We start from the raw sequence: 461,373 nt of genomic DNA, 5'->3' as shown, positions 1-461,373 counted from the left end.
GATTCCATAATACATGGATTGGCGTATCAAAAAAAGCGGAAAGTATTTGATCAGTAAGCATTTCCTTTATTTCTCCGGATTCAAAGACCTCTCCCTGTTTTAATAAAAGGGCTTTATCAAAGACAGGCAAAATTTCTTCAGCATGATGAGTCACATAAAGGATAGATGGTGCATTTTCTTTGTTTGCAATGTATGTAATCGTATCTAACAGCTTTTCCCGGGCAATAAAATCCAGTCCTGTGACTGGTTCATCCAGTATCAGCAACTCCGGATCGGCCATTAGTGCTCTAGCAATCAATGCTCTTTGTTTTTCCCCTTGAGAAAGGGTTTCATAGCGGCGATCGGCATATTCAATTGCTCCCAAGTCCTCTAACAAACCTATCGCTTTTTCCCTTGTTTCCTTACTTGGCGTTTCATATAACCCAATCGAAGCGTAAGCTCCGCTCAAAGCAATTTCAAAGGCTGAATCTGCCGGATACAATTTTTGCTGAAGAGCTGCTGAGACGAGGCCAATTTTACGTCTGAGCTTTTCCCCAAGCTCTGTTTTGCCAAATTCATGGCCAAGCACCTGCATCTCGCCTGATGTTGGAAAATAATATGAGCAAAGCATATTTAACAGCGCTGTCTTCCCGGCGCCATTTAGGCCGTAAAGCACCCAATTTTCCTTTTCTTCCACCTTCCAATGAATATCTCTCAGTATCCATTTCCCATTCCGTTTTAGTGAGACATTGTCAAGCTGCAAAATCATCGTGGTCCTCCTCTTTATTGCCTTTTATAATTGTTTTAATTTTCATAAAACTTTGTACGAACTAGGATACCTTACTTTTTCCAAAACGTAAACCATCCATAATCAATAGAAAAGCCTTTAAAACAACATCGTTTTAAAGGCTTTTCATTATTGATGAATATTTTTATTCATTTGTTTGATAGCCGCTTTTTCAAGTCTGGACACCTGCGCTTGAGAAATTCCGATTTCCTCGGCGACTTCCATTTGGGTTTTCCCTTGGAAGAATCGCTTTCTCAAAATCATTTTTTCCCTATCATTCAGCCTTCTCATGCCCTCTTTTAAAGCCAGCTCTTCAATCCATTGTGAATCTGTATTACGCTCATCACTGATTTGGTCCATCACATAGATCGGGTCTCCGCCGTCGTTATAGATCGGTTCAAATAGAGAAACCGGATCCTGAATGGCATCAAGCGCAAATACAATTTCCTCATGCGGTACTTCAAGAACTTTTGCGATGTCTTCTGCAGTCGGCTCCTTGCTTGTCTCACTGATTAACCGCTCTCTTACCTGAAGCGCCTTGTAAGCGATGTCCCGGAGTGATCTTGAGACACGGATCGGGTTATTATCACGTAAATACCTGCGGATCTCTCCGATAATCATAGGTACAGCGTATGTTGAAAACTTAACATTGTGGCTTAGGTCAAAATTATCAATGGATTTCATTAGTCCGATGCAGCCGACTTGAAATAAGTCATCAACATACTCCCCTCTGTTATTAAATCGTTGAATGACACTTAAGACAAGACGCAAGTTCCCGTTTACAAGCTTTTCTCTTGCTGAATCATCGCCTTCATCCTGCAGCTGCCTAAACAGCCTTCTCATCTCTTCATTCTTGAGTACTGGTAATTTGGAGGTATCCACCCCGCAGATTTCGACTTTATTTCTCGACACTTTTTTCCCTCCCTACAGGAGCTGCTGTACAACGTTAAGTATCTCCTTGGGTGGGAAAAATATGCACTGCACTCAGACCGAAAAACTGTCGAAATCAGGAAATCCCTGTAAAATCAAGGGGTTCTAACCATAAAATTTTTTACACCATTTTGTTGAACTCTTTTCTCAACCTTTTTATAATTCTTTTCTCAAGCCGCGAAATATAAGACTGAGAAATCCCCATCATATCCGCTACATCCTTTTGGGTTTTTTCTTCTTCACCGACAAGCCCAAACCGCAGCTCCATGATTTGCTTTTCTCTCTCATTAAGCTGTTCAAGCGCTTTTTTCAAAAGCTTTTTATCGACGTTAGCTTCTATGTCTTTAGTGATGATGTCATCGTCAGTGCCGAGCACATCAGAAAGCAAAAGCTCATTGCCGTCCCAATCAATATTAAGCGGTTCATCAAAGGAAACCTCTGAACGGATTTTGTTATTTCTTCTTAAATACATCAGGATTTCATTTTCTATACACCGGGAGGCATAGGTAGCAAGCTTGATTTTCTTTTCTGGATTGAATGTATTCACAGCTTTGATTAGACCGATGGTACCGATGCTGATTAAATCCTCTATATTAATTCCCGTATTTTCAAATTTACGGGCGATATATACGACCAGACGCAAATTGCGTTCAATTAGAATGGCGCGCGCCGCCTGATCGCCGTTTGGGAGCTTCATTAACAAAACCTGCTCCTCATCTTTAGATAATGGAGGCGGCAGGGCTTCACTCCCGCCTATGTAATAGACTTCATCACTTTTCAGCCCAAGTTTCATCAGCAGCTTATACCAGAGGTGCGTCAACCGTAATTTCAGTTTTTTCATCTTCCTCTCCCTTCTAAATGTCACGCCGTTTGAGTATGATAAGTAACGGACATTTGCGAACATTATGAAACGTGTTTGACAGCCTTGCCCGAAAGCATTTTCGGATGAATAATCGCGTCAAACTCTCCATCTGCCGACAGCTTTGTTGTGCTGATGCCGATTAAACATTTATCTGCAGAAATCATTTCTTCTTTTGTCATAATCGTTACGTGATCCGGTTTAACGCATAATAAAAATTGATTTTGCTGACCAACTCCCCTGTATGGAATCAATCTCATTTTATCTAAAAAGCGAAAGGAATCATCGAGCTGTTCGATGGCTTCCAATGGGTCTGTATTTCGAATGATCATCGTTTCGGCTGTTCCGAAAATCGGCTCCAGTTTATCAATGTAAATGATCATTACCGGTGTTTTTGTAAGAGGATCGTACAGCTGATTACCGGAATCAATCAGGCCTCTGACATGAAGTGTTTGGCTGCCCAAATCTGCCTGCACGCTGACTCGTTCCTCATATTGAATGTTTTTTGTTTCAATATCTTCAATTCTTCTTTTAGAAAAAAACCATAATGCTGGAAAGCCACCAACAATAAACAACCAGCTGATCGGGTCTCCAAACCCTGTTTGATTGGTAATCATGACACCGTTTTGAACAATAGAATTTGACTGCAGCAAAGAATGGGCTCCGATAATTCCTCCCCCCATTAAAAAAGTGGCAAAATAAAAGGAAAACAAATTTTGAAAGAAAAACCGAAATCTTTTAAAGCCAAATGTCACCACCACAATCACAACTGAAAAAGCTAGCTTCCCAGCCGGATGTTCAACAATCGGCGAAAAAGGAGTAAACATCAAAAGGACAATACTGGAACCGATGAACGCTCCGCCTACCAGTCTTCTTTTTTTTACATGCCGTTTTAAAATAAATGCCGTGAGCAAAAGCAAAAGTGCATCAAAACAAAAGTTTAACAGCCAAATGACATCTAAATAGATTTTCACATCTGACTCCTTTCTTTCTTGCCTCACGCTGTTCCCCTTCTTGCTTCATAAGTATAAAGCAAGCTCTGTGGGAAAGTCTGTCAATTAATGTTGAGAGGAAAATACAATTTTTCAGGGAAATCTGCTTAATTTGTCGAGGAAGTATAATGAGAGGATATAAAAAAAGCTGCCAATGACGGCAGCTTTTTTCCACTTAATTTTCTGTGTTGATATTAAGTTTTCCATTTGCAGTTTTTCTTGTTTCATTTCCATAATCATCTCGTACGATCACTTCTACTTTTGCTCCTTTTGCTTTAATAGAAGAAGTGGCTGTCCAATAGCCTTCATATCTTCCCGGAGAAATTTCTCTTAACGGGAGTTCGGTGGCGTTTTGCACACTCGCTCTTGCATTTGTCAGCGGCATACGAATGATAAACGTTGCATCTAAATCCTCAGCGCTTGAGAAAGCGATTTTCACAGATTCACCGGCTTTTAAGTTTTTATCCTCTCCCGGAATTAAGCCGGAAATGACAGGCTTATCAAAATTGACATCAATGACAGCCTTTTTCGTCGTTTTGTTGCCTGCTAAGTCTGTAGCAATCACCTTGATTTCATTGCTTCCATTCTCCAAAAGAATCCGGGCTGAGTATGAACCATCGGTTATTGTTGCTTTTTTGCCATTCACCTTGACGTCTTTCAGATTGTCATCGGATACAGCCCCTTTGACAGTCAGCGTTTCTTTATTTGTTTTCCCGCCATCCTTTGGAGTGTCCAGCGTTAACTCAGGCTTTTCTTGATCAAGCGTGACCGTGATTGGGCTGGAGGCATCTGTTGTTCCGTTGTCAGTTGATGCAGTTGCCGTCAGCTCATTTTCACCCTTGTTGAGTGTGATGCCTGTCTGGAACGTGCCGTCCGCGGCAGTTTTTGTTTCTCCCGCTTCTTTCTCATCATTATAAATGTGTACCGTTGTACCAGGAGAAGCGTTTCCTTTTACAGTGACGTTCTCCTTATTTGTGTATGATTTGTCTGTCGGTGAAGTAATCTCAGGTACAGCAGCTTCGTAATCAACTAATGCGCGAATCATATAGTTGCCGTCTGCTTCGTCACCCGGCTCCCATTGTCCACCTATATACTGCCAGTTGCGGCCGGAATTCTTGCCGGTTTCATCCATTGCCAGTCCAGGTGAATACGGGTCAGGTTTCGACTGGATATATACGAGATAAAAATCTTTATCGACCATAATCCCTTTTGAACTGAGATCTACCTTAGTCCACTCGCCATTGCGAAGAGCTTCCGCGTTAAATGGCCCTGCAATTTTCTTGCCCGGTGCTCCGTCTTTTCCTGTGGCATCGTATACCTCAACCTTAAACTCTGTGCCGCCGGGATCAGGGAACTCTGTATCCCAGAATCTGAACAGCCCTCCTGTAAGCATGCCTTTGTCCTTGCCGTCAGCGAGCGTCATTTTTACCGCCCATCCGTTACCGGCAGCAAAATAGGAATTGGCATTCTCCGCTGTTCCGTCATCATATGCAATTTCACCCGGATAACCGACGAAAGGCTTCAATGCAGTTTCTTTTGTAACATCACCTTTTAACTCAACGGAAAATTCATCACTGTAATAACCCGGTGCAGCGACTTTAATCGTATAAGCGCCTTCATAGGCCTCCAGCGTATATTCACCTTTATCGTTTGTCATAGCTGGTTCCACCGCAGCATCCTCTACAACATAAACGGAAGCGCCTGTTACCGGCTCTCCTGTCGTTTTATTGATGACCGTGCCTTTTAATGTGCCCTTCTTCATCTCTTCTAACGTAAAATTAGCTTGTGTCGTCTGATCCGTCTTTAAAGATACTTTTTGTGTTTTCGACTGATAACCATATGCTTCTGCCATAAGCGTATAGTCTCCCGCTTTGTGCTTCAGCGTGTACTGCCCTGTGGATTGATCTGAATATGTTGATTTTCCTGTTTCCACTACACTGACTTGTGCCCTGAGCGGCAAAACTTGAGGCTGTATAGCCTTATTCTGATGTTTTACCGCTGTGTTTGCAGATGGCTTAGCCTTTTTCGGATTTACTGGCTTTTTCTTTTGCTTTCCAGACGGCTTTTCGACGCCCAGCTTATTCTTTTTGACTGTTTTTCCGGCTGATTTGTCAGAAAGCACTACATCATCAATATACCAGCCCTCTTTTGCAATGCTTTCATCAGATTGAAGGTTAAACATCACTTGAATGTTTTGGCCTTTATAAGCCGATAAATCAATTTCTTCGTCCGTCCAGCTTGATGTCTTTCCGTTATAGACACCAGCCTGCTCCCAATTCTTTTCACCTTCCGGAAGAACAAAAACGTAGCCGTAATCAAAATCATCCTCTAAATTGTGCCAGCTTTTAAATTGAAGGAACAGACTTCCTGAATCAGGTGCTTTAATAGGAGGCATAACAAGGTTCATGTTTGCTGAGTTGGCATAATTTCCTGTCAAATTCGTTCCATATACTTTTTCTCCGGATGCTGCTGTATTTGGGCCAGTTGACGGAACTCCCCATTCCCAGTTATTATTTGTTCCGCTCGCAACCCAGCCGCCGGGTGCAGTTTCAAAGTCCTGTTTATATCCCACCGTGATGCTTGGTTTCACTGTTACATCGTATATGTCAGATGAAACGACATGACCGCCAAAATCTTGAATCATCCACTTATAGCTTAGTTTAGTTCCTTTTATATCTGGGATCTCTGCCTGATACGTTCCTTTTAGATGATCACCGCTGATTCGTTTAGCCGTTATTTCTGTCCATTCACCTTGATCAAGCTTGTAGGACAGCTTTACAGATGTCACACTCACATTGTCTTCAGCTGTCAAAGTCAGTGGTAGGCTGCCACCTTCATAAGCTTCAGTTACTTTCTCATGCTGATAGACAGGAGGCTCTTGGTCATCCCCCTCTACAGAAACTTGTCCTTCCGCTTTCCCTAAACCATCTGTAACAGCGGATACAGCATCAAAAGCATTCACCAGACCATGGCCATATCCGTTATTCGGTGAATCAGGAAATGTTGAATCCGTGAGCGGTTCAGCCGTGCTGGTTAATATATCCTCCATCTCATCAACAGAAAGTGAGGCATTCGCCTGTTTTAGCAGTGCAGCAACAGCGGATACATGCGGCCCTGCCATTGATGTGCCGTCCCAACCATCCTCATATGTCTGACCGGGAACGGATGAACGAATATTAACGCCCGGTGCAGATATTTCCGGCTTTATTTCATCATATGGAGATGGCCCTTGAAGAGAAAAGTCAGCGAGCTTTTTATTGATATCAGTCGCACCAGTTGCAAACGATTCTGGATAGTTTGCCGGATTTGCGATAGAACCAGGCCCGCCGGGAATAAAGAGATCCGTATTCCCCGCTGAAAACTCAGGGAAAATATCGGCCGCACGCCAGGCATTGACCATGTCTCTGTACCATTCATCAAGTCCAGAGCCCCCTCCCCATGAGTTATTGACAACATCAGGAGCCATTTCCGGGTGGGGATTTCCTTCCGCGTCCTTTGGTGCTAAAACCCATTCACCAGCTTCCAAAATGTCAGCATCAGTGCCGCCATCTTCAGAGAACGCTTTAACAGCAATCCATTTTGCGCCAGGCGCTACACCGATTTGATTTGTTCCATCAGGTTCAGAGCCCACCATCGTGCCTGTCACATGGGTTCCATGAGCCAAATCATCATAAGGGCTTGCCTCGCCTGCTACGGCATCATACCAGTTCATTTCATTTTCAGGCTCATTAGGATTTTCCGGATTATATCCGCGATATTTCTCTTTTAATGCCGGATGATTCCATTCCACCCCGGTATCAATGGACGCAACAACCGTGCCAGTTCCATCATATCCAAGTGCCCAAGCTTTTTGGGCATCGATTTGGTCTACATTCCATTCCACACCGTCAGTTGCTTTAATAGCTTTCTGTGCTTTTTTCATATTAAATGGTGAGGATGACTTAAAAAGCTGCCGTTTCTCATTAGGAAGCACCTTCTCCACTTCGGGAAACTGCGCCACTTTTTCCATAACCTCTTTTGAGGCATGAACAGCAATCCCGTTCACCACATAATAAGAATGAATTTGGTCTGCATTTCCTTTATCTTTCTGGGCGTTCAAATATTTTAGGACATCTTGCTGGGATTCATCGGCTGTGACTTTTAAAGATGACACAACAGCAGAACGCTTTTGATATTCCGTCTTAGCAGCAGACAGCTTCTTCGATTTCGCTTTTTTAACAGCCGCTTTTGCCGCTTTTTCTGTGTTAGCCTGATCTTTAAATTTAATCAGAAAAGTCGTTTTTTCTTTCTTTTTAAAGTTTTTCTTTAATGAACTCGAAATCTTGTTTTGAATGGATTCCGCAGATTGAAGCTCCTTTTTAACAGAAGGTGAGGTGACTTTACTGCTTGCCCCGGCTGCTCCCGGAAACAGCAGTGAACTGATGACAACTGTACTTAAAACAGAGCTGATGAGTCTGTTTTTCGTTTTTTTCTTCATTTTCATCCCCCTTTTTCAACATGCTTTTTAAAAAAAGTGTCGTCCCTCCTTTTAATAATGAATGGTTTGTCAGAACATCGCTGTATATTAACTGTAGACAATCTGAATTACAGATATTGTCGTTTCATGTCATTCAATTTCCATATATATGAAAATGATAAAAATGTCACAAAAATAAATAGGTCTAATTATCTGTTTTGTTACTAAGCGAAGGAAGCAATAGGGAAAAAGACTTTATAAGAAGGAAAGTGTGAAGAGAAAAACAAAAAAGGACAAAATCGAAAACGATTTTGTCCTTTACATTAGCCGCGTTTATTACGGTTTCTTAAGAATGTCGGGATGTCAAGCGTATCATCAGCCGGCTGTGAAGTATGACGGCTTACTGTATTCTGCTGCTGAGGCTCCTCACGTTTTGGCTCACGCTTCGGAACACTTTGGTTGTGTGTTTTGATGCTTTGATTTAAGCTTGGACGCTGAGGCTTCGTCACGTCCTTCTCTTGTTCGATAAAGCCGGTTGCAATCACTGTCACCACAATCTCATCTTTTAGATTTTCATTAATAACAGAACCGAAAATCATGTTTACGTCTTGATCAGATGCCGAAGCGACAATGTCTGCTGCTTCCTGAACCTCATATAGGCTGAGGTTAGTTCCCCCAGTGATGTTCATGAGGACACCTTGCGCACCGTCAATGGCCGCTTCAAGAAGCGGGCTGGAAATTGCTTTTTTTGCTGCCTCTGCCGCGCGATTTTCCCCAGTAGCAATACCGATACCCATCAAAGCAGATCCTTTGTTTGACATGATTGTTTTCACATCAGCAAAGTCAAGGTTGATAAGACCAGGTGTAGCAATCAAGTCAGAAATACCTTGAACCCCTTGGCGAAGTACGTTATCCGCTTCACGGAATGCTTCAAGCATCGGTGTGTTTTTATCAACAATTTCAAGGATACGGTCGTTCGGGATGACGATCAGTGTATCCACCGCTTCTTTCATTGCCGAGATTCCGCCTGCAGCCTGAAGCTGTCTTTTGCGTCCTTCGAAGGTAAACGGTCTTGTCACAACGCCGACAGTTAATGCGCCTAAGTCTTTCGCGATTTGTGCGATAACCGGTGCGGCACCTGTTCCTGTTCCGCCGCCCATACCAGCTGTCACGAATACCATGTCAGCACCTTTAAGTGCTTCTTCAATCTGCTCTTTGCTTTCTTCAGCGGCTTTTTTCCCAACTTCCGGATTCGCACCTGCTCCCAATCCTCTAGTCAGCTTTGCGCCGATTTGCATTTTCACTTCTGCTTTTGACAGGTTAAGAGCTTGAGCGTCCGTGTTTACCGCGATATACTCTACTCCTTGCACTTCATTTTCAATCATTCGGTTAACGGCGTTGTTACCACCGCCTCCTACTCCGATTACTTTAATTGATGCTAAGCCGTCTATGTTTGTTTCGAACTCCAACATGCTAAATCCTCCTAATCTGCCGAATGACTATCTATCTATTCCCAAAACATGCTTAATAGTTTTTTCATTTTGCTCTGTTTATTATGTTCGGCTTGTGTTTTTTGTTTTCCTTTTGGCCGCTGCTGCACCTCATTTTGGTGATGATGCTGCTCTTGTTCCTCAGATGATGAGACTGCGATTTCCTGTATCGCTTCTTCAGGCATCTTAAAGCCTATTTTTCTGCCTTGGATTCTTGCATTCCGGCAGGCGAATTGGATCAGGCCCACTCCCGTCATATATTGAGGATCTCTTACACCGATATAATTCGGGCTTGCCACTCTGACATTGTTTTGCAGCACATCCTGCGCCAAAGACATGACACCCGGCATAGCTGCTTGTCCTCCTGTCAGCACGAAGCCTCCCGGCAGATCGGTAATACCCATACTGCGAAGCTCTTCTGAAACAATTTCAAGAATTTCTTCTACTCTCGCTTCAATGATATTCGCTGCTTCTTGCTGTGTAAATGTTTGTTTTTGATTGGTGCCTATAACGGTTACCTCAAATATTTCATCTTCCGAGGCTTCGTCATAGTAGGCATGTCCAAATTGCTTTTTCACGCGTTCTGCTTCTTCTGTTGACGTTCTCAATCCGATGGAGATATCTTTGGTGATATTTTCGCCTCCGAGAGGAATGACACGGGTAGAAGTGAGATGTCCGTTCTGGAATACGGCAATGGTTGTTGACCCTCCCCCTATATCAATGAGAGCCACACCAAGGTTTTTCTCGTCCTTTGATAATGCAGCAGAACCGGCTGCCAGCGGCTGAAGGCAAATATCAGTTATTTCAATACCAGCTCTTTCAACGCAGCGGAGTAAGTTATGTAAGATTGTTTTTGAACCGGTGATCAAGGTGCCCTCTACTTCTAAACGCACACCCAGCATTTTTTTCGGGTCGGTGATTTCATCTCTTCCATCTACGATAAACTGTTTAGGAATGACGTCAACAATCAGCTGTTCGTGCGGTACTGAAACAACCTGTGCCGCCTCCATAACACGGCGTACATCTTCAACCTGAATTTCTTTATTTTCACTGGAAACTGCTACAACACCGTTTGTATCTTGAATATTGATATAATTTCCATTAACGCCGACAATAGCTTTTCTAAGCGGAAAACCTACCATTCTTTCAGCTTGGTCAAACGCTTTTCTTATAGAATGAACGGTCTCATCTATATCAACGATTGAGCCTTTTTTCAACCCTTCAGACGGTACATTTCCCACACCGATAATATTAAGGGAATCATCTGTCATTTCTCCGACGATCACTTTTGTATTGGACGTACCGATGTCAAGACTGACGTAAAGTTCATTGTTGTTCATTCTATGGCACCTCCTCACATTTCGATCATTTCTATTCTATTATTTGCGGAACAACAATACAATGAATGTGGCTTTACAAGTGTGTAACAAAAAATAACAACAGAATATTTTTATGTGCTATTCACATTTTATGTTTATTGAAAATATTCGTTATATCCTATGTATATCCTCTTTTATATCACATTTTTTTTATTTTTTTTAGAAAGAGTCCACTTTGTTAGTAGATTTCTTCTGATAACGGCTATATTCTGAAATAATCTGACTCCAAATGCGAATATACCTGCTAAATACAAGTCTACACCAAGATGGACTCCCAGAAAAGCTAAACTTATTGCCAATATAATATTAAAAAAGAAACCGGAAACAAATACCATTTCATCATATGTACCTTGTAAATGCGCTCTGATTCCGCCGATTAATGTATCAAGTGCGGCAAGCACCGCAAGCGATAAATAGTTTGAGTATTCACTCGGTATCGTTAAGTTTGTCATTAGTCCAATCGCTATTCCGAGCACCAGTCCCAACACGGGCAGCCACATGACAATTCTCCTCCTTTTCAGTCTTTAAGCAGTTTCAGCTGTTGTACGTCCAGTGGTCTGTCATATGCTTTTAATGTTAGTTTGCTTTCAGATTTACCGGCTTTTAATGCTAAATTTTCAGATGCAAAAAGATCCTCAAGGCCTGACCCCTTCACTCTGCTGTGTAACATGTCCGGATCTTTGGCAAGCACTTTTACTGTTAAAGGATAATCGTCAAGGGCGTATCCGTCTATTTTTGTAGTGCCGTTTATATCTCTGATGACTGTATGATTCACAACTCTTCGCTCGTTAATCGAGATATGCTCTGCACCGTAGGAGTTGAGTTCATTAATCAGCTTTTTCAGCAAATCCGGAGGCGGATTTTCGATCGGCTCTCCTGTTAAGCTTTCAGAAAAAAGCGGGGAAATCGTAATGACAATTCCGCTACCTGTTATATCGGTCATGCCGGCTGTTTTTTTTAAGGATTGCAAGGTATTATTTAGCGCGGTTTCTTTTGTCATTTCTTTCGTTTGCGAATAGCTATTCAGCAGTTTGTCATATTTGTTTATTTCAGCCAGCAGCTTTTCCTGCTTCTTCTGCTCTGATGTCAGCTCTTCCCTAATATCCCACATATCTCTTGTATCCCGGACTTTGGGGTGCTTTAACGAATTAAACTGAACAGATATCATCAGGCCGAAGATGACCATAAGCACACTGATGCTTATGAAGGAACGCTTTATTTTCAATCTATTTCACCCGCTTTTTCAGTCATTCCTTCGTTTTCAGAATCGGTTTCATTTGTACGTTTTTCTCTTTTTCTGCCGACACAGAAATATGATCCATTGACAGCTGATCAATTAGGCCTCCTACGATATTTAACGAGGGCAGCAGGACATCTGGATCTCCAATAGCGGATACCGTAAACGGAGCAGGATGCTGCACCCCGTCTACCGTTACCACAGGACCATTGCATTTGATATACGAATCATGCGTCAAACGCTGTCCATTAACGGCGACAGCTGCCGCTCCTGAGATATACAGTTCGTTTACTACTTGGAAGATATGGCTTTCGTGAACGATGTAACTATTCACATTCTCCCCTTCCGGTATGTATGACGCATCTTCCAATGTCACCTCAACGCCTTCTCCCTGCACACCGACTTCCCCAATATACATCCTGTATTTTTCTGTATCTTCGAGGACATTATAGTATTCCGACTTCTCTTTCTTCAGCTTATTTTCCGCCTGGCGGACTTTGTTTTGCTTTTGATATAATTCTTTTTCAAGCTTCTTATTTTCTTTCTCTTGTTTCAGAAGTTCATCTCTCAGCGCATATTCTTTTTTCCACTCTTCCGTCTCAGCCGCGCTTTTGTTGTTTTCTTTTGTCATTTGAAAAGAAAATGAAATCAAAAAGCCTGCGATAAGCATAATCAAGGAAAGAAGGACTGCTGATTTGCCCCTCAATTTTCATCTTCCTTTTTAGCAGCTTTATCGTTTTTCCCAAACTCTTCAAAATAGGTGGCAACTTCTAAATGAATGATTCCTTTTTTATTGCTGCTTAGCTGAGAAATGATAGAAGGATACGTCTTCATTCGGTCTGCAAACGTTTTAATAGATGCAGTGACAACATAACCGTCGTTCATGTACAACTTAATACGGTTTTCATCCATTTTTACAGGCGTATAATAAATCTCTGAAATCGACTGTTTTAACGAATTTGACAACGCATCGAGCTGCTTGGCCATTTGAGACCGCTTCTTCGCGTTTGTCCAATTCACTAAAATCGGTCCGGCATCATCCGGCGTTACTTCGTTTGGCAGAACTGAGCCGTTTTCAAGCACTTCATAGTACACATCGTCTTTTTCTAAATAAGCAATCGCTTTATATTCTTCGATTGCAATGTTGATTTTATTAGGAAGCGATTTGCTGATCTCCGCTTTTTTCACTAATTTATTTTGCTGAATCTTCTTTTCTGTTTTTTGCTTGTCCAAACTCCAAAACTCAGTATCTCCGCTGTTAATATCGGAAAGGTCGATAATTTCCTTTTTTGATACATTTTCATTCCCTGTAACAGAGATTGTTGATACTTTACTGATTGGTGTTTGCAGGTACACAATGATCAGCACCATAATAAAAAAGAGCATAATAAATGAAATGAGACGGCGGTTTGCCTTTTGTTTCCTCTGCTCTTTAATTTTAGGGATCCGCTCTTCAATGTTAACGATTTTTTCTCGGTCTTGACCCGGGTTCATTGCCTGTTCACCTCATTCAAATGAAACAGCTGTTAAAAGTCTGTCTATTCCAAAACAAACGGCATACTATGATGCCGTTTGTCGTTTGCTTACAGTATATCATATGAACAGCTTCAGTCAGAACTTGAATCAGCGATTTCCGCCGATGATTTCAACCTCTGTGTGCATATCAATCTCGTATTTTTCACGGATTGTCTTTTTCACATGGTCAATGAGATCAAGCACATCTTTTGCTGATGCTCCCCCCGCATTGACGATGAAGTTTCCGTGCATCTCCGATATCTTTGCACCGCCGATTTGATATCCTTTCAAGCCTGCTTTTTCTACAAGGTTCCCGGCATGATTCGGAAGCGGATTTCTGAATATGCTTCCCGCACAAGGGCTTGAATACGGCTGTGTATTTTTTCTATAGTCTTTATTGCTTTGCATTTGCTGAACGATTGATTCCTTATCCTTCTGCTCCAGCTGCAAAACAGCTTCAAGGCAAACGCCCGGGCGTTTCTTTTGCAGTACAGATGTCCTGTAGCTGAAATCCATCTGCTCATTTGTCAGCCACTCAATCGTTCCGTCTTCAAACAAAATATGCGCTTTGACGAGGATCTCGCTCATATCAGAACCGTGAGCGCCGGCATTCATATAAACCGCTCCGCCGACTGATCCTGGAATGCCGGCAGCAAATTCCAAACCGGACAGGCCTTTTTTGCTCAGTGATGTAGCCAGGCGGACCACTGAATAACCGCCTCCGACTGTTACTTGTTCCCCTTCAAGCTCCAAATGGTCAAGACCCGCACCCAACTTGATTACTACGCCTCTAATTCCTTCATCTAAAACAAGAAGATTTGATCCGCGGCCGATGACTGTCCACTTCACATCATATTTTTTAATCACGTCCATGATGTCTTTAACAGCATCCACACTGCTTGGAATGACCAATACATCCGCAGGTCCGCCGATTTTCATCGTTGTATGATTCGCGAGCGGTTCATTTGCAAGAACCTTGCCGACTTCGCGTTCTTTTAATTCCTGTATCACTTTCTCCATCGTAAACCTCCGCATTCCATTTGCTTTTCTACTATTTTTTTAATTCCTCGAGTACGCTGTATAAACGGGCAGCCGCGTCAGGAACACCGAGTGACTTTGTTCGTTCGCTCATTTCCTTTAACGTTTGCTCATTCAGTACAATCCGGTCTAGCGCTTCAATCAGCTTCTCCCCGCTGAGCTCTGTTTCTTTCAGTACAATCGCCGCATCATGCTGGCCAAGAGACCTCGCATTGACCTCCTGGTGATTCGCTGTCACATATGGACTCGGGATCAGAACACTTGGGATTCCGAGAGCAGTAATTTCGGCAATCGTTGTCGCACCGGCTCTAGCCACAATGACATCAATGGCCTTTAAATACTCAGGCATTTGATGAAGAAACGGCTTTGTGACCATATTATCAGCGGCACCCTTGCTTTTCAGCTCATTCATTACTTTTTCATAGTGAACTTCACCGGTGATATACAGCACTTGATAGTCTCTTGTTTTCAGCGCATCCTGCATGTCAATGACAGCGCGGTTAATCGGTGCAGCGCCTCGGCTTCCGCCGAAAATTAAGACCGTTTTTTTGTCTTCAGAAAGCCCAAATTCAGCCATTGATCGTCCCGTCTTTATTGAGACGACTTCAGAGGCTCTCGGGTTTCCCGTAAATACAACTTTCTCGCTAGGAAAATGTGATTTCGCTTCTTCAAAACAAATCGCTACTTTATTAACATATTTTGAAAGAAACTTATTCGTGATGCCCGGCAGGCTGTTTTGTTCATGGACAATAGTCGGAATTCCCATTTTCGCAGCGGCATAGACAACCGGCCCGCATACATAACCGCCCGTTCCAATTACGGCATCGGGCTTAAATTCCGCTAAATACGATTTACTCTTTTTGACGCCCTTCAGAAAACGCATCACAGTCTTGACATTTTCAAATGACAATTTTCTTTTAAATCCTGTAATTTCAATTGAACGAAACGGTATATTCTCCCGCTCAACAATTTTTTTCTCCAGCCCGTTTTCTGTTCCGATATATAAAAATTCCACATTAGGATGACGTCTTTGCACTTCTTTAATAAAAGCAAGCGCAGGATAAATATGTCCCCCTGTACCGCCTCCGCTTATTGCAATTCGCATTTCTTTTCCCCCAGTCTAAGTTTCTCTATAACATAACGATAACCCTGTTTTGTTGGACAGGGTTATCGCATCAATTGTTTCCAAGCTTCATGTTAGACAGGAGGCTTGGAAATACATTCGTTAATACCTCGAGTAGCGGCTTACATTCAGCAGCACACCAACTGCCATCAGCATTAGAGTCAATGAAGAGCCTCCGTAGCTCAGAAACGGGAGCGTGATGCCTGTTACAGGAATCAGGCCCGTGACTACGCCGATATTGATCATGACTTGAATGGCAATCATTGAAATAATGCCGACTGCGACAAAGCTTCCGTACAGATCAGGCGCACCAAGCGCAATTCTGATTCCTCTCCACAGCAGGACGCTGAAGAGGAGCAAAATAAGTGTTCCCCCGATAAAGCCCAGCTCCTCTGACAAGATGGCGAAAATAAAGTCTGTTTGCGGCTCAGGCAGATAAAAGAACTTCTGTCTGCTTTGTCCGAGCCCCATTCCGAACAACCCGCCGGGCCCCACTGCATAAAGCGATTGAATGATCTGAAATCCGCTTCCGAGCGGGTCTTCCCATGGATTTAAGTATGAGGTAATCCGCTTTATCCGATATGGAGCCGATAGTACGAGCCCGACAAATCCGCTGAGGCCGATCAGCCCGAGAAAGACGAAATGGGCGATCCGTGCGCCGGCTACAAAAATCATGACAATACAAGTTCCGACCATTACTGTCCCCGTTCCGAGGTCAGGCTGGCACATGATAATCAAAAATGCTGAAAACACGATGCCAAGTGCAGGGACGAACCCCCGTCTGAACGATGTGATGTTTTTTTGTTTTTCAGAGAGAAATTTAGCAAGGAATGCAATCATCGCAAGCTTCATAAACTCTGAAGGCTGTATGCTGAATGCTCCGACTCCGATCCAGCTTCTTGAACCGTTCCGCACCATTCCGACGCCCGGTATCAAAACAAGCACCAGAAGGAAAAAGCAGATAACCATCAGCAATTTTGACCATGTCCTCCAAGTCCAATAATCAACATTCATGATAAAAAACATAGCAATGACGCCGATTCCCGCAAACAAAAGCTGCCGTTTCGCGAAAAAGAATGAGTCGTCAAATTTATAATCCGCCCATACCGCACTCGCACTGTACACCATAATTAATCCGATTGTTAATAATAATAACGTAATGATGACCAATAACAAATCAGGCGATGTTTTTTTAGTAGTCAAAGCAATCGACACCCCAAGCTTAAAGTCATTAGGGCTGCCGATTTACTTCAAGACAAGCCCTTACTTAAGCATATGCACGGCATCTATAAACATGTCACCGCGTTCTTCAAATGTTTTGAATTGATCCCAGCTCGCACACGCGGGTGACAGCAGGATGACATCTCCTTCATTTGAGAGCGCAAACGCCGCAGATACTGCTTGTTCAACATTATCGACACGTTTGACATGTTGTATTCCCAGTTCATTGCCGAGTTTCTCGAGTTTTGGCGCCGTCTGGCCAAATGTAAGCACTGCTTTGACATGCTTCATATAAGGTTTCAAGTCATCAAAACCATTTCCGCGATCCAGTCCGCCCGCAAGCAGAATGACCGGCTTATCAAAAGCTGAAAGCGCCTTGCTTGTCGCCAGAATGTTTGTTGCTTTACTGTCGTTATAAAATTTGCGGCCATTCACAGTTGTGACATATTGGAGGCGGTGCTTCACACCAGTAAAGCTTGTCAGCACCTTTTTAACCGCCTCATTGGATGCTCCTGCCGTTTTCACAACTGCAATAGCTGCTAAAATGTTCTCCAGGTTATGAGCACCGGGCAGTACAACCTCTTCCAGAGGAAGAATGGCTTCGCCGTTAAACATAATCATACTGTCTTTTACATATGCGCCCTGTTCAAGCATTTTGCTGACTGAAAATGGGACGATTTCGGCTTTTCCGGCTTCAGCAAGACGCACGACGGTTTCATCATCCTGGTTGACAATAGCTTTATCTGAAGCAGTCTGATGAAGGTACACTTTCTGTTTCGCTTTTTCATAGTTTTCGCGCGTATGGTGATAATCCAGATGGGCGTCAAATACATTTAAAATCAGGCTGATTTCCGGTCTGAAAGCGTGTGTTCCCATCAGCTGAAACGAAGACAGTTCAGTAACGATCCATTCATCTCCATCAGCATGATAGGCAACCTCACTTGCGACTGTGCCGATGTTTCCGGCAATCAGTGCTTTTTGCGAGCCAGCTTTGAGCATTTCGTAAATTAGCGTTGTCGTGGTCGTTTTACCGTTCGATCCGGTAATCCCAATAAACTTGGCGCTGGTCAGGTAGTAAGCGAGCTCAATTTCCGTCCAAACCGGAATGCCTCGTTTCTTCGCTTCCTGAACCATAATATTTTCATAAGGAATTCCCGGGTTTTTGATCAGAATCGTGATTTGATGCTGATCGAACAGAGAAACTGGATGCTCTCCGCAAACAACTTCGATTCCTTTTTCAGAAAGCTTTTGTGCCGGTTCATTTTCTTCAAAAGGCTTTTGGTCATTGACTGCAACATAAATGCCTTTTTCATGAAGAATGGAGGCCGCCGCATATCCGCTTTTCGCAAGCCCAAGGATTAAAAAATGCTGTTTCTGTAAAAATTGATCATTTTCCACTTATAACCACACCTCGATGTAAATTCCTAAAACGGCAAGCAAAAGTCCCGCAGCCCAAAACGTCACGACTACTCTCCATTCAGACCAGCCGACAAGCTCATAATGGTGATGAAGCGGACTCATTTTAAAGATTCGTTTACCTGTCGTTTTAAAGCTGATGACCTGCAAAATAACAGATAATGTCTCGATAACGAATACACCGCCGATGATAACCAGCAGGATCTCTAATTTCGTTAAAATGGCAATGGTAACGATTGCTCCTCCCAATGCAAGCGATCCCGTATCTCCCATAAAAACTTTGGCCGGATGAGCATTAAATACAAGGAAGCCCAGAACTGCACCGACAACGGCAACTGAGAAAATCGCTACGTCATATTGAGACTGATTCCATGCCAGAATGGCAAAGGCGCCAAAGGCAATCGCCGCAGTACCGGATAATAACCCGTCAAGGCCGTCAGTCAGGTTAACTGCGTTTGATCCGCCGACAAGCATAAAGAGCACAAGGATAAAGTAAGCCCAGCCTAGATCAAATGATAAGTCAGTTCCAGGAATGCGAATATCCGTCGCAAAATTGTAGTAATGATACACGGCGTAAAATACAACCGCAATAATAATTTGTCCGATCAGCTTTTGCTTTGATGTCAATCCAAGATTGCGCTTCATGACAACCTTGATGTAATCATCTAAAAAGCCAAGCAAACCGTAGCCTAGCGTAACAAACAGAAGCAGCACCATTTCGGGGCTTATTTCTGAAAACTTCTGTGTCATAACAATTGTTGTCACTATGATAGAAAGTATGATCATGACCCCGCCCATTGTCGGTGTCCCTGATTTTTTCTGATGTGATTTCGGTCCTTCTTCTCTAATACTCTGGCCGAATTTTAATCTTCTTAAAAACGGAATAAGAATCGGAGAGAGCAGAACACTAATTAAAAACCCCATTAAAATTGTAAACAGAATGACTTGCTCAAGCATTGTCCTTTTCTCCTCCTGTTTCTTTCAAACGACATACGTAGTTATCATATTCATGATTTTTTTCCATATGAAAAATCTTTTCAAGCTCCATTATTCAGTAACATCTCTTTCCTATGAATTCGTCTTATTCTTATTGAGTTCAACAATGGCTCTCGCCGCTACTTCAGCATCATCAAAATCGAAAGTTTCATTTCCGATCTGCTGATAGGTTTCATGTCCTTTTCCGGCAATGAGGACAACGTCGCCTTTTTTGGCATTGGCAATTGCGAAAAAGATCGCCTGCTCGCGGTTTGCAATACTGTGATAGTATGCGTTCTCTACTCCGGCTTCCATATCTCTTAAAATCGCGCGAGGATCTTCGCTTCTCGGGTTATCTGACGTGAAAATCGGCTCGTCAGCCAGCTCCACAGCAATTTTAGCCATTTTCGGGCGCTTCGTCTTATCTCTGTCTCCTCCGCAGCCGACAACGACAAATAGCTTTCCTTCCGTCATGTCTCTGCATGTCTCCAGCACATTTTCAAGGCTGTCCGGTGTGTGCGCGTAGTCTACAATGACAGGAAACTCCTGCTGCTGATTGACCAATTCAAAACGGCCTCTTACACCATGCAATTCTTCAACAGCCTCAGTGATGATTTCAAACGGTATGCCTGCTGCAATACATGTCGCAACAGCGGCCAGCACGTTATACACATTAAATTGTCCGACGAGAGACATCGTGATGTGCTTCGTGCCTTTGTTTGTCACGAGATCAAAGCTTGTGCCCTGTGCAGTGATACTGATGTTCTTCGCCATCACATCAGCATCGTTTTTAATTCCGTATGTAGAGATATGCGCAGCTGTTACCTTTTCAAAATAAGCGCTCGCCTCATCGTCAGCATTCAGGACGGCACGCTTTGGATGTTCATGGTTGAAAGCCCCGCCAAGTTGGGAAAAGAGCAAGCTTTTTGCATGCCGGTACTCATCCATCGTTTTATGATAGTCCAGATGGTCCTGTGTTAAATTCGTAAACACGGCAATATCATAATCACAGCCATGGACGCGTCCTAAAGACAAAGCGTGGGAAGAAACCTCCATGATTGCAGTGTCAACGTGCTTGTCATTCATTTTCTTAAACGTTTTCTGCAGCGTGACGCTTTCCGGAGTCGTGTTTTTAACAGGAAGTGTTTCGTCTCCGATTTTCATATACATTGTACCGATCAAGCCTGTGCGTTTTCCCGCTTTTTTCAGAATCTCATCGACCATGTGGGTCGTTGATGTTTTGCCGTTTGTCCCTGTTATCCCAATCAGCTGAAGCTTCTTCGTCGGCTGTCCGTAAAACGCATCAGACAAAACGCTGAGCGCGCGAAGTGACTGCCGGACAATAATAACAGGAACATTCACATCGACCTCTCTTTCTGCCACAATAGCCGCTGCACCGTTTTCTACTGCTTTTTGCGCAAAATCGTGGCCATCCACCGTATACCCTTTTACACATACAAAAAGACTCCCTTTCTTTACTTCCCTGGAGTCCATCTCAATTGAAGTTATTTCAGGGTCTTGTGAGTCGTTTACAGAAGGTTCGGTTGTTAAGTATGTAAGCAGCTTTGTAAGTTTCATCGTATCAAACCTCTCAACATTCTAATTCGTTCTTTTTATCATTGAAGTCACATCAAATGATGTGGTAATGATTTTAAGCATACAGTTCATATTTTAGCGTAAATAAAAGGATACATCCAGCTAATCTTGAAAGATATCAGCATTTTTTCTGCAATAAAAGAATAGGCAGCCCGAATCAATCGGCTGCCTCCTTTTCATCTTCTTCAGTCAAATACACGCGTATCTTTGAGCCTTCTTTTACTTTCGTTCCGGCAGCTGGCGATTGTTTAACGATTTTGCTCCCTTTCCCGGAAGCATCCACATTGAGATTCACCAATAGTGACTCAAGATCTGAGACAGACATCCCTACAACATTCGGAACTTCTATTGTTTTTGTGTCGTTCCATTGGTATTTTTTCTCGATTTGATTTTTCCGGGGCTTCACACCAAGTTCCGGCAGACTGTCTCTCATAATATTTCCGACAATAGGCGCTGCCACCGTTCCGCCAAACTGAATCGTGCCTTTCGGGTTATCCACCGCAACGTAGACGACTAGACTCGGATCATCAGCTGGCGCGAAACCGATAAATGATACAATATGGTTGTTTTCAAGATATTTTCCATCTTTAACCTTTTGTGCAGTTCCCGTTTTTCCTCCGACACGATATCCTTCTACAAATGCATTGCGGCCGGTTCCTTCTGCGACGACGCTTTCTAGAGCATAGCGGATTTGTTTGGATGTTTCCTCAGAAATGACTTGTTTCTTTGCGATTGGTGATTGTTTTTTGACCGTTTTCTTCGTAACAGGATCGATCCATTCCTTTGCAATATAAGGTGTATAGAGCGTTCCTCCGTTTACAGCAGCGGATACTGCTGCAACCTGCTGAATCGGCGTGACGGATACTCCCTGTCCGAAAGCCGTAGTTGCTTGCTCCACCGGGCCCACTCTCTCAAGCGGGAATAAGATGCCTGTTCCCTCGCCTTGGAGATCAATCCCCGTTTTTTGTCCAAAACCAAAGTCTTTGATATATTTGAAAAGCTTTTCCTTTCCTAAGCGCTCGCCTAATTCAACAAACCCCGGGTTGCAGGAGTTCTGCACAACTTCCAGATACGTCTGCAGCCCGTGCCCGCCTCTTTTCCAGCACCGCAGTCTCGCTCCGTCCACTTCAGCATGCCCTTTATCATAAAATTGATCCCGTTTCAAATTTACTTTTTGCTCTTCAAGGGCTGCTGCAAGTGTAATAATTTTAAAGGTAGATCCCGGTTCATACGTGCTCCATACTGGCAGGTTTCGATTGTAGACGGACGGATCAACAGATTGGTAATCAGCAGGGTCGAAGTCAGGCCTGCTAGACATCCCCAAAATTTCTCCGTTTTTCGGATTCATGGCTACGGCAATCATGCCGTCCGGATGATATTTGGCCTCAGCGTTATCAAGCTCTCTTTCCATTATCGTCTGGACCTTTGAATCAACCGTCAGCTTCATATCAAGCCCATCCTTAGGCGGCGTATAGTCATCCGCTTCATCAGGCATTTTTTTACCCTTGGCATCTGTATAAAACTTAACAGAACCTTTTTCCCCTTTTAAATCATCGTCGTAATAGGCTTCCAATCCAAGGAGTCCTTGGTTGTCAATTCCTGCAAATCCAAGCACATGAGATAAAAAGCTGCCGAACGGGTAATGACGGATACTGTCCTCCGCAACATACACACCTTTTAAATCAAGCGCTTTAATTTCCTTCGCCTTCTCATTTGAAATTTTTCTCCCTTCAGGAGTGATCTTTTCGATTGACGCTTTTTTTGTCACATGTTTATATACTTTTTCTTCTGACATATTGAGCACCGCCGCAAGCTGCTTGCTCGTTTTCATCGGATTCTGAACTTGGCGCGGCACGACGAATACGGTCGGCGCACTTTTATTTGTTGCGAGCTTCACACCGTTCCGATCCAGAATCTCGCCTCTCTCCGGCTCAAACGGCAAGTTACGGCTCCAGGAATCTTTCGCCAGCGAAGTCAGTTTTTCGCCCATCACAAACTGAACATACCCCAGCCTTGTATCAATGATCAGAAACACGATCACGCCAAAAAGCAAAACAAATAATAAACGTTTTCTAACCGTTACATTCGAAACGCGCAAGAGACCGTTCACTCCTTATTTAGGCTTGTTTCATTTTATGCCTGAAATTGGACAGGTAGAACGATGCTCCTCTGAAGGCATAAAAAAAGAAAGCCTGCATAACGCAGGCTTTCTTTTTAATCAGGATTTTTAAACTTAACCTTGATTACGGTTTTGTCTTTGATCTCTTTGTCTTTCTTAACACTTTGGCTGACAGCGTAGCCTTGCCCGTTTACTTCAATATGAATTCCCGCGAGCTCGCCGTATTGCAGAACCTCTCTTCTCGACCAGCCTGTCATATCAGGCATTTTGATTTTACCGCCCGTTTTCAGGAAGACCTTTTGATTGGTAAGAACTTCCTCATCCGCTTTCGGATACTGTTCTTTTACAGCGACATCACTGCCGATGACAATTGGTGTGAGATTCTCCTCTTTTGCTTTCTTTTGAGCAGCAGCTACCGTTTGATCTGTTAAATCAGGCATTGTCTGCGCTTTTGTTTCTTCCTTATCTGAGTCAGATTTTTCAGTTGGTTCAATGTTCAGGTAGTGCAGGCTATTTTTCATTGTTGGATTGAAGATTTCTGATACTGGATCTGAACTGCTTTGTCCTGCTTTTAGTTGCGGCTGCTGTACAGCCACATAAATTAAAAGCTCAGGATCATCTTTTGGCGCCATACCCATAAACGAAAAGATATAGTTATCTGTGCCGTCTAAATATCCGCCTTTACCGGCTATTTGCGCAGTACCTGTTTTCCCGGCAACATCAAAACCTTCGATTTTATATGCTTGCCCTGTTCCGATTTTCGACGTAACAACTTCTCCCAATATATCCCGCACCTTTTTCGCTGTGCTTGCAGAAATTGGGGTTCCGGCTGATTCCGGCTTATTTTGATAAATAGTTTTATCTTTATCGGGATCAACGATATGGTCAATCACATAAGGTTTCATCATTTTGCCGTCATTTGCAATTGCCGTTGCGGCCTGAATCTGCTGAATTGGTGTGACCGCAGACGCTTGGCCATATGCAGTTGACGCCTTATCAAATTCATATTTAAAGTTGATTTTGCTGGAGACTTCTCCTGGCAAATCAATACCTGTTTTCTGGTAAAAATTGAATTTGTGCAAATATTGATTGAGGCGGTCATATCCCAGCTTTTCTTTCGCCAGTTTCGCAAAAGCGACATTCGACGACCTTAGGACGCCGTCATGATATGTTGTCGGACCCCAGCCTACACCGTTATTGTGATCCTTAACAGGTGCTCCGCCAACTTCAAATGTCCCTGATTTATATTTTTCGTTCGCATTAAACACGTTTTCCTGCATCGCAGCAGCAAGTGTAAAGATCTTCATCGTGGATCCGGGCTCATACGCATATGAAATCAAATCATTATAGTAGTTTGTCACATCGCGCTTGTTCGGATCAAAGCTTGGGCGCTGTCCCATGGCAAGGACTTTGCCCGTTTTCGGATCGACAACTGCGGCCATGATTTTTTTCGGATTATACTTTTGCGCCACTTTTGTCATGCTGTCTTCCAAAAAGGTTTGAATTTTCTGGTCAATGGTTAAATATACATTGTCACCATTTTTTGGCGCTGTAATTTTATTTTTGCTGTTCGGGAGCTCCCAGCCGGATTTGTCGCTTTCATATGTCACATATCCGTCCCGCTCCTTCAAATACTTATCCAGCACTTTTTCTAACCCCATCGCGCCGGAAATTTCATTTGTGTCTTGATCAACCTCGGCATAGCCGATTAAATTGGATGCGAAAATACCATTTGGATAGTAGCGTTTTGTATCCCGCAAAAATGAAATGCCCGGGAGTTTCATTTTTTCAATTTTTTGCTTTTGTGAATACGTAATATCCCGGCCAGCTGAGCCAAACTCGACTTGTTTTGCATTCTCCTTATTTAAGATATCAAGGATGTCGGCCTTGTCCAAGTTTATCACTTTAGACAATGCTTCTGCCGTTTTTTCTTTGTTTACAACATGCTGAGGATGCTTGACATCAGTGGTCATTTTTTTATCGAGAATCGCAATCAGTTTATACGTCGCTGTGTCCTCTGCAATGACTTTTCCTTTTCGGTCTAAAATCGAGCCGCGGCTCGCTTCGATGGTCCGTTTCTTTTCATGCTGCTCTGTCGCTTTTGTCGCAAGCACTTCGCCATTCGCTTTTCCGGTTATTTGAATATATGCCATTCTCCCCAGGATGACAAAGAAAAAGAGAGCGAAACAAATACTTAGAATCGCTGCTCCTCTATTCATAAATTTATTCTTTTTTGGCATTTGAATCATTCCTGTATGTTTTTCACTTTTTTATCTTTTAAATTCAAGCCGTTCTTTTTCGCAATGTCCATAATGCGCTGCGGTTTGCTTAAATCAGCAACGCTTTTTTCGAGGTCACCAATTTGCTTATTTTCGGATGAAATTTGCTCCTCAAGCTTTTGCACCTCAATATTGGTTTGATATGCCGCATACGCCTTCGATACGATCAAAAGCGATACGCTGAGCACCGCCGCAGCAAAGAGGACAAGAAGCACTTTTTCTCCGAGAGTAATGGAAGCCCTTTTCTTGACAATCACTTTTTTCTCAGGACTGATCGCATGCCGCTGCTGTTTCTCTGGTTGGTAAGCTAAATTGCTCATAGGCTGATGACCTCCTTTTAATTTTGCATTCGCGTTTCGTTATTTTCTTTTTTCAGCAATCCGAAGCTTGGCAGAACGAGCCCGGTTGTTCTCTTCAAGCTCTTCTTGAGATGCCGTAATCGGTTTTCGTGTGATGAGCTTCAGCTCCGGTTCAAACTCTTCCGGTATAACAGGAAGCCCCGGAGGAAGTTCCGGAAGCGACGACTTTTCTTTAAAAGTGGTTTTGCAAATTCTGTCTTCTAGCGAGTGGAAGGTAATGACTGATACCCTGCCCCCTGGCTTCAGAACCTCAATTGCCTGCTCCAAAGCTTCTTCAAACACCCTAAGTTCATCGTTTACGGCAATTCTGATTGCCTGAAACACGCGTTTAGCGGGATGTCCGCCGCTCCTTCTCGCTGGAGCGGGAATCGCGTCTTTTATTAGATCGACCAGTTGGCCCGTAGTTTGAATAGGAGACTTCATTCTTGCCTCCTCAATTTTTCTGGCGATCTGTTTACTGAACTTCTCTTCTCCGTATTTAAAGAAAATACGGACGAGATCCTCATAGCGCCACTCATTAACGACTTCTTTCGCCGAAAGCGTAGCCGACTGGTCCATCCTCATGTCCAACGGTGCGTCATGATGGTAACTGAATCCGCGCTCCGGTGTATCCAGCTGCGGAGAGGACACCCCTAAATCAAATAAAATGCCGTCTACTTCTGTAATGCCTTGTTCATTCAAACATTCTTTTAAATACCTGAAATTGCTTTTAATCAGAATGAGCTGTCCTTTATAATCGGACAACACTTCTTTAGCATGCTGTAATGCCGTATCATCTTGGTCAAAAGCGATTAAACGCCCCTTCTCGGATAACTGCTGCAATAAGTATGTACTATGCCCAGCTCCGCCGAGTGTGCAGTCTACATATGTACCGTCTGGTTTAATATTGAGTCCGTCTACGGTTTCACGAAGAAGTACTGTCTTGTGTTGAAACATATTGTGTTGGTCCCACCTTTTATCAGGATGAATTGAAATTGTTTTTAGAGTGTTATACACGAAGAATCATTATATATCAAACCCAATCATGTTTTCAGCAATTTCAGCAAATGAATCTTCTTGCTCTTCTGTGTATTGTTCCCAAATTACTTTACTCCACAATTCAATTCGATTAGAAACCCCGATAACAACACATTCTTTTTCCAGTTTGGCGTAATTCAATAGAGATGATGCAATATTTACCCTGCCTTGCTTGTCCAGTTCGCATTCAGTCGCCCCTGAAAAGAAGAAACGGGTAAACGCGCGGGCATCTTTCTTTGTGAGAGGAAGAGCTTTTAGTTTTTCTTCAATTTGTTTCCATTCGTGCATAGGGTAGCCGAAGAGACATTGGTCAAGTCCTCTAGTCAGCACAAATTGCTCACCTAGGCCTTCTCTGAATTTAGCGGGTACGATCATGCGGCCTTTCGCATCGATGGTATGCTGATATTCACCCATAAACATGATCTCTTGCCCCACTTTCTCTCCTTAACTCACCACTATTCACCACTTCGCTCCACAACTTCATTTTACACTGTTTACCCATAAAAAAAAACCCTGAACTAGTCAGGGTTCTTTAAAACTTTATTTCAAAGTTTGACAACTTGATGTTGATTTTGAAAAGAAAATGGCAGATTCTTGAATGTCGTGAAGAATTTTGGACCGTACCTGTTCAAATAATACATGATATTCCAAATCCGTTCCTGCGGCGCAAGAAGCGGCTTAATGCTATTTTGAATTCTTTCATAATCCTTCAAGACGTAGCCTTCTTTTTCTTCAATTCGCTTCATCACCGTGCGCTCTAAGAATTGAAGCTGATCCTGAATAAAAGCGGCATTTTTCAGGAGTAAAGGTTCCATGCTTTGATCAACCTTTAACGCCTCCTGCCTGACCGTTTTGTGTATCGCTTCAATTTGGCTTTTCGCCTGATCCATCACCGCTGTAAACTCTTCCGGAATTTGGCGCTCGAAGTATGACTCTCTTTGATTCTCCGTTCCGCGCTCAATCGCGTCTTGTAATGAGATATTCCGTTCAGCCAGTTTTTTCTCAATATGCCGCTCAAGTATCGTAATGTTCAGCCTTGGCATGACAGGAGGCATTTTGAAGCCCATCACCGCAAAAGCCTGTTTGAGTTCGCCCCAATAATTGATTTCTCCAGGCCCTGCAATAAATGCTAAAGTCGGAATGAGAAATTCCTGCATTAAAGGTCTCGTTACAACATTGTTGCTGAAACGCTCTGGATGTTCTTCCATATGTGTATGAAGTTCATCCATCGTCCATCCTAGATCAAGCTCTTTGATGACAAATCGGTCGTTATCTTTTTCAATTAAAAAACGCTCTTCTTCGTATTCATAAAACAGATTCGCCTGCTCTTTTCCGGACTCGATAATCGGTTTGTAGCCTGCTTGACGCATGAAGGCCTGCTGATCTGATACAGCGCGGGCGAGTTCATCATTTTCTCGAAGAATCTTTTGGAACATGGCCGTTTCCAGCTTTTTAATCCCCGGATCTCCAGAATTTAATAAAACTAAGCCCTCTTCTTGGAACAAATCCGCGATCAACAGCTCAAAGAAGTCAGTAAACGTAACAGATTCCCTTAAACATCGTTTCACATTGTCGAGAAGTGTATTCGTATGGTCTGTTTCTTCAAAAGCGGCAAAAACATCATCTATCCACGCGGCACACTTTTCCTGATCAAGCGATGTACTCGCTGCTGATGATTTCTTCCAATAAGACTGAGGCAGCTTTTTTTTCACAGGCCCATTCTCTTCAGATGTGTGAACAAAATTAATCTCATCCAAATCGTGGTCTTCTCCAGCCACCCAGAAGATTGGTATGACAGGCACTTGCAGTTCCTTTTCTTGTTGCTTTGCTAAAACAATGATTGAAATGATTTTATGTATGGTGTAAAGCGGTCCTGTTAAAAGTCCTGCCTGCTGTCCGCCGACTACAGCGGCACTTGACGGGTCCTTCAGCTTCTCAATAGCAGACTGCATCGCACTTGAACCGAATTTATTATGGTAAGAGGTTAAGTACGCCGCCAATTCCTCTCTTGCGAAAAACCGAGAAGATAAGTCTTCCAGTCTTTCTCGCCACATGTCCTTATGATGAATACTGTAATCAAAAAAAGAAGACATTTCTTCTTTGCCATCTATATAGTGCTGTACAAACACATTCTGATTTTTGATGGAAAGTTCAGTTAGCTGCATCTTCTAGAACTTCCTTTCTCCAATAAATAGTTAGTGATCCGAAATGAGTATAGCATGTTACCGAAAAAGCTCAAAAGACTTTGTTTGTATTTCGCTCCAATGCTTTGATGCTGCCATATAAAAACTCTAGGTGGACTGCATCAAGACCTTGAAGACTTGCTTCCTTCAATAAGTATCCGATAATGGCGTCAGCTTCCGTCTGCCGGCCTCCAATGACGTCAACCAGCATGGATGAACGATTCTCTTTCGTTTGTCCACAAACGGCCTGAACCTGCTCCCAAGCCTTTTCTTCATTTTCAAGTTTTAAAATGCGGCATGCCTCCTGAAATACCAGCTTCATAAAAGCCAGGTAGGCTGGCGTTGTCAGCAGTTCTCCATTTTTCACCTGCAATAACGCAGTTAAAGGATTAATACACGCATTTACAATCAGCTTGCCCGTCAGCAGACGGTACCAATCCGTCTCATAATAAATCGGAAAATCCGAATGGTTATGCTGAAACAAGATGTTCAGCCAGTCTGGTTCAGCATCGTCGAACGCGCTCCATTTTATCGCACCTAGGCCTGTATGATCAACAGCTGTATCCGATTTTCTTACAGCTCCGTGCTCAACGATTCCAACATAAATGGAATGGCCAACGTGCCAGTCTTTTAGGTCGTGGATATGCCCCATGCCGTTTTGCAAAAATAATATATGCGTTTTCCCGATCCGTTCAAGCGACGAAAAAACAGATTGAAGCTGATGCTGCTTCACTGTCACGACAAGCAGGTCAAAGTCCGAATTGATACTCGTGTCCGCACTGCAATCAGCCCTGAATTCCTCCCCGCCTTTATAAAGCCGGATTCCTTCAGACTGAATGGCCGCAGCCTGTTCTTGCCGCCTCGTCACAACAGTCACGTCGTGATAAAGTGACAAATAATAGGCGCATAAAAGACCGACGGAGCCTCCGCCGATAATTCCAATTTTCATGATGTCACACCCAATTTAGCATTTACGTATTATCATAGCAGAAGTAAGAAGAAATTACTTCTCAAAGATCCCATGTGCTTAAAATTAAAGTTTAAATATTTGGATTTTTTAAATAAAGCGTTTACAATATATGTAGAAACAACAAAGGGGGAGATTTGTTTGACAAAGGTAGAACGTCTGCTTATCAACTATAAAACGCTGGAAGAATTCAAGAAATTCAAAGAATACGGCATTCAGGAGCTTTCAATGCTTGAAGAACTACAGGATAATATTATTGAAAATGACAGCACCTCGCCTTTTTACGGGATTTATTTTGGCGATAAACTTGTAGCACGAATGAGTCTGTATCAAGTTAACGGCAAATCGAATCCCTATTTTGACAACCGCCAGGATTATTTGGAGCTGTGGAAGCTTGAGGTTCTTCCGGGCTACCAGAACAGGGGATACGGGAGAGCCTTGGTTGAATTTGCAAAATCATTCAAAATGCCGATCCGGACAAATCCGAGAATGAAATCAGCGGAATTTTGGAACAAAATGAACTTTAAAACTGTTAAGTATGATATGGCGAGGGACAAAGGGGAAAACCCGCTCATCTGGCATCCTGATATGGATCACGAAATGACACCAGGAGAGTCTGCATAGAAATCAAAACAACCGGCCTATTCTTACTATAGGGCCGGTTCATTTCAGGCGTTTCTTTACGTTTCTTGAGCCGCTTTTTTCATTCTTCCGTCTTCCTTCGAAACAACCATTTTTCTGGCCCGATCCATGATATCGATCAGTGCCTTGTAATCCTCTTCTGTCATCTCTAGCTGATTCCGCAATGTCTGATTTTCACTCCGCAAATCCTCAAGCTCTTTTTGCAGCGATTGGATTTGCTCCTTCAATTTTTCCCTTTCAAGCTGAAATTCTTGTGCAGACGGCGCTTCTTTGAATTGTTCGAGAAATTGGATGACATCCTGAATGGACAAATCTCGTTTTCCTTCCGACGATGCCGAGGCAGTCTGCTTCATGGAATTCGGCATATTGACCGAATGAACGCCGATTTGCTTTCTCAGTTCTTTCCTTTGCTTTTTTGCAAGCTCTATACCTGACTGGTATTGTTTTCTCACATACGAGTTCCACCTGAAACCACAGGCTGCCGCGGTTCTGGTCAGCGCCCTTCCAACCTCCTCAAAGGCTGAAAGCTGTGTTCCTCCCTCTCGAATATGACGAAGCACCACTTCTGCCAGCAGCAAATCCTCATCCTGAGTCCAAGCATCTTGTCTTGTAATGGTCAAATTCAATCTCCCTCCATGTCAGCTTATTTATCTCATACATATGCCGGTAATAGATTAGATAGACTATTTGCACTCACAAATTTTCCGCAAGCTGACAGGAAGAGAAAAAGAAAAAGCGCAGGGCTTTCACCCCGCGCTTTTCTTATTAGTTACTTTTTACATTTATGTCTTTGCCGTTGTATGATCCGCATGCTTTGCATACACGGTGAGACAACTTCATCTCTCCGCATGACGGACATTCTGTCATACCAGGTACATTAAGTTTGAAATGTGTACGGCGCAATCTTTTCTTCATTTTAGAAGTTCTTCTAAAAGGTACAGCCATTATTCCCACCTCCTTAAAGAGTTAAGATTCATCATCTTGTTTTAAGAGCTTTTCGAGGGCTGCAAGTCTCGGATCAACTTGATTCTTCTTGTCTTCTTCCGAAATGACTTGCCAATCCTTTCCTTCTTGAGGAGCAGCTCCTTTTTCTTGTTCAGATTCACAAAAGATTTGCATAGGGATTTCTAAAAGAATTTCTTCTTTCACGATCGGAGTTAAGTCGATAGTATCGTCCTCAACAATGTGAACGTCATCATCTTCTATATCATCCGTGTGATGAAATATAAACAGTTCTTTTGTTGAAATTTCAAATGGATACGGGACATCAACGAGTGTTCTTGAGCATGGCAAAATCATTTCGCCTGAAATTGTAAAATCAAACGAAACCTGTTTGGATTTGATATCCGCTCTGCCCTTCACCCGGACGGGAGAAATGCGGCGAATGTCAGAATTCAGCTTTGTCAGCTCATTTAACTCAACTGTTTCATCAAACTCAAAACTTTGTTTTGGCATTTGATGCAGCTGATAAATCGTCCATTTCATTTGTATCACCTCAGGAAAGCAACAAACATGATTATAGCTTTTAAGATTGTTTTTGTCAATATTTTTTCTTTACAGCATAATGCTGCCATTGAAGTATCGTTGACAGCGGAATATGCTATGCATACACTTAAAACAAAAATAAGGCGTAAGAGTTTTCATTTGCAAATGTACCATACGTTTTTAAACATAGCAAGAAAGGCGGAAAAAATATGAAAGCTGTCGGATTGGTGGTTGAATATAATCCCTTTCATAACGGTCACCTTTATCATGCCCAAACAGCAAAGCTGCAAACCGGATGTGACACGGCTGTCGCGGTCATGAGCGGACATTTTTTACAGCGCGGGGAACCCGCTGTTGTATCAAAATGGGCCCGAACAAAAATGGCGCTGCAAAGCGGAGTTGATCTTGTCATTGAGCTGCCTTATCTTTATGCCGTGCAAAAAGCAGACATTTTTGCACGCGGCAGTGTTTCCATCCTGAACGAACTTGAATGTGAGGCGCTGTTTTTCGGGAGTGAAAATGGGGATATCAAGCCTTTTTTAGAAACAGCACAGCTTATTGATGAGCATAAACATATATTGAATGACCGAATTAAAGAAGAACTTAAAAAGGGGGCCAGTTACCCAGCAGCGGCGGCTATCGCCTTCAGCTCCATTTTGCATACTGAAAGTGCACTTGACTTGTCAAAACCAAATAACATTTTGGGATACCAGTATGTGACCTCGATTCTAACCGGGGGATATCCTATGAAACCTTATACTACGGCACGAATCTCTTCGGACTATCATGATGCCGATCTCCCTGAAGGCGAAAACCATATAGCAAGTGCCACAAGCATTAGAAAAGCGATGATTGGCCAGAATCTCGAAGCCTGCCTTCGTTTTCTCCCTGCTGCATCTGCACGTGAATTAGCAGCTTACCGCAAATCTTTCGGATTGTGGCATACACCTGAAAGCTACTTTTCTTACTTAAAATACAGCCTTTCAACTGTAACGGCACGGGAATTACAGCAAGTATACGAGGTGGAGGAAGGTTTAGAGCACAGAATTATTCGTTCGATCAGAAAATCCAGCTCCTATCAGGAATTTATGGAACTGCTGAAAACAAAACGCTATACGTGGACAAGGCTCCAGCGGATGAATACACACATTTTAACCAGAACAAAAAAACAGGATATGCAAAAGCTGCTTGACAACGATAAGGCGCCGTATATCAGGCTTCTCGGCATGACGAAAAAAGGACAGGCTTATTTATCCGAAAAGAAAAAAGCACTGTCTGTTCCGCTTGTCAGCAAACTGTCCTCTTTCTCCCATCCAGCTCTCGATCTGGACGTAAAAGCAAGCAGGATTTACAGCCTGCCGATAGAAGAGCCGCTGAGAACTGAGTTTGACCTACAGGAATACGGACATGCACCGATTCGATATGACGAAGATGAACAACACTTTTTAAATGTATAGAAAAAGCACCTGAGAATCAGGTGCTTTTCGCTTTCAGCTTATTCAAATAATCAATCGCATCCTGCATGGTATCAACAGGCACAATCTTCATATTTGAATCAATATCTTTTGCTGTTTTTACTGCGTTCTTATAATCGGAATTGCTGGCGCCGTTTTGATTTGGCGCGAAGAAAATGTCTTTTCCGGCTTTGTCTGCGGCGACGACTTTTTGATCAATGCCGCCGATCGGGCCTACTTTCCCATCAACATCAATGGTACCTGTTCCCGCAATATCGTAGCCTTTTGTTTCGTCTGGTTTTGTCAGCTGATTATAGATTTCAAGGGACATCATTAACCCTGCTGATGGGCCGCCAATATTTTCAATTTCAAAATCAATATCAGGCTCTACCTTCACGTTTCTGTCTGTATAAAGCGAAACTCCGATTCCTGCCCGATCCGGCTCATCAGGAAATTGTTTTAACGTAAGGGTGACACGCTTTTCTTTTTCTTCTCTTTCGATCTTTAACGTGACTTTATCTCCCGCTTTTTTGCTGCTGATAAAATCAATCAGCTTTTCAGCAGACTGATAGTTTTTGCCGTCTGCGCTGATGATTTTATCACCGACTTCTATTTTCCCTTTTGCCGGCATGTTTTCTACAACAGAGCTTGCGTATATGCCGTTAAAGGAATAGCTGACTTTTTTTCCTGCCTTTTGATAGGCGGCTATAACCGCATTTTCTTGCGAGCTTTTCATCATTTGGAGCTGTCTTTTCATATACTCCTTATCTGACTCGCCTTCCTCCTTAATGCTCTCATCAGGAACAATTTCATAATAAGGGTGCATCTTTGCCCACACATATGTAAACGGATTAGCCGGTCCCACTTTAACAGTCATTAAGGACAGGCTTCCTTTTTCCGGGTAGCCTCCCTCCACTTTTATCAATGAAGCAAGCTCTGTCGCTTCTCCCGGTTTTGTAATATAGTATGGAAGTTTTATAAATGATAAAACGGCGATCAGTATGAGGATGACGAGCATCCAGCTAAAATGTTTTTTACGTAGCAAATTATGAGCCCTCCCAATTCTCTATTTCTTTTCTTATCTTGCTGATCATTCGGTTTGTCGCCTCTTCGCCTGCCGATATCATTTCTTCAATATTGGCAAACGAGCTTGAGCTGTATGTTTCAAGGGAAGGGCGAATCATGATATCTGCGGCAATTGTTTGATGCCGCACTAATTCATTTTGCAGTATATCCATACTTTGCATAATCACATCAAAAATATGCACTGCTGTTTCAGTTTTTCGAACCCTGGAAACATCCGAAGCGATGATAATATCAGCTCCCATGTCTTTCACAACAGAAACCGGAATTCGATCGACGACCGCGCCGTCTACAAGAAGGCGTCCGTCCAGCCGCTGCGGAATAAAGATACCCGGGATGCTGATGCTGGCCCTCACTGCATCTGACACTGATCCTTTTCGGAACACAACCTTTTCTCCCGTCTGTAAATCACACGCAACAATGCCCAGCGGGATTTGGAGCTCTTCAATCGGTTTTCCGAATGTATAAGCATGCACAAGCTGTCTGACGCGGTCACCTTTTAAAAAACCGAGCTTCGGCACCGTATAATCAGCATAAAGCCTTCGTTTAAAGGCTTTGGCTACTTTTTTCATCGTTGCCACGTCATGTCCGGCGGCATAAAAACTGCCCACCAAAGCGCCCATGCTGCTTCCTGCAATCATATCCACTTCAATTTGGTGCTTATGTAAACTGGAAAGCACACCGAGATGAGCGAGCCCTCTGGCCCCTCCCGATCCTAACGCTAACCCGATTTTAGGTTTGGCCAAAGCGTTAACCTCCTGCCTGAATTCCCTGTATACCGAATTCTATGGTCTAAACTGAACCCCTATGCTCGTATATTAGTACAAAGAATCAAGAGGACAGGTACTGCTTGGCCGTTTTACATCATACATTATTTTATCATGATATACATGTCATTGGGCATTTTTAGCATCGGGGAGGTAAGAATGAACTTGTCGAAGATTAATACACTTTTGATTGCCTCGTTTTTTCTTTTTTTAACAGCGACTGTCATCTCACATCCACAGGCCTCATTCGAAGCCTCTAAAACCGGGCTGTCTATGTGGTGGGAGGTTGTGTTTCCGTCATTGCTGCCATTTTTTATTCTGTCCGAACTCTTAATCGGCTTTGGCATTGTGCGGTTTGTCGGTGTTTTGCTTGAGCCTTTTATGCGGCCGATCTTTCGCGTCCCGGGTGTCGGCGGCTTCGTTCTCGCTATGGGAATGGCATCAGGAAACCCAGCGGGCGCAAAACTCACTGCCCGTCTGCGGCAGGAAAATCAGATTTCAAGAGTAGAAGCAGAACGGCTCGCGTCGTTTACCAATTCTTCAAACCCGCTCTTTATTTTCGGCGCTGTTGCCGTCGGTTTCTTTCAAAACGCGTCACTAGGCATTTTATTAGCTTCTGCACACTATTTGGGGAATCTGGCTGTCGGTTTAACAATGCGTTCCTATGGCCGCAAGGAAGAGCAGCATCTCAGAAGAAAGAAAACGATACCTTTCCCTTCAGTCAAAGATGCTTTACACGCTCTTCATACCGCCAGACTTGCAGAAAAACGGCCCTTGGGTAAAATTTTAGGCGACGCCGTGACGTCTTCTGTTCAAACGCTTCTTATGGTAGGCGGCTTTATTATTTTATTTTCTGTCTTCAATCGGCTGTTGTCAGTGGTCCAGCTGACTGATGTTTTGTCTGTTTTCACAAAAGGAGCACTGACTTTGTTTCAGCTTCCGACTCAATTGGACATTCCGCTTTTATCAGGGATGTTTGAAATTACATTAGGCAGCAAGCTTGTCAGCGAGACAGATGTTTCTCTTCTGCAAAAAGCCATTATCGTCAGCTTTATTCTCGGGTTTAGCGGCTTTTCCGTACAAGCTCAGGTGGCAGGTATTTTATCGGAAACCGACATTAGATTTAAACCATTCTTTATCGCACGTTTGCTGCAGGGCGTTTATGCAGCTGTCTTCGTCATGTTTTTATGGAAACCTCTTTACACGGCATGGCATGATCCGTATCAGTATGTATTTAAATCTCTTAACAGCAGTGACATGTCAACTGCCTTTATAAACGGCTGGAATCTGCTTGTGCAGATCGGACCTGCTGTCACACTATGCGCGCTGTTTACGTACATTATCATTTTTTCTTACAGACTGACAAACGGAACAAAAAAAGGATGAGTCAAAACCCTCATCCTTGTCTGAATTTTTGCTGAAGCGCCAACTCTACTTCCGGCGGTACAAACTCTGATACCGAGCCGTTGTATCTTGCCACTTCTTTTACGATGCTTGAACTTAGAAACGAATATTGATTGTTTGTCATCATAAAAAACGTCTCAATAGATTCATCAAGCACCCGGTTTACTGATGTCCCCTGCATCTCGTATTCAAAATCAGATACAGCTCTCAAGCCTCTTAAAATCGCTTTCGCATTTTTTCTTTTTGCATAATCAATTAACAGGCCTTGCGATGTTTCAACTGTTATGTTCGGAATGTCTTTTGTCACTTCTCTCAGAAGCTCACACCGTTCTTCCACACTGAACAAAGGCTTTTTTGAAGAATTATTCAGCACACATACATACACTTGTTCAAAAATATGCGCCCCGCGTTTGATGATGTCCAGATGCCCGTAGGTCACCGGATCAAAACTGCCGGGACAGACAGCTATACTCGCCACCTCACTACCCCCTCTTTTTATAAATCGCCACACCTGTTAACCCATAGGTTTCTTTTCTTGTCATCACAAGATCTCCTACGGTTTCGGGAAGCTCGACCTCTCTGTCATGCTCAGCGACGATAAAGCCGTCTTCTTCCAGCATTTGATATTCGTCAATCAGCGTTAAAAGTGCTTTCAGCTTTTGTTCCTTATACGGCGGATCGAGAAAAATTCCGCGAAAGCCGCTTTCTCTTTTAGCAGCAGCGTGCAAAGCACGTTCCGCATCATTGCGGTATACCTGTGCATGTTTTGTAAGCTCCAGCGTTTTCAAATTAGATTTTACCGTTTGAATCGCTTTAAAATCACGGTCAACGAATATACAATGCTCAAACCCGCGTGAAAGCGCTTCGATTCCAAGACCTCCGCTCCCTGCGAATAAGTCAAGTCCCCTGCCCCCGTCAAAATAAGGGCCGATCATATTAAAAATGGATTCCTTCACTTTGTCGGTTGTCGGTCTTGTTGATGTTCCGGGTACAGCCTTTAGTGAACGGCCTTTTTTTGATCCAGAAATTACTCTCATGTTCCACACCACTTTTTCTAAAAGCTATTTTGTTTCTTTATTCGGCCGGACGCCGCTATGTACATAGAAAAAAATCAATCCTATCTTAACATAAAGCATTCTTCCAAACAATGAACGCTAATCTTGATAAACAGGTGTATAGGCAGCATGATCCTTGTCCATACTATAAGCAACAGCATCTAGAGGATGTTGTTGCCAACCGCGGAGAAGACTTACGTTTCCCCATAAGTTCTTCCTCCGGTTTCTCCTCTCCCTTTGCCTTCTCCTTAACATATTAAGGAATAGAAGGACCCCGCAGATGCCTGCGGGGATTTTTTTATAGCTATATGCCGATTTTATAATCGTATTCTTTTGCCTTATCAAGCTTTGACTCGAATTCCAATTTTAAAAACGGTTTATAAGAAGGCTCCACTTTTTTCACAAATGAGTAAGACGCAATCTTGTCCATTGTTTTTTCAATTTGGTTCATATCACAGTACAGTACGACATATTTTAATCGTTTTGATACATAGTGCACATTCCCGAACTTCCTCAGCATTTTGCTCTGCTTTAGGGAGTGCAGATACACAACCATGCCCTGGCGCCTATTCTCCAATACAATCACCTGCCTGTTTTCTCTTATATGTAAAAGACGAGACGGCCAGTCTCGTCAGGACACTTTACATCCGCAGCTTCCGCCTGAACCGCAACCGCCTCCGCATGAAGACAAACCGTCAAAATAAGGGTTCCCAGTCGGAACTTTCACATGCTCCGAAACAGCTGTCCCAATCTCAACGCTGACCTCATCAAGAATGGACTGGAGCTCATTTTCAGCTCTCTTGAAGTCAGCCACCTTATCGTTCAGGTCCAGCTCACGTTTGATCTCCCTCATTTTCCGGGATATTTCTCTATAGTCAGGATGATATTTGCCAAAACGCTGTACATCCTCATACTGCTCTTTTATTTTGATAAAAGAACGAATAATCCGACCTGCCTCTTCATCTTCCTGGAGACGCTTGTAACAATTGCGGTAGTTCTCAGCCGTCTCCGACTGCAGAATCATCTCGGCAAGCTGCTGAGCTTCACTTTGAAGCCGCACGGATTCCATCGTCGCATACATAACATGCACCTCCAGTTGTTAGTTTACCATGAAACCAGCCAATTGGAAAATGCTTAACCGCAGCCGTATACAAAACCTTATGTCCGCATGAAAAAAGACCCTTTTTCGGGGCCTTTTAATCTTTTGTCCGCATCGCTTGAAACATTTGCATCATCATTTGCGCCATTTGAATCCCGTTCGTAAACTGATTCACCCGATGCGGAATGGTTTTTTCATAAAAATTCATCATTTCAAGCTGAAAGGAGGACAGATCATCCGGTTTTCTTGAAAGCCTGCGGTACCATATCGGCTGTTCTCTGATGAATCGTTTCCGTTCTTCGTTTGCTAAAATATATTCCTGAACCTCTTTGCGCATATGAGCTCCCCTTTTTTAATCCTTTCGAAAAGAAAAAGGATGCTGTCCAGAGCCTGGCTGAGAATGCTTCTGTCCGCTTCCGGAAAATGTATTAAGAAGGCTTTGCAACGATGAGATCGACTGGCTCATTTTATTGATTTGTTCGTTCATTTGATTGACATCCATCTTTTTCACCGCTGTCACCATTTTCGAGACAAAATCATTTTTTTGCGGTGTTTCAGGCACAGCTTCAGAAGCTTCTTCCGGTTCCCGATATGGATCCCAAATCGGGTCGCTCTCCCCGAAGAGGACCCAATTTTCATATACGTCCTGCCAGCTTCTTTGTTCTTTGCGCACTTCTTTTATCAGCTTGGGATGCTTTTTGACGAATTGTTTAAAGTCATTGATTGAATGATTGGCATGTTGATTCGCCACAATCCTCACCCCCTCCGAAAATCGTTACCTACTACAATGTATCGTTTTGTCGGGCATTGTGTTCGCCTATATTCATTCCCAAATGAATTTTTAGCGATATCCCTATACACTGGTGAAAAAGCCTGACTGAAGGGATGGGAAACGGCCTTATCTGTAAGCTATCAGCACATTCATTCAGACCGGCTTGTATGGAAATAGAAAAAGCCGGGAACCATTCGTCCGCGGCTTTCATTACCATCGCTTAATAAAGTTTTGGGTGTAATATTTCCGGTCTACTCCGACACCAAGATGCGTATAATCTGAATTCAGAAGCGCTTTTCGATGGCCTTCGCTATTCAGCCAGCCTTCTACAGCAGCCGGACCGTCCACATAATTGTATGCGATATTTTCTCCCGCTTGCTGAAAATCAACATGCCCTTCTTCTAAGCGGTCTTTCAGCGAGCCGTATTTTTTAGAGACATGGGAGAAATAATTATTTTCCTTCATATCCTCACTATGCCCAAATGCCACTTCCGCCGTTGGCTGATCCCACTCAAGCTTCGCAAGTCCATGTTTAACGCGTATGACATTCGTCAAATCAAGGATTTGCTTTTCGCTCGTTGTTTGGATCTTTTTCCATTTCTCATCTGAAACGGCTTTCGGTTTAATTAATTCCCCGCGGTACACTACCTCATAAGGTCTTTGCTTTACAAAGGTCTGCGCATCAAACGCCCTGATGCTGGATAGCTTCCCCTCAAATTTGTCCATATACAGCTGGACATACATCTTTCCTACCTTTACAGTCGGTCTTGTATTGATATCTTCTTCAGAAAATTCAAACCGATAGGAATTTCCTTTATACTCTACATTCACAAATGGTGCCACCTGGGTGGTCTTAAATACTTCGCCAGTTGATTCTCCAATTTTGAAAGGCTTGGCGTTAATATCATTACCCGACGCGAATAATGTGACCACTTTATTGTTTAATACCCCGATTTGGATATATTGATCCTTACCTTGATTGTATACCCACCAATCGTAATCATAAGCCGAAGGGTCAATACGTTCAGGTTCCCCAAGCTTTTTCGTTACTTCATCGGCGGGCTTGCCCATGAAGGACAATAACCCTGAAGTCGGCATATGTATTCGTTTGCCGCTTTGCGCTTCCTCATTCGACACCTGAGGCTCGCTGTCATTTGATTTCTTTTCAGGAACAGATCCATATTGAATAAACAGAACATAGGTTCCGCAGATAATCAAAAGGATAACCATTGCTCTCAATATATTTTTCAATCTATCACCCCCGTGGCGATTCACAATCTCTTGTTTACATCCCATTACAATACAGCCTATTTAACATGTCAAAGATTTATGTGTTAATGAAAAAAGCCTTCTTCTCTATTATCCCCTTCGGAAATATCCGATAAGGCGCTGCCGGCACGTTCATTCGTTTGCTCAGATAAAGAAAGATCACCAAGCGTGACAATTCCAGTCAGTTTTTTATTTTTTGTAACTGGTATCCTTCTGAGCTGATGCGATGCCATCAAATGAAGAACCTCATCGACTGAAGCATCTTCCTCCACACTGACAGGTTTTTCAGTCATCGCGTCAGTGATTTTTTGCGAGTTCGGTTTTTTGATGGCGATTCCTCTTAATACGAGATCGCGGTCGGTTACGATGCCGACCAATGTTTCCCCGTCCTCATCAACTACCGGTATCGCTCCTACATTTGCGTCCTTCATCTTTACTGCAGCTTCATATACATTATCTAATACCGTGCAATATTGCAAGTCGGCTGTCATCAGATCTTTTATTTTTGTCATCCGTTTAACCTCCTTTAGTCTAGTGCTATTGTCGTCAAAATTTAATTTTTGCATACTTTCAAAAGAAGAAGATTCATTGAAAGTTTAACGCTTTCATACTATGATTGTCAGGAAAGGTTATTTTTATAAGGAGGGGTCAGTGTTGAAGTTTACTGAAAGCGGACTTGAAGGGGTTAAGGCTGAGCTCAGCTGGCTAGACGACTTAATGGAAAGCAAAGGTCTTATCAGAGCGGGTCAATGGGATTACGAGAGAGTCACCTATGACAAGAAGTTTTCGACGATTGAGGGTACGTTTTACCTGCGGATACAAGGTATTGCGGCAGAAGGCGATGTCGGAAGCGGGCGCGCCGTGATTCAATTAATGTCCCCTCTCCTAGGAAAGCATTACTACCCTCATGGAGTAGAATATGGAGAAACGGAAGAGTTTCCCGTACAGGTTGTGACAAAAAGCAAGGCACTGATTCAGGACATAGCCAACATGTTAAAAACAGTTCAAATGTAACGAAAAGGTACAGCATATTTCGCTGTACCTTTTATGATATCGTCTGCTGAATATACGGCGGCTCCTCCTGCCCGTCCTTTTCCCTTTCTTTCTTCACCCATTGGAAAAAAATAATGGCCAAAAAAGTACCGTACACAATTTCCTGAATGATTTTCATCATGACTGCTCCGAGCTGCTGATCCTCTAACAAAGGCAGTGTATTCAACATCTCTGGCCCTGTTAATGGGACCTGCCCCATCATATCCGCTGGCACACAAAGCCTCATTGCCTCAGCCCATACAGCCGGATCTGTATAGGTGGCATATAACGGTGCACCGCTGAACATGATCAAGGCGCAAGCAGGTGTGAGCAGCATACCGTCCGCCATAATATAACCCAGCTTCATCAAGCCGCTGAGCTGCCGTAGACGCTCAACCTTATGAACAAGCGGCCACCACATGAAGAACGCAAGCACAAAGATAAGCCAAGTGATTAATGTATGGTAAAACGGATCCGTTTTGACAGTATCAAATATAAGCGGTACATGATATAAAGAAAAAATGCCGTTAAACAAAAGCAAAGCAATTAAAGGCGTCGTAAAAAAGGAAAAAACCGGTTTGATTGAAGGCCTGAAAATGATTTTTTCCCAGAGCCATGCAGGAATTCCCGCGATTAACAGCGGCGGGACAACCAAATACAGGACGGCCATCTGCACCATATGTGCGCTGAACATAATATGTCCGAGCAGATCAACCGGGCTTCCCTCGGCTGCATATAAAAACAGCATCGCCGACAGAAAGCACACCATCTCTTTACCAGTTATTCGATTTGGCTTTGAAGACATTCGCCTGTAAAAATAGAGATAAAGCGCCGTAATGCCTAACAGGATACAAAAAAGATAAGGGCTCCACATCGCGCGAAACCCGAATATCTCCAACTGATTCATTTCTTCACCTCCGGCGGCTGTTTCAAATTACCACCATATAATTGTCACAAACGCAAGCACAGTGATAAACGCGACAAACACTCCTGAATACAAAAACAGTGCAGGCGCCTCATGCCCTTTCTGATTCATATGCATGAAATAATACAGCTGAAAAATGACTTGAATTGCAGCTAGCAAAATAATGAAAGGAATCGTAAACCAGCTGCCGACACCGTCCGTGGCCACAGTCAGAAATGCAACAATCGTAAGACCGATCATTAAACCAAAAGACAGGACTTGATATTTCATCTCCCGGGCATGCTTTTTTTTCTTAAATTCAAGGTCGCTATTGATATGCCCTCTGCTTTTTTTATCGACCATGTTTATCCCACCATCCCCATTAAATATACAACGGTAAAGATGAAGACCCACACGACATCAATAAAGTGCCAATAAAGGCTGGCAACGTAAAACTTAGGCGCCGTATACAGATTCAGCCCTCTCTTGGCATTGCGGATCATAAGCGTGCTGATCCACATAAGCCCAAATGCCACGTGGGCGCCGTGTGTACCGACAAGCGTGTAAAACGCAGAACCAAGGGCAGAGCTTGTGATGGTAAAGCCAAATTCATGGGTGTAATGCTTGAACTCATAGATTTCCAGTCCTAAAAAGCCCGCCCCCAATAAAATCGTAATTCCCAGCCAAAGCTGCATCTTGCCGAAGGAAAAGTTCTTCATGTGGTACATCGCGTACACACTCGTTAAACTGCTCGTTAATAGAAGCATTGTGGCAATGAATACAAGTGTCACATCGAACATTTCCGTCGTAGGCGGATCACCGGCATTTGAATTCCGAAGCGCAAGAAACGTGGCGAAGAGAGACGCAAACAGAACAGTCTCTCCGCCAAGAAAAAGCCAAAAGCCTAAAAATTTATTTTTCCCTTCCAGGGTTACTTTTTCAGGAGAAGCTGGAAAGGTTTCTGCGGTGAATTTTTCTTGAACTTGCATTATGCCTTCACCCCTTTATCATCGTTCGGCAGTTCCTCTTTATGAATATGATAGCCGTGATCATCAATTACTGAACGAAGCAGCATCGTAATAAATGTGATGCCGAGCCCGATAAAGATCACCGGCAGGCCCCAAGCGTAATCACTTCTGTACAGCAGCCCGAACGCTGCGACAAAAAGGCCGAAGGAAATGACGAGCGGCAGGATCGAGCCGTTTGGCATATGAATATCATCAACCGGTTCCGCCGGCGTCATTGATTTGTGCCCTGCCTGCTTCTCAATCCAAAACGGATCAAGTCCTCTGACAAAAGGAAGCTGTTTAAAGTTATACTCCGGCGGCGGTGAAGAAACGGTCCATTCCAGCGTACGTCCGTCATGCCATGGATCAGCACCTACATATTCACCTTTTACCGATGTCCATATGACATTGACCAGCAGAAGAATAACAGCTGCCGCCATAAAAAACGCCCCGATTGTACTGATCAAGTTGCCGGTTTCCAGACCCTGTCCTGGCAAAAACGTATAAACCCGGCGCGGCATCCCCATTAAGCCGACAAAATGCTGAATGAAAAACGTGAGGTGAAAGCCAATAAAAAACAATACAAATGAAATTTTCCCCATCGTTTCATGCAGAATTTTACCGAACATTTTCGGCCACCAGAAATGAACACCGGCTAAAAGGCCGAATACAACGCCGCCAATAATGACGTAGTGGAAGTGCGCAACCACAAAATACGTATCATGGAACTGATAATCAGCCGCAGCAGCTGCCAGCATGACTCCCGTCACACCGCCGAGCACAAAGGATGGAATAAATGAGACAGCATACAGCATAGCGGTTGTATACTTCACATTTCCTCCCCAAATCGTCAACAGCCAGTTAAAAATCTTAATCCCGGTCGGAATCGCGATAGCCATTGTTGCAACCGCAAAAATCGCATTTGCAATCGGGCCGAGACCAGTCGTGAACATGTGGTGCACCCAAACCATAAAGCCCAGAAAGCCGATGAGCACGATTGCAAAAACCATTGAAGAATAGCCAAACAAACGCTTTCTGGCGAACACAGGGATGACCTCAGAAAAAATACCGAATGCAGGCAAAATTAGGATATAAACCTCCGGGTGGCCGAAGATCCAAAATAAATGTTCCCAAATGACCGTATTTCCGCCAAGCTCCGGATTAAAGAAATTGGTTCCGAACAGCCGATCCAGCATCATGAGAGCCAATCCAACCGTAAGCGGCGGAAACGCGAACAAAATCAATGCCGAGGCCACAAATGTCGTCCATGTAAACAAAGGCAGCCTCATATACGTCATGCCCGGAGCCCTCATGTTGATAATCGTAGCCAAAAAGTTAATCCCGGCTATCAGCGTCCCGAGCCCCGATATTTGGAGTCCGAGGACGAAAAAGTCTATGCCGTGTCCTTTAGAATGAAGCGAAAGTGAGGCATATGACGTCCAGCCCGCATCTGGCGCTCCGCCCAAAAACCAGCTTAGATTTAAGAAAATGCCCCCGAAAAAGAAGAGCCAAAAACCAAGCGCGTTTAAAAATGGAAACGAAACGTCCCGAGCCCCGATCTGCAAAGGCACAACCGCATTCATCAAGGCAAATAAGAGCGGCATCGCAGCCAGAAAGATCATCGTCGTTCCGTGCATAGTCATTACTTCATTGTACGCTTGAGCACTGAGAAACGCATTTTCCGGCTTTGCAAGCTGAATTCTGATAAACATCGCTTCAATTCCCCCGACAAGAAAGAAGAATCCCCCTGCCACTAAATAAAGAATCGCGATTTTTTTATGGTCCACCGTCGTCAAATAATCCCAAAGCATAGATCCGCGCGTCCGCTTTTCTGTAAGCGCATTCAACATATGTGACCTCCCCCAATATCTCCCTTTCTTCCCTACTTGCTTTCCGCTTTTAAGCCTTTTAAGTATTCATAAAGCGCATCTGTTTCGCTGTCTGAGAGCTTTGGATATGTGCCTGTCATTTTGTTCCCCGGCTTTATGCTGTCAGGGTCCTTCAGCCAAGCCTTCACATTTTCTTTGTTGGCCTCTTTCACCCCTGCCACTTTTGTCCTTTCACCGAAGGTCGCCAGGTTGGGTGCCGTTCTAGCGGCTTCTGCACGCTTATCATTCGGCTCTACCGCATGGCAGCTCAGGCAGTTTTTCTCTTTAAACAGTTCTTCACCCTGCTTAGCCAAATCGCTCTCTGCTGTAGATTTATAGTTTTTCATTTCTTTTGTCCAGCCCTGAAATTCCTTTGCAGACATTGTCTTCACCTTAAAATCCATCAGCGCATGTGAAGGGCCGCAAAGCTCTGCACACTTCCCAAAAAACATATCTCCTGCCTCTTTGCTTCGTTTTGAATCAAATGTCAGGAAGAACTTATTTTCATTATCCGTATTCGTATCAAGTTTTCCTCCAACTGAAGGAATCCAGAAGGAATGTTTTACATCAGAGGCTTTTAAATTAAAATATACACGCTGATCTGTCGGTACAATCAGCTCCTGGCTTGTGATAATGCCGTAATCAGGGTACTCAAACTCCCACCAGTATAAATTTGCCCTAACATTGACTACAAGAGCATCCTCAGCTTTGCGGCCTTTTTTATCCATTGGTGATGTGTCCGCTAGCTCCAGCGTATATAATACAACAGGAATCACAAGAATAATGAGCAGCAAAATCGGGATCACGGTCCATGTGATTTCTAAAAATTTATTCCCCTCTACCTGTTTCGGTATCGTGTTCTCACCGACCCGTGATCTTCTGAATCTCACAATCACATAAAAGAAGATAACAGATACTACTGCAACAACAACCACCATAATCAATGTGCTGAGCACTGTCAGGTCATACTGTTTATCAGCCACCTCGCCAGCAGGCTTGAGCGTGGATAAAAAAGGTTTTCCACATCCGCTTAATAGAAGCGGCACTAAGGCTAATAATAAAATAAGACGCCAATGCTTTACCATTTCACCCAACCCCTTTTCTGGTCAATACAAAGGCGGAAAGCGGATCGAAATCTATCGCCATCCAACCTATCACCAATAAAGCACTTACATTTCCTCTTCTCTTAAATTATGAGTTTTTTTACTCAAAATGCCATCTATGTATAAAAGTAAAGCCGCCTGATTAAACAAGAGGTCAAGGCGGCATTTACTAGTTGTCATCGTTTATTTTGAAGCGATAAAACAAGCATCATATCTATTTTTTAGAAAAGCGTCAAGACAACCATGGCAACGAAATAGATTGTCATGTAGTTAAGCGAGTAAACGAACATCTGCGTTGCCCACTTCATGATATTCTTGGAGCGGAATCCCATTAAGCCAAGAATCAGCCAGCCGATATTTAACAGCAAGCCGAGAATCACAATCGGAAGACCCAGGCTACCAAGGAAAAACGGAAGCGGCATCAGGCACGCAACCCACACAATAATTTGTCTTTTTGTCACTTCAAAACCATATACGACAGGAAGCATCGGAATATTTGCAGCTCTGTAATCCTCAGTTTTCTTGATAGCCAATGCTAAGAAGTGAGGAATCTGCCAAATAAATAAAATCATGAATAACACCCATGCTACGACACCGATATTCCCTTCCACTGCCGTCCATCCAATAAGCGGCGGCACTGCACCGGAAACGCTCCCTACTACTGTGTTAATCGTATAGCGGCGTTTCGTCCACATTGTGTACAATACAACATACGTAAAGACTCCGATAAAACCGATAACAGCAGCCATGACAGTTGTCATCAGCAGCATGATCAATCCTAAAGCAACCAGCAAAATTCCAGACCATAACGCCTGACTCGGCTGAATTTTACCCGTAACCGTCGGTCTTACTTTCGTACGCTCCATAAGATGGTCAATGTCCCGGTCATACCAGTTATTGATCGCGCAGGAGCCCGCAATAATCAGTGAAGACCCGATTAACGTAAGAAGAACGGTGTTTATATTGCCTAAAAAACTTAAACCGGAAATATGCAGTGCAAGCCACATTCCAGTGAAAGTCGTGATGAGGTTAGAATTGACGATCCCTATTTTAATAAGGGACAGAAAATCTTTCCATGCCGTTGTTTCTTCAATTTGTCCGTCTATAGCTGTATCATTTAAGATTCTGGAGTTAGCCATAACGTAAACCTCCCTTACAAACCTAACGCAGGAGAATAAAATAACCTGCAACTCTATCATACAAGATAACCTCTTGTAAAAAAACATCCTATTAAATATTAAACGACAAACAGGAATTTATTTGTGAACTTTTTATGAATTTTACCAAAGATGAAGGCAATCTCCAAATCGGCATTGCGTTTACCTTATTTCTATCAGACCCGGCATGAATAATCAAGTGTACATTTCCAGAAGCCGTCATTCTATTATATTTTTGTGAACAAAAGGCTCTGGGAATTGCCACAAAACACATATTCGCTTACACTTGGAACGTATATAAAATTGCAGCAGTATGTTGAGAAGGTGAATATTGTATGAATAAAGCATTAAAAGCTCTCGGTGTTCTGACGACATTTGTCATGCTAATTGTTTTAATCGGGGGTGCCCTCGTTACAAAAACAGGTTCCGGCCAAGGATGCGGCAGACAGTGGCCGCTGTGTCACGGCCGTTTTTTCCCTGAACTGAATGCGGCTTCAATTATTGAATGGAGCCACCGATTCGCAAGCGGAATCTCTATTATCCTTGTGCTAAGCCTTGCGTTTTGGTCATGGAGAAAAATCACGCCGATTTTTCGTGAAACAACGTTTCTCGCGATCATGTCAATTATCTTTTTATTTCTTCAGGCATTGCTTGGCGCATTGGCTGTCGTATTCGGTTCGAACGCGCTGATTATGGCGCTTCACTTCGGCATCTCATTAATTTCTTTTGCTTCAGTGCTTATTTTAACATTGCTCATATTTGAAGCTGATAAATCAGTCAGAACACTGGTTAAGCCGCTTCAAATCGGCAAAAAGATGCAATTTCACATGATAGGAATTTTAATATATTCCTATATCGTTGTGTATACAGGCGCATATGTAAGACACACTGAATCAAGTCTGGCATGTCCTGATGTGCCGCTGTGCAGCCCGCTGAACAATGGGCTTCCGACCCAATTCCATGAATGGGTGCAAATGGGCCACAGAGCAGCAGCCTTACTGTTATTTGTATGGATTATTGTTGCCGCTGTTCATGCTATTATCTCCTATAAAGATCAAAAACAGATCTTTTGGGGATGGATCTCATGTCTTATTTTCATTACATTACAGGCACTGTCCGGGATTATGATCGTATACTCTGAACTGGCTCTGGGCTTTGCACTTGCCCACTCGTTCTTTATTGCCTGTCTGTTTGGCGTTCTATGCTACTTCTTATTATTGATTGCTCGTTTCCGTTATGAATCTAGGCAATCATAAAGACTCAAGACCAAAGCCTTAGGCGGCTTTGGTCTTTTTTATGTCTTGTTTTTTGGCGCTTTATGCGTTTCAATCGCCAGCCTTCGCCGAACTTGATGATCAGTGAGCGGCTCACTTCGGTCTGTCCCCTTTCTCATCGTGATTATAGAATGGATCTATAGCCCGCGAACATAAGTATTAAAGCCTTTTAAATCAGATAGTGCTTAAAGAAATATGCACGGCATACTACAAAGCATCTAAAATATTGGCTGTATAAGCCTCTATTTATTTTGGGCTTGTGACAGTATTGTATAATCTCTGAAGTCCCCTTATATCTCTTCTAACCATCTGTTTCACTCCACATTTTCTATATAAAAAAACAAGAGTGTATATCAAATGATATACACTCTTTGTTTATTATGCTTTTTCAATTTCAAGGAGCAGATCTCCCGTCTGGATCGGCTCGCCATTTTTCACATGAACCTGCTTGATTGTTCCTGAGAAAGGCGCCTGAACCGTTGTTTCCATTTTCATCGCTTCATTAATCATCAAATGATCACCTTTATTGACTTTTGTGCCTGCTTCAGCCAATACCTTAATAACTGTTCCAGGCATGGAAGCTGCGATGTGGCTTGGATTTGTCCGGTCTGCTTTCAGCCTTTCCTGAACGGAAGACTTAATGCTTTCATCTTTAATGACTACTTCACGCGGCTGCCCGTTGAGTTCGAAATAAACGACGCGGGTGGCATCAGGCTGAGGCTCACCGATTGAAATCAGCTTAACGATCAGCGTTTTGCCGCGCTCAATTTCAACTTCTATCTCTTCACCCAATGTCATGCCGTAGAAGAATGTCGGTGTATCTAATACCGAGATGTCTCCATAGCTTTCTGTCGTTTTCACATAATCAGTGAAGACTTTAGGATAAAGGGCATATGCCACAGCATCCTGATCTGAAATTTCCAAGTTATGCTGCTCTTTAAATTCCTGTTTGATCGCTTCAAATGACACCGGCTCAAGCAGTTCGCCCGGTCTGACTGTAATCGGCTCCTGCCCTTTTAAGATCAGCTTTTGCAGTTTTTCCGGGAATCCGCCATGAGGCTGGCCGATATTTCCTTTGAAAAGCTCCACGACAGAATCAGGGAAATCTAAAGATTCGCCTTTTTCGTAAACGTCTTTTTCAGTCAGATTGTTTTGCACCATGTAAAGTGCCATATCTCCGACAACTTTTGAGGAAGGCGTTACCTTGACGATGTCACCGAACATATCGTTCACGCGTCTGTACATTTCCTTGACTTCGTTCCATCGGTCGCCAAGGCCTACTCCCTTGGCCTGCTGCTGCAGGTTGCTGTATTGGCCCCCTGGCATTTCGTGCTCATAAATTTCAGTATGCGGAGACTTCATTCCGCTTTCAAATTCACTATAATATTTACGCACCGACTCCCAATATTGGGACAGCAATTCAACGCCTTGGACATTCATTTCCGGACGGCGGTCGTTGCCTTCCATCGCATGATAAAATCCGCTCGCGCTAGGCTGTGACGTTAATCCCGCCATTGAGCTGACCGCCACGTCTATGATATCAACGCCGGCTTCAACAGCTTTCGCATACATATAAATACCGTTTCCGCTCGTATCATGCGTATGAAGGTGAACCGGAATGTCGATCGTTTCTTTCAACGCAGAAACGAGTTCATATGCAGCCTGCGGTTTTAACAGCCCTGCCATATCTTTAATCCCGAGAATATGGGCTCCGGCCGCCTCAAGCTCCTTCGCCATCGATGTATAATAAGCAAGATCGTACTTCGTCCGGTTCTTGTCAAGGATATCTCCCGTATAACAAATCGCAGCTTCTGCCACTTTGCCGGTATCCCTAACGGCATCAATGGCTAACGTCATCCCTTTTACCCAGTTTAAGCTGTCGAAAATACGAAACACATCAATACCGGATTGAGCTGATTGCTTCACAAATTCTTTAATCACATTGTCCGGATAATTCGTATAGCCGACCGCATTTGATGAGCGAAGCAGCATCTGGAATAAGGTATTCGGCACTTCTTTGCGAAGATCTTCCAAACGCTTCCACGGATCTTCTTTCAGGAATCGGTAGGCTACATCGAAGGTCGCGCCTCCCCACATTTCCATACTGAATAGTTCAGGCCATAACGCAGCCGTCGGATTTGCGATTTTTTTCAAATCATGCGATCTGATTCTAGTTGCCAATAACGATTGGTGGGCATCCCTGAATGTCGTATCAGTTAAAAGGACAGATTTCTGCTCCTTAACCCAATTTGCAAGCCCTTCTGCACCTTTTTCATCGAGAATTTGCTTTGTTCCTTTGGCAGGCTGCTGATCAACGTCTACCTTTACGCTTAACGGTTTGTCAAACGCCGGTTTTTCTTTTTTCCCGATTCCGGGGAAGCCGTTTACTGTCACATTGCCGATGTAAGTGAGCATTTTCGTTCCGCGGTCTTTTTGTTTAGGGAATTTAAATAATTCAGGCGTTGTATCAATGAAAGACGTATCATATTGCCCTGTCAGGAACTTCTCATGTTTTGCAACGTTCTCAAGGAACGGAATGTTCGTTTTTATGCCTCTGATTCTAAACTCCTGAAGGTTTCGTACCATTTTGGCAGCTGCCTGTTCAAACGTTAAAGCCCAAGTTGAAAGCTTAACGAGAAGTGAATCATAGTATGGTGTGATCACGGCGCCCTGGAAGCTGTTTCCGGTATCAAGACGGACACCAAAACCGCCGCCTGAGCGGTAAGCCATGATTTTTCCTGTATCAGGCATGAAATCATTTTGCGGATCCTCAGTCGTAACCCGTGACTGAATGGCATAGCCGATTGTAAAAATGTCCTTTTGCTCAGGAATATTTACTTTTTTGCTGTGAAGGCTGTGCCCTTGGGCAACAAGGATCTGAGTTTGAACAATATCGACACCAGTAATCATTTCTGTTATCGTGTGTTCAACTTGTACGCGAGGATTTACTTCAATAAAGTAGAACTCGTTGTTTGCAACAAGGAATTCTACCGTCCCCGCATTTATATAGTTTACATTTTTAGCAAGCGCAACTGCCGCCTCACAAATTTGATCCCTTAATTCAGGTGACAGCGAGACACTCGGCGCCACTTCAATGACCTTTTGATGGCGTCTTTGAACGGAACAATCCCTCTCAAAAAGATGGACGACATTTCCCTGCTTGTCTCCAATGACCTGAACCTCAATATGTTTCGGATTCTCAATTAATTTTTCTACATAAACTTCATCATTGCCAAAGGCTGCTTTCGCCTCTGATTTAGCACGCTCATATGCTTCTTTGACTTCACTTTCAGATCTGACAATCCGCATACCGCGGCCGCCGCCGCCAAGCGAGGCTTTAATGATGATCGGATAACCGTTAGCTTGTCCAAATTGTTCGACGGCTTCAAGCGTTTCGGCAGGACCGTCGCTTCCCGGAATCACGGGGATTCCCGCTTTTTCTGCCTGCTCACGCGCTTTTACCTTGTCACCAAACATATCGAGATGCTCGGATTTTGGCCCTATGAATACGATGCCTTCTTCTTCACATCGTCTCGCAAAATGAATATTTTCAGATAAGAAACCGTATCCCGGATGAATTGCATCGACTTTGTTTCTTTTCGCAATATCAATGATACCTTCAATATCCAGGTAAGCATCAATCGGTTTTTTCCCTTCACCGACCAAGTATGCTTCATCCGCTTTGTACCGATGGTAGGAACCGGAATCTTCTTTTGAATAAACCGCAACTGTACGAATATTCAACTCGGTACACGCCCGGAATATTCGGATTGCAATTTCTCCCCTGTTTGCTACTAATACTTTTTGTATCGATTGCTGAGACAAACTTTTCTCCCCCTTACCCGAATGGAATATAATCTATCATAGCGGAATATCCTTTCCCTGTACACACTTGTTTTTTACTGATAAACAGTTTTTTTGAGCTGTTTCTTTTTCATTCCCTTCGGCGCCAAGGGCTCTTTCTTTTTCTTATTCTCTGAATATTTCACAAACATGCTGATATTCGCTAATATCCCCATACTCCCCAGCAGCAGCACCAAAGAAGAGCCCCCGTAACTGATAAATGGTAGCGTAACCCCTGTAATCGGAATTAATCCGCTGACACCGCCAAGGTTAATAAACGACTGGATGGCAATCATGCTTGAAATGCCGATCGCCAGAAGACTTCCAAACGGGTCCTCGCATTTTCTGGCAATATAAAAACCTTTTATGACGACAAAACCCAATAAGAAAATCACAAACAATACCCCAAAAATGCCGAGCTCTTCAGCAATGACAGCCATAATAAAGTCAGTGTGTGATTCAGGCAGATATCCGTATTTTTGGATACTTTCACCGAGCCCCAGGCCGAAAATGCCGCCTGAGCTGATCGCATAATAAGAATTGATCACTTGCAAACCTGATGAATTTGCATACTTAAATGGGTCTTCAAGACTCTCAAAACGCGCTAAACGGCCTTCAGTTAAAATTTTGTCCTGATTCAAATAGATAATAGGGCTGACTAAAATGAAAACAATTCCGCCCAGTATCACAAGCCTCACCAGCGTCTTTCCGCTGAAGCCGGAGCACAAGATCATGCACGTCGCAATTAACCCTATAATCATGGCTGTACCGAAATCTGGCTGCATGGCAATTAACCCACAAATTATAAGCGTCATGACTACCGGAGGGGCTACTCCCGTTAACAGATGGTCGATATAACTTTGTTTTTTTGCATATACGGCTGCAAGGTATAAAATCACGACCAGTTTCACAAACTCCCCCGGCTGAATACTCATTCCGCCGATTTTAAACCAGCTCTGCGCGTTTCCGGCAACATGCCCGAAAACAAACAGTGAGATAAGCGCAAGAACAGATACAAGCAGTATCCCCTTCTGAAACTTTTGATGGGCCAGTGCTTTATAAGGAAACAACGCCATGAGAATAAATAGAGCGCCACCCGCAATTAAAGCAAACAGCTGCCGCATGAAGAAAAAATTACTGCTTACTCCATACCGGGAGACAGCCGTAATCATGCTTGAGCTGTATACCATCACTAAACCGAATCCGCATAATAAAACGATTGCGAATATCAGTGAGTAATCATAAGATTTTAGCATTTTTTTTAACATAACATCCTCTTCCCTGCTTCTAACTTCCATTATCTATGGTTTTTATGTATTTATCTTTTTTATTTTACTACAATTTATCAAACGAGACGAAGAATCTCTATACGATTCGGAAGGAATGTGTAAAAAAAGACCGTCTTTTATGAGATGAGAGAAAAATAGCGGTTATAAAAAAACCCAAACTGTTAATAAGTTTGAGTTTTATCATTTATTTAGCTGTAAACGCGTCATGCAAAGCAGACAATTCGCGCTCCAATGTGTATAAAAGGTCTTTACCGTCTTTTTCATCAACCAATCCCAGGCGGACAGCAAAATCGATTTCCCTCGAAAGCCCGAACATTTGAGTATCTAAAACCTCTTCATATAGAGGACATTGAGGCATCGTTAAGTTATCCATTTGTACTCGGATCAGCTTCAAAATCTTCTCAGCGTCCACTTTTAAGAGTTCAAAAGCTTTTTGCCGATGGTCAACTATCATCTCTGAAGTCAAAAGTATCCCTCCGTTCCCCAGGCGAGTACCTAATTCTTCTATTTATCATAAAGGGTATCAACAGAAAATGCAAGAGGATTTAAGCATATGACATAAATTAAAAAATACTCAGCCTGTACATCTCAGACATTATTTCCAAAAGCTTTACACCTGCAATGCTGTTCCCTTTTTCGTCTAATGCGGGGCCGAATATGCCGATCCCGAAATCGTAAGGCGAAATGCCCATAATCCCGCCGGATACGCCGCTTTTCGCAGGAATTCCGACCTTAATTGCGAATTCCCCGCTTGCATTGTACATTCCGCACGTCACCATAAATGTTTTGCAAATTCTAGCGACATCTTTTGAGATGACTTGCTCCCTAGTCTCTGGATGTCTGCCGTTCAATGCAAATACAGATCCGATTTTCGCTAAATCCAAGCTGTTCATTTCAATCGCGCATTGCTTCGTGTATAAATCCATTACTGCCTCTACATCATCTTCAAAAATGCCGTACTGCTTCATATAATAACACATCGCCCGATTAATCATTGAAGTGCTGTATTCAGATTCAGCCACTTCCCGGCAGTATGTAATCTCTTGGTTGTTTGTCAGCCTTCTGATAAAAGAAAGCAAATAATCAAGTCTCTCTTTCACCGTTCTTCCTCTTATCAGACTTGTCACTACCAATGCCCCGGCATTAATCATAGGGTTTAACGGCTTGCTCGGATTCACTGTTTCGAGCTTGATAATTGAATTAAACGGATCACCGGTCGGCTCCTGTCCAACATAACTGAAGACCTTATCCTTGCCGTATTCCATTAACACCAAAGCAAGGGAAAGGACTTTCGATATACTTTGAAGCGTAAATGTTTTTTCTACGTCACCTGCTGACAGACAAACATTATTGGAATAATAAATCGCCACTGACAGGTCGTGTTTATCAGCTTTTGCCAAGGCGGGAATATAGCTGGCTACCTCCCCCTTGTCCGTTACTTTTTTCGCCTTTTTCACTAAGGCTTCAAGCTCATCATTATGCCGGCATACCATGCAAACACCCTCGTTCCCTCAGCATTTCAATACACATAATTTGTACACAAAGTGACAATTCATGCGAAAACTTTTATAATTTTGAGAGAAGGGGGTCATATCATGAGCGTTATCCAAGTAAAAGGCAATGTTACATATCCAATTACCATTGATCCAAGCGTATGGATTTTTGATGATCGCAAATTTTCGTTTGACCGCAAAGGGGACAGTCAAGACACATATTTACAATCAGCCGGGGATGAATCAGACCTTGATCCGGAACGCGTCATCAGAGAGGGGCGAATCGCGCCGCCTACATTAAAGACGGAAAAGCAATATGAGAAGCAAAAACTGATGAACGGCAGTTTCGCAATGAGACTTGGGACTGTCCTGAAAAATGCTGAGCCGAACAGCTCTGCGACACAATGTGTATTTGTCACAAGTTCGGGAAAGGCCGCCGTTTCTCTGGAAACCGCTCTGAACAGTATTGTCCATTTCAGCGAGGCAGGCAAGCCGATTCAAGAAGGCGGCCCCGTGCATATTTACTTTGAAGACCCGGTTCATCACAAACAGCCGATTACCGATGTAAAAGAGATCGAAATCATTTAAATGTTACAGCAAATCAGCTGCGAGCTGAGCGAGACCTGATCTCTCACCTTTTAACAGCTTCACGCTGCCTGAGATGGGTTGTCCTTTAAACCGCTCAACCACATAGGCCAAACCATTGTTCAGACTGTCTAAATATGGGTGATCAATTTGTTCAGGGTCACCCATTAAGACAATTTTACTGCCTTCACCGACTCTCGTCAGCAAAGTTTTCACCTCATGCCTGGTCAAATTTTGCGCTTCATCAATGATAATAAATTGATCTGGAATGCTTCTCCCTCTGATATAAGTCAGCGCCTCTACCTGAATTGAGCCAATTCCCGCCAAAATAGCATCAAGCTCCCCTGGTTTTTTCGCATTAAACAGAAACTCTAAGTTGTCAAAAATCGGCTGCATCCAAGGCTTTAGCTTTTCCTCTTTTTCGCCTGGCAAATACCCGATGTCCTTGCCAACAGGAACAATCGGCCTTGCGACGACCAGCTTTTTATATATTCCCAAGTCTTCTGTCTGTAATAGCCCTGCCGCCAAAGCTAAGAGCGTTTTGCCGGTTCCCGCTTTGCCGATCAGGGTGACAAGCGGAATATCTTCCCGCAGCAAAAGCTCTAATGCCATTGTCTGCTGTACATTTTTCGGCCTGATTCCCCATATATGTTCATCATCAAATACGAGTCTTTTTAATACCGTTCCGGTTTTATCTGCAATTCCGACTGCCGAGGAGGATCCTCCTAGCTCATCCTTCATTAAAGCAAACTGATTCGGATAAAACGCATGCTGTTTCACATCGTTTACTGAAATTTGATTTTTTCCGTAAAAAGAGCTGAACAGCTGCTGACTGATATATAAATCTTTATAGCCGCTGTACATTTCATCATTGTCCACAACCCGGTCATTCAAGAAATCTTCAGCAAGCAGTCCGATTGCGTCGGCTTTAACCCTGACCAGTACATCCTTACTGACGAGGATAACCGGCCTGCCATTTTCCTTGGTTTCTTCCTCGAGGCTTAAGTTTTTCGCAACGGCTAATATGCGATTATCGTTCGTCTTTTCAATAAAGATCTCTTGCAGCTGGTGAAACGAACGATGATTCAGTTCAATTCTCAGTGTGCCGCCGGTGTCAAGCGGTACATGCTCATGCAGCCTGCCCTTTTGTCTTAGCGCATCGATTAGCTTAGATACGTGCCTTGCATTCCTCCCAACTTCGTCCATATACCGTTTTTTTGAATCAACCTCTTCTAAAACGACAGCAGGGATGACAACCTCATTTTCTTCAAAAGAAAATATCGCGTTAGGATCCTGTAATAACACATTCGTATCTAACACATAAATTTTACTCAAGTCTCAGCCTCCTGATATAAGGGTCAAAGTTCTTCCTGCTTCTCTTTTGATGAAAAAGGTGAATGCCTGCTAAAATATATGTTTTTGTGCATAAAGATAGAAGGTTAATTCAACAATAAAATTAATGAAAGCATTTTAAGGAGGGAACCCGCAAGTGCGAATTCTTTTCATTATCATACAGCTGACACTTATCCTGTCCGCTTGTGCCTATCAACAAGGAAAACAGGGCCAGAATGTTGAAAAAGAATCAACAAGACAGCAGGAGACTAAACCGATTCACGTAAAGGACACAACTCAAGAAACAAAAGACAATGGAACAAGAACGGATATTGCCAAGCATCTTGTCAGCGTTGCTGAAAAAAACCCCGACGTCAAGGATGCAACAGCCGTTGTGCTGGGAGGTTATGCTGTTGTTGGGATTGATGTCGATGATACTTTGGACAGAAGCAAAGTGGAAACCATTAAATATTCTGTAGCTCAGGCGCTAAAGAATGATCGATATGGCGCCAACGCAGTAGTCATTGCTGATCCCGATACGGTCAGCCGCCTTCGCGAAATGAGCAGAGAAATCAGCGAGGGCCGTCCGGTAACAGGCATACTGGATGAATTAGCTGCAATTGTCGGCCGAGTGCTTCCCGAAGTGCCTAACGATGTGATTGACAATGAAGACGAACCGCAAACAAAGCAGCAAAATGACCAATTAAATAGAAAACAGCAGCAGGAAATGGAGAAGGAGCAAAACGATCAATCTGATCATCATATGAAAAAGAACAACAATGACTAAGCTATAGCCTTGCGCTTTAGCTTTTTCTTATTTTGGACAGCTTCTGATCCGTGCTATAATACATGTTAGTGAAAGAGGTGATATGATGAGGGTCAAATGTTCTATTTGCGATAAAATTGAAACAATTGATGATGATACCCTGATCGCGAAACGGCTTCGAAACCGCCCGATCCATACATATATGTGCCAGGAATGCCACGATCGGATTGCCAAAAAAACAGAGGAACGGCTGAAAACGGGAAAATTTACTTTTCACCCGGGACAGCAGAAAAAAGAAAAAGTCAAAAAATAAAGCGGCCGCTTAACCATACAGAACACAAAAAAGACTCAGCTTTCAGCTGAGTCTTTTATGATTTTGCAGACTGTCCTTTTTTCGACTGATACAGCCGGATTTTGTAAATGATTAAAATCAGCGCAGCGACGACCAATCCTTCTGCCACGGGCAAAAACACCCCTAAAAAAGTCAAAACAGTGCAGCCCAACGCCAAAAATACATACACCACTGCAGATTTTAATACAGGAAGCCGTTTAGCAAATCCAAGCTTAAATACAATAACGGCCAACACAAAAATCGTGCCGTACAGCAGCCACATGCCTGCCGCAGGCTGCCGGTCTACTTGATATAGAGCGGCGAAGAACGACAGGCGTTCGCTTACGTCATTCAAAAAGATTCCCTCCCCTGTAAACGTACGGGTTCTATCTTTTCAAATTCTGCACGAGATTAAGACAATCCTGCTGTTTTTTTCTTTTTAGCTGCTTTTTCACGTTCGTTCTTATTGAGGATCTTCTTTCTTAAACGGATGGATTCAGGTGTTACTTCACAATATTCATCTTCGTTTAAGTACTCTAGAGACTCCTCAAGAGACATGATGCGCGCTTTTTTAATTGTAGTTGTCTGATCCTTTGTCGCGGAACGGACGTTTGTTTGCTGTTTCATTTTGCTGACGTTAACAACAAGGTCATTGTCACGGTTATGCTCTCCAACGATCATTCCTTCGTATACTTCAGTACCCGGCTCAACGAAGATGACACCGCGGTCTTCAATTCCTTGAATACCGTATGATGTTGCTTTTCCGTTTTCCATTGACACAAGTACACCTTGACGGCGTCCGCCGACTTGGCCCGCCTGCATCGGCTGGTAGCTGTCAAACGTATGGTTCAAAATACCGAATCCGCGTGTTAATGATAGGAATTCTGTAGAGTAACCGATCAATCCGCGGGAAGGAACTGTAAAGATGAGACGGACTTGGCCGTTTCCGTTGTTGATCATATCAACCATTTCGCCTTTGCGGGCACCCATTGATTCCATGACAGAGCCAGTATGCTCTTCAGGAACATCAATTTGCACACGTTCAACAGGCTCACAGCGTACGCCGTCGATTTCTTTGATAATAACTTCAGGTTTTGACACTTGAAGCTCATAGCCCTCACGACGCATATTTTCAATTAAAATTGACAAGTGCAGCTCACCGCGTCCTGAAACAACCCAAGCATCAGGAGAAGCTGTTGGCTCAACACGCAAGCTCACATCCGTCTGAAGCTGTGATTGAAGACGCTCTTCGATTTTGCGGGCCGTTACATATTTGCCTTCACGGCCTGCAAACGGACTGTTATTCACGACAAATGTCATTTGAAGTGTCGGCTCATCAATTCGAAGCACTGGAAGCGGATCTTGATGGTCTACAGGACATACCGTTTCACCAACGTTGATATCTTCCATCCCGGAAACCGCAACGAGGTCTCCCGCTTTTGCTTCTTCAATTTCCACACGCTTTAAGCCTTGGAAACCAAAAATCTTTGTAACACGGAATGACTTTGCCGTTCCGTCAAGCTTCATAAGAGAAACCTGCTGTCCGACTTTCATTGTGCCGCGGAATACGCGTCCGATTCCGATACGGCCTACATAGTCGTTGTAGTCAAGAAGGGCAACTTGGAATTGAAGCGGCTCCTCTGCATTATCAACAGGTGCCGGAACATGCTTAATAATGGTTTCATATAAAGCTTCCATGTTTTCATCCTGTTGTTTCGGATCAAGACTCGCTGTTCCATTAATCGCGGAAGCATATACCACTGGGAACTCAAGCTGCTCTTCATTAGCATCAAGCTCAATGAACAGATCCAGAACTTCATCGATAACTTCCTCTGGACGAGCAAAGTCACGGTCAATTTTGTTTACAACAACAACAGGGTTCAGGTTTTGCTCAAGAGCTTTTTTCAGAACAAAACGAGTTTGAGGCATACAGCCTTCATATGCGTCAACGACAAGCACTACGCCGTCAACCATTTTCATAATCCGTTCTACTTCTCCCCCAAAGTCTGCGTGTCCAGGGGTGTCCAAAATATTGATACGTGTATCTTTATAGTTAATCGCAGTATTTTTCGCCAATATTGTAATGCCGCGTTCGCGTTCAAGATCATTAGAGTCCATTGCGCGTTCAGCAACCTGTTCGTTGGCACGGAACGTACCAGCCTGATGTAAAAGCTGATCGACTAGAGTCGTTTTCCCATGGTCAACGTGGGCAATAATCGCGATGTTGCGAAGATCATTTCGAAGTTTCACTTTTTCATCTCCTAAAAAAATTAGATAACTTTCATATTATATCACACATCCTCTTTAAAAGCGTCACGTTTTTCTGTAAACTTAATATAAGACGTAAAAGGGGATGGAATTTATGAAAAAAATGAATTGGCTTTTACTATTATTTGCATTTGCAGCGGTTTTCAGCATTATGCTGATCGGCGTCTTTATCGCTGAAAAAAGCCCTGCAGGCATTATCGCCAGCATTGTACTTGTTTGCGCTGTCATGGGCGGCGGATTTACATTAAAAAAGAAAATGCGCGAACAAGGCTTGCTTGATTAAAAGCATTGCCCCGCCGGCGACATTGTAATCAAAAAACACCGCAAAGAAAGCGGTGTTTTTCATTTCTTTAAGCCTTATCTCCCCTGTTTCTTAGTCAGGAAGATGCAAAACAGCCTTCATACATAGACAATCGTTCTAACGATCACACGTGCAGCCTTCAAAAAGTAGTTCGGCAACGATACACATAAAATACCATAGCGCCTATTCCTCCACCGGAAACTACTCCCTATAATGGAATTTGTAGCACAATTCATAAAAGGGAGAGAAGAAACATGAAGAAAACATTTGTAAAAAAAGCTATGTTAACGACTGCCGCAATGACCTCAGCTGCTCTATTAACGTTCGGTCCTGATGCAGCCAGCGCAAAAACACCGGTTGATAACACTGCTGTTCAACTCCAGCATCAGGCGAGCACTAACGAAGATCTCAATACATTCATTGATATATTAAATCAATGTATATACGAACAAGACGGTGTATATTATTTTGACAGCGACAAAGCTGTCGAGTTAGGAATGACAAAAGAAGAGGCTCAGGTAATTGCTACACTCTGGGAATCGACATCAGAATTTTTCAGCATTGTTTCACAATGTGTGTATCTCGAGGATGGAAATTACAAATTTGATACAGAAAAAGCAGTTGAACTTGGCTTCACAGAAAAAGAAGCACTTGCACTTGAACAATTTTTCTCCGCTGTTTCTCTCAAGATTCACATTCTTCAAGCAGCCATTGTGCTACAAGATGATGTGTACAGCTATGATAAAGACGCAGCGCTACAAGCAGGTGCAACGCCACTGCAAGCTGACGTTTATGAAAAACTCTTCAGTGCCCTGTCACAAGAACAGCTTGCCGCTATTTACGATATGATTCATCCCCAGGCTTAATGTAAAAAAGCGCTTGCCGGAATCGGACAAGCGCTTTTTTTATATCAGCAGTTTGATGATCAGCATCATGGCAACCACCGCTCCAAACCAGCAGGCAGCTTTCATGATCAGTAATCCATAGTACCTCTGTTTAAAACGCAGTTCTTCTTCCGGCAGATAAGCCTCCTCAACGGCCTGCTCGCTTTCCAATTCAAATGGCTCAGCCATCGTGTCATACATGTCTTTGCAGCTGCTGCACATTTTTAAATGCTCTTCTATAACGTGTTCCGTTTCTCTTTTACAATCACCTTCAAGATACAGAGGAAGCAGGTCTCTTACTAGAAAGCAGGTCATATCCGCTCCTCCTCTCTACTTTTCGTCATGTGTTTCTTAAGTTCTAATCTAGCCCGGTGCAATGTGGTTTTCACCTTAGAAAGACTCCATCCCAATATCTCAGCGATTTCTTCATAAGAAAGCTCTTGGAATTCTCTTAAAATCAAAACGGATTGATGCTGATCTTTTAACTTCAGGAGCTCCTGCCGCAGTGTTTCGCTTTTCACCGTTCGTGACAGATACTGTTCAGGCTGCTCATAAGTTGTTTGCGTTAACCCTTCATTTTTGCTGATTTCAGTAAATTGGTATTTGACATCCCTTCGGTACCAATTGATAAAGGTATGATGCGCAATGGTGTAGAGCCATGTTCTGATGGAAGAATGCCCCCTAAACGAAGCCAGACCGTTAAGAGCTTTTACAAACGTGTCCTGCGCTAAGTCCTTGGCTGTTTCAAGATGATGAGTCCTTCTGAATAAATAATTTAAAATTTCTTGATAATACTGCCGATACAAGTCCTCAATGGAATCCCTATGCTTCATTAAAAGTAAAACCACACCGTCATCCAAATGGCCAATAAAATGAAACAGATATACATGGAAGACAGGTATACTTTCATATATCTGATTTGGCTTTCTTCTTCAGCACCGGGACTTCTCTTTAAACAAGTTTTACTCTTTAAGTCTTCCGCATTCTTTTGAAATAGGGATTCATGCTGTTTCATCCATTCCATTGATTCATCCTCTAGCTCTCCTTCTTTATACAGGTCGTATAAGTCTACAAAAACAGACTCTTTTTCTTTATGATTCATAAAGACTTTTCACCTCTTGTGTTTCTCCATCCACTACATAGGCATCATGGCGATTTGAACCAAACGGCTGAATAATGATCAGCCATGCATAATGCCGTTCATCCCCTCTTTGAACGATAATCGGACGCATACGCTTTTTGTAAATAACATCCTGATATAGAGAAGCTACCTTTTCGTAAGCCAATGTTCCATTACGATACGTATAAGGGAATGACTGATCAGGTGTATCGCTGTATACATAAACGTTTAGCTGACCTTGATCTTCAAAAAACTCATATGTTTTAGAAGAATCAGTATACATCACCATGTCACCCTGACTGCTTTTTTTCTTCTTTTCTGATCCACGAGCATCGAAGATCGATAATATCTGATGCTGCATCCGGCTGTTAGCCATTGAGATATTCTTTTTCATCGGAAGCGAAAGACTATGTAAACAACCTGATTCGCCCTCAAATTCCAAAACAATTCCACCTTTTGTTTCCACTCTCACCATGCTTCCGAGCAGGCTATTGCTTTCAATATCAGTGATCTGATAAGGCTGTTTTGAGATGTTCAGCGCTGTAAACATTTGTTCCACTTTGTCTTGAATGTCTTGTTCCGTTATATGAACATGCAGAAGAGAGTCAAGCTGGTAAATCGATGGATCTTCACTAAAACCCATTAAGGTTTCCTTTTCCCAATAAAATACCGCGCCATCATCAGCATGATCTTTTTTATGAAGCTGGTTTTTCAGGTATATACGTACGACTGTCTGGCCGTCCTCATTTGATACCTTTGTTTCGATATGATCCTTATGTAACACACGTCCGTGTCGCTCAAGGAAAGCGATGGACTTCCGCTTGTACTCCTGATTCGTTAGCTTTTTCCCATGTGCTTTTTGTAAGTATTCATAATTACGAATCAGCTGCGATACTTCATCTACCTCAGCTTTGTAACCTTTGCTTTCAAATGAGTAGAAATAATGCACATCCATGTTTGTATCATGCAAATAAAGTGTTTCATCCGTAGGAAAAAATGACTTTAGTATCTGTTCCGCTTTTTCTGATGAAATGTGCTCCCCGACAAAATTGAATGAATCATGGACATTTGCTGGCTTTGATACAGCGAAAGCAGCCGTTCCTATGTTATATATCGGATTTAACAGCAGGACAAAAAACACCAGGACAGCCATCGTCACCCACTTATTCACACGCACATAAACCTTTCCTGACTTTTGGAACAGATGATAGCTCATCAAAAATCCCGCCATTGCCAAATAAATCGTATATGGCATTACTGCACCATAATCTTTTGAGATTTGATTGGGATATGGCGCAAGCAGCAAGACAAGCAGTCCGATAATCAGCGTATAAAATAAGCCTAGTAAGATCTTATCCGTTCTCCAATACAGCTTGAAAAACACTACATTCAACGCAATGGGAAGAGTGATGATGAAAAACAGAAACACGAATGCAATCGGCTCCATCCCATCCGGGTATTCCTTCCAATACGAAAAGAAACTAAAAATCATTTGTACGATCGGCAAACTGACAACGGCAAGGTCGAACGTATAAAACTTACCCTTTCCGCCATGATCACGCGGCATCAGCATATAGTGAAAAGCCGTCAGCAGCACATATCCGTATAACAAAAAATGCAGCAGCGGCAGCAGTTCTTTTCCGTCCTCTCTTAAGTAAGCGCTGGTGAAGTTTGTTGATTGCACCTGGTGAATAAGTTCAACAGACACTCCCGCCAGCAGCACAATCCGCAATATAACACCCGCCAAGAACATTGTGCGCTGCCGGTTTATTTTGGGATGATGCACCAAAAGATATAAGCCCGCCAGAACAACAATTGACCATTGAATCAGCAGGGTGCTTTGTCTGCTTAATATTAAATAACGTTCGAAATGCAATACATAATGACTGAATAACTCCAACACGAACAACAATCCTTTACTTCTTATTAAGGCCTCATTCGGTTAGACAGCGGACTTTTCAAAAAGTTTCAAGATGAAACAAAAATATCTCATCTTCCCCTTGATATGTAAAAAACATAACTCTTGAGTGAACCATCACATGACACTTGACTCATCTTGATATTATTCAACAAAAACAAACACAGGACAATACTATCAATTTTGTCTAGTTATGTTAGTTTTTGTTGAGTATTCCAGAATGCTAGTTTAATATAACAATATAAATTTTTCAGTATTTTCAAAAAGGGGGATTTATTGTGGGTTTAGGTAAGAAATTGTCTGTTGCTGTCGCTGCTTCGTTTATGAGTTTATCAATCAGCCTGCCAGGTGTTCAGGCTGCTGAAGGTCATCAGCTTAAAGAGAATCAAACAAATTTCCTCTCCAAAAATGCAATTGCGCAATCAGAACTCTCCGCACCAAATGACAAGGCTGTCAAGCAGTTTTTGAAAAAGAACAGCAACATTTTTAAAGGTGACCCTTCCAAAAGGCTGAAGCTTGTTGAAAGCACGACTGATGCCCTTGGATACAAGCACTTTCGATATGCGCCTGTCGTTAACGGAGTGCCAATTAAAGATTCGCAAGTGATCGTTCACGTCGATAAATCCGATAATGTCTATGCGGTCAATGGTGAATTACACAATCAATCTGCTGCAAAAACAGATAACAGCCAAAAAGTCTCTTCTGAAAAAGCGCTGGCACTCGCTTTCAAAGCTATCGGCAAATCACCAGACGCTGTTTCTAACGGAGCGGCCAAAAACAGCAATAAAGCCGAATTAAAAGCGATAGAAACAAAAGACGGCAGCTATCGTCTTGCTTACGACGTGACGATTCGCTATGTCGAGCCTGAACCTGCAAACTGGGAAGTCTTAGTTGACGCCGAAACAGGCAGCATTTTAAAACAGCAAAATAAAGTAGAACATGCCGCCGCCACTGGAAGCGGAACAACTCTAAAGGGCGCAACTGTTCCTTTGAACATCTCTTATGAAGGCGGAAAATATGTTCTAAGAGATCTTTCAAAACCAACAGGCACCCAAATCATCACATATGATTTGCAAAACAGACAAAGCCGCCTTCCGGGCACGCTTGTCTCAAGCACAACGAAAACATTTACATCTTCATCACAGCGGGCAGCCGTTGACGCACACTATAACCTCGGTAAAGTGTACGATTATTTTTATTCAAACTTTAAACGAAACAGCTATGATAACAAAGGCAGTAAAATCGTTTCTTCCGTTCACTACGGCACTCAATACAATAACGCTGCATGGACAGGAGACCAGATGATTTACGGTGATGGCGACGGTTCATTCTTCTCTCCGCTTTCCGGCTCATTAGATGTGACAGCGCATGAAATGACACATGGCGTCACCCAAGAAACAGCCAACTTGATTTATGAAAATCAGCCAGGTGCATTAAACGAGTCTTTCTCTGACGTATTCGGGTATTTTAACGATACAGAAGACTGGGACATCGGTGAAGACATTACGGTCAGCCAGCCTGCTCTTCGCAGCCTGTCCAACCCTACAAAATACAACCAGCCTGACAATTACGCCAATTACCGAAACCTTCCAAACACAGATGAAGGCGATTATGGCGGTGTACACACAAACAGCGGAATTCCAAACAAAGCCGCTTACAACACCATCACAAAACTTGGTGTATCTAAATCACAGCAAATCTATTACCGTGCGTTAACAACGTACCTCACGCCTTCTTCCACGTTCAAAGATGCCAAGGCAGCTCTCATTCAGTCTGCCCGTGACCTCTACGGCTCAACTGATGCCGCTAAAGTTGAAGCAGCCTGGAATGCTGTTGGATTGTAATATTAGAAAAAGCCTGAGAAATCTCAGGCTTTTTTTTCGTTACATATCTTGATTACTCTCTTCAGCAGCAATGACGAAAAGATGCTGCCATGAGACAGAAACGGCTTCTGATTTGCAAAAAGAGGGATGCAGCCGCAAGTGCGCATTTTATAAAAGCTAATGATTCAGTCCACATAATTGATAGACGAATTCTGCTACAGGTCACGTGGCTATGTGAAGGATCGCGCGTCCAGTTAAGAGCAAAAACATTGACAAAAAAAATTATTTATGCTAAAATTTACTATTAATATATTTGTATGTATAATAAGATTCTCCTGGCCAGGAGAATCTTATTTTTTGTGGAGGATCATTTCATGAGGAAAAATGAGTCCAGCTTAACGTCTTTGATTTCAGCTTTTGCCCGTGCTTATCACAGCAAATATGACACACCTCTTATTTTTGATGATTTTATCGCAAAAGATCTCATTAACGAAAAAGAGTTTATCGACATCAGTAAAAATATGATTCAAGGAATATCGTTTTTCAACAAAGAGATCGCCGAACGTCTTCAAAATGATCCTGAAAAAATATTAAAATGGGTTGCACAAATCCAGCTGTCTCCCACGCCCCTAGCACGTGCTTCTTATTGTGAAAAAGTCTTGCACAACGAATTAATCCTGGGGGCAAAACAGTATGTCATTCTTGGAGCGGGGCTGGATACTTTCTGCTTTCGGCATCCAGAATTAGAAAACAGCTTACAGGTTTTCGAGGTTGACCATCCGGCTACACAGCAATTCAAAAAAAATAAGCTGAAGGATGCAAATCTGACAATTCCGGGTCATCTTCATTTTGTTCCTATGGATTTCACCAAAACGTTTTCGTATGATCCTCTCTTAGATGAAGGATTTAAGAACACAAAAACATTCTTCAGCCTTCTCGGAGTGTCTTATTATGTAACACGGGAAGAAAATGCAAGCTTGATCAGCAATTTATTTTCTCATGTCCCGCCTGGAAGCTCTATTGTTTTTGATTATGCGGACGAAACACTTTTTACAGCAAAAGGGACGTCAAATCGAGTTGAACATATGGTGAAGATGGCTGCCGCAAGCGGGGAACCGATGAAATCATGTTTCACTTATCAAGAGATTGAACATCTGTTAGAGTCATCTGGTTTACTGATCTATGAACATCTATCACCAGACGACATTAATGACCTTTTCTTTAGTAATCGAAAAGACAATTTGTCAGCGTTTGAAACGATTCATTATATTCATGCGGTAAAAAAATAATTTTCAAATTATCAGAAGCCTCTCAATGTTTGAGAGGCTTTTTATTGAACCCGCATGCAGCAAATAAGCTGCCATTATCATATGGCAGCTTCTGCTAAAGGCTTCACCAGGATCATAAATGATTTGCCTTTCTCATCTTTTTCCGTTTTCAGCTGTTCAAAGCCGCATTGGCTTAAAAACAGTATCCATTCCCTGCGCTCAATGGGAACTCCCGCAAACATCGCTTTATGTTTCGCTCTAAGCAATTTGCTGATCTGTTCAATGATCATCTTCGCATGCCCCTTTTTTTCTTCAGCCGGGTCAATCAGGACCGTTCCGAGCCACGGCTTACCGTTTGAAGGAGACCACTCGAGATGGTAGCTGACGGCAACAGGCATACCGTCTTTTTCCCATACAAGCCATGAACCGTTGTACATGGAGTAGGAAATGATATAGTCTTCTGCATCTTTATCTCCAAACTCCTCCTCTTTCCATACAGGTTGAGCCTCTGCGAGCTTTTCTAACAAGCTGAGATCATCCTGCTCAAATGGCCTACTTCCGAGCATGAAGATACTCTTCAAATATCGTTTTATGTATAGATGGGTTTCCGGCTAGCACACTGTGGTTTTCTAAAAAGGTAAACGGCTCTCCTTCAATGGTCGTATAGGTGCCTCCTACTTCATTTAGCAGCACACAGCCGGCTGCGTAGTCCCATGGCGCAAGCCGCATCGTGATGTAAGCATCTATTCTTCCTGCCGCGACATTTGCCAGCTCTAAAGCGGCAGAACCGTAGGAGCGTGTGCCTCTGACTCTTTTCACGAGTGGCGCTAACACACTTTGATCAATTCTTCTGTTTTCCGTTACCCATGTTGCATTAATGGCAAGTATCGCTTCTTCAATGACGGTTTCTTTTAATGGAGCCAGCTTCGTTTCATTCATATAAGCTCCTCTGCCGCTAAATGCGTGATACAACTCATCGTGCACCACATCATAAATTAAACCGATTTTCCCTTCACCGTTTTCAAAAATCCCAATGGAAATCGCAAAATTTCTTTGCTGGTGCACAAAATTCATCGTCCCATCAATCGGATCAATAATCCATACGACTCCCTCAAGTGAGTGGATTTTGTCTCCTTGCCCCTCTTCACCGAGTATCCGATGTCCCGGAAATGTTTCTTGAATTCGATCAATGAAAAACTTTTCGGTTTCTTTGTCAATATTGGTGACTAAATCATTCGGATTTGATTTCGTTTCAATTGTCAGGCTTTCATGCATGGATTGTTTAATTCTCGCGCCTGCTTCTCTTATCCACTTCTTTGCAATCTCATCAATTTCCGTCCAATTTGTCATTCGTTCGTACCTCTCTTCTATGTAGACCTTTTATTTTATAGGATACTGATAACGGCAATGAAAAAGCAAGGAAAATGAAAAATATCCCTTCTCACGTAAAAACGAACCATTCATGCGGTTCGTTTTCACTATCGCTTTTTTACCCGTTAAGACGAATCCATTCTTTTCTAAGTCGCTCAAGTTTGTTTTTGCTTTGTTCAATCTGCTCTTCATTTTCTTTCTGCATTGCTTCATATAGGGTTGCCAATTCATAATCAACCTCTAGTCTCCAGACAGCAACACGATTGTTTTTCTCTTCCTTAAATCCCTCTTTTACAACTTGCCTCATTGTCTTTCGCCCCTTCCAGAGATCATTTGTTTGTAAAAAAGCATCCCATTTTGCCATTCAACAATGATTACTTCTTATATCGTATGATTGTTCTATTTACGCGCAACATGATTCTGAAAATTGTGTGTTTACCTACTCGTTTATTACCACATTTCCCCTTACTTCAAACGCGCTCAATCTTTTTGAAGCTCGTATGAACTGTGATAAAATATGTATACTTAGCATGAAGGAGGAAAATCATGACACAAATGCGTTTCACTGAAGAGGACTTTAACACTTTTACAATAGAAGGCTTAGACGCGCGCATGGAAGTATTAAAAGAGACGGTCCGTCCGAAGCTTACAGCTCTAGGCGAACATTTTGCCCCAACTTTATCAGCTTTAACCGGAGATGAAATGTTTCCGCATGTGGCAAAGCACGCAAGAAGATCCGTCAATCCCCCGGCTGACAGCTGGGTGGCGTTCGCAAACAGCAAAAGAGGCTATAAAAAACTGCCGCATTTCCAAATTGGTTTATGGGAAAGCCACGTCTTTGTGTGGTTCGCGATTATTTATGAATCCCCTATCAAAGAAGAATACGGCAAATTGCTTGAAGTGAACCAAGAAACCATTACGAAAAATATCCCTGACAGCTTCGTTTGGTCTGCAGATCACACAAAACCGGGAGTACATAAACAGTCTGAAATGGACAAGGAACAGCTGAAGACACTGTTTGAGCGTTTGCAGACTGTAAAGAAAGCTGAGCTGTTATGCGGCATCCAGCTCCAAAAAGAAGAAGTGCTGAATATGAATAACCAGGAATTCCTTCAGCGTATCGACGATGCCTTTAAGCAGCTTGCTTTTCTGTACCGTCTCACCCAAAAAGTATCACAAGCATAAAAAAGAGCCGGGATATCCCCCGGCTCTTTTTCTTACATCTTAATCTTCGCGTGATCAGATTCTCTCGCCTGTTTGACCGTGCGATAAGGAGAATATGTACTTTGTTCCTCAAACTCGCCGCATATCTTTTTTTCTTCGGCCTTCCCCGGTACAATTTCCTTGAAACGGCGGTAAGCTTTAAGCAGTTCTTCACGATCCGCCCCTTTTTCATATGCAAGCTCAACCTGCTGGAAAAATGCAATCACATCCACTGCTTCTTCGGTTGTCCAATCTTCATTCATCGGATATTGATACTCCATTTTCTTCACTCCTTGTAGATTTACTTCCCTTAAGAGAAAGCATCTTCATTTGATCATAAATTGTTCTTTACATTCTTTCAAGTTCATAATATAATTCATTTGTTTTACGTCTAAAAAACGGTTGAGAAACTGATTTTAATACACACTATTATGCATAGGTATGATTACAAAGGTGGGAAAACAATTGTCGCAACATGAAACACCCTTATACACAGGACTGAAAAAGCATGCAAGCAGACAGCCTGTTCAATTCCACATTCCCGGCCATAAAAAAGGGGCAGGAATGGACCCAGAATTCAGACAATTTATCGGTGAAAACGCGTTAAGCATAGATTTGATTAATATTGAACCATTAGACGATCTGCACGCGCCAAAAGGCATTATTAAACAAGCACAAGACCTGGCTGCTGAAGCATTTGGAGCGGATCATACATTTTTTTCTGTTCAAGGAACAAGCGGCGCCATTATGACAATGGTAATGGCTGTTTGCGGACCTGGCGATAAAATTATTATTCCAAGAAATGTTCATAAATCAATTATGACAGCTATTGTATTTTCCGGAGCGATTCCAATTTTTATTCATCCTGAAATTGACAATGAATTGGGCATCTCCCACGGCATTACACTTGAATCTGCTAAACGGGCGCTTACCGAACATCCGGATGCAAAAGGGCTTCTCGTCATCAACCCGACATATTTCGGTGTTGCAGCCGACTTAAAAAGCATCGTAGAACTCGCTCATTCGTTTGATGTGCCAGTGCTTGTGGATGAAGCACACGGCGTTCACATTCATTTTCACGATGAATTGCCGCTTTCAGCTATGCAGGCAGGAGCGGACATAGCAGCGACAAGTGTACACAAGCTGGGCGGATCACTCACGCAAAGTTCGATTTTGAACATGAGAGAGGGCCTTGTATCAAAAGACAGAGTGCAATCCATACTGAGCATGCTGACAACTACGTCAACTTCTTACTTGCTTCTCGCTTCTTTGGATGTTGCCAGAAAACGCCTTGCAACAGAAGGCCGCCAGCTTGCTGAGGAAACACTCAAGCTTGCCAATCAGACGAGAGATCGCCTCAATCAGATTGAAGGCATTTATTGTGTCGGTTCTGAGATTCTAGGGTCGAAAGCAGCTTACAGCTATGATCCGACAAAATTGATTATCTCTGTGAAAAGTCTTGGCCTGACAGGACATGACGTGGAAAAATGGCTTCGTGAATCCTTTAATATTGAGGTTGAGCTTTCTGATCTGTACAATATTTTGTGTATTTTCACTCCTGGTGACAGCCAAAATGATGCAGACCGGCTTGTAGAGGCTTTAACTGAGATCGCACAGCAAATGTCAGAACAAGATGTAACACATCAGCAAACTGAGGTTCTGCTTCCAGAAATACCTTTATTGGCAATGACTCCTCGTGATGCTTTTTATGCAAATACGGAAGTCATCCCATTAAAAGAAGCATCCGGACGGATTATTGCTGAATTTGTCATGGTATATCCGCCTGGTATTCCAATCTTCATTCCAGGAGAAATTATTACAGAAGAAAACATCAGCTACATTTTTAAAAACCTTGACGCAGGCCTCCCTGTTCAAGGACCTGAGGACTCGACTTTACATATGATCCGGGTCATCAAAGAACAAAAAGCAATTCAATAAAAAATAAAAAGCATGCGGCTTTAAGCCGCATGCTTTTTTTACTCTTCATCAACAGGACATTGACATTGTCCGCAGCAAGTTCCATATAATGTTGTCACTTTCTCATCTTCAAAGTAATGAATGGCTTCGTTGCAATCTTGGCAAACAATCGTACCCATCTCTTATTCCCCATTTCTTTGAAATTTGAAAACGCTTAATTTCTTTTGTTGTTATTATATTAATATGTCACATTTAAAATGTCAACAACAAACTGTATAACACATTTGATTTTATCTCATCATATACACCTTGTTTTTCCATTTTCCATCATACAATATCTTCTTCATACAGAAGCTTTACTCGATTATATGCCACAGCACATAATGTAATTTCACGTTTTCTTGAACTTTCATCCAAGAATGCAGCAAAAAATTCAATATACCCCAGGTTGCTATTTTAAACGATTGATATAATATGTAATCTCACTTTAAAAACGGTTTCAATTATATAACAATTAGGTAACAAGAAGCAGATTAAGCCGCCTCTCGTGATAAACTAAAGCTAGTTAACTACTGTTTATACAGAGGAGAAGATAGATGCGATATCGCGCGGTATTCCCCATGCTGATAATAGTATTTGCTTTATCGGGCTGTACGCTTTCCACCATCAATCCGATGAAAAAAAGCCGGATTGACAACATTCACCATACACAAATCCTGTTTTTTTCTGATGAGAACCAAATAGATCAGGAAGCGCCTTATTACGATGCACTGCTTGATTTAGAAAAAGATTATCCCGAGCAAATAGATAAAATGAAGGTCTATGATAAAAAAGAAGGCTGGGAAGATGAGATTGAAACTGTCCCTACCCTTATGGTTGTTGATCAGCGCCATGTCGTGGTGAAAATCGAGGGATGTGTGAAAAAGAAAGAAGACATCATTAAACCATTACAGCATGTGCTGTCAAAATAAAAAAACAGCCCCGCTTTGAGCGAGGGCTGTTTTTGATATGAAAATTATTTTACGATGTGAATCGGACTTCCGATTGCCACTTCAGCAGCTTCCATTGTGATTTCGCCCAATGTTGGGTGAGCGTGAATTGTCATCGCGATATCTTCAGCAGTCATGCCGCCTTCAATCGCTAAGCTTAATTCAGAAATCATATCAGAAGCACTTGCTCCGGCGATTTGTGCACCGATCACAAGACCGTCCTCTTTACGAGTGATCAGCTTCATGAAGCCGTCTGTTTCGTTAAGAGAAAGCGCGCGGCCGTTTGCGGCAAATGGGAATTTAGCAGCAACAATGTCAAGACCTTCTTCTTTCGCCTGTGCTTCAGTGTAACCAACTGATGCAAGTTCAGGCTCAGAGAAAACAACCGCAGGAATACCAAGGTAATCGATTTCTGCAGGCTCTCCAGCGATAGCTTCTGCTGCGATTTTACCTTCGTAAGATGCTTTATGAGCAAGCGGCGGTCCTTCGATGATATCACCGATTGCATAAATGTTAGGTACGTTTGTGCGGCACTGTTTGTCAGTTTTCACGATACCGCGGTCCGTCATTTCGATACCGACTTGCTCAAGACCAAGCTCATCAGTGTTTGGACGGCGTCCTACTGTAATCAATACGTAATCAGCATCAACAGTTTTTTCTTCGCCTTTTACTTCGAAAGTAACTGTTACGCCGTCTGGTCTTTCTTCAACGCCTTTAGCCATCGCGTTTGTATGGATTTCAACGTTGCCTTTTTTCTTCAGTCTGCGTGTAACGAGAGAACTCATTTGTTTTTCGAAGCCAGGAAGAATTTCATCTCCGCCTTCTAGAATAACAAGTTCAGTACCGAAGTTAGCATACGCAGTTCCAAGTTCAGTTCCGATGTATCCGCCGCCGATAACAACGAGCTTTTTAGGAATTTCTTTAAGAGCCAAAGCGCCAGTTGAATTCAGGACACGCTCACTATATTTGAAGTTTGGCAATTCGATAGGACGAGAACCAGTAGCAATGATTGCGTTTTTGAACGTGTATGTTTGAGCAGAGTTCTCATCCATAACACGAACTGAATTGCTGTCTACAAAGTAAGCTTCACCTTTTACAACATCTACTTTGTTGCCTTTAAGAAGACCTGCTACACCGCCAGTAAGCTTGTTGACAACAGAAGCTTTCCATTCTTGAACTTTTGTGAAATCAACTGTTACATTCTCAGCAGTGATTCCCATGTCATCAGAATGTTTTGCATTCTCATAACGGTGACCTGCATTGATCAGCGCTTTTGAAGGGATACATCCAACGTTCAGACAAACGCCTCCAAGAGTTGCTTTTTCAACGACTGTTACTTTTTGTCCAAGCTGTGCAGCGCGGATGGCAGCTACATAGCCGCCAGGTCCCGCACCAATTACAAGAGTATCTGTTTCAATAGGGAAATCTCCTACTACCATAACATTACGCCTCCATTAAAATTAATTGTGGATCGTTCAGTAAACGCTTGATGTGATTTAATGCATTTTGCGCAGTTGCTCCGTCGATCATACGGTGGTCGAAGCTGAGAGAAAGAGCTAAGACTGGAGCTGCTACGATTTCGCCATCACGAACAATCGCTTTTTCTGCAATGCGTCCGATACCAAGAATCGCAACTTCTGGATGGTTGATAACCGGAGTGAACCATTGTCCGCCGGCAGAACCGATGTTTGTAATTGTGCAAGATGCGCCTTTCATTTCAGCTGGAGCAAGCTTGCCTTCACGAGCTTTTGTTGCAAGGCCATTGATCTCATCAGAAATTTCAAAGACAGATTTACGATCTGCATTTTTCACAACCGGTACAAGCAAGCCTTTTTCAGTGTCAGCAGCGATACCGATGTTGAAGTAATGTTTTTGGATGACTTCATCTGTTTTATCGTCAATTGACGTGTTTAAAACAGGGAATTTTTTCAGTGCAGATGTAAGAGCTTTTACAACATAAGGCAAGTAAGTCAGCTTGATTCCTTGATCAGCAGCAACCTGTTTGAACTGTTTACGATGTGCAACAAGGTTTGTTACGTCCACTTCGTCCATTAACGTTACGTGAGGAGCAGTGTGTTTAGAGTTAACCATCGCTTTTGCAATTGCTTTACGGATACCGCTCATTTTTTCGCGTGTTTCTGGGAATTCGCCCTCTGGAGCTGGTGCAGCAGCCGGTTTAGCAGCTGTTTCTTGTGGTGCAGCTGTTTCTTGCGGTGCAGCTTCTTGCGCTCCTCCGTTTACAAAGCTGTCGATATCTTCTTTTACAACACGTCCGTTGTTGCCTGAACCAGTAACCTTACGGATGTCTACGCCTTTTTCACGAGCATATTTACGTACGGAAGGCATAGCGATCACGCGTTTGTTCGGGTCAACTTCAGCTTGATCCTGCTGTCCTGCGCCAGTAGCTTTTGCAGGCTCTTGAGCTTGCTCTTCTTTCGCAACGTCTTGTCCAGCTTCTGCAGTTGACTGAACTTGTGCTTCAGTTTTCGCATCGTCAGACTCGTCGCTGCCTTTAAATTGAAGATCTTCGTAACCAGGTGCATCAAACGTAATAATCGTTTGTCCAACAGTTGCAACCGTTCCCTCTTCAACTTTTAATTCTAATACTTTTCCTTTAACAGGTGAAGGAATTTCTACTACTGCTTTATCATTTTGGACTTCAGCCAGTACATCATCTTCGTCTACCTCGTCGTTAGGCTTGACAAACCATTTTACGATTTCGCCTTCGTGGATACCTTCCCCGATATCTGGAAGTTTAAATTCAAATGCCACAGTTCTCGACCTCCTAGTTTGATTAAGCAATTTTAAAATTTACATCGTAAGCATTGAAAACAGGTATATAATAGAGGGAAAACGTTCATCTTCCCTCTCGATTATGCAGTTTGATTAAAATTCAAGCACTTTTCTTGCTGTTTCAAGAACGTCTTTATGGTTTGGAAGCCATACGCTCTCCGCTTGAGAGAAAGGAAATACTGTATCTGGCGCTGCAACGCGAAGTACAGGTGCTTCCAAGCTCAGGATCGCACGGTCATTAATTTCTGCTACTACGTTTGCAGCAATACCGGCTTGTTTTTGTGCCTCTTGAACAACAATCGCGCGTCCTGTTTTTTCTACAGAAGCGATAATTGTATCGATATCAAGTGGGCTTACTGTACGAAGGTCGACAACTTCAGCAGAAATGCCGTCTTTTTCAAGCTCCTCAGCAGCTTTTAATGATTCATGAACCATTGCGCCGTAAGTGATGATTGAAAGATCAGTACCTTCACGTTTCACGTCAGCTTTTCCAAGCTCAATTGTGTATTCTTCTTCAGGAACTTCCTGACGGAAAGAACGGTAAAGCTTCATATGCTCTAAGAAGACAACAGGATCATTGTCTCTGATCGCAGAAATTAAAAGTCCTTTGGCATCGTAAGGAGTTGATGGAATAACAACTTTGATACCAGGCTGTTGTGCAACAAGACCTTCCAAGCTGTCAGCGTGAAGTTCAGGAGTATGAACACCGCCGCCGAATGGAGAACGAATTGTTACAGGTGAAGTCCAGCGTCCGCCAGAACGGTAGCGCATACGAGCCATTTGGCCAGAAACTGAATCCATTACTTCATAAACAAATCCGAAGAATTGGATTTCCATTACCGGACGGAAGCCGTTTAAGCCTAAACCAAGGGCAAGACCGCCGATACCAGATTCAGCAAGTGGCGTGTCAAACACACGGTCTTCACCGAATTCTTTTTGCAATCCTTCTGTCGCACGGAATACGCCGCCGTTTACACCAACGTCTTCTCCGAAAACTAAGACATTTTCGTCATTTTTCAGTTCTGTGCGTAACGCATCCGTGATTGCTTGAATCATTGTCATTTGCGCCATGGCTTACTTCGACTCCTTCTGTGTATAAATTTCAAATTGCTCCTCAAGGTTGTGAGGCATTTTTTCGTACATGATTTTCATTAAATCAGTTACTTTTTGCTTCGGTTCAGCATCAGCTTTTTTGATCGCTTGCTTAATTTCTTCTTTCGCATCCTCAATCACTTTTGCTTCTTCTTCTTCAGACCATAAGCCTTTGTTTTCAAGGAACGCACGGAAACGTACAAGCGGATCTTTTTGTTCCCACTCATTTTCGATTTCTTTTGTACGATATTTAGTAGGATCGTCACCAGCCATTGTGTGCGGGCCATAACGGAATGTAAGTGTTTCAATTAGTGTTGGACCTTCGCCGTTGATTGCGCGCTCGCGTGCTTCAGCAGTTGCTGCGTATACAGCAAGCGGATCCATTCCGTCTACTTGTACGCCGACAATACCGGCAGCTACAGCTTTTTGTGCAATTGTTTCAGCTGCAGATTGTTTTTCAACAGGAGTTGAAATCGCGTAACGGTTGTTTTGCACCACGAATATTGCAGGTGCTTTATAAGCTCCGGCAAAGTTAATTCCTTCGTAGAAGTCCCCTTGAGAAGCTCCGCCGTCACCAGTGTAAGTGATTGCGACAGCTTTCTTACCGCGTTTTTTAAGACCTAGCGCAACACCGGCAGTTTGAATGTATTGAGCACCGATAATGATTTGTGGAGAAAGGGCATTCACATCATCAGGCATTTGGTTTCCTCTGAAATGTCCGCGAGAGAAAAGAAACGCTTGATATAATGGAAGGCCGTGCCAAATTAACTGAGGCACATCACGGTATCCAGGAAGAACAAAGTCTTCTTTTTCAAGCGCGAAATGCGTTGCAATCTGAGAAGCTTCTTGACCCGCAGTAGGAGCGTAAAATCCGAGACGTCCTTGACGGTTTAATGAGATAGAGCGTTGGTCAAGCACACGCGTAAATACCATGCGGCGCATTAGCTCTTTTAATTGATCATCAGTTAAATCAGGCATCGCCGCTTCATTCACGACTTCTCCCTTTTCATTTAAAATTTGGAACGTTTCGAACTGCTTTTTAATGGCATCAAATTGCTTCTTACTGTCAACGATAGCTTTTTTCGTTTTTGCAGCCATACTAAGTCACCTCTTCCTTTCTTTTAAACAGTCATTAGACGTGCATTCCTTTTATACATACAAACTTAGGGTACCCTAAAGTATCAGCAGTAAGTCGTATTATATTTTAGCCGATCCCCAGTTTGCCAAAACCTTTTATGTAGGATAGTTACACTCTGCTTTGAACTGTATTATTTCGAAGTTGTAAAAAACTAATACAACACCGCTTAACATGGATTAGTTTACACCAAATAAAGAAGAACCGTCAATCGTTTTCATCGCTGATTTTCAATAAATGTATTCGCTTTACATTTTCATCAAAAAAACAGATGCCAACCGCACCCAAAACTGTACTAGTATACCTTACTATGCTGTACTACAATAGAAATGAAAATTTTGAACGAAATCCGAATCGCATTTCATTCAAAAAAAGAGCTGATCGAGTCAGCTCTTTTTCACACGATAGCCTGCAGCATCATATAAATCTTCCCGGGCTTTATTATATTTTTCGGTTTGTTCATTAAATTCTCCGCTATATTTAAGGATCTTTTCATAAGAAGCATTGACTTTATCGATCTGCTGATCCAGATCATCTCTTGTCAAATCTTTGTCTTTCAGCTGCATATACAGTTTTTTATTAAGCTCAAGCGCTTTTTTATACTCTTTATACATAGTGCCATATGATGTATATCTTTTCTCCATATGGTTTGCTGCGGCATCGGCCTTTTCTTTTATGTCTTTTTCCTTAATATGTTCCGCTGACGTTTTTGCTTCCTCAAATTCTGTTTCCGATTTTTTCATGCTGTCATTTTCAAGCTTTAGGTGTTCTTCGCGCTTGCTGACATTTTCAAGCGCCTTATTAGATAAAGCAACAATTTTTTTATAATCATCCATATTGAGCTTCATAACACTATCGTAAAGCTGATTTTCTTTGGCCTCTAATTCTTTGAGTGTGTTTTGTTCTTCTTGAAACGGCTTTTCCGATTCCGCGGCTTTTTCTAATGAATGATGAAGTGAATCAACCGGGTCCTGTCCCATGCATCCTGTTAATATCAGTGCCATGGCACAAAAAGCTCCGATCTTGATTCCAGGCCGCCGTTTTATAGCGTCTTTCACGTTAAATCCCCCAATCTTGACAATTTCTACTATAGAATCCATGGGGACATTTGGCAATAGCCGTGCTGTATAAATGCAATACTGAAATTAAATCAAAAAAGTGAAAAATCAGGACAGATGACCATACAACTTTTTTGTTTTTACATAGGTTATATTAGACGCTATGCCTACTTATAAAGGCTCTGGCGTAATTAAAAGAGGAGGTTATGTAATATGTATGGATATGGTTACGGCGGAGGCTGCTGCAGTTATGGTGGTTACGGATATGGTGGCTGCGGATATGGCTACGGCCGCACCTTTGCGCTAATCGTTGTTTTATTCATTCTGTTAATCATTGTCGGAGCTGCTTATTTAGGTGGAGGCTGTTGCTAACCACACAGCATGAAATTGACCAGCCATATACGGCTGGTCATTCGTTTCGTTGCACCTTTGTGAAGAAATCCGATATAATTTACATATTAAGCTTTAGGAGTGAAGTTTCTTGATTACTATGGAAAACATCGTACGTGACGGCCATCCAGCCCTCAGAGAGACTGCCGAACCTGTTGAGCTGCCTCCAACTGATGCAGAAAAACAGCAGCTGGCCGACATGATCGAATTTGTTAAAAACAGCCAAAATCCAGAATTAGCCGAAAAATACAAGCTGCGCCCTGGCGTAGGACTCGCAGCTCCTCAAATTAATATCAAAAAACGAATGATCGCCGTTCATGCGGAAGATGCTTCCGGTAAATTATACAGCTATGCTCTGTTTAATCCTAAGATCGTCAGCCATTCAGTTGAAAAAAGCTACTTAACAAGCGGCGAGGGCTGCCTCTCTGTAGATGAAGCGATTCCCGGTTATGTTCCCCGCTATGCTCGCATCAGAGTAAAAGGAACAACACTAGAAGGCGAAAATATTGATATTCGTTTAAAAGGATTTCCGGCTATTGTGTTTCAGCATGAGATCGATCATTTGAACGGCGTTATGTTCTATGATCATATTGACAAGGAAAATCCTTTCAAAGAACCTGAAAATGCAATCGCAATTGAGCGCTAAAAGAAAAAACGGCTGGCACAATGCCAGCCATTTCTTTATTTTAAAAGGCCCAATTCTTTGACAGCGTATGCAATTCCATCCTCGTCCACCGGTTTTGTTACAAAGTCCGCGATTTCTTTCAGTTCGGGAACTGCATTTCCCATAGCAACGCCTGTCCCAACATATTCAATCATTTGCAGATCATTTAATCCGTCGCCGAAAGCATATGTATCGCCGATATTAAACGGAAGACGCTCAATCACTTTTTTGATTCCTTCTGCCTTCGAACCTCCGTGCGGCAGAACATCAGTCGATAGCTCATGCCAGCGAACTAGATCAAACTCAGGAAAAGCGGCATAAGCTTTTTCTTCTTCATCCTGACAAAATAAAAGAAGCTGAAAAATTTCTTTTCCTTCATAAAAAAGGTCATCGGTCTCTGGGTAATCGGTTTTAAGGCTGCCGATTCCCTCGAGAACATGAGGGTGATCCGCAACAGTCGCTTTCATCGTGTCCTCAGCCATAAACACAACAGGATGCTTGCCTTCATCCGCCTGCTTTAATAATCGCCTGATTGCATCTTCAGGCAGCGGATTTTTATAAATCACTTGATTTTCAAAGACAACAAACTGTCCATTGTAGGAAATAAATGAGTGGATGCCCAGCTCCTCCAAAATCGGCTTAACCAAAAATGGAGACCGGCCGCTGGCAATAAACACATGATGCCCTTGGCGCTGCAGCTCCGCCACGGTTTTTCTCGTACTTTCCGGTATATTCTTATCATGATCATATATTGTGCCGTCAATATCAAAAAAGATTAATTTAGAATCCATCGCAACTTCCCCTTTATCGTCTTGGTCTGCAATTCCCACCCTCATCATACAAAAAGATTGTCATTCAGCAAACAATTTCGTTCAAAAATCATATTAAATTCCATTAATAACCACGAAAAGTCTTCCTCAATCTCCGTATACTATTTGTATAAAAAAACTCTGGGACAAATATTTTAATAAAGGAGGAACTGGCTAATGCTGCGTAAATTAAGAAAGAAACTCAGAAGACAATGGAACGGAATGCTCCGTAAGAAAGCAATTGCCTGACAAGGGATCTTTCACTTTTTGAGAGATCCTTATTTTGCTCAAGGCTTTCCTTATATTCCGTTTTCGAATATAATAGAATGAGCGAGTCTAACATACGGCATTTAAGGAGAGATTTGGAATGATTTATAAGGTATTTTATCAAGAGAAGGCTGACGAAGTACCTGTTCGGGAAAAGACAGATTCACTTTATATTGAAGGCGTATCTGAGCGTGACGTCAGAACAAAGCTGAAAGAAAAGAAATTTAATATTGAGTTTATTACACCTGTTGATGGTGCATTCTTAGAATATGAACAACAGAGCGAAAATTTTAAAGTATTGGAGTTATGAGCGGTATGAAATTTGTAAAAAATGATCAGACTGCTGTTTTCGCCCTCGGAGGTTTGGGCGAAATCGGTAAAAATACGTACGCGGTGCAATTCCAGGATGAAATTGTACTGATTGATGCGGGGATCAAGTTTCCCGAGGACGAACTGCTCGGAATTGACTACGTCATCCCTGATTATACGTATTTAGTCAAAAACGAAGATAAAATTAAAGGGCTTTTTATCACCCACGGGCACGAAGACCACATCGGTGGTATTCCATACCTGCTCAGACAAGTGAATATTCCTGTATACGGCGGAAAACTCGCGATCGGCTTACTTCGGAATAAACTTGAAGAGCATGGATTATTGAGACAGACGAAACTGAACATTATCGGCGAGGATGATATTGTAAAGTTCCGCAAAACGGCTGTGTCATTCTTCAGAACAACACACAGTATTCCGGATTCCTACGGCATTGTTGTAAAAACGCCGCCCGGAAACATCGTACATACTGGGGATTTCAAATTCGACTTTACTCCAGTCGGCGAGCCGGCAAACTTAACGAAAATGGCCGAAATCGGTAAGGAAGGCGTTTTGTGCCTTCTTTCAGACAGCACAAACAGTGAAAATCCGGAGTTTACCATGTCTGAACGCCGTGTAGGAGAAAGCATTCATGACATTTTCCGCAAGGTGGACGGCCGAATTATCTTCGCTACATTTGCGTCGAATATTCACCGCTTGCAGCAGGTAATTGAAGCTGCTGTACAAAATGGAAGAAAAGTTGCCGTATTTGGACGCAGTATGGAATCGGCTATCGAAATTGGACAGACACTCGGTTATATTAACTGTCCTAAAAATACGTTTATTGAGCATAACGAAATCAATCGTATGCCTGCTAATAAAGTAACAATTTTATGTACAGGAAGCCAAGGGGAACCAATGGCGGCGTTATCAAGAATTGCAAACGGCACACACCGCCAAATTTCAATCAATCCTGGGGATACGGTCGTATTTTCTTCATCCCCTATCCCAGGCAACACAATCAGCGTGAGTCGAACAATCAACCAGCTGTATCGTGCGGGTGCTGAGGTTATTCACGGCCCTCTTAACGATATCCATACATCCGGTCACGGCGGACAAGAAGAACAGAAGCTGATGCTTCGTTTAATCAAGCCTAAATTCTTCATGCCGATTCACGGTGAGTACAGAATGCAAAAGATGCATGTCAAGCTTGCAACAGATTGTGGCATCCCAGAGGAAAACTGCTTTATCATGGATAATGGTGAAGTATTAGCACTTAAAGGCGATGAGGCTTCAGTTGCAGGAAAAATCCCGTCCGGTTCAGTGTACATTGACGGAAGCGGTATCGGTGATATTGGCAATATCGTACTTCGTGATCGCAGAATTCTCTCTGAAGAAGGACTTGTCATCGTTGTTGTCAGCATTGACATGGACGACTTCAAGATTTCAGCGGGTCCAGATTTGATTTCCAGAGGATTTGTGTACATGAGAGAATCTGGCGACTTGATCAACGACGCTCAAGAGCTCATTTCAAATCACTTACAAAAAGTAATGGAACGAAAAACGACTCAATGGTCTGAAATCAAAAACGAGATTACAGACACTCTTGCGCCTTTCTTGTACGAAAAAACAAAGCGCCGTCCAATGATCCTGCCGATCATTATGGAGGTTTAAAAAAAGAGGCATTCCCTAAGGGAGTGCCTCTTTTTATTGCAGTGATATGTGTTGAAATGATTTTACATCGAATAATCCCGTAGTCGTCATTTTAATATCAGGAATGACAGGCAAAGCTAAAAACGACAATGTCAAAAATGGATTAAATCCGCCTGTGAAACCGATTAACGGCAATTTATCATGAAGCGTCAGCAAGCTTTGATTCACTTGCTCTGCAGATTGGTCGGATAATAACCCTGCAATCGGCAACGGTACTGAATGGAGCTCTTCCCCATTTTTTATAATCGTTAATCCTCCGCCAATTTCCTGCAGCTTATTAACTGCCGCCGCGATATCCTCATCATTCGTTCCGACAGTAATAATATTATGGGAGTCGTGTGAAATGGTTGTGGCAATCGCTCCGCTCTTGAATCCAAAACCTTTCACAACACCAAGTCCGGTTTCTTTTAATCCTTTATGCCGCTCAACAACTGCAATCTTTAACAAATCAAGCTCAGTGTCAGGCTCAAATTCGCGGGCAACAGGAGCCGGAACTTGTACTAATCGTGTTTCAAGCTGATTTGGTATGATTTGAATGACATTGATTTGCTGCTCTGAATCGATTGGCATATGAAAATCCTTTTTGTTAAGAGGAGCAGCAAGCTTAACAGAATCAAGCAGTGCCTGATCTGGTGCTGCAGTTGAAGCATGATCCTGATAGACCGCTTTGCTGTCTTCAGCAACAGTCCGCCCTTTTACCATCGTCATTGTGACAGTGACATTTTCCAGATCAGATACAAAGAGCAAATCAGCGTCAAAACCCGGGGCAATCGCTCCCTTTGTATCTAATCCGTAGCACTCGGCCGCATTGAGGCTTCCTAATTGATAGGCTAAAAACGGATCAAGTCCAGCTTGAATCGCCATTTTCACCTGATGGTTTACACTTCCCTCTGACAATAAATCATCCACATGCTTATCATCCGTACAGAAAAAGAACCGGCGTGCGTTCTTTTCATTCACCGCCGGCAGCACATTGAGCGTGTTTTTGGCGACTGATCCTTCACGCATCATGACATACATGCCTCTTCTGATACGATCAAGGGCTTCTTCCTTCGATGTTACTTCATGGTCGTTTAAGACAAAGGCGGTTCTGTAAATGTTAATGAGGTCTGTTGATAAACCAGCTAAATGACCGTCTATCCGTTTTCCTGCCACACGGGCATCGAGCAGTTTCTGAACCATGTCTTCTTCAGCCTGCTGAACCGACACATAATCCATAACTTCAGCCAGCCCTAATACTTCTTCTTCTTCATAAAAAGGCTTGAGATCGGCAGCTTTGAGAATTGCGCCTGATCGCTCAAAACTTGCGGCAGGCACACTGGAAGGAAGCATAAAATGGATATTCAGCGGTGTATGCCGAGCTTGTTCAAGCATAAACACAATCCCTTTTTCACCAGACACATTCGCGATCTCATGCGGATCTGTAACAATCGTCGTCACACCATGAGGCAACACTGCTTTAGCGAACTCAATCGGTGTAACCATTGACGACTCAATATGTACATGTCCATCAATAAAACCCGGAACAATCATTTGTCCCTCTGCATCAATGGTATTTTCACCTTCATACTCACCGAGGCCTACAATAACTCCATCTGTAATCGCAATATCTTCATATATCCATTCTTGATTATATACGTCCATGATTTTTCCGTTCCTAATGACGATATCAGCTTTTTGTCTTTTGGCTGAAGCATTCAGCCTATTGACTAGCGCTTCTTTATTCAAATAGGCCCCTCCTCTTTTTTATTATATGGTACAATATGCTATCGGAACGCCTGTGCTTAGTCAATGAAATTTTAAGAAATTGGCGCTCAGTTCATTAAAGTTGTTATATTCTGATAATACGAAAAACCGCCCTTAAAGGACGGCTTATTTGACTGCTATTTAGTATGAAGAACTCTTTTTTCAAAACGGGAGATGTCTGTAACTGATCCAATAACAATGAGTATATCTTCTTGGTGGATGACTTCGGTTGCAAGCGGTGATACGATAACTTCCTTGCCCCTTTTTATGGCTACGATATTAATACCGTATTTTGCGCGAATATCTAAATCGAGAAGTGTATTTCCAGCCAGGCGGCTGTTAGCTACGATTTCAACAAGACTATGCTCTTCAGACAGCTCCAAATAGTCAAGTACATTGTTGGACACGATATTATGCGCAATTCGTTTTGCCATATCGCGTTCTGGGTGGACGATGTGATCCGCGCCAATTTTAGACAGCACTTTTTCGTGATAATCGTTCTGCGCTTTAACTGTAATCGTATGGACGCCAAGTTCTTTCAGAATGAGTGTCGTTAAAATACTCGCTTGAATATTTTCCCCGATTGCTACAATAACATGGTCAAAATTTCGCAGGCCTAAATTTTTCAGGACAGATTCGTCTGTCGAATCACCGATAACTGCGTGAGATGCAATCTTGGCATACTCGTTGACTTTATCTTCATCGATATCCATTGCCATAACCTCGACGCCTTCTTCGCTTAATGCTTTGCAAATACTGCCACCAAAACGGCCCAGCCCAATTACCGCAAATTCTTTTTTCATCGTGGTGCTCCTTTATATGACATGATATTGATCAAATTTTATCATATTCTTTTGTTACAGTGTTATCCTTTTGGCAGCGAATTCATATGCCGCTTGAGCTTTTCAGTAAACTCAGGCGACAAATACAGCTCCGCTCCGCGTTCGATTTCAATCTGATAGTGCTGAGGCGGGGCAATTTCCGCTTCTTTTTGGAGGACGAGAAAGGTTAAGCAGTCTTTGTAGTGCCTTCCGCCAGCTTCAACGTCTACAAATGCCGGCCGATACGTAAGAGATTCGACGCCCTCCCTTTTAAATAGATAGGAGAGAGCAGAATAAGGGATACGGTATAAAACGCCTTCTGTTGTTCCTCCGTCTTCCAACATGTCCGCTCTTGAACCGTCATCCCTTTTTAGCGTGAAGCGGGTTGTGTATCCTTTTAAAACAGCTCTTCCTACTGGATCTTGAAAATAGTGATCGACTCCCGCTTTTTGAAAGCGGGCATTATCCATGCATGATCCATAGGCAAAATAATAAATGGGATTTTTCGATTTGCTGATCATCTGATGTTCTTTCCAGTCGCCGCTGCTTATTTTCGTAAAACCGGCACACCCTTCTTTGTTCATAAAATAAATAAGCGCATTTTTAATCCCGACATCCGTTTCTACAAACACCGTTTGTTTATGATATCCTTGAAAAAATTGATCGAGCTTATGTATACACAATTCATCTGCTTCATATACTTCGCCGTATATATAGCCTTCGCCATTAAAAACAGCTGTGGGCCCCTCTTTTGCAGCAAACAAACTTCCCTTTGTTCTCGCCTGCTCATTGATACATGCCGATTGTGCCAGCAAATGATGGTTTTTTTCATGCTTTCTTAATGTCCCATATACAAACAGAAGCGAGTTCACTTTATTTTTCTCCTCTCAGCTGTCTGATTTTAAAGGCAAAACCACTTGAAAGACGCTGCCTTTTCCAGCTTCACTTTCGATTTTCAATTCCCCGTCATGTTCCTTCAGGATTCTCAAACAAATGGGAAGTCCCAGTCCAGTGCCCTTTTCTTTTGTTGAATAAAAAGGTTTGCCAATCTGCTTCAGCTTTTCCTGCGGCATGCCGTTTCCTTCATCCTTTACGCTTATCACTGCATGAGAGGCGGTTTTAGCAGTTGAAATGGTTACGACACCGCCCTTTGGCATTGCCTCAATTCCGTTTTTAATGATGTTGATAAAGACCTGCTTCAGCTGATTTTCGTCTCCATTAATCATACAGCCATCTGTCTCTTTGAAATTTTTCTCTATGACGATATTGGACAGAATGGCATTGGTATCAAGCAATGTCGTGACTTGTTTCAAGATCTCATTAAGCTGGTGTGTTTTAAATGTGATTGCCTGCGGTTTTGCAAGCAGCAGCAGCTCGCTGAGCACTAAATCGATTCTTTTAATCTCTGAAAAGATGATGTCAAAATAGTCTTTTCTGTCCGGATATTGTGTTTTCATAATCTGGAGGAAACCGCTGACAGATGTTAAAGGGTTTCTGACCTCATGAGCAATACCTGCGGCAAGTTCACTTGTGATTGATAGTTTCTGGGATTCCCTCGCCAGCCGTTCATTAATCTCAATGAGCTCATCTTCAGCCTCTTTCCGCTCAGTGATATCTGACATTGTACCCAGGCTGCCTGTAAATTGGTCATCCCGGTCATAGTAAAGTTTATAATGAACTTCTCCCCAAAAAATCGTGCCGTTCTTTGTCACGTATTTTGCCGTAAACATGCCAGAAGACGCTTTGTTTTGGATTTGGGTGTTAATGTGGTCGGCTACGTGCTTTTCTTTTATGAAGTAATCGTTATACATTGTTCCCATACATTCACTGATTGAAAACCCGGTTATAGATGCCCACGCTTGGTTTAAATATGTAATTTCGCCTTTTGCATTTGTTTGAAATACGATTTCCTGCAAATTATCCATGATGCGGTTTTTTTCTTCAGAAAGCTGTTTATACTTCCATTCGTTATCCTTCATTTTCTTAACCAGCTGCTGTTTCTCATCAATATAATAAGCCAACATCCAGACACTTACCAGCGTGACTGCAGTATACACAATATCAACAGGCCAATTAATCGGGTTTTTGCCTATAAAATAAAATAAATAATCCCAAAACATTATAAAAATCATTGCCAAAATGATGGAAATGATACGAGCTTGATATTTTCTCATATGACCACCTGCCGCTTGTGTTTCTCTACTTATTGTACCATTCTTCGACAAATAATTGAGTAAAATATGTAAAGTATCCCAAATCATTCATTACCAAATATCTTGATGTCTTATCTTAGGCGGCGGTAATCAAAAATTGATACGCAAAAAAGGCGGAGATGATATCGCTCCGCCTTTTTTAGCATAATTTTATTCTTTTAAAGCGGCTTGAATTTCTTCGAGAAGCAGCTGTGCACCCTCAGGGCTTAGCGTAATTTTACCGTTGCCGTATTCTTTATTTTCTGAAGTGATTTCTCCAGTCATTAAACAAACGCCATGAGGTTTGTACTTTTTCAAGATAATTTTATCTCCGTCAACAAAAAACTCAATGCTGTCTTTTATGGCAATATCCAATGCCCGTCTCAACTCAATCGGCATGACAATGCGGCCTAATTCATCTACTTTTCTCACAACACCTATTGATTTCATAAAAACCCTTCTTCCTTTAAATGTTTCTTTTCTCATGTAATGTTTTAAGGATGTACCTCAATATATCGTAGACGAATGAAACTTTGAAAAAGTTTCCCGCTTTCTATAAGAATTACAAGATATTTTTTCCATAAAACCGAAAAATGTATTACTTCTGTTACACAGTTCCTTGATTTTTTACAAAAACATTTCTTTACCGACACACACCCCCAAAAATCGCAGTATTTCTGAGAAACTTTAAATGTAGAATCATATTAAATTAGGATAGAGATTGGGTGAAAACATGTTTCAATCAACTGAAATCGGGATTGACTTAGGAACAGCTAATATACTTGTTTACAGCAAAAATAAAGGGATTATCCTAAATGAACCATCTGTTGTCGCAGTGGATACGACGACAAAAGCAGTGCTTGCAATCGGAGCTGACGCGAAAAACATGATCGGTAAAACACCAGGAAAAATTGTCGCTGTCAGACCGATGAAAGATGGCGTGATCGCAGACTATGATATGACAACTGACCTGCTAAAGCACATTATGAAAAAAGCCGCAAAAAGCATCGGCATGTCGTTCAGAAAACCGAACGTAGTCGTTTGCACACCATCAGGCTCAACAGCAGTAGAACGCCGCGCCATCAGTGATGCGGTGAAAAATTGCGGCGCGAAAAACGTTCATTTAATCGAAGAGCCAGTTGCAGCCGCCATCGGAGCGGATTTACCGGTTGATGAGCCGGTTGCCAATGTGGTAGTAGATATCGGCGGAGGGACGACAGAGGTCGCTATTATTTCCTTCGGTGGCGTTGTTTCCTGCCATTCTATCAGGATCGGCGGAGACCAGCTTGATGAGGATATCGTTTCTTTCGTCCGTAAAAAATACAATTTGCTGATCGGCGAACGCACAGCTGAGCAGGTAAAAATGGAAATTGGCCATGCTCTGATTGAACATATACCAGAGGCAATGGAAATTCGGGGACGTGACCTCGTGACAGGTCTTCCAAAAACCATTATGCTTCAATCCAACGAAATTCAAGATGCAATGCGTGAATCCCTCCTGCATATTCTTGAAGCCATCAGAGCGACACTTGAGGACTGTCCGCCTGAATTGAGCGGAGATATTGTTGATCGCGGCGTTATTTTAACAGGCGGCGGCGCGCTCCTTAATGGAATTAAAGAATGGCTCACAGAAGAGATTGTCGTGCCTGTACACGTGGCGCAAAACCCGCTTGAATCTGTAGCAATCGGCACAGGCCGTTCTTTAGAAGTGATTGATAAGCTGCAAAAGGCAATTAAATAGTCTTTACCCGCAAAATTCTCACACGCGGCAAATTTCTTGCTTCTTTTTTCCTCACTTCCTTCATATTGTGGGAAATGGAGAAACGTTAAGGAGGAAACAGATGCTAAGAGATTTAGGAAGAAGAGTAGCGATCGCAGCCATTTTAAGCGGAATTATTCTTGGAGGCATGAGCATTTCTTTGGCAAATATGCCCCATTCGCCTGCAGGCGGCACTGTAAAACTGAATCATCCATAATATTGAAAAACCCAAGACGTGTCGTTTTGGGTTTTTCACTTTGGGCTCCTTCTTTCCTTTATAGGATCATATTTGATATGATGAGAAAAAAGCTTGGAGGAATGATTCATGGATTCATTTTCACAGAAATTAAATACATATGCACAGCTGGCGGTAGAAGTCGGCGTTAATGTCCAAAAAGGCCAGTATGTAGTCGTAAATGCTTCAACAGACGTTCGAGATTTTGTCCGTTTAATTGTAAAACATGCATATGAAAAGGGCGCAAAAAACGTCACCGTGAATTGGCAGGATGACGAAGTAGCCAAATTAAAATACGAACTTGCGCCGTTTGAAGCATTTGAAGAATATCCTGAATGGGAAGCAAAAGGCAGAGAAGAGCTTGCCAAAAATGGAGCTGCTTTCATTTCTGTTGTGTCGTCAAACCCAGACTTGCTAAAAGGTATAGATTCCAAACGGATTGCGGCATTCCAAAAAGCAGCAGGCAAAGCATTGCATACATACAGACAATATATTCAATCAGACAAAGTCAGCTGGACTGTCGTAGGTGCGGCATCAGCAGGCTGGGCTCACAAGGTGTTTCCTGGCAAATCAGAGGAGGAAGCGATCCACCTTCTGTGGGAAGAAATTTTTAAAGCGACGCGCGTAAATGAAGACAACCCGGTTCAGGCGTGGATCAATCATGACCAAAATCTTCATGAAAAAGTTGACCATTTGAACGAGAGACATTACGCTGCCTTACATTATCAAGCTGAAGGAACTGATTTAACAATTAAGCTGCCTAGGAAGCATGTTTGGGCAGGTGCGGGAAGCGTGAATGAAAGCGGCCATGAGTTTATGGCCAATATGCCGACAGAAGAAGTATTCACGCTGCCGCAAAAAGACGGGGTTGACGGAGTGGTATCAAGCACAAAACCATTAAGCTACGGCGGAAATATTATTGAAAATTTCACCCTGACGTTTGAAAATGGCCGTATAGTCGACATTAAAGCTGAAAAAGGTGAGGATATTTTAAAAGAACTGGTGGAAACAGATGAAGGTTCTCACTATTTAGGTGAAGTGGCACTTGTTCCTTACGATTCACCTATATCACAATCAAACATTCTTTTCTATAACACGCTGTTTGATGAAAACGCGTCAAATCATTTGGCGATCGGAAGCGCCTATGCCTTTAATATTGAAGGCGGAAAGCAGATGTCTCGTGAAGAGCTTGTCAAAGAAGGCCTAAATGAAAGCATTACACACGTGGACTTTATGATCGGTTCTAAGGATATGAATATTGACGGAATTACGGCAGACGGGAAAAGAGAGCCTATCTTCAGAAACGGAAATTGGGCTTTTTAAGTAAATAAAAGGAGGCTTTTCCGCCTCCTTTTTATTTTTTCGCTTCATACATTTGCAGATTGGCATAAACGGTTTCTAATACTGGTGCTGTGAGAGATAAACGTTTTGCTTTTTCAAGCAAAAATCCATGCAGGTGGTCTCCTTCAGTCGTTTGGCCGTTTTCCATATCCCGAAGCATGGAGGACTTCATATGGTAAGACATGCTGGTCATCGTACGAAAGCTCTCTTCCTCAAGATCCGGATCAGCCGGAACGCCTTCTTTTCGTAAAACAGCGCAAATTTCCCCAATAAGAGTTTGGGCCGTGTGACGTCCGGCTTCTGTGGCGAGGATTGGGCCAAGCGGTCGTTGAAATAACGTTGTGATCCCCGCTTGCGCTGCAATAAAGAGATACTTTTTCCAAATGTCCTTCTCGATATGCCCGCTAATGATGACTTCAGCCTTCACACCTGAAAATGCCTCTTCAAGCGCTCTTATCCGCTCCGTACGCTCGCCGTTCCATTCTCCAAATACAAAACGATGCGATGCGCTCGTATGATGAATTTCTCCTTTGTTGTCTAAAGCACTTTCTATAAAACACAGGCCGCCCAGCACCTGTTCTTTTGAAAATGCCGCAAATAGCTGCTCATAGTGGCGGTACCCATTTAAAAAAGGGATAATGACAGATTCCTGATGGATAAATGGTTTGACATCGTCTATCACTTGACCAAGCGAGTATGCTTTAGAAGCAATGATTACGACATCAAATTGCCCTGTTTCTCCGGCACTGATTAGTTCGGGCTGAAATGATACATTCCCTTTTTCGCTATGGATGACAAGCCCGGTTTTTTTAAGCTGCTCAGCTCGTTTTTGGCGTACGAGAAATGTCACATCATTTCCTTTCTCGGAAAGCCGTCCGCCAATATACCCGCCTACTCCACCTGCTCCGACAACCAAAAATTTCATGTTGTGATCTCCTTTCACATTTAGGTATCAAAAAAAGCAGAGAAATCTCTGCTTTTTTATTCGGCGTATAGTTCAGTCAATTTTTTCTGCACATCAGCATTTTCAAGGAACTCGTCATAGCTCATTTGCTTATCGACGATGCCGTTAGGTGTAATTTCTATAATTCTGTTGGCAATGGTCTGCACAAACTGATGGTCATGGGAAGTAAACAGCATAGCGCCTTTAAAGCTGATTAAGCCGTTATTGAGCGCTGTAATGGACTCTAGGTCTAAATGGTTAGTCGGCTCATCCAAAATTAAAATATTGGCGCCAGAAAGCATCGCTTTCGACAGCATACAGCGGACCTTTTCTCCCCCGGAAAGTACATTTGCTTTTTTGTGGACTTCTTCTCCAGAGAACAGCATGCGTCCTAAGAAACCGCGTAAAAAGCTCTCACTTTGGTCGTGCGGAGAATATTGGCGAAGCCAGTCTACAAGGTTCAGATCACTGCCTTCGAAATATTCGCTGTTGTCTTTTGGAAAATACGCTTGAGATGTGGTAACACCCCATTTAAACGTTCCGCTGTCAGCTTCCATTTCCCCGGAAATGATTTTAAACAGCGTAGTAACAGCAAGTTCATTTCGGCCAGTGAAAGCAATTTTATCTTCTCGATTCATAATAAAGCTGACATTGTCAAGCACCTTTACGCCATCGATTGTTTTTGTTAAGCCTTCCACGCGAAGAACATCATTTCCGATTTCCCGTTCCGGCGTGAAGTTAACATAAGGATAGCGGCGGGAAGACGGTTTAATATCATCCAGCGTGATTTTTTCGAGAAGTTTCTTTCTTGATGTAGCCTGCTTAGATTTAGACGCATTGGCGCTGAATCTAGCGACAAACTCTTGAAGCTGTTTAATCTGCTCTTCTTTTTTCTTGTTCGCTTCTTGAGAAAGCTTTAACGCCAGCTGGCTTGACTCGTACCAGAAATCATAGTTTCCGACATAGATTTGAATTTTGTTAAAATCAAGGTCGGCAATGTGCGTACATACTTTATTTAAAAAGTGACGGTCATGGGATACGACAATAACTGTGTTTTCAAAGTTAATCAGAAACTCTTCAAGCCACTGAATTGCCTGAAGGTCCAGGTGGTTCGTCGGCTCATCGAGCAGCAGAACATCCGGCTTGCCGAATAATGCCTGTGCCAAGAGAACTTTTACCTTCTCCGAACCGCCGAGGTCTGCCATCTTTTTTGTGTGCAGATCTTCTGAGATACCAAGGCCTTTTAATAGGATCGCAGCTTCACTTTCCGCTTCCCAACCGTTCAGTTCCGCGAATTCACCTTCTAGCTCAGCAGCACGAATCCCATCCTCATCTGAGAAATCAGGCTTCATGTAAATAGCGTCTTTCTCCTGCATGACTTCATACAGGCGTTTGTGGCCCATAATGACCACTTTCAGCACTTCATACTCTTCGTACTCAAAATGGTTCTGCTTCAAGACGGCAAGACGCTCGCCAGGACTCATATGCACGTCGCCTGTCTGAGGCTCGATTTCGCCTGACAGCACCTTTAGAAACGTTGATTTACCGGCACCGTTTGCACCAATTAACCCATAGCAGTTGCCTGGGGTAAATTTAATATTAACATCTTCAAATAACTTGCGATCCGCAAACCGCAAGCTTACATTATTTACAGCAATCATTTATTATCCTCCATCATGTCTATCATCAATAAAAGTATACCATGAATGCAGGGCAAGAGAAATGATTCCCTGATAAAACAGAGAGAAAACACTTATACACCCAAACCAGCCAGCTGTGTTACAATTAAAGAGAGAGAATGCATCCGCTCGGAAAATTACACACTCTCATGGAGGAACACGTTGAGGCTTTTAACACTTACTGAATATTGCTTACTGATCTTTTTTACGGGCTTTTACCTTGCCGTAACAGGCTTTACCGCCAAAGATATCGGCTTATATATAGGCATAGCCCTTATTTACATATTTTCGCACATTTTTTCTAAACGGCTTTTAGAAAAGCGCGGAAAAGAGAACAAACAGGTTCACCTTTTCTTCAGTGTGCTGGCTATTATCGGTTCAGTGTTCATCACGGTTTTATGCATTGCATTAGTCGCTTCTTTTTCAAAATAAAAACGCCTGCTGTCCAAAGGCCAGCAAGGCGTTTTTATTTTGTTTGACGCATTTCGTTAAACGGGAAAAAGACAAACTTCGATGTGCCGACAATTCGATCTTCCGCGATCAGTCCCAGCCCGTTTCGGCTGTCCATAGAATTCAGCCGGTTATCTCCCATGACAAAGTATTTGCCTTTCGGAACCTTAACCGGTCCAAAGTCTCCTGTCAGACTGACACCAAGTTTTTCTGCTTCCTTCTTGTTTTTAGACAAGTAAGGCTCGGCTACTTTTTTACCGTTTATATAAAGCGTGTCATCCTTCATTTGAACGGTTTCTCCAGGCTTTCCGATCAATCTTTTTACATAATGGATTTTAGAAGTTTCACCGTTAATAATAACGATATCTCCGCGCTTCAGCTCGCCGATATAGTTGACTGTTTTATTCACAAACAGCCTTTCTCCGTCATGTAATGTGGGATACATAGATGAACCTTCAACTAAATACGGTTCAAACAAAAAGTGACGGATCAGGAGAGCCAGCAGAACAGCGATGACAATCGCTTTACCCCATTCCAGGTACGTATTGGTTTTTTTCTTCGCCGTTTTCTCAGTATTCGTATTTTTTTCCTCGGTCAAAGTGTTTCCTCCTAGACAATTGCTATGTCAGTTGTTTCTCTTCTTTTACTTTATCATAAAAAAGAATAAAATACATAACTTAACCGCGCTCCCTGCCGGCCGGATAAGAAAAAGCGTCCTTTCGAACCAAGGACGCTTTTTTTCTTATTTTTCTGTAACAGGTTTTTTGACGATACCGAGGATAATTGCCATCACGACAGCACCGATCACTATACTTAAAAGGTAAAGCATCGGATGGTTTGTAATGAAAGCTACGAATACTCCTCCATGAGGGGCTGGAAGCGTTACACGGAAGAATTCAGTTAATCCGCCGGCAACAGCTGCACCGACTACAGCAGCTGGTATGACGCGAAGCGGATCGGCCGCAGCAAATGGGATCGCTCCCTCTGTTACGAAAGCAGCTCCCATGAAATAGCATGTAATACCAGCTTCACGGTCACGCTGAGTGAATTTGTTTCTGAAAATGGTTGTTGCAAGTGCGATACCAAGCGGAGGAACCATACCGCCGGCCATGATTGCTGCATGAGGCGCATAGTTGCCTGCATCGATCATGGCGATACCGAACGTAAAGGCTGCTTTATTAAGCGGGCCGCCCATATCGATCGCCATCATGCCGCCCAAGATAATACCCATTAACACAAGGTTTCCAGTACCAAGGCTTTCAAGCCAGTTTGTTAAGAAATTCATAAATGCCGCTACAGGTGTATTAACGACAAATTGCATTAATACGCCAGTGATAAAAATACCGAACAGCGGGTAAATCAAAACAGGTTTTAATCCATCAAGTGACTGAGGGATAAACGTAAATACTTTTTTCAGTAAAATCACGACATAACCGGCAAGGAATCCGGCAATTAAGCCGCCTAAGAATCCAGCATTCGCTTGAGTTGCCATAAATCCGCCGACCATACCAGGCGCAAAACCAGGACGATCTGCAATACTCATCGCAATGAAACCGGCCAGAACTGCAACAATCAGTTTTAATGCATTGTCGCCGCCGATAAAGTTTAATGCTGCTGCAAACGTGTTGTAGCTAGGATCATTCGGATCAGCAGAGTGAATTCCCCAGAAGAATGAAATCGCAACGAGAATACCGCCGCCGACTACGAACGGAAGCATGTTGCTGACACCGCTCATCAGGTGCTTATAAAACGCGTTTCCGATACCGCTCCCAGACTTGCCCCTCGCTTCTTCATCGTCGTTTGAAGTTGCCGAACCGCCGCCGCTGCCTTGATAAATCGGCGCATCTTGATTCATCGCTTTTTCGATAAGCTCTTGCGGACGTCTGATACCCGCCGTTACAGGAACTTGAAGTACGCGCTTGCCTTTAAAACGTTCCATTTCAACCTGCTTGTCCGCTGCGACAATGATTGCAGGTGCATCTTCGATTTCTTGGGCAGTGAGTTTGTGCTTAATGCCGCTTGACCCATTTGTTTCGACCTTAATTTCCACACCAAGCTCTTTCGCTTTTTCTTTAAGGGCATCAGCAGCCATGAATGTATGGGCAATACCTGTCGGGCATGCAGTAACCGCTAAAATTTTCCCTTTTCCGGCAGGTGCTGGTGCCGCTTCTTCTTCCTCTTCGTCATCATCTTTATCGTGCTGATTAATAATGTCGATGATGGCATCTTCAGACTCAGCTTCAAGGAGCTGCTTACGGATTTCTTCACGCATTAACAGCGTTGAAAGTCTTGACAATGCTTCAAGGTGAGTGTTGTTTGCGCCTTCAGTCGCCGCGATCATGAACACTAAGTGAGCCGGCTGGCCGTCTAATGATTCATAATCGACGCCGTCTTTTGAACGTCCGAACGCGATCGCCGGGTTGATAACGCTTGCCGTTTTCGCATGGGGGATAGCGATTCCTTCACCGATACCCGTGGAGCTTTGGCTTTCGCGATTTAAAATGGCTTCTTTATAGGCTTGTCGGTCATTTAACTTTCCAGCCTTATCAAGAACAGTGACCATTTCGTCAATAACATTTTCTTTTTCTTTGCTCTCAATATTAAGCTTTATCGTATGCTTCGTTAAAAGCTCAGTTATTTTCACTTGTGTTTCCTCCTCTATAGACGTGTGACCTTAACTTCAGGAAGAAGCTGCTGGACAAATTCTTCTGTTCCAAGTTCTTCAGAGAACGCGGTAGCACTGCCTGAAGTAACTCCTAAGCGGAATGCTTCTTCAAGCGGCAGCTGTTTGGAAATTCCGGCAAGGAAACCTGCAACAACGGAATCCCCTGCTCCGACTGAGTTTACCAATTTCCCCTTTGGCACGTTAGCAAAATAAACAGCTTCGTTCGTAAACAGAAGCGCTCCGTCTCCGGCCATTGATACGATTACATGTTCAGCGCCTTGTTCTACAAGCTTTTTCCCATAAGGAACGGCTTCCTCAACAGATGTAATGGCCGTGCCGAACATTTCTCCAAGCTCATGATGATTTGGCTTCATCAAAAATGGTTTCATTTCTGTTGCTTTCAAAAGAGCCTCGCCTGAGATATCCAGAACAACTCGTGCGTTCTGCTGTTTGCAGGCCTCTGCAATTTTTTCATAAGTATCGTGAGGGAGTGAAGATGGAATGCTTCCTGCAAGAACAACGATATCTCCCTCTTGCAAAGATTGGAACTGTTCTAAAAAGGCTTTGAAATCTTCATCAGAAATTGTCGGTCCCTGCCCGTTAATTTCAGTTTCATCACCAGTTTTCAGCTTTACATTGATACGGGTATCCCCTTTCACTTCAGAAAAAGCTGTTTCCAGGTTTTCTTCCCGTAAAAATGTTTTGATATATTCTCCGGTAAATCCGCCGACGAATCCGAGCGCTTTAGACGCCACATGGTGTCTTTTCAGCAGTCTCGATACGTTGATGCCTTTGCCCCCTGGATACTTGGTATCATACGAAGAACGGTTCAGGCCTCCTACAGAAAAATCTTCAACGTGAACTATATAATCGACAGATGGATTAAGTGTTACAGTGTAAATCATGGTTTCACTACCTTTACGACAGTTTTTTCTTGGTAATTATCGAATGTAAGCTCTTCAGCGTCAGTCGTAATGATTGTTGCGTCGCCTATTCCGGCGAATGCCGAAAATGAAATTTCTCCGAACTTCGAAGGGTCTGCTAAGACGTAAGCGTGTTTTGCCTGTTTGATCGCTTTCTGTTTTAAAAGGGCCTCATCAGGGTCCGGCGTTGTAAATCCAGCCTCTGTATGGACACCGTTTGTCCCCAGAAAACTCTTGTCAAATCTGTACTGGTCCATGGCAATCAATGAAGCGCCTCCAATAATCGCGCCCGTTCTGTGCTTTACGTATCCTCCAAGCAGATAAAAAGAAATTTCTTTCCTTATTAATGCATCGATATGCATTACCCCGTTTGTGACAACGACAATATCTTTGGTTTTATCCATAAAATCAATCATGTGCAATGTCGTCGTGCCTGCATCAAGGTAAATGCAATCCCCTTCTTCTAAAAGAGAAGCTGCTTTTTCAGCAATCTTCAATTTATCGTGAAGGTTTTTGGATGATTTTTCAAGCATATCGGGTTCAAGTCTGATATCAGAAAGCTTGGCCGCTCCACCATGAACGCGCTTTAAAAAACCGCGTTCTTCAAGTGTCGATAAATCTCTTCTGATTGTTGATTCAGAAGCATTAGTCAGATTTATAAGCTCTTGAATCTTTACCACATCATGCTTTTCTATTTGATCAATAATCAATTGATGCCGTTCAGGAGTTAGCATGCTTCACCTCCTAATGAAAACGTATTCATTTTGAATACAATTTCATTGTAAACGCTATTTTCGGTTTAGGCAACTAAAATCATTCAAATTCATTCAATAACTATCAAAATCTTTCACGTTTCTCCATATTAACGTATGTCTATAGGGTTTGTAAACTGTAAATTCGACAAAAATAAGGACAATTGTACGACATTTTCTTCTTATTTTAATGAAAAAAGTCTTTTATATTCATAGTAGAAATCACTAAACATAAAAAAACCTCATGCATGTTGCATGAGGCTACTCATAACGCAGCGCTTCAATGGGATCAAGCTTTGCGGCTTTATTTGCAGGAAGCATGCCGAAAATAACACCAATAAGCATACTGAACAGCACGCCCCCGCATACAACCTGCCAGGATATGAGTGACGGCCAGCCCGCAATGGCTGAAACAAGCGCGGCCCCTCCGTATCCAATACCAATCCCGACCAGACCGCCAATCAGCGTCAATACGACTGATTCAATTAAAAACTGAGTCAGAATCTGTCCCCTCGTCGCACCAAGTGATTTTCTGATTCCGATTTCCCGCGTCCGTTCTGTGACTGATACGAGCATAATATTCATGACACCGATTCCGCCGACCAAAAGGGAAATACCTGCAATTGAGCCGATAATCGTCGTCATAATTGCAGTTACTTTGCCAATTCCGGCCGCAATCTCTTCCATGTTCATCACTTGATACGAATCCTCTGTGCCATGATTGTCATTTACCAGCTGTGCCGCTTCTTTTCCAGCCGATTTTATGTCGTCTGCTGATTCGACCTGCAATGATACGTTACTGAAATCACTTGTGCCAAAAGAGGATTTCATCATATTAAATGGCACATACATTTCACTTAAACCGAAAGAAAGCAAGCCTGTTTCTTTTTTCAGCACGCCGATAATTTCAACGGGCTGTCCGTTTATCCAGACAACTTCACCTAAAGGAGAGGTTTTATCGAACAGTTCTTCAGCCATCTTTTGAGAGATGATTCCGGCTCTATTCCCCGCAAGAAAGTCATTGTCGGTAAATGTTCTGCCGCTTTCGATTTCTAAAGAATTGACATTCATGTATCCATCATTTATTCCGTTAACCGTAGCATCGGTTTCTTCTTCGTGATAACGCGCTTTCATACTTTCAGAAGTCGAAGCAACGACTTGTTTAATGCCTTCTATTCCTTTTAAACCTTTAATATCGTTTTCTGTAAACGTAGATTCAGCTGCGGCGTTCGGGTTGCTTGCAAGCTCCTCGTCGCTAGGCATATAGTACAGCTCCACAGTATTTCCCGGGCCGCTGATCGACTGCTTCAGCATTTGCTCGCCGCCCTGTCCTACCGCAACGACAACAATGACAGAGCCTACACCAATGATAATGCCGAGCATCGTTAAGATCGAACGCATTTTATGGGCAAGGACAGAGCTTAGAGCCATTCTGATGTTTTCCAACAGGCTCATTCTCCCACACTCCTTTGTCCGGAGCTGGCAGGAACAATGTTTCCGTCACGCACCATGATTATCCGATTCGTGCAATCTGCTACTTCAGACTCGTGAGTAACCAGAACGATTGTCGTTCCCTCGGCATTTAATGCTGTAAACTGATCCATAATCGCCTCGCTTGTTTTCGTATCCAGCGCGCCGGTCGGTTCATCAGCTAAAATCAATTTCGGCTCATTCACGATCGCCCTCGCAATCGCCACCCGCTGCTTCTGCCCGCCCGACAGCTCGTTGGGCATGTGGAGCATTCGATCGGCTAACCCGACCTTTTCCAATGCTCTCTCAGCCCGCTCTTGACGTTCCTTTTTGCCTATCCCGGAATAAATCATCGGCAGCTCGACATTTTTTTTTGCGTTCAGCCGCGGAAGAAGCTGAAATTGCTGAAATACAAAACCGATGGACCGGTTACGGACTGCCGCCAGTTCTTTATCTTTATATGAAGAAATGTCTTCGCCGTCCAATTGATATGTACCGGAAGTCGGCCGATCAAGACAGCCGATAATATTCATAATCGTCGATTTTCCTGATCCTGACGGCCCCATAATCGAGACATATTCACCTTGATGAATGTCCAAATCAATAGAATGGAGAACATCAAACGTTTCCTTTCCGATCTGGTAGCTTTTTCGCACATTAGAAAGCTGAATCATTTAGGATTTCACTTCCATTCCGTCAGTCACCTGATCAGATGGATTCAAAATGACTTGATCATCTTGGGAAAGCCCCTCTTTAATTTCTGTCAGGTCATCTGTCACTTCGCCGATTTTGACATCAACTCGCTTTGCTTTTCCGTCTTTTACTGTATACACATAATATTGGTCATCTTCTTTTTTGACTGCCTTTGAAGGAAGCGTATTTGCTTTCCGTTTATCTGTTTCAATATTCATGATAAATTTAAAGCCTGGCTTTCCTTCTGGAAGATTTCCTTTTATTTTCACTTGAAGCGGGTATTGGACCGCCTGTTCTGTTCCTTGTGCCGCAGCGCTCTCCTGCTGATCCGGAACAAGCCCGACTGCGGAAACCGTGCCTTTCCATGTTTTACCCTGTATTACATCTGAAGTGAGTGTGACCTTCTGGCCTTTTTTGACTTTCAATGTATCGTATTCAGACAATTTCCCTGAGACGACAAGGTCTTTTGGGTTGCCGATATGTATGACAGGCTCTTGAATATCTGACTTTTTGGATGCCGCTTCTTGGTTGACAGAAATAACGGTGCCTTCAATTTCGCTTTTCACTTCTAAATCTGACACCCGGTTGGCAAGTGACTGCCGCTGAAGCTCGGTTTGTTTTAATTCGATCTCCGCTGTTTTTTTCTGCATTTGAAGCTCTGTCCGTTCAGATTCGATTTGTTTTTCTGCTTCTTTCTTTCCTACCTGTTTTTCCAGTTCTCTTTCTCTGCTGTCTAAGGCTTTTAACTTTTCTTGAATTTGGTCAATTTGAAGCCGGTTGGATTCAGACGTTAACTGGTTCTGTTCTTTTTCCAGGCTCAGCTGCTCATTTGTATAGGTGACTAAAGGCGTGCCCTTTTTAACTTTATCGCCTTCCTTAACTTTAATGTCTTCTAATGTCCCTTTATCCGCTTCATAAAAGACATACTGTTCATTTGAAAATTTTAGCGTGCCAGGAACCATAACCGTTGATGAGATTTCATTTTCTTCAACGCTCCCCGTCTGTATCTCCTTGCCGGCGCTGCCGCTTGTTGGAGCGGCAGACCGGTATATATTGATTCCAACAAAAAGAGCGACTATAACTGCGATTCCAATTCCGATCCAGACTTTTTTCATGAGCTTATGCACCCGCCACAGAATTGATTAAACCTGAAAAAAGCGAAAATACAACTAAAATTCCGAATAGAATGATTGCTGAAATCCACCCGGCTTTTTTTGAGATGCCTCCCGTTTTGTGAAGTCCGATTGCTAATAATACAAAGCTCCAGATGCTGAAAATTTCAAAGGTATTTAACACACTGGCGAGAGCCCCGTCAGATGGGATAATCCCTGCCAGTGACGTCGTGCTGTAAAGAGGATTCACGTCAGTCGTAAAAGCAACGATTCCATTAACCAATAATCCGAGACTGCTAATCAAAGAGACAAACAGACCGAGAGAAAGCATTTTTTTATATGTCGTAACACCGCCTGATACTTTTACACAGAGCCAATAAATAAGAGGGGCAATAAATAATGCTGCGATACCGCCAATAATAGCGCCTGCCATTCCGCCAAATTTGGTTATTGTTGCGACAGTTTCCATTTGTTCAGCAGATAGCCCTTGCGTATCCTGGCTTTTCAAAAGCTCACTATAATCCGTACCGAGTGATTGGAGCACGGCACCGACGATGATAATTGCTGCAACAATCAAAAGCGGTCCCCATACAGCCGGCCTTTCTCTTATTCTTTCAAATTGAACGGACGGACTTGTGATTACTCCGAAAAGTGAAGGCTTTTCAGTCGCCGTTCCGCTGTTTTTTTCTACATTCGTTTCCATTTCAAAACCTCCTTGAGAATATCTAACAAATAGTACGGGAAGGATATCAAAAAGTTTCATGTTTTTCTAATAAATTTCCAAAAACCTTCAATATTGAAGGCTTTTCATATTATTCTATCGCTGTGCTGTATTGCGCTTTCACAAGCCCGGCATAAATGCCTCCTTTAGCGAGCAGCTGATCATGGTTCCCTTCTTCTATTTTCCTGCCGTGATCAAGAACAATGATGCGGTCGGCGTCGCGGATCGTAGACAATCTGTGAGCGATCATCACTGCTGTACGCCCTTTCAGAAGCGTTTTTAACGCTTGCTGAATTTTTACTTCTGTCTCTGTATCAATGCTTGCCGTTGCTTCGTCAAGGATGATAATAGCCGGATCGGCGAGCAATGCTCTTGCAAATGAAATGAGCTGACGCTGACCGGCAGACAGTACGCTGCCTCTTTCCTCCACCTCTGTTGCGTATCCTTCCGCTAAATCGGAAATAAACTCATCCGCTCCGACCGCTTGGGACGCTTTCATCACCTCTTCATCCGAAGCATTTGGCCTTCCAAAACGAATATTTTCCATGATGGTCCCAGAGAAAATAAATGTATCTTGCAGGACAATGCTGATTTGAGAGCGCAGACTGGCAAGGGAAAGATCCTTAATCGGTATACCGTCTATTTTAATGGTGCCTCCGGTCGCATCATAAAAACGGCTGATTAAATTGGCAATCGTCGTCTTCCCGCTCCCTGTATGCCCGACAAGCGCAAGCGTCGAGCCCGCCGGAATAGAGAAAGAAACGGCGTAAAGGGCTTTTCGTTTTTCATCATACGAAAATTCAACCTCTTCAAAACTGATCTCCCCATTTATCTTTTCATTATGAATGGCATTGGGCTTCTCCTTGACATTTGGCTGTTCGTCCAGAAACTCAAAAATCCGTTCTGATGATGCCATCCCCATTAACAGCTGATTATAGACCTGACCCAGTCTCGAAATAGGTTCCCAAAACATTCCCAGATAGAAAGCAAAAGAAACGAAGACGCCAATCGTAATGGTTTCATTCATGATGAGTGTGGCTCCATACCAAATCAAGACAGCCGTCCCAATCGCATTCGTCATTTCTACCAGCGGACGGAACATGGCATTTTTTCTAGTTGCTTCCCGCCATGATTCGTAGTTCTCCTGATTGACACCGTCAAAATACGCCATGTTTTCTTCTTCCTGCGTAAATGCCTGTGTGACCCGGATGCCCTGAATGCTTTCGTTTAGATGAGAGTTGAGCTTCGATTGCTTCAGCCGTACCGTTTGCCAGGATCGGCGTATTTTTTTTCTGAGACTTGTTGAAATAAAAAACATAATCGGCAATGTCACCATGATGGCTATAGTCAGCTCAGGGCTCAGCGTAAACAAAATAATAATCACGCCGGCCAGAAGCAGCAAGTCGGTCAACAAATTGATGACTCCGCTTGTAAAGAGCTCCTGAAGAGAGTTAATATCATTCATGATCCTGACTAAGATCGATCCCGCCGACCGCTGATCAAAAAATCGATGGGATAAGCGCTGCACATGGGTAAATAAATGCTGTCGCAAATCGTAAATGACATGCTGGCCAAGCTGATTCATCCACCTGATTCTTAACACATTGGCGGCGTAATTGAGGACATATAAACCGCTAATAATAAAAATGAGCTGAATCAGCAGCTCCGAGTTTCTCCCTGTAATCGCATGATCAAGAACATAAACGCCGATCAAAATGGGGATCACAAGCTTCACAGCAGTGCCAATTAATACGGTGAGAAAAGAAAGCGGCAAAATTGTTTTTCGATATGGTTTGACATAGCTCAGCAGCCGCCACATTTGAGCCCAGTTAAACGACTTTTCAATGATTTCATCTGAAGAGTAATAGAAACGCTCTAAAATCCCCTGTTTTTTCACTTGTTTCATTTGGCCCCTCCCTATCCGACCTCATGCGGCTCATTAATCATTTTGACATCGCGGTATTGCAAATCGTAAATCTTTTTATAGTAGCCGCCTTTTTCAAGAAGCTCATGATGTGTTCCCCTTTCACGAATGCGTCCTTTATTAAAAACGAGAATTTCATCGGCGTGTTTCAGTGAAGAAATGCGGTGAGCGACGATAAAGGTTGTGCGGTTTTTCATGACTTCTTTTAAGGCAAGCTGTATGCTGTGCTCCGTTTGCATATCTACTGCACTTGTGGCATCATCCAATATTAAAATGCTCGGGTTCAAGCAGATGGCTCTCGCAATGGCAATACGCTGTTTCTGCCCGCCGGAAAGCCCCATTCCCCTCTCTCCCAGCATGGTGTCATACCCATCAGGAAGCTCCATAATAAAGTTATGAGCCTGCGCCCTTTTTGCCGCTTCGATGACGTCTTCCATTGAGGCATCCGGCCGCCCATACGAAATATTTGATCTAATCGTAGATGAAAACAGGAAGGATTCTTGAAGTACGACCCCGATATTGGAGCGAAGGGTTTTTAACGAATAATCCGTGATTGGTTTGTGATCAATGGTAATCATTCCGCCAACAGGACTGTAAAATCTGGTGAGAAGCTGTGTCACTGAGCTTTTGCCTGAACCTGTCGGGCCCAACAGTCCGATTACCTTCCCGCTGTTTGCCTCAAAGCTTACATTGCACAGCGCGTTTGTTTGTTCTTTCCCGTATGCAAGAGAAACATTTTTGAAATGGACATCTCCGGTTAATTTTTGTTTATGCAAAGCATGAGGATGATCTGTAATGTCTTCTTCTTTTTCCAGAATGTCGAGCAGGCGTTCCCCTGACGCTTTTGCTTGAGAGAACATATTGATGACAAAACCTAAGTTCATAATGGGCCACATCATATAATTGACAAGGCTGAAGAAAGCAACAAGCTCGCCGGGATTGAGCTGATTTTGCATAACCAAGTAACCGCCGTATGAGAGGAGAGCTACAATACAAATGTTACCAATGAACTCCATTAAAGGGAAATACGCAGACCAGATGGATGATGTTTGTAAATACTGCGCCCTGTATTCTGCATTGGCTTTATTGAAAGTGCTGATCTGAAAATCTTCCCTTGAAAGAGATTTAACCGTATTAATGCCGCTGATATTTTCTTGGACTTTTGTATTGAGTTTCGCAAACGATTGGCGGATGCCTCTGAAGGCGGGATGGACTCTTTTGTCAAACCGGTATACCGCAACCGCGAGAAATGGCAGAACAGCTATTGTCACAAGCGTGAGAGGAACAGAATAGTAAAACATAACCGACAGGCTGATGGCTACCAGCAGGCCGAAGCGAATGAGCTCAGCGAGACCGTATGATAAGAAAAAACGAAGCCCTTCAACATCAGCAGTCAGCCTGGACATCAAATCTCCTGTTTTCGCGTTATCATAGTAAGAAAAAGAAAGCCGCTGCAGTTTTTCATACAGACCATTTCTCAGCCGATAAACGGATTTGATCCCGAACATATCACCTAAATACTGATGAAAAAAGGTAGCCATTCCTTTCAAAACCATTACCGCAATAAATCCTAAGCTGACCCACGCCGCAAGCTGATACTGCCGTCCCAGTACGATCTCATCAATCGTAATTTGCAGGATAATCGGATAAACGACAGTAATTGCAGTCATCAAAAGCATGGCTAGAAGCGACCACATAAACACTTTTCTGTACGGCCAATAATACATTTTTAATCTTTTAAATGTCTCCATATCCAGCACCTTTCCAACATTTATCATCTTCACTATATCGATACCCGAAATAAATTTCTATTATTTTTCAAAATTTCAGTCTAATTATGGAGTGAGTCTCTTACTTTATAGGGAGTAACATATGTAGAATAAACGCTTACAGAAAATCATTGTATGCTGAGGATACTTGGGGATATGCCAATGAAATACAGAAAAACCGGACGGCTGAAATGCCGTCCGGTTTTCATCCCCCGCTGACCGGCGGTATGATGGCTACCGTGTCACCCGAAGATACAGAGGTATTTTCTTTTACATAGCTTTCGTTAACGGCAATCATAGCCGTATCAATAGATTCAAGACCGTATTGTTCTTTTAGACTCGCTTTTATTTCATCTGTGGTTGCTTGTTCCATATCTATTTCTATTGCTTGTGTACCGGCCTGTTCAGCAAGCCCTGCAAATAAAAGAATTTTAATCATGCTGCTCTCCCTCGCTTAGGTCTGGTTTTCCGTTCGGATAAGCTGTCGTTTCTAGCTGGTCGCCGATCCATTGCTCACCGTCTTCCCAAATTTCTTTTTTCCAAATCGGCACAATCTGTTTAATGCGTTCAATCGCATACTCATTGGCTTCATATGCGGCTTTTCGATGGGGAGAAGATACAGCAATCACCACCGCTGCTTCACCGATATCGAGCACACCTATACGGTGCGTGATCGCAGCTGAGGCACCTTCCCATTTTTCTTCGATTTCAGCGCCGATTTGAGCAAGCATTTGCACGGCCATCGGTTCATATGCCTCATATTCAAGCCGAACCGTTCTTTTTCCGTTTGTCCATTCCCGAACCGTACCAATAAATGTCGTAATGGCTCCTGCTTCCCGTTTCTCCACTTTTTTGATGATGTCTTCAGTATTAATGGGTGTTTTCGTAATCTCAAACCGTTCCATTATGCAGACTCCCCCTTCAGCTGTGAAAGCACAAAATCCACGGCAACCGGATCATCCGCATGAAAAACGGGTAATCCCTGATGCTCTGTCATATGCTCTTTTTTTCTATAGATGATGGCGATTATATTTACTGCTTGCAGCGCTTCCAGATCTTCTTTTTCACTTAGGATAACCACTTTAGGATAAGGGGCTTTTTTAAAGCCTTCAATCAGAAGACAGTCTGTTTCGAGAAATTGGTATAACTCGATCAGCCGTGCCAAATCCCAATTGCAGCGGGCAGTCAGCTGTAACACACCAGCACCTTCTACCGCTGTTACATCAGCACCTGCCGCCTTGTAACGGTCCGTGTCTTTTCCTTCCGTGAGCGTTTGCGGTTCACCGCCGTGACCATGGTGCTTCAGGCAGCCCAAATGGACTCCCTGTTCAGAGGCTTTTTCAAGAATGCGCTCAATAAACGTTGTTTTCCCGCTGTTTTGAAATCCTACAACTTGGACGATCGGGAAAGGACGGACCAAGGCCATTCACTTCCATTCTCTTCTCTGATGAGCAGCACTTGAACCGTTCTGCCAGATTCGTAGCCTCGCGTGCCGCCCGGCAGGATAATAAATGCATTGGCATCTGCAAGTGATGTGACAGAGCTCGACTTATCTAAGCCAACGGGTGTCGCCAACAGCTTCCCTTCCTGATGGTGCACGAGCGCACGAATAAATCGGGTAAATGGGTTCGGCTTCGGAAAATCCTTGGTCAAAACAGCTTCCGCACAAATTGAATGCGGTGTTTCATTGAGCAGCCATGTCTGGATTATCGGTTTGACAAACAGTTCAAAACCGACATAGCATGCCGACGGATTACCAGAAAGGCCAAACAGCAGCATATCATTTGCATGCGCCACCGTTGTCACGCTGCCCGGGCGCATGGCAACTTTATTAAACAGCACGTCCGCTCCGAGTTTTTCATAGATCGCAGGCAAAAAGTCAAAGTCACCGACTGACACACCGCCAGTTGTGATCAGGAAATCCACTTTTTTCATCGCTTCTTTAACTGCAGCAAAGCTTTTATCCAGTTCATCAGAGATTTTCCCTAAATAAAGCGGTGTTGCGCCTGCTTCTATCGCTTGCGCATATACCATACTCGCATTGCTGTTGCGGATTTTTCCCGGTTCCAGCGGATCACTGACATTCAGCAATTCGGTACCGGTTGCGATAATCCCGACTACAGGCTTTCTCACGACAGGCACAGATGCGTATCCGAATGTTGCCAAAAGAGCCGTCACTCCTGGTGTCACCCGGGTGCCCTTTGTCAGTAAAACACTCCCTTTTTGAGCGTCCTCACCTGTTTTTGAAATATTATCCCCCGTCTGAAAGCGGCGTTTTAAAGACATAAATGACTTCCCATTCTCCTCAAAGGTTTGAGTCAGTTCAATCATGACGACTGCATCTGCCCCTTCAGGGATTTGCGCGCCAGTCATAATCCGTACGGCTTGAAACGGGCCAAGTTCTTTTTCAGATACTGCTCCCGCTCCAATATGGTCAATAACTTCAAACCGAACTGGGTTTTCACGTGAAGCTTCTGCCGTATCGCACGCTCTGACAGCAAAACCATCGTATGGCGAACGATCAAACGCAGGTACGTGGTGATCCGCAGTTATATCTTCGGCTAAAAACCGATGAAGGCTGTCTTCAAGCGCCACCCATTCTGTTTCACCTTGTTTTTGAAAATGGCAGACACGCCGAACTGCCTCGTCTACCGGTATCGGTGTTCTTTTCTCCAGCATTCTGACCCCTCCTGTTGTTACAGTCCAATCACTCTTGCCAACACGGAGTTGGCTTCTTTCACATCATTTGTTCCATGCACCAGTGCCCGTCCGTCATTGAAAATGACAATTCTGAAATCCTCGTAAAAAATATGCAGCAAAAACGCATTAGCCTCGACCTTGCCGATTGTTTTCAGCCGCTTAATGAGCTCCTGTTTCGGGATTCTTTTTAATGATTCTGACCTTACCTGCACTGTATCACGGCCGCATAGTACAGCAGCTTTTGGTGTGTTCCAATCCTGAAGATAAGGATATACCGCATTTGCTCCGCAAGATGGGCATTCCTCACGGCGTACATGATTAACGTTAATCTTCATATGCGAATTGTTCCAGACATCAAATGTCACAAAACCCCGCTGTATTGCTTCTTTTTGGCCGGTTAACAGCTTTAATGCCTCAGCCTGCTGATATGCTGAAACGATATGCACAGCAGGCGGAATAATGCCGGCAGTATCACACGTCGCCCCGCCGACAGGAATTTGCTCAAACAAACAAGACAGACAAGGGGTTTCTCCGGGAATGACTGTCATGAACATTCCCTGGCTGCTTACACAGGCGCCATAGACCCAAGGTGTCTTTGTTTTCTGGGCAAGATCGTTTATCAGCATGCGGGTTTCAAAATTATCTGTCGCGTCGATCACGACATCTGCTTTTTCAATCAGCGGCTCAAGCGTTTCGGCTGTTCCTTCGGTAACATACGCCTCAATATGTATCTCGCTGTTAATCGCTGATAGATGCTCTTTGGCAGCCATGGCTTTCGGCATGCGGAGTTTGGCATCGCTTTCTGTATAAAGCTGCTGCCTTTGAAGATTGCTCCACTCCACATAGTCACGGTCAATAATGGTAATAATACCGACTCCCGCTCTCGAAAGCCCTTCAGCTCCTGCAGTGCCGAGCGCTCCCGCTCCGACAATCAGCACATGGCTGTCTGCCAGTCTTTTCTGGCCCTCTTCCCCAATTTGCTTAAATCTGATTTGCCGTGAATAACGTTCCTCCATCAAACCTGTTCTCCTTATCTTTTATGTCATCTTATCATGTTATTGCCCCGTCAGTCCCGCTTGAGGGAGTTCGATTTTTCTTCCAAACAGCTAAAATCATCACGTGTATTAATGTTGATAAACTCTGCCGGGTTTGCTCCGATATTTTCAGCCTGTACGTAACAAACCGAAATTCTGCCTAATAAATCTGATATTCTCAACCTCTTCTCAGAAAGCTGATCGTATAGAACTGGCATGATACGTTTGTGGTAAATCGCAATCAATGGCTGCACTTGTCCGTCTGAAATTGGGACTACCGCGTCCGCACCGGCAATCATCAGACGTTTGAGCTCCAGCATCGTCCTTCTTTGTATCAGCGGTGTGTCACAGGAAAGAACAGTATAAAGATCACCGTCTGTCTTTTTAAAAGCGGTATATATACCAGCCAATGGCCCCATGCCTTGAAATGGCTCAGCATCTTGATACACTTCATTTTCACCGTTTTCTTGAAATCTATCAATAAATTCGGGACGGCTGATGATAACCGTTTGTTCTCCAAGTGCCTCTTTAGCGCATTCGTAAAGCATCCTGCCCTTCCATTTGACAAACGCCTTCGGTTCTCCAAAGCGACGTGAGGCTCCCCCTGCCAGCAGTACGTTTACATGCTTCATATCATCTCACCTCTAGTTTCGTTAAAAGCATAGCAAAAGCAAAGGCTCAACGCTACTGCTTGTCTGTTTATTAAAGAGGAATAGCTGTTCAGTATTTGCATATTGTAGTGTTAACATCATGAGGGAGATGGTTCGAATGAAAAGATCAGGTCCTTTTTTCCACGACGTGTCTCAGGAGAACCTTTATTTAAAATCCGAGCTTTCAAGGTGCCATAAGCTGATTGCTGAACTTGAAGCAAGCTACTTTCATCAGAAAAATAACAAACTGCTCAAAGAAAATACCGATATGAAAGAAAAACTCCAGCAGCTGTCTGCCGAATTAACACATATGTCAACAAAAGAAAAACATGCCTCCCACACCAGCCAAACCCTGCACCAAATAAGAGCTGAACTGCTTGATAAAATCGTTGTTTTGCAGGAGCTTCTATCTGCTGAAACCTATAAACGCAGAGCCGAAATCGAAGAAAAACATAAACTTCATATTGCGAAAGTCAAAATCGAAGAAGAAAATAAAAATCTTCATAAACGGATCAGCGAACTTCAAGCCTCGATTGAGCAGGAACAAAATGCACTGCTTCAGGCAAAACAGCAAGCCGAATTGATAAAAGCCGAAAACGGGCGTCTAAAAGAGCAAATGGTAGAAAAAGAATATCAGCTAAAACATATTAAAATAGAAGTTGATCATATGAAAGATCGAATCATAGAAACGAAAGAAAGACTGCTAGACATAGAAAAAACGAAAGAAAAATTATTTCACGAAACTATTATATCGTATAAACGGCAACTTGATGAAAGCGATGCCTGGATTGCTTCTCATTTTGCCGATATTGATGGCGGCACGAAACAAAAAGAAAAAACGGAAGAAGAAGCTCCAGCGGCCTACGCGCAGCCAAATCATGTAGAGACTATCCTTGAAGATGTCACCAAACAGATACATGTGCTTCAAAAACAGCTTGCCCACGCCCAATCATCAGACCAGGCCAAGAGCCATACAATCGAAGAGCTGAGAAACAGAGCCGCTGAAGAAAAGCCTTATCAAAAGTGGGTGTATAAGCTTAATCTTGAAAAAGAAAACAAACCTTCACAGAAAAAACCTCAATAAAAAAACTGCTTGAGCGATGCCAAGCAGTTTTTCTTTATATTTATTCATTTGCTGATTCTGCAGATTCGATTTCACCCTCTAAAATGTACTGCCCGCGATATGGCTTTTTCACTTCCGGGTACATTTTAATTAAGCTTTGCATAAACGTTGTCATATTAGGGATTTCAAGACCGCTTTCTTTTTCAATCTCTTTTTGAAGCTCCGAGCTCTTAATCGCCGCGTTGTGGCGTTTTAATGTTTTAATAGCAGCTTCACGCAGCTTAGCTGCTTTTGATCCCGGTCTTGCCGTTCCTCTTCTTCTTCGTGTTGTTCCGTCTGGTATACCGGCAGGAAGAGAGGAAATAGATTGAAGCTGAGGCTGAACAGACTGCTGCTGTGATTGCGGCTGATAGCTTCTGATTTCCTGAGCCGCAAGCTCAGCGAGAACCGGCAGAGAGTCAGGTTTTTTTTCAGAACGGAAATCCTTTTTGATTTCGGAAGGGCTTCCATTTCTGTCCAGCTCTCTTAATTTTGCGTATATTTTATCACGTTCAATTTGATATTCACGAATGACTTTCACTTCAGCTTCATTTAATTGTTCTAACCGCAAGCGCAAAGCTTCTCTTTCATTAAACATTCCTCAATGTACCCCCTATCAAAATTAACATCTTTAATTAAGATATTAGATTACAAAAGTAATTTTATCAACTATTATTTTAGCATTTTACTATTATATTTACTCTATGAAAAATTCCTTATTTTCTGAAAATGTTTTATTTTTCAAAAGAGTCCTTTATTCTCAAGGGATTAAGGGGCTTTCTAGTTTATTTGGTATAATGTTGAAAATATATATTTTACTTACTTCTTTAAAGAAATTTAGTGTAATATCTACAATTTTCGAGTTATGAGATATGAGATTTATCTAAAATTGAGGAAAAACATCAAAAATTAGCTGTGTTTTCTAGCGTATCAATCAAACAAACCATCAATTCCTATACCCAAATTTGGAAAAATAAGCTTCTTACTCTTCTTCCATTGCTTTTTGCACAAATAAAAAACCTGATGTGATCAGGTTTTTAGGAAATACTATTTAGTCAGATACCTATTCCGTTTCAGCCAGAACGCGGTTCACACGTTTTTCAAGCATTTTCATACCGCTCCCGCCGGCTTGGAAGTGACGGAGCTGTCCTGTTTTATCAAACACATAATACGCAGGTACGTATTCATTTTCAAATGCATCGGTTAAAGCATGGTCACTGTCAACAAAAATCGGCTAAGTGATATCGTGTTCAGCAGCTGTTTCTTTAATTTTACCAAGATCAAGATCATCTTCGGAACGGGGCATGTGTACAGCTACAACATTCAGTTGATCTTGATATTTATCACGAAATTCATTCACTTGCGGCATCGCTTCTTTGCACAAGTGGCAGCTGATGGACCAGAAATGAATAAGCGTCGGCTTTTCCCCAATCAATTGCTCTCTCGTCACTTCACCATTTAACCAAGCTTTTTCTCCCGTCAATTCCGGCATGGGCTGACGTAATTTCATTGCTTTTCCCTCCTATTTAACAGAAAGGCCTAACGAATATGCTAGACCGCTTTTCGTTCTTGGAAAGAATTAAAGTGTTTTTTGGCCTGGTTTCCAGTTAGCCGGACAGAGTCCGCCAGTTTGCAGCGCCTGGAGAACACGAAGCGTTTCATCAACATCACGTCCAATGTTGTTATGGAAAACAGTTTGGTATTGGAGCTCCCCTTCAGGATTAATAATAAACAATCCGCGCAAAGCCACACCTTCTTCTTCGATTAAAACGCCATATTCCCGGGATACCTCATGGTTTGTATCAGCAGCAAGCGGGTATTTCAGCTGGCCAAGACCGTTTTCTTTGCGGTCTGTATTGATCCAAGCTAAATGAGTATGGATGGTATCAGTTGAAACCCCGATGACTTCTGCATCAAGATCTTCGAACTCGTCATAGCGGTCAGACATTGCTGTAATTTCTGTCGGACAAACAAAAGTGAAATCCATTGGATAGAAGAACAGCACTGTCCATTTGTCGTTTTTCATGTTTTCCTCAAGACTTACTTTGCCGAATTCTTTGCTTGCAAGGACTGCTTCCATTTCAAAACGAGGAGCTTGTTTACCTACCATACGTTCTGCCATATGTATCCCTCCAATTTATTGTTTGGCTTAAAGGTCAAAATCGCATGAAAATAAAGGGTGATTAACCATTTTTAGTTATATTGCAATGCCATTATATAAAAGCAGATTTCCTGAGTCAATTTTTAACAAATCATGTATGTCTTTGGCTTCGACATTTTTGAATAAAACGTAACATGGTCATGTACAGGGTAACTAGTCTCAATGTGCAGCAATCAATTAGAAAAGGAGCTCAACATGGACTTTATTAAACAATATGATTGGGCGGGACTGATTACAAATGCCGGTGTTCTGCTCATTAAACTCGCCATTATGATATTGCTCTATTTTATCGTTCGATCATTAGGCATGAAAATCATTAAACATCTGTTTGCAAAATTCGAGGAGCAGAATAGCTTGTCTATCGGACGTGCACATACGCTCCGAAGCCTGACTCTTAACATATTTGCTTATACATTGATTTTCATATTTTTCGTCATGGTTCTAGATTTGTTTCATTATGATCCAAGCGCTCTTTTAGCGGGGGCAGGAATCGTCGGCCTGGCTGTCGGATTTGGCGCCCAAGGGCTTGTCAGTGACATCGTGACAGGTTTTTTTATTTTGCTTGAGAAACAATTGGATGTCGGAGACTATATTACCGTTTCCACCTTTGACGGAATTGTCGAGCAGGTTGGCTTAAGAACAACTCAAATCCGCAGCTTTGACGGAACATTGCATTACATCCCCAACAGAAACATCACAAACGTGAGTAATCATTCTCGTGGTACCATGCAGGCTCTTGTTGATATTAAAGTGCCGGCTGAAAGAAACATTGATGAAATGATTCATATTTTACAGCAGGTTTGTGATGAGACGGCAGCGGCTCTTCCACAAATAAAAGAAGGCCCAAATGTCATCGGGATTCAAGAACTGGGGACTTCTGAAATTGTAATCAGGGTCATTGCCAAAACAGAAAATATGGAACAGTGGCGAGTCGAACGAGTGTTGAGAAAGGAAATAAAGAACGCGTTCGACCGCGCTTTCCCTAAAGAAACAGAATAAATAAAAGAACCGAAGCTTTTTGCTTCGGTTTTTATATTACTGAATTCTGCTTTCAACTTCGCTGCAAATTTCTTCAGCCGTCATCCCGGAAGCTGTAATGACAGGTGCTTGTGTTACCGTATCGGCTATCCCTTGCACATTATTATCAAGACCTGTTACGACACAGCAGTCACAGCCTTGAGCATCAGCAGGGCTTTTCATCATTACAACGTCATATCCTTTTTCTTTTAAAGCAGCTTCTACATCTGATAATGATTGTTCAATTCCAATTTTTTTAGCCATTTTTGAACACCTCCGTTTACTAGAGTGCTCATTTTATGGAATTTTATTCTTTCATTTGTACTTAATTGGCATAAACAGAAAAATAACCTGTCATGACATTAACCGCTGTTTCTATCGCATTTTCATCGGGATTCAGCTTAGCATGATGAAGCCCATGTTCAGAATCAGCGCCGAGCCAGAACATGAAGCCGGGATATTTTTTCAGCATGTAGCCAAAATCCTCTCCAGTCATTGCTTCTTTTGCTTCAATTACTGTCGCCAGTTGATGTTCAGCAACAAAAGACATAAATTCTTCTGTTAATCCGCTCGTATTGTAAACTTGGTGATATACAGACGGATATGTCACTTTTCCTTTGCAGCGGAATCCGATTTCGATTCCTTTCACTACATCTTCAATCCGTTCCTTTACTTGTTTCATCGATTCTTCAGAAAGCGTGCGGATCGTGCCTTCCAGGTGGGCCGTTTCTGCAATGATATTTTGTGCCGAGCCTCCGGTAATGGTACCAACTGTAATAACAGCACTGTCTAGCGGATCTGTGTTTCTAGAGATAATCGTTTGCAGCTGGGTGACAAGTGTACTTGCTGCTACAACCATATCCTCAGCCAAATGCGGATATGCCGCATGTCCCCCTTTGCCTTCCAGATCGATGACTAGCTCTGATGTATTCGCAAATAGAAGGCCGCTTTTTGTCGCAATGGTGCCTACCGGAAGCTCTGGAGCAATATGAAGCGCAGTGATGAAATCAGGCTGCCACTTTTTTAATACATCGCTCTCAAGCATTGGTTCCGCACCGCCAGGCCCTTCCTCTGCCGGCTGAAACAGAAAAAGCAAATCATGTTTGACTGGGTGGTGAACAAAATGATCAATAATGCCGAGTGCAATCGTCATATGCAAATCGTGACCGCAGGCGTGCATGTTGCCGTGATGCTCTGATGCGAATGGAAGACCAGTTTGCTCTTCTATAGAAAGCGCATCGATATCGGCTCTGTACGCCAGCATTTTTTCCGGCGCCGTCCCGTTCACTTTTACAAAAAGCCCTGTTCGCCATTTCTCAATTTCAATTCTGTCTTGCGGATATTGTTCCAAGACATTTAATAAATACTGCTGGGTTTTGAACTCCTGAAATCCAAGCTCCGGTATACGATGCAGATCTCTGCGAATTGCGATGAGCTCCTCTATCTTCATTTCTATTCCTCCTGCCTATACGAATAAGGCGTGGATATATTATCCACGCCTTTTTTATCAAACTTTTCCTTACAGCTGGCGTAATTCCTGCTTGATTTCAGTTTTGCCTTTTGTTTTTTCATCAATGTCTTTGATTTTTTTAGCTGGTGTGCCTGCAACGACAGTGTATGGCTCAACGTCGTTTACCACGATCGCTCCCGCAGCAACAACAGCTCCTTTACCTACTGTTACACCTTCAAGCACAACAGCATTTGCGCCGATTACGACGTCGTCTTCAATCACAACCGGTTTAGCGGATGGCGGCTCAATAACGCCCGCAAGTACAGAACCCGCGCCGATATGGCAGTTTTTTCCGACAGTAGCTCGTCCGCCAAGCACAACGTTCATATCAATCATTGTGCCTTCGCCGATGACTGAACCGATATTAATAGAAGCACCCATCATGATGACTGCGTTATCACCGATTTCAACTTGGTCGCGGATAATCGCGCCCGGCTCGATACGCGCTTTGATGTTTTTAAGATCAAGCATTGGGATCGCAGAATTGCGGCGGTCATTTTCAACCACATAGTCTTCGATTTTGCTTTGGTTTTCTTCGATTGCTGTTTGGATTTCGCTCCACTCACCGAAAACGACACCAGTGTTTCCGTTGATAAAAGCTTTCGCAGATTCGCCGAAATTGATTCCTTCCAGCTCACCTTTCACGTAAACCTTTACAGGTGTTGATTTTGTACTATTTTGAATAAATGAAATAATTTCATTTGCGTCCATCATTTTCATATGTATAGTCCTCCTCCTGATTTTCTACCTCATTACTGTATCAAAGGAAAGATACAAAGACAAGAAAAAAAGGAACAGCCGTTTTAGCAGTTCCCAGTGAGTGATCAGACAGCGCACCCGCTTTTCTTTGCGAATTGTCTCCCAAAGTTTATTAATTCTTCCTCTTCTTCACCTTCTGGATTATTTTCGATTTTTACCGAAGGCAGCACAATGTCTCCACCGCGTTCTTTTATTTTTGCCTCTAGCGTATCAACCGCTCCGCAGAAAAATTCATATGCTGTATCACCGGAACCGAATACAGCGCATGTTTTGCCGGAAAAATCAATCTCATCCATGTCTTCAGCCAGATCTAAAAATTCATCAGGCAGATCTCCGTCTCCCCACGTATAGGTTCCCATTATGATATGGTCATAATCGGTAAACAGCTGGGCATCATCAATATCCATTGCTTCGAAACGGTCTACTTCTGCTTCCGCCTCCTGAAGCCCCTTTTCAATCAAATCTGCCATAGCTTCAGTGTTGCCTGACATTGTTGCATAAACGAGCAAAATCTTCGCCAATTCCTTGTTCCTCCTCTAATGAATCATTGCTGAAACTTCGTACGGCTGGACAAATTTACATTCATACAAGCCTGCGCAAAAGAAATTCTCTTTCTGATTGGCCACTCTCCATCCATGTCCCTTAATGGTATCGAACCATTTTAACGACCGGGCTTCGAGATCAGCCTGGTAAATTCTCGAAAAACCGTTTTCATCTTGTGTTGTAGTGACATATATAATGCCATCATCCTCTGAAAGATCAAGAAATGACTCTTCTTTTCTGATCATACTGGATTGAATGATAAATTCTTCACCATTCAAAAGATTCCGTACAGTGACAGCACCGTGCTTTCCTTTCACAGAACCCATCGCCGCCACCAGCCAATGTTCATTGAACACGAGCATGGATGCCGTCATCCGGTTTTTTTCTTTTTTGACAACTTGGACAGTGTCACGCTTAATGTCGTAAGCCCAAATACCGCCAAAATATTCGTGTATTTGCGTGCCGATAAAAAGATTGCCCCCGTGAAGGCATAGCGACCGGATAACAGGGGGATTATGAAATTCGGCAAAAGGTTTGACTACGCGCCATGAGACACCAAAATCATCCGATACATAAATACAATGCTTACCGTGGGCGCAGACAAACCCGTTGTTTCTGCCGGTAATCGCCCACACTGTTGCATTTGTCGGAAAGCTCGACATCGTCCAGGTTTTCCCTTCATCAGCCGAACGAATGACTGTTCCCTTTTCACCAACGCCAAATAAGTAAGGCCCTATGTAGCTGATACAGTGTATCTTACTTTTCAAACGAAAAAGCTTTCTCCAGCCCTGCTCCAAAGAATAATGAAAAATGCCTTCTCCTTGTACCGCCACAAAATATCCAGAAAACGCCGATGCCGTAACAGCAGTTGCTCCTTTATGAAACATGGCTTTTTTCCTTGTTCATATAATCTGCCCATGCAAGAAAACCTCTCGCAAACGCTCGGCAGCTTTCCACATCTTCATCTGTTTCAGGCCCTAATTCAATTTTTAGTGTTTCCTGGTAAACAGCAGCTCCCGCCTCTTGCAGCATGGCATTGAACAAATTCACCGCTTCGCAAAACTTTGGATAAGAATAATCGCCAGACCCGAAGCAGGCTGTTTTTAAACCATTAAGCTGAAGCTGTTTGGCCTCTTCGAAAAAATCCTCCGCTTCGTAGGGCAAATCGCCGTCCCCCCATGTATAGGTGCCAATCAGTACATAATCATAGGAGGTTAAACAAGACACATCCACATCATCTATCTCGACACAATCGATATCCAACTCATATTCCTGAAGCGTATCTTTTATTATGAAGGCAATGTCTTCTGTATTTCCTGACATGCTGGCATATGTAATCAAGGCTTTAGCCATGTTATCACCCCATTAATTGATAATGATTTTCAATATCATATGTATCACTTTAAATGATAATGATTTTCATTGTCAACAGATAAATAAAAAAAGACAGCACCTCGCTGTCTTTAAAATGGATTTTCTTGATCCAGCATATCCTTTATCACTTGTACAAAAGCTTGGACTTGTTTCAGTTCAAAGGCAGGCTCATAGCCTAATAACCATGTATCCCGACCGATCGGATGCCCTTTCATGTCTAAAAGAGGCATTTTATTCACTTTATCTTCATTTTGAAGGGTAACAGACGGCAAAATGGCATACCCGATTCCGTGCAGCGCCATCTGTTTGCACGTTTCAATCTGATCAACCAATATCGTCTGTTTCGGTGACGTTTTAAATTTTTGATGCCACCAGTGCTGAATTTCCTGAAAATAAGTGCTGTCACTTTTAAACTGGATAAACGGCCGTTCTGTATGGGCAATATCTTCGATGCAGGAAATTTCAGTATCCACTAAATACAGATGATCTGTCATTAAGTAATCTTTGCGCCCCTTCCACTCAGGGTTGCCTCTTATAATGCCGATATGAACCTGATCCTCATACAAGCTTTTCAGCATTTCGCTGCTCCACCCGGTTATGAGCGAGATCTTTGCATTCGGATACTTTTCCACATACGTCTTCAGGACTTTAGGGAGCCAATGCTGACCGATTATGGAGGCGACGGCAAGCTTCAATGTGCCGTGAATTTCACCTTCAAGCTCGTCAATATTTTCTCTTATTCTTTCCTGCTCTAATGTCACATCATTCGCAAACTGAATGATTTTCTCACCGGCGGGCGTTACCGTTAATCCTTTTTGAGATCTTAAAAAGATTTTTGTTCCCCACGCCTTTTCAATGGTTTGTAAGCGCTGAGATAAAGCCGGCTGAGATACAAAAAGCCGTTCTGCCGCCTTTCTCATATTTAATTCCTCAGCTAAAACTACGAGCATATGAAGCTCTTGAAGCTGCATGTCGTCCTCCTTTTTGTTATCAATAAGTTTTTCTTATCTCCCATTCTAATAAAATCTTAGTTTCTTATTCAAGCCCTATTCTCGTTTAAATTATGTATGCGCTTTCTTTTTTCACTCTGCCTATATAATAAAAATAGGCCGTACAGCCTACTTATTCAATGAGCGTATATGCTTATTCAATTCCTTTAAAACGACTCTTCTCGTAAAAATCCCTTCAAATACCTGCTCGTCATTTTCAACACAGACAAATCCGTTATTAATGACCATGCCGAATCCCTTCATAATCGGATCATTGATATGAAGGCGCGGAATGTCGGTCAGCATGACTTCCTCAACAGTGATTTGGTCAAGCTTTTCAAACTCAATTCGCTCAAGTCCAAAAATACTGTTCATGATCATATTTGTCCCGATTAAGCCATGTAAACGGTAGGAAGGATCCAGAACCGGGATGGCTGTGTATCCGGTTTTTGTCAATACTAATAATGCATGCTCAAGGTTATTTCCGACTTGCACGTGCGCTACTTTGTCCGCCTCAATCATAAATTGTCCGACTGTTGCCTCAAGAAGTTGATCTGATTGTAAGCTTATCATGTTTTCGACCCCTTTTCATTTTCATCATCAATACATTCCCTATATTGCAATAATATAAACTTTATCAGTATTTGTCGAAAAGTTTCCTTTCAATAAAAAAGATACTCTTTGTGGAGTATCAATTATAGGGTGTCCCATTAATTTTCAAATCGAAATCGGTCGTATAGCGTTACAAGTTTTTTGTAGGTGGTTCCGTCAACGTTTTTGGTCCCTGTCTCTATATCGTTGATCTCACTGCTTAATAGCTCGATGGCATACTCATGGTTGATCAGGATATTCAGCAGAAGTTTTTGTTCTTCTTCTGTAAATCGTTCACCGATAAGACTCATTCGCAATCAGGCCCCCTGTTTTATACTGAATACCTCTGAAAGCAAGACAACTTACTTTCAGCTCTACCGCTAGAATAAGTAATCAGATAACAAACGTCAACCGCATAATTCGACATTTACCTTGGCTTTTTCAGCCAAATTATTTTGTGAAACGATTTGCATAGCTGAAGGCAGTGTATGAATCCGGCTTTATTTTGGCCTCAATCCCCATGGAGGTAATACGTCCAGTCATTTCTTGGATCAGATCTTTTGTAAGCCCTTTTTTCCCAATATCCAAGTGAACTTCAAAGGTAAGATCCGCCCCCTCACCGGTAAAGGGCAGGAGCAGATCGGTAATATCCATTAAGTGTCCATCAAGAATATGAGCGGCCGTTTCTTGGCTGTACGCCGTTTCTAACGAAATCTTCTCCCGAAGGCTATGTATGGGTCTGTCGACTGTATGATTTTTCAAGCAGCCCCAAGCTCCCTTGCCTGTACGATGCAAATGCAATGCGGTAATAAACTTTGTGTAATCGCGGTAAACCTGTGAATCGGTTCCGATCGATAACACATAAGAAGAACGGGGGTCCTTTTGAACAAAGGCTTTAAGCCGTTCCATCACATCTTGAAAGGTCATCTGTGCTTCTGAAAGATTATAAAACAGAAAAGAATCAGCCATCACGACACTCCTTTTCAAGGATTTACAACCATGAAACAAGTATGTTCCTTACCGTTTATTTCGATTACTTTTGCAAAGGCGGAAGCTTGTTCCCCCTATTTCAGGAATCTTACTGAAGAAGTTCAAAGATTTCGATGGAAACCATGTCGATATTATCAAACGGATATGTGTTAGGTTTTTCACCCTTTTGGAAAACCGTCAGTTCAAACGTTTGATTTTTTTCGAAATATTTAACACTGCATATTTTCTCACCATTCACTTCGAAATAACGCTGCATTGGCTCGTTAGCCGCTTCCGCTGTTTCTTGCAGACTTTGCAGCCGTGTGATGATACCCATTAATTGTGACATTCTAAAAAAAGACTCCTTTCAAAAAGCAACTTCAAATCAACAAGTATTTATTATAATACAAGTTCTATTGAGCATCATACCATAAAGTCGGACAGGATGGCATTTTCACTGCTGAATTTAAGCAAAGAAAAAAAGTGAAAAAAACGATTTTTCTTTAGTTTGAGGCTTTTTTTGAATGTCATGCACACAATTATAATTTTTTTCGAATCTTTGGCAGCATTAAGAATGCCTTTTTGCAACTTTGTCAAAACCTTCTTTTGAATTTTATGGTGAAGTCCCGCGTGGCCATAATCAATGGGAGTCATGCTGGATAGAGGTAAACAACGGAACTGAACACCCGTGCAGCAGTGTCAGGGGTGTTCGGCACTCAATGTTTCTCCCCGTGTTAAACGTTTACCACTAGTTAGGTTTATTGTTTCATTGGATTGTCCTATGCTTTGACAAATAAAAAACTTGGCGGGGGTAGCGCCAAGTTTTTTCGGATCTTGATCTGATAGAGGGGTTGGGGAACAGAGAGTAGCTTCTCTCTATAATTAAATGATAATGATTCTCAGTATCAATGTCAATCGTTTTTTGATATTTTTTTCAATTCATAAAAAAACGGCCTTTCAGCCGTTAAATCAGTCCGTCCTGCTCATATAAATAAGAATAAGGCAAGTCTATAAATAAATACATCTGATCATCCATCGGATATGAAAACGTTCTGATCATTTCACCTGTTTCCAAATCACTGTACAGATCACTGAAAAAACCTTTTCTGAGATTTCTCATTCTCATAATGTTCTCCAGAAAATAAGGGCGCCAGCTCCAGTTCTTTTCCGCATATTCCGGCTGATAAATCCATTCTCCATCTTGCTTAAACACATTTCCCGTCAGCTGATCGCCTTCTTCATCACACATGTAAATCCTGAAGCTGCAATCTGTCAGCTCTTCCGCCAGCTTTTTAATAAAGTCATCATCAGAAGACAGATTGTTTTTTCTCAAAGAGGTCACAGCCTGATGCACTCGTTTGTAAAACTGTTCAGAGTGCTCATAGACGGTCTCCAGTTTCTTTTTCTCATGTGTGATAAATTGGTGAAATTCAGTTTTAAGTCTTTGTTTCAATACATCTCTCTCTAGAAACGTTTCAGATGGAGACACCAAGTAATAGCCCTGAAAATAACGGCCTCCGTTTCTCCAGGCGTACTGAAGCTGGAAGTTCGCCTCAATGTCTTCATACAATAGCGCCGCACCGATTTTTCTTGCTAATAAAGATATGCTGTACAGCACATGCTCATATGACGGTGACGGCTGTGACACTTTCAGCGCCTGCAAATCGATTTTTAACAGATCTGGTGAGAGCAGCGCGATTCTGTCCAAGTTGCTGCTTTCTTTTCCGATGTTGTCAACTGCGATTTTAATTCCGTATGTACGATAGTATGCAAGCATATGGTAGAGCTGCTCAATATCCCCTTCAAAATTGTGCTCTGTAATTTCAAGAACAAAACGGTGGAGTTCGATTCCCTTCGCTTCATATTCTTTCAGAAGCTCCAGAAAGCTTTCACCATGATCCAGCATCAGCAGATTGGCATCCTGATTCATAAAAATCAGCAGATCAGAATCCGACTCTAAAAAGCGGTCAAGAGCCTGGCGGATAATTCTGTTATCAATCTCTAATTTATATTCTTCGGGTATCCCCGCATCTAAAAAGAAGGGCCCGAGACTTTGGATTTCTGAATCTGCCAAAATTCGTCCAAGCACCTCATATCCGACAACCTTCTGCTCCTCGGCACTAAAAATCGCCTGGTAATATGGAAGGACATCATCAATGTTCGTTAAAATATCAAGTGGATCCAACATGTTATCACCTGCTTCTCTATCTTTGTCTGATTATACCACATTGAATCCAAAGATTAATATTCTTTAAAACGGATAAGGATTCAGCCATTGCCCCCCGTCCATTGTGATACAATCCCCGTTTATATAGGATGCTTCATCAGAAAGCAAAAACGCTGCCAAAGCGGCGATTTCCTCCGGTGTGCCCAATCGGCCGAGCGGCACACTGTTCATCGTGCGGGCCATCGCTTTTTCCGATTCAAATAGCTTCTCCGCACCGCCTGTTCGTTCAATCGGTCCGGGGGCTATCGCGTTTGTGCGAATTCCGTATTTGCTCCCCCATTCAACGGCCAGCGTTCTTGTCAATGACAATACCCCCGCTTTGGCTGCAGCGGAATGAACGACCCCCGCTCCCGCTCCCCAAGCGTACGTGGCTGCCATATTTAAAATGACACCCTGCTGCTTCTGGTCAATCCAATGCCTTGCCGCTGCTTGGCTGCAAAAAAATGTGCCGTTTAAAACAATCTCAATAACGGCTTTCCATCCATTGGGCGTCAGCTTTTCTGCCGGACAAATAAAGTTTCCGGCCGCGTTGTTAATCAGCGCGTCAAGCCGGCCAAAGGCTTTTACCGCTTCTTTAATCATGTCTGAAGCGGCGGAATCGGAACGGACATCCATTTGAAAACAAGCGACCTGTCCCTCAAAGGTCTGAATTTCTTTTTTTGTTTCCTCAAGTGCCTCATGGTTCCTCCCTGTCACCATAACGTGCCACCCTAATTCAGCCTGTTTTTTTGCCATCGCTTTTCCCATGCCGCTTGACCCGCCGGTAATAATTACCGCCTTTTTTTCCATGTTTATCCCTCCAATTGTGAATGAGTATTCATTCAATAATATTCTATCATTATATCCCTGCCTCTGTCAGCACATGCTCATATGAGATTTTTATCAGATACAGATGATATAATAGAAAAACTCTATTAAAGGTTGGTTTGAAATGAAAAAGATGTCCAGAAGACAATTTCTAAAAGGAATGTTCGGCGCTCTTGCTGCCGGGGCTTTAACGGCCGGCGGGGGATATGGCTATGCCAGGTATCTCGAGCCGCATATGATCGAGACAACCGAACACACAATAAAAAGCTCTCTCATCCCGCACGGATTTGACGGTTTTAAAATCGTGCAGTTCAGCGATGCACACTTGAGTGATTACTTTACTCTCGAAGATTTAAAAACTGTCATTCTTACCATTAATGAATCTAAACCTGATCTCATTGTTTTTACAGGTGATATTATCGATAATCCTGATACGTACCAGCACCACCAGGCAGTCATTCCATTATTGAGAAAGCTTAATGCTCCCTTCGGCAAGCTTTGTATTTACGGCAATCATGATCACGGAGGCTATGGAACTGCCGTTTACAAAAGCCTGATGACGGCCGGAGGTTTCACGGTATATCGCAATGGCTATCAAACATTGTCACTCGCAGATGGCAGCAAAATCGAGATTGCTTCGCTTGATGACTTAATGCTGGGAAACCCAGATTATGAAGGCACCCTTTCAAGGCTGAGCGACAGACTTTTTTCCATTCTTCTCGTCCATGAACCTGATGCGGCCTTGAAAACAACAGATTATCCCGTGAACCTTCAGCTTTCCGGCCATACACACGGCGGCCAGATTCAGCTGCCTTTTTACGGACCGATTATTACGCCTCCATATGGAAAAGTCTACACAGAGGGAATGTATCAAACGGGCAGCACTCATATTTACGTAAACCGAGGCCTCGGGATGACCAGGCTGCCTTTGCGGTTTCTGGCCAAGCCTGAAATCACTGTCTTCACCTTAAAAAGTACAAATTAATGTAGCAGGATGGGCTCCTCATCAATACTTATAAGTAAAAAAGGAGGATGAGGAAACTGCTTACGTACCAGGTGAAGCAAGGTGATACACTGAACAGCATCGCGGCTGATTTCAGAATCAGCACGGCTGCATTACTCCAGGCTAATCCGTCACTGCAGGCAGGGCTCACCGCGGGACAGTCCATAGTCATCCCCGGACTGCCGGACCCTTATACAATTCCGTATCATATCGCAGTCTCAATCGGAGCGAAGACCCTTACGCTGTTCCTAAATAATCGGGTAATGAAAACCTATCCCATCGCCGTTGGTAAAATACTAACGCAAACGCCTACTGGCGAGTTTTACATTATTAACCGTCAGCGCAATCCCGGCGGCCCATTTGGCGCTTATTGGCTGAGCCTTTCAAAGCAGCACTACGGAATACATGGGACGAATAATCCCGCTTCGATTGGTAAGGCTGTTTCTAAAGGCTGCATTCGCATGCATAACAAAGACGTGATCGAACTTGCTTCAATTGTGCCAAACGGAACAAGAGTCACGATTAACCGGTAATGTTTTCTTATTTGTTTCAAAAACAGGCGGTTTATAATATGATAAAGTGGGACCTTTAGGGTAAGGAGCGTTTTTATGGATATATTTAAAAATCGTAATTTTGTTCGTCTATTTTTCGCAGCACTCGCTTCTCAAATGGGCACGACAGTAGGCAACATGGCCTTTGCTTTTTTTTTGCTGGACCGTTTCAGCAGCCAGCCTTCATATACGACCTTGGCGGAGCTGATGTATTCTCTTCCTACCATATTTGTATTTCTGATCGTGGGAGTCGTCGCGGACCGGTTTGACAGAAAAAAGGTGGCAGAAAATTGTGATTGGATCAGAGCAGGCCTGACTGTCGTGCTTTTTTTCACTTTATTTACCGGCAATATTCCTCTTGTTTTTTGCATCTTATTTATCAGAAGCGCTGTAACAAAGTTTTTCTTTCCGGCAGAAAACAGTTTGGTACAAGCCATTCTGCCGAAGGAGCACTATGCGAAAGCGGCAGGGCTTAATCAGATGCTTTTTAGCATTTTTATGGTGTTTGGAGTCGGTATAGGCGCGTTTATGTACAACACAATCGGTATTGAAGGCGCCATTATTCTTGATTTTGTCAGCTTTATCATTTCCGGGCTGCTGATCCGCAGCTGCCGGATTCCAAAAGAAGCCCGACAGCCAAACGGTGCATTCAGCTGGAGAAAGACTTCTGTTAAGGATTCAATAAATGACTTTAGAGAAGGCATTCTCTATATTTTAAAAAACAAATTGCTGGCATCTCTTATTTTCGGCTTCTTCATTTTTGGATTTGTCAACGGAGGATTCGCCGTATTGCCGATGTTTACAATGAAATATGGATTGGCGCCTGACCGTTATGAGTGGCATACGTCTGTATTTACGATCGCACTCGGGTTTGGGCTGCTGGCAGGCAGCGTAATCGGCACGATCATCTCTAAAAAAGTGAAGCCGCACTTTTTAATGTCGATACCGATTTTCATTGCAGGTTTGCTGATCTTCGTCCTCGGCTACACCAATATTTTATGGGTGTATTACGCGGCAGCTTTTGCACTGGGAATGTGCATCGGACCGATCAACATTGCAATCGGAGGCTGGATGCCCAAAATTGTTCATCCAAAACTGATGGGACGTGTAAGCGGCATGCAGGACCCTTTTATGATGTTTGCACAGTCTTTGACACTCGGCTTAGTTGCGCTGTTATTCCCTAAGTTCGTTTCAAACATTGATTATCTTTATTACGGCATGGGTGTTATCATCCTGATCGTTTTTATTTTTTATTTTATTGCACTGCCAAAATACAGTGCCCAGGCTGTGGAAGTGAATGTTCAGGAAGCATTTCAAGAACAGCCGAAAAAGAAGGCAAGATCTGTATAATGCAGGTTAAAAATGCGCTTTTTTTCTTAGAAAAAAGCGCATTTTTACATTCAATATTTGCATTTCAACTTTAAAAAAGTATAATCTAAACATATAGAAATTGATAAGAGCAAAGGAGAGAAATAATGGACGACCATGCATATACGAAAGATCTGCAGCCAACCGTAGAAAATCTTTCAAAAGCAGTTTACACTGTGAACCGCCATGCAAAAACCGCCCCCAACCCTAAATACCTATATCTGCTGAAAAAACGGGCTTTGCAAAAGCTTGTCAAAGAAGGTAAAGGAAAGAAAATAGGGCTTCATTTTTCAAAAAATCCAAGGTTCAGCCAACAGCAATCGGACGTGCTTATCTCAATCGGAGACTACTATTTTCACATGCCTCCAACTAAAGAAGACTTCGAACATCTTCCGCATTTAGGTACACTTAATCAATCGTACCGAAATCCTAAAGCTCAAATGTCTTTAACAAAAGCGAAACACCTATTGCAAGAATATGTCGGCATGAAAGAAAAGCCGCTAGTGCCAAATCGCCAGCAGCCAGCTTACCATAAACCGGTCTTTAAAAAACTTGGCGAGAGTTACTTTTAAAATAAAAACAGCCGTGCCTCTTTCTGGCAACGGCTGTTTTTATTTATTCAATAACATACGTATCCACTTTTTTAATCAAATCACTGATCTCAGGCTTGCTGATTTGCTCATCTGCGCCTACAACTTCGCCGCGGTGACGCAGATCATCCGTAATTAACGATGAGAAAATCATAACCGGCACATCTGAGCTTTTCGGATTTTCCTTCAGCAGCTTTGTGAGCCTGTGTCCGTCCATTTTTGGCATTTCAATATCAGTGATGATCATATCAATCTGTTTTGATAAATCAGTTTCGTTTTCAGCAAGGTTCATAATGTATTCATATGCCTCTTTTCCATTTTCAAACGAAGCGATATTGTTGTACCCTGCTTCTTTTAATTCATCCTGCAAGAGGCGCATCAAAAGCGGTGAGTCCTCTACAATGATAAGCTTTTTATCAGTTCTTCTTTCATCGAAGCCCTCGGTATGCATATTATACGTGTCAACACCTGAATCTGATTCAATGTCATAAATAATTTTTTCATAGTCAGGCAAAAAGATCATCAGGTCTTCGAGCTTAATAATACCGGTAAGGTGCCGCTCCATTCCTTGATTTAACGATGTCGGCTTTTCAATCGCTTCCCAGGATACTCTGTGAATTTGAGAAACAGAGCCGACATGAAAAACAATTTTCCGTTTATTAAATTCAGTCACGATATATTTCTCATCTTTTGATCCTTCAGGCTCTACTCCAAAAAATGAGAAGAGACTGATCACAGGGAGGATTTCTCCTCTGAGTTTAATCATTCCTTCTACATGCTGATGGGAGTGAGGCACTGATGTCACCTCGACAGGCTGAATAATTTCTCTTACCTTCATGACGTTAATTCCGAAAGCATTTTCACCCACGCCAAACTTCACAATTTCTAATTCATTTGTACCAGAATCCAATAAAATTTCGTATTGTTGTAACGACAATTCAATCCCTCGCTATTCGCATTCAGTATTGTACTGTATATATCGGCGTAATTTGTAAAAAGTGAATGGCAGCTCTTCAAAATCGAATTCCGAAGGCAACAAGCCGCGTTCCTCAAAAAAGAAACTTTTTTCCTAATAACCATTGACTTTCCAACTAACAGTGATAAAATAGTCAAGGATTTTTCCAAAGAAGGGTGTAAATAATGGGTACCTTAGTAATATTTAAAGAAAACGAAATGACTGTTTTAGAGGATATCAGTGAAGAAACTTACCTGAATATGAAGAAAGAATCAGCTGACCTTCAAGAAGAGCATCCTCCGTATCTGATTTGGCACGAAGACCTTCATTTTGATTATGGCTATTAATGAAATTGGCACATATAAACAATAATAGAACATGATACAATAAAGACAATCAAATCGCTGGTTGTCTTCTTTTTTTCTGAAAAGAAAGGTATGTTTAGAAAAAAGGCGCATACAATCGAAATATATCAGTTAAAAAGGTGACAAATGATCAGCTAGTGGTAAAATAGGATAAACTCATTATATTTGTTAAGGTGATGAATTATGGAACATTTGCTGAATCCGAAAGCAAGAGAGATCGAAATTTCAGGAATACGCAAATTCTCGAATCTTGTAGCCCAACACGAAGACGTCATTTCACTTACAATCGGCCAGCCTGATTTTTTCACACCGCATCATGTGAAAGCTGCCGCAAAAAAAGCCATTGATGAAAACGTGACGTCATATACTCCGAATGCCGGCTACCTGGAGCTGAGACAAGCTGTGCAGCTTTATATGAAGAAAAAAGCGGATTTCAACTATGATGCTGAATCTGAAATTATCATCACAACAGGCGCAAGCCAAGCCATTGATGCTGCATTCCGGACGATTTTATCTCCCGGTGATGAAGTCATTATGCCAGGGCCTATTTATCCGGGCTATGAACCTATTATCAATTTGTGCGGGGCCAAGCCTGTCATTGTTGATACTACATCACACGGCTTTAAGCTTACCGCCCGGCTGATTGAAGATGCTCTGACACCCAACACCAAGTGTGTCGTGCTTCCTTATCCGTCAAACCCTACCGGCGTGACTTTATCTGAAGAAGAACTGAAAAGCATCGCAGCCCTTTTAAAAGGCAGAAATGTCTTCGTATTGTCCGATGAAATATACAGTGAATTAACATATGACAGACCGCATTACTCCATCGCAAACCATTTGCGGGATCAAACAATTGTCATTAACGGCTTGTCAAAATCACACAGCATGACCGGTTGGAGAATTGGATTTTTATTTGCACCGAAAGACATTGCAAAGCACATTTTAAAGGTTCATCAATACAATGTGTCGTGCGCCTCATCCATTTCTCAAAAAGCCGCGCTTGAAGCTGTCACAAACGGCTTTGACGATGCACTAATTATGAGAGAACAATACAAAAAACGTCTCGACTATGTTTATGACCGTCTTGTTTCCATGGGACTTGACGTAGTTAAACCGTCCGGTGCGTTTTATATCTTCCCTTCTATTAAATCATTTGGAATGACTTCATTTGATTTTAGTATGGCTCTTTTGGAAGACGCTGGTGTGGCACTCGTGCCGGGCAGCTCGTTCTCAACATATGGTGAAGGATATGTAAGGCTGTCTTTTGCATGCTCAATGGACACGCTGAGAGAAGGCCTGGACCGTTTAGAATTATTTGTATTAAAAAAACGTGAAGCAATGCAGACGATAAACAACGGCGTTTAAGCCGTTGTTTTTATTTTTTTGGAAATGAAATTTTAAACGCTGTGCCTTTTTCAGGATGGCTGTCCACATGTATGACTCCCTGGTGGTTTTCAATGATATTAAATGTCACCATTAATCCAAGCCCCGTACCTTTTTCTTTTGTTGTTAAAAATGGTTCTCCAATCCGGTTTAGTACCTTTTCAGGTATACCTTCCCCTTCGTCTTTGACAGTAACATGAACAGAATGCTCATCTTCGGTTATGATAATGTCTACTGTTCCCCCATCAGGCATTGATTCAACTGCATTTTTGATTAAATTAATGAATACCTGCTTTAATTGGTTTTGATCCCCGTTTATATAAATGCTGTCTTTTTCATAACTTGTTCTGATAAAAATGCCATTTAAATTCGCCTGCGTTTCTAACAGGGCTGAAACCTCACCAATTAATTTTTTCAAGTTCAAATATTCTTTGACAGCATTTTGCTGAGGTTTCGCCAGCATGAGCAGTTCACTGAGTATTAATTCAATACGGCTGAGTTCAGAAAACACAATATCAAAGTAATGTTCGTTGCCTTCCATTGTCGGTTTCATCAGCTGTAAAAATCCTTTGATCGCTGTAAGAGGGTTGCGGATCTCATGGGCGATTCCCGCCGCGAGCTGCCCTGCGATTGATAATTTTTCCGATTTCAGCATCAATTCTTCTGTTTGTTTTCTCTCTGAAATGTCCCGAAGAATGACCTGGACGGCCGCTTCACCAAAAAAGGTCGTCGGAATGCAGACCATCTCCGTATAAATGACCCTGTTCTGAAAGGTGAACCAGGATTGCTTGACAATTTCAGATTCTGTTTTTTGCTCGGCGATGTTTTGGATTCTCTCTTTTACATCCTCGTGATCGCAAGGATGCAGCTGATCGTATATGTTTTTGCCAATTAAGTCCTCATAAGTAGCCGCTTCAAACAGGGAAATTCCCGATTCATTCATAAACACCCATTTTCCATTGTGAATCACCGCAATGGTATCAATGGAATTTTGAATCAGCAGCTGATATCGTTCACGGCTTTTTTGCAGGATGGTTTGGAATTTTTTCCTTGAAGAGATATCGATCAGCAGCAGCAGCTCAGCCTGCTGGTTTTTGTAGACGGTCGGGGATGCTTTCACTTCTAAATGAACAGGTGTGCCATCAAGCCTTTTCCACGTCTGTTCAATCATTCCGACTTCCATTCCTTTTTGCATTCGTATAATCCTGTTTTTCACGATATCATGATATTCTTCTTCAATAAATTCATAGGACCATTTACCAATAATAGCATCCTTGCTTTTTGCTCCCAGCATTGAAAGCATCGCGCTGTTTACATAGACGATCTTGCCTTTGACACTGATGCATAGCGGACTCGGGAGATTTTCAACCAACCGTTCATAATCATCCGTTATATATGTAGTCGATTCCGGGCTTGCAGGTTCGATTTCATGTTTTTCGCAGTTTAGGGATTGATGGCCTGTTTCTTCTTCAAGAACCTTCATTTTCAAAATGATTTCCCGTTCTGTCCGCTCAGCTCTTGTCGTAACAATTTCTACCGCAGCCTCCACCCACACAATCGTATGATCTTTTTTAATAAAACGAAAGGTGCACGGCATCAGATGATGTTCATTATAAAAATAGCTTTCAACCAAAAATTGGTCTTCCTCATGCAGAAACGTTTTGAGGAATGATCCGATCATCTCTCCTTGGAGATAGCCCAAATGCAGTTTGGAGTTGGCAGATATATAAATGATGCGTCCATTAGAGGCCAAGACTGCATGAATATCGGTTTTTGTTTGAAGTGGTTTAACATGCTGCGTTTCCTGTTCCACAGAATCCCTCCTTTGCATGATCATCGTGTTTCGACATATACAGATTGACTTTTACCTAGTATGATTCGCTAGAAAATGAGTATTCTCCTTCTATTCTTATGGTGAACGTCAATTTTTGAATAAAAGAAAGGGCACACAATCTTTTAGTTGTGCACCCTGTTTTTTATTTTTTACTGTGTTTTTTTTCGAGCTCTGCGTAGGCATGTATGGCTCTTTTGGCGATTAACTTATTGATCGGATCGTGATCGTTTGCTACTGAAGGTACAACCACACTAAATGCAACTTTTGGATTTTTCGATGGGTAATAGCCGACAAATGTTAGATTGTACGTGCTTTTTCCCCACCAATTACGATTTGTTCCGTAATAAAATGTTTGAGCAGTTCCTGTTTTTCCGGAAACATCCTCTGCAAATGTATTTCTAGCTGTTCCCGAAGTGGTAACTAGCTTCATTCCAGTCTTCACCTGCTGAATGTCACTTTCTGAGTTGTTAATTTTGTTGAGAATGTTTGGCTTTCTTTGTTCAATGGTCTTCCCAAGGCCTTCTTTTTTGCTGGGCTCATGAACACTTGTAACAATTCTTGGCTGAATGCGGTAGCCCCCATTGGCAATTGATGAGATGTACTGTGCCATTTGAAGCGGTGTATATGTATCGTATTGTCCAATGGCCAAGTCTAAAATTAACCCCCCTACCGCATCAGGTGTAGTTTGCATACCGGCTGATTCCTGCGGAAGATCAATACCTGTCTTTACTCCCAGGCCAAATTGGCTGTAGTAATTTCTCATTTTGTTTAAATCCTTCTGGTCAGCAGGAAGAGGTCCATACGGCTTGTATGTGACACCGGCAATGTGCATGGCAACATTAAACATATATACGTTTGAACTTTTTTGCAGAGCGGTTAATTCATTGATGGTTCCCATGTTCATGTAGGATTTCTTCGGTTTGTTACCGTATCCTGCTAAATAAAGAGGTGTATCGACAAAATATTTATAATGCGGAATTCCGTCCTGATAGCCGGCTAGCACGGTGGCCCCCTTTACTGCTGATCCCATTTCATATTGGGTGGTAAATGCCCCTATCGCATAATCTTCAATTTTGTTGGTTTTTAAATCTATCTTTTTCCCTGCCATTGATAAAATATCGCCGTTATTCGGGTCCATCATTACGGCAAAGGCTCTGTCAAGCATGTAATTTCCGCGTGCACGGCTGTTTCTTACTTCTTCTTCAATGATCTTTTCTACCTTTGCCTGAAGCTCCATGTCAAAAGAAAGCTGAAGATCGTATCCCCTGCTGCCCTTATCAATGGTTTTTTGGCTGACGACATTTCCTTTATTATCTTCTACGTATTCCACTTTTTCTTTATGCGAATTTAAATATTCTTCATATTGATACTCTAAATAACTTTTTCCCACCCTGTCATTATTCGCATAGCCTCTTGTTAAGTAGAAATCTTTCCGGTCGCTCAGCAGGCCCTGATCAGGTGTCGTGACGCCCCCGAAAACAGAATAAAGGGTTTTGTCATAAGGATATTTTCGTGTCCAATCGTTTACGATATCGATTCCCGGAAGTTCTTCTAAATGCTCAGAAACAATGGAAATTTCATCATATGTTAAGTCATTTTTTGGTCTTTGCGAGGAGTTTTTCTTCTCATCAAGCAGCGCTCCGTTTTTTCCATAGCTATTGCTCTTATTTGGATTCATTGCCTTTACGATTTGAGGTTCGTAAGCATTTCCGCTTGAAAACCTTGTATATATCGCAGCAGTTTCCATTTCTTCGTCATCTTGCTGAATAGCCTTTAATTCTTGATCCGGAACACGCTCTATTTGAAGCTTGTAAGCTTGGTCTCCTTTCAGATTGCTTTCTGATTCCTTAAGCAGAGCGGCGGCTTTTTTCGGATGAGCTGCGATCCAGTAATCACGAAGATCCCTTTCCTTCAAAAATTCGGTATCAATATGAATGAAAGAAGCAAGCCGCTTCGCTGTTTTGATTTTATCTTCTGTTTTTGTGCTAGATGTTGATACATACACAATTTCTGGAACGCTCTGGTTGTCGACAGCAACTTTCTGGTTTCTGTCGTACATCTTCCCGCGAGGCGCAGGATAGTAAGCTGTTTTTGCATTTGATTTCTCAGCGTCTTCTTCATGCTGTTCGCCTTCAACAATTTGAACAACCCCGAGCTTAAAAATTAATGCAGTGAATAGAACAAAGACAGCTAGGAAAAAAAGGTTCATTCTGATTGCTCTGTTTCCTTTGCTCTTTTTCTTTGGTTCACGTCCTATTTCAGTCACTTCTGGTTACCCCTCTCAAATCATTCAATATATTTACATATACTGAGATTAATTGTAACACCTTTGTAATAGTTGTTACAGCGAAAAGGAGTAAAAAAAGCTGTCAATATAAAAACACATTAAAATATAACTAACGGTTCAAAAAAAAGGAAGCTATGTAACGGTACGATAAAATCATATATACCGCTGATTCCCTTATTCTTAGTGATTCAACGGATTTACTTTACGAAAATGACAATCTCTATTTGTCAAAGGAAAGTGCTGGAATCTTTATGACAAAAAAGCTATGTTATGATTTTTCTGTAGAAACAAACAACTCTAGGAGGTTACGAACTAATGAAGAAAGCATTTATTTTATCTGCTGCCGCTGCGGTTGGATTATTCACATTCGGGGGCGTACAGCAAGCATCAGCGAAAGAACTCTCCTGCCAGCCTGTGGTTACAGTAAAAACGGGGAACACAGTACAAAACATGTCACTTAACGATGCAGTGAAAAAACTGCATATTAACACAAATATCAAAACGTTAAACGCTGCAAACGAAAAAGAGATGAAGCAGCTTCTTCAAAAACATGCGAAGCAATCTAACGTGAAAGTTCAGGATGTTCAAAAGACAGAAACGGCAAAACCTGCACAAAAGACTACTGAAAAAGCAGCTGCTGATCAAAACACTGCTTCTAAAGCACCCGCAACTGCTGAAAAAACAAATACAACAACGTCTGCACCTTCATCTGTAAGTGCATATGAGAAAAAAGTTGTTGAACTTACAAATGCAGAAAGACAAAAACAAGGCTTAAAACCGCTTCAAATTGATGAAACGTTAAGCAAATCTGCACGCGCAAAATCTCAGGATATGAAAGACAAAAACTACTTTGATCACCAAAGCCCAACATACGGCTCACCGTTTGATATGATGAAATCTTTCGGAATCAGCTACAAAACAGCAGGTGAAAACATTGCGAAGGGCCAAAAGACACCAGAAGAAGTAGTAAAAGCTTGGATGAACAGTGAAGGACACAGAAAAAACATTCTAAACCCTAACTTTACTCACATCGGTGTTGGTTACGTTGAGTCTGGAAGCATCTGGACACAACAATTCATCGGAAAATAATAAAAAAAGATTGCCTGTTTCGTACAGGCAATCTTTTTTTATTTCACCCAAAGCTTATAGATACTCTGTGTTCCGCTGTTTTCTTCACCTTGAGCAGCTAGCTTGTCATATAAAGATTTTGCGAGCGACAAGCCTGGCATTTCTTCCCCCATTAATTCTGCTTCCTCTAGTGCAATTCCCATATCCTTAATAAAATGCTTCACATAAAATCCCGGTTCAAAGTTGCCTTGCAGCATACGGGGAGCAAGATTTGACAATGACCAGCTTCCGGCTGCGCCCGTTGTGATGCTTTTTAGAACATTTTCTGGCTCTAGGCCTGATTTTTGGGCATAAGCCATCGCTTCAGCAACACCGATCATACCGGCTGCAATTGCAATCTGATTGCACATCTTGGTATGCTGTCCGCTTCCAGCCGGTCCTTGATACTGAATATTCTCTCCCATTAAAGAGAAAATCGGCATGCAGGCTTCAAAAGCTTCTTTTTCTCCACCGACCATAATCGCGAGTGTTCCGTTTTGTGCACCGATGTCTCCACCGGAAACAGGAGCGTCTAAAGCGAACAATGCTTTTTCTTTGGCCGCTTCAGCAATCTTCTTCGCAAGCGAAGGCTTAGATGTCGTCATATCAATAAGATATGCGCCTTCTTTTGCGTTTTCAATAATTCCATTGCTTCCGAAATACACTTCTTCAACATCACTGGGATAGCCGACCATTGTGATGATAACATCCGCTTCTTTCGAAAGATCTTTGACCGTATCTTTCCAGATCGCGCCTTTTTGAAGTATGCTTTCTGCTTTTTCTTTTGTCCGGGTGTACACCAAAACAGGGTGGCCGTCATTCAGAATATGTGATGCCATGCTCTTTCCCATTACTCCAAGACCGATAAAACCAATTGTTTTTTTCAAGGTCATTCCTCCCAGATGTTTCGTTTAGATTTTAGTTAAAATTTATCATTTTTCCTTCATTTTCTAGACTACCATAACCATACATCATAGAATAGACTCTTAAAATAAAAAATCCCCAAAACAAATGATGTTTGGGGATGTAATTGGATTACAATGTGAATTTTGCAATTGTATTCATAAGCTCTTGGCTTGCATGTTTTAGTGTTTCCGTTGAGTGTTTGACTTTATCAAGGGTGACAAGCTGTTCATCGGTTGATGCGTTTACTTCCTCAGCAGCGGCAGCTGATTCCTGTGATATGGCTGAAATGCTTTGAATAGCTTCAGAAATCGCAAGCTGTTCTTCACTCATTCTTTGAATTTCCGCGTAAATGTGATCAATACCTTGTACCAGTGACTGCATTTCTGCAGTTATCGTATTTAATACCTCTCCAGTTTCGTGAATGGCACTGTTTTGTTCATCATTCATTCTGCTTGCCTCAACCATCGCGTGAGAGGCCTCTTTTGTCTCAAGCTGGATAAGCTTCACAGTCTCGCTGATATGCTTTGTAGAAAGGGCTGATTGCTCAGCTAACTTCCGCACTTCATCGGCTACGACGGCAAAACCGCGCCCGCTTTCTCCGGCTCTGGCTGCCTCAATACTGGCATTTAAGGCAAGCAAGTTGGTTTGATCAGATATGTTTGAAATCGCTGTAACGACTTCTTCAATATTCTTAGTTTGATTTTCCAAATCCAGGAGCATCGTTTCAACCTTTTTCGTTTCCATATTGGCTTCGTTTGATTTCATCAGCAGCTGGCCGAGCGCGTCAAGTCCTTTATAGCTTGCATCCTCGGACGATTTTGAGCGTTCTTTAATTCCGCCTGCCTCCTCAGCGATTTGCCTGATTTTCGTTGACAGGCTTTCCGATTTTTCATTAATGGTTTCAACTTCAGAAGCCTGTTCCGATGCCCCTGCGGCTACTTCTTCAATCGCTTTTGCAATTTGTCCGCTTGTTTCATTAGTTTCGGCAGCGACAGCCGTTAGTTGTTCAGAGGTGTCAGATACTTTCCCTGAAGAGAGTCTCACTTGCTCAACCATTTCCTTCATATTTTCAACCATCAGATTGAAATCTCTTGTTAAAATACCGACTTCATCCTTAGATTTTGATTCCGCGCGCACTGTTAAATCGCCTGCGGAAACAGCTTTCGTTTTTACGATCAGCTGCTGTATCGGACCGGTTATCGTTTTGGCCAGGAAGTAGCTGAGAATAATTGTTATGATAAGAGCAATCAATGATATCCAAAGATTTGCCCGATTCATTTTATCTGAAATCCACATTAATTGATCGGTATCAAATTGCGTTCCGACCTTCCAGCCTGTTTCGCCAATCGTTTGGTACACAACCATTTTCCCATTCACATCTTGTATCCCTTGTTTCTCGGATGCGATGGTTTGCAGTGTTTGATCCTTTGATATATTTTTTCCTTGATTTGACGGATGGGCTAAAAGATTGCCGCTCGCATCAGCTAAAAAGGCAAATCCATTGTAAGGCACCTTTTGTTTATTGACCATACTCTGGATAGCAGAGAGTTTCAAGTCATAGCTGGCAACCCCTATCACTTTTTGCCCGTCTAAGATCGCTTTCGATGCAGTAACAATCATGTCTCCTGTCACGACATCTTTATAAGGTTCCGTCCAAACAACTTGATCCGGGGTTTCAGCTGCAAGCTTATACCATGGTCTTGATGTTGGATCATAATCCTCAGCGAAATCCGCTTTTGGATATGTAAACATTTCTTTTTTTGCGGTGCCTATGTAAGCCATCGCAACATAATCATCGTTATCTTTGATTTGCTTAATGTCATCGTGAAACAGCCGAGCAGCTTCTTTACTTGGTTTCGTTACAAATGTATGCGTTAATTCCCCATTAGCCAATCTTGATAACGAAATGGCATAACTCTTTAATTGCAATTCAATATTTTGTTCAAGTGACTGCGTCACGTTTTGAGTTGTATTTTTCCCATCCTCTGTAATCATCGGTTTTAGCGTCAAATAAGAAGACAGCATTAAAAGAACAACTGTGATGATTAACATAATCGAAACAAAAACAGCAATCTTCATGTGAAGTTTTTTAAACAAACCAATCCCCTCCTAATTTCTATATCGGCCCTTTCGTTTGAAAAATGAATAATCAAAAAATAAATTATAAGAAAATCGGAATATATTTACTGAAAATTCAATCTTCGTTATAATGAAACAACATAAGGAGAGTGATGATCATACTAAAACAAATGTATGTGCATGACGGCAGAAAATTTGAGGCTCTGACCATCAGAAACTACACTGAGACTGACATCGAGAGGCTGATTTCTCTTCAAGAAGAATGTTTCCCTCCTCCGTTTCCCCAGGAATTGCTGTGGTCAGAGGACCAGCTTGCCAGCCATATCAAAACCTTTCCGGAAGGCGCTTTATGCGCGCTCATCAATGGCAGAATTATCGGTTCCATGACTGCTCTTATTGTACAATTTGAGCCTGATTCTCCTGGTCATACATGGGCACAAGCAACTGACAACGGATCGATTAAAAATCATGAACCTCTTGGAAATACTTTATATGTAGTGGATATTTCTGTTTCTCCTCATTATCGAAAGCTTGGAATCGGAAAATGGCTGATGAATACGATGTATGAGCTGACTGTTGATAAAAGACTGGAACGCCTTCTCGGCGGCGGCCGCATTCCTTTGTATCATATATACGCACACGAGATCAGCGCTGTTCAGTACGTTGAAGATGTGATGGAAGGCAGGAAAAACGACCCTGTGCTGTCCTTTCTCCTCCGTTGCGAGCGTTCACCTATTCGTGTAGTCAGCAATTATTTGGAGGATAAAGAATCATTGAATTACGGCGTTTTGATGGAATGGAAAAATCCTTTTTATAAAAAAGCGAGCTGTTGATCACAACAGCCCGTTTAAGTGAAATATTCAATTTTTGCGTTAGGGAAAAAGGTATCAATATAGGATTCAAGTGCCTCTCGAAGTGCATGCTCTTCATCTTTCTGATAAATATATTTTCCGATCCCGTAACGGCCCCATTTATAACGGCGCTTTTCTTCATCTAATTCGAGCTTCGTCTTCGGATAATTTTTCTCTATCACTCGTTTGGCCGGTTTTGTAAAACGGTGTTGAATTAATTCAAACGTAATGTCATGTCTAACGTCCTGTGGCAAAGCGGCATCTAGCTTTTCAAACAGATGTCTGTATCCTTCTTCCCAGCCTTCATGAATATAAATCGGAGCAACAATAAAGCCTAGCGGGTAGCCTGCTTTTGCAACTTTTACTGCCGCTTCTATCCGCTTATCAAGAGGTGAAGTTCCCGGCTCAAAGTTTTTAATCACATAGTCGGCATTAATACTGAATCTGAATCTCGTTTTCCCGTTATGCTTTGCGTCTAATAGGTGATCGACATGATGAAATTTCGTTACAAATCGGAGCTTTCCGAGATCACTTTGGCCAAAATGTTCAATGGCGCGCTTCAGCGTGTGTGTCAGATGATCAATTCCTACAATGTCTGACGTACATGATGCTTCGAACCTTGTGAACTCTGGTGCGCGCTCCTTCATATACTTATCTGCCTGATCTAAAATCTCTTCGACGTTTACATAAGTTCTGATATACGGCTTTGATCCCATGGTTGTTTGCAGGTAGCAGTAATGACAATGCCCCATACAGCCTGTTGCAAACGGAATGGCATATTCGGCCGAGGGTTTGGATGAATCAAACTTTAATGTTTTTCGGACACCGATAACTAAAGTTGATTTCGCATTGCGATATTGCTGAAGATGATTTTTCCCAGGAATATTACGCACCTGATTGTGGGATGTTGTTTCTCTGATTTCAATGCCCATATTCTCAAATTTATCTTGTAATTCTTGGCCTAGCGGATATTCCAGCGCCCTCGGTTCTATATATACAAGCTGCGGAACAAATGGGTTCTGCATGATGCCACATCCTTTTCCTTTACTAACGTTACTTTTCTCACTAGGCGGAAAGGATATGAGTTGTAATGATTTCCTTGTTACTCATACGGATCAATATCAAAGAGTTCTTTGTAAAGCGATTTAGCTTCTTCATAGCTTGCAAACACAGCATCGTCCTCTGCGAACGGATGATAGGTTTCATAAATAAACAGGGAAAGCTCGCCTTCATGGTATGGATGGTGCACAATTTCGGCTTCCTTTATGTGGGCTACATTGGCGGCGTGCGGATTTCTGTAGATCACATAAACAGTATCTCCTGCGTTAAATTGGTTTGACATACTATCCCTCCTAGCCATGTTATTGTGTCCTTCTATACCCTTACTTATGAAAAAAACCAGACAGGCCGGAGGCCGTCTGGTTTTTGTACATTACTTGAAGGTTTCTTTTACGAACGCGACAACTTCTTCTGTCGTGCTCATAGATAAGATTTTCTCTTTGAATGACTCAGCTTCTTGTTTAGACAATTTGCTGATTTGTGTTCTTGCCGGAAGGATAGACGTTGCGCTCATTGAGAACTCATCTAAGCCTAAGCCGAGAAGGATCGGAATCGCAATCTCGTCTCCTGCCATTTCTCCGCACATGCCAACCCATTTTCCTTCTTTGTGTGCTGCTTCAATTACGAGTGTAATTAAGCGAAGGATTGCCGGGTTGTATGGCTGATACAGGTAAGATACACGTTCATTCATACGGTCAGCTGCCATTGTGTATTGGATCAAATCGTTTGTTCCGATACTGAAGAAATCAACCTCTTTAGCAAACTGATCAGCGATGACTGCAGTTGACGGAATCTCAACCATCATTCCGACTTCAATATCGTCAGATACAGCCTGTCCCGCTTTTACGAGCTTTTCTTTCTCTTCAAGAAGGATCGCTTTTGCTTCTTTGAATTCGTTAACTGTCGCAATCATAGGGAACATGATTTTCAAGTTTCCGTATGTACTTGCACGAAGCAGCGCGCGAAGCTGTGTTCTGAAGATTTCTTGCTCTTCAAGGCAAAGACGAATCGCTCTGTATCCCAGGAACGGGTTCATTTCTTTAGGAAGCTGCAGGTAAGGAAGCTCTTTGTCTCCGCCGATATCAAGTGTCCGCACGACGACTGATTTTCCTTCCATACGCTCAAGAACCGTTTTGTAAGCATCAAACTGCTCATCTTCTGTAGGCAGCTGATCTCTTCCCATGTAAAGGAATTCTGTACGGTAAAGGCCAACTGCTTCTCCGCCGTTTTCAAGAACACCTTTTACATCATCAGGAGTACCGATGTTCGCTGCAAGCTCTACATGATGTCCATCTTTTGAGACAGTCGGTTCATTGACAAGCTTCGCCCACTCAGCTTTTTGAGCCAAATAAGCATTATGTTTTTCTTCATACTCTTTTACAGTTTCCGCAGATGGGTCAATAATGACATCGCCATTGATACCGTCAACGATAACAGTCACGCCGTTTTGGATCGTGCCTGTAGCCGCTTTCGTTCCAACAACTGCTGGAATCTCAAGAGAACGTGCCATGATGGCAGAGTGAGATGTGCGTCCACCGATATCAGTAGTGAATCCTTTTACGAACTCACGGTTTAATTGAGCTGTGTCAGACGGTGTTAAGTCTTCAGCTACAATAATAACCTCTTCTGAGATCATGCTTGGGTTTGGAATTTCGACGCCAAGCAGGTGGCCGATTACGCGTTTTGTTACATCGCGGATATCTGCCGCACGCTCTTTCATATATTCGTTGTCCATAGATTCAAACATAGTAACGAACATAGAAGACGTTTCTTTTAAAGCGAATTCAGCGTTCACTGAATCAGTGCTGATTTTTTCTTTCACAGGGTTCAGAAGCTCAGGGTCACTGAGAACTAAAAGGTGAGCAGAAAAAATATCAGCTTTATCCTGACCCAGTTCTTTCAAAGCGTGCTCTTTGATTTTTTCGAGCTCTTCTTTTGAACGTGCAATCGCTTCATCAAAACGGCTTACTTCCGCTTCAGAATCAGAGATGTTTTTCTTTTCAACCGTTAAATCTGGCTCTTCAAGCCGGTATGCTTTTGCAATCGCGATGCCGGCTGAAGCACCAATCCCTTTTAATTCTTGCATTACTCGCCGAGTCCTTCGCTTTTCATTGTTTCTTCTAAAGCGTTAAGAGCATCGTTTTCGTCAGCTCCGGAAGCAGAGATTGTGATCTCAGCGCCTTTAGCGATACCTAAAGACATAACACCCATAATAGATTTAAGGTTAACTGTTTTGCCGTTATATTCTAAATTAACGTCAGCGTCGTATTTGCTAGCAGTTTGTACAAGAACTGTCGCAGGACGAGCATGGATTCCAGAATCTGCAGTTACTTTAAATGTTTTTTGTGCCATTTTTATCATTCTCCTTTTAACTTAAAGCTTAATTACTTCACAATATTATATCATACAACCGTACTTGTCATCTGACAAGCACGGCGTACTAACACCCTTATTTTTCAATCTTCACAATATCTTCTTGTTCTCTGTTGACTGAACCGCTTGCTTTAATGCTGACTGTTTCTCCTTCAGCAAGGTTTGTATATACAATCGGTGTCATGAGAGATGGGACATTCGGTTTGACTGCATCCAGATCAACTTCAAGAAGTTTTTGTCCAGGCTCAACGCGGTCTCCTTCTGATACGAAAGACGTAAATCCTTCGCCCTTCAGGCTGACGGTATCAATACCAAAGTGGATTAAAATTTCTCTTCCGCCGTCGGATTGCAGGCCGATCGCATGTTTCGTCGGGAACACATTGAGAATTTTTCCGCGAACCGGTGATACGACAATTCCTTCAGAAGGGAGAATCGCAAAACCGTCACCCATCATTTTTCCTGAGAAGACTTGGTCAGGAACATCCGTAATCGGGTGAATTTCCCCGGTAATCGGAGAAACGAAAACTTCCTCGCCGATTTCATTTTGCAGCGGTTCTGCAATCACTTCCTCAACCTGCTGGCCTACTTCCTCTTGAGCAGATGTTTTCGGTTCAGGTCTAGGCTTGCGTCCCGCAATAATGTCTTGCATTTGTGTTTTTAACCCGTCAGAACGCGGTCCGAAAATAGCCTGAATGTTGTTGCCGACTTCCAGCACTCCGGAAGCGCCAAGCTGTTTCAGACGGTCTTTATCAACCTTTTTCTGATCGTTTACAGTCACACGCAGACGAGTGATACAAGCATCAAGGTGTTTGATGTTTTCCTGGTCACCCATTGCCTGCAGAATCTCATAAGGAAGATCCCCTGCTTCACCTGTTTTCCCAGGTGCTGCTGTTTCTTCCGCAGCATCCTCGCGTCCAGGTGTTTTCAGATTAAATTTGCGGATGGCAAATCGGAATCCGAAGTAGTAAATGACCGCTAACCCTAAGCCGACAGGGATGACAAGCCACCATGCCGTCCGGTTCGGTAAAATACCGAATAGGAAATAGTCAATTAAACCGCCGGAGAATGTCATACCAATCTTAACATTCAACAGCTGCATGACCATGAATGAAAGTCCCGCAAACAAACAGTGAATCGCAAACAGGACTGGAGCAACGAATAAGAAAGAAAATTCCAATGGCTCTGTGATCCCCGTTAAGAAGGATGTCAAGGCCGCTGAACCCATAATACCTGCAACGAGTTTTTTGTTTTGCGGTTTTGCTTCATGATAAATGGCAAGCGCCGCAGCAGGCAGACCGAACATCATAAATGGATATTTACCTGTCATGAACGTACCTGCCGTTAACTGTACGCCGTCTTTAATCTGCGCCATAAAGATACGCTGATCCCCGCGGATGATTTCTCCTGCTGCACTCTTATAGCTGAAGAATTCATACCAGAACGGCGAATAGAAAATGTGGTGCAATCCGAATGGGATAAGCGAACGTTCAATCACCCCGAAGATAAATGCAGCAAGGGTTGGATTCGCTTCCACTAATCCTGTTGAAAAGGCATTCAATCCATGCTGGATCGGAGGCCAGATCACTAACATAATAAGACCCAGAATCAGTGCAGAAATTGACGTAACAATTGGAACGAAACGTTTACCCGCAAAGAAACCAAGGTATTGCGGCAGTTCAATTGTGTAAAATCTGTTAAACAATAATGCAGCTAACACACCGACGATAATACCGCCGAACACCCCTGTCGCCAGGGTAGGTATACCAAGCATGTTTACATATGCAGGATGGTTTTCCGTAAAGAACTTGGCTCTTTCAACTGAATCCGAAGGAATGGTTCCGTTTGCAAGAAGAACCGCACTCATGGATACATTCATTACAAGATAACCGATAATTGCTGCAATCCCTGCAACTCCATCACCGTTAGCAAGCCCGATGGCTACACCTACTGCGAAAAGAAGCGGAAGGTTATCGAAAACAATCTGCCCAGCGCTTTCCATCACACCTGCTACAAGCTGAACATTGTCATTGCTCAAGAAATGCAGGACCTGAATCATGTCCTTATTTTGCATCGCATTCCCGATCGCAAGCAAAATCCCCGCAGCCGGAAGGATCGCAACTGGAAGCATAAGCGCACGCCCAATTTTTTGAAGAACGCCGAATAATGCTTTAAACATAAGAATTGACCTCCTCTTTTTACTAGTCTGACCTTACAGCTAAAAATCATGACAACGAATTCACAGGCGTAAGTCTTCCAGTTTAACCGTTTACATTTGCCCTTTTACACAACAAAAAGGCATGAGCAAAATTGGGTGCGCAAAAGAACGAGAATGAACTTCCCGTTTTTTTCCCTCAATCACTCATGCCTGATCGAATCAGTAACACGTTATAAGGATAAACTGAATTTATGAAATTTTATTGGTTAATCGGTACAGATGAAGCGTCAGATAAACCGCTTCCGCCTCATGAACTGGTTTCTTCAATGTTTGCTGCAAGATTTTAATCAATTTCCAAGCTGTATTGTAGCATAGCGGATATTCATTTTTCAATAACAACATTAATTTTTCTGGTTCTTTAGTCGGTTCTTCTTTTTTAATTCTTTCTATTGTAAATCTGATATGCCTGATCAGCCGCAAATAGTTGACACTTTCCTTATTTACTTTCATTTGAAATGAGTCTTCAATCACCTCGACAAGCTGCGCCATGAGCTGAGAGTGCTGATTGACCTCGGACAGCGGACGGTTTGTCAACGCTGAATGGATATGCAGAGCGATAAAACCAATCTCCCCTTCCGGAAGGCAGATTCCCGCTTTTTCATTGATCATATCTATGACTTCTTTGGCAATTTGGTACTCCTCAGGATATAGTGACTGAGTCTCCATTAGAAATGGATTTTTCATATCAAATCCCTGCTGCTGCCTTTTGATCGCAAATGCGATATGGTCTGTCAACGCAATGTGAATATGTTCATTTAATGAGTGATTAGTCCTATTGCTTATGTGATAGATGACATCGTTTGAAATATCAACGAGCTTTTCATCAACATAGTCAAGGAGCTTTTTAAACTGCTTTTGTTCCTTCTCGTCTTTTAAAATGAACATTTTATCGTAGCCTTTATCTTCAATGACATCATCTTGTTTTTTTCCGAAACCAATACCTTTTCCGATTAAAACGACTTCGCTGTATTTATGATGAGAAGCAATTAATACGTTATTATTCAGTACCTTTTTCACTGTGAAGGACCCATTCACGATCCTCAGCTCCTTTGTCATTCAATACCTCATATCGTACATAACGAACAGAATGCACGTCAAACCTTTTTTCAATGCATTCACTAAACAGTCGATCTTTCGACGAGACGGTAATCCAGAACTTTCCTTTCAATCGGCTGTCCTTGAATTCTTTTTTCCAGTATGGCAAATGCCTGCTTTCCCATTTCCCTTGTCTGAATATCGATCGTTGTGATCCCAAGCGCTTGGCTGATTTCGTGGTTATCAACGCTTAAGATTGCAAGCTCATCCGGTACTGACACCCGCTGGTTCTTTGCTTCAAGAAAAAGCCCTGCTGAGACTTGGTCATTGGCAACAAAAATAGCCGTCGGCTTTTCCTTCCACGTATTCCATTTATGAAAAAGCGCCTTCCCATCATTGATTGTAATCGCTTTCTCAATTACCCAGTCTTCACGAAATGCCTCGCCGATCTCTTCCAATGCCTCTTTATAGGCTTTGATTCGAAAATGACTGTTCATGCCTTTTTTTCTTGCCAAACAGATAGCTATTTTTTTGTGCCCTTTGGCAATTAAATAGTCCAAGCCGTTCCGAAATGCTTCTTGGTGAGGAATGCTGATGGTTGGGAAGCGGGCAATATCTGAATTCTGGCAAAGCAAAATCGGGCCCTCCCATTCCATGAGTTTCTCATCAGCAAGCGCCTTTGAGCAAAAAATCAGGCCGTCAACCTGGCGCTGCTTTAATTGGGACAGCGCAAAGATTTCTTTTTGTACCTCATAATTTGTTTGGAATAAAGAGAGGTGAACCCCGGATTCCGCGGCTGCGTCGGCTATTCCTGCAATCAGCTCTGCAAAATATGGCAGATTAACCGTCGGCAAGACAACACCAATCATGTTTGAAAATCCTTTCGACAAATGTACAGCGTGAATATTTCTCGTGTACTCCAATGATTCCATTGCCTCAAACACTCTTTTTCGTTTGTCTTCACTGACGTATGGATGATTGTTTATGACTCGGGAAACCGTTGTAACAGAGACACCGGCTTTCTCTGCAATGTCTTTAATATTAGCCATAGATTCCCTTCTTTCTAAATCCCCTTGATCTGGAATGCGTTTCATACAATATGATATGGACGTACCAGATATCTTTTTGTGTTTTTAGCTGAAAGGAGAAGATCACATGGGTTTCTTCATTTTAATTGGGTTATGTCTCACTGTTCTCGGTGGCAGCTGTCTTGCTGTAAAACCTCTCAACCAAAAACATGAAATTAAACCCTTTCGAACATTTGATGATTTTTTTATTTAATGCAGATAAAAAAGGACGATGTCGAGAACAAAGTCCTTTTTTATTTCTATTACAGTATGATCAAATCCTTTGGATATTGGGTCAGAGCAACTGCTCCGTCCTTTGTTACGTGAACGTCATCCTCAATGCGTACGCCGCCGATCTCTGGCACATAAATCCCCGGTTCGATCGTGTAGACCATGCCTTCCTGCAGCAGTGTATCGTTGGCCTGGCTCATTGATGGATACTCATGGACTGAAATTCCGAGTCCATGCCCAAGCCGGTGAGGAAAATAATCACCATATCCCGCTTTTTCAATGATTCCGCGGGCAGTTAAATCCAGATCTCCGATTCTCACACCGGGTTTGCTTGCCTCAATCGCGGCTTTTTCCGCTTGAAGCACAGTCTCGTAAATGGCCTCCTGCTTCGGATTGATGGTTTTGTATGCAAACGTTCTTGTAATATCAGAGCAATAGCCATCAAGAATAACACCGAGATCAAATAAAACAAAATCACCTTTCTTCAACGTGGCTGTACCAGGATTTCCATGAGGCTGGCCAGATTTTTCTCCGAATAAAACCATTGTAGAGAAAGACATGCCCTGAATTCCTTTTTTCTTCAGCTCATACTCAATTTGAGCGAGCACTTCCACTTCACTGATGCCTTCACGCAAAGCAGCTGTGCCGACTTCAACACCGTAATCTGCAAGCTTTGCCGCCTCTTTCAGCAAACGAATCTCATTGTCATCTTTAATCAGGCGAAATTGATTGAGTGTTTCTTCTGCTGAAACAAATTGAGCCCCGCCAGTCGCATGCTTCAGCTGTTCTGCACGTGATAGCGAGATTGAATCCTTTTCTACCGCAAGCGTATGTATGCTGATATTTCGCTTTTTCAAGGCCTTCTCTATCAGCTCCCACGGATTTTCGTGATCCGCATAGCCAATGATTTCATGATTCCAGCCTGCGTTGCGGGCCTGTCCTGCTTCCATTCCTGGACAAACAAAGAAAGGCTCCTCTTCTTGAAAAACAAATAACCCCATTAATCTTTCATGCGGCTCTGTGTAAAAACCGGTTAAGTAAAAAACATTTTCTTTTGTATGAATAAATGCGGCAGTATGCCCCGCTTCCTTCAGCCATGAAGAGACGCGTTGTATTCTATTCACTTCTTGTTCCTCCCTGCCATTTGCAATGCATTGTTCTGTCTTCCATTGTAACAGGTTTTACCGGTGTTTGCCTTTCACGACGCCTTCATTTTCTAATGCATTTTATTTCCTGCTCCTCTTCCTGTATACTGACAGTAACGTTCAATCGCAGGGGGGTTGTTCCGTTTGCTGATGAATTTTTTCAGACGAAAAGCAGTTATGCTCTTAACGGTTTTGGGAATTTCCGCTCCTTTTATCGGGATGAAGATGGTGGGCTTTTATTATTACAGCTCTATCATAGGCTGTGCAGCGGGTTTCCTTTGCTGCATCCTCGCTCTCATCCTGGTTATGAAAAGATCTGAAAAAGACAAAAATGAAGGGAAAGCTTGATACATAAAAAGCCAGCAGCCTGATTAGGCTGCTGGTTTTATTTTAGGAGTCTTAAACCGTTTAGTATGACCAAAATCGTGCTGCCCTCATGACCAATCACGCCAAATGGCAATTCCATCACCTGCAAAAAGTTTGCACAAATCAGCAGGCAGATTACAGCTAGAGAAAACACGATATTTTGTTTGATGATCCTGTTCATTTTCCGAGACAAGCGGCACATGTTTACGAGCTTTTTCAAATCGTTTTTCATGAGGACCATATCAGCGGTCTCAAGTGCTACATCTGTTCCGCCGCCCATCGCAATGCCGACATCCGCCGCTTTGAGTGCCGGCGCATCATTGATTCCGTCACCCACCATTGCAATCGTTCCGAATTCTTCTTTTAACCGTTTGATTTCATTCACTTTTTGGTCAGGCAGGCATTCTGCCACGACAGTTGTCATGCCGGCTTCCTTGGCAATCGCTTGAGCCGTGTCTTCGTGATCTCCTGTCAGCATGGCCGTTTTAATCCCAAGTCGGTTCAGTTCTTCCATGACCTCTTTTGCTTCAGGCCTGATTTGGTCCTTCAGTGCGATACAGCCTGCTATTTGATCATCCTTTTTCACAAATACAATTGTATGACCGCTTTGAATGACATCTGATGCTGTTTGTTTCATAAATTGTGCTGCCATTTCCTCGCCGATAAAACCTGCTTTACCGACCTTCCATTTCGCACCCGACACTTCTGCCATAACGCCAAACCCTGAGGTTTCTTCTATAGATATGTAGCCGGACTGATTCACGCCGCGGCTTTCAGCGTACGCCGTTATGGCTTGGGCGAGCGGATGGCTTGATTGCGTTTCGATGGCATAGACAGCCTCAAGAACTTCCGCTTCACTGAATCCTTCTGCTATTCTGATCGTCTCTACGGCAGGCTGGCCTTTTGTTACAGTGCCGGTTTTATCAAAGGCGATCATTTGCACTGAGCCCAGCTGTTCAAGAAAGACGCTTCCTTTCACAAGCATACCGTTGCGGGCGCCATTTGAAATCAGGGACAGCGCCGCTGGCATAATAGAGGCGACAAGCGCACAAGGTGACGCGACAACCATAAACACCATTGCGCGGTAGAAGGTTTCACTCCAGCTCCAGCCCAGCGCAAAGTGCGGGACGAATAAAAGGAGCGCCACCGCAATTAGCACACCTTTCACATAAGCATTTTCAAATCGTTCGATGAAAGCCTGAGCGGGTGAAACACTATTTTGCGCTGATTCAACCAGTTTGATAATTTTTCTGAATAACGAATCTTCATTTGCTTTCGTGACACGGACAGTCAAGGAGCCATTGCGATTCACCGTTCCTGTGAATACAGTGTCGCCTGTGTTTTTTTCTACAGGCATTGATTCACCTGTTAAAGCCGACTCGTCAAGACTTGTCGAGCCCGATTCAATGATACCGTCTGCCGCTACGCGTTCTCCAGGTTTGATCACGATCATATCACCGGCCTGCAAGTCTGAAACCGGAACTCTTTTGGTTTCACCATTGACCATCAATGTCGCTTCTTCAGGCTCAAGCTGCATTAAAGACGTTAAATCTCTGCTGCTTTTATTCATCGTGTATGTTTCTAAAGCTCCGCTTAAGGAAAAAATAAATATTAAAATAGCACCCTCTGCCCAGTATCCGATCAAGGCGGAACCAACGGCAGCGAAAATCATTAAAAGTTCTACATTCAGCGTTTTGGATTCGAGTGTTTCTTCGATTCCTTCCTTTGCTTTAGCAAATCCGCCGATCACAAAAGCCAGCAAGAAAAGTATTATGGATAATACCTGATATCCGGATAAGAGCCAGCCTGCCAAAATAAGAGCGCCTGATACAAGTGCTGCAATAAGCTCCGCGTGCTGTGCCCAGTTTTTTTCCCTCTTGTCTGTTTTCAATGGCTCATGCGGGTCGCGTTGAACGATAACTTGTTCATTCATATCGAATTCTCCTCTCTAATTGAGAACGTAAATCATCTTCATTTCTCTTATAAAAACAAAATCGCTGCCCAAAAGGCAGCTTTATCGTCAGTTATTTCTTGATGTCTTCCTTTATTATAGCACGCACGAAGAGAATTTCAATTATAATTATTTTAATTTCTTTTTGATAATAATTATCATTAATGTTTATTCACTTCTTCTCTATATGAAAAAAGCTGAGAGTCTATGCTCTCAGCTATTCTTCCGTCCATTCCTTCAGTTGTTCCGCTGTCATCGGGCCAATTTTTGTTTTTTCAATTTCTCCCTTTTCATTCAGCAAAAATGATGTTGGGATCGTAATGATATGATACTCCTTCATCAATTCCCCTTTTGAGTCAAGGACAATCGGGAACGTCAGCTTGTTTGCTTTAATAAAATCTTCAACGACTTGCTGATTTTGTTCCGAATTCACTAAATTCACCGTTACCAGCTTTACACTGTCTGATGGATGGGCATCATAAAACGATTGAAACTGGGGAAGCTCCTTTTTGCAGGGCGGACACCATGACGTCCAAAAATGGAGAATTGTTTTTTGCCCTTTATTCGGAATCGAGATGTCCTCCCCTTCTATCGTTTTCATAAGAAAAACAGCGGGAACAGCAGGCTGTTTTTCCTCAGCTTGTGCCGCACATGGAAACCATGCAATCAACCCTAATAACATAATGTATATAGTAAGCAAGCGCTTCGTCAACATGGAATCTTCCTTTCATGCTTTTCAATTAGCTTGCCCCTGCAGTTCCTATATCATCCTTCAATTCGCGGCGTTCTGGTCCCTCCCGTAAGGAATACGGATACCTTCAATGTTTTGCAGATCGTGGCATAGTGCAGGCTCGTCAAAAGAATCATGCCAGTGTTCATTCCAAGGATAATCCCGAGCATTTGCAGATTCTCCATTGATCCCAGTACATACATCATACTTAGCGCAACGATATAGCTCCATACATTGTGATAAAAAGCCTCTTTCACAAAACCCATCCCGATTAAGCACGCCTGCAGCGGCATGACAAACAGATGAAAGAGAAAGTAAGGCCACAACAGCTGCAAATAATACTGCGCTTCAGGAGAGTGAAAAAACAAATGCGTGAGAGGTCCCGCAAACTGGAACATGACCCAGACGGCAGGTATACCGTAACCTAATGTAATGAAAATCGACTGCTTCAGCCTTTTTAACACGATGTCATACTGAGAAAGTGCATAAGCTTCCGAAATACTCGGTATCATGACGACCATTAACGAATGGGCAATAAAAGCAGGGAACGACCCTATCGTCACAGCCACTCCTGCCAGCATTCCGTATTGATCGATCGCCGCTGTCCCGGCAACGCCCGCAGCCAAAAGAGCTCCTTTTACTAAAAAGGGTTCAATTGCATTGACAACCGCATGAAAAATGCGCAGTCCTGTTGTAGGAATTGAAACAGCAAGCAGTCTTTTCCTTACATCCTTTCCGCGCAAATGAATGTGCTGCTGGCCGGATAACGCCCGCCTTGCCATGATAAATTGTGAATATAAATAAACAAGCACGACCACATCACTCACGACTAGAACAAACAAGGAAATCAGCACAGCCATGTCCAATTCAAATGAGTACCATTGAAAAAAGAGGAATAAGCACAAGAGCTGAATGATTTTTTTCAGCACATTGGCAATTGCGATCTTCCCCATTTTCTGCACACCCATAAAGTAGCCCCTGGCGATTGAAGTAAAGGCGACAACAGGAATTAAGCCGATGACAATCCCTTTAATAAACGGGTGGTATGTATCAAATACCGGAATAAACGGAAGCGCAATACTAGCGGCGGCAGTAGAAAAAGCAGTAAAAATGGCTGTCATTCTGAAAGCGTGCCTCAGCATGCTTTCATGAAGCTTAGGATTTGACTCGGCAATGAATTTAGAAATGGATATCGGCAGTTCCAGGCTCGCGATGACAATAATTAAAAAGATCGTGGGCAAAATACTCATGTAAAGCCCCATCCCATGCTCGCCAAGCTCCCGCGCCAAAATCATATTGACGACAAATTCAAGGCATTCAGCGAAAAAGGCGGCAATGGATAAAAGAATGATCCCTTTCACAAATCGATTCATGATGTCTCTCCTTGTCTCTTGTACTACCAACATCATATGAGACAAGTTCAAAAATTATTTTATTTTTACTCTTTATATGAAAAAAAGCACAGCTGAGACAAATTGTCTCTTCTATGCTTAGACGGCAAAAACGTGTCTGCCGATTTTTTCTACAATTTTTCTTGAACGAATCCAATTATCTGACGCTGTTTTCGGATTATAAAAGAATATGGCATCTGTTTCTCTATTTTTTGAGGACAGCGCTTCTTCGGCAGCTTCAATCGATTCTTTATCAGGCTTTTGATTAATGCTCCCGTTTGCGACCGGTTCAAAGGCGTTTTTCTGATAAATAACTCCTCTTATCGTATCAGGAAAACCTTTTTTCTCCGTTCTGTTCAGTACAACGCTTGCTACAGCGACCTTGCCTTTATATGATTCTCCTTTGGCCTCTGCGTGAACGAGACGGGACAGCAACTCTTTTTCAGACTGTGTATATGTTTCTTTCTCATCATTTGTTTTGTCCGGTTTATCTTTCTCTTTCTTTTCAGTGTGTGCTGATAGCTTAATCGGTTTTATTTTCTTGTCCTTATCAGCAGACAGTGAAGGGAAAGATTCATTCGTATTTCGATCTATATGTGTAAGCCATTTCGCTTCTTCATGTTTTGTCTTCTTTGCGCTCAGTAGTGAAGCTTGTGTATGCTCAATTTTGGCTGCAGGCATGAAACAAAGAAGAAAAACAGCCAGAGCAGTGAATTTCGTTGTCATACAGTTTCCTCCTTAAAGTGCTCCAAAAAACACTTCATAACCTTAACAAGAGATCCATTCATTTTCACGGAAAAAGATTTTCCAACTCTCCCAAGGAGGTATCAGGATGGAATAAAGAGGATGACTCACTGCTTAATGGCAAAAAAACAGTCTGAAATTCTATAAATATTGTCAAATTAAAACATGTTTATCCATCTTTGACACTTTACATTTTATTTACGCCTGTTACAGACAGCTGTAATAAAAGGCTTGTATTCTGTCATATATGATAAAAAGGCTTCTCACGTATGAGAAACCTTCAGCTTCTTGGCTGTTCTAAGTATTGAAAGATAACATCTCCGCCTTGCTGGGCAATTCCTCGGAAATGTTTAAAATCATCTTGTTTAGATAACACGGCCCTGAAATCAAGAAAATGCTCTTTCTGGACTCTCAGTTCGTTTATGGCGCCGGTGCGCAGCTGTTCAATCATTTCTGTTATTTCTTCGGGACGCAACAAAAATTCCCCCCTTTTCTTTCTATTGACGAAAATCAATATATCATCTTTATAGCGACAGGACAATTCATAAGGGAGATAAAACTCCTTATCGCTTTACTTCTCAATGAAAATACTGCAAAATACTTTCAAAAGGCATTATTATGTTTAAAGGAGAGGAAGCTTGTGAAAATCGCTAAGGTTGGGAATGTCATTGAATTTAAAAACGGATTAACCGGTGTTGTTGAAAAAGTAAATGAGAATTCTGTTATCGTTGATGTGACGATCATGGATAACTATCGGGATCTTGAGTTAGATTCATTGACAGTTGTTAATCATAAAAATTATAAGATCATCAGAGACTCCTATTAAAACCTCCTTATTTCCACATTTATTCAAAAAACTGCAAGACGGACAATTTAACACCTTACATATGAAATTCGCTTTCTCAAAAGCTGCCGGCCGGCAGCTTTTTTACATAAAAAACACCGATCATGAATCGGCGTTTTTGTCTATTTCCGTTATTTCTATATAGAACTCGCTGACGGCCCCTGGTTCGTACAGGTTGGTCAATGATGTTGAATAATTTGTCATTTCCCCCCGGAAGGCAAGATTGCGTTCCGGAACCTCGACATTAAACGTTTTTTCATACAACAGGACAGCGATATCATGGTAAGTCTCACTCGTAACGTTTAAGGTAAATGCAATTTTTCGCTTCGGCTCGCTCTCCTCTTGATATGCAGCCATTTCTAACGATACATTGTTTAACCGCAATGTCTTCACTTCATATCACTCCTTTATAGTCCATGCATCTTAGCATACCTTAGCGAATGTTTACAATGAATCTGTTCTTAACGGTTATATGAACCAATTCATTCGAAAAGACACCTTTACAAACATACGTTCGTTAAATTATAATAAAACAGACGAGCTGCCATCCAGCATCCCGTCTTTTCATTAGAAAGCGGCGAGTGGAATTCCCCCCGGATTCGCTCGTCTTTTTTATGTAAAAACCCCCTCATTTCTAAGGAGAAACCATATGGTCGATTATCAACAAGTCATGCTTCACCATGCGTACAATCAATTCTCATCATGTTTTTTAGATAAACCAGCATCCATTCAGGAAGTATATGAGTGTATGCTTTTAAAGTTCTAGTTAGTCGTGCGCTTCCATATCGATCCTGAACAATTCTGAATGAAATGCGATAACTCTGCTATCAAGTAGCATGTGTATGATTAAATCATGGAAGCAGAATAAATTCAACACATCCGTAAAATGCGTACTATAACATAAGTTTGAATGTGTATTTCAAGCCCAATGTAATGCCTCGTGTAGAACATTTTGGGAGAAGGGCCTATGGAATGCCCTCACTGTTTTACCCGCACTCGTAATAAACTCCTTTCAGTATGTCTATTTAGAGATTCATTGCAATTATCTTCGAATTTTGTTCTGAACTATAAATCATTATATATTTTTAAACACTGTATTCCAGACTGACGCATCTTCTTGTCCAAGACTCCAGCTGCCAAGACCTTTCAGATTATATTTTTGAGCGAGTTTTATTTTTGCTCTGAGTGACTGTTCATTTTCAAACCATAATGTATATGTTCCCGAAGGCAACGGCCCCTTTTTATCGTGATTGACAGTAAAAATAGCTTTTGGAGATTGACTCTTGGTGTCAAAAATAATTGTCCCGCTATGCCTTTTTACTAATGAGTCAACAAGGTAAAGGGGAATGGCTTGAGAGGCAGATTGTCCTTCCATCCAGCAGCAGCCATAGAATGGCAATCCTAAAACTAGTTTTTGAGGAGAAATTTTTTGGGTCAGAACATATTGAATGGACTTTTCCACCCATCCTACACTTGCAGTAGGCCCAGCAAGGCGGCTTTCATCATAGGCCATAACCATAAGATAATCTGCATATTTAGCTAAATACTCGTAATCATATGATCCCTGCCAGCCCTTCGTCCAGCCAAAAGGATTTGCCGCCACTGCAACTGATACTTCTTTATGTGTAGGAATACTTTTTCTTACCATTCTAACAAAATATGTAAATAGATTCCGATCTTTTTCTGTAAGGTTTTCTATATCGATATTAACTCCGTCCAAATCCAGTTCTTCTTTTGCATGAGAAATTTGTTTAGCTAAAAGAACTCGGTTCATTAATGCAAATCGTCCCAAATCCTGATCCCAATGATTGCTTAGAAAAGGAACTACTTTTAATTTTCTTCTATGAAGAGCTTTAATCACATCGGGATTAGCTGAACGGAGAAGTAATGATCCATCTTTTCTGATATAGAAAAAATCAGGAGAAACAACATTTAATACTCCGTTCGTTTGATCAACGTGTTGAATAAAATCCCATCCTAATCCAGAATAGAAATAGCTCATTTGAAACATCTCATAACCCCTTCATCCCCAAAAATATCAAGTTCCCCACAAATAAAAAAATGAGGATTGTCATTTCAATTTGATTCGTTTCCGAAACCTCAAAGATTACCTTTCTCTTATCTTTATAATTTGTCCAGGATAAATTCTGTCTGAAGAAAGCTTATTAAGATTCATAAGTTGTTGTACCGGAATTTTAAAGGATTTGGCAATCGTCCATAATGTATCGCCGGATTCCACATGATACACTTCGTATGTTACGGGAAATTCCATATAACGAGGCGTTCTTTTTACTTTATTCGCTTGATTTCTTATTTTAGGTATTTTCCCTTTCATTCATATTACTCTCCTTTAGAATAATTTGTTATTAATATTTCTAAACCGTTTCTCTCTAATCTTAATGATTTGTCCAGCATATATTTGATCTGATTTGAAATGATTAAGCTCCATGAGTTGCTGCAGGGAAACATTATACTTCCTGGCAATTATTGATAATGTTTCACCGGGAGTAACATGATGGATCAGGTATTTTTCTTTGAGAACATCTACATAATGAATAGTTTCCCCTAAGTTTCTTATGATTCCTCTGCTTTTTAGCACCTCAAGCATTCTCTCGGCTCTATGCCGATAGGAATCATTCTTTACAGCCTTTTTACCGTTTATCTGAATCTTTTTTCTCTCGCTATCATGATTCAAATAGTATTTAACCTTTTCCAATGTTTCTTTTGGGGAGGAAGAAACGATGAGATCGCGGCCAGATTTGAATTTACCTCGAACTGCTGGTGTATCCGATGTCAATAAAAACCCCCCGGAACCAAGAATCTCATAGGTGCGTTGCGTAAGTTGGCTTTCACAGTTTTGCAAACCGATAACGACTTTTGCTGAACTGTAAACTTTATATGCTTCAGTATAATCAAGGTATCCATGGATCCAATTGCGGGGAATTTCTCTTCCTATATATTTACTCATTTTTTCCCAGTTTCTCCCCCAAAAATCAATGCGAATATCCTTCCGTATAAGAGGACGAATAAGCGTTTTTAAAGAGGACGAACGGAACACTTCCGGATGTTCTTCAAGAAAATTAGGGTAAGCATTAGCCACCACTGCTATATCACAACTGTATTTTGCTAATGGTTTAATCTGGTGATGTATACTTTCGTGAAATGCAAAATCTAAGTGAGCTGCTTTAATCCCCATGCTTTCATAAGTTTTACACAGAGAAGGCGTAACCGTGAAAACAAAATCTGGTTTCATCTTTTTAATTAACGGGATAGTAAAGTTTTGAGTGTGCAGCGGGTCTTCAGTTGCCCAATAAACGAGAGGGATATTCACCTTTTTAGTAGCGTTGCGAATCCAGGCTTGCTTTTCCCTTGAATGCTCTGGTGTCCATCCCATAGATACTATTAGATCTGGTTTAAATTCGTCTATCATTTCAGTGATATTTTCCCGACTTACAGGACCGGAAATCATTACGGTATGTCCTGCTTCCCTAAACCCATTCGGTAAACCATAGAGCCACATGGGATGACTCTCAAGGAAAAGAATTTTCACACATTTCCATCCTCTCTTTCACTTTTTAATGTCTACTTTATTGGTATGTATATGTAATATAACTTGTCGCGGTACTAGTCTATAAAAAACGTTCAGGTGTGAGATCACGAGATAGCTTGTGTGGGATGCCCCACAAAAAAAGAAAGCAACCTACAACATATTTTCCTATGTGGTTATTCAGGACATAAGGATTCCTTTAAATATTTTTAAAAGTATTAGAATACAAGGACAGGGATATTATTTTTTATTAAAAGTCAAGAAAATGTTTAATTTTATTAATAATTAAGAAACCAAATGAAATGTCACACATTTTATAAACAAAAAGAGAGGATAGATGAACAGGGTGAAAATGCCTGTATTCAACTATCCTTTTTTTGTACAACAAATGACCTCATTTACTACAACAACGGTGTTGTTTGTTTTTCAACTAACGCCCCCGTTACTTTAAGTACATTTATTCACAAAGTAATCTTTTTTACAGGTCATTTAGTGGTAGCCCCAGGAAAATGCGAATTTACAACGTTAATCAAATTCAAATATAAAAAAGTCGAATTCCCTGTCCTTTAAGGAAAACGACTTTTTTATACGACTTCTTCAAGTAAATCCCCATTAACCTTTTTTGGGGACTATTTGTAATCTCTGCGCAGTGAAATTATACCTGTGCTAGCCCACCATCTACGAACAATTCAACACCCGTCAAGTAACTGCTTTCGTCTGAAGCAAGGAAAGATACAGCGTTTGCTACCTCTTCAGGTGTCCCAACTTTTCCAGCTGGAACAGTATTTCTGCTATTTTCCATTACTTCTTCAAGTGCATCACCAAAAAGCTCATTGTAGGCAGGTGTAAGAATACCTCCTGGACTAACCACATTTACACGGATTTCAGTACCTTTTAGGTCAAGAATCCAGTTGCGAACCAGTGCTCTTAATGCTGCTTTAGATGCTCCATATACACTAAACGCTGGGTTGCCAATTGATCCAGCAGTAGAGCCCGTTACAATAATAGAACCTACTTTGTCCGGGAATAGTGATAACGCTTTTTGAACAGTAAAGATGGTTCCTTTAACGTTAATGTCGAACGTTCTATCAACCTGCTCTTCAGTAATTTCACCTAATGGAAGGAAGTTGCCGATGCCTGCATTAGCAAAAAGAATGTCCAACTTACCTTTTTCCTGCTTTATAATGTCATATAGTTTGTCTAAGTCTTCAAGCTTAGAAATATCACCTTGAACACCGGTTACGTTCTTGCCAATTTGGTTAACAGCTTTATCAAGTTCGTTTTGTCTACGTCCCGTGATATAAACATATGCACCTTCGTTTACAAATTTTTGTGCTGTAGCAAGACCAATCCCACTTGTTCCACCCGTTACAAGCGCTATTTTACCTTCAAATTTACCCATACTTAACACTCCTTTAGAATTAATATTATTTTATGTCTAGTACCTTTAAGTACTTGAAGAACAACTTACAAGATATAGTATCCTTCAGTAAGCACATTATCGGAAGTACCCACTTTTTTGTGATATAGTAACTAAAAAGTAATAAATGTGGAATGGAGAGCTTTAGACATGAAAAAATTTAGCTGTGGGTTTGAAGTGACAAAGGAAGTTATTGGCGGAAAATGGAAAGGTCTTGTATTATACTTTTTAATGAATGGACCAAAGAGAACGAGTGAATTAAACCGCATTATCCCAAATATAACTCAGAAAATGCTGATTCAAACACTTAGAGAGCTTGAAGCCAGTGGACTTGTGAGCAGAAAGATGTATAACCAAGTACCGCCGAAGGTTGAATATTCATCCACTGAACTTGGAGAATCTCTTAAACCTATCTTGCAGGAGCTCTGTCAATGGGGAGGCTATTATGCGGAGCAAGAGTATGCAGAAGGTGAATATGAAATTGTACAACCAGAACAACGTTAGGATTGATGTAGCTGCTGAAGTAAATGCTAAACAACTTCAATACCATCACCTAACAGATGAAGAACAGTCAGAAATAAATGAGATATTCAATTTTGAAAGTGAAGTTCTAATAAGAAGTGTCATCGACTATATTCAGGAGAACTTTGATGAAATTCAAAAAAGAGCTGTTTCAAATGTTAAAGAGAAGGTTCAGAAACTTAGCCAAAAAATAAATGAAGATATTGATAATAATATTTAATGCCTATGATCTCTAGATAGGCATTTTTTCTTTCGGATAAAAAAAGAAAAGACGTACAAATTGTACGCCTTAATCTGCTTCTGTACTATCAATTTTCCACTGCATAAAAGTCACAGTTCAGGTTGCACCTCAGGTCACACTTTTTAATACAATTCCCATGAGTAGAGCCATTTTCAGGTGTGACTTTTCCCACTTTTATTGAGCTTAGTGCGGGTCACACTCCGGTCACATTTCCGCTGAAAATTAACGCTGAATGTTCGGATTTTACTGTGACTCCACTTCCTTTTACACTCCGTATCACACAACGGAATAATTAACGATTATCAATTGTCTCCGGATACAAATCATGGTTCATCATACGGTATTCGGCCATTTTCTCATACTTCGTGCCAGGCTTTCCGTAGTTTGTGTACGGGTCAATGGAAATTCCGCCTCTTGGCGTGAATTTGCCCCATACTTCAATGTAGCGCGGGTCCATTAATTCAATCAAGTCATTCATGATGATATTCATGCAGTCCTCGTGGAAGTCACCATGGTTTCTGAAGCTGAATAGATACAGCTTTAATGATTTGCTTTCAACCATTTTTTCATCAGGAATGTAGCTGATGTAGATTGTCGCAAAGTCTGGCTGGCCTGTTTTAGGACATAAAGATGTGAATTCCGGACAATTGAATTTTACAAAGTAGTCACGGTTTACATGTTTATTAGGGAAGGATTCCAGCACGTCCGGTGCATATTCGAACAAATAATTTGTACCTTGGTTGCCTAGCAATGTTACACCTTCTAATTCTGATTCTTTTCTTGTCGTCATGTTCATCTTCCTTTCTATTATACTCCGCGTTTGTTGCCCCATAACAGGGTGTGCAGCTGCGGGAGCACTCTGACGAGATTCAGCTCCGCATCGACAGCTACCTTATCAACAAGCGCTTCATATTTCCCAAGCAAATGTGCAATCAGTGACTGATCATCTGTCGTATGCACGTCATCATTTCCGACTTGTAAATAAAACGGGATTCCCGGATACCGCTTGTGCACAGTTTTGGCAAATTCCAGATCTTCATCATTAAAGATGACAACCTTCAAGCTGACAGCATGCTGTCTATCATTCTCTTGAAGTGAAGTTAAAATGTGGTCAAGCTTTTGAAAGTTCGTTACCATTTTTGAGCTTGGCGGTTTTGGAGAAATTGTCAGGTCATCAATCAGCGTAAACCAATCCTGATAAACGGTCCCTTGAGTTTCAAGCGCTGCACGGATATTATTTTCCTTCAGCAGTTCAATAAAAGCATCCAGCTGTTTTAACAGAGCCGGGTTACCGCCTGAGATCGTCACATGAGAAAACGCGTCTCCCCCAATGTCCTTAAGCTCCGCAAAAATCTCCTCCGCCGTCATCCAGCGAATATCTTTTTTAGCAGACCCGTCCCAAGTGAAAGCGGAGTCACACCAGCTGCAGGAATAATCGCAGCCGGCTGTCCGGACGAACATCGTTTTCTGTCCGATCACCATGCCTTCTCCTTGAATCGTCGGGCCAAAAATTTCTAATACAGGAATTCCTTTAGCCATTCAAACCACCCTTTTTCGGACGGTAGACACAGTAGCTTGTCGGTGTTTCACGGACAAACACCTGTACACAGGTCGGCTTATTCTCCAAAGTGTCTAAATAAGCCTGTACGTTGTCATAAATCGTTTTCGCCACGACTTCAGTTGTCGGCAGCGAGTACCGGTCGTCCTGAGAAAAATCTTCATGATCATTTAATAGCGTGTGATCATAGTTTCCGTGCACCAGTTTTTTGAGTACGCTGAAATTGACAAGAAAGCCTGAATCGTCAAGTTCGTCGCCGGCAACGGTTATATTTACGGTATACGTATGTCCGTGAACCCTGCTGCACGCCCCCGCACTTTCCCGAGGGATAAAATGAGCGGCTGAGATATGCATGTCCTTATTCAGTTCAAACGAATATGGATGCTGGGCCTGCGGATAAATTTGAGATAACAATTTATGCACGCTCTCCTTTCATCATCATATATTCTTCATAACCTTTTGAACGAAGGTGACATGCCGGACATTCGCCGCAGCCGTCTGCGATGATGCCGTTATAGCATGTCAGCGTGTTGTTTTTCACAAAATCCAGCGCGCCAAGCTCATCTGCAAGCTTCCACGTTTCCGCCTTATTGAGCCACATGAGAGGCGTGTGGATCACAAACGGCTTCTCCATCGCCAGATTTACCGTTACATTGCAAGATTTCACGAATTCATCACGGCAATCAGGGTAACCGCTGAAGTCTGTCTCGCAAACTCCTGTAATAATGTGGCGCGCTCCAATTTGGTAAGCCAGGATAGAGGCAAAGGATAAGAATACCAAATTGCGGCCTGGAACGAATGTGGATGGCAGTTCGCCGTCTTTTACTTCTATCTCAATATCATTTCTAGTCAGAGCATTCGGTGCAAGCTGATTTAAAAGTGACATATCAAGCAAATGATTTTTCACACCAAGCTTTTCCGCAATGGATTTTGCCACTTCAATTTCCTGCGAATGTCGCTGATTATAATGAAAAGTCACCGTTTCGACTTCTTCGAATTCTTTTAAGGCCCACAGTAAGCATGTTGTACTGTCTTGACCGCCGCTAAATACGACAATTGCTTTTTCTTTTTTCATGATTCCTCTCCTTCTCCGCAATAAAAACGTCGGCGAGAGATATCGCTACAGCTAATTCACGCAAAAAAACACCTTTTTTCGGAAGGTGCTCTAGAAAAACATAAAAAAGGCCGTATCCAAGGATACAGCTCGTCCTTAGTTTTTTATAGAGGGTGTAGCTAGAACCTCTCCCGCATATCGCACGGATTTTCTTCAATTTTTTCACTTCTGCTATCTTACCATAATGATGTTTTTCTTGACAATAAAAAAGTCAGTCCCCGGTTCCTAGATCAATTATCGCTCTATAGTGACGGTTCGTTTCATTATATATATTTATAAACTGCGCCGCCGAGGAGCTTTTTTGCAAAGCAAAGCGCCTATGAAGGCCAGGCTCACATAGCCAAACAAGGGATAAATCGTTGAAATAAGCCTGCCGTACCCTATTTGGCTCGTAATATAAGCCGTGATCATAATGGCTGCAAAGATATATTTGCTTTTCACTGGAAGAAAGCTTTGCACTTGTTTTTCTAATCCATATAGATTACCGATAACTGATGTGAACACTTCTCCGAAAATAATGAGTAAATAAATCAAATGGACAGATCGTGCAAAGAGATAAACCACTTGCGCCATCGGTATATCATACAAAAATACATCCGGAAGAGTCGACAAAGACAGAAAACTCGCGGACAGCACAATCGTCAGCATCGTGCCTCCGATTAAAGCGCCTTTTTTTATCACTTTCTCCGATGACATTTCATTCGCCAGCGGAACCAAAACAGCTTGGGCAAGCGATAAATTTAAAGCCCCGTAAGAAACTGCTGATAACAGCCAATCCCAGCGATGCGGCCAGACCCACTGAGCTGCGTTTCGTGATTCGCTGAATATAAAAGAGTCGGCCACCACAATCATTGAAAAGATGATTAAAAGAGGAACAACAAACACATTGACACCGAAAATGCCTTTTACTCCTCTAGTCATCACAATTAAGCTCAGACCGATTGTAATAAGCATCCCAATCTGAGCGGACATCCCCAATTGTTCCTCAAAAAGCGCCCCTGCTCCTGAAAGCATGACAGATGTAACTCCGAGGAGAACAAACAGCATAAATACATTGATAATCCGCCCAGCCGCCGCCCCGAACAAAAAGATGTTCATTTCTTGATATGACTTGGCATTGATTCGCTTTGAAATGATCATCAGCTTGGCGCCCAGAAACGTAAACATTCCGCCGCTGACGAGAATGCCGAATAAACCGAACCAGCCGAACTTCAGAAAAAACTCAACAATTTCCCTCCCAGTCGCAAATCCAGCTCCGACTACTGTGCCGACATACACAAAAGCAAGCTGACTTGCAGACCCTTTTGATTGTTCCATTTCTCCCCTCCGAACGAACCGCAGTTTTGTCCATAGATGCCTTTTTATAACCTATGAGACAAGTTCCTTGAAAAGACGAAGAAAACATGTTTTACTTTGTAACAAATCAAAAATTTTTTGTGCATAAGACTTGAAAGTCAAAGATAGTCAGAGTATACTATTAATCAAAGTTGGTCAAACAAACCGGCCTTTTTTAAAAATCAATTGGTCAAAGATAGTCAAATATTCAGTCTGCTTTGAGCATATTGGTTTGAATGCCGTTAAGTTTGCCGTATACTAATAGTCAAAGAAGGTCAAATCCAATAGACCTTTTTATTCACTTTCATTGGTCAAAGAAGATCAAATTATTAAGGAGGTTTTGGCAAATGCGTTGTCAACATTGTCATCAAAACGAGGCGACGATTCGCCTTAACATGCAAATAAATTCCGTTCATAAACAGATGGTTCTTTGTGAAACTTGCTATAACGAACTGACCCGTAAACCTTCAATGAGTATGGGTCCTCAATCTTTCGGATTTCCGTTTGAACAGGCATTCCAGCCGAAAGAAAAGAGCGCAGCAAAACAAAGCGGAAAAAAAGGGCTGCTTGATGAGCTGGCTCAAAATATTACAAACGGTGCTAAAGCCGGTCTCATTGATCCCGTCATCGGCCGTGATGATGAAGTGGCGCGAGTGATCGAAATTCTAAACCGCCGCAACAAAAACAATCCGGTTCTTATTGGTGAGCCGGGTGTGGGGAAAACTGCCATCGCTGAAGGGCTCGCTTTAAAAATTGCTGAAGGCGATGTTCCAAACAAACTGAAAAACAAAGAGCTATACTTGCTTGATGTTGCATCCCTTGTTGCAAATACAGGGATCAGAGGCCAATTTGAGGAGAGAATGAAACAGCTGATCACTGAGCTGAAGGAACGAAAAAATGTCATTCTGTTCATTGATGAAATTCACCTTCTCGTCGGCGCAGGCTCTGCAGAAGGATCAATGGACGCCGGCAACATTCTCAAACCGGCCCTAGCCAGAGGCGAACTGCAAGTCATTGGCGCGACAACACTGAAAGAATATCGTCAAATCGAAAAAGATGCCGCGCTGGAAAGACGTTTTCAGCCTGTCATGGTGCAGGAGCCTTCAATTGAACAGGCTATCCTCATTCTGCAAGGGATTAAAGACAAATACGAGGCGTACCATGGCGTAACATTCAGTGATGAAGCAATCAAAGCGTGTGTCACTTTATCATCCCGCTACATTCAGGACAGACACCTGCCGGATAAAGCAATTGATTTATTAGATGAAGCAGGTTCAAAAGCCAACCTGTTAATTGATGAACTGAATGATGAGGATGCCGCTGAACGCTTAACTGCAATTGAAGCCGAAAAAACAAAAGCCCTGGAAGAAGAAAATTACGAACTGGCGGCAAAACTCCGTGATGAAGAACTCGCATTGGAGAAAAAACTGAACAGCTCCTCCGCTCATACCGCTGTCACTGTGGAAGCTGAGCACATTCAGGAAATTGTTGAACAAAAAACAGGCATCCCTGTCGGCAAACTGCAGGCAGACGAACAAACGAAAATGAAAGAACTCGAAGCAAAACTTCATGAACGCGTGATCGGACAAGAAGCCGCTGTTCAAAAAGTGGCAAAAGCGGTAAGACGAAGCCGCGCCGGATTAAAATCCAAAAACAGACCAGTCGGCTCCTTCCTCTTCGTCGGTCCTACCGGCGTAGGGAAAACAGAGCTTTCTAAAACACTGGCAGATGAATTATTCGGCACAAAAGACGCTATTATCCGACTCGATATGAGCGAATACATGGAGAAACACGCCGTATCTAAAATTATCGGTTCACCGCCTGGATATGTCGGCCATGAGGAAGCTGGACAATTAACTGAGAAAGTGCGCCGCAATCCTTACAGCATTGTGTTGCTGGATGAGATTGAAAAAGCACACCCAGACGTTCAGCATATGTTCCTGCAAATTATGGAAGATGGCCGTCTGACAGACAGCCAAGGCAGAACTGTAAGCTTCAAAGACACAGTGATCATCATGACAAGTAATGCGGGTGCTGGTGAGAAACAAACGAAAGTCGGTTTCCAATCAGATGACAGTGTCATCGAAGAACAAACATTGATTGATTCACTGAGCATGTTCTTTAAACCTGAGTTCCTCAACCGTTTTGACAGCATTATTGAGTTCCGCTCATTGGAAAAAGAACATCTTGTCAAAATCGTCAGCCTTCTTCTTGGAGAACTTGAAGAAACATTGGCTGAACGGGGCATTAGCTTGAATGTGACAGATGAAGCGAAAGAAAAAATCGCTGAGCTGGGCTACCACCCTTCATTCGGTGCACGTCCGCTTAGAAGAACCATCCAAGAATGGGTTGAGGATGAAATGACCGATCTGCTGCTTGATAATGGCGAGATCACAAGTTTTCACGTGATTTTAGAAGATGATAAAATCAAAGTGCGAGCGAAATAACAATCAGCGGTTTCCTTTTAGGAAGCCGCTTTTTTTTATACTTTCATACTCTTGACTTAAAAATTACCGTCCCTTCTCCTGAAGCGCTACTTCCCTTCATCCTTTACACTTTTTTTAAGGAGGGATGGAACATGTTTATATACAGTGAATATGTATTTCTACTATTATATGAATACCATCTGAAGGACAGCTCGCAAGCAAGCTGCTAATTTCAGTAGACCCCCGGGCTTTTCAATTTTGGAGAGCCCGTTTTTGTTTATTTCTCCCTTCTATGCCTCTTCCTTGAATATTTCATGAACAAATTCACAATGTCCCTAAAGTTCCGGGCACCAAAACCGATATTAACCATAGACAAGCTAGTAAAAAAGGATTTGGTGAAAAACTATGGATAAAACTTCGTTAATCGGTATTATTCTTGCTTTTGTGGCATTGAGCGTCGGGATGGTTCTGAAAGGCGTCAGTTTCAGCGCCCTTGCAAACCCCGCTGCCATTTTAATTATTATCGCCGGGACAATCTCAGCAGTCGTTATTGCGTTCCCAACAAAAGAAATTAAAAAAGTGCCTGCGCTGTTTCGAGTGTTATTTAAGGAAAATAAACAGCTCACAATAGAGGAACTCATTCCTATGTTCTCTGAATGGGCTCAGCTTGCACGCCGCGAAGGTCTGCTTGCTTTAGAAGCAAGCATTGAGGATGTAGATGATGCTTTCTTGAAAAACGGGCTCAGCATGGCTGTTGACGGGCAAAGCGCGGAATTTATCAGAGATATTATGACAGAGGAAGTCGAAGCAATGGAGGACAGGCACCAAGCCGGAGCCGCTATTTTTACACAAGCGGGAACGTACGCTCCGACACTTGGAGTACTCGGCGCTGTAATCGGGCTGATTGCCGCTCTCTCTCATATGGATAACACAGATGAGCTTGGACACGCCATCAGTGCCGCCTTTGTTGCCACACTTCTCGGTATCTTTACAGGGTATGTGTTATGGCATCCTTTCGCAAATAAATTAAAACGAAAATCAAAACAAGAAGTAAAACTGCGTGAGGTCATGATTGAAGGTGTTTTATCCGTTTTAGAAGGACAAGCACCGAAAGTCATCGAACAAAAGCTTTTAATGTATCTTCCTGCGAAGGACCGCTTGAAATTTGCAGAACAAGGAGAGGCGCAAAATGGCGAGAAAAAAGAAGAAGAAGCATGAGGACGAGCACGTTGATGAATCATGGCTCGTTCCTTACGCCGACATCCTTACTCTTCTCCTGGCATTGTTTATTGTGCTGTACGCGAGCAGCTCGATTGACGCAGCTAAGTTTCAAATGCTCTCAAAATCATTTAATGAAGTCTTTACAGGCGGCACCGGTGTACTGGACTACTCCAGTGTCACTCCTCCTGAAAACGAGTCAGACGGCATCGATGAAGTGAAAAAGGAAAAAGAAGAGAAAGAGAAAAACAAGAAAGAAAAAGAAAAAGCAGCTGATCAAGAAGAACTTGAAAATGTGAAGAGCCAGGTGGAAAAGTTTATCAAAGATAAAAAGCTGGAACATCAGCTGGAGACGAAGATGACTAGTGAAGGCCTTCTGATTACGATTAAAGACAGCATCTTCTTTGATTCTGGAAAAGCGACCATCCGTAAGGAAGATGTGCCGCTTGCAAAAGAGATTTCAAATCTTCTTGTGATTAACCCGCCAAGAAATATCATTATCAGCGGACATACTGATAATATGCCAATTAAAAATTCTGAATTCCAATCAAACTGGCATTTAAGCGTCATGAGAGCGGTAAACTTTATGGGGCTCCTGATTGAAAACCCCAAGCTCGATGCAAAAGTGTTCAGCGCCAAGGGTTATGGCGAGTATAAACCGGTGGCTTCCAATAAAACTGCGGAAGGCCGAAGCAAAAACCGGCGGGTTGAAGTTCTCATTTTGCCGAGAGGCGCAGCGGAAACAAATGAAAAATAGCAAAAAAGGAAGCCTTGTGACATATCAGGCTTCCTTTTTTTACTTATTATGAAACTGTTTTGCGTTTAATCCTACTCTTTTTAACATTTCGGTGCACATCTCTACCTCTTCTTCGCTTAATACGCTGATCATTTCATCAATTTCAGCAGCGTGATCAGGGAAAATATCGTTCAAAAGACCGATGCCTTTTTCAGTAATTTGCGCAAATGTCACTCGTCTGTCTGTAGGAGACGCTTTCCGAATGAGAAGTTCTTTTTGCTCCAGCTTATCTACAACGTATGTGATGCTCCCGCTAGCCAAGAGAATTTTATCTCCTATCTGTTGCAGCGGCTGATCGCCTTTATGGTACAAAAGCTCTAGCACAGCAAATTCAGTCGGATTCAGCCCATGCTTATGAATATGCTTATTCATATGATCGTTAATAGACCGATACGCGCGCGACAGCACGATAAATAACTTCAGTGATTTTTCTGTCATGTCTCAATCATCCTTTTAGAAACCGTTACAGAGAAACATTAATAAACAAAGACCAAAATGTCAATAAAAATCTTTCCAATATTTCTCTTCTTTTTTAAAATGTAAGCTTGCCAACACCTTTTTCTAATTTTTTTGGTTATTTTTTCTTATTAAAGAAGAAGAAACAATGATATAATACCTCTAATCAGGTGTATGTTGGAGCGATGCAAATTGAAAATACTAAAAGGCGCCTGCGGGAGAGTCAAACTTTATATCATACTGGTCGTGATTCCGGCAATCGTCATCAGCTTTTTCGTATATGAAAAAGAAAAAGATACAATAGCTGCAGAACATAAACAAGAAGCAAGTGTCCTGCTAAACCTTCACCGCAACAAAATCAATTATTTAATCGGAGAAACAATGGCGAGAATGACCTCCTTGTCCATCGCCATTGACAGACCGGTTGATATAAAGAAAATGCAGTCAATTTTGGAAAAGACCTTTGATTCAGAGCCGAGATTTTCCGGTCTCTATTTTCTCAATGCCAAAGGAGACGTCACCGCAAGCACAACCGAATTAAAAACGAATGTAAACCTGGCCGACAGATCTTTTTTTACAAAAGCAAAGGAAACTAAAAAGACAGTCATTTCAGATAGTTATTCGAGCAGAATTACTGGTCAGCCAATTTTCACAATTTGTGTCCCTGTTTTGGACTCAAAACGTAATGTGACAGATTATCTTGTCGCAGCTATTCAAATTGATTATTTGAAAAATCTCATTAACTTACTAAGCCCTGATGTTTATATTGAAGTTGTGAACCAAGACGGGAAAATGATTTTTGCGAGCGGACAAGCATCTCATGCAGAGGATCAGAAACCTGTCAGCGGATATCTGGATGATATCAGCTGGAATATGAAAGTCTATCCGAACCCGGTCACAATAGAAGAACTGACGAAAAGCCTTGTGCTTCCGCTTTCATGTATTATTGTTCTGCTGAATATCCTTTTTATTCTCGTGCTGTATTATTTGCTGAAGCGGCAGACCCAGCTGGAGCGCTCAGAAAATGAGGCGCAAAAATTAGAGCTGATCGGGACGCTTGCTGCCAGCACAGCCCATGAAATCCGTAATCCTCTTACCGGCATAAGCGGCTTTATTCAGCTGTTGCAAAAGAAATATAAAGGTGAGGAAGATCAGCTTTACTTCTCCATTATCGAACAGGAGATCAAGCGCATCAATCAAATAGTGAGTGAGTTTCTTGTTCTCGGCAAGCCGACAGCTGAAAAATGGGAGCTGAACTCACTTCAGGACATTATCGGAGAAATTATGCCGATCATTTATTCTGAGGGCAATCTATACAATGTTGAAGTCGAATTACAGTATTTAACCGAGCAGCCCTTACTCGTAAAATGTACAAAAGATCATATTAAACAAGTGATTTTAAATGTAGCAAAAAATGGCCTCGAGTCAATGCCTGAAGGAGGCAAACTGACGATCTCCCTGGGAGCTTTAGATAAAAAAGCCATAATCAAAGTTGTGGATAACGGTGAAGGGATTTCTCAGGAAATGCTGGATCACATCTTCCTTCCCTTTGTTACTTCTAAAGAAAAAGGAACCGGTCTCGGCCTTGTTGTTTGTAAACGGATCGTGCTGATGTACGGAGGCTCTATTCATATTGAAAGTGAAGTGCGAAGAGGCACAGAGGTGACAATCACCCTCCCTGTATCCGCTTCATAACCCCCCTGACCATGTCAGGAGGGTTTTTTATCTTCGTGATCGGGTATTGCCATTCGATTTGCTTGCTGGTCTTCCAGAAAAAAGGATTTTGATGAAACGCAACAGCATTTTCAAAAGCAAAAAAAACATAAAAAATACTAAAAAACCCTTTATACCTTCCGTGGCATCTAAAAACTCCATATTCCCTCTCCCCGTCACCTTTTGCTGAATCTCAATCGCAAATACGATGACAATGATGACTGTAACGGTATAGATAAAGGACAAGGCTGTCATACTCCATTTAGAAAGCCATGTAAACACAGCGTGAGTGACGCCGAAAAAGAATATGCCAAAAATGCCGATCACCCAAAAATGCATTTCTTTGTCAGTTAAATAAATGCCAAATATTCCGCATAAGGAAATAAAAGCATCATGAAATTGATTGACCATTTCGGTAATGAGAATCGCCAGTTCCTTCATTAGTTCCCTCTTTCATATGAATTTTTTCCAGAAAAAAAGAGCGCTTCCGAAAAGCTCTCTCTTTATATATGCATCTGATAGGCCGCTATTTATTTGCATCATATGCTGGCATAACATCTCTGCGGGGCCACAAGCCTAATTTCTTTACAAGGCCTTGAATCCCTTGGGAATGTTCGTTTTCGTGCATAAGCTGGTGATATTCATTTATTAAACAATCCAGCTCCTGACTGTGCCTGATCGTGTCATGCCCTGTAAATCCCTGCTTTCTAGCGGCATCTATCATTAACTTTCTTTTTTCATCAATAGACACCAACAATCTTTCTTGTTCAGAAGAACCGCCCATTCACTTCACCCCTCGCCGCTAAGAAATAGGAAACAAGTTTGATTGGGTTATTGTGCATTATTACAGATTATACTTTATTTGTAAACATATTTTCATTAAATAAGTTAATTTTTCAGGTATAATAGATATATTGATAGGATTAGAAGAACAATACCCAGGTGAAGAATATCTTAAACACGCCGCCAGGCAGGAGGTATGCCCAATGAAGAAAAAGAAAGCAATTATGCTCGGAGCGGCAGGCGGAAAAGCAATTTTGAAGAGGAAAAACCGAAAAAAATGTATTCAGCACATCACTACTTTTTTTCAGATGCTTCGCGATTGGCGAAATGGCGACTACCCTCGTTCACAGGTTAAAACACTTTTGCTGTTAACTGCCGCAATCCTGTATATCGTCATGCCGCTCGATATCATTCCAGACGTAATCCTCGGTCTTGGATTCATTGACGATGCAGCTGTTTTAGGTTTGATTTGGACACTGATTAAAAAAGAACTGTCACAGTATGAAAAGTGGCGTTTGCAATAAATATAAAAAGCCCCGTTCGATGAACGGGGCTATCTCATGCTTATTGATTCACGCTGTCTTTTTCATAAATAGGAACCCAGCCTTCAGTTGTGACAAAAATTCTCACCGCGACAACTTTGCGGTCCTCCTGAAGCGTGAAGTAATGGCGGATATTCTCAGGCACGGAGATTAAATCTCCAGGGTTTAAACGGACATCAAAAAACGTGCCGTCCTTGCCTTGAATGACAAAAATACCGTGTCCGCTTACAATAAAACGAACCTCATCGTCTGTATGGTGATGCTCTCTTTTAAAGTTTTCAAGCAGTTCATCAAGTTTCGGATTGCTGTCTGACAATGAAATAACATCCTGTGCTTTATAGCCGCGGCGGGTTGAGATATCTTTAATTTCAGTTTCGAAGGTATCAAGAATTTGCTGTTTTTCTTCTTCTGTCAGGTCATATTTCTCTGAGAGATGTTCCGGAAGCTTCGTGATATCCCATTGCTCATAAATAACCTCTTGACTGTCCAGAAAGCTTGCCACTTCCTCTTGATTTTCAATCGTTGTATTTGCCTCATCATGAATTCGAATTGTAGCCATTTCAATTCCTCCTTTTATTTAACCAGCTGATGCTGGAGTGTTTTCAATTTCAAATGGTAGCTGAACAAAAATTCATACGCTTCAAGCACTCTTTTTGCCTCAAATGCTGTTTTCCCCCAAGCCGTAATACCATGATTTCGGATCAGAACAGCTCCTGAATCTTCTGAAATCTCTTCCGCAAACAGTGCCGCAAGCGTCGGGATATGTGCCGGATTTTCTATAATCGGAACGGTCACTTCTGCGTTCTCTTCCCACAAGCCGAGTGCTTTTATAATTTCCTGGCCTTTGAATGTGATTTTCTTTTGGTCTCCGTATAACTCTGAAATCACATTATTGTTTACCGTATGGACATGCAGGCAGCATCCGGCATTGGTTTTATTGTACAAATGTGTATGCAAAAGCGTTTCTGCTGACGGTTTCAGAGAATGCCCGCTTTCAGCAGGCTCTCCGTTTTGATCGACCAGCAGAAAATCTTCAACCGTCTCTTTGCGTTTATCTTTTCCGCTTGCAGTGACGAGAAATGTTAAAGGCTCATCTGTAACCTTAATTGACAAATTGCCGCTAGTCGCTGGAAACCAATCTCTCTCTGCCAATTCCCGTTTTACTTCAGCGAGCTCTCGCCAGCGTTCTTGTTTTGCAGCCATTCCTGTACCTCCTTTACATTCTCAATTTCCTTTCTGATCTCATAAAAATCTTGATACGGAAGATGATTGAGGTTCTGCTCCCGGCATTCGTTTAATAAATAATCCCTTGCAAAGCATAGGTCAGACAGCTTTGCTGCCTCCACATCTGTAACCGAATCACCGATCATGATGATATATTGGTTCGGTTCAGAAAGTTCATGGATGACCGACGGCTTACAGCACCCGCATTGATTGCTGCATGTGCCCTTGCAGGAATGAGGCCAGTCAATATGGATATAGTCATTGTCAAATGAAGCATGGTTGCAATAAATGCGGTCTTTCTCCACAATGCCTTCAAGCAAAGGATATACAAAGAAGTCCATTCCACCGCTTATGACATAAAACGGAATCTCGTGCTCATTGATAAATGCTACAAATTCCCGAAAGCCTTCCCTGATTTTTGCATCTTCCAATACAAAACTTGTAATCTCTTCTTTTAAACGGCTGGGCAGAAGGCCGAACATCCGCCCGACACCTTCCTTGATCGACAGCGTTTTGGAAAGTACGCCGTCTTTTAATGCCACCCACTCTGGGGGAGCAAATGTTTTCATGATATTTATAATGTTGTCGTTCATCGTGATTGTTCCGTCAAAATCACAAATAACAAAAGGTTTTCGAGTCGTCATACGGCTTCAACCTTTCCCCATTTATCTAGCGCAAGCTTAAGATCCTTGCATTGTTCGGCTTTTTCATCAATCGGCTGGGCCTCTAGGACCGCATCAATAATGGCTCTGAACGCTCGCCCCCCGCCTTGGGCACCGTTCGGATGTCCATGTACGCCTCCTCCGGCGTTAATAATGTGGTCTATGCCGAAATCACGCATTAATAGCGGAACCATGCCGGGATGAATGCCTGCTGACGGAACCGCAAATGTTTGGTTAAAAGCATCCTCTCTCACACATTCTTCATGGATCGCCAGTGCATCTGCTCTTGGAAGCGCAACCGAACCATATGGAGACGGAAAGAGGCTGAAGTCAGCACCGCAATATCGGTTTAATTTTCCGAGTAAAAGAGCGTGAGAAAAACCGTAAAACGGAGAAGACGTAAACGCTCCGCTGACTGCTGGATGCGCCATAATCGGAACTGGGATTTCAGGATCTTCTGCAAGGCCTTGCATAACGTCCAAGCCGTAAGCAAAGACATTAAACAAAAGCGCATCCGCTCCCAGCTCGGCGGCGCGTCTCGCTTTGTCTTTCAGATCAGCCGTACGTCCAGTCAAATTCACCGCATACAGCGTTTTATGTCCGGTTTGCTCATACGTTTCTTTCAATATTTGCTTTCCTTCTGCAATTCTTGTTTCAAAAGGCGCTAGACCTGTCTCAAAGAAAATTTCATCGTCTTTAATCAAGTCAACTCCGCCAAGCGCCTGCTGCCGGAGCTGTTCTTTAATATCACTCAGGTCCCTTCCGATTACGCCTTTAAATATGCTCATTAACAGCGGTCTCTCAAACTCTCCCAGCAGCTTCCGGATGCCGTATACGCCAAACTTCGGTCCCGGCAGTGCACGCTTAAATGCTTCAGAGAAGTGAAGATCGATTAATTTGATTTTTCCGTCCAGCGACAGCTTGCCAAACACTGTTGTCAGCAAAGCCGGAATATCCTGAGAGAAATTGATTTCAGGATAGGCAATTGTGATGACCGCTTGTTTTTCTGATGCAGGAGTTCCCTCTCTCTCCTCAACTTTTATCACCCGCCCCTTGTGCTTTTGCATTTGCTCCTGTTTTACAAGGGGCAGATCAGTCCAGGAGCCTACTGTCAATCCTGTTGCGATTTGTTCTGCTTTCTTCTCTGTATCGGCTCCCGGTTCGGTCAGGAGATATGTCGCTAATAACTCACTCATGCCAGAGCTCCTTTCATTTTCATCCATATCAAAAAACCTCTTCAAACTGCAATCGCGTCTAAAGAGGTTTCGTTTCTCGTCCGAATCTTATCTCTCAGCCGCTAGCTGCAAGAATTAGCACCGTGCTTTATAAGTCGGTTGCCGGGCTTCATCGGGCTCGTCCCTCTGCCTGCTCTTGATAAGAAAATATAGATTTTATAAATTATTTTGAATTATCCCATCCTTATAAGGTCTTGTCAATGCTTTTTTGGGTAAACAGGTTCAGTTTGCCAATTCGATAAGCGGCTTCCTTAAGTCTTTCTTCACTTGTTAAAAGTCCGACTCTGACGTAGCCCTCGCCATATTTACCGAAGCCGTTTCCAGCCGCAACCGCCACATTCGCTTTTTCCAGCAAAAGATCTGAGAACTGCTCAGAAGTATAGCCTTCAGGCACAGGCAGCCATGCAAAAAAAGAACCTGCGGGAGCTGTTACATCCCAGCCGATTTCCCGGCATGCCGTGATCCAAGCGTTTCTCCTGCTCTCATACCTGGCATTTTGCTCTGCCACACACGTCTGATCGGCTAACAGTGCCTCTGCTGCAGCCTCCTGAGTCGCTCTGAAAAGACTGACAAACATATGGTCTTGATAAAGATTGATCGCTTCAATGACCGAAGCGTTTCCGACGGCAAAGCCAACCCGCCATCCTGCCATATTATACGTTTTTGACAGCGTGTAAATTTCAATTCCGATATCCTTCGCACCTTCAGTCTGCAAAAAGCTTAAAGGCTTGCAGCCGTCAAATCCTACAGCGCCGTAAGCAAAATCGTGAACGACGCAGATTCCGTTTTCAGTCGCAAAACGCACGGTATCTTCAAAGAACTCGGAAGTAGCAACAGCTCCGGTCGGATTATTCGGATAATTCAAATACATCAATTTCGCCTGTTCCCTTACTTCAGCGGTTATGCTGCTGTAATCAGGGAGAAACGCCCTGTCCTTTACGAGCGGCATCATTTCCATCTTTGCTTTTGCAAGTGTGACACCCGACCAGTAATCAGGATAACCCGGATCGGGAACTAAAATCGTATCACCGGGATTCAACAAGCATTGCGGGAGCTCGACTAGACCGGCTTTTCCGCCGAATAATACAGCGACTTCGGTTTCCGGATCCAGATCAATGCCGTATTCTCTTTTGTAAAATGCAGCAGCCGCTGACTTCAGACGGTATGAGCCGCGAAAAGAAGAATATTTATGATTCTCAGGATCAGCAACAGCTCGTTTCATCTCCTCGACAATATGTTCAGGAGTCGGCTGATCTGGATTTCCCTGTCCTAGATTGATAACGTCATGTCCTTCTGCGAGCTTTCGGTTCACTTTCTGCACCAGAGAAGCGAAGAATTGTTTAGGCAATTCCTTCAATACATGAGACTGTTCAAATTTCATCTATTCTCACCTTCTAAAAAAATCTTGAAATGATAGTCCATCATCATATATGGTTAAATGAAAAAAGTAAAGAAAAATTTGGGGTGTTAAAAAGATGAAATGGACGATATCTTGTCTTCAATTTGATATTTCATACGGCAAACCTTCGGAAAATATAAAAAAGGCTGAATTTTTCATCGAAAAAGAAAGCAAACATGCTGATGTTCTTGTTCTGCCTGAATTATGGACGACCGGATATGATCTGGCCAATCTTGATGAACTCGCTGACGAAGACGGCCGCTCCGCTCAGAGCTGGCTGAAGAAAACGGCAAAAAAACATGGTGTTCATATTGTCGCCGGGTCGGTCGCTGTCAGGAAGAATTCTGATGTTTATAATACAATGTACATCGCGGATAAGGAAGGGCAAATCATTAAAGAGTACAGAAAAGCCCATCTTTTTCAGCTGATGGATGAGCATCTGTATTTATCAGCCGGTTCCGAAGACGGATACTTTGAGCTTGACGGCGTCAAAAGCTCAGGATTGATCTGTTACGATATCCGTTTTCCGGAATGGATCAGAAAACATACGACAAAAGGCGCCAACGTGCTGTTTATTTCTGCGGAATGGCCTCTTCCCCGCCTTGATCATTGGAAAAGCCTGCTTATTGCGCGGGCCATTGAAAACCAATGCTTTGTCGCAGCCTGCAATTGTACCGGTTCAAATCCGGATAATGAATTTGCAGGACATAGCCTGATTATTGATCCATGGGGGCGCATACTTGCTGAAGGCGGCCGAGAAGAAGGCATAGTCCGAGCGGAAATCGACCTTCAAGAAAGCACAGAAGTTCGGGAGAGCATTCCTGTTTTCGATGATATCAGAAAAGATTTATATTAAAAAAATATTGACAACTAACTAAATTACCTGTTACCATGTTCATCAACTGATAAATTAGAATTGTCAAACAAGTGAATATATTCTCTTATCGAGAGTTGGGCGAGGGATTTGGCCTTTTGACCCCAACAGCAACCGACCGTAATTCCATTGTGAAATGGGGCGCATCTTTTTCGCGCCGAGACGCTGGTCTCTTAAGGCACGGTGCTAATTCCATTCAGATCTGATCTGAGAGATAAGAGAGGCGGACATAGATGTTAAGCCTCCTTCTCTCTGAGAAGGAGGCTTTTTTACGGCTACATATTAAGTGATTACATAATTGGAGGTTATGATGATGGGAGTCACAAAAACACCTTTATACGAAACGTTAAATGAAAGCTCCGCTGTGGCGTTGGCGGTGAAGCTTGGCCTATTTCCAAGCAAAAGCACGCTGACATGCCAGGAGATCGGAGACGGCAACTTAAATTACGTTTTTCATATTTATGATCAAGAACATGACAGAGCATTGATCATTAAACAGGCGGTTCCGTATGCAAAAGTGGTGGGAGAAAGCTGGCCGCTGACAATCGACCGTGCAAGAATCGAAAGCAGCGCTCTCATCCGTCAGGGCGAGCATGTGCCTCACCTGGTTCCAAGAGTGTTTTATTCTGATACGGAAATGGCGGTTACCGTCATGGAGGATCTCTCTCACCTCAAGATCGCAAGAAAAGGACTCATTGAGGGTGAAAACTATCCTCATCTGTCGCAGCACATCGGTGAATTTTTAGGAAAAACACTTTTCTACTCATCAGATTACGCGCTTGAACCTAAGGTGAAAAAACAGCTTGTTAAACAGTTTACAAATCCAGAGCTATGCGACATTACGGAAAGACTTGTTTTTACAGATCCTTTCTTCGACCATGACACAAATGATTTTGAAGAAGAGCTTCGTCCTTTTGTCGAAAAGCTTTGGAATAATGACAGCGTTAAAATCGAAGCCGCTAAGCTGAAAAAGTCATTTTTAACGTCTGCAGAAACGTTGATTCATGGTGATTTGCATACAGGAAGCATTTTCGCAAGTGAGCACGAAACAAAGGTGATTGATCCTGAGTTTGCTTTTTACGGACCGATCGGCTTTGATGTAGGGCAATTTATCGCCAACTTATTTTTGAACGCACTCAGCCGTGACGGGGCTGAGAGAGAGCCGTTATATGAACATGTCAAAAAGGTCTGGGAAACGTTTGAAGAGACGTTTAGTGAATCCTGGCAGAAGGACAGTCTGGATGTTTACGCCAACATCGACGGTTACCTCACTGATACGCTCAGCCATATTTTTGAAGAAGCAATCGGATTTGCGGGCTGTGAGCTGATACGACGCACGATCGGCCTTGCCCATGTAGCTGACCTGGATATGATCGTGCCGTTTGATAAACGAATCGGCAGAAAACGCTTGGCGCTCGAAACCGGCACAGCCTTTATCGAAAAACGTTCGGAATTCAAAACGATAACAGATGTTATTGAATTATTTAAGTTACTTGTAAAGGAATGATCCATTCATGACCCATTCATTTGCTGTTCCACGTTCTGTTGAATGGAAAGAAACAGCTATTACCATTTTAAATCAGCAAAAGCTTCCTGATGAGACGGAATATTTGGAGCTGACGACGAAAGAGGATGTATTTGATGCGATTGTCACGCTCAAAGTAAGGGGCGCTCCGGCGATCGGCATTACGGCTGCCTTCGGCCTAGCGCTTGCTGCCAAAAACATTGAAACAGATAATGTCACGGAATTCCGCCGCAGACTGGAAGACATCAAACAATATTTAAACAGCTCACGGCCTACCGCCATTAATTTGTCATGGGCGCTTGAGAGACTGAGTCATTCGGTCGAAAACGCGATTTCCGTAAATGAAGCAAAAACAAACCTTGTCCATGAAGCAATTCAGATTCAGGTCGAGGATGAGGAAACGTGCCGGTTGATCGGCCAAAACGCCCTGCAGCTTTTCAAAAAAGGCGACAGGATCATGACGATCTGCAATGCCGGCTCAATCGCGACAAGCCGCTATGGAACGGCGCTAGCTCCGTTTTACTTGGCCAAACAAAAAGATTTGGGATTGCACATTTATGCCTGTGAAACAAGGCCTGTCCTGCAAGGTTCACGCCTTACTGCTTGGGAGCTGATGCAGGGGGGCATTGATGTCACTCTGATCACAGACAGCATGGCCGCCCATACGATGAAGGAAAAACAAATTTCCGCTGTTATCGTCGGAGCCGACCGAATTGCAAAGAACGGTGATACGGCAAATAAAATCGGCACATACGGTCTTGCTATTTTAGCAAACGCCTTTGACATTCCGTTTTTTGTCGCCGCACCTTTATCTACATTTGATACAAAGGTCAAATGCGGCGCTGATATCCCGATAGAGGAACGGGATCCCGAGGAAGTCAGGCAGATTTCCGGAGTTCGGACCGCTCCATCCAATGTGCCTGTCTTTAATCCCGCTTTCGACATTACACCTCATGATCTCATTTCAGGAATCATCACAGAAAAAGGGATTATGACCGGAAACTATGAAGAAGAGATTGAACAGCTGTTTAAAGGAGAAAAGGTGCATTAAAAAACCGCTGGACTTTGCTCATTTGGAGCCGAGTCAGCGGTTTTTTTGTTTCTTTTTGTTAACATTGATGATTTCATCTTTTTGAGCGCTTGATAAGATATGCAGTTTCACAAACAGTTCGGCAAAAACGGCAAGTTTCTCAGAGCGGCTCGGCTTCAATTGCTTTGTCCTCCTTTTTCATCAGACCAACTTTTTTAACTTAATAAAATGATATGTCGGCCGTGAAAAAAGGGAACGTGCCATATGTTTTATTTTTCTTTATAGGAGATTCGCTCGATGTTTAGCAAAAATGCTTTGATCTCCGTTTTGCTTCCGGCGTATCCTGTTAACGCACTGTTTTTGCCGATCACTCTGTGGCACGGGACAAAAATCGGCAGGTCGTTACGTTTATTAGCCTGCCCGACAGCGCGCACCGCTTTCGGACTGCCGACCGCAGCGGCAATATCCGCATAGCTTCGGGATTCGCCATATGGAATCCTCTCCAGCGCCTGCCACACTTTTTGCTGAAAAGGAGTGCCCTTTTGGCTGAGCGGCAGGGAGAATGTCTTCCTTTCGCCTGCGAAATATTCTTGAAGCTGTTGTTTCGCTTCTGCAAGATTAGGTGTTTCCTTGTGCTCAGTATTCTGAACCGTTTCTTTCCAATCCACCCAATCTTCCTGACTGAGAAATAGACGAGTGATCCGGTCCTCCTCTTCGGCAATGATAAGTTCACCGAGCGGCGTCTCGGCTGTCGTATAGTAGTTCATTCATCATTCCTTCTTTCTTCAGCATTCTGTCTGACAGGAAGCGTAATATGAAAAACGGTGCCCTTCCCTTCTTCACTTTCTACCATAATCTCGCCTTGATGTTCTTCAATAATTTTATAGCTTACCATAAGCCCAAGTCCAGTTCCCCGTTCCTTTGTCGTATAAAATGGTTCACCAAGGCGCTTTAATTTATCTTCTGTCATTCCGATTCCCTCGTCTTTTAAGGAGATAAGAACATGATCTTGATCCAATGCCCTTATCGTTACAAAAATATTTCCGCCGTCAGGCATCACTTCGATGGCGTTTTTTAATATATTGATAAAAACCTGTTTCAGCTGATTCGGTTCACAGTAAATCGGGGGAATGTCGTCAATTAAATCAAGTTGCATTTGTACATTGCTAAGATTGGCTTGCGCATTTAGAAGGTCTATCGTGTCCCTCATAATTTGGGTAACATGTTTTTCCTCATACATAATGGCCTGGGGCTTGGCTAAAATCAAGAATTCGGTGATGATGGATTCGATGCGCTTTAGTTCTGAGGTGATCACGTTGAAGTAAAGGGCGTAGTCTCCCTCGACACTCCCTTTCAGAAGCTGAATGAAGCCTTTAAGAGCAGTCATCGGATTTCTGATTTCATGAGCAATGCCGGCTGCGAGTTCGCCGACAACATGAAGGGTATCTGATTTGCGCAGGCGTTCCTCCAATTCTTTTCGCTCTGTTACGTCTTTAAAGATAGCCAAGTTCATATTTTGAATAATATTCCGTTTAAATGAGAATTCGAGTTTTCTGTTATCACCGCTGCTCAGCAAAAATGGAATTTCGTTGTCCATTTCATCAAAATTAATCTGCCTTGCCGGTGATGCCAGATTTTCTATTTCATAAGCAGAAATAATATCTAACAGGCTGTGCTGTTTGATCTCTTCATGTGACAGGCCCAAAATATGGCTTGCTAACGGGTTGGCGTCAATGATCCTGTATTGATTATCGAACAATACATTGCCGTCCATTGAGCCGTTGAACACTTTTCTGAATTTCAGCTCGCTTTCCCGAAGCTCCTTTTCCATCCGCTTTCTGTCGCTTACATTTCTTAAGATCGTCAAATGCTGATTTTCAAGGATTGTCCGTTTTGAAGTAAATTCAATCTCTTTGAATTGCCCGTTCCCCATTTGAAACAGCAGCTCTTCTCTGATCTCTCCGTATTTTGCGTATTTCCTTTTCGTTATGCTGTATTTCTGCTGCGAGTCAACGAGAAAATCACACAGCTTTCTTTTCAACAGCAAATTCATCGGCAGCTCAAAAATTTTACAGGCTGATTGATTCGCTTTTACGATTCTTCCGTCATTCGACCAGATGATGATGGCGTCCATTGCATTTTCAAAGATTTCTCTGAAGCGCTCCTCACTTTTAAAGAGCTGCAGCTCCATAGACCGCTTCTCTGTGATATCCCTCATAATGGACATATAAAAACCGCTGATGATGTTTGATGTAATCGTGAATTCAAATAGTTTTTGAACTCCTGAACGAAGCTTGACAGGCAGCTCCCCCTTCGCTTTTCCCTTGCGGTTGAGCGCCTTCCAAATATTGTCGAAATCTTTTCGTGAGCCGCTGTCTATGAACTCATACAAAGATAAATGAGACAGCTCATTATGATTGATTTCAAAGCTTTTACAAAAGGACAAATTGGCATCAATAAAACCGCCATCTTTATCAAACAGGACGATTCCGTCAACTGCTCTGTCAAACAAGTCCTTAAAAAGCTGTTCATTCATAGAGAATTCCCGCTCCAGAATCTTCTTAGAAGATATGTCCCTCATGACAACAAAAAAGAAATCCTCGCCAATACCTCTTTTGGCCAGAAACTCTATGTATTTTGTTGCCCCGCAATCAAGCCTGATCGGAACCTCCTTCCACAGAAAGCCTTTTTTAAAAAACTTCTTTACGGAAAGATTCAGTTCATCCTTTGGAATTGAAAACAAAAAATCCAAAACAGAACGCTTTTTCAAATCTTCCGAGTCAACTTGAAGCATCCTTTCTGTTGCTTCATTTGCCTGAACAATCCGCATTTCGTTATCACAAATAAAAATAGCATCGAGCGTATTGTTGACAATCACTTGATGCTGATTCAATTCCTTTTTCAGTCGCGCGTTTTCTTCTTTGAGGCGATTCAGTTCCTCTCGCAGCTCCGAGTTTGTCTGGACACCAAGAGTTTCCATGCATGTACACTCCTTCTTCAAAACCTATCCCTCAATATTTCTACAAAATGCGGGAACTTCCTTCATTTGCCCTATAAATTTCAGAAAATTTCAGCGCCATTACATTACGAAGACATTTTCTACGATCCTTACCATCACTTTACATCGACCTAACAATCAGCATTTTTTTAGATTCCTTTTTCATCTTTTATTTTAAAATATGTACCAGCAGGGAATAATCTCTTAGTGACTGATGAAAGAGAAGGTGATGCTATGAGTAAGTCGCGGGACAGTTATTTCGATAACGCAAAATTTTTATTGATATTCCTTGTTGTATTCGGTCATATCCTTCGTTCCTTTATTAATGATAATCATTTTATGCTCTACCTCTACAAGTTCATTTACACATTCCATATGCCTGCATTTATTCTTGTATCCGGTTATTTCGCGAAAGGCTTTAAACGGGCGGGATATGTAAAAAAGCTGGCGGTCAAGCTGATTATTCCGTATTTGATTTTCCAAATCATTTATTCCGTCTTTTATTACATTATGCAAGATGAAAGCATAGCAAATGTGAACCCGATTGATCCGCAATGGTCGTTATGGTTTCTTGTAAGCTTATTCTTTTGGAACCTGCTCCTATATCCTTTTTCAAAGCTTTCAAAACAGTGGGCGCTGTTTGTCAGCTGCGGAATCGCCGTGCTGATCGGTTATCTGGACTTTGTCAGCAGCACGCTGAGCTTGTCACGGACATTCGTATTCTTACCGATGTTCCTTGTCGGTTTTTATTTAAATAAACATCATTTTGATTTATTGAGATCAAAACGCGGCAAACAAATTGCGCTCGGAGTGCTTGCCGCAGTATTCGTCATCTGCTGGGGCATCGATTTTGACTATTCTTTTCTGTTTGGTTCAAAACCGTATTCTTCATTTGGAGACGTTACCCTGGTAAGCGGACTATCCCGAATCGGCTGGTATGTACTCGCCTTTGCGGCAACCTTCAGCTTTTTAGCGCTTGTTCCGCAAAAACGGTATTTCTTTACCAGATGGGGAACCCGGACATTTTACGTGTATCTGCTTCACGGGTTTATTATTAAAACATTACGGCAGGTCGGGCTTGAGGATTGGCTTACTGACTATCAAAGCTTAGTGATCCTCTTGCTTTTAACAGCAGCCCTGACATCAGTCCTCTCCAGCAACTTTGTTAAGACAGTCGCTCAGCCCTTCATTGAGCTGAGGATGACCAGCTTATTGCAATTTGTCAGAGGAACGGGCAAAAATGCTTATTTAAAATAGAAAAAGCACCTCTTAAGCGGACGCCGCCTAAGAGGTCTTTTTTATTGTTGTTTTTTGTTTTTTTCTTTTTTCTTTTCAGGCTTGGTGACTTCCAGCGTTTCGATGATCTTTCCGGCATTGTAATCCCCAAGTTCACTTGAGAATTCTTCCTCCAGCACCTTTTTATTCATAGGCTTTTTATGATTTTGCATGTCTCTGCTATGACGGTTTTTCTTCACAATTACATGCCTCCCTGCTGGCCCTGTTTGGAATTGCGGTTTGCCCCTCTAAAATTGGGGTCGTCATGATATTGTGTCTTATATGAATTGGGGTCCATACTCTCGGTAGGTGTATTGTTATTTTTAATGGCTTCATTCACTTCAGCTTTACGCTTCATACGAATCCTCCTCGCCAATTTTCAGACATTTTAAGATCCAGGAGCGTAAATTGCACCTGTCGAAGTTAGGTTCTCCAACTGAACAGGAGGCACACATCTTTTTTTTGGCAATCAAAAAACACCGCAAAGTATGCGGTGTTTTGCCTATCCGATAATCACTCTTTCTTTCGGATAGTGATAATTCGCTTCAATTTCCTTTCTTCCGATCAGATACAGGAAGGTCAGGATGCCGATTCGCCCGATAAACATGACAATCATAATGACGCATTTTCCAACACTGCTCAAATCTGCCGTAATTCCAAGCGACAGGCCGGTTGTACCGAATGCCGAGCACACTTCAAACAAAAGCTCCAGCAGGGAATGCTTTTCTGTAATGGTCAGAATGAGTGTCGCGCCAAAAACGAGCAGGATCGCCATCATCGTGACAACAAGCGACTTCATCAAGTCAGCAGGGTGAAGCTCCCGTTTGAATACCTTTACGGCCTTATTGCCGCGGGCAAAATGAAACAGCGCAAGAAGGTTCAAAGCAAAAGTCGTTGTCCGTATGCCTCCCCCGACTGAGCTTGGCGACGCTCCAATAAACATTAGCGCACAAATAAAAAAGAGTGTGGAATCTGATAATTGGCTGATATCGATTGTTGCCAGCCCCCCGCTTCGGGTTGCCGTTGATTGAAACAGGGACAAAAACAAAACATCATGCCATGATTTTCCTGCGAACGCATGGTTTGCTTCCAGGGCAAAGATGCCAATGGCTCCAAACAAGACAAGTGAGCCGAACGTAATCGTCGTGATCTTTGTAAAAAGCGTAAATGGATAACGCCGATGCTTTGAAAACAGGAAATCCTTTACTTCAACAAGCACGGGAAATCCAATCGCTCCAAATATAATTAAAAGCATTGTAATAAACTGCACAAAGTAATCGTGGCGAAATGGAATCATCGAATTACCGGTAATATCAAATCCGCCGTTTGTCGTTGCACTGATACTGGCAAAAAATCCGTGTAAATAGGCTTCCTGATAGGAGTCATAGTAGGTTAAGAAATATGTGCCGAGTATCAGCCCGCCAAAAAATTCAATCCACAAGATCAGAAACAGTACCTGCTTCATCAGATTGACAATTCCTGAAAACTGGGATTGGTTTTGATCAACCATAATCAGCTTCCGTTCTTTCAGCCCGATTCGTTTTCCCATGATCAGCCAAATGAACGTTCCGAGCGTCATAATTCCGATTCCGCCAAATTGCAGAACAAATGCTAATATAAAAATCCCTATTGTGCTGAATGTATCAGCTGTATCAACAACTGTCAGTCCCGTTACACTGACTGAACTGACAGCTGTAAAAAGCGCATCAATAAACGTCCAATCCGCCCCCGGTTTATGGGCCGCTGGCAAACTCAGCAATATAACGGCCACAGTAACTGCAAGAAAATAATATAATGCGATCAGCTGGGCCGGTGACAAGGCCTGTATCAATTTTCCAAACTTTAATCTCATGTAAAATCCTTCTGCCTCTCTTTTTAAGTACGGTAATTATTCTAAAGATATTAGGTCCATTTTTAAAGGCTTTTACGAAACATTTTCTTAACTTGCTTATTTTTTTATGATTTTAGTCAATGGATAAAATAAAAAACCTCTGAGAATTCTCTCAGAGGAACAATGTGTTTGTATTATTTAGCTTCCAGCCGTCTGATTCGCTCATCTAAATCAGGGTGAGTAGAGAAAAGCGAAGAGCGCTTCTTGCCATTAATCTTTAACGTTTGGACAGCTGTCTGATCGTCTTCCATAATCCGGGAAGAATAGCTTTTAAGCGTCCGCAGCGCATGAATCATCTTGTCCTTGCCGGCAAGATCCGCTCCTCCCCTGTCAGCATGGAATTCACGATGGCGTGAATACGCAAACACAACCAGGCTGCCAAGTATCGAAAAGACAATCTGAAAAATAATCATTGCAATAAAATGAACGATCGGCGCTAGATCTTCTTTGACAAAACGGCTTGCTATCCAAGCGGCGATACGCGATAAAAAGACGACAAAGGTATTAACGATACCTTGTAAAAGCGTCATTGTTACCATATCACCATTTGTGATATGCGCGACCTCGTGGGCAAGCACACCTTCAACCGCTGCGTCATCCATCTGCTCCAGCAGCCCTGACGATACTGCGACAAGTGAACGGCGTTTTGACGGTCCAGTCGCAAACGCGTTTACTTCAGGTGAACGGTAAATCCCGACTTCCGGCATTTTCGTTAAACCGGCAGAGCGGCTTAATCTGTGAACACGATCAACCAATTGCTGTTCCTCATAGCTGAGCGAGTGTTTTTTCGGATTCAGCACTCTGACACCCATCATCGTCTTTGCCATCCATCTGGACATCGCAAGAGACGTAAAGGAACCGACAAATCCAACGACTAAACTGAACACAAGAAGCGCCATTGGATCGATACCGCCATCAGCTGTAAAGTACGTCCCGACTCCTGTAACAGAGCTTAAAACAGACAAAACGATCCCGATTGTTGTAAGCACCAAAATATTCGTTAGAATAAACAGAAAAATTCTTTTCGCCATAACAACCTCCGTTATTTTAAGTTCAAAAGAACCTGTATATTTAAATTATAAAACATCCATTTGAAAATGCAAGGAATTCGACGTATGATGTTAATGTAATTTGCTGACGCTTGAATTTTAAACTTATACATAGACCTATATCCGCGTCAAATTGTTTAAAGAGGTGAACAATGAACATTTTTAAACTCTCTCGAACCGATATGGTGCGGCTGCTCTATTCCCTAAAAGGACAAGGAGAACATAGCCCGCTCGACATTCTCGTCCAATCAGCGAACATGTCAGCAGAAAAAGCAGCCAATCATCTAGAAATTCCTGAATTTCTTACAAGATACGAACGAAAAAAACAGAAAAAAGAATACGGTCTGTCTACAAATGAAATCGTAGAGCTTGGCAACTTATGCGAGCTGACTTCGTTAAAGTCAACCGCGATTCAAAACTGGGTAAAGCGTGATATCAAAGATCTGATCGGACACCCTGAGCTGGGCAAAAAATACTCAATTGAACAGGCAGTTATTCTTTTAATTGTACGTGATTTAAAATCCATTTATGACTTTGAACACATACGGGCTATTTTAAAAGTGGCCTTTAACACAATCTCAGACAGATCTGATGATGTCATCAGCCCGATTGCTTATTATGAAAGCTGCGCATATGTGCTTGATGCCATCCATCACCAAGATACTCCTTCTATGAAAGAATCAAATCTGCAGGAGATCGCCGAACAGGAGACAGAGCGTCTCCGTCACCGTTTTGAAGAACTGAATGACAGCCAATGGCTTAAAATCAGACAGATTATCGCCATTACAGTCCTCTCCATTTTGACATTCCATATTCAGGCAACCGCACATAAAATGACAGCAGACATTCTATAGTCTGCGCCACCCCGGCTCAGAGGCCGGGGTTTTATTTTTCTCCACAACAATTGCCAGCATAAATAAACCCCGTATATTTCAAACTAAATACGCGTTAAGAATTTCTTTATCGAAAAAGGAGATGAAAAAGATGGCGAGCAGAAATAAACTCGTTGTTCCAGGGGTGGAGCAGGCACTAGACCAATTTAAACTCGAAGTGGCTCAAGAATTCGGTGTGAACCTTGGTTCTGATACAGTCGCACGCGCTAACGGCTCTGTAGGCGGAGAAATGACAAAGCGGCTGGTACAGCAAGCACAATCACAATTAAATGGCACAACTAAATAAATTCAGGTCTTTATTCGCCGGGGGCACTCGGCGAATCTTCATTTTTAGCTGAATGATTATCACTGCTGTAGCCGTTTGGATTACGTCGGTCTGAAGCGTTATCCCTTCTGGACGAAGAACGGTTCTTGCCTTGTTCACCATTGTTCCAGTCCCTGTGATATTGGCTTTGGCCCTTGTCAGCGCCGTTATTTTCATTTCCTTTATCTTGAGGATCTTGTATTGGGGTTTGCTCATGGTCCCCATCTTTTTCGGTATTTGTATTTTCATCTGATTCCTTTATTTTTTTATCTTTGTCACTATCATCAATCTGGTCATCCGCTTTCTCTTCTTTCTGGTCTCCGGAATCCGCATCATTCAGCTGTTCATTATCTCCTTGCTTGCTGTCCTGGGTGTCAGTTTGATCGGTGTTTTCATCCTCATTTTCATCACTCTTTTGATCCTCTTCCCCGGATGGTTTGCTGGAGTCATCTTTTAAATCTTTATTGTCATTCTTTTCATTTGATTTGATGTAGCTGCCTGTTGAGACGCCTTCTTTCTTCGCTTTTTCCCTCGTTTGCATATCTGACTCGAGAGATTCCATGCGGTATGTCGTTTTATATTTTTCAGTCACATCATTCAGCTGTTTTTTCACAGCCTTTTTATATGTATTGTCTTCTGTGTTTTCATAAACAGTGGAAATCAATATTTCTTTCGATTTCTTTACATACCCGTGTTCACTGCAGTCGGTTATAATATCGTCAATCACCTTTTTAAAATCAGTCTTCTCCCAATCATCTATATCATTCACGACTTTCTGTCCCTCATCGTTTAGAGGCGTCAGTTCAATCACTTCATAATCGCTGTTTAACGCCATTTCGACGCTTGGATTGATATCGATTGTCATATACGCATAGGCCTTATTATTAGAAAAAACGGGGAGAACTATAAAAATAAAGAGCATAATAGCAGTCATCGTAAAAATCCCCATTTTGAAAGGGCGCAGTTTAAAAAAATCAAAAAAGCTGGCCCTTCTGCCCATGCGTGTTTCATGCGGAAGCATGATTTCTTCTCCGATTTCATAGCTGTGTCGATCATTTTTGGCTTTTAAAAATTGTCCGTCAGGGGTCAGCAACGTGACGAATTTTTTATTTTTCTCTACTATAATCCCTCTTCTCATGAGTGCAGCACCCCTTTAAGATAATCTTTTAAATAAATATAATCACCCGTAATGATAATACACATCGCAATAATATATTTTCTGTTTCTCTCAATCGTTTTTCGGCTTACAGAGACAAGCTGTTCCAGCTGTTTGACCGGAAGCTGCTTCTTTGTATACAGGATAGCGGCCAATTCTTCATGTTCAACAAGCGTCATTGCCACCTTTATGGCGTTTTGCCTTGCATCCGTGTGCTTTGGAGAATTTTCAAGCAGTTCTTTAAACGATAAACCATAATCCTTGAGCTGCTTTTGAAAATAGAGGATTTCCTCCCGCCTCTGCTCCTGTTCAATCTGACGGCGGTATTCATCTATGGAAAGCTCGGCTTCAATCAGGCTTTGTGATGACTCCTGATCGTCTCCTTCCTGTAAATCGATATTTATATTTTGTGCGCTTCTGGCTTCTTTTCTAATGTAATCAATGACTTTTCTTTTTATAATAAGCTCAGCAAATGCGAGCAGAGAATTTCCTTTTTCAGGTGAATATTTTTCTATAGCTTCATTAAACGCGATCAGTCCAATACTGAACTCATCGTCTTTTTCATCTATATATCGTTTACAAACGGATGAAACCGTCTTTGCGATAAATGGCTTATATTGCTGTATTAATTCATTTTGCAGATCTTTATTGCCTTTTTGTATACTCTCAACAGCTTTTTCAAGTGTTTGCTTCTTTTTTCCCAATTTAAACAAAAGGCTAAGCACTGGTTTCACCTCAGTTCCTCCCTATAACTACTCATTAATGATAGCTAATTTGATAGGGATTCGCAAAGGAGAAAAAGAAATATTGATTTCCAATGTCTCAATTATGACAAACCATTCTGACGTCCTATACATGATTTCGTGCCTTTCTAAAGAATTAAGGGGGTTTAATGCGTGTTTTTTGTAACAAAGATGTTATAAAAATGTTATTTTATTTCGCTTATGAAAACGCTTCAAACACAAAAAGACTCTGCTTTTAAGCAGAGTCTTTCAGATTACGCCCGTTCACGGGTGCTGTTTTTTTGCTCGTTTTGTGCGCCCTCCGGCTGTTTTTTCCCACCTGACATAAACCAGCCGCAAACCGCGATTGCTGCTAAGACACCCCAGAATATCAGCTTCCATGTTCCAGAATGAATAAAGTGCTCAGAAACAACCGCTATGTCGCGATGGGCAAGCGTATATAAAGCAAGCTTCACTCCGACCCAGCCGACAATCACAAAGGCTGCTGTTTCTAGGCTTGGACGTTCCTTTAATAACTTCACAAACATGGAAGCCGCAAACCGCATGATCACCAGTCCGATGATACCGCCGGCCAAAATGACGAGAAATTGTCCTCCGTCAAGTCCGCCGATCTGCGGGAGTGATGTCCCAGGAAGTGTAACCGCCAGCGCTACTGCTGCTAAGATGGAATCAACAGCAAACGCGATATCTGCCAGTTCAACTTTTAAAACAGTCGGCCAAAAACCGCTTTGCTTCGTCTCTTTATGTGTGTCTTCTTTCTTAAATACATATCTTTTCAATAAGTGGCTTGCTGAGATATACAGCAAATAGATCGCGCCAATCGCTTGAACCTGCCATACGTTGACCAAGAAAGAAATTGCAAATAAAGAGCCAAATCGCAGAACAAAAGCCCCTGCCAATCCATAAAATAACGCTTTTTTTCTTTTTTCCTCCGGCAAATGTTTTACCATTACCGCCATAACCAGCGCGTTATCGGCGGCTAAAATCCCTTCCAGCCCGATCAAGACGAGAAGAACCCAACCATACTCTAATAATAATGCTGCATCCATAAATGATACCCTCCCAAAAAAGTTGTTTTCTTTCTCTTCATCCGATCTTATGCCGGCCGGACCATGCAAAAAAGACCTTTGCCGACATAAGGCAAAGGTCTTGCTAGACATGAATTCAGGCATGCCAACAAAGCCGATGGATACAATCCATGAAATGACGACTTTGTTTCCGGAATACATTCCGGACGCTACTCCCCTTTGGGATTTCAAGAAATATGATTTTATACGTCAATGATATGCGCAGCGCAATGATTTGTCAACGTTTATTTTTCAAAAATACAGATAATTGTTCGGAATGCGTGCGTTTCTTCCTCTTTTTCATCAGTAAGTAGAGCAGGAAAAGCGCCAAAATCGCTATCCCGATCGGAAGCATATATTGATCAAGAATAGAGCCGACTTCCTTCCAATTTTCACCGAGCTTCACACCGAGATAAACATATACAAATGTAATCGGAAGCATAGCAATGAATGTATAAAGCGAAAACACCCAAACATTCATTTTTGCAATTCCGCACGGTATGGAAATCAATGTCCTGATGCCAGGCAAGAAACGGCCGCTGAACGCGACAAAGCCCCCATGTTTTTTGAAAAATTCATCTGACTTATCAAGCGCTTCAGGTTTAATAAAGAGATACTTCCCAAAACGTTCAAGAAACGGCCTTCCTCCGTACCGGCCTATCCAATACAGCGTAAGCGGACCGGCCACTCCCCCAAGCGATCCTGCCAAAACAACGCCGGCAAGTGTCATATCGCCTTTAGATACCCAATAACCCGCAAGCGGCAAGACGACTTCGGCCGGAATAAACTCAATGCTGAGCGCTAGAAATATTCCAAAATAAGATAAGCTTTTAAATGCTTCTATCCATGACATAACCAGCTCTTCGATAGCCACCAACTCCCTTGCTTCATGTTTATGTATCATACATTTTTGTTTTTTCGGAAAACGTCAAGATGATTTTAACACATTTTTCACGGTCAGTTGAACTAAAAATAGATCTCCCTCGTATTTCTATCGTTTTGAAGGCTGAAACTCTGCGGTTAAGCAGCCGATAATAAAGAGAGTCAACAAGACTGGAACACACGATACGGGGGGAATCTCCATTTGGAAATACACGTTACGTATAATACGACGCTCATATGTTTATCTATTCTAATTGCCTGTACCGCCTCGTATATTTCCCTTGAACTTTCAAGGAAAGTCACCATCAATACAGGCTTAAAAAGTAAAATTTGGCTGATCGGCGGCTCACTTATTATGGGATTCGGTATTTGGTCAATGCATTTTGTAGGGATGATGGCCGTCCATATGGAAATGCCGATGGAATATGAATTCATGCCTTTAATGGCAGCCATTGGCGCATCTGTTTCGGGATCATTTGTGTCATTATATTTTGTCAGCCGGCACATTCTTACATATTACAGACTGCTTACCGGATCAGTTGTGCTTGGCGCATCTATTGCTTCTATGCACTATATCGGAATGTCTGCCATTTCCCGGGTAATGATTATTTACGAACCGATTTTATTTACAGTTTCAATTATCATTGCGATTGCAGCCTCTTTCGTCTCGTTAAAAATATTCTTTGACTTGGCCGTAAAAAAACATTCTGAGCATCTTATATTCTATAAAGTCGTCAGTTCAATTGTAATGGGTATTGGGATTTCGGGCATGCACTACACAGGGATGCTTGCGGCAACTTTCCATAAGGACATGGCTCCGCCCGGAAGCCATATGGAGGTGCAAACGTTTCATTGGTCAATTTTTGTTACTTTAATTATTTTTTGTATCCAAACGTTATTGTTATTCAGTTCCCATGCAGATCGAAAGTTTATTAAACAGAGCGAACGCATAAAAGATAACGAACAGCGATTTCAGTCTTTAATCGTCCACAATATTGATGCAATCTTTATTTTATCATTAGAAGGAGACATAATATCTTCCAATCACGCTGGTGAGGAAATGATCAGCAAATTTGGCTTCAGCATGCATGACTGGAGGAATTACACATCACTGAAGGTTAAGCGCCTTTTTGAGCAAGTTAAAAAAGATAAACAAGCGATGAACAGCGATAGCGATCTTATCACTGAAAAAGGCCAGTTTCACTTAAATATTACGCTTATACCTGTTGAGGTCAATCAGGAACTAGACAGCATTTATGTCATTTGCAAAGACATGACGAAGCAGTACAAAGCAGAAAAAGAAATCCATAGAATGGCTCATTATGATTCGCTTACAGACTTACCTAACAGAAGGCATGCCATCTCTCATCTAACAAAGGTGCTGAATCGCGAGCATTCCTTGCATTATAACACCGCTGTATTCTTTCTCGACTTAAACCGGTTTAAAGTGATTAACGATGCATTAGGGCATAATGTCGGTGATCAATTGCTTCAGTTTGCAGCTAAACGCCTGTCATCTGTAGTCCCTGATAACGGATTTATCGCCCGTCTTGGCGGTGATGAATTTATTATTATATTAATAGACGCCAATACAGGAACAGGCGAAGCAGATGTTTTAGCAAGAAAAATTATCCAAAAATTCAAAAAACCTTTCAAAATTCAAGATCACACCCTTGTCACATCTGTCAGTATCGGGATTGCGATATCTCCAAAAGACGGGACGGATGGCCTTGAATTGATGAAAAAGGCTGATATGGCAATGTATGCGGCTAAAGAACGAAACAAAAGCAAATACAGATACTATTCTTTTTCAATCGGCAACAAAGAAACCGTCAAGCTTAACCAAGAGATGGTACTCAGAGAAGCAATCGAAAACGATAGATTTGTCTTGCATTATCAGCCGCAATTCAGTGTGAAAAAACAAAAAATGACAGGAGCAGAAGCACTGATACGCCTTGTGACACCAGACGGGCAACTGCGTCCGCCCGGAGAATTCATCGGTGTTGCAGAAGAAACGGGACTTATTATTGATATCGGAAAGTGGATTATAGATGAAGCATGCAAGCAGGCAAGGATTTGGCATGACAAAGGCTATGATCTTTCTGTCGCCATTAATATTTCCGCCAGACAGTTTCAATCTAAAGATCTGATTCCCCTCATCAAGGATACGCTTAATAAATACCAGCTTCCTCCGCAGCTTCTTGAAGTGGAGGTGACGGAAAGCATGACAATGGACAATCTCGATCACTCCAAAAAGGTTTTGTCATCCCTAACAGAATTAGGAATCAGAATCAGTATTGACGATTTCGGTACTGGTCACAGCTCCCTTAGCTATTTGAAGGACTTCCCGATTCACAGGCTGAAGATTGACAAATCATTTATTGACGATATTCAGACCCATCCTAAATCAGAGCAAATTACCGGAGCTATTATTGCCATGGGGCATCAGCTGTCTTTGCAGGTGATTGCCGAAGGTGTGGAAAATGCAGCTCAAAAGCAGCTTCTTTTTGAAAAAGGCTGCGACCATTTGCAGGGCTTCTTTTTCAGCAGGCCAATACCTCCGGAACAATTCGAACAATTCATTATTGAACAGCCGTCGCAATAACAGCGCCGGCTTTTTTTCACCCATAAGTTACTACACATGAATCGTACTCCTTCTCTTCACACTAAAGAAAAAAAGGGGTTTATCGATATGCATACAATGTGGAAGGGATCGATCAGCTTCGGATTAGTAAACATCCCCATCAAGCTATATGCGGCCACAGAAGATAAAGATATTAAACTGCGCAGCCTCCATAAAGAGGATCACGCACCAATCAAATACGAGAAAGTTTGCACAAATTGCGAAAAAACTCTTAGTCCTGATGAAATTGTGAAGGGATATGAATATGTAAAAGGAAAATATGTAGTGCTGACGGACGAAGATTTAAAAAGCTTAAAACAGGAGCATGAGGAGAAAGCAGTTGAGATTGTTGACTTTGTTCAGCTTCAGGAAATTGATCCGATTTATTTTAACCGCTCCTACTTTGTCGGCCCCGGGGATAATGGGACGAAGGCCTATACCCTGCTGCGTGAGGCGCTGCGCTCAACCGGAAAGATCGGTATCGCCAATATGACAATCAGGTCAAAGCAGCAGCTGGCGATTCTCCGCGTTTATGAAAATTGTATCGTCATGGAGTCTATCCATTATCCCGATGAGGTCAGAAGCGCCGCTCAAGTCCCAGGTGTACCTGATCAATCGAATGTAAACGATAAGGAACTGCAAACTGCTATCACATTAATAGATGAGCTGACTGCTAAGTTTGAGCCTGAGAAATATGAAGACACGTACCGACAGGCGCTGCTGCAAAGAGTCAACGACAAGCTAGAAAATAAAGAAACGGCTGTCACTCCTGATAAAGCGCCACCTCGTGAAGATGTCATTGACCTGGTAAGCGCTCTGCAAGCCAGCATCGACAGAACCAGAAGGCCGAACCGGGAGACACCGGCTGCCGCACCTGCACAAGCCGCTGAACCGAAAGGAGCCGGAGATAAAAAACAAAAAACAACTAGAAAAAAAGCCTCCGGCACATCATAGCGCATGGCGTTTACCATGCAGCCGGTCTTAACTTCGTCACCGCCAATCGGAGCAGAATGGCGTTACGAAGTAAAATATGATGGGTACCGCTGTATTCTCCGCATCCATTCTTCAGGTGTGACCTTAACCAGCAGAAATGGTGTGGAGCTCAGCAGCACCTTCCCTGAAATCACACAATTCGCCAAAACTGCCTTTCAGCACCTAGAAAAAGAGCTTCCGCTGACACTTGACGGTGAAATCGTATGTTTGGTGAATCCCTGTCGTGCAGATTTTGAATACCTTCAAGTGCGGGGGCGTTTGAAAAGGCCAGACAAGATTCAGGAATCGGCAAACGCGCGGCCGTGCTGCTTTCTCGCCTTTGATTTGTTAGAGCGAAGCGGAGAAGATGTAACGCTTCTTTCGTATTTGGACCGCAAAAAATCTCTGCGTGAACTCATATCCGCAGCAAAGCTTCCTGCATCTCCAGATCCTTACGCAAAAGAAACCATTCAATCCATTCCCTGTTATGATCATTTTGATCAACTCTGGGAGATGGTAATAAAATATGACGGAGAAGGAATTGTAGCGAAGAAAACAAACAGCAAATGGCTTGAAAAGAAGCGGTCGTCCGATTGGCTCAAATATAAAAACTTTAAACAAGCTTATGTTTGCATAACAGGGTTCAACCCTAACAACGGGTTTCTGACGGTATCTGTGTTAAAAAACGGAATAATGACACCGATTGCCTCTGTCTCGCACGGAATGCGCGATGAGGAAAAAAGCGCTATACGCGAGATTATGGAACAGCACGGACATCAAACACCCTCAGGCGAATTTACGCTTGAACCTTCGATTTGTGCAGCTGTTCAATACTTAACAATTCTCCAAGGCACATTAAGAGAGGTATCGTTTATCGGTTTCGAATTCCAAATGGACTGGACCGAATGCACGTATGCGCAAGTCATACGACACTCCAAACCGGTTCACCCAAAGCTCCAGTTCACAAGCCTGGATAAAATCATATTTGAAAAGAATAAAAAAACAAAAGAAGATTTTATTCAGTATATGATTGAAGTCAGTGACTACCTGCTCCCATTTCTGAAAAACCGGGCTGTCACCGTCATCCGCTATCCGCATGGATCTAGGAGCGAATCATTTTTCCAAAAAAACAAGCCGGACTATGCGCCGGATTTTGTTCAGTCTTTCTATGATGGAAGCCATAAACATATTGTCTGTGAGGATATGTCTACATTGCTATGGCTTTGCAACCAGCTTGCTTTGGAGTTTCACGTTCCTTTTCAAACCATTAAAAGCAGGCGTCCGGCTGAGATTGTCATTGATTTAGACCCGCCTTCGCGAGATGACTTTCTTATGGCCGTGCAGGCCGCAAATGAACTGAAGCGGCTGTTGGATTCCTTTGGCATCACATCGTACCCGAAGCTGTCCGGCAACAAAGGCATCCAGCTTTATATTCCATTGTCTCCCGAGGCATTTACGTATGAAGAAACACGCCAATTTACGCAGCTGATCGCAGAGTACTGCACCAATGCAATTCCCGAGCTCTTTACCACTGAACGCTTGATTAAAAACAGACACGGCAAATTGTATCTTGATTATTTGCAGCATGCAGAAGGAAAAACGATTATCTGTCCCTATTCGACGAGAGGAAATGAGCTTGGGACTGTTGCAGCCCCGCTCTACTGGCATGAGGTGCAATCATCTTTAACACCCGCTCTGTTTACAATTGATACGGTCATCGATCGAATTAAGAAGCAGGGCTGCCCATTTTTTGATTTTTACCGCAACCCGCAAGACGAACCGCTTAGCGCTATATTGCATCAGTTGAAGAAAAAGAGCTGACTAATGAAGTCAGCTCTTTCCGTGTTTAACTGTACTTTTTTTCTAACCGCTCTTTTTCCTGGCGCTGGAGCGGGCTCAGCTGCTCATTATACAAATCAATATCGATCGCGTATTTCGGCCGTCTTTTCACTTCAGAAAAAATCGTTCCAATATACTCTCCGATGATGCCAATTCCCATCAATTGCAACCCGCCCAAAAACCAAATGGATATGATAAGAGACGCCCAGCCTGCATTCGTATGGCCGAGCAGCTTTTGAATAAACGCGCCAATCCCTGCCACAGCGCTGAGGAAAAACAAAACAAACCCTAAAAGCGTAAAGAATCGAATTGGTGCGACACTGAATGAAGTAATCCCGTTAAAAGCGAAGGATAGCATCTTTTTCAGCGGATATTTCGTTTTGCCGGCAAAGCGTTCCTTGCGGTCATACAAAACTTCGGCCGATTTAAAGCCGATCATGGGGACAATACCTCTTAAAAACAGATTCGCTTCCGGATAACGCTCAAGCTCTTCAAGGGACCTTTTATTCATTAAACGAAAATCAGCATGATTATAAATTAATTTAATCCCAAGCTTATTCATGAGACGATAAAACCCTAACGCGGTCGTGCGCTTGAAAAAGGTATCGGTTTTTCTGCTCCGGCGTACACCGTAAACGATCTCGCAGCCCTCATGATATTTCAGCATAAAATCCCGGATCACAGAGATGTCGTCCTGAAGATCAGCATCGATCGAAATGACGCAGTCTGACCTATTCTTCGCTTTATGCAGTCCGGCTAAAAGCGCTTTTTGGTGGCCGACATTGCAGGCTAATTTTAAGCCGGTAACCTTCTTGTTTCTTATGCTCTCCATAGCAATCAAAGCCCAAGTGCGGTCTTTGCTGCCATCATCGACAAACAGAATTTTACTGTCTTCAGCAATTAATTTTTCTTTAATTAAATCATCTACAACCTCTGTCAGCTGACGGCTTGTTTCTTGAAACACTTCCTCTTCATTGAAACACGGGACGACGATGGTTAATACTGGCTGTGACTGTTTCAATCGATATCCTCCTTATCTTGTTTCATATAAATAAATGCGCCAGGCGGAATCTTTATGGTCAAACGTCTTTACGAGCGCGAGATGGTTTTGTTCAGCATTCATGATCGGAACTGAAGAAAAAATGTACCGTCCACCCATTTTTTTAAATACATCTGTATTTAATTGAAGGTTGTTGATCGTTTTCTTCGAGTTCTTTTTGAAATCATATCGTTTACCGAGTTCATCGACAAAAAGGTAGCAGCGGCTGCCCCATTCATCAAAATATTGTTTCAGCCGAGAATTTTTTTCCAGCTCTTTTTCAATGATTTTCCTAAATTCATATTTATATGAAAGCGGATACAGATTGTTATACGTATCTAACGTATAAAACCCGTTATATTGGGCGATAGACGGATGCAGTCCGATGCTCGCCACCCTATACGAATCTTGCGGACGTCCGATATATTCCTTAATCTCTTTGAATTGCTCTGATGCATAAAACTCCCTGAATGTCGGCGCGTTGTAATGAACACCATACGTATATTCTTCATTAAAAGGCGCCAACACCATCAGCTGTGCAGCGACTGCGGCGTACACAAGCCATTTCCATCCTTTCCCCATCCGCCAAATGAGATATAAAGCAAGTGCAAAGCTCACGTATATAACAAGCGGCCGAAGAAAATGAAAACGGGCAAAATTAAATTCTGCTAAAAAAGCAAATTTCTGCTTTGGAACAGCCCAAATTTTGTTGAACCAAAACGCATACCATAATGACAACCCGTAATTAAGCACACATAAAAACAGATAAACATTTTCTGGCTTTGTCCGATTTCGTTTGAACAGCAGAGCAGCAAATACGACCAGCAGGATCGGAAGGATGACAACGGTATGAACGGTCATCACATGATTATGGCCATAGACAAAGTTTTTTACGGAAAGCCGAAGAGAATGCCAAACGTCATGCCTAGATGAGATAAATTCGATACGATGCATCGGTGCGTGCTCAAACAGCATCGAATAGACAAGCCGATATTCAACGAAAAGATAAATACTCGTCATAAATGCAATACTGCCTAAGAACATCAAATTCCATCTTCTTTTTGTAATGGCATCATACAGCCAAAAACACGCCATCCCTGCCAGGAAAAAGAAAAAGCCTAGAACAAAGCTTGAGTATAGAGGGAGCAAGCCCAGCGTCAGCCACTCTCTCCATGAGATATCCCCTTTTCGGATATTTAAAAAAGCCCACAGTGCCAAGGGATACCCAAGCGTACTCAGCATTCCCGAAGGCCAGAACGGTGTTAAGGCAAATGCAAGCGATACGCCAATTCGGATAAAAGCCGCTTTTGGTTCCGGGATTATATGTTTCTTCAGCAGCACATACATTCCAAAAAAAGCGACAACTCTTGTAACCGTCTGGCTTATTGCATAGGCGGTCATGGAAGAAAAGAAAGCATGGAGCCAAACAATTCCGCTCCACTCGGTGCCAAAGGCATCCCGGGGCAGCCCGTTAATGATTTGCGGAATGGCAGCGTCAACCTTGCCGACGATTTCTCCGCTATCGGCCAGAACCTTGTACCAAGCGATGTTGGAATCTAAATTATCGTGGACCCGGATATGGGCATCTTCCTTTAAAATAAAAAGCGGGGATACATACAATAAAAGAAGAAATAATGCGATCCAGAGATAATATGTTTCTTTTTTTTGTTGTCTCATCAATCGTAACATTGCTTACACATCCATTTGTTATTCTGACTCCGTCGGCATGTTCTGCCTCATGTGTCAAAATTTATTATCCCTTTTCCCTTCCAAATCATTCATCATATGACAATCCGTTTTTCAGCCTGTCTCTACCCATTAATTCCCGCTATCCATAGGGCTTGATCACTTACTATACTGATAGAAGGGAGGGGATATATTTTGTTTACAATCTTACTTTCATTGGCCATACCCGTATTTGTGCCATTTCTATATAAAGCGAACCGCAATACAAAAGATGTGAAAGTCAACACCATTTCAATCGACCAAAAAGACGGCCTTCCAGCCAGAAAAAAATTAAATATCCTTCATTTATCTGATCTTCACTTGGAAAACATTTCAGTCTCACCTGAGGAGCTGTATCATTTAACAAAAGATCAGCCTGTGGACATCATTGCTCTTACCGGGGATTTTCTTGATCGGAAACGTAATATTCCGAAACTGGCAGGTTACTTGAACGCCTTGCAAAAGCTAAAGCCTGCATATGGAATGTACGCGGTGTTCGGTAACCACGATTATGTATTGAAAGAAGAGGACTTTCAGAGATTGAAGCGAGTTTTAGAGGAAAACGGCTGTATCACGCTGCAAAATGAACATGTTCGAATCGAGACGGCTGCAGGGCCAGTCAATATTATCGGCATTGATGATTACAGTACGAATCGGAGTAATATCACCGGCTCTTATCAAAGTCTGGAAAATGGCTATCATCTTGTCTTAACACATGACCCAAATATTATTCTGGATATGAAAGATGTTCATTATGATTACCTGCTGTCAGGGCATTTTCACGGCGGGCAAATTCACTGGCCAAAACCGTATCATTTGGTAAAAATGGGAAAGCTCGTGCGAATGAACATGATTAAAGGCCTTCATTATCATCACGATAAACCATTTTATATCAGTGAGGGCTTGGGACAAACCGGCGTAAATATCCGTGTCGGAAGCCGCCCTGAAGTGACATTTCATCAGATTTAATCAAAAAAGACTGTGCTGACCGAGGCATCAGTCTTTTTTTTGATAGGTTTTCTGCAGCTTTTCTTTTGAGATAAACAAATAGGATGAATTCGGTAAATGCCGCAAGCTCACAGGCTTTGAAGTCAAATATAAAATCGGCACATGAGACACTTTTTTAAAGCATCTGTAAAAAGGGTTCACCGGGGTGATCACATCAAAGCCGAGCCTTTCCACACCTTTGTCAAGCATTGTAATCCCAATGATTCCTTTGATTTTCTCGCTTTTTTTATGATTGTTGATATAGTCAAGAAGAAGCGGCATCGATTGATATACTTTCTGATAAATAATGATTCCTTTTCTGACCGCGCTCTCAATGCTTTGCAGTTCTCTTATCAGCTTAATATTGTGCAGATGAATTTTAACGAGCACATCATTTTTTCTTATATGCGTTCCATCGCTCAGCACGACATGATGTCCTTTATACTTCGTCAGCCTGACTCGAAAAACGCTTTTTTGATCGTTGTCAATCAAGCTTAGCCTTGAAAAAAAGAAATAAATCGGATCAACCACTCTCCATATGGAAAGGAAACAGGTTTTCATCTCTTCACCTTCCTCATAATCAAAAACACCCTTATATTTTGTGAACGTTCTCCTCAAAATATAGTTGCCATATTTTTTTAGGAGGACTGTCATGAAAAACATTCTCATTTTTCCTTTTTTAAGCATTTCCACCGGCCATCATCATGTGGCTGATGCATTGCAGGCTGAATTAGAGTCTCAAGGGCTGGCAGCTGAAAAGATTGATATCTTTTCACATTCGTATAGGCGGTTAGAAAAATTGTCCTCCGTGGCTTATTTAAAATGGATTCAATATTTCCCGAAAACGTACAGCGGCATTTACAGGCTCCTCGCCTGCGGAGAATTTCAGCATGACAAACGCTATTTCATGTACGAATGGCTGTTCACACAGCAAATGAGGCACATCCTCCAAGAAAAACAGCCTGATATCGCCTTCTGCACACATGCGCTGCCTTCTTATCTGCTGAACCGACTAAAGCCTGAATATCCGAATCTGACGGTTGTGAATGTATACACTGATTTTTTCGTGAATCAATTATGGGGACGGAAGAACATTGATTACCATTTTGTTCCGAGCACGGAAGTAAAGAAGCAGCTAATATCAGAGGGTATCGATCAGAACAACATATACTTGACCGGCATTCCAGTTCACCAAAATTTTGAAATGGAATCAGCAGATACCTTGCAGCACCACCCGCCATATACCATCATCATCACAGGGGGCAGTATGGGGGTCGGTGGGATTTTAAAATGGGTGCAGGAACTGTCGCCAGGCGGAAAGATCTTATACAAAATATTATGCGGCAGAAACGAAAAGCTCTACTCCTATGTCAAAAGTTTACACCACCCCTTGATTGAGGCGATTCCTTATCTTCACAGCAAAGCAGAGATGAACCGTTTGTACGAACAGGCGACAGGCATCATGACTAAACCCGGAGGCGTGACCATCAGTGAATGCTTACAGAAACGGCTTCCGGTATTTATTTATCATGCACTGCCGGGACAGGAGGAAATGAATTTAAACCTTCTACATGAAAGGAAACTCGTCACAGATATGAGAAACTGGGACATGCAGAAAGCAGAAGAGTATATCGCGGCATTTTTTCAATCGAACGAACAGATGAAGGAGTATAAAAAACACGTCAATGGATACCTTGGCGAAATGTCTGATAGGAAGATTAAAGATGTTTTAAAAAGAATCATATGGAAACAAAAAAACACTCTCCTGAAACAGAGAGTGTAGAATAGTTAACGAAACAGCAAATGCTGGCTGTGTATGCCTGCTTTCTTGAGCAGGACGATCAGCTGGTCCTGTTCATCAGGCGAAAGGCCTGAAAACGCTCTCGCAATACGCAGTGCATGAATCGGATAAATTTTATCCAAATACTCATTTCCCTTGTCAGTTAAATGTGCGTAAACAGAGCGTTTATCTTTCGGGTCCTGCTCCCTTACTAAAAACCCGTTTCTTTCTAGTTTGTCAATAACATATGTGACGTTTCCGCTTACAAGCAGAAGTCTCGACCCAATTTGCTGTAATTTTTGCGGGCCTCTTGTGTACAGGAGCTCCAGTACAGCAAATTCAGTGGGATTAAAACCGTGCTCTTTGCTATCACGGATACTATGTTCGGACACACTTTTGAAAGCCCTTGCAAAAACTCTGTACAAATTCATCGCACGCTCAACTTCTTCTTCGTTAAACGATAATCTCATCATATCTACCTCGTATATAGGATTTTTATAAAAAAATAATGAAAACCCTTACATATAATAAGAGTTCAGTCCCTTACTATACGTATTCGCTATAATTCGAGAAATTCCTTCTAAAAGCAAAAAAATCCTTATACATTATCTTGTATAAGGATAATTTTTATGATTTGTAATGCTTCGAAAGAAATAAGCGTATTCTTTCCGAAGCTCAGAAATCGTCATTTTGTTCATGACCTCTTTATTATAAACCCCTATCTGATAGAGTTTTTCAGAATAATGGCGTCGTTCTTTTTCTAAAGCGGATTTCAATAAATTACTCATAGCGTCCTCCTTCATTTTGAGGTATCCTATACAAAAGATACTCTTTTTAAATGAACGTGGTATGAATCTAATGTAAAGAATTTATGTTTACGAAGATTTTCGGTATTGTCCGTTTTGAACCGATCTTAATAATTGAAAAGCCTGTTCTCCGGCAAGCTGCATAAACGTCTCCAGCATTTCATCACGCTTGATATCCAACTCTATAATTTCTTTTGCCAGTGAGACTGCTTTTTCTTCCTCCATGATTATCCTTCCTCCTCGTTTGATTCGTTACATAAAGGATAAAACGCGCTTGGGTGTTACGCATTATTCTTGTTAATTTTTCTTCCGTATTTTTTCAAAAATCTTCTATTTGATGTTAGAAAATATGACAAGCGTCAGGTTTTTTCTATTTGTTTTTTATATACTATTATCAAAAGACATCCAGGGGTGGAAAAATGACCACAGAAGATCATTCTTATAAAGACAAAAAAGTGATTTCAATCGGAATTGTGAGTGAATTGACAGGATTGTCCGTAAGACAGATCAGGTATTATGAGGAACGAAAGCTCATTTACCCGCAGCGTTCTTCAAGGGGGACAAGAAAATACTCCTTTGCCGATGTGGAGCGGCTGATGGATATCGCCAATAAGCGTGAAGACGGCGTACAGACGGCAGAGATTTTAAAGGATATGCGCAAAAAAGAACAGATGTTAAAAAACGATCCGCAAGTGCGGAAAAAAATGCTGGAGGGGCAGCTTAATGCTCACTTTCGGTACAAAAACCGTTAAATAATAAAAGTCCGGCTCGCAGTTGAGACGGACTTTTTACGTTTATAATGAGTGAATGAATGCAGTGGCAATGCCAAAGTAGATTAATAAAGATAAAATATCGTTTAACGTTGTAATCAGCGGTCCAGAAGCAATCGCCGGGTCTACTTTCAGTTTGTGCAAAATAATAGGGATAATCGTTCCTGACATCGTGCCGATGATTAAGGTTAAGAACAGTGAAGAGGCGACAACAAATCCCAAAAGCGCATTCCCCTGCCATATGATAGAAACAATCGCAATCAGCACAGAACAAACCGCTCCGATAAAAATACTTGTTCTGAACTCCCGGAAGATCAGGCGCACAATCGTTTTTTTGTTCATTTCTTCTTTAGACAAACCTCTGATAACAACCGCAAGAGATTGTGTTCCCGTATTTCCTGTCATCCCTGACACCATCGGCATGAAAAACGCAAGCGCGACAACCTGCTTCAGCGCGTCTTCAAAATAGCTGATAATGCTTCCTGAAATCAGTCCGATAAACAAGAGTAAAATCAGCCATGGCAGACGCCGGTATGCCGCCACGTAAGCTTTTGTGTCAAAGGTGATGTCTTTACCGGAAGCGGCAAATTTTTCGTAATCCTCATCAGCTTCCCGAATAACAACGTCGATAATATCATCGACCGTCACAATGCCGACAAGCACGTTGTTTTCTTCTACAACCGGTATTGCCAAAAAATCGTAACGTTCTATCAGGCGGGCAACTTCTTCCTGGTCCTGAAGAGCATCTGCTGATATGACGCGGGTAAACATTAAATCCTGCACCTTTTCTTCAGGTTCACCCAGAATCAAATCGCGGTAGGAAAGAACCCCAACCAGCTGTTTGCTTTCATTAATAACATATAAGTAGTTGATCGATTCAGCTATTTCAGCGAAGCTTTTCAGTTTGACGACCGCGTCTTTTACCGTGTAATGCTGAGGAATCCACACATACCGGTTTGTCATCATGCGTCCCGCTGAATCAGCCGGGTAATTCATCAAGAGCTGTACAGCTTTTGACTCTGACGCTTCCATGCTGGACAAAAGCTGTTCCTTCAGTTCTTCGTCCATTTCTTCAAGCAATTGAGCGAGGTCATCGTTGTCCATTTTGTTCATCGCCAGTGTTGCTTTTGTTTTTCCGACTTTATTTAAGACGACAAGCTGAAATTCGCGTTCCAGCTCCCCGATCATATCAGTGATATCGTCTACAGTTAAATAAGATAAATAGCGGGCGCGGTGTTTTTCCGGCATTTCTTTAAAAATAAATGCCATGTCATAGGGCTGAAGCTCATCAATAACACTTCTGAAATCCCTGATTTTCCCGTCTCGCAGTAAAATAATGATGCGTAAAATGAGTTCGTCATAGGTCATGTTTTGAACCATCGGGACTCGTACCTCCTCTACGGAGACGTGCCGGCCTCGCCAGAAGGTGCGGCAGTTCGTCTCCTCATCGTGTAATCAATTGTCTTGCTGTCATAGTATATGGGTACTTCTTCAGATTGACTCGAATGGGGAGAATCCATACTCCGCACCTCCTTTGATTGGTTTCGTTTTAAAGGCATAAAAAAAGCCTTCGGGATTGAAGGTGAAAGAAGCACGGCAAAAAAAACGTGCGGGCGCCTTCAATCGTAGAGCTTTAGCACTGTATGGCATAGGACAAGCATCCAGCTGCATTAAAAATCACCTTATGTCGATGATTTCTGTTGACCCATTGGCGTCTTTGGACATTTTTGGGCAGCAGCGTATCTCCATACAGGAGCCTCACCTAACGAAGTTCCTAATTGAATTGACACACTGAGATTACAGAAAAAAACAAGCTGTGTCAACTCAAAAAAGTAATAAATACGCTTACATCACAATTACGGAACAAAACAAGGGCCTAAGCCCTTATTCTGTTGTTTGTGTCTCGTCATCTTCAGAAAGCAAATGATACGTTTCATGAAGAAATAAGGCATACTCTCCTTCCTTCGTCGGATGAGGGACATATTCAGCCTGATTGATGTATTGCTCCTCTTTCTTTTCCATGCGTTTCGCCTCCTTTTCTACTTAGATTGTCCAAAAGAAGGTTTCTTATCATGAAAAACCCCCGCTGCAGCGGGGGTTTTGATTAGTCATCTATCTCCTGTTTGATAATGCGTCCATCTTTTGCGGAAATTTCAAATTCTGTCTCAGTTCCTTGCTTCGTTTGGATTTCCATTTCATAGATGTAAGCACCGTCATCTTCGTCAAGCTTACTTTCTGTTACGGTTCCACCTGTTTGCTTTAAAGCAATTTCTTCAGCTTCTTCTTTGGTTATGGCGACTTGTTCTGCTTTCTCCTTTAACGGGTCATTAAGCGCTTGTTTTGTATGAATATCTACATAAACGTCGTAGTCTTCACCTTCTTTTTCAATCTCCACTTCATAGACTTCTTTACCGTTGTAAAGGTCTCTGTCAATGTCTTCTACTGTGCCGTCAACAACTGTTTTAGCAATTGCTTCTGCTTCTTGTTCAGTGAGTGCATCCGTCTTAGAAGAAGCCTGTCTGTTTTCATTGTTTTCTTTGGCAAACGTGTTGTAGCTGAATCCTCCGGCCGCTAGGCACCCTGCTAAAAGACCGACCATCCATTTTTTCTTGAGCATTTGTGAGTCCTCCTTTGTTTTGTATGAGTACAGTTTACACACTCAACATGAAAGGAAAACGAGAGCAAGATGAGAATTTGATGAGAAACCGTCAGTCTTCATACACAATGTTAGCTACCTTTCCTGTGTAGGCATTGATTTTCACTGTCGCTTCCTTATTATCAGGAAAATCAACGTCTACTTCAAAGATGAGAGTGCCCTCACTTTCTTCGAGATCTGCGTCATCCGCTGTTCCACCCGTTTTTCGCTCTGCAATTGTTTTGGCTTCTTTTTTCGTAATCGGCGTTTTTTGTTGATCTTTGCTGCTGATTTGATCGGCAGACAAGACTGTTTTTGCCTGCATGTCTACCTTCACTTCGTATGTTTTCCCGTCTTCTTTTTGTATGGTATAAGTGGCAACTCGACTTTGTCGTGTTTGTTTTTTGACCGTTCCCGGCACCCGCTCAAGCGCGAGATGCTCGGCTTCTTTTTCTGTCATGGCAGATGGATTCACTGCTTTTACTCTATTCATTGAAAGAATGTCAGCCGATATTGCGTCTGCTTTTACAAAGTAAGTTCCCTTTTGATTTTCAAGCGTTATAGCATATGTTTTTTTATCCTTTGATTGTGTTGCTTTCGTGACCTTGCCTTCATAAGAGGATTCGACTTTTTTTACGACAGTCTCCTTTGACAATACGTTCTCATGGGTTTGCCGAATGATGAGAAACGTACAGATGATGACAACTAAAATGGCTGCTGCGGCAAAAGATACTGTTTTTATTGTTTTAGTCATCGGCCTCCCCCATTCTGTTCGCTGAATTGCATGGTGACAGCTGTTCCTTGTCCCGGCTTGCTTTTGACAGACAGCTCAATGCCATGCTCATCGGCGATTTGCTTGGCAATGGAAAGGCCTAAACCCGTTCCGCCTGTTTTTCTGTTTCGTGCTTCATCTGCCCGGTAGAACCGTTCGAACAAATGCGGGATATGCTCCTCAGGTATTCCGATGCCTTCATCCCTCACTGATAAAAATGGCCGTCCATTCCTCGTTCCAGCTGACATCTCAATAGGCTTTTCACTATACTTTATTGCATTATCAAGCAAAATGGTCAACAGCTGCTTGATGCGTTCTTCATCAGCCTTTACAAGCAGGCTCTCTTTATCTGTTTCAAGCAATATGTCACGCTGATAAACGGACTGGAGCGTTTGCATAACCGCGCGCGCCGCTTCAATCAGATCGATTGTTTTCAGATCAAGCTCAAGCTCTTGATGACTTTTGGCCAGCGCCAAAAGCTGATTGGTCAGTTTTTTCATATGCACCGCTTCTGAGTGAATGGCTTCTATCGACTCCTCAAGCACCTCCGGCTTTTTTGCCCCCCACCGCTTCATCAGGCTGCTGTAGCTTTCTATAATGGTGAGCGGGGTTTTCAATTCGTGTGAAGCATCTTGAACAAATTGCTGCTGTTTATCATAGTGCTCCTTCAGCATCATTGCCATTTCATTAAATGTCAGCCCCATTTGATACAATTCATCGTTGGACTGTCCTTCTAAAGAAATCGTTTTAAATTCTTTGTCTCGCTGTATGTCTTTCATTGTGATCATTAATCGTCTGATCGGATTGATGATTCGGCGGGCTAGCAAGCTGCCTGCAAAAAAAGAAGCAATGCAGACAGCAGCACTTGCAGCGATTAAGATGATTTTCAACAGAAACAGACTCTCTTCTGTGTTCTCAAGCCTTTCAACCAGCTGAAGAGAAACCACTTGTCCATCGGTCCAAATTACCGGAACAGCAGCCTCGGCAAACAGCTTGCCGTCATGTTTCCTCACATCTGCCGTTTCTCCGCTATGAAAAGAGAGAGGAAAATCTTTATAGGCTTTTTCTTTTGTGATCGTCATAACGGCTTTTTGATCACCATTCACTACACGCACCATGCCATTTGCCGGAAGATAGGCCTGCAGCATATCCTGCAAAGCCACTCCTTCTGTTTCAGCGGCACGCAGCGCTTCGGCAATGTTATCCGTCTCATCAGCAAGCCGGGATGCATCCTTTGATGTCAGCGCAGACGAAAAAATGAGATAGACTGCGGTATGCACCAAAATTAATAAAATCAACAGTGATATTGATGTGTATAGATGAATCTTGGTCTTCAGCTTCATCGTTTACCCCTTAATGGCATAGCCGACCCCGCGAATCGTATGGATCAGCTGTTTTTCGTAAGGATAGTCCAGTTTTTTTCTGATGTATCTTATGTAGACGTCCACGACATTTGTATCACCGATATAATCAAATCCCCATACCGAGCTTAGAATTTGCTCCCGTGTCAGCACTTGCTGCGGATGCTTTAGCATATAGACGAGTAGATCAAATTCCCGCGGCGTTAATTCCACCTCTTTGTCTCCGCGTCTCACTTCACGGGTTTTTTCGTTCACCCGCAAATCGTCATATGTAAGAAAGGTGCCGATATCTTCCGTTTTTGTTCCATTTTGGCGCAGCGCCGCCCTGATTCTCGCAAGCAATTCCTCGATTTCAAACGGCTTGGTGACATAGTCATTTGCACCGATGTCCAGACCTGTTACCTTATCAGGAATACTGTCTCGCGCCGTTAATAATATGACCGGTGTCTGCGGATCAGTTTTTCTCAAGCGGCGCAGCACTTCCAGTCCGCTAAGCCCCGGAAGCATGACATCAAGAAGCACCAAGGAATACCCGCCTTTCGCTGCCGCATCCAGACCTTCTGTGCCATTGTGTTTGATGGTGACGCTGTATCCTTCATATTCCAATTCAAGCTGAAGAACCCTGGCGATTTTTTCTTCATCTTCCACAATTAATATGTTTCCTTTTTCCAAATTTGATCATCCTCTCCCGTCCCTATATGAAAAAAATGATTTCGTTGTTTACAAAATGATTCTTATCATCTATTATGATGTCAAAATAAAAAATTGTATACGGAAAGCACTAGGGGTGCTGTTTTGGCTGAGATAAAGCGCGGAAGAAACGCGCTTTGATCCCTTATGACCCGATCTGGATAATACCAGCGTGGGGAAGTGCAGGTTGACCGAATGGTGTATTTTTTTGTGCGCTTAATCGATCTATGACTGCATATTCCCTTAGGATATGCAGTTTTTTATTTTACCAAAAAAACAGGAGGTCGGAGAAATGGAGCATATTTGCGGTACAAGCAGAATCGCCGGTTTTCGCTTCTCTTTATATCCGATGACGGATGATTTTATCAGTGTGATCAAGTCTGCGCTGAAAAAAACAGATACATCCAAGGTTTGGACGAAAACCGACCATATCAGCACGGTGTTACGCGGATCGATTGATCATATATTCGATGCTGCAAAAGCCATTTACCTTTATGCAGCAAACAGCGAACAACACATCGTCATGAACGGCACGTTTTCCATTGGATGCCCGGGTGACACACAGGGGGATACATATCTTTCCAATGATAAGCGTGTCAATGATGATGCTGTCCGAGGCTTGAAGGCGGAAGCGCCGTGCCAATTTGCCCTTTATCCAATGAACGAGCCGGATTATATGGGATTGATTATGAAGGCTGTCGACATTGCAAAAGCCCAAGGCACTTTCGTACAGGGTGTCCATTACGCGAGCGAGCTTGACGGGGATGCGCATGACGTATTCAGCACATTGGAAGCCGTTTTCCGCATGGCTGAGCAGCAAACAAACCACATCACCATGACTGTGAATCTTTCGGCTAACAGTCCATCAAGAAAAAACAGAAAGCAGGGATAAAATGAAAAGCTGGAAAGTAAAAGAAATTGTCATCATGTCCGTTATCAGTATCGTATTTGCCGTTGTTTATTTATTATTTACACATTTCGGAAACGTGCTTGCAGGTATGTTTGGGCCAATCGCCTATGAACCGATTTACGGCATTTGGTTTATCGTTTCTGTGATCGCCGCATACATGATTCGAAAACCGGGTGCGGCGCTCGTTTCTGAAATCATTGCCGCTCTCGTTGAGTGCCTGCTGGGAAATCCGTCTGGCCCGATGGTCATCGTCATTGGCATTGTTCAAGGGCTCGGGGCTGAGGCTGTATTTCTTGCAACACGCTGGAAAGCATACTCTCTCCCTGTCCTTATGCTGGCCGGTATGGGGTCTTCAGTAGCCAGCTTTATCTATGATCTCTTTGTTTCTGGCTATGCAGCCTATTCACCAGGTTATCTGCTCATTATGCTTGTGATCCGTCTCATTTCCGGCGCGCTTTTGGCGGGGCTTCTCGGAAAAGCTGTCAGCGACTCTCTCGCTTATACAGGTGTGTTAAACGGAATGGCACTCGGAAAGGAACTGAAAAAGAAACGGAAGCGGGCGTCAGAACATGCAAGCCTTTGATGAGCTTCTGACGGTTGAGCAGCTCAGCTTCTCTTATGAAGAAGACGAGAAACCGGTTTTTCAAGACATTTCGTTTGAGCTTCAAAAAGGAAGATGTGTTTTATTATTAGGACCGAGCGGGTGCGGTAAAAGCTCGCTCGCCCTTTGTTTAAACGGTCTATATCCGGAGGCTTGCGACGGTGTTCAGTCCGGACATGTCTATCTATTTCAACAGCCGGTCACAGATGCTGAAACCTCCGAAACGATTGCTCAGCATGCCGGGGTCGTTTTTCAGGATCCTGATCAGCAGTTCTGCATGCTGACGGTGGAGGACGAAATAGCGTTCGGGCTGGAAAATCTGCAAATTCCAAAAGAAGAAATGACAGAGAAAATCAACGCCGTATTAGAAAAATTACGCATTACCCATTTAAAAGAAAAAATGATCTCAACCCTTTCAGGAGGACAAAAGCAGAAAGTGGCTCTCGCCTGTATTTTGGCGATGGAGCCTGAGCTTATTATTTTAGATGAGCCGACCTCTCTTTTAGACCCTTTCTCAGCGCGGGAGTTCGTTCATCTGATGAAGGATCTTCAGCGGGAAAAAGGTTTCAGCCTCCTCGTCATTGAGCACCAGCTTGATGAATGGGCGCCTTGGATTGAGAGAACGATCGTGCTCGACAAATCAGGCAAAAAGGCGCTGGATGGCTTGACGAAAAATCTATTTCAGCATGAAGCGGAGACACTAAAGAAATTAGGCATCGCCATTCCAAAGGTCTGTCATCTGCAGGAAAAGCTGAGTATGCCGTTTACTTTATCAAAAGAGATGCTGTTCAAAGAGCCTATTCCTGCCGGGCATGTCAAAAAGAAGAAAGCCCCTTCTGGGGAGAGTGTGCTTGAAGTCAGCAGCCTTTCGTTCGCGAGAGGACAACAGGCGATTTTCAATGACATCAGCTTTTCGTTGCGCGAAGGCTCCTTAACGGCGCTTGTCGGTCCGAACGGAACTGGAAAATCGACGCTCCTATCAGTTCTGGCCCGTCTCATGAAACCGCAAAGCGGCAAAATCCTTCTCTATGATCAGCCGCTGCAGAAATATAAAGAAAAAGAATTGCGTAAACGGATGGGATTTGTTTTTCAAAACCCTGAGCATCAATTCGTCACCGATACGGTGTATGACGAGCTCCTGTTCGGCCAGAAAGCAAATGCTGAAACTGAGAAAAAAGCGCAACACCTGCTGCAGCGTTTTGGTCTTGCACATTTGGCTGATCATCATCCGTTTGCGATCAGCCAAGGGCAAAAACGGCGACTGAGCGTTGCTACTATGCTCATGCATGACGTAAAGGTTTTATTATTAGACGAACCAACCTTTGGCCAGGATGCCCGCACAGCGGCTGAATGCATGGAAATGATTCAGCGTATCAAGGCAGAGGGAACCGCTGTCCTTATGATTACACACGATATGGAGCTAGTCTCTTCGTATGCTGACAGCGTGCTTGTCCTTCACGATACAGGCCTGGCCTTTGACGGATCTCCAGCGCAGTTGTTTTCTCAAGAAACAGGGCTTGTCCAAAAAGCAAAGCTCACCCTTCCCCTTCTATATGAATGGATGGCATTTCAAGAGGAGGTGCGTGATGAAGCAGCCGTTACATCTCATTAATCCGACTGTGAAAGCGGCGGCGGTTTTTTGTTGTGTCGTCATGCTGTCGTTTATTTACAACCCATACACTCCGGCATGTTTTTATATCATCATCGTTGCGGGCGTTCTACTGGCGGCCGGAATCTCATTGAAAAAATGGTTGTTGTTCACGATTCCGTTTTTGGTTTTAGCATTCGGATGCGTGTGGACAGCCGCAGTTTTTGGAAAGGTGCCGACAACACCGGATAATTTTTTGTTTCAAGCAGGCCCTATCTCAATTAACAGCGATAATGTGTCTGTCGGCATCTCTCTCGGGTTTCGTATTTTATGCTTTTCCGCCTTATCGATGATGTTTGTTTTTACAACCGATCCGATTCTATTTATGCTGAGCCTTGTCCAGCAGTGCAGGCTCTCACCAAAGCTCGCGTACGGTGTCATTGCAGGCTTTCGCTTTCTTCCGCTGTTAAAGGATGAAGTCCAGCTGATTCAGCAGGCTCATAAAATCAGAGGAGGAGCGGCGGAGAGCGGCATCATTAATAAAATCAGTGCGTTAAAACGATATACCATACCGCTATTGGCAAGCGCCATCAGAAAAGCGGAACGGACAGCGCTTGCGATGGAATCGAAAGGATTTACAGGAAGCAGAAACCGGACATACTACAGGACATTGAGCGTGAACCGGCGCGACTGGGTGTTCTTTTGCCTCGTCCTCATATTATTCGCGGGATCCTTTCTCGTATCTTTATGTTTCGCATCATAAAAAATCCGCTATCACAGATAGCGGATTTTTTTATTGATGATAGTTTAATGCTTGAGCAAGGTTGGTTTTAATAGTAATATTCGAAAAGTCAATCCCCAGCTGTACAGCAGTTTGCGCAATTTCAGGCCTGATTCCTGACAGGGTTGACCGGACACCGATCAGATTAAGCGCCTCAATCAATTTAAAGATCTGGTGCGCCACCATCGTATCCACCACAACAACACCTGACAGATCGATTAACAGATGCTCCACACGTCTTTTCGCACAAGCTTGAAGCGTGTTTTCCAGAATAAACTTCGCCCGTTCGGTATCAATGTCACCGACAAGCGGCAGCAGAGCTGTTGATTTGCTCAGGGTAATGACAGGTGAGCTTAATTCCAATATCATTTCTCTTTGGGCGTTTAATTGCTGCTTGGCATTCATTTCAGCGTGATCAACGAATGTATAAATGGTGAAATCAAATACTTTCACAATCAAATCAGCCCATTTTTGCTTCTCTCCCGGCTCAAACGCTGACTCATTTTCTTCTGCGAACTTCTCAAAATACTTCGTATATAATCTCCTGTTTCTCATAAACTCCCGAATGACATACTGAACCGGTGTGTCGAGATGTTTTTGATCGTTGGTCAGCTCAATGACCCACTCTTGAAACTCTTCGAGAAATTGTTTTTCCGGTAAAACATACATGTAATTCAGATGCCGGTAAAATTCTCTGTCCTGCTCTTTCAATTCTTCCGTTACTGTTGCATTATGTAGGGCGTAAAGCGAATTCGGATCACTTTCCTCCATCGTTTCAATCCATTCCTCGGCCATTTGTTCCACATGCTCTGAAAAAAATGCATATAATTTTTCATTCAGTTTCATGACACTGCTCCTTTCCCCAACACTATTATAACTTGACTTACAGTTGAATCCCAGTCATACACGCCGAAGCCATCCAATATTTTGAAAATTACTAATTCTTTGGTGTGTATCCTATTTTTTCAAAATGCTTCAAATGGCTCTGTCCGAGCGCTTGTTTTTTTCATATAATATGAGGCAACACCCTTGAATCCACTTGAAAGCATAAAAAAGGAGGGCTTTTTTATGAATGGTGAAATCCGCTTGATCCCGTATGTGACGAATGAGCAGATCATGGATGTAAACGAGCTTCCTGAGGGCATTAAAGTGATTAAGGCGCCAGAAATGTGGGCAAAAGGGGTAAAAGGCAAAAATATTAAAGTTGCTGTATTAGACACGGGCTGCGACACAAGCCACCCTGATTTAAAAAATCAAATCATCGGCGGAAAGAACTTCACGGATGACGACGGCGGCAAGGAAGATGCGATTTCCGACTACAACGGACACGGCACACACGTCGCCGGAACGATTGCAGCAAATGATTCAAACGGAGGCATTGCCGGAGTCGCGCCTGAGGCAAGCCTATTGATTGTGAAGGTTCTTGGCGGCGAGAACGGCAGCGGACAATACGAATGGATAATTAACGGCATCAACTACGCGGTGGAACAGAAAGTCGACATCATCTCAATGTCCCTTGGAGGGCCAAGCGATGTGCCAGAGCTGGAAGAAGCAGTGAAAAACGCAGTGAAAAACGGAGTGCTTGTCGTTTGTGCAGCGGGAAATGAAGGTGACGGCGACGAACGCACAGAAGAGCTTTCCTACCCCGCAGCTTATAATGAAGTGATTGCAGTTGGATCTGTTTCTGTAGCGCGAGAATTATCAGAATTTTCTAACGCAAATAAAGAGATTGACCTTGTGGCACCAGGAGAAAACATCTTATCCACCCTTCCCAACAAGAAGTACGGTAAGCTGACCGGCACTTCAATGGCTGCCCCTCATGTCAGCGGTGCGCTTGCTTTAATCAAAAGCTATGAAGAAGAATCATTTCAAAGAAAGCTTTCTGAATCTGAGGTTTTCGCACAGCTAATCCGCAGGACACTTCCTCTTGATATTGCAAAAACGCTGGCAGGCAATGGATTCCTGTATTTAACAGCTCCTGATGAGCTCGCAGAAAAAGCAGAGCAATCACATTTGTTGACCCTATAAGATTATTTTTCTTATATAATATACACCACATCATGTAAATAAAAATTTCAAATTCTATGTTGACAATGAATTTGAATTACTGTTAAGATTACCAACAAATGATTCAACTTTTCAAAAAATTAATAACATTTTCTCTTATCGAGAGTTGGGCGAGGGATTGGCCTTTTGACCCCAACAGCAACCGACCGTAATACCATTGTGAAATGGGGCGCACTGCTTTTCGCGCCGAGACTGATGTCTCATAAGGCACGGTGCTAATTCCATCAGATTGTGTCTGAGAGATGAGAGAGGCAGTGTTTTACGTAGAAAAGCCTCTTTCTCTCATGGGAAAGAGGCTTTTTGTTGTGAGAAAACCTCTTAGCAGCCTGTATCCGCGGGTTAAAGAGAGTGTTTTACATATAAAGGAGGAGAAACAATGACAACCATCAAAACATCGAATTTAGGATTTCCGAGAATCGGACTGAACCGGGAATGGAAAAAAGCACTTGAAGCGTATTGGAAAGGCAGTACTGATAAAGATACGTTTTTGAAGCATATCGACGAACTATTTTTATCCGCAGTAAAAACACAAATTGACCAGCAGATTGATGTTGTGCCTGTTTCTGATTTCACACAGTATGACCATGTACTCGACACAGCAGTCAGCTTCAACTGGATCCCGAAACGTTTCAGACATTTGACTGACGCTACCGATACATACTTCGCTATCGCCCGCGGAATCAAAGACGCCGTATCTAGTGAAATGACAAAATGGTTTAATACAAATTATCATTACATCGTTCCGGAATATGACGAGAGCATTGAGTTCCGTTTGACCAGAAACAAACAACTCGAAGATTATCGCCGGATCAAACAGGAATACGGTGTGGAAACAAAGCCTGTGATTGTCGGTCCTTATACGTTCGTTACGCTTGCTAAAGGCTATGAACCGTCTGAAGCAAAAGCGATCCAAAAACGCCTTGTGCCATTATATGTACAGCTTTTGAAAGAGCTTGAAGAAGAAGGCGTAAAATGGGTTCAAATCGATGAGCCGGCGCTCGTTACCGCCTCTAGTGAAGATGTACGCGGTGCAAAAGAATTATTTGAAAGCATTACAAGTGAGCTTTCATCCTTGAATGTGCTTTTGCAGACGTATTTTGATTCTGTTGATGCTTATGAAGAGCTGATCTCTTACCCGGTTCAGGGAATTGGCCTTGATTTCGTTCACGACAAAGGCAGAAACCTGGAACAGCTTAAAACACATGGCTTCCCGACAGACAAAGTGCTGGCAGCCGGCGTTATCGACGGACGCAACATTTGGAAAGCGGACCTTGAAGAGCGTCTCGATGCCGTTCTTGATATTCTCAGCATTGCAAAAGTTGATGAACTGTGGATTCAGCCTTCCAGCAGCCTGCTGCATGTTCCAGTAGCGAAACACCCTGATGAGCACTTGGAAAAAGACCTATTGAACGGATTATCCTACGCAAAAGAAAAGCTGGCCGAGCTAACAGCTTTGAAAGAAGGCTTAGTATCAGGAAAAGCGGCGATCAGCGAAGAGATTCAGCAGGCTAAGGCTGATATCCAGGCGCTTAAACAGTTTGCAACAGGCGCCAATTCTGAACAAAAGAAAGAGCTTGAGCAATTAACTGATAAAGACTTCAAGCGCCCGATTCCGTTTGAAGAACGTTTAGCCCTGCAAAATGAATCTCTCGGCCTTCCGCTTTTGCCGACGACAACGATCGGCAGCTTCCCGCAGTCTGCTGAAGTGCGGAGCGCACGCCAAAAATGGCGGAAAGCTGAGTGGTCCGATGAACAGTATCAAAACTTTATCAATGCGGAAACAAAAAGATGGATTGATATTCAGGAAGAATTGGAGCTTGATGTCCTTGTTCACGGCGAATTTGAACGGACAGACATGGTCGAATACTTCGGTGAAAAGCTGGCTGGTTTCGCCTTCACTAAATATGCCTGGGTTCAATCATACGGCTCACGCTGTGTCCGCCCGCCAGTCATTTACGGAGATGTTGAATTTATTGAACCGATGACAGTGAAAGACACAGTCTACGCACAGTCATTGACTTCCAAGCATGTGAAAGGAATGCTGACGGGCCCGGTTACAATCTTAAACTGGTCTTTCCCTCGAAACGACATCTCGAGGAAAGAAATCGCCTTCCAAATCGGGCTTGCCCTTCGCAAAGAAGTTAAAGCGCTTGAAGACGCAGGCATTCAAATCATTCAAGTTGATGAACCAGCGCTGCGCGAAGGCCTTCCATTGAAAACACGCGATTGGGATGAGTATTTGACTTGGGCGGCAGAAGCATTCAGATTAACCACTTCTTCCGTGAAAAACGAGACACAAATTCATACACATATGTGTTACAGCAACTTCGAAGATATCGTTGATACAATCAATGATCTTGATGCCGATGTGATTACAATCGAACATAGCAGAAGCCACGGAGGATTTTTAGATTACTTAAAAAACCACCCGTATTTGAAAGGGCTTGGCCTTGGTGTATATGACATTCACAGCCCTCGTGTGCCGTCAACTGAAGAAATGTACAATATTATCGTTGATGCGCTTGCCGTCTGTCCGACTGACCGCTTCTGGGTAAATCCAGACTGCGGATTGAAAACAAGACAGCAGGAAGAAACGGTTGCAGCATTGAAAAACATGGTTGAAGCTGCAAAACAGGCAAGAGCACAGCAGACACAGCTAGTATAATTTGAAAAAACCATCTGCATTTGGCAGATGGTTTTTTTCTATAATACAGCCACAATCGGTTTCTTATTTAGCAAATCCCCCAATTACTTTGTTTATTTTGCACTTTTTTAAGAATGTTCTTTGCATTCTTTTCGGCTATACTAATAACACTCTATTGACAGGAGGGATTGGGATGAATCATGAAACGTTCTTAAAACGGGCTGTCACTCTCGCATGTGAAGGAGTGAATGCAGGAATCGGCGGGCCTTTTGGAGCTGTTATCGTGAAAGACGGAGCCATTATTGCAGAGGGACAGAACAACGTCACAACAAGCAATGATCCGACTGCCCACGCGGAAGTCACAGCTATTCGGAAAGCCTGTAAGGTGCTAGGAGCCTACCAGCTTGATGACTGCATTTTGTATACGAGCTGTGAACCATGCCCAATGTGCTTGGGCGCCATCTACTGGGCCCGGCCTAAAGCCGTTTTCTATGCAGCTGAGCACACAGACGCTGCCGAAGCCGGGTTTGATGATTCATTCATTTATAAAGAAATTGATAAACCTGCTGAAGAAAGAACGATCCCCTTTTATCAAGTGACACTAACAGAGCATTTATCCCCGTTTCAAGCATGGCGGAACTTCGCCAATAAGAAAGAATATTAAAAGGATCAGGCATGCGCGGCCTGGTCCTTGTTATTTCTCCAAGTAGCCGCTATGCCCTGTGCAAATACAAAACAGCATATACGCGCAATTCAGCACGGCAGACACCGTGCCAGCCACCCCCTTCATCTGTAACTTTTGGTTTAAAGGCATGCTTCAAACGCTTCTCTGACGTTTTATCAAAAATCTGTGCCCGCCCCGCATGCTCCGACACCAAAAAACATCCTGAGAACACTCAGGATGCCGATCATTATTTTAATTCTAGTTTTACATCAACATTTCCTCTGGTTGCCTTTGAGTAAGGACAGAATTCATGAGCGGCGTTGACAAGCTCTTGTGCCTTTTCCCGATCTAAATCTTTCGTGTTCACAACAAGTGTGACACCGATTTTAAACCCGCCGTCGCTCTCATCCTTCATGAGGCTGACCTGCCCTTCAATCTCCGAATCAATTTCGATATTCTGCTCTTTGGCTACGTGTTCGAGCGCGCCGCCGAAGCATGCAGCATACCCTGCCGCAAAGAGCTGTTCCGGATTTGTGCCGGTTTGTCCTTCTTTTTTGGCATTTGGCATGACAATATCAAAATCAAGAACACCGTCATCTGATGTAATATGTCCTGCCCGTCCGCCTCGCGCGGTTACTTTTGCTGTAAATAATGCCATATTTTCCAACCTCCTTATTTGTATCTAGTTGTTATATTTCCCTTTCTGATCTTTTTAAACATGCTATGTTTGCCGAGAATAGGAAAAGTGAAGTTTTTCAGATACAATAGAATCGAATGACAAAAAGAGTTGGTGAACAAAATGGAAAATAAATTTGATCATATGAAATTGGAGAATCAGCTTTGTTTTTTGCTATATGCGAGTTCGCGGGAAATGACAAAGCAATACAAGCCTCTGCTTGATAAGCTGAATATAACATACCCCCAATATTTGGCTTTGCTTTTGTTATGGGAACACGAAACGCTTACTGTCAAAAAAATGGGCGAACAGCTGTATTTAGATTCAGGAACGCTCACTCCGATGCTTAAACGAATGGAACAACAGGGTTTGATTACGAGAAAAAGATCTGAAGAGGATGAGCGATCCGTGTTGATCAGCCTGACAGAGGACGGAGCGTTATTAAAAGAAAAAGCGGTTGACATTCCAGAGACAATTCTGGGGCTCTCAAAGCAGTCTGGGGAGGATCTCAAACAGTTAAAATCCGCTCTATATACATTGCTGGAAACACTTCATCAAAAAAATTGAGGATGCCTTGTACAGGCATCCTCTTTTTATTTATTCAGTAACCTCAAGTGTCACATCAATATTTCCGGAGGTTGCTTTTGAATACGGGCAGACGCCGTGCGCTTTTTTCACAAGCGCCTCCAATTCTGATGCACTGACTCCTTCTCCTTTTACTTGCAGCGTCACACCAAGCTTGTAGCCCTGGTCCGCTTCATCCTTTAACAGGCTTACATTCGCTGTAACCTCTGTCTCTACTTTTACTCGTTCTGTTCTTGCGACAAGCTGCAGGGCGCTGTCAAAGCAAGCTGCATAACCTGCTGCAAACAGCTGCTCTGGATTTGTCGCTTTTTCTAATTTCTTGGCTCTCGGTGTCCCCGGCATTGCGACATCAAGCTCAAGAACGCGGTCTGATGAAATGACCTTTCCTTCTCTTCCTCCTACCGCTGAAACAGTTGCTGTAAATAATGGCTGACTCATTTTTCATTCCCCCAATATATTTTATACAATTAAATTGTACACAATTAATTTTGGTATGTCAATTTTTCACGTATAAAAAAGCTTATCTCATTACGAGATAAGCTTTTTCATTGAACATTGCCCCGCTATTCACGGATTTGCCCAGTTCCTTTAATGATGTATTTTGTAGAAGTCAGTGCAGGAAGCCCCATCGGTCCTCTTGCATGAAGCTTTTGCGTGCTGATGCCGATTTCGGCTCCGTAGCCGAATTCAAAGCCGTCAGTAAAGCGGGTTGACGCGTTATGATAGACAGCGGCAGCATCGACAGCCGTTTGAAAATATGCCGCGTTTTTGTCATTTTCAGTTAAAATCGCTTCAGAATGATTGGTGCCGTATTGTTGGATATGCTTCACAGCTTCTTGGACGTTTTCAACCGTCTTTACGCTGAGGACAGGCGCTAAAAATTCGGTTTCCCAATCTTCTTCTGATGCTTGTTTGCTTGAAGGATGAAGTTCACATACCAATTCATCACCCCGAATTTCCACTCCCGCGTTTTCCAGCTGGTCCAGCAATTCTTTCCCGTGCTGTCTTGCCCAAGCCTTGTGAATCAGCAATGATTCAATCGCGTTGCATACGGAAGGGCGCTGCGTTTTGGCATTTACAACAACCTTTTCTGCCATTTGCGGTTTGGCTGTTTCGTCAATGAATATGTGGCAGTTTCCTGCTCCCGTTTCTAATACTGGAACTGTTGATTCTCTCACAACGAGATCAATCAGTTTCTTGCCTCCGCGCGGAATCAATACGTCTAAGCCATCATTTAACGTAAAGAGCTCTTTTGCTGTCTCTCTGCTCGTATCCTCAATCAGCTGCACAGCGTGAATCGGAAGCGCTGATTGCTCAAGTGCTCTGTGAATGACACTGACGAGCGCTTTGTTGCTATGGACGGCTGAGGAGCTTCCCCGCAGAACAACCGCGTTCCCTGTCTTCAGGCAAAGGGTAGCTGCATCAACTGTGACGTTTGGCCTCGCCTCATAAATCATTCCTACGACACCGAGCGGCACACGGATTTTTTCGATAAACAGGCCATTCTCTTTTTCAATGGTTTCAAGAGAGTCGCCGACCGGGTCTGCTAAGTCCATTAAGAGCTCCACCGCGTCCGCGATATCGCGTATCCGTTTCTCATCCAATGTGAGACGGTCAATGATGTCCGGTGTTAAACCATTCTCTTTTCCGTTCTCAATGTCTTTTGCATTCTCCGCCAAGAGAAAATCAAGTTCTTTGCGGAGTCCGTTTGCAATGAGGCTGAGCGCCTCATCCTTCTCGGCTGTTGTTTTCATGATCATTTCGGCTGCTGCTTCTTTCGCCAGCTTCGCTTTTACAGAAACTTCACTCATTTTTCCGCCTCCTAGTCGTTTACATTGACCCAGTCATTCCTATGAATAACCTCAAACGTTTTCTCAAAATCAAGTTCGTCACTGCGTTTGCCTTTGGCTTCCATAATCTCCTCAGAGGAGTAATGGGTTTGGCCTTTGCCGATCACGCCGCCCGGTCCCCTGACTTCCACAACCGCCCCTTTCGGAAAGCTTCCGTTCACACCCACAACGCCAGCGGGCAAAAGGCTGCTTCCATTATGGATCATCGCCTCTTCGGCACCCGCATCAATGATAATTTCTCCCGATATCGGCGAGTGGAACTGAATCCACTGCCTTGTGTTGTTAACCGAAGATAGTTCTTTGTCTCCGATATAAGTGCCGTCTCCCCTGCCGTCCAAAATGTCCGCAAGTTTTTGCTCTCCGCTGCCAGTTCCAATGAATACTTTCACTCCCAGAGACAGCGCGATTTGTGCGGCTAACAGCTTTGATTTCATTCCGCCGGTTCCGACCTTTGATCCGGCTGAACCTGCATATCCAAGCAATTCAGGCGTGATCTCCGGCAAATAATCAAATCGTTTCGCCTCAGGATTTTCATTTGGATTGGCATCATACAGTCCGTTAATGTCGGTGAGAATCATGAGCTGGTCTGCGTGAATCAATCCGCTGACTAACGCAGAAAGCATATCATTATCTCCGAATGTCAATTCTTCAACAGATGTAGAATCGTTCTCGTTGATAATCGGAATGACGCCGCGTTCCAATAATTCCATTATCGTAGCATACGCGTTTCGATACCGTTCTCTTTTCGAAAAATCATTTCTCGTTAAAAGGATTTGTCCCGGAGTTAATGAGTATTGTTTAAATTGATTCATATATTGCTGCATTAACAGTGTTTGTCCGACCGCGGCCGCCGCCTGTTTTCCTTTGATGGTAACGGGACGGGATGGATAACCGAGGCTGGAAAACCCCGCCGCTACGGCACCCGAGGTAATCAGAATCATTTCATGCCCCGCTTTTTTTAACACGGAAATCGCCTGAACATGCTCTCTGATTTTTGCCTCATCAATGCTTCCTTTGCTATTCGTGAGCGAACTGCTTCCTATTTTCACTACTATTCTTTGTTTTTTCATTTATTCTCCTCCGCGGCTCTTCTACAATAAAAAAACCCATTTCATCCTGATTCATAAGGACGAAATGGGTTTCCGTGGTACCACCTTGATTGAACGCGCTTGTGCACGCTCCGCTCTCCTGTAACGCCAGGTTATGCGCCTAGGTTTTCCCCCTAGGACTCCAAGGCAGGTTCGGCAGGTTTCATGCGGCAAAATGTTTCAGCGATTCATTTTGCTCTCTGTCACAGAAAGGTCTGCTTACTAATCCTCTTCAACGCTCAATGATTTTTTTATATTATGCAAAGAAAAAAGACACTTGTCAAGGTTTTTTGTCATCAAAAATAGCCCGCATTGCGCGGGCCTCTTGCAGTCTAGTTAAAGACGATTGTTTTATTTTCATGAACGATGACACGGTCTTCCAAATGCCATTTCACAGCACGGGCAAGCACGCTACGCTCAATTGTTCTTCCGATGTTTTTCAGCGCTTCCGCATTATCGCGGTGGTCCACACGCTCAATATCCTGTTCAATGATCGGCCCTTCATCAAGATCGTTTGTCACATAATGAGATGTCGCACCGATCAGTTTCACGCCGCGCTCGTAGGCCCGTTTGTACGGATTCGCACCGATAAAAGCTGGCAGGAATGAATGGTGGATATTGATGATGCGATTCGGATGAGCCGAAACAAAATCAGGAGTTAGAATCTGCATATAGCGTGCGAGCACGATGACATCAACATCGTACTGCTCCAGCAGTTCAAGCTGCTTCTTTTCGACTTCCGCTCTGATGTCTTTGTTCGCTTTCATATAGTGGAATGGAATGTTCAGGCGCTCAACCAGCTCTCTCGCTTCCTCATGGTTACTGATGACAACAGCGATCTCCGCCATCAGGTTGCCGGTTTGCCATTCCCAAATCAGCTCATGCAGGCAATGGAGCTCCTTTGAAACGAAAATGGCGACACGCTTCAGTTCGCTCGCCAAAGTTAAGCTCCATGTCATGTCGAATTTATCCGCTACAGAGGCAAACGCCGCCTGAAGTGATGTTTTTTTCTCACGAATGCCTGCGCAGTCGAATTCGATTCTCAGGAAGAACCGGCCGCCTTCAGGGTCTGTCGTATATTGATTTGATTCTATAATATTGGCACCGTGTTCAAATAAAAACGCGGAAACTGCAGAGACGATACCCGGCTGATCGGGGCAGCTGACCAAGAGCCGCCCTTTATCCTCATTTCCGTCACGGTATTCGTCCAACCGCTGAGTCATATATGATTTCATGAATAATCCCTCTTATCTTTGTAAGTCTAAACTATTTATCCATTATACTGAAGATTTGATAAAAATCAATTTATGACAGAATTTTTAAACCAACTGCTGAGCATAAAATCAACGCGATAAAGAAGATCCGTTTGGCGTCTTTCTGCTCCTTGTAAAAGAGGATGCCGATAAGCGCCCCGCCGGCGGTGCCAATTCCTGTCCAGACCGCGTAAGCCGTTCCCATCGGAATGGTTTCCATTGCGTACGACAGCAAGGAAAATGAAGCGGCAAAACCAACAATGATCAACAGCACCCATTTCACGCTTTTTTCTTTCGCATATTGATTCATAAGGGCCACGCCGGCCATTTCTAAACAGCCCGCGCACAGTAAACTGATCCAGTGCAGCATTATGCCTCGCCTCCTTTTTCCTCTGTCTCATCCTGTGTCACAAGCTTCAACCCGATTACACCGATTAAGAGCACGCCAATTAACAATAGCTTCGGCCATCCAACCGGTTCATGAAAGAGAACGATTTCACTAAGTACTGTTCCCGCTGTGCCGAGCCCGGTAAAGACGGCATACACGGTACCAACAGGCAGACTGTGAGTCGCCTTCATTAGAAGGTAAAAGCTGAATATGATGCCGATGGCAGTGCCGCTCCATGTTAAGGCTGAGTCAGCGTGCTTTAAGCCTATCACCCAAACAACCTCGAAAACAGCGGCAAGCACGACCAATCCCCATTTCATTTTGAGTCATTCCTTTCTATCTATTAAGATTCTCCGAAAACAAAAAAACCCCGGACAGTCGTCTCACATGAGATTGACTCTCCCGGGCTTTTTTCCCTCCGTGTGCATACGCGCTTCTATTTACGCGTATGTGTTTTCTCTCGGACCAGTCCATGTCAATTGACATGCGGAACCCTAGAAAACTTTACATGATATCATGATACTAAACTGAGCTCTATCTTTCAATTGTAAGATTTTCTTTCATATACCGCGATCGGTTTATTCCATTTTCTGATCGTTTTGCTGTAATGCATGCCGATTTTCTCCGCTACCCGTATGGACGCTTTGTTATCCGGATCAATCAAAGCCGTCATTTTGCCGAACTGCCGCTCGTTAAAGCCATAGTCCAGACAGGCCCGAGCCGCTTCTTGCGCATAGCCGTTCCCCCAGTGGCGGCGGGCAAACATATATCCAATTTCCATTACGGTTTGATTTTCGATCTGCTGGGGAACGATGCCGCATTGCCCCAAAAACTCCCCTGTCCGCTTATCTTCGGCGATCCACAGACTAACGCCGTACCCTTTTTCATTTCGTTGGTTCCAATTGACCCACTCGCGGGTTTGCCTCTTATCTTTTAAACCGGAATAATATGTCATGACGTCAGGATCATTAAAAAGCAGCCCAAACAAAGTGGCTTGATCCCGATCTTCCATACAGCGCAAACGAATTCGATCAGTCACAAGCTTCGTTTTAGCGTTCATACTTCGCCACATCCTGCTTCCATTCTTTTTTGAGAGCTTCAATATGTGCCTGATGATAGCGGTTATGATCTGCCATATGCCAAATTCCCCATCGTATCGTCGCGGTGTCACCTTCGAAGGAAAGCGGCTGGTTCAAAGCATTTTCAGTTAAAGTGAAGCATACCGATTTCAGCTCGTCTACTACATGCTGATGTCTTTTCAGGAGTTCATCTAAGTCTGGCTGATTCACCGGTTCAGGCAGCCGTCCGCTTTCATCTGTCATCGGGCCGTATGTCTGTTCAATATGGTTCGGTATCCGATTTTCCTTGATACGCCAGACCCATCTGATATCAACATTTGTGATATGGTGCAAAAGCTGAGCCGTGCTGTTTTTTGTTTGGCAGCGCCCCTTATAGTAAAGTTCACTGTGTGTCATATGGCTTACGATAGAAGCCAGACGGAGACTGTTTTCTTCCACTGCGGAATACAGCAGACTGACCGTTGGCGCCATGTCGTTTCTTATGGATAAGTCCTTCATGTTCAGTTCCCCTCCTAACTAGGTACATTTGACACCAAACAAAAATTCCCTTTAAAAAAGAAAAAAGCTCTCGTTAAAATTAGAGAGCAATCTTAATTGTTATTTCCCGGCTTATATAAATAAGGATCATGCTGCGGTTCATTTGAGGTATTCAAATCAAGCGATATATCGCCGCGGGCATTCATTGTCCCAAGCGTGATTGTGGACAGCAGTTTAGGGCTGTACCCTTTTTCCTCAAGCTTCTCAAACAGCCATGATCTGTTTTTTTGGAGATATTTCAAATTGTGATCAAGGATTTCGCCATCCAGTATGAGCGGAATCGGGATAAAATTCCGTTCAGCTTCCATATTCAAATCCCGCACCTGCACCGCTCTCGCTTCCTCTTTCGGGATGACGCTTACTTCTCCCGTTTCTTCAATGATAGCAAGATCAATGTCAGCCGGGTCGGCATAGCCCTTTTCCCTCAGCTTTCCAAGCAGCTCATTAACAGTCAGCCTTTCTTTACGAAGGCCGCGTTCATCAATATCCCCGTTTCGGATTAGGACAGTCGGGCTCACGACTAGGAGCCATCGCCATTTATTAGATAAAGAGAGCTTGCTCATGATAAGATAAAGCACCAAAAAAGCACCCGCATAATAAATTGACATCGGCAGCTTGGATGTAAGGATCGGCTCACTGATAATGGTTCCGATTGCGAAGGTCAAAAGCAGGTCAAAATTGTTCATTTGTGACACAGCTTTTTTACCGGCAAGCCGAAACAAAATATATGCAATCGAAAATACGATAACTGGCTTCAGTAAAAATACCCATACCATCCATAACACCGATCTTTACCTCCATCCGCTGGTCATATTGAGCCTATTGTACCCCGTGGCAGGCCCTCTATGCATCAGTGTCTAGGCGAACGTGCATATCGCCTGAACATAACATAATAGAAAGTGACACCGATTGGAGGCGCAATACGCAATATGAAAAATCAGAAGTCGAATACCCTTTGGCCCTTTGATCTGCCTTTGGCTCCCCAACCCGAGAGCTACCAGCAGCAAACAATCGACAGGCTGGCCGGTTTGGAGCTAAGGATGGAGCAACTAATTAGAGCGATTGAGGTAAACAATGAATTGCTGAAAACAATGCAAGAACAGCAAAACCGTGTATGCACAAATGGCAAGGGTCTGTGATTGTCCGGATGTAGAAACCGGCGCTTGTCTGCCTTCTTATATCTCAATAAAAAACTCTTCTAAAAACTCTTCTCTGATCTGAAAGGAGAAGAGTTTCATGTATGTGTTCAAACGGACTGCGCCAAACTTAATTGCGGGCCGAATAGCTCGTAATGGATAGACTCCGGCGCTGATCCGAGCTCTGATACAAGCTTATGCATTGCCGTAATAAACGACGGTGAACCGCAAATATAGTAATCCGCATCTGTGTTGGCAATCAGTTCTTTGAGGAATTGCTGATCAATCTGTCCTTCATGAAAATGCAGATCACCTGCACGGTCTTCCTCTGTCGGCTCGCGATACACAAATGCTGTTTTAACAGCAGAATGTTTTGCTGCTTCTTCTACTTCATGGCGCAATGCATGATATTCACTGTTTTTCGCCGCATGAATGAACAGAATTTGCCGTTCAGGCTGTTTGGAAACAGATGTTTTCAGCATGCTGATCATTGGTGTAATGCCAACTCCGGCACTGATCAAAACGAGATCTTTTTGTGATGCATGATCTAAAACAAAGTCCCCTGCCGGTGCGCTGATCTCTATTGAATCTCCCTCCTGCAGCCCATCGTGTAAGTAGGAAGACACGACACCATCTTTTTTCACTGAAATTCGATGATAGTCTTTTCCCGGCATATCAGACAGGCTGTACTGGCGGATATGCATATATTCAGAATCAGGAATCCGCACTTTGATGCTGATATATTGCCCTGCTTGGAATTCAGGTAACGGCTTGCCGTCTTCCGGTTTCAAATAGAAGGATGTAATTTCTTTGCTTTCCTGCTCTTTTTTTGCGATAACGAATGGCTTATACTCCTTCCAGCCGCCGGCTTGCTCTTCAGCCTGTTCATACATGTCTTTTTCAATTCCGATGAACGCGTCAGCAATGACTCCGTACGCTTTTTCCCATGCCTGCATAATGTCAGGAGTTGCAGCGTCTCCCAATACATCTTTAATCGCAATCAGCAAATATTTACCGACGATTGGGTAGTGCTCAGGCTTAATTCCGATACTGCGGTGCTTGTGGCCGATTTGTTTGACAACCGGAATGATGTTTCCTAATTGGTCAATGTTTGCCGCAGCTGCAATAACGGCATTTGCCAGTGCAGTTCGCTGTGTTTTTTTCTTTTGGTTTGTTTGATTAAAAATGTTCAAAAGCTCTGGATGGTCTTGAAACATCCGATCGTAAAAACGGCCAGTGATTGTTTCTCCATGCTGTTGCAATACGGGTACAGTGCTTTTAATAATGTCGATTGTTTTGTTATCTAACATTTTATAAACAATCCTTTCGAAAAGATGTATTTAAAATATATCTTTAAAATACATGATCTTACGAATAAAAGATATATTTAAAATGAATCTTTAATAAAGTTGTCACAAAATTATCAATTTAAAGTGACATTTGTTGCTTTTTTATAGAATCTCCTAGCAAAAACGGACTAACCATTGTAATAATCACCATTGAAAAGTACAAAAAAACCCAAAACAACTTATGTTTTGGGTTTAACGTTCACCAAGGCTTATCAGTTCCGAGCGCATTTGCAAGCGCCTGGCTGTGTTTCTTACGGTTCTTACGTTCATTAGCACGCTGTACAGCTGTATTATGCAGCATGATTTCTTCTTCTGTTTCTGGTACAACCCTCGGTACAGGCACCGGCTTGCCATTTGAATCTAATGCGACAAACGTCAAAAAGGATGTGGCAGCGAGTTCCCGTTCGCCAGTCATCAAATGTTCCTTAATAACTTTCACAAATACTTCCATGGAAGATGTGCCGACCCATGTCACATATGACTCTAGGCAGACAGAATCCTTTTGCCCGATCGGCTTTAAAAAATCTACAGAATCCATTGAAGCTGTTACCGTTTCACGTCTGCAATGGCGCGCCGCTGAAATAGAGGCAATGTCGTCTATGTAGCTCATTAATTTTCCGCCAAACAGCGTATTATGGTTGTTCGTGTCAAGCGGGAACACCCTGCTGGTTTTCACAACCTTTGACTCTTTACAAAATCTTGTTTCCGGTGTTTCCATACCTTTCTCCCCTTTGATGTCTGATCTTTTAGCTAAATGCACTTATATTCTCCTATTAAACAATATTCTCTTCCATTTGTCTAAAATTTAAAATGGTTTAATGATTTTCATGATGAGGGAATAATAAATATATTCTTCACACTTTAGGAGGAAAAACAAATGGACGTATCCATCCCGAAATCTCAGCACAAAACGACATGCCGAACGGAATACGGCACACTTCAGAAAGTGATCTTATGCAAACCTGAGCACATGACCATAAAAGATGTTATAAACGAAACACAAAAACATTTTGAAGATGACAATATTCATGTAAAAACCGCTAACGACCAGCACAGCCGCTTAGTGGAGGCACTTAGGTCACACAACGTTGAGGTCGTCCTTTTGCCCGTTCGCGACGGACTACCAGAGCAGGTTTTTACTAGGGATATAGGATTTGTCATCGGAGAAAAAGCCTTTCTGTCAAGCATGACTGAACCGATTCGCCAAGGAGAAGAAGCCGTTATAAAAGATTTTTTTCACAGCCAAGGTATCTCTTACACCCGCATGCTTGATACGAGTATTGAAGGCGGAGACGTCATTATCGATGATGACATTGTCTATGTCGGAATCAGCCAGCGCACCGACATTTCAGCTATCGGCCAGCTGGAAGAGGCACTTCCTGAATATACGATCGTTCCAGTGAAGCTTCATGAAAAATTTTTGCATTTGGACTGTGTATTTAACATTGTATCTGAAAGCGAAGCGTTAATTTATCCACAGGCCATTGAGCCAGATGCAGCCGATATGCTGGCAAAACGTTATGATCTTATTGAGGTGCCCGAGGACGAACAATTTACGCTTGGCACCAACGTCCTTTCAATCGGAAAAAAAAACGATCATCAGTCTCCCTGGCAACCGCCATGTCAATCAACAGCTATCGAAAAGAGGCTATCACATTATCGAAATTGATCTGTCAGAAATTATTAAATCAGGCGGCTCCTTCAGGTGCTGCACAATGCCGCTGATTCGAGGCGAATGAAGAATCTTCCCCTTTTTCATGTTTTGAACAGCTTATTTTAGCAAGATACGTTAATATAGAGGTGACATCATTTTTAAGGGGGAAATCGCATGACAAAATACATAGGATATGTGGGAACATATACAAAAGGCGGAAGCGAAGGAATTTATTCATTTGAGCTTGATACTGAGAAAAAAGCACTCAGCGAGCCAAAGCTGGCCGCTAAGCTGGGCAACCCGACATATGTGGCGCCGAATAAAAACAACACCATCCTTTATTCCATCGAAAAAGCAGACGGCCAAGGCGGAGTTGCTGCCTATCAAATCGATAAAAACAGCGGCGAATTGACATTTCTGAATCATCAGTTAATTGATGGCCCTTCGCCATGCCACGTAAGCGTTGATGATCAAAATCAATTCGTACTGACTGCCAATTATCACAGCGGGAAGGTGCACGTTTTTCCGGTTCAGGAAGACGGCAGCTTGCAATCACCTGTTTCAGAGGCCGCTCACACAGGAAAAGGGCCGCACGAAAGACAAGAAAAACCGCATACACACTACGCGGGGTTCACACCTGAACACAATTATGTAGTGGCGGTTGATTTAGGTATAGATAAGCTCTACACCTATAAGCTGAAAGACGGCGTGTTGACTGAATCCGGAAGCCATTCCTTCGCTCCCGGCGCAGGACCTCGCCATATCGCTTTTCATCCGAAAGAAAAATACGCTTATGTCATGACAGAATTAAGCAATGAAGTGATTGCGCTTGAATACAACCCGACAGCCGGCGAATTTAGAGAAATCCAAGTCGTTTCTGCCATCCCTGATGATTTTACAGATAACAGCCAAGGAAGCGCAATTCATGTCACGCAGGACGGACGTTTTGTTTATGTCGCAAACCGCGGCCATGACAGTATCGCCGTATTTGAAGTGAATCAATATTCAGGAGAGCTGGCTTTCGTAGAAAGAGTGTCGACAGAAGGAAACTGGCCTCGTGACTTTGTACTTGACCCAATGGAAGGGTTCCTCGTTGCTTCAAATGAAGAAACAGGAAACCTTGTCTTGTTTGAAAGAGACAAAGAAACCGGCCGATTGACACTCCTCCCATCAACGGTTTCTGTCCCTTACCCGGTTTGTGTAAAGTTTTTACATCAAGTATAAACAAATGGAGTGGCTCTAGTAAAAAGGAGCCACTCTTTTTATTTATCTTACTTTTTCCTTCGTTTCAGCATTTCGATACAAATGGCAAGCGACAAAACGGCCGGGTTCGATTTCTTGAAGCTGGGGACGAGATTCTCCACATTCAGGCATCGCCTCCGGACAGCGGGTACGAAACACGCAGCCGCTTGGCGGATTGACCGGGCTCGGCAGCTCCCCTTTCAAGAGAATACGCTCACGCTTGTCCTCCAATTCAGGATCTGGAATCGGAATCGAGGACAAAAGCGCCTTTGTATAGGGATGGAGCGGTTCACGATACAAGGTGCCGCTCTCTGTAATTTCCATCATGTGTCCTAAGTACATAACACCGATCCTGTCACTGATATGCTTCACCATCGAAAGATCATGGGCAATGAATAAAAACGTAAGCCCTTTCTCTTTTTGAAGCCGCTTCAGCAGGTTGACCACCTGCGCTTGAACAGAGACATCAAGTGCAGAAATCGGTTCGTCCGCCACGATAAATTCAGGATTCAGCGACAGTGCTCTCGCAATCCCGATTCTCTGCCTTTGCCCGCCGCTGAATTCATGCGGATAACGGCTGCCAAAATCGGGATGAAGCCCAACTGCCTCAAGCAGCTCGTCCACGACGAGAAGCCGCGCTTTATGAGTATTGTAGAGATTGTGAATCTCCATCGGCTCCAAAATAATTTCTCGAACGGTCATGCGCGGGTTAAGTGAAGCATAAGGGTCCTGAAAAATCATCTGCAGTTTGCGGTTGAAGGCAAACTGCTCTTTTTCACTCAGTGCATGAAGATTTGTGCCGCGGTATGTCACGCTTCCTTCTGTCGGCTGATAAAGGCGCATCAGCACTCTCCCCAAGGTTGATTTCCCGCACCCTGATTCCCCGACTAGCCCGAACGTTTCTCCTTCACGAATCTGAAAGGTGACCCCGTCGACGGCTTTGACTGTCCGCTTTTTCCCTGCGTCAAAATGCATTTTCAGCTGGCTGACCTCTAACAAAGGCAGTGGCGTCATTTGTCTCCCTCCTTATTCTGAAAAACAGCGGCGCACCGCACAAAGTTCTTTTTCATAGATTGTGTCTTTTAATGTAAGGATTTCGATTGATTTTCCTGTCTTTGGAGAATGAAGCATTTTCCCGCCGCCTACATACAGACCGACGTGATGAATCGCTCCTTTTCCTTCCTCATAAGCAAAAAACAGCAGGTCACCAGCCTTCATATCATCAAGCAGGACATACTCCCCTGCCTTAGCCTGATCTCCCGCATCGCGGGGGATGCTGTATCCATTCGCCTTAAATGTACTGTACATAAATCCGGAGCAATCAAACCCAAACCCGCTGATCCCTCCCCATAGGTAGGGAAGGCCAAGGAAAAACGCACCCGTTTGAATGATGTCTTCAGCAGTCCCTTTCTGTTGGCTGACAGGCACTGCATCACTTTGCTTCACAAACCTTTCTCCCAAAACGGTCGAAACCTTAAAATATCCTTTTTCTTCTGCAATAAGGGGGAGAACTGTCAAAAAGCTCAATTCGATCTCCTTTTCTCCATTGCTTCTGTACAAAAAGGCAGCAGGTTTGCTGATCATCACATCGTGTTGTGTATGGATGGGCTTTGTTTTTTCCAGCTGGTTCTTTTTCATCCAGCCTGGGTATCCGCGCGGATCCTTTCGGGATGGCTGGCTAGGCACGATCACAGAAACCCATTCCCCCTGTTCCGCCGTCACAAGTACCTTTTCACCAAAGAGAACCTGAGTTTGGATTACATTGTCTGTACATAATCCAAGCCGTTCATCATACGTCATGCGCTCCAGCCAGTCTCTGATCCTTACAGTCGGTTGAAGCATGAATTGATCAGACGGACGCGGTGAATCAGGCGCTGTCCAGATGTTGGCCACTGCTGATATGACAGTGTGCATCATTGCTCTTTTTCCCCTTTCAAAAGCGCAGTCCCGGTGATTCCGAGGCCCGGTTTGCCAGGCATCGAAACCGTGCTGCCGCTATATGTTATGCCGCCTTTGAATACATCTGTTTTCAGCATCAGCGGCGCGTCAAAATCAAAGCGTGTGATGTTTCTCTTGCTTGCCGCAAAATGCGCCGCGGCCGTAATGCCCAGCTTCGTTTCGATCATGCTGCCGACCATACACTCCACCCCGCAGGCCTCCGCCATGGCATTAATTTTCTCTGCTCCGCTGATGCCGCCCGCTTTCATCAATTTAATATTGATCAAGTCTGCGCTCCGGGTTTGCAGAACTTCGAACGCCTGGCGCGGTGTAAAAACGCTTTCATCAGCCATAATCGGCGTATCTGTTGCATCTGTCACCTTTTTAAGCCCAGCGAGATCATCTTTATGGACAGGCTGCTCGACAAGCTCAATGCCTAGGCCCGCATCCTCCATTTTCCGAATGGCAGTTACCGCTTCCTTCGGCCTCCACCCCTGATTAGCGTCTAAACGCAGTTTCACAGCTGATCCGACACGTTTTCTGATTTCCTGGATACGGGCGATATCTGTTGCAATATCATCTTTTCCGACCTTTATTTTCAGCGTTTGAAAGCCTTGTTTGAGATAATTCTCGGCATCAGCTGCCATCTCTTCAGGTGAGTTGACACTGACGGTATAATCTGTTTCCAGCGTATCTCGATATCCGCCAAGCATTTGATAAAGCGGCAGCCCGCACATCTGCGCCCAGCCGTCGTATAGAGCCATTTCTACAGCAGCCTTCGCGCTCATATTTCCTGTAAGAAGATGCTGGATGTCGTGCAGAATGGCCTCACAGCCGGACAGGCTTTTTCCAAGCAATGCCGGTTTTAAAACATTGTGAATGGCACTTTCAATGCTATCCATGCTGTCTCCTGTAATCACTAACGTCGGGGGTGCTTCTCCCCATCCGACTGCACCGCTGTCATAAGTAATCCTTACTATGACTGATTCAGCCGTATACACAGTGCGAAGCGCGGTTTTAAACGGCTTTGTCAGCGGAACGGCGATTCGGCTTGTTTCGATTCGAATGATTTTCATGTCTTCAGCGCCCCTTCTGAAACGCCCGCCTCTATTACGACTGTTTTTTCTGCTGTATTCATAGCAGCTTTCGCACCGATCGGAACGGCAATACTTGGCGAGCAGTGGCCGATTTTAAATCCTCTCAGAGCAGGCCTGCCCGCAGAAATAATATAGTCTTCCAGCACCTGCTCAAGTAAGAGAGACTTCTCTCGCTTCACCGGGACACAATTGTGAAAATCACAAACTAGAATTCCCGCCGCGTCCGTCAGCTTCCCCGCCATTTTCAGCTGATTCAGCATCCGGTCGATTTGATAAGGCTCCTCGTCAATATCTTCAATAAACAGAAGCTTTCCTCTCGTATCAATTTCAAATGGCGTGCCCAGTGTAGACGTCAGCAAAGACAGATTTCCCCCGACAAGCTCCCCTTCCGCTTTTCCAGGAACAAGCGCGGTCAGCGGAGAAAGCTCTTCTGTATAGGTGAATTCCGTCTCCTGGAAGAGCTGCTTATATGACGCTTTTGTCAGCGGGTGAACGTCGTCAAGGCCAATATCCGAGCTGAGCATTGGGCCATGGAAGGTGACAAGACCTGTGTTTTGATGAATGGCAGTATGTAAAAACGTAATATCACTGTATCCCCAAAAGATTTTAGGGTGTTTGCGGATCAAGCTGAAATCAATGCCCGCGGCGATACGTCCTGTCCCAAAACCCCCGCATGCGCACAACACTGCTTTTACCTCCTCGTCTCTGAACATCTCATGGAGATCCGCCAGCCGCTCATCATCCTGTCCCGCTAAATAGCCGTGCTGGTTTTTCAGCGCCTTGCCCAACTTCACCTGAAGACCGAGCTCTTCTAAAAATAATAGCGCGGTGTCAAGCTTTTTTTGATCCGGCGGACTTGCGGGCGCGATCACTCCGACTGTATCACCCTTTTTCAGCGCTTTCGGCTTGTAATTCAACGAAAACACTCCTTTCATTTGCTCTGCACCCTACGTATACGTGCAAGAAAGAGAAAAAATACCGCTCCTTCGCATAAAGAAGCAGTATTTCCTCAATCACCGCCATCAGTTTTTATCTGCCCATTTTAAATCGATATAGCCGACAGGGTGACGGACAATTCCCTTTACTTGTTCATTTTGCAGGTGAACCTGATTATAAAAATAAACCGGGATGATCGGCGCTTCATTGATGAGCAGCTCTTCAGCTTGATGCATAAGAGAGAACCGTGTTTTTTCATCGGCTTCATTTTTTGCCTGTTTGGTCAGCTGATCGTATTCTTTATTGGCCCAGCCTGTGCGGTTCATCGAATTACCCGTTTGAAAGGCTTCCAGAAAACTGATAGGGTCTGCATAATCAGGCAAAAATGAGCTTTGAGAGAATTGGAATTTCAGCGCTTTTTGATCCTCTAAAAATACGTTCCATTCCATATTGGCCAGCTTTACATCGACTCCAAGGCTATTTTTCAATTTTTGCTGAATAGCTTCGGCAATCTTTTTATGCTCCGGCTTTGTGCTGTAAGTAAGCGTGATCGCAGGAAGCTTATTATAGTTTTCTTCCTTCATGCCCTTTTCGAGCAGCTGCTTCGCTTTGCTTTCGTTAGGCTTGATCAGGTCTCCGCCTGCTTCACGGAAATCTTTGCCGTCAGGCTGCGTAAACCCAGGCGATACAAAGGCGCGCGCCGGTTTTTCATTATTTTTCGTGACGTACTTTACAATTTCCTCTTGATCCACAGCCATCGCAAAGGCTCTTCTGATGTTTTCATTTTGAAACGGCTCCATGTTGACATTAAATCGATAGAAATAGAGACCCGCCTGGTCAACAATATTGACGTTATCCTGATCAAGCAGCTGATCACTCAGCTCAGCAGGGACATAAGCGGTATCAAGTTCCCCTGATTGAAACATCTGATAATCTGTATTTCTGTCACTGACCATCGCCCATTTCACCTTATCAAGCTTCACGGTATCCTTATCCCAATACGTGTCGCTTTTCTCCATAGTGATGCTGTCATCATGCTTCCATTCCGTCAGCTTAAACGGGCCGTTTCCGACAAATGTATCTGCCTCAGCAAACCACTTTGGATTGTCTTTATCGACCTTTTCATTTACCGGAAAATACGCAGGATTGGACACAACGCTCAGAAAATATTTTTGCGGTGCTTCCAGTGTAACTTCAAGGGTTCGATCATCCTTTGCCGTCACCTTCACATCGTCTTTTTTCCCTTTCCCGCTGTTATATGCTTCGCCGCCTTCAATAAAATAACCTAGGAATGCCGATGAAGCGCCTTTTTTCGGATCAAGCATCCGCTTCCACGCGTATTCGAAGTCTCCGGCTGTTACCGGATCTCCGTTTGTCCATTTCGCATTTTCTCGAATCGTAAACGTGTAGGTTTTTTTATCCTTTGATACAGACCACTTTTCCGCCATTGCCGGCTCGGGCTCATGATCTTTGCCAAGACGCGTCAGCCCCTCCATGATGTTATTTAACGGCTGCCATGACACATTATTAAAGCCGATCGGCGGATCGAATGAAGTCGGTTCATTTTCATTATTTACATACAGCACCTTTTCTCCGCTGGTTTTTGCCTTATCATGACTGCCTTCTTTTCCGGCCTGTTCATTTGCTGTGCACCCCATCAGCGCAAACGAAAGTCCTAATGCAAGACCCATGCCCCATAGCTTTTTCACTCGTTTCATCCTCTTCCCCCTTTTCATGTTCAACCCTTCGCATCTCCTGACAGCATCGCATGCTCTGCTCGTTGATCCTGCAGCCAGCAGTTGACGCTGTGCGAGTCAGATCTGATCGTCTGTCCCGGGTACACCCTGTCACACACAACCATCCTGTTCGGACAGCGGGCGGCAAACGGGCAGCCCGGCGGAGGCGAAAATAAATCCGGCGGCGTTCCGTCGATCGGGATCAGCTCAGCGCCATCTAAATCCAGCCGCGGGACAGAAGCCAGCAGTCCTTTTGTATAAGGGTGCTGCGGCTGATAAAAAATATCTTTTCTCGTGCCGATTTCCGCCATTTTCCCGGCATACATGACTGCGACTCTGTCAGCTACCTGGGCAACGACCCCTAAATCATGTGTAATCAGGATGACAGACACATTCGTTTTTCTCTGAATCTCTTTAAACAGCTCTAAAATCTGTGCCTGAATGGTTACATCCAGGGCGGTGGTCGGTTCATCCGCAATTAAGATGTCAGGCTCGCAAATCAGCGCCATCGCAATGACAATCCGCTGTCTCATGCCGCCGCTGAATTGGTGGGGATATTGCTTTAGGCGCTCTTCGGGATCTGGAATACCAACCAATGACAGCATGGAAAGCACCTCTTTCCGCGCCGCTTTTTTGCTCATTTTTTTGTGGCGCAATAGCGCTTCCCCCAGCTGGTCGCCGACAGTCAGCGTAGGGTTTAACGCCGTCATCGGGTCTTGAAAAATCATAGAAATGTCGGCTCCCCTTATACCTCTCATTTCTTTGTCAGAGAGACGGCAAAGGTCTTTGTTTTTAAATAGAATGCTGCCGTCTGTCACCTTCGCCGAATAAGGCGGAAGCAGGCCCATGATGCTTTGGGAGGTAACGCTTTTGCCGCAGCCGGATTCGCCGACGATCGCAAAGGTTTCTCCTTTATACAAATCAAAGCTCACCCCTCTGACCGCCTGAACCGTCCCGCCGTAAGTCGTAAAAGACACGTGCAGATTTTGGACTGACAGAACTTTTTCCATACAGCTACCTCCTCAGCTTAGGGTCAAGCGCATCCTGCAATCCGTCCCCCAGCACATTAAACGCGTACATCGTCAGAGATATGAAAAAGGCCGGAAAAAATAGGCGCCACCAATGCCCAGATAAAATCGTGGGCAGGCCGTCATTCGCCATCACGCCCCAGCTTGCAAACGGAGCCTGTATGCCGAGGCCGAGAAAGCTTAAAAATGATTCTGCGAATATGGCGGCAGGTACGGTTAATGTCATTTGTACGATGATCGCTCCCATAGTATTCGGCAGCAAATTCTTCCGGATGATGCGAAAGGTTTTCGCGCCAAAGGTTTTCGAGGCGAGTACATATTCATAATTTTTAATCTGAAGCACCTGGCCTCTTACAATTCTCGCCATGCCGACCCACCCGGTCACAGTCAGCGCCACAATAATCGTGCCCAGTCCCGGTCCCATGAGCACCATCAGCAAAATGACAACAAGCAGGTACGGCAGTCCGTACAGCACTTCGATAATCCGCATCATAATGCTGTCAATCCTGCCGCCTTTATAGCCGGCAACGCCTCCGTAAATGACACCGATCAAAAAATCAATCAGTGCTGCCATCACGCCGACAAACAACGAGATTCTCGCGCCATACCATGTCCGGGTAAACACATCCCGGCCGAGTTCATCGGTGCCGAACCAATGATCGGCTGAGGGCGGAAGATTTTGTTCTGTCAGCGATTGGCGTACGACACTATGGGGCGATAAAAAGGGCCCGATAACTGCCATGACAAAAAGAAATAAAAGAATAAAGAGTCCGGCCATCGCTAATTTATTTTTTTTCAGCCTCCTCCAGGCATCCTGCGTGTATGACAAACTCGGCCGCTTGACCGAATCGGCTTCCCGATTTTTTTCCTGATTCAAGACAAACCACTCATCAGGCACCTGATTGTGCTGTTCTGGCTGGCGTTCATCCGTTTGTACAGGGAGATTCACACGCTTCACCCTTTCTTATGCAGTTTAATGCGCGGGTCTAAGAGACCGTAGGCCAAATCGACCAAAAACAGCATGATAATCAGAATGACGCTGTAAAAAACGGTCGTTCCCATAATCACGGGATAGTCCCGCTGATTAATGCTTTCAACAAAATATTTTCCCATTCCCGGAATGGCAAAGATTTTTTCAATGACAAAGCTTCCTGTTAAGATGCTGGCGACGAGTGTGCCCAGGACGGTAATGACGGGCATGAGTGCATTTCTGAGTGCGTGTTTTACGATAATTTTGAATGGAGAAAGCCCTTTTGCTTTTGCTGTGCGGATATAATCCTGTGTCAGAACTTCGACCATGCTCGACCGTGTCAGCCTGGCAATGATCGCCATTGGCCCTACAGCAAGCGCTGCGGTCGGAAGCACCATATGAATCGGGCTCGTCCATGTCGCAGCAGGAAATAGTTTGAGATTGACAGCAAATTGCTGAATGAGCAATGTTGCCAGAATAAAATTCGGGATGGAGATGCCGAGTACTGCAAGACTCATCGCGGCGTAGTCCAAAAAGCCATTGCGGCGGAGTGCAGCGATTACGCCCAGCACCAGCCCAGAAATCACAGCAATGACAATCGCTGTCATCCCAAGCTCAAAGGAAACGGGAAATCCGCGTTCCAGCATATCATTTACGCTGTCCGACGGTTTTTTAATTGAAGGTCCGAAATCGAATGTAATGATGGATTTTAAGTAGAAAATGTATTGGAAAATGAGAGGATCGTCTAAGTGATAGTAGGCTTCGAGATTTTTTTGAACGGCTTCATTTGTGCCTCTCTCCTCGTTAAAAGGAGATCCGGGAATGACCTTCATGAGAACAAAAGTCAGGGTGGTAATCACCAAAATTGTAGCTGCCATTGCCCAAAAACGCTTTATCATGTATCGCGCCAAAGCCTAAAACACCCCTTTAGCAGAATGATGTCCGCATCGCAAGCTCAGTCATGACAAGCATCGCCTGATAGGCTTCAAGCATGTCCTTCGCCTGAAATTGAACGGTTGTAGTTCCCGTCTTGATTTCCGTTCCCGGCATCAGATTCGCCCATTCTGCTTGGCCATAATTGGCGAATTCAATGCTCAGAACTGGCCTGTCAGGCGGGGTGAGCGGCTTGACTTTGTCCTTGTTTTGCAGGGCAAACGCAGTTTTTTCTGTCAACAGCCGTCCGGCTTTCGCAGGGGACAAGCACTTCACTGCGGATCTTGAAATGGTTTGTTTGACTGCGGCTGTCGTCACGTTCGGGATAAGCTCTTCCGCTTCCTTCGCCGCCCGGTCATCCCCGGCTACCATTAATACCGGGACATCATAATAACCGGCAACGTATGCATTTAATCCAAGCTCACCGACAGGCCGATCGTTTATGTAAAAATGACGGACGCCGAAAATCATGCTGTGTGACATGACACCGGGAGTCGAGGCTCTCGCATGATAACCGAGAAACAAAGCGCCTGTAAACGTATCATCCAGTCCCTCCACCATTGAAAATGGTTTGACGTCACCAGAAATCAAGTCTGCTTCAGGGTGAAGCTTTTCAACCATCAGATTATTCATCTTCGAATGACTGTCATTGACCAGCACCTCGGTACACCCGCTGTTAAACGCTTCAGCAATACAGTAGTTTGCTTCTTCAGTCATGATAAGCCGTCCGCGTTCATAATTCCGCTTGCCGGAATCCACAAAGGTATCGTCCGGAAGACCCGAAATACCTTCCATATCTACTGACATGTACAATTTCATAACGCTCCTCCTTTTTTACTAAATTATGAATATTCCAACAAATTATATTAAAAAAAGAGGAAAAATGCAATATAACTGGGGAAAATCTCAACCATTCAGTGATAAAAAAAGAATCCTCTTTCAAGGATTCATGTCTGTTTACCAACCTGTTCTGTAAGCAGTTCATATTTTTTCAGGGTTCTTTCAAACACCTCATCAAAAACGTCTGGCACAGAGGCGCGTATCACCTCAGCTCCCTCTCCCGTTATTCCGCCTTTGGTTGCGACACGTTCCAGCGTCTCCTCGAAAGACATATTTTTTTCGATCAGCATCTTGCCAGTTCCGTATAGCGAATGAATCAGAAAATCAAAGGCTTCTTCTTTGGACAAGCTGCTGCTTCTGACCGCAGACAGTGCCAGCTCTTCGAAGATTGCCGCTATGAATCCTGGTGCCGAGCTCGTTAAATTGCTGGCCGCATCTAAATTCGATTCTTTGATTTCTCGTACACGGCTGAAAACCGATAACAATTCATTCAGATATTCTTTTTTCTCTGCAGCCAGTGCTTCACTGTGAACGACAAGTGAGATGCCAGCTTCTGCTTCGGACGTAATGGCAGGAATAACACGTGAGATACCGGCTTCTGTTTCTGCCTCCAAAAGACGCAGCGGCACACCGGCAGCTATGGATACGATGTGAGTATTTCTGTTCACATACGGGTGCAGACGGCGCATTGTTTCGATGACATGGAGCGGCGGGACGCATATCAAAATCAATTGGCACGTCTTTGCCCAATTCTCCAACGGATCAGCCGATACGTTTGGATAATCTGACATAAGTGCCCGCAGCCGCTCCCCCTTCGTTCTCGTCTCAATAAATAGCTCATTCTCTTTTATTTGTTCATGTTTCAACAGCTGTCTGGCGATCATATCCGCCATGCTGCCATATCCAATCAATCCAATCTGTTCCATCGACTCAGTCCTTTCATATACAATATGAAGTGTACCGTTTTCCGCACTTTTTCACAATTTCCCATAATCTTTTCATTTTTATCCCACAGTTTTTGTTTATGATAAACTCAAGTCATAAACCTATCAATATAAATAGACATGTGAAAATAGAGAAACGGAGTGAACATGATGGATAACTATCGTGATGAAAACAGAACGAAAGGTAATGAGAATGAGGTCTTTTTAACGAAAGAGAACGATCAGAGCACCTCCTACTCGGCCCGCAATGTCATTCATGATCAGGAGAAGAAAAAACGAGGATTCGGATGGTTCAGACCGTTGCTTGGCGGAGTAATCGGCGGCAGTCTTGCCCTTGGCATTTACACGTTTACACCGCTTGGCGACCATGATTCTCAGGACACTGCAAAACAATCATCCAGCCAGCAGCAAACGCAATCTGTTACAGCAACAAGCACCTCCTCTGAATCTAAAAAAAGCTCATCAAGCTCAAGCAGCTCATCTGCATTCAAGAGCGAGGACTCTTCTAAAATCTCAGATATGGTAGAAGACCTTTCACCAGCGATTGTCGGTATTACAAATCTTCAGGCACAATCAAACAGCTCTTTGTTCGGCTCTAGTTCTTCTGATTCCAGCGAAGATACAGAAAGCGGTTCAGGGTCAGGTGTCATTTTCAAAAAAGAGAATGGCAAGGCTTATATCATTACAAATAACCACGTCGTAGAAGGGGCATCATCACTGAAGGTATCTTTATATGACGGCACTGAGGTTACTGCAAAGCTGGTAGGCAGTGACTCGTTAACTGATTTAGCCGTCCTCCAAATCAGTGATGACCACGTCACAAAAGTGGCAAACTTCGGTGATTCATCTGATCTTAGAACAGGCGAGACCGTTATTGCGATTGGGGATCCGCTTGGAAAAGACCTGTCCCGCACAGTAACACAAGGAATTGTAAGCGGCGTGGACAGAACGGTTTCAATGTCTACATCAGCCGGCGAAACGAGCATTAACGTCATTCAGACAGACGCAGCAATTAATCCAGGTAACAGCGGCGGTCCTTTGTTAAATACAGACGGCAAAATTGTCGGCATTAACAGTATGAAAATCAGTGAGGATGATGTTGAGGGTATCGGATTTGCCATTCCAAGCAATGACGTAAAACCGATTGCTGAAGAACTGCTGTCTAAAGGCCAAATTGAACGTCCATATATCGGTGTCAGCATGCTTGATCTGGAACAAGTGCCGCAAAATTACCAAGAAGGCACACTCGGCCTGTTCGGCAGCCAGCTGAATAAAGGTGTTTACATCCGTGAGGTCGCTTCAGGCTCTCCTGCTGAAAAGGCCGGATTAAAAGCGGAGGATATTATCATCGGCCTAAAAGGTAAAGAAATTGATACAGGCAGTGAATTGCGCAATATCTTATATAAAGACGCAAAGATCGGTGATACCGTTGAAGTGAAAATTCTCCGAAACGGCAAAGAAATGACGAAAAAAATTAAACTTGATCAAAAAGAAGAGAAAACTTCGTAAGACATAATGCCTCAGGCCGTAAAAGCGGTCTGAGGCTTTTTATTAGATAAAAGACCTAATTGCTCTATGAAACTTTCTGACGAGATATCCGTATATCATACAGATTGACATCATTCACATCAGATGCTAGAAACATCGTTTGCTAGGAGGCATGAACATGAAAACCGTGGGACTGAGTATGATCTGCGCAGGATTGGCTTTTCTTTTACTGAGCTTTCTTCTCTCTGAATCGACGTTGACGTGGGGAATTGTATTGGGTACCAGTATTCTATTAAACATAACTGGTACGGCTCTAATCATGCGTTTCTTAAAAGCCCCCAATCTAACAGCTGACATGCAGCAAAGCCGATGACGAAATCTTTAAGTTTTGCTGTTTTTATTTCGGCATGACTGAACCGCAGTACAAGCTCACAATCTCTTCTTTACCCAATTTCCATATATCTATCAGCATCTTTTGCTTTAGATCGGGCTCAGAGCATAAAAACCCCCTGTCCGTTACGGACAGGGGGTTTGAGGTTATGACATATGCTGGTCTCTATAGAGTCTTTTATTTTCAATTCCATACGATTTTTGGACGATGTAAAGCGGCCTGTCTTTGGCTTCATCGTAGATTCTGCCGATATATTCGCCGATCACGCCCAAAATCAGAAGGACAATGCCGCTGAACAGGAGCTGGATCACAATAAGTGATGACCAGCCGGTAATCGTGCTGTCTGTGAATAGCTTCAGATACAGCACGATAAACATATACAGAAATCCAGCACCTGACATTAAAATCCCCGCATAGCTTGCCAGCTTCAGCGGTTTATGTGAAAATGTCGTGATGCCGTCCATTGACAGCTTCAGCATTTTCTTGAGCGGGTACTTTGTTTCTCCGGCAAGCCTTTCATCACGTACATACTCGACCGCTGTCTGTTTAAAGCCCACCCAGCTGACTAGCCCTCTGACAAATGGATTTTTTTCTTTTAATCTCTTCATTTCATCACAGACTTTTCTGTCCATGAGACGAAAATCCCCCGTATCAATCGGGATATCAATATCTGTCATACCGCTGAGAAGCCGGTAAAACATAGCCGCGGTTTGTTTTTTGAAAAAGGTTTCCCCTTTTCGTTTAGTCCGCACGGCGTACACGACCTCATAGCCTTCCTTCCACTTTTCAATCATATCTAAAATCAGTTCAGGAGGGTCCTGCAAATCGGCGTCAATGACGACGATTGCATTCCCCTGTGCATAATCCATACCCGCCGTAATGGCGATCTGGTGTCCAAAATTCCTTGAAAAATCAATAATTTTCACTCTCGGATCGATCAGGCTGTGCTCTCTTAAAATCTCAATACTGCGGTCTTTGCTGCCATCGTTGACAAAAAGCAGCTCGTAGTTTTCCTTCGTTTGATCCATGACCTCTTTTAAGCGCTGATAGGTTTCATGAATGACAAGCTCTTCATTATACACAGGTACAACAATTGAATATTGAATATGTCTGCTCATGTTTTTGCCTCCTATTCATCAGCATGTAATTCGTATAATGTTGCTGACTGATTCATTCCGCCAGGTCCGCCCATTTTGACGTTTTCACCTGAAGCCTTGCTGCTTGATGTATCAGCCGAATCAGTATTTTCTGTTTTTTGATCAGAACTTGATTGCCATTTTTCTGATGCTACTTCTTTTCCATTTTTTTCAACCCATTCAACAATGTCATTGTTTCCGCCTCTTCCCATTCCAGAAGCCAAGAAGTATTTCACTTTTCCTTCTTTTACAAGTTTTTTGAATTGAGTCAGTGTGATCGCCGGGTCAGAACCGCTGTATCCGCCAATAGCCATGACAGCTTTTTTCGTTTTAATGATATATGGTGCCGCTGTGTTCGAATCGGTTGTGGCGAATAGGTATTCAGCTCCGGAGTTATTCTCCTCTAGATATTTGATCAGTTTTTCATTTACAGTCGCATCAGACATTCCCATGCCTTTTCCGCTCATTGATGCGAGCTGAGGGCCTGTTTCAGGCAGTGAGCTGTTGCCTCCGTACAGAAGTGGCGTACTTGCCCAATAAATCGGCATCACCAGCAATGCGAGGAGAGCTGCAAGTGAAACATAATAACTGAACGGTTTTTGGCGCTGTTTAAACAGCAGCAAAGCAATCGCTGACAACACGCCGATAACACCTACCCCGATACTCCATCCAACACCGATTTGATCGTTGTAGTTTCTGAGAATAAACAATTCAAATCCAGTTGTCGCAATAATTGCTCCTGGCAAAAGCCATGCTTTCCAGCCTGTCTGATTGCGATACAGATGAACAAGGGCAACCCATCCCGCACCAACAAAAGCCGCAATCGGCGGTGCCAGCATGATGAGATAATAATGATGGAAAAATTCTGCGACACTGAAGAATCCGGCAATCGGTACAAGCCACGCAACCCAGAACACCGTTTCCTTCTGCTCTATAGATAATCTTCTTCTTTCTCTTGCGCCAGCGATCAGTAAGCCTGCGATTCCAAATATCGCAAATGGCAGAAGCCAGCTGATTTGATCAGATAACTCTTGTTGGAAAAGCCGCAATGGACCAGGTGTTCCCGTTCCAAACATCCCTGAACCTGATTGCATTTTCGAACCGGTTCCTGTACCGCCTTTCCCTCCGTCTCCGCCAGGTCCGCCTTGGCCGCCATCTCCGCCGCTTGGAGGGCCTCCTTGACCGCCGCTTGGCATTTCTCCTCCGCTTGGCATTTGGCCATTGGATGGAGGTACCGTCATATTGCCATTTGAGGATTTACCATCGCTTGATGAGCTGCTGCCTGATGACTGATTAGGCGGTGCTTGAGTGTTATCAGAAGAAGACATTTCTTTTGAAGCGTCTTTGTTTGGCGCACCCTGGCCGCCGCCTGAATTTTGGCCTGTCAGCCGCTGGATTCCGTTATAGCCGAAAGCCAATTCCAAAACAGAGTTGGTTTGGCTGCTTCCGATATAAGGCCGCTTGCTTGCAGGGATATTGTCGACAATGAGCGGCCACGATAACGAAACGGCTGCTAATACGGCTAACGCACTTACCAATGAAACGATTTTTTTCTTGATTGTGGCGTTTGCCGCAATCAGATAGAACAATAAGAAAGCCGGCAAAATCATGTAAGCCTGCAGCATTTTTGTATTGAAACCTACTCCAACAACCAAAAATGCTGCTAACAGCCAGATCAGCTTTCCTTTTCTGATCGCTTTAAAGAGAAGCCATGTAGCAAGCAATAAGAAAAATACCAGTAATGCATCAACATTGTTTGTACGTGCTACAGCTACAGCAATCGGTGTACATGCCATGATGAAAGAGGCAATTCTTGCTGCTGTCTTACCGAATGTCGGTTTTATTAACAGATACATTAAAAGGACAGAACCTACACCAGCAAGTGCCTGAGGCAGGATGACGCTCCAGCCGTGCATACCGAATATAAGTGCGCTGATGGTTTGTATCTGGAACGTAATAGGCGGTTTATCAACCGTTATAAACCCCGCCGCGTCGAATGAGGCATAGAAAAAATTATGAAAGCTTTGCATCATACTTGTGACTGCAGCGGTGTAATAAGGATTCACCGTATCATCATTCCAGATGTTATAGATATTTAAGAATGCAGATGCGAGCAAAATGAGGATGAGGAAAATATCCAGCTCGCGTTTTTTCTTTTCCACGTGTTTTTCACTCCTTTTGGCTAACTTGGAAATAGTGTAACAAGCAAATATGAATAAACTATTAATAAACAAAGACAATATTTTTGCCGAGGCCATTTCATGCCAATCATCCTATATACAGCTGGTTTCAAGCCCTTTCTCCAAATCGTAATCTGCGATGCGTTTTCCCAAAATAAAAAAGCCCTCCGGCGCGCCGGAGGGCAAATGAATCACAATTTATTGGATCGGTTTCAATTTCGCTTCAATTTCAGCTCTTCGATGCTCAAGATATGGCGGAAGAGCGATCGTTTGGCCAAGCTCATCAAGATTTTCATCTACCATAAAGCCCGGTCCGTCTGTTGATAACTCGAACAAAATGCCGTTCGGTTCTCTGAAATACAGCGCCTTGAAATAGTAGCGCTCAACTATGCCTGAATTGCTAAAGCCTTCGCGGCTGATGATCCGGTGCCACCCGGCAAGTTCTTCTTCATCTCTTACCCGAAATGCGACGTGGTGAACACTCCCTTTGCCTTGACGCTCGCGCGGAAGATCGTTTCTTTCTATTAAATGGATTTCCGTTGCAGCACCGCCTTCTCCTGATTCCAGAATAACGGCGGTTCCTTGCCCTTCGACTGGTTCACGGCTGATTTCTGTAAATCCAAGAATATTCGTCAATACGTGTAAAGTTGGTTCAGCATATGGCACAGTCAGTTCAACCGGCCCTAACCCGCGAAACGAAAATTCTTCCGGAATGCCGCTCTGTTTAACAGGCAGGCCATATCCTTTTCCTTCCTCATCAGCAGTCAGCACAAGTCGCTGCCCTTCATGATCTTGAAATGCCAATATGTCACGTCCGGCTCTTTTGGAGATGCCGCTGTGCGTTACTTGCTGCTCTTCAAAACGTTCTTTCCAGTAATGCAGGGCTTCTGTGCCTGGAACGCGCAATCCAATAGAAGAAATACTGTTTGTTCCCGCATGAAACGGTGCAATGCGGGGAATCTCGAAAAACGTCAGCTCAGTTCCCGGGTTTGCCACTTCATCTCCGTAGAACAGATGGTACATTGTCGGTTCATCCTGATTGACGGATTTTTTGACTAGCTTTAATCCTAGTACTTTCTTATAGAAATCCAAGTTTTTTTGTGCGTCGGCCGTTAATGCCGATACGTGGTGAATGCCGTTAACTTTCATATGCTGTCCCTCCAGGTTATTTTATCTCGATTTCGAGATATCATATCATAATTGTATATTTATTGTTCTAATAACAAAGTATTTTATTCGCATGAGAAAGTCAACATATCAGCTTCACCGAAGGTTCGTTCATTTTCTGAATTCTCACCTCCCCTCTGTACCGGCTAAAATCCTAATACAGAAAACACGAACTTTGTAAATAAAAATCATGAATTTTATTCGTTTATAGATCGTTAAAACAGGTGTTTCCACAGTTTTATCTACTGTACCCAAAGCAAATTTCGAAAATCAGAAAATTTATTTTATTTCACTTTTCTAAAATAGGGTTTACAATATGAAAAAATAGATTCTTCAACATGAAGCTTCAACATCATAGGAGGTTAAGGACATGCATACTGAAGACAACGGTTTGAAAAAAGAGATAGGCCTCTTGTTTGCCCTTACTCTTGTCATCGGAACCATTATCGGTTCTGGTGTTTTTATGAAGCCCGGCGCTGTGCTTGCTTATTCAGGTGATTCAAAAACGGCGCTTTTCGCCTGGCTGCTAGGCGGTATTTTAACACTGGCGGGCGGTTTGACAATCGCGGAAATCGGAACGCAGATTCCAAAAACCGGCGGGCTTTATACGTACCTTGAAGAAGTGTACGGCGAGTTTTGGGGATTTTTGTGCGGCTGGGTGCAGATTATCATTTACGGTCCGGCGATTATCGGCGCGCTGGGTTTATATTTTGGATCTTTAATGGCGAATCTTTTCGGCTGGGGATCTGGACTATCAAAAGTCATTGGAATCATAGCAGTTCTCTTTTTATGCGTCATTAATATTATCGGTACAAAATATGGCGGTTTTGTCCAAACGCTGACAACGATCGGAAAACTGATTCCGATTGCCTGCATCATCATCTTTGGCCTTTGGAAAGGCGATCAGCACATCTTCACAGCAGTAAACGAAAGCATTTCCGATATGAACTTCGGGGCGGCTATTTTAGCTACGTTGTTTGCTTATGACGGATGGATTCTCCTTGCCGCTCTCGGCGGAGAAATGAAAAATCCCGAAAAGCTGCTTCCACGCGCTATGACGGGCGGATTATTAATTGTAACAGCGATCTATATTTTCATTAATTTTGCATTGCTCCACATCCTGTCAGCGAACGAAATTGTCACGCTTGGTGAAAATGCGACAAGCACCGCGGCAACCATGCTGTTCGGGTCAATTGGCGGAAAGCTGATCAGTGTAGGGATTATCGTCAGCATCTTTGGGTGCTTAAATGGAAAGGTGCTTTCTTTCCCGCGTGTTTCATTTGCAATGGCGGAACGCAAACAGCTTCCATTTGCTGAAAAACTGTCACATGTACACCCGTCGTTCCGCACACCATGGATTGCGATTTCTTTTCAAATTGCTTTGGCTTTGATTATGATGCTGATCAGCAACCCTGATAAGCTCTCAGAAATCTCTATTTTCATGATCTACATTTTTTATGTGATGGCCTTTTTTGCAGTGTTTATTCTCCGCAAGCGAGCAAAGGGAAAAAAGCGCGCCTACAGTGTTCCGCTTTATCCATTTATGCCAATTCTGGCAATCGCGGGCTCCTTCTTTGTGCTAGGCAGCACACTCATTACAGATACAATGAGCTGCGGATTATCCATCCTCATCGGCCTTGCCGGGCTGCCTGTCTATTACGGGATGAAAAAACGAAAAGCAAGCTGATAAAACGGTTCCCTTGTTTAGGGAACCGTTTTTTGGTGAAACAGAAGATAAAAGTTGACAGGAAAAACACAACTTTTGATATACTTTTTACGTTAAGCAGAAAGTTTTTGCAAACTTGGGTCGTTTTTTTAAAGCGAAGTAGGTCAAAATAAGGAGACACGATTTATCAAAAAAGTCAAGATACGTTTTTTTCGACTTTACCTGTTTTTTTTCGACAAAAGGCTATATAATAATTTGATGTGTGCATTGTTCATTCAAACTATGGAGGGTTTTTAATGATAAGAAGAAAAAAAGATAAGTTCTCACTCCTTTTAACAGAAATTGCAAAGAACATAGACGAAACTGCAGAATATTTTGTGAATTTTAAGGTCACTAACCAAACGACTCTTAAAGAATTTGCAGATACGTTAAAGGAATATGAAACAAAAGGTGACAATCATGTTCATGTCATGATTAAAGAGCTTAACAAAGCGTTCATCACTCCTATTGAGCGCGAAGATATCCTTCAGCTGACAAACAGCTTGGATGATGTGCTTGACGGAATCGAACATTTCTCAGCCATGATGGAGATTTTCTCAATTACTTCATCAGACGAGCATATCGATAAATTCAGCGGATACATCAGAGAATGTGCGAAAGAGATTTTGATTACGATCGAGCTGCTGGCAGAAAATCGCTTAAAGGATATTCAGCCTCACGCAATCAAAATTAAAGAGTATGAGCACAGCTGTGACAACTTGCACAGAAAATCATTAAAGAATCTTTTCGGAAATGAAACAGACCCAATCAAAGTCATTCAATATCGTGAAATTTACGAAACGCTTGAAGAAATCGCCGACTCTTGTCAAAGTGTTGCCAATAATCTTGAAACCATCATTATGAAAAACGCGTAACGAGGGGTAAAAATGGATATTCTATTAATATTAACGATACTAATAGTCATTTGTGCTCTGGCGTTTGATTTCATCAACGGGTTTCATGATACGGCAAACGCAATTGCGACTTCAGTATCAACAAAAGCGTTGAAACCGCGCCATGCCATTATATTGGCGGCTGTGATGAACTTTATCGGAGCAATGACGTTTACAGGTGTTGCCAAAACCATTACGAAAGACATCGTAGATCCTTATACGCTGGAAAATGGCTCTGTTGTCATTTTGGCTGCGCTACTCGCTGCAATTGCCTGGAACCTTATCACATGGTACTACGGTATCCCAAGCAGCTCATCCCATGCCATCATCGGCGCTATTGCCGGTGCAGCCATTGCGGCAGCCGGATTTGCAGCGTTAAACTATAAGGGCTTCATTAAAATCATTGAAGCACTGATCCTATCACCAATTATTGCCTTTGTCCTTGGTTTTATTCTTTATAGCATCGTTAAGCTGATTTTCAAAGACAGCAACTTGGCGAAAACGAATAAGCAATTCCGCAGAGTGCAGATTGTAACAGCTGCCCTGCAATCGTATACACACGGAACAAACGATGCGCAAAAAGCAATGGGAATTATCACAATGGCTCTCATCACAGCGAATTTACATACTTCTGCTAATGATATTCCTACCTGGGTGCAATTCGCCTGCGCGACAGCCATGGGTCTCGGAACATCAATCGGCGGCTGGAAAATCATCAAAACCGTTGGCGGAAAGATCATGAAAATCCGTCCGGTAAACGGTGTTTCCGCTGACTTAACCGGAGCAGCCATTATTTTCGGCGCCACGTTTATTCATTTGCCGGTCAGTACAACCCACGTCATTTCTTCATCAATTCTTGGCGTCGGTGCGTCCCACCGCGTAAAAGGCGTAAACTGGGGTACGGCCAAGCGAATGCTCATTACATGGGTCATCACGCTTCCGATTTCAGCGACACTTGGTGCCATCGCCTACTTTATTTTAAATATGATATTTTAATGTCACACCGCTTCTGTCAAAGGAGCGGTTTTTTTGATCGAACAGGAAAACCATCCGGATCTCTCGAATACAATAAGCAGAACCTATTTCAGATGTGAGGGATTCGAATATGGTTTTATTCTTTCAGATCATGGTCTGGTGCATCGTGGCCGGACTGGGGTTATACGTGTATGCCACGTGGCGTTTCGAAGCGAAGGTCAAAGAAAAAATGTTCGCCATCCGGAAAACTTGGTATTTGCTGTTTGTTCTGGGCGCTATGGTATACTGGACATATGAGCCCACTTCCCTATTTACCCACTGGGAACGGTATCTCATTGTCGCAGTCAGTTTTGCTTTGATTGATGCTTTTATCTTCTTAAGTGCATACGTCAAAAAACTGGCCGGCAGCGAGCTTGAAACAGACACAAGAGAAATTCTTGAAGAAAACAACGAAATGCTCCACATGTACCTCAATCGGCTGAAAACATACCAATACCTATTGAAAAACGAACCGATCCATGTTTATTATGGAAGTATAGATGCTTATGCTGAAGGTATTGATAAGCTGCTGAAAACCTATGCTGATAAAATGAACTTAACGGCTTCTCTTTGCCACTATTCGACACAGGCTGATAAAGACCGGTTAACCGAGCATATGGATGATCCGGCAGATGTACAAACACGGCTCGATCGAAAGGATGTTTATTACGACCAATACGGAAAAGTGGTTCTCATCCCCTTTACCATCGAGACACAGAACTATGTCATCAAGCTGACGTCTGACAGCATTGTCACGGAATTTGATTATTTGCTATTTACGTCATTAACGAGCATATATGATTTGGTGCTGCCAATTGAGGAGGAAGGTGAAGGATAATGGAACGTGCGTTTCAAAACAGATGCGAGCCCAGAGCGGCGAAGCCGTTTAAAATCCTGAAAAAACGTTCAACCACCAGTGTCGCAAGCTATCAAGTCAGTCCGCATACAGCAAGAATCTTCAAAGAAAACGAACGGCTGATTGACGAGTATAAACGAAAAAAAGCATGATCACACTAAAAGGACAAGGGAAAACAGCTCTTGTCCTTATTCCTTTTCTTAAAGGGTTACATATAATAAATACAAACAGAGGATAATGTCAGGTGATACAGTGAAAAAATTGGTGAGGCGTGTGAAGTTTGTTGATTACGGAAGGTTTGGGCTTTCCGGGTACTCGCTTCGGGTGAGGGAGCGCAGTGCCATGGTAATGAAGCAGCTAAAAAAACGAACAAAAAAAAGCGACAATTAAACAATATGTCGCTTTTTATATTCATCATTTTTATCTGTTTCATTAAAAAGCTTTGCGTACATGATTTCTAAATACTTCATTGGATGGATTATATATTTCACAATTCTGTTAAATGCTCGCGATCCCAAAATAGACGTTACTCCTAATGCCATCGTAAAACATAATACTAATCGAGTATCAGGGTTTTGCTCATTTAACCAGCTGTTATGCGTAAATAACGGGAAGACAAAGATCATATGAAATAAAAAGATCGCTAGTGAGTGTTCTCCCCATTGGGTTAATTTGTTTTTGCCAGCACCAACTGCATTTAATAATAAGAAAATGCCTAACACTGCTAAGGAATAATGAAAGAATACAATAGCAGTATAACTGTGATTCTCTATATGGAATTTTTGATAGCCAAGAAAACCAAAAAACAGCTGATCAAATTTATCATGATGAAAGTCTAATATGATGAATATCAATGCAGAGACAGCTAAAGTGGAAAACAATTTAAACTTAAATTTGTCTAATGAACTATATATTTTACTCATCAGATCTCTTGAACAATAAAAACCAGCCAAGAAAAATGGAAGAAAAACAAAAGTCCTTAATATAGAAAGCGTTTGTGTATGCATATTGCTATAGTATATTTTGATAAATTCTATTATCTCATCTGCGTAAAACCTGGAAAAAAAGCTTGCAACCAGCAATAAAATCAACAATGTCGATTTTATGACATTTCTGCCGTTTATTTTCTTGAGAATGATAGCTAATGCATACCAGCTGCAGAGACTGACAATATACCACAAATGAGTATGCGGTCTTCCATAAGTAAATTGAATCACAGAAAAGTTACCTGCGTAGTAACGGTACACACAGTAAAAGGTTTGAAAAATAACATATAACAGAATGAGATTAATAACTTTTTTGATTGATGGCCTTTTGGAAAAATAACCATTTAAAAAAATAAAAGCAGGCATATGGAATGAATAAATGAATTCAATCATATTTTCCAGCCCGCTTTTACTAACACCCAGCAAATGGGCAAATACAACCAGAAATATCAATACACCTTTGACATTATTTAATTTAATATCTTTTTGCACAGTAAGACCACCCATAAATACAAAATTCGTCATATTCAGTATGGTTTTACTAGCTGAAGATGTCAATGTTTTCTTTCTACATAACTAATAAGGCACGGATTTTCTCCCTAGTCGCAGGCCCATAGATACCGTCAGCAGTTAGACCGTTAACAGACTGAAAACGGGCAACTGCGTCAGCTGTTTTCGGTCCGTAAACGCCGTCAATCCCGTTGTTAACAGCGCCTTTATCAGGGTAAAAATACAGAGCCGCAAGTGCTCGTTGCACCTGAAAGACGTGTTCTCCTGAGGTATATGGTGTTGTCAATTGAATGATACCATCAGGGAGCGGATAGAGCTCGGGTTCTTCAGCGGACGATGAAGCACTTACAATTAATACTTGACCAACGCGAATAAGATTCGGGTCTTCGATATTGTTCCACTCTTGCAGCTGAGCAACCGTAACACCAAATGCTCTCGCTATAGATGTAAGTGTGTCGCCCTGTTTCACGACGTAAGTTTGGCTGCCGCCTCCCCCAATTCCTGCTTTGAACGAATCCCACGTATCTAACAATTTTCGCGGACATTCCTTCCCTGACCAATACTTATGAGGGACGACATTGGCTAGACTGATATTATGTTCAGCCATTAATGTTTTGATGAGCCACTGGGCATTTGCTGTTGCTTTTGCAAAATCTCCATCAGCATTTTCGCAAATTTCAATTCCGATAGAAGCCCGGTTGCCGCTGCCATTTCCATCTCCCGCATGCCAGCCGTTTTCATTCAAAGGCAGATGCTGATAAATTTCTGTATCATCAACTGTAAAATGCCAGCTTGTCGTCGTATCAGGATTTTTCAAATAGCGGGCATGCGCTGCAGCATCTGCCCCTACTGCGGTATTCGCTGTATTGTGCACCGTAATGTAAAGCGGCGTCATTGCGTAGCCTGGACGGTTATTTGCGCCAACCGGAATAAAGTCTTGAATAATGTTAACCATTTTCATCTCTCCTTATTTCGTCAGATTATTGTCCCTTAACAAGTCGCGCTGTTTTTTCCCTTTTTCTGTTATATAGTTGTTTTTAAACCAAGCGGCAAGTGTCGTTCCAATTGTAAATGCGATGGAACCGGCTGAATAAAGAGCGTCAGCGAGCTGATTGACCTGCTCCTCCTGAATGTCCAATGGTGATTTGCCGAGCATCAGCATGGTCTGGTTGATTAAAGCAATTAAAAGAAGCACCGTCCTGATGACCGTGCCCTTGTCAAACGTGTTCATGAAAATCCCCCTTTAATGCTGCAGCAGGCTGTACATAATAGCGATGGCTCCGCCAATGATGCCTGTAGACACTGCTGTAATGATGGCACCTGTGATGGTGCGTTTAATCCACGTGGTGTTTTCTTCAATTTTGTTTAATTTTTCGTTCAGCGTCATGATTTGCTGGTCTTGACGGTCAGACACGCGTTCTAATGCGGAAACCCTCTGCTCAAGTGCTTTGTGCTCACCTTTTATGTCTGCTAAGTCCTGCTGAAACACATTCACATCTGCCTCTTGCTGCATTATTCACTCCTCCTTCACATGCAGATCACCTCCCTTCCGAGAGCCAAAACTGTTATGAAACAGCGGTCCCTTTTACCGAGAGAGTACCGCCGGTGATACTGACGATCTCCATAATGACCTCCTTAAACCCTTTAATATCGAAGGCCCATGCCTCAGCTTTTCCTAATGTACTCAAAGCAGAGGTGGCATCATCAGTTTTCACGCCTCTGATCGGCAGTTTCTGCCCTGACACCGATTTGCCCCAAAATTTGACTTCGCTCATTTCCGCTGTGCCATATACTTCAACGAGTAAATGCGCGGCACCGTCAACAGGTAAAGAAGCACCCTCTCCGGCGGACTCTGCATTTTCATGAAAGACAAAGTCAAATGTTTTGCGAGCCTCGACTTTCAGCCGTCCATCGTGTGTTTGATTCTCCGCAAAGTCAATCTGTAAAGGCGTTTTTCCATTGACACGCACATCCATCTCACCCGCACCGACTGATTGGTATAATACAAACTCAGATTGCTGAAGATTCCCGTTCACATAGCGGAAACGGTAATAGCGTTTAGAAAGGTATACCCAGTCCGTCGCTGTCAGGACACCTGCTGCGACATTAACTGCTGCTGTCGTTGTCCAAACATTGTTGTTGTCGCTTTCTTCTATAAAGAGCGTACCTTCACGATCTGCATACGCCCAGCCCTTCACTTTCGAAATCAGAACTGCGCCAAGCCTGTCCTGCCCGAGCTGACTGTATGCCTCAGTCGCCTTTAAGGAAGCATTTGTTAAAATCTCCGCTACGCCTGACAAATTCGAAACAGGTGTCACAAAATCATTTTTTCCTCCTCGATAGGGCTTTACAGCGCCGGCTTTTCCAGTCCTATCGAGAGGAAATTCATATTGATACTTCACCATCTTCATCCTCCTTTGATCTAAAAACAGGCAAAATAAAAAAGCCTTACTACATGGCTTTACCGGTAATTTCTTTATACTGGTCAGCTGTGATCAGCTTTTTGTTCACACCCTCTGCCAGATCCTCAATTGAACAGTCTTGATATGCTAAGGCCTGCTTCACCATATCCGTTGTCGCCCACTCATAATAAAGGGCTAGCACCCAATAATTCATTCGGCAAGATCTCCTTTCAAGGAAAGTAATGATAGCTTTATATCTGCCAGCTCGCTTCCCAAAGTTTTGTTCAGCTCTTCAAGCTGCTTGCGTGCAAGCTTTTCTTGTGACAATTCTTGAGCGAGAAGCTCCACCTGATCAGGCGGCTCGTACGGCGGGTTTTTTTGCAGCTCTTCCCACCAGGTTTCGAGTTCTTTTTGTGTTGGGATGGGCGAGCGCAGGTTCCATTTTTCAATATAAGAACCATTGCCGTCATTCCTCAGTTCAAAATCCTTTCTTGGCACAGCGTCAGGGTATTTGTACATGATTGCGTCGTATAATATCATTTTTGCACCTCCTACCGTGCAGGATAATTTCGGCCGCCAATTTCTGTTATATCAAAATAGTTATACCAGCCTAAACTATCTGTGATATAGCGTTGTGTCTGCCCGTTATATCCGACATATAAATAAATCTCAATATAGTCTCCCTTGTTGACAGATACTGTTGCTGCCCCATATATACCTATATTAATGTTCGTATTATCTTCGGGATTCGAAGGGCTTATTCTATAATGCGCGATGTTTTTATATCTACTCCCATTTACATATATAGAAGTTTCATAGTTTGCATATTCTAGATAATTTTCTATATATATACCAGCATTGACTAAATACATTCCGTCATTTGGTACAATAAAACGGTTGTTTGTAGGGTCGAAGCAATTATGGCTATCTTTTATTTTCCTATTGTAATTAACTTTTTGAGACTCGCCTTTTATTAACAACTGTTTTCCAGTAGTACCAATATTCGCGTGAGCAAATCCAGAAATTTTCTGCCATGCCGTCCATCCTGAATCTGCCCACCAATGGCGGATCCAAGAACCTGTGTTGGCAAAGTAGGAGCTAGATTCATTTCCAGTTCCATAAAAATACTGAGTAAATCTATAATTACTGTGTTTTTCATTTTTTACAATACCATAGGTAAGAGGGTATCCTGTTGTATTATTTGCTCCTATATCCATAAAAGTCAGCCCAGCTGGATACTCATTGCCGCTTGTTCTAGCGTCTTGAATTGCATTGGATCCTGTAAGAACTGTTAATTTATTATTCGTATAATTAGAGTCAACATAGTTTTTAGCATCAGCTAAGGCTTTATCTGCTTTAGCCTGAGCGCTGGTTTCAGTTTCAACCTTGTTCCATCCTTGCCATGCAACAGTACTTCCATCATAATAATTCGTAAAAACGTTGTTTCTGTAATCGGTAGCTAAGACCCAACCAAACATACCTTTCCCCTCAGTTGATTGGCTAGTCAAATGAAATACTCCTCTTATTGAAAATGGGGATGGAGCGTTTACAGCTTTTCCATGTGCATAAAATGTGCCCATACCTCTACCTTGATCAATTATTTTTTGAAGAATGTCCTCTCCTTCGTTTGCTGCAATGGACACCCCTCCTATATCACTTGTTATTTTAGTAAGCTGAGCTCCATTCCATTTACTTCTCTCAACAGATGTAATGTGTATTGCTGAGTCCTTAGCATGATTAGATACCTTTTCCTCTGCCCCAGCTGTTGTCTCTAATTCAACCCAATCTGACCAGGCTCCTCCTGAGATCGTCTTTCGATACGTTTTATTTGTATTGTCAAAAGCGATAATTTGCCCGTAATTTCCAGTCGCATTAATTGTCCATATGCCCCTGACTGAAGTGCCGGGGCCGTTTAGTGTATTTGGTGCAGAAGCAAAATGAACCAATCCAGTGTTCTGTGGAACAATTTTATGAAAATCATCTGTTTCGCTTAAGTATAGTTTTCCTTGACCGTTGTCTGCAGTAATTTTAAAAAGCTGGCTGTTATTCCACTTGTCTTTTTCTGCTTGTGTGACATGTATGTCTGAAATGTCTGCATGAGCGTTCACTTTTGTTTGAGCGCCCTCTGTCGTCTCCAATTCAACCCAATTTGACCAGATACCGTTTAAGAGAGTTTTACGAAAAGTTTTATTATCATTTGTCACCACAATTACATGACCATTTAATTTGCTGTCGCTGCAAGTCCAAAATCCTCTTCCTGAGCCGCCTGGTGAATTTAGAGGCGTGCCAGTATAAGAAAAATAAGTCAATGTAGGATAGTTCAACAGTTCCGTATGGAAATCACTCGTTATATTGAACATAGGCTGTCCATCATCTTTTGTAATCTTAGATAATTGACCTTTGTTCCATTTCTCTCGCTCTTCCTCTGTAACATGCCGCACCTGATCTTGCTCATGCTTGTCAAAATCCTTCTTAGCCGCCTGCTGCACATTATCTACGTTCCCCAGCCCGATTTGCGCCTTTGTTGTGTTGTGGGGGTTGTTCATGTCGTTTTTGTGGGCGGCCAGGTCTGTGTGGGCGTCTTTTATGCCTTTTTCCCAGCGGTTGACGTCATCTTCGTTGATGGGGTCGTCCGGAAGCCAGTCTGTTTTTTCTTCGTATGCCATGTTTACACCACCTCAAAAGTAAATCTGAAATCAAGTGTTCTGTTTTCGCTGACGTCCAGGTCAGTCTTTCTCTCTGTGATCACATTGCCCAGCTCGTCAAAAATTTGTACCGTTTCGATATGCTTGATGTCTTCCTCACGTTTTGTCAGAATGGTGACGGTCGCACCGTCAATGGTGAGATCTACTATTTCTGTTTTTTGGCCGTTGAGCAGCACGTGATCGATTCTGCTTTTTAGATCAGCCGCTGTGCGTTCTCTGTATATGGTTGAAATCAAGTTAAGACCACCTCATTATTGTTAAGAGTGACAGAATAACCGACCTTGAGCTCACTGGCTGTTCGGTATCTGCGATGATTCAGGATAACTGTGTCTTTGATTTGCAGCGTCTCGTTCAATCCGCCTCTGAGCGTATACGCCAAATGAGCGGGCTTCATGTTTTCTATCGCTTCGATCAGCTCATTCATGTGCTGGAGGTCATCAACATTGATATCGACGTTAAATCGGTATTCGCCGGGAAGCAGGCGGACCTGTGCAGACGGGTTTTTCAAGAAACGGTTTACCGCCTGCTCAATGGCCCTGTATGTGATTGGCGGGATGTTCGACATTTTGGAAATGAGCCGCAATCGTCTGATCTCATCAGTGTCGCCTGATTCCCGCGGGACGTTTAAAATTTTTTCCCAGCGGCTGAGCCCCCAAGTCGCCGTCGGTACGAATAACTGATCCGTCAGATCAAATATGCTGTCATTTTGTTTATCAAACTCAGGCGCTTCCGCTTTCAGCAGCTCAGCCATTTCTTTAAGGCTGGTGAGAAACGGCGGCAGATAAGCTGTCATGTCATCTTGTTTGCTCAATGATCTTCACCTGCCCAAGCTTAGGAATTTCCACGTTGCTCAGCACCAGATTTTCAGACGTGCCGTTGATTTGAATATTGGAGTAGTCACTGACTGACGGTGAATTATAGACGATATTGTTAATTTGAGAAAGGCGGATGACGTTATCTTCAAACGCCATTTTCTTAAAGAGATTTAAAACGCCTTCCTCAATTTCTGACTTCACTTCATCAATTGAGTGATTGATCTCAGGCAGCACTTCGGCAGAAATCTCAACTTCTTTCCAGACCGCGCTCTCCACTGTGACAACGGCTCCGATTGGCGCCTGTCCCTCTCCCTGTCCTGGTTCAGGGTCGATATAATCTTTCACTTTTTGAATTAAAATAGGAGAAGCGGGCTCAAGATTCGCATTGGTGACGACAATTTTGACCGTGCCTTCACCGTTCCAAAGCGGGAAGATCTTTGCCTTTCCCACACCGTCCACTTCCTCAGCCCACTCTTTATAATGCATTTTATTGGCACTGACGGCCTCACGCCGAACCCTTGTAAAATACCGTTCTCGCAAGCTGTCATCTCCCTCTTCCTCGCGTCCCGGAATCAGGATTTCTTTGACTATGGCCGTTTCTAAACCGGGAATGGTATCCAATGACAGTAAATTGCGTCCGGTCAGATTGGCGTTTCCTGCTTCACCAGGTGTTTCACAGATGAGCGTCCCGTCTGCCGTATATTGAAAATAAAGATTATCCACGTAAAAGCGGGAGCCGACAGGAATAGTAACTCCAGATGTAAACTCTCCCGCTCTGACAGCCTTTGTCGCGGCAGTTCTTTCAATTCCCGCTTCCGCTGCACGCCTGTCTAAAAATTCGCCTTGTGCGGTATCAGAAAAAACGAGCTCAAGCACAGTATCCAGCCATATATAAGACTTCGCAAGCTCGGCCGCCGCCGGGGCTAACGCATTATAAATGACGCTGCCTTCTCTTGTGTCAATATCTGCGGAAATGCTGTTCAGCATACGCTCCATAATATTTTCAAAGGTCTGATCTTCAAACATCTTCGCCAATCACCTCCTCAATCTCAAGCGTTCCTTCATCCGTCTCCACCACGAAGGACACATGAAACGCGTCGCCTTGTTTTTCAATCTCAAAATCTGTTACAGCCGATATCCGGTCATCATAAACCAGCGCCTCTTCTATCAGTCTCGGAATCTCCATCTTTTTATACGCATCAGTCGTCTCATGATCTGTCAGCACGTCCTGAAGCTCGTTTCCGACATTATGGCTGTATATGGAATACGCATAGCGTTCTGTCTGTAAGGCGATATACACGAACTGCCTGATCGCTTCAATCCCGGTAATCAGCTCATTCGTAATTCTTCCGTTTTCAAAATCTATTTTGTACGTTTGCGAGGTTTCAATGATTTCGCTCTCATCTTCAATATCTTCAAACTCCACTTCTGGTGTCAGGGCCATGATGCCCACTCCTTTTACATGCTAAATAAAAACCCCTTCGTACTGAAGCGGTTTTGTCTATACCTTATCTAAAATAAAAAACGATTGCCCGCCAGTCAGAGCTGCGGTCATGACGCGATCCCCCGGCTCGAGTGCATCGTCTCCTCCGGACTGCATTCGTTTTGGGATAATGATGGCGTCTTCCGGTATAATCAGTTTGCTGTTTTCTTTTAATTTGATTTCCACAGGAGAAACCGAAACGACTTCAGCCGGGAGCAGTTCTACCGGAGACTCAGCGTCAACTGCGCCGACTGCCAAATGTTTTATAGCCTCACTTAATCTCATCAGGAAACTCCTTCCGGCATCGTATTCTTTTCGACAACATCGATCGTCATCGTATGTTTCGTTCCTTTAAATTCATGCCGGTCCGTATCTACCCAATAGGTTTTCTTGATGCCGGCCTCCGGAATCGAAATATAGACAGGCAAGCCGCTCTGCACTTCTGGGATGCCCACTGCCTGAATATTTTTCAGTTCTTTTTTCACGCCCTTTTTTTCAGCAAGGCGTACATCTGCCCGCTGCTGAAGCTGTGCCTGGTTGATGTCATCTGTGACCGTTTCCGTATATTGAAGCACACCGTATTTATTTAAGCCTGAACTGTCCTTGGCAGAGGCTTTATATGTCTTATTGTCCTTCTGCCGGCGAAGTACCACCCGAGTAGCAGTGTCGTTTATAGAAGTGCTGTATTGGTAGCCCGTGATATTGACGCCCGTTTCAAGCACCCATACCTCTGACGGATCTGGCCAAGCGCGCAGGCCGAGCTTTCCTTTTTCCGAATACAGCTGGTAATGTTGCCCTGTCTGGCTTTTCGTCTGTTTCAGCGCTTTTAATATGATGTCATACAATGTCGTATCATTTTTAATGACAAGACTTTTGATCGTATGGCCTGTGTTTGCGATCGAGGTTGTCGGTATCTGGAAGTCACTCGCAATCCTTCTGATGATCTGGTCGGCCCGCTGATTGGAAAACACGTACATATCCTGGTTTTTGACCAGGTACTGAAGCATGTCATAAGCGCTGAAGGCAAGCGTATGCTCGTCCGGGGTTCTTGCAAAAACAATGCCCCGAAAAAGCTCTTTTCCCTTCCATTTAAACAAGACCGTATCTCCTTCTGAGACACTGTAATACGTCTGGTCGCCCTGCTTGGTGACGATGGTTGCTTCAATGGAACGCGGCGCCTGATAACGATGGCCTTCAAGCGATACGCTTTCTGCAACCAGCTCAAGCCACTCTGTGTCTTTAATGACGAACAGTTCTATCATCATACATCACCTGTTTCATTGCGGTATCTTTAATTTTTGGCCGGGAAAAATCCAGTGGCCCGGCTGCCTGATGTTCCGTTTGCTTCGTTTGATCATTGCTGTTTTATTGGCGTTCCAAATTTTGCGCCATTGGGTGCTGTTCCCATAAAATCTGCCTGCAATGTCCCATAGCGTGTCTCCCTTTTTGACTGTGTACGTCTTCGGCGCAGCCTTCGACGGACGTTTTGCCTTTGTTTTTTTCTTCTGCTTGATTTTCCGCGGGGAAGCGGTTTTGTATTCTTTTAATACAATATCAAAATCCCGATCTCCTATTTCATTGTCTCCCTCACTATATTTAAGGCTTTCAATACTGCATGTCATATTGATTTTTGTTCCCGTAATTAAAAATTGAACAGGCTTTTTTGCCTTCATCCATTTTTCAATTTTCGCAATGGCATTTTCCGGAGACGGGAGATTTTGATATTCAGCTATCGGCGTATACTTTTTTGGAAAAAAAGAAGAAAATGAAATTTCATTTGCTCCGGGTTCTTCAATAAACGTTAGTTCACCCAATCCCGTTATCTTTACTGAGTCATTTTGTACACTATTCGCTATATCAATCGCTTCAGGAAGAACAGGGAATCGCAGCTTTTCTTTCCCCTGTGATATCCAAAATTCATAGATAGACTTAGTCAAAAGCCACGACCCCCTTTGTTCCGGTGTTAATGTCATTTTGTAATTCATCAAGTAATGCCTGCTTGATTTTCGCAACCAGGCCATCAGCATCCTGTCCATTATGGAAATGCTGATCGCCGTTAAACTCAATCTTTATTTCTTTCGTTCCGTCTGTTTGTATCGTTTGCCGTGTACCGGATGTAACTGCTGAAACTTGTCCTGAAGAAAGCTCAGACTGCTGGGATTGAGACGGATCTGTCACTTCCATTCCCAGAGCTTGCGCAGCTCTCTGAAGGAGGTAGCGGCCTCGGATGCCCCGTTCCTCTGGGATTATCCATTCCCGCTTGTTTCCTTCACCGACACGGGCGATTTGTTCTTTTGTAATCAGCCCGCCGTTTGCGTAACCGACATAAGGTCCGCCATGCTTCATGCTTTTAATACCAGGTACATTGTCAATAGAGCCGTATCTGCTTTTGATGTAGCCGATTGCGGCAGCAGCGTTATGAATCGGGTTTCTAATGTTACCCATGCCTGGCGCTTTGTGTGCGTTAAAAGTGGTTGGTACTGTCTGCATGAGCCCTTGGGATGGATTGCCTGCCTTCGCGTTACTATCCCACAGGTTAATGGCGTTAGGGTTGCCTCCTGATTCAAACTTTGCAATTGTCATCAATCCCGGAAGCCAGCTTAATGGTGTTTTTGTGGCCATCATTGCAGCCATAAGCCACTGCTTCACATTTCCACCTACTGCACCCATTCCGGAATAAGCAGCTGCCAGTGATCCAGCTTGCTTTTCAGCATATTTTTTCACATCGACAGAATCCAGACCTTTTACAACACCAACGGAGGCAAAACGCCCTAAGCTCATCATGACACGGGAAGGTGAATGAATATCTAGCTCCTCACGGAAAGCCTGCTCCACTCTCTTGGCCATATCCTTTGCTGCTTGTTTTACTTCACTGGATTTAGAATTCATGCCTGTCACAAAGTTTCCAATCAAACCGGAGCCCCAGCTGTTCGATGTGTCTTTTGAACGCAGGAACGGTTTGTCAACATGTGTACTCACATACTGTGCAGTCCCTGTTTGGGTTGAATTTTGTCCTTGCGCAAAGCCTTTGACCGTTCCTGTGCCCCATGAAGACGATTTGTTCACAGTGGCTTGGTACGGCGTTTTAACTTTTGATTGCAAAAAGCCGTCCGTTCCGGTTGCTGTACCGTTTTGGCCCTTGGCATACCCGCTTACCATTTGTTTACCGTAATTTGGTGAAGCAGAAATCATTTGTGTAAATGGCGTATTGATGTTTTTCTTTTTCCAGTCTTCCATTTTGACCGGCTGATCGCTGATGCCTTTACCAAAGCCTTCTGAAAATTGCTGTCCGAGTGTGGACGCTTGGCCTGTAAGATTTGCAGTGTTCATTGCTGGGGAGGCTGAGCCTGATAGAGGACTGACAGCTGCTCCTCCTGAAACAGATGCTGGACTTCCGCCAGAAGACGAAGCTGCTCCCATGTCGTCTACAACTTGCATACCCAGCTTAGACGCCGCTTGTGAAAGAAGCATCTTCCCCCGGCCTCGGTTGTTATCAACCGGGATAACGAATTCCTTGCCGGCTTCACCGATCCACGAGATGGTTGGTTTGGTGATGTAGCCGCCTGTGGCATTTTTATCCGGATCCTTACCTTTATTCGGATCACCGCCGCCGGTTACAAAATTAATTACTTTACTAGCTACGCCGCCAGCTTTATCCCAGATTTGCTTCACCCAGCCGAACGCTTTAGAAAAAGCATCTGAAATCGCTTCTCCCACCTTTGTAAGAGGTTCTTGAATATTCTTTTTAAACCAGCCGCTCAGGCCTTTCCAAATGTTCTTAACGGTGTCTATCGCTTTTTTGAAAGCATCTGAGATTCCCTTACCTACATCTGAGACTGTATTTTTAACCGGGTTCCAAACTGTATCCATGAACCATCCCAATACTGTACTGAAAACACTCTTAATCTTATTCCAAGCACCGGTCATTTTATCCCAGATTGTAGTTGCCGCTCCTATTACAGCAGATTTGACTGGCCCCCACACATTACTCATAAACCATGAAGCAACTGTACTGAACACATTTTTAATCGTCGTCCATGCATTTACGATTTTAGACCATATTGCTGTTGCTACACCCACAACTGCTGATGAAACCGGCGTCCAGACATTGTCCATAAACCATGTTGCCACCGTGCTGAATATCGTTTGAATCGTTGTCCATGCATTTACGATGTTGGACCATATGCTTGTTGCTACACCCACAACTGCGGTTGACACTGGCGTCCAGACATTGTCCATAAACCATGTTGATACAGTTCCCCAAGTATCCTGAATGGCTGACCAGGCATTTTGCGCACCCTCTGTAATGCTGTTCCATGTATCTTCTAGAGCGCCGGCATCAATTGCCTTGCCTAAACTTTCACCGCCGAAAGTACCGGCAATTCCTCCTACAATACCGCCAATAGCGGTCCCGACTCCCGGCACAACGCTTCCAATAGCCGCTCCTGTAGCGGCTCCTGCTAAACCTCCGCCGGCTGAACCTACTTTTTCACCAGCATTATCCTTATTGATACCGGCTAAGTCAGTAAGGGACAGTATTTCGCCTAATCCCGGTATTCCTTTTGCAGCTCCTTTTAAGCCCTTCAGTCCGCCTTTTAAGCCTTTTGATTCACCCAATGTTTTCAGAAGGCCTGAAAAACCTTTGCCTGCTGCTCCTTTAGCAGATTTAGGTGTATTCACAGGATTTGTTTTATTCCCTTTTGTTGATGAACCGTTTCTATTTTTGACTTTTTTGCTTTTGCCTGTACTGATTCCGGCACAGCAGCAACCACAAGCCCCGCCCCATTTGCCGCCTGACTTTTTCGATTTTGAACCTGAAGATTTTTGGTTCATAGAAGGTTTTTTAGTGCGGTTTGAATTGTTAGAAGTTGAGTTCTTTGTATTGGCTTTTGAAGCTTTTTGTTTGCCTTTGCTTCCGCTGGATTTGCCGCCAAACAACCCGCCAATATCCAGATTCCCCAGCTTCTCAGCAATGCCTTTTATAATTTTTTCAAAAAACTCTCCCACTTTTTCAATAATTTTATCAGGGCTGAATTTCTCGAATTTCTTGGCGATTTTTGAAACAATGTTATCAACAAACTTTTCTGCTTTATTAGCGATTTTATCCGGGTTCAGGAAATTAAATTTCTCTGAAATTTTGTCAACAATATTTGTTACAAAGTCTTCCGCTTTAGTAATAATGGCGTCTGGACTGAATTTGCTGGCGACATCATCTACTTTTTTCATAAAGGAATCTGTAAACTTGTCAAGCTCGTTAAAAATGGTTTCCGGGCTGAATTTACTTACGATATCGTCCACTTTTTTCATGAAGGAATCTGTAAACTTGTCAAGCTCATTAAAGATTGTTTCCGGGCTGAATTTACTTACGATATCATCCACTTTTTTCATGAAGGAATCTGTAAACTTATCAAGCTGCTTAAAAATCGCTTCTGGACTGAATTTGCTTGCGATATCATCCACTTTTTTCATAAAGGAATCTGTAAACTTGTCAAGCTGCTTAAAAATCGCTTCTGGACTGAATTTACTTGCGATTGCATCCACTTTACTCATGAACGATGTTGTGAATTTATCCAGCTGCGACAAAATCGTTTCTGGACTGAATTTCGTCGCAATTGCGTCCACTTTACTCATGAACGATGTTGTAAACTTATCCAGCTGTGCCAGAATCGTTTCTGGACTGAATTTCGTCGCAATTGCGTCCACTTTACTCATGAACGATGTTGTGAATTTATCCAGCTGCGACAAAATCGTTTCTGGACTGAATTTCGTCGCAATTGCGTCCACTTTACTCATGAACGATGTTGTAAACTTATCCAGCTGTGCCAGAATCGTTTCTGGACTGAATTTCGTCGCAATTGCGTCCACTTTACTCATGAACGATGTTGTAAACTTATCCAGCTGTGCCAGAATCGTTTCTGGACTGAACTTCGTTGCAATTGCGTCCACTTTATTCATGAACGATGTTGTGAATTTATCCAGCTGCGACAAAATTGTCTCTGGACTAAACTTTGTGGCGACTTCATCCACCTTATTCATGAACGATGTCGTAAATTTATCCAGCTCTGTTAAGATTGTTTCCGGGCTGAACTTTGTAGCGATTTCATCCACCTTTTCCATGAATGAAGCAGCAAATTTGTCCAGTGCTGTCAAAATCGTTTCTGGGTCAAACATGCTCGCAATATCTCCTGTACCTCCTGCTGAAGGCGCTCCTTTTTCGGAGGGACCTGAGCTTCCCATGCTGTCAATTCTTTTCTGCAATGAATCCAGCTTATTTGACACCTTGTCATTAATAGCGAGCTCAAGTTTGTTGTCTTTTCCTGTTAAGGCATTAATACCAGCAGAAATACGACCGACTGTTTTCATGACGTGATCAATCACGCGTATCGTAACAGAGTAACCATTTTTAAGTGCAGTTTCCATATAGCGCTGTATTTTTTGCACAGCCGGCAACACTTGATCTTCTGCACTCAGCATAATCGTAAAGCCTTTAAAACCTGCCACGAGCTCTCTTAATCGTTCAAACTTTTCGGTTGCTTGGTCACTAGCATCTATTTTAATAGATACAGATGACGGCAATCCCTGCAATTGAACATTAACCTGCTGAATGACACTGCTGGCTTTATCCTCAGTTGAAATGGAGATCATTTGGGCGCCAAGCTTTTTCTTTAATGATTTTTGTATGCGATCAATTGTCCTTAATACAGTTTTGCTTTCTTTTCGTACATCAATAGCGCTTTTTCGCTGCACCATTTTTCTATATTTTTCAAGTGCTCTAAACCCATTCTGGATCTTTCTTAACTTTTTACTTACACGGTCTTCCATTTCAAACCTTGCTGTCAGCTTTGCCAATTACGATGCCCCTCCTTTCTTTGCTTGTTTTTCAAGGAGATCGAGCTTATATCCGATCAGTCCATACAACAGCGCTTTATAGTTTCTGGGCGCTTCGTAGAGCGCCAATAAATCTGATGGGGAATAGTGAAGCTCGTGCATCGCATAGTAGAGATACACGGCTTCTTTATGCCCATCCTTGATTAGTTTTTTACTTCTTCTTCCAGATCCTCTAATTCATCTTCAAATCCATTAATCTCAATCGCTTTGTTTAACCAGTTCGCATACTCGCCTCCAACTGAGAGCACGCGTTTCGCAACTTCTACCGGGTCAGCCGTTTTGTAAGCTTCTCGAAGCTCTTTTGAACGGAAGTCCGGATAAACGGTTGATTCAACTGCGATTCGGGCATAAAAGCGCTGGCTGTCTAAATCTTTTACACGGCCTCTGCCTTTGACATTTTTATACGTTGTTGTTTCTTTCTCCAATTCATCAATGCGCTCCGTCGTGATCGCTTTAAAAATAAATGGCACGATGTTCCCTTTTTTATCAACAAAACGCTTTGAGATCGGCACCTTGATTTCCTCAGCTTCAATTGTTTTTCCCGGCATAAAAAAGGAAAGATCATATACGTTTTCGTTCTTCTCGCTCATGTAAAAAACTCCCTTGTCTATTGTTTGGTTTCATCTTTTAAAAACAGACCTTTCTGAGAAAGGTCTGCGTATGGGCTGATTCAGCTTTGATTAAAACGTGTCAGATAGCTTTTCAGGGACGTCGAAGTCTTCGAATGTAAATGGAACTTCTTCCTCTAACGCTTCTGAATCGACATCAAGGCTTGCGATTTTGGCAGAGTCAAAGTTGACGTCGTACAGCGTGACTCGCTCTGTGCCTCGGCCGGAGGATTGATCATCCAGCACGGCTTGGAGTGTGAAATAAGGGTCGCTGCCTTTTTTGACATAGTCCATCATCAATAGCACGAATTTTGATGTGACTTTGTAGAACGTTGCGGTCCCTGTTCCATTTGCCCCTGTTGTTTTATGGCCTGTCATGCGGCGGCCCATAATGTTGACTTCAGATTTGTTTTTCTCAACGTTTGCTTCAAATGTTTTGATGTGCGCCATTTCCTCACCATCGAGAAATAAGCGGCCTTCTTTTCCTGAGATTGTGTTTTGTGCTTTTAATGCCATATTAGTTTACCTCCACATTAAAGTAGAATTTTTCTGCTGCGTCGACAGGCTGTACAGCCAGGTCAATCAAGAAGCCGTCACGATCTTCATTCATTGAAATTGTGATATCTTCATCGGAATCAAAGCCAGTGATGCCGCCTGCATCCTGAAGCGTTGTCATGTATTGCGTGATCATCGTTTTTACATACTGCAGTCCGTCTTCAGATGCCGGGATATCGCTTCCGCTGCCTTTTCTTGATTTAATTAAGGCTTTCAGCTCGCGTGTTAAATCATTATTCACAGCATCCAGGACACGAACGATTTTGTTTTTCGCAAATTTCTTGTTTTTCTCAGCTGTGAACGTCACGAGTGAGTTAATATCCTTTTCTACACTGACGGATTTATCGCGGGCGTCGAATGTGAATAAAAATTCACCTTTGCCCAGACGTTCAACAATCGTTTCGTGGTCAAGGCGGTGTAACACATCAACAGCGCCTTCGTACTCTACAAATGTAAGTGATTGGTTAAAGGTTGCTCCTGCACTCGCTCCAGCTACCCAAGCTGTTGCTTTGTCCGGTGTAACTTCCGTGCCATCTTCAAGCAGCACACCCTCAGTTACGTTGATGATGCCTTCATAATCACCGGCATAATTGGCTGTGACGCCTTGCACTTTTTGTCCTTGGCCGTCGCGAAGGCGTTTAATGAAAGCAGCAAACGTCGCCTTCAACTGGTCACCTTCTGCAACAGGCAGCGCAATCACATCAAAGCTCTCCGTTTCAGCCGCGGCTAAGAAATCTGTATAGTCGGAGTTGACAGGGGCTTTATCCGTACCGCCGGATAAACGGATTCCCGCGGATGCATTCAGCGTCTCAGCTGCATTGTCTCCTTCTGATCCAGTGAGAGGAATCGTTGAAGAAAGATCGCCTGTTCCGGTAAAAGTGACATAGCCGTTAGCTGTTAATTCTTCAGCCTTTTTGACAGTCTGTTTATCAACCTCTGATTCGTCCATATATGTTGTCACATCGAAAGAATCAGCATCCAGCACATTTTGATTGATGCGGATGATAATGTCATTTCCTTTTGTTCCGCCATATACTGCAGTTGCTTTGACGCCTTCAGCAATATCAGCAGACGCTCGGACACCTTCGGTTAGACGGTACATCAATACCGTTTTCGCATTTTTCTTCGCTTCACGCAGCAGCAATAAAGACGGATCATCAATGCTAAGACCCACTTTTTTGTTTAGGTCTTCAACGCTGGAAATGGAGACGAACGTTTTCGCTTCGCCCCAGCTTGATGCGACCGGAAGTGCGACTGTCCCCCGTTCACTGAGTGATACCCGCTCCTGTGCCGTCGTTTTAAAGTTAAAATAAATGCCTGCACGTTCTTTTTCTTTGCCTGTTGTAAATGTTCCGCCATTCATGATGACATGACCTCCTTGGTTAGAAATGTTTGAATCAATTGGTTGGCTTCTGATTTCGTCATACGTGGTTGATCCACGCCAAATAAAGCCCCCTGAAGAATATCAGGCTTAACGCCGAACAGTTCCTTCGCATGCTTAATCAAATCCGCTGTATCAAATAGAGCTTCCCTGCTCTTTGTATGTACAGCCTTCTTCTGTTGTTTGTCCTTTGACACCGTTTATTTCACCCCGCTGTTCATGTCGATATCCTGTAAGACAGGCTGTTCTATTTTGTGATAATAATATCGGCTGCTCCACCTGATCACCATGGCCGCCTCGCCCCTATCTCCTACCCTTGTCTCGATTTGGGAGATGCGAACCATATCCCCCGTCTTCTCGCCGGATTCACTCAGCAGCGGAATCATATTTCTCGCTTCTCTGATGGCATCCGCGAGCCTGTCCGCTTCATCCAGCGCCTGAACGGAGTCCAGATGAAACAGTTTTACATTGAGACTGTAGGTTTTTTTAAATGTGGAGACCGTATCTGTTTCCTCGAAAACAGATGGTGGCGGGACGTATAACGACGGCACCTGAAAGTGATCAGGAAGCTCGCGTTCATAAATGGGAACAGACCACCGGCTGTACAAAAACGCCATGATCGATCCTGTTTCACTGTTCATCCTGCTCCTCCTTTACAGCTTCTTCAGCCACTGGCGCAGTTTGTTTTCCAGCGATTTTTCAAACAGCTGTTCATATAAAAGCAGTGCATGATCCCAGTAGCCCGTGCCCGGTATCCATTTTCTCTTGAGCGCCATTCCCGTTGAAGCCGCTGGATCATAAATAAACCGTGAGCCTTGAAAACGCCCCGGCACCCATCTCACATCTTGTTTTGACGTCCAATGGCCGTCATTAAGAAATGAGGCGTAATCAAGCTGTGTTCCCACCTCAAGCGAAAGCCCGCCGCTTTGCACAATCCAGAGATTGTCCTCTGCGCCTTTCTCAAAGGAACTGAGCAGTTTTTCTGTATCAATCGTTTGTGTGCTGATGAGTTCAGATTGGACGATCTCCAGAAAATCTTGCCCGCACTCCTCAAGCCACCGGGACGCCTGTCTGGAAAAACCGCCTGAAGCCGCTTCTTTTAATGCCGTGTTCAGCTGTTTCAATCCCGCTATTTTCATAGGCTTTCATCCCTGACTGCGACGACCTCCCAATGATGATGTCTGATCCTTTTCGGCAGCTTTAGTATATATTTATGATTCTCCCAAATGATTTTATCGTTCACGCGGATGTCCGCTGACAACGGAAAATGGACGAGAAAGCTATGATATACAGTTTGATCCGGCTTCTCCTGAATCAGCTGCTGCGTTTTTTCGGTAAAATAACAAGGGACATCTTGTTCATCGGGTGTATCCGGATATGAAATCACCGGCTGCAGCCTGTCTGCCGGAATCCCAAATCGGCCTGCAGACGGCGCTTGCGCTGCTTCATGATAAATGTCGCAACGGTGAATGAGCATCTGCTTGTAGCTCATAAAGATCTCACCTTCAGTCTGGAGGATTCAGGGACGTAGCCCGGCGTGATAAACTCTTCGAGCAAATGATATACCTCTGGCCGCTGAATACCGCCTTCTCCGGAAACCGTGTAGGAATAATCCCCCATTTTCTCAGACTGATAGCTTGATGAGGCAGATTCATCGCTGTTGACAAGCGCAAAATACTGGGCAAGCTTTACTAAAGCCAACTTCACCTTGCCGGGCAGCGGATCATACAAGCTGTCTTCAAAGCGGTGGCCCGTGATGAGAGCCGCTTCTGCTTCCGCCTCGATGATATCCTGCGCCAGCAGCTCTTCCGGCCTGTTTTTCACCCGATCATAGACCGAATAGGAGGCTACGTCAGTCGGTTCAATGAGCATGAGCTGACCACCTCGTTTCTATTATTCTTTTACGTTAATTAATTTTGCGCAGGCATCCTCTTCCTCGAACTTGCTGTCCAGCTTGGCCGTTAAGACAATAATGAATTTACGGGAGCGGATGTCTTTGTCGACTTCAATTCGGATATTGCGGGAGAAGCCGAGAATGATATTTTTCGGATGTGTGAGAATGATATCAGAAGCGTCATATTGCGCGTCTCCCTCACCGACTGTGTACGGCTGAATATTGGATACCCCTTTGACCGGTACGCCGAATGCTGTTGACAAGCCGCCCTGAACAGCCTGGTCCCCAAGGTTTGTCTGGCGGTCTGCCACGCGGTCCTTCCATTCAACTTCTAAGCCATGAGACGTATAGAATCTAAATTCCTGAGGGATGCGCAAATATTTTGGCGGAACTGCCTTTAAGCCTTTCTTGAATGTCGCTCTGGACAGTTCTTCACCGTTCATGTCAACGATATGGGAAACTGCCTGTTTGCGGATGCCGTCCAGCTGTGCCAGATACGGATCAGCTGATGCTGTATCGCCGTTAACGATCAGCTCTTCAATATCAACTGCTGCGCGCTCTGCTAAAATTTGCATGATTGTCTGCTGCAGGCCGTCTTTTTCAATATTGTTTTCAAGTGTGTCATACGTAATGTTGATTTCCGCAATGACTTCCTTCGTGTTCAGCTGGACAGTGCTTGTCGTTGGAACTGTCAGCTCGTCGTTTGACAGTGCTTTTCCTTCTTGCGCAGCCCGCAGAATACGCTGGCCGAAGCCGATTTTTTCAAATTTTTGCGAATCATTTTCCATTTGAATCACGCGGGATTCACTGAAAATGGTCGGCGTGTTTTGCACCATGCGGATAAAAGCCGATGCTTGCGCAGGGTTCATAAGCCCGCCGCTTTTTAAAGCAGAAAGCGACATTTCCGCTTTCCGAATGATCTCTTGATTTCTCAATTGATTTCCTCCTCCTTGACTGGTTTTACAGCAGTCCGCTCCAGATTGATTTTTTGACTTGCTCTGTATTGCCGCCCGTATCGTCCGCTGTCTGCTTAGACGCGCCTCGCGCTTTTTCCAAAGCCTCGATGCGTTCGATCAGCGGAGCAAGCATGTCTTCAACGAGCTTTTTCAGACGCTCGTCATCACCCGTCTGCTCCGGCTTTTCCTCCGTGTCTGTGTTTTTTTCAATCCGCTCAAGCCGTTTGAGCAGAGGGTAAAGCGCATGCTCGAATGATTCTTTCATGTCTTCTTTTCTCATTTCTTCAGTCTCCTTCCCTGTTTTGTCAGCAAGCATTTGCTTGAATACACTGAAGAATCCCGCTTTTTCAACCGGTTCTTCCTCATATACATCTGCAGTGCCCGCCATGCTGTAGCCGGTGATGATTCCAGCCTTGATCTGTTCCCACACCTCGTCTGACGCTCTTGTCACGAGCACCCATGAGCCCTTTGTAATCCGCTTTGACCCGATCATAAAATCATCGGGCGCCACATAGGACTCGACCACGACGCCGGTTCCGCCCTCAAAGCTGTGATTGATATCAATCTCCCGTGCCTCCGCGAGAAAACCGTGCGCCGCTTTTTCAATTTCCTCGGCGGTCATAAAATCGCCGTGGGCATCAGGAACATCAGGCTCATACACGATTCCGTACACGAGCTTTTGTTCATCCTGCTCACTTTTTGTAAACAGCCGAACCTTTTTTTCAAATGACGGAGGTTTGGCTGACTTCGTAAAGAAAAATTCTGTCTGGTTAGCCGCCTTGTCCACATAACTGACAAAGCTGATTTTGGCATTTCTTAATTCTCGCGCCACCTGCTTGATTCACCTCCCTTCAGGACGTTTTGATATCTTCGATGCTTTCTTTCAACTCCTGCATGAGCGCAGCCAGGTTTGTCTTTTCCGCATCCTGTCCTGCAGGCCGTTTATAAATGTCCTCCGGCCACTCCTCAAGTGTTTTGCCAAGCACCCGTCCGGCAAGGTCGCGTAAATCATTCGGCGAGACTGCTCCGGCTGTAATAAAAGGACCGAGCACCTTCGCAATCTCAAGCGGATCACGAAAGTCCGGTCCTTTTAATGTCAGCCTGACGTCATGGATATTCAGCTCCGGCAAAAGCAGCGTATTCAGTTTATTCACGAGCGTTTTTCGCTCCGGCTGAAAAACCTGCTCCTCCGTAATTTTTCTAGCAGTATCAGCTGTCGCCCGGTTGTATTCCTGGGCCTCGCCTGTATACAGCGGCGGGAGGCGGAACGCGGAACGCAGCTTATTTCTGCTTTTTTCATCGTATTCAAGAAACAGGGCGTCGTTTTGGAGAATTTCCGCCAAGGATTTGATTTCCACGGAAACTGGTGTAATATCCTCGCCTCCATGGAGATCCTTTTCTTTTGCGATTCCTTCCGCTTCGATCAGGAGAAATTTATGGGCGTTTTCCACGCCTTCAAGATCATTCATGTATTCCTGCAGCTCCCGGTAAGAAGCTTCAGACAGCATCCCGTTTTCCACTGTAATCGCAGCGGGGACGTGACGCCCCTGCTTAAAATACATAAAATTGAGCTCTTCTGCTTTTCGGGCTCCGTATAAATTGACAATATTGCCGATCCAGCGAGGTACACCGTATACGCCGCTTCCGATTTTGAGGTGAATGGCTTCATTTGCTTGATACTTCTCTGCCAATGTATTTACATATTCACCTGTGCGCATATCCATTTTTCGTGGATCGCCGTATTCTTTAAAAAATACTTTCTTTCCATTGATCATCTGCACATATTTTCGGAAGCGTTTTTGCCTTTTGATCCTTTTCATTTTCCCGTTTTCTTCATATATAAATGAGACCTCTACAGGCTCACCTGCTCCGCACACACGCATATATTTCACATCTAAATATTCGATGCCGGCGGGTTTTCCCGCCCCGTCGCGAAGCACTTCCATAAATCCGTTGCCTGTTTTTTCTCTGTCTTCGATGGCATAGCCTAAAATCATTTCAGCTGATTCATCAAAGTGAAGACATTTATAAAAGGCTTCGAGTCTGGCCCAGTCTTTTTCCGCTCTTTTCTTTTTTGCCTGATCGACATCACTTGCGTTGACATCAAATGTGTACTCAACATCGAATCCAAAGCCTGTAATATTCACTCTGTACGCATCAATGCATTGCTGAAGAATGGTCGAGTATTCGGCAATGGTTTTGAGCTCGATGATATTATAGGGCGGAGCAATAATGTCCTCTCCGTACAGCTCAGAAAAGTCATCTTCATAGATTTGCTTTGTCTGAGGAGCCGCGGCATTGGCTTTAAATACAGTTGCTCTGACTGTTTGGTTGTGCATGATTTATGACCTCCTCCTTTCTCGGTTCGGCCGCATTCGTTTGTGTGCTGTCTCTTTCATATCAGCAACCTCATAATCATCAAGCGCATACCAAATGGCAGAAAGCGTATGCGGGTCAATCGTGAATTCATCCTCAATCAGAGCTCCGTTTTTATCTTTGGCATACGTAAGTGTCTTGAGCTCATAGATGACATTTTCACAGCGGTCCGAACAGAAGATTTTTTTGAACCGTTTTACCTTTTTGGTATATTGAAGCCTGGAGCCGGGAAACTTTCTGGCTCCAACCATCCGAAAGCCCTGCTGGCGGAAATATTGAATGCTTTTCGGCTCAGCCGAGTCGGCTTTGATCAATTCCTGTGTCTCAATAAACTCACGCAGCTCCTCAGCCGTCCTATCATCTGTCATTTTATTTTGATAATACTCCCAATAAATGTAGAGGTATTTTTTTTCAGGATCTACAGCAAGCCGGACGACGGCATTATAGGATTCCTCGAATCCAAAATCCATACCTGTACGAAAGATTGGTTTGCTGATGGCTGCGATACATTTTTTCACTTGATCATGCGGGAGTACCTCGAACTGCGGCAGCACCCTGATCCCGTTGACGCCGAATCGTCCTTTGCGGGCAATCCGGTACAGGTCGGGATCATACTCTTTGAGTCCGTCAAGCTGTTTCACATAGCTTTCCGGGAGAAAAAGATTGTCGTTAGCGGTGGAATGATGGTAATACGTATCTCCCTTTACAATCGTCCGCTTTTCGTAAAGTTCGCTGTCATCCAGCACAAACCGTTTCTTGCGTTCATCCCGAAAAAAATGCCTATACGTCCAATTGGAGGTGCCGACGGGATTGGTGGTACAGATCATATGAAGCTTTAGCTCAGGATGGCGAAGACGTCCGATTAACTCCTTGAACCCCTCATACTTCACCTCTGAGCACTCTTCAATCCATATTAATGAAATGTTATGAACCGATTTTAATTTTGCCGGATTGTCCATTCCTTTGAACATGATCCGGCTGCCATTGTGAAATCGCAGCTGCAGCGGGGAAGAAAGAGATGCCACGGCCTTTGTGAGACCGAGCTCTTCGATCACCTCTTGAAACAAGGCGAAGGTCGAATCCCGATGGGTATCGAACACCTCCCGGATCACAAGGGCCGTCCGTTTTTCCTTCAGCAGCTTTAGCACGATTTTCAATGCGGTATGATAGCTTTTGGATGAGCCGTAGCCGCCGACAAGAAATTGGTACGTCTGCTCCCAATTGAACACGTAATCTTCGAAATGAGGGTTGATTTCTTTTACAATCATGACTTGCGCTCTTTTCGTTTGATCATAATTTCAATCGGCTCCTGGCTGTCATCTGTTTTCTCCGCTTTTTGTTTGGCAAGCTTCAATTTCTCATTTTCAATTTTTTGTTTAAATTGATCTGGAAACAAATCAAAATATAAGGACAGCTTCTCAAGCGCCTTCATTTTATCTGCAAGCTTGATGGCAATGCCTTCTTTCCCAAGCTTTGCTTCCGTTACAATGGTGCCATCAACGAGCCCGGAGTCTTTGACATCGACAAAGCTGATTTCCTTCATAATCGGATTATCATCTTCATCAAACAGCGGACCCGATTTCCCGACAGCCTGGACCTCTTTTTTTCCAAAGGTCACATAGTCCGTAATATCCGCAAACGCGATCTTGATATAAACCTGCAGCACGTCCATCGCTTCAATAAACATTTCATTGACCATTTCTTTTTTTATGCGTCTGATTTCAGCAGCGACCTTTTCGTTTTTTAAGAGCCGGCTGCCCGTCACATGAGCACTGTCCGGAGAATAGCCCGCTTTGATTGCTGACTGTGTGGCATTGAAGCTTTTGACGTAATACAGGCAAAACAGCCGCTGGCGTTCATTTAATTCATCGTTGTCTATAGGGCGCTGTTTTTGTTCGTTTCTGGACTCAGAAAACAGGGCCTCTTTCCATTTGTCTTGTTTTTTCCAGATGCCGATTGTTTTCGGGGAAACACCGATTGTGTCCGCGATCGCCCGATTTGTGATCTTTCCTTGATGTTGTTGATAGATTGCTAATGCTTGTTCGCGCTGTTGTGTTTTCATGCTACGGCATCACCGCCACCTCCAGCATGGTTGTTTATTCATAAAAGCGGCTGATCAGCCAGCCGCTTATGTGTCATGCTCTATTCACTTATAGGTGGCAAACGTATGACAAGCTTTCAGGCAAGTGATCGATTCATGTCTTCCTGCTGTCTTTGCATCTTTAAACTCGCCCGTTTAATCGTCGTTTGCACTGTCGATTTTTTTACGCCGAGAAGATCGGCGATCCGTTCATAAGAAAAACATTCTACCTTATGCAGCAAAAACATTTCCTTTTCTCTGTCCGTTAACAGGGCTAATGCTTCTCGAATTCTATCTCTGTCTTCTTCTGATACCTGTCCGTCAGGCTCAAACATCATAGCGCTGGAAAATGATTCGATGATTCTCGGGTCCTTGATCATCAGCCGCTGGTAGGCATCACGCCGGTCAATCGCCCGTCTGATGCCGGGCTGCCTTCCTTTTTCAAGCCATTCTGTTACATATTCAAGATCAGTAATCATATTTCTGATGATTTTTTTATCCTTCAGCTCTTCAGCTGAGAGCACGGATTCATCTGCCTCAGCGAGCGGTTTATATTGTATTCTTGTTTGTTTGAGCGTGCGTTTATATTCAAATAGTAAGTCTTGCATTCTATGATCCTCCTCATTTTTGGCAAATAAAAAACGGACACCAATCAACGCACAAATGCTGTGCAATTGATCAGTGTCCGCAGGCTTTCCGTCTTGGACGTATTCTGTTTTCGCTTTAATTTAATTTGTAGCCGATTTCAAATTCCACACGGGCAAGATCGCCCTTTCTTGTTTCGACGAGCGTTTTTCCATGCTCCGGCGCTTCTGTGATCCATGCTTCTTGCTTGATGCCGTCCACAATAATGACACGGATTTTCCCGTCCTCCAGCTGGCTCTTAAGCGTGACGGAATCGATATGCAGCAGTTTTTTCGGATGAATCATGTTTTATTTCCTCCCCTTTTCGGTGCAGCGCTTGCTTCAGCTTTTTCTAATAGCTGAATGATACGCTCCTTTGAATGAATAGAATTCCCTTTCAGAAAATCAAGTGCTGCTTTAGACGCTTCCAACAATTCAGGCGCAGCGGCCATCAAAGAGGCATTGCTTTTTTGCGAATAAGAGCTGAGGTCAAATACAGCGGCAATCAGCCGTCCGTTTGAATATGGGAATCTTTCTTTTTCTTCTTCACTGTAAGCTGAATAAATATAGATCGGTTTCGTATCCCCGCACGGGACAGCACGCCACGGTGCAGGGCTTTTCTCTGCCTGTTTTGTCTTTGCCAACACTTTCACTTCCCGTCGTCCTTATACCATTGTTCAATGTTTTTTTCTGTTCGCTTTGCCCGAAACAGCAAAGCGATTAGTGCAGTCAGCTGTTTAATCATAGATATTCAGCCTCGCTTTTCCCGCTGTCAGCATTTGCTCCAGCTTTTGAATGACAGGCGTTAAATCAGTGCCGGACCGGCAGTTCGGACATGAATGAAAAACGACTCCAATACCGGTATGTTCCACAATGACTTTCTTTGTTTGACAAAGCTTACACATTATCTGACGCCCTCCAATCTGTGGTTAAGCTCGTAGGCTGCTCCTTTGATAATCACTAAATAGTCACTGCACATCTCATAGATTCTCGTGCCGAGCGCTTCATCGACCCGTACAAGTGCTTCAATTGTCAGCTCGCTCGAAAGCAAAATCGGTTTATGATTTAAGTAGCGATAATTGAGTACTGAATACATTTGCTCTAATTGCCAATCTGTAGCGCGGGGTTTGCCGTTAACCGGTTTAAACAGGTCATCTATGAACAGCACATCTGCCTGCTTCATCCGGTTCAGCTTCGCTTCTAATAGGGCAAAATCATTTTTCAGATCAGTAAAGCCTTCCACGAACGGAAAATAAATGACAGGCACATAGCATGTTCTCATTAATTCGTTGGCAGCGGCAGTCAAAAGGTGTGTTTTCCCTGATCCGGGCTGTCCTAAAAGGGCAATGCTGTTTTTTCGGCAATCCTTGATTTGTTCATAATCGGCAACATACTCTTTTGTACACTCAAATGCGTCTTTTATGGCCTGCGGCTTTCCCTCCGTGCGGAATTCCTTGAAGCCGAGCTGTCTGAAAGCGTGGGTAATCTCACTTGCACCCAGCAGCCGCTTCACTTTTCGTTCTGCCATGCAGCTGCACATCGTCCAGACTTCCAGGCCATTCTGCCTGACGAGATAACCTCCCTGATCCTTGCAGCGCAGGCAATCATACCTGCTTGCGTCTGATTCGGCCGGTTTGTCCGCCAGTAATGGACGTCTCCCTCTTCTCAGCTCGTCCAAAATCTGTTCGATTGTTCGTTTTGTCATGTTTTTTCATCCTCTCATGCTGAATTGCGGCATTCTTTTTGGCTTGCTGCGCGAAAAATCGATCTTCAATGAATTTCGAGCAGTAGCGAAAAGCCTTGATTGTTTCAGAAGCGGCGGTCCGCCTGTTTTCAAAAGCCTGAAAGCATTCTTCAAGCCATTTGATTGTTTGCGTGACAGGAACGCCGATGGCAACAATGCGGGCGATGGCTTGATAATCTCTTGAGGAAGGATACACGGTGCGTCCTTCTTGAGCCGACCGTAATTGTGTAAAGCGCTTCGCAATGTGATCCACTGCATCATCAGCAGCAGTATATTTGTTTGTTTTATCTATATCTGTACGGTCGTTTGTGTCCGGTGTCTGCGGCGAAAATGGCCGTTCTTTTAGACTCCCGTGTACAGTATTGTCCGATCTGAAGCTGAATTTTTTTGAATGCTTGACCGAAATCATCAGTCCGTATGGCGCACGGACGGCCTTTATGTAATCATGGTTTTCGAGAAGCTCCAGCCATCTTCTGACGGTTTTTTCACTTACGCCGAAGACTGCCGCCATTTCTCTCGCTTTTAACGGCTTATGGCCGAGTACGATGCCCCAGCTTACGCCGTCTTTTTCGATTTCTTTTGTTGTTGAGCTGATAAACCAGAGAAACAGCCATAACGCCGGGCCAATTTTGTCATAATGTTCTGAATTCAATAACCCTGAATACGTCGGAAAAGGATAGCTTTTATCGTTTTTCATTGTACGCCGCTTCTCCTTTTAACATCATGTATGCTTGAAACTGTTCCTGCGTTTCAAAGTGAAACACCGGAAGGCCGCATGCGGTAAACGAAATGGTGCCGCCGGATTGTCCGAGATGGCGCTGATCTATGGGATTTTCACTAAAAACGATTTGGATCGGATACATGTGATCACTCTCCTGATCTTTTTTGATACATTTTGTATCGGATGTTACCAAGTATAAACGATACAATCTGTATCATCAAGTTATTTTTGATACTTTTTTTATCATAACTTTATTTTGATACATTTTGTATCTATAATCATAAGTAACGTAGGGAGTTTAAAAAAGAGAGGTCATAGTATGATAGGCGGCAGATTGAAGAGTCTCAGAGGGAAAAGGACACAGGAAGAAATCGCATCACACATCGGTGTGTCACGGGCACGATATTCCCACTATGAAAATGGGCGAAGCGAACCTGATTACGACACACTCCAAAAGCTGGCTGATTACTTTCAAGTAACGACTGATTACTTATTAACGGGGAAAGACAAAAAATCCGATGACGATATGTTCTCAGATCCGGACCTGCAGCTTGCATACCGCGATATGCAGGATTTTTCCCCAGAAAGCAAACAGCAGGCCATCGAATTTATCAACTATTTAAAAGAAAAAGAGAAAAACCGCAAACCGAAAAATAAATAAATCGTTCTCTGTTCTCTAAAACATATAAAAAGTAGACCGATATAAAGAAAAAAGTGTTTATTTTTTAAAGAAAAGGGAAAGATTTCTACACTACCTTCCAGTCCTATACGGGCTTTTCTTTCTCGCTAAAAACAGAACAAACGTTCGAAAGGGAGTATTCAATTGGGCGATTACTTATCACATCTGGAGGAATACGTTAAAAATTTATACGGCCGGCTGGGCATCACATCCCCTCATCACATTGACATGCTGAAAATCGCAAAGGATCTGGATATTTGGGTGCATTTTGAGGATATGGGGAGCATGATGGTGAAATACGACGGCATGTACAGTATCGTATTGAACCAAAAAAAGTCACGGGAAGAGCAATGGGAGGATTTTGGCCATGAGCTGTGCCACGTGTTAAAGCATGCAGGCAATCATTTTCAGATGAACAAGCTCTTCAGAGAGCTTCAGGAATTCCAGGCAAATCAATTTATGTACCACTTCTGTGTGCCAACCTTTATGCTGTTGCAGATGGAACTGCCGCAATGGAGAAGCCAGGCACTCGCCACAATTGCGGCGGTATTCCGGGTAACAAAGGAATTTGCTGATAAAAGGCTTGACATGTTTGAACGGCGTAAAGCAGGTATTCAATTTCAGAAGCGGCTCGCTTATTTATTATCTCACAAGCGGCCAAATGCGTACGAGGAAGGCGATCAGCAGCACTTGCAGGTCGCTGAGGAAAAAGCGTTATATCATATTGGCAAAAACATCTGATCAAATACGGGCTAAGGATATATTCCTCAGCCCAGAAGAGAACCTAACATTTCGACATTGGGGGAACTGTATTATGCAGCCACATGGGCGCCGGTTTAAGATGAGGCGCAGATGCGAACGCAATCGGAGCCGGGATATACCTGAATTCACCCCGGCCGTCAAAGGCTTCCCCATGTGCCCATCTTCCTTGTGAGCTTTCATCCCCCCTGGAAAAGTTAAACAGGTCATAGGAGACTTCCTGCTTTTCGAGCTCACGCGGAAACGTCGTCGGGACGACAATATCCCGTTCTCTCTCCTCCAGCTCTTTAATGGCCGCGTACCACATATTTTGATGATAGGTATCCCTTGCAATCAAAAATGACAGCATATCTCTTACCCCTGGATCATCGGTCATGGCATAAAGCCGTGTCACCTGAAGGCGTCCTTGGGCCTCCGCATTTAAGTTAGCGCGAAAATCGGCCAGCAGGTTTCCGCTTGAGATAATGTATTTTGCATTCCACGGATAGCCCTCACTATCTGATGCCATCGCCCCCAATCCGGACACAATCGCGTGCTGAGGGTTCATCCCTGACATGACTGCTGCAATAGCGGGATTGCTTTTATAAGCATCCTCCTGTACATCCGCGGGTGCATTGTCCAGAAGCCTGGAAATCATCGTTGCCAGCATTTCTACGTGCCCAATCTCTTCGGTCCCCACATCATATAACAAATCTTTATACTTAGCATCCGCCCTGCAGTTAAACCCTTGAAACAAATACTGCATCATGACGCTAATTTCACCGAATTGGCCGCCGAGCACCTCTTGAAGTTTTTTCGCATAAACCGGATCGGGATGAGCTGGCTTTGCTTGATATTGAAGCTCTTTTATATGATAAAACATGAATCATTCCTCCCCACACTTTCGCACAACCCCAGCGTATGAAGGAATAGGCCAACCGTGCAGGTCCCGTCTAGTTTTATTTATAAAAGCCAAGCTTGACGGCTTCCACATATCGATCAAACAAATCGTTTTGTATGTAGCTTTTATCACGGCACCCAAAATTGCGGAATAGCGCATTTCGCTGTGCCGTGCTTACCTCCAATTGCAGTCCCATTTCTCTTTTCGTCCGATTGACAATATTGTTTGGGTGTACACCTGCCAGGCGGTCTTTCTCATTAGTGAGCTCGGCGCTAAAACCCGCTTCATTCAGACGCTCACAAATGAGCTTGGCTTTTTTACGATCCGCCCCGCCGACCAATGTATGCGGGATTTTCGGATCATAATACCCGTGAAACGCTAATGCGTAATGGTGGTCATTCACTTTTTCTAAAGCCAGCGGCTCATCAAAACGAATGCTAGTGAGATGCAAGGAACGGTTGTTTCGCTGCTTTAGACCCTCAAACAAATAGATGGAACATCGATCCGAAAATGCCCGCACCAGTTCACTGACGCCAGGCTCAATTCTGCCGCCGTGAGGACCGAGGACGATAAGCTCACTTCCGTTTTTCTCCTCATAAATAATCCGGTACTCCGACTCAGAAGCAGAAAGGGCCGCAAAGCTGTCATACATATCTTCCATCTTGAACGCCCCCCTTTACCAGTCAGCACCAGTTTACTCTACTCATCTATGAATGAAAACCTTTTTTATAGTATGATTTGATAGAATACGCAGAGGAGGTATATGATGGGGTTTATTGATGGATTACTCGGCAATGCATCAACACTGTCAACGGCAGCTGTGCAAGAAGAGCTTGCCCATATTTTACTTGAGGGTGAGAAGGTTGAAGCCGCGTTTAAGCTGGTTCGCGATTTGATTGTCTTTACTGACAAGCGGCTTATCCTTGTAGATAAACAGGGAATTACAGGCAAGAAAACGGAATTTCAATCGATTCCGTACAAAAGCATTTCCAGATTCAGCGTGGAAACCGCCGGCCGCTTTGATCTCGATTCAGAGCTGAAAATTTGGATCTCCGGCGCAGAACTTCCTGCCGTCTCAAAGCAGTTTAAAAAAGATGAGAGCATTTATGATATTCAAAAGGTGCTTGCCGCAGTTTGTATGTAAGATAAAAAGACGGAAGCTTCACAGCTTCCGTCTTTTCATTTACAGCTTTTCCTCCAGCTTCGCTTTCGTTTTCGGACCGTAAATCCCATCAGCCGTTAAACCGCTGACAGACTGAAAACGTTTCACTGCATTTGCTGTTTTCGGGCCATAAACGCCGTCAACGCCGTGATTTTCCGCTCCTTTATCAGGATAAAAATAAAGAGCGGCTAAAGCGGTCTGCACCTGCTTTACTTTTGTCCCTTTCGTCAGCGGGCTTGTCACTTTGATCACGCCGGATGGGAGCGGATATGAGGGTGCGGCATGGCTTTTAGAAGCAGATGCCGTCTGAGGCAGTTTGATCACTTGTCCGACTTTAATGTAATTCGGGTCAGTAATATGATTGATGCTTTGCAGCGTTTTCACACTGACTCCGTGTGATGCGGCAATCCCTGACAATGTGTCGCCTTTTTTCACATGATATACAGACGCTGAAGAAGAGACTGCAGCTTTTTTAGCTGATACGCCCCCGTTTAATTCCTTTTCAATTGCCGCCTTCACTTGATCCCAGCGCCCCTCTGATAAAATGCGGTGCGGGCAATACTTTCCGTTCCAGTCCTGGTGCTTTCTCACACGATCGATGCCCCAGCCGCGCTCCTTCAAAAGCTGTGCAACAAATGAAATCGCCAAGGCTTCAGCTGCCTCATACTTCGGGCCTCCCGATTTGCTGTAGCAAATCTCAACACCGATTGATTTGCGGTTTCCCGGACCGTTTGTGCCGTCACCTGTGTGCCAAGCGTTTCGGTTAAGCGGCAGACCTTGAATCACCTCTTGATCATCGACCGCAAAATGAAAGCTTGTCGAGCTTGTGTTCCCGATCATATAGCTGATTTCATTGGCCGCTGATGCATCGTTTGCCGTGTTGTGAATGGTAATGTATTCAGCGGACATTGCATTAGGACACTTCAACGCGTATTTCGCCTCAGAAACCAAATTTTTCTTTACTGGAATGCTCACCTATCATCTCTCCTTTTCTTTTTTCATAAATAGGTGGCATTCGTAGGACGAAAAGCTCATATCATCTATCACGTAATATGGATAAATGTGTTAAACTGAAGTTCACGGAGGGTCTGAATATGTATACATATTTAATGCTGACAATGAGAACGGAGAAATTTAATCAGAAGCATGTGGCTGGGCACTATGAATTTCTGGATCGTTTACAGGCAGAAAAACGTTTAAAAATGTTTGGGCCATTTAGCGACGCCACAGGCGGAGCGTATGTCATCGAAGCAGATTCACTGGAAGAGGCAGCGGAAATCGGCCATGCGGATCCGCTGGTGGCAAGCGGATCTTCTGAGCTGACGATAAAAGAATGGAAGCTGAAGAAATAAAAAAGACCCCTAAGGGTCTTTTTTATGCATCATGTTTGATTGCGTGCCGCAATATGAAATGTTTTCCCTTCTGTGTTTGCTGTTTCACCTGCATGAACCATCACCTGAGTAAAGCTGAACCCGACCGCAACGAGCAACAAACCTGACATCCATTTAGATTTCATATAAACAATCTCCTCTCTGGATTTGTTTTTGTGCGTGCACCATTTTCTCATAAAATGAAAGTGCTTTTTCGGGCTGTCCGTTTTCTATATAGAATTGGGCAGCATCATGCGCCAGCTCTTCAATATAAGGATACAGCATATGTTCTTCAAGAAATTGAAAGGTGTGTGAGACTGATTCTGTGTCTATGTTTTTTCCGTATAACGCATGTAAAAATTGAAAAAGCTCCACAAATAATTCATCACTGTATTGACGGGCGATTTCCAATCCTTCACGATACTTTTTTTGCGCTTCGGCGTCATTTTTTTGTTTATACAGAACTTGTGTTAAAGAGTAGATAGAATGCGGAAGATTGTCGAACTTTTCCGACTTGCAAATAGAAACAGATTTCTCAAAGTATTCGGCTGCCTTTTGCAGTTCACCCATTTTCTCATAGCAGTTTCCGAGATTATATAGGGCGGAACTGATCAGGCGGGGATTGCCTTCTTTCTTTGCAAGATCTAAAGCCAGTTCTAAGTGGGGCAATGCTCTTTCTGGATACTGCATATCATCATAATTACCTGCAATAACGAATTCACATTGGATTCTGCGGACGGTGTACGTTTCATACATTTGGTATGTTTCTAATGCCTGAACGGCGTAGCTCATCGAAACATAGGTTTGTTTTAAATTGTAAAAAATCTCAGCCATTTTAAAAGCAAACTCGGCTTTCTCAATATCATCCGAGACGAGGGCAAGATTCTTTTCTGCCCGTTTATAGTACATCATGGCACTGACAAACATCTTCTGCTTAAATTCATACATTCCTCGAAAAAAATTAAAGTAATATTCGAGAAGCCCTGTCAGCTTGTACTGATTCCCTTCGATGTCTTCTAATAATTCTGAAAACTCCAGCTGCGACGTGTCCTCTCCAAAAGGCTTAATGTAATCCAGCATGACACGATGCCTGAACTCCATTAAAGAATAATACAGCAGCAAATCTTGGTCTTCTTCCATATCCTCAATTTCTCTTTCTACTTCGAGCTTGACCCGTTCGGCTTCAGCGACGTGGAACTGCCGGATATGAGTATACCATTCATTAATTTTAAGCCCGACATAAGAGGACGGAATCGTCTGCTTCATCCTCAATTAATCCCCCCTTTTTGAATTACCCGAGATATGTCATATTTTATCATATTTGCAAGAAAAAGAAGAACGCAAAATAACCGCAATTGTCGAATTTCGGCTAACCGCAACAAAAAAGCACGGGTTTTTCAAACACCCGTGCTTTCTTTTTAGTGAAAACCGACTTTGTTTCTTTCCATCCAGCTTCCCCGCTGGCTTTTTCTTTGCTCTCCTGTCATGTCTTTCACCATGGTTTCAATATGGTGATTCCCTTCTTGGTGCCATTGAAGGGCTGAAGATACATATAATTCTCCAAGCTGTGCAAAGGAAAAGCCTTCTGTAAGTTTTGCGGCGTTTTTTATTTCTCCTTCACTCAAAAAGATGCCAAAGCCTCTCATTTTCATATATTCCAGCCGCAGCTCTTCATCCGGAAGCCCGATTTCATAGGCACGGTCAAATCGCCCTGCACGATTCATCAAACCTGGATCGATCTCTTCGGGATAGTTTGTCGTACCGATGAGAAATAGCCCCTCTTTTGATGTCGCGCCGTCCAACGTATTGAGAAAAAAGGACCGCACATCTTCCGGCATCGAATCTATATCCTCGATGACCAGAACTGCAGGAGCGAGGCGTCTCGCTGCCTGAAAGACTTCTTCTATTGTCTCGCTCGACGTAAATTCAGTAATTTGCCAATAAGCAACAGGTGCATCGATACTGCCTGCGATCGACTTCACTAACGTCGTCTTTCCGTTTCCAGGAGGTCCATATAACAGAATGCCGCGCTTGTAAGGGATGTCATATGTTTGATAAAACGATTTATCACTATGAAAAAACTGATCAATTGATCTGTATATCTCTTTTTTCAATAGCGGATTCATGATGACTTGACTCCGCTGAACCTCTCTGACAATGGCTTCCTGCTCTCTTGAAGTCCCTCCATCTCCATCCGTAAACACGGTCACTTTCCGCTTGCTTTTTTCCCAAAGACGCGGTCTGACTCCCTCCAGAAATGCACGCATCTTTTCATCGTTAACCGCAAACAGACAATCAAAACTCATAATGCTCCCATCTTGAAAATATGGAATTCTGGCAAAAGCAACTCCCTTTTTGGGATACGCGTATACACTGTTTCTTATAGACTTATGGACGGTATAATCCGGTTCTTTCTCATCTTCATCGTAAGCAAAGGTTTTCTTTTCAAGCTTTTCAAATATATATGCCACATGCTCAGGTTCCAATGAACCGCTGCGGACATCTTCTACAAGAAGCTCCCAGTATTCCGTATTTGGATCATCACTGGCATAGAGCTCATAGAATACACCGTATTGATCATAAAGCGTTTCTTCAATCCGTGTGATAAGGTAACCGAAAGTGCCGTAGCCCGCCGCAGCTCTTTCATTCTCTTTTTCTTCGTACTGATAAATGAAAGGTATGTTAGTCATGTTTATACTCCATTTCATGTTTTGTGAACGTTATATATACGATTGACATAGCATTTTGTTTCATCCCACAGCATATTACTTGTGAATTCATAACCGTTGATATAGGATTTCATTGCACCATTTATTTTTACATATGGAGGAGATCATAATGAGCCAATCCAATCAAATTGTCAGCCATTTTTTATCCCATCGAAACGTGACCAACGAGCTTGCCGAAAAAATCAGCAAAGACCACTACAGCTACAAACCGGCAGAAACATCAATGTCAGCAGAAGAGCTGGTCAAACACATTCTTACGTCTTTCCACTTGTTCGCAAATGTCATTAAGGAAGGCAATGCCTCACCATTTCAAAACAAGCAGGAGGAAACAGAAACAGATCTCAATGTTCTGGCAAAAACATATACAGAAAAAACGGTCGCTATCCTTGAACAGCTGACTGAAGAGCAGCTGGACAGAGAAATTGATCTGACATCCGCTTTCGGCAGAAAAGTCACAGGCCGCGCGCTGCTTCAGCTTGCAATGGAGCATGAAATTCACCATAAAGGCAACCTGTTCGTGTATGTGCGGGAAATGGGCCACACTGAGCTTCCTTTCTATCAGCAGCGCATGTAGCGTAAACAAGAAAAAAGATACCTGTTAAGAGGTATCTTTTTTTTGTGCCTTTAGTACTTCTCGATTTCGTCCAGACACTCATTATAGGGCAAATGAATAGAGATATTGAGCATACCAAAATTTCAAGCAGCTAACGTGCAAAAATTCAAAAAATTTAATTGATTAACGCGTGCTAATCATATATAATCTGATAAAAATAGTCGGGTTTTCAGGAGGCCTTTATCATGAGTGTAAGCATCATATTGATGGGTTTGTTTGTCGGAGCCTTAGTCGGATTGACGGGAGTGGGTGGAGCGGCCTTATTAACTCCCCTTTTAATTGTGCTTGGAATTAATCCTTCCATCGCGGTCGGTACGGATCTTGTATATAACTCGATCACAAAGCTGTTTGGCGTTGCCTCCCATTGGCGGCAGAAAACGATTAACTTTAAATTGGTAAAATACTTAGCCATCGGCAGTATTCCGAGTGCTTCGCTAGCCATTGGCATATTGCATTTGTTCCCCGCCTTTCACCAGCATCAGGAAGAAATTATTAAGCACGCTCTAGGATATGTGTTAACGCTGGTTGCCATTTCAATCATCGTTCGTTTGTTTTTGGATAGAAAACTTCGTCCCAACCGCTGGCAGCTGATGCCGCTTGAAGATAAGAGGGCGCTGACGATTCTTATTGGTGTTGTGTTTGGGTTTATCGTCGGATTAACATCAATCGGTTCCGGCTCATTATTTGCAATCGCCATGATTTACTTATTTAACATGAAAGCGTCACAGATTGTCGGAACCGATATCGCGCATGCATTTCTTCTTGTTACGGCAGCAGGCATTTTGAACGCAAGCTTCGGAAGCGTGGATTACATGCTGGCAGCTAATCTGCTCATTGGTTCAATTCCCGGCGTGCTGATCGGAAGCCATCTTTCGCCTCGATTCTCCCCGCGTCCGCTGCAATTTATTATGGCGTCCATTATTTTAGTCAGCGGTTTAAAATTGATTTAATGAAGAAGGCTATCCGCTTGAAGGATAGCCTTTTCTTATTATAGCGTCACACCCGATTTAAAAATGGCAAGTTCTCTGAAATCATTTTTTTCATGGTTCACAAGCTGGCCGCTTGCCACCTCAATCATATAGTGGATAAACTCACGCAGCACATATTCCTCATGAACATCATCCTCTGCTAAAAGGCCTGCGTTAAAATCAATCCAATGCGGCTTCGCTTCATACAGCTCGGTGTTTGTCGCTACTTTCACCGTCGGGACAAAGGTGCCAAACGGCGTGCCTCTCCCCGTTGTAAAGAGGACAATTTGGCAGCCGGCCGCCGCCAATGCGGAGGAGGCGATCAAATCATTGCCCGGTGCGCTCAAAAGAGTCAGCCCTTTTGTCTTGAGTACTTCACCGTATTTCAAGACATCCGTGACAGGAGAAATCCCCGCTTTTTGCGTACAGCCCAGCGATTTATCCTCAAGTGTAGAAATGCCGCCCGCTTTGTTGCCCGGTGAAGGATTTTCGTACACCGGCTGATCATGTTTAATAAAGTATTGTTTGAAATCATTGATTAAATCGACTATCTTATGAAACACTTCTTCATTGGCAGCCCGCTGCATCAGGATGGTTTCTGCGCCGAACATTTCCGGTACTTCCGTCAGCACAGTACTCCCTCCCTGTGCAATGAGATAATCTGAAAAACGTCCAAGCAGCGGGTTTGCGGTTATGCCGGAAAAACCGTCCGAACCTCCGCATTTCAGCCCGATCTTCAGTTCAGACAGCGGGATGTCTTCTCTCTTATCTCCTTTGGCCGCTTCATGAATTTCCTTCAGCAAAGCAACACCTGCCTCCATTTCGTCGGTCACCGACTGGGATTCCAGAAACTTCACCCGCTCCAGGTTCACATCTTGCAGTGCTTCCTTCATTCTTGCCAGCTCATTGTTTTCACAGCCAAGCCCTAACACCAAGACGCCGCCGGCATTTGGATGGCGAATGGCATTCAGCAGGATCTGCTTCGTATTTTCATGATCGTCGCCAAGCTGCGAGCATCCGTATTGATGCTTTAACACCAGTACGTTATCAAATGGAGCGATATCCCCTGTTTCTCTGACAAAACGCTGCAGCATTTTTTCTGCTATTCCATTGACACAGCCGACAGTTGGGACAATCCACAATTCATTCCGTACACCCGCATCTCCGTTTTCTCTTCTAAAACCTTTAAACATCCGGTTCTCATTAGAATACGGATTTTCATCAAATCTCGGTGTATAGCTGTATAATTGGATATCAGACAGGTTTGTTTTCGTATTATGGACATGAATATGCTCTCCGATCGAGATATCTTGTGATGCATGACCGATTGGAGACCCGTACTTGATGATGCTGTCGTTTTCTTTGATAGACTGCAATGCAATCTTATGGCCTCTTTTTATATCATCCTTTACTTCAATCGACACGCCGTCCGCATGCAGCCTCTCTCCCTTTTGGATATCCCGCAGAGCAAGAAGGACATTATCTTGCTTATGAATCTTTATAAACGACTTCAACGTACCTCTCCCCCTTGTATGCAGTATTGTTCAAGAGCCCTCTGCATGCCCAGCTCATGAATATGATTCAAGTAAACAGCGACTCTATCAGTCAGCTTCGGTATCTCATTGAGATCTGCCCCCCACAGCCACTGTTCGCCTAACACTCTTGAGGCAATCCGAAGCATGTCGCCATCCTCCTGACACCAAACCTCTTTGAAAAATTGAAGAACTGCCGGATCATCCTGCAATGTCTCGTTATCATGATAAAAATACAGAAGAGCGCTGAAAGAAAACACCAAGCGTTCAGGAAGCTGTCCCCTTTGTTCAGCATATTCCTTAAGAGTCGGCAGGTTTCTCGTTTTGAATTTGGAAATGGCGTTCAATGCAATGCTTTCCAGGTAATGCTTAATATACGGGTTTTTAAAACGGTTCAGCACATCGTCAGCATACTGAGAAAGACCTTCCATTTTTAAAACAGGAAGAATTTCGTCATCAATCAGCTCTCTTATAAATTGCCCCACTACCGGATGCTCGACAGCACCCCTAACAGTTTTTAAGCCGTATAATAAAGCCACTGGCGTCATTGCTGTATGAGCGCCATTTAAAATTCTTACTTTTTTAGTCCGGTATGGGGTGAGGTCGCTGACGATCTTTGTATGCAGCCCTGCAGCCGCGAAGGGAAGTTCTTTTCCAATCCAATCAGGCCCCTCGATAACCCATAAATAATATTGCTCTCCCACAACTATCAAATCATCCTGATAGCCAAGATCTGCCGTGATCTCCTCGATGCTGTCTACAGGAAAACCCGGGACAATCCGATCTACTAAACTATTACAAAACGTATTGGCCTCATGAACCCACTGTGTAAAACCTTCCTCCAGCTTCCACAGATGTGCATAATGAAGAACCGTTTCCTTCAGCTTTTCACCGTTCTTCTCGATCAGTTCACATGGGAGTAGGACACACCCTTTTGTCTGATCTCCTTTAAAAGCCTGATAGCGGAAGTAGAGAAATGCAGTTAATTTCCCAGGGAATGTTCTTTGCGGCCTATCCTCTAAACGATCTTTTTCATCACATACAATCCCGGCCTCAGTGGTGTTGGAGATGATAAACCGAAGCCTTTCGCTTGATGCCAATTCTTTGTATGCTTCATAATCAGAAAACAGGTCAATTCCCCGGCTGATTGAGTTGATAATCATATGCTCGTTTACCGCTTCTCCATCTTTCATTCCTTGTAAAAAAAGCGTATATAATCCATCTTGCTCATTTAATCGTTTGATTTTTTCTGAACCCCTTGGCTGAACAACCGCCACACTCCCATTAAAATCAGTGTGTTGATTCAATTGATCAATCTGCCAATCGATAAATCCCCGAAGAAAGTTTCCTTCTCCGAATTGGAGAATTTTTTCTGGATACTGAGTATAGTGATCGTACACATTTTTATTCAGCTTCTGCACCCTTATTGCCTCCCTCTTTTTATGCACACGTTAACATTTTTCTGTATAAAGAATGCCCGCTGAAAAACGGGACATCACGTCGTCAATCGTCTGACTGAATCACGCACCATAAATTCTGTGTTTTCCAAGATTTTTTCTGCTTTTGTTTCGGGCTCGCTGATCAGCGACAAGAGTTTTTGCGCACCGAGCACGCTGATTTTCTCCACTGGGCGCTTTACTGTTGAAAGCCTTGGCGTGATGTACTGTGAAAACCCAATATCATCAAACCCGATCACCGAAATATCATCAGGAACGCGCAGGCCCTTTGCGAATATCGCATTCATCGCTCCGATTGCCATGTCATCATTCGAACAAAAAACAGCGGTTGGAGGATTCGGCAGTGCCAGCAGCCGCTCCATCGCTTGAAAGCCGCTTTCCATATCGTACTGTCCTTTGACACTGTATTCATGCTTGATCGGAATATGATGTTGAATCAGTGCAGATAAGTAGCCTTCCTTTCGCTGCTGGGAGGATTTAAAGCCTTCGATCCCCTCGATGATGGCGATGTCTTGATGTCCGGACTGAATGAAGTATTCTACAGCTTCTTGAGAGCCTTCCTTGTCATTGGACAAAATATTCGTGATGGTACGATCATCAATATCACGATTCAGCACGACAAGCGGAATGTTTTTTTCGCGAATATGGTAAATAAAAGAATTATCAATGTCACTTTGGCTCATTAAAATGATGCCGTCATATCTCATCGGTGTAACGGAGTCATAGTTTTTCAGATCATCAATGCCGCGCACATACAGATTGTAATCCTCACATATGGCTTGATTGACGCCTTTGATTGTGTCTGCAAAGAAGCTGTGTGAGGTTCCGTTTGTAATGCTTGTAAAGAAAAGCCCGATCGTATGCGACTTTTGCATCGCCAGACTTTTCGCATTTACATTTGGTGTATAGTTGAGCTGCTCTGCTAGCTCTAATATTTTTTTCTTCGTATGTTCTTTGATGTAAGGGCTGTTGTTGAGTGCTCTGGAAACGGTTGTGTGGGATACGTTTGCGAGTTTTGCGATATCTTTTATGGTTACCATCTAATTCCCTTCCTTATCATACCGGCTGCGATTATTTACTGTATATTGTATCATCAAACATACCGCCTCTCCCACTGTATTTCCAGATTAATAAGACACAGGGTTTTCCGCTTCTGTTCCCGCTGTCTTGCCGATGATTGGACGGACAAAACGAATCACAGCAAGTGAAGCGAAGACAGCCAGCCCTCCGGCAAGCAAAAATGCTCCAGAAAACGTGCCTGTTTGGTCAACAATAAATCCGGTTAAAGCCGGGCCGATAATTCCTGCCGTGTTGGCGAGGAAATGCATGAAGCCGCCAACAGAACCGACATTGTTTTGATCAACCACATCTTGAATGACAGCCCAATAGATAGCACCGGTCAAATAAAGAAAGAACACTGACAGAGCGACAAGAGTGACAGCCCCCGCAGTCGTTGCCACAAGCCCGGCAAAACCAATCAGGACAGCTGATGAAAACAAACACGTGACAAGCACAACCTTGCGCGAGAACAGCACACCTTTTCGGGCCGTTTTTTTGTACACATAGTCAGAAACAAATCCCCCTGCAGCCAGCCCGATAAATCCTAAAATCCACGGTATGACCGTGATGACACTCATCGATTCAACACTTAATCCCCGCTCGTCGACAAGATAGCTCGGAAACCACGTCAAAAAGAAGAAGAGGATGTAGTTGTAAGCGAAAAAAGCGAACGCCGTGAACAGGACCGTTTTTTGCTTCAGGTAAAAGGTGAGCGGAATTTTTTCTCCGGGAGACGTTTCTGCTTTTATTGCCGGTGCTTCCTTGATCGTCTCTTGCGGCTTTTCTTTGACAAACTTGAACCAGAGCACTGCCCATATCAATCCAATAATCATAATGAGAACGAAGGATACCTTCCAGCTGAACGCCACTGCGATCATGCCGACTATCGGGCCGGAAATGGCTCCCCCGAGCGGCGTGCCGCTGTTGGTTACACCGATAACAGACGCCCGCTGGGTCGGCGGGAACCAGTTGTTCACCATCTTGTTGATGGTCGCCGAAAGCGGGCCTTCTCCCATTCCGAAGAGAATGCGTATAATCAGCAGGCTGACAAAGCCAAAAGCGAGGGCGACTGCTCCGCTAAACAGCGACCAAACAACCATCGCGACAAACAAGGTCAGCTTTGCCCCATAGCGGTCGGATGCCACGCCCCCAAGAAAGTTAAAAATCGCATAACCAATCGAAAAACTGCTGAAAATCAAGCCCATTTGCGTGGCAGACAATGTGAGATCATCCTGAATAAAAGGAGCTGCAATGGAAAGCGCCGAGCGATCCAGGTAATTAATCACCCCTGCCAGGAACAAAAAAAGGATAACGGGAAGCTTATCTTTTGAAAACATCTCAACCTCACCCCTATGTTGGTTCAGTTTCTGTTGCACCGCTTTCGTTACACACCTGAATAAGCCATAAATCCTCCATCGACAGGAACGGTGATCCCAGTGACAAAACCGGAATAGGATTCATCCGCCAGCCAAAGAAGCGTACCGAGCAAATCCTCGGGTTTTCCGAAGCGCTTCATCGGTGTTCCCGCAATAATTTTGTGAGATCGGCTGGTGAACGTTCCGTCTTGGTTGATCAGCAGATCATGATTTTGTTTTGTCAGAAAGAAGCCTGGGGCAATCGCATTGACCCGCAGCCCGGTTTCGGCAAAATGAACAGCCATCCACATCGTAAAATTATTGATGGATGCTTTCGCGGCACTGTATGCCGGAACCTTCGTCATAGGTGAATAAGCACTCATGGAAGAAAGGTTGATGATCGCCGGTGAATCGGCTTTCAGCAGCTCTTTTCCAAACACTTGCGAGGCCAGAAACGCACCGGTGAAATTGGTGGAGAATACAGTTAGAAAGCCCCTCTCATCCATATCAAAAAAGGATTGGCCTTCTCCCGCTTCTTCATATGTCTCCACATCGGTTATCGCGTCAGGATGATTGCCGCCAGCCCCGTTAATTAACAGATCAACAGCGCCAAATTGGCCAAGGATGTCTTCCTTTGCCCGTTCCAGTGACATCCTGTCCAGCACATCCGCAGCAACAGCGCACGCTGTGCCGCCAGCCGCCGTTATCTCCTTCACGACCGCTTGGCCTTTTTCAGCCGTCCGATTCAATATCGCCACCTTCATGCCATGACGGGCAAGCTCCCGGGCCATCGCAGAGCAAAGCACGCCGCTGCCGCCAGTGATGACAGCCGTTTTACCTGCCAGGTTCTCATGCAGCGGGATCATACGCCCACCTCTTTTTTTGCCATTGCTTCATAGGCGTCCCACAGCCCGTTCAAATACATGATGCCAAGTGCCCGATCGTATAAGCCATATCCCGGGCGGCATTGCTCGCCCCAAAGATGGCGCCCATGATCCGGTCTGACATATCCTTCGTAATCCTGCTTATGCAGTTCTTCCATCACGCCTTGAATGTTGATCGAACCATCCTTTGTTAAATGAGATGTTTCAATAAAATCGCCATTCTCATAAATTTTCACATTGCGAATATGTGAAAATGGAGCGATGCCGGCATACGTTTTAGCGATCTCCACCATGTCGTTAGCGGGATTGGCTCCCATTGAACCTGTACAAAGGGTGATACAATTAGACGGTGAATCTGATACCGCCCGCAGCTTCTTATAGCTTGCCTCTCCTGTGATAATGCGCGGCAGTCCGAAAATCGGCCACGGCGGGTCATCCGGATGAATGGCCATTTGAACACCATAGGCCTCAGCAACAGGAAGAATTTCCTGCAAAAAGAATGATAAATTGTCCCATAGCTTTTCTTCATCGACCGTTCTGTAGGCAGCAAAAAGCTCTTTGATCCGAGCTAATTTTTCGGGCTCCCACCCCGGCAGTGTCATGTCAGATGCATCCTCCACCGTCCGAATCAGCTCTTGAGGATCAAGGCTTTCCACCTTGGCCTTTTCAAAAAACAGAGCGGTCGATCCATCTTCTAGCGGCCGGAACATGTCCGTGCGTGTCCAGTCAAAAACCGGCATAAAATTATAGCAAATCACTTTCACGCCAAATCCGGCAAGGTTGCGGATCGTTTGCTTGTAGTTTTCAATATACCGGCCGCGTTCTTCGTTCCCAAGTTTAATTGCTTCGTGAACATTCACGCTTTCTACAACTTCAGCATGAAAACCATAGGATTGAATATATTCGGTCTCGGCTCTGATTTCTTCTTTTTCCCACACGTCGCCGACAGGCTTTTGATGGAGAGCCCAAACGATGCCTTTGACACCGGGAATTTGCTTCACGTGTTCAAGTGTGACTGTATCGTTGCCTCTTCCATACCATCGGAATGTCATATTCATGCTCGCACCTCCGGATTCAGTCATTTAATCAAACGTGATGACGGCTTTTCGCACCTGATCTGGATGCTCCTTAATAAACTGAAATGCATGATGAACGTCATCAACTGAAAATGTATGGGTCACCAGCCCGTTATGCACTAACCGGCCTCCATTCAAAAGCTCTACCACTTTTGGAAACTGATTGGTCTGCAATCGCGATCCGGTTATCGTGACTTCTTTTTTTGTAATTGGCAGCTGAGAAATCTGAGCCGCTCTTTCATCAAATCCAAGCACAACCACATGTCCCGCCGGTGACACAGCCTCAATTGAAAGTGCAAAAGTCTCCGGCAGGCAAACAGCATCAATGACCACGTTTGCTCCTTCATTCCCAGTCCATTCAAGGACCCGCTTGGCAACATGTTCTGCTTGGACATTTACAACAGCATCGGCGCCGTTTTCTTTCGCAAATGCCAGCCGATCGTTGTTCAAGTCAGTCATCATGACAGCAGCGCCCGCCAGTTTTGCCATTTTTAATACACAGATCCCGATGGGTCCCGCTCCCTGGATCAGGACGGTATCACCTTTTTCCACCTGGCCTCTCCACACTGCCTGGGCGCCTATCGTATAAGGCTCGGCCATGACTGCTTCCTCCCAAGACAAGTCCTTTGAGACCGCGTGAAGCTGCCTTTTCGGAAGCACAATATATTCCCGCATGCCTCCGTCCTCATGTACGCCAAATACAGAAAGCTTGGCGCAAACATTCGGCCGCCCTTTGCGGCAGGCATAGCACGATCCGCAATAAGAAATCGGCTCAATCACCACATGATCACCGGGTTTTAGGCTCTGTACATTCGCACCAACTGCCTCCACTTGTCCCGTTACCTCGTGTCCGATGACTCTCGGGAGGGTAGCGAGCGGATTCGTTCCATGATAAATGTGCATGTCTGAACCGCAAACGCCGACTCGCTTGACTTTCACGAGAACTTCATCATCCTTTGAAAGAACTGGCTTCTTCACCTCCGCTGTCACCAGATCATACGCTTTTCGCACTTGAACCGCTTTCATTTTACTCACCTGCTTTTTAAGAATTCATACACGCTCCGGGCGATAGAAATTCCGTTTTTCTTATTTCTTTCTTCATGCAGCTGCTCGATCTCGCCGGGCACATACACTCTTTCGAATCCAACAGCCGGCGGTGATTGCTGCAGTTCATCAATCATGGCATCCATCTGCTCTAAAAACGTATCCCAGTCAGTAAAAAAGGCTGGATTGATCGCGCAAACGTAATGCCCCAGCTTTCTTTTTTGATCAAGGCCGCTGTACATTTTGGCAATATGAGGGCCAAAAGCCGCGCCCGCCAGCAATCCTGAAAATACATCCACCACAATCGATAGTCCATAGCCTTTCGGGCCCCCGAATGTTGAAAGTGAGACGACCTTGTCAGGATCAGTTACTGCTTCTCCGTTTTCATCGACTCCCCATCCTTCAGGAATTTCTTTGCCCTCTTCACGGGCCTGCAGAATCTTCCCAAAAGCCACTTTGGATGTCGCCATATCTAGGATAAACGGTTTTTTGTGCTTAGCCGGAACACCGTAAGCAATCGGATTTGTCCCTAAAAAAGGAGTCCTCCCCCCAAACGGGACAACGATACTGTCTGTATGCGTCATTGCCATTCCGATCAGCTTTTCGTCAGCCGCTTTTTGCACAAAATAGCTTAGCGCTCCGCAATGGCTGCTGTTTACGGCCGTGACCATGCCGACTCCTTTTTTCTTCGCCATGTCAATTGCATGGTCCATCGCCATGTCGCAATTCACATGACCGAAACCATCGTCTCCGTCAAGCACCCCGGTCACAGGCCCCGTTTCTTTAAAAACAGGCTGTGCCCCAGGATTGATCCCTCCCGCTAAAAGCCTGTTCACATAGTGTTCTGTGCGCAGCACGCCATGCGAATGTACATTGCGCAAATCAGCGTGCACGAGAACATCTGCTACTTTTTCAGCATCTCGTTCATTCAAACCGGCACCGGCCAGCTTTTGCCGAACGAGTTCCTTTGCTTCTTCAGCTACAATTGTTATCGTTTTCAAGCAAGTGCCTCCTTCCTTATCAGTTTTTTGGGCACTCTCCTAGCGAAACCCCTACAAACACATTTTATTTACAAATTATTTTAAATATTCTCTATATTATATTGTCAGCTCTTTTGATGAAGATCCTGAACGATCTGAGCATGCTGCTTGTCTGTGAGTTTATAAAGAAAGCCGATAATGATCATCGCTAATGCCAAAGCAATGGCCGGATACAGAAGAAGCAGCGCTTTGATGCCAATCAGCGCCTGTGCTGTCTGGACTGCATTCGGCACATAGCCGATAATCCCCAAACCGATCCCCGAGAGAAAGCCAGACAAAGATTGAGCAAGCTTTCTTGAGAAATTGAAAAGTGAATATGTCGTCGCTTCCTTCCGTTCACCGGATTTCCATTCGCCATAGTCGATAATATCGGAGACAAGAGCCCACGTGATGCCATTTGGGATACTAATTCCGATAAAGGCGATACTGGCGAGAATTGTAAACACATAAACGTTAGATGGAAGCATAAAGTTGATCAGATCCGCGGCCACACTGATGCCGAAGCCGATCATTGCCGTTCGTTTCTTTCCAAACATCTTGACGAGCTTTGGTAGGAATACGACGCCCAAAAAGGAAGAACCGATAATGATGAAGTTCATATAAGCCATTAATTCAACATTGCCCAGGTTATATTGTGCGAAATAGACTAGCATGGCGGATTTAATGTTGTATGCGGAAATTGAAAAAATCGTCATCAGGACAAGGGTTAACAGCGGTTTATTTGTAATAAATGTTTTGACGACAGATGAGAGTGTTAATTTTTCTTTGGGTGCTTCCGATATGACAATGCGTTCTTTGCAGTTGCGGTAGCAAATATAAAACCAAAGCACACCTAGTGCGGCGAACAAGCCCATGACCACCGGGTAGCCGACCTTCGGATTATCAAACTTGATGAGCAGCGGCATCACGGCCACACTTGTGATAAACAAGGCGCCAAGTGATCCGATTTGGCGGAACGTCGAAATGGAGGTCCGGTCCTCAGAATTTTGAGTCATCGCTGCCCCTAATGAGCCGTACGGAATATTCACAAACGAATAGCCGATGCCCCAAATCATATAGGATGCATATGCATATATCAGTTTTCCGGTCGTTGATACATTGGGAGACAGAAAAATAAGAACAGTAAGCACCGCAAGCACGATGCTGCCGATTAATAGATAAGGCCTGAATTTCCCCCGTTTGCCGATGTTTTTGCGATAATCGATTGATGAGCCGACAATTGGATCTGTTATCGCTGCAAACAGCTTACTGACTAAAAAAATGCCGCCGGCCATCGCAGCGGGGATTCCCGCTACATCAGTGAAATACTTCAATAAATAAATCTGGCCGAGATCAAACATAAAACCATTGCCAAAATCACCAAAACCATAGGACATTTTCTCTTTCAATGAAAGCCTTTTTTCCGTTTCGACCGACACAACCTTATTTGCCAGTTCAGTTCGCATGTTCCACCTCTGTGCCTTAAGAATTTTCGGATAGTGGTCCGCTCAGCAATACTGAGCGGACACTTTGTTACACGTTTGCTTTCTCTTCTTGAAATTGAAAGTAGTGTTTCGCATTGTCATAGCAAATCCCCTGAACGATGCTTCCCAGAAGCTCCATATCGCGCGGCACTTCGCCGTTTTCCACCCATTCTCCAATCAAATTGCAGACGATCCGCCTGAAATATTCGTGGCGCGTATACGAAAGAAAGCTTCTGGAATCGGTGAGCATGCCGATAAAACGGCTGAAAAGGCCAACATTTGATAACGCTTTCATTTGGTCGAGCATCCCGTCTTTAGTATCGTTAAACCACCAGGCTGTGCCGAATTGTATTTTTCCCGGGGTAATACCGTCCTGAAAACTGTTGATCATGCTGGCGATGACATAGTTATCATTTGGATTCAGTGAATATAAAATCGTTTTCGGCAGCTGGTTCTTCATCTCAACTGAGTTCAGCAGCTTGTATAAAGGCTTAGCAATTTCTTCATCGTTCATTGAATCATAGCCTGTATCAGGTCCGAGCCTTTTCATCATTTTTGTATTCGTGTTTCTTAAAGCGTTGATATGAAACTGCATCGCCCAATCGAGCTCCGCATACAAACCGCAAAGAAACTGAAGCGTATATGTCTTAAATTTCTTCTCATCTTCATAAGAAACCTCTGTTCCTTGTAATCTGTCAGAAAAAATCCGTCCAGCTTCTTCTTTTGTTGTTTCGGCAAATACCATTGAATCTATCGCGTGATCAGAAACTCTGCCGCCGGCTGAGTGGAAGAATCGCACTCGTTTTTCCAAAGCCTTTAAAAACTCATCATAGGTTGCAATGGATATGGCGGCGGCATCTTCAAGCGCCTGCACCCACTCAGGAAAGCCTTCACGATTGATCTCAAGTCCTTTATCCGGCCGAAATCCAGGCAGCACGCTGACAGGAAAGTCTTTGTCTTCTCTTAATAATAGATGGTATTCAAGAGAATCAACAGGGTCATCAGTTGTGCACACAACCTTTACATTTGATTTCACGATTAAATCCCTTGCCCCGAAGCCTTCCCCTTTGAGCAGTTCATTTGTCCGTTTCCATATAGCCGGCCCGGACTTCTCGTTTAAAATCTCGTAAATGCCAAAAAAACGCTGCAATTCTAAGTGAGTCCAGTTGTAGAGCGGGTTGCCAATCGCCATCGGCACGGTTTTCGCCCAAGCCATAAATTTCTCCTCATCAGGCGCATCTCCGGTGATGTATGTCTCCCCAATTCCATTGGCTCTCATGATACGCCATTTATAATGGTCACCATACAGCCAGGCTTCCGTGATGTTTTGAAATGTCTTATTTTCATAGATTTCTTTCGGACTTAAGTGGCAGTGGTAATCAATAATTGGCATGTCTTTCGCATAATTGTGATAGAGGCTGACAGCGGTTTCATTTTTCAATAAAAAGTTTTCGCCCATGAAGGGGTCCATGTCCTCACCGTCTTTCATTCTATTTCAAAATGTTAACGTTAACATTTTGATTTGTTTTTATTTTACCTTTATATTCCTCTGGGTTCAATCTCTTTTTTGAAAATAAAATGTTAACGTTGGCATATAAACAAAAAAGACATTGCCAGAAAGCACTCGGTAAGGAACGCTTTTGGCAATGTCAGATTCATTAAAAGGATTAGTAAGCCAGGCTGAAAAGTCCTTTAATGTGTGTTAAGTAGCGTACGTTACTTGCTTCTTTCATCAAGGAAGCAGGAAGACCTTTAAGCGGTGTAGAATTTGCACCAATGATGGCAACCGCGTCTTTGCGTCCAAGGCTTGCAAGTGTACCAGAGTTTACTGGCTTGAATGTTTCAAGCGTTTTGCCTTCCAGGTAAGCGAATAGGTTGTAACCGATCAGCTCACCCATTTGCCATGCGATTTGTGCAGTTGGCGGGTATGGACGGCCGTCTGCACCGAAGTAAACTGCGCTGTCTCCAGCAACGAATACATCTTCATGAGATGTAGATTGCAGGAAGTCATTTACAGTCGCGCGTCCGCGGTTCACTTCTAGACCTGATTCACCGACTAATGGGTTACCTTGTACGCCGCCAGTCCAAACAAATGTGTTGGCAACAACTTTAGATCCGTCTTTCAGATCAATTACGTTTCCTTCTACATTTGTAACAGGAAGACCTGTTAAGAACTCAACGCCGCGTTTTTCAAGGCTTGCAGTCGCACGCTCGATAAGATCATCCGGAAGAACAGGAAGGATCTTCGGACCTGCTTCAACAAGTTTCAATTTGATTTCTTTATGGTCTACGCCGTATTTTTTCGCAAGGTTCGGCATGATGTCAGCAAGCTCACCAACAAGCTCAACACCTGTTAAGCCGCCTCCGCCGATAAGGATTGTTGCATCTGCTTCATTTTTCGTTTTAGAGTACTCGCGCACACGATCTTCAACATGCTGGAAGACTTTGTTCGCATCAGCAGCAGATTTCAATACCATGCTGTTTTCTTCAAGACCTGGGATGCCGAAGTAAGCCGTTACAGAACCAAGACCTACAACAAGCGCATCGTAAGTTAATGTAGAACCGTCAGCAAGCGCAACTTCTTTTTTATCAACAGAGAAAGAGCTTACTTCCGCGATTTTAAGATCAATGTCTTTGCCTTTGAAAAGTTTTTCTAATGGCATAGCAACCGCTTTTTCAGACACGTTGCCTGCAGCAAGACGGTGTAATTCCGTAATGATTTGGTGAGTTGGGTATTTGTTTACCACTGTCACGCGTGCTTGTTCTTTTGTGTAATGTTTGCGAACTGTTAGAGCAGAAAGAACTCCGCCATAACCAGCGCCTAGAATGACAATATGTTTTGACATCGTATATCCTCCGTCCTTTATATCAATTTGAATCTGAGATTATTTTTGGTTTTCGCGTTCGTTCATGACTTCAAGGTAGCTGTTAGCAAAACGGAACAACTTTTGAGCTTGAGGATCTTTCAGCATACGCAGCAGGCCGAAAAGACCAATTGTTTCGTTGCTTGCTTCCGCGCGGTCTTTTGCTTCGATCGCAGTCGCAGCTACTTCTTTCGCTGTTTCTTTTACAGGCTCAAGAATTTCAGTGATCGCACCGACTGTGTCGTTTTTTAACACTTCGTCAGTCGCTACAGACTGAGCGAAATCATAAGACTTCGTTAAAATATTGACTAACTCAGTCAGCTTCGGAAGCTGGTCAACTAAAACAGTCAATGATTCTTGAACTTCTGGCTTTAATAGCTGATCAATAAGATCTTGCTGGCTTTGGCTGACAGACGCATTTGTTTGATCGATTGTTTCTGGCATATCCAATTCTCCTTTACTATAAGCAGTTTGCTGATTTTTTTGGAAAGGGTAGTGCCTCTCCCTGTCTCACGCTTTTAAGGCATAAGAATAAGGATTGTGAATTCGTGCACAATCATTTACAAAAATAAATGTTTACTACCCAGTTTTTCATCTTGCCATATTCAGTATTATTTTTATCTAAAAATAAACAATTGAATAAGTCAAAATCCTTTACTCTCTCTGAAAATAGCAAACACAAAAAACTCCAATTCGATTACCTTCTATATGATAACACTTTTTGAACAAAATTTGAACGTGAATTGCTTCGATTATGAAATTAATTTATATGGAGCTCATGTCATATCGTTTCTGCGGCACTAGTTATTGACAATCCAGCAATTTCTCCCCTTCACTTTACCCATATTTCCAATAGAGGCTCTCTTTTTCCTGTGATCGGATCATTCGCCGGCAACGCCGCCTGCTTAATCTGTTTGACCGCTTCCTCCCGCTCATTCGGCTTCCCCGTCTTCATATCGTACTGAACGCCACCGGGATAGGCGCCAAGGACAGTAAAATCAGGGCTTGAGCTGAGCTTTTTATGTCCGACTCCGGCTGGAATCACGACTGCGTCGCCTGATTTGAAAGGGATGGCAGCCCCTTTTTCACCCCCAAACTGAATCACAGCCTCTCCCCTAAGGGCAATCAGGACTTCATGCGTATTGCTGTGATAATGATGGTATGGAAAAACACTCCCTGACCAGCTGTTTGACCAGCCATGCCGGGTGACGATCCGCTCTGCCAGTCCGGTGTCCTTAAGCGCGTTTTGATACACCACGAGCGGAAAATCAGGGTGATTCGGAATCCTGCCGTCATCCGGAAAGAAGTATGTCTGTGTCTCTCTTTCCATCAATTTCACCTCCCTTTTTTGTCTTCCACATATAGCGGTTCGCCAAACATGATGTTTTTCTCATGATTCCATTGATCTGCATGATACCGAATAGTATAGTATAAAAAAATAATGCCAGAATGAGGGATATCATGAAAGCTATCGTTATCGGAATATTGGCTTCACTCTTTTTCGCCGTTACCTTTATATTAAACAGAGCGATGGAGTTATCAGGAGGCAGCTGGCTTTGGAGCTCTTCGCTGCGCTTTATTTTTATGGTGCCATTTTTATGTTTGATTGTCATCATGAGAGGGACATTCACGCCTCTCTTACTAGAAATGAGGAAAAAGCCGTTTTATTGGATCAAATGGAGCTTCGTCGGTTTCGTGCTTTTTTACGCACCGATTACATTTGCGGCTGCATACGGTCCGGGGTGGCTCATAGCTGGAACCTGGCAAATTACAATTGTAGCCGGGGTGCTCTTATCTCCTTTGTTTTATGTCAAACAAGATATGCCGGGCGGTCCGCAGCTCATTCGCCAAAAGATTCCCCTGGTTTCACTTGGCACTTCCATGATCATCCTGATTGGAGCGGCTCTGATTCAGCTTCAGCATGCAGAATCGCTTTCTGGGAGGATGCTGCTTTTCAGTGTGCTGCCGGTTGTCATTGCGGCTTTTGCCTACCCGTTAGGAAACCGAAGAATGCTCGAAGAATACGGAGGCCGGCTTGATACATTTCAGCGCGTTCTTGGAATGACATTGGCAAGCCTTCCATTCTGGCTTATATTAGCAGCTTACGGCTGGTGGTCAGATGGCCTTCCAACAGCAAGTCAAACCGTTCAATCCTTTATCGTTGCCGTCAGCTCAGGCATCATTGCGACGGTTTTATTTTTCTGGGCCACTGATATGGTAAGAGACAATCCGCAAAAACTCGCAGCTGTTGAAGCCACTCAATCCGGTGAAGTGATTTTCGCGCTAATTGGTGAAATTGTTCTGCTGTCAGGCGTTTTCCCATCTCTATTATCATTTGCCGGTTTGTTCATTATAATAGCGGGGATGATGTTACATACCTTCGCTTCACAGCCGAGAAAACCGAAAAAGAAAGCACAGTCAAATCTGACTGCGTAGCATCTGCAGGAGAATGGGTGAAAGCCTGTTCTCCTTTATTTGTGCTACCAAAAGGAATCTGTTTCACGTTATAGTTAAATATAATGTCAGCCTACTTATATTGAAAGGTGATTATTGTAATGGAAGCAAACGATCAAACACAAAACATACCAGCCATCTCCTTCAGATCAGTCAGAAAAAGCTATAAACAAGATGGACAAACCTATGATGTGCTGCAGGATGTCACCGGAGACATTCAACAGGGCGCAATCGTAGCCGTTTTAGGCCCTTCCGGCTCAGGCAAAAGCACCCTCCTTTCTATGTGTAATTTAATGAGAACGCCTGACAGCGGCGAAGTCAACATATATGGAAAGGAAGTCAGAGAATGGAATGTCAATGAGCTGAGGCGAACGGCAGCCCTCGCGTTTCAATCGGCTCCCGTGCTCGACGGGACAGTGCGTGACAATTTAAGTCTTGTACAAAGGCTGCATCAATCCCAGCTGTACTCTCCTGAAAAGCTGGCTTCTCTTGCAGGGCTGCCGCCAGAGCTGTTAGACAGAAGCGCCAGAGACTTATCGGGCGGGCAGCGGCAAAGACTGTCACTGGCCAGAACGCTCTCAAATCCTTCCTCCATTCTATTGTTGGACGAAATCACATCGGCCTTGGACCCGGTTTCTGCTCTTGAGATTGAAGAACTGATCAAACGTCAGCATCAAGAGAAAAAATGGACAGTCATGTGGGTCACTCATAATATAGAGCAGGCAAAACGAATAGCCGATACCATTTGGTTTATGGCAGATGGCCGGTTGCTTGAAATCGCTGAAACCGACACATTTTTCTCCGCTCCGCAGCATGAAGCAGCGAAAGAATTTTTGAAGGGAGGCACTCGGTAATGGATTACCTTTCTCTCTCTTTAACGATGATCTTTGTTTTGATCGCCTTGTTTTTATCAAAATCCTTTAAAGCCGGTGTAGAAAAAGACATGATCATCGCCACCATCCGGGCCGCGGTGCAGCTGCTTATCATCGGTTATGTTTTGTCGCTGATTTTTCGCGGAGACCACCCTGTTTTTATCCTGCTGATGGTGCTGTTAATGCTCGCAGTGGCGGCGCAAAATGTCATCAAGCGAAAGAAAAATACTATCGGTTCGTTTTGGAGGGTGTTTGCCGCGTTAGCAATCGTAGAAATTGTGACGCAGGGAATTCTGCTGTCTCTTCATATCATTCCGCTTACGGCACGATATGTCATTCCGATCAGCGGGATGGTCATCGGAAATTCGATGGTGCTCTCAAGTTTGTTTCTAAACCGGCTTAACTCAGAAGCCGGCGTTCGCAAAGAAGAAATTCAATTAATATTGTCACTTGGCGGCACACCGAAGCAATCCATACAGCGCATTCTTACCTCAGCGATGAAAATGAGTATGATCCCGACGCTCGAAAGCCAGAAAACACTGGGTCTTGTCCAGCTTCCCGGCATGATGACTGGCCAGATTCTAGCCGGCGCGGACCCGATTCAGGCAGTACGCTTTCAACTCTTAATCGTGTTTACAACGATGGCCTCAGCCGCGCTGACTTGTGTAATCTTAAGCGTGCTGACATACCCATCATTATTCACCGTTCATCAGCAGCTGAAGCAGAATGAATGACAGACAAAAGCCGCTTTCCGAGGGAAAAGCGGCTTTTTGTACTTGTTATTCCTTTTCTTCATAATACTTGGCCAGCTCAACAATCATTGCACCCATCCGCTCAATCTCTGGCGCAAGCAGTCTCGTAATGCCCTCTTCCCGCAGTGCTTCAGCAGTCACTTTTCCGACAGCAGCTGCGATGGCGCGTTCTTCGAATACCTTCTTCACTTCATTGATATAACCTCGCCCCTTAGCAAAATCAAACAGGGAACGAACCTGAATGGCCGTTGTAAAACAAACGGCATCGATCTCATCGTTCATCAGCTCTCGGCATAACCGCTCCACCGTTTCCTCCTCCGGCGGGATGTGCTGATAAGGCAGAATCGGCAGGACAGACGCGCCTTTTTCTTCAAGAAATGCCATGAGAGCCGGCGCTTTTTCGCCATGAAGCTGCACCATGACTGTTTTTCCTGAAAAGTCGTGAGGCTCCAAAGAACGGATTAAGCCTCTTGTTGTCCCGTCTTCATCCGAAGCTTCCGGTGTGATCCCAAGCTTTTTCAACGCAGACAGCGTTTTGTATCCCCGGCATGCCGCTTTCGCTTGGCGAATGGCCTGCAGAAACTCATCTTTCAGTCCAATTTTCTCTGCCATATCGACAAGAGTCTCCAACCCGATGCCTGTCGTGAAAATGACCCAGTCAGCTTTTTCTTCCGCAAACGTCCGCAAATCCGGCTCCACCTGCTTCTCTGCTAAGTAAACTGTACCTTGGAGAGGCCGGATGACAGGTATTCCGCCCTGTTTTTCAATGATTGTACTGATTTCTTCCGTTTTTCGTGAGCCACCGATTGCCACACGTTTTCCAAGTAACCCTTTTCCCATACCCGTTTCCTCTCCTCTTTGCATAGGCTTTTTATGTATACAAGCTTATTAAAGCTATTTTGGCGCAAACCAAGGGAGAAATCAAGATAAACCCAAACCTCTAAAATCCATTGAATACGCCGGAAGCTTGCTGTAAGATAAACAGCAGACACGTCTTGTAACGGAGGGACGACATGGAAACAAAAAAAGAAGAATATGAAACAAAAGGCTACGATACATCGATCGTTTACGAATTCAATGAATATCCGGACGCCCGCAGCGGGCGCTGCGACAACTGTGATTACACACTGTTCAAAAGCTCTGTAAAAGGCGGAAAATTTCTTAGAGAATGCCGGAGATGCGGGATGAAAAAAAATATTTAAACAGAAAACCGAAATCAAATTGATTTCGGTTTTTATGTTTTTACTGCGGGACAGCGGATTTTTTCATAAACGCTTCAATCTCAGCTGCCGCACGCTCCGCTCCGCCAGCTTCTTTTACATCCTTTTGCATATTCTTGACGCGGGTGAGCAGCTCTTGATCACTGGATACAGCCTGAACCGCTTCCTGCAGGCTGGAAACAGTCACTTCCTCTTTCGGCAAATAAACGCCAAGGCCTAATTCATCAACCCGATTTGCAGTGAGCTCTTGCTCATACATTTGCGGAATGACGACAAGCGGCACACCTGCGTTCATCGCTTCCATCGTACTGTTCATCCCGCCATGAGAGATGAACAAATCAGCTTTCTCTAACACCTCAAGCTGCGGCACACTTTGGCGAATAGTAAAGTTAGCAGGAATATCCTCCAAGCTTTCTGGATCAATCGTTTTCCCAACCGACATGATCACTTGCCATGAAGAATCCCGAAATGCCTTGATGCACATCTTGTAAAATTCCGGCCATGCGTTAAACGCCGTACCCAAAGAAATCAGCATAAGCGGGCGATCATCCTTGTCAATCAACAGGCCTTCTTGTTCCTTTCGTTCTCCGAGAGAGGGGCCGACAAAACAGAAACGGTCATCGAACGTCTCATGCTGAATCTGAAAAGACTTCGGCATAAAGACAATATTTAATGCTTCCGGCACAGCTAACTGTTCAAATGAAACAGCCGGCAACTTCTCTTGCTCCAAGTAGGCTTTAAATTCAGCCTCTGCTTCTTTTATTTTCTTCAGCATGTCTTCATTTCCTAACTGAAAGGATTCATTTTGGGCATATGACGAACAGAGCTTAATGACCGGAACATTAAGCTTTTCAGCAAACAATTTACCAGCCAGCGCAACAAAGTCATAGATGATCAGATCAGGCTGATCACCCTTATATAACTCCTCAAGCTGCGGCAGAATGCTGAGTGATTCTTTCAAAAGGCTGAGGGGCGCGTCATTCTTTTCCATCATCTCCCTGATTTGCTTAGGATCAATATTCAAGGATGTATGATAGATCAATGCTTCTCCACCGGCTTGCTGAACAGCGGGCGCAAACTCCTCAGTCGTCGCGTACGTGACACGGTGCCCTTTCTCACAAAGCTTCTCTACTAAAGCAAGCGTAGGATTGACATGTCCGTACGCCGGGATATTGATCATCGAAATATGGTACTTTTTCATGAATCTCCAGTCTCCTTATCTATTACATTTTCACACGGAAGCTCTTTAATCCGTATATCACACTGTTTTCAATCGGAGTGATACTGACGCACTCCATATGAGGAAAAGCAGAAATCAAAGACGTTAACGCGATATTTGCTTCAAGACGGGCAAGCGGAGCCCCAAGGCAAAAATGGATGCCATGGCCAAACGCAATATGCGGATTGGGATGGCGGCGGATATCAAACATGTGCGGCCTGTCAAACTTCGCTTCATCACGATTTGCCGATGCCACAAACGCCAAAACCATATCACCTTCTTTAATTAGGTGCCCCCCGATTTCCGTATCCCGCTTGGCAATGCGTCTCAAAACCGGGGCGGGCGCTCTGAAACGTAAGGCTTCCTCGACCGCCTGAGGCATCAGTTCAGGATGGCTGCGCAGTTCCTCGTAAACGCCTGGCGTTTCTAATATGCTGTACATCGCATTTGAAATCAGGTTTGTAGTGGTTTCATTTCCGGCCACCAGCAGCAGCGTGCAAAACGGAATCAGCTCTTCACCGGACAGCTTCTCGCCTGTTTCTTCCGCTTTCACTAAAATAGAAATAATATCCTGTGCCGGTTTGTTTCGCTTTTCTTCTATGATGCCGGCAAAAAACGCAGCCAGTTCTTCCTCACACTTATCTCGTTCTTCCAAAAAGGCTTTTTCAGCTTCTTCACTTTTATCCTTCGGTGTACTGACCAGAAGATCAGACCATGCTTTAAACTGATCCATATGCGCTGAAGGCACTCCCAGCAGCTCAGATATCACAATAACCGGAAGCGGGTATGAAAAATCGTGAACAAGGTCAAACTCACTGCGCCCCTGACATTTTTGAATCAGTTCATCTGTGATTTCTTGAATTCTCGGTTCCCATTGCTTCATCACGCGCGGAGTGAAGGCTTTATTCACGACTGAACGGATTTTTGTATGCTTCGGCGGGTCCATGTTAATGATGGAATTTCCAATAGAGCTTGTCTGCTGCGGCATGTAACTGGAAAACAGCTCTTTATCCCCAACAACTTTTTTGACATCATCATAAAGAAAAACGCTCCACACTTGGTTTTCTTCATCAAAGGAAACAGGCGCATCCTTTCTCATCGATTCGTACCATGGAAACGGATGATACGCATCCTGTTTGTTTTTCCCATTGAGCAGCGCTCGCTGCAAGGCTTGCCGGCGGTTTAACACACTCATTATGGTCACTCCCCTTGAAAGAATTCAGCAATTAATGTTCCACTTCACCTCCCGCTTTCGAAAAAGAGAGGGACTACCACAAATAATTAAATTGATAACAGCAGGCAGGCGATCACGATGTTCGATGCAGGCATCATATATTCCCCCTCGAATTTCGTTCATCTTACCATAATCTTTCAATTTTTTTCTATTCTGCACTGCTGTTTTGGCTCACAACGTGACCTTAGGCATAAGCACGCAAATCCAATATGGATTCAATTGCACCGCTCCGCTCAAAAAACGTCTCTGTTTTCAACCAAATGCACTAACTCCAAAAATGACTTTCCCATTATGTAAAATAATTTGGTTCTATGATTAAATAGAAGGTAAAAGGTGAAGGAGAGAACAACGTGGCAGCACAGCCTGATTACAAAAAACAAGTTGTCGGAATCCTACTTTCACTTGCATTCGTACTCTTTGTGTTCTCTTTTTCTGAGAGACATGAAAAACCGCTTGTTGAGGGAAAAAAACAGGAAAACTGGCATACTGTCGTCGACAAAGCCTCTGTCAAAATTTATGGCAGCCGATTAGTTGAAGAAAACAAATTAAAGCAAAAACTCGGCCATAAACAAGCCGATTCTATTTTGACCCTTCTGAAACTCGCCAACGAAAAACACATTACATTATAAAAAAGAAAGAGCCCATAGGCTCTTTCTTTTTTAGTCGAATATCGTTTTCTTGTCCGGATGGCGCAAAAAGTCAAACAGCATGCTAAGCTGTGAGGGTGTGTTTCGTTTTGGAGAGAGCGGCGGGAGTCTGTCTTCCGGAAAAAAAGCGGCATGATTCGTCTCGATCCCTGTTTCCCCCTGCCCGCCCGTCATGCTGCATGCGATGAAGATTTTATAATAGTGATAAGGCTGAGGGGGATGAGAGTGTTTATGGCTGTCTAGCACGGCCAGCAATCGAGACGGCTCTGTATCGTACCCCGACTCTTCTTTGATTTCCTTGACGACGTTTTCAGCTGGCGATAAACCAATCTCGCAAAATCCACCCGGCAGCGACCACAGCTCATCATGCTTCTCCCGGACAAGCAAAATCTGATTCTCTCGGAATACTGCGCCGCGAACATCCGCTTTCGGTGTCGGATAGCCCTTCTCGCCTTGCCATAAATCAGTGATAAGTTTAATGTCCTTCTCCGAGTAATCCGCCATCATTTCCGCGCTAAGCTTCATTAGCTCTTCGTACCTCTCCCTGTCGTACACATCCTTGGAAAAAGCAAGCCCCGCCTGTGCGATCGCCCGAATCCGCTGTGCCCGTTCCAGCCATTTGGTTTGCACTTTTATCACTCATCCTTTCAAGTCAAGTTTTGCTATAAAAAATGCACGTTTTCCACAGATGAAAAACGTGCAACTGTAAATTAGCTTCTAATCTAACTTCACCAAGTAATCAATATCGTCCTTTACTCTCTCTTCTGTATTACTGCTATTTGTATCAGCTAAAAACGGATTATATACCAGTGTGTAATGTTTCTGTTCTCCTTTAGGGATGACATAACTGAGTACACCTGTAACCTTTTTCCCCGATACTAGTGTTCCTCCCATAAGGATTCTGCCCTTCTCTTCTATAGAAAAAACAGGCCGCACTGATTGATCATTCTTATCTCTTAAATCAAACCCGATAAAATTGTAGCTTATTGAATCTTTCCCTATATTTTCCATCGTAACTTCTATAATAAGCCGTTCCTCATCATCTTTTATTGTTTTTGTCTCCTCATTTACAGCTCCGCCAACATTCATATATTCACCTTTTTGCACTCTATCAACTTTATTCACTGTAAAATTCGTATGTCCTGCTTTAAATGTTTCTCCTATTTTATGTATTTGATCATCTTTTTTGGTCTTCGGCTCACCGCCTTTTTTCAATTCCTTATCAAGTTCCTTTTCAAGCTCTTCTTGCGATTTTTTCTCTTTCGGTTTTTCCTTCTCTGACGCATCGCTCGATTGGCTGCACGCTGAAAGCGCTAACCCGATCGTCAAGACAAATAATAGTAATAAGACTTTTTTCATGATTGTTCCCCCATCTAAAGTAATCGATTTCTATTATAAGCAGATTTTTCCTTTTCTTAACAGGTAAGAAAGTAACGATTATTTCTATCTCATTCATCACAATCTTACTTCTTCCTAGTATTTGAATATTTTTTACTAGTCCATTAGACCTTTTCATCAAAAAACCCGAGCTGGCTGAAGCCGCTCGGGCAGGAGGTCAATCTCGCTTATTCATTCCTCTTTTCTCTCGAGGCTCCTGATGATGTTTTTGGTGCTCGGGAGGCTGTGTCGTGCGTTCCAACTCCTTTGTATCTTGTCCCATTCCTTTTAAAAAGGAAAAGAGCAGTGTAATTGATTTGTTAATTTCCGGGTCTTTTAGCGAGCGGATAATATCAAAATAACCAGTCTTTTCTTCGCTGTTTTTCTGCTCTACAGCGCTTGCCACACCCGCATTCACTTTCAAAATGAGAGGCTCCAGCTGCTTCACGTCCAGCATGCCGAGTGTTCCAAACAAAAGAAGCAGATTTTTCAGCGTATTGGCTGTTTCCTCTGTATCTGCCTTTTTCACCAGGATATCAAGAACTTTATCCCCTTGGCCAAAAAGGCCGCGGAGCAACGGCAGGACACCGCGCTCGTTCATATGGCCCAGCATATTCAATGTTTCGAGAATCGCTTCTTTGTGATCAACTAGAGCATCTTCAATTTCCCGCAAATCACGCTTTCGCTGATCTTCTTCTGTTACCTCGATTTTTTGAATTCGTTTAATCGCTTTAGCCATTATGGCCCATCCCCCTTTTCACAGCGTCACCAGGGAAAATATAATCCTTCCGCGCCCATTTCTTTTGAACCTGCACACCGATTTGCGGCTGCGGATTGCCGTTGCGGTGGTTGATCTTAGGCAGCGGGCTGATTCCGTCGTGCTTCAAAATTTCCATCTTGGCCGATGTTTCTTTGTAAGCAGGCGTATCGGTATCCTTATCGGCATGGCTGCCTGTTAACAGGTTGATCGCTGCTTCCCCTGAATCGTTCATTGGCAGATATACTTCCTTCCCTTTGACTCGATCAGTAATCAGGCACTTCACTTTGACATTTCCGAAAGGCGATGTGAGTCTCACGAGGGTTCCGTCCTGAATCCCTCGTTCTGCCGCAAACTCAGGAGAAATTTCTAAGAACACTTCCGGTGTTTTCTCCGAAATCCCTTTTGATTTGTAAGTCAGGTTCCCTTCGTGGAAGTGCTCCAAGAGCCGCCCATTGTTGACATGGATATCATATTCCTCACCGAATTCCTTAGGCTCTGTCCACTGGACAGGGTAGAGAATGGCCTTGCCGTCCGGGAAAGGGAAGCGCTCTGTAAAGAGTAAAGGCGAATCCTTTCCATCAGCGTTTACAGGCCATTGCAGGGAATTATAGCCCTCAAGACGTTCATAGGTGACACCGGCATAAATCGACGACAGCTTGGCTGCTTCCTCCATAATGTCTGCAGGATGCTTATAGTGCCAGTCGGCGCCAAGCTTATTGGCAACCTCCATAATAATCTGCCAATCCGGCTTTGATTCACCCAGCGGTTCAAATACCTGATACAAACGCTGAATCCGGCGTTCTGTGTTTGTAAACGTTCCTTCTTTTTCAAGGCTTGGGCTCGCAGGAAGAACCACATCAGCAAACTCCGCTGTACGTGATAGGAAAATGTCCTGCACCACAAAGAAATCAAGCTTTTCATATGCGGCGTGTACATGATTGATGTTGGAATCCACCAAGCCCATTTCTTCACCTTTTACATACATCGCTTTCAGCTGTCCGGAATGGATTTTTTCAATCATTTCGTGGTTGGTCATACCCGGCTTCTTCGGCAGCGGCACGCCCCACGCCCGCTCGTATTTTTGGCGGACTTGTTCGTCCGTCACTTTTTCATAGCCCGGCATTCTGTCAGGCATGCTTCCGAAGTCACTTGCTCCCTGCACGTTGTTATGGCCGCGCAATGGGTAAGAACCTGCTCCCGGTTTTCCGTAGTTTCCTGTCACAAGCAGCAGGTTAGAGATCGCCGTGCTCGTGTCGCTTCCTCCAATGTGCTGTGTCACGCCCATCGCCCACAATGCGCACACACTGTCAGCTTGCCCGATCATCTCTGCCATTTGGATAAGGGTTTCTTGATCAATCCCGGTTTTCTCCTCAGCATATTCAAGTGTGTACGGCGCGAGGCTTTTTACATATTCATGCCGTCCGTTCACTCTTTCTCTCAAAAATCGTTCATCGGCCTTGCCGTTTTCTATTAAATATTTGGCGATCGCATTCAGCCAGACGATATCCGATCCGGCACGCGGCTGGACAAATAAATCGGAGCGTTCTGCCATTTCGTGTTTTCTGATATCCGCGACGATCACTTTCTGCCCTCTCAGCTTATGAGCCCGTTTAATGCGAGTGGATAAGACTGGATGCGACTCAGACGTGTTCGAACCGATAATCAAAACAAGGTCCGCTTGCGCGATATCTGTAATTGATCCTGAATCACCGCCATAGCCGACTGTCCGGAACAGGCCGGCAGTCGCAGGAGATTGGCAATAGCGAGAGCAGTTGTCCACATTATTTGTGCCAATGACACCTCTGGCCAGCTTTTGCATAAGATAGGATTCTTCATTTGTACATTTAGAAGATGTAATAAAAGCGAGAGAATCCGGGCCAAACGCCTCTTTTAATTCAGTGAACTTGCTGGCGATCAGCGATAACGCCTCCTCCCACTCTGCTTCACGGAAATGATCGCCTTCCCGGATCAGCGGCTTTGTCAGGCGTTCTTCGCTGTTGACGAAATCCCAACCGAACTTGCCTTTCACACAAGTAGAAATGCCGTTGGCTGGCGCTTCCTCCTGCGGCTCTACTTTCAGAATGTCTCTGCCCTTTGTCCAGACATCAAAGCTGCAGCCGACGCCGCAATACGTGCAGACGGTTTTCGTTTTTTTGATTCGTTCATCACGCATGGCCGATTCCATATCAGAAATGGCGAGAATCGAGCCGTAGCCTGTCTCTACGCCTTTCGTGATCTCGATCATCGGTCGCAGCGTTTCGTTATTGATGCCTGTTAAATATCCGGCTTCCCCTTCCATTCCTTTTTCCATCATCGCGTTGCACGGACAGACCGTTGAACAATGGCCGCATGACACACATGACGACTCATTGATCGGCACGTCGTTATCCCAAATGACGCGCGGGCGTTTCCGCTCCCAGTCAATGGTCAGCGTTTCAGTTACCTGAACGTCCTGGCATGCTTCAACACAGCGTCCGCACAAAATACATTGATCTGGATCATACCGATAAAACGGATGGGATTCATCCTTATGGTATGGCTTGTGATCAAACGGAATGCTTTGGTGATTGATTTTCATTTCCTTCACCGTATTATGTATTTCGCATCCCCCATTGTTGTAATCGCAAACTGTACAATAAAGCTCATGATTATATAAAATCTTGTCCATCCCGATGACCTGCGCTTTTTTCACGTCAGGTGAGAGCGTATCAATGATATCCCCATCCTTTAATTCAGCGGAGCACGACCTCTTCAGCTCACCATTGATGCTGACGATGCACGTATCACATGTCTCAATCGGCCCTAAGCTTGGATGATAGCAAACTTGCGGCACTTCAATCGAGCTGTTATTCAAAAGCTGCAGCACCGTCTGTTCCTCGGACGCTTCCATTTCAACGCCGTTTATTGTGATTTTTTTCTTGCCAGGCATCTCCATTCCCCTTTCTTGCTTTATATACCGAATTACCTATTTCAGTTCCCTTACAACAACTCAATAAAACATACAAAGCGCACTCACATGTTTTATTGCACTAACACCGGGAAACGGGATGGTAGATCAATAAGGAGGGATCAACATGAAAAAGACAATGTCTGCTATTACCGCTGCGGCAGCAGTAACAAGCTGTTTTACCGGCTTTGGGGCTGCGTCCTTTTCAGCACCGGCAAAGGCCGCAGCTCAAACAAACACACTCTCAGAAAACACGAATCAATCAGCCGCTGAGCTTGTCAAAAACCTCTATAACACCGCCTATAAAGGGGAAATGCCTCAGCAGGCGCAAGGCCTTACCATTAACAAAAGCACAAAAGGGGATGTCCACGCTGCGTTTGGGGAACCGGAAAGACCAGTCGGGGGAGACAATCGATTTGATTTATATCACTGGAATATGGGACAGCCGGGCTACGGATTTTCCTATCATAAAGACATGACAATTTCAGAAATCCGCTACTTTGGAACCGGTGTGGAACGGCAGCTGAATTTAGGCGGAGTTACGCCGGAAGTGCTGCAGAAGCAATTAGGACCAGCAAATCGGGTGTTAACCGTCCCGTTTACCGATGAAATCGATTATGTATATGATACAGGCCGCTATGAACTCCATTTTGTAATAGGCACAGATCAGACAGCCGACCATGTAAACCTAAAAGCAAAATAAACACCCTATGCGGCTATTCAGCCGCTTTTTTAGTGGACAAATAAAAGATATATTCCTTACAATACAGGGAGATGAAAAAGAGACGGGGTATCAATTCGCAATGAAGCGAAATCGTTGGATATATGCAGTTTTCACCGTACTGATCATTGGGCTGGGGTTTGGATCCAGAGCATTCTCCAGTGTTCTTCCTGATACCCTCAATACTTATCTGGGAGACTCGTTGTGGGCCGCTATGATCTTTACGGGATGCGGATTTCTATTTCGGAAGCTGAAGACAATGATAACGGGCATTATCAGTCTTTCTTTCTGTTTTGTCATTGAATTCAGCCAGCTCTATCATGCCGAATGGATCGACCAGATTAGGGATGCTTCTCTTGGCGGGCTTGTACTAGGGTACGGTTTTTTATGGAGCGATATCGAAGCATATACAATCGGAATTGCCGCCTGTGCCGCCATAGAACTGCTGGTTTTGGGAATCAAAAAGCGCCGCTGTATGTGACGCTTTTTTTCATTTGGAAAACAATCCGCACTGAGAAAGAATGGCCTTCGCATCCAAACGTGTGGCCTCGCTTATCGTGATATGATGTTGATTCATAAATGACTGAACGGCATGATAGCCAACTGCATAACCCGCAAAAGCCGATAAACCTACAGGTTCAAATCCTTTGTCTTTAGCAATTGGATCACCAAACATATAACGGCTGACTTCCGAAAATCCTTTCACATCCAGCACCTCATTAATCACATCAATGGAATATTGCAAATCCTCATGATCAAAACGAGTTACCCAAGGGCCCAATCGTTCCGTGCCAAACAGCTCTCTGGCGAATGATTCCGCCAATCCTTCAATCACAAGATAATCCCCGACACTTACAGAGCCATGATGAAAATCTATATACGAAAACCGCACATTATGATGAAACTCATGAGCAATAATGGAAGGAATCCTTGGCAGGTTATAACGGTTCGGATCAATCCATACATGAATAAAGCCCGGTATCCCGCCAAACCCGCAGTAGCCTTTTTGCAGCTGAAGTTTATTTGGATCAGCGATATAAAGGCCGAATTTGATCTCCTCTGCATTCACCCGCAGCTGTTCGCGCTCAGCAAAAAATATGCATTGCCGAAGTGCAGATTCAGCTGTCTCTGAAACATGTGATTCTTTCAGTATTTGCAGTGCTTTCTGGCCGCTTTCAGTATCACGGACATCCAAATAGCCCAGCATTTTCGCAGCCATGATCACATCATAGCCGTTTGGCTCCTTCGCTTTCAGCGGAACTTGGATGGCGGTCCACATCTTTTCAAACGGCCTCATCATCGTATACCGAAATTCATCTTCTCTTTTCTGTTCTTCCATTGAAAACAGCTTTTCGTATTGCTCAAAGGTCTTTTCCATTACAAGATTCATCCTGATTCCCTCCTTGTCAAAAACATACGATATGCCGCAGCGTAAAGGTCAACAGGAGAAATTAAGCCATTTTTCACTGTAAAATCATACAAACCCGCCGATAGGTAAGGCATAGGAGGTGGAACGATGGATATTCCTGCTTTATCAGTTGCGATGCATCAAGCATCCCTTGCCCAGAATGTTAATATCGCTTTAACGAAAAAAATGCTGGACACCGCCCAGCAAAATGCCGATCAAACCTTAAAGATGATTCAGCATCCGACTCTCGGACAAACCATTGATGTAAAAGCTTAACCTCACACCAAAGGCGGCCAATAACTCCATCCTCCCGGCCGCCTTTATTGTTCACAAAAAATCATGCATGTTTTGATTGTTCCTCCGTATGATTTATTGTTTGCCATATTAAGGGGGTCATAAAGAATATGAAAAGACTGTTTACGAAGGCTTCATTGGTGTTATTCGCAGTAGTATTTGTTTTTGCCGCCAAAGGTGTACCCGCCAATGCGGAAACCCATGCCTACGATGGTAAAAGCCCTTATTACAATGATTGTGCGTCCACCGGCTCTACAAAAAAATCCTCAAACTTAGTGAATGCCAGCAATCAAGTCATCGGAGTAGTCGAGCTTAAATTCAGCAGTACATGTAAAACAGCTTGGGCAAAAATCACGATGAATAATACATTGACGTCTGGCTTTGAAGCAAATGCGGAGATTACCCGAAACACGGACGGAAAGAGATATAATTGTGATTCTGCAGGCGGCAATGGAAAAGCGGTGGCCGGCCAAAAGTCTTGCTATACACCGATGGTATATGATTTAGATCCAAGGACTTCTTACGCTTTCGGCAAGTATTCAGGGCCAAACTTAAATGTTTGGGCCACCACAGGCTCTTATTAAATAGAAAAAAGGCTGTCCGTACGGACAGCCTTTTGTAATTTATTTCGCTTCTCTTTGTTTTTTAACCTCTTCAAGCTGAGAAACTGTCACCAATTGATAGCCTTGATCGGTGAGCTTTTTTATAATTTCATCGGCCGCATCAGCAGAGGTGCGGTAAATATCGTGAATCAAAATGGTTCTTCCATCTCCCGCCTGATTCATGACACGGTCAACAATTGTTTTTTTGTTACGGTCTTTCCAATCTTCCGGGTCAACATCCCATAACGCAACATCCATTTTCATTTGACTCCGCAGTTCATCATTAATGCCGCCGTATGGGGGTCTTACAAGCGTCGGACGGTATCCGCTTATTTTTTCAATGATGTCTTGCGTATCATTGATCTGCTTTAACGCTTCTTTCACTGAAAGCCTTGTGAGAAGCGGATGGCTCCATGAATGGTTCCCCACCTCATTTCCTTCTTTCAGCATTCTTATTAGCGTTTCCGGATAATATTGAACCCTGCTCCCCAAAACAAAAAACGTGGCATGACCCTTATATTTCTTCAAGGAGTCTAGAATCTGATTTGTTGTCGCAGGATTCGGGCCGTCGTCGAAAGTAAGCGCAATGACTTTTTGATTTGGATCAACCGTTTCCTCTTTGGGTAAAGAAATCACTTCATGCTTCGGCTTTTGTTCTTTGATTTTATTTTTATTTTTTGCTTTATCAATATATTGTTCTTTCAGAATGTCTTTCAAAAGACTTTTCTTAATGGCAATCGATTGCTCTCCAAGATAGCCTGCTGCAACCTGATATGTGTCAAAGTAAAGTTCGATATAATCCTCCTTGATGGCAAAGCGGCTGAAATTTTCTTTTTTCGGAGCCGTCCCTTCCTTTAACAGTGCATCGTCCGCGGCAATGTCCTTATTCTTTTTCAGCTCGTGATAAGCGATTAACGAAAGCTTATGTAAGTAGTCAGCGTCCTCTTTGAAAATATCATCAATGGAAAGAAACGCTTGTTTACTAAAATCATAGTTAAACGTTTTTTTCACGGTTTGCTCGTGTGCCCCGCCGATGTATTTATATTCATTAAATACAATCGCCACTGTCTGTTTGGCATAATGGACAATTTTATAATCAACATTTAATTCGTTGCGTTTTGTCGTATGCTCTTGGTCAACGTCTTTTGTTTCCTTTTGAAATTGACGAACCTCTTTTTCTGCGAATCTTTTTAATGCCGAATCCATTTTTTCATTTTTGAAAACGGGATAGTTAACCGCGTAATTAAAAGTTTTCCCGTCATTCACAAGCGTTGCGATCTCAACATTCCCATATTGAGAATCAGTTCTTACTTTATTCATGACCGTTTCTTTTTTCAATGAATGATTATGGAAAAAGCCGATAAGGCCCACCACACATACAACTGATATTAATACATGAAACCATTTGATTCTTTTTGCCAACAACAAAAACTCCTTCTTTCGTAGCCATTTCGATTTACTCTTCATCAGTTGGAACTGTATCTATTTAGAAATGTTTTTGTAACATTGTAGTAACATTTATTTCACATTTGTAATACTATGAGATTTAGAAGTTCATGTCAATCCTTTTTAAGGAATTTCATCATAAAAAAAACCGAATTTCATGAATGTACATACACCCAACTTAAGCATCAGGAATATGGTAAAAGGAATAAAAAAAGCTAGGGAGGTTTTCCTCTTGGATTACCCTTTGAATGAACAGTCATTTGAACAAATTACCCCTTATGATGAAAGACAGCCTTATTATTATCCGCGTCCGAGACCGCCATTTTATCCGCCTTATTATTATCCAAGACCGTATTATCCGTTCTACCCGTTTTATCCGCGCCCACCTTATTACTACCCGCGCCCGCGACCGCCTTACTACCCTTGGCACGGTTACGGCGGCGGTTATGGCGGAGGATATGGCGGAGGTTACGGTTACTAGTCGCCGCATATCAAAATGGGGGCAGTCCAGCTCCCCATTTTTTTGTTTTAAAAATGACAATATCATGACAAATATAGGAAATAATTGTGATTCCGTCCCCCTCTTGTTACGATAACAAAAGCATGCAGTTTTGGGGGAGGCGTCTATTTTTGGAGAATACAAGAGATTCTGCAGCCATATCTGAAACAAAATACATAAAAGCTTCGAACCGGGTAACCATTTACGATTTTATCAAACTTGCAAAGCCGGGCATTATCATATCAAACTCGATAGCAGCCTTCGGCGGGTTTTGGATCGCGTTTGCAAGCGCAGAAAAAACGTTAACCGGCTTGGCTTTTTTGATGACAATGGTAACAGCAATGTTGGGAACCGCGTTTGTGATGGCTTCCGGCACTGTCTATAACAACTATTTTGATCGGCATATGGACGCAAAAATGGCACGCACTCGCAGCAGGGCCTCGGTCACAGGGAAAATGCCGCCAGCCATGATCTTAACATATGGCTCTGTTTTAGGGATCGCAGGCCTTGCCATGCTTTATTCCCTCAATCCATTAACGGCCTATCTCGGACTGGCCGCCTTTATTTTTTATGCGATCATCTATACGGTATGGGTGAAACGAACGTCTGTGTGGAGCACATTTGTCGGGAGCTTCCCAGGAGCTGCGCCGCCATTGATGGGGTATTGTGCCGTAACCGGTGACTTCAGTATGACAGCAGTGCTGTTATACACGATTATGTTTCTGTGGCAGCCGCCGCATTTTTGGGCGATTGGGATAAGACGCAAAGAGGAGTATCGCGCTGCTGGCGTTCCGCTCTTGCCAGTAGTCAAAGGCAATCATGTAACAAAAATAAAAATGATGCAATATATTGCCGTCCTGGTGCCGGTCACGCTATTATTTCCTTTCTCTCTAGGCACCGGCCATATAAGCCCATTTTATTTCTTAGCCGCCTTGGTTCTCGGAGGCATATGGATTAAAAAAAGCATCAAAGGATTCAAAACAGACGATGACGTGAAGTGGGCAAAGGATATGTTTGTCTACTCGCTTATTTATTTTTGCTTGCTGTTCTTCATCATGATGATCGATTCATTTATGATGTTTCTGATCAGATGATGCAAAAAGAGCCACACATTAATGTGACTCTTTTTTGTTTGGAAAAACAGCATCTAATAGAAATGTCATGGCAAAAAACACAGCCATGCAAATCAAAAATCGTATAATCTCACTCAAAATCCAGCTATCAGCTATGCGCATACCATCGGTTTCTCGGAGGGTTGCGCATATTGAAAAAATCATGAGTATGTTTTTTAGGGTTTCTTTGTTCATAAAATACCATCGCTTTCTCGATAGAATGACTTAAAGGCAATGAGATAAGTCATCAAGATATAAAATATGTCGCATCGTTGCATGTTTTGATTGAAAGAAATCATTGTTTTTTTGCCAGCCAATTGTAAAGCTCAGGCAAACAGATGAAAAGCGTTTCTGTGAAAAAGCAGATCTAATCGAATGCTTCTATACTCTCTCCACAAATAAAAAATGCTAAGAAATACATTTGTTTCTCTAATCTATAAACCCGCACTCTTTTTCCATCATCAGGTATTATAAGCCAAAAACAAACAAAAAAATAGACTTGCGTTTGAGTTGTATGAAAGTGAAATTGCAAGAATAACTCATACGGTGGTAATATATTGTTTGATTTTCCCATATTCATAGATTTGGAGGTCATACAAAAGTGAAGGGAATATTTTTAGTTGTTCAGCTTGGATTTTCTATTATGGTATTTCTGTTTTTAGCTGCTGTTAATTGGTATCAAGGAAGCGAGCTTGTTTCAGATCGATTTGATTGGAACTATACTGCTAAACTCTCAAAACTGCTAAATGGAATTGATGCCGTCAGCAGCCCCAAACAAATTTCACAGCTTGATTTTTTCATCTACTCCGCTAAACACTACCCTGTTATGAGTGCGTTAATGATCATCTCCTTCTTATATGTTCTGGCCGCTCTTTTTTTACTTATATACTCAGTCAAATGAAATAAGCAAGAGATTCATTTAGACTGCTGACCCGGTAAAATTCGTTTTTATAGCCCCTTAACTCTTCAAGATGTTCCTGTGTTTAGTGAGGCAGACCTTAACCTAGGTTTTCGGAACTTCTTGCTCAATTTTACGTATACCTTAATAGGAGGGATCAAACGATGAAAGAATATGAATTTGTAAGAGTTGAGCTGAGCACGATGAGAAGAAGGCCTAAAGAAGACTACCAGCAAATCATCCATGATTATGCGAAAAGAGGCTGGAGATTCGTTCAGATTTTCGCTCCCAGTATAGATGGGTATGGGGCAGCTGCTTATTTTGAAATCATATTTGAAAGAGATACGGAAAAAGCTTAATCGACATGACTAAGCTTTTTCGTTTCCCCTATATCTGCATCTATACAATTTTTGCAAATGCGGCATCACATGATTTGGCTAAATCTTGTGGCGCCAACTTTAGCTGCATACCGATTTTCCCTGCACTGACAATGATAAAATCAAGCGTTTCTGCAGATGCATCAATATAGGTCGGGAACAATTTTTTCATGCCAATTGGCGAGCAGCCGCCGCGAAGATAGCCAGTTACCGCTAATAGCTCCTTCATTGCAATCATTTCTATTTTCTTTTCCCCTGTCACCTTTGCTGCCTTTTTTACATCTAACTCTTCTGCAACGGGTACAACAAAGACATAATAATGATTTGTTCCTGCTGCTGCAACCAACGTTTTATATACATATTTCACAGGATAACCGATTTTTTCCGAAACAGAGATGCCATCTACAGGCTGGCCGTCTGTTTTATACCCTAATACCTCATAAGAGATGTTCTGCTGTTCTATCAGACGAACCGCATTTGTTTTTGCCATTTTTTTCACCCACTATCAAAATGATGTATATCTAACTTCTTGCAGTAATATGTAAATTCTATCATCCTAACCTGCATTTTCAAGGTTACTAGCATTGAATCAACGAAAGGACAAATTGATTTCCTTGGACGCCTATAGCCCATTATTAGTCTACATGGAACAAAACAGGAATGAACAAATAACTCCCACATACAATTTGTATGAATGGAAAATAAAGGAGTGGTTGCTTTGTATCATTACTTTTATGGCCCTGCGTTAATTCCTTACTTTTCACATACTCATAACCCTCAAAGAAGTCCAGATTTTTCAGAAAGACAGCGAAGAAGAGAAATCACATTGACTGTAGATGGCTTTGTCCCCCCATCTTCCACCGAAGATCTTGGAGACGGCTTTTATTCTTACGCATGGACGAACCAACAGGTCATCAATCCAGGTGAATACTTAGTTTGTCATCTAGAAGGAAGAGATATCAACGTGATAAATGGTGGGTTCACTCCGCGCGATACTGCTCCATTGTATGCGGTAGCAAGCTTTCCAAGACGAAGAAACCAATGGGTCATTATCATTCATAATCCTGTGCAAACCCAAAGAGCCATATCGCTTTATTTGATTGCGAAAAGGTAGCTCATCAAGTTATCAGAAACCCTGCATTCAGGAACAGAAAAACGGGTAGGTACACATTAACATCGGCATTTTCCTACCCGTTTTTGGTCTGGGCAAACTCTCACCTGTCAATCTTTCAATTCCCCTCAATTTCTTCATCTTTCTCTACTGCCAAGGTATCAGAGAAAATTGTTATATGTTATCATTGTTCCCAGTAAAAAGAAAAGAGGATTACATATATGGTTCTTCTTGAAACGAATCGATTACGATTAAAAACGATTGATATTCCCCTTCTTGACGCCGCTTCTAAACAAGATCATCAGGCTATCAAAAACCTAGGTTATGAAACAAATGGTGAATGGCCAAATTCTGATTTTTTTGAAGCGATACCTTATTTCCGCGAGATTTTAGTGAAAAACAATGGAACAAAAGGATTTGATTCATGGATTATTGTAAAGAAGGACAATCATGAAATTGTTGGAGGAACTGGATTTTTAGGTGATCCAGACGAGAATGGCATGATTGAAATTGGTTTTGCAACAAATAAAAGTCATCGCCGCAAAGGTTATTGTGTGGAAGCCGCCCAAAAACTAATAAACTGGGCATTAAGCCAAGAAACAGTTAACCGGATCACCGCAAGATGCGAACATGATAATCTAGGTTCACAAAAAACTTTGGAGAAGTTAGGGTTTATATTGGATCATAAATCAGCGGATTATATGCATTGGATATATGTTACAAAGTAGAGTCCTTAATTACAAACGCAGGCACTGCGCCTGCGTTTGTTTGGATTATTTACCTCTGTGCTTCTTTTTCGCTTTTTGCTTTTTGAGCATATACCTTTGCTCTTTTACATATTCTCGTTGTTCTTTCGTTATTTGTTTTTTCTTTTGCTTTCTTGCTTCAAGCTCTAGCTTTATCGCCTCTTGAGCTTTAGAAGTTACTCCGGCGTTTTTCAACTCTTTTGAAACCTGGCGCTGCAATCTTTTTGGATTGATCTTTTTTTGACGTCTGCCTTGTAAACGAACTCCTTCCTGCTCAGCTTGGACCATCATATTCAAAAGTTGGTTATGAACAAACTCTAATACTTCAGAATCCCTCGGCTCTGTGCCAAAAAGATGACGAAAGGCTCTTAGCTTTCCATTGTTCACAACTTCAACAACGCCTACCCAAAACTGACCATCATAGTAAACCGTTAATTTCATAACGATTCCCTCCTCATAAAAGATATTAAAGAATGATGGACATCCCGAGGAGGGGAAGGTTACTGACATGATCAATCATGCATCCGGACTACCAACCGAATCGTGTTTTTTCATTCTTTACCATATACAGAAAAGAGTGTAACATTTCTTCTCCAACTATTAAACTCTTATTTTATTTAGATCATTGCTGTAGAATAGGCGTCTTCACTCGCAAATTTATTTCTCAAGCCCTGCCATGTTACAGATGGGAGACGATACATTCTGCATATCCTTCGAGTTTAAATTCTCCAAGACCGTAAGGCAGCAACATATGATCTCCTTTTTTGAAAGGATAGACATACTCACCAGAGATCATACGGCCCTCCCCTTCAATCACACTGATAAGAAGGAATGGTTTTTGCTGATTTAAGCTTGCTGATCCTGATAAGTTCCATTTCCCCACCGAAAAGTAAGCGCATTCAACTAATGTCGTTGTTAGCAAATCATCAATTTGTTCATGGTGAACCGTTTGCCGCTCTGGAATAGAAGGGACCTCTATCACTTCGATGCTCTTTTTCAGATGAAGCTCGCGCAGCTTGCCTTCTGCATCTTTTCGGTCATAATCATATAATCTGTAGGTTGTGTCTGAATTCTGCTGCGTCTCCAAAGCAAGAATTCCTTTTCCAATCGCATGAACAGTACCGCTTGGCACATAGAAAAAATCCCCCGGCTTTACCTTTACACGGCGCAAGAGCTCATCCCATTCTCCACGCTCTATCATGGTAGTTAGTTCTTCCTTTGTTGTTGCATTGTGGCCATAAATAATCTCGGCATCTTTTTGGCAATCAATAATGTACCAGCATTCTGTTTTTCCAAGCTCACCGTTTTCATGTATGTTGGCATATTCATCATTCGGATGCACCTGTACAGATAAGTCCTGGTCAGCATCTAATATTTTTGTAAGCAGAGGGAAACGATCCCCTTCAAGCTGTCCGAATAAATGTCTGTGATGTTCCCATAATTCGCTGAGCGTGAACCCCTTATACATTCCGTTTTGAACAACGCTTTGACCATTTTGATGCGCGGCAAAAGCCCAGCACTCTCCTGTTCGTTGTGACGGAATGGTATAGCCAAAATCAGCTAAAGCGGTCCCACCCCAAATTCTTTCTTTGAAAACAGGCTTGAAAAATAACGGTTCAGTCGTCATGAAAATCCCCCGCTTTATTCGATTTCTTCTAGCAGCTTGTAGGCTTCTTCTGTTGTTTGCACAGAGAGCAGCCGCTCCCTATAATTGTCATCCATTAGCTTACGAGATAGCATCTGCAGTATTTTGAGATGCTGGTTTCCCCCGCTCTCTTTCGGTACAGCAATCATAAAGATTAATTTAGCTTCTGATCCATCCAGGCTATTCCAATCAACGCCTGATCGTTTGATCCCAAAGGCAACACTCGGCTCCCTGACCGCCTCAGACTTTCCGTGCGGAATCGCGATATTCATGCCAATCGCCGTTGTTCCCTGTTGTTCACGATTCAAAATGGCTTGTTTAAACCCGCTCTCTGAAAGCAGCGCACCTCTTCGTGACAATTTCTGAATCAATTCATCTATGATGTCATCCCTCGTTTCCCCCGATAAATTTGGTTCAATTAATTCCGGGCTGATAATGTCTGTCAGTTTTTTAAATTCCGACATCTCAGCTTTTTGGCTTTGAATTGGCTGCTTTATTTCATTTGCTGCCGCAGCTTCATTTGGCGCGGAGGGCGGTGCAGTTTCACTGAGCACAGGAGACGCCGTAATATCCTTTTTTAGTACATTGACGAACAGAGCAGTGACAAGAGATCCTGCAATCACAGCAATAAAAAACATCAAGACATGATCAACTGCGCCAAGCACTGCAACGATAGGTCCGCCGTGCGCCACTCTGTCTCCCACATTGCCAATCATGGCTATCACAGAACCTGTCATTGAGCCTGCCATAATACTTGGAATAACGCGCAGAGGGTCCTGCGCCGCAAATGGAATCGCTCCTTCAGTAATGCCGAAGAGACCCATCGTAAATGCCGCTTTCCCCATTTCTCTTTGAGATGCCTCGAATTTTCTTTTTCCCAAAAACGTCGCAACGCCAAGGCCAATCGGGGGGATACAAATGGCGACAGCAATTGGTCCCATAATTTCATAATTTCCTTCTCCAATCATTGCCGATCCAAACAGAAACGCCACCTTATTTACAGGACCGCCCATATCAAATGAGATCATCGCCCCTAAAATCAATGCCAGAAGGATCGAGCTCGACCCTTTCATCCCCGCCAGCCAAACTGTTAAAGAGGCGAAAATTTGAGCTACAGGCGCGCCGATCAAAAACACAAACGCTAAACCTACAATCAGTGATGCAAACACCGGAATAATAATAATCGGCATAATCGGCTGGATGGCTTTTGGAACTTTTAATTTTTTGATCCAAAGTGCCGCGTATCCGGCCAAAAACCCGGCAATAATCCCCCCGAGGAATCCGGCGCCGCTTGCGCTGTCATAAAAACTTCCAGTCGCCGCAATATAACCGCCGATCATCCCTGGCACAAGTCCCGGTTTATCAGCGATGCTATAGGCGATATAGCCGGCTAAAATCGGAATCATAAATGAAAATGAAGCACTGCCGATCTGTTCAATCGTTTTCCAGAAGGAATCATCCGGAATAACTAAGCCGTTAGGTGTTTTCTCCCCTCCTAGAGTTAATGCAACCGCTATCAATAATCCGCCGACAACAATGAAAGGAACCATAAATGAAACGCCGTTCATTAAATGACGGTAAATTGGATTTTGTTTCTTCTCCTGATGATTACCGGATTCCGATTTTGTAGCGGAACGATAGACCGGTATATCCCCGTTAAGAGCTTTTTGAATCAATTCTTCCGGTTTGCGGATGCCGTCCTGTACCCCCACAGACAGCAGTTTTTTGCCTATAAACCGGTCTTTGTTTACCGAGCGGTCTGCAGCAATAATGATTGCGTCCGCTTCGCGAATTTCCTCTTCGGTTAGCTTATTTTCGACACCAATTCCCCCCTGGGTCTCAACTTTGATGCTAACGCCCAGTCTGTCAGCAGCTTTTTGCAGATTTTCCGCTGCCATATACGTATGGGCGATTCCATTCGGACAAGATGTAATCGCTAACAGTTTCATAGGAAACCTCCTTTAAAGTGTGAATAATAAGATCTTGTCTCAACTGTATACCGAAATCAGCTCATTAAAATCGTTTTTTTTACCATAGGTTCCGGTAATAAAGGCATTTTTCCCATAACAAAAAAAGCAAGGAATAATCCCTGCTTTTAATAATCCAAATGAGATAAAAATGTCATGACATTGGTTTCTTTCGTCAGCTTCTGGACGAAGGCCGGCTGCTCGCTAAGATATGAAAGCTCGCTAAACAGCTGCTTTGTCATAGTTTGATCCTCGTGTTTGACAGCCAGCATAAAAACGAGTGAAACTTTTTCATTTCCCCATTCAAGCGGCTCCTTTAATGTGGCAATCGCGATTGCTGATTGTTTAATAAATTTAGCGTTTGCATGAGGAATGGCAATGCCTGATCCAATATTTGTCGCCGACATTTTTTCCCTCATCACCGCATGAACCGCATAGTCCTTATCAACATAGCCTTTCTCAAACAAAGCTGTCGCCAGCTGTTCGATTAACTTGTAGCGGTGCTCTGCCTCCTGCTGCAAAAAAACCAAAAAAGGAGTCGTATTGTTCAGCATCTGAAACGTTTTTTGTTTTTGGCGGTGTGATTCGCCCAGCTGACATATAAACGCACTTAATTTCTTCTCTTCGCCAGGCTCTAAAAGCGGAGACACAACAATATGGGGAACCGTTATATTCTCCAGCGCAATGGTGGATATGACAAGATCAATATCCTCATGCTTTTTGATATAATCCTTTAAATCGGCCTTTGCAATACAAGCCATTACAGCGATTTGGTGATATTTCCGTTCAATTTTTGTCCGCAGCAATTGTGACATCCCAATCCCCATGTGGCAGACGATAACCGCCTTTTTATGTGTCTCGCTGCTGCCCTGCATCCGTTCGATCGCTGCCTGAAAATGCAATGTCAAATATGCTGCCTCTTCCTCAGGAATATGAAGATCAAAAGTTTGATTGATGTCTTCCAAAACATCAATGATGAGGTGGAACAAATAAGGGTACATCTTTTTGATGTCATTGAGCATAGGATTTGCTACAGAAAGATCGTAGCTCAGCCGTTGTAGCACAGTATTGAGATGAATGTTCAAACCATTGATCAAATCCTGATCCTTATGAAAATCCATCATTTTCAGCTCTGAAACACGATTGATTAAATGCCCTACAACCTTAGGAAGCACAGCATTTTCAAGGTTCTCTTCTGTCTGCAATGGATAACGAACTTTACCGCCCAATATATGTAATGTTAAGTACACGGCTTCTTCTTCTGGGAAGCGGATTGCAAAAACCGGTTCAAGCCGCTGTAAACAAGCAAATGTCCATTGATATTCTTTCTTCTTTTTTACTGCCGCCATTTCTTTTGGGGACAATGAAATCGGCTGCTTCATTTTGATGCGGCGGACCATTAACAATGTATGCAGTAGCAAACTTTCAAACGTTTCGTCTGTGAAATAGAGGGAATGCTTTTTTTGTAGTGATTTGATTTCTTTCGTCACAAAGTCTACTTCATAATGTAAAAACTTACTTTTAATAAATTGGCTGGTAAACGCTGTATTGTGGATCAAATCAGATATTCTTGCCAATGCCTTTCTTTTATTTCTTTCGTTCCCTTCAACCTTTAATCCAAGCCGCTGCCTAGAAACCAGTGTGAGATCAAAACGCTTCAGCCACTCTTCTACTGCGTATAAATCCTTTTTTATGGAAGATCGATTGACAAAATGCCGAGCGGCAATGTCTTTTGCGGAAACAGGCTTCGGATTCATTAATAAGTCATAAGCAATGTGCAGCATTCTTTCTTCATCGCTCCGCTGCCTAGAAGAAAAATGTTCAGTATGTAATTGTTGGCTTAGCCAGGTCCTTTCCTGTTCTTCTATATGTAAATAAACGCCCAACCCTGGTTTTCGAATAAGCTGTGCATGAGAATGCTCATTGAGATAATCCTCGATCACTTTCAAATCATTCCGGATTGTTTTTTCAGAACACTGTACCCTATCTGCGAAATCTTGCACAACTAAATAGTCATCAGGTTCAGATAACAACAGATACAAAATCTCTTTTTGTCTTGTATTTATGTATTCCATCTGTTTTTCTATCCTTCCTGTCAGTATCTACTTGAGCAAATTGATAGTATAAGTATACTATATAAGAAACCGTTTACATTATAAAATAAAATCATAGAGACAAAAGTTTCGTTTTTTACCGAAGCTTCCGGAAAAATGCGATTTTTATATTCTTTGAGTTTGCTATGTAATGTATATTCAGCAGAAATTCATAAAAATACTCCAATTCTTCACCTATTTAGAACGAAGATTTTCTAATGTATGAGTACGAAAGTAAGAACATGATGAAGAAAAGTGATTTGGTATCTTCGGGGATAAAGTGCAGGTACAAAATTCCCACACGCTCAACAAACTAATAACCATCAAATGTGTTTTATTAACATTTTAAGGATGGCCATTCTCTCTCAGCAATTTTCCATCATAAATACAAACTCTGTGCAGGGCACACAATATTCTTAGCTCAAATCAGTTGATCGTTCACATATTATTAACATTTATTTACAAGGAAAATAATTACTTTTATTGAATTGTTATAGTGCAAGACAAAAAACTTTAAAGGAGTGTTTCAAAATGAATTTCAAAAAAAACGGTTGTTTCTGCTTTATCGATTTCTGCGTTAGCTCTGTCGGTCAGCGGGGTAGCTTCAGCTCATGAAATAAACTCCACACCTACTGAAGTAAAGAACATTTCTATTTCACCTACACATGTTATCAAGATTCAAGACTATGATTTACCTCTAAAAGTTGGAGAAACCTATTCTGTTAAAAATAATTCAGCTACTCGTTATTGGACTGATAACCAAAAAGTTGCTGAAGTCGATCAAAATGGTTTAGTGACGGCTAAATCAAAAGGAAAAGCCACGATTACTTTGTTTAAAGGTACTGCAGTATTCGGAAAAGTATATGTAACGGTTTATTAATCTCTTATCCGCCAGATTTTCTGGATGCAAAACATGCATGAATAAAATAAGGTCCCCCTCTAAAAAGAGAAGGGACCTTATTTTATTTCAATTGCGCTTCAAGTTTAGATTTAGTTTTGGGAATACATCATACATTGGTGTATATTGTGTTTCAGTAGCTTAGCCCCGAATAAATCCACCTTCTGAATGAATAATTTGTCCAGTTATCCATTCAGCCTCATCACTTGCAAGAAAAGCAATCATTCGTGCTGCATCATCTGGTGTGCCAATACGCCCCATTGGAAATTTAGGTGAAAGAAAATTTCTTATTTCATCTGTCATCCATGTAGAATCTGTTGGACCTGGGTTTACAGCGTTAACAGTGATGCCCAATGGTGCAAGTTCTTGTGATAACGACCTAGTAAAGGCAGAAATAGCTCCTTTAGTAGCTGCATACGCTAACTCCCCAGGCAAAGGACCTAAATCCTGCCCTGATGTCATATTGATGATTCTTCCTGATATTAAATTAGATTTTTTAAACCGACGGGCGAATTCAACACAAAGAAGAAAATTCGATCTCATATTAACCGCATAATGATCATCAAGTGATTTCGCATCTAACGATACATAATTATCACTTGCGGAATGAGCTGCATTATTAATAAGAATGGAAGGATATCCCAATTTATCTAAAATTTTTTCATGTATTGTGAATGCAGCATGTGCATCTGATAAATCAATTTTCATTGCCTCACAGCGCACACCCATACGTAAAATTTCTTGTTGAAATTCTTCTATCCAGGCCGCATCAGAGTTCCAGTGAGTAAAGAAGATATGTATACCCTGTGAGGCTAACTTACGACAAATAGCCGTACCAATATCCCCTTGACTGCTTGCTCCTGTAATTAGTGCAATTTTTTCTTGAGAATGACTCATTATTTTAACCTCCAATTTATACGGAGTATCTCCATTATGATGGTAACAAGTTATCCAAAGAATATAATCCATTAAATCAAACAGAGCTGACTTTGAATACATTTTAAAATCAGCTTTAAAAAACATTTTCGTCTCAAAAAATATTAAATAGAAAAAATAAGAGTTGGACAACAATTTACTACTTAGTCACAAGTGGCTGATACTAAGTCATTGAATGTCTCTTTTTAAAGAGCCTTTCAATCATTCACATTGCTTTTCATTAACCATTCTACTTCCGTTAATTCTTGTTTTTGAACGTCTATTGTGTGTTTTTTCGTGAAATGGGTTTTCACAGCTTCTTCGTTTTCCCAAATCTCCCAAAGCATTATTTTACGTTCTGATGGCTCAAGCGGATAAGCATGGAATGTAATACAACCCTCTTCTTTGTTCGTTTTTTCCTCAAGTTTTTTGAATTCCTTCATTATCTCATTAAGGTCTTTATCACTGATGATTTTTAAACATGCCGTTATGTAATGCATCGAAATTCCCCCTCCTATCATTTTATGGCTTTTCATTATAACATTTTCTTGAAAAATAAATATAACTGCGACATTGATTGCTCGAGTTAATCAATTGCTGTATGTAAAGGATTTAAAAATTGAAATCAAATAAAAAACCTTCATTTTATAGGAAGGTTTAGAAGTTATTTTATCAAGTTTGTGAAATATGTTTGGTATTGTTTCACTGTAAAGTCTGTAGCGAAACCACGTACTAAAACAAATGACAAGCCCCGGATAAGCTTAATCTCTATTTAAAAGTTATACAGTCATTCTCACCTTTGAATTTGTGTTTGAGTTTCAACCATTTTTTGATGATAGAGGTTTCAAATTCTTTTGAGTTTGCATAAGCAGGTGCAGTCCCAAAGGCAATGTCTTCAACATAAGAATCGTTACTTTTTTCTAAGTATTCTATGGTTTGATTAACTCCATGTTGATCCACCGCACGAATCATCTTAATAACATTCATTGATTTTAATACCAACTTCTGACGATGGTAAATGCGGATTCACAGGACACCACTAATATATCTTTCTAACGTTTAACCGAAAAAACCGCAATTTGCTTGCGGTCTATATTATTATGTTTATGTTTTTTGCACATTCCCATCTGTTTCTGGCTTCAATAGTTTAGTTAGAGTTATCCCAGATACCCAAGTCAGAATATAGCCACTCAAGACAGTGTAGGGCGCAATTTCATTTATGAGAGATTTAGAGAAGATGAAATATAAGACAAAAAAGATAACTGCCGCTCCGCTTAAAACGTAAAATGCTTTTTTGTTTTTAACAGTTAATCGTTTCGATTGTGTGATCTTGTTAAAAAGCAATGGGCTTCCAGTGTAAATGCCGAAGAAAAATGTAACAATAATAGACCACAACAAACCAACAATCGAAAAATAATCCTGATGAAAAAAACCATCAAAAGACCATCTACTTAAAAAAATAAAGCCAAGTAAATAAACAAATGACAATATAACCTTGACCAATTACATCCCTCCCCTTCATTCAATATACACCCGCCAAAAGATTGTTTAAATGGGCAAGTACCATCATTTACCTTTTAATGGTAAAATCACCTCTAAAAAAATCATTGACAAAACGGCTAAGTATGCAATTGCCAATTCTGATTACACGTTTGTAAAGTATGGTGGCAACCGCCACGGTCATATGGAATTACATTCACACCAAAGGGAAACTGTTACACACATCTCGTTTCTATTAAGTAAAAAAGCCCTCTTGATAGTTAAATAGAGTAAGAGTCATAACAGTTATTTGCTTTTGTTCTTCAAAATATTGAGGCCTCGTTACCTCTGCGTATTCGTTTAATCGGTTTCCCTTTCCAAATATTATCCATAAAAAAACGCCTCCTATTCCGGTTTAATAGAATAAGAACGTTCAAACATGGTAACGGTCACCGCTACCATGCATTCCTAATACGCCTAAAGTCAACGCAATAAAAAACGGCTATAAACATTGATATAACGCCTCTAACCGCCGTGTATGATTCCGACTGGGTTCGAACCAGCGACCTCTACCCTGTCAAGGTAGTGATTATCTTCTGAGCTGTTATTTTTATTCCTGACAAATACCTATACAACAAGGGATTTCAAAATAGATGTCTGATTCCTTCTGAATAAAAATATTAATTGTTGGCAGGTTTGGGCAACAACTTGCCAACAATTTTCCACTTAAATCCAATGAGTAAGTTCACAGGCTTACCAATATTTTCTCCATTGATAAAGGAACGTCTGTTCGAGCGTTTTAAGTTGAACCCTAAATAAATTGAACCTGTTAAATTGACCTACCTGACCTACCCTCCCCAAAATTTGACACAGAACAAACGTTCCTATATAATTATTATGTCTATTTTTGTCGAAATGATAGATTAATTGAGATATTTATTTTATATTCATTATAAACTATTTGAATTTTGGTGGGATATAATGACTATACCTAACTTTTTTGATGATTATCATCTTCCTCCAGGGGAACACATTTGCACTATGGAAGAAATATCAACTCACTTTGTTTCAAATGAAGTTCGCACTAGAAGATGGGAAGATTTCGTTCAGATGCTCAAAAGAATTTGCAACCTTAAATTAATCCCTGAAGAAGTACTTATTAATGGAAGTTTTGTAACAGGAAGACAAGAGCCTGGAGACGTTGATTTCGCCGTTCTAATACCACCTGACACAGTGAGAGCTGCATTAAAAGCAGAAGACGAACATGATGTTGAAGGTGTAAGGTTATTTGTGAACCCTAATAATCAAGTGGCGTTGAGAAATTTATTTGGAGCCCATCTCTTAATTGCTGATACTAAAGAAAACTTAAGTTTATGGTCTTCTTTATTTAGAAAAGGTCAATATGGAAAACTTAGAGAACCCGACTATAATAAAGACCCCGAATGGGTTACACGTCCGGACGAAAAAGGAATACTAAAAGTGACGAAAACGGATATAATAAACTTTATAGGAGGTGAGGGTTGATGGTCGACGGATTAAAAGATGAGATATTTAGCACGATAGAGAACTTAAAGAAAGCAAAAGAAAACTTACATCGAATCGAAACTGAATACGCAAGTGAACAAGAGCTTTTGGAGTTTTACAGCTTATCTGCTAAACAGTTAGTCAAGAATCTAGAAACCCACCTAGAATACCTCTTGAAAGAAGAAACCGGGAGCCAATATTCCATTGAATCAGTTAATGAAAACTTAGATATTTGGATCAGAATTGAGGGAGAAAACTTCAAGAATGGAAAGGGCCCTATTAATATTGTGGGATCATATTTGCAAAAGTTAAATAAAGCAATCAGACATAGTACCAATTTAGTCAAAAGTAAATATGAAGATCTTGAAGAAGTTTTAATATCTCCTTCATTTGAGCTGGTAGCTACTGCAAAGGGAAGCTTAAAACTTGGTTTACAAAGTAATATGGTTGATTTTATCTCAACTAAAGAATTCAATCAAATTGATTTATTCGAGGATAACAAACTGGATCATGATTTAGAGCGACTTGATAAATTTAATAAAATTAATAATTTAACTAAACAGAGTGTGGAAATGCTTTTTAAAGCATTAGCATCAGCAGAAGATGAAAATAAATTAAACGAACTTAGAACTGAGTTTGAAGATGAGGATATAATTAAGTTAATTCATTATGCTCAGGAATTAGCACCGAGTTCACGATCTTCAATTGAATTTATTTCTTTTGAAGGTGACAGAGCAAAACAATTCAAAAATCTTAAAACAGATAAACATACACGGGTTCTTCTAAAAGACCGTATAAAACGTCTTAGAATAAATAAAGAATTTGTTGAAGGATCAGCGTTTATTCGAAAATATTCTATTGATGCTGATGAAGATCACTATGTCTTAACTGCTAGACCTTTTAGATATGAAAACAAACAAATTAATGATATTGAATTATTTTTAGACAGAAAAACAAATTCAATAACTGAAGAAGATATCCTTAATAACCTCGTATATATAACAGGCTTTCTTTACTATACAGCAAGTAATCAACCTTCTTATATAAAAGTTGATACAATTGAAAATGAGAAACTGGATAATCCATATGATGAGTGAACCACTAAGAGGTTCACTCATCATTTATTATTGGAGCTTTTTTAATCAACAATTTATTCAATAAACTAACTCTTCCCCAATTCCCTATCATAAAGTAAGAAATTTTACCCAGAACAAATTAATCATTTTCCACTTTCGAAATACTTATTTGTCTTTCCCTTCATTCTTCCATGGTAATATTTTGTTGAGGAATCCCAATGAAAGGATATGAACATGAAAGTATTTGAAGCGAAAACACTGCTTTCAGAAGCAGATAGACGTGCAAAGGAATACAAAGAATTAAGAAGTCAGATGGTCAATCTAAAAAAGGCTTTTAAAGCTGTAGCTGATTTAGATGACAGTGAGTTTTCCGGCAAAGGCGCCGACAACATTAAAGCATTTTATCAAGACCATGCAGGTGTAGCTGACAATTGGATTGACTTACTTGATATGAAAATTGCTTTCTTGACAAGCATTTCAGGCACTCTAGAGGACGCCAGCTTATCTGATGCTTATATAGAAGAATCCTTCTTAGAACACGAGCTGGCTAACGCCTACACAAAATCAAAATCTATTATGTCTGAACAAAAGAAAGCCATGAAAGATATCTTACATGATATCGACGATATCCTTCCGCTTGATCTGTTTTCAACTGAGGACTTTAAAGACGAACTCGCCGATGCGGAGGAGAAACGCAAAAAAACAGTCGATAAACTAGGCAGCGTGGACGAAGCACTTGTTACTGAATATGCCCAATCAGAGCCAAACGAGCAATTCATCAAGAAGGACTTCCAAAAGCTTGAGGAATCAACAGGTAAAGGCAAGAATGCTACCCCCATCCATTACAATGCCAAGGCGTACCGTGACAGTGACATACATAAGAAAAAAGGCGATATTGAGAAACAAACTGAAGCTTATTTGAAGATCAAGAAAGACGAAGCGAAAGAACGAGAAATCAAAGAGCTAAAGAAGAAACTAGCTGACAGAGTGACGGACCCGGATGAATACTTAGAAATTGCAAAGAAAGTCGGCTATGAGAACCTTACCCCTGAACAGCTTGAATTTGTTTCATTTCTTGAACAGCGTAAAGCTTTCATGGATAACGGAAAAGAAGTGTTGCAAATCATAGGTGATGGCGCCAAGGGTGCGATTGTTGGTATATACGATCTTGCCAAGGATACCGGTGAAGGAGCCATTCAATTCGGATGGAATATCGGTTGGACAATTGACAACTTAAACAAGGATCCTCAAAAAGTGCTGGATACCGTTTTGGAATACGACTATCAAGCTGCCTTTCAAAGTATGGTTGACACATTGAAGGATAATTGGGATAAAAAAATGATTCACGGGGATGCATATACACGGATGCACTATGTTACTTATTTGGGCGGAAGTCTTCTGTTATTGAAAGGTGGAAAGTCCTCTGTCTCAACAGGCTCGAAAGACCTTGCTAAAGTTGGGAAAGCAGCTAGTGGCACAATTAAGAAAGGTGGAAAGTCTGTAAAACAGTTTGTCAAATCTCCTGTCAATCGGTATACTCCTGCATTAGAAGGAATCCTTCAAGATGCTGAGAATACCATTAACGTGAAAAATACTCCGCTGTTAAAGAGTATTGCGGAAGATAAAAAAGAGAGTGTTCTCAGAAAATCTGAAAATTCTAACAACATAGGTATAGGTAATGTCAAACAAGGTGATAGTACCCCTCTCGCACCTGGTGGAGGGTTAGCTGCTCATGAAGCAAAAGGCGGGCACCTTATTGAAAGACACGTTGGGAAGACCGACGAAGAATTAATAGAAAGACTGAGAACTGATCCTAACCCACATATTACAGCTTCATCTACTTTTAAAGATAGGGCTACCGCTGAGAGAATTGCTAATTCAGTCTTAAACGATCCAAAAAATATAAAGAAAATCGAAAATTGGATTGATGATCCTAAAAAACCTAAATTAATGTTAAAATACAAAGGCGATGGAGAAATAATCGGCAGAAGTGTATCAAGAAATTCAGAACTAGTAGAAAACGTTACAAACGCAAAAATTATACTCAAAAAAGATAACAACGGTAACTTTATTCTTACAGGATATCCAACCAAATAGAAAGAGAGGAAGTATCATGGATGAAAGTTATGATTTCTTAGACGAATTAGAAAATTTTTTAGGTGCAACATTTCATCAAGATATCCGATCCCCTGAACACGCATTAGACGAATTTATTGAGGAAATTAGTAAAGAAGGTTTGCTATTTACAGTTAAGTTTTGCGAAGAGTTTCTAAATAGCGATCTAACTAAAGAAGAAAAGGAAGACATTATAAAGTGTAATGCAGAAATATATTTCCCGACAATTGGATTACCACCTATAGAATGGTTGAAAAGTGTAATAGAAAAACTAAAAGAAGCTATTTAAAAGAAACACTGAAAGGCTCCCATTTTAAGAGGGCCTTTTTATATTACTTCAATTTCGCTTTTGTAGCTGGTTCATAATAGCCATCGATACCTGAAGAAAATACAATTAGCTATCTAGAAAATTGTAATAAAGAAGATTTATATTGGATCAGTGAAGTATTTGAAGATTTAGCTGAAAGTTTACAAAGTAAAGAACTTATTAATTGTTTAAGAAAATTAGATAAAAAATACCCTGACTTAGAAATGACAAATGATATTGATATAACAGAAAGTTATATAGAATAAGATACGCACCATTTCTCAGATTTGAAGTTAACATTTCTTGGTGGTGATAAGTAATGATTGAAATCGAAATTTCTGAACCTGTATTTATTTTTTATCAAGGTATAGAAACTCCAGAATCAGCACTGGACGAACACTTAGAAAAGATACCAAAAGAAGAGCAAGAAATTGATATAGCTGCATTGAAAGTTTTTATTAACAGTGATTATTCGGATGAAGAAAAGAATGATTTTATCGATGAAGTTGCTGACGGAGTGGACATTCTTAGTTACGGCGTATCTCCAATCATATGGCTCGAACAAGTTATTCACAAAATCGAAAAGAAAATTGAAACTTTATAATCCATTAAACCTAGCATAGAAACAGAGCTGATTTTGAATCACTTCAAAATCAGCTTAAAAAAACTTCCGCCCCAATTCGTCCCCAACTCGATGAATGATGACAAATCAATTAATAAGCAAAGTAAAAAACCCTTGCTGCGCAAGGGTTTAAGCTATGATTCCGACTGGGCTCGAACCAGCGACCTCTACCCTGTCAAGGTAGCGCTCTCCCAGCTGAGCTACGGAATCATGATATGTATGTGTTGCTGGGTATGTTGTTGTCTTTCTGACAAGTTCTATTATATAACCTTCCCTTCTATTCGTCAACTGCTTTTTTATAAAAACTTTTCTTGGACTTGCTGTTCCGTTCCCCGGCTATTATAATATGTCTTAATTTTCTAACAATAGAGGTGATGGGGTTTTGCATTCTTTGATTTCTTCCGATGATGTTTGGGTATTATGGGGGTTTATTGCGGTGTGGGCGGCAGTGAGCATCGGGCTGGAGCAGCGCTTTAAGTGGGCGTCCGCTGTGTCGGGCGCTATTATCGCCCTTGCAGGTGCTATGGTGTTTACAAATGTAGGAGTCGTTCCTGTTGAGTCGCCTGTGTATGATACTGTGTGGGCTTATGTGGTGCCGCTTGCGATTCCCCTTTTGCTGTTTCAGATCAATGTTCGGCAAATTTTTAAGGAAAGCAGGCGTTTGCTGTTTATTTTTCTGATTAGCTCCGCTGGCACTGTGCTTGGGAGCATTCTTGCTTTTTTTCTACTTAAACAGCATATTCCCTATCTCGATAAAATCGGCGGGATGATCAGCGCCTCTTATATCGGCGGCGGGGTCAACTTTGCGGCGATGGCGGCAAAATTTGAGACGCCTGGTGAATATGTGTCGGCTACCGTTGTGGCTGATAATTTTATGATGGCGCTTTTGTTTTTTATTTTAATCAGCATTCCTGCACTTAAATGGTTTCAGCGGCATTATGCCATGCCGTTTGAAGAGAAGGTAAAAGCCGATGGAAACAGCGGAAACAGTGCTGAAAGCTATTGGAAACGGAAGGATATTTCCTTAAAGGATATCGCATTTAATGCCGGTGCTGCTTTCGCGCTTGTTGCGGTAAGTATGAAGGTTTCCGGTTATTTTAAAAGCATTTTTTCTCATCCCCTGCTGACCGGTACGCTTGGCGATCAGTACCTGGTGCTTACGTCTTTAACTGTTCTTATCATTTTTCTTTTCCCGCGTTTTTTTGAAAGGCTCAATGGATCTCAGGAGCTTGGAACCTTTTTGATTTATTTGTTTTTTGTGGTGATCGGCATTCCTGCAGATCTCCGTTTAATCGTCACGAATGCGCCTCTTATTCTATTATTCGTGTTTATCATTGCGATCAGCAATTTAGCGGTTTCCTTAGCTGCTGGAAAATTGTTCCGTGTGCGACTTGAAGAAATTCTGCTCGCCGTCAACGCTACTGTCGGGGGACCGACGACTGCGGCTGCGATGGCAATTGCCAAGGGATGGCGGGAGCTTGTCGCCCCGATCATGCTTGTCGGTACGCTCGGCTACTTAATCGGCAACTATGTTGGCACTTTTATGGGAAATTGGTTTTCTTCCTTCTTATAAAAAGGATATTTGCATTTCCCTGAGAATAATGTAAGAGGAATGCTGACACGAGAACGGAGAGATCACTGTATGTTAAAAGGAAAAACCATTTATGTTAGACCTTTAGAAGTAACGGATGCCGAAGAAAATCTGCGGCTGCAAAGCGAAAATCGGGATTTTTTCGAACAGTTTTCTATGATACGCGCAGACGATTACTATACGGTTGAGGGGCAAAGAAAACGGATAACCGAGTATCAGGAAAGACTTGAGAAAGATGAAGAATATCATTTTGGCATCTTTATAGCGTCAGACGATAGATTAATCGGGACGGTTTCGCTCTTTCAAATCATCCGTGGCGCGCTGCAAACTGCGTTCATCGGGTATTTTTTAGACAAAGCCCATAATGGAAAGGGCATTATGACAGAGGCAGTCAGATTGGTTGTTGATTATGCGTTCCACGAATTGAAACTGCATCGGATTGAAGCCGGTGTGATACCCCGTAATCTCGGGTCCATGCGTGTTTTAGAAAAAGCGGGATTTCATAAAGAAGGCATCGCCCGAAAAAATGTAAAAATTAATGGCGTTTGGGAGGATCATCAAGTCCTCGCGATTCTGAATCCTGATGACGAACAATAATAAAAGAAGCCGGGCCATCCCCGGCTTCTTTTTTAACGAACCGCAACTGGAGCAATTTCTTTCAGCGCTTGTTCGAAATCGTGTTCTAAATCGTCTGCATGTTCGACGCCCACACTCAGACGGAGCAGGCCATCAGTGATACCGCGTTTTTCACGCTCTTCCTTAGGCATTGCCGCGTGAGACATCGTTGCCGGATAGGACAAAATCGATTCCACGGCGCCAAGGCTGACAGCGAAGACTGGAAGTGACACATTCTCGACTAACTTCTTAACGGCCTCTTTGCTTTCAAGCTCAAAAGATAGTACGGCGCCCGCTCCCGTTGACTGGCTTTTATGGGTTTCAGCGCCGGGATGATCAGCCAGTCCCGGATAATACACGCGCTTCACCGCCGGATGCTTCTGGAAAAATTCCGCAAGCCGCTGCGCTGTTTGGCTCGCTTTCTCTAAACGGACCTGCAACGTTTTTAAGCCGCGCAGCACGAGCCAGCAATCTTGCACGCCAAGGACGGCGCCGAACGCGTTTTGCAGCTTATACAGCTGCTTCCCAAGCTCTTCATCCTTGACAGCAGCTAAACCTGAGAGTACATCGCTGTGTCCGCTTAAGAATTTTGTCGCGCTGTGAAGTACAATATCCACGCCGAGATCAAGCGGACGCTGCAGTGCCGGTGTCATGAATGTATTGTCCAGAAAGGTCAGGCAGCCGTTTTCTTTTGCAAGCTGAACAACTGCTTTAATATCCGTAATCCCAAGTGTCGGATTTGATGGCGTCTCCATATAAATGACCTTTGTGTTCGGCTTGATGCTCCGCGCCACTTCATTACGATCCGTCATGTCGACAAACGTATGCTCAATGCCAAACCGGGTCAGCACCTCTGTCACCATACGGAAGGTTCCGCCGTATACATCTTCTGTCACAAGAACGTGATCACCCTGTGACAGCAGTAAAAATGCTGTTGAGATAGCAGCCATGCCTGAACTGAAAGCAAATCCTCTTGTTCCGCCTTCCAATGCGGCAATTGTTTCTTCGAGAGCTGTTCTTGTCGGCGTGCCAGAGCGGCTGTAATCATATGCCCCGAACTCTTCAAATGAAGATTGGTGAAAAGTCGAGGCGTGCTGAATCGGTACACTGACCGCCCCGGTTCCGCCGTCTGTTTTAAATGGATTGTGCACGAGCTGGGTTTCCAGCGTCCAATTGTGTTTACTCAAATGTAACAGCTCCCTCTTTGACCTGACATAATGCCTGTTTTAGATCCTCTTTTAAATCTTCCGCATGTTCAATACCGACAGAAAAGCGCAGCAACCGATTGCACACCCCGTTTGCGATGCGGATCTCTTCAGGAATATCCATGTGCGTCTGGGTCGCAGGGTATGTAATAAAGCTTTCCACCCCGCCGAGGCTTTCTGCAAAACAAATGGTCTTCAGTGCTTTTAAAAACGGATTGACCCATTCTTCTTTTTGCAGACGGAAGGACAGCATGCCGCCTTTTCCGGGATACAGCACATCCGAAATTTCTTCCTGCTCTTCTAAAAACGCCGCAAGCTCCTGCGCGTTTGCCTGATGCTGACGCATTCTGAGGCTCAGCGTCTTCATTCCTCTCATCAGAAGCCACGAATCAAATGGCGGCAGGACGGCGCCGATCGCATTTTGATGCTGAAACATTTCCTCTCCGAGCCGCTCATCCTTCACCACGACAAGTCCAGCAAGCAGATCGTTATGCCCGCCTAAATACTTGGTTGCGCTGTGAATGACAATGTCAGCTCCCAGCTCAAGCGGCCGCTGCAAGACCGGTGTATAAAATGTATTATCTACGATCAGCAGAAGACCGTGCTCCTTTGTCATCCGGGCAATATGTTCAATGTCCGCCTCCTGCATGAGGGGGTTTGTCGGCGTTTCCACAAACACCGCTTTTGTATTCGGCGTAATCTTAGAGCGTAAACAGTCCTCATTGCTGAAATCATCATAATGAAAAGTCAATCCGTATTTTTTCCATTCATTTTCAAATAAACGGTACGTGCCGCCATATAGGTCCGATGAAACGATCAGTTCATCCCCGCTTTTAAACAGCGCCATAATCGTTTGGATAGCAGCCATTCCCGAACTAAAGGCAAGCCCTCTCGCGCCGTTTTCTAAGTTAGCGATCGCGTCCTCAACAAGCTGGCGTGTCGGATTTTTTGTGCGGACATAATCAAATCCGGTAGATTCTCCGATCCCTCTGTGGCGGTATGCTGTTGATAAATAAATAGGAGCACTCACTGTTCCCGTGACTTCATCGCTACGGTTCCCAATTTGGGCTAATTTCGTTTCAACGTGCTGTGACATATAGCTGACACCTTCCCTTTTCAAAATAAAAACCCCTTCTTCATAAGAAGAAGGGGTTTAACGCTTCTTCTTATCTTCCAAGCATTAAAAACGCTTGCTGGATTTAGCACCTTGGCGCTTTGCACATGCAAAACAAGCCGGTTGCTGAGGTTTCTAAGGGCCAGTCCCTCCACCTCTCACGATAAGAAATATCGATTTCAATTTTCTGATTGTTTTATATTAGCGCAATTCACAGTTTATTTCAACACTTTTTTCTTCGTGTGCCGAACCGTTTAAAGAGAGAAATTTCTAATAATTCATGGTACAATAATTGAAAATGCAAGAAAGTATAGTGATGTCCTGGAGGAATGTTTTTATGGCACCGAAAAACGGCACAGTGCAAGAAAAGAAATTCTTTTCAAAAGAGCTTAACGAGGAAATGACCTTGCTTGTTTATCTGCCGTCCAACTACTCCCCGCTTTATAAATACCATGTCATTATCGCGCAGGACGGCCACGATTATTTCAGGCTGGGGAGAATCGGCAGACAGGTTGAGGAATTGCTGTCGAAACGCGAAATAGACCGGAGCATTATTATCGGTGTTCCTTATAAGGATGTAAAAGAGCGCAGAAACACCTATCATCCGGAGGGTTCAAAATTTTCGGCTTATAAACGGTTCATCGCCCATGAGCTCGTTCCTTTTGCAGATGATGAGTATCCAACCTATCAGATCGGTTACGGCCGAACGCTGATCGGTGATTCGCTCGGAGCAACCGTGTCACTTATGACAGCGCTTGATTATCCGAATATGTTTGGCAACATCATCATGCAGTCTCCCTATGTTGACAAACACGTACTAGAAGCCGTAAAACAGTCAGACGATATCAAACACCTCTCTATTTATCACCAAATCGGAACAAAAGAAACTGACGTCCACACGACAGACGGGAACATTCTGGACTTTACAGAACCGAACCGGGAGCTGAAACAGCTGCTGGAGAAGAAACTTTCCGATTATGATTTTGAGCCATTTGACGGAGACCACAAATGGACATACTGGCAGCCGCTCATCACCCCGGCGCTGAAAAAAATGCTTTAACACTCTATCATACTTTATTTCCAGGAGGGACATAATATGAAATATGGAATCGTTTTATTTCCATCAAAAAAGCTCCAAGACCTTGCAAACTCTTACAGAAAGCGCTATGACCCAAGCTACTCTCTGATCCCGCCTCATTTGACGCTGAGAGCATCCTTTGAATGCGCGGAGGAGAAAGCGGATCAGCTCGTATCACATTTAAGAAACATCGCAAAAGAGTCCCACCCACTCGTTCTCAAAATGACAAAATACAGCTCATTTGCGCCTGTCAATAATGTCATTTACATCAAAGCAGAACCGACGGAAGAGTTAAAAACACTCAATGAAAAGCTATACACCGGTGTGTTGGCAGGAGAACAGGAATATAATTTCGTTCCGCATGTGACGGTCGGCCAAAATCTTTCCGACGATGAGCATTCAGATGTGCTGGGACAATTAAAAATGCAGGAAGTGTCGCATGAAGAAATCGTTGACCGTTTCCACTTGCTTTACCAGCTGGAAAACGGATCGTGGACAGTATATGAAACCTTCTTGCTAGGCAGAGGAGAATAATGTTTGAAAGCAGTTATCGCAAAAAATGAAGAACAACTGAAAGATGCATTCTATGTAAGAGAAGAAGTCTTTGTCAAAGAACAAAACGTGCCTGCTGAAGAAGAAATTGACGAACTTGAAAATGAGTCAGAGCATATCGTCGTGTATGACGGTGAAAAGCCTGTCGGTGCCGGAAGATGGCGCATGAAGGACGGCTGCGGCAAGTTAGAGCGGATTTGCGTACTGAAAAGCCACCGCTCAGCCGGTGTCGGCGGCATCATTATGAAAGCGCTCGAAAAAGCCGCGGCAGACGGAGGCGCTTCCGGTTTCATTTTAAACGCGCAAACACAGGCTGTGCCGTTTTACAAGAAACACGGGTATCGCGTGCTTTCTGAAAAAGAATTCCTCGATGCCGGCATCCCGCACTTACAAATGATGAAGGACTGAACGCATCCGGATCTTTTGAGATCCGGATTTTTACTGCATATAAAAAAACCGTTCTCTCGTATGAACGGTTTTTTATACATATCGATTAATATATGTGCCCATTCCTTTTTCTCGCAATCTCTTATAAAGAGAGCGCTTACGTTTCATCTCGTTTACTTTTCTTTCAGCTGCCGTTTGATTCTCCTGCTGCTTTTCCAGTTCTTTGTATACCCGCTGAAACGGGACATAGCTGATTTTTTCGGTTCCGGCATAATCCTGCTTATGTCCAATCGTTCTATTAGCATATTGAGCGTATTGCTGGTTCTGAATTTGACCTGCATATATCATACAATACCCACCCCTCTGCTGTCTCTTTTCCCTTAAACTTACTTTTTGAAACACATTTCTTTTGATATGATAGTCATTGTCTGTAATGAACACCTTTTGATTGGGAGGACCCCTTTTTGAAATGCGCCCGACTGAATGATAGAATCATACATTTACATACATATTCGAGAGAACATTATCAATTCCTCTTTGAAGAGGGAATAAAAGGACATTTATTTTGTTCTCATTGCGGAAAGCCCGTTTTGTTACGGCTTAACATCGCCGATCCGCCAGAGTTTATCCATCGCCAGCCAGGCGATTTTCCGGCATGTGAGGAGGCGTGCAAACCGAAGCCCTCTAAAGAGGAAAAAAAAGAAGACGATCAGGAATCTGGTGTCATTCGTTTACCCAAGGGAAAAGCGATCGCCGCTGACCCGTCCCCAGCTGTTACGGAATGGCACCGTCCTAGAAGCATTAAACCAGGAACACCATTTGTGCCAAAAACAATAGAACCCGATACGAGCCTTTTTCCGTCTGTCGGTTTAAACACGGATCAGCTGAAAGCTGTCACGGAAACAGAGGGCCCGCTGCTCGTGCTTGCAGGTGCGGGGAGCGGAAAAACACGGGTGCTGACAGCCCGTGCCGCCCACATGATCGAACACTTAGGCATACCGCCTGAAAATATGCTGCTTGTCACCTTTACAACAAAAGCTGTCGCTGAAATGAAAGAGCGTATGGCCAACCAGTACGGATTACAGCCGGCAAAAGTCAGAAGACTTGTGACAGGAACATTCCACAGTCTGTTTTATAAGATCTTGTATCACTCTAATTCTGCTAAATGGAACGGTGAGCATCTGCTGAAAATGGAGTGGCAGCGGGAACAATATATCAAAAAAGCACTCTATGAAGAAGGCATCGATGAGAAAGAATTCCCAGTTGACCAAGCTCTGCAGCAGATCGGTTTTTGGAAAAACACTTATGTCCCAAATGAACGCATCCCTCTAAAAGATGAGTGGGAAAAACAAGTTTATCGTTTATATGAACATTATGAACGCCAGAAAAAAGAACACAGCCAATTTGATTTTGATGACATGGCTTCAGCCTGCTATGAATTGTTTATCGAGCGGCCTGACCTTCTGGAACAATATCAATCTCGGTTTACGTATATCTTAATTGATGAGTTTCAGGACATTAATCCGGTTCAATACAAAATCATGCAAATGCTCGCCAGCCCGGAGCAAAACCTGTGCTGTGTCGGAGACGATGACCAGTCCATCTACGCGTTTCGCGGAAGCAATCCGTCTTTCATTCTTGATTTTCAAAAGGATTATCCGGGAGCGAAGACGATCTATTTAACTGCGAACTACAGGTCTACGCACCCGATCGTCTCTAGTGCTGATATCGTTGTGAAAAAGAACAAAAACAGATATGCCAAAACGCTTGAAGCGGCCCGCGATGACATTCAGGTCCCTGTGCTGTTTTATCCTTATGATGAAGAGGAAGAAGCCACAATGGTCGTTTCCGATATCAAAGAAAAAATTCAAAATGGAGCCAGTCCAGAAGACTTTGCGGTTCTTTACCGCACAAACAGCGGAGGCCGTGCTATATATGAAAGGCTTCATCAATCGTCAATTCCGTATACAGCTGACCGCGGCGTCCAATCGTTTTACAGCAGACGGATCGTCCGCCAGATTCTCGCCTACTTGTATGCCAGCCAAAATGAGGATGACACCGAAGCGATTAAACATTTGCTTCCCGCCTTGTTTTTAAAACAGTCCGCTTTGAATACGCTGAAGGCGCTCTCGATTACAGAGGACTGTACCATGATCAAAGCGCTGGCCAAATTGCCTGATCTGAAGCCATTCCAGCTGGACAAAATCAAGAAAATCGTACCGTTTTTTGCAAGCCTCCGCACGATGAAGCCCGTAGAAGCCATCACCTTTGCAGAAGGAAAAATGGGCTTCTCCGAGTATTTAAAAAAGCGGGGCAATGAGGGCAACAAGCTGGAAAAAGGCTCTGATGACCTGCGTGACATCAAGGTTGTCGCCAAGAAGTTCAAAACGATTCCTGACTTTCTTGCCCACGTAGACCATATGAGGGCCGCTGAGAAAAACAGAACGGATGAACATGGCGTTCAGCTGATGACCATTCACCGGTCAAAAGGCCTTGAATTCAAAACAGTCTACGTGTTAGGCACTGTAGACGGCTCGATTCCGCACGATTTCTCATTAGAAACGGCAAGAAAAGGAGACGAGGCCGCTCTTGAGGAGGAAAGACGCCTTTTATATGTAGCCATGACCCGGGCGAAACAGCATTTATATTTGTCTTGCCCCGCTAACAGGCGCGGCAAAACAGCCAACCGCTCAAGATTTTTGTATCCCCTTCTACAAAAAGCAAGACAGCCCTTGCATCATTAACAGCCCGGCAGATTACTGCCGGGTTTTTACTGTAAAAAAAGGCCCGCTGCAGTGAGTCAGCCAGGCCATCCACTTATTTATTATCCATCATTTTAGAAATCGTGCCAAAATCAAGCTTTTCTTTTCCGCTTGTAATAGATTCCACAATTTTATCTTCTAATTCTTTTGGCACGCGTCTGTTTGCCATCTGCGCTACGCGGTTAATCACACTGCGCACTGTATTTTCATCTTTAAAATTAGCGTTTTGGAGTGATCCGGCAAGATTCATTACATCCTGCATCTTCACACCTGTTTTCTTTTCGATGTTCTTAAAAAATTGATTATCCATAATGCGCCTCCTTTTGGCGGAGTAATACGGTATTGTATGAATGCACATAATACAATGTGCTTTTCCAACATTTTTAAAAATAAACACAAGGCAAGGAAGCACGGGTTATAACCCGTACTTCCTCAATACATCTTAAAAGAAAGATGCACCTACGATGATGAGGAGAATGAATAATACGACCAACAAAACAAATGTTGAACCATAGCCGCCGCCGTAACCGCCAGCATAACCGCCATAACAGCCGCCGTAGCCGCCGCCGAATCCGTATCCAAAGCCCATAGATAAGCACCTCCTTTACTCTCTATACACTATGTGAGCTGCTTGGATCGGCTTGGATATTCGCATAGGGCGTTTGCGGATTTATGATTGATCATATTGAGCCTGATGTTTCTTAAGTAAGGCCTCCGTTTTTTCAGCCAGCTCTTCAATCTCATCTTCAAATTCCAGACCGGCTTTATCAAATGCATCCAAGTCTTTTCTGATACCGCCCATCGTGTCTTCATGCTTTTTTTGCTTTTGTTCGTGTGGTTCATATCTTCCTTCTATCCATTTTTCAAACTCATTCACTTTTATCCCCCCGCTTATGATATATGCTGAGCGAGGCCGCCCCGTTAAAAAACAAAAAACCGGAGTTCTCCGGTTTCTTTGCCAGGCTATTGAGGCTTTTTCTTTTTATTTCCGCACCCGCAGCCTTTCTTTTTTATCTTTTTTGATTGATACGATGAATCTGTATATGGAGATTTTTGGGAAGGTTTATGATGCTGATTCATTTTTGTCCCCTTCCTTTCCTTATGTCATATATGCTACTTTATGCGTATTCTGACAGAAAGTTGCTGGTAGTAACGCCTTATTCTTGCAGCCATTTTGATACGAGCGTTTCTATGATGCCGGCAAGGCCGGCGATCGCCAAAAGTAAAATCAGCCACTGCGCCGCTTGCGGGATCAACGCCTGGCATAAAATCAAAAAGCCGGCGCACCACACGCCTGTACACCAATAGCAGCTCAGCAATTCACCAATAAACGCCCTGACACCGGTTCCTTTAATCACGATATAGGTTTGAATATTCCCGTCCGCATCCTTTTCTTCCTTCTCTTCATGAAACAGACTGCGAAGCGGCGCCATAATCGTGTCAAACACCAACAGGCGGGCGAGCCGAAAGACCGCAAGCGATAGAAGAACAATTGTCAGCCCATTTATAACCACTCGTTCACTCCTTTGCCAATCATGATCCCTTCACATATATGCGAAAACCCTATTCTTCATGAATTGTATCTTGTCCGGCAGAAAATTGGTTATTTTTATTATTCCGCTCTGCACCCCATTTGCATTATATAGAGTATGGATAAGAAAGGAGTGAAGGTTATGTCATTTGAAACAAAAATTGAATCCCTGCATCCTGACATATTTGAGCAATTATCAAGCGAATTCGAGCAGCAGATCGAAGTGATTGATTGCGAAAATATCACAATAGATACGTCACATATAACAGCTGCCCTTTCTATACAAGCCTTGGTTACAACATTGATTATCCTGTTGACACAGCTCGTTATTGCCGACGAGGACTTGGCCGACACAGTAGCAAGCGAAATACTCATTCTTGATAACTCTCAAATCAAAAAAAGAACCATCATTAAAATTATCAACAGCCGAAACATCAAGATTACTTTGTCTGCAGACGAAATAATAACCTTTGTACAAATCTTGCTTCAGGTGTTAAACAGTATGCTCCTTGAATTCGACATCCTTTAACCCTTTCTTTTCACAAACTAAAAGTTGAGGTGAGAACAAATGTCAGATAACGATAAAATCAAAGAAGAGCTTGAAAAGCTCCCAGAAGTTGATCCAATGATGAAAATGCTGGTCCAAAACATATTTGTAAAACACGGCATCACAAAAGACAAAATGAAAAAAGTATCAGATGAAGAAAAAGAAATGCTTTTGAATATGGTAAAAGACCTGCAAGCGAAATCAGCGGAGCTAGCTGAAAAACACAAGAAGAAAAAAGAAGAAGAAGCCGTACAAGAGCAAAAGAGCGATAAACCGCTTAGCCGCAGAGAGCAGCTCATTGAACAGCTCAGACAAAGACGGCAAAACAATAACAATTCAAATTAATCATAAAAAATAGGGCACATCATCAAGATAAATGCCTCAGTCAAAGTAAGAGGCTCGCTCATTTAATAACAGTAAAAGAAAAGGAGGAATAGATATGGAAAGCAGACCATACTCTTGGGTTGCACTTGATCCCGACTGTGACCATCCGTTAGAGCACAAAGAGAAAGAAAAAGAAGAAAGAAAATGCAATTGCGATATTTGCTGCAATAACAATGGGTTTGGCAATGACAACAACGCCTTTATCGACCAAGATCTAGCTCAGGCAAATCTCAACAAACAAGTCTCAGATGAGACGATTATTATCAGAGACTCTTGTGACATCAACGTTTCATCTACAGACGTTCAAGCCGTAACATCTATTGTAACAGCGCTTAATGCAGCTGTCTTGACAGTAGCTCTCACCTCCATTGCAGATGGCGTTATTGCTGAATTAGTCGCACAAGATTTATTGCAGCTTACAGCTAACAAGCAAGTAAACCGCCAGAAACTTCTTATCGAATGCTCCCGCGGCGTAAACGTCACAACAGTAGATGCCGATATCGCAACCCTTGTCTCTACAGCTACAAACGTTCTGATCGCTGTCCTAGTCATCACTCTTGTCCTCTAGAACCTAAAAGCAGAGCTAAAAACGCTCTGCTTTTTCTTATTTTCCAAGCATATGATGAATATATAGACGTTCACCCACACCAAGTGGGGCACGGGTACATATGTTGTTAAGGACTAAAGTCAAATACCCTATAAAGAAGGAGCTGAAATCAATGAGCTGCGGAAAAACCCATGGCCGGCATGAGAACTGTGTATGCGATGCAGTGGAAAAGATTTTAGCAGAGCAGGAGGCAGTTGAGGAACAGTGTCCGACTGGCTGCTATACAAACCTTTTGAATCCGACAATTGCAGGTAAAGACACAATTCCGTTTCTCTTGTTTGATAAAAAAGGCGGATTGTTCTCCACATTCGGAAACGTGGGGGGATTTGTGGATGATATGCAATGCTTTGAATCCATTTTCTTCCGCGTTGAAAAATTATGTGATTGCTGTGCAACACTGTCAATTTTACGCCCGGTCGATGTCAAAGGCGATACCTTAAGTGTTTGCCACCCTTGTGACCCGGATTTCTTCGGGCTAGAAAAAACAGATTTCTGCATAGAAGTGGATCTCGGATGCTTCTGTGCGATTCAGTGCCTGTCACCAGAGCTAGTTGACAGAACATCGCCTCATAAAGATAAAAAGCATCATCACAATGGATAAACACTTGTAAAGAGGAATCCCCTTCCAAACTCTATTACAGGTGCAAATCATTCAGCTGCTTCCAGCGTGAGGCAGCTGACTCTCCATCATTTCGCCAGTCTCAAATTTATAAGGCAGGAGGGATAATATGAGCCAGAAAACATCAAGCTGCGTGCGTGAAGCTGTAGAAAATATTGAAGATCTGCAAAACGCTGTTGAAGAAGACTGCCCGACCGGCTGCCACTCTAAGCTTTTATCTGTAAGCCATTCGTTAGGCGACACAGTGCCTTTTGCAATATTTACATCAAAATCAACGCCATTAGTCGCCTTCGGAAATGTCGGCGAACTCGATAACGGCCCTTGCTTTAATACAGTATTTTTCAGGGTCGAAAGAGTGCATGGAAGCTGCGCAACACTGTCATTATTAATCGCATTTGACGAACACAAACACATTTTGGACTTCACCGATAAAGATACGGTGTGTGAAGTGTTCCGACTCGAAAAAACGAACTACTGTATTGAAGTTGACTTAGACTGCTTCTGCGCAATCAACTGCTTAAATCCTCGATTAATCAATCGTACACATCATCATTAATCATAAGCTGGAAAAGCTTGCAGGCCTGCAGGCTTTTCTCTATGTAAAAAAGCTGTCCGGCAACATCAGCCGGGCAGCTTTTTTCTTTTTCGTTAAAAACCGAGCGGGTGCAAAGAGGTAATATCATCGATTGCCAGTTCGGTTGGGGCTCCGTTTCCTGTTGTTCGAAGCAGGACGGAATCATTTCTTCTTCCGACAATCACGCCCCTGTACGTTTTTCCATTGGCTTCAATCAAACAAAGCGCTCTCGGCATGTTATGAGGCAGCTTTGTTAAAAAATCAATTTTTTCGTGGATCGTCATCTTGCTCATCGGTTTTTTCACTTTTCGTGCCGGCGGTGCTTTTTCCTCCGCTTTATCAGCACTATGGACAGCTTCCGGTTCTTTCTCAGGCTTCCGGGCCTCAAGTGCAGGCTCTTCCTTTTTTTCTGCTTTCGGGGGCTCGTGTTCGACGGTTTCTTCTACGGCCTGCGGCTCTGCTTTCTGTTCCTCCTGGCTTTTTATGTTCTCTGGCTCTCTCACCTCTTGTGTTTGCTGACTCACTGGTTCGGCTGCAGGCTTTTGGTCTTCTTGCAGGACATCCTGTGCCACGGCTTCCTCCTGCTGCTTCTCATGGTAAGCCGGCTTTTCCTCAGCTTTTGGCGGAGCGGGTTTGTCGGCCTTTCTTTTGATGACAATCTCCTGCATGGATGACCTTGTAGTTTCTGCATAATCCGGCTGAACAATATACATGAGCGGTTTTTTATCCGCGTTTCTTTTCTTATTAGACATCTTCATCCCTCCGATTGTGTCATATTCTATCTATATGACAGAAAGCTGAAAATCAGAAGAAATAAAAAAGCAATCCCTATTCGGGATTGCTTGATATAGATCCTGCTTAGCGGGCAGTGATATGGAAACCTGAATCAACGTGAAGATTTTCACCTGTAATCCCGCGGGACATATCGCTGAACAAGAACGCAGCTGTATCGCCCACTTCTTCAGGTGTTGTCGTGCGGCGAAGCGGTGCACGCTCTTCGATGTCTTTTAAGATAGAGTTGAAATCGCTGATGCCTTTAGCAGATAATGTTCTGATCGGGCCGGCAGAAATGCTGTTGACGCGGATATTTTCTTTTCCTAAGTCAGCAGCTAAATATTTCACACTTGCATCAAGAGAAGCTTTTGCTACACCCATGACGTTGTAGTTTGGCATCACAAGCTCTCCGCCAAGGTACGTCAAAGTGACAATGCTTCCGCCTTCAGTCATCATCGGACGTGCCGCTTTGACAACAGCAGTCAGAGAATATGAGCTGATGTTATGAGCCAAAAGGAAGCCGTCACGATTTGTGTTTAAGTATTCGCCGACAAGCTCTTCTTTGTTGGCAAACGCGATACAATGCGCGATACCGTGGATTACACCGACCTGCTCCTTAATGCTTGCGAAGCAAGTTTCGATTTCTGCGTCGTTTGTAACATCGCAAGGGAGGATGATGGAGTCGTTGCGGTCTAATGTTCCGGCAAGCTCGTGAACGGATTTCTCCAAGCGTTCACCAGCGTATGTGAAAATCAAACGTGCACCCGCTTCGTGTAAAGAACGCGCAATGCCCCAGGCGATGCTGCGTTTGTTGGCTACCCCCATCACAACAATGTTGCGGCCTTCAAGTGAAAAATTCATATGTATAAAGCCTCCTATATTTAATAAAGACATAGTATTAGTACCTGATCTTAATTCCTATCATATCATAACCTTGTCCAGATGAAAAGCGCATACCGTAGCAAACGCAAAAGAGATCACCATCAGCTGGTGATCTCATCGGCTTGTATTTAAGCTGTTTCGTTTAAAAGCGAAATGGTTTGTCGGCCCGTGTCCCGATCCGATGCCGAGCGTATTTTCCACCGCTTCGCGGACAAAGTTGGCCGCAATCTCAAATGCCTGATGGATGCTGTCTCCTTTAGCCGTTTGGGCCGTTAAAGCCGCAGCAAAGGTGCAGCCTGTGCCATGCGTATGCTTCGTATTGATATAAGGATGGGTGATTTGCATAAACATGCTGCCATCAAAAAGAAGGTCAGTAATGTGATTGTCTTCAGGCTGGTGCCCGCCTTTGATAATGACATGCTGCGCACCCATCTTGACGAGCTGCTCGGCTGCTTTTTTCCGGTCATCCAGCGAGCTGATTGTCATTCCTGTCAGCGTTTCTGCTTCCGGGACATTCGGCGTAATCGCGTAGCTTCTTGGAATGAGCAACTCCTTTAAGGTGGCAACTGACTCATCACGCAGCAAGGATGCCCCGCCCTTTGCGATCATAACCGGATCAACAATTACACGATTGAATCCGTGCTCGTCAATTTTTCTTGCCACTTCTTCAATCATGTCGGCATTCCAGAGCATTCCCGTCTTAACTGCATCCGGTCTCAAATCCTCAGCAACAGCGTCAATTTGCTGTCTCAACGTCTCTACAGTCAGCGGATGCACCCCATGAACGCCAAGCGTATTTTGAGCGGTTACCGCCGTAATCGCAGACATTCCGAATACATCAAGCTCTTGAAAGGTTTTAATATCAGCCTGTATCCCTGCGCCGCCGCCTGAATCTGATCCGGCGATTGTCAATGCTTTATATATACTCATTACACTACACTCCTTTTATTACCCAATCCATTTATGATAAATGGATTTTGCCCGGGCAATATCATTTGTTCCATGGATCAAAGCTCTGCCGTCCCGGAACAACACCATTTTCATATCATCCGAGCGGCAGGAAATTAAATACGGGTTCGCAGCTACTTCAAGCCCGGCCTGCCTCAGCTGACCGGCAAGCGCTTCAAGATCCGCTTCTTTCGTAATAGATGATCTGATCTGCACCGTGTTCCTGCCGCACAATACAGCCGCTTTTGTTTGATTTTCATATGACAAAAACGGAAAATCCTTTGTGCCGCAGCTTGGGCATGCGTCATGTTTGAGACTGGCCGCTCTCACTTCTGACCGCTCATTTTTCCACAAATCAAAGGAGCGCAGCACCGGCTCGCACTCCTCTCCCGTCAGCAGCTTCAGTGCATCTGTTACCTGAAAGACTGCTACCTGCAAAACAGCCGGACTGATGATGCCAGCTGTGTCACATGTTGCTCCGCCAATCGGAAGTGCATCGAGCAAGCAATGCAGGCAAGGAGTAGAACCCGGCACCACGGTAAAGGTGAGGCCGTAGCTCCCTACACAGGCACCGTAAAGAAAAGGAATCCCTTCCTTTACCGCAGCATCATTTACGATCAGGCGGGTTTCAAAATTATCAGCCGCATCCACTATAATTGATGCATCCCTAATCAGCTCGAAGATATTTTCTGCTGTCACATCCATGACAAGGCCGGTCACATCAACATCGCTGTTAATCGAACGGAGACGGCGCTCCGCAGCGGCTGCTTTCGGCATTTCTTTTTTGACATCATCTTCTGTATAAAGCTGCTGGCGCTGGAGGTTGCTCCATTCAACATAATCTCTGTCGGCAATTTTCACAGAGCCGACTCCCGCTCTCACCAGCATTTCTGCACTGGCTGTTCCGAGCGCGCCGGCGCCGATAATCACGGCGCGCGCTTCTTTCAATTTTTTCTGGCCGAATGGGCCGATCGGAGCAAACAGCTCCTGCCTTGAATACCTGCCTGTCATACAGGAAGACCTTCTCCCGGACTGCTTGCCGTTCCGTATTGCTTAAGCGGGATGCGGCCCGCCTCATAAGAAAGGCGTCCTGCTTCCACTGCGAGCTTCATGGCACGAGCCATTTTCACAGGATCGTCAGCGCCCGATACAGCCGTATTGAGCAGTACGCCATCCGCTCCAAGCTCCATTGCGTATGCCGCATCTTTAGGCGAGCCGATTCCCGCATCCACGATGACCGGCACTTTCGCCTGTTCAATAATAAATGACAGATTCAAAGGATTTAAGATTCCTTGTCCTGATCCAATCGGAGATGCACCCGGCATGATGGCATGAACGCCGAGCTCTTCCAGCTTTCTCGCCAGCACAACGTCATCCGACGTGTACGGGAGCACAATAAAGCCTTCTTCAAGAAGCTGTTCAGACGCTTTTAATGTCTCAACAGGGTCAGGCAGCAAGGAACGGCTGCATCCGATGACTTCAACTTTAATCATGTCACAAAGGCCTGACGCTTTTGCCAGCCTTGCAATCCGAACCGCTTCTTCAGCACTGCTGGCGCCCGCTGTATTCGGCAAAAGCGTATATTTGGATAAATCAAGCTGTTCCAGAAAATTCGGCTGAGATGCTTCAAAGATGTTCATTCTCCGCACAGCAAAGGTTAAAATATCAGACTCGGAAACAGCTACTGCTTCCTTTTGAATGTCAAACGATGGGTATTTCCCCGTGCCCAGCAGCAATCTTGATTGAAATGATTTTCCGCCAATTGTTAACATGCTCATCCGCCTCCTACAAAATGGACAATTTCAATGACATCACGATCACAAAGCTCAACCTCGTGATAGCGTTCTTTCCCGATTATTTCTTTATTTCTTTCCACGATAACAATTTTATTTTCAAGCTGATAAGACGCCAGCAGGTCTTGAATTGTACCTGTGTCTTTTTCCCACTTCACGTCTTTACCGTTCAGCTGTAGCATCATATCTGAACCGCCTCCTTGCGATCAATTCGGAATGCGTGCAGCCAGTCTTGGTTGACCTCTTTATTCATGATGAGATCACTGATCAAAGCGCCCGTTGCGGGAGCAAGCAGGATCCCATTTCTGAAATGGCCCGCCGCAAATAAAATACGGCTGTCCTCAGGATGTCTGCCGATGTACGGTTTTCCATCCTTTGTTCCCGGCCGGAGTCCCGCCCAAAAACGATCCACCTTCATATTCTGTATAGCCGGCAGCATCGTTTTTGCTTTTTTCATAACCGATTCCAATCCGCCAAGATCCGGTGTTTCACTCCAGTCCCCCGGCTTCATTGTCGCGCCGACAACCAGTTTGCCGCTTTTTCTCGGTACGATATAGCAGTGATCATGGTAAAGCGTTTTTGTCAGCGGGATATCATCATTCCAAACGGACAGGCACTCCCCTTTTACAGGGAGAAAAGCATTGTTCAGTCCGAGCCGTTTAAAAAACATCCCGCTCCACACTCCGCTGGCAACGACAACATGATTAGCCCATACGTCTCCTCTAGGGGTCTTGATGGACAGGGCTTCACCGTCACGTTCGACATGCAGGACAGGCGTATGCTCAAAAATCTCCGCCCCAAGCATTTTTGCTGCTTTCACATATGCCTTGCAAACAAAATAAGGCTCCACATGCACATCATCCTGAATAAAAGATGCACCAAAGATGTCACCAGACGCATACGGCTCTTTTTCTAACACCTCTTCTTTTGAATACCAGCTGACAGAGTCCAAATCGTCCATCTGTCTCAGCTGCAGCACATCTTCTTCAGAAAATGCAAGCTTAAACATACCGCCGTTATGCTGCCTGATATCCACACCGGATAATGCATAAAGCTCTTCTCCAAGACCTTTGTACAGACGCTGACTGTGCATAGCGAAATCAAAAAACGCGTCACGTTCCTCGCATTCGGCATGGGCGCCCAGCATTCCAGCAGCGGCACTTGTCGTTCTGCCGCCCATTGTTCCGCTTTCAAACAATGCGGTGCTTTTGATTTCCTTTGCCAAATGATAAGCAATCGCGGAACCGATAATTCCGCCTCCAATCACCACTGCTTCATAATGCCTTTTCATAGCGCATCTCCTTTAGCTTACGGGAATATCGTCTGGCTGCTTCCAAAGGCTCAGCGGAAGAGAAAATTCCTGACATAACAGCAATGCCGTCTGCCCCTGCTTGTTTTACGTCTCTTAACCTGTCCGGCGTCATCCCCCCGATGGCTATAACCGGGATGGAAATCCGCTGTTTGATATCTGACAGCAAAGATACTCCTCTGCCTTCAAGACCCTTTTTGCAATCCGTTTCAAACACATGGCCGAACAGCACGTAGTCCGCGTCTTCCTTTTCTGCTTGAACCGCTTCCTCCAGTGAATGCACCGACCTCCCGATATGAAGGTGTGGAAATCTGGCTCTGACCTGCTTCGGTGAAAAGCTGCCGCTTGGCAGCTGCACGCGGTGAATAGTAGAGAAAAGCGCAATATCCACGCGCCCGTTCATCACCAGTTTTCGTTTATCTATACCGCCTTCAAAAATAAGCTCGAGCAGTTTCAAAATATCCGCCGCCGATTTTGAGCGTTCCCGAATATGAATAAAATCAACTTCATTCTGAATCGTAATGATGATTCTCGCTAGCTCTTCTACCGGCTTGCTGTCATCCGTTATGGCGTGAAGCTCCACATTCCTCCACCTCTTTTATTGCGCTGTCAGACCAGCCTTCTTTTCGATAGGCCATTCCCCAAAATTGATATTCATAGTAGCTGGAGATGACAAAATTCTCTTTCATCTTGGCACGCACTTCCTCCGTGCTGTTTTCCGCCAGCTCATCAAAGCGGTTGATTTGCTCCTCAACCTGTTGTCTAAACCAGTCACCGCCGTACGTCCCAATCCACTTTTGATAAATCGGATGCCCAGGATCGCAATGCAGCAATTTCTCACCAACCTCGTAATAAAGCCAGTAGCATGGCAGCAGGGCCGCTAAGATTTCTGCGAAATTCCCGCTCAAAACCGAACGGTACATATGGGATGTATAAGAGTACGCTGTAGGAGACGGCTTAAACGCCTTACGCTCTTCCTCGCTGATTTCCAACAGCTCGGCAAACTCGCGATGAAGCGCCATTTCCGCCTCATATGTACCTTGGGCATGGCTTGCCATCCGCCCCGTTGTAAAAAGGTCCTTCGCATAAGCTGCGCCAAATGACTGCACCTTTGCAAAATGCGTTAAATAATAGGAATCCTGAAGTACGTAGTATTTAAAACGGTCAATCGGAAGCGTTCCGTCACCGATTCCTTGAACGAACTGATGGACAAAGCTCCCCTCCCACCATTCTGCGGCTGAACTGCGGCATTCTTCTGAAAACTTCACAAATCATTCCCCCTCTGAAAATAAAAAAACCACTTTCCCGCAAGGAAAAGTGGTTTGGAATTGGCATAGTAAAATAACACAAATACCGCTCCACTTCCCTACGCAGGTCTGAACCTGTTCAAGTTATGAGGGTCTAAAAGTCACACTTTTATCTCAGCCCTTATGAAGGACACCCCTAGTGGTTAAACGAATACATATTGAATTGTTCTGCACCTCTATATTAACACGAATCCTTATTTGGTCAAGATTTATCCTTCCAATGTTTTCTTAAGATCCGTTACGTACCCCCGAGATCCGGTGACAATTAAACGGTCTCCAAGTTTCAGCCTTGTATCCCCATGAGGAACGATGCTGTCCACACCTCTGAAGATCCTGACAAAGATGACGTCACCTGTTAAAGGGAATTCCCGTAAAATGACACCATCATATTTACTGTTCTCCATATTAATTTGATACAGCGAAGACTCTTGGTTCGTGAGCAGCTTCATGACGCCAGGCGCTTCAATCAGTGCGCGAAGCAGCGTTTTTGTCGACAGCAGAATAGAAAAGATGCTGATTCCCTGCTCCTTCAGAGCTGCTTCATGCTCCGGTGATCCTACGCTTGCAATGACTCTTTCTGTGCCTTTTTCTTTTGCAAGTAATGCAATGTCTGCATTCATATCTTCATTTCCTGTCGCCACAACGAGGATATCCGTTTCAAAAATGCCGAGTGATTCAAGCGTCTCGTGTTCATAGTCAGAAATTGTTTCAACAGCAAACACTGATTCTGACAGCTTTTCCTCCGCATTCTCTTGGTAGACGTGTACAACACGCACGTCATACTCTTCCTCTGGCAATTCGAGTGTAACAGGCAAAGTCATTTGATTGGCGCCAATGAACGTAATCGTCTTTTTCTCCTCCGGCTGCTCTTCCCGTTTGTATAATTTTTTAAAACAGATCGGCGTAAAAATACTTGCAATGACGGCTACTAAAATGAGCGCTCCTGACATATTTGCACTGATCACGTGAAGCTGCTGCCCGATTGTTGCAGCGGCAATCACGAGCGAAAGCGTTGATGTCAGCAAGAAGCCAGACGCGAAAATGGTTCGGTTATCATACCACTTCTTTAGGTACATGACAGGAATGATTTTGCTGACTAACAGCGCCAGCAGCAGGAGCGGAATCATGATTAAAATTGTTTTATCCTGAAAAAGAGTCCAAATATCAAGCTTCACACCGACCATCACAAAGAAAATCGGTATTAAGAACCCATAACCAAATGAATCCAGCTGCTGAACAAGTTCTTTGTTTGGCGAAAGCAGGGAAACGAGAACCCCCGCTAAGAAAGCGCCGAGAATATTTTCCGCCCCAAGTGATTCAGACAGGGCAACGAGTACAATAATTAACGTAAAAATGGCACGCGTCCCGATCTGGATCGTCCCTTTTGACATGGATTGAACAAAAGAGCGATGTTTGAAGACCCGGCCGAAAAAGTAAAGCACCACTCCGGCCGCAAACAGGATCATCAGGAGCCACATGTTTCCGCTGTCCTCTCCGTATAAAGAAGAAAAAACAGCAAGAAGAATCATCGTGGCCAAATCAGCAATAACAGCAACAAGCAAAATAATCTGCCCGATATTCGAATTCATGATCCGTTCTTCTTTTAATGTTGGAACGACAACGCCTAATGAAATCGTTGAAATAATCAGGGTCATCAAAAATGCATTTTGGATAAATCCGGCCAAGACGAACCCATAGGACAAGAGCAATGATAAAATAAAAATACCGACGAAAATAACAGATGCCGCAGCAAACGTATTCGGCGCTTCCTTGCCATTCGGCAGGAACTGCTTTTTCTTTCCTTTCTCAAACGACGAAAAATCAATTTCAAGCCCGCTTAAAAACATTAAAAAGATAAATCCGAGCATAGAGAGTGTTTGGAGCCAGGTGTCACCCTCCACAACTAAATTAAGGCCGCTTTTCCCAATAATCAGCCCCATAATGATTTCAGCAACAACAACCGGGATGCTGAGTTTAAACCGATGCAAAAGGATGGGTGTCAAAAATGCAACGATAAGTACAACAACTAAAGATGCGACAGATGTATGCGCCATAATCAGAACCTCCTTTTTAAGTCAGGGTTATGCCAGTTCTCACTCAGAGAACAAAACCTCATTTTTAAAAAACATAACGCGATTTTAACAAGGGTGATGATGAAAAATAAAGTGATAAGGTCTTAATCCTGTTTAGAAAATGATTCTTCTTCTATAATTTGCACATAAAAGCTTGTGATGACTCACAACACTTTGCTTCATAATAAATAAAACAATCGGTAAGGAGGATACCGCATGGCTTACGATATCATCAGCGATATTCATGGCTGCTATGACGAAATGACTGCATTAATCCAAAAGCTTGGCTATACAATCAAAAATGGAGTACCTGTCCATGAAGAAGGCAGGGTGCTTGTTTTTGCCGGAGATTTAACTGACAGAGGGCCTAAATCGATAGAAGTCATCCGATTTGTAGCCGGCACTTACGAAAAAGGCGCTGTACGTTATGTCCCGGGAAACCATTGCAATAAATTATATCGTTACTTAAAAGGAAATCCGGTAAAAGTGATGCATGGTCTCGAAACAACAGCAGCAGAGCTTGAGGAACTTTCCAAAGATGAGAGAAAAGCAGTCAGCGAACAGTTTATGAAGCTGTACGAAACAGCGCCGCTTTACGACATCTTACATAATGGAGAATTAGTTGTCGCCCATGCTGGCATAAGAGCTGACGATATCGGCAAATATACCCGCAGAGTGAAGGACTTTGTGCTTTACGGTGACGTGACGGGTGAAACATATCCGGACGGCAGACCCGTCAGGCGTGATTGGGCGGCAGCCTATAACGGAAAGGCTTGGGTGGTATACGGTCATACACCTGTGAAAGAGCCTCGGAAGGTCAATCGCACCATCAACATTGATACAGGCTGCGTGTTCGGAAATCAACTGACAGGCTTTCGCTTTCCAGAAATAGAAACCGTCTCTGTTCCAAGCTCCCTGCCTTACGACGAATCAAGATTTCGCCCCATATAAAAAAGGAGAGAATCAATGATTCTCTCCTTTTATCAGTTTTCTCATATCCTGAGGCAGTGGAGCATGAAACGTCATGTTCTCCTGTGTCAGCGGATGGATAAATGAAAGATGCTCGCTGTGCAGAGCCTGCCGGCCAATTTCCTGTCTCGTTCCGCCGTACAGTGTATCGCCGCACAACGGGTGCCCGAGATAACTCATATGAACACGAATTTGATGGGTTCGTCCAGTCTCAAGCTGCAATGCCACCGAGGTCATGTCGTCATTTGCACATGTGACGTAAAAATGCGTAACAGCCTTCTGGCCGTCTGGCGTTACCGTCCGTTCAATAATACTGTCAGGATGTCTGCCAATCGGAGCATCGACTGTTCCCTCCATCTGTGCCATCCGCCCGTGAACCACTGCCGCATACCGGCGCTTCACAAGGCCGTTTTTTTGCGCAGACGATAAAATGGAGTGGGCAAATCGATGCTTGGCAACAAGCATGACACCTGATGTATCCCGGTCTAGCCGGGTGACAAGATGTACTGTCGCCCTCACTCCGGTTGTTTGATAATGATCAATAATTCCATTGGCAATGCTGCCGGAGGGGTGCTCTCTCGAAGGGATTGATGACACATACGGCTGCTTGTTTATCACAAGCACATGTTCATCCTCATAAAGGATATCGAGCGGAACAGGCTCTGCCAGCAGCGTCTCGCTCACCTGTTCCTCAGGAAACTTCACGATAAGAAGATCTCCCTCTTTCAAAACGTATTTGACCGTCACATGCTCACCGTTAATCTGCAGGTCTCCCCCGCCAAACTTAATATCGGTCAGCAGACGTTTCGAAATTCCCATTTCACCGGCATATTCTTTTACAGTCATCCCGTCCTCAGCGGAAGTAATGTTCTTTCTGATAAAAAAATGCTCCACGATATGTCCTCTTTCTATTCACCTTTTCCAATAAACGAATCCTGGACTCTTTTCCAAAATGGAAACGGACGGAATCTCGCAAACCGCACTTTTTCGGATGCAACTTGGCAGCGGATCGACTTTACATCCTTATGGAGAAGGGTTAAATGGTCAATCGTCACTTGAAAGTCAACTTCGTTTCTCGGCTTAATCATGCAATCATGATGGGATGGGAGAAGCAGAGGTGACCCGACCGTACGGAACACGCGGTTATTAATTGAAGCCATTTCCGCAAGCTGGATCGCCCTGATAGACGGATGGATAATCGCTCCGCCCAGCGCCTTATTGTAGGCTGTGCTGCCTGATGGAGTTGACAGGCAGAGGCCGTCGCCCCGGAAGGTTTCAAAGAGCTGCCCTTTGATTTCCACATCAGCAACAAGGCTTCCTTCGATGCTTTTAATCGTACATTCATTCAAAGCTAAGTATCTTTCTTCCCGCTCGTTTTCGTGATAGGTCACAATGACTTCGAGAAGCGGATATTCGACTGTATGATACGGCGTTTTCGCGATGGCAAGAACAAGTTTTTCAATTTCATGAGGAACCCAGTCGGCATAAAAACCCAGATGACCTGTGTGAACGCCGACAAATGCTGTTTTGTCCAAGCGGTCGCTGTATCTGTGAAAAGCATACAAAAGCGTTCCGTCGCCTCCGACTGAAATAACGATTTCCGGTTCATTTTCATCCAGTTCCATATCAAAATCCAATAAATACGCCTGTATTTTGCTTTTCAGCGTATCAGAAACTTGATCTCCTTTTGATGATACGGCAAATTTCATGCTCTTCTTCCCCTTTACCTATTGTTGCTCGCTTCCTTTTTTCTTTCTTGAAAAGGCAGCTTGAGCTTCCTGTACTTCACCCCTGATCTCCGACATCTCTTCATCAAGCCGGGAAGCCGCTTCAGAGGCGCGCTGAAGCCTTAGTTTTACTTTTTCAGGAATGTTTCCGCTGTATTTATAATTCAATGAATGCTCAATGGTCGCCCAAAAATTCATCGCCAGTGTACGGATCTGTATTTCCACGAGAACATGCTTTTCTCCGGATACCGTCTGCAAAGGGTACAGCACAACAAGATGGTATGACCGGTATCCGCTCTCTTTATGTTCCGCAATATAATCTCGCTGATCCACAACGGTGAAATCTTTTCTGGCAAAAAGCATCTCTTTTACGATTTGGATGTCATCGACAAATTGGCACATGATTCTAAGGCCAGCAATGTCCTGCATGGTTTCAATTTCATGCAGCGGTATGCTTTTCCGTCTCGCTTTTTCAAGTATGCTCGCCACAGGCTTGACGCGTCCGGTCACAAATTCGATCGGTGAATGGTCGTCCTCGTATTCATATAGTGTGCGGATCCCCTTGAGCTTCACTTTCAACTCTTCGACAGCCTGGCGGTACGGCACTAAAAAACGCTCCCATTGTTTGTCATCCATCATACATCCCCCAATTCCGAACCAGTTTCTATAAAAACACGCGTTTCACTTTTTCTTCCATTTCTTCTCCGTAGTTTGCATTATCCTTTATATTTTCTAAAAGATATTCCAGCTCCTCATGCAGGCCTGCCAGTTCAATTGTTTGGTCTCCTGCCTCTAAAACAACCGGTATTTTTTGTGCATGGGCCTGCTTCAGTTCCGGCCATACATGTTCCTTTATAATGACATATTCAAAAGAATCAGCTAATTCAAGTATGTATACAAAAGCAAAGTGGTCAGAATCAACAAGCATTTGACCTGACGGCTTACGTTCCGCTTCGTTTCCTTCTGTCTGACAGGCAAGGCGAAGCTGATCATCCGATAATGTTGCATTCAAAATTTCGATTCTGTTTTGCATAATGCTCTCCTTTTTTAAACAAAGTACAGATTCATTTTATCATATCGAGCTCGATATTGATAAACCTAACATCTAAAGAGATAATAGTAAAAATAAGATTTACAGGGCGGAAAGGAAGAGCATCATGAGCCAAGAAATTGAAATCGAATTTAAAAACATGCTGACCAAACAAGAATTCAAAAACATAGCAGCGGCACTCCAGCTGACAGAAAAAGATTTTACAGATCAAAAGAATCATTATTTTGATACAGACAGCTTCGCGCTGAAACAAAAACAAGCTGCGCTTCGTATCCGCAGAAAAAACGGAAAGTATGTCCTTACATTAAAGGAGCCTGCTGATGTGGGGCTTCTGGAAACGCACCAGCAGCTTTCAGAGGTATCAGATCTCGCTGGATTTTCAGTTCCCGAGGGCCCCGTGAAGGACCAGCTGCACAAGCTTCAGATCGATACGGATGCCATTCAATACTTTGGATCTTTAGCAACAAACCGTGCGGAAAAAGAAACAGAAAAAGGCTTAATAGTTTTAGACCACAGCCGATATTTAAATAAAGAGGACTTTGAAATTGAATTTGAGGCGGCGGATTGGCATGAGGGCAGACAAGCCTTCGAAAAGCTGCTTCAGCAATTCAGCATTCCTCAGCGCGAAACCAAAAATAAAATTCTGCGTTTTTATGAAGAAAAACGAAAGTCTATATAAGGTGGAATGACATCGTGAATGTAACGAATTGGGCAGCTTTACTTCAGCTTCAGGCACTACAGTCCATATCTAATGCACGCAGCAGCACGGACACTCAGAATACGGAAAGCCCGCTTTCAAGTTTCAGTTCTTTGCTCAGCCAATATACAAACGGTCTGACATCTCAGCAATCAGCACCTTCTTCATCGCCAAGCCCGCTCAGCATGCTGAACAGCGCGAATACAACAGCGCCGTCACTGCTTTCAGCGTATGGGCTTAACTCATATACGAGCAGCAATTCAGGTTCAATCACAAAAGCGGCAGAAAGCACTGAAACAGCTGCTGCAGATTCAGCTTCAAACAAACATGAAGCAAATCAGATCAGTTCGGGAGACTTCTCTATTGACAGTGCGATTAAAAAAGCCGCTGATAAATATGGCGTTGATGAAAAACTGATCCGCGCCGTCATCAAACAGGAATCAGGCTTTAATGCAAAAGCGGTCAGCGGAGCAGGTGCGATGGGCCTCATGCAGCTGATGCCGTCAACAGCAAGCTCACTTGGCGTTTCCAATCCGCTTGATCCGCAGCAAAATGTGGAGGGCGGAACGAAATATTTAAAACAAATGCTGGATAAATACGACGGCAATGTGTCTATGGCATTAGCGGCTTACAACGCCGGACCGGGGAATGTTGACCGATACGGAGGCATTCCTCCTTTCCAAGAAACGCAAAACTATGTAAAAAAAATAACTTCAGCTTATTACGCGTAACCAGAGGTGCTCTTTCCCTCTGGTTTTTTTGCGGAGTGAAATCTTACGCATTCCTGATTTTTATGTGATATGATATGAAATACAAACCCCGGCTGTCAGCCGAAATGAGTCATCAAACGCATAAAAGGCAGTTTGTTTGTAGAAATGATGCCTTGTTGCTAAAATAAATCTAGATGAAACAATGAAATACAGAAAATTACTTTTTGCAATAGGATTTATGATTCCTATTAGCCATATTTAAAGGAGTAGTCAACATGGGACAATCGTTTAACGCACCTTATGAAGCGATTGGAGAGGAACTTCTATCGCAACTTGTTGATACTTTTTATGAGCGTGTCGCGTCTCATCCTTTGCTGAAGCCGATTTTTCCAAGCGATTTGACAGAAACCGCCAGGAAACAGAAGCAATTCTTAACTCAGTATTTAGGCGGGCCTCCGCTTTATACTGAGGAGCACGGCCATCCTATGCTCAGAGCAAGGCATCTTCCCTTTCCAATTACAAACGAGAGAGCTGATGCGTGGCTCAGCTGTATGAAGGACGCAATGGACCATGTAGGGCTGGAGGGCGAAATTCGTGAGTTTTTGTTTGGCCGGCTGGAGTTGACAGCAAGGCATATGGTGAATCAAACGGAAGCGGAGGATCGATCATCTTGACAAACTATCAGCATGAGCTATACTTCGCCCATTGCCACGGTCATCCAAAAAAGCCGCTTGAAATTTATATGTTTGTAGACCCTTTATGTCCAGAATGCTGGTCCTTAGAGCCCGTCATCAAAAAGCTAAAAATCAGATACGGACGTTTTTTCACCTTACGCATTATCGCTTCCGCAAGCCTTACCGCTTTAAATAAAAAGCGAAAAAAGCATCTTCTCGCAGAAGCATGGGAAAAGATCGCGAGCCGCTCTGGCATGTCATGTGACGGCAATGTCTGGTTCGAACAGGATCAGCCGCTTTCATCGCCTTATATGGCTGCTCTCGCTTTTAAAGCAGCCGAATTGCAAGGACGAAAAGCCGGCATGCAATTTCTCAGAAATATGCAGGAGAGCCTATTTGTTTCAAAGAAAAATATTACGGATGAAAACGTGCTTTTGGAGATTGCTGAAAATACAAGTCTCGATCTTGAAGAATTCAAAAAAGATCTGCATTCTCAAAGCGCGGTCAAGGCGCTTCAATGTGACATGAAAATTGCTGCTGAGATGGATGTTTCTGTTAATCCGACACTGACGTTTTTTAATACGCAGCATGAGGATGAAGGGCTTAAAGTTCCTGGCAGCTACTCATATGATGTATATGAAGAAATTTTATTTGAGATGCTTGGCGACGAGCCGAAGCCGTCGGAAACACCGCCTTTAGAATGTTTTATTGAATATTTCCGCTTCGTTGCCTCGAAGGAAATTGCTCTTGTATATGACCTGAGCCTTGAAGAGGTAGAAAAAGAAATGAAAAAACTGGCGTTTGCTAAAAAGGTTGCCAAAGTGGAAGCCAAACACGGAATGTTTTGGAAGTCTCTCAGCACTTATTCTGATGAATATCAATCATGTGAAAAATAGCCGCAGGCGTGCATATGCTTGAGGCTGTTTTTTTATGCCGTAACCAAACGTACGTTCCATTTTTAGCACTAAAGAAACCGCGCCGGGATAAGCGCGGTTTCATATGTCTTAACGACAACAAAGGGGATGGGAGAAATTTTTCACGGTCAAACAAAGGGGTAATGTTTGTTTGTGATCAATTTCACATCCTTATGATAACAAAAGATGTCGACTTTTGACAACCTCTATGCTTAATGTTCATATTTTTGTCACAAAACATAACGAAGTGCATTCACTCATATCCTTATAAGGAAAAAGGACGAGGAGGACCGCCATGATGTCTACTTTGATCTCAATTGTGTGCATTGCTGTTTTTTTCTGCTTGAATATCTTAGGCATGATGCATATGCTGCCGCTTTATATTACCTCTCCTCTGCTGTTTCTGTCTATTTTGTTTACCCTCTACCGCTTGAATCACCGGAAAACCTTTAAAGGGTTTTAAAAAAGCCTGTGCGTCATTTCCGCACAGGCTTACTTTTTTAAGACTGCTTGACTTTCATCAGCAGCTCTTCCATTTCATCAAGTTTTTCTTCAAACATTTTGCACGCGGCTTCGATTGGCTCTGGAGACGTCATATCAACACCCGCTTTTTTCAGGACATCAATCGGGTATTGTGAGCTTCCCGCTTTCAGGAAGTCAATATAACGGTCAACCGCCGGCTTTCCTTCCTTCAAAATCTGGCTGCTTAATGCTTGGGCAGCGCTGTACCCTGTCGCATACTGATACACATAGTAATTGTAATAGAAGTGCGGAATACGCGACCATTCAAGGCCGATTTCCTTATCAATCACCATGCCGTCTCCAAAATACTTTTTATTCAGGTCGTAATAGACATTTGTCAGAAGCTCAGGTGTAAGCGGCTCGCCTTCTTGCGCCTTTGTATGAATCAGATGTTCAAATTCAGCGAACATCGTTTGTCTGAAGACCGTTCCCCTAAAGCCCTCAAGCATATGGTTGAGAATATATAAGCGCTGTTTTTCATCCTCTAAATTGTTCAGCAAATATTCGCCAAGGAGCGCTTCATTTGTCGTAGAGGCAACTTCCGCGACAAAGATGCTGTAATTGCCGTATGGATAAGGCTGGTGCTTTCTCGTATAGTAGCTGTGTACGGAATGTCCAAACTCGTGCACGAGCGTAAAGAGATTATTGACGTTATTATGCCAGTTCATCAAAATATACGGATTCGTGCCGTAAGCTCCTGATGAATAAGCCCCATTGCGTTTGCCTTTATTTTCGTAAACGTCCACCCAGCGGTTTTCCAGTCCTTCTTTTAGGATAGAGGCATATTCTTCCCCTAAAGGTGCGAGGCCTTTCAGCATGTAATCTTTGGCTTCCTCGTATGTCACCTTCATCCCCGCATCTTTCACAAGCGGTGTATACAGGTCATAGATATGCACTTCATCAAGCTCAAGCACTTTCTTTCTTAGCGCAATATAGCGGTGCAGGAGCGGCAAATGCTTATTAATCGTCTTAACAAGGTTATCGTATACTTCCTCAGGAATACTGTTGTTAGAAAGCGCAGCCTCACGCGCGGACTTGTACTTTTTCACTCTCGCGTAGAAGTTGTCCTTTTTCACAGTGCCGCTTAGCGTCGTGGCCATTGTGTTTTTATATTGTCCGTACGTTTTATACACTGCGTCAAACGCATTTTTGCGGACTTCACGGTTTTCACTTTCCAAGAAATTAATAAAGTTGCCGTGAGTGATCTGTTTTTCATTCCCATCTTCGTCTTTAATGGACGGAAACGTTATATCTGCGTTATTTAACACGCTGAATGTATTTGAAGATGACCCCAGTACCTCGGAGGCTTCAGCAAGCAGTGCCTCTTCCTTCTCGCTCAGCACATGCGGACGTTCCTTTGTAATCTCCTCAATCGCATGAGAGTACAGTTTCAATTCTTCTTTTTCAAGAATGAACTGCTGCAGTTTGTCTTCTTCTATGGATAAAATCTCCGGAACCAAATAAGCTGTCGCGCTTGCGGCCTGTGTATACAGGTTTCCCGCCTTGTCATTCAGCCCCTGGTAAAAGGAGTTCCCAGTATCCTGGTCTGAGCGCATATGCGCATATGTGTACAGCCTACCCAGCCGCTCCATCACTTTATCTTGATACGTAAGAGCCTCGTATAAATGATCAGCTGAATCTGCCAGCTTTCCTTTATACTTAGATAAATTCGGAATTAATTCTTTTACAGCTTGAAATTCTTTATTCCAGGCCTCATCACTAGGAAAAATATCCTCAAGTCTCCATGTGTCTTCTGCCTTTACCTCACTTCTGTCAGGCAGTTGGTTTGCTTTTTTTTCCTCAGCCATGGTGATCCCCCTCGTCTTCTTTGATTCAAGCCAATTGAAAAAACAGCTGTTTCTCAATAAACTTGTGTTGTGAATATCTTCCGGTTTTTCACTGCCTTTTGTCAAATCATATGCAGTAATGAAGAGAACGAATGCCAAAAAAGCAGTAAAAACACGAAAAACCTTTCCTTTTGTGCCTTTCACAGCCTGCCCACCACCTTTGTCTTAGGGTGAGCCAAATAAGACAAACTCATTCTATAAAACAGCTGCGGTCTCTTTCTATGAGATCCTGCATGGAGTGTATGCCGCCTGCAGGCTGATTCAGCACATATACTTCTTTCTGAGTCTCCCTTAAAAATCCCTTCTTGCACAAAAAATCAATATACTGTTTAACCGCTTCTGAAAGACACTCTTCGCTGCATTCGAACCTGAGTGCAATGTTCTTATTATGAATGTGCAGTTTGCACTGCTGCAAAACGGCTGAAAAACGAATTGGCGCACGTTTATCTCCAAGATCCGTCATAAACAAATAAAGAAACCCCTGCCACACAAAAACCGGACTCTTAAAAACTGCCCCTTTTCTAACAGGAACAAACACTTCAGTCGGCAGAAAAGAAAAAGATGTCTGCCGCTTCTCATAAAACATCTGCCTAAGGCGATTTGTTTCCTTAGAGTTAAACCGATGGGGTTTATGGCGAAAACGGTGAATCGCTTTCGTCCAGCCTGAATATTGAATTGAGGGTTTCGGTTCAGTGAAAAAAAGATCGCCTGCACCTGCACGATGGATAGGGATCGTTTGGACTGAGGAATAAGAATGGTTTGTGTAGAATGGAATGATGTGGCTGAGCCGGAGAAAAGAACGCCTTTCAGGACAATAACATATCAGTTCTCTGTATGGACTTGCATTGATAAACTGCCAATGAAAAGCTGAAAGCTGATAAAAGGACGAAGCAGTCCGTTTTAAGCGGCTGTATCCCATAATCCACTGCGGGATGATTCCTTCTTGTTTGAAGCCCTCTGTCCGCTTTTGAAAGACATCTGGAGCGATATTGGCGCATTGATATTCAACAGCAAGCATATGCTCCTTGATTCTTGCCATGACGTCCGGTCTTTGGTTGATTGTCCTTATATACGGCTCCAATATTGGTGAAGCCCGTTGTGTTTTCAGCCATACATACAGCTGTCTTTTTCCTTCTAAGTGGTAGGCGCTTTCCGGTTCGATGTCTATGGAGCAGGATTTGTTCTGTTTATGGGCAAAATGCGGCGCTTTTTGAAGTCCGAGCTTCACAGCTAGCTCTCCCCCGCATACCGGACAGAAGAACCGTCTCTGCTTTAATTTCTGGTTTTGCTGAGCGCCTAGAAGGTGAAACATTTGGCCGTCTTCAGTCACAGCACTAAACAATTGTCATCTCTCCTTTCCAGATGAAGTATACTTTCTGGAAAAGATGATCAACTCCTGTTCGCTGTATTTTCCGCTTATCTATATGTTTTTGATTTTTCACATCTCTAAAATGGCATTTTCGTGCATAAAAAAAACCGATTTCCGGAAGGAAATCGGTTTGCTATGATGCAAAGTGTTTTTTTATCGTTTCTAGAGCATGCTCTGAAATAATCAGCTTGCCGTACTCTTCAAGACGGTGTATGCTGATTGAGGATTCATTTGCGTACTCCAGCAGGATGCTTAGCTGATTTTCAACCTCTTCATCAGTCATATTGCAAAAATCTACATATAAATAATATCGGTTCTCAAACGAATATAAAGTCGTTTTGCTTCCGTTAACGTTCAAATTAGATAGAGAAATAACATCCTCAAAATCGCCAAATCGCAAGACAAATTGAAGCTTTTGCTCCTTCTCTTCCTGATTGACGGCTTGCTCTTCTTTCTGGAAATCATCCAGCAAGGCGTCAAGATCCTCAGATGCTGGTTCTTGCTTTTTATCCTCAGGAATCGGCAGTTCGAGCTTTTGTCCGTCTTTGGAAAGCTGGGCTTTTGTGACGATGATTTCTAATCCTTTGTCCAGTGCCTGAACTTGAATCCAAAGTGGGCCTTCCACAGCGAATTCCTCTTCTTCATGAACTTCATCCATGACTTCCCAGAAAAGTTCTTCACTGCGCTCACGGTTATACCAAATTTCTTCTCTGTCAAAACCGCGATCTTCAATATCTCCGTAAGACATATAAAATTTTACTGTATGCTCGTTAATTCTTTCAATTTCCATTTGCCAACCTTCCCTTCTATATAAGATGTTGAAGGGACATCTAAGCTCCCGATTAATTGTACTTTACTACACTTTACCCATTCCGTCCACATCTTAACCTTAACCAAGGCCAGTGTGAATTCCTTTGTATTTCTATTTTATGATAAAACAGTCACAAAAGAAATAAAAATGCACCTTTGCCTAAAAAACGGCAGATCAGGCGGCTGATATCATAAAATATGACCTGTCTCATATAGTAGTAGTACAAGCGAAGGACTGAAAGCGAGGTGCCGCTTCATGGAGCATGACTATCTGATTTCTCTGCTTGTCATTGTTGGGATTGACCTGATCCTCGGCGGAGATAACGCGGTTGTTATTGCCATGGCCAGCAGACATTTGCCGGACAAGCAAAGACAGCAAGCCATTATTCTCGGAACATTTATTGCCGTTGCTATGAGAATCGGATTAACAAGTGCAGCAGTATATCTTTTGAACATTCCGTTCTTGCAGTGCGCCGGCGGAATTTTCCTGCTGTATTTAGGATATCAGCTGCTGATTGAAAAAAAAGACACGAAACACATTAAAAGCAGCACCTCCCTGTGGAGAGCGATACGAACGATTGTGCTTGCAGATCTCTTTATGTCGCTGGACAACGTCATCGCAGTTGCGGGAGCATCACACGGTGAGTTTTCTCTCGTTGTTATAGGTTTGTGTGTATCGGTTCCGGTTATTATTTGGGGCAGCAAACTCATCCATATTGCACTAGAGAAAATACCGCTTCTGATTTACGCGGGAAGCGGGCTGCTTGCTTATACTGGCGGAGAAATGATTGTCAGAGACAAAAAGCTGTCGCTTTTTATGGCGCAGCACGGCACAGTCAAAACGCTCCTCCCCATTTTGACGGTTGCGTTTGTCATCCTTGCGAGCATTTATTACCAGCAGGTTGAAAAATAAAAGAAGGCTGATGACTCAGCCTTCTTTTGATGATACGATCTATTAGTTTGCCAAACGCTGTGCTTCTCTTAATTGGAAAGAGCGAACTTTTCTTGGCAGGAAACGTCTGATTTCGTCTTCGTTATATCCGACCTGCAAACGTTTTTCGTCAATGATGATCGGACGGCGAAGCAACCCTGGATGCTCGTTGATCAAGCGGTACAAATCTTGCAGCGGCATAGATTCAACGTTCACATTCAGTTTTTGGAATACTTTTGAACGGGTTGAGATGATTTCATCTGTTCCATCCTCAGTCATTCGAAGAATTTGTTTTATTTCATCAATTGATAAAGGTTCAGAGAAAATGTTTCTTTCTACAAATGGAATATCGTGCTCCTCGAGCCACGCTCTCGCCTTTCTGCATGAAGTACAGCTTGGTGATGTGTATAGTGTAACCATTCATCTTCACTCCTCTAATTAGTAGGATGAACATCTATTTTATTCTTAAATTGAAATTACTCTAAAAAAGGAATCTTTACAGGTATTATACTATAAAAAAGTAAGTGTGAACAGTATCCTAAGAAAAAAATGTGTCAATCCAGCAAATTTTTAATGTTCATGATATGTTCTAATTCTCAATTAGCTTAACTGATCGAAAATATTTTTTTGTTTTTCTTCATCAATGAGTTTTAGGACTTCATCCGTTTTTTCGTACGATTCCCCGTACCATTTCTCGTCTTTATAAGTATGAATGTTTTCATATGTCTGTTTCATGGCTTCAAGAATTTCTTCTTCTGATTCTGTTTTTGGTGACCAGTACAGAATCTCCATCTTGTTTACTTCATTCGTAGCCAATGACCGGCGCCGGTACCCAATTGACTGAGCATGCTTGAAATGCTCTCTTTGATAAAACCTCAGGCGTTTTTCTGTATCAGTATCATCTTCATCCACAGGTTCCACCTCGAGCAATATGGGCTTATTTTTCTTTTTCAGCTTCGCGATCAATTTGCCGCCAAGCCCCTGCCCTCTTGCATCCTTAGACACATACAGATAATCAACGAAGATAAAAGAATCGAATTCCGCAAACATTAAAATATGATGTTTGCCTTCATCTTTATGATAAATATCGCTTCGCTCTTTCAGAAGAGCTTCCATATGCGCTTTTGATTTCATTTCTTCAATTGGAAAGTACTCGCTAAGCTTTTCATACCAGTTCATTGATTTGCTCCTTATGAGTTCGTTGTCTTCATACTTTTAGATATACCCCATTTCTTCTTGTTTAAACAGCCTTACATCTATAAAGACGTGCGAACTTCCGCCATGGTTTCATTTTTTTTCAGCAAAAACGGAGCCAGCTGCTCCGTTCATTTTGAATTGTTTCTCATTGAACTCGATTTTCTCGCCTGTAATGAACCAGACGGGGCTGCGCCAGTGCAATCAGAAATGTCATGATATATAATGCAGCAGCCGCGATAAAAGCTATTTTCGCACCAGCAGCATCAGCCACTAGCCCCATAATGGAGTAGGTGACGCCTGACCAAGGAGTCAAAATCGCATTTTTTGCAGCCATGATTCCGATTCGTTTCTGCTCGGGAATAACCTCCTGCAGCATGGTTTCCTGGCAAATATCACGCACCTGATAAAAAGGCCCCATTGCAGCACAAGCCAGAGCGCATAAAAATGGGACTGGAGAAAATGAAAACAAAAGGGTCAGCGCCGACATTACAAGCGAGCTGAACATAATGGCATAGCCCATATTCCGCTCAAAAAAAGAAGAAAAACGAATGGCAATCACACTGCCGACAATTGCGCCTATAAAATAGGAAGCGTTAAACATCCCCCACCACACCTCTGTTTCATGCAATACAGCCGCAGTAAATGCGAGGAGAATAGCAGATGACCATACGGAACCCGCCAAAGCTTCTATCATGTCCATTACAGTAATGTCTCTTACAATAGGGATGATCATTAAATCCTTCCATATACTTCTGACAGATGCTGTTTCAGCAGTTCCTGCATCCTCTTCTTCATTAACATGCAGCACACTGATGGAAGCTCCCGATAGAACAAACAGGCAAATGGCAGCGCCGACAACGAGTTCAAAAGGGATGGCGTACGTCAGAAGGCCTCCAAGGCCCCAGCCTGCTGTTAAGAACAATTGATTCGAGAGGGAGATCACACCATTCGCTTTTACATATTGCTTCTTTGGAACAATAATCGGCAGCAGCGCAAATCTTGCCGGCTGAAAAAAAGCGCCCGCGAAGGAAAAACAAAACACAAACAGCAGCGTAATCCAAAAGAATGCCTGTCCGTGATGAGTGACGCTGTATGCCATCAGGATTGTAAAGACCGCTCTCAGCAGATTCGCTCCCGCAAGCACCTTTTTAAAACCGAGAATGCGAAGCACCGGAGAGACGCAAAAGCTTGCTGCTATACTCGCAAACGACATGAACGATAAAATAAGGCCTGCCAAAAAAACGGAGTCAGTCATTTGATAGACCCGGACCATTAAAACGATTGTGACGAGGACTCCTGCTAAAGATTGAAAAGATTGAGACAGCAATAGCGCAAAAACATTTTTGTTATGCAGAAATTGAATCGTATTTCGCCTCCGCTTTTTCCCTCTAATTGTAAATGTTATCATTCTCACTTTCTATGAGGACGCAAAAAAATCCTTCAAGAGATTCTCTTGAAGGATTGATGAATCATGAAAAAGCTTTAAATTCGGCTTCCGTGCACATCACAAAATGTCCCGGTTTGACTTCACGGAATTCCATCGTTTCCCCATCCTTTAATTGATGGACAGACGGATCATATTTCTGGCGAACGCGATTTCTCTCATAGTCCGGATCAGGAAGCGGAATCGCAGAAAGCAATGATTTTGTATATGGGTGAAGCGGATTTTCATAAAGCTCATCTGCCGGCGCAAGCTCAACCAGTTTCCCGAAATACATGACGCCAATGCGGTCACTGATGTATTTGACCATCGATAAATCGTGGGCAATAAACAGGTATGTGAGCCCTTTTTCTTTTTGCAGTTCTTTCATTAAATTCACGACCTGCGCTTGAATGGATACATCCAAAGCGGAAATCGGCTCATCCGCGATAATGAATTCCGGATCAACAGCAAGCGCTCTGGCAATCCCGATTCTTTGGCGCTGGCCGCCGGAAAATTCATGAGGATAGCGGTTCGCGTGTTCCTTGTTCAATCCCACTGTTTCCAATAGTTCATGGACCCTCTGCATCCGCTCTTTTTTCGTTTTCGCCAGCTTATGAATATCAAGGCCTTCAGCAATAATATCAGCAACTGTCATTCTCGGATTCAGGGATGCATATGGGTCTTGGAAAATCATCTGCATTTTGCGGTTGAATTCCAGCAGCTTTTTCCGCGATTTTCTCCCGTGCACATTTTCGCCGTTGAACAGCACCTCACCATCGGTTGCTTCGTACAGCCGGATAATGCTTCGGCCTGTTGTCGATTTACCGCAGCCTGATTCACCAACCAGCCCTAATGTTTCACCTTTATAGATATCAAATGATAAATCATCTACAGCCTTGACCGTTCCCCTTGGTGTGACAAAGTGCTGTTTTAAATGTTTGATTTCTAATAATTTTTCAGTCAATTCATTCACCTTCTCTCACTAAGACAGGTTTTTCATACGTATTTGCCAGTTTACGCATTTTCGCTTTTACCGCTTCAGGCGGCTCTACCTTTGGCGCGTCAGGATGAAGCAGCCACGATTTTACATAATGAGTATCGGATACCTTAAACATTGGCGGCTCCTGTTCAAAATCGATTTTCATCGCGTAAGAGCTCCGCAGGGCAAAAGCATCTCCTTTTGGCGGGTTTGTCAAATCAGGCGGCGTGCCCGGAATGGCAGTCAGCTCTTCCTCTCCTGAACTTTCCAGTGTCGGCATGGATGCAAGAAGCCCCCAAGTGTACGGATGTCTCGGATCGTAGAAGATTTCGTCTACCGTACCGGTTTCTACAATCTGTCCCGCGTACATGACAGCGACCCGGTCAGCAACGTTAGCCACAACACCAAGATCGTGTGTGATAAAGATGATGGACGTGTCAATTTTCTTTTGCAAATCCTTCATTAATTCCAAAATTTGCGCTTGAATCGTTACATCAAGAGCAGTTGTCGGCTCATCGGCGATCAGAAGTTTCGGATTCGCTGCAAGCGCCATGGCAATGACAACCCGCTGCCTCATACCGCCTGAAAATTCGTGCGGAAATTGGTTCACCCGCTTTTCCGGCATTGGGATACCGACTAATTCCAGCAGTTCAACCGCGCGTTTTTTAGCCGCTTCCTTCGAGATCTTTTCGTGTTTAAAAAGCACTTCCGTAATTTGTTTACCGACCTTCATCGTTGGATTTAAAGAGGTCATCGGATCTTGGAATATCATGCCGATCTCTTTTCCCCGGACATTTTGCATTTCTTTTTCGGACAGCGGCACCAGATCCTTTCCTTCAAACAGGATCTCACCGCGTTTGAAATAACCCGGAGGCATTGGAATCAGCTTCATAATCGCTTGAGAGGTTACACTTTTTCCGGAACCTGATTCTCCAACAATGGCCAGCGTCTCCCCTTTATCCAGATGGAAATTCACTCCGCGGATCGCCTGGACCTCTCCGCCATATGTTTTAAATGAAATTGCTAAATCTTTTACTTCTAATAGGCGTGTCACCCGTATCACTCCCTTATTTACGTAACTTAGGATCCAATGCGTCTCTTAATCCGTCGCCGACAACGTTAAAGCCAAACATTGTAATGCAGATAAATCCGGCAGGGAAGAATAAACGCCACGGATAATAGGTCAATGCAGGCAATCCGTCAGAAGCCATCGTTCCCCAGCTTGCCAGCGGAGCCGGAACACCAAGTCCCAAATAGCTTAAAAAGGCTTCTGTGAAAATTGCAGTAGGAACTGTCAGTGTCATCGTGACCAAAATAGAACCCATTGCGTTTGGCACGATATGTTTAAACAAAAGACGGGATGTTTTTGCACCCAGTGTCTGTGAAGCAAGCACATACTCCTGATTCTTCAGCTGCAGCACTTGTCCGCGCACGATTCTGGCCATATTAATCCAGCCTGTAATCGTCATGGCAATAATAATCGTAAATAGACCTTTCGGAAGAACAACCATCAGTAAGATAACCATTAATAATGAAGGAACTGCCCAAAGGATATCAGCGATACGCATCATGATTTCGTCCGTTCTGCCTCCGCGGAAGCCTGAAATGCTCCCCCAAATAACGCCGATCAGCAAATCGAGAACAGCAGCTGCAACACCGATAAAGATTGAGATACGCGCCCCTACCCATGTACGGACGAAAATGTCCCGTCCAAGATCATCTGTTCCGAACCAGTGATCTTTTGAAGGCGGCTTATCCGCATTTAAGAGATTAGTAGTTGAATAATCATACCTTGAGAACATCGGCGCAAAAATTGCCATAAGGATAATAAGTACGATAATGATAAGCCCGACCATTGCAAGCTTATTGCTGCGGAAGCGAAGCATCGCATCTTTCCAGAGGGAAAGGCTCTTTTTACTTATTTTTTCTGCATCGCCGGCATTCGCTGCGGCTGGTTCAAACATGTTTTTTGGAATGTTCTGCATGGCCTAGGCTCCTTTCTTTGCTTTGGAAAGCTTGATTCTTGGATCAATAATGCCGTATAACACATCTACGATTAATACACACAATAGCAGGATGACACTGAAGAACACCGTTACACCCATAATGACCGTATAATCACGGTTTGTAATACTGTTGACGAAGTGTGCACCAAGCCCCGGGATCCCAAAAATGGTTTCAATAATGAAGCTCCCCGTTAAGACCTGTGCGGCCATCGGGCCCATATATGTAACAACCGGCAAAAGCGCGTTTCGAATGGCGTGCCGCACTGTAACCGCTGGACGAGACAGCCCTTTCGCTTTCGCTGTGCGGATATAATCACTGTTTAACACTTCGATCATGCTTGAACGGGAAAGTCTGGCAATAAACGCCATCGGCATGGAAGCAAGTGCGATTGAAGGCAAAAAGGTGTATGCCCAGGAATCCCACCCCGCGACCGGAAACAGCCCAAGCTTCATGGAGAACACATATTGCAGAACAGCCGCCATGATAAAGCTCGGAACCGAAATACCAAATATCGTTAAAATCGCGACGGTATAATCCTGCCACTTATTATGGTAAAGAGCTGCAATGACTCCAAACAATACACCTAATGCTAAAGCGAGGAGAATAGCTTCTGCTCCAAGAGTAAATGAAACGGGGAAACCTGAACTGATCAGGTCGTTAACACTCTGACCTTTATATTTAAATGACGGTCCGAAATCCCACATTGCAACTGATTTCAAATAACTGACATATTGTACAAACAGCGGCTTGTCCAAGCCATAGTGCGTATTTAAGTTTGCTTCAATTTCAGGCGGAAGCTTTTTCTCACCTGAAAATGGCCCGCCCGGTGCTGCTTGCATTAAGAAGAATGTCACAGTTACAATCACAAATAGTGTGATAATCATATAGACTAAGCGTCTTCCGATATATTTTAGCAAGGGGGAACACCTCCATGGTTTTTACTTTTTTATATTCCTCAGTAAGAAAGGTATATGGGAAATAGGTCCCCATATACCTTGAGGTTATTGTTTTCACAAATAAGACTTATTGAAAGTACGCGTTTCTGAAGTAAATTTCTCCAGTTCCAGTAATAATAGTTCCTTTCAGATTTTCGTCTTGTACCCAAGGAATCGTATAAAAATAAATTGGAGCTACCGGCATTTCATCAATGAAAATACCTTCCGCTTTTTTCAGCAGCTCTGCACGTTTGTTTTGATCTGTTTCAGTTTGTGACTGATTCAGCAATTTTTTGAATTCTGGGTTTTCCCAGCCTGTATCGTTATTTCCTCCGTCTTTGTCACGGAACAATTCTAGGAAGTTGATAGGATCATTGAAGTCCCCAAGCCAGCCCATACGGCCGATTTGATAATCTTGGCTGTGGAGCTTATCAATATAGACATTCCATTCTGAGTTATCAAGCTCAACATCAACGCCTAAATTTTTCTTCCACATTTCTTGTACAGCTTGAGCGATTTTCGCATGTGCATCATCAGTGTTATAAGACAATTTGATTTTCGGAAGGTCAGATGCCTTGCTTAAGCCCATTTCTTTTAGGCCTTTTTCAAGGTATTCTTTTGCCGTTTTAACATCGTTGTCTTTGTAGTAGCCTTCTTTGTTATCCTCAAATCCCTTCATTGTCGGCGGCACCGCAGCCATAGCCGGGATTTGTTCACCTTGCGTAATGTTTTTAACAATCGATTGACGGTCAATCGCATAAGATAATGCTTTACGGATATTGACGTTGTCTAACGGCTTAGCTTCAGTGTTGAATTTGTACCAATACACACCTGCCATCGGCTCAACATGTAAAGAACCGTCTTTTTTCAAGGAAGGGAGAGATTCTGTCGGAAGCTGCCCGAGCGGCAAACCGGCCCAATCAAGTTCGCCAGCTTGGAATTTTTTTAGTTCCGTATTGTTATTGTTGATCATAAACATATCGATTTTCTTCAGTTTGACTTTGTCTTTATCCCAATACTGGTCATTTTTTTCGAGAGTAATAGAACCGCTGTGTTTCCATGCCGTCATTTTGAACGGCCCGTTTGATACATAATCATCTCCGGCATTTGTATTCCACTTTTTATTTTTCTCTGCAATTTTCTTATTGATCGGCATATACGTATAGAACGCAGTTAATTCAGTGAAATATGGAGTCGGGTTATTTAATTCAACCTTCAGCGTTTTGTCATTCACAGCTTTTACTGCCACATCGTCTAGGCTGCCTTTTCCGGTATTCGCCGCTTCAGCACCTTTTATGTAGTAGAGCTGGTAAGCGTATTGTGATTCGTTATTAGGGTCAAGCGCCCATTTCCAAGCATATTCAAAATCTTGTGCAGTTACAGGGTCTCCATTAGACCATTTCACACCATCACGAATGGTAAATGTATATGTCTTTCCGTCCTTGCTCGTTTCAATTTTAGAAGCCATGCCTTCTTCAGGCTCACCATCTGCATTGATACGTGTCAATCCTTCAAAAGTCTGACGGATAACACCGCCTGATACTGAATCATTTGCCAATCCCGGATGTAAGGAGAACGGCTCAGTTTTAATATTAATGTTAAGTGTCGTCTTTCCTTTACTGTCCTTTTTCCCTTCACCGTTTGATCCGCTGCCGCCAAAGCCGCACGCGCTCAGCACGAGAGTAAAAATGAGCATCAACGTGACAATCGACCAACGTTTTTTCATATTCGCAAACCCCCTAATAATAATTTTCAGCTCCTTACGGCTAAATCCTCAGAAATATCAGACAAATGAACCTGAGTTTCCACAACTTTTATTCTGTTCCGTCTTTTCTGATTATTTTTGTAAAAAAGCTGTAACAATAGAGTGAACAAGTTCATTATAATGAAACAAATAATTTATTGCAATATTATTTTATCAATTTAAAATATTTAAACTTCGTTAGTTTTTCTTCCATGAACATAATATCCTTCTACCATTTAAAGCATAAATTGATTAAAAACTTTTTCATGTGTTTTCTGCCCATATTGCTTTTTACATATAATATCTGCCTGTTTTTACGCTGATAGCAGTTATCATTTAAGGATTTTACAGCACTCGTGTTATTTATATTATTACAATTTTACTGGAAAAAAGAATGTTTTTTCATGATGACAATTGGTTATAATTGATTTATAATGAAGCAATCAAAAGAAAAGCTTGCTATGAAAAAGAGTAGTACACGTTTCACCTGTTTGAAGAGAGTCTGCGGTGCTGGGAGCAGATAACGGGCAATGTGGAATGGACTTTGGAGCAGCTGACCGAACTGGAAAAAAGTAGGCTCAGCCGGAGCAGTCTCCGTTACAAACGTCAGAGTGATTCCATTTTAATGGAATAATCAGGGTGGTACCACGGTTCATTCGTCCCTTTTTTACAGGGGAAGAATGAGCCTTTTTTATTATGTTTTAAGAAATGAGGTTGATGTTTTCATGAAACAAACGATTTTTTCAGGTATTCAGCCAAGCGGCTCAGTGACGCTCGGCAACTATATCGGTGCAATGAAGCAGTTTGTCGAACTGCAGCATGATTATAACAGCTATTTTTGCATCGTCGATCAGCATGCGATAACTGTTCCTCAAGATCGGCTTGAGCTTAGAAAGAATATCCGCAATCTCGCGGCGCTTTACTTAGCTGTCGGACTTGATCCAGAAAAAGCAACATTGTTTATTCAGTCAGAGGTCCCCGCGCATGCGCAGGCCGGATGGATGATGCAGTGTGTCGCCTATATCGGCGAGCTTGAGCGGATGACTCAATTTAAGGACAAATCCAAAGGCAATGAAGCTGTCGTCTCCGGCCTGTTAACATATCCGCCGCTGATGGCCGCTGATATTCTGCTGTACGGAACGGATCTTGTGCCTGTCGGCGAGGATCAAAAGCAGCACCTTGAGCTGACGCGGAATCTTGCAGAACGCTTCAACAAAAAATACAACGACATCTTTACGATTCCGGAAGTGAAAATTCCAAAAGTCGGTGCACGTATCATGTCTCTGAATGATCCGCTGAAGAAAATGAGCAAATCTGATCCGAATCAGAAAGCTTATATTACCCTGCTGGATGAACCGAAGCTTCTTGAAAAGAAAATTAAAAGCGCTGTGACGGATTCTGAAGGCATTGTGAAATTTGACAAGGAAAACAAACCGGGCGTTTCCAACCTTCTTACAATTTATTCAATCCTCGGCAATACGACAATTGAAGAGCTTGAAGCAAAGTACGAAGGAAAAGGCTACGGCGAGTTTAAAGGTGATTTGGCAGAAGTCGTGGTGAACGCATTAAAACCGATCCAGGACCGCTATTTTGAGCTGGTAGAATCTGAAGAATTAGACCGGATTCTTGATGAAGGCGCGGAACGAGCGAACCGGACAGCAAACAAAATGCTGAAAAAAATGGAGAATGCCATGGGTCTTGGAAGAAAAAGACGCTAATCAAAAAACCGCTCTTTGCAAAGAGCGGTTTTTTTTAGTTGACCTTTGATTCGTTTTCCATTTCCCATAGCTTTTCGAAAAAAGGCTGTCCTTTTATTAGGTTTTCGCAAAAAGCTAGGTGCTTGTCCGACCAGCCTTCAATTGTTTCGTTATACAGCATGTCCCAAATCTCTTCAAAGCTCATCCTTTTGATTTGTTCATACATATGCGGATTCCACTCTGTGTACCAGTAGCCAATTTCCGCCCGGTTTTTCAGCCCTTTCAATTGGTCAAGCGCCATAAACATCAGCTGCTTGATTTGCCGTTCTTTTCTTGTCAGTCCTCTGACATGTTCTGGTGCTAATGATAAGATGTGATATTCCTTAGAGGATTCCAGCTTCTTTGGCTCAAATTCATATGTTTCAGGCTCTACATCTTTTACCATTTCATAAACGAGCTGCTCCTGTCTTGGGATCAGACGGCTTTTTCTGACAGGGATCGTGTAGCCGATCGTGTCGACAGCTAAAATGCCGATTCCGTCTGTTACGACAAAACAATACTCAAGCTTTGTCCGCTCATGATTTTTCCGAATGTACGATTTCTGATGTACGTCTTCAAGCAAACCTTCCGGAAGCTCTGACAAATCGTTTTCTATGTAATGAAACAGTACTGACGGCACCCTTAACAGCGGCACCTGATCCAAAAGCTCAACCGTATCTTCCTTGCGCCATTCGTGAAAGTGGCATACATTGTAGCCATTTTCTTCCCCTTCAAACCAATTGACCCACACATCATGAAGAAATAACATCTCTAACCCCTCACTTTTATAAAAACTGTTGTCCACAGTATAGGCAAGGGATAGAGAAATTATTCCAAAGAGATTGAGGAAATCTGGAATCATTGGGTTTATGTAAGAATCATAAAAAGCAGATCTCTTTGTATATTTTCTGACAAAAGGAGACCTGCTTTTTTTCTGATTTGGTGATATTTTATCACAGATATTATTTTCATTTTTATTTAATATTTTTCGGGTCAAGCGCATCCCGCAGGCCATCACCGACAAAGTTGAAGCATAAAACGGTCATTAAAATAAATAGCCCGGGAAATAACGGGTACCACCATGCTTGAATCATTAATGTAAAGTTTTGAGCATCCTGAAGCATGTTTCCCCAGCTAGCAATTGGCGGCTGGATACCGAAACCCAAATAGCTTAGCGTTGATTCAGCTAGAATGACACTGCCTACTTTTAGAGTAGCGGAAACAATAATTGGCCCAATACAATTCGGCAATATATGCGAAAAAATAATTTTGTGATTTTTTGTGCCTATTGTTTTAGCAGCCAATACAAATTCCCTTGACCGTAGGGATAGAAACTCGCCTCTGACTAGTCTCGCTGTTGTAGTCCAGCCCGTCAGAGAAAAAATCAAAATTAACTTATCCATTCCCGGTTGAAAAATTGTAACTAAGGTAATAAGCAGAAAAATATCCGGAATAGATAAAACTACGTCGACAGCCCTCATCAATACAGCATCTACTATTCCTCTAAAGTATCCTGCTAAGGCTCCAACAACCGTACCAATTGTAATCGCACCAATTACGGAAGCAAAACCAACTAATAAAGACACACGGGCACCATATAACACCCTTGTAAATATATCGCGCCCAAACTTATCCGTCCCCATTAGATTTTGAGCGCTTGGCGGCTTCAGTTTGTTTAAAAGAGATTGACTCTCAGGCGAGTAAGGCGCAATAAAAGGAGCAAAGACCGCCATTAAGATGATAACTGTTAAAATTATACCCCCAACAACAGCAAGCCTATTTTTGAAAAATTTCTCAAAAAAGATCCTAGTCATTGTTTCTGGTTTTTTTCTAATATTTTCTTTTAGCTTTACCTCATTAGAGGGAGCCGCAGTGTTTGGATGTGTCATGTGTGCCACCCCCTTTTAATATTCAATTCTCGGATCAACTAATGCATACAAAATATCTGCAATCAAGTTCCCCAGTACAACCAAAACAGCAGAAATCACAGTCATGGCCATAATAACCGGATAATCTCGAGAGAATGCCGAATCAATAAATAACTTCCCTAATCCCGGCCAAGTAAAAATCTGTTCAACTACTACAGCACCGCCAATAAATGATGGAATCATCAATCCGAAAATTGTAATAACAGGAAGCAGGCCATTTCTCAAACCATGTTTAAAAATCACTTTATTTTCTTTGAATCCTTTGGCTCGAGCTGTTCTTATATAATCTTGCTTTAATACATCAAGCATACTTGATCTTGTATAACGAGTAATACCTGCCATATCCGCAGTTGCTAAAACAAACGCAGGTAAAATTAAATGATGGAGCCTATCAAAAATGTTAAAGTCAGCGTTTAAAGTGCCGACACCTCCCGTAGGAAACCAACCGAGATTTACGGAAAGAACCATAATAAGAATTAATCCGAACCAGAAATTTGGTATTGCCAGCCCCAAAAATGACGTGACGGTTATACCATAGTCAAGCTTAGAATAAGGGCGTTTTGCAGAAAGAACACCGAAAGGAATTGAAATCAGAAGAGCAACAAGAGTTGAAAAAACCATAAGCACCAGAGTATTTGGCAAACGTGAAAGGATTAGATCGGAAACTGGTGTCCCCTTTTTCACAATAGATGTCCCAAAGTCGCCTTGGAGCATGTTCCCAAGCCATTTTAAGTACTGAACAGGTTCTGGATCATTGAGCCCGTACTTTTCAATAAATTTGGCTCTGTCAGCTTGGCTGATTGTCGGATCCATCATAAGTGACATCGGATCACCTGGCGCCGCTTTCATTATCGCAAATGATAAAATTGTAATGCCCAAAAGAATTGGCAGAGACATTAATGTTCGACGAACAATATATGTAACCATATTCTTGTCCCCTTTTCTAAAATAGGATAAAGAGGAAAGGATGCATAATCCTCACCTCTCTAGGGATTTAACTATTATTGTTCAAGCCACCATTTTTCAATATGATATAAGTCATTTTTCGGATGGAATACATATCCATGCATGTTTGTCGGGATTGCCCTATGATAATTGTAATAAAACAGGAATGAATAAGGCTGGTCCTCAGCAATCAATTTATAGATTTCTTCGTATTTTTTCTGATATTCTTTTCTGTCTGTAATTGATTTAGCTTCTTCTAAAAGTTTATCGACTTTAGGATTCTTATACCATATGTTGTTTAATCCGTTCTTAGATTGACTGGAGTGGAAAATTGAAAATTGATCTGGGAATGTAGCCAAACTCCAACCGAGCAGTAGTGCATCATAATCCCAATTCGGTGCGCTTGTTTGTTCAATAAGAGCACTAAATTCTACAATTTGCGGTTTTGCTTCAATTCCTACTTCTTTAAGTTGCTGCTGAACAACAACTGCTAAATCCTCCCGAATCTTATTACCCTGGTTAGTTTTAATGGTAAATGAGAATTTCTTTCCGTCCTTATCAAGGTAACCGTCTCCATCTGTATCTTTCCATCCTGCTTCTTCCAAGAGCTTTTTAGCCTTTTTAGGATTGTAATCAAATGTAGGTACATCACCTTTTGGATAGTTCCAAGAAAGCGGACTTTCAGGAACGTTTGCAACTTTTCCATCACCGTTTAACACCTGATCTACCATTGCTTTTCGATCAAGCGCATACGTAAGAGCTTGACGGACTTTTTTGTCTTTAAATAATTCATTTTTTTCATTCCATCCAATATAACTGTAGTTCAAACCAAGATCTGATTTAACTTGAACATTATCAAATGTTTTAACTGTCTCAAAGTCTGTGCCTGGTACAACAAAGAAGTCAATATCCCCAGCTTTTAATTGAGCAACAGCTGCATTAGAATCAGGAATCGTCTTAACTGTCACTGTATCTAAATACGGTCTTCCTCCATAATAGTCATCATTTGCTTCAAGTTTTACATAATCGCCCTTCTTCCATTCAACAAACTTGAATGGACCCGAACCAATTGGATTCTTCCTGTTAAATTCATTTTCTCCTAAATCTGCAACTGGCACTTTCCCTAAAATGTGTTTAGGCAGAATACCGTAACTGTCTAAAACAACATTGTAAAAATACGCATCCTTTTTCTTTAATTTAAATTCAACTTCATAATCACCTTTTTTTGTAACAGATTTTAGTGATTCAAAACCAGAACCGCGTTCACCATTATAGTCCTTGTTTAAAGGGATGCTATAAGTGAAAACAACGTCATCGGCTGTAAGTTCTTTTCCATCATGGAATTTTACACCTTTTCTAATTTTGACATCATAAGTCAGACCATCTTTGGATTCCGTTACTTTCTCAGCTAAAGCAGGTTTCACATTTAGTTTTTCATCCGTTTCTAATAATGTACTATAGATCATCCCTTCAATATCTGAACTGGAAACGTCTGTAGAATAGAGTGGATTAAACAACGTTGGCTCCCCAGTAGAACCAACAACCAAATCCCCGCCTTGCTGCGGTTTGCCTGCTGATTTTTTCTCACTGCTGCTGCTCGATTTTGAGCCCGAACAGGCTGATAAAAAGATGGCCAGGACCATCAATACACTTAGCATCATCAGTGCGGTTTTCCGTCTTTTCATTAGATATTCCCCCTCTTGAAATGTTCGTTCTTCTCAGCTGTTGTTTATGTAGTGTGCATACCCCCTCTCAAAGCTGTGCGGGCAACATTAGCTATAAAGGTGACAAGCCACAAAGTGGCTGGGAGCAGCTTCTTTAAATTCTGGTATTTGTTCCTTGCATATCGGTTTTGCAACAGGACATCTTGTGTGGAATACGCAGCCTTTTGGCGGGTTGGCCGGACTAGGCAGTTCTCCCTTCAGGACAATGCGTTCACGTTTGACAGATCCTCTTTTTCTTGTAACCGGAACGGAGGATAAAAGCGCTTGGGTATATGGGTGAAGCGGGTTGTCATAAAGCTCAAACTTGCCGGTCAGTTCCATCATTTTGCCAAGATACATTACTCCGACTCTGTCGCTGATATGGCGTACGACACTCAGATCATGAGAGATAAATAGATACGTAAGATTAAATTCTTCCTGTAATTCCTCCATCAAGTTAATCACTTGGGCCTGAATAGATACATCAAGTGCGGAAACCGGCTCATCTGCAATGATCAGCTCTGGATTCAAAGTGAGTGCTCTGGCAATGCCGATCCGCTGGCGCTGGCCGCCGGAAAATTCATGGGGATAACGGCTGGCAAACGACGGGTGAAGCCCTACTCTTGCAAGCAGCTCTTCAACTTTTTCGTTTCGTTCACGCATGGTATACATGTTGTGCGTATTAAACGGCTCCTTTATGATGGAACGCAGGGTCTTTCTCGGGTTTAACGAAGCAAATGGATCTTGGAAAACCATTTGAATATTTTTGCGGACACTCTTCCGCAGCTTCTCCTCTGACAGATTGGAAATATCCTGCCCTTTAAAAAGAATTTGGCCCTCTGTCGGTTTGTACAGTCTGATCATCGTTCTGCCGGCAGTCGATTTTCCGCAGCCCGACTCTCCAACGATTCCGAGTGTTTCTCCTTTTTTTAACGAAAATGAAACACCATCCACCGCTTTTACATCACCGACTTTTCTTTGAAAAAGGCCTGACCGGATCGGAAAGTATTTTTTTACGTCACGAAGCTCTAAGATTGTTTCTTGATTAGCTGCTGTCATGATTGTTCGGCACCCTCTTCCTCATATAAAAAGCATCTCACCGTTCTTCCGCTTTTGTGTGTCAAAAGCGAAGGCTGATTTGTCCAGCACTTATCCATAGCTTTCGGGCACCTTGGGGCAAAACGGCATCCCGGCGGCAGATTATCCGGTGTAGGCACACTGCCTTTAATCGCATTTAATTTATCAATCTCTCCATCTATAACAGGAATTGACGTAAGCAGGCCTTCTGTATACGGATGAAGCGGTTCTAAAAATAAGTCATCAACGGTAGCGTTTTCTACGACTTGTCCGCAGTACATGACAATTACTCTATCGGCAGCCTCAGACACGACACCTAAGTCGTGTGTGATGAGAAGAATCGATGTACTGAACTTCTGACAGAGATCTTTCATAAGCTCCAGCACCTGGGCTTGTATTGTCACATCCAGCGCTGTCGTTGGTTCATCGGCAATGAGCAGTTTAGGATTACAGCTCAGTGCGATGGCAATCATCACCCTCTGTCTCATACCGCCGGACAGCCGATGCGGGTACTCCTTCATAATTTCCTCCGCCCGGGAGAAACCGACCATCTGCAAGAGTTCAACAGCTCGTTGACGGGCTTCTTTTTTCTTCATGTTTTTATGGTAAATCAGCACTTCGGTAATTTGTTCTCCGATTGTTAACACCGGATTAAGGGAGGTCATTGGTTCCTGAAAGATCATGGATACTTCGTTACCGCGGATTTTGCAATAATCGTTTTCAGTGAATGAGGTGAGGTCTTTGTCTTCGAGTTTAATAGAGCCGTCCATGATTTTTCCGCCTGAGCTTTGGACGAGGCCCATAATTGATAAAGAAGTAATGCTTTTTCCGGAGCCCGATTCACCTACAAGCGCGACGGTTTCGCCTTTGCTGATGTGAAAATCGACTCCGTCAACCGCAGGGATCGGCTCCTTTTTCCTGAAAAAATAAGTCTTTAAATTATTCACTTCTAAAAGTGTGCTCATGCTAGCTCCCCTTTCCCCCCTCTTGTTGTCAAACGTTTTCAAGAGAAAGCAATCCCTTTATTCAGAAATAATAAATAATATTGAATTATCGAAAAATTTTATAGTTGTATATTATTACAATCATTTTGCAAAATCAAGAATTTTTTAGGATAAATGTAATATTATTAATGAAATTCCATTATTTTATCCTTTTAAAGCATTGCATCCAAAAAGGTTTCAGCAGGAATGGACAGCCCGTCTGCGGTGCTTGCCTTGCTGGCAGTTAAATATTTTTTTACAATATTGAATCCAACTGCGTATCCAAGCATTTTTGGCTGATATCCTTTGCCGAATAACAGCTGGGGAAATAATCGATTATCCCGTTTGATATCCCGATGGGGCGCAATCTTTTTTTCATATAAAGCCTGAAGCTGCTCCGGTGTATACCAAGTCGTCCACTCAGCCGTTTGACTTCGGCCGAACCTCTCATAAACAGCATATTCCGCCAGCCCTTCCATGATGATTGTATCAAGTAATGTGACATCCTTTTCCTCTTTTGTCAGATGACCTAACCGGCAAACGTGATGATACTCATGCGTCATAAGGGCAGATACCGACCCAAAATCTAAATCTGACGAAAGAAAAAGGAACATTTTGTCTTGAAAGGCGAGTCCTGATTTTGATCCGAATTCTAAACGGATTCTCCTGTTTCGTTCATCAACCGGCAGCGTGACAATTGGTACATCAGGACCTTGCCATTTGTTTTTGAGGTACTGTTCTTCCTTTTGGATATGTCCGTAAAAACCTTTTTCCTTCAGCTTGGAAACCGTCTGAATACCCTCTTTTATGTTTTTAAACATCCCATGATGCTGAAGGTGTCCCAGAATGCCATTCCAGTTCTTTTTCTCCGCACCTGAAAAAAGCGGGATAATGTAATGCGCCAAATCATCTATTGAATCAGCCTTCCTGAGCCAGCTATATGTTTGTTCTACACTCATGTGATCGCCTCCTCTTTTAATCCTATGCACACAAAAAAAAACCGGCTACCCTTTAAGGGCAGCCGGTTTGGCTTGATTATGATTGATATTTCTTAAAGATTAATGTTGCGTTGTGTCCGCCGAATCCTAATGAGTTGCTGAGAACATAATTAAGTTCCTGTCTGCGGGCTTCATCAGGCACATAATCCAAATCACATTCTTCGTCAGGTGTTTGAATATTGATTGTCGGCGGAATCACGCCTTCTTTAATGGCCAGGATAGAGAAAATGGCTTCAATACCGCCGGCTGCTCCTAAGAGGTGGCCTGTCATCGATTTTGTAGAGCTTACCGCAAGTTTATGCGCATGCTCGCCAAAAACAGTCTTAATCGCCATTGTTTCGTATTTGTCGTTGTAATACGTGCTTGTTCCGTGAGCATTGATGTAATCAATTTCCTCAGGTGCAATGCCTGCATCTTTAATGGCTTCTTGCATCGCTCTCGCTCCGCCTTCACCGTCTTGGGCCGGCGCTGTGATATGATAAGCGTCTCCGGTTGAGCCGTAGCCGACAATTTCTCCGTAAATTTTAGCGCCGCGGGCCAGGGCATGCTCAAGTTCTTCAAGAACGATAATCCCTGCACCTTCCCCCATGACAAAGCCATCACGGTTTTTATCAAACGGGCGGCTCGCTGTTTTCGGATCTGGATTAGTAGACAGCGCTTTGTTGGCACTAAAGCCGGCGAATGACATTCTTGTCAGCGGCGCTTCTGTTCCGCCTGTGACCATCACGTCTGCATCGCCGCGCTGAATAACCTTAAACGCGTCACCGATGGAGTTAGTTCCTGTAGCACATGCTGTAACCGTACAAGAGTTCACCCCTTTTGCTCCTAATGCAATAGAAATCTGGCCTGTCGCCATGTCAGGAATCATCATTGGCACGAAAAACGGGCTTACCCGTCTTGGGCCTTTTGTTAAGAAGATTTCAAATTGAGACTCTAGTGTTTCAAGTCCTCCGATACCGGAGCCTACCCAAACACCGACTCTCGGTGCGATCTCATCGGTAATGTTAAGATCTGCGTCTTCAACCGCCATTTTCGCAGCCACAACCGCATATTGTGTAAAGCGGTCCATTTTTCTGGCTTCTTTTTTATCCATATAATCTTCAACATTAAAATCTTTTAATTCAGCGGCAACTTTTGCCGGATATTCTTCAGCGTCAACACGAGTGATCGGACCGATTCCGGACACACCGTTGATTGCGTTATTCCAACTTGTATCGACGTCGTTGCCAAGTGGAGATAATGCTCCAAGTCCTGTAACAACTACTCTTTTTTTAGTCATCTTGTGTGCACCTCACCTTTTTTTATCGGCCCCAGCGGATTGCAATGGCGCCCCATGTTAGTCCTCCGCCGAACCCTACCATAACGACCACATCGCCGTCTTTGATTTTACCGGCTTCCAATTCTTCTACAAGAGAGATCGGAATGGATGCGGCAGAAGTATTTCCATATTTATGAACAGTTTTAGACATCTTTTCGACAGGAAGCTCTAAACGCTCGCGAGCAGCTTCCATGATACGGATGTTCGCCTGATGCGGAATCAAAAAGTCGACATCCTCTTTTGAAAGTCCGGCTTTTTCAATGACATTTACGCATGATTCTCCCATTTGGCGGACTGCAAATTTGAAAACTTCTCGTCCATTCATGATTGTATGTCGTTTTTCATTCAGATACAAGTGCTGACCGCCTGTGCCGTCGGCTCCTAGTTCAAATGAAAGGATTCCTCTGTCATCACTGACTGGCCCGACTACCGCAGCGCCTGCTCCATCTCCAAACAGAACGGCTGTATTGCGGTCTTCCCAGTCGGTAATGCTTGAGAGCTTCTCTACACCGACAACTAGAACATGCTTGTAGGTTCCGGATTCAATAAATTGTTTACCGGTTACAACCCCGTACATGAAGCCCGCACAAGCCGCGCTGATATCCATAGCACACGCTTTCTTCGCGCCGAGCTGTTCTTGAATCATACAAGAGACCGTAGGAAATGACTGATCAGGTGTAACAGTTGCAACCAAGATCATATCCAGATCCTCAGCAGCCACTTCAGCTTGTTCCAGCGCATTTTTCGCTGCTGCAACAGCCATATGTGATGAAAACACATCATCTGCTGCGATTCTTCTTTCTTCTATTCCTGTTCTTGTACGAATCCACTCGTCAGAAGTTTCAACCATTTTTTCAAGATCATGATTTGTTAAAACCTTCTCAGGAATGTAACGTCCAACACCAAGTATTCCAGCTTTCATAAGGGAAGACTCCTTTATATCTTAAATTTAGAAGATCAATCAGGTTGTGATCAATTATTAGTATCAGGTACTAATTCTATCCTATTTTTTTTCACATGGCAATATATTCGTCTAAACTATCAGTTCATCTTACTCATAGAGTATGGTATATGGAAAGGAGGCGTATGCAGTTGGATGTGTTTTCAAGAATGATGTTCGGCGATGCAGCAAAACCAACAGAAGAGAAGGAGGAGGAACAACAAGAGGAAGTTTCTCAGGTTTCTCAGACAAACGACGAAGAGACGATTAATTACATGCATATTATGGACCAAATCGGTTCAATTATGAACTCTCTTGATCAAATCAAGCCCGCTTTAAAGGAGCTTGCGCCCATGCTCTCCGCTATTAAAAAGAAAATCATGTGAAAAGCCACTTTCAAAAAAGTGGCTTCTTCTTATTCTGTTTCAGATTTAGCGTCAGACTTGCCAAGCTCATAAGCTTCCGCCATTACCGTTGTAAATAGATTCATAAACGGCTGGATGGCCTCCATTGAGAGCTCAATGCCTGATTTCTCAAGCTGTTCTTTCGCTTCAGGGAGATATTTCATGGCAATTTGCAAGAATTCAAGTGATTTTTCGTGCTGCATGTGACGTCACTCCATTACTCGTTTTTTGGCAGCTCGCCTGTTTTGTTGTATGTTTTGATCAGCTTGGCGATTCTTTGCTGAAAGTCTTTGTCGACGAGCGGGCTGAATGTTCCCATCTCAACGACTCCCGTATTCAGGTCGTAGTAATGATCGCCGCCCTCAAGGGTGCCTTTATTAAATTGTTCAGCAATGATTTCATAGGCCTTGTCCACATTTTGCACCGTGCTGGTTAATACGGTATTCTCGCCCAGATCCGATTGATCTGTGACGTAGCCAATGGCATAAAGACCGTCTTTTTTGATTTGCTGAATAACAGGAACATTATACCCGTCTCCGGCGGGATACACAACATCCGCGCCTTCGTTCTTCATTTTCTGATAAAGCTTTACTGCTGTTGTATCATCATCCCAATGATCCGTATATTTCGTATTTACCTCTATATCCGGATTTTCATACTTGGCCCCTTTGATAAAACCGTCAACCTCAGGCTGCCACGTAAAGGAAGCAATTACACCGACCTGATTCGTTTTCGACATATGGGCAGCAGTCATTCCTCCAAAAAAGCCCATTGCTTCCCCGCTAAAATGGACACTCGTTACATTATCAGCTTTCGCTTTCGCATTGGAAATGACGAATTCCATATCTGGATAATCTTCGCCGACCAAGTTAAACACCTCAGCATATTCACTCCCATGGCCGTAGAGCAGATTGACGCCCCTCTTATGAAAATCCTCAATCGCATTTATGATATCTTCTTCTGTTTTAACGCCTTCTTTATAATAGACGTCCACATTGTATTTGGATTGTATATTCAGTAATCCTTTATACCCTTTTGTGCCCCATACGAGGTCATTAATCGTATCAGGAAAGAGCATGCCGACCTTCTCAATTTTTCCTTTGAACGGAGTTTGTCCACATCCACTCAATAAAAGGAGGACAGAAAAGATCATGACAAGCCTTGTGATCAAGTCATGTTCAACTCCTTTTGACAAGCTATAACATGTTTATTTTTATACGTTTATTGTATCTAGAAAACTCGAAACATGGAAGGTTTTTCTTAATATTTGTCGAAAATTGATGAAAATTGTCTTTTCCACTCGATAATTTTTGTTTTTGCTTCTTCTTTTGAGATTTTCTCTGTGACTTGCAATTCAAAAAGCTGATCTTTGCTATGACGGCTTGGTTCTAACAGGAATCTCAGCAACTCGTCAGCGACGTCGTTTGTGTAATAGCCGTCTTCCTCTGTTTCTTCTTTCCATGGCCCATACATTTTCGGCAGGATCACGGTTTTTTCCGAGCCTGTTTTTTCACGTTTTTCCCATTCTTTGCGGTCTTCTTCATATACTAAAATATAAGGAGAATCACATTGGTCTAAAGGCAAAAAACTTCCGAACTGGATACAAATTGTATCATAATTTTGGTCTCCAATGTGTTCAAGCTGGCGAAAGAGTTCATTTCTCCCAAGCCACATGAGTCTTTCTTCTAAGTACATTTGTCTCATTTTATCTTCTGTTTCCGCCAGAACAACGTCAACATGTATGCCTTCATCCATCATTCGCTCACATAATGAAAGGCCGAAAAATTCGTCCGCACCTACAATCAGCGTTGATTCCATTGCATCTGCCGCCCTTCCGGTTTTTCATTTCCCAAAACAAAACAGCCTCCGCAAAAGAGAAGGCTGCTGTCATTATATTCTCTATAATTCTTTTTCATGACTGTGAAAGAATTTGCAAATTGATGCATAAATTCTGCTTGAATGCTCAAATAAATGAAATGTCATGTCGACCGGTGAGCCTTGCTTTTGCTGTTTTTCCTTGAAAACTTCCGCATGTACACTGTAGGGATATGGAGCTCCGGTCATACGCTGCCATATATGAACCGGTACGCCGCTCGGGTAGCTTTGAATTGTTTTATAACGAATCGCTTCCGCTTCTTTTTCAGAAATTCCGTAGCTTTTCGAAACTTCTTTCAAAAATTGCTTATAGAAAAATTTATTTTCTTTTTCCGATTCATAATGTGCCTGAAGATCGAGACAAGGATTCAACATTGCGGCTGAGCGGATATGATCCGGGGAAAAACGAAGCAGTTCATCGGCCACGAGAGCACCCATGCCTTCTGCTAAAATATGAATCTTCGGATTGAGGATTTCCTGCTTCAGCACAGAATGTATCAGCTGTTTGGCATAGGTGACTGCTTTTTCCGCCCCCCAATGCCTTCCGAACAGATTGCTGTTAAAAAGAGTGTATCCTTCATTCATCAACATGCTCAGAAGCTGATTTCTGCCATAATGCTGCTGCCAAAAGCTTGAATCATGTCCGACAAAGTGGGTTCTGTCCCCCAAGATAAAGATGCCGAAGCCGTTCGGGCGATAGGGCAGATGAATGACATTATGCTCCGTTCCCAGTTGAAAGTATCTTTCCGTTATTCCCATCGCTTGCCCGCCTCCTTTCACACTTCATCTCACGCTATCTTATGTAAATAGAAAAGAAACGAATAAGGTAAAGTCCTAGCCTTTTACATTTTTGGCTATTATACTGATTGACGTTTTATATTTTACCATTAAAGTGTGACGAATCAGACTCTTTTGTCACCTCACTTTCTGCTAAAATTGGTTTCCCCCTTCGCTTTTTGTATGGTATGATAACTTTTAGAATAGAATGAGAAGGACGAGGTGGAAACGTGCGATATATTATTGCCTTTATTTGGACGTTCCTTTTATCACATATGGCATGCTACTTGGTTGCAAGCATGAACAGCGTTACGTATAATTTCAAAACATCATCTGTCATTGCTGTTGTACTGTATGTCTTAATCATGGTTTTAGCAGAAATCATGCCTATGAACAAAAATGCAAGCCAGCATTAAAAAGTCAAAAAACCCAAAACATTTATTGTTTTGGGTTTTTTAGTGGTCACGGCTTTCTTTTGTAGGTCCACAGCCGGTTGTGGTTTGATGTTTCGGGAAACATTTCCCCTGCTGACAGATGGACCTTTTGAGGGTTTTTAACCATGCTCCCTGTCTCGCCGATTTCTACGTAGACACCGTTATTAGGCGCTTTCTGTCCGGGCCGGAATTGGTGCTGCTGTCCCACTGTTTTTCCTCCTTTTCCTTTTTGCTGTAGTATGCGCCTAAGCGGCTGTGAATATGTTGCCATCAAAAAACTGCTGAGTTTGGCTCAGCAGTTTTTTGATGATTCCCCTTTATATAAAATAGCCTTCAGCAGTGCTTTTTGCACATGAAGACGGTTTTCCGCCTGCTGGAACACTGCAGAGTTCAGCCCGTCAATAATCTCCGCAGTCACTTCTTCCTCACGATGCGCAGGGAGACAATGTAAAAATGTATAGTCAGGCTTGGCATGGCTGACCAGCGACGCATTCACCTGATAAGGCGCAAAGACAGCAAGACGTTCTTGCTCTTCCGCTTCCTGCCCCATGCTTGTAAACACATCAGAATAAATCACGTCCGCGTCTTTTACAGCTTCAATCGGATCATCTGTCAGCGTGATAGAAGAGCCGGATTGAAGTGCGTATGTTTTTGCCGCTTCAGCTGCTTCATCTAACACTTCATATCCCTTTGGCGAAGCGATCGAGATATCACAGCCCATTTTCGCGCAGCCGATCATCAAGGAGTGCGCCACGTTATTTCCGTCACCGATGTATGCGACTTTTACGCCTTTAAGCTTCCCTTTTATCTCCTTAATCGTCAAGAGATCCGCCAGCGCCTGGCATGGGTGGTATTTATCGGTAAGTCCATTGATCACCGGAATGTCAGCTTCTTTGGCAAGTTCCTCCACCTTTTCATGTTCAAAGGTCCGGATCATGATGGCATCCACATAGCCTGACAGCACTTTTGCCGTATCAGCGACAGTCTCACCGCGCCCCAGCTGCAGATCTTTCTGGCTTAGAAAGAGGGCGTTCCCGCCCAGCTGCGCCATGCCCGCTTCAAATGAAACACGGGTCCGCGTTGATGATTTTTCAAAAATCATCGCCAAGGTTTTGCCATGGAATATAGGCTGAATTTTGTTTTGTTTCAGCTCACCGGCTTCTGCGAGCAAGGCGTTTATATCCTCTTCACTAAGGTCCTTTAACGTTAATAAATCTTTTCCGTATAAACTGGTTTGCGTCACTGTGTGCATGATGCCACTTCCTTTTTATAGAGGTCTTTGAGAGATACAGGCTGCGGATGGCCTGAACCGCTTTGTAAAAACGCCCGCACAGTTTCTTCTTCTGTAAAGACGGGGATGCCGTGCGTCATGGCTTCCAAACGTTCTTTGCGTGCTTCTTCAGAACCGCTCAGATTGATGTGGAGCGATTTTCCTTCCTGTTCCATCCATGAGGCAAATGTCCCTTCATGAATTGTAAAACCTGCGTTTTCTGCTAACTCCTTCACTTCTTCCGGAACGTTTTGCAAATAAATGCTTCCTTTTTGACTCCAGACTCTTGTATAGATTTTTTTCAAGGCGCTGTTAGAATCATATGCGACACACATGCCTTCTCCCGTTGATTTCATTTCCGGCCCAAGCTTGACATCCACATCCTGAATCGCATGAGAAGAAAAAACAGGGAACTTCACGGCAACTCCATGATGATTTTGAACTGCCGGATTTAGATCTTTTAAGGACGCTCCCGCCAGCAGTCGTGTGGCGAGCGGAATCATCGGAACGCCCATTACTTTGCTGACGACAGGCACCGTGCGGCTCGCTCTCGGATTCACTTCAAGAACGAGTATGTTTCCATTGTCGATCACAAATTGAATGTTCATGATGCCTTTAAATGAAAGTTTTCGGGCAATTTTTTGTGCCGCATCTTTCATGCCCTGCTGCAGCCCGCTCGTGATGGACGGTCCGGGAAGAATGGCAAAGCTGTCCCCTGAATGGACACCTGCCCGTTCAATATGCTCGGTATATGTCGGGATAAAGACATCCTCGCCGTCGGAAATCAAATCAATTTCGACTTCCTTTCCAGACACATACTGATCAATCAAAATCGGGTATGGCATGCTGTCCTCATCATTCAGCAGCTGAGAAAGCTGGGCTTGCGAGTCAACAATGATCATGCCCATTCCGCCGATAACATAAGATGGGCGGATTAACACCGGATAGCCGATCTCACTCGCTTTTGAAGCGGCTTCTTCTTTTGTATAAGCAATTTCTCCTTTTGCGTGCTTCAATCCCAGCTCGTCAAGAAGCTGATAAAATTGATCCCGATCCTCTAACACGTCGAGCGTTTGAAATGATGTGCCAAGAAGAGTAATGCCGGCTTTTTCGAGCGCTTCAGCAGCATTAATTGCAGTTTGGCCGCCGAATTGCACAATTGCAAAATCAATATTTTCCTGCTCCGCCACGTTTACAATATGCTCCGTTGTCATCGGTTCAAAATACAGGCGATCCGCAATTTCATAATCGGTGCTGACCGTTTCCGGGTTATTGTTAATCATGATGGTTTCGAACCCAAGATCTTGCAGTGTCAGCACACCGTGAACAGCACTGTAATCAAATTCAACGCCTTGGCCGATCCGAATCGGGCCTGATCCGATAATGAGCGCGCGTTTTTTCTCTTTGCGGCTGATGTCTCCATCGGTTTCTCCGAAATATGTGGAGTAAAAATAGTTTGTTTTCGCATCAAACTCTGCCGCGCATGTATCTACGATTTTAAAGGAAGGCGTAATGCCCATCTCCTTGCGAAGCGCACGCACCTCTTCTTCTGTTTTGCCGATCAGCGAGGCAATCGTTGCGTCTGAGAATCCCTTTTCCTTTGCTTTCTTCAATAATTCAAAAGAGAGATCACTCCCTGCTTCCATCAGGCGGTTTTCCAATTTGATGATGTTGTCAAAGGTATGAAGGAAAAACGGATCAATTTTTGTTTTTTCATGGATGTCATCAATCGAGACGCTGCGGCTCAACAGCTCCATGACAACGAAAAATCTGCGGTCATCCGGAGTGATTGCCAAATCCCATAGCGTATCAATTGACAACCCGCTGAGCTCTGGAAGGTGTGTGCTGATATTTTTTAATTCAAGCGACGCGGCTGCCTTCTGTATTGCCGCTTCTAAATTCCGTTCAATCGCCATCACTTCACCGGTGGCTTTCATTTTTGTGCCAAGCTTGCGATCTGCGTTTTTGAATTTATCAAACGGCCAGCGCGGAAATTTGACGATCACATAGTCCAGTGCCGGTTCAAAGCTTGCGTAAGTCGACCCTGTGAGCGGATTTTTCAGCTCGTCAAGGGTGTATCCGACTGCCAGTTTCGCGGCCATCTTCGCAATCGGATAACCGGTCGCTTTAGACGCGAGAGCCGATGACCGGCTTACACGCGGATTCACTTCAATGACGTAATATTGCTTGCTGAATGGATCAAGCGCGAATTGAATGTTGCAGCCGCCTACAACATCAAGTGCTGAGATGATCGTCAGACTTGCTGTCCGCAGCATTTGATAGTCTTCGTCTGTCAATGTTTGTGACGGCGCCACAACAATAGAGTCACCTGTATGCACGCCGACCGGATCGATATTTTCCATATTGCAGACGGTAATGCATGTGTTATTGCTGTCACGCATGACTTCATATTCAATTTCTTTAAAGCCGGCAATGCTTTTTTCGACAAGGCATTGATTGATCGGGCTTGCTAATAGCGCCTGCTTAATCATAGCTGTAAAGGCTTCTTTATCAGGGGCGATTCCTCCGCCCTTTCCGCCTAATGTGTAAGCCGGTCTGATAATAACAGGAAAACCGATGGATTCCGCAAAATGGAGGGCATCGGCCTCGTTATCAACAATTTCACTCTCCGGCACGGGCTGTTTTAATTCATTCATTAACGAACGGAATTTTTCCCGGTCTTCTCCTTTTTGTATCGTTTCAACGGATGTGCCGAGGAGTTTGACGCCGTGCTCTTTTAAAACACCCGTTTCTTCAAGCTCCACCGCTAAATTCAATGCGGTCTGACCGCCTAAATTGGCAAGAAGCCCATCAGGCCGTTCTTTCTTAATGATGGCTGTCAGGCTTTCTGCTGTCAGAGGTTCAAAATAAATTTCATCAGCGAAGGCTTCATCGGTCATAATTGTCGCCGGATTGCTGTTGACGAGAATCACCCGGTAGCCCTCCTCCTTCAGCGCGATGCACCCTTGAGTGCCTGAATAATCAAATTCTGCCGCCTGCCCGATAATGATCGGGCCTGAGCCGATTACTAATATGCTTGAAATACTGGTGTCTTTAGGCATGCGCGATTTCTCTCCTTGCTGGTATCACATTCTTTAAATAATCATCAAAAATCCATTCGCTTTCCGCAGGTCCGGGATGGGCTTCCGGGTGGAATTGAACACTCATGACAGGCAGTTTTTTATGGGCAAGCCCTTCAACTGACGTATCATTGACATGATGAAACCTGATCGTGAGCTCTTCTTCATTAATCGACTGTTCATCAACCACATAGCTGTGGTTTTGGCTTGTCATAAAGACCCGTTTCGTCTCACGGTCGATGACCGGATGATTAGCTCCCCTGTGTCCGAATGGCAGCTTAAAAGTATTCCCTCCGAACGCGAGCGCGATCAGCTGATGTCCGAGACAAATGCCGAGAGTCGGAAAGCGGCTGATGATGCTTTTGATCTTTCCTAAATATGGCTGGATTGCTTTCGGATCTCCAGGTCCGTTCGATAGCACAATGCCATCGGGTTTGATGTTGTATACGGCCTCCATTTGCTGGTATGGCACCACAGTAACCTTGCAGCCTCTTTTGACAAGTGATGATGCGATTGACTTTTTATAGCCAAAATCAATGAGAGCGATATGTTTATTCCCGTCGCCGAATGTGCTGATTTCCTGGGCTGAAGCCTGCTCTGCCACATTCTCTGGTTGAAGGGCCATCTCAGCTCCTTCTTTAGAGGCTGTGACTGTTGCACCCATCGTCCCGTTTGCCCGGATTTTCTTCACGACAGCCCTCGTATCAACATGGGTTAACAGCGGAATGTTCCATTTCTGTAAATACTCCTTGAGGCTGTATACCGCTTCATAATGAGAAAAGTGATCACACGCCTCATAGACAACCGCTGCTTTTACTTGCGGTTTCTTGCTTTCAAAATCCTTTTCATTTATGCCGTAGTTGCCAATCAGCGGGTAGGTAAATACAATAATCTGTCCCTTATACGATGGATCTGTCAGCACTTCCTGGTAGCCTGTCATTCCTGTGAAAAAAACAGCTTCTCCCGTACAGTTTTCATGACCGTCCAGCTCGCCGCTGAACGATGTCCCATCTTCTAACACTAAATAACCTTCCATCTAACAGCCCACCTCTTGATGAATAATTAATTATAAAAATGAATTTTTATGCCTTTATATCGAAAAAAAATCACTGGTTTACAGCGGAATGATGAGCGATTGCCTGTTTCAGCTTGCTGACGGCTTCTGCTATTTCATCCTTAGTCACGGTGAGCGGCGGCAGCAGCCGAATCACGTTCGGGCCGGCCGGCAATACAAGCAAGCCTAATGTCTGCAATTCAGCAATAATGTCAGCAACCGGGCCATCACACTCAATTCCAAGCATTAATCCTTTACCTCGGATTTGTTTAACAAAAGGGCTCTTTAGCTCTGCCTCAAGCTGTCCTTTTAAAAACGCTCCTTTGTCAGCAGCCTCTTGCAAAAAGTCAGGCTGGAATACAATTTGCAATGTGGCATTCACAGCAGCCATCGCCAGCATGTTTCCTCCGAAAGTCGTTCCGTGAGAACCAGGGGTAAACGCTTCTCCAAGCTGTTTTTTTCCGATGACAGCGCCGACCGGAAAGCCGTTTCCCAATCCTTTGGCGACTGTGATGATATCCGGTGAGAGTCCGAAGTGCTCATATGCGAAGCCTTTTCCCGTCCGTCCGATGCCGGTCTGGATTTCATCAATGATGAGAAGGGCTTGCTTTTCCTTGCAAAACGACTGTACGGCTGATAAAAATTCAGCACTCGCCGGATTGACTCCTCCTTCTCCCTGCACTGTTTCAAGCATCACCGCGGCAATATCGCCTTCCTCCCCAAGAGCTTTAAAAGCAGAAGGATCATTGTATGGCAGGTAGTGAAAGCCTTCAAGCATCGGGCCGAAGCCTGTTTTGATTTTATCCTGTCCGGTCGCAGCCATCCCTGCATACGTGCGGCCATGGAACGACTGAAGAAAAGTGATGATTTTTGTTTTTCCAGTTGCTTTTCGGGCAAGCTTTATCGCACCTTCATTCGCCTCCGCGCCGCTGTTGCAGAAAAAGACAAGATCTCCTGCACTATGCGCTGCCAGCTTCTGCGCTGCTTGCTCTTGGAGACTGTTTTGAAACAGGTTTGATACGTGCCATACGCTGTCAAGCTGTTTTTTGACTGCCTCTGTCACCGCTTCATGGCAGTGTCCTAGATTTGATACCGCAATCCCCTGAATGAAATCAAGGTACGTTTTGCCGTTTTTATCCTCAACGTACGTTCCTTTTGCTTTTTTGAGGTCAATATCCCAACGGCCGTAGGTTTGAAACAAGCTGCTCATGAAACAGCCTCCTTTGCTTTGACGATTTTTGTCCCTTGAAAGGTTTGTTCTGCGAAGAATGATCCTTTTCCGTTTACGATCATGACTTCAGACACCTGATCTGATAAAGCTGACAAGGCTGAATTGACCTTCGGGATCATCCCTCCTGTGATCACTTCCTGCTTGATCAGCATCTGAATCTCCTTAGGGGTCAGGACGTTCAGACGCTGCTTTTCCTTCATGATTCCATCGACATCCGTGACGAACATCAGCTTATCGGCTTCAAGCGCTCCGGCGACTGCTGAAGCAGCCAGATCAGCATTTACATTCAGCGTTTTACAGTCGCTTGTCATAGACAGCGGCGCAATAACGGGGATGATGCCATTTTCCATCAGCGCGTTCACCATGGACGCATCGACTTTTTTGATTTCTCCCACTTCTCCGTATGTTTCCGGATCTAGATAATCAGCCTCCAAAAGACCTCCATCCTTACCAGAAATGCCTGCGGCTCGCAGTCCGTGTTTGGCAAGCTCAGCAACGAAAAATTTATTGACAGAACCGGATAAAACCATTTCCGCCACTTCCAGCACCGGCTTCGTTGTTTTCCTCTGTCCGCCCGAAAACTCTGTCTTGATATTTAACCGTTTCAGCATATTTGTGATTTCCGGTCCCCCGCCATGTACGATCGCCAGCTTCCAGCCTGATGCCATCAGCTCTTTCAGATTTTGAAAAAATTCCTCCGACAGCTCACGGATGACACTTCCCCCGCATTTAAAAACGATTGTTTTCTTCATTTCGCTCCCCTTTATTACGTGCGATAGCTCGCGTTAATTTTGATATAGTCATAGGTCAGGTCACAGCCCCACGCTCTCCCGTTTCCGTCCCCTTCATCCATCTTGATGACAATGGTGATTTCATCTCCTTCAAGGTATTCCTTGGCGATAGATTCAGAGAATGGCTGAGGTTCGTTATTCTTAAACAGGCATTGGCCGCCAAGATAAACCTCTACTTCTTCTGCCGTCACCTGTGCTGCGGAGTGTCCGATGGCTCCGATGATCCGCCCCCAGTTGGCATCTGTTCCGTATACTGCCGTTTTTACAAGATTTGAGCCGACAATCTTTTTGGCAATGACGTTTGCATCAAGATTGTTTTTCGCTCCCTGTACTTGGGCTTCAATTAGTTTTGTCGCGCCTTCTCCGTCTCTGGCAATCTCTTTAGCCAGATCCTCACAAGTGAGCAAGAGCGCTTTTTTAAAGACCGGCCAGTCTGGATGGTCTTCTGTCAGGCACTCGTTTTCGGCGCAGCCATTCGCCATAACTAATACCATGTCGTTCGTGGATGTTTCTCCGTCAACTGTGATTTGGTTAAATGAAACGTCAGTGATTTCCCGAAGCGCCTTTTGCAGCGCTTTTTCTTCGATTGCCGCGTCAGTTGTCACAAATCCCAGCATCGTGGCCATGTTCGGGTGTATCATCCCAGAGCCTTTGGCCGCTCCGCCGATCGTGACTGTTTTGCCGCCGATTGCCAGCTCATAGCACGTCTGCTTGATTACCGTATCAGTTGTTAAAATCGCTTCCTCAAAATCGCCTGATCCCGCAGGTGTTTCTTTCAGCAGCTCGATCCCCGCGTGGATTTTTTCCATGTCTAAATGCTCGCCGATGACACCCGTTGATGAAACAGCGACAAGCTCCGGCTCAATGCCAAGCTGTGAAGCAAAGCTCTCCCGCATTGTGTATGCGTCCTTTAAGCCCTGTTCTCCCGTGCAGGCGTTGGCAATGGCGCTGTTGACGATGACGGCTTTCAGTGTCGGTCCGTGCTTTAAGCTGTCTTGTGTCACTTTGATCGGAGCAGCCTGAAAGTGGCTTTGGGTATAAACCGCTGCGCTCACGGCCGGTGTCTCGCTGATAATGACGCCGAGGTCTTTTTTTGAGTAACGCAGCCCGCAATGCACACCCTTTGCCTGAAATCCTTTTGGCGAGGATACATCCCCTGTTACTTTTACAATTTGATCTTCACTTAACTGAATCATGGTTCGATTCTCTCCCGTTCTATGGATAAATTGGCGTGATGGTGAGTCCAGTTTCTTCATTCCAGCCATTCATCAAATTAAAGTTTTGCACTGCCTGACCGGCGGCACCCTTCATTAAATTATCGATTACCGAGACGATCGTGACTCTGTTCGTTCTCTCATCGAGGGTCACGGCGATATCACAAAAATTGCTGCCGTACACTTCTTTCGTTTGCGGGTACTGACCTTTTGGCCTCACTCTCACAAAATATGAATCTTGGTAAAATTCCGAATATAAATCATGCAGGTCATCTGCTGATAGATCACAGGTTAATCTGGTATACATCGTCGCCATGATGCCCCTTGTCATCGGAACCAAGTGAGCCGAAAATGTAATGGGCCCGAGGCCTGGCTGCCATTCATTCAGCGCCTGCTCAATTTCCGGCGTGTGCTGATGTTCATTGACTTTGTAAATTTTAAAATTGTCGTTCAGCTCAGAAAAATGGGTTCCCATGGATGCTTTTCTTCCCGCTCCGGAAACACCCGTCTTCGCGTCAACGATAACGAAAGATTCATCGAGCAGTTTCTTTTGAGCCAATGGCGCGAGGCCAAGCAAAACAGCTGTTGGAAAACAGCCTGGATTGGCAATGAGTTTCGCCTGTTGAATTTGCAGTTGATTCAGTTCTGCCAGACCGTATACCGCCTCTTGTATCACCGCCTTCGGTGCCGCTGTCCGTTTATACCATTTTTCATATTCAGCCGGTTCTTGTATCCTCAGATCACCTGACAGATCAATAACCGGAATTCCCACATCTGCCAGCTTTGGAGTCAATTCACTTGAGACTCCGGGCGGCGCAGCGAGAAACATGATATCTATTTCGTGTTTGATCGTATTCATATCAATCGGCTTCAGCTTCTGATCCGCTAAGCCGGTAAGATGAGGATAACCCTCGCTATAGACATTCCCTTCTCCGCTAGATGAATAAAGTATGCATTCCTCTGCATGAGGATGATGCGAGAGAATCCTGACAAGTTCGGTGCCTCCATATCCTGTAGCACCTACAATTCCTATTTTCAAAACAAGTTCACCCTCTTGGTCTTTGTGAAATTATTTAACATTATAACATGAATAAAAATTAATTCAATCGTATATTTAATATTTTTATTCATTTATAAATTTTCTGTTCAATGGAAATTCCGCTCAAAAAAATCAGCACGACTCCAGCACAAAAACGTTGATGCGGCGCCGCATTTCAGCCGCATAAAAAAACAGGCTGACCGCGTCAGCCTGTTTTCATCATCATCAATCCACTCAAAAAGTATAGAATAGAGCTTGCATAAAAAATCATTTGCACTGTAAAAAAGTCAGCGAGAAAGCCCCCAAGCATAATGGCTGCTGCTGAAAAGACAGCTGTCCAAAAATGGTAATTTCCAATCTTCTTTCCACGCTCTCCGCTGTCTGTAAAATTAGCGATCAGCACTTTTTCTCCATGCTTTTGCATCGCTCCAAAGAGCCCTAACAGCACTTGGACGATATACACTTGAACGACGCTTCCGATATGCGGGACATATAAAAGCAGAACAGCCATCCCCCACGAGTTCAGAAGCAGAAAATAACGGCTGTCAAACCTTTCAGACAGCCGTCCGAGGAGCGGGTAAATGAGCGCTCCGCTCAACCCGAACAATCCGTAGGAAAAACCGAACTGTGTGTAGCTTGAGCCGATATTTTTCACAAACAGAATATAAAACGGAAAGATTAAGCTGCTTGCGAAAAACACGCTGCTTTGTGATAATGTCAGCCATTTTAATTTGTTTTTCCCCATTATTTATACCTCTGATAAAAGTAATTCATAAAGCGCTCATCCGGGTCATAGGTTCGTTTTTTCTGAAAAAACGCTTCACTTTTCGGATATGCCTGTCTCATTTGCTCTTTTGTCTGGTAGGTCATATAAGGCAGATAATAGCTGCCGCCGTGCTTGATGGCAACGTCTGTCATGCGCCTGATGATTCGGGCAGTATCTGCCTGGTCTTCTTTTGAAAAGCCCTCGTTTATTAATAGCACGAGCGAAAACATATCGTCCTTCGCATAGGAAAGGTCGGCCTTTTCATTTTTCTGCACGTAGCGGATCGTAATGTTCAGCAGGTTCAGATCTTCGTCCGACAGCGTTTGTCTCAGATCATCAATATAGGACCCATACTCCTTCACGGGCACAAAGTATTCTTGCAAAACATCTGTGTTGTCATTGTTTTCATACTCAAGAAACTTTGATTCGGACCGCATGACGTTATTGCGTGAAATCTCTGTGCCGTTTTGGCTCAGAAAATAGGATTGCTGTGTGTTCCACAGCCAATTCCTGCCCCATTCATACTGTCTTGACAAACCGAGTGCAAACTTTGTGGCTCCCGTATACTCATCTTCTTTGAGATCGCTGTATGATGGCAGCTGATCCTGATGATCAGCCAATACGTAATTTGTGACATACATGTCTTTCAGAAATCCTTTTTTCGCTGTTGAAATTCGCGCCAGATGCATTCGGACATCTGGATTTCCTTTTACATGCTTTGAAAAATAGTCTGAGTATGTGCTGTAATTCATTTTTTCTGTCTTCATGACATACAGCTCATCATCTGTCAGCTCAAGCGTTACATCAAGAATCACGCCAAAAAGGCCGTACCCTCCGATGACCGCCGTAAACAAATCATCTTTTGGAGTGACAGTGATAATCATCCCGTCAGCTTTTAAAAGCCGGAATGATTTGACTGTATCAATTAGCGAGCCGTAGCGAATATCACGTCCGTGTGCATTTGCGCTGAGAGATCCGCCGATTGTAAAAATGTTTTGTGACTGCATGACTTTTACCGCGAGTCCGTATGGATTCACGTATTTCTGGATATCATTCCACGTTGCACCGCTTTGCACCCTGATGGTTTTCTTCTCTTGATCGAGTGACAGGATTTTGTTGTAGCCCGTCATGTCGAGAACGATGCCGTCCTCATAATATGTATGGCCGCCCATGGAGTGCTGGGCCCCGGCGATTGAAATTTTTATGTTTTTTCGATTTGCCTCTTTGACTGTGTCAATGAGCGTTTCCTCTTCCTGCCCTTTCACTGTCTGCTTTATTTTTACAGGCATCAGGCGGCTGACATCCGTCATCTCGCTTGTGTCTGTTTTTTGCTCTGAGTTCACAGAGTACGCAAACAGGGCCGCATACGCCCCAGTACAAAGCGCGAATGCAAGCAATTTCTTTTTCATAGTGCTCTCCCTGCTGTTTTTTATGACCATTATACCATGACTGCGTCCTCATTTTTCCAAATTATCTTCTTGCCCGTTTTTCGGCACGGCGGTCGGCGACGATAAAGCAGGCGTGAATCGCGCCCGGCAGCCAAAAGATACAGGTCAATATGAGATTCAGCAAGGCCTGAAACGGTTTTCCCGAAAACAAAACAGCAAGCGGCGGGCATAAAACTGCCAGCAGGTACATCATTTCCTTTCACTCCTTTCAGCTGTAAAAAAGGACAGCCTCACATGTCAGGCTGTCCTCTTTTGTTTTATTGAATGCCAAGCGCAATTTTTGCGTATCTGGACATTTTATCCCTAGTCCAAGGCGGATTCCATACAATGTGAACCTCTGTGTCTTTCACTTCAGGAAGGTCCGCTAATGCTTTTTTCACCTCATCCACGATAATCGGCGCTAAAGGGCATCCCATTGATGTCAGTGTCATCGTCACGTGCGTTAAGCCGTCTTCATCCATGTCAACATCGTATACCAAACCAAGGTTCACGATATCAACGCCAAGCTCAGGATCGACAACCTGTTCCAGGGCGCCCATGATGTTTTCTTTTAATGCTTCTTCCACGTTCCCTCACTCCTTTTTTCTACAGTATAACGTAAATTCAGCTCTTGTTAATAACTTCGTGCTTTATAAGTACGTTTCAAACCATTCAATCGTTTTTAACACAGCTGCCCGCGGGACTTTATGGTCAGCGTTTTCATCTCCGATAAATTGCAGGCGTTCCGGCTGCTCGCTGTAATGGGATTTAATCGTGTCATAAAATTTCCGGGTCGGCGCGTAAGGCACAACTTTATCTTTTGCGCCGTGCCAAAATAAAAGCGGGCGCTGTTGCAGTTTCTCCGGCTGAAGGCTGAGATCCCGCAATTCGAGACGTTTCATCAGCTGCTGTACCTTCTCTTCCGGCACATCGATTTCAATGCCCTGAGATTGAATATGGTCAATCTGCTGCTGAAACAGCTCCACGTAATTGGGGCTTCCCATCAGGCTGACGCCGGCTTTTATCCAATCATATGCAGTCAAAGCGCCAAGCGTTGTGATGCCGCCCATTGACGTGCCTGCGAGACCGATGCGGCCGCCGTCTATCAGGCCCTCTTTTTCAAAATGGTTTTTAAGTACGCCGATCTCTTCAATCTCGTTAAGGACGATATCCCAAAAATGCCCCGCCAGCTCTTCGACAGCCATTTCTTCTCCCCGTTCCCCATGGTGCAAAGCCTCCGGCAGAACGGCTCTAAAACCCTTCTCCGCAAGCAGATAAGCAATATGAAGGTTGTGTTCCTTCGCGCTTGTAAAACCATGTATAAAGATCACGAGAGGAACAGCGCGGTGCCTGTTCTCTTCCTTTACAATATGTAAAAACGGAATACCGGAAACGGTTTGATTCTCAATTTGTATCACAATGTGCCCCTCCTTAGGATAACCATAATCATAAGTGTAACATGTAGACAATAAAGATGGTAAAAAGCTACACTGTAAGTAAGGCAAAACAAGCAAAATCTAAGGTTAAAGGAGCTTTTCATGGAGACAAAACCCTATTTAATCGCATTAGATTTAGATGGAACATTATTAAAGGATGATAAAACCATATCTGAAAACACCCTTCATACGATACAGCGCCTAAAAGATGACGGGCATTATGTCTGCATCTCAACAGGCCGTCCGTATCGTTCAAGTTCCATGTACTACCAGCAGATGGAGCTGACAACGCCAATTGTCAATTTTAACGGAGCATTTGTCCATCATCCGCAAGACGACAGCTGGGGACGGTATCATACGTCACTGCCGCTTGATGTTGTCAAACAGCTCGTGGATATCAGCGAGAGCTACAACGTACATAACGTGCTTGCTGAAGTGATTGACGACGTATACTTTCATTACCATGATGAGCACCTGATAGATGCCTTTAACATGAACACAACAAATGTAACGGTCGGAGACTTGAGGGAAAATCTTGGTGAAGATGTGACGTCTGTACTCATACATGCAAAGGAAGAGGATGTGCCGGCAATACGCTCTTATTTATCGGATGTGCATGCCGAGGTAATCGACCATAGAAGATGGGCCGCACCGTGGCATGTCATTGAAATTATCAAAAGCGGCATGAATAAAGCGGTCGGCCTGCAGAAAATCAGCGATTATTACGGCGTGCCGAGGGAGCGGATCATTGCTTTCGGGGATGAGGATAACGATTTGGAAATGCTTGAATTTGCAGGCTGCGGCGTTGCAATGGGAAATGGAATTGACGCGGTCAAGCAGATTGCCAACCGAACTACGGCCACAAATGAAGAGGACGGCGTGGCAAGGTTTTTGAAAGAATATTTCTCACTTTAAAGAAGGTCCGTATTAATTTTTCCCACTCATAAACCTTACTTTACCCCACCATACTATTGAAGACGACTCATCTCGTCAAAGTATGGAAGGGGGCAGTCTCAAAATGGGTAAACGAAGCAAATCCAGAAGGTTTATTCAGCAGGGTAAAGACTCCATCGGGCTACACGCCGCAAGATTTCCATATCGGTCTACTTTAGAAGAAGCTCACCAGCATGCCGCGGCACGAGACTCGGCTGAAAGGCAGTATGAATATTAAATGAGAAATGAACTGTTTCAGCAGGCAAAATCATTTGTTCAACAGGCGGTCATGGTGACAAACGGCTTTGAGGAAGGCGATCAGGAGCAAGCGATTCTGAGAGCCAAAAATGCTGTATCTTCTGCGTATGCCAATTCGACAGATGCGGAACGTCAACAGTTGCATCAATTTCAAAATCAGCTGGACAAACTGCAATAAAAAAAGGCTATGGCGACTCGCCATAGCCTCTTATTTGACTTCAAACTGCTGAACAGCCTGAACCTGCTTGAGATTTTCCGCCCTGCCCTTAAATGTCACCTTTACCTCATAGGTTCCGGGCTCCGGGACTTCCTTCCACACATCAGAGAAATCATATGTTTCTCCAGATTCAAGCGTCAGGTTTTGAAAAGCCTGCGTAAACATTTTGTCTTTCGAATAACGGTATCTTTCTTTGTGCTCAGAATCATACACGACAAGTTCAAATTTTTGCCCTGTGCTGAATTGAAACTCAATAGCACGTTCGCTTTGGTTCTTCAGCGACATGTTAAACTTGATTTGTTCAGGCTCCTGAATTGCGTCAATAGATAAAACAACCTCTTGATTCTCCATTCCGCCTGATACCTCCTTATCTGTCTGCTCATCTTTCCCGCAGCCTATCAAAAGCAGCACGGGGAGGAGCATCACAAGCAGCCGTTTCACGACTTCCACCTGCTTTCGTCAGTCTTTTCTAAAGAAACCAAAAATCCCTGTCGTTTGAACGATGTTCGTAAATGCTTTCGGATCAACTTCTTTGACGATCTTTTCTAAATCGTACAGTTCATACCTCGTGATGACGATAATCATCATTTCTTTCTGTTCGTTCGTAAAAGCTCCTTTTGCCGGAACAGTTGTGATGCCGCGCACCATTTTTCCGTAAATGGCTTCCTTGATTTCGTCCGCTTTTTTCGTCACAATCATTGCCGTAAGCTTCATGTGGCGAGTGTGAATGGCGTCGATCACCCTCGTTGTCACATACAGCGTAACCAGGGTATATAATGCTTTCTCCCAACCTTGCAATAATCCTGCCGTCAAGATGATAATCCCGTTCAGAATGAAGAAATACGTGCCGACGGGTTTATCCTTCCACTTTGCAAGCACCATGGCGACGATATCAAGCCCGCCTGTCGAAGCTCCGTATTTTAATGTTAAGCCGATACCGACTGCGGAAATGACGCCGCCGAACACCGCGTTCAGCAAAATGTCATGTGACAGGCTTGTTTCCGGCAGGATCCCCATAAACAGAGTAGTGAGTGCGACACTTAAAATGCTGTACACTGTAAACGATTTGCCGACCTTCAGCCATCCTAAAATACCGACTGGAATGTTTAAGAGGAACAAGAGCGTTCCCGTCGATATGTAAAAGGGGGCATATTGATCAACGACGCTTGATAAAAGCTGGGCAACACCTGTAAATCCGCTGGCATATACATCTGCAGGTATCAAAAATAAGTTCAGCCCGGCAGCATTGAGTAAAGCGCCGATGATGACGATGAGTAATTTTTTTGTTTGATCTAGTACCATGGCATGTTCCTCCGCTCTTTCTTCTTTATTATGTTTTCCCTTAAAACAAATATTTGAACACGATTTTGGCAAATTAATATGATATAGTTGGCTTAACTCTCATGATAACGAGCGATAACGGAAAGAAGGGAAGCAATATGACAGTTCATCTCATCGCTGACAGCGCCACTGATTTGCCTCGTTCTTATTTTGAAGAAAAAGGCATTGGCTTTATTCCGCTCAGGGTTTCTCTCGGCGATAAAGAATTCGAAGATGCAGTCACAATTCATGCGGATCAAATATTTGAAGCGATGCAAAATGGAGAAACGCCTAAGACGTCCCAAGCCTCACCGCAAACAATTAAAAATGTGTTTTTGCAATATGCCGAAACAGGTGATCCCGCTCTTTACATTGCCTTTTCCTCAGGTCTCTCCGGCACGTATCAGACAGCTGTAATGATCGCCAATGAAGTGAAGGAGGAATTCCCCGATTTCGATTTGCGGGTCATTGATTCCAAATGCGCTTCATTAGGATACGGTCTGGCTGTCCGGCATGCTGCCGATCTCTGTATCAACGGGAATACAATACAAGAAATTGAAACGTCTGTAAAGAACTTTTGCAGCCAGCTTGAACACATTTTTACCGTTGATGATTTAACATATCTCGCGAGGGGCGGCCGGATATCCAAAACGTCCGCTTTTGTCGGCGGCCTGTTGAATATTAAACCGCTGCTTCAGATGGAGGACGGCAAGCTTGTGCCTCTGGAAAAAATCCGCGGACAGAAGAAACTTTTCAAACGGATCATCGAGCTTATGAAAGAGCGCGGGGATGATTGGAGCAATCAAACCGTCGGGATTAGCTACGCCGCGAACAAAGAAAAAGCCACGGACATGAAACACCTGATTGAGGAAGCGTTCAAGCCGAAAGAAATCATTATGCATCCAATCAGTTCAGCAATCGGCTCGCATGCCGGCCCAGGTACATTGGCGATATTCTTTTTAAGAAAATGAGCAAACAAAAACAGTCAGACTCTGTGTCCTGACTGTTTTTGTTTGCTCATAGAATGCCGACAGCCTCATACGCCTTTTCGACTGAAACTGATTGCTTTGAGCCTTCACCGTATAAATCATTGGCAGCTTCAATCGCCGCTTGCTTCATCATGCTGAAATCTGTAGATGCCGTTACATAATATGTTAAAGCCCGATAGTAAATTTGTTCACTTGCTTCACGCCCAATCCCTTCAACCTGTACACCATGGTGCACGCCTCCTTCTGCAAGAAGATAAGCTGCTTTATTGTGAATGGACGAATTGATATGGACTCCGCCATAATCCTCTGTTCCTGTGTAGCGGTTCGAGTAATGATCTGGATTTCCCTGCTTAGATGGGTCCTCCAATGACCGCAATGAATCTCCTGCAATACCAGGAGTATAGACATCTTCGCCGATCTCCCAATCATCACGGTCAGCCATCGCGCCCATAATGTCAGAAATGGACTCATTTAATGCACCGGGTTCTCCTTGATATAAAAGACCGGCGGAATACTGTGTGACTGCGTGTGTGATTTCATGCGCGACAATGTCGAGCGATCCAGACAGCGGCTTAAATTTCGAACCGTCTCCATCCCCGTATACCATCTGGACACCGTTCCACGCAGCATTGTTCCATTGTTTGCCGACATGCACGGTAGACGTAATCCTTGCTCCGTTTTGATCAAAAGAATCACGGCCAAATGTCTTGCTGTAATAATCGTAAACGGCTTGCGCATTTGCGTGTGCGTCTACAGCCGCAGGTTCATTAAATACGGACATGCCGCTGACTATTTCTTTGCCCGTATACCCGATCAGTTGAGACAAAAGCGTAAACAAGGTTTCGTTCAGGTTCTTCGCGTCAAATGTATTGATCCCTTTTCCCCTTGTTTCGTCAGCCAAATAAAAGCGCCCATTTTGTTCTGTGACGTCAAAGCTTTTTTCATCACCTGACACGCCGATTCCTGTACCTGCCGCTTCATGAATGGCATTAAAGGACTCGATGACCTTTCCGTTTTTGGCATCGATGAAATAATGCCAATAGCCAGGCTCAGGTTCAGATGTCGAGAGTCTCACAAGGTAGGCGAGATCATATTCACCGTCGTGTGGATAGATATATAATTCGCCTTTTGGTTCCCCATCAAGATATTCGATTTTTCCAATGGAAGCCTCGAGCTCACGCCTTGCTGTATGTATTGCTTTTTTCTCAGAAATAGACGGTGTGATGGAGACGTCCTTGATTTGCGGATGCACCTTTCCAAAGAAACTTTTCACTTGTTTGTTTTCCTTCATCGCGACCGCTTGTTCAAAGCCGTAAATCGGAATTCCTTTGTAAACCTCCGTTAATTTAAAAAACGTTTGTTTTGTCTTTGGATCCTTTATGGTTTTCGAAACGCGAAAATGGCTGTTCGCATTCCCTTTGAGCTTAAACTGCGTTTGATGCTTGTCAAGGTAGGAAAATAGCGATTCTTTCTGGGTTGTGTTTTGTACCGGCTTCTGCGATGACTTTTCGATGATGTATGAAGGGGTTTGATACGTATGGTCGTATTCGATGCTTTGTTCAGCTGAGGCATGTGTTACAAAAACCATTTGGGCCGCCGTGCATAAGCCGGCCAGTAATAGAGATGTCTTGGTCAGGTTGCGCAAAACACCACATCCTTCCTATTTTGGAATCTATCATTTTTCTTCATCCTATCAAAAATACAAAAACTTGTATGTGGTGCTTCGTTCTTATTTTCCCCAAAAAAAGGGCAGAGATATTTCGCTCTGCCCTTCTTTTTCTACTCTACTAATTTTTTATTGACATAAATAATAACCCCTGCTCCATATGCCAGTATAAGCGGGGGTATGAGCTGCTCCTGACCTTGAAATGAGATAAAACTATTCAGCAAAATGAACAAACCGGAATTCAAGAAAAAGTAGCCTGCTATTCTGGCCAGCCGGTCTTTATCCCGTATACGCGCCTCGTTAAACCCAGCCAGCATCCAGGTTTGTTTTTTGATTCCGACAAAATAGGCAACCACAAAGAATAAAAGCGCGATGACAATTAATAGATAATTGATGCTGATTTCCATCTTTCAGCCTCCTACAAGATTACTTGATGTTAAGAAAAAGAAAAAAAGCGGCGCAGCTTACTGCAATCAGCAGCAGGACGACAAGCGCATTGAGGAACGGGCTCAAAAGAAGCAGCACTGCTAAAAACAGCAGATAAACCGCACCGACTCGCGAAATCGTAACAATCTCATTTTGAGAGCGCATTTTGTTTTTTCTGACACCTGCAAACATCATCAATTTTTTCCGCTTCCATACATATCCGGCGAGCACCATTAAATAAACAGCCAGCGGCAGATGTCTGAAGTCGGACGGCAGCAGCGGCAGGGCGATAATCGTGACAATGAGAAGGACCGAAAGCCAGCTTTTGCCCAATAAAGACCTCCTCCTTTTCGTCTCTCCCCCGTCACCCATCATCAATTCGGCAAGCTCCTTCGGATGAGAAAATTCAGATTCAACAGCTTTCTGCAGTTCCTCTTCACTAAGGCTGGCTTTGATTCTGTCTTGAACGAAAGCGGTGATATGCCCCTTTAATTCGTCGATAGCGTTTTCTCTCTCTACATCAGGCATATTCGCCAGCTCTGCATTTAGTTCCTCCATGTATCGGTCAATGATAAGCTGTCCATTCATAGCAAATCCCCCGATAAAGACAGTAAGGCTTGATGGGTTTCCAGGTATTTCTCCAGCCGTTCTTTTAACATTTCTTCTCCTTTTTGCGTCATTTTGTAATACTTTCTTTTCGGGCCGTCCAGTGAATCTTCCCAAAAAAATTCGATCCATCCCTTCTCGGTCATACGTTTCAGAATCGGATAAATCGCTCCCTCTGAAATAGCTAGCGCCGAGGTGGTTTTTAAGGATGACGTCAGCTCATAACCGTACATCGGTTTAGAACGCAGTAGGGATAGGATGGCCAGCTCGAAAATCCCTTTTCGAAATTGAACAATCCAGCGGTCATTAACTTGATTCGTTTTCATGGTTTAAATATATCTAAAAAAACACTATATATCAATCACATATAGCAGTGTAAAATGTCCTGTTTTTTCTTTTAACAAAAATGGGATTTCTCATACTTTTTAACCTTTTTATTACATAAATGTTTTTATATTATGAAAAGTGTAAAAACGATTCTTCAGGTTAAAAGGAGCAGTCGAATGCAGAAATCGATATCATTTTTTGTCATTTTTTCAATCCTTTGGGGTTCGCTATTTCTGTTTTCTATTATTGGCAGCTTAGGGACAACCCCGATTCCGCTGACAAAGGACTCCAAATTTCTCATGTCCAGCATCCTCCCTCAGGGCTGGGGCTTTTTTAGCAAAAACCCGCGTGATACTGCAATCGGCTTATATGAGGCTGAAAATGCCAGCGCCAAGGTCAGATGGCCCAATATGAGGGCTGACAACCTATTCGGCCTATATCGGTATGGGCGGTCACAAGGCGTTGAAATGGGCGTGATCTACAGCCAAGTCGGCAAGGAACAGTGGACAGCATGTAAAGAAAAGGACCTCGGCGCATGCAAAAGCAAAGCCAAAACCGTGCAATTAAAAACACCCGCTCCCCGCCCGCTGCTTTGTGGCAGCTACTATTTGACGAAAGAGGATATTGTTCCTTGGAGCTATTCTAAATACACCCCTTCGTCTTATCAGGTAAAAAGCATAGTCAAGGTTGTGATCTCATGCTCGAAAACATAAAACAGACCATCACCAGATGGGACGAAAGAAACCCGTGGACAAATGTATACGGCCTCGCGCGAAGCATCATTGCGCTATCCAGCCTGCTGACGCTGCTCATCAATCACCCGAGCCTCATTATGAAGCCAGCCAGCGGGATCAGCAGCTATCCAGCTTGTAAAATGAATCTCAGTCTCTTTTGCCTCGGCGAAAATAACTATATGATGTTAAATCTTTTCAGATGGGTCTGCATTGCCATTCTGGTGCTTGTTGTCATTGGCTGGCGCCCCAGAATCACCGGGGTTCTGCATTGGTATGTCAGTTACAGCCTGCAGTCATCGCTGATCGTCATCGACGGAGGCGAGCAGGCAGCAGCCGTCATGACCTTTTTATTGCTTCCCATCACGCTGACCGATCCGAGAAAATGGCATTGGAGTACGAGACCTATAGAGGGCAAAAGAACACTTGGAAAAATAACAGCTTTTATTTCTTATTTTGTGATCAGAATCCAAGTGGCGGTGCTTTATTTTCACTCTACCGTCGCTAAGCTGTCTCAGCAGGAATGGGTGGACGGAACGGCCGTCTATTATTTCGCCCAGGAAAAAACCATTGGCTTCAACGGCTTTTTTCAGGCGTTAACGAAGCCAATTGTAACAAGTCCGTTCGTGGTGATTCCGACATGGGGGACGCTGCTGGTTCAAATTGTCATCTTCGCGGCGCTGTTTGCGCCGAAGAAGCATTGGAGATTGATTTTGCTCATCGCTGTTTTTATGCATGAGATTTTTGCAGTCATGCTGGGCCTCATCAGTTTTTCGATTATCATGGCCGGCATTTTGATATTGTATCTCACTCCTATCGATTCCACGATTCAATTTACATATATTCGCAGACGGTTGTGGAATAAAAAACACAAGAAGGGAGAGGTTTCAGTTTGAAGAAGGCGTTTCTAGTATTTTTGTCGGTTGTATTGGTGACGACTGTGTTTTTGGTGAAGCAGCAAGAAAGTGTGGCACAGGCAAAGCAGCTTGAGTATTCAGGTGAGGAAATTTTTAAAGGCTTTGTGTTTGCCCAAGGGGAAGTTGGCAAACAGCTTCCAGAGGTCTTTAATAAAGCGATGACAGACAAACTCAACACAAAACAGGCAAAGGCTTTTGCCAATCAGGTTGTCGCTGATATTAAAAAAGAGGATGCTGACTTTTTTGATAACCTGAAGAAAGCTGTTTACAGCAAAGATGCATTGAAAGTGGATGAACTGCTGAAAAAAGCAGGTCAAATCGTTGAAGAAAAAGTAGAAGCAGCAAAGGAAATCGCCGCTTCCAAGGATGATACATCCAGAGTTCAGGCCGAGCTTGTCAACACTGTTGATACCGCTAACTATTTCTATTATGTTTCTTATGTTGCTGCAGCAGGTGCCCTGATTCTGATCATTCTCGCCATTGATATTACGCCGATTGCGATTTCAGACAATGTGGATCGCGAAATGGCAATCAGAACGCTGGTTGATGAATTAAACTAGACATAAAAAAACGGCTCGCTCCGCAGTCTGCTGCAGGCGAGCCGTTTTCATGCTATTTTTTCTCGTATGTCCATCCATTTTCCTGATACACTTTTCCGTTTTTCATCAAATGGCCCAGCGCGCGTTTAAAGGCGGCTTTGCTCATATTAAAACGTTCTCTGATATCATCAGGCTGGCTTTTGTCACTGTACGGCATGGCACCGTTTCTCATTCTCATATACGTTAGAATGCACTCAGCATCAACAGACATTGCATCCTGTTTTCTCGGAAGCAGCGACAAGTTGACTGAACCGTCTTCTTTCACTTGAATCACCCGGCCTGTGACTCTTGAACCCAGTCTTGGCTCCTCTTTTCTTTCTGACGGGTGAATAAAACAGCGGATACCGTCATCCGTGATCACGAATGAACCCGATGCGATCAGCCTGTACACCGTACCTGTCAGCTCTTTATTCATCAGATCTTCTGAAGCGTCGATAAACAGTTCGCTGATGATATCTTCCGGCGCTGGTTTCGCAAACATGCGCCCCCGGTTCGTCACCTTCAGCATACAGTAAAGTTTGTCCCCTTTTTGCGGCCAGACATCTTCGTACGGCGGCAAATGCTCAGTTGCGACTAGTGCGTCCTTCGATAAACCGACATCAACGAAAACGCCCATATCTTCCACTTTATCCACCACTTCAACCCAGCCATATTCATCCGCGCTGATGACCGGAATTTTCATCGTGGCCGCAAGCCTTTCCTGCTGGTCGACGTATATAAAGACTTCTACTTCGTCTCTGTCCTCGATATCCTCAGTCATTTCACTGTTATGTAAGAGAATCGTATCTTCCCCATCGGTTAAAAAGTAACCGAAGTCGGTTTGGTGATCTATACTCAAGGTTAATTGCTGCCCTGGTCTCATGCTATCGTCCTTCCTGTTCCGCTTATTCTCTGCGGATTTTGTTAACATTTTTTCCAATCATCACAAATTGATTCTTTGTTCTGTTGGAAGTTTCTCTTTATTCTACTATAATCAACACATAAGTTAAATGTTATGGAGGTTTTCATATGGCAAAAGAAAGCTCATTTGATATTGTATCCAAGGTGGAATTGCCTGAAGTGCAAAACGCAATCCAAATTGCACTGAAGGAAATCAGTACCCGATATGACTTTAAAGGCAGCAAAAGCAACATTTCTTTAGATAAAGAGGAGCTCGTCCTCGTTTCCGATGACGAATTCAAATTAAGCCAGCTGAAAGATGTGCTGGTCAGCAAATTGATTAAACGAAACGTACCGACAAAAAACATTGAGTACGGCAAGGTTGAAAACGCGTCAGGCGGAACGGTGCGCCAGCGTGCAAAGCTTGTTCAAGGCATTGACAAGGACAACGCAAAAAAAATCAATACGATCATCAAAAACTCCGGACTGAAAGTAAAGTCTCAGGTGCAGGATGATCAAGTGCGTGTCACCGGAAAAAACAAAGATGACCTGCAGCAGATTATCTCAGCTGTGCGGGGAGCAGATCTGCCAATTGACGTTCAATTTATAAATTTCAGATAAATTTTATGATTCCTATTGATTATTGTCTTTATTTTCGGTAAATTTGGAGAAAGGGAAAAACGCCAGGTATCTTTTGGCACTTCCTGACACGAAAATTTTATATCCGTTCTTATCAAGAGAAGCAGAGGGACTGGCCCGACGAAGCTTCAGCAACCGGTGTAATGGCGATCAGCCATGACCAAGGTGCTAAATCCAGCAAGCTCGAACAGCTTGGAAGATAAGAAGAGACAAAATCACTGACAAAGTCTTCTTCTTAAGAGGACTTTTTTTATTTCTCTTTTTTCCTTGCTGATGTGAATAAAGGAGGCAGACAATGGGACTTTTAGAAGATTTGCAAAGACAGGTGTTAATCGGTGACGGCGCCATGGGGACGCTCCTCTACTCCTATGGCATTGACAGGTGTTTTGAGGAGCTCAATATTTCAAAGCCGGAGGAAATTCAGCGCATACATAAAGCGTACGTTGAAGCGGGAGCCAACATTATTCAAACGAATACGTACGGGGCCAACTATATTAAATTATCCAGACACGGGCTTGAGGATGACATCAAAAAAATGAATCAGGAGGCCGTAAAGATCGCGCGGGCTTCAGCAGGCGATGCATACGTGCTTGGAACGATGGGCGGCATACGCACATTTAATAAAAACGCGTACAGTCTTGACGAAATTAAGCGCAGCTTCCGCGAGCAGCTGTATCTGCTGCTGCATGAAGAGCCGGATGGCTTGCTGTTAGAAACGTATTATGATTTGGAAGAAGCACGTGAAGTGCTGAAAATCGCGCGCAAAGAGACTGATCTTCCGATTATGCTCAATGTCTCCATGCACGAGCAAGGCGTATTGCAGGACGGAACGCCGCTTTCTGACGCATTGCGCTCGATTGCGGATCTCGGAGCTGATATCGTCGGCATTAACTGCCGCCTAGGCCCTTATCATATGATTGAAGCGCTCAGCGAAGTGCCGATTTTTGATGACGTATTCTTATCCGTTTATCCGAACAGCAGTCTTCCTTCGCTTGAAGAGGGACGGCTCGTCTATGAAACAGACGACACGTATTTTCAAAACAGCGCGTTAGAATTCCGTAAGCAAGGCGCGCGGATTATCGGCGGCTGCTGCGGCACAACGCCGAATCACATCAGGGCGATGGCGGAAGCAGTTGGCGGACTGGCTCCGATTACGGAAAAAGAAGTCAAAACCCGGGCCAAAGAATTCATTTCTGTTCATCACGAGCGAACCGAGCCCGGCCTGGATGAGATCGCAGCGAAAAAACGCTCTATTATCGTAGAGCTGGACCCGCCGAAAAAACTGAGCTTTGACAAATTTCTGTCCGCTGCTGCTGAATTAAAAGAAGCGGGAATCGATGCCCTGACACTCGCCGACAATTCTTTGGCGACCCCGCGGATCAGCAATGTTGCCTGCGGCGCCCTTGTCAAGCAGCAGCTCGATATGCGTTCCCTTGTCCATATTACGTGCCGTGACCGTAACATTATCGGCTTACAGTCACATTTAATGGGCCTTGATACGTTAGGGCTGAATGACGTGCTTGCGATTACAGGTGACCCTTCTAAAATCGGGGATTTTCCTGGTGCGACGTCTGTATATGATTTAACATCTTTTGATTTAATCAGGCTGATCAAACAATTCAATGAAGGTCTGTCTCTGTCTGGAAAACCGCTCGGCAAGAAAACGAATTTCTCAGTTGCCGCCGCATTTAATCCTAACGTCCGCCATCTGGATAAAGCGGTAAAACGGCTTGAGAAAAAAATAGATTGCGGCGCAGATTATTTTGTTTCTCAGCCTGTCTATTCCGAGCAGCAGCTTGTCGATATCCATAACGAAACAAAACATCTGAAGACGCCGATCTATATCGGCATCATGCCGCTGACAAGCAGCCGGAATGCCGAATTCATCCATAATGAAATTCCCGGCATTAAGCTGTCTGATACGATTCGCGAAAAAATGGCCCATGCCGGTGAAGATAAAGAAAAGCAAAAGACGGAAGGCCTTGCAATTGCACGCTCCCTGCTGGATACGGCATGCGAGCTGTTTAACGGCATCTACTTGATAACGCCTTTCCTCAGATCTGACTTAACCGCTGAGCTCACTTCATATATTCAGCAAAAAGATGAGCAGCGCCAAAATATCTTTTTGCATTAATCCCTTTAAAGACTGTCTGATCCAATCGGGCGGTCTTTTTCAACAGGATTCGTGTTACGATATAGAAAAACAGTCATGAGGAGGAACATTATGCTCGAAGTCAAAACCATTTCCGCGGAAGATACATATGAAATCCGGCACCGCATTCTGCGTCCCCATCAATCCATTGAACAATGCAAATATGAAGAGGATCATGCAAAAGGCTCCTTTCATCTCGGCGCATTTTTTGAAGGGAAGCTGATCAGCATCGCTTCTTTTTCCCCGCAAAATCAGCCATTAATAACAGAATCCCCAGCATATCGGCTGAGAGGCATGGCAACGCTTGAAGGGTATCGCGATCAAAAAGGCGGTAGCACGCTGATCAAACACGCGGAGCAGAAACTGGCAAAGAACGGCGTTCAGGCAGTCTGGTGCAATGCCAGAAGCCATGTGAAAGGCTACTATTCAAAGCTTGGCTGGGAAGAACTCGGCGAACCGTTTGAGATTCCCGGCATAGGCACACATATCATCATGTATAAAAAACTCGAAACAAGCAGGTGATCTGTATGAGGGTAATCGATGAGCTGATTAAGCTTCATGAAGAACATATCCCTAGTCTATTGCGGCTTTGCAGGCAAGCCGGGTGGCCGGATTACGGCGAACAAGAGCTGGCACTGCTTGTCCAGCAAGGACACTTTTTCGGCTATCAAAATGTCAGCGGTGATATTATTTCCTGCATCGGCTTGTTTTTGTTTGGCCGTCTTGCTTCTATCGGCCTCGTGATCGTGGACAAAGAATATCAACGGCTCGGTCTCGGCCGGCGTATGGTAAACGCCTGTATCACCCAAACAGATGAAAACACCGCCATCAGACTTTGCGCCACAAAAGAAGGTTTGCCGCTTTATGAAAAAGCAGGTTTTCATACGGCAGGTTCAGTGCGAAAGTACAGCTGTCACAGTTTTCAACCTTATACAAAAAAGCTTGATGCTGAACTGACATCCTTTAGAGAACAAGACTTTCACGACTTAACCGCGGCGGATCTGGCTGCCTTTGGCGGAGATCGATCAAACCTTTTGCAGCAGCTTATTTCTGCTTCATGCGAATGTATCATCGCCCGAAATCAGGACGGACAGCTCATTGGCTACGGACTTTCTGTACAGACACCGGCCAATTTGAAATTCGGCCCTATCATCGCTCCATCATCAGATGTTGCAGCACAAATAATTAACAGGCTGGCGGCCGGCAAACAAGGGCCGATGCGAATCGATATACCGAGTGAACACACGTCTCTGCATGGCAGCCTGATAGAAATGGGATTTCGTAAAGATGATGAACCTCCGCTTTTGTTCTATCAGAAAAAAGCGCCTATTCAAAATGGACACATATATGCTTTGATTTCACAGGCTCTCGGTTAACCCTCTTTTTTCCCGAACAGGTATCTTCTGTTCGGTTTTTTGCTGTCTGATCGCTGAATAAACGAAGCCATCAGGGACATTCTAAGCAGAAGAAAAGGAGTGTGCTCTGAGATGGAATCATCAAAACAAAATAACGGAATGACGATTGTAGCAATCGGTTCAATCCCTTTAATATTAACCCTAGGAAACTCGATGCTTATTCCGATTTTGCCAAAAATGAAATCTGAACTTCATTTATCACAATTTCAAGTCAGTCTCGTGATCACAGTATTTTCCTTGATTGCAGCATTTGCGATTCCGATTGTCGGTTATCTCGCAGACCGATTCTCAAGGAAAGTCATCATTATTCCCTGCTTAATTTTGTATGGTGCCGGCGGTTTGTTAGCCGGGTTTGCGGCAGGTTTTTTTGACAATGCCTACCCTTGGGTCATGGCAGGACGAGCGTTACAGGGAATCGGGGCAGCCGGAACCGGCCCAATTGCCATGGCACTGACGGGAGATCTGTTTAAAGGCGCCCAGGAGAGCAAGGTGCTCGGCCTTGTTGAAGCTTCAAACGGCATGGGGAAAGTGCTATCGCCGATCATTGGCTCGCTGATCGCCCTGCTTGTCTGGTATGGCGCGTTTTTTGCCTTTCCTGTGTTTTGTATCATTTCGATCGTACTGACTTGGATTTTTATTAAAGAAAAGAAAAAGGAAAAAGAACCGCCACCAATCGGAAAATATGCAAAAGGGCTGTTAAGTGTCTTTAAACATGAAGGCAGATGGCTGTTTACCGCTTATTTAGCCGGTGCGACCTGTTTGTTTACTTTATTCGGCATCCTGTTTTATCTCTCAGATGTTCTTGAAAAAACATACGACACCGACGGCGTGAAAAAAGGCTTAATTTTAGCGATCCCGCTTTTGGTTATGTGTGTGACGTCCTATACAACAGGAAGCAAAATCGGGCAAAAGCAATCGTTAATGAAAAAGCTGATCGTACTTGGATTGGCGTTCATGACCGTATCCTACGCGGCACTGTCATTCATTGAAAATCTTGTCCTTTTTATCAGTGTTCTTGTACTGAGCAGTATAGGCTCAGGTCTTGTCCTTCCTTGTGTGAACAGTTTCATTACCGGGGCTGTCGGCAAAGAAAGACGGGGATTTGTCACCTCGCTGTACGGCTCTGTACGTTTCTTAGGGGTAGCGATCGGTCCTCCGATTTTCGGCCGCCTGATGCAATGGTCCAGACCCGGCATGTTTTTAAGCATCGCGGGATTGACTCTCGTTGTCGGGATTCTTGTGATGATGCTCATCCATGTGAAGCAAAACAATGAAGAAACAAAAGAAAAAGAAGGCCCTAAAATGGCTGGCAATCGGCTCCAGCCCGCTGAGGAAAGGTAGCACCCAGTGTGAAAATTGTACGGATTGAAACCTTTCCGCTATTTCATCGATTAGAAAAGCCATACGGAGATGCCAATGGGTTTAAACGATATCGGACTTGTTATCTCATCAGGATTATCACCGAAAGCGGGATAGACGGCTGGGGAGAATGCGTTGATTGGCTCCCTGCTCTCCATGTCGGTTTTACGAAGCGGATCATCCCATTTCTATTAGGAAAACAGGCTGGCAGCCGCCTGTCATTAGTGCGCACGATTCAAAAATGGCACCAGCGGGCGGCCTCCGCTGTAAGCATGGCGCTGACAGAGATTGCAGCCAAAGCTGCGGATTGTTCGGTTTGCGAATTATGGGGCGGGCGATACAGAGAGGAGATTCCTGTGTACGCGTCTTTTCAATCGTACTCAGACTCCCCGCAATGGATCAGCCGCTCAGTCTCCAATGTTGAAGCCCAGTTGAAAAAAGGTTTTGAGCAAATCAAAGTCAAAATTGGCGGGACTTCATTCAAGGAGGATGTCCGGCACATCAATGCGCTGCAGCATACAGCAGGCAGCTCCATTACGATGATTCTGGACGCAAACCAAAGCTACGATGCCGCTGCGGCTTTTAAATGGGAGCGCTATTTCTCCGAATGGACGAACATTGGCTGGCTTGAGGAGCCTTTGCCCTTTGATCAGCCGCAGGATTACGCTATGCTTCGAAGCCGTTTGTCTGTTCCTGTTGCCGGCGGAGAAAACATGAAAGGCCCGGCGCAATATGTGCCTCTCCTTTCACAGCGCTGTTTGGATATCATTCAGCCCGATGTCATGCATGTCAACGGAATTGATGAGTTTCGGGACTGCCTCCAGCTCGCGCGTTATTTCGGCGTCAGAGCATCCGCCCATGCATATGACGGATCGCTCTCACGGCTCTATGCTTTATTTGCACAAGCCTGTCTGCCCCCATGGTCTAAAATGAAGAACGATCACATTGAACCGATCGAGTGGGACGTCATGGAGAATCCTTTTACAGATCTCGTCAGCCTGCAGCCTTCAAAAGGAATGGTCCACATCCCGAAAGGAAAAGGCATTGGCACAGAGATCAATATGGAGATCGTCAATCGCTACAAGTGGGATGGCTCAGCCTATTAAGCTGGGCCATTTCTTTATTTTGAGACATAAATAATGGACAGCCTCATAAAATGAAAACAGCGGACAAGTCTTTTCATAAAGGAGCAAATGACTTAATGGCTGAACTGCTGATGAAAGCAAAACTTACGTTTATGATTGTCGTAGGCGGCGTACTACAAGGACTCGGCATGTCCTTGTTTTTATTTCCGCATGATATTCCGACAGGCGGTGCAGCAGGTATTGCGGTGCTATTGCATTATCTGTTTCAAATCCCCCACGGATTTTCAGTGTGGGCTGTGAATGTATCAATGCTTTTTACCGCTTTAAAATGGCTGGAGATGAGAACATTCACCGGCACCCTCGCTTCTATCACCGTCACCTCTGTCTCGGTATTGATCTTTGATGCAGTTTTTCCTGATATCACATCTAACCTGTGGCTTGATCTGGCAAGCGGCGCAGTGTTATTGGGACTCGGAATCGGACTTTTATACAAATATAAAATTTCGAACGGAGGATTCGGAGCCCTTGCTCTGATGATTTCTATCTACCGCGGCGGGAATCCTGGAACGATCCTGCTCATCATGAATTGCATCATTTTTATGGTCACCGCGTCTATTATTGACTGGGGCATCGTCATTCAAGCCCTCATATGCCAGGTGATATCGACAAGAGTCATCGACTTCATCTACAACATCCGCCTGACCTCACTTCCCTATCTCACGCCTATGTACCGCCATAAAAAATAATAGGCAGAGGCTCTCTTCACGACGAGAGCCCCGCAGCCGCTATTTTACAGAAAAAAGGTATCGGATCTTAGCCCTAAACGCAGCGTTTCCAACGCGATGGCATCATGAAATGGAATATTGGCCAGATTCACATTCGGCCCGATTTTTTGAATAAACCCTTGCTGAAGCGTTTTGTTAGGCGCTTCAAAAATCAGCCTGTTGATATCAATATCCGAGGAAATGATGTCGTCAACAATTTGAAACCTGACATCGCCGCTGCTGGAACAGATCCCTCCCGTTCCGCTTTCTCTGGCTTCTGTAATCACTTTTTCCGCGCCCGCTTCCATATCCTCAACGATATATTCAAGCCATTCCTCAGAGCTTTGCCGGCTTGCTAATTCCGCATCCTTGCTGCCCACCTCACTGAGCACAAGAAATTCATCAGAAAAATCGGCAATGTAAGCCGCTTTCTCTTTATTTGTCATCGGGAGCGTACCGTTTGAAATCTCAATATATTCACAGCCGAAATAGGTGCAGTACCGATGAAATTCATTCACTTTTTTCTGGCTTACGTACTTTTCAAACAGTGTGCCGCCAAAGAAAAATGTAATGTCATGTTCTTTCAGTGTGCTGATTTTTTCTTCAAGATCTTTCGTAAGTAATGATGTGCCCCAGCCGAATTTCACAAAATCAATATAGTCGGACGCTCCGGCTATCGCATCTTTGAAAAATTGCAAGGGATAGCCGTTATCAATTAAAATGGACTGCCCGGTTTCTCTCGGCTTGTTTGTTCTCACTGGCAATTCTAGTGAAAAATCATTCATATTATGACCCTCTCTATCGTTGGAACTTCTCCATCTTGTTTCACTTTCATCACGAAATCGCCCGTCAGTTCTTTTGTACAGTAAACGATGTCTTCCGAATCAAACAATGGCTGGCGGCAGTCAAAAAACTTCTCCGCAACAGAAGAGCCTTTTATTCTTTCAATCGCCTCCGCAGCCGTTACCACATTTGTCCCTTCAATGATGCCTTTGATATACTCCGCACATGCCATATCGTCATCACCGGATGGATGGGAAGCCACTATGTTTATGACACAATCGTTTGCGACGAGCTTTTTCACATGCTGTGCCGTTGTTTTGGCATTGGAAAATCCAGTTACGAACAGATGCTTTGCGTTCAGCGCCCCCAATGCTGCTGTGACGCCGTTTGTTGTTTTCTGGATCAGGCTTTTATCCGTCATATTCTGCCCAGCCATACGTTTTGGAGAATTATCTAAATCAAATCCGCTGATACCGACCCCCTTTTCCTCTCCCGTCAAAACATAATCCGGATAGGTGTCTTTCAGCGCAAAGGCTTCATCAGCTGTCCGGACCAACAAAATCTCTTTCGCCCCGCCGATAAACGCATAATGGGCGACCGTAAAGGCTCTGATGACATCAATGACGATGTTAATGTCCGCCGGGGCAAGCGAATGATGATGCCCCTGATAAATGGCAATCGGCATACTACCTCTCCTTGGGCATAAAACCATTTTGCTAAAAAGCATATTCAGCCGGGCTCTTAATGGTTCCGCACCTCATTTTAGGCGGGCGCTGCACCTAAAACCTGAACCTTTATGCAAAAAATGAATAGTCTGCCTATAACTCGATCAATAGATAAAAAAAGCAGATGCAAACGGGGGGAAAACATTGAACAAAACCATCACATATGACACATGGAACGACATGCTGTCCAAACAGATAACGGATCAATTGATCGATGAGCTCGATGTGTTGAAATGGGCTTACCGAACGTACGGAGAAAAGATTGTGTACGCATGCAGCTTTGGCGCAGAAGGAATGGTGCTTCTCGACTTAATATCAAAAATCAACAAACACGCACACATCATCTTTTTGGATACTGGGCTTCATTTTCAGGAAACATATGAGCTGATCGAAACCGTCAAAGAGCGATATCCGGGATTTGCAATCCAGATGCTCGAACCCGAGCTGAGCTTAACAGAACAGGGGACGAAGTACGGCGGAGAGCTGTGGAAGCATAACCCGAACCTCTGCTGCCAATTGCGGAAAATCGAACCGCTCAAAAAGCACCTGTCCGGCATGACAGCTTGGATTTCAGGACTGCGCCGAGAGCAGTCACCAACGAGAAAACATATTCAATACGTAAACCTGGACCAGAAGTTTGAGCTCATCAAAATTTGCCCGCTCATCCACTGGACATGGGATGACGTTTGGACGTACATCCGCCTGCACAATTTGCCTTATAACAAACTGCACGATCAACATTATCCGAGCATAGGCTGTGAAATGTGTACACTGCCTTCCCCGGACCCGAACGATGAGAGGGCTGGAAGATGGGCCGGACGGGAGAAAACAGAATGCGGCCTGCATCAAGAATAGCGGATGGCAGGTTCTTGATGTGAGAATCGAAATGATGTTGAGACGCTGATGTCAAACTTTCATTAACTGCAGAAAAGAAAACAAGGAAACGTATAATTGGAGGTTGAACACGTTGAATGGAAACGAACCCCACGGAGGGGTATTAATCAACCGCTGTGATCCCGCATGCCATTTTGAAGGGTGCGCGTGCCAAGCAGAGCTGGATCAGCTTGCACTGAGTGATCTGGAGCTTATTGCGATCGGCGGCTACAGCCCGTTAACAGGTTTTTTGGGAGAAAAAGATTATCATTCCGTTGTGAAAGAGATGAGGCTGGCAAACGGCTTGCCGTGGAGCCTGCCGATTACGCTGCCTGTCGGAGAAAAAACAGCAAGACAGCTGTCTGCCGGAGATCACGTCAAGCTTGTGAAAGACGGTGTTACCTACGGCATGATCACAGTCACCGATATATACCAGCCTGATAAAACACAAGAAGCACTGTCTGTTTTTAAAACAAACGATCCTGCCCACCCAGGCGTAAAAAAATTGCTGGCGCGCCCGGATTACTATATCGGAGGGCCTATCACGGTCAGCAGCCTGCCTGACAAATCTTTCGAACAGTTTTATGCAACGCCCGCTGAAACAAGAGCGGCCTTTCAAAAACTCGGCTGGAAAACGATTGTCGGCTTTCAAACCAGGAACCCTGTTCACAGAGCGCATGAATACATTCAAAAAACAGCGTTAGAAACGGTCGACGGTCTGCTGCTTCACCCGCTTGTCGGAGAAACAAAGTCAGACGATATCCCCAGCGATATCAGAATGGAGAGCTACCAGGCTTTGCTTAATCACTATTATCCAAAGGATCGTGTCATGTTATCGGTTTTCCCTGCCGCCATGCGTTATGCAGGTCCGCGGGAAGCGATTTTCCATGCGCTCGTCCGAAAAAATTACGGCTGCACCCATTTTATTGTAGGCCGTGATCACGCGGGTGTCGGCAGCTACTATGGAACATACGACGCCCAAAATATTTTTCAATCATTCACAGAGGAAGAGCTGGGCATCAAGCCGCTGTTTTTTGAGCACAGCTTTTATTGCCGAAAATGCGGAAACATGGGCACCTCCAAAACATGTCCGCACAGCCCGAGAGACCACATCCACTTATCAGGCACAAAAGTGAGAGAGCTTCTCCGCCAAGGCAAAAAGCCGCCTAAAGAATTCAGCCGGCCTGAGGTCGCAGCCGTGCTGATCAAGGGACTTCACCAACAGCCTGTTGCCATCAAGCAAAACAGCGGGGAATTGCAATGACACACAATCCGAACATCATTTGGCATCCCGCTGCCATCTCAAAGTCTGACAGACAGTCCTTAAACGGACACAAAAGCTGCGTCCTTTGGTTTACAGGTTTGTCCGGCTCCGGAAAATCGGTGCTGGCCAATGCTGTCGATGAAAAGCTTTACCGCAAGGGCATTCAGAGCTACGTGCTTGACGGTGATAATATCCGCCACGGCTTAAACAAAGATCTTGGATTTCAGACTGGTGACAGGATTGAAAACATCCGCCGGATCGGAGAAGTGGCGAAGCTGTTTGTCGACAGCGGGCAAATGATTTTAACGGCTTTTATTTCTCCATTCAGAGAGGATCGGGACATGGTTAGAGCGCTCTTTCCTAAAGGTGAGTTCTTCGAAATTTATGTGAAGTGCCCGCTGCATGTTTGTGAACAGCGCGATCCAAAAGGGCTTTATAAAAAAGCGCGAAACGGAGAGATCAAACATTTCACCGGGATCGATTCTCCGTATGAAGCGCCGCTTTCACCCGATTTCATCATTGAGTCAGACCAGACCTCTATTTCCGATGGAGCTGATTTCATCATTAACGCACTGCAAAACAGAGGAATTATATAAAAAACCCGATCAATGTCGGGTTTATTCTTATGAGTTGGAGAACTGCGCAATCAAACTGTTGATCTTCTCTTTTTCCTCATAAAATGCTCCGTGCCCGCTGTTTGCAAACGGAACCAATTCCGACTGTTTGATGCCGCGCTTCAATTCTTTCGCAAAATCAAACGGCGCAATTCTATCCTTTCTCCCGTGCAGGATCAGCGTCGGCACCTTGATTGCAGCAAGTTCCTTTCTGAGATCTTCGTCTCTTAATGCGATGCCCGAGTGGATCGTCCCGTAGGAGGAGGCCTCCAGCATCAGATTGAGAAACCACTGTCTAAGCTCTGGAGACACTTTTTTCTCAAAAAACTGTTTCCCTAAATCAGCCAGTGTTTTGGGCCGATCAGCTTTGAACAATTCAATCATATCGTCAATATCCTGCTTCCTCATCCCGTACGGATAACCCGGGCGTTTTGTAAACGCGGGGGCCGCCGCAGACAGTAAAATCAGCTTATCAACATCGGCTCCTTCATGCCTTGCCATATAACGGATTGCAATGGCGCCGCCCATTGAAAAACCGGCAAGAATCGCATTCTCAAGCTGCAGCGTATAAATGACTGCTTTCACATCATCGGCCATCGTGTCATAATCGTAGCCTTCCCAAGGGCGGTCAGATTGCCCATATCCCCGTAAATCAACGCCGATAAAACGAAATCCCCTTTTCGGAAGCTCATTCATTTGATATTCAAACATCTTATGATTCAACGGCCACCCGTGCAAAAAGATGATCGGCCTTCCATGTCCGATATCCTCTACAAACAGTGTCACATGCTCCTCGGTTTTGATGTAATGCCCCATTCCGCATTCCTCCTGTTCCCTTTGGCTTTCCCGGCCTGTAAACGCCTTGACGTATAGGAAGCTTTCCATTTATGCTTACAAAACAAGCTGGCTGCTGTACCAAGAAAAGGCTCTTCACGATTTACTATATGTATCAATTTCCTTAACGATCTATTAAATTGAACCCGGAAGCCTCTGTTTTTCGGGCAGCAAAGGATGTCATCACATGAATAAAATCGCAATTCAAAAACCAAACATACCGGAAAACCTGCAAACCGCAGATTTTCATGATGCCGTGACGCAGGATGATGTAATCAGCATGCATTTGTTTGAAGATTGTACAATCTGCGGCGAAGATATCGAAAGACTCTGTGTGGAAAAAACGGTATTCAGAAATGTCGTCTTTATCGATGTGTCTTTTCGGCATATTGAACTGACCGATGTGATCTTTGAAAAATGTGATTTATCAAACGCCGATTTCAGCGGGGCTGTCATTCACAGAACTTCAGTTAAGCAGTCAAAAATGGTTGGAATGAATGTGGCGGAAGCAACGCTGCGGAATGTTTCATTCGAGGAATGCCACGGACATTTCAGCTCATTTTCGTACTCAAATATGAAACAAGTTCGATTTGACCACTGTGCTCTTATGCAAAGTGAATGCAGCAATACGGTGCTCCAGCAGACACACTTTGACGGATGCGAATTGGAAGGCGCCAGCTTTACCGGCACATCCCTTCAAAACATGGACATCAGCACGTGCCGTTTTGAACAGCTTCATGTCTCCCTCGACAAATTGAAAGGCTGCAAAATCGCACCTGAGCACGCGATTGCCTTCGCCAGGGCACTGGGAGCTGTCATCGTATAACCAAAGCTTAGGACATCATCAGGCAGCGTGCTGTTTCAGCTGCCGCTTTAATGCCAGTTTCCAAATCTCCAAGAGATGCATAGGAATATGACAGCCTGATGCTGTTTCGGTCTTCACCGTCATAAATGTAGCCGGGATTCACAAGCACCTGCCGTTTCAGCAATCCATAAAAGAAACGGCTGACAGGCAGGTTTTTGTGAAATGTCACCCAAATATAAAAGCCGCCTGCGGGAATCCGCCACGTGGCAATGTCCCCGGCATACCGCTCGAGAAAATGAACGGCGGCGTCTCTCCTTTCTTTAAGCTTCCTGCGTACCCAAGTCAGATGCTCTTCATAATACCCCTGTGACAGCCACTCGGCAGCCGCCCACTGGGACAGGCCGCTTGATCCGTAGTCTGTCTGCATTTTAATGTCCGCCAGCCTTTCAATAACCGGCTCCGGACCGGCAAGCCAGCCGATTCGCAGACCGGGGCTAACCGTTTTTGAAAACGTGCCCAGATACAGAATATTGCCCTCATGATCCATTGCTTTCAACGGCTGCGGAGGTTTTTCTTCAAACCATAAATCACCGTACGCATCATCCTCAATGATGGGCAGCTGCTCTTTTTTTGACAGGCTGATGATCTCTTTCCTTCGCTGCTCTGACATGACTGTGCCTGTCGGATTATGAAACGACGGAATCGTGTAAAGCAGCTGTCCTCCATATTGTTTTCGATTAGAAGAAACAAGCCCCGCTTTGACCCCTTCATCATCCATCGGCAAGCCGCGAAGCCGCATCCCAGCTGATTGAAATACATGCAAGGATTGAAGGTAGGACGGCTTCTCCGTCAAAATGACAGAATCTCGTTTTAAAAGTCCAATTGAGATGAGCTGAAGTGCCTGAAGTGCACCGGACACAATTAAAATTGCAGACGGTGACACATGGATCTTCTTTCCTTTTAAATGGTCGGCCACTGCCTCCCGCAGCTGACGGTTTCCTTTCGGCTGCTCATATCCTAAAGACAGGGCGCCCGGATTGATTTGCTGAAACATCCGTCCAATTGTGTCAGCAGGCACAAGATCCGATGAAAGTTCTCCAGTTCCTAATCTGATGATATCCGCTCTTGGTTCGTTCTGATTAATAGCTTGAATGATGGAAGAATTGGCGCGATGAATGCCCGAACGGACGTAATCGCTCCAATCAAGCGGAGGCTCAGCCGCCAGCACGCTCCAAGTACTGTTTACAACCTTCGTACCGCCGCCTCTTCTTCCCTCTAACAAGCCTTGAGACGTGAGTTCATCTATGGCTGCTGTGACTGTGCTGCGGTTGACTTGAAACATGCCGGCCAGCGTTCTCTGTGAGGGGATTTTCGTCCCTACAGCCCACTCTCCGTGAAGAATCTTGTCTTTCATATATTGTTCGATCTGCCGATGCAGCGGAACATCCGACTTTCGGCTTGGCTGCCATTGCGACAAGGTCATGCCCCCCTTTTTTACACATTATACATTTGGCTGGTTTCTAACCCAACCAAATGGCTGGAGACTTTAGTGACAATCTCTCTTATGATTGAAAAAAAATGTGAAAGGAGCTTTTTCAGCATGAATGCAATCATTCACGGAATTGTGCTCGCGTTTGGCTTAATTTTGCCGCTGGGAGTGCAGAATGTGTTTATTTTTCAGCAAGGCGCGTGGCAAAAGCATATTTTGCGGGCTCTCCCAGCTGTCATCAGTGCTTCAGTCTGCGATACCCTGTTAATCGTATTAGCCGTTGCGGGCGTGTCTGTCATTGTGCAGGAGCTGCCTGTGTTTGAGACAGTCATGATGGCCGGCGGATTTTTATTTTTGCTTTATATGGGCTGGGTGACTTGGAACAGCCGTCCGAACACAAGCCAAAATGAGAAACATACGTTCACACCAAAAAAGCAAGCAGCGTTTGCGGCCGCTGTTTCTCTTTTAAACCCGCATGCCATTCTGGACACGATCGGCGTCATCGGCACGAGCTCTCTTCAATATTCGGGGCTTGAGAAATGGCTCTTTATGGCCGCCTGCATCGCTGTGTCTTGGATTTGGTTTATCAGCCTTGCAATAGCGGGCCGGTTGTTTCAGACGATAGATACGAGCGGCAGGCTTATGCTGATCGTAAACAAATGCTCTGCAGCGGTAATGTGGGCAGCGGCAGGATATTTTGGGGTGTCACTCTTTTGCAATTGAAGGAGAAACAGATGAAAAAAACGAATTTCTTAGAAAAGGGGGCATGCTGATGACTGATGCAAAACAGTTTTATGACTATCATTCTTGGGCAAACAAGAAAATATTTACCCATATCGAAAACCTGCCGGAGGAAACTGCCTATCAAGAAGTAAAGAGCGTATTTCCTTCTGTCAGCGACGTGCTGCTTCATATGTGCAGGGCTGACTACATTTGGCTGAATGTTCTTTCGGGAGTGGCCTACCAAGAGATTATAGACAGCGCAGGCAAATTAGAGTCCGCGCAAGGTAATATGGCAGCGATTAAACAGCACGCTGCCGAGCTGGAGTCACAGTATCATGATTTCTTCAGCCGCCAGACGGACTTAGAACAGACCTTCACAATGCAGCATCCGAAACTAGGTACACTGGAATCAACCTATGCAGACACTATCCTGCATGTCGTCAATCACGGGACTTACCATAGAGGGAACGTAACCGCCATGCTGAGACAGCTGGACCATTCAGGCATACCTACTGATTATATGTACTATTTATATGAGAAAAGAGAAAGCAAGGGCTAAAATGTCCTTGCTTTTTTTGTGGAAAGCCTCAAATGCAACATATTAGCTTTTACATACCTGTATAAGCGCGCTTCAATCTAGCTGTACCGGCCTGCCGCTTCGAAAGGAATTGGTTGCGGCGATACCCACTTCTAAATTGATCGTCGCATCAATATCAGTCACAATCGGTGTTTTTCCATTCCGAACACACTCGGCGAAATGCTGAAGCTCCAAGCAGTAGGCTTCATGAAAACGAGTTTGAAAGTCTGGAATGATATCAAAACTGCTCCCTTTAGCCGATAGGATGGTCACATGTTGATGTCTCAATGTCCCTATGAAAATACTGCCCTCTGTCCCGATCACCTCCGCCCGGATGTCATGTCCGTATGGAGAGGTTCTGCTTGCCTCGACGTCCCCCGCTGCGCCGGAGTCAAATTCAATATACGTCAGCGCCTGATCCACATCGCCATACTGCTCCATAAACGGATTGTTCAGAATCCTGCCGTGTCCTGAAACAGAAGTGATTTCCGCCCCTAGCAAATAACGGGCAATATCATAGTCATGGATGGAACAGTCGATAAAAATTCCACCGCTGTGTTTGATAAATTCTGCGGGAGGCGCGCCTTGGTCGCGCGTAAAGCCTTTATAATAGATAGGTTTGCCGATTTCTCCAGCGTCGATCCGCCGCTTGGCATCTGCGTATGCTGGATCGAACCGTCTCATAAAGCCGACTTGGCAGATGACACCTGTCTCTTTCACTTTTTCAGAAACTGCTCTTGATTCCTCAAGGCTTAATGTCAGCGGTTTTTCAACGAAGATCTGTTTGCCGTTCTCGGCAGCTTTGATGATCATATCACCATGTGTGCTTGTCGGCGTTACGATAATGACAGCGTCAATGCCGGTATCTTCTAACACTTCATACGGGTCCTCTGACCATTTTTCGATACCGAGTTCTCTGGCAACCTGCTCTGCTCTCCCTTTTAACGGATCACCGACACAAACCAGCTTTGCCCCCGGCACACTGGTGACGAGATTTTTCGCATGATAATAACCGAGCCTTCCTAATCCCAATACTGCGCACCTTACTTGATGTTCCACGTCCCATCCTCTCCTTTTTCTTACAGGCTCGCTTTGGGAAAGCGCTTTCTCTTAACAGCTAAAAAAACAGCGGTTCTATCCGCTCTGCCATTTTGCGCAAGCGCTTTCTCAAAAGATGGTTTCATTTTACACTGCCTTTGGTTTACACGCAATATGTTTTTTTGGCTTCAACTGTCATAATGAAAAAACCCGCTCATTAGCGGGCTCATGTGTTGAGCGGTGATGTAGAATGTCTGACTACAAGCTCAGGCGGGAGCACTATTTTTTGTTTCGCCTTTCGTTTTCCCTCTATTGCTTCTGCCAGCAGTTCGATGACGCTCCGCCCCATCTCTTTTATCGGCTGGGCTACGGTTGTCAGGGGCGGAGCCGCCATTTCTGCGAGTATCGTATTATCAAAACCAATGATAGAAAGATCATCCGGCACTTTTAAGCCTCTTATTCTCGCAGCTTGTATGGCGGCACAAGCCAATACGTCGTTGAAGGCAAAAATAGCAGTCGGAGCGTTTCTGTCGAGCAATTTTCCCGCTTCTTCCTTGCCGCTTTCCAAGGAAAACCGCGTCTGGATGATAAGTGATTCATCAATGGGCACGCCCGCTTCCTCCATCGCCTGACGGAAGCCTTTGATTCTATTTTTTTCGCCTGTCGTTGACCCGTCTCCGATAATGCAGGCGATGTTCGTGTGGCCGAGTGACAGAAGATGCTTGGCAGCCTCATATCCGCCACGAACGTCATCTATCACAACAATATCCATCGGAAGAAGCGGCTTATCCTGAGAAATCATGGCAATCGGAATGTGTTCACTGGCGATTTCCTCCAAAGCAGACATACTGTCATGGCTTTCAATCCCTGTTGCAAAAATAATGCCATCCACCTTTTTCTGTTTCAGCACAGAAAAATACTTTGTTTCTTTTTTCGGATCGTAATCGGTGCTGCAAATCAACATTTGAAAACCGAGCTCATCCGCTCTTTCCTCAATGCTTTTGGCCAGTTCGCCGTAAAACGGATTTGAAATATCAGGCGCCACGAGAGCAATCATATTCGTTCGTTTTCCCGTTAACGCCGCGGCGTGGACATTGGGCGTGTATGCCATTTCATTCATGACATTCATGACCTTCTGCCGTGTTTTATCGCTGATTCTCCCCGTATTGTTTATCACACGGGACACAGTTGTGATCGAGACACCCGCCGCCTTTGCCACATCGTAAATTGTTGTTTTCATGTTCATCCCTCGTCTGGTTATTGAACTTTCCGGCTGACAATTTTCCGGTATTCAATTGGTGAAATGCCTTCTATCTGCTTAAAGAGTTTTGAAAAGTATGTCGGATCTTCCATTCCGACCGTTTCCGCAATAACGCCCATTTTATCATTTGTAGAGGATAAAAGACGCTTCGCTTCCGTCATTCTCACCCGGTTCGTGTATTGTGCCGGAGTTACGCCGAGCACCTGCTGCATGCAGCGGCTCACATAATCCTGATGATAGTGAAGGGCGAGCGACAGATCCTTGATTGTCGTCTTTTCCTTATAGTGCTCCTGTAAGTACCGGGCCGCCTCCCAGGCTACCCGCTCTTTCGCAGACGGTATTTGGAACGCTTCTTTTTGAAGATGCAGCATCAGCTCCTCAAATAAGATTTGCTTTCTGAGCGGCAAATCAGAGTTTTCCGCGGAGTAATCAATCAGTCTTTCAAACTGCTGGGCCATAAACTGCGGGCGCTGCACCTTGCCTTTTCTCGGCAAAGCCAATCCGTAGCGGGCCGGCTCTTCGAAGCTCCCTTTTTCCTGCTGAAGATCAGACCAGTTGCTGCCTCCCTTTGCCGTAAATTCATATCGATGTTCATTGAAGTGAAGCCAATAGTAGGAGGTTGCTTCATCACTGCCCTTCGTCCCGTAGTGTTCAAGACCGGGAGAAAGCAAGATGTACTCGCCGCCTTCAACAGAAAACGATGTTTCATTTTCCGTTATATATAACGTTCCCTGTTTGACATATATCAGATCAAACACGGAGAATACACGTTTCACATGGGTTTCTCCTTTTTTAAAAACCCCTTCCCCAGCTGCGATAAATACCGGAAAAGGCGGGACTGTAAACAGGATGCGAGGCATTTGAATCATCCTCCTTTTTAAGTCGGATTTTTACAAGAAGTATCGTTTCTATCCCTTTTTATTATAAGGAAATGGAGGTACACTTTAAAACGTTGATTTTATTTACGAAAGGGGTTAGACACTATGAAACAAGCTGTCTTCAAATCAACTGCTTTGAAAAAACCCGCTGACAAAACGTTCTCATTATTTTCGCTTACTTGGCCGATCTTTATTGAGGTCTCATTATATATGTTTATGGGTAATGCCGATACACTGATGCTCAGCCAATACTCGGATAACAGCGTGGCAGCAGTCGGCGTCAGCAACCAGATTTTAAATTTAATTATCGTGATGTTCAGCTTTATCGCAACAGGAACGACCGTTATCATTTCACAATTTCTAGGCTCACGGCAAAAGAAAGAAGCCATGGAAGTCGCTTATGTGTCAATCGGCGCCAACTTCTTCATCAGCCTGGCCATCAGCGCCGTCGTCTTTTTCGCGGCTGTCCCTCTGCTTCATATGATGGGATTATCAGACGCACTGATGCCTGATGCGAAAGTCTTTTTACAAGTTGTCGGAGGTCTGTCCTTTATTCAGGCTTTAATCATGACATTCAGCGCGATCTTAAAAAGCTACGGCTACACAAAAGATACAATGTTTGTCACTATCGGCATGAACATTTTAAACATTGCCGGAAACTTTGTTGTGATTTTCGGTTTGTTCGGCTTTCCTGTTCTCGGCGTTGCCGGTGTGGCCATGTCCACATCTATCGCCCGCGTCATCGGATTAATCGCGATGATTGTGATTGTCAACAAACGCATTCAGCTGAAGATGTCGCTGAAAAAAGTCTTTCATATGCATAAAGAGCATTTGCGCAAGCTGCTGAAAATCGGCATTCCTTCTGCGGGAGAGCAGCTTTCATACAACCTTTCGCAAATGATTGTTACGTATTTTATCGCCATCATGGGCGCGCAGGCGTTGACAACAAAAGTGTATACGCAAAATATTACGATGTTTATTTTGCTGTTCGGCACTGCGATCAGCCAGGGTACACAAATCTTAATCGGCCGTTATATCGGCGGCAAACAATTTGATGCCGCTTATGAGCGCTGCATGAAGAGCTTATATTGGGCACTCGGAATTGCTGCGGCTACCTCTGTTTTGATGACGATCTTTTCAAAAGACCTGATCGGACTCTTCACACAAAGCCCTGACATTATAGCAACTGCAAGCCTATTAATTGCCATGACCATTATCCTTGAACCAGGCCGCTCGTTTAATGTCATTATCATTAACTCTCTGCGGGCCGCGGGGGATGCGAAATTCCCGGTTTACATGGCAATGATTTCAATGTGGGGCATCGGCCTCCCGCTTGCTTATCTTTTCGGCATCCACCTCGGTTTCGGTCTTGCCGGCATTTGGATTTCTTTTATCGCGGATGAATGGGTCCGGGGAATCTTAATGTACAGAAGATGGCGCTCACGTATTTGGATTCAAAAAGGTATGGCGTAACACCCGGCTCAATCAAGGCCGGGTGTTTTTTAGATATCAGACAGAATCTGCTTCACTTCGGTCTCTGTGAGAGCGATGTGATGTTGAAATACATCGTGCTTGTTCGCCCGGATTTTTTCTAAAACAGCCCGGTACAAATGAAGAGCGGCTTTCACCGTTTTTTGAGAATACTGCGGAAATAGCGGCAAGGCATCCTGACACTCTTCAAGGTAGGCTTCTGCTTCAAAAGCGATATACTCCCACGTCATTGTGAACGCTTTATTTACGGTGCCTTTTTGGAGATCAGCCTCTGTATAGCCGAATTGCTGCATTACCTGACGGGGAATGCGGTTTTTTTGCTGATCTGTGCCAAGATCACTTAAGAAGCGAACCAGCTGTATGGCCAAGCCGAGAGAGACGGCTGCTTGTTTGAGCTGATCTTGTTTTCGGCGTGTCAGTATCGGCAGCAGCATCAATCCGGCTGCACCGCCCGTCCGATATGCGTACATGAGCAGTTCATCAAGGTCATCATACGGCTTGGCGTCTTCTTTTTGTGCGGCAATAAACTCCCGAAAAGGTTCGCTTTCCAATGTAAAGGTCCGATACGCATGATCAAAAGCCTTCCATAGATGCTGTTTACCGTTATTTGTCCTTTGGTAAACATGATCAGCTTTAGCTTCAAATGCGGGCAATACCTTTTCGTCTGCACTGGCCGCCGTGTGGCAAAACGACAATACTGCCCAAGAGGCTTGTCTTTGCTTTAGCGGGAGATATGATAATGCTTTGAAACAGGCTGGCGCGTATTCGCCAACAATCTGTCCGCATTGCTGGTAAGCTTCTTTTATCTCTTTCATTTTCTCACTCCTATGTATCACTGCTTCTTCAAGTCTAGTATGTTTTTTCCTAATTGTATATGAAGAAAATGCCGATTCTTACTTTGTAAAAGTAACAAGACGCACAGCATCATCGACGAGATATGCATTATTATTTTTAATGCCATACAACAGGTAGAATGTAAACATTTCTCAATCATCACTTCAATAACGGAGGAATCACGGAAAAAAGGGCTAATTGTTATGATACATGATAGTATTGGAGTGAGTTCAGTGATGAAATTTTTTGAATATAACTGGCAGGTTAGAGATCAATGGTTTACTTGGTGTCATCAACTAACCACTGAAGAATTACTTAAAAACCGTCTTGGCGGAGTAGAGAATATTTTATATACCCTTTTTCATATTATTGATGTGGAATATAGTTGGATTCGTGCTATCCAAGGAAAAGAAGATATCGCTGTTCAGTTCGCTGATTATCAAACACTCAATAAAGTGAAATCTCTCTCAAAAACATTCCGAACTGAAATAATTGATGTTTTACAAACACATTCAGATCAAATAAAAGATGAACTTGTAAGCGTTCCTTGGGAGACAGGTGTTTTATATACGCGAGATGAAATATTACACCATATCATCGCTCACGAAATTCACCATATTGGTCAACTTTCTGTATGGGCTAGGGAATTAAAGTTAAGCCCGGTATCAGCTAGTTTTATCGGCAGAACATTAAAACCTATTCATTCTTATTGAAGGAATGCGGGGGCAATTCGATAGTGCTGTTGTACAAAAAAGGATAGATAGAGCATATATTTCCCTGCTCATCTATCCTTCTTATTTAAATCTATACATCTCTGGCTTTTAATCACATTTGCATTGAACCTACCTCTCGTCAATATCAATGCGATACGCTTCAAACCATGTATGAATTTGAGCAAGATGGGCGATCAGCTGAGGCCCCTTCATGAGCTGCCCGAACCACGGCACCTTGAAGGAGGAGCCTTCCGTTTCTAAAAGCTGATCTAATTGTTTTCTGTCCAGTAAGGTATGGAGCACTGAGTCCTTTTGGCTTCTGATCGTTTTCAGCCATTCGCTGACGCCTTTTGTATATTCCGGATGGTGTGTTTTCGGATACGGGCTTTTTTTGCGATACAGAATGTCATCAGGCAAAATACCTTCAAGCGCTTTGCGCAAAATGCCTTTTTCCCGATTATCATGCATTTTCATTTCCCACGGAATATTCCAAACATATTCCACAAGCCGGTGATCGGCGAACGGCACCCGCACTTCCAGGCTCGCCCCCATGCTCATGCGATCCTTCCGATCCAAAAGGTTCGTCATAAACCAAAGCATATTTAAATAGAACAGCTGTCTTCTTGCTTTATCCACACCCGTTTCACCATCTAATAATGGCGTTTCTGCCAAGGTTTCTTCATATTTGGCATTTACGTATTCTTTCAGATTCAATTTTTTCTGCCATGAGTCAGAAAGCAGCTTGATCCGCTCCTCCGTTGATCTCATCCATGGAAAGCCAGACTCAACATCTGCCGTATGGAACCACGGGTACCCGCCGAAAATCTCATCCGCGCACTCTCCCGATAGGCTGACGACAAAGTCCTTTTTGATTTCCCGGCAAAACCACAGCAGGGATGAGTCGACATCCGCCATTCCCGGCAAATCTTTGACCAGAACAGCTTCCTCCAAATGATCAACGAGATCTTTTTGGCTGATGACGCATTTGTGGTGCGTTGTGCCGAAAGCCTCTGTCATTTTTTCAATCCATGGTCCGTCATCATTCGGCTGAAAAGCGCTTGCTTGAAAAAATTTATCGTTCTCTTCGTAATCAATCGAATAAGTATGAAGCGGTGCTTTTCCTTCCTTTTCAAAATGGCCCGCCGCAATCGCTGTAATTGCGCTTGAGTCCAGACCGCCTGATAGGAATGTGCAAACAGGCACATCCGACACAAGCTGCCGCGTCACCGCGTCCTGAAATAACGATCTGACATTGGCAACCGTGTCATCAAAACTGTCCGTATGTTTTTCGCTTTCAACATTCCAATAACGCCAAATATTAAGTCCGTCTTTGGAAAATGTCAGCGCATGAGCCGGGCGGATTTCTTTTATACCTTTAAATATGCCAGTGCCCGGGGTTCTGGACGGTCCAAGACCGAAAATTTCAGAAAGTCCCGTTCTGTCCACTCGCGCTTTTATATCAGGGTGCGCGAGGATTGCTTTGATTTCCGACCCGAAGAGAAATGAAGAGCCTTCCTTCGTGTAAAAAAACGGCTTTACACCGAGACGGTCTCTCGCGGCAAACAGCAGATTACGCTTTTCATCCCACACAGCGAAAGCGAATATGCCATTGAGATGGTCGACACAGTCTTCCTGCCACTCGATGTAGCTGTGCAGAAGCACCTCGGTATCTGACGTACGCTCGAATTGATGGCCCCGCGCCCGCAATTCTTTGCGCAAATCTTCCGTGTTATACAGCTCGCCATTGTAAATAATGGTGTACGTATCCCCTTTATAGGTACACGCCATCGGCTGGCGTCCTCCTTCAATATCAACAACTGCAAGTCTTTTATGTCCGAATAAAACATGGTGCTCCCCCCAAACGTTTGAATCATCAGGCCCTCGTTTGGAAAGAGTGTCTGTCATTCTGTCCATCGTTTGTTTTTCCTGGACGAGCTGCTTTTTAAAATCGACCCAACCCGTAATTCCACACATGTGACATCAGCTCCAATCCCGTTTCTTTCGTAACAATTTCGTTTCTTTCAGCACCTTAGTAAGTTTATGCATCTATAGGCAGATAGTTGATTTGTCCATAAAAGAGTTGTATGGGACAGGCTTGAATTGGAAAGAAAAGAGAGGAATGAAGAAAAAGGAGACAGCATGGATGAAACGGAAACAATTGTTATATACAGAGGAACGAAAGTGGGAATACGGCACCATCCTCATTGAAGACGGCATCTGCTTAATCGAAAACGGTGAAGGTGATATACTTTTGGCGGACACTCTCCAACACAGCCCAATCTGGATCCATCATAAAGGAAAGTGGGAGCAAGCCGGCTTTCAGGACAAGTTGGTTTTGGCATGCGGTGCAGAAAACATCTCCCTTTCCGGCGGAGAACGCATCCGCTATGAGAAATCAGTCAAGCGGCCGCTCATGGCGCTTTTGGATTCGCTTGACGACGAAACCTTTCTCGCATTTCTGCAGCACTTGCACAGCTTCGGCTTATCCGTATTCGATTGCGTCTTTTCTTATAATAAAGGAGTCTTTTCGAATACTTCGGCGGGGCAGGGTGTGTCCTTTTATCACTTTTCAAATGACACCGCACAATGCGCGATGCAGCATCACTACAGCAGCGAAGGGACAGGAGACCGTTTTGAATGGACAGCTTCAAACGGAAAGCGATCCATTATGTATTCAGCAGTCCAACGGGGGCGCAAATAAAAAAGCGGTGCATCGAGCACCGCTTTTTGGTTACTTTTCAACAACAACTTTTGCTTCCTTGCTTTCTTTTTTATCTGTATCCACAGCCGTGACGTACAGCACCGTTCCGGCTTTTTGTTTTTTGATTTTCACCGAAAACGTTCCTTTTGCGTCAGCTTTGGCAGAAGCAATGACTTTCTTTGATTTGTTTTTCACTCTGATCATCGCTTTGCTGTTTGCCTTCCCTTTTACTGCCGTATCCTTCGTTTTCACCGCGTTTACTTTCGGTGTGCCGGAAGGTTTTCCTTTGACGACAACAACTTTATACGATGTTTTCGCATCGCCTTTTGTTGCTTTCACATACAGTACTTGATCCTGTTTTTGAGTCGCGATATTAACCTTGAACGCATTGTCTTTTCCGGCTTTGGCGCTGCCGAGTTTCTTTTTGCCGTTCATCACCTCGATAAGTGTGCCTTCCTTCGCGCTTCCTCTGACAGCTGTTTGAGTGCTTTCCAGCTTGTTGACCTTAAGCTGTAAATCAGCTGCGCTGACAGCCTTCATGACATTCAGCCGCCCGTAGCCTGAATGCCAGTCTACACCAGGTGTCTTCGGAATTTCAATCGGATCGCCATAATCGTCATACAACTCTTCTTCTCCGCCATCGACACTTTCAAAGGAAATATCATCTGCCGTCTTTTTCAACATATCCTCAACTTCTGTTCTTTTCAGCTTAGGATTTTGGGCAAACAGCAATCCTGCAGCAGCGGCAGCATACGGCGTCGCCATAGACGTTCCGCTCATGTACGTGACATTTCCGTTCGGCACTAAGCTCGGGATATCAGACCCTGGAGCAGATATGTCCAGACCTTTTCCATAGTTAGAGAAATCAGCGGTCATATCCATGCGGTTCGTTGCGCCGACTGACATCACATATTTAGAAGATGCAGGATAAGATAAGGCATTTTCTCCATCATTCCCGCTGGCTGCGGCAATCAAGACATTTTTGTCAGCTGCGTACTTCAAAGCAAATTCAAGCACGCGGCTGTAGCCTCCGCCTAAACTTAAATTAATCACCTTTGCTCCTTTGTCAGCAGCATATTTGATGCCGAGAGCAATTTGTTCAGTATCTCCGGAACCTGCGGAATCAAGCACTTTTACAGGGATGATTTTTGCTTTGGCATTCAATCCAGTCATTGAATAGCCGTTATCGCTTTGGGCTGCAATAATGCCTGCGACATGCGTCCCATGCCCCTGATCATCCATTGCATTGTTATTTCGTCCGACAAAATTGTGTCCGAGATCTGTTCTTACTTTTCCTTTTAAATCGGCAAGCGTGCTGTCTACGCCTGTGTCTACTACTGCAATGAGTGTATCGTTAAGCTTGCGTTTGGACAGCAATGTGTTGGCAGGCTCATATTTCACATCCGCATTTTTGACACCGCCGTTTTCACCAGTGTTTTTAAGCGGCCATTGGTAAGGATACTGAATATCGTTTGCCAAGCTTTTGTATTCCTGTACGGGTTCCGCAAACTCTACATTGGACATCTTGGATAGTGTCGCAGCAGCGCTTTTGACCCTTTTGGCGCTTGCCGTATATGCGCCGTTCTGTTTCTCATCTTTCGGAAGTTCAAATGAATACAGATTGTCAAACAGTTTCTTTGCCTTTTTCACATTGGATATGTCTTTTTTCGATTGCGCGCTTGCAGAAAAGCCCTTCATTTCATTATGTACGGATGAGAGGCTTTTATTGTCCTTCACCTTGAAAATAACCTTTGTTGTCTGAACTTCACTTTTTGCTGCAATATTGTTTTCTGTTAAAATGGTTCCGGCTGTTTTGCCTTGCAGCTGCTTCATATTTAGTCGGTCCGCTTGTTTCTTTATCTCCTCTTTAAGGAATGACGGGACTGATTGTAAAGCTTTATCATATAGCCGGTTGATTGCTTTTTGATCCTTTTCAGTGACCTTATACGAAGATGATGCTCCGTTTTCTGACACATCGTCAAATAACGGCTTTAATGTCACAAGATCCTGATAGATTTCATTTCTTGCTGTTTTATTGAGTGCGAGTTTTGCAACGATAAACGGTGCTGCTTTGTAATAAAGGCTTGTCAGTTCTTTGCCTTCTGCTGTTTGGCTCAGCTGCTCATCACGAATCGATCTCAACTTATCCAGGATGCCTTTTCCTGATTTCTTCTGATCGACACTCATTTCAACCGGACAAGCTTCTTCCTCTTCTAAATCTGACGGCTGTTTTTTGGTGCCTTTATACCCAATCGTATACTTGGCTTCTGCAGCTGCTTCTGCCGTTCCGCCGTCCTCTGGCTCTTCTTCTCCGAGGTATTCAACTTTTACATAGTAAGGGCCGCTCCACGCGTATGGAAAAATGACTTCGCTTTTTCCATCCTCCGCTGTGAAAGAACGGTACATCTCAAACGTCTCATCTTTAAGCGCTTTTTCCTTACTTGGATATACAGATACATTCAGTACTGAATCACTCTTTACGGTCAGTGCCATATGTGAGTTTTTCTGAATATCCGTTGCTCCCGGGGTCACTTTGTACCATTTCACCTGTTCCGGCTCCTTCATGGCGCCTGTCTGCTCTTTGCCGTTTTCCAGAGCAGCCGCCTGATCGATCGCGCCGGCCGCTACAGCTTTGGTTCCCGGAGAAAAAAGGCTGAAAATCAGTGCAAAAATAAGCACTGCCGCCACAACCGAGCTGAATTTTCTGCGTTTCATGTTATCCCTCCTGCAAAATAATGAATCTCCTTGAAGGTATCATAATTTCATAGGACGAGATACCGCTTACAGGGAATTTTAAGGTTATTTTAAATGATTTGGAATATAAGGGGATAAATATAAGAAAACCCAACTCTATCAAAGAGCCGGGTTCATAGGTTTTTCTATTAAAACAATTGAAAACCAATTGGCAAATGCAGACCGAGCAGCACTGTCAGCAAAAGGACAATGACGAAGCCGACCCACAGGCCTCCTGTTGATTTTTCTTTTTTCTTGCGGATGAGGAGCATTTCCATCAGGCCGATGGTGATAATGCCCAGAATCATTTTGCCAGCGTATTCTCCGTTCCAGTTGGCGAAACGGACAAACAGCTCAGCTCCTGTCAAAATAATAAGGATATAGAATAACCGCAGAATCATATGAGTGATTTTTGCGCCCTTTGCACTTCCTGACGAATACAGCGAGTAGCTGACGAAAAGCAGAATCAGCGCTAACACCCATGTCGTAATATGTAGGTGTGTCATATATGTTCCCCCTATCAGATAAATTACCCCACTTATAGTACCATGAACTTGTCCTCTGCCACAAAGATGATTATCAGAAAAAACGGGCGGGTCCGGGTCCGCCCTCCAGTTTTATTCAGCCAATTTGGTTTGACAGCGTTCCGATCGGGTCAATTGTAATATCAATTTTGTCACCTGACCGCAAGAATTTTGGAGGCGTAAACCCCTTGCCGACACCAGACGGCGTACCGGTGGCAATGATGTCGCCCGCTTCAAGCGTCATCCCCTTTGAGAGGGTTTCAATTAATTCCGGAATGGAAAAGATCATATCGCTTGCCGAACCGGATTGGCGCAGATCGCCGTTGACTCTTGTTTCAACCTTGAGGCGCTCTGGCTCCTGAATCGATGATTTATGTACAAGCACGGGCCCCATCGGACATGTCGTATCCAAGCTTTTTCCGATAAAAAACTGCTTATGCCTTTTTTGCAGATCACGCGCCGTGATATCATTCACAATCGTATATCCGAAAACATGGTCATATGCATCTTCTTTTGAAATGCGGGTCCCGCTTTTTCCGATCACGACAGCAAGTTCTCCCTCATAATCAAGCTGAGAGGTAACCTCTTCATGGCTCTTTACGATATCACCATGCCCCGTAACCGTTACCGGCGATTTTGTAAATACCATCGGATGCTCCGGAATATCAGCCTCGCTTCCCATTTCAATCGCGTGATCCCGGTAGTTTTTGCCGATGCAGATGATATTTTTTGATGGCTTCGGAATGGGTGCATGGAGCTTCACCTCAGATAATGAATACATAAATGATCCCAGCTCATCATTCGGTTTCTTTGCCCACTCGGCCAGCTGCCTTGCATGCGCAACGAATTTATCCCCTTCTGCGATACATTCAATCAGCGATCCCGGAATCGTCTCAAGTTCAAACAGTTTTTTTTCAGCCTTCTGCAAATCCATAATTTTCTCATCGTCAATGATCAGGCCGACAAACATTCGGTTGTAAAGTTCCCCTGTCGCAAATTTCATGTTATTCCTCCATCATCTTTTAAATCAGAATGCTCCTTCATGTATTCTCTGTCGAATGCTGAAATCCCTTTTTCTCCTTTCCGTTTTCATTTCGTTTCAGGACGGGCTTGCTCTACATATCATACAAATGTCGTTTTGAGAAGGAGGAAAGAATATGGAGCGCGTGCATTTATTTTTTCACCGGGAGCAGCTGAAAAGGAAAGGTACTGCCAAGGGGCTTTTCGTAACAGATCGATCTGTTTCTCCCATTCTTCTCACACAGCGTGACAGAGCGGAAAAGGCATCCTATGAAATCAGCTGGGAACAGTCTCTGCTTGGTGAAAGGACACTTTTTTTGAATGCAGAACAGGATGATCCGTCCCTGATGCGGCGCAGACTCGCCTATTGTTTTTTTGACCAGATCGGCGTACCTGCTCCCGTTGCCTCGTACAGCTTTCTGACCATCAATGGCCAGCCTGAAGGCATTTATTTGAACATCAAGAACCATCAGCCAGCCAGTAAAACGAGTTACGGAGTGAAGACGGCCGATCCAAGGGTTCCGTTGTCCCTTTTTAACAATGATTCCTCGGCATTCTTACATGAATTTTTCATACTGATCCGCACAGCCGGAGATGACGAATTGGCTGAAAGGATTAAATTGTATCTGGATGTCAAGCTGTTTTTTTTGTGGCTGATCGGAAACGCCTGCACCAATCAAGGCTTTTACTACACATTTTGTTTAAACGAATCCGGCCGGCTTTACGTTTCCCCGATGGAGACAAGATCGCTTGCCGTACAAGAATGGTATGACGAAGACCCGCTTCTGACAAAAGGAAAGACGCTTTCGTCAAGGCTTCTATCCATTCCCGCCTTCCGGTCGCAATATCACACATTAATGAAAAACGTGCTGAAGCGGTCGTTTACTATTGAACGATTATCTCCTCTCATCAACGAATGGCACCTTGACATTTGTCAAAGTGCTGCTGATGATCCTTTTATCAAAAAAAGCCCCTTTCAGATCGAAAAGGAGCAGACAAACATACTTAGAGAAATTGAGGAACGGCAGGACTTTTTGCAAGCACACTTAGCAAGACTTTAGTCCTTTCTCCATTAAAAAAGGCCGCAGCAAAAATTGTCGCTTTTTTAGTCAAATTGACGAAAGGCAACCTTTTGAGCCAAAATAGGTTATACTAACGATATCCTGTATTTATATCAAAATAAAATCTAGAATTGGAGATAGCGTAATGAACAGTAAAATTGAAGAAATGAGGATCACACTAATTGAAACCGCACAAAAATATGGCATGAATTCAAAAGAAACGATTCAATGCAGCCAAGAGCTGGATATCCTGCTGAATACCCGGATTAAAGAAGAAATGATTTTTGGGAGATATCTTGAAAACTCCCGTATGTAAATCATTTTCTATAACAATTAGAATACACCACATGTAACTCCGCTTTTTGCTCAGCACTTCTGGGATATACCTCAGGGCGAGAATGTGCCCGCCCAAAAATCGAATACCGCAGCACGACATACTCCAAAAAGCATTCTACACGCAAAAACACCAAAGAAATAAACAAAAATCACCATAGGCGGATAGCGGCATCCTTCGCCGCATTTCCGCTCAATTTATACCCAACATCCTCTTTTGCCATGTTTAAACATAACGGCCCGAAAAAATAAAGCGCTTTCATAAAGAGCCGATATGTCCCCTTTAAATTTCTCTCACACATATGTGCGTTTGTCATAAGCTATCGTGAATAGCCCAATTGAAATCAGAATTGTCATTTCACTTTACCTGTCTTTTTTTAATTTTTCAACAAAGGATGTGCTCGTATGCCGGCCATTGTCGGAGCGTTTAAAATTAATGCGATTGGTACGAGCGGAGTCGTTCACATCGGGGACTGCATTACGATTTCTCCTCAGGCTCAGGTCAGAACGTTTGCCGGTGCTGGCAGCTTTAATACCGGCGACAGCCTCAAGGTGATGAATTATCAAAACGCGACGAATGTGTATGACAATGATGCGGTTGATCAGCCGATCGTGGCCAATGCGTAAAAGGAGTGAGGCTCATGAACTTCTATATTAATCAAACCATTCAAATCAACTATCTCCGGCTGGAATCAATCAGCAACTCCTCCATTCTGCAAATCGGGAGCGCCGGATCAATCAAGTCACTGTCAAATTTGTATAATACAGGAAGCTATGTAGAACCGGCACCAGAAGTTTCTGGCTCAGGGCAACCGCTCCAGCTGCAGGAGCCCGACACAGGTTCATTGGTCCCGCTCCAGCCTCCTGGCCGTTAATCATATGAAAGAGGTGAAGAACATGTATGATCAATCTGTTTCCTCTTACCTGCAAAACTTAAATTCCTTCGTTCAGCAGCAGGCGATTCACATTCAGCAGCTCGAACGTCAGCTGAAAGAGATTCAAACTGAAATGAATACGATGAAACAGCGGCCGGCCACTACCATTGAGCGTGTGGAGTATAAATTTGATCAGCTGAAAATCGAAAGGCTCGACGGGACTTTGAACATCGGTTTAAATCCGACTGACCCGAACAGCGTCCAAAACTTTGACGTCAGCCAGTCGACACCGCAAATCGGGATGATGCAGCAGGAAGAGAGCGCTCAGCTCATGCAGCAGATCCGCCAGAATGTCGACATGTACTTAACCGAGGAAATCCCAGATATTTTGGAACAGCTTGAAAACCAATATGACAGCAGACTTGACGATACAAACAGACATCATGTTATTGAAGACATCAGAAAACAAATGGACAGCCGAATCCATTATTATATGTCCCATATCAAAAAAGAAGAACATACACCGCCTGCACAATATGCAGAACATATCGCTGAGCATGTGAAGCGTGATGTCATCCGCGCTGTAGAACACTTTCTGGAGCATATTCCATCAGAAATGAAAGGAGATGAGCAAGCATGATCTTTACAGTCATCAACCGCAGCTTGGAAGTCGGGGACATCCGGATGAACGGTGTGTCCAGTTCCTCCGTTTTCCACATCGGAGACACTGAATCCATTTACCTGTCTTCTATTTTTGATACACCGCCTGAATCTCTTATTATTGGGCCGTTTGCTCCGCTTGCGCCAGAATAATGCTTAAACGCATATCGCGCATCAGACTAGTTAAGTTTAATTCCCTCGGGATCGCAAGTGTGTTTCAAGTTGGCGACACAAATGAAATCGATATGAGTGTAAAAGTATTTGCTGTGCAGCGTTCTCTGTCCACGTTTTACCATAATGAAGGCTCATTTAACAAAAAGGAGTATCAGATCTTTCAGCAGCAGGCTGTGAAGCCGCTCCCCGAAACAGGTGTACAAAGCGCGTTTTGCCACGAGGTGCCGGCTATTTATGTTCGCAGCATCAAAATTCAAGGGGTCTCAGCCTCTTCTGTTTTACATGCCGGATCAGCTTCGCTTATTCGCGGTGATGCGAGACTCAAACATATCAGACAGATTCAGTCTCCGCGCTCACAATCGCCCGCCAAGAACATATAATAAACAGAGACTTCGATAAAGGGTGTCGTTTATGCCAGCAATTGTCGGGCCTATAGCTATCAATTCCATATCGGGCGGAGTCGTAAACTTTGGTGATTCCTTTTACCTTTCTCCGAAAAGCTCTTCAAAATCTGCGCTCGGTTCGGGAGCAGGAAACACGGGAGATTTCCTTCTATTAAATAATGCAGTCAACGCGACAAATTATATAGACCCCGATGTCAACGATCAGGATATGGTTGGAAACGGATAAAAGCAGCCGCTCTGCAAAGAGAGGGCTGCTTTTTAGTCATTTTTTCTTTTTTCGTTCATTTGATTTCTTTGTTTTGATCAGCTTCTCAGGCGGCTGTTTTCTGATCCATTTGACAAACCGGGCAAGCTCTGGATCGCTTCTGAGTTCAGCCATTCCGTTTAAACGTACGGCGAGCTCTTGATTGGTATATAAGGCATGAATCTGTTTATGACAAGGAATACAGAGCATCGCTGTCGGCAAAAACGTTCCGCCTTCCTCTTTCGGTGTGAGATGATGCTCTGTCAGCTGGACATCGCTCCGGCCGCACAGCTCACATATTCCGGCAGTCTGCTTTGCCATATCCGCTCCTCCCTTACATCAACTCAAGTGATACCCGCGTACCGCGGCCGCTCGGTTCAGCCGGATGGACGATCAGCTTTTTCGGAAGCCGTGCACGCAGTTCCTGCACATGGCTGATGACACCGACAGCCAGATTGTCTGACTGAAGTTTTTCCAAGGCCGTTACAACCGTATCAAGCAGATCTTGATCCAGTGTGCCGAAGCCTTCATCTAAGAAAAAGAACTGCAGCGGGTATTCCCCGCGAAGCTGAATCTGAGCAGACAGCGCAAGAGCAAGTGAAAGCGAGGTGAGGAAGGTCTCTCCTCCAGACAAACTGGAAACCGGGCGTCTTACGCCTCCATTCGCGTCATCCCGCATCACGAAGCCGCCTTCTGAATCTACTTCGATGGCATAGCGCTGTCTTGTCAGCATACTGAGTCTTGCTGAGGCGTCCCTCGCAACGCTTTCAAGCTGCTCCTCAGCTAAAAATTCAACGAAGGTATTGCCTTTAAACACAGCTTGCAGCTTGTCCAGCCTGTCGATATGCGTCTGCCATTTTTTCAGTTCAGCTTCAATTTCATTAAACCGTTTATGATGGTCGCGAATGACAGCCAGTGCTTTTGCTGCCGCGCCTTTTTCCTCTATAGCAGCGCCAAATGCGTCCTCAGCTTTTTGTAATGCTGCAACGGTTTCGTTCCATTCGCTCTCTGATAATGCTCTGCCGGCAAGTATCTCTGCTACTCGTTTTAAGTTTGCAGCATTTTGCTTCAGTTTATCCATAAACTGGTCTATGCCGGTTTTCATCTTTTCAAGTTCATCAGCTGGGATGAGACTTTGTTCAACCTCCTCAGTCCGGGTAATGGAGGTGTTTTTTGTATGCTCAAGCCAAGCAGCTTTTGCTTTTTCCAATCTGCCCTTCGCCTCTTGAAGAGTGAGCTCGCTTGCCGAAGCGCGGCTTTTCGCTTGGTTGAGCTTCATTTGGGCGCTTTGCAGTTCTTCATATAAAGATTGTTCTTTTTCCTTTAACAGCTTTAGATCCTGCTGGACAGAGCGGAGTTTGATTTGAATCGAATCTCCTTTTGCATAATCTCCGAGTTCGTGCTCATAATCAGCTATCACGCTCTTGATGCGTTCAGCCGCATAATGAAGCTCCAGCTTTTCCCGTTCAAGCCGGTGTCCAGATTCCCGCAGTTTTTCCTTTTGTGCTTCATGCTCAGCAAGAAACGCGATACTCTTCTCAATTCGTTTTTCACATTCTTCTGCAGCCCGGTCCTTTTCTTCAATGGCTTGCTGCCATTTTTCTGCTTCGTCCACAGATTGATTCTGAAATGCTTCTTTAAACATATTCAGACTGCTGTCCATTGAGGATTGAAGCTCGCTGATGATGCTTTCAATACGGTCAGCTTCTCTTTTTTCAAAACCGATTTTTTCATTAAGCTGCTCGGCCTTTTTTAAAGACTCCTGATAGGCGCCAATCATTTGTGCCATTCGTGTCTTAACAGAAAGAATGTCCTGCTTGATTCGTTTCCATTCAAATTTGGCAGTTTCAAATGCTTCATACACCGGCTGATGTTCGAAGGAAGCTGCCGCTTCAAGGTTCTGTGCTTGAATTGTCTGCAAAAACGGACACTGTTCAATAAAGCGCGCGGACTGTTCTTCAAGCGTAATTTTGGCTGAAAGAATCTCCTGGCTGAGAGCTGCAGCTTCCGTCAATAATACATCTGTCCGTTTAATGTCCTCTTCAAGATGGCTGTCGGCTTCATATGTTTCATGTACTGAGGCAGATGGATCATGATCGGTTGAACCGCATACCGGGCAAGGCTTACCGGCAGTCAGCTTTTGGGCTAACTCTTTTGTCAGCAGTGCCACCCTTGCTTTTTCACGCTGTAAGTGAAGCGTGTGTTGACTCTTTCTAGCCTCTTCCGTCATATGTGTTAATGAGCGTTCCGTTTCGCACACCAAATGGTACACAGTTTGTACAGCCTCATATGCCTGAATGATGTTGTTTTCTTCCGCTTCCGTCTTTTGAACGAGTGTATTCTTCTCTTCATTCATCTTCTGCAGCACGAGGTTCA

General features: G+C 43.5%; 492 protein-coding genes, 1 tRNA gene, 9 pseudogenes, 10 riboswitches and 1 other annotated feature (2 of these 513 only partly in view). Of the genes and pseudogenes, 155 read left to right on the top strand and 347 right to left on the bottom strand.

Going from position 1 to position 461,373, the window contains the following annotated elements; all coding sequences use genetic code 11:
* The 24 genes from NSQ83_RS08485 to NSQ83_RS08370 form a co-directional block, all read right to left on the bottom strand.
* A protein-coding gene (locus tag NSQ83_RS08485) for an ABC transporter ATP-binding protein (protein ID WP_029726507.1) crosses the window boundary here: on the bottom strand, window positions 1-748 show its 5' portion. It extends 47 nt beyond the left edge of the window; 748 of the gene's 795 nt are visible here — the first part of the coding sequence; the start codon lies at window positions 746-748; its stop codon lies beyond the left edge, outside the window.
* Window positions 749-895: 147 nt separating this feature from the next.
* Complete coding sequence (sigG, locus tag NSQ83_RS08480) at window positions 896-1,678, bottom strand: RNA polymerase sporulation sigma factor SigG (protein WP_029726508.1); 783 nt, start codon at window positions 1,676-1,678, stop codon at window positions 896-898.
* A gap of 139 nt (window positions 1,679-1,817) precedes the next feature.
* Window positions 1,818-2,537 (bottom strand): RNA polymerase sporulation sigma factor SigE, encoded by a 720-nt coding sequence (gene sigE / locus NSQ83_RS08475; protein ID WP_003221446.1) that lies wholly within the window; start codon window positions 2,535-2,537, stop codon window positions 1,818-1,820.
* 62 nt (window positions 2,538-2,599) lie between these two features.
* Entirely contained in the window at window positions 2,600-3,529 is a 930-nt protein-coding gene (gene spoIIGA, locus NSQ83_RS08470) for a sigma-E processing peptidase SpoIIGA (RefSeq protein WP_003232163.1), read from the bottom strand.
* 193 nt (window positions 3,530-3,722) lie between these two features.
* Entirely contained in the window at window positions 3,723-8,024 is a 4,302-nt protein-coding gene (locus tag NSQ83_RS08465) for a S8 family peptidase (RefSeq protein WP_204551494.1), read from the bottom strand.
* A 302-nt stretch (window positions 8,025-8,326) separates the two neighbouring features.
* Window positions 8,327-9,475 (bottom strand): cell division protein FtsZ, encoded by a 1,149-nt coding sequence (gene ftsZ, locus NSQ83_RS08460; RefSeq protein WP_003232167.1) that lies wholly within the window; start codon window positions 9,473-9,475, stop codon window positions 8,327-8,329.
* A gap of 35 nt (window positions 9,476-9,510) precedes the next feature.
* Window positions 9,511-10,833: a cell division protein FtsA gene (ftsA, locus tag NSQ83_RS08455; protein WP_003232169.1), complete on the bottom strand. Its 1,323-nt coding sequence runs from the start codon at window positions 10,831-10,833 to the stop codon at window positions 9,511-9,513.
* Between the two features lie 173 nt (window positions 10,834-11,006).
* Window positions 11,007-11,372 (bottom strand): small basic family protein, encoded by a 366-nt coding sequence (locus NSQ83_RS08450; RefSeq protein WP_003238683.1) that lies wholly within the window; start codon window positions 11,370-11,372, stop codon window positions 11,007-11,009.
* A gap of 17 nt (window positions 11,373-11,389) precedes the next feature.
* A complete protein-coding gene (locus NSQ83_RS08445; protein WP_009967184.1) occupies window positions 11,390-12,097 on the bottom strand; it encodes a DUF881 domain-containing protein in 708 nt (235 codons plus the stop codon).
* A gap of 22 nt (window positions 12,098-12,119) precedes the next feature.
* Window positions 12,120-12,815 carry a DUF881 domain-containing protein gene (locus NSQ83_RS08440; protein ID WP_198878762.1) on the bottom strand — a complete coding sequence of 232 codons (696 nt, stop codon included), beginning with the start codon at window positions 12,813-12,815 and terminating at the stop codon, window positions 12,120-12,122.
* Complete coding sequence (gene divIB, locus NSQ83_RS08435) at window positions 12,812-13,603, bottom strand: cell division protein DivIB (RefSeq protein ID WP_003232178.1); 792 nt, start codon at window positions 13,601-13,603, stop codon at window positions 12,812-12,814. Before divIB ends, NSQ83_RS08440 begins: the two co-directional genes overlap by 4 nt.
* Before the next feature lie 129 nt (window positions 13,604-13,732).
* On the bottom strand, window positions 13,733-14,644 hold the full coding sequence (gene murB, locus NSQ83_RS08430; RefSeq protein ID WP_003232182.1) for a UDP-N-acetylmuramate dehydrogenase: 912 nt from the start codon (window positions 14,642-14,644) through the stop codon (window positions 13,733-13,735).
* 31 nt (window positions 14,645-14,675) lie between these two features.
* Window positions 14,676-15,767, bottom strand: coding sequence for an undecaprenyldiphospho-muramoylpentapeptide beta-N-acetylglucosaminyltransferase (gene murG / locus NSQ83_RS08425; protein WP_015383602.1), 1,092 nt, complete (start codon window positions 15,765-15,767; stop codon window positions 14,676-14,678).
* A gap of 120 nt (window positions 15,768-15,887) precedes the next feature.
* Window positions 15,888-16,988, bottom strand: coding sequence for a stage V sporulation protein E (gene spoVE / locus NSQ83_RS08420; RefSeq protein WP_003244810.1), 1,101 nt, complete (start codon window positions 16,986-16,988; stop codon window positions 15,888-15,890).
* A 60-nt stretch (window positions 16,989-17,048) separates the two neighbouring features.
* The gene (murD, locus tag NSQ83_RS08415; protein ID WP_160221565.1) at window positions 17,049-18,404 is read right to left on the bottom strand and encodes a UDP-N-acetylmuramoyl-L-alanine--D-glutamate ligase; all 1,356 of its coding nucleotides are present in this window, start codon (window positions 18,402-18,404) and stop codon (window positions 17,049-17,051) included.
* A complete protein-coding gene (mraY, locus tag NSQ83_RS08410; protein ID WP_003232192.1) occupies window positions 18,405-19,379 on the bottom strand; it encodes a phospho-N-acetylmuramoyl-pentapeptide-transferase in 975 nt (324 codons plus the stop codon).
* 111 nt (window positions 19,380-19,490) lie between these two features.
* On the bottom strand, window positions 19,491-20,975 hold the full coding sequence (locus tag NSQ83_RS08405) for a UDP-N-acetylmuramoyl-L-alanyl-D-glutamate--2,6-diaminopimelate ligase (protein ID WP_003245326.1): 1,485 nt from the start codon (window positions 20,973-20,975) through the stop codon (window positions 19,491-19,493).
* 175 nt (window positions 20,976-21,150) lie between these two features.
* Window positions 21,151-23,091, bottom strand: a complete 1,941-nt coding sequence (locus tag NSQ83_RS08400) for a stage V sporulation protein D (RefSeq protein WP_003245048.1) — start codon at window positions 23,089-23,091, stop codon at window positions 21,151-21,153.
* A gap of 116 nt (window positions 23,092-23,207) precedes the next feature.
* A complete protein-coding gene (pbpB, locus tag NSQ83_RS08395) occupies window positions 23,208-25,361 on the bottom strand; it encodes a penicillin-binding protein 2B (protein ID WP_160221564.1) in 2,154 nt (717 codons plus the stop codon).
* Window positions 25,358-25,711, bottom strand: a complete 354-nt coding sequence (gene ftsL, locus NSQ83_RS08390) for a cell division protein FtsL (protein ID WP_003232200.1) — start codon at window positions 25,709-25,711, stop codon at window positions 25,358-25,360. Before ftsL ends, pbpB begins: the two co-directional genes overlap by 4 nt.
* Window positions 25,712-25,750: 39 nt before the next feature.
* Window positions 25,751-26,686 (bottom strand): 16S rRNA (cytosine(1402)-N(4))-methyltransferase RsmH, encoded by a 936-nt coding sequence (gene rsmH / locus NSQ83_RS08385; protein ID WP_014479723.1) that lies wholly within the window; start codon window positions 26,684-26,686, stop codon window positions 25,751-25,753.
* 69 nt (window positions 26,687-26,755) lie between these two features.
* Window positions 26,756-27,187 carry a division/cell wall cluster transcriptional repressor MraZ gene (gene mraZ, locus NSQ83_RS08380; RefSeq protein WP_003221402.1) on the bottom strand — a complete coding sequence of 144 codons (432 nt, stop codon included), beginning with the start codon at window positions 27,185-27,187 and terminating at the stop codon, window positions 26,756-26,758.
* 125 nt (window positions 27,188-27,312) lie between these two features.
* Entirely contained in the window at window positions 27,313-28,932 is a 1,620-nt protein-coding gene (bshC, locus tag NSQ83_RS08375) for a bacillithiol biosynthesis cysteine-adding enzyme BshC (protein ID WP_046664172.1), read from the bottom strand.
* Between the two features lie 70 nt (window positions 28,933-29,002).
* Entirely contained in the window at window positions 29,003-29,899 is an 897-nt protein-coding gene (locus NSQ83_RS08370) for a 2-dehydropantoate 2-reductase (protein WP_046664171.1), read from the bottom strand.
* A gap of 159 nt (window positions 29,900-30,058) precedes the next feature.
* On the opposite strand from NSQ83_RS08370, the gene NSQ83_RS08365 reads away from it, so the two are divergent.
* Window positions 30,059-30,541, top strand: coding sequence for an N-acetyltransferase (locus NSQ83_RS08365; RefSeq protein WP_014476736.1), 483 nt, complete (start codon window positions 30,059-30,061; stop codon window positions 30,539-30,541).
* A gap of 56 nt (window positions 30,542-30,597) precedes the next feature.
* Here NSQ83_RS08365 and gerR read toward each other — a convergent pair whose 3' ends face one another.
* The 3 genes from gerR to NSQ83_RS08350 form a co-directional block, all read right to left on the bottom strand.
* Window positions 30,598-31,179: a sporulation specific transcriptional regulator GerR gene (gene gerR / locus NSQ83_RS08360; RefSeq protein WP_015383592.1), complete on the bottom strand. Its 582-nt coding sequence runs from the start codon at window positions 31,177-31,179 to the stop codon at window positions 30,598-30,600.
* A 145-nt stretch (window positions 31,180-31,324) separates the two neighbouring features.
* Window positions 31,325-31,504, bottom strand: coding sequence for a 50S ribosomal protein L32 (rpmF, locus tag NSQ83_RS08355; protein WP_003154457.1), 180 nt, complete (start codon window positions 31,502-31,504; stop codon window positions 31,325-31,327).
* 21 nt (window positions 31,505-31,525) lie between these two features.
* Window positions 31,526-32,044, bottom strand: coding sequence for a DUF177 domain-containing protein (locus NSQ83_RS08350; RefSeq protein ID WP_014479718.1), 519 nt, complete (start codon window positions 32,042-32,044; stop codon window positions 31,526-31,528).
* A gap of 27 nt (window positions 32,045-32,071) precedes the next feature.
* Between NSQ83_RS08350 and NSQ83_RS08345 the strand changes: the two genes are divergently transcribed.
* On the top strand, window positions 32,072-32,257 hold the full coding sequence (locus NSQ83_RS08345; protein ID WP_003232215.1) for a hypothetical protein: 186 nt from the start codon (window positions 32,072-32,074) through the stop codon (window positions 32,255-32,257).
* On the top strand, window positions 32,254-33,501 hold the full coding sequence (locus NSQ83_RS08340) for a nucleotidyltransferase (RefSeq protein WP_003244707.1): 1,248 nt from the start codon (window positions 32,254-32,256) through the stop codon (window positions 33,499-33,501). The genes NSQ83_RS08345 and NSQ83_RS08340 overlap by 4 nt, the downstream gene beginning before the upstream one ends.
* Window positions 33,502-33,517: 16 nt before the next feature.
* On the opposite strand, the gene ddcP is transcribed toward NSQ83_RS08340, so the two are convergent.
* Both ddcP and NSQ83_RS08330 read right to left on the bottom strand, forming a co-directional pair.
* On the bottom strand, window positions 33,518-34,543 hold the full coding sequence (ddcP, locus tag NSQ83_RS08335; RefSeq protein WP_046664167.1) for a protease DdcP: 1,026 nt from the start codon (window positions 34,541-34,543) through the stop codon (window positions 33,518-33,520).
* A gap of 1 nt (window position 34,544) precedes the next feature.
* Entirely contained in the window at window positions 34,545-35,327 is a 783-nt protein-coding gene (locus NSQ83_RS08330; protein WP_021479345.1) for a patatin family protein, read from the bottom strand.
* A 180-nt stretch (window positions 35,328-35,507) separates the two neighbouring features.
* Here NSQ83_RS08330 and spoVV point away from each other — a divergent pair, with 180 nt between their 5' ends.
* Window positions 35,508-36,734: a dipicolinic acid transporter SpoVV gene (gene spoVV, locus NSQ83_RS08325; protein ID WP_046664166.1), complete on the top strand. Its 1,227-nt coding sequence runs from the start codon at window positions 35,508-35,510 to the stop codon at window positions 36,732-36,734.
* Window positions 36,735-36,744: 10 nt separating this feature from the next.
* On the opposite strand, the gene coaD is transcribed toward spoVV, so the two are convergent.
* The 8 genes from coaD to NSQ83_RS08285 all read right to left on the bottom strand — a co-directional run bounded on the left by coaD (window position 36,745) and on the right by NSQ83_RS08285 (window position 41,459).
* Window positions 36,745-37,230, bottom strand: a complete 486-nt coding sequence (gene coaD, locus NSQ83_RS08320) for a pantetheine-phosphate adenylyltransferase (RefSeq protein ID WP_003245283.1) — start codon at window positions 37,228-37,230, stop codon at window positions 36,745-36,747.
* Window positions 37,231-37,234: 4 nt separating this feature from the next.
* The gene (gene rsmD / locus NSQ83_RS08315) at window positions 37,235-37,789 is read right to left on the bottom strand and encodes a 16S rRNA (guanine(966)-N(2))-methyltransferase RsmD (protein WP_029317761.1); all 555 of its coding nucleotides are present in this window, start codon (window positions 37,787-37,789) and stop codon (window positions 37,235-37,237) included.
* A gap of 322 nt (window positions 37,790-38,111) precedes the next feature.
* Entirely contained in the window at window positions 38,112-38,384 is a 273-nt protein-coding gene (locus tag NSQ83_RS08310; protein WP_015715839.1) for a YlbG family protein, read from the bottom strand.
* 54 nt (window positions 38,385-38,438) lie between these two features.
* Window positions 38,439-38,888 (bottom strand): regulatory iron-sulfur-containing complex subunit RicF, encoded by a 450-nt coding sequence (ricF, locus tag NSQ83_RS08305; protein ID WP_003221370.1) that lies wholly within the window; start codon window positions 38,886-38,888, stop codon window positions 38,439-38,441.
* A 115-nt stretch (window positions 38,889-39,003) separates the two neighbouring features.
* The gene (locus NSQ83_RS08300; protein WP_003232231.1) at window positions 39,004-39,243 is read right to left on the bottom strand and encodes a YlbE-like family protein; all 240 of its coding nucleotides are present in this window, start codon (window positions 39,241-39,243) and stop codon (window positions 39,004-39,006) included.
* A gap of 15 nt (window positions 39,244-39,258) precedes the next feature.
* Window positions 39,259-39,657, bottom strand: a complete 399-nt coding sequence (locus NSQ83_RS08295; RefSeq protein ID WP_003232233.1) for a YlbD family protein — start codon at window positions 39,655-39,657, stop codon at window positions 39,259-39,261.
* Between the two features lie 231 nt (window positions 39,658-39,888).
* Window positions 39,889-40,929, bottom strand: a complete 1,041-nt coding sequence (locus NSQ83_RS08290; RefSeq protein WP_014479713.1) for a CAP domain-containing protein — start codon at window positions 40,927-40,929, stop codon at window positions 39,889-39,891.
* An 83-nt stretch (window positions 40,930-41,012) separates the two neighbouring features.
* The gene (locus tag NSQ83_RS08285; RefSeq protein ID WP_003221362.1) at window positions 41,013-41,459 is read right to left on the bottom strand and encodes a CBS domain-containing protein; all 447 of its coding nucleotides are present in this window, start codon (window positions 41,457-41,459) and stop codon (window positions 41,013-41,015) included.
* Between the two features lie 139 nt (window positions 41,460-41,598).
* On the opposite strand from NSQ83_RS08285, the gene NSQ83_RS08280 reads away from it, so the two are divergent.
* Window positions 41,599-41,961, top strand: coding sequence for a YugN family protein (locus tag NSQ83_RS08280; RefSeq protein ID WP_003232238.1), 363 nt, complete (start codon window positions 41,599-41,601; stop codon window positions 41,959-41,961).
* A gap of 31 nt (window positions 41,962-41,992) precedes the next feature.
* On the opposite strand, the gene ctaG is transcribed toward NSQ83_RS08280, so the two are convergent.
* From ctaG to cyoE (NSQ83_RS08250), 6 genes are all read right to left on the bottom strand, one after another.
* The gene (gene ctaG, locus NSQ83_RS08275) at window positions 41,993-42,886 is read right to left on the bottom strand and encodes a cytochrome c oxidase assembly factor CtaG (protein ID WP_046664162.1); all 894 of its coding nucleotides are present in this window, start codon (window positions 42,884-42,886) and stop codon (window positions 41,993-41,995) included.
* 27 nt (window positions 42,887-42,913) lie between these two features.
* Window positions 42,914-43,246 carry a cytochrome c oxidase subunit IVB gene (gene ctaF, locus NSQ83_RS08270; protein ID WP_003232242.1) on the bottom strand — a complete coding sequence of 111 codons (333 nt, stop codon included), beginning with the start codon at window positions 43,244-43,246 and terminating at the stop codon, window positions 42,914-42,916.
* A gap of 2 nt (window positions 43,247-43,248) precedes the next feature.
* The gene (gene ctaE / locus NSQ83_RS08265) at window positions 43,249-43,872 is read right to left on the bottom strand and encodes a cytochrome c oxidase subunit III (protein ID WP_003232244.1); all 624 of its coding nucleotides are present in this window, start codon (window positions 43,870-43,872) and stop codon (window positions 43,249-43,251) included.
* On the bottom strand, window positions 43,872-45,740 hold the full coding sequence (ctaD, locus tag NSQ83_RS08260; protein ID WP_032725638.1) for a cytochrome c oxidase subunit I: 1,869 nt from the start codon (window positions 45,738-45,740) through the stop codon (window positions 43,872-43,874). The genes ctaE and ctaD overlap by 1 nt, the downstream gene beginning before the upstream one ends.
* A 32-nt stretch (window positions 45,741-45,772) precedes the next feature.
* On the bottom strand, window positions 45,773-46,843 hold the full coding sequence (gene coxB / locus NSQ83_RS08255) for a cytochrome c oxidase subunit II (RefSeq protein WP_014663859.1): 1,071 nt from the start codon (window positions 46,841-46,843) through the stop codon (window positions 45,773-45,775).
* Window positions 46,844-47,082: 239 nt separating this feature from the next.
* Window positions 47,083-48,000, bottom strand: a complete 918-nt coding sequence (gene cyoE, locus NSQ83_RS08250; RefSeq protein ID WP_003232250.1) for a heme o synthase — start codon at window positions 47,998-48,000, stop codon at window positions 47,083-47,085.
* A 353-nt stretch (window positions 48,001-48,353) separates the two neighbouring features.
* Between cyoE (NSQ83_RS08250) and ctaA the strand changes: the two genes are divergently transcribed.
* A complete protein-coding gene (gene ctaA, locus NSQ83_RS08245; RefSeq protein ID WP_198878759.1) occupies window positions 48,354-49,274 on the top strand; it encodes a heme A synthase CtaA in 921 nt (306 codons plus the stop codon).
* Between the two features lie 396 nt (window positions 49,275-49,670).
* Here ctaA and pyc read toward each other — a convergent pair whose 3' ends face one another.
* From pyc to glsA, 4 genes are all read right to left on the bottom strand, one after another.
* The gene (gene pyc, locus NSQ83_RS08240) at window positions 49,671-53,117 is read right to left on the bottom strand and encodes a pyruvate carboxylase (RefSeq protein ID WP_124073193.1); all 3,447 of its coding nucleotides are present in this window, start codon (window positions 53,115-53,117) and stop codon (window positions 49,671-49,673) included.
* A gap of 74 nt (window positions 53,118-53,191) precedes the next feature.
* Window positions 53,192-54,403, bottom strand: coding sequence for a cell division protein FtsW (ftsW, locus tag NSQ83_RS08235; RefSeq protein WP_038427644.1), 1,212 nt, complete (start codon window positions 54,401-54,403; stop codon window positions 53,192-53,194).
* 205 nt (window positions 54,404-54,608) lie between these two features.
* Window positions 54,609-54,890 (bottom strand): YlaN family protein, encoded by a 282-nt coding sequence (locus NSQ83_RS08230; RefSeq protein ID WP_198878758.1) that lies wholly within the window; start codon window positions 54,888-54,890, stop codon window positions 54,609-54,611.
* Between the two features lie 97 nt (window positions 54,891-54,987).
* Window positions 54,988-55,917 (bottom strand): glutaminase A, encoded by a 930-nt coding sequence (gene glsA, locus NSQ83_RS08225; RefSeq protein WP_198878757.1) that lies wholly within the window; start codon window positions 55,915-55,917, stop codon window positions 54,988-54,990.
* Window positions 55,918-56,019: 102 nt separating this feature from the next.
* Here glsA and NSQ83_RS08220 point away from each other — a divergent pair, with 102 nt between their 5' ends.
* A complete protein-coding gene (locus tag NSQ83_RS08220; protein ID WP_003245279.1) occupies window positions 56,020-56,505 on the top strand; it encodes a hypothetical protein in 486 nt (161 codons plus the stop codon).
* A gap of 3 nt (window positions 56,506-56,508) precedes the next feature.
* Here the strand turns inward: NSQ83_RS08220 and NSQ83_RS08215 are convergent, their stop codons facing one another.
* On the bottom strand, window positions 56,509-57,837 hold the full coding sequence (locus NSQ83_RS08215) for a PhoH family protein (RefSeq protein WP_003245272.1): 1,329 nt from the start codon (window positions 57,835-57,837) through the stop codon (window positions 56,509-56,511).
* Window positions 57,838-57,991: 154 nt separating this feature from the next.
* Between NSQ83_RS08215 and NSQ83_RS08210 the strand changes: the two genes are divergently transcribed.
* Together NSQ83_RS08210 and NSQ83_RS08205 are read left to right on the top strand one after the other, a co-directional pair.
* Window positions 57,992-58,621, top strand: coding sequence for a YhcN/YlaJ family sporulation lipoprotein (locus NSQ83_RS08210; RefSeq protein WP_021479356.1), 630 nt, complete (start codon window positions 57,992-57,994; stop codon window positions 58,619-58,621).
* Between the two features lie 82 nt (window positions 58,622-58,703).
* Entirely contained in the window at window positions 58,704-58,913 is a 210-nt protein-coding gene (locus NSQ83_RS08205; protein ID WP_003232271.1) for a YlaI family protein, read from the top strand.
* A gap of 55 nt (window positions 58,914-58,968) precedes the next feature.
* Here NSQ83_RS08205 and NSQ83_RS08200 read toward each other — a convergent pair whose 3' ends face one another.
* Window positions 58,969-59,286: a YlaH-like family protein gene (locus NSQ83_RS08200; RefSeq protein ID WP_003232274.1), complete on the bottom strand. Its 318-nt coding sequence runs from the start codon at window positions 59,284-59,286 to the stop codon at window positions 58,969-58,971.
* A gap of 56 nt (window positions 59,287-59,342) precedes the next feature.
* Window positions 59,343-61,181 (bottom strand): translational GTPase TypA, encoded by a 1,839-nt coding sequence (gene typA / locus NSQ83_RS08195; protein WP_003232278.1) that lies wholly within the window; start codon window positions 61,179-61,181, stop codon window positions 59,343-59,345.
* 112 nt (window positions 61,182-61,293) lie between these two features.
* Here typA and NSQ83_RS08190 point away from each other — a divergent pair, with 112 nt between their 5' ends.
* Window positions 61,294-61,482: a YlaF family protein gene (locus NSQ83_RS08190; protein WP_003245500.1), complete on the top strand. Its 189-nt coding sequence runs from the start codon at window positions 61,294-61,296 to the stop codon at window positions 61,480-61,482.
* 272 nt (window positions 61,483-61,754) lie between these two features.
* Window positions 61,755-62,366, top strand: coding sequence for a hypothetical protein (locus NSQ83_RS08185; RefSeq protein WP_015252161.1), 612 nt, complete (start codon window positions 61,755-61,757; stop codon window positions 62,364-62,366).
* Window positions 62,367-62,405: 39 nt separating this feature from the next.
* Here NSQ83_RS08185 and sigQ read toward each other — a convergent pair whose 3' ends face one another.
* Genes sigQ through NSQ83_RS08165 form a run of 4 tightly spaced genes read right to left on the bottom strand, consistent with a single transcriptional unit; the run spans window position 62,406 to window position 65,416 of the window.
* The gene (gene sigQ, locus NSQ83_RS08180) at window positions 62,406-62,699 is read right to left on the bottom strand and encodes an anti-SigP sigma factor SigQ (RefSeq protein WP_046664155.1); all 294 of its coding nucleotides are present in this window, start codon (window positions 62,697-62,699) and stop codon (window positions 62,406-62,408) included.
* A complete protein-coding gene (gene ylaC / locus NSQ83_RS08175) occupies window positions 62,696-63,217 on the bottom strand; it encodes an RNA polymerase sigma factor YlaC (RefSeq protein ID WP_015252163.1) in 522 nt (173 codons plus the stop codon). The genes sigQ and ylaC overlap by 4 nt, the downstream gene beginning before the upstream one ends.
* Window positions 63,217-63,486 (bottom strand): hypothetical protein, encoded by a 270-nt coding sequence (locus NSQ83_RS08170; protein ID WP_003232287.1) that lies wholly within the window; start codon window positions 63,484-63,486, stop codon window positions 63,217-63,219. The genes ylaC and NSQ83_RS08170 overlap by 1 nt, the downstream gene beginning before the upstream one ends.
* A complete protein-coding gene (locus tag NSQ83_RS08165; protein ID WP_082359948.1) occupies window positions 63,476-65,416 on the bottom strand; it encodes a hypothetical protein in 1,941 nt (646 codons plus the stop codon). The genes NSQ83_RS08170 and NSQ83_RS08165 overlap by 11 nt, the downstream gene beginning before the upstream one ends.
* A gap of 284 nt (window positions 65,417-65,700) precedes the next feature.
* Between NSQ83_RS08165 and nprE the strand changes: the two genes are divergently transcribed.
* Both nprE and NSQ83_RS08155 read left to right on the top strand, forming a co-directional pair.
* Entirely contained in the window at window positions 65,701-67,266 is a 1,566-nt protein-coding gene (nprE, locus tag NSQ83_RS08160) for a neutral metalloprotease NprE (protein ID WP_003245026.1), read from the top strand.
* Window positions 67,267-67,619: 353 nt separating this feature from the next.
* On the top strand, window positions 67,620-68,534 hold the full coding sequence (locus NSQ83_RS08155; protein WP_029317752.1) for a class I SAM-dependent methyltransferase: 915 nt from the start codon (window positions 67,620-67,622) through the stop codon (window positions 68,532-68,534).
* A gap of 77 nt (window positions 68,535-68,611) precedes the next feature.
* On the opposite strand, the gene NSQ83_RS08150 is transcribed toward NSQ83_RS08155, so the two are convergent.
* From NSQ83_RS08150 to NSQ83_RS08140, 3 genes are all read right to left on the bottom strand, one after another.
* A complete protein-coding gene (locus NSQ83_RS08150; RefSeq protein ID WP_198878804.1) occupies window positions 68,612-69,040 on the bottom strand; it encodes a GNAT family N-acetyltransferase in 429 nt (142 codons plus the stop codon).
* Between the two features lie 25 nt (window positions 69,041-69,065).
* Window positions 69,066-69,863 (bottom strand): inositol-1-monophosphatase, encoded by a 798-nt coding sequence (suhB, locus tag NSQ83_RS08145; protein WP_086343803.1) that lies wholly within the window; start codon window positions 69,861-69,863, stop codon window positions 69,066-69,068.
* A gap of 139 nt (window positions 69,864-70,002) precedes the next feature.
* Window positions 70,003-70,191, bottom strand: a complete 189-nt coding sequence (locus NSQ83_RS08140; protein WP_009967148.1) for a hypothetical protein — start codon at window positions 70,189-70,191, stop codon at window positions 70,003-70,005.
* Window positions 70,192-70,430: 239 nt separating this feature from the next.
* On the opposite strand from NSQ83_RS08140, the gene NSQ83_RS08135 reads away from it, so the two are divergent.
* Window positions 70,431-71,069 carry a YktB family protein gene (locus tag NSQ83_RS08135; RefSeq protein WP_015252167.1) on the top strand — a complete coding sequence of 213 codons (639 nt, stop codon included), beginning with the start codon at window positions 70,431-70,433 and terminating at the stop codon, window positions 71,067-71,069.
* A gap of 32 nt (window positions 71,070-71,101) precedes the next feature.
* Here NSQ83_RS08135 and NSQ83_RS08130 read toward each other — a convergent pair whose 3' ends face one another.
* Window positions 71,102-71,368, bottom strand: coding sequence for a UPF0223 family protein (locus NSQ83_RS08130; RefSeq protein WP_014476700.1), 267 nt, complete (start codon window positions 71,366-71,368; stop codon window positions 71,102-71,104).
* 184 nt (window positions 71,369-71,552) lie between these two features.
* On the opposite strand from NSQ83_RS08130, the gene speA reads away from it, so the two are divergent.
* Window positions 71,553-73,025, top strand: coding sequence for an arginine decarboxylase (gene speA, locus NSQ83_RS08125; RefSeq protein ID WP_124059819.1), 1,473 nt, complete (start codon window positions 71,553-71,555; stop codon window positions 73,023-73,025).
* A 38-nt stretch (window positions 73,026-73,063) separates the two neighbouring features.
* Here speA and NSQ83_RS08120 read toward each other — a convergent pair whose 3' ends face one another.
* Window positions 73,064-73,183: a GapA-binding peptide SR1P gene (locus tag NSQ83_RS08120; protein WP_003232305.1), complete on the bottom strand. Its 120-nt coding sequence runs from the start codon at window positions 73,181-73,183 to the stop codon at window positions 73,064-73,066.
* A gap of 417 nt (window positions 73,184-73,600) precedes the next feature.
* Between NSQ83_RS08120 and slp the strand changes: the two genes are divergently transcribed.
* Window positions 73,601-73,975, top strand: coding sequence for a peptidoglycan-associated lipoprotein Slp (gene slp / locus NSQ83_RS08115; RefSeq protein WP_003245672.1), 375 nt, complete (start codon window positions 73,601-73,603; stop codon window positions 73,973-73,975).
* Window positions 73,976-74,019: 44 nt separating this feature from the next.
* Here slp and lpdA read toward each other — a convergent pair whose 3' ends face one another.
* From lpdA to NSQ83_RS08090, 5 genes are all read right to left on the bottom strand, one after another.
* Window positions 74,020-75,432, bottom strand: a complete 1,413-nt coding sequence (gene lpdA / locus NSQ83_RS08110) for a dihydrolipoyl dehydrogenase (protein ID WP_003232309.1) — start codon at window positions 75,430-75,432, stop codon at window positions 74,020-74,022.
* A 4-nt stretch (window positions 75,433-75,436) separates the two neighbouring features.
* Complete coding sequence (gene pdhC, locus NSQ83_RS08105) at window positions 75,437-76,765, bottom strand: pyruvate dehydrogenase complex dihydrolipoyllysine-residue acetyltransferase (protein WP_003232311.1); 1,329 nt, start codon at window positions 76,763-76,765, stop codon at window positions 75,437-75,439.
* Window positions 76,766-76,879: 114 nt separating this feature from the next.
* Window positions 76,880-77,857, bottom strand: a complete 978-nt coding sequence (pdhB, locus tag NSQ83_RS08100; protein WP_014113660.1) for a pyruvate dehydrogenase complex E1 component subunit beta — start codon at window positions 77,855-77,857, stop codon at window positions 76,880-76,882.
* Between the two features lie 3 nt (window positions 77,858-77,860).
* Window positions 77,861-78,976, bottom strand: coding sequence for a pyruvate dehydrogenase (acetyl-transferring) E1 component subunit alpha (gene pdhA / locus NSQ83_RS08095; protein WP_003222294.1), 1,116 nt, complete (start codon window positions 78,974-78,976; stop codon window positions 77,861-77,863).
* A gap of 423 nt (window positions 78,977-79,399) precedes the next feature.
* Window positions 79,400-80,071 (bottom strand): YkyA family protein, encoded by a 672-nt coding sequence (locus NSQ83_RS08090; RefSeq protein WP_009967146.1) that lies wholly within the window; start codon window positions 80,069-80,071, stop codon window positions 79,400-79,402.
* A 213-nt stretch (window positions 80,072-80,284) separates the two neighbouring features.
* Here NSQ83_RS08090 and NSQ83_RS08085 point away from each other — a divergent pair, with 213 nt between their 5' ends.
* Together NSQ83_RS08085 and def are read left to right on the top strand one after the other, a co-directional pair.
* Window positions 80,285-80,443: a YjcZ family sporulation protein gene (locus tag NSQ83_RS08085; protein WP_003232317.1), complete on the top strand. Its 159-nt coding sequence runs from the start codon at window positions 80,285-80,287 to the stop codon at window positions 80,441-80,443.
* 109 nt (window positions 80,444-80,552) lie between these two features.
* Window positions 80,553-81,107, top strand: a complete 555-nt coding sequence (def, locus tag NSQ83_RS08080) for a peptide deformylase (protein WP_003245474.1) — start codon at window positions 80,553-80,555, stop codon at window positions 81,105-81,107.
* 35 nt (window positions 81,108-81,142) lie between these two features.
* On the opposite strand, the gene NSQ83_RS08075 is transcribed toward def, so the two are convergent.
* The gene (locus NSQ83_RS08075; RefSeq protein WP_160221553.1) at window positions 81,143-81,916 is read right to left on the bottom strand and encodes a Cof-type HAD-IIB family hydrolase; all 774 of its coding nucleotides are present in this window, start codon (window positions 81,914-81,916) and stop codon (window positions 81,143-81,145) included.
* A gap of 385 nt (window positions 81,917-82,301) precedes the next feature.
* On the opposite strand from NSQ83_RS08075, the gene rnpZA reads away from it, so the two are divergent.
* Window positions 82,302-82,511 carry an RNA polymerase subunit omega 1 gene (gene rnpZA, locus NSQ83_RS08070; protein WP_003222303.1) on the top strand — a complete coding sequence of 70 codons (210 nt, stop codon included), beginning with the start codon at window positions 82,302-82,304 and terminating at the stop codon, window positions 82,509-82,511.
* 5 nt (window positions 82,512-82,516) lie between these two features.
* Window positions 82,517-84,184, top strand: a complete 1,668-nt coding sequence (rnjA, locus tag NSQ83_RS08065; RefSeq protein ID WP_003245660.1) for a ribonuclease J1 — start codon at window positions 82,517-82,519, stop codon at window positions 84,182-84,184.
* Window positions 84,185-84,217: 33 nt separating this feature from the next.
* On the opposite strand, the gene ade is transcribed toward rnjA, so the two are convergent.
* The 5 genes from ade to abhA all read right to left on the bottom strand — a co-directional run bounded on the left by ade (window position 84,218) and on the right by abhA (window position 89,432).
* Window positions 84,218-85,951, bottom strand: coding sequence for an adenine deaminase (gene ade / locus NSQ83_RS08060; protein WP_160221552.1), 1,734 nt, complete (start codon window positions 85,949-85,951; stop codon window positions 84,218-84,220).
* A 155-nt stretch (window positions 85,952-86,106) separates the two neighbouring features.
* The gene (ktrC, locus tag NSQ83_RS08055) at window positions 86,107-86,772 is read right to left on the bottom strand and encodes a Ktr system potassium transporter KtrC (protein WP_003222311.1); all 666 of its coding nucleotides are present in this window, start codon (window positions 86,770-86,772) and stop codon (window positions 86,107-86,109) included.
* A 62-nt stretch (window positions 86,773-86,834) separates the two neighbouring features.
* Window positions 86,835-87,662: a gamma-glutamylcyclotransferase gene (locus NSQ83_RS08050; protein WP_160221551.1), complete on the bottom strand. Its 828-nt coding sequence runs from the start codon at window positions 87,660-87,662 to the stop codon at window positions 86,835-86,837.
* Between the two features lie 15 nt (window positions 87,663-87,677).
* The gene (kinC, locus tag NSQ83_RS08045; protein WP_003232333.1) at window positions 87,678-88,964 is read right to left on the bottom strand and encodes a two-component sensor histidine kinase KinC; all 1,287 of its coding nucleotides are present in this window, start codon (window positions 88,962-88,964) and stop codon (window positions 87,678-87,680) included.
* Between the two features lie 189 nt (window positions 88,965-89,153).
* Entirely contained in the window at window positions 89,154-89,432 is a 279-nt protein-coding gene (gene abhA / locus NSQ83_RS08040) for a transcriptional regulator AbhA (protein WP_003244728.1), read from the bottom strand.
* A 283-nt stretch (window positions 89,433-89,715) separates the two neighbouring features.
* Here abhA and mreBH point away from each other — a divergent pair, with 283 nt between their 5' ends.
* From mreBH to NSQ83_RS08025, 3 genes are all read left to right on the top strand, one after another.
* On the top strand, window positions 89,716-90,723 hold the full coding sequence (gene mreBH, locus NSQ83_RS08035) for a cell shape-determining protein MreBH (RefSeq protein WP_003245743.1): 1,008 nt from the start codon (window positions 89,716-89,718) through the stop codon (window positions 90,721-90,723).
* Between the two features lie 100 nt (window positions 90,724-90,823).
* Window positions 90,824-90,958, top strand: coding sequence for a protein YkpC (locus tag NSQ83_RS08030; RefSeq protein WP_003238865.1), 135 nt, complete (start codon window positions 90,824-90,826; stop codon window positions 90,956-90,958).
* A 108-nt stretch (window positions 90,959-91,066) separates the two neighbouring features.
* Window positions 91,067-92,299 (top strand): aminopeptidase, encoded by a 1,233-nt coding sequence (locus NSQ83_RS08025; RefSeq protein ID WP_003232341.1) that lies wholly within the window; start codon window positions 91,067-91,069, stop codon window positions 92,297-92,299.
* 31 nt (window positions 92,300-92,330) lie between these two features.
* On the opposite strand, the gene NSQ83_RS08020 is transcribed toward NSQ83_RS08025, so the two are convergent.
* Both NSQ83_RS08020 and NSQ83_RS08015 read right to left on the bottom strand, forming a co-directional pair.
* Window positions 92,331-93,242 carry a ketopantoate reductase family protein gene (locus tag NSQ83_RS08020; RefSeq protein WP_198878756.1) on the bottom strand — a complete coding sequence of 304 codons (912 nt, stop codon included), beginning with the start codon at window positions 93,240-93,242 and terminating at the stop codon, window positions 92,331-92,333.
* Between the two features lie 56 nt (window positions 93,243-93,298).
* Entirely contained in the window at window positions 93,299-94,921 is a 1,623-nt protein-coding gene (locus NSQ83_RS08015) for an ATP-binding cassette domain-containing protein (protein ID WP_003232344.1), read from the bottom strand.
* A gap of 180 nt (window positions 94,922-95,101) precedes the next feature.
* Here NSQ83_RS08015 and NSQ83_RS08010 point away from each other — a divergent pair, with 180 nt between their 5' ends.
* Window positions 95,102-95,371, top strand: a complete 270-nt coding sequence (locus NSQ83_RS08010) for a hypothetical protein (protein ID WP_003232345.1) — start codon at window positions 95,102-95,104, stop codon at window positions 95,369-95,371.
* 34 nt (window positions 95,372-95,405) lie between these two features.
* Here the strand turns inward: NSQ83_RS08010 and lepB are convergent, their stop codons facing one another.
* From lepB to NSQ83_RS07930, 16 genes are all read right to left on the bottom strand, one after another.
* Window positions 95,406-95,987 carry a signal peptidase I gene (gene lepB / locus NSQ83_RS08005; RefSeq protein ID WP_003232348.1) on the bottom strand — a complete coding sequence of 194 codons (582 nt, stop codon included), beginning with the start codon at window positions 95,985-95,987 and terminating at the stop codon, window positions 95,406-95,408.
* A 144-nt stretch (window positions 95,988-96,131) separates the two neighbouring features.
* A complete protein-coding gene (locus tag NSQ83_RS08000) occupies window positions 96,132-98,033 on the bottom strand; it encodes a PTS fructose transporter subunit IIABC (RefSeq protein WP_198878755.1) in 1,902 nt (633 codons plus the stop codon).
* A gap of 14 nt (window positions 98,034-98,047) precedes the next feature.
* A complete protein-coding gene (gene pfkB / locus NSQ83_RS07995; RefSeq protein WP_033883800.1) occupies window positions 98,048-98,959 on the bottom strand; it encodes a 1-phosphofructokinase in 912 nt (303 codons plus the stop codon).
* On the bottom strand, window positions 98,956-99,711 hold the full coding sequence (locus tag NSQ83_RS07990; protein WP_014476685.1) for a DeoR/GlpR family DNA-binding transcription regulator: 756 nt from the start codon (window positions 99,709-99,711) through the stop codon (window positions 98,956-98,958). Before NSQ83_RS07990 ends, pfkB begins: the two co-directional genes overlap by 4 nt.
* 279 nt (window positions 99,712-99,990) lie before the next feature.
* On the bottom strand, window positions 99,991-101,184 hold the full coding sequence (gene skiZ, locus NSQ83_RS07985) for a sporulation-delaying-protein transporter subunit SkiZ (RefSeq protein ID WP_015252177.1): 1,194 nt from the start codon (window positions 101,182-101,184) through the stop codon (window positions 99,991-99,993).
* A complete protein-coding gene (gene yknY, locus NSQ83_RS07980; protein ID WP_029725930.1) occupies window positions 101,181-101,873 on the bottom strand; it encodes an ABC transporter ATP-binding protein YknY in 693 nt (230 codons plus the stop codon). Before yknY ends, skiZ begins: the two co-directional genes overlap by 4 nt.
* Window positions 101,874-103,007, bottom strand: coding sequence for an efflux RND transporter periplasmic adaptor subunit (locus NSQ83_RS07975; RefSeq protein WP_198878754.1), 1,134 nt, complete (start codon window positions 103,005-103,007; stop codon window positions 101,874-101,876).
* 4 nt (window positions 103,008-103,011) lie between these two features.
* Entirely contained in the window at window positions 103,012-103,707 is a 696-nt protein-coding gene (gene yknW, locus NSQ83_RS07970) for a toxin SDP protection protein YknW (protein WP_198878753.1), read from the bottom strand.
* A 109-nt stretch (window positions 103,708-103,816) separates the two neighbouring features.
* Entirely contained in the window at window positions 103,817-105,631 is a 1,815-nt protein-coding gene (locus tag NSQ83_RS07965) for an ABC transporter ATP-binding protein (protein WP_198878752.1), read from the bottom strand.
* 11 nt (window positions 105,632-105,642) lie between these two features.
* Window positions 105,643-107,400 carry an ABC transporter ATP-binding protein gene (locus NSQ83_RS07960; protein ID WP_029317738.1) on the bottom strand — a complete coding sequence of 586 codons (1,758 nt, stop codon included), beginning with the start codon at window positions 107,398-107,400 and terminating at the stop codon, window positions 105,643-105,645.
* Between the two features lie 223 nt (window positions 107,401-107,623).
* Window positions 107,624-107,857, bottom strand: a complete 234-nt coding sequence (gene moaD / locus NSQ83_RS07955) for a molybdopterin converting factor subunit 1 (RefSeq protein ID WP_003232366.1) — start codon at window positions 107,855-107,857, stop codon at window positions 107,624-107,626.
* Window positions 107,850-108,323 carry a molybdenum cofactor biosynthesis protein MoaE gene (locus NSQ83_RS07950; RefSeq protein ID WP_015715811.1) on the bottom strand — a complete coding sequence of 158 codons (474 nt, stop codon included), beginning with the start codon at window positions 108,321-108,323 and terminating at the stop codon, window positions 107,850-107,852. The genes moaD and NSQ83_RS07950 overlap by 8 nt, the downstream gene beginning before the upstream one ends.
* Complete coding sequence (gene mobB / locus NSQ83_RS07945; protein ID WP_088325787.1) at window positions 108,323-108,844, bottom strand: molybdopterin-guanine dinucleotide biosynthesis protein B; 522 nt, start codon at window positions 108,842-108,844, stop codon at window positions 108,323-108,325. Before mobB ends, NSQ83_RS07950 begins: the two co-directional genes overlap by 1 nt.
* Entirely contained in the window at window positions 108,805-110,097 is a 1,293-nt protein-coding gene (gene glp / locus NSQ83_RS07940) for a gephyrin-like molybdotransferase Glp (RefSeq protein WP_198878751.1), read from the bottom strand. Before glp ends, mobB begins: the two co-directional genes overlap by 40 nt.
* Window positions 110,098-110,114: 17 nt before the next feature.
* The gene (locus NSQ83_RS07935) at window positions 110,115-111,134 is read right to left on the bottom strand and encodes a molybdopterin-synthase adenylyltransferase MoeB (RefSeq protein ID WP_198878750.1); all 1,020 of its coding nucleotides are present in this window, start codon (window positions 111,132-111,134) and stop codon (window positions 110,115-110,117) included.
* Window positions 111,135-111,184: 50 nt separating this feature from the next.
* Window positions 111,185-111,784, bottom strand: a complete 600-nt coding sequence (locus NSQ83_RS07930) for a molybdenum cofactor guanylyltransferase (protein WP_003232376.1) — start codon at window positions 111,782-111,784, stop codon at window positions 111,185-111,187.
* A gap of 136 nt (window positions 111,785-111,920) precedes the next feature.
* Between NSQ83_RS07930 and cse15 the strand changes: the two genes are divergently transcribed.
* Window positions 111,921-112,886 carry a spore protein Cse15 gene (cse15, locus tag NSQ83_RS07925; protein WP_029727015.1) on the top strand — a complete coding sequence of 322 codons (966 nt, stop codon included), beginning with the start codon at window positions 111,921-111,923 and terminating at the stop codon, window positions 112,884-112,886.
* A 40-nt stretch (window positions 112,887-112,926) separates the two neighbouring features.
* On the opposite strand, the gene rok is transcribed toward cse15, so the two are convergent.
* The 3 genes and pseudogenes from rok to ahpA all read right to left on the bottom strand — a co-directional run bounded on the left by rok (window position 112,927) and on the right by ahpA (window position 115,026).
* Window positions 112,927-113,502, bottom strand: coding sequence for a transcriptional regulator Rok (gene rok / locus NSQ83_RS07920; RefSeq protein ID WP_003232378.1), 576 nt, complete (start codon window positions 113,500-113,502; stop codon window positions 112,927-112,929).
* Window positions 113,503-113,967: 465 nt separating this feature from the next.
* Window positions 113,968-114,414, bottom strand: a pseudogene (gene ykuV, locus NSQ83_RS07915) (thiol-disulfide oxidoreductase YkuV).
* Window positions 114,415-114,483: 69 nt separating this feature from the next.
* Window positions 114,484-115,026, bottom strand: coding sequence for a biofilm-specific peroxidase AhpA (ahpA, locus tag NSQ83_RS07910; protein ID WP_003245371.1), 543 nt, complete (start codon window positions 115,024-115,026; stop codon window positions 114,484-114,486).
* Window positions 115,027-115,260: 234 nt separating this feature from the next.
* Here ahpA and mscT point away from each other — a divergent pair, with 234 nt between their 5' ends.
* A complete protein-coding gene (gene mscT / locus NSQ83_RS07905) occupies window positions 115,261-116,064 on the top strand; it encodes a small-conductance mechanosensitive channel protein MscT (RefSeq protein WP_003244994.1) in 804 nt (267 codons plus the stop codon).
* Between the two features lie 36 nt (window positions 116,065-116,100).
* On the opposite strand, the gene NSQ83_RS07900 is transcribed toward mscT, so the two are convergent.
* The 13 genes from NSQ83_RS07900 to fadH form a co-directional block, all read right to left on the bottom strand.
* Entirely contained in the window at window positions 116,101-116,346 is a 246-nt protein-coding gene (locus NSQ83_RS07900) for a YkuS family protein (RefSeq protein ID WP_003232382.1), read from the bottom strand.
* Between the two features lie 61 nt (window positions 116,347-116,407).
* Window positions 116,408-117,532 (bottom strand): N-acetyldiaminopimelate deacetylase, encoded by a 1,125-nt coding sequence (locus tag NSQ83_RS07895; RefSeq protein ID WP_048655217.1) that lies wholly within the window; start codon window positions 117,530-117,532, stop codon window positions 116,408-116,410.
* 69 nt (window positions 117,533-117,601) lie between these two features.
* Entirely contained in the window at window positions 117,602-118,312 is a 711-nt protein-coding gene (gene dapD / locus NSQ83_RS07890; protein ID WP_003218680.1) for a 2,3,4,5-tetrahydropyridine-2,6-dicarboxylate N-acetyltransferase, read from the bottom strand.
* Window positions 118,313-118,416: 104 nt separating this feature from the next.
* Window positions 118,417-118,872: a flavodoxin gene (locus NSQ83_RS07885; protein WP_032721472.1), complete on the bottom strand. Its 456-nt coding sequence runs from the start codon at window positions 118,870-118,872 to the stop codon at window positions 118,417-118,419.
* A 15-nt stretch (window positions 118,873-118,887) separates the two neighbouring features.
* Window positions 118,888-119,781 carry a hypothetical protein gene (locus tag NSQ83_RS07880; protein WP_077670689.1) on the bottom strand — a complete coding sequence of 298 codons (894 nt, stop codon included), beginning with the start codon at window positions 119,779-119,781 and terminating at the stop codon, window positions 118,888-118,890.
* Window positions 119,771-120,247, bottom strand: coding sequence for a flavodoxin (locus tag NSQ83_RS07875; protein WP_198878749.1), 477 nt, complete (start codon window positions 120,245-120,247; stop codon window positions 119,771-119,773). The genes NSQ83_RS07880 and NSQ83_RS07875 overlap by 11 nt, the downstream gene beginning before the upstream one ends.
* Window positions 120,248-120,357: 110 nt before the next feature.
* Window positions 120,358-121,239, bottom strand: a complete 882-nt coding sequence (gene ccpC / locus NSQ83_RS07870; protein ID WP_003232387.1) for a transcriptional regulator CcpC — start codon at window positions 121,237-121,239, stop codon at window positions 120,358-120,360.
* A gap of 147 nt (window positions 121,240-121,386) precedes the next feature.
* The gene (gene cbpB, locus NSQ83_RS07865; RefSeq protein WP_003218674.1) at window positions 121,387-121,830 is read right to left on the bottom strand and encodes a cyclic-di-AMP-binding protein CbpB; all 444 of its coding nucleotides are present in this window, start codon (window positions 121,828-121,830) and stop codon (window positions 121,387-121,389) included.
* A 137-nt stretch (window positions 121,831-121,967) separates the two neighbouring features.
* Window positions 121,968-122,165 carry an AbrB antirepressor AbbA gene (gene abbA, locus NSQ83_RS07860; RefSeq protein ID WP_010886502.1) on the bottom strand — a complete coding sequence of 66 codons (198 nt, stop codon included), beginning with the start codon at window positions 122,163-122,165 and terminating at the stop codon, window positions 121,968-121,970.
* A 133-nt stretch (window positions 122,166-122,298) separates the two neighbouring features.
* Entirely contained in the window at window positions 122,299-122,817 is a 519-nt protein-coding gene (locus NSQ83_RS07855) for a ribonuclease H-like YkuK family protein (RefSeq protein WP_003232389.1), read from the bottom strand.
* 109 nt (window positions 122,818-122,926) lie between these two features.
* Window positions 122,927-123,166: a DUF1797 family protein gene (locus NSQ83_RS07850; RefSeq protein WP_003218671.1), complete on the bottom strand. Its 240-nt coding sequence runs from the start codon at window positions 123,164-123,166 to the stop codon at window positions 122,927-122,929.
* Between the two features lie 615 nt (window positions 123,167-123,781).
* Window positions 123,782-125,005 (bottom strand): EAL-associated domain-containing protein, encoded by a 1,224-nt coding sequence (locus NSQ83_RS07845; protein ID WP_198878748.1) that lies wholly within the window; start codon window positions 125,003-125,005, stop codon window positions 123,782-123,784.
* Window positions 125,006-125,068: 63 nt separating this feature from the next.
* A complete protein-coding gene (fadH, locus tag NSQ83_RS07840) occupies window positions 125,069-125,833 on the bottom strand; it encodes a 2,4-dienoyl-CoA reductase (RefSeq protein WP_003232398.1) in 765 nt (254 codons plus the stop codon).
* Between the two features lie 142 nt (window positions 125,834-125,975).
* Here fadH and NSQ83_RS07835 point away from each other — a divergent pair, with 142 nt between their 5' ends.
* From NSQ83_RS07835 to NSQ83_RS07820, 4 genes are all read left to right on the top strand, one after another.
* Window positions 125,976-126,836 carry a metallophosphoesterase gene (locus NSQ83_RS07835; RefSeq protein ID WP_003232400.1) on the top strand — a complete coding sequence of 287 codons (861 nt, stop codon included), beginning with the start codon at window positions 125,976-125,978 and terminating at the stop codon, window positions 126,834-126,836.
* 56 nt (window positions 126,837-126,892) lie between these two features.
* Window positions 126,893-127,387 (top strand): L,D-transpeptidase family protein, encoded by a 495-nt coding sequence (locus NSQ83_RS07830; RefSeq protein ID WP_072174092.1) that lies wholly within the window; start codon window positions 126,893-126,895, stop codon window positions 127,385-127,387.
* A gap of 75 nt (window positions 127,388-127,462) precedes the next feature.
* Window positions 127,463-128,755, top strand: a complete 1,293-nt coding sequence (locus tag NSQ83_RS07825; RefSeq protein ID WP_015252195.1) for an MFS transporter — start codon at window positions 127,463-127,465, stop codon at window positions 128,753-128,755.
* A gap of 125 nt (window positions 128,756-128,880) precedes the next feature.
* A complete protein-coding gene (locus NSQ83_RS07820) occupies window positions 128,881-129,345 on the top strand; it encodes a YkyB family protein (RefSeq protein ID WP_003232406.1) in 465 nt (154 codons plus the stop codon).
* A 43-nt stretch (window positions 129,346-129,388) separates the two neighbouring features.
* Here the strand turns inward: NSQ83_RS07820 and cheV are convergent, their stop codons facing one another.
* Window positions 129,389-130,300, bottom strand: a complete 912-nt coding sequence (cheV, locus tag NSQ83_RS07815) for a chemotaxis protein CheV (protein ID WP_009967126.1) — start codon at window positions 130,298-130,300, stop codon at window positions 129,389-129,391.
* A 203-nt stretch (window positions 130,301-130,503) separates the two neighbouring features.
* On the opposite strand from cheV, the gene NSQ83_RS07810 reads away from it, so the two are divergent.
* Window positions 130,504-130,665 (top strand): hypothetical protein, encoded by a 162-nt coding sequence (locus NSQ83_RS07810; RefSeq protein WP_003245246.1) that lies wholly within the window; start codon window positions 130,504-130,506, stop codon window positions 130,663-130,665.
* A 201-nt stretch (window positions 130,666-130,866) separates the two neighbouring features.
* The gene (locus NSQ83_RS07805; RefSeq protein ID WP_014479654.1) at window positions 130,867-132,048 is read left to right on the top strand and encodes an aminotransferase A; all 1,182 of its coding nucleotides are present in this window, start codon (window positions 130,867-130,869) and stop codon (window positions 132,046-132,048) included.
* A gap of 10 nt (window positions 132,049-132,058) precedes the next feature.
* On the opposite strand, the gene kinA is transcribed toward NSQ83_RS07805, so the two are convergent.
* Window positions 132,059-133,879 (bottom strand): sporulation histidine kinase KinA, encoded by a 1,821-nt coding sequence (gene kinA / locus NSQ83_RS07800; RefSeq protein ID WP_198878747.1) that lies wholly within the window; start codon window positions 133,877-133,879, stop codon window positions 132,059-132,061.
* A 163-nt stretch (window positions 133,880-134,042) separates the two neighbouring features.
* Entirely contained in the window at window positions 134,043-136,166 is a 2,124-nt protein-coding gene (locus NSQ83_RS07795; RefSeq protein ID WP_198878746.1) for a penicillin-binding protein 2, read from the bottom strand.
* 336 nt (window positions 136,167-136,502) lie between these two features.
* Here NSQ83_RS07795 and NSQ83_RS07790 point away from each other — a divergent pair, with 336 nt between their 5' ends.
* Window positions 136,503-137,276, top strand: a complete 774-nt coding sequence (locus NSQ83_RS07790) for a CAP domain-containing protein (protein WP_003244693.1) — start codon at window positions 136,503-136,505, stop codon at window positions 137,274-137,276.
* A 38-nt stretch (window positions 137,277-137,314) separates the two neighbouring features.
* Here the strand turns inward: NSQ83_RS07790 and NSQ83_RS07785 are convergent, their stop codons facing one another.
* Both NSQ83_RS07785 and mcpC read right to left on the bottom strand, forming a co-directional pair.
* Window positions 137,315-138,181, bottom strand: a complete 867-nt coding sequence (locus NSQ83_RS07785; protein WP_003245029.1) for an NAD(P)-dependent oxidoreductase — start codon at window positions 138,179-138,181, stop codon at window positions 137,315-137,317.
* 148 nt (window positions 138,182-138,329) lie between these two features.
* Entirely contained in the window at window positions 138,330-140,297 is a 1,968-nt protein-coding gene (mcpC, locus tag NSQ83_RS07780; protein ID WP_198878745.1) for a methyl-accepting chemotaxis protein McpC, read from the bottom strand.
* A 134-nt stretch (window positions 140,298-140,431) separates the two neighbouring features.
* On the opposite strand from mcpC, the gene NSQ83_RS07775 reads away from it, so the two are divergent.
* Window positions 140,432-141,112: a GNAT family N-acetyltransferase gene (locus tag NSQ83_RS07775; protein WP_198878744.1), complete on the top strand. Its 681-nt coding sequence runs from the start codon at window positions 140,432-140,434 to the stop codon at window positions 141,110-141,112.
* Window positions 141,113-141,126: 14 nt separating this feature from the next.
* Here NSQ83_RS07775 and splB read toward each other — a convergent pair whose 3' ends face one another.
* From splB to papB, 8 genes are all read right to left on the bottom strand, one after another.
* Window positions 141,127-142,155 (bottom strand): spore photoproduct lyase, encoded by a 1,029-nt coding sequence (gene splB, locus NSQ83_RS07770; RefSeq protein WP_003245173.1) that lies wholly within the window; start codon window positions 142,153-142,155, stop codon window positions 141,127-141,129.
* Window positions 142,156-142,232: 77 nt separating this feature from the next.
* Window positions 142,233-142,472: a splAB operon transcriptional regulator SplA gene (gene splA, locus NSQ83_RS07765; protein WP_003218644.1), complete on the bottom strand. Its 240-nt coding sequence runs from the start codon at window positions 142,470-142,472 to the stop codon at window positions 142,233-142,235.
* Between the two features lie 90 nt (window positions 142,473-142,562).
* Entirely contained in the window at window positions 142,563-144,275 is a 1,713-nt protein-coding gene (gene ptsP / locus NSQ83_RS07760; protein ID WP_198878743.1) for a phosphoenolpyruvate--protein phosphotransferase, read from the bottom strand.
* Window positions 144,275-144,541, bottom strand: a complete 267-nt coding sequence (locus tag NSQ83_RS07755) for a phosphocarrier protein HPr (RefSeq protein ID WP_003154654.1) — start codon at window positions 144,539-144,541, stop codon at window positions 144,275-144,277. Before NSQ83_RS07755 ends, ptsP begins: the two co-directional genes overlap by 1 nt.
* Before the next feature lie 97 nt (window positions 144,542-144,638).
* Window positions 144,639-146,738 carry a PTS glucose transporter subunit IIABC gene (ptsG, locus tag NSQ83_RS07750; protein ID WP_195727872.1) on the bottom strand — a complete coding sequence of 700 codons (2,100 nt, stop codon included), beginning with the start codon at window positions 146,736-146,738 and terminating at the stop codon, window positions 144,639-144,641.
* Between the two features lie 228 nt (window positions 146,739-146,966).
* Entirely contained in the window at window positions 146,967-147,833 is an 867-nt protein-coding gene (gene glcT, locus NSQ83_RS07745) for a ptsGHI operon transcription antiterminator GlcT (RefSeq protein WP_003218635.1), read from the bottom strand.
* 62 nt (window positions 147,834-147,895) lie between these two features.
* Entirely contained in the window at window positions 147,896-148,861 is a 966-nt protein-coding gene (locus NSQ83_RS07740; RefSeq protein WP_038827528.1) for a LacI family DNA-binding transcriptional regulator, read from the bottom strand.
* 281 nt (window positions 148,862-149,142) lie between these two features.
* Window positions 149,143-150,234: a di/tri-peptidase gene (papB, locus tag NSQ83_RS07735; protein WP_043857397.1), complete on the bottom strand. Its 1,092-nt coding sequence runs from the start codon at window positions 150,232-150,234 to the stop codon at window positions 149,143-149,145.
* A gap of 165 nt (window positions 150,235-150,399) precedes the next feature.
* Between papB and NSQ83_RS07730 the strand changes: the two genes are divergently transcribed.
* Window positions 150,400-150,603, top strand: coding sequence for a hypothetical protein (locus NSQ83_RS07730; protein WP_015715796.1), 204 nt, complete (start codon window positions 150,400-150,402; stop codon window positions 150,601-150,603).
* A 37-nt stretch (window positions 150,604-150,640) separates the two neighbouring features.
* On the opposite strand, the gene pfeT is transcribed toward NSQ83_RS07730, so the two are convergent.
* The 5 genes from pfeT to NSQ83_RS07705 form a co-directional block, all read right to left on the bottom strand.
* Window positions 150,641-152,554 carry a metal-transporting ATPase PfeT gene (gene pfeT, locus NSQ83_RS07725; protein WP_029946375.1) on the bottom strand — a complete coding sequence of 638 codons (1,914 nt, stop codon included), beginning with the start codon at window positions 152,552-152,554 and terminating at the stop codon, window positions 150,641-150,643.
* Between the two features lie 235 nt (window positions 152,555-152,789).
* Entirely contained in the window at window positions 152,790-153,287 is a 498-nt protein-coding gene (gene stoA / locus NSQ83_RS07720) for a sporulation thiol-disulfide oxidoreductase StoA (protein WP_014479641.1), read from the bottom strand.
* Window positions 153,288-153,337: 50 nt separating this feature from the next.
* On the bottom strand, window positions 153,338-154,675 hold the full coding sequence (ykvU, locus tag NSQ83_RS07715) for a sporulation protein YkvU (protein ID WP_046664132.1): 1,338 nt from the start codon (window positions 154,673-154,675) through the stop codon (window positions 153,338-153,340).
* Between the two features lie 117 nt (window positions 154,676-154,792).
* Window positions 154,793-155,419, bottom strand: coding sequence for a cell wall hydrolase (locus tag NSQ83_RS07710; RefSeq protein ID WP_003232442.1), 627 nt, complete (start codon window positions 155,417-155,419; stop codon window positions 154,793-154,795).
* 298 nt (window positions 155,420-155,717) lie between these two features.
* Window positions 155,718-155,912, bottom strand: coding sequence for a hypothetical protein (locus NSQ83_RS07705; protein WP_003218622.1), 195 nt, complete (start codon window positions 155,910-155,912; stop codon window positions 155,718-155,720).
* Window positions 155,913-156,077: 165 nt separating this feature from the next.
* On the opposite strand from NSQ83_RS07705, the gene NSQ83_RS07700 reads away from it, so the two are divergent.
* Window positions 156,078-156,263, top strand: coding sequence for a YkvS family protein (locus tag NSQ83_RS07700; protein WP_003232446.1), 186 nt, complete (start codon window positions 156,078-156,080; stop codon window positions 156,261-156,263).
* 120 nt (window positions 156,264-156,383) lie between these two features.
* On the opposite strand, the gene NSQ83_RS07695 is transcribed toward NSQ83_RS07700, so the two are convergent.
* From NSQ83_RS07695 to NSQ83_RS07675, 5 genes are all read right to left on the bottom strand, one after another.
* Window positions 156,384-156,674 (bottom strand): YkvR family protein, encoded by a 291-nt coding sequence (locus NSQ83_RS07695; RefSeq protein WP_198878742.1) that lies wholly within the window; start codon window positions 156,672-156,674, stop codon window positions 156,384-156,386.
* A 682-nt stretch (window positions 156,675-157,356) separates the two neighbouring features.
* Window positions 157,357-158,292 (bottom strand): glycosyl hydrolase family 18 protein, encoded by a 936-nt coding sequence (locus tag NSQ83_RS07690; RefSeq protein WP_198878741.1) that lies wholly within the window; start codon window positions 158,290-158,292, stop codon window positions 157,357-157,359.
* Window positions 158,293-158,388: 96 nt separating this feature from the next.
* Window positions 158,389-158,616 (bottom strand): LysM peptidoglycan-binding domain-containing protein, encoded by a 228-nt coding sequence (locus NSQ83_RS07685; RefSeq protein WP_017695061.1) that lies wholly within the window; start codon window positions 158,614-158,616, stop codon window positions 158,389-158,391.
* A gap of 15 nt (window positions 158,617-158,631) precedes the next feature.
* Entirely contained in the window at window positions 158,632-159,831 is a 1,200-nt protein-coding gene (gene ykvP, locus NSQ83_RS07680; protein WP_198878740.1) for a spore protein YkvP, read from the bottom strand.
* Window positions 159,832-160,483: 652 nt separating this feature from the next.
* Window positions 160,484-161,230: a glucose 1-dehydrogenase gene (locus NSQ83_RS07675; protein WP_134155317.1), complete on the bottom strand. Its 747-nt coding sequence runs from the start codon at window positions 161,228-161,230 to the stop codon at window positions 160,484-160,486.
* Window positions 161,231-161,398: 168 nt separating this feature from the next.
* Here NSQ83_RS07675 and NSQ83_RS07670 point away from each other — a divergent pair, with 168 nt between their 5' ends.
* Window positions 161,399-161,752: a winged helix-turn-helix transcriptional regulator gene (locus NSQ83_RS07670; protein WP_198878739.1), complete on the top strand. Its 354-nt coding sequence runs from the start codon at window positions 161,399-161,401 to the stop codon at window positions 161,750-161,752.
* The gene (locus NSQ83_RS07665) at window positions 161,724-161,990 is read left to right on the top strand and encodes a hypothetical protein (RefSeq protein WP_198878738.1); all 267 of its coding nucleotides are present in this window, start codon (window positions 161,724-161,726) and stop codon (window positions 161,988-161,990) included. The genes NSQ83_RS07670 and NSQ83_RS07665 overlap by 29 nt, the downstream gene beginning before the upstream one ends.
* 313 nt (window positions 161,991-162,303) lie before the next feature.
* On the opposite strand, the gene queF is transcribed toward NSQ83_RS07665, so the two are convergent.
* From queF to NSQ83_RS07640, 5 genes are all read right to left on the bottom strand, one after another.
* Window positions 162,304-162,801: a preQ(1) synthase gene (gene queF, locus NSQ83_RS07660; RefSeq protein ID WP_003218613.1), complete on the bottom strand. Its 498-nt coding sequence runs from the start codon at window positions 162,799-162,801 to the stop codon at window positions 162,304-162,306.
* A 17-nt stretch (window positions 162,802-162,818) separates the two neighbouring features.
* Complete coding sequence (gene queE, locus NSQ83_RS07655; RefSeq protein WP_003232460.1) at window positions 162,819-163,550, bottom strand: 7-carboxy-7-deazaguanine synthase QueE; 732 nt, start codon at window positions 163,548-163,550, stop codon at window positions 162,819-162,821.
* Window positions 163,543-163,992: a 6-carboxytetrahydropterin synthase QueD gene (queD, locus tag NSQ83_RS07650; protein WP_003232462.1), complete on the bottom strand. Its 450-nt coding sequence runs from the start codon at window positions 163,990-163,992 to the stop codon at window positions 163,543-163,545. Before queD ends, queE begins: the two co-directional genes overlap by 8 nt.
* On the bottom strand, window positions 163,985-164,644 hold the full coding sequence (queC, locus tag NSQ83_RS07645) for a 7-cyano-7-deazaguanine synthase QueC (RefSeq protein ID WP_032725593.1): 660 nt from the start codon (window positions 164,642-164,644) through the stop codon (window positions 163,985-163,987). Before queC ends, queD begins: the two co-directional genes overlap by 8 nt.
* 129 nt (window positions 164,645-164,773) lie before the next feature.
* A riboswitch (PreQ1 riboswitch) is annotated at window positions 164,774-164,818 on the bottom strand.
* Between the two features lie 138 nt (window positions 164,819-164,956).
* The gene (locus NSQ83_RS07640; protein WP_198878737.1) at window positions 164,957-166,000 is read right to left on the bottom strand and encodes a hypothetical protein; all 1,044 of its coding nucleotides are present in this window, start codon (window positions 165,998-166,000) and stop codon (window positions 164,957-164,959) included.
* Window positions 166,001-166,365: 365 nt separating this feature from the next.
* Between NSQ83_RS07640 and clpE the strand changes: the two genes are divergently transcribed.
* The 3 genes from clpE (at window position 166,366) to motB (ending at window position 170,419) form a co-directional block, all read left to right on the top strand.
* Window positions 166,366-168,465, top strand: a complete 2,100-nt coding sequence (clpE, locus tag NSQ83_RS07635) for an ATP-dependent protease ATP-binding subunit ClpE (protein ID WP_029317717.1) — start codon at window positions 166,366-166,368, stop codon at window positions 168,463-168,465.
* Window positions 168,466-168,849: 384 nt separating this feature from the next.
* A complete protein-coding gene (motA, locus tag NSQ83_RS07630; protein WP_003238984.1) occupies window positions 168,850-169,662 on the top strand; it encodes a flagellar motor stator protein MotA in 813 nt (270 codons plus the stop codon).
* Window positions 169,634-170,419 (top strand): flagellar motor protein MotB, encoded by a 786-nt coding sequence (gene motB / locus NSQ83_RS07625; protein ID WP_003232473.1) that lies wholly within the window; start codon window positions 169,634-169,636, stop codon window positions 170,417-170,419. Before motA ends, motB begins: the two co-directional genes overlap by 29 nt.
* Before the next feature lie 39 nt (window positions 170,420-170,458).
* Here the strand turns inward: motB and mhqR are convergent, their stop codons facing one another.
* Complete coding sequence (gene mhqR, locus NSQ83_RS07620; protein WP_003232475.1) at window positions 170,459-170,896, bottom strand: MarR family transcriptional regulator MhqR; 438 nt, start codon at window positions 170,894-170,896, stop codon at window positions 170,459-170,461.
* A 192-nt stretch (window positions 170,897-171,088) separates the two neighbouring features.
* On the opposite strand from mhqR, the gene kinD reads away from it, so the two are divergent.
* A complete protein-coding gene (gene kinD / locus NSQ83_RS07615; protein WP_080477770.1) occupies window positions 171,089-172,609 on the top strand; it encodes a sporulation kinase KinD in 1,521 nt (506 codons plus the stop codon).
* Window positions 172,610-172,636: 27 nt separating this feature from the next.
* Here kinD and NSQ83_RS07610 read toward each other — a convergent pair whose 3' ends face one another.
* Both NSQ83_RS07610 and spo0E read right to left on the bottom strand, forming a co-directional pair.
* Window positions 172,637-173,068 carry a hypothetical protein gene (locus tag NSQ83_RS07610; RefSeq protein WP_003232479.1) on the bottom strand — a complete coding sequence of 144 codons (432 nt, stop codon included), beginning with the start codon at window positions 173,066-173,068 and terminating at the stop codon, window positions 172,637-172,639.
* Window positions 173,069-173,153: 85 nt separating this feature from the next.
* Window positions 173,154-173,411 (bottom strand): aspartyl-phosphate phosphatase Spo0E, encoded by a 258-nt coding sequence (spo0E, locus tag NSQ83_RS07605; protein WP_003232480.1) that lies wholly within the window; start codon window positions 173,409-173,411, stop codon window positions 173,154-173,156.
* A gap of 202 nt (window positions 173,412-173,613) precedes the next feature.
* On the opposite strand from spo0E, the gene NSQ83_RS07600 reads away from it, so the two are divergent.
* Window positions 173,614-173,934, top strand: coding sequence for a YkvA family protein (locus NSQ83_RS07600; protein WP_003232481.1), 321 nt, complete (start codon window positions 173,614-173,616; stop codon window positions 173,932-173,934).
* A 40-nt stretch (window positions 173,935-173,974) separates the two neighbouring features.
* Here NSQ83_RS07600 and mtnD read toward each other — a convergent pair whose 3' ends face one another.
* From mtnD to mtnE, 5 genes are all read right to left on the bottom strand, one after another.
* Window positions 173,975-174,511 carry an acireductone dioxygenase gene (gene mtnD, locus NSQ83_RS07595; protein WP_003232483.1) on the bottom strand — a complete coding sequence of 179 codons (537 nt, stop codon included), beginning with the start codon at window positions 174,509-174,511 and terminating at the stop codon, window positions 173,975-173,977.
* A 14-nt stretch (window positions 174,512-174,525) separates the two neighbouring features.
* Entirely contained in the window at window positions 174,526-175,155 is a 630-nt protein-coding gene (locus NSQ83_RS07590) for a methylthioribulose 1-phosphate dehydratase (protein ID WP_003232485.1), read from the bottom strand.
* Window positions 175,113-175,820 carry a 2-hydroxy-3-keto-5-methylthiopentenyl-1-phosphate phosphatase gene (mtnX, locus tag NSQ83_RS07585; RefSeq protein WP_017695070.1) on the bottom strand — a complete coding sequence of 236 codons (708 nt, stop codon included), beginning with the start codon at window positions 175,818-175,820 and terminating at the stop codon, window positions 175,113-175,115. The genes NSQ83_RS07590 and mtnX overlap by 43 nt, the downstream gene beginning before the upstream one ends.
* On the bottom strand, window positions 175,817-177,034 hold the full coding sequence (mtnW, locus tag NSQ83_RS07580) for a 2,3-diketo-5-methylthiopentyl-1-phosphate enolase (RefSeq protein ID WP_033884236.1): 1,218 nt from the start codon (window positions 177,032-177,034) through the stop codon (window positions 175,817-175,819). Before mtnW ends, mtnX begins: the two co-directional genes overlap by 4 nt.
* Before the next feature lie 84 nt (window positions 177,035-177,118).
* Window positions 177,119-177,219: riboswitch (SAM riboswitch) on the bottom strand.
* A gap of 38 nt (window positions 177,220-177,257) precedes the next feature.
* Window positions 177,258-178,454 (bottom strand): methionine-glutamine aminotransferase, encoded by a 1,197-nt coding sequence (gene mtnE / locus NSQ83_RS07575; RefSeq protein WP_046664125.1) that lies wholly within the window; start codon window positions 178,452-178,454, stop codon window positions 177,258-177,260.
* Window positions 178,455-178,548: 94 nt separating this feature from the next.
* On the opposite strand from mtnE, the gene NSQ83_RS07570 reads away from it, so the two are divergent.
* The 3 genes from NSQ83_RS07570 (at window position 178,549) to mtnA (ending at window position 181,922) form a co-directional block, all read left to right on the top strand.
* Window positions 178,549-179,328, top strand: coding sequence for a carbon-nitrogen family hydrolase (locus tag NSQ83_RS07570; protein ID WP_198878736.1), 780 nt, complete (start codon window positions 178,549-178,551; stop codon window positions 179,326-179,328).
* An 82-nt stretch (window positions 179,329-179,410) separates the two neighbouring features.
* A riboswitch (SAM riboswitch) is annotated at window positions 179,411-179,567 on the top strand.
* Between the two features lie 92 nt (window positions 179,568-179,659).
* Window positions 179,660-180,853, top strand: coding sequence for an S-methyl-5-thioribose kinase (gene mtnK / locus NSQ83_RS07565; protein ID WP_198878735.1), 1,194 nt, complete (start codon window positions 179,660-179,662; stop codon window positions 180,851-180,853).
* Window positions 180,854-180,860: 7 nt separating this feature from the next.
* The gene (mtnA, locus tag NSQ83_RS07560) at window positions 180,861-181,922 is read left to right on the top strand and encodes an S-methyl-5-thioribose-1-phosphate isomerase (RefSeq protein WP_029726988.1); all 1,062 of its coding nucleotides are present in this window, start codon (window positions 180,861-180,863) and stop codon (window positions 181,920-181,922) included.
* A gap of 33 nt (window positions 181,923-181,955) precedes the next feature.
* On the opposite strand, the gene NSQ83_RS07555 is transcribed toward mtnA, so the two are convergent.
* From NSQ83_RS07555 to kinE, 3 genes are all read right to left on the bottom strand, one after another.
* Window positions 181,956-182,081, bottom strand: a complete 126-nt coding sequence (locus tag NSQ83_RS07555) for a hypothetical protein (RefSeq protein WP_003232500.1) — start codon at window positions 182,079-182,081, stop codon at window positions 181,956-181,958.
* A gap of 89 nt (window positions 182,082-182,170) precedes the next feature.
* On the bottom strand, window positions 182,171-182,668 hold the full coding sequence (gene ogt, locus NSQ83_RS07550; RefSeq protein ID WP_003232502.1) for a methylated-DNA--protein-cysteine methyltransferase: 498 nt from the start codon (window positions 182,666-182,668) through the stop codon (window positions 182,171-182,173).
* The gene (kinE, locus tag NSQ83_RS07545; protein WP_198878734.1) at window positions 182,665-184,881 is read right to left on the bottom strand and encodes a sporulation two-component system sensor histidine kinase KinE; all 2,217 of its coding nucleotides are present in this window, start codon (window positions 184,879-184,881) and stop codon (window positions 182,665-182,667) included. The genes ogt and kinE overlap by 4 nt, the downstream gene beginning before the upstream one ends.
* A 252-nt stretch (window positions 184,882-185,133) precedes the next feature.
* On the opposite strand from kinE, the gene NSQ83_RS07540 reads away from it, so the two are divergent.
* Window positions 185,134-186,156 carry an acyltransferase family protein gene (locus NSQ83_RS07540; protein ID WP_038428869.1) on the top strand — a complete coding sequence of 341 codons (1,023 nt, stop codon included), beginning with the start codon at window positions 185,134-185,136 and terminating at the stop codon, window positions 186,154-186,156.
* Between the two features lie 41 nt (window positions 186,157-186,197).
* Here the strand turns inward: NSQ83_RS07540 and NSQ83_RS07535 are convergent, their stop codons facing one another.
* The 4 genes from NSQ83_RS07535 to htpX all read right to left on the bottom strand — a co-directional run bounded on the left by NSQ83_RS07535 (window position 186,198) and on the right by htpX (window position 189,096).
* Window positions 186,198-186,374: a hypothetical protein gene (locus NSQ83_RS07535; protein ID WP_003245411.1), complete on the bottom strand. Its 177-nt coding sequence runs from the start codon at window positions 186,372-186,374 to the stop codon at window positions 186,198-186,200.
* 2 nt (window positions 186,375-186,376) lie between these two features.
* A complete protein-coding gene (locus tag NSQ83_RS07530; RefSeq protein ID WP_003232510.1) occupies window positions 186,377-186,532 on the bottom strand; it encodes a hypothetical protein in 156 nt (51 codons plus the stop codon).
* Window positions 186,533-186,676: 144 nt separating this feature from the next.
* Entirely contained in the window at window positions 186,677-188,026 is a 1,350-nt protein-coding gene (ktrD, locus tag NSQ83_RS07525) for a Ktr system potassium transporter KtrD (protein ID WP_032725587.1), read from the bottom strand.
* Window positions 188,027-188,199: 173 nt separating this feature from the next.
* Window positions 188,200-189,096 (bottom strand): protease HtpX, encoded by an 897-nt coding sequence (gene htpX, locus NSQ83_RS07520; protein WP_003232513.1) that lies wholly within the window; start codon window positions 189,094-189,096, stop codon window positions 188,200-188,202.
* Window positions 189,097-189,266: 170 nt separating this feature from the next.
* Between htpX and htpK the strand changes: the two genes are divergently transcribed.
* Together htpK and sspD are read left to right on the top strand one after the other, a co-directional pair.
* Complete coding sequence (gene htpK / locus NSQ83_RS07515) at window positions 189,267-189,968, top strand: transcriptional regulator HtpK (RefSeq protein ID WP_003245220.1); 702 nt, start codon at window positions 189,267-189,269, stop codon at window positions 189,966-189,968.
* 130 nt (window positions 189,969-190,098) lie between these two features.
* Window positions 190,099-190,293, top strand: a complete 195-nt coding sequence (gene sspD / locus NSQ83_RS07510; RefSeq protein WP_003218568.1) for an acid-soluble spore protein SspD — start codon at window positions 190,099-190,101, stop codon at window positions 190,291-190,293.
* A 10-nt stretch (window positions 190,294-190,303) separates the two neighbouring features.
* Here sspD and rsgI read toward each other — a convergent pair whose 3' ends face one another.
* The 4 genes from rsgI to NSQ83_RS07490 form a co-directional block, all read right to left on the bottom strand.
* Window positions 190,304-191,449: an anti-sigma-I factor RsgI gene (gene rsgI, locus NSQ83_RS07505; RefSeq protein WP_080529249.1), complete on the bottom strand. Its 1,146-nt coding sequence runs from the start codon at window positions 191,447-191,449 to the stop codon at window positions 190,304-190,306.
* On the bottom strand, window positions 191,446-192,201 hold the full coding sequence (gene sigI, locus NSQ83_RS07500; protein WP_003245855.1) for an RNA polymerase sigma factor SigI: 756 nt from the start codon (window positions 192,199-192,201) through the stop codon (window positions 191,446-191,448). The genes rsgI and sigI overlap by 4 nt, the downstream gene beginning before the upstream one ends.
* A gap of 263 nt (window positions 192,202-192,464) precedes the next feature.
* Window positions 192,465-193,439 carry a TerC family protein gene (locus NSQ83_RS07495; protein ID WP_106073873.1) on the bottom strand — a complete coding sequence of 325 codons (975 nt, stop codon included), beginning with the start codon at window positions 193,437-193,439 and terminating at the stop codon, window positions 192,465-192,467.
* 76 nt (window positions 193,440-193,515) lie between these two features.
* Window positions 193,516-194,181, bottom strand: a complete 666-nt coding sequence (locus tag NSQ83_RS07490; RefSeq protein ID WP_198878733.1) for a DedA family protein — start codon at window positions 194,179-194,181, stop codon at window positions 193,516-193,518.
* 180 nt (window positions 194,182-194,361) lie between these two features.
* Here NSQ83_RS07490 and NSQ83_RS07485 point away from each other — a divergent pair, with 180 nt between their 5' ends.
* From NSQ83_RS07485 to NSQ83_RS07475, 3 genes are read left to right on the top strand one after another with little or no spacing between them, the layout of a single operon-like run.
* Window positions 194,362-196,764: a bifunctional diguanylate cyclase/phosphodiesterase gene (locus tag NSQ83_RS07485; protein WP_198878732.1), complete on the top strand. Its 2,403-nt coding sequence runs from the start codon at window positions 194,362-194,364 to the stop codon at window positions 196,762-196,764.
* Window positions 196,765-196,800: 36 nt separating this feature from the next.
* The gene (locus NSQ83_RS07480) at window positions 196,801-197,736 is read left to right on the top strand and encodes a Ku protein (protein ID WP_010886496.1); all 936 of its coding nucleotides are present in this window, start codon (window positions 196,801-196,803) and stop codon (window positions 197,734-197,736) included.
* Between the two features lie 3 nt (window positions 197,737-197,739).
* A complete protein-coding gene (locus tag NSQ83_RS07475) occupies window positions 197,740-199,575 on the top strand; it encodes a DNA ligase D (protein WP_198878731.1) in 1,836 nt (611 codons plus the stop codon).
* A 25-nt stretch (window positions 199,576-199,600) separates the two neighbouring features.
* Here the strand turns inward: NSQ83_RS07475 and NSQ83_RS07470 are convergent, their stop codons facing one another.
* Both NSQ83_RS07470 and NSQ83_RS07465 read right to left on the bottom strand, forming a co-directional pair.
* Window positions 199,601-200,614 carry a glycosyltransferase family 2 protein gene (locus tag NSQ83_RS07470; RefSeq protein ID WP_339239125.1) on the bottom strand — a complete coding sequence of 338 codons (1,014 nt, stop codon included), beginning with the start codon at window positions 200,612-200,614 and terminating at the stop codon, window positions 199,601-199,603.
* A 12-nt stretch (window positions 200,615-200,626) separates the two neighbouring features.
* Window positions 200,627-202,321: a DUF6044 family protein gene (locus NSQ83_RS07465; protein ID WP_015715772.1), complete on the bottom strand. Its 1,695-nt coding sequence runs from the start codon at window positions 202,319-202,321 to the stop codon at window positions 200,627-200,629.
* Between the two features lie 192 nt (window positions 202,322-202,513).
* Here NSQ83_RS07465 and NSQ83_RS07460 point away from each other — a divergent pair, with 192 nt between their 5' ends.
* Window positions 202,514-203,326, top strand: coding sequence for a metallophosphoesterase (locus NSQ83_RS07460; protein WP_198878730.1), 813 nt, complete (start codon window positions 202,514-202,516; stop codon window positions 203,324-203,326).
* A gap of 27 nt (window positions 203,327-203,353) precedes the next feature.
* Here the strand turns inward: NSQ83_RS07460 and NSQ83_RS07455 are convergent, their stop codons facing one another.
* Entirely contained in the window at window positions 203,354-203,905 is a 552-nt protein-coding gene (locus NSQ83_RS07455) for a hypothetical protein (RefSeq protein WP_003245777.1), read from the bottom strand.
* Between the two features lie 91 nt (window positions 203,906-203,996).
* On the opposite strand from NSQ83_RS07455, the gene NSQ83_RS07450 reads away from it, so the two are divergent.
* On the top strand, window positions 203,997-205,127 hold the full coding sequence (locus tag NSQ83_RS07450; protein ID WP_204551492.1) for a glycosyltransferase: 1,131 nt from the start codon (window positions 203,997-203,999) through the stop codon (window positions 205,125-205,127).
* Between the two features lie 5 nt (window positions 205,128-205,132).
* Here the strand turns inward: NSQ83_RS07450 and NSQ83_RS07445 are convergent, their stop codons facing one another.
* From NSQ83_RS07445 to NSQ83_RS07435, 3 genes are all read right to left on the bottom strand, one after another.
* A complete protein-coding gene (locus NSQ83_RS07445) occupies window positions 205,133-205,597 on the bottom strand; it encodes a MarR family transcriptional regulator (RefSeq protein ID WP_003232536.1) in 465 nt (154 codons plus the stop codon).
* Window positions 205,598-205,729: 132 nt separating this feature from the next.
* A complete protein-coding gene (gene ykoL / locus NSQ83_RS07440; RefSeq protein WP_003245766.1) occupies window positions 205,730-205,912 on the bottom strand; it encodes a stress response protein YkoL in 183 nt (60 codons plus the stop codon).
* Window positions 205,913-205,999: 87 nt separating this feature from the next.
* Complete coding sequence (locus tag NSQ83_RS07435; protein ID WP_003232538.1) at window positions 206,000-206,155, bottom strand: hypothetical protein; 156 nt, start codon at window positions 206,153-206,155, stop codon at window positions 206,000-206,002.
* 194 nt (window positions 206,156-206,349) lie between these two features.
* On the opposite strand from NSQ83_RS07435, the gene tnrA reads away from it, so the two are divergent.
* Window positions 206,350-206,682, top strand: a complete 333-nt coding sequence (tnrA, locus tag NSQ83_RS07430) for a MerR family transcriptional regulator TnrA (protein ID WP_003232541.1) — start codon at window positions 206,350-206,352, stop codon at window positions 206,680-206,682.
* 42 nt (window positions 206,683-206,724) lie between these two features.
* On the opposite strand, the gene mgtE is transcribed toward tnrA, so the two are convergent.
* The 7 genes from mgtE to ykoG all read right to left on the bottom strand — a co-directional run bounded on the left by mgtE (window position 206,725) and on the right by ykoG (window position 212,140).
* The gene (gene mgtE, locus NSQ83_RS07425) at window positions 206,725-208,080 is read right to left on the bottom strand and encodes a magnesium transporter (protein WP_003232543.1); all 1,356 of its coding nucleotides are present in this window, start codon (window positions 208,078-208,080) and stop codon (window positions 206,725-206,727) included.
* Window positions 208,081-208,097: 17 nt separating this feature from the next.
* Entirely contained in the window at window positions 208,098-208,220 is a 123-nt protein-coding gene (locus NSQ83_RS07420; RefSeq protein ID WP_009967087.1) for a hypothetical protein, read from the bottom strand.
* A 91-nt stretch (window positions 208,221-208,311) separates the two neighbouring features.
* Window positions 208,312-208,477: riboswitch (M-box (ykoK) riboswitch) on the bottom strand.
* Window positions 208,478-208,584: 107 nt separating this feature from the next.
* Window positions 208,585-208,722: a transcriptional regulator SplA domain-containing protein gene (locus NSQ83_RS07415; protein WP_003218541.1), complete on the bottom strand. Its 138-nt coding sequence runs from the start codon at window positions 208,720-208,722 to the stop codon at window positions 208,585-208,587.
* An 82-nt stretch (window positions 208,723-208,804) separates the two neighbouring features.
* Window positions 208,805-209,317 (bottom strand): PepSY domain-containing protein, encoded by a 513-nt coding sequence (locus NSQ83_RS07410; RefSeq protein ID WP_198878728.1) that lies wholly within the window; start codon window positions 209,315-209,317, stop codon window positions 208,805-208,807.
* A gap of 91 nt (window positions 209,318-209,408) precedes the next feature.
* Entirely contained in the window at window positions 209,409-210,089 is a 681-nt protein-coding gene (locus tag NSQ83_RS07405; RefSeq protein WP_198878727.1) for a PepSY domain-containing protein, read from the bottom strand.
* Entirely contained in the window at window positions 210,086-211,450 is a 1,365-nt protein-coding gene (gene ykoH / locus NSQ83_RS07400) for a two-component system sensor histidine kinase YkoH (protein WP_024572088.1), read from the bottom strand. Before ykoH ends, NSQ83_RS07405 begins: the two co-directional genes overlap by 4 nt.
* Window positions 211,451-211,453: 3 nt before the next feature.
* Complete coding sequence (gene ykoG, locus NSQ83_RS07395) at window positions 211,454-212,140, bottom strand: two-component system response regulator YkoG (protein ID WP_101169469.1); 687 nt, start codon at window positions 212,138-212,140, stop codon at window positions 211,454-211,456.
* 101 nt (window positions 212,141-212,241) lie between these two features.
* Window positions 212,242-212,354: riboswitch (TPP riboswitch) on the top strand.
* 96 nt (window positions 212,355-212,450) lie between these two features.
* On the opposite strand from ykoG, the gene thiU reads away from it, so the two are divergent.
* From thiU to thiX, 4 genes are read left to right on the top strand one after another with little or no spacing between them, the layout of a single operon-like run.
* Window positions 212,451-213,050 (top strand): HMP/thiamine ABC transporter substrate-binding protein ThiU, encoded by a 600-nt coding sequence (thiU, locus tag NSQ83_RS07390; protein WP_198878726.1) that lies wholly within the window; start codon window positions 212,451-212,453, stop codon window positions 213,048-213,050.
* A gap of 1 nt (window position 213,051) precedes the next feature.
* Window positions 213,052-213,651: an ECF transporter S component gene (locus NSQ83_RS07385; protein ID WP_003232554.1), complete on the top strand. Its 600-nt coding sequence runs from the start codon at window positions 213,052-213,054 to the stop codon at window positions 213,649-213,651.
* Window positions 213,638-215,281: an ABC transporter ATP-binding protein gene (locus tag NSQ83_RS07380; protein ID WP_198878725.1), complete on the top strand. Its 1,644-nt coding sequence runs from the start codon at window positions 213,638-213,640 to the stop codon at window positions 215,279-215,281. The genes NSQ83_RS07385 and NSQ83_RS07380 overlap by 14 nt, the downstream gene beginning before the upstream one ends.
* Entirely contained in the window at window positions 215,256-216,020 is a 765-nt protein-coding gene (gene thiX, locus NSQ83_RS07375; RefSeq protein WP_198878724.1) for an HMP/thiamine ABC transporter permease ThiX, read from the top strand. Before NSQ83_RS07380 ends, thiX begins: the two co-directional genes overlap by 26 nt.
* Before the next feature lie 30 nt (window positions 216,021-216,050).
* Here thiX and rsbRB read toward each other — a convergent pair whose 3' ends face one another.
* On the bottom strand, window positions 216,051-216,884 hold the full coding sequence (gene rsbRB, locus NSQ83_RS07370) for an RsbT co-antagonist RsbRB (protein ID WP_003232560.1): 834 nt from the start codon (window positions 216,882-216,884) through the stop codon (window positions 216,051-216,053).
* Between the two features lie 222 nt (window positions 216,885-217,106).
* On the opposite strand from rsbRB, the gene isp reads away from it, so the two are divergent.
* From isp to guaD, 3 genes are all read left to right on the top strand, one after another.
* Window positions 217,107-218,066 carry a serine protease Isp gene (isp, locus tag NSQ83_RS07365; RefSeq protein ID WP_014479598.1) on the top strand — a complete coding sequence of 320 codons (960 nt, stop codon included), beginning with the start codon at window positions 217,107-217,109 and terminating at the stop codon, window positions 218,064-218,066.
* A gap of 132 nt (window positions 218,067-218,198) precedes the next feature.
* A riboswitch (SAM riboswitch) is annotated at window positions 218,199-218,354 on the top strand.
* 127 nt (window positions 218,355-218,481) lie between these two features.
* Entirely contained in the window at window positions 218,482-220,770 is a 2,289-nt protein-coding gene (metE, locus tag NSQ83_RS07360) for a 5-methyltetrahydropteroyltriglutamate--homocysteine S-methyltransferase (protein ID WP_038427612.1), read from the top strand.
* Window positions 220,771-220,942: 172 nt separating this feature from the next.
* Window positions 220,943-221,413, top strand: a complete 471-nt coding sequence (guaD, locus tag NSQ83_RS07355; protein ID WP_003245084.1) for a guanine deaminase — start codon at window positions 220,943-220,945, stop codon at window positions 221,411-221,413.
* A 49-nt stretch (window positions 221,414-221,462) separates the two neighbouring features.
* Here the strand turns inward: guaD and NSQ83_RS07350 are convergent.
* Together NSQ83_RS07350 and NSQ83_RS07345 are read right to left on the bottom strand one after the other, a co-directional pair.
* Window positions 221,463-221,634: pseudogene (locus NSQ83_RS07350) on the bottom strand (hypothetical protein).
* 26 nt (window positions 221,635-221,660) lie between these two features.
* A complete protein-coding gene (locus tag NSQ83_RS07345) occupies window positions 221,661-222,071 on the bottom strand; it encodes an organic hydroperoxide resistance protein (protein ID WP_003232570.1) in 411 nt (136 codons plus the stop codon).
* A 141-nt stretch (window positions 222,072-222,212) separates the two neighbouring features.
* On the opposite strand from NSQ83_RS07345, the gene ohrR reads away from it, so the two are divergent.
* Window positions 222,213-222,656, top strand: a complete 444-nt coding sequence (gene ohrR / locus NSQ83_RS07340) for an organic hydroperoxide resistance transcriptional regulator OhrR (protein WP_014476587.1) — start codon at window positions 222,213-222,215, stop codon at window positions 222,654-222,656.
* A gap of 30 nt (window positions 222,657-222,686) precedes the next feature.
* Here ohrR and NSQ83_RS07335 read toward each other — a convergent pair whose 3' ends face one another.
* The 9 genes from NSQ83_RS07335 to NSQ83_RS07295 all read right to left on the bottom strand — a co-directional run bounded on the left by NSQ83_RS07335 (window position 222,687) and on the right by NSQ83_RS07295 (window position 229,654).
* The gene (locus NSQ83_RS07335) at window positions 222,687-223,112 is read right to left on the bottom strand and encodes an organic hydroperoxide resistance protein (RefSeq protein ID WP_024572767.1); all 426 of its coding nucleotides are present in this window, start codon (window positions 223,110-223,112) and stop codon (window positions 222,687-222,689) included.
* 125 nt (window positions 223,113-223,237) lie between these two features.
* A complete protein-coding gene (proA, locus tag NSQ83_RS07330; RefSeq protein ID WP_198878722.1) occupies window positions 223,238-224,485 on the bottom strand; it encodes a glutamate-5-semialdehyde dehydrogenase in 1,248 nt (415 codons plus the stop codon).
* An 11-nt stretch (window positions 224,486-224,496) separates the two neighbouring features.
* Entirely contained in the window at window positions 224,497-225,594 is a 1,098-nt protein-coding gene (gene proB, locus NSQ83_RS07325; RefSeq protein WP_198878721.1) for a glutamate 5-kinase, read from the bottom strand.
* Between the two features lie 350 nt (window positions 225,595-225,944).
* Entirely contained in the window at window positions 225,945-226,847 is a 903-nt protein-coding gene (gene purU / locus NSQ83_RS07320; protein WP_041850915.1) for a formyltetrahydrofolate deformylase, read from the bottom strand.
* A 70-nt stretch (window positions 226,848-226,917) separates the two neighbouring features.
* On the bottom strand, window positions 226,918-227,235 hold the full coding sequence (gene ykkD / locus NSQ83_RS07315) for a multidrug efflux SMR transporter subunit YkkD (RefSeq protein WP_015252242.1): 318 nt from the start codon (window positions 227,233-227,235) through the stop codon (window positions 226,918-226,920).
* The gene (gene ykkC / locus NSQ83_RS07310) at window positions 227,235-227,573 is read right to left on the bottom strand and encodes a multidrug efflux SMR transporter subunit YkkC (protein ID WP_003232583.1); all 339 of its coding nucleotides are present in this window, start codon (window positions 227,571-227,573) and stop codon (window positions 227,235-227,237) included. The genes ykkD and ykkC overlap by 1 nt, the downstream gene beginning before the upstream one ends.
* Window positions 227,574-227,650: 77 nt before the next feature.
* A riboswitch (guanidine-I (ykkC/yxkD leader) is annotated at window positions 227,651-227,762 on the bottom strand.
* A 32-nt stretch (window positions 227,763-227,794) separates the two neighbouring features.
* Entirely contained in the window at window positions 227,795-228,313 is a 519-nt protein-coding gene (locus NSQ83_RS07305) for a GNAT family N-acetyltransferase (protein ID WP_042974328.1), read from the bottom strand.
* Window positions 228,303-228,830: a DinB family protein gene (locus tag NSQ83_RS07300; RefSeq protein WP_144453076.1), complete on the bottom strand. Its 528-nt coding sequence runs from the start codon at window positions 228,828-228,830 to the stop codon at window positions 228,303-228,305. The genes NSQ83_RS07305 and NSQ83_RS07300 overlap by 11 nt, the downstream gene beginning before the upstream one ends.
* 92 nt (window positions 228,831-228,922) lie before the next feature.
* Window positions 228,923-229,654 (bottom strand): DUF421 domain-containing protein, encoded by a 732-nt coding sequence (locus NSQ83_RS07295; RefSeq protein WP_198878720.1) that lies wholly within the window; start codon window positions 229,652-229,654, stop codon window positions 228,923-228,925.
* Window positions 229,655-229,798: 144 nt separating this feature from the next.
* On the opposite strand from NSQ83_RS07295, the pseudogene NSQ83_RS07290 reads away from it, so the two are divergent.
* Window positions 229,799-230,022: pseudogene (locus NSQ83_RS07290) on the top strand (hypothetical protein).
* A 93-nt stretch (window positions 230,023-230,115) separates the two neighbouring features.
* Here the strand turns inward: NSQ83_RS07290 and hmpA are convergent.
* Window positions 230,116-231,315: an NO-inducible flavohemoprotein gene (gene hmpA / locus NSQ83_RS07285; RefSeq protein WP_198878719.1), complete on the bottom strand. Its 1,200-nt coding sequence runs from the start codon at window positions 231,313-231,315 to the stop codon at window positions 230,116-230,118.
* A gap of 238 nt (window positions 231,316-231,553) precedes the next feature.
* The gene (locus NSQ83_RS07280) at window positions 231,554-232,072 is read right to left on the bottom strand and encodes an acyl-CoA thioesterase (RefSeq protein WP_003232595.1); all 519 of its coding nucleotides are present in this window, start codon (window positions 232,070-232,072) and stop codon (window positions 231,554-231,556) included.
* 159 nt (window positions 232,073-232,231) lie between these two features.
* Between NSQ83_RS07280 and NSQ83_RS07275 the strand changes: the two are divergent.
* Together NSQ83_RS07275 and pgl are read left to right on the top strand one after the other, a co-directional pair.
* Window positions 232,232-233,093 (top strand): annotated as a pseudogene (locus NSQ83_RS07275) (dimethylarginine dimethylaminohydrolase family protein).
* Between the two features lie 89 nt (window positions 233,094-233,182).
* Entirely contained in the window at window positions 233,183-234,232 is a 1,050-nt protein-coding gene (pgl, locus tag NSQ83_RS07270) for a 6-phosphogluconolactonase (RefSeq protein WP_021479446.1), read from the top strand.
* A gap of 42 nt (window positions 234,233-234,274) precedes the next feature.
* Here the strand turns inward: pgl and NSQ83_RS07265 are convergent, their stop codons facing one another.
* The 10 genes from NSQ83_RS07265 to proG all read right to left on the bottom strand — a co-directional run bounded on the left by NSQ83_RS07265 (window position 234,275) and on the right by proG (window position 244,654).
* Window positions 234,275-235,264, bottom strand: coding sequence for an oligopeptide/dipeptide ABC transporter ATP-binding protein (locus NSQ83_RS07265; protein WP_003232600.1), 990 nt, complete (start codon window positions 235,262-235,264; stop codon window positions 234,275-234,277).
* 12 nt (window positions 235,265-235,276) lie between these two features.
* Window positions 235,277-236,167 (bottom strand): gamma-D-glutamyl-L-lysine dipeptidyl-peptidase, encoded by an 891-nt coding sequence (gene eepC / locus NSQ83_RS07260; RefSeq protein WP_198878718.1) that lies wholly within the window; start codon window positions 236,165-236,167, stop codon window positions 235,277-235,279.
* Window positions 236,164-237,264, bottom strand: coding sequence for an L-Ala-D/L-Glu epimerase (ykfB, locus tag NSQ83_RS07255; protein WP_029317687.1), 1,101 nt, complete (start codon window positions 237,262-237,264; stop codon window positions 236,164-236,166). Before ykfB ends, eepC begins: the two co-directional genes overlap by 4 nt.
* Window positions 237,261-238,220, bottom strand: a complete 960-nt coding sequence (locus tag NSQ83_RS07250; RefSeq protein WP_198878717.1) for an LD-carboxypeptidase — start codon at window positions 238,218-238,220, stop codon at window positions 237,261-237,263. The genes ykfB and NSQ83_RS07250 overlap by 4 nt, the downstream gene beginning before the upstream one ends.
* A gap of 87 nt (window positions 238,221-238,307) precedes the next feature.
* Window positions 238,308-239,957, bottom strand: a complete 1,650-nt coding sequence (dppE, locus tag NSQ83_RS07245; protein WP_198878803.1) for a dipeptide ABC transporter substrate-binding protein DppE — start codon at window positions 239,955-239,957, stop codon at window positions 238,308-238,310.
* A gap of 2 nt (window positions 239,958-239,959) precedes the next feature.
* Window positions 239,960-240,967 (bottom strand): dipeptide ABC transporter ATP-binding subunit DppD, encoded by a 1,008-nt coding sequence (gene dppD / locus NSQ83_RS07240; protein ID WP_033884941.1) that lies wholly within the window; start codon window positions 240,965-240,967, stop codon window positions 239,960-239,962.
* Window positions 240,968-240,971: 4 nt separating this feature from the next.
* The gene (gene dppC / locus NSQ83_RS07235) at window positions 240,972-241,934 is read right to left on the bottom strand and encodes a dipeptide ABC transporter permease DppC (protein ID WP_003245702.1); all 963 of its coding nucleotides are present in this window, start codon (window positions 241,932-241,934) and stop codon (window positions 240,972-240,974) included.
* A gap of 5 nt (window positions 241,935-241,939) precedes the next feature.
* On the bottom strand, window positions 241,940-242,866 hold the full coding sequence (dppB, locus tag NSQ83_RS07230; RefSeq protein WP_003245446.1) for a dipeptide ABC transporter permease DppB: 927 nt from the start codon (window positions 242,864-242,866) through the stop codon (window positions 241,940-241,942).
* 16 nt (window positions 242,867-242,882) lie between these two features.
* A complete protein-coding gene (dppA, locus tag NSQ83_RS07225; RefSeq protein WP_014479576.1) occupies window positions 242,883-243,707 on the bottom strand; it encodes a D-aminopeptidase DppA in 825 nt (274 codons plus the stop codon).
* Window positions 243,708-243,835: 128 nt separating this feature from the next.
* On the bottom strand, window positions 243,836-244,654 hold the full coding sequence (proG, locus tag NSQ83_RS07220) for a pyrroline-5-carboxylate reductase ProG (RefSeq protein WP_198878716.1): 819 nt from the start codon (window positions 244,652-244,654) through the stop codon (window positions 243,836-243,838).
* Window positions 244,655-244,822: 168 nt separating this feature from the next.
* On the opposite strand from proG, the gene htrA reads away from it, so the two are divergent.
* Window positions 244,823-246,181 carry a serine protease HtrA gene (gene htrA, locus NSQ83_RS07215; RefSeq protein ID WP_015252257.1) on the top strand — a complete coding sequence of 453 codons (1,359 nt, stop codon included), beginning with the start codon at window positions 244,823-244,825 and terminating at the stop codon, window positions 246,179-246,181.
* Window positions 246,182-246,338: 157 nt separating this feature from the next.
* The gene (locus NSQ83_RS07210) at window positions 246,339-246,533 is read left to right on the top strand and encodes a hypothetical protein (protein ID WP_033884949.1); all 195 of its coding nucleotides are present in this window, start codon (window positions 246,339-246,341) and stop codon (window positions 246,531-246,533) included.
* Between the two features lie 164 nt (window positions 246,534-246,697).
* Here the strand turns inward: NSQ83_RS07210 and NSQ83_RS07205 are convergent, their stop codons facing one another.
* From NSQ83_RS07205 to NSQ83_RS07190, 4 genes and pseudogenes are all read right to left on the bottom strand, one after another.
* Window positions 246,698-247,669, bottom strand: coding sequence for a glycosyltransferase family 2 protein (locus tag NSQ83_RS07205; protein ID WP_015715747.1), 972 nt, complete (start codon window positions 247,667-247,669; stop codon window positions 246,698-246,700).
* An 11-nt stretch (window positions 247,670-247,680) separates the two neighbouring features.
* Window positions 247,681-249,849 (bottom strand): glycosyltransferase family 39 protein, encoded by a 2,169-nt coding sequence (locus NSQ83_RS07200; protein WP_198878802.1) that lies wholly within the window; start codon window positions 249,847-249,849, stop codon window positions 247,681-247,683.
* 12 nt (window positions 249,850-249,861) lie between these two features.
* Window positions 249,862-249,957: pseudogene (locus NSQ83_RS07195) on the bottom strand (hypothetical protein); the annotation flags it as partial.
* Between the two features lie 108 nt (window positions 249,958-250,065).
* On the bottom strand, window positions 250,066-251,016 hold the full coding sequence (locus NSQ83_RS07190; protein WP_003245086.1) for a ring-cleaving dioxygenase: 951 nt from the start codon (window positions 251,014-251,016) through the stop codon (window positions 250,066-250,068).
* Window positions 251,017-251,404: 388 nt separating this feature from the next.
* Here NSQ83_RS07190 and steT point away from each other — a divergent pair, with 388 nt between their 5' ends.
* The 6 genes from steT (at window position 251,405) to spoIISC (ending at window position 255,892) form a co-directional block, all read left to right on the top strand.
* Complete coding sequence (gene steT, locus NSQ83_RS07185; RefSeq protein WP_015252262.1) at window positions 251,405-252,721, top strand: serine/threonine exchanger; 1,317 nt, start codon at window positions 251,405-251,407, stop codon at window positions 252,719-252,721.
* Window positions 252,722-252,996: 275 nt separating this feature from the next.
* A complete protein-coding gene (locus NSQ83_RS07180; RefSeq protein WP_003218470.1) occupies window positions 252,997-253,614 on the top strand; it encodes a DUF47 domain-containing protein in 618 nt (205 codons plus the stop codon).
* A gap of 12 nt (window positions 253,615-253,626) precedes the next feature.
* Window positions 253,627-254,628 carry an inorganic phosphate transporter gene (locus tag NSQ83_RS07175; protein WP_014479569.1) on the top strand — a complete coding sequence of 334 codons (1,002 nt, stop codon included), beginning with the start codon at window positions 253,627-253,629 and terminating at the stop codon, window positions 254,626-254,628.
* 109 nt (window positions 254,629-254,737) lie between these two features.
* Window positions 254,738-255,484, top strand: coding sequence for a toxin-antitoxin-antitoxin system toxin SpoIISA (gene spoIISA / locus NSQ83_RS07170; protein WP_089172519.1), 747 nt, complete (start codon window positions 254,738-254,740; stop codon window positions 255,482-255,484).
* Window positions 255,484-255,654, top strand: a complete 171-nt coding sequence (gene spoIISB / locus NSQ83_RS07165; RefSeq protein WP_003232646.1) for a three component toxin-antitoxin-antitoxin system antitoxin SpoIISB — start codon at window positions 255,484-255,486, stop codon at window positions 255,652-255,654. Before spoIISA ends, spoIISB begins: the two co-directional genes overlap by 1 nt.
* Before the next feature lie 85 nt (window positions 255,655-255,739).
* Complete coding sequence (spoIISC, locus tag NSQ83_RS07160; protein ID WP_131228329.1) at window positions 255,740-255,892, top strand: three component toxin-antitoxin-antitoxin system antitoxin SpoIISC; 153 nt, start codon at window positions 255,740-255,742, stop codon at window positions 255,890-255,892.
* On the opposite strand, the gene NSQ83_RS07155 is transcribed toward spoIISC, so the two are convergent.
* The 37 genes and pseudogenes from NSQ83_RS07155 to NSQ83_RS06975 all read right to left on the bottom strand — a co-directional run bounded on the left by NSQ83_RS07155 (window position 255,889) and on the right by NSQ83_RS06975 (window position 284,372).
* A complete protein-coding gene (locus NSQ83_RS07155) occupies window positions 255,889-256,980 on the bottom strand; it encodes an acyltransferase family protein (protein ID WP_198878715.1) in 1,092 nt (363 codons plus the stop codon). The genes spoIISC and NSQ83_RS07155 overlap by 4 nt on opposite strands.
* A gap of 76 nt (window positions 256,981-257,056) precedes the next feature.
* On the bottom strand, window positions 257,057-257,953 hold the full coding sequence (locus tag NSQ83_RS07150) for an N-acetylmuramoyl-L-alanine amidase (protein WP_198878714.1): 897 nt from the start codon (window positions 257,951-257,953) through the stop codon (window positions 257,057-257,059).
* A 12-nt stretch (window positions 257,954-257,965) separates the two neighbouring features.
* Window positions 257,966-258,229, bottom strand: coding sequence for a phage holin (locus tag NSQ83_RS07145; RefSeq protein WP_014479566.1), 264 nt, complete (start codon window positions 258,227-258,229; stop codon window positions 257,966-257,968).
* 12 nt (window positions 258,230-258,241) lie between these two features.
* Window positions 258,242-258,511 (bottom strand): hemolysin XhlA family protein, encoded by a 270-nt coding sequence (locus NSQ83_RS07140; protein WP_015252265.1) that lies wholly within the window; start codon window positions 258,509-258,511, stop codon window positions 258,242-258,244.
* 52 nt (window positions 258,512-258,563) lie between these two features.
* The gene (gene xepA / locus NSQ83_RS07135; RefSeq protein ID WP_198878713.1) at window positions 258,564-259,403 is read right to left on the bottom strand and encodes a phage-like element PBSX protein XepA; all 840 of its coding nucleotides are present in this window, start codon (window positions 259,401-259,403) and stop codon (window positions 258,564-258,566) included.
* A 46-nt stretch (window positions 259,404-259,449) separates the two neighbouring features.
* Window positions 259,450-259,614 carry an XkdX family protein gene (locus NSQ83_RS07130; RefSeq protein ID WP_047182493.1) on the bottom strand — a complete coding sequence of 55 codons (165 nt, stop codon included), beginning with the start codon at window positions 259,612-259,614 and terminating at the stop codon, window positions 259,450-259,452.
* Window positions 259,611-259,940 carry an XkdW family protein gene (locus tag NSQ83_RS07125; RefSeq protein WP_198878712.1) on the bottom strand — a complete coding sequence of 110 codons (330 nt, stop codon included), beginning with the start codon at window positions 259,938-259,940 and terminating at the stop codon, window positions 259,611-259,613. Before NSQ83_RS07125 ends, NSQ83_RS07130 begins: the two co-directional genes overlap by 4 nt.
* Before the next feature lie 1,862 nt (window positions 259,941-261,802).
* A pseudogene (locus NSQ83_RS07120) lies at window positions 261,803-262,066 on the bottom strand (terminase); the annotation flags it as partial.
* Between the two features lie 2 nt (window positions 262,067-262,068).
* Window positions 262,069-262,341 (bottom strand): hypothetical protein, encoded by a 273-nt coding sequence (locus tag NSQ83_RS07115; protein WP_038428829.1) that lies wholly within the window; start codon window positions 262,339-262,341, stop codon window positions 262,069-262,071.
* Window positions 262,338-262,916, bottom strand: coding sequence for a YmfQ family protein (locus NSQ83_RS07110; protein WP_015483131.1), 579 nt, complete (start codon window positions 262,914-262,916; stop codon window positions 262,338-262,340). Before NSQ83_RS07110 ends, NSQ83_RS07115 begins: the two co-directional genes overlap by 4 nt.
* Window positions 262,900-263,946, bottom strand: coding sequence for a baseplate J/gp47 family protein (locus tag NSQ83_RS07105; protein WP_033884955.1), 1,047 nt, complete (start codon window positions 263,944-263,946; stop codon window positions 262,900-262,902). Before NSQ83_RS07105 ends, NSQ83_RS07110 begins: the two co-directional genes overlap by 17 nt.
* Window positions 263,939-264,364: a DUF2634 domain-containing protein gene (locus tag NSQ83_RS07100; protein ID WP_033884957.1), complete on the bottom strand. Its 426-nt coding sequence runs from the start codon at window positions 264,362-264,364 to the stop codon at window positions 263,939-263,941. The genes NSQ83_RS07105 and NSQ83_RS07100 overlap by 8 nt, the downstream gene beginning before the upstream one ends.
* Before the next feature lie 57 nt (window positions 264,365-264,421).
* On the bottom strand, window positions 264,422-264,688 hold the full coding sequence (locus tag NSQ83_RS07095) for a DUF2577 family protein (RefSeq protein WP_033884959.1): 267 nt from the start codon (window positions 264,686-264,688) through the stop codon (window positions 264,422-264,424).
* Complete coding sequence (locus tag NSQ83_RS07090; protein WP_033884960.1) at window positions 264,688-265,665, bottom strand: phage-like element PBSX protein XkdQ; 978 nt, start codon at window positions 265,663-265,665, stop codon at window positions 264,688-264,690. Before NSQ83_RS07090 ends, NSQ83_RS07095 begins: the two co-directional genes overlap by 1 nt.
* Before the next feature lie 15 nt (window positions 265,666-265,680).
* On the bottom strand, window positions 265,681-266,340 hold the full coding sequence (locus NSQ83_RS07085; RefSeq protein WP_198878710.1) for a LysM peptidoglycan-binding domain-containing protein: 660 nt from the start codon (window positions 266,338-266,340) through the stop codon (window positions 265,681-265,683).
* Window positions 266,333-271,252: a transglycosylase SLT domain-containing protein gene (locus NSQ83_RS07080; protein ID WP_204551488.1), complete on the bottom strand. Its 4,920-nt coding sequence runs from the start codon at window positions 271,250-271,252 to the stop codon at window positions 266,333-266,335. Before NSQ83_RS07080 ends, NSQ83_RS07085 begins: the two co-directional genes overlap by 8 nt.
* The gene (locus NSQ83_RS07075) at window positions 271,253-271,393 is read right to left on the bottom strand and encodes a hypothetical protein (protein WP_014479557.1); all 141 of its coding nucleotides are present in this window, start codon (window positions 271,391-271,393) and stop codon (window positions 271,253-271,255) included.
* A 41-nt stretch (window positions 271,394-271,434) separates the two neighbouring features.
* Entirely contained in the window at window positions 271,435-271,881 is a 447-nt protein-coding gene (locus tag NSQ83_RS07070; protein WP_063335092.1) for a phage portal protein, read from the bottom strand.
* Window positions 271,882-271,971: 90 nt separating this feature from the next.
* Window positions 271,972-272,415 carry a phage tail tube protein gene (locus tag NSQ83_RS07065; protein ID WP_003232677.1) on the bottom strand — a complete coding sequence of 148 codons (444 nt, stop codon included), beginning with the start codon at window positions 272,413-272,415 and terminating at the stop codon, window positions 271,972-271,974.
* Between the two features lies 1 nt (window position 272,416).
* Window positions 272,417-273,817: a phage tail sheath family protein gene (locus NSQ83_RS07060; RefSeq protein WP_212036388.1), complete on the bottom strand. Its 1,401-nt coding sequence runs from the start codon at window positions 273,815-273,817 to the stop codon at window positions 272,417-272,419.
* Entirely contained in the window at window positions 273,814-274,032 is a 219-nt protein-coding gene (locus NSQ83_RS07055) for a hypothetical protein (protein ID WP_003232679.1), read from the bottom strand. The genes NSQ83_RS07060 and NSQ83_RS07055 overlap by 4 nt, the downstream gene beginning before the upstream one ends.
* 3 nt (window positions 274,033-274,035) lie before the next feature.
* The gene (locus NSQ83_RS07050) at window positions 274,036-274,476 is read right to left on the bottom strand and encodes a hypothetical protein (protein WP_024572798.1); all 441 of its coding nucleotides are present in this window, start codon (window positions 274,474-274,476) and stop codon (window positions 274,036-274,038) included.
* Window positions 274,477-274,488: 12 nt separating this feature from the next.
* Window positions 274,489-274,974 carry an HK97 gp10 family phage protein gene (locus NSQ83_RS07045; protein ID WP_198878895.1) on the bottom strand — a complete coding sequence of 162 codons (486 nt, stop codon included), beginning with the start codon at window positions 274,972-274,974 and terminating at the stop codon, window positions 274,489-274,491.
* Window positions 274,971-275,327 (bottom strand): YqbH/XkdH family protein, encoded by a 357-nt coding sequence (locus NSQ83_RS07040; RefSeq protein WP_003232682.1) that lies wholly within the window; start codon window positions 275,325-275,327, stop codon window positions 274,971-274,973. The genes NSQ83_RS07045 and NSQ83_RS07040 overlap by 4 nt, the downstream gene beginning before the upstream one ends.
* Window positions 275,324-275,707: a DUF3199 family protein gene (locus tag NSQ83_RS07035; RefSeq protein WP_040083372.1), complete on the bottom strand. Its 384-nt coding sequence runs from the start codon at window positions 275,705-275,707 to the stop codon at window positions 275,324-275,326. Before NSQ83_RS07035 ends, NSQ83_RS07040 begins: the two co-directional genes overlap by 4 nt.
* Window positions 275,708-275,728: 21 nt before the next feature.
* Window positions 275,729-276,664, bottom strand: a complete 936-nt coding sequence (locus NSQ83_RS07030) for a phage major capsid protein (protein WP_003232690.1) — start codon at window positions 276,662-276,664, stop codon at window positions 275,729-275,731.
* A 25-nt stretch (window positions 276,665-276,689) separates the two neighbouring features.
* A complete protein-coding gene (locus NSQ83_RS07025; protein WP_003232691.1) occupies window positions 276,690-277,517 on the bottom strand; it encodes an XkdF-like putative serine protease domain-containing protein in 828 nt (275 codons plus the stop codon).
* Window positions 277,518-277,536: 19 nt separating this feature from the next.
* On the bottom strand, window positions 277,537-279,024 hold the full coding sequence (locus NSQ83_RS07020) for a phage portal protein (RefSeq protein WP_024572593.1): 1,488 nt from the start codon (window positions 279,022-279,024) through the stop codon (window positions 277,537-277,539).
* 3 nt (window positions 279,025-279,027) lie between these two features.
* Window positions 279,028-280,329: a PBSX family phage terminase large subunit gene (locus NSQ83_RS07015; protein WP_038428823.1), complete on the bottom strand. Its 1,302-nt coding sequence runs from the start codon at window positions 280,327-280,329 to the stop codon at window positions 279,028-279,030.
* Window positions 280,326-281,123 (bottom strand): phage terminase small subunit, encoded by a 798-nt coding sequence (xtmA, locus tag NSQ83_RS07010; protein WP_198878894.1) that lies wholly within the window; start codon window positions 281,121-281,123, stop codon window positions 280,326-280,328. The genes NSQ83_RS07015 and xtmA overlap by 4 nt, the downstream gene beginning before the upstream one ends.
* A gap of 116 nt (window positions 281,124-281,239) precedes the next feature.
* Window positions 281,240-281,749 carry a sigma-70 family RNA polymerase sigma factor gene (locus NSQ83_RS07005; RefSeq protein WP_015715732.1) on the bottom strand — a complete coding sequence of 170 codons (510 nt, stop codon included), beginning with the start codon at window positions 281,747-281,749 and terminating at the stop codon, window positions 281,240-281,242.
* Between the two features lie 115 nt (window positions 281,750-281,864).
* Entirely contained in the window at window positions 281,865-282,071 is a 207-nt protein-coding gene (gene xtrA / locus NSQ83_RS07000; RefSeq protein ID WP_003244900.1) for a phage-like element PBSX protein XtrA, read from the bottom strand.
* On the bottom strand, window positions 282,068-282,418 hold the full coding sequence (gene xkdD / locus NSQ83_RS06995; RefSeq protein ID WP_003245290.1) for a phage-like element PBSX protein XkdD: 351 nt from the start codon (window positions 282,416-282,418) through the stop codon (window positions 282,068-282,070). The genes xtrA and xkdD overlap by 4 nt, the downstream gene beginning before the upstream one ends.
* A gap of 84 nt (window positions 282,419-282,502) precedes the next feature.
* Complete coding sequence (locus NSQ83_RS06990; RefSeq protein WP_198878893.1) at window positions 282,503-282,670, bottom strand: hypothetical protein; 168 nt, start codon at window positions 282,668-282,670, stop codon at window positions 282,503-282,505.
* Window positions 282,670-283,470 (bottom strand): ATP-binding protein, encoded by an 801-nt coding sequence (locus tag NSQ83_RS06985; RefSeq protein ID WP_015252287.1) that lies wholly within the window; start codon window positions 283,468-283,470, stop codon window positions 282,670-282,672. The genes NSQ83_RS06990 and NSQ83_RS06985 overlap by 1 nt, the downstream gene beginning before the upstream one ends.
* Window positions 283,370-284,206, bottom strand: a complete 837-nt coding sequence (locus NSQ83_RS06980; protein ID WP_003245799.1) for a phage-like element PBSX protein XkdB — start codon at window positions 284,204-284,206, stop codon at window positions 283,370-283,372. Before NSQ83_RS06980 ends, NSQ83_RS06985 begins: the two co-directional genes overlap by 101 nt.
* Entirely contained in the window at window positions 284,193-284,372 is a 180-nt protein-coding gene (locus NSQ83_RS06975) for a hypothetical protein (RefSeq protein ID WP_003232712.1), read from the bottom strand. Before NSQ83_RS06975 ends, NSQ83_RS06980 begins: the two co-directional genes overlap by 14 nt.
* Before the next feature lie 177 nt (window positions 284,373-284,549).
* On the opposite strand from NSQ83_RS06975, the gene xre reads away from it, so the two are divergent.
* Both xre and NSQ83_RS06965 read left to right on the top strand, forming a co-directional pair.
* Window positions 284,550-284,891, top strand: coding sequence for an HTH-type transcriptional regulator Xre (gene xre / locus NSQ83_RS06970; protein WP_003232719.1), 342 nt, complete (start codon window positions 284,550-284,552; stop codon window positions 284,889-284,891).
* A gap of 162 nt (window positions 284,892-285,053) precedes the next feature.
* Entirely contained in the window at window positions 285,054-285,650 is a 597-nt protein-coding gene (locus NSQ83_RS06965; RefSeq protein WP_003232721.1) for an ImmA/IrrE family metallo-endopeptidase, read from the top strand.
* A 43-nt stretch (window positions 285,651-285,693) separates the two neighbouring features.
* On the opposite strand, the gene NSQ83_RS06960 is transcribed toward NSQ83_RS06965, so the two are convergent.
* Entirely contained in the window at window positions 285,694-286,530 is an 837-nt protein-coding gene (locus NSQ83_RS06960) for a manganese catalase family protein (protein WP_003245071.1), read from the bottom strand.
* Window positions 286,531-286,606: 76 nt separating this feature from the next.
* Window positions 286,607-287,209, bottom strand: coding sequence for a poly-gamma-glutamate hydrolase family protein (locus NSQ83_RS06955; RefSeq protein ID WP_015252289.1), 603 nt, complete (start codon window positions 287,207-287,209; stop codon window positions 286,607-286,609).
* Window positions 287,210-287,314: 105 nt separating this feature from the next.
* Between NSQ83_RS06955 and NSQ83_RS06950 the strand changes: the two genes are divergently transcribed.
* The gene (locus NSQ83_RS06950) at window positions 287,315-287,692 is read left to right on the top strand and encodes a PH domain-containing protein (protein ID WP_003245254.1); all 378 of its coding nucleotides are present in this window, start codon (window positions 287,315-287,317) and stop codon (window positions 287,690-287,692) included.
* Window positions 287,693-287,731: 39 nt separating this feature from the next.
* On the opposite strand, the gene NSQ83_RS06945 is transcribed toward NSQ83_RS06950, so the two are convergent.
* The gene (locus NSQ83_RS06945; protein WP_128422184.1) at window positions 287,732-288,685 is read right to left on the bottom strand and encodes an N-acetylmuramoyl-L-alanine amidase; all 954 of its coding nucleotides are present in this window, start codon (window positions 288,683-288,685) and stop codon (window positions 287,732-287,734) included.
* Window positions 288,686-288,804: 119 nt separating this feature from the next.
* Between NSQ83_RS06945 and NSQ83_RS06940 the strand changes: the two genes are divergently transcribed.
* Window positions 288,805-289,062 carry a YciI family protein gene (locus NSQ83_RS06940; protein ID WP_198878892.1) on the top strand — a complete coding sequence of 86 codons (258 nt, stop codon included), beginning with the start codon at window positions 288,805-288,807 and terminating at the stop codon, window positions 289,060-289,062.
* Between the two features lie 29 nt (window positions 289,063-289,091).
* Here the strand turns inward: NSQ83_RS06940 and phrA are convergent, their stop codons facing one another.
* The 3 genes from phrA to yjoB form a co-directional block, all read right to left on the bottom strand.
* Entirely contained in the window at window positions 289,092-289,226 is a 135-nt protein-coding gene (gene phrA, locus NSQ83_RS06935; RefSeq protein ID WP_003245487.1) for a phosphatase RapA inhibitor PhrA, read from the bottom strand.
* A complete protein-coding gene (gene rapA, locus NSQ83_RS06930) occupies window positions 289,216-290,352 on the bottom strand; it encodes a response regulator aspartate phosphatase RapA (protein WP_015252291.1) in 1,137 nt (378 codons plus the stop codon). Before rapA ends, phrA begins: the two co-directional genes overlap by 11 nt.
* 146 nt (window positions 290,353-290,498) lie before the next feature.
* On the bottom strand, window positions 290,499-291,770 hold the full coding sequence (gene yjoB, locus NSQ83_RS06925; RefSeq protein WP_015252292.1) for an ATPase YjoB: 1,272 nt from the start codon (window positions 291,768-291,770) through the stop codon (window positions 290,499-290,501).
* 148 nt (window positions 291,771-291,918) lie between these two features.
* Between yjoB and NSQ83_RS06920 the strand changes: the two genes are divergently transcribed.
* Both NSQ83_RS06920 and NSQ83_RS06915 read left to right on the top strand, forming a co-directional pair.
* On the top strand, window positions 291,919-292,383 hold the full coding sequence (locus NSQ83_RS06920) for a DinB family protein (protein ID WP_015715724.1): 465 nt from the start codon (window positions 291,919-291,921) through the stop codon (window positions 292,381-292,383).
* A 224-nt stretch (window positions 292,384-292,607) separates the two neighbouring features.
* The gene (locus NSQ83_RS06915) at window positions 292,608-293,372 is read left to right on the top strand and encodes a sulfite exporter TauE/SafE family protein (protein WP_033884348.1); all 765 of its coding nucleotides are present in this window, start codon (window positions 292,608-292,610) and stop codon (window positions 293,370-293,372) included.
* A gap of 38 nt (window positions 293,373-293,410) precedes the next feature.
* Here the strand turns inward: NSQ83_RS06915 and NSQ83_RS06910 are convergent, their stop codons facing one another.
* The 13 genes from NSQ83_RS06910 to NSQ83_RS06850 form a co-directional block, all read right to left on the bottom strand.
* Window positions 293,411-294,904: an altronate dehydratase family protein gene (locus NSQ83_RS06910; protein WP_198878891.1), complete on the bottom strand. Its 1,494-nt coding sequence runs from the start codon at window positions 294,902-294,904 to the stop codon at window positions 293,411-293,413.
* Window positions 294,901-296,343 (bottom strand): tagaturonate reductase, encoded by a 1,443-nt coding sequence (locus NSQ83_RS06905; RefSeq protein WP_198878890.1) that lies wholly within the window; start codon window positions 296,341-296,343, stop codon window positions 294,901-294,903. Before NSQ83_RS06905 ends, NSQ83_RS06910 begins: the two co-directional genes overlap by 4 nt.
* Window positions 296,344-296,417: 74 nt before the next feature.
* Window positions 296,418-297,419 carry a LacI family DNA-binding transcriptional regulator gene (locus NSQ83_RS06900; RefSeq protein WP_198878889.1) on the bottom strand — a complete coding sequence of 334 codons (1,002 nt, stop codon included), beginning with the start codon at window positions 297,417-297,419 and terminating at the stop codon, window positions 296,418-296,420.
* An 87-nt stretch (window positions 297,420-297,506) separates the two neighbouring features.
* Entirely contained in the window at window positions 297,507-298,775 is a 1,269-nt protein-coding gene (locus NSQ83_RS06895; RefSeq protein WP_029946346.1) for an MFS transporter, read from the bottom strand.
* A gap of 47 nt (window positions 298,776-298,822) precedes the next feature.
* The gene (locus NSQ83_RS06890; RefSeq protein WP_003245605.1) at window positions 298,823-299,659 is read right to left on the bottom strand and encodes an SDR family oxidoreductase; all 837 of its coding nucleotides are present in this window, start codon (window positions 299,657-299,659) and stop codon (window positions 298,823-298,825) included.
* Window positions 299,656-300,735: a mannonate dehydratase gene (gene uxuA / locus NSQ83_RS06885; protein ID WP_198878888.1), complete on the bottom strand. Its 1,080-nt coding sequence runs from the start codon at window positions 300,733-300,735 to the stop codon at window positions 299,656-299,658. The genes NSQ83_RS06890 and uxuA overlap by 4 nt, the downstream gene beginning before the upstream one ends.
* Window positions 300,736-300,759: 24 nt before the next feature.
* Complete coding sequence (locus tag NSQ83_RS06880) at window positions 300,760-301,779, bottom strand: zinc-binding alcohol dehydrogenase family protein (RefSeq protein WP_198878887.1); 1,020 nt, start codon at window positions 301,777-301,779, stop codon at window positions 300,760-300,762.
* A gap of 5 nt (window positions 301,780-301,784) precedes the next feature.
* Window positions 301,785-302,798 (bottom strand): ureidoglycolate dehydrogenase, encoded by a 1,014-nt coding sequence (allD, locus tag NSQ83_RS06875; RefSeq protein WP_198878886.1) that lies wholly within the window; start codon window positions 302,796-302,798, stop codon window positions 301,785-301,787.
* A 104-nt stretch (window positions 302,799-302,902) separates the two neighbouring features.
* Window positions 302,903-304,282 (bottom strand): MFS transporter, encoded by a 1,380-nt coding sequence (locus tag NSQ83_RS06870; RefSeq protein ID WP_198878885.1) that lies wholly within the window; start codon window positions 304,280-304,282, stop codon window positions 302,903-302,905.
* Between the two features lie 67 nt (window positions 304,283-304,349).
* Window positions 304,350-305,771 carry a glucuronate isomerase gene (uxaC, locus tag NSQ83_RS06865; protein ID WP_198878884.1) on the bottom strand — a complete coding sequence of 474 codons (1,422 nt, stop codon included), beginning with the start codon at window positions 305,769-305,771 and terminating at the stop codon, window positions 304,350-304,352.
* A gap of 196 nt (window positions 305,772-305,967) precedes the next feature.
* Window positions 305,968-307,146 (bottom strand): NAD(P)/FAD-dependent oxidoreductase, encoded by a 1,179-nt coding sequence (locus NSQ83_RS06860; RefSeq protein ID WP_015383407.1) that lies wholly within the window; start codon window positions 307,144-307,146, stop codon window positions 305,968-305,970.
* Window positions 307,147-307,185: 39 nt separating this feature from the next.
* Entirely contained in the window at window positions 307,186-307,608 is a 423-nt protein-coding gene (locus NSQ83_RS06855; RefSeq protein WP_014663610.1) for a DUF1641 domain-containing protein, read from the bottom strand.
* Window positions 307,609-307,996: 388 nt separating this feature from the next.
* On the bottom strand, window positions 307,997-308,494 hold the full coding sequence (locus NSQ83_RS06850; RefSeq protein ID WP_021479495.1) for a cupin domain-containing protein: 498 nt from the start codon (window positions 308,492-308,494) through the stop codon (window positions 307,997-307,999).
* 131 nt (window positions 308,495-308,625) lie between these two features.
* On the opposite strand from NSQ83_RS06850, the gene NSQ83_RS06845 reads away from it, so the two are divergent.
* The 3 genes from NSQ83_RS06845 (at window position 308,626) to fetB (ending at window position 311,224) form a co-directional block, all read left to right on the top strand.
* Window positions 308,626-309,600: a multidrug resistance efflux transporter family protein gene (locus NSQ83_RS06845; protein WP_198878883.1), complete on the top strand. Its 975-nt coding sequence runs from the start codon at window positions 308,626-308,628 to the stop codon at window positions 309,598-309,600.
* A 119-nt stretch (window positions 309,601-309,719) separates the two neighbouring features.
* Window positions 309,720-310,472: an ATP-binding cassette domain-containing protein gene (locus NSQ83_RS06840; protein ID WP_128441550.1), complete on the top strand. Its 753-nt coding sequence runs from the start codon at window positions 309,720-309,722 to the stop codon at window positions 310,470-310,472.
* Window positions 310,472-311,224, top strand: a complete 753-nt coding sequence (gene fetB, locus NSQ83_RS06835) for an iron export ABC transporter permease subunit FetB (protein ID WP_029726247.1) — start codon at window positions 310,472-310,474, stop codon at window positions 311,222-311,224. The genes NSQ83_RS06840 and fetB overlap by 1 nt, the downstream gene beginning before the upstream one ends.
* A gap of 45 nt (window positions 311,225-311,269) precedes the next feature.
* Here fetB and NSQ83_RS06830 read toward each other — a convergent pair whose 3' ends face one another.
* Window positions 311,270-312,082 carry a uroporphyrinogen-III synthase gene (locus NSQ83_RS06830; RefSeq protein WP_015715713.1) on the bottom strand — a complete coding sequence of 271 codons (813 nt, stop codon included), beginning with the start codon at window positions 312,080-312,082 and terminating at the stop codon, window positions 311,270-311,272.
* A 173-nt stretch (window positions 312,083-312,255) separates the two neighbouring features.
* Here NSQ83_RS06830 and NSQ83_RS06825 point away from each other — a divergent pair, with 173 nt between their 5' ends.
* On the top strand, window positions 312,256-312,444 hold the full coding sequence (locus NSQ83_RS06825) for a hypothetical protein (protein ID WP_003232781.1): 189 nt from the start codon (window positions 312,256-312,258) through the stop codon (window positions 312,442-312,444).
* A 40-nt stretch (window positions 312,445-312,484) separates the two neighbouring features.
* On the opposite strand, the gene NSQ83_RS06820 is transcribed toward NSQ83_RS06825, so the two are convergent.
* Together NSQ83_RS06820 and yjiB are read right to left on the bottom strand one after the other, a co-directional pair.
* Window positions 312,485-313,663, bottom strand: coding sequence for a glycosyltransferase (locus tag NSQ83_RS06820; RefSeq protein ID WP_038427605.1), 1,179 nt, complete (start codon window positions 313,661-313,663; stop codon window positions 312,485-312,487).
* Between the two features lie 22 nt (window positions 313,664-313,685).
* Entirely contained in the window at window positions 313,686-314,876 is a 1,191-nt protein-coding gene (gene yjiB, locus NSQ83_RS06815; protein WP_042974215.1) for a monooxygenase YjiB, read from the bottom strand.
* A 389-nt stretch (window positions 314,877-315,265) separates the two neighbouring features.
* On the opposite strand from yjiB, the gene NSQ83_RS06810 reads away from it, so the two are divergent.
* Complete coding sequence (locus NSQ83_RS06810; protein ID WP_198878882.1) at window positions 315,266-315,544, top strand: hypothetical protein; 279 nt, start codon at window positions 315,266-315,268, stop codon at window positions 315,542-315,544.
* Between the two features lie 30 nt (window positions 315,545-315,574).
* On the opposite strand, the gene NSQ83_RS06805 is transcribed toward NSQ83_RS06810, so the two are convergent.
* From NSQ83_RS06805 to fdhF, 4 genes are all read right to left on the bottom strand, one after another.
* The gene (locus NSQ83_RS06805; RefSeq protein WP_198878881.1) at window positions 315,575-316,201 is read right to left on the bottom strand and encodes an NUDIX hydrolase; all 627 of its coding nucleotides are present in this window, start codon (window positions 316,199-316,201) and stop codon (window positions 315,575-315,577) included.
* A 78-nt stretch (window positions 316,202-316,279) separates the two neighbouring features.
* Window positions 316,280-316,921: a DUF4352 domain-containing protein gene (locus tag NSQ83_RS06800; protein WP_198878880.1), complete on the bottom strand. Its 642-nt coding sequence runs from the start codon at window positions 316,919-316,921 to the stop codon at window positions 316,280-316,282.
* Between the two features lie 196 nt (window positions 316,922-317,117).
* Window positions 317,118-317,678 carry a DUF1641 domain-containing protein gene (locus NSQ83_RS06795; protein WP_076457826.1) on the bottom strand — a complete coding sequence of 187 codons (561 nt, stop codon included), beginning with the start codon at window positions 317,676-317,678 and terminating at the stop codon, window positions 317,118-317,120.
* The gene (fdhF, locus tag NSQ83_RS06790; RefSeq protein WP_204551486.1) at window positions 317,671-320,628 is read right to left on the bottom strand and encodes a formate dehydrogenase subunit alpha; all 2,958 of its coding nucleotides are present in this window, start codon (window positions 320,626-320,628) and stop codon (window positions 317,671-317,673) included. The genes NSQ83_RS06795 and fdhF overlap by 8 nt, the downstream gene beginning before the upstream one ends.
* A gap of 145 nt (window positions 320,629-320,773) precedes the next feature.
* On the opposite strand from fdhF, the gene NSQ83_RS06785 reads away from it, so the two are divergent.
* A complete protein-coding gene (locus tag NSQ83_RS06785) occupies window positions 320,774-321,349 on the top strand; it encodes a YjgB family protein (protein ID WP_014476503.1) in 576 nt (191 codons plus the stop codon).
* 100 nt (window positions 321,350-321,449) lie between these two features.
* A complete protein-coding gene (locus NSQ83_RS06780; protein ID WP_198878878.1) occupies window positions 321,450-321,848 on the top strand; it encodes a DUF2809 domain-containing protein in 399 nt (132 codons plus the stop codon).
* A 9-nt stretch (window positions 321,849-321,857) separates the two neighbouring features.
* Here NSQ83_RS06780 and NSQ83_RS06775 read toward each other — a convergent pair whose 3' ends face one another.
* On the bottom strand, window positions 321,858-322,757 hold the full coding sequence (locus NSQ83_RS06775; protein ID WP_198878877.1) for a DUF2268 domain-containing protein: 900 nt from the start codon (window positions 322,755-322,757) through the stop codon (window positions 321,858-321,860).
* 126 nt (window positions 322,758-322,883) lie between these two features.
* Here NSQ83_RS06775 and NSQ83_RS06770 point away from each other — a divergent pair, with 126 nt between their 5' ends.
* Together NSQ83_RS06770 and NSQ83_RS06765 are read left to right on the top strand one after the other, a co-directional pair.
* The gene (locus NSQ83_RS06770; protein ID WP_014476499.1) at window positions 322,884-323,051 is read left to right on the top strand and encodes a YjfB family protein; all 168 of its coding nucleotides are present in this window, start codon (window positions 322,884-322,886) and stop codon (window positions 323,049-323,051) included.
* A 128-nt stretch (window positions 323,052-323,179) separates the two neighbouring features.
* Window positions 323,180-323,653: a YjfA family protein gene (locus tag NSQ83_RS06765; protein ID WP_032678796.1), complete on the top strand. Its 474-nt coding sequence runs from the start codon at window positions 323,180-323,182 to the stop codon at window positions 323,651-323,653.
* Between the two features lie 39 nt (window positions 323,654-323,692).
* On the opposite strand, the gene pdaC is transcribed toward NSQ83_RS06765, so the two are convergent.
* The gene (pdaC, locus tag NSQ83_RS06760; protein WP_198878875.1) at window positions 323,693-325,096 is read right to left on the bottom strand and encodes a peptidoglycan-N-acetylmuramic acid deacetylase PdaC; all 1,404 of its coding nucleotides are present in this window, start codon (window positions 325,094-325,096) and stop codon (window positions 323,693-323,695) included.
* 253 nt (window positions 325,097-325,349) lie between these two features.
* On the opposite strand from pdaC, the gene cotT reads away from it, so the two are divergent.
* From cotT to NSQ83_RS06740, 4 genes are all read left to right on the top strand, one after another.
* Window positions 325,350-325,598 carry a spore coat protein CotT gene (cotT, locus tag NSQ83_RS06755; RefSeq protein ID WP_015715704.1) on the top strand — a complete coding sequence of 83 codons (249 nt, stop codon included), beginning with the start codon at window positions 325,350-325,352 and terminating at the stop codon, window positions 325,596-325,598.
* A 122-nt stretch (window positions 325,599-325,720) separates the two neighbouring features.
* Window positions 325,721-326,710 (top strand): heme o synthase, encoded by a 990-nt coding sequence (cyoE, locus tag NSQ83_RS06750; protein WP_072692652.1) that lies wholly within the window; start codon window positions 325,721-325,723, stop codon window positions 326,708-326,710.
* Between the two features lie 619 nt (window positions 326,711-327,329).
* The gene (locus NSQ83_RS06745; protein WP_198878874.1) at window positions 327,330-327,629 is read left to right on the top strand and encodes a YjdJ family protein; all 300 of its coding nucleotides are present in this window, start codon (window positions 327,330-327,332) and stop codon (window positions 327,627-327,629) included.
* Window positions 327,630-327,790: 161 nt separating this feature from the next.
* A complete protein-coding gene (locus NSQ83_RS06740; protein WP_024572451.1) occupies window positions 327,791-327,985 on the top strand; it encodes a DUF4177 domain-containing protein in 195 nt (64 codons plus the stop codon).
* Between the two features lie 40 nt (window positions 327,986-328,025).
* Here the strand turns inward: NSQ83_RS06740 and ybaK are convergent, their stop codons facing one another.
* Entirely contained in the window at window positions 328,026-328,493 is a 468-nt protein-coding gene (gene ybaK / locus NSQ83_RS06735) for a Cys-tRNA(Pro) deacylase (RefSeq protein WP_198878873.1), read from the bottom strand.
* 228 nt (window positions 328,494-328,721) lie between these two features.
* Between ybaK and NSQ83_RS06730 the strand changes: the two genes are divergently transcribed.
* Together NSQ83_RS06730 and NSQ83_RS06725 are read left to right on the top strand one after the other, a co-directional pair.
* The gene (locus tag NSQ83_RS06730) at window positions 328,722-329,117 is read left to right on the top strand and encodes a hypothetical protein (RefSeq protein WP_009967031.1); all 396 of its coding nucleotides are present in this window, start codon (window positions 328,722-328,724) and stop codon (window positions 329,115-329,117) included.
* A gap of 218 nt (window positions 329,118-329,335) precedes the next feature.
* On the top strand, window positions 329,336-329,842 hold the full coding sequence (locus tag NSQ83_RS06725) for a GNAT family N-acetyltransferase (RefSeq protein ID WP_088467632.1): 507 nt from the start codon (window positions 329,336-329,338) through the stop codon (window positions 329,840-329,842).
* Window positions 329,843-329,887: 45 nt separating this feature from the next.
* Here the strand turns inward: NSQ83_RS06725 and NSQ83_RS06720 are convergent, their stop codons facing one another.
* The 4 genes from NSQ83_RS06720 to manR all read right to left on the bottom strand — a co-directional run bounded on the left by NSQ83_RS06720 (window position 329,888) and on the right by manR (window position 335,547).
* A complete protein-coding gene (locus tag NSQ83_RS06720; RefSeq protein ID WP_088467631.1) occupies window positions 329,888-330,370 on the bottom strand; it encodes a YjdF family protein in 483 nt (160 codons plus the stop codon).
* 169 nt (window positions 330,371-330,539) lie between these two features.
* The gene (manA, locus tag NSQ83_RS06715) at window positions 330,540-331,487 is read right to left on the bottom strand and encodes a mannose-6-phosphate isomerase, class I (protein ID WP_088467630.1); all 948 of its coding nucleotides are present in this window, start codon (window positions 331,485-331,487) and stop codon (window positions 330,540-330,542) included.
* Between the two features lie 14 nt (window positions 331,488-331,501).
* Entirely contained in the window at window positions 331,502-333,454 is a 1,953-nt protein-coding gene (gene manP, locus NSQ83_RS06710; RefSeq protein ID WP_088467629.1) for a PTS mannose transporter subunit IIABC, read from the bottom strand.
* Window positions 333,455-333,600: 146 nt separating this feature from the next.
* Window positions 333,601-335,547 carry a mannose transport/utilization transcriptional regulator ManR gene (gene manR, locus NSQ83_RS06705; protein WP_088467628.1) on the bottom strand — a complete coding sequence of 649 codons (1,947 nt, stop codon included), beginning with the start codon at window positions 335,545-335,547 and terminating at the stop codon, window positions 333,601-333,603.
* 553 nt (window positions 335,548-336,100) lie between these two features.
* Here manR and NSQ83_RS06700 point away from each other — a divergent pair.
* The gene (locus NSQ83_RS06700; protein WP_172480955.1) at window positions 336,101-336,445 is read left to right on the top strand and encodes an Ig-like domain-containing protein; all 345 of its coding nucleotides are present in this window, start codon (window positions 336,101-336,103) and stop codon (window positions 336,443-336,445) included.
* A 159-nt stretch (window positions 336,446-336,604) separates the two neighbouring features.
* On the opposite strand, the gene NSQ83_RS06695 is transcribed toward NSQ83_RS06700, so the two are convergent.
* The 4 genes and pseudogenes from NSQ83_RS06695 to NSQ83_RS06680 form a co-directional block, all read right to left on the bottom strand.
* A complete protein-coding gene (locus NSQ83_RS06695; RefSeq protein ID WP_088467627.1) occupies window positions 336,605-337,360 on the bottom strand; it encodes an SDR family oxidoreductase in 756 nt (251 codons plus the stop codon).
* Window positions 337,361-337,596: 236 nt separating this feature from the next.
* Window positions 337,597-337,914, bottom strand: a complete 318-nt coding sequence (locus NSQ83_RS06690; RefSeq protein ID WP_088467626.1) for a putative quinol monooxygenase — start codon at window positions 337,912-337,914, stop codon at window positions 337,597-337,599.
* A gap of 257 nt (window positions 337,915-338,171) precedes the next feature.
* Window positions 338,172-338,347, bottom strand: a pseudogene (locus NSQ83_RS06685) (aspartate phosphatase); the annotation flags it as partial.
* A 135-nt stretch (window positions 338,348-338,482) separates the two neighbouring features.
* A complete protein-coding gene (locus NSQ83_RS06680) occupies window positions 338,483-338,881 on the bottom strand; it encodes a hypothetical protein (protein ID WP_088325617.1) in 399 nt (132 codons plus the stop codon).
* Between the two features lie 957 nt (window positions 338,882-339,838).
* Between NSQ83_RS06680 and NSQ83_RS06675 the strand changes: the two genes are divergently transcribed.
* From NSQ83_RS06675 to NSQ83_RS06650, 6 genes and pseudogenes are all read left to right on the top strand, one after another.
* On the top strand, window positions 339,839-340,381 hold the full coding sequence (locus NSQ83_RS06675; protein WP_198878872.1) for a hypothetical protein: 543 nt from the start codon (window positions 339,839-339,841) through the stop codon (window positions 340,379-340,381).
* Window positions 340,381-341,478, top strand: a complete 1,098-nt coding sequence (locus tag NSQ83_RS06670; protein WP_198878871.1) for a hypothetical protein — start codon at window positions 340,381-340,383, stop codon at window positions 341,476-341,478. The genes NSQ83_RS06675 and NSQ83_RS06670 overlap by 1 nt, the downstream gene beginning before the upstream one ends.
* Window positions 341,479-341,691: 213 nt before the next feature.
* On the top strand, window positions 341,692-343,554 hold the full coding sequence (locus NSQ83_RS06665; protein ID WP_198878870.1) for a T7SS effector LXG polymorphic toxin: 1,863 nt from the start codon (window positions 341,692-341,694) through the stop codon (window positions 343,552-343,554).
* Window positions 343,555-343,570: 16 nt separating this feature from the next.
* Entirely contained in the window at window positions 343,571-343,861 is a 291-nt protein-coding gene (locus tag NSQ83_RS06660) for a contact-dependent growth inhibition system immunity protein (RefSeq protein ID WP_029316956.1), read from the top strand.
* Window positions 343,862-343,953: 92 nt separating this feature from the next.
* Window positions 343,954-344,145, top strand: a pseudogene (locus NSQ83_RS06655) (hypothetical protein); the annotation flags it as partial.
* A 53-nt stretch (window positions 344,146-344,198) separates the two neighbouring features.
* Window positions 344,199-344,483 carry a hypothetical protein gene (locus NSQ83_RS06650; RefSeq protein ID WP_212036329.1) on the top strand — a complete coding sequence of 95 codons (285 nt, stop codon included), beginning with the start codon at window positions 344,199-344,201 and terminating at the stop codon, window positions 344,481-344,483.
* A 155-nt stretch (window positions 344,484-344,638) separates the two neighbouring features.
* Here NSQ83_RS06650 and NSQ83_RS06645 read toward each other — a convergent pair.
* A tRNA-Val gene (locus tag NSQ83_RS06645) sits at window positions 344,639-344,711 on the bottom strand.
* Between the two features lie 172 nt (window positions 344,712-344,883).
* Here NSQ83_RS06645 and NSQ83_RS06640 point away from each other — a divergent pair.
* Window positions 344,884-346,074: a DUF819 family protein gene (locus NSQ83_RS06640; RefSeq protein WP_204551453.1), complete on the top strand. Its 1,191-nt coding sequence runs from the start codon at window positions 344,884-344,886 to the stop codon at window positions 346,072-346,074.
* 69 nt (window positions 346,075-346,143) lie between these two features.
* The gene (locus tag NSQ83_RS06635; protein ID WP_204551452.1) at window positions 346,144-346,689 is read left to right on the top strand and encodes a GNAT family protein; all 546 of its coding nucleotides are present in this window, start codon (window positions 346,144-346,146) and stop codon (window positions 346,687-346,689) included.
* A gap of 32 nt (window positions 346,690-346,721) precedes the next feature.
* On the opposite strand, the gene metC is transcribed toward NSQ83_RS06635, so the two are convergent.
* Both metC and metI read right to left on the bottom strand, forming a co-directional pair.
* A complete protein-coding gene (gene metC / locus NSQ83_RS06630; RefSeq protein ID WP_021479530.1) occupies window positions 346,722-347,894 on the bottom strand; it encodes a cystathionine beta-lyase in 1,173 nt (390 codons plus the stop codon).
* The gene (gene metI / locus NSQ83_RS06625; protein ID WP_187002288.1) at window positions 347,887-349,008 is read right to left on the bottom strand and encodes a cystathionine gamma-synthase/O-acetylhomoserine thiolyase; all 1,122 of its coding nucleotides are present in this window, start codon (window positions 349,006-349,008) and stop codon (window positions 347,887-347,889) included. Before metI ends, metC begins: the two co-directional genes overlap by 8 nt.
* Window positions 349,009-349,075: 67 nt before the next feature.
* A riboswitch (SAM riboswitch) is annotated at window positions 349,076-349,196 on the bottom strand.
* A 167-nt stretch (window positions 349,197-349,363) separates the two neighbouring features.
* Between metI and NSQ83_RS06620 the strand changes: the two genes are divergently transcribed.
* The 3 genes from NSQ83_RS06620 to NSQ83_RS06610 are packed head-to-tail and all read left to right on the top strand — an operon-like array spanning window position 349,364 to window position 351,064.
* Window positions 349,364-350,086, top strand: coding sequence for an esterase family protein (locus NSQ83_RS06620; RefSeq protein ID WP_003245358.1), 723 nt, complete (start codon window positions 349,364-349,366; stop codon window positions 350,084-350,086).
* 36 nt (window positions 350,087-350,122) lie between these two features.
* On the top strand, window positions 350,123-350,638 hold the full coding sequence (locus tag NSQ83_RS06615) for a YjcG family protein (protein WP_003232861.1): 516 nt from the start codon (window positions 350,123-350,125) through the stop codon (window positions 350,636-350,638).
* A gap of 3 nt (window positions 350,639-350,641) precedes the next feature.
* A complete protein-coding gene (locus NSQ83_RS06610) occupies window positions 350,642-351,064 on the top strand; it encodes a GNAT family N-acetyltransferase (RefSeq protein ID WP_015715679.1) in 423 nt (140 codons plus the stop codon).
* A 72-nt stretch (window positions 351,065-351,136) separates the two neighbouring features.
* On the opposite strand, the gene NSQ83_RS06605 is transcribed toward NSQ83_RS06610, so the two are convergent.
* Window positions 351,137-351,391 carry a hypothetical protein gene (locus NSQ83_RS06605; protein ID WP_003232866.1) on the bottom strand — a complete coding sequence of 85 codons (255 nt, stop codon included), beginning with the start codon at window positions 351,389-351,391 and terminating at the stop codon, window positions 351,137-351,139.
* Window positions 351,392-351,507: 116 nt separating this feature from the next.
* On the opposite strand from NSQ83_RS06605, the gene NSQ83_RS06600 reads away from it, so the two are divergent.
* Entirely contained in the window at window positions 351,508-353,787 is a 2,280-nt protein-coding gene (locus NSQ83_RS06600) for an ATP-dependent helicase (protein WP_204551451.1), read from the top strand.
* Window positions 353,788-353,860: 73 nt separating this feature from the next.
* Here the strand turns inward: NSQ83_RS06600 and spoVIF are convergent, their stop codons facing one another.
* From spoVIF to yjcA, 4 genes are all read right to left on the bottom strand, one after another.
* Complete coding sequence (spoVIF, locus tag NSQ83_RS06595) at window positions 353,861-354,115, bottom strand: sporulation-specific transcription regulator SopVIF (RefSeq protein WP_003232870.1); 255 nt, start codon at window positions 354,113-354,115, stop codon at window positions 353,861-353,863.
* A 132-nt stretch (window positions 354,116-354,247) separates the two neighbouring features.
* A complete protein-coding gene (gene yjcZ / locus NSQ83_RS06590) occupies window positions 354,248-354,394 on the bottom strand; it encodes a sporulation protein YjcZ (protein WP_015252337.1) in 147 nt (48 codons plus the stop codon).
* An 81-nt stretch (window positions 354,395-354,475) separates the two neighbouring features.
* On the bottom strand, window positions 354,476-354,682 hold the full coding sequence (locus tag NSQ83_RS06585; protein ID WP_204551450.1) for a hypothetical protein: 207 nt from the start codon (window positions 354,680-354,682) through the stop codon (window positions 354,476-354,478).
* Window positions 354,683-354,962: 280 nt separating this feature from the next.
* The gene (gene yjcA, locus NSQ83_RS06580; RefSeq protein ID WP_003232879.1) at window positions 354,963-355,319 is read right to left on the bottom strand and encodes a sporulation protein YjcA; all 357 of its coding nucleotides are present in this window, start codon (window positions 355,317-355,319) and stop codon (window positions 354,963-354,965) included.
* Window positions 355,320-355,478: 159 nt separating this feature from the next.
* Between yjcA and NSQ83_RS06575 the strand changes: the two genes are divergently transcribed.
* From NSQ83_RS06575 to cotZ, 5 genes are all read left to right on the top strand, one after another.
* The gene (locus NSQ83_RS06575; RefSeq protein ID WP_029726269.1) at window positions 355,479-355,865 is read left to right on the top strand and encodes a spore coat protein; all 387 of its coding nucleotides are present in this window, start codon (window positions 355,479-355,481) and stop codon (window positions 355,863-355,865) included.
* Window positions 355,866-355,904: 39 nt separating this feature from the next.
* Window positions 355,905-356,228, top strand: coding sequence for a hypothetical protein (locus NSQ83_RS06570; protein WP_015252340.1), 324 nt, complete (start codon window positions 355,905-355,907; stop codon window positions 356,226-356,228).
* Window positions 356,229-356,322: 94 nt separating this feature from the next.
* Window positions 356,323-356,835: a spore coat protein CotX gene (gene cotX / locus NSQ83_RS06565; protein ID WP_015252341.1), complete on the top strand. Its 513-nt coding sequence runs from the start codon at window positions 356,323-356,325 to the stop codon at window positions 356,833-356,835.
* Window positions 356,836-356,986: 151 nt separating this feature from the next.
* Complete coding sequence (gene cotY, locus NSQ83_RS06560; protein WP_014479465.1) at window positions 356,987-357,475, top strand: spore coat protein CotY; 489 nt, start codon at window positions 356,987-356,989, stop codon at window positions 357,473-357,475.
* A 127-nt stretch (window positions 357,476-357,602) separates the two neighbouring features.
* Entirely contained in the window at window positions 357,603-358,049 is a 447-nt protein-coding gene (cotZ, locus tag NSQ83_RS06555) for a spore coat protein CotZ (RefSeq protein WP_003244982.1), read from the top strand.
* 92 nt (window positions 358,050-358,141) lie between these two features.
* Here cotZ and cotO read toward each other — a convergent pair whose 3' ends face one another.
* The 10 genes from cotO to NSQ83_RS06505 all read right to left on the bottom strand — a co-directional run bounded on the left by cotO (window position 358,142) and on the right by NSQ83_RS06505 (window position 367,134).
* A complete protein-coding gene (cotO, locus tag NSQ83_RS06550; RefSeq protein ID WP_339239086.1) occupies window positions 358,142-358,825 on the bottom strand; it encodes a spore coat protein CotO in 684 nt (227 codons plus the stop codon).
* A 100-nt stretch (window positions 358,826-358,925) separates the two neighbouring features.
* Window positions 358,926-359,702 carry an enoyl-ACP reductase FabI gene (fabI, locus tag NSQ83_RS06545; RefSeq protein ID WP_003232896.1) on the bottom strand — a complete coding sequence of 259 codons (777 nt, stop codon included), beginning with the start codon at window positions 359,700-359,702 and terminating at the stop codon, window positions 358,926-358,928.
* Between the two features lie 135 nt (window positions 359,703-359,837).
* Window positions 359,838-360,653, bottom strand: a complete 816-nt coding sequence (gene thiD / locus NSQ83_RS06540) for a bifunctional hydroxymethylpyrimidine kinase/phosphomethylpyrimidine kinase (RefSeq protein ID WP_204551449.1) — start codon at window positions 360,651-360,653, stop codon at window positions 359,838-359,840.
* 18 nt (window positions 360,654-360,671) lie between these two features.
* A complete protein-coding gene (thiF, locus tag NSQ83_RS06535; RefSeq protein WP_038428795.1) occupies window positions 360,672-361,682 on the bottom strand; it encodes a thiazole biosynthesis adenylyltransferase ThiF in 1,011 nt (336 codons plus the stop codon).
* Window positions 361,679-362,449 (bottom strand): thiazole synthase, encoded by a 771-nt coding sequence (gene thiG / locus NSQ83_RS06530; protein ID WP_003232902.1) that lies wholly within the window; start codon window positions 362,447-362,449, stop codon window positions 361,679-361,681. Before thiG ends, thiF begins: the two co-directional genes overlap by 4 nt.
* Complete coding sequence (gene thiS / locus NSQ83_RS06525; RefSeq protein WP_072173897.1) at window positions 362,446-362,646, bottom strand: sulfur carrier protein ThiS; 201 nt, start codon at window positions 362,644-362,646, stop codon at window positions 362,446-362,448. The genes thiG and thiS overlap by 4 nt, the downstream gene beginning before the upstream one ends.
* Window positions 362,646-363,755, bottom strand: coding sequence for a glycine oxidase ThiO (gene thiO, locus NSQ83_RS06520; protein ID WP_033883577.1), 1,110 nt, complete (start codon window positions 363,753-363,755; stop codon window positions 362,646-362,648). The genes thiS and thiO overlap by 1 nt, the downstream gene beginning before the upstream one ends.
* Window positions 363,739-364,356: a thiazole tautomerase TenI gene (gene tenI / locus NSQ83_RS06515; RefSeq protein WP_015715674.1), complete on the bottom strand. Its 618-nt coding sequence runs from the start codon at window positions 364,354-364,356 to the stop codon at window positions 363,739-363,741. The genes thiO and tenI overlap by 17 nt, the downstream gene beginning before the upstream one ends.
* Window positions 364,331-365,041: a thiaminase II gene (gene tenA / locus NSQ83_RS06510; protein ID WP_129138143.1), complete on the bottom strand. Its 711-nt coding sequence runs from the start codon at window positions 365,039-365,041 to the stop codon at window positions 364,331-364,333. Before tenA ends, tenI begins: the two co-directional genes overlap by 26 nt.
* Window positions 365,042-365,119: 78 nt before the next feature.
* A riboswitch (TPP riboswitch) is annotated at window positions 365,120-365,228 on the bottom strand.
* Window positions 365,229-365,289: 61 nt separating this feature from the next.
* On the bottom strand, window positions 365,290-367,134 hold the full coding sequence (locus NSQ83_RS06505) for a monovalent cation:proton antiporter family protein (protein ID WP_015715673.1): 1,845 nt from the start codon (window positions 367,132-367,134) through the stop codon (window positions 365,290-365,292).
* Between the two features lie 234 nt (window positions 367,135-367,368).
* On the opposite strand from NSQ83_RS06505, the gene prpE reads away from it, so the two are divergent.
* On the top strand, window positions 367,369-368,103 hold the full coding sequence (gene prpE / locus NSQ83_RS06500) for a bis(5'-nucleosyl)-tetraphosphatase PrpE (RefSeq protein ID WP_033883580.1): 735 nt from the start codon (window positions 367,369-367,371) through the stop codon (window positions 368,101-368,103).
* 12 nt (window positions 368,104-368,115) lie between these two features.
* Here the strand turns inward: prpE and NSQ83_RS06495 are convergent, their stop codons facing one another.
* The 4 genes from NSQ83_RS06495 to NSQ83_RS06480 are packed head-to-tail and all read right to left on the bottom strand — an operon-like array spanning window position 368,116 to window position 370,881.
* Complete coding sequence (locus tag NSQ83_RS06495; protein ID WP_033883581.1) at window positions 368,116-369,015, bottom strand: RluA family pseudouridine synthase; 900 nt, start codon at window positions 369,013-369,015, stop codon at window positions 368,116-368,118.
* Window positions 369,016-369,029: 14 nt separating this feature from the next.
* Window positions 369,030-369,830: an NAD kinase gene (locus tag NSQ83_RS06490; protein WP_003232918.1), complete on the bottom strand. Its 801-nt coding sequence runs from the start codon at window positions 369,828-369,830 to the stop codon at window positions 369,030-369,032.
* A gap of 18 nt (window positions 369,831-369,848) precedes the next feature.
* A complete protein-coding gene (gene yjbM, locus NSQ83_RS06485; RefSeq protein ID WP_003245294.1) occupies window positions 369,849-370,484 on the bottom strand; it encodes a GTP diphosphokinase in 636 nt (211 codons plus the stop codon).
* A gap of 28 nt (window positions 370,485-370,512) precedes the next feature.
* Window positions 370,513-370,881: a hypothetical protein gene (locus NSQ83_RS06480; RefSeq protein ID WP_003232922.1), complete on the bottom strand. Its 369-nt coding sequence runs from the start codon at window positions 370,879-370,881 to the stop codon at window positions 370,513-370,515.
* Between the two features lie 124 nt (window positions 370,882-371,005).
* On the opposite strand from NSQ83_RS06480, the gene NSQ83_RS06475 reads away from it, so the two are divergent.
* The 5 genes from NSQ83_RS06475 to NSQ83_RS06455 all read left to right on the top strand — a co-directional run bounded on the left by NSQ83_RS06475 (window position 371,006) and on the right by NSQ83_RS06455 (window position 374,357).
* Window positions 371,006-371,578, top strand: a complete 573-nt coding sequence (locus tag NSQ83_RS06475; RefSeq protein WP_069703692.1) for a CYTH domain-containing protein — start codon at window positions 371,006-371,008, stop codon at window positions 371,576-371,578.
* A gap of 14 nt (window positions 371,579-371,592) precedes the next feature.
* The gene (gene cwlQ, locus NSQ83_RS06470; RefSeq protein ID WP_249678509.1) at window positions 371,593-372,327 is read left to right on the top strand and encodes a bifunctional muramidase/murein lytic transglycosylase; all 735 of its coding nucleotides are present in this window, start codon (window positions 371,593-371,595) and stop codon (window positions 372,325-372,327) included.
* A gap of 254 nt (window positions 372,328-372,581) precedes the next feature.
* Window positions 372,582-372,980 carry a group 2 truncated hemoglobin YjbI gene (locus NSQ83_RS06465; protein ID WP_003232928.1) on the top strand — a complete coding sequence of 133 codons (399 nt, stop codon included), beginning with the start codon at window positions 372,582-372,584 and terminating at the stop codon, window positions 372,978-372,980.
* Window positions 372,977-373,876, top strand: a complete 900-nt coding sequence (gene spxH / locus NSQ83_RS06460) for a protease adaptor protein SpxH (RefSeq protein WP_003245184.1) — start codon at window positions 372,977-372,979, stop codon at window positions 373,874-373,876. The genes NSQ83_RS06465 and spxH overlap by 4 nt, the downstream gene beginning before the upstream one ends.
* Before the next feature lie 313 nt (window positions 373,877-374,189).
* The gene (locus NSQ83_RS06455) at window positions 374,190-374,357 is read left to right on the top strand and encodes a hypothetical protein (protein WP_003244944.1); all 168 of its coding nucleotides are present in this window, start codon (window positions 374,190-374,192) and stop codon (window positions 374,355-374,357) included.
* 37 nt (window positions 374,358-374,394) lie between these two features.
* Here the strand turns inward: NSQ83_RS06455 and pepF are convergent, their stop codons facing one another.
* Both pepF and coiA read right to left on the bottom strand, forming a co-directional pair.
* Complete coding sequence (gene pepF / locus NSQ83_RS06450) at window positions 374,395-376,224, bottom strand: oligoendopeptidase F (RefSeq protein ID WP_003245178.1); 1,830 nt, start codon at window positions 376,222-376,224, stop codon at window positions 374,395-374,397.
* 229 nt (window positions 376,225-376,453) lie between these two features.
* Window positions 376,454-377,605 (bottom strand): competence protein CoiA, encoded by a 1,152-nt coding sequence (coiA, locus tag NSQ83_RS06445; protein ID WP_088467623.1) that lies wholly within the window; start codon window positions 377,603-377,605, stop codon window positions 376,454-376,456.
* A gap of 43 nt (window positions 377,606-377,648) precedes the next feature.
* Between coiA and NSQ83_RS06440 the strand changes: the two genes are divergently transcribed.
* A complete protein-coding gene (locus NSQ83_RS06440) occupies window positions 377,649-377,771 on the top strand; it encodes a hypothetical protein (RefSeq protein ID WP_122060507.1) in 123 nt (40 codons plus the stop codon).
* Here the strand turns inward: NSQ83_RS06440 and mecA are convergent.
* Both mecA and NSQ83_RS06430 read right to left on the bottom strand, forming a co-directional pair.
* The gene (gene mecA, locus NSQ83_RS06435; RefSeq protein WP_003232942.1) at window positions 377,766-378,422 is read right to left on the bottom strand and encodes an adaptor protein MecA; all 657 of its coding nucleotides are present in this window, start codon (window positions 378,420-378,422) and stop codon (window positions 377,766-377,768) included. The two genes, NSQ83_RS06440 and mecA, sit on opposite strands and share 6 nt — an antisense overlap.
* The gene (locus NSQ83_RS06430) at window positions 378,389-378,529 is read right to left on the bottom strand and encodes a hypothetical protein (protein WP_119122854.1); all 141 of its coding nucleotides are present in this window, start codon (window positions 378,527-378,529) and stop codon (window positions 378,389-378,391) included. The genes mecA and NSQ83_RS06430 overlap by 34 nt, the downstream gene beginning before the upstream one ends.
* A gap of 169 nt (window positions 378,530-378,698) precedes the next feature.
* Between NSQ83_RS06430 and NSQ83_RS06425 the strand changes: the two genes are divergently transcribed.
* Window positions 378,699-379,355 carry a TerC family protein gene (locus NSQ83_RS06425; RefSeq protein ID WP_339239082.1) on the top strand — a complete coding sequence of 219 codons (657 nt, stop codon included), beginning with the start codon at window positions 378,699-378,701 and terminating at the stop codon, window positions 379,353-379,355.
* Between the two features lie 42 nt (window positions 379,356-379,397).
* On the opposite strand, the gene spx is transcribed toward NSQ83_RS06425, so the two are convergent.
* The 8 genes from spx to oppA all read right to left on the bottom strand — a co-directional run bounded on the left by spx (window position 379,398) and on the right by oppA (window position 387,640).
* A complete protein-coding gene (gene spx, locus NSQ83_RS06420; protein ID WP_014476435.1) occupies window positions 379,398-379,793 on the bottom strand; it encodes a transcriptional regulator Spx in 396 nt (131 codons plus the stop codon).
* 180 nt (window positions 379,794-379,973) lie between these two features.
* On the bottom strand, window positions 379,974-380,552 hold the full coding sequence (locus tag NSQ83_RS06415; protein ID WP_003224597.1) for a GNAT family N-acetyltransferase: 579 nt from the start codon (window positions 380,550-380,552) through the stop codon (window positions 379,974-379,976).
* A gap of 163 nt (window positions 380,553-380,715) precedes the next feature.
* The gene (locus NSQ83_RS06410; RefSeq protein WP_088467689.1) at window positions 380,716-381,933 is read right to left on the bottom strand and encodes an MFS transporter; all 1,218 of its coding nucleotides are present in this window, start codon (window positions 381,931-381,933) and stop codon (window positions 380,716-380,718) included.
* Between the two features lie 106 nt (window positions 381,934-382,039).
* Window positions 382,040-382,957 (bottom strand): oligopeptide ABC transporter ATP-binding protein OppF, encoded by a 918-nt coding sequence (oppF, locus tag NSQ83_RS06405; protein ID WP_003245567.1) that lies wholly within the window; start codon window positions 382,955-382,957, stop codon window positions 382,040-382,042.
* Window position 382,958: 1 nt separating this feature from the next.
* Window positions 382,959-384,035 carry an oligopeptide ABC transporter ATP-binding protein OppD gene (oppD, locus tag NSQ83_RS06400; protein ID WP_077670618.1) on the bottom strand — a complete coding sequence of 359 codons (1,077 nt, stop codon included), beginning with the start codon at window positions 384,033-384,035 and terminating at the stop codon, window positions 382,959-382,961.
* A 4-nt stretch (window positions 384,036-384,039) separates the two neighbouring features.
* Window positions 384,040-384,957, bottom strand: a complete 918-nt coding sequence (gene oppC / locus NSQ83_RS06395) for an oligopeptide ABC transporter permease OppC (RefSeq protein ID WP_003232954.1) — start codon at window positions 384,955-384,957, stop codon at window positions 384,040-384,042.
* A gap of 3 nt (window positions 384,958-384,960) precedes the next feature.
* Window positions 384,961-385,896, bottom strand: coding sequence for an oligopeptide ABC transporter permease OppB (oppB, locus tag NSQ83_RS06390; protein ID WP_048654864.1), 936 nt, complete (start codon window positions 385,894-385,896; stop codon window positions 384,961-384,963).
* A gap of 106 nt (window positions 385,897-386,002) precedes the next feature.
* Window positions 386,003-387,640 (bottom strand): oligopeptide ABC transporter substrate-binding protein OppA, encoded by a 1,638-nt coding sequence (gene oppA / locus NSQ83_RS06385; protein ID WP_048654863.1) that lies wholly within the window; start codon window positions 387,638-387,640, stop codon window positions 386,003-386,005.
* Between the two features lie 470 nt (window positions 387,641-388,110).
* Window positions 388,111-388,325: a binding site (T-box leader), on the top strand.
* Between the two features lie 58 nt (window positions 388,326-388,383).
* Between oppA and trpS the strand changes: the two genes are divergently transcribed.
* The gene (trpS, locus tag NSQ83_RS06380) at window positions 388,384-389,376 is read left to right on the top strand and encodes a tryptophan--tRNA ligase (protein ID WP_198878864.1); all 993 of its coding nucleotides are present in this window, start codon (window positions 388,384-388,386) and stop codon (window positions 389,374-389,376) included.
* 34 nt (window positions 389,377-389,410) lie between these two features.
* Here trpS and NSQ83_RS06375 read toward each other — a convergent pair whose 3' ends face one another.
* From NSQ83_RS06375 to fabH, 9 genes are all read right to left on the bottom strand, one after another.
* Window positions 389,411-390,163, bottom strand: coding sequence for a YjbA family protein (locus NSQ83_RS06375; RefSeq protein WP_167408052.1), 753 nt, complete (start codon window positions 390,161-390,163; stop codon window positions 389,411-389,413).
* Window positions 390,164-390,368: 205 nt separating this feature from the next.
* Window positions 390,369-391,283, bottom strand: a complete 915-nt coding sequence (gene opp4C, locus NSQ83_RS06370) for an oligopeptide ABC transporter permease (protein WP_046160281.1) — start codon at window positions 391,281-391,283, stop codon at window positions 390,369-390,371.
* Window positions 391,284-391,298: 15 nt separating this feature from the next.
* Window positions 391,299-392,249: an ABC transporter permease gene (locus NSQ83_RS06365; protein WP_015252362.1), complete on the bottom strand. Its 951-nt coding sequence runs from the start codon at window positions 392,247-392,249 to the stop codon at window positions 391,299-391,301.
* Window positions 392,250-392,323: 74 nt separating this feature from the next.
* Window positions 392,324-393,952 carry a peptide-binding protein gene (locus NSQ83_RS06360; protein ID WP_103748921.1) on the bottom strand — a complete coding sequence of 543 codons (1,629 nt, stop codon included), beginning with the start codon at window positions 393,950-393,952 and terminating at the stop codon, window positions 392,324-392,326.
* An 87-nt stretch (window positions 393,953-394,039) separates the two neighbouring features.
* Window positions 394,040-395,029: an oligopeptide ABC transporter ATP-binding protein AppF gene (gene appF, locus NSQ83_RS06355; RefSeq protein ID WP_017695679.1), complete on the bottom strand. Its 990-nt coding sequence runs from the start codon at window positions 395,027-395,029 to the stop codon at window positions 394,040-394,042.
* Window positions 395,026-396,012: an oligopeptide ABC transporter ATP-binding protein AppD gene (appD, locus tag NSQ83_RS06350; RefSeq protein WP_198878863.1), complete on the bottom strand. Its 987-nt coding sequence runs from the start codon at window positions 396,010-396,012 to the stop codon at window positions 395,026-395,028. Before appD ends, appF begins: the two co-directional genes overlap by 4 nt.
* Before the next feature lie 191 nt (window positions 396,013-396,203).
* Complete coding sequence (locus NSQ83_RS06345) at window positions 396,204-396,989, bottom strand: DUF2268 domain-containing protein (RefSeq protein ID WP_021479557.1); 786 nt, start codon at window positions 396,987-396,989, stop codon at window positions 396,204-396,206.
* 76 nt (window positions 396,990-397,065) lie between these two features.
* The gene (gene fabF, locus NSQ83_RS06340) at window positions 397,066-398,307 is read right to left on the bottom strand and encodes a beta-ketoacyl-ACP synthase II (protein WP_003244890.1); all 1,242 of its coding nucleotides are present in this window, start codon (window positions 398,305-398,307) and stop codon (window positions 397,066-397,068) included.
* A gap of 22 nt (window positions 398,308-398,329) precedes the next feature.
* Entirely contained in the window at window positions 398,330-399,268 is a 939-nt protein-coding gene (gene fabH / locus NSQ83_RS06335; protein ID WP_003232971.1) for a beta-ketoacyl-ACP synthase III, read from the bottom strand.
* 164 nt (window positions 399,269-399,432) lie between these two features.
* Here fabH and yjzB point away from each other — a divergent pair, with 164 nt between their 5' ends.
* Entirely contained in the window at window positions 399,433-399,672 is a 240-nt protein-coding gene (yjzB, locus tag NSQ83_RS06330; RefSeq protein WP_003232972.1) for a spore coat protein YjzB, read from the top strand.
* 29 nt (window positions 399,673-399,701) lie between these two features.
* On the opposite strand, the gene comZ is transcribed toward yjzB, so the two are convergent.
* The 4 genes from comZ to NSQ83_RS06310 all read right to left on the bottom strand — a co-directional run bounded on the left by comZ (window position 399,702) and on the right by NSQ83_RS06310 (window position 402,324).
* Entirely contained in the window at window positions 399,702-399,893 is a 192-nt protein-coding gene (gene comZ / locus NSQ83_RS06325; protein WP_003224559.1) for a ComG operon transcriptional repressor ComZ, read from the bottom strand.
* Between the two features lie 14 nt (window positions 399,894-399,907).
* Window positions 399,908-400,861 carry a transcriptional regulator Med gene (gene med / locus NSQ83_RS06320; RefSeq protein ID WP_014476425.1) on the bottom strand — a complete coding sequence of 318 codons (954 nt, stop codon included), beginning with the start codon at window positions 400,859-400,861 and terminating at the stop codon, window positions 399,908-399,910.
* An 89-nt stretch (window positions 400,862-400,950) separates the two neighbouring features.
* Window positions 400,951-401,508, bottom strand: coding sequence for a hypothetical protein (locus NSQ83_RS06315; RefSeq protein WP_038428783.1), 558 nt, complete (start codon window positions 401,506-401,508; stop codon window positions 400,951-400,953).
* A gap of 81 nt (window positions 401,509-401,589) precedes the next feature.
* The gene (locus NSQ83_RS06310; RefSeq protein WP_198878862.1) at window positions 401,590-402,324 is read right to left on the bottom strand and encodes a hypothetical protein; all 735 of its coding nucleotides are present in this window, start codon (window positions 402,322-402,324) and stop codon (window positions 401,590-401,592) included.
* Window positions 402,325-402,572: 248 nt separating this feature from the next.
* Between NSQ83_RS06310 and NSQ83_RS06305 the strand changes: the two genes are divergently transcribed.
* A complete protein-coding gene (locus NSQ83_RS06305; RefSeq protein WP_003245236.1) occupies window positions 402,573-402,758 on the top strand; it encodes a DUF2929 domain-containing protein in 186 nt (61 codons plus the stop codon).
* A 46-nt stretch (window positions 402,759-402,804) separates the two neighbouring features.
* Here the strand turns inward: NSQ83_RS06305 and NSQ83_RS06300 are convergent, their stop codons facing one another.
* The 13 genes from NSQ83_RS06300 to NSQ83_RS06240 form a co-directional block, all read right to left on the bottom strand.
* Entirely contained in the window at window positions 402,805-402,984 is a 180-nt protein-coding gene (locus NSQ83_RS06300) for a YjzC family protein (RefSeq protein ID WP_003245356.1), read from the bottom strand.
* A gap of 84 nt (window positions 402,985-403,068) precedes the next feature.
* The gene (gene argF, locus NSQ83_RS06295) at window positions 403,069-404,028 is read right to left on the bottom strand and encodes an ornithine carbamoyltransferase (protein WP_198878861.1); all 960 of its coding nucleotides are present in this window, start codon (window positions 404,026-404,028) and stop codon (window positions 403,069-403,071) included.
* The gene (locus NSQ83_RS06290; protein ID WP_198878860.1) at window positions 404,016-407,108 is read right to left on the bottom strand and encodes a carbamoyl phosphate synthase large subunit; all 3,093 of its coding nucleotides are present in this window, start codon (window positions 407,106-407,108) and stop codon (window positions 404,016-404,018) included. The genes argF and NSQ83_RS06290 overlap by 13 nt, the downstream gene beginning before the upstream one ends.
* A complete protein-coding gene (locus NSQ83_RS06285; RefSeq protein ID WP_029726276.1) occupies window positions 407,101-408,162 on the bottom strand; it encodes a carbamoyl phosphate synthase small subunit in 1,062 nt (353 codons plus the stop codon). Before NSQ83_RS06285 ends, NSQ83_RS06290 begins: the two co-directional genes overlap by 8 nt.
* Before the next feature lie 70 nt (window positions 408,163-408,232).
* Window positions 408,233-409,390, bottom strand: a complete 1,158-nt coding sequence (locus NSQ83_RS06280; RefSeq protein WP_041336612.1) for an acetylornithine transaminase — start codon at window positions 409,388-409,390, stop codon at window positions 408,233-408,235.
* Complete coding sequence (gene argB / locus NSQ83_RS06275; RefSeq protein ID WP_015252370.1) at window positions 409,387-410,163, bottom strand: acetylglutamate kinase; 777 nt, start codon at window positions 410,161-410,163, stop codon at window positions 409,387-409,389. Before argB ends, NSQ83_RS06280 begins: the two co-directional genes overlap by 4 nt.
* 14 nt (window positions 410,164-410,177) lie before the next feature.
* Window positions 410,178-411,398 carry a bifunctional ornithine acetyltransferase/N-acetylglutamate synthase gene (gene argJ / locus NSQ83_RS06270; protein ID WP_024571947.1) on the bottom strand — a complete coding sequence of 407 codons (1,221 nt, stop codon included), beginning with the start codon at window positions 411,396-411,398 and terminating at the stop codon, window positions 410,178-410,180.
* A 19-nt stretch (window positions 411,399-411,417) separates the two neighbouring features.
* Window positions 411,418-412,455 carry an N-acetyl-gamma-glutamyl-phosphate reductase gene (argC, locus tag NSQ83_RS06265; protein WP_015252373.1) on the bottom strand — a complete coding sequence of 346 codons (1,038 nt, stop codon included), beginning with the start codon at window positions 412,453-412,455 and terminating at the stop codon, window positions 411,418-411,420.
* A gap of 205 nt (window positions 412,456-412,660) precedes the next feature.
* Complete coding sequence (locus NSQ83_RS06260) at window positions 412,661-413,200, bottom strand: MFS transporter (RefSeq protein WP_003232993.1); 540 nt, start codon at window positions 413,198-413,200, stop codon at window positions 412,661-412,663.
* Window positions 413,200-414,630: an FAD-binding oxidoreductase gene (locus NSQ83_RS06255; protein WP_204551448.1), complete on the bottom strand. Its 1,431-nt coding sequence runs from the start codon at window positions 414,628-414,630 to the stop codon at window positions 413,200-413,202. The genes NSQ83_RS06260 and NSQ83_RS06255 overlap by 1 nt, the downstream gene beginning before the upstream one ends.
* Before the next feature lie 61 nt (window positions 414,631-414,691).
* Window positions 414,692-414,862, bottom strand: coding sequence for a YqaE/Pmp3 family membrane protein (locus NSQ83_RS06250; RefSeq protein WP_003232996.1), 171 nt, complete (start codon window positions 414,860-414,862; stop codon window positions 414,692-414,694).
* 64 nt (window positions 414,863-414,926) lie between these two features.
* Entirely contained in the window at window positions 414,927-415,235 is a 309-nt protein-coding gene (locus tag NSQ83_RS06245) for a metal-sulfur cluster assembly factor (RefSeq protein ID WP_014479422.1), read from the bottom strand.
* Window positions 415,236-415,298: 63 nt separating this feature from the next.
* Complete coding sequence (locus tag NSQ83_RS06240; protein ID WP_003233006.1) at window positions 415,299-416,066, bottom strand: prolyl oligopeptidase family serine peptidase; 768 nt, start codon at window positions 416,064-416,066, stop codon at window positions 415,299-415,301.
* A 120-nt stretch (window positions 416,067-416,186) separates the two neighbouring features.
* Between NSQ83_RS06240 and yitU the strand changes: the two genes are divergently transcribed.
* The 3 genes from yitU (at window position 416,187) to NSQ83_RS06225 (ending at window position 417,453) form a co-directional block, all read left to right on the top strand.
* On the top strand, window positions 416,187-416,999 hold the full coding sequence (gene yitU / locus NSQ83_RS06235) for a 5-amino-6-(5-phospho-D-ribitylamino)uracil phosphatase YitU (RefSeq protein ID WP_003233007.1): 813 nt from the start codon (window positions 416,187-416,189) through the stop codon (window positions 416,997-416,999).
* 103 nt (window positions 417,000-417,102) lie between these two features.
* A complete protein-coding gene (locus NSQ83_RS06230) occupies window positions 417,103-417,255 on the top strand; it encodes a hypothetical protein (protein WP_003245103.1) in 153 nt (50 codons plus the stop codon).
* On the top strand, window positions 417,256-417,453 hold the full coding sequence (locus NSQ83_RS06225) for a DUF3813 domain-containing protein (protein ID WP_003245613.1): 198 nt from the start codon (window positions 417,256-417,258) through the stop codon (window positions 417,451-417,453).
* A gap of 30 nt (window positions 417,454-417,483) precedes the next feature.
* Here NSQ83_RS06225 and NSQ83_RS06220 read toward each other — a convergent pair whose 3' ends face one another.
* Window positions 417,484-417,933, bottom strand: coding sequence for a BsuPI-related putative proteinase inhibitor (locus tag NSQ83_RS06220; RefSeq protein ID WP_326379101.1), 450 nt, complete (start codon window positions 417,931-417,933; stop codon window positions 417,484-417,486).
* A gap of 18 nt (window positions 417,934-417,951) precedes the next feature.
* Complete coding sequence (locus tag NSQ83_RS06215; RefSeq protein WP_003245017.1) at window positions 417,952-418,794, bottom strand: YitT family protein; 843 nt, start codon at window positions 418,792-418,794, stop codon at window positions 417,952-417,954.
* Window positions 418,795-418,931: 137 nt separating this feature from the next.
* On the opposite strand from NSQ83_RS06215, the gene NSQ83_RS06210 reads away from it, so the two are divergent.
* Window positions 418,932-419,783 (top strand): DegV family protein, encoded by an 852-nt coding sequence (locus NSQ83_RS06210; RefSeq protein WP_003245785.1) that lies wholly within the window; start codon window positions 418,932-418,934, stop codon window positions 419,781-419,783.
* Window positions 419,784-419,829: 46 nt separating this feature from the next.
* On the opposite strand, the gene nprB is transcribed toward NSQ83_RS06210, so the two are convergent.
* The 4 genes from nprB to NSQ83_RS06190 form a co-directional block, all read right to left on the bottom strand.
* Window positions 419,830-421,446 (bottom strand): M4 family metallopeptidase, encoded by a 1,617-nt coding sequence (gene nprB, locus NSQ83_RS06205; protein ID WP_204551447.1) that lies wholly within the window; start codon window positions 421,444-421,446, stop codon window positions 419,830-419,832.
* 134 nt (window positions 421,447-421,580) lie between these two features.
* Window positions 421,581-421,874: a DUF3784 domain-containing protein gene (locus NSQ83_RS06200; RefSeq protein ID WP_003233021.1), complete on the bottom strand. Its 294-nt coding sequence runs from the start codon at window positions 421,872-421,874 to the stop codon at window positions 421,581-421,583.
* Window positions 421,875-421,893: 19 nt separating this feature from the next.
* On the bottom strand, window positions 421,894-422,481 hold the full coding sequence (locus NSQ83_RS06195) for a hypothetical protein (protein WP_033883606.1): 588 nt from the start codon (window positions 422,479-422,481) through the stop codon (window positions 421,894-421,896).
* On the bottom strand, window positions 422,478-422,825 hold the full coding sequence (locus NSQ83_RS06190) for a PadR family transcriptional regulator (protein ID WP_003245674.1): 348 nt from the start codon (window positions 422,823-422,825) through the stop codon (window positions 422,478-422,480). Before NSQ83_RS06190 ends, NSQ83_RS06195 begins: the two co-directional genes overlap by 4 nt.
* A gap of 177 nt (window positions 422,826-423,002) precedes the next feature.
* Here NSQ83_RS06190 and NSQ83_RS06185 point away from each other — a divergent pair, with 177 nt between their 5' ends.
* The 3 genes from NSQ83_RS06185 to NSQ83_RS06175 are packed head-to-tail and all read left to right on the top strand — an operon-like array spanning window position 423,003 to window position 425,034.
* The gene (locus tag NSQ83_RS06185; RefSeq protein ID WP_003245405.1) at window positions 423,003-423,539 is read left to right on the top strand and encodes an SdpA family antimicrobial peptide system protein; all 537 of its coding nucleotides are present in this window, start codon (window positions 423,003-423,005) and stop codon (window positions 423,537-423,539) included.
* Window positions 423,524-424,453, top strand: coding sequence for a sporulation-delaying protein SdpB family protein (locus NSQ83_RS06180; RefSeq protein WP_033883608.1), 930 nt, complete (start codon window positions 423,524-423,526; stop codon window positions 424,451-424,453). The genes NSQ83_RS06185 and NSQ83_RS06180 overlap by 16 nt, the downstream gene beginning before the upstream one ends.
* A complete protein-coding gene (locus NSQ83_RS06175; protein WP_003244950.1) occupies window positions 424,450-425,034 on the top strand; it encodes a sporulation delaying protein family toxin in 585 nt (194 codons plus the stop codon). The genes NSQ83_RS06180 and NSQ83_RS06175 overlap by 4 nt, the downstream gene beginning before the upstream one ends.
* Before the next feature lie 52 nt (window positions 425,035-425,086).
* On the opposite strand, the gene NSQ83_RS06170 is transcribed toward NSQ83_RS06175, so the two are convergent.
* Complete coding sequence (locus tag NSQ83_RS06170) at window positions 425,087-425,983, bottom strand: S1 RNA-binding domain-containing protein (RefSeq protein WP_198878856.1); 897 nt, start codon at window positions 425,981-425,983, stop codon at window positions 425,087-425,089.
* Window positions 425,984-426,081: 98 nt separating this feature from the next.
* Here NSQ83_RS06170 and NSQ83_RS06165 point away from each other — a divergent pair, with 98 nt between their 5' ends.
* From NSQ83_RS06165 to NSQ83_RS06135, 7 genes are all read left to right on the top strand, one after another.
* Window positions 426,082-426,573 carry a YajQ family cyclic di-GMP-binding protein gene (locus tag NSQ83_RS06165; protein ID WP_198878855.1) on the top strand — a complete coding sequence of 164 codons (492 nt, stop codon included), beginning with the start codon at window positions 426,082-426,084 and terminating at the stop codon, window positions 426,571-426,573.
* 106 nt (window positions 426,574-426,679) lie between these two features.
* Window positions 426,680-426,797: riboswitch (SAM riboswitch) on the top strand.
* A gap of 89 nt (window positions 426,798-426,886) precedes the next feature.
* Window positions 426,887-428,725 carry a bifunctional homocysteine S-methyltransferase/methylenetetrahydrofolate reductase gene (locus NSQ83_RS06160; RefSeq protein ID WP_003233035.1) on the top strand — a complete coding sequence of 613 codons (1,839 nt, stop codon included), beginning with the start codon at window positions 426,887-426,889 and terminating at the stop codon, window positions 428,723-428,725.
* Window positions 428,726-428,815: 90 nt separating this feature from the next.
* Window positions 428,816-429,265, top strand: a complete 450-nt coding sequence (locus NSQ83_RS06155; RefSeq protein ID WP_003233038.1) for a GNAT family N-acetyltransferase — start codon at window positions 428,816-428,818, stop codon at window positions 429,263-429,265.
* A 5-nt stretch (window positions 429,266-429,270) separates the two neighbouring features.
* On the top strand, window positions 429,271-430,119 hold the full coding sequence (locus NSQ83_RS06150) for a GNAT family N-acetyltransferase (RefSeq protein WP_003233039.1): 849 nt from the start codon (window positions 429,271-429,273) through the stop codon (window positions 430,117-430,119).
* A 111-nt stretch (window positions 430,120-430,230) separates the two neighbouring features.
* Window positions 430,231-431,499: an MFS transporter gene (locus tag NSQ83_RS06145; protein WP_198878854.1), complete on the top strand. Its 1,269-nt coding sequence runs from the start codon at window positions 430,231-430,233 to the stop codon at window positions 431,497-431,499.
* An 8-nt stretch (window positions 431,500-431,507) separates the two neighbouring features.
* Window positions 431,508-432,623, top strand: a complete 1,116-nt coding sequence (locus NSQ83_RS06140; protein ID WP_003245056.1) for a mandelate racemase/muconate lactonizing enzyme family protein — start codon at window positions 431,508-431,510, stop codon at window positions 432,621-432,623.
* Window positions 432,624-432,718: 95 nt separating this feature from the next.
* Window positions 432,719-433,348, top strand: coding sequence for a YitT family protein (locus tag NSQ83_RS06135; protein WP_009966972.1), 630 nt, complete (start codon window positions 432,719-432,721; stop codon window positions 433,346-433,348).
* A gap of 44 nt (window positions 433,349-433,392) precedes the next feature.
* Here the strand turns inward: NSQ83_RS06135 and NSQ83_RS06130 are convergent, their stop codons facing one another.
* Complete coding sequence (locus NSQ83_RS06130) at window positions 433,393-434,151, bottom strand: phosphosulfolactate synthase (protein ID WP_003233048.1); 759 nt, start codon at window positions 434,149-434,151, stop codon at window positions 433,393-433,395.
* Window positions 434,148-434,834, bottom strand: coding sequence for a 2-phosphosulfolactate phosphatase (locus tag NSQ83_RS06125; protein ID WP_003233050.1), 687 nt, complete (start codon window positions 434,832-434,834; stop codon window positions 434,148-434,150). Before NSQ83_RS06125 ends, NSQ83_RS06130 begins: the two co-directional genes overlap by 4 nt.
* Before the next feature lie 184 nt (window positions 434,835-435,018).
* Between NSQ83_RS06125 and NSQ83_RS06120 the strand changes: the two genes are divergently transcribed.
* The 3 genes from NSQ83_RS06120 (at window position 435,019) to cysC (ending at window position 437,607) form a co-directional block, all read left to right on the top strand.
* Window positions 435,019-435,729, top strand: coding sequence for a phosphoadenylyl-sulfate reductase (locus tag NSQ83_RS06120; RefSeq protein WP_198878853.1), 711 nt, complete (start codon window positions 435,019-435,021; stop codon window positions 435,727-435,729).
* Between the two features lie 112 nt (window positions 435,730-435,841).
* Complete coding sequence (gene sat, locus NSQ83_RS06115) at window positions 435,842-437,011, top strand: sulfate adenylyltransferase (RefSeq protein ID WP_003233054.1); 1,170 nt, start codon at window positions 435,842-435,844, stop codon at window positions 437,009-437,011.
* Window positions 437,008-437,607 (top strand): adenylyl-sulfate kinase, encoded by a 600-nt coding sequence (cysC, locus tag NSQ83_RS06110; protein WP_032721314.1) that lies wholly within the window; start codon window positions 437,008-437,010, stop codon window positions 437,605-437,607. Before sat ends, cysC begins: the two co-directional genes overlap by 4 nt.
* A gap of 27 nt (window positions 437,608-437,634) precedes the next feature.
* Here the strand turns inward: cysC and NSQ83_RS06105 are convergent, their stop codons facing one another.
* Window positions 437,635-438,441 carry an alpha/beta hydrolase gene (locus NSQ83_RS06105; RefSeq protein ID WP_003245141.1) on the bottom strand — a complete coding sequence of 269 codons (807 nt, stop codon included), beginning with the start codon at window positions 438,439-438,441 and terminating at the stop codon, window positions 437,635-437,637.
* A gap of 205 nt (window positions 438,442-438,646) precedes the next feature.
* On the opposite strand from NSQ83_RS06105, the gene NSQ83_RS06100 reads away from it, so the two are divergent.
* Window positions 438,647-439,285 carry a pentapeptide repeat-containing protein gene (locus NSQ83_RS06100; protein WP_014479410.1) on the top strand — a complete coding sequence of 213 codons (639 nt, stop codon included), beginning with the start codon at window positions 438,647-438,649 and terminating at the stop codon, window positions 439,283-439,285.
* 7 nt (window positions 439,286-439,292) lie between these two features.
* On the opposite strand, the gene NSQ83_RS06095 is transcribed toward NSQ83_RS06100, so the two are convergent.
* Window positions 439,293-440,747 (bottom strand): PLP-dependent aminotransferase family protein, encoded by a 1,455-nt coding sequence (locus NSQ83_RS06095; RefSeq protein ID WP_198878852.1) that lies wholly within the window; start codon window positions 440,745-440,747, stop codon window positions 439,293-439,295.
* A 66-nt stretch (window positions 440,748-440,813) separates the two neighbouring features.
* On the opposite strand from NSQ83_RS06095, the gene NSQ83_RS06090 reads away from it, so the two are divergent.
* Both NSQ83_RS06090 and NSQ83_RS06085 read left to right on the top strand, forming a co-directional pair.
* On the top strand, window positions 440,814-441,476 hold the full coding sequence (locus tag NSQ83_RS06090) for a LysE/ArgO family amino acid transporter (protein WP_198878851.1): 663 nt from the start codon (window positions 440,814-440,816) through the stop codon (window positions 441,474-441,476).
* A gap of 49 nt (window positions 441,477-441,525) precedes the next feature.
* Window positions 441,526-442,035 carry a DinB family protein gene (locus NSQ83_RS06085; protein WP_198878850.1) on the top strand — a complete coding sequence of 170 codons (510 nt, stop codon included), beginning with the start codon at window positions 441,526-441,528 and terminating at the stop codon, window positions 442,033-442,035.
* Window positions 442,036-442,084: 49 nt separating this feature from the next.
* Here the strand turns inward: NSQ83_RS06085 and iolX are convergent.
* From iolX to NSQ83_RS06070, 3 genes and pseudogenes are all read right to left on the bottom strand, one after another.
* Window positions 442,085-443,112, bottom strand: a pseudogene (iolX, locus tag NSQ83_RS06080) (scyllo-inositol 2-dehydrogenase).
* 205 nt (window positions 443,113-443,317) lie between these two features.
* A complete protein-coding gene (gene degA, locus NSQ83_RS06075) occupies window positions 443,318-444,331 on the bottom strand; it encodes a transcriptional regulator DegA (RefSeq protein WP_198878848.1) in 1,014 nt (337 codons plus the stop codon).
* A gap of 17 nt (window positions 444,332-444,348) precedes the next feature.
* Entirely contained in the window at window positions 444,349-445,212 is an 864-nt protein-coding gene (locus NSQ83_RS06070; protein WP_198878847.1) for an AraC family transcriptional regulator, read from the bottom strand.
* A gap of 123 nt (window positions 445,213-445,335) precedes the next feature.
* Between NSQ83_RS06070 and NSQ83_RS06065 the strand changes: the two genes are divergently transcribed.
* Window positions 445,336-446,703 carry an MATE family efflux transporter gene (locus NSQ83_RS06065; protein WP_003233074.1) on the top strand — a complete coding sequence of 456 codons (1,368 nt, stop codon included), beginning with the start codon at window positions 445,336-445,338 and terminating at the stop codon, window positions 446,701-446,703.
* A gap of 29 nt (window positions 446,704-446,732) precedes the next feature.
* On the opposite strand, the gene farP is transcribed toward NSQ83_RS06065, so the two are convergent.
* Complete coding sequence (gene farP, locus NSQ83_RS06060; RefSeq protein ID WP_198878846.1) at window positions 446,733-447,557, bottom strand: farnesyl diphosphate phosphatase; 825 nt, start codon at window positions 447,555-447,557, stop codon at window positions 446,733-446,735.
* A 231-nt stretch (window positions 447,558-447,788) separates the two neighbouring features.
* On the opposite strand from farP, the gene NSQ83_RS06055 reads away from it, so the two are divergent.
* Window positions 447,789-448,268: a DinB family protein gene (locus NSQ83_RS06055; RefSeq protein ID WP_198878845.1), complete on the top strand. Its 480-nt coding sequence runs from the start codon at window positions 447,789-447,791 to the stop codon at window positions 448,266-448,268.
* A 129-nt stretch (window positions 448,269-448,397) separates the two neighbouring features.
* Here the strand turns inward: NSQ83_RS06055 and asnB are convergent, their stop codons facing one another.
* Window positions 448,398-450,242: an asparagine synthase (glutamine-hydrolyzing) gene (gene asnB / locus NSQ83_RS06050; RefSeq protein ID WP_029726288.1), complete on the bottom strand. Its 1,845-nt coding sequence runs from the start codon at window positions 450,240-450,242 to the stop codon at window positions 448,398-448,400.
* 145 nt (window positions 450,243-450,387) lie between these two features.
* Here asnB and NSQ83_RS06045 point away from each other — a divergent pair, with 145 nt between their 5' ends.
* The gene (locus tag NSQ83_RS06045; protein ID WP_080481060.1) at window positions 450,388-450,969 is read left to right on the top strand and encodes a DUF2777 domain-containing protein; all 582 of its coding nucleotides are present in this window, start codon (window positions 450,388-450,390) and stop codon (window positions 450,967-450,969) included.
* 30 nt (window positions 450,970-450,999) lie between these two features.
* Here the strand turns inward: NSQ83_RS06045 and wprA are convergent, their stop codons facing one another.
* The 3 genes from wprA to NSQ83_RS06030 all read right to left on the bottom strand — a co-directional run bounded on the left by wprA (window position 451,000) and on the right by NSQ83_RS06030 (window position 455,229).
* Window positions 451,000-453,684, bottom strand: coding sequence for a cell wall-associated protease WprA (gene wprA, locus NSQ83_RS06040; protein ID WP_198878844.1), 2,685 nt, complete (start codon window positions 453,682-453,684; stop codon window positions 451,000-451,002).
* A 167-nt stretch (window positions 453,685-453,851) separates the two neighbouring features.
* Window positions 453,852-454,208, bottom strand: coding sequence for a YisL family protein (locus tag NSQ83_RS06035; protein ID WP_064911682.1), 357 nt, complete (start codon window positions 454,206-454,208; stop codon window positions 453,852-453,854).
* Between the two features lie 115 nt (window positions 454,209-454,323).
* The gene (locus tag NSQ83_RS06030; protein WP_064911681.1) at window positions 454,324-455,229 is read right to left on the bottom strand and encodes a fumarylacetoacetate hydrolase family protein; all 906 of its coding nucleotides are present in this window, start codon (window positions 455,227-455,229) and stop codon (window positions 454,324-454,326) included.
* Between the two features lie 154 nt (window positions 455,230-455,383).
* On the opposite strand from NSQ83_RS06030, the gene NSQ83_RS06025 reads away from it, so the two are divergent.
* The 8 genes from NSQ83_RS06025 to NSQ83_RS05990 all read left to right on the top strand — a co-directional run bounded on the left by NSQ83_RS06025 (window position 455,384) and on the right by NSQ83_RS05990 (window position 458,979).
* The gene (locus NSQ83_RS06025) at window positions 455,384-456,307 is read left to right on the top strand and encodes a CotH kinase family protein (protein WP_198878843.1); all 924 of its coding nucleotides are present in this window, start codon (window positions 455,384-455,386) and stop codon (window positions 456,305-456,307) included.
* Between the two features lie 145 nt (window positions 456,308-456,452).
* On the top strand, window positions 456,453-456,623 hold the full coding sequence (yisI, locus tag NSQ83_RS06020; RefSeq protein ID WP_003233086.1) for an aspartyl-phosphate phosphatase YisI: 171 nt from the start codon (window positions 456,453-456,455) through the stop codon (window positions 456,621-456,623).
* Between the two features lie 422 nt (window positions 456,624-457,045).
* Window positions 457,046-457,267, top strand: a complete 222-nt coding sequence (locus tag NSQ83_RS06015) for a spore germination protein (RefSeq protein ID WP_003233088.1) — start codon at window positions 457,046-457,048, stop codon at window positions 457,265-457,267.
* A 14-nt stretch (window positions 457,268-457,281) separates the two neighbouring features.
* A complete protein-coding gene (gene gerPB / locus NSQ83_RS06010) occupies window positions 457,282-457,515 on the top strand; it encodes a spore germination protein GerPB (protein WP_003233090.1) in 234 nt (77 codons plus the stop codon).
* A 22-nt stretch (window positions 457,516-457,537) separates the two neighbouring features.
* The gene (locus tag NSQ83_RS06005) at window positions 457,538-458,155 is read left to right on the top strand and encodes a spore germination protein GerPC (RefSeq protein WP_015252404.1); all 618 of its coding nucleotides are present in this window, start codon (window positions 457,538-457,540) and stop codon (window positions 458,153-458,155) included.
* Window positions 458,152-458,328: a spore germination protein GerPD gene (gerPD, locus tag NSQ83_RS06000; protein ID WP_003233093.1), complete on the top strand. Its 177-nt coding sequence runs from the start codon at window positions 458,152-458,154 to the stop codon at window positions 458,326-458,328. Before NSQ83_RS06005 ends, gerPD begins: the two co-directional genes overlap by 4 nt.
* Window positions 458,328-458,729 carry a spore germination protein GerPE gene (locus tag NSQ83_RS05995; RefSeq protein WP_010886467.1) on the top strand — a complete coding sequence of 134 codons (402 nt, stop codon included), beginning with the start codon at window positions 458,328-458,330 and terminating at the stop codon, window positions 458,727-458,729. The genes gerPD and NSQ83_RS05995 overlap by 1 nt, the downstream gene beginning before the upstream one ends.
* A 31-nt stretch (window positions 458,730-458,760) precedes the next feature.
* On the top strand, window positions 458,761-458,979 hold the full coding sequence (locus NSQ83_RS05990; protein WP_003233096.1) for a spore germination protein: 219 nt from the start codon (window positions 458,761-458,763) through the stop codon (window positions 458,977-458,979).
* 36 nt (window positions 458,980-459,015) lie between these two features.
* Here the strand turns inward: NSQ83_RS05990 and hlpB are convergent, their stop codons facing one another.
* Entirely contained in the window at window positions 459,016-459,318 is a 303-nt protein-coding gene (hlpB, locus tag NSQ83_RS05985; RefSeq protein ID WP_003233097.1) for an HNH nuclease-like protein HlpB, read from the bottom strand.
* A 13-nt stretch (window positions 459,319-459,331) separates the two neighbouring features.
* Window positions 459,332-461,373 carry the 3' portion of an exonuclease subunit SbcC gene (gene sbcC / locus NSQ83_RS05980; protein WP_198878842.1) on the bottom strand. It continues 1,351 nt past the right edge of the window, so the window shows 2,042 of its 3,393 coding nt (coding positions 1,352-3,393); its start codon lies off the right edge, out of view; its stop codon occupies window positions 459,332-459,334.

The organism is Bacillus sp. PS217, assembly GCF_037963535.1.
Lineage (GTDB): Bacteria > Bacillota > Bacilli > Bacillales > Bacillaceae > Bacillus > Bacillus subtilis.
Note: the sequence above shows the minus strand (reverse complement) of the source record. Positions and strands in the feature narration are given on the sequence as shown.

Coding starts and splice junctions, on each gene's coding strand:
- NSQ83_RS06130 (WP_003233048.1), bottom strand. CDS start 434,151: ATGAATGATTTTTCACTAGAATTGCCAGTGAGAACAAACAAGCCGAGA.
- NSQ83_RS06795 (WP_076457826.1), bottom strand. CDS start 317,678: ATGGCTAAAGCGATTAAACGAATTCAAAAAATCGAGGTAACAGAAGAA.
- spoVIF (WP_003232870.1), bottom strand. CDS start 354,115: ATGGATAATCAATTTTTTAAGAACATCGAAAAGAAAACAGGTGTGAAG.
- mecA (WP_003232942.1), bottom strand. CDS start 378,422: ATGGAAATTGAAAGAATTAACGAGCATACAGTAAAATTTTATATGTCT.
- murB (WP_003232182.1), bottom strand. CDS start 14,644: ATGGAGAAAGTGATACAGGAATTAAAAGAACGCGAAGTCGGCAAGGTT.
- splB (WP_003245173.1), bottom strand. CDS start 142,155: ATGCAGAACCCATTTGTTCCGCAGCTTGTATATATAGAACCGAGGGCG.
- mtnD (WP_003232483.1), bottom strand. CDS start 174,511: ATGGCTACAATTCGAATTCATGATGAGGCAAATACAACGATTGAAAAT.
- NSQ83_RS06855 (WP_014663610.1), bottom strand. CDS start 307,608: ATGCCAGAAACAATCGATCAAACAAATGCGTCTGTCAGCCAAAGCCAG.
- NSQ83_RS06415 (WP_003224597.1), bottom strand. CDS start 380,552: ATGAACTGGTATGAAAAGCTTAGCGAGTACTTTCCAATTGAAGAAATG.
- NSQ83_RS06070 (WP_198878847.1), bottom strand. CDS start 445,212: ATGCCTCGCATCCTGTTTACAGTCCCGCCTTTTCCGGTATTTATCGCA.
- ctaD (WP_032725638.1), bottom strand. CDS start 45,740: ATGTTGAATGCGCTTACAGAAAAGCGGACGCGCGGATCTATGCTTTGG.
- fabI (WP_003232896.1), bottom strand. CDS start 359,702: ATGAATTTTTCACTTGAAGGCCGCAACATTGTTGTGATGGGGGTAGCC.
- abhA (WP_003244728.1), bottom strand. CDS start 89,432: ATGAAATCAATAGGTGTTGTGAGAAAAGTAGATGAATTAGGCCGCATT.
- NSQ83_RS07045 (WP_198878895.1), bottom strand. CDS start 274,974: ATGAAAATAGCGGGATTGAAACAGCTGAACACGGCATTAAAAGAAGCG.
- kinE (WP_198878734.1), bottom strand. CDS start 184,881: ATGGAAACTCTTGGTGTCCAGACAAACTCGGAGCTGCGAGAGGAACTG.
- yisI (WP_003233086.1), top strand. CDS start 456,453: ATGAACAGTAAAATTGAAGAAATGAGGATCACACTAATTGAAACCGCA.
- NSQ83_RS07790 (WP_003244693.1), top strand. CDS start 136,503: ATGAAGAAAGCATTTATTTTATCTGCTGCCGCTGCGGTTGGATTATTC.
- thiF (WP_038428795.1), bottom strand. CDS start 361,682: ATGACAGGCAGGTATTCAAGGCAGGAGCTGTTTGCTCCGATCGGCCCA.
- NSQ83_RS07070 (WP_063335092.1), bottom strand. CDS start 271,881: ATGAGCGAGAAGAACGAAAACGTATATGATCTTTCCTTTTTTATGCCG.
- NSQ83_RS07590 (WP_003232485.1), bottom strand. CDS start 175,155: ATGGCTGCAAAACAAGAACGCTGGCGAGAGCTCGCTGAAGTAAAACGG.
- NSQ83_RS08220 (WP_003245279.1), top strand. CDS start 56,020: ATGAGCGTTATCCAAGTAAAAGGCAATGTTACATATCCAATTACCATT.
- sigE (WP_003221446.1), bottom strand. CDS start 2,537: ATGAAAAAACTGAAATTACGGTTGACGCACCTCTGGTATAAGCTGCTG.
- NSQ83_RS06230 (WP_003245103.1), top strand. CDS start 417,103: ATGGGTAAACGAAGCAAATCCAGAAGGTTTATTCAGCAGGGTAAAGAC.
- NSQ83_RS07480 (WP_010886496.1), top strand. CDS start 196,801: ATGAATCGTACTCCTTCTCTTCACACTAAAGAAAAAAAGGGGTTTATC.
- tnrA (WP_003232541.1), top strand. CDS start 206,350: ATGACCACAGAAGATCATTCTTATAAAGACAAAAAAGTGATTTCAATC.
- NSQ83_RS07755 (WP_003154654.1), bottom strand. CDS start 144,541: ATGGCACAAAAAACATTTAAAGTAACTGCAGATTCTGGAATCCATGCT.
- NSQ83_RS07335 (WP_024572767.1), bottom strand. CDS start 223,112: ATGAGTCAGCCATTATTTACAGCAACTGTTTCAGCGGTAGGAGGAAGA.
- NSQ83_RS08015 (WP_003232344.1), bottom strand. CDS start 94,921: ATGATTGCTGTAAATAATGTAAGCTTGCGGTTTGCGGATCGCAAGTTA.
- rnpZA (WP_003222303.1), top strand. CDS start 82,302: ATGATTTATAAGGTATTTTATCAAGAGAAGGCTGACGAAGTACCTGTT.
- murG (WP_015383602.1), bottom strand. CDS start 15,767: ATGCGAATTGCAATAAGCGGAGGCGGTACAGGGGGACATATTTATCCT.
- NSQ83_RS05995 (WP_010886467.1), top strand. CDS start 458,328: ATGCTTAAACGCATATCGCGCATCAGACTAGTTAAGTTTAATTCCCTC.
- NSQ83_RS08185 (WP_015252161.1), top strand. CDS start 61,755: ATGAAGAAAACATTTGTAAAAAAAGCTATGTTAACGACTGCCGCAATG.
- NSQ83_RS06830 (WP_015715713.1), bottom strand. CDS start 312,082: ATGGGAAAAGGGTTACTTGGAAAACGTGTGGCAATCGGTGGCTCACGA.
- cotY (WP_014479465.1), top strand. CDS start 356,987: ATGAGCTGCGGAAAAACCCATGGCCGGCATGAGAACTGTGTATGCGAT.
- purU (WP_041850915.1), bottom strand. CDS start 226,847: ATGAAATCATATATGACTCAGCGGTTGGACGAATACCGTGACGGAAAT.
- NSQ83_RS07410 (WP_198878728.1), bottom strand. CDS start 209,317: ATGCTCAAGAAAAAATGGATGGTCGGTCTTTTAGCAGGGTGCCTAGCG.
- rsmD (WP_029317761.1), bottom strand. CDS start 37,789: ATGAGAGTAATTTCTGGATCAAAAAAAGGCCGTTCACTAAAGGCTGTA.
- NSQ83_RS08350 (WP_014479718.1), bottom strand. CDS start 32,044: ATGAAATGGACGATTTATCAGCTGCATCAAATGCCAAAACAAAGTTTT.
- NSQ83_RS07690 (WP_198878741.1), bottom strand. CDS start 158,292: ATGTTTCAAATGAGCTATTTCTATTCTGGATTAGGATGGGATTTTATT.
- xre (WP_003232719.1), top strand. CDS start 284,550: ATGATAGGCGGCAGATTGAAGAGTCTCAGAGGGAAAAGGACACAGGAA.
- NSQ83_RS06190 (WP_003245674.1), bottom strand. CDS start 422,825: ATGAAAACGAATCAAGTTAATGACCGCTGGATTGTTCAATTTCGAAAA.
- mtnE (WP_046664125.1), bottom strand. CDS start 178,454: ATGAAATTTGAACAGTCTCATGTATTGAAGGAATTGCCTAAACAATTC.
- yjiB (WP_042974215.1), bottom strand. CDS start 314,876: ATGAGTGTGTTAAACCGCCGGCAAGCCTTGCAGCGAGCGCTGCTCAAT.
- NSQ83_RS08120 (WP_003232305.1), bottom strand. CDS start 73,183: ATGGGTACGATTGTTTGCCAAGATTGCAACGAAGCCATTCATTACTTT.
- NSQ83_RS07380 (WP_198878725.1), top strand. CDS start 213,638: ATGCAAGCCTTTGATGAGCTTCTGACGGTTGAGCAGCTCAGCTTCTCT.
- rsbRB (WP_003232560.1), bottom strand. CDS start 216,884: ATGAAACTGAATGAAAAATTATATGCATTTTTTTCAGAGCATGTGGAA.
- NSQ83_RS06290 (WP_198878860.1), bottom strand. CDS start 407,108: ATGCCTAAAGACACCAGTATTTCAAGCATATTAGTAATCGGCTCAGGC.
- NSQ83_RS06695 (WP_088467627.1), bottom strand. CDS start 337,360: ATGAGTCATTCTCAAGAAAAAATTGCACTAATTACAGGAGCAAGCAGT.
- thiX (WP_198878724.1), top strand. CDS start 215,256: ATGAAGCAGCCGTTACATCTCATTAATCCGACTGTGAAAGCGGCGGCG.
- NSQ83_RS06480 (WP_003232922.1), bottom strand. CDS start 370,881: ATGCAAAACAGAATCGAAATTTTGAATGCAACATTATCGGATGATCAG.
- splA (WP_003218644.1), bottom strand. CDS start 142,472: ATGTCAAACCAATTTAACGCAGGAGATACTGTTTATGTGATCTACAGA.
- ctaF (WP_003232242.1), bottom strand. CDS start 43,246: ATGGTCGATAAAAAAAGCAGAGGGCATATCAATAGCGACCTTGAATTT.
- yjoB (WP_015252292.1), bottom strand. CDS start 291,770: ATGACTAACATACCTTTCATTTATCAGTACGAAGAAAAAGAGAATGAA.
- coxB (WP_014663859.1), bottom strand. CDS start 46,843: ATGGTAAAGCATTGGCGTCTTATTTTATTATTAGCCTTAGTGCCGCTT.
- comZ (WP_003224559.1), bottom strand. CDS start 399,893: ATGCAGCACGAAAAATCACTTGAATTCTTGCAAATTGCCATGAAATAT.
- NSQ83_RS07495 (WP_106073873.1), bottom strand. CDS start 193,439: ATGTATTCCGGAAACAAAGTCGTCATTTCATGGATTGTATCCATCGGC.
- NSQ83_RS07175 (WP_014479569.1), top strand. CDS start 253,627: ATGGATATTCTATTAATATTAACGATACTAATAGTCATTTGTGCTCTG.
- htpX (WP_003232513.1), bottom strand. CDS start 189,096: ATGGCGAAAAGAATTTTTCTGTTTATTCTAACGAATATTTTGGTGCTT.
- NSQ83_RS06250 (WP_003232996.1), bottom strand. CDS start 414,862: ATGATGTACCTGCTGGCAGTTTTATGCCCGCCGCTTGCTGTTTTGTTT.
- asnB (WP_029726288.1), bottom strand. CDS start 450,242: ATGTGTGGAATTACGGGTTGGGTCGATTTTAAAAAGCAGCTCGTCCAG.
- rpmF (WP_003154457.1), bottom strand. CDS start 31,504: ATGGCTGTACCTTTTAGAAGAACTTCTAAAATGAAGAAAAGATTGCGC.
- NSQ83_RS06345 (WP_021479557.1), bottom strand. CDS start 396,989: ATGAGTGTAGAACAAACATATAGCTGGCTCAGGAAGGCTGATTCAATA.
- NSQ83_RS06025 (WP_198878843.1), top strand. CDS start 455,384: ATGGAGCGCGTGCATTTATTTTTTCACCGGGAGCAGCTGAAAAGGAAA.
- xtrA (WP_003244900.1), bottom strand. CDS start 282,071: ATGATTCATCCGAAAAAACTGCTGCATATCGATTCCGTCACGCTTAAG.
- cse15 (WP_029727015.1), top strand. CDS start 111,921: ATGAAAAGATCAGGTCCTTTTTTCCACGACGTGTCTCAGGAGAACCTT.
- ptsG (WP_195727872.1), bottom strand. CDS start 146,738: ATGTTTAAAGCATTATTCGGCGTTCTTCAAAAAATTGGGCGTGCGCTT.
- ahpA (WP_003245371.1), bottom strand. CDS start 115,026: ATGGCAGAACGTATGGTAGGTAAACAAGCTCCTCGTTTTGAAATGGAA.
- NSQ83_RS07385 (WP_003232554.1), top strand. CDS start 213,052: ATGAAAAGCTGGAAAGTAAAAGAAATTGTCATCATGTCCGTTATCAGT.
- NSQ83_RS06615 (WP_003232861.1), top strand. CDS start 350,123: ATGAAATATGGAATCGTTTTATTTCCATCAAAAAAGCTCCAAGACCTT.
- yjcZ (WP_015252337.1), bottom strand. CDS start 354,394: ATGGGCTTTGGATACGGATTCGGCGGCGGCTACGGCGGCTGTTATGGC.
- NSQ83_RS06100 (WP_014479410.1), top strand. CDS start 438,647: ATGAATAAAATCGCAATTCAAAAACCAAACATACCGGAAAACCTGCAA.
- fabH (WP_003232971.1), bottom strand. CDS start 399,268: ATGAAAGCTGGAATACTTGGTGTTGGACGTTACATTCCTGAGAAGGTT.
- cysC (WP_032721314.1), top strand. CDS start 437,008: ATGACACACAATCCGAACATCATTTGGCATCCCGCTGCCATCTCAAAG.
- gerPD (WP_003233093.1), top strand. CDS start 458,152: ATGATCTTTACAGTCATCAACCGCAGCTTGGAAGTCGGGGACATCCGG.
- NSQ83_RS07075 (WP_014479557.1), bottom strand. CDS start 271,393: ATGCACGAGCTTCACTATTCCCCATCAGATTTATTGGCGCTCTACGAA.
- NSQ83_RS07345 (WP_003232570.1), bottom strand. CDS start 222,071: ATGGCATTATTTACAGCAAAAGTAACCGCGCGAGGCGGACGGGCAGGA.
- NSQ83_RS07900 (WP_003232382.1), bottom strand. CDS start 116,346: ATGGCTAAAAAAATTGGAATTGAACAATCATTATCAGATGTAGAAGCT.
- ctaE (WP_003232244.1), bottom strand. CDS start 43,872: ATGCAAGTTCAAGAAAAATTCACCGCAGAAACCTTTCCAGCTTCTCCT.
- NSQ83_RS07100 (WP_033884957.1), bottom strand. CDS start 264,364: ATGGCCCTGACACCAGAAGTGGAGTTTGAAGATATTGAAGATGAGAGC.
- NSQ83_RS06280 (WP_041336612.1), bottom strand. CDS start 409,390: ATGAGCAGCTTGTTTCAAACCTACGGCCGTTGGGATATTGACCTCAAA.
- NSQ83_RS08205 (WP_003232271.1), top strand. CDS start 58,704: ATGATGAGGGTCAAATGTTCTATTTGCGATAAAATTGAAACAATTGAT.
- slp (WP_003245672.1), top strand. CDS start 73,601: ATGCGATATCGCGCGGTATTCCCCATGCTGATAATAGTATTTGCTTTA.
- NSQ83_RS06035 (WP_064911682.1), bottom strand. CDS start 454,208: ATGACACACCTACATATTACGACATGGGTGTTAGCGCTGATTCTGCTT.
- mraY (WP_003232192.1), bottom strand. CDS start 19,379: ATGCTTGAGCAAGTCATTCTGTTTACAATTTTAATGGGGTTTTTAATT.
- moaD (WP_003232366.1), bottom strand. CDS start 107,857: ATGATTAAAATTCTTTTATTTGCAGGGCTTGCTGAACAGGCCGGTACA.
- NSQ83_RS07875 (WP_198878749.1), bottom strand. CDS start 120,247: ATGGCTAAAGCCTTGATTACATATGCCAGCATGTCAGGAAATACAGAA.
- cotZ (WP_003244982.1), top strand. CDS start 357,603: ATGAGCCAGAAAACATCAAGCTGCGTGCGTGAAGCTGTAGAAAATATT.
- NSQ83_RS06850 (WP_021479495.1), bottom strand. CDS start 308,494: ATGGAAAGAGAGACACAGACATACTTCTTTCCGGATGACGGCAGGATT.
- NSQ83_RS08030 (WP_003238865.1), top strand. CDS start 90,824: ATGCTAAGAGATTTAGGAAGAAGAGTAGCGATCGCAGCCATTTTAAGC.
- NSQ83_RS06045 (WP_080481060.1), top strand. CDS start 450,388: ATGAAGAAAAAGGAGACAGCATGGATGAAACGGAAACAATTGTTATAT.
- NSQ83_RS06065 (WP_003233074.1), top strand. CDS start 445,336: ATGAAACAAGCTGTCTTCAAATCAACTGCTTTGAAAAAACCCGCTGAC.
- pfkB (WP_033883800.1), bottom strand. CDS start 98,959: ATGATTTACACTGTAACACTTAATCCATCTGTCGATTATATAGTTCAC.
- yknW (WP_198878753.1), bottom strand. CDS start 103,707: ATGGAAACGAATGTAGAAAAAAACAGCGGAACGGCGACTGAAAAGCCT.
- argF (WP_198878861.1), bottom strand. CDS start 404,028: ATGCACACAGTGACGCAAACCAGTTTATACGGAAAAGATTTATTAACG.
- NSQ83_RS07445 (WP_003232536.1), bottom strand. CDS start 205,597: ATGATGAGATTATCGTTTAACGAAGAAGAAGTTGAGCGTGCGATGAAT.
- hlpB (WP_003233097.1), bottom strand. CDS start 459,318: ATGGCAAAGCAGACTGCCGGAATATGTGAGCTGTGCGGCCGGAGCGAT.
- appD (WP_198878863.1), bottom strand. CDS start 396,012: ATGAGCACACTTTTAGAAGTGAATAATTTAAAGACTTATTTTTTCAGG.
- NSQ83_RS06675 (WP_198878872.1), top strand. CDS start 339,839: ATGACTATACCTAACTTTTTTGATGATTATCATCTTCCTCCAGGGGAA.
- NSQ83_RS07420 (WP_009967087.1), bottom strand. CDS start 208,220: ATGGATTCTCCCCATTCGAGTCAATCTGAAGAAGTACCCATATACTAT.
- NSQ83_RS06145 (WP_198878854.1), top strand. CDS start 430,231: ATGGAATCATCAAAACAAAATAACGGAATGACGATTGTAGCAATCGGT.
- mgtE (WP_003232543.1), bottom strand. CDS start 208,080: ATGGTTCAAAACATGACCTATGACGAACTCATTTTACGCATCATTATT.
- mobB (WP_088325787.1), bottom strand. CDS start 108,844: ATGGCCTTGGTCCGTCCTTTCCCGATCGTCCAAGTTGTAGGATTTCAA.
- NSQ83_RS06575 (WP_029726269.1), top strand. CDS start 355,479: ATGTCATTTGAAACAAAAATTGAATCCCTGCATCCTGACATATTTGAG.
- NSQ83_RS06605 (WP_003232866.1), bottom strand. CDS start 351,391: ATGATATATGCAGGTCAAATTCAGAACCAGCAATACGCTCAATATGCT.
- hmpA (WP_198878719.1), bottom strand. CDS start 231,315: ATGTTAGATAACAAAACAATCGACATTATTAAAAGCACTGTACCCGTA.
- NSQ83_RS07610 (WP_003232479.1), bottom strand. CDS start 173,068: ATGAAGGAACTGGCGATTCTCATTACCGAAATGGTCAATCAATTTCAT.
- NSQ83_RS07475 (WP_198878731.1), top strand. CDS start 197,740: ATGGCGTTTACCATGCAGCCGGTCTTAACTTCGTCACCGCCAATCGGA.
- NSQ83_RS06085 (WP_198878850.1), top strand. CDS start 441,526: ATGACTGATGCAAAACAGTTTTATGACTATCATTCTTGGGCAAACAAG.
- kinD (WP_080477770.1), top strand. CDS start 171,089: ATGTTGGAGCGATGCAAATTGAAAATACTAAAAGGCGCCTGCGGGAGA.
- dppE (WP_198878803.1), bottom strand. CDS start 239,957: ATGAAAAGGGGGAAGAGGATGAAACGAGTGAAAAAGCTATGGGGCATG.
- NSQ83_RS08155 (WP_029317752.1), top strand. CDS start 67,620: ATGAGGAAAAATGAGTCCAGCTTAACGTCTTTGATTTCAGCTTTTGCC.
- NSQ83_RS07415 (WP_003218541.1), bottom strand. CDS start 208,722: ATGGAAAAGAAAGAGGAGCAATACATCAATCAGGCTGAATATGTCCCT.
- NSQ83_RS06425 (WP_339239082.1), top strand. CDS start 378,699: ATGGAGCATGACTATCTGATTTCTCTGCTTGTCATTGTTGGGATTGAC.
- proB (WP_198878721.1), bottom strand. CDS start 225,594: ATGAAAAAACAAAGAATAGTAGTGAAAATAGGAAGCAGTTCGCTCACG.
- metI (WP_187002288.1), bottom strand. CDS start 349,008: ATGTCACAGCACGTTGAAACGAAATTAGCCCAAATTGGGAACCGTAGC.
- manR (WP_088467628.1), bottom strand. CDS start 335,547: ATGGAATACATAAATACAAGACAAAAAGAGATTTTGTATCTGTTGTTA.
- NSQ83_RS07640 (WP_198878737.1), bottom strand. CDS start 166,000: ATGGAACAATCAAAAGGGTCTGCAAGTCAGCTTGCTTTTGTGTATGTC.
- cotO (WP_339239086.1), bottom strand. CDS start 358,825: ATGAAGATGTCTAATAAGAAAAGAAACGCGGATAAAAAACCGCTCATG.
- NSQ83_RS07950 (WP_015715811.1), bottom strand. CDS start 108,323: ATGGAACGGTTTGAGATTACGAAAACACCCATTAATACTGAAGACATC.
- stoA (WP_014479641.1), bottom strand. CDS start 153,287: ATGTTGACGAAGCGCTTGCTTACTATATACATTATGTTATTAGGGTTG.
- NSQ83_RS07675 (WP_134155317.1), bottom strand. CDS start 161,230: ATGGGTAAATTTGAAGGTAAAATAGCGCTTGTAACGGGTGGAACAAGT.
- thiU (WP_198878726.1), top strand. CDS start 212,451: ATGGAGCATATTTGCGGTACAAGCAGAATCGCCGGTTTTCGCTTCTCT.
- NSQ83_RS06225 (WP_003245613.1), top strand. CDS start 417,256: ATGAGAAATGAACTGTTTCAGCAGGCAAAATCATTTGTTCAACAGGCG.
- uxuA (WP_198878888.1), bottom strand. CDS start 300,735: ATGAATATGACATTCCGATGGTATGGAAGAGGCAACGATACAGTCACA.
- NSQ83_RS06785 (WP_014476503.1), top strand. CDS start 320,774: ATGAAAAAGACAATGTCTGCTATTACCGCTGCGGCAGCAGTAACAAGC.
- NSQ83_RS07040 (WP_003232682.1), bottom strand. CDS start 275,327: ATGAGCTACAAGCAGATGCTCATTCACCGTTGCGACATTTATCATGAA.
- ftsA (WP_003232169.1), bottom strand. CDS start 10,833: ATGAACAACAATGAACTTTACGTCAGTCTTGACATCGGTACGTCCAAT.
- NSQ83_RS06670 (WP_198878871.1), top strand. CDS start 340,381: ATGGTCGACGGATTAAAAGATGAGATATTTAGCACGATAGAGAACTTA.
- NSQ83_RS06870 (WP_198878885.1), bottom strand. CDS start 304,282: ATGCGAACTGAACTGGCAAATAAGGTTGTGTCGGTCGAAACGGAAAAA.
- NSQ83_RS07710 (WP_003232442.1), bottom strand. CDS start 155,419: ATGACAACGAAATTCACTGCTCTGGCTGTTTTTCTTCTTTGTTTCATG.
- NSQ83_RS07935 (WP_198878750.1), bottom strand. CDS start 111,134: ATGGAGGAACGTTATTCACGGCAAATCAGATTTAAGCAAATTGGGGAA.
- mhqR (WP_003232475.1), bottom strand. CDS start 170,896: ATGACAGAAAAATCACTGAAGTTATTTATCGTGCTGTCGCGCGCGTAT.
- mtnA (WP_029726988.1), top strand. CDS start 180,861: ATGACCCATTCATTTGCTGTTCCACGTTCTGTTGAATGGAAAGAAACA.
- spoIISC (WP_131228329.1), top strand. CDS start 255,740: ATGTCAGGTGATACAGTGAAAAAATTGGTGAGGCGTGTGAAGTTTGTT.
- NSQ83_RS06985 (WP_015252287.1), bottom strand. CDS start 283,470: ATGACAAAACGAACAATCGAACAGATTTTGGACGAGCTGAGAAGAGGG.
- NSQ83_RS06780 (WP_198878878.1), top strand. CDS start 321,450: ATGAAGCGAAATCGTTGGATATATGCAGTTTTCACCGTACTGATCATT.
- NSQ83_RS07455 (WP_003245777.1), bottom strand. CDS start 203,905: ATGAAAACCTGTTTCCTTTCCATATGGAGAGTGGTTGATCCGATTTAT.
- metE (WP_038427612.1), top strand. CDS start 218,482: ATGACAACCATCAAAACATCGAATTTAGGATTTCCGAGAATCGGACTG.
- NSQ83_RS07210 (WP_033884949.1), top strand. CDS start 246,339: ATGAAAACCGTGGGACTGAGTATGATCTGCGCAGGATTGGCTTTTCTT.
- NSQ83_RS07850 (WP_003218671.1), bottom strand. CDS start 123,166: ATGTCACAATTAATGGGTATCATCACACGGCTGCAAAGTCTGCAAGAA.
- NSQ83_RS07975 (WP_198878754.1), bottom strand. CDS start 103,007: ATGAAAAAAGTCTGGATCGGAATTGGAATCGCAGTTATAGTCGCTCTT.
- NSQ83_RS06465 (WP_003232928.1), top strand. CDS start 372,582: ATGGGACAATCGTTTAACGCACCTTATGAAGCGATTGGAGAGGAACTT.
- pepF (WP_003245178.1), bottom strand. CDS start 376,224: ATGGCTGAGGAAAAAAAAGCAAACCAACTGCCTGACAGAAGTGAGGTA.
- oppA (WP_048654863.1), bottom strand. CDS start 387,640: ATGAAAAAACGTTGGTCGATTGTCACGTTGATGCTCATTTTTACTCTC.
- isp (WP_014479598.1), top strand. CDS start 217,107: ATGAATGGTGAAATCCGCTTGATCCCGTATGTGACGAATGAGCAGATC.
- skiZ (WP_015252177.1), bottom strand. CDS start 101,184: ATGAGCCTGTTGGAAAACATCAGAATGGCTCTAAGCTCTGTCCTTGCC.
- NSQ83_RS07670 (WP_198878739.1), top strand. CDS start 161,399: ATGAAAAAATTTAGCTGTGGGTTTGAAGTGACAAAGGAAGTTATTGGC.
- suhB (WP_086343803.1), bottom strand. CDS start 69,863: ATGACAAATTGGACGGAAATTGATGAGATTGCAAAGAAGTGGATAAGA.
- NSQ83_RS06015 (WP_003233088.1), top strand. CDS start 457,046: ATGCCGGCCATTGTCGGAGCGTTTAAAATTAATGCGATTGGTACGAGC.
- NSQ83_RS07845 (WP_198878748.1), bottom strand. CDS start 125,005: ATGTTGGATCCACTTGATATTTTAACGAACATTGATGATGTCCTTCCA.
- queC (WP_032725593.1), bottom strand. CDS start 164,644: ATGAAAAAAGAAAAAGCAATTGTCGTATTTAGCGGCGGTCAAGACAGT.
- glsA (WP_198878757.1), bottom strand. CDS start 55,917: ATGGTATGCCGGCATAATGATGAGCTTGAAGCCTTAGTGAAAAAGGCG.
- NSQ83_RS06740 (WP_024572451.1), top strand. CDS start 327,791: ATGAAAGAATATGAATTTGTAAGAGTTGAGCTGAGCACGATGAGAAGA.
- NSQ83_RS06195 (WP_033883606.1), bottom strand. CDS start 422,481: ATGAATGGACAGCTTATCATTGACCGATACATGGAGGAACTAAATGCA.
- mscT (WP_003244994.1), top strand. CDS start 115,261: ATGGACTTTATTAAACAATATGATTGGGCGGGACTGATTACAAATGCC.
- pdhA (WP_003222294.1), bottom strand. CDS start 78,976: ATGGCTGCAAAAACGAAAAAAGCTATCGTTGACAGTAAGAAGCAATTT.
- fadH (WP_003232398.1), bottom strand. CDS start 125,833: ATGGAAAAAAAGGCGGTAATTATTACCGGCGGGTCAAGCGGCATGGGA.
- NSQ83_RS06725 (WP_088467632.1), top strand. CDS start 329,336: ATGGTTCTTCTTGAAACGAATCGATTACGATTAAAAACGATTGATATT.
- ftsZ (WP_003232167.1), bottom strand. CDS start 9,475: ATGTTGGAGTTCGAAACAAACATAGACGGCTTAGCATCAATTAAAGTA.
- NSQ83_RS07280 (WP_003232595.1), bottom strand. CDS start 232,072: ATGGAAACACCGGAAACAAGATTTTGTAAAGAGTCAAAGGTTGTGAAA.
- spoVV (WP_046664166.1), top strand. CDS start 35,508: ATGAACTTGTCGAAGATTAATACACTTTTGATTGCCTCGTTTTTTCTT.
- dppD (WP_033884941.1), bottom strand. CDS start 240,967: ATGGAAAAAGTTCTGTCAGTCCAAAATCTGCACGTGTCTTTTACGACT.
- NSQ83_RS06105 (WP_003245141.1), bottom strand. CDS start 438,441: ATGGGGCATTACATCAAAACCGAGGAGCATGTGACACTGTTTGTAGAG.
- NSQ83_RS06980 (WP_003245799.1), bottom strand. CDS start 284,206: ATGAAAAACGATAAAAGCTATCCTTTTCCGACGTATTCAGGGTTATTG.
- NSQ83_RS06895 (WP_029946346.1), bottom strand. CDS start 298,775: ATGTTTTCAAAAGATAAGCTTCCCGTTATCCTTTTTTTGTTCCTGGCA.
- glcT (WP_003218635.1), bottom strand. CDS start 147,833: ATGACAAAGGAGCTGAGGATCGTGAATGGGTCCTTCACAGTGAAAAAG.
- NSQ83_RS06570 (WP_015252340.1), top strand. CDS start 355,905: ATGTCAGATAACGATAAAATCAAAGAAGAGCTTGAAAAGCTCCCAGAA.
- NSQ83_RS06095 (WP_198878852.1), bottom strand. CDS start 440,747: ATGACCTTGTCGCAATGGCAGCCAAGCCGAAAGTCGGATGTTCCGCTG.
- NSQ83_RS08025 (WP_003232341.1), top strand. CDS start 91,067: ATGGATTCATTTTCACAGAAATTAAATACATATGCACAGCTGGCGGTA.
- NSQ83_RS06920 (WP_015715724.1), top strand. CDS start 291,919: ATGAGCCAATCCAATCAAATTGTCAGCCATTTTTTATCCCATCGAAAC.
- NSQ83_RS06900 (WP_198878889.1), bottom strand. CDS start 297,419: ATGGTAACCATAAAAGATATCGCAAAACTCGCAAACGTATCCCACACA.
- NSQ83_RS06215 (WP_003245017.1), bottom strand. CDS start 418,794: ATGGTACTAGATCAAACAAAAAAATTACTCATCGTCATCATCGGCGCT.
- mraZ (WP_003221402.1), bottom strand. CDS start 27,187: ATGTTTATGGGTGAATATCAGCATACCATCGATGCGAAAGGCCGCATG.
- htpK (WP_003245220.1), top strand. CDS start 189,267: ATGAACATTTTTAAACTCTCTCGAACCGATATGGTGCGGCTGCTCTAT.
- opp4C (WP_046160281.1), bottom strand. CDS start 391,283: ATGACACATCCAAACACTGCGGCTCCCTCTAATGAGGTAAAGCTAAAA.
- glp (WP_198878751.1), bottom strand. CDS start 110,097: ATGCTGGAGAAAAGAACACCGATACCGGTAGACGAGGCAGTTCGGCGT.
- NSQ83_RS07265 (WP_003232600.1), bottom strand. CDS start 235,264: ATGACGCCACTGCCTTTGTTAGAGGTCAGCCAGCTGAAAATGCATTTT.
- NSQ83_RS07005 (WP_015715732.1), bottom strand. CDS start 281,749: ATGCAAGACTTACTATTTGAATATAAACGCACGCTCAAACAAACAAGA.
- ykoL (WP_003245766.1), bottom strand. CDS start 205,912: ATGAGTAATTTATTGAAATCCGCTTTAGAAAAAGAACGACGCCATTAT.
- ybaK (WP_198878873.1), bottom strand. CDS start 328,493: ATGGCAAAAACAAATGCGGTTCGTCTGATAGAACAGCAGAACATCTCT.
- appF (WP_017695679.1), bottom strand. CDS start 395,029: ATGACAGCAGCTAATCAAGAAACAATCTTAGAGCTTCGTGACGTAAAA.
- NSQ83_RS07450 (WP_204551492.1), top strand. CDS start 203,997: ATGAAAAACATTCTCATTTTTCCTTTTTTAAGCATTTCCACCGGCCAT.
- NSQ83_RS07810 (WP_003245246.1), top strand. CDS start 130,504: ATGGGTACCTTAGTAATATTTAAAGAAAACGAAATGACTGTTTTAGAG.
- NSQ83_RS07180 (WP_003218470.1), top strand. CDS start 252,997: ATGATAAGAAGAAAAAAAGATAAGTTCTCACTCCTTTTAACAGAAATT.
- yitU (WP_003233007.1), top strand. CDS start 416,187: ATGGAGACAAAACCCTATTTAATCGCATTAGATTTAGATGGAACATTA.
- phrA (WP_003245487.1), bottom strand. CDS start 289,226: ATGAAATCTAAATGGATGTCAGGTTTGTTGCTCGTTGCGGTCGGGTTC.
- NSQ83_RS07095 (WP_033884959.1), bottom strand. CDS start 264,688: ATGAGATTAAGTGAGGCTATAAAACATTTGGCAGTCGGCGCAGTTGAC.
- sigQ (WP_046664155.1), bottom strand. CDS start 62,699: ATGACCTGCTTTCTAGTAAGAGACCTGCTTCCTCTGTATCTTGAAGGT.
- NSQ83_RS06690 (WP_088467626.1), bottom strand. CDS start 337,914: ATGAAAAGCCATAAAATGATAGGAGGGGGAATTTCGATGCATTACATA.
- dppA (WP_014479576.1), bottom strand. CDS start 243,707: ATGAAATTGTACATGTCAGTAGATATGGAAGGTATTTCGGGTCTTCCG.
- ogt (WP_003232502.1), bottom strand. CDS start 182,668: ATGAACTACTATACGACAGCCGAGACGCCGCTCGGTGAACTTATCATT.
- NSQ83_RS08405 (WP_003245326.1), bottom strand. CDS start 20,975: ATGAAACTTACAAAGCTGCTTACATACTTAACAACCGAACCTTCTGTA.
- divIB (WP_003232178.1), bottom strand. CDS start 13,603: ATGAACCCGGGTCAAGACCGAGAAAAAATCGTTAACATTGAAGAGCGG.
- ykkC (WP_003232583.1), bottom strand. CDS start 227,573: ATGAAATGGGGATTGGTCGTGCTTGCCGCTGTTTTCGAGGTTGTTTGG.
- NSQ83_RS07825 (WP_015252195.1), top strand. CDS start 127,463: ATGGATATATTTAAAAATCGTAATTTTGTTCGTCTATTTTTCGCAGCA.
- NSQ83_RS06620 (WP_003245358.1), top strand. CDS start 349,364: ATGGCACCGAAAAACGGCACAGTGCAAGAAAAGAAATTCTTTTCAAAA.
- NSQ83_RS06170 (WP_198878856.1), bottom strand. CDS start 425,983: ATGTTAACAAAATCCGCAGAGAATAAGCGGAACAGGAAGGACGATAGC.
- NSQ83_RS06880 (WP_198878887.1), bottom strand. CDS start 301,779: ATGAAAGCGGTTCAAGTGCGAAAAGCGTATGATCTGGTGACAGCGGAG.
- degA (WP_198878848.1), bottom strand. CDS start 444,331: ATGAAAACAACAATTTACGATGTGGCAAAGGCGGCGGGTGTCTCGATC.
- cotX (WP_015252341.1), top strand. CDS start 356,323: ATGGAAAGCAGACCATACTCTTGGGTTGCACTTGATCCCGACTGTGAC.
- NSQ83_RS07685 (WP_017695061.1), bottom strand. CDS start 158,616: ATGAAAGGGAAAATACCTAAAATAAGAAATCAAGCGAATAAAGTAAAA.
- NSQ83_RS06455 (WP_003244944.1), top strand. CDS start 374,190: ATGATGTCTACTTTGATCTCAATTGTGTGCATTGCTGTTTTTTTCTGC.
- NSQ83_RS06890 (WP_003245605.1), bottom strand. CDS start 299,659: ATGATCCCGCTGCATGAGAACCTGGCAGGTAAAACGGCTGTCATCACT.
- ftsW (WP_038427644.1), bottom strand. CDS start 54,403: ATGTTAAAAAAAATGCTAAAATCTTATGATTACTCACTGATATTCGCA.
- NSQ83_RS06260 (WP_003232993.1), bottom strand. CDS start 413,200: ATGGGGAAAAACAAATTAAAATGGCTGACATTATCACAAAGCAGCGTG.
- queE (WP_003232460.1), bottom strand. CDS start 163,550: ATGGCTAAAGGAATTCCTGTATTAGAAATTTTTGGCCCGACGATTCAA.
- ftsL (WP_003232200.1), bottom strand. CDS start 25,711: ATGAGCAATTTAGCTTACCAACCAGAGAAACAGCAGCGGCATGCGATC.
- NSQ83_RS07140 (WP_015252265.1), bottom strand. CDS start 258,511: ATGCAGCAAGAGGCAGATGTGAATGTGTTTCAGCAGGACTTAGCAGAC.
- ykoH (WP_024572088.1), bottom strand. CDS start 211,450: ATGAAGCTGAAGACCAAGATTCATCTATACACATCAATATCACTGTTG.
- yknY (WP_029725930.1), bottom strand. CDS start 101,873: ATGATTCAGCTTTCTAATGTGCGAAAAAGCTACCAGATCGGAAAGGAA.
- NSQ83_RS07065 (WP_003232677.1), bottom strand. CDS start 272,415: ATGGCATTAAAAGCACAAAACACAATCTCAGGAAAAGAAGGCCGCTTA.
- NSQ83_RS08170 (WP_003232287.1), bottom strand. CDS start 63,486: ATGAATCATAAAGAAAAAGAGTCTGTTTTTGTAGACTTATACGACCTG.
- NSQ83_RS06505 (WP_015715673.1), bottom strand. CDS start 367,134: ATGGCGCATACATCTGTCGCATCTTTAGTTGTTGTACTTATCGTTGCA.
- NSQ83_RS07250 (WP_198878717.1), bottom strand. CDS start 238,220: ATGAAAGGAGTGTTTTCGTTGAATTACAAGCCGAAAGCGCTGAAAAAG.
- rnjA (WP_003245660.1), top strand. CDS start 82,517: ATGAAATTTGTAAAAAATGATCAGACTGCTGTTTTCGCCCTCGGAGGT.
- NSQ83_RS06765 (WP_032678796.1), top strand. CDS start 323,180: ATGAAAAGACTGTTTACGAAGGCTTCATTGGTGTTATTCGCAGTAGTA.
- NSQ83_RS07405 (WP_198878727.1), bottom strand. CDS start 210,089: ATGACTAAAACAATAAAAACAGTATCTTTTGCCGCAGCAGCCATTTTA.
- NSQ83_RS06940 (WP_198878892.1), top strand. CDS start 288,805: ATGTATACATATTTAATGCTGACAATGAGAACGGAGAAATTTAATCAG.
- ptsP (WP_198878743.1), bottom strand. CDS start 144,275: ATGCAAGAATTAAAAGGGATTGGTGCTTCAGCCGGCATCGCGATTGCA.
- motB (WP_003232473.1), top strand. CDS start 169,634: ATGGCGAGAAAAAAGAAGAAGAAGCATGAGGACGAGCACGTTGATGAA.
- NSQ83_RS06165 (WP_198878855.1), top strand. CDS start 426,082: ATGGCAAAAGAAAGCTCATTTGATATTGTATCCAAGGTGGAATTGCCT.
- NSQ83_RS06990 (WP_198878893.1), bottom strand. CDS start 282,670: ATGTGTAAGCTTTGTCAAACAAAGAAAGTCATTGTGGAACATACCGGT.
- NSQ83_RS07740 (WP_038827528.1), bottom strand. CDS start 148,861: ATGGCTAATATTAAAGACATTGCAGAGAAAGCCGGTGTCTCTGTTACA.
- fdhF (WP_204551486.1), bottom strand. CDS start 320,628: ATGCCTGGCAAGAAAAAAATCACAATAAACGGCGTTGAAATGGAAGCG.
- NSQ83_RS06180 (WP_033883608.1), top strand. CDS start 423,524: ATGCTCGAAAACATAAAACAGACCATCACCAGATGGGACGAAAGAAAC.
- wprA (WP_198878844.1), bottom strand. CDS start 453,684: ATGAAACGCAGAAAATTCAGCTCGGTTGTGGCGGCAGTGCTTATTTTT.
- NSQ83_RS06820 (WP_038427605.1), bottom strand. CDS start 313,663: ATGAAAAAGTACCATATTTCGATGATCAATATCCCGGCGTACGGACAT.
- NSQ83_RS08140 (WP_009967148.1), bottom strand. CDS start 70,191: ATGAGGCAAGTTGTAAAAGAGGGATTTAAGGAAGAGAAAAACAATCGT.
- NSQ83_RS06770 (WP_014476499.1), top strand. CDS start 322,884: ATGGATATTCCTGCTTTATCAGTTGCGATGCATCAAGCATCCCTTGCC.
- pfeT (WP_029946375.1), bottom strand. CDS start 152,554: ATGAATGAACAAGTTATCGTTCAACGCGACCCGCATGAGCCATTGAAA.
- NSQ83_RS06135 (WP_009966972.1), top strand. CDS start 432,719: ATGGCTGAACTGCTGATGAAAGCAAAACTTACGTTTATGATTGTCGTA.
- ricF (WP_003221370.1), bottom strand. CDS start 38,888: ATGTATGCGACGATGGAATCCGTGCGGCTTCAAAGTGAAGCTCAGCAG.
- NSQ83_RS06955 (WP_015252289.1), bottom strand. CDS start 287,209: ATGGAAGATATGTATGACAGCTTTGCGGCCCTTTCTGCTTCTGAGTCG.
- ccpC (WP_003232387.1), bottom strand. CDS start 121,239: ATGCAGCTTCAAGAGCTTCATATGCTCGTAGTTTTAGCTGAGGAATTA.
- NSQ83_RS06440 (WP_122060507.1), top strand. CDS start 377,649: ATGATCAACTCCTGTTCGCTGTATTTTCCGCTTATCTATATGTTTTTG.
- uxaC (WP_198878884.1), bottom strand. CDS start 305,771: ATGGACCCCTTCATGGGCGAAAACTTTTTATTGAAAAATGAAACCGCT.
- rok (WP_003232378.1), bottom strand. CDS start 113,502: ATGTTTAATGAAAGAGAAGCTTTGCGCTTGCGGTTAGAACAATTAAAT.
- NSQ83_RS06660 (WP_029316956.1), top strand. CDS start 343,571: ATGGATGAAAGTTATGATTTCTTAGACGAATTAGAAAATTTTTTAGGT.
- pbpB (WP_160221564.1), bottom strand. CDS start 25,361: ATGATTCAAATGCCAAAAAAGAATAAATTTATGAATAGAGGAGCAGCG.
- thiD (WP_204551449.1), bottom strand. CDS start 360,653: ATGAGTATATATAAAGCATTGACAATCGCCGGATCAGATTCAGGCGGC.
- NSQ83_RS07050 (WP_024572798.1), bottom strand. CDS start 274,476: ATGAACAGTGAAACAGGATCGATCATGGCGTTTTTGTACAGCCGGTGG.
- mtnW (WP_033884236.1), bottom strand. CDS start 177,034: ATGAGTGAGTTATTAGCGACATATCTCCTGACCGAACCGGGAGCCGAT.
- NSQ83_RS07965 (WP_198878752.1), bottom strand. CDS start 105,631: ATGAAACAAGTGAAAAAACAGGGGATTTTAGAGCGTTTCTATTACTCT.
- NSQ83_RS06365 (WP_015252362.1), bottom strand. CDS start 392,249: ATGGTTACATATATTGTTCGTCGAACATTAATGTCTCTGCCAATTCTT.
- lpdA (WP_003232309.1), bottom strand. CDS start 75,432: ATGGTAGTAGGAGATTTCCCTATTGAAACAGATACTCTTGTAATTGGT.
- NSQ83_RS07435 (WP_003232538.1), bottom strand. CDS start 206,155: ATGGAGGAAGAAAAAGCAGTCTCACTGGCAAAAGAAATTATAGAGTTG.
- NSQ83_RS06360 (WP_103748921.1), bottom strand. CDS start 393,952: ATGAAAAGACGGAAAACCGCACTGATGATGCTAAGTGTATTGATGGTC.
- rsgI (WP_080529249.1), bottom strand. CDS start 191,449: ATGAGAAGAGGGATTATAGTAGAGAAAAATAAAAAATTCGTCACGTTG.
- NSQ83_RS06950 (WP_003245254.1), top strand. CDS start 287,315: ATGGGGTTTATTGATGGATTACTCGGCAATGCATCAACACTGTCAACG.
- NSQ83_RS08130 (WP_014476700.1), bottom strand. CDS start 71,368: ATGGAGTATCAATATCCGATGAATGAAGATTGGACAACCGAAGAAGCA.
- cbpB (WP_003218674.1), bottom strand. CDS start 121,830: ATGATAAGCTTACAATCAGATCAACTTCTTGAGGCAACAGTCGGACAA.
- NSQ83_RS07855 (WP_003232389.1), bottom strand. CDS start 122,817: ATGGCTGATTCTTTTCTGTTTTATAATCTTTCAGAAGCACAGATGACC.
- NSQ83_RS07465 (WP_015715772.1), bottom strand. CDS start 202,321: ATGTTACGATTGATGAGACAACAAAAAAAAGAAACATATTATCTCTGG.
- NSQ83_RS07035 (WP_040083372.1), bottom strand. CDS start 275,707: ATGCTCATTGAACCGACTGACGTAGCCTCCTATTCGGTCTATGATCGG.
- NSQ83_RS06860 (WP_015383407.1), bottom strand. CDS start 307,146: ATGTCAAAACATATTGTCATTCTAGGCGCTGGTTATGGCGGAGTTCTT.
- NSQ83_RS08450 (WP_003238683.1), bottom strand. CDS start 11,372: ATGTGGCTGCCCGTGTTGGGACTGGTGCTCGGAATAGCGATTGGACTA.
- manP (WP_088467629.1), bottom strand. CDS start 333,454: ATGAAACTGTTAGCGATTACATCTTGTCCGAATGGAATCGCCCATACG.
- NSQ83_RS06825 (WP_003232781.1), top strand. CDS start 312,256: ATGGAAACAAAAAAAGAAGAATATGAAACAAAAGGCTACGATACATCG.
- ktrD (WP_032725587.1), bottom strand. CDS start 188,026: ATGAGATTAAAGTTTGGAAAATTGATACAGGCCTTGTCACCGGCCCAG.
- NSQ83_RS07300 (WP_144453076.1), bottom strand. CDS start 228,830: ATGAAGGACTTATCCATAAGAAACGACATGGCGCCAACGGTCAGTCTG.
- fabF (WP_003244890.1), bottom strand. CDS start 398,307: ATGACTAAAAAAAGAGTAGTTGTTACAGGACTTGGAGCATTATCTCCA.
- NSQ83_RS06185 (WP_003245405.1), top strand. CDS start 423,003: ATGCAGAAATCGATATCATTTTTTGTCATTTTTTCAATCCTTTGGGGT.
- argB (WP_015252370.1), bottom strand. CDS start 410,163: ATGAAGAAAACAATCGTTTTTAAATGCGGGGGAAGTGTCATCCGTGAG.
- NSQ83_RS06775 (WP_198878877.1), bottom strand. CDS start 322,757: ATGAATCTTGTAATGGAAAAGACCTTTGAGCAATACGAAAAGCTGTTT.
- ctaG (WP_046664162.1), bottom strand. CDS start 42,886: ATGAATCAGTTGGAGATATTCGGGTTTCGCGCGATGTGGAGCCCTTAT.
- NSQ83_RS07205 (WP_015715747.1), bottom strand. CDS start 247,669: ATGAGCAGACATATTCAATATTCAATTGTTGTACCTGTGTATAATGAA.
- NSQ83_RS07665 (WP_198878738.1), top strand. CDS start 161,724: ATGAAATTGTACAACCAGAACAACGTTAGGATTGATGTAGCTGCTGAA.
- NSQ83_RS06960 (WP_003245071.1), bottom strand. CDS start 286,530: ATGTTTTATCATATAAAAGAGCTTCAATATCAAGCAAAGCCAGCTCAT.
- thiG (WP_003232902.1), bottom strand. CDS start 362,449: ATGAGCATGTTAACAATTGGCGGAAAATCATTTCAATCAAGATTGCTG.
- NSQ83_RS06315 (WP_038428783.1), bottom strand. CDS start 401,508: ATGGAATCAACGCTGATTGTAGGTGCGGACGAATTTTTCGGCCTTTCA.
- NSQ83_RS07125 (WP_198878712.1), bottom strand. CDS start 259,940: ATGATATTATACGACGCAATCATGTACAAATACCCTGACGCTGTGCCA.
- dapD (WP_003218680.1), bottom strand. CDS start 118,312: ATGAAAATGATGGACGCAAATGAAATTATTTCATTTATTCAAAATAGT.
- NSQ83_RS07190 (WP_003245086.1), bottom strand. CDS start 251,016: ATGAAAGTTAACGGCATTCACCACGTATCGGCATTAACGGCCGACGCA.
- NSQ83_RS06840 (WP_128441550.1), top strand. CDS start 309,720: ATGGAAGCAAACGATCAAACACAAAACATACCAGCCATCTCCTTCAGA.
- NSQ83_RS06200 (WP_003233021.1), bottom strand. CDS start 421,874: ATGGAAATCAGCATCAATTATCTATTAATTGTCATCGCGCTTTTATTC.
- ctaA (WP_198878759.1), top strand. CDS start 48,354: ATGAATAAAGCATTAAAAGCTCTCGGTGTTCTGACGACATTTGTCATG.
- NSQ83_RS08340 (WP_003244707.1), top strand. CDS start 32,254: ATGAAAGCTGTCGGATTGGTGGTTGAATATAATCCCTTTCATAACGGT.
- NSQ83_RS06845 (WP_198878883.1), top strand. CDS start 308,626: ATGAAAGCTATCGTTATCGGAATATTGGCTTCACTCTTTTTCGCCGTT.
- ohrR (WP_014476587.1), top strand. CDS start 222,213: ATGGAAAATAAATTTGATCATATGAAATTGGAGAATCAGCTTTGTTTT.
- clpE (WP_029317717.1), top strand. CDS start 166,366: ATGCGTTGTCAACATTGTCATCAAAACGAGGCGACGATTCGCCTTAAC.
- NSQ83_RS07305 (WP_042974328.1), bottom strand. CDS start 228,313: ATGAACGCTAAAACGAAGCTTGTGACTGATCGAATTCGTTTGCGCTGT.
- NSQ83_RS06255 (WP_204551448.1), bottom strand. CDS start 414,630: ATGAAAAAGAAATTGCTTGCATTCGCGCTTTGTACTGGGGCGTATGCG.
- NSQ83_RS06155 (WP_003233038.1), top strand. CDS start 428,816: ATGCTCGAAGTCAAAACCATTTCCGCGGAAGATACATATGAAATCCGG.
- NSQ83_RS07570 (WP_198878736.1), top strand. CDS start 178,549: ATGAAATGGACGATATCTTGTCTTCAATTTGATATTTCATACGGCAAA.
- steT (WP_015252262.1), top strand. CDS start 251,405: ATGCATACTGAAGACAACGGTTTGAAAAAAGAGATAGGCCTCTTGTTT.
- motA (WP_003238984.1), top strand. CDS start 168,850: ATGGATAAAACTTCGTTAATCGGTATTATTCTTGCTTTTGTGGCATTG.
- kinC (WP_003232333.1), bottom strand. CDS start 88,964: ATGAGAAAATATCAAGCTCGTATCATTTCCATCATTTTGGCAATGATT.
- spoIISA (WP_089172519.1), top strand. CDS start 254,738: ATGGTTTTATTCTTTCAGATCATGGTCTGGTGCATCGTGGCCGGACTG.
- NSQ83_RS08135 (WP_015252167.1), top strand. CDS start 70,431: ATGACACAAATGCGTTTCACTGAAGAGGACTTTAACACTTTTACAATA.
- NSQ83_RS08465 (WP_204551494.1), bottom strand. CDS start 8,024: ATGAAGAAAAAAACGAAAAACAGACTCATCAGCTCTGTTTTAAGTACA.
- NSQ83_RS06005 (WP_015252404.1), top strand. CDS start 457,538: ATGTATGATCAATCTGTTTCCTCTTACCTGCAAAACTTAAATTCCTTC.
- htrA (WP_015252257.1), top strand. CDS start 244,823: ATGGATAACTATCGTGATGAAAACAGAACGAAAGGTAATGAGAATGAG.
- NSQ83_RS06475 (WP_069703692.1), top strand. CDS start 371,006: ATGAGCCAAGAAATTGAAATCGAATTTAAAAACATGCTGACCAAACAA.
- proA (WP_198878722.1), bottom strand. CDS start 224,485: ATGAGTGAAGTTTCTGTAAAAGCGAAGCTGGCGAAAGAAGCAGCAGCC.
- NSQ83_RS08190 (WP_003245500.1), top strand. CDS start 61,294: ATGAAAAAAATGAATTGGCTTTTACTATTATTTGCATTTGCAGCGGTT.
- NSQ83_RS08020 (WP_198878756.1), bottom strand. CDS start 93,242: ATGAAATTTTTGGTTGTCGGAGCAGGTGGAGTAGGCGGGTATATTGGC.
- NSQ83_RS05990 (WP_003233096.1), top strand. CDS start 458,761: ATGCCAGCAATTGTCGGGCCTATAGCTATCAATTCCATATCGGGCGGA.
- trpS (WP_198878864.1), top strand. CDS start 388,384: ATGAAACAAACGATTTTTTCAGGTATTCAGCCAAGCGGCTCAGTGACG.
- sspD (WP_003218568.1), top strand. CDS start 190,099: ATGGCGAGCAGAAATAAACTCGTTGTTCCAGGGGTGGAGCAGGCACTA.
- queF (WP_003218613.1), bottom strand. CDS start 162,801: ATGACGACAAGAAAAGAATCAGAATTAGAAGGTGTAACATTGCTAGGC.
- NSQ83_RS07490 (WP_198878733.1), bottom strand. CDS start 194,181: ATGATACATAAACATGAAGCAAGGGAGTTGGTGGCTATCGAAGAGCTG.
- cyoE (WP_003232250.1), bottom strand. CDS start 48,000: ATGGCTAACTCCAGAATCTTAAATGATACAGCTATAGACGGACAAATT.
- yjbM (WP_003245294.1), bottom strand. CDS start 370,484: ATGGATGACAAACAATGGGAGCGTTTTTTAGTGCCGTACCGCCAGGCT.
- NSQ83_RS06285 (WP_029726276.1), bottom strand. CDS start 408,162: ATGGAAGGTTATTTAGTGTTAGAAGATGGGACATCGTTCAGCGGCGAG.
- NSQ83_RS06650 (WP_212036329.1), top strand. CDS start 344,199: ATGATTGAAATCGAAATTTCTGAACCTGTATTTATTTTTTATCAAGGT.
- NSQ83_RS06150 (WP_003233039.1), top strand. CDS start 429,271: ATGAGGGTAATCGATGAGCTGATTAAGCTTCATGAAGAACATATCCCT.
- NSQ83_RS06310 (WP_198878862.1), bottom strand. CDS start 402,324: ATGGGAATAACGGAAAGATACTTTCAACTGGGAACGGAGCATAATGTC.
- NSQ83_RS07805 (WP_014479654.1), top strand. CDS start 130,867: ATGGAACATTTGCTGAATCCGAAAGCAAGAGAGATCGAAATTTCAGGA.
- xepA (WP_198878713.1), bottom strand. CDS start 259,403: ATGGTGAAGTATCAATATGAATTTCCTCTCGATAGGACTGGAAAAGCC.
- NSQ83_RS07835 (WP_003232400.1), top strand. CDS start 125,976: ATGAAAAAGATGTCCAGAAGACAATTTCTAAAAGGAATGTTCGGCGCT.
- guaD (WP_003245084.1), top strand. CDS start 220,943: ATGAATCATGAAACGTTCTTAAAACGGGCTGTCACTCTCGCATGTGAA.
- spo0E (WP_003232480.1), bottom strand. CDS start 173,411: ATGGGCGGTTCTTCTGAACAAGAAAGATTGTTGGTGTCTATTGATGAA.
- NSQ83_RS08285 (WP_003221362.1), bottom strand. CDS start 41,459: ATGACAAAAATAAAAGATCTGATGACAGCCGACTTGCAATATTGCACG.
- pdhB (WP_014113660.1), bottom strand. CDS start 77,857: ATGGCGCAAATGACAATGATTCAAGCAATCACGGATGCGTTACGCACA.
- NSQ83_RS07130 (WP_047182493.1), bottom strand. CDS start 259,614: ATGAATTATTGGGTGCTAGCCCTTTATTATGAGTGGGCGACAACGGAT.
- NSQ83_RS06975 (WP_003232712.1), bottom strand. CDS start 284,372: ATGTATCCGATCCAAATCGTTTTTAGTGAAAATCCCATAGATCAGCGC.
- NSQ83_RS07105 (WP_033884955.1), bottom strand. CDS start 263,946: ATGTTTGAAGATCAGACCTTTGAAAATATTATGGAGCGTATGCTGAAC.
- NSQ83_RS07895 (WP_048655217.1), bottom strand. CDS start 117,532: ATGAAGATAGAGGAGCTCATCGCAATTCGCAGAGATCTGCATCGTATA.
- NSQ83_RS07820 (WP_003232406.1), top strand. CDS start 128,881: ATGGACGACCATGCATATACGAAAGATCTGCAGCCAACCGTAGAAAAT.
- NSQ83_RS07020 (WP_024572593.1), bottom strand. CDS start 279,024: ATGCACAACCAAACAGTCAGAGCAACTGTATTTAAAGCCAATGCCGCG.
- eepC (WP_198878718.1), bottom strand. CDS start 236,167: ATGATGCACACTGTCATATCAGCAGTGGCCAACATCTGGACAGCGCCT.
- NSQ83_RS08085 (WP_003232317.1), top strand. CDS start 80,285: ATGTATGGATATGGTTACGGCGGAGGCTGCTGCAGTTATGGTGGTTAC.
- NSQ83_RS07960 (WP_029317738.1), bottom strand. CDS start 107,400: ATGGAGACATTTAAAAGATTAAAAATGTATTATTGGCCGTACAGAAAA.
- NSQ83_RS08370 (WP_046664171.1), bottom strand. CDS start 29,899: ATGAAAATTGGAATTATCGGCGGAGGCTCCGTCGGTCTTTTATGCGCC.
- spx (WP_014476435.1), bottom strand. CDS start 379,793: ATGGTTACACTATACACATCACCAAGCTGTACTTCATGCAGAAAGGCG.
- oppC (WP_003232954.1), bottom strand. CDS start 384,957: ATGCAGAACATTCCAAAAAACATGTTTGAACCAGCCGCAGCGAATGCC.
- ykkD (WP_015252242.1), bottom strand. CDS start 227,235: ATGCTGCACTGGATCAGTTTACTGTGCGCGGGCTGTTTAGAAATGGCC.
- NSQ83_RS06665 (WP_198878870.1), top strand. CDS start 341,692: ATGAAAGTATTTGAAGCGAAAACACTGCTTTCAGAAGCAGATAGACGT.
- NSQ83_RS07090 (WP_033884960.1), bottom strand. CDS start 265,665: ATGATAGAACTGTTCGTCATTAAAGACACAGAGTGGCTTGAGCTGGTT.
- argJ (WP_024571947.1), bottom strand. CDS start 411,398: ATGATTCAGTTAAGTGAAGATCAAATTGTAAAAGTAACAGGGGATGTA.
- ykvU (WP_046664132.1), bottom strand. CDS start 154,675: ATGAATCGATTTGTGAAAGGGATCATTCTTTTATCCATTGCCGCCTTT.
- NSQ83_RS07930 (WP_003232376.1), bottom strand. CDS start 111,784: ATGAAGCATGTAAACGTACTGCTGGCAGGGGGAGCCTCACGTCGCTTT.
- NSQ83_RS07015 (WP_038428823.1), bottom strand. CDS start 280,329: ATGATTGTAAAAGAAATCAACCCTCATTTCGAAGATTACGTGTTCAAT.
- NSQ83_RS07880 (WP_077670689.1), bottom strand. CDS start 119,781: ATGTTTCATAAAGGAGCAACTGCTGTTACGGCATCGGCGTTTTCTGGA.
- NSQ83_RS07990 (WP_014476685.1), bottom strand. CDS start 99,711: ATGCTAACTCCTGAACGGCATCAATTGATTATTGATCAAATAGAAAAG.
- prpE (WP_033883580.1), top strand. CDS start 367,369: ATGGCTTACGATATCATCAGCGATATTCATGGCTGCTATGACGAAATG.
- NSQ83_RS06160 (WP_003233035.1), top strand. CDS start 426,887: ATGGGACTTTTAGAAGATTTGCAAAGACAGGTGTTAATCGGTGACGGC.
- cyoE (WP_072692652.1), top strand. CDS start 325,721: ATGCAGTTTTGGGGGAGGCGTCTATTTTTGGAGAATACAAGAGATTCT.
- NSQ83_RS06210 (WP_003245785.1), top strand. CDS start 418,932: ATGACAGTTCATCTCATCGCTGACAGCGCCACTGATTTGCCTCGTTCT.
- NSQ83_RS07060 (WP_212036388.1), bottom strand. CDS start 273,817: ATGAATGGCGGAACATTTACAACAGGCAAAGAAAAAGAACGTGCAGGC.
- yjzB (WP_003232972.1), top strand. CDS start 399,433: ATGCAGTTGGATGTGTTTTCAAGAATGATGTTCGGCGATGCAGCAAAA.
- NSQ83_RS06800 (WP_198878880.1), bottom strand. CDS start 316,921: ATGAAAAAAGTCTTATTACTATTATTTGTCTTGACGATCGGGTTAGCG.
- NSQ83_RS07600 (WP_003232481.1), top strand. CDS start 173,614: ATGAAGAAAAAGAAAGCAATTATGCTCGGAGCGGCAGGCGGAAAAGCA.
- NSQ83_RS07775 (WP_198878744.1), top strand. CDS start 140,432: ATGATCATACTAAAACAAATGTATGTGCATGACGGCAGAAAATTTGAG.
- mtnK (WP_198878735.1), top strand. CDS start 179,660: ATGGGAGTCACAAAAACACCTTTATACGAAACGTTAAATGAAAGCTCC.
- xtmA (WP_198878894.1), bottom strand. CDS start 281,123: ATGAAAACACAACAGCGCGAACAAGCATTAGCAATCTATCAACAACAT.
- NSQ83_RS07530 (WP_003232510.1), bottom strand. CDS start 186,532: ATGAAGCGTAAAGCTGAAGTGAATGAAGCCATTAAAAATAACAATACA.
- NSQ83_RS08345 (WP_003232215.1), top strand. CDS start 32,072: ATGATTATAGCTTTTAAGATTGTTTTTGTCAATATTTTTTCTTTACAG.
- mreBH (WP_003245743.1), top strand. CDS start 89,716: ATGTTTCAATCAACTGAAATCGGGATTGACTTAGGAACAGCTAATATA.
- ktrC (WP_003222311.1), bottom strand. CDS start 86,772: ATGAAAAAAGAATTTGCGGTAATTGGGCTGGGCCGTTTTGGTGGCAGT.
- fetB (WP_029726247.1), top strand. CDS start 310,472: ATGGATTACCTTTCTCTCTCTTTAACGATGATCTTTGTTTTGATCGCC.
- NSQ83_RS06375 (WP_167408052.1), bottom strand. CDS start 390,163: ATGTTATTTCTTCATGATGTGTGGGTCAATTGGTTTGAAGGGGAAGAA.
- NSQ83_RS08075 (WP_160221553.1), bottom strand. CDS start 81,916: ATGGATTCTAAATTAATCTTTTTTGATATTGACGGCACAATATATGAT.
- NSQ83_RS07145 (WP_014479566.1), bottom strand. CDS start 258,229: ATGAACACGTTTGACAAGGGCACGGTCATCAGGACGGTGCTTCTTTTA.
- spoIISB (WP_003232646.1), top strand. CDS start 255,484: ATGGAACGTGCGTTTCAAAACAGATGCGAGCCCAGAGCGGCGAAGCCG.
- gerPB (WP_003233090.1), top strand. CDS start 457,282: ATGAACTTCTATATTAATCAAACCATTCAAATCAACTATCTCCGGCTG.
- ykfB (WP_029317687.1), bottom strand. CDS start 237,264: ATGAAAATCATTCGAATCGAAACAAGCCGAATCGCCGTTCCGCTGACA.
- proG (WP_198878716.1), bottom strand. CDS start 244,654: ATGGAACAGATTGGATTGATTGGATATGGCAGCATGGCGGATATGATC.
- manA (WP_088467630.1), bottom strand. CDS start 331,487: ATGACGACTGAACCGTTATTTTTCAAGCCTGTTTTCAAAGAAAGAATT.
- bshC (WP_046664172.1), bottom strand. CDS start 28,932: ATGCAGCTAACTGAACTTTCCATCAAAAATCAGAATGTGTTTGTACAG.
- NSQ83_RS08300 (WP_003232231.1), bottom strand. CDS start 39,243: ATGCGCAAAGAGGTTCAGGAATATATTTTAGCAAACGAAGAACGGAAA.
- NSQ83_RS06030 (WP_064911681.1), bottom strand. CDS start 455,229: ATGAAATTTGCGACAGGGGAACTTTACAACCGAATGTTTGTCGGCCTG.
- pgl (WP_021479446.1), top strand. CDS start 233,183: ATGACAAAATACATAGGATATGTGGGAACATATACAAAAGGCGGAAGC.
- NSQ83_RS07150 (WP_198878714.1), bottom strand. CDS start 257,953: ATGGTTAACATTATTCAAGACTTTATTCCGGTTGGCGCAAATAACCGT.
- rsmH (WP_014479723.1), bottom strand. CDS start 26,686: ATGTTTCAACACAAGACAGTACTTCTTCGTGAAACCGTAGACGGACTC.
- NSQ83_RS06915 (WP_033884348.1), top strand. CDS start 292,608: ATGAGTGTAAGCATCATATTGATGGGTTTGTTTGTCGGAGCCTTAGTC.
- NSQ83_RS07540 (WP_038428869.1), top strand. CDS start 185,134: ATGAGTAAGTCGCGGGACAGTTATTTCGATAACGCAAAATTTTTATTG.
- NSQ83_RS06125 (WP_003233050.1), bottom strand. CDS start 434,834: ATGCCGATTGCCATTTATCAGGGGCATCATCATTCGCTTGCCCCGGCG.
- thiO (WP_033883577.1), bottom strand. CDS start 363,755: ATGAAAAGGCATTATGAAGCAGTGGTGATTGGAGGCGGAATTATCGGT.
- thiS (WP_072173897.1), bottom strand. CDS start 362,646: ATGCTACAGCTGAACGGTAAAGACGTGAAGTGGGAAAAAGACACAGGT.
- mtnX (WP_017695070.1), bottom strand. CDS start 175,820: ATGACGACTCGAAAACCTTTTGTTATTTGTGATTTTGACGGAACAATC.
- ylaC (WP_015252163.1), bottom strand. CDS start 63,217: ATGAAGCATAGGGATTCCATTGAGGACTTGTATCGGCAGTATTATCAA.
- NSQ83_RS06720 (WP_088467631.1), bottom strand. CDS start 330,370: ATGTCAGTAACCTTCCCCTCCTCGGGATGTCCATCATTCTTTAATATC.
- NSQ83_RS06490 (WP_003232918.1), bottom strand. CDS start 369,830: ATGAAATTTGCCGTATCATCAAAAGGAGATCAAGTTTCTGATACGCTG.
- NSQ83_RS06635 (WP_204551452.1), top strand. CDS start 346,144: ATGTTAAAAGGAAAAACCATTTATGTTAGACCTTTAGAAGTAACGGAT.